The organism is Amycolatopsis mongoliensis (assembly GCF_030285665.1).
GTDB lineage: Bacteria > Actinomycetota > Actinomycetes > Mycobacteriales > Pseudonocardiaceae > Amycolatopsis > Amycolatopsis mongoliensis.
Map to the genome: position 1 here is coordinate 5,333,695 of NZ_CP127295.1, position 454,745 is coordinate 5,788,439.

Below are 454,745 nucleotides of genomic sequence, written 5' to 3' on the forward strand. Positions count from 1 at the left end.
GTGAGCGAGAAGATGCTGACCCAGCAGCTGCGGGAGCTGGCCGCGGACGGGATCGTGCGCCGCCTCGAGCGCGACGGCCGGGTGCCGCACGTGGAGTACCACCTGACCGAGGTGGGGGAGGAGCTCCGCCCGGCGCTGACGGCGCTGTACGAGTGGGGCGAGCGCCGCGCGGCGGCCGCGGGTATTTCGTTCGGCCCGGCTCCGGAGGCCCAGACGTAAGCGCCCCAATGTGGCCTTGGTTGCGTCCAACGCACCCAAGGGGCCCTTCGGTGCGTTGAGCGCACCGAAGGCCACATTGGGGCGCTTCGGTCAGTGGGGGTCGGTCTCGTCCAAGCGGCGCTCCAGCGCGTCCAGCCGGCCCGACCAGAACGCGCGATAGGGCGCCAGCCAGGCGTCGACCTCGGCCAAGGGCTCCGGTCGCAGCGCGTAGCACCTCCGCTGGGCCGCCACCCGGACGGTCACCAGCCCGGCCTCCCGCAGCACCCGCAGGTGCTTGGACACCGCGGGCTGGCTGAGGGAAAGCTCGTCGACCAGCTCGCCCACCGAGCGCTCGCCGTCGCGCAGCAGGTCCAGGATCGTGCGGCGGCGGGGCTCGGCGAGCACCTCGAAGGTCTGCATCACCCGTGAAATGTGCTCCGCACGGCATATTCCTGTCAAGGCATGCGCGACCGGCCCAGTGGGCCTCCTGGTCTGAACCATTGACCTAATGGTCTAGTCCATTTACGGTGGTGTGGTACCCACCACTCCGGCACCGTGGCCGTGAGTAATTCTCCGAAGGGAGAAGGCATGTCCCGTTTCCGCAGGAAGAGCTTCTCGGCGCTGCTGACCGTGGCCGCCGCCGCGGGCCTCGTGGCCGGCTTTGCCGCCCCCGCCGCGACCGCGTCGACCGAAGCCTCCGTCGGCAAGGTCGTCGGCTACTTCACCGAATGGGGTGTCTACGACCGCAACTACCACGTCAAGAACATCGAGACGTCGGGCTCGGCGAGCAAGCTGACCCACATCAACTACGCCTTCGGCAACGTGACGAACGGCGGCTGCGCGATCGGCGACGCCTACGCCGACTACCAGAAGACCTACGACGCCGCGGGCAGTGTCGACGGCGTCGCCGACACCTGGGACCAGCCCCTCGCCGGCAGTTTCAACCAGCTCAAGAAGCTGAAGGCCATGCACCCCGGGCTGAAGGTGATCTGGTCGTTCGGCGGCTGGACCTGGTCGGGCGGCTTCGGGCAGGCGGCGCAGAACCCGGCCGCGTTCGCCGACTCCTGCTACAACCTGGTCAACGACCCGCGCTGGGCCGGTGTCTTCGACGGCATCGACATCGACTGGGAGTACCCCAACGCCTGCGGTCTGAGCTGTGACACCAGCGGCGCCGAGGCGTCCAAGAACCTGATGTCCGCGCTGCGCGCCAAGTTCGGCTCGCAGCTGGTCACCGCGGCGATCACCGCCGACGGCACCGACGGCGGCAAGATCGACGCGGCCGACTACGCCGGCGCCGCCCAGTACGTCGACTGGTACAACGTGATGACCTACGACTACTTCGGCGCGTTCGCCGCGCAGGGCCCGACCGCCCCGCACTCGCCCTTGACGTCCTACGACGGCATCCCGACGCCCGGCTTCTACTCCGACGCGGCGATCCAGAAGCTCAAGAGCAAGGGCATCGCGTCGGGCAAGCTGCTGCTGGGCATCGGGTTCTACGGCCGTGGCTGGACCGGCGTCACCCAGGACGCCCCGGGCGGCACGGCGACCGGCGCCGCGCCGGCCAAGTACGAGCCGGGCATCGAGGACTACAAGGTGCTGAAGACGTCCTGCCCGGCGACCGGCACCGTCGCGGGCACCGCGTACGCCAAGTGCGGCAGCAACTGGTGGAGCTACGACACCCCGTCGACCATCGCGGGCAAGGTGGACTACGCCAGGACCCAGGGTCTCGGCGGGGCGATGTTCTGGGAGCTCTCGGGCGACACCACCGACGGCGAGCTGATCACCGCCGTCGCGAAGTAGCGCTTCGCCGGCGGGGGCACCGGCGCGGAAACCGTCGGTGCCCCCGATTATCGTTCCCGCCGTGAAGTTCAGCGGATTCGGCGAGTACGCCGTCGACTTCTACGACGGCCTCGTGGAGGACAACTCGAAGCCCTACTGGGACGACCACGTCGAGACGTACAAGAACGACGTCCGCGCCCCGATGGAGGCGCTGCTCGCGGAGCTCGCCCCCGAGTTCTCCGACGGCTTCGGCGAGCCCAAGGTGTTCCGCCCCTACCGCGACGTCCGCTTCGCCAAGGACAAGACGCCGTACAAGACCCACTGCGGCGCGGTGATCGAGCAGGGCCGCGGTGGCGGCGCCTACTACGTCGAGGTCGGCCCGGACGGCCTGCGCGTCGGCGGTGGCTGCTTCCACCTGCAGTCCGACCAGCTCGCCCGGTTCCGCCAGGCCGTCGACGCCGAGCTGCACGGCGAAGCGCTGGCGAAGATCCTCGCGAAGCTGGAGCGCTCGGGCTGGGAGATCAAGGGCGACCGGCTGAAGTCCAAGCCGCGCGGCTTCGACGCCGGGCACCCCCGCCTCGACCTGCTGCGCCACCGCTCGGTGTACGCCGTGCGCGGCTGGGAGCCGGACGACGTCCTGCACGAACGAGGGGCGCTCGATCGGGTGAAGAAGGCCTGGCGGCAGCTGCGCGAGTTCAACGAGTGGGCCCGCGACCGCGTCGGGCCCAGTGCACTGCCCCGGCGCTGACCAGCTGGACAGGACAGGTTTCTGAACAGTTTCTCTGAACTTTTCGGGATCGGTACAGACGAACGCGCGGAGAGGGACTACGCTGTGCGAACGTGAGCCGACGCGCGAAGATCGTTTGTACCCTGGGCCCTGCCACCGCTACGCCGGAGAAGATGCGGGCCCTCGTCGACGCTGGCATGGACGTGGCCAGGATGAACTTCAGCCACGGCAGCCACAGCGACCACAAGGAGGTCTACGACCTCATCCGGGCCGCGGCCGCCGAGAGCGGGCGGGCGGTCGGCATCCTCGCCGACCTGCAGGGCCCGAAGATCCGCCTCGGCACGTTCGCCGGTGGCCCGGTCGAGTGGCACAACGGCGACATCGTCCGGATCACCGTCGAGGACGTCGCCGGCACCCACGACCGGGTCTCGACCACCTACAAGGGCCTCGCCCGGGACGCCAAGCCCGGCGACCGGCTGCTCGTCGACGACGGCAAGGTCGGCCTGGTGGTCAAGGGCGTCGAGGGTCCGGACGTGGTCTGCGAGGTCACCGAGGGCGGCCCGGTCAGCAACAACAAGGGCGTCTCGCTGCCCGGCATGGACGTGTCCGTGCCGGCGCTGTCCGAGAAGGACATCGAGGACCTCGAGTTCGCGCTCGAGCTGGGCGTCGACTTCATCGCCCTGTCCTTCGTCCGCTCGCCCGCCGACATCGACCTGGTCCACCAGGTGATGGACCGGGTCGGCAAGGGCAGGCTGCCGGTCGTCGCCAAGATCGAGAAGCCCGAAGCCGTCTACAACCTCGAGGCCATCGTGCTGGCCTTCGACGCGGTGATGGTCGCCCGCGGCGACCTCGGCGTCGAGCTGCCGCTGGAGCAGGTCCCGCTGGTGCAGAAGCGCGCCATCCAGATCTGCCGCGAGAACGCGAAGCCGGTCATCGTCGCGACGCAGATGCTCGAGTCGATGATCAACAACTCCCGGCCGACCCGCGCCGAGGCCTCCGACGTCGCGAACGCGGTGCTCGACGGCACCGATGCGGTGATGCTGTCCGGCGAGACCAGCGTCGGCCGGTACCCGATCGAGACCGTGCAGACCATGGGCCGGATCGTCGAGGCGGTCGAGACCGACTCGCCGGTCGTGCCGCCGCTGACGCACGTCCCGCGCACCAAGCGCGGCGTGATCTCCTACGCCGCCCGCGACATCGGCGAGCGGCTCAACGCGAAGGCGCTGGTCGCCTTCACGCAGTCCGGCGACACCGTCCGCCGCCTGGCCCGGCTGCACACGCGGCTGCCGCTGCTGGCGTTCACGCCGGAGGACTGCGTGCGCAGCCAGCTGTCGATGACCTGGGGCACGAACACCCACATCGTGCCGCGGGTGGACTCCACCGACCAGATGATCCAGCAGGTCGACCACGCGATGCTCGAGATGGGCAAGTACCAGAAGGGCGACCTGGTCGTCATCGTCGCCGGCTCGCCGCCGGGCACCGTGGGCTCGACGAACCTGATCCACGTGCACCGCCTCGGTGAAGACGACCACGCATAAGGGACGTCCCGCCCGCGGACCACATAAGGTCTGGCCATGACTGAAATGGCCAGGACGGCCGCCACCGAACTGGAGATCCCGGGTGGCGGTCAGCCGGTGCTGGACCGCCTGATCGCGTTGCTCGACCTGGAGAAGATCGAAGAGAACATCTTCCGCGGTGTCTCGCCCGCCCACTCACCGGTGCGGGTGTTCGGCGGGCAGGTCGCCGGCCAGGCGCTGGTCGCGGCCGGGCGCACGGTCCCCGAGGAACGCCGGGTCCACTCGCTGCACGCGTACTTCATCCGCGGCGGCGACCCGAGCGTCCCGATCATCTACGAGGTCGACCGGATCCGGGACGGCCGCTCGTTCACCACCCGCCGGGTCGTCGCGATCCAGCACGGTAAGGCGATCTTCTCGCTCTCGGCGTCGTTCCAGAAGGACGAACCGGGCATCGAGCACGCCGAAGCGATGCCGGAGGGCGTGCCGGCGCCGGAGACGCTGCCGACGCTGATGGAGCGTGCCGAGGGCTACGCGATCGGCGCCCACAGCCGGCCGCGGCCGATCGACCTGAGGTACGTCAACGACCCGCCGTGGGTCACCCGCCAGACCGGCGCGCCGCCCGCCCGCAACCAGGTGTGGATGCGCGCCGACGGGAAGCTGCCCGATCAGCAGCTGCTGCACGTCTGCGTGCTGACCTACGCCTCGGACATGACCCTGCTGGACTCGGTGCTCGCGCGCCACGGCGTCTACTGGGACACCGACAAGGTGCTCGGGGCGAGCCTCGACCACGCGCTCTGGTTCCACCGGCCCTTCCGCGCCGACGAGTGGTTCCTCTACGACAGCGCGTCGCCGACCGCCTCCGGCGCGCGCGGCCTCGCCACGGGCCGGTTCTTCGGCGCGGACGGCACCCTCATCGCGACGGTTGTCCAAGAAGGACTCCTGCGTGTCCTCTGAAGTCCGTCGGGAAATCACCCTTACGGGCGACGAATGTGCGGAATAATCGTTCTGCCAATAAGGCATCGAGTCGGCGGAAGAGGGCCGGGACCGATCGGGGGACGGTCCCGGACCTCTTCTCCCGACGACCGCGCAGCGCGCCGCGAGGTCATCGTCTACGCTGATCACAGGCCCTGAGCGGGACTGGGGGAGCCAAACCGCCGCGCCCTTGTCATGTCCTGTTGCAGTGCAGGGTGCGAGCATACAGAAGCATTTTGCAAATTGCAGAGACGACGCGGGTTCGGTTCCGGTAATCGGTGCCGTGCGATTACCCGGCCGCCCCTGTTAGATACTGGCAGCGAGCGAACGGCTACGACGCCGTCCACATCCGGAGGTGCGCGATGGCAAGGGGACAGAGCCCCACGGTTCGCCGCCGGAGGCTCGCGGGAGAGCTGCGGCGGCTGCGCGAAGCCGCTGATCTCACGATCGACGAGGTGGGCGAGAAGCTCGAGTGCTCCGCCTCGAAGGTCAGCCGGATCGAGACCGGCCACGTCGGGGTCACCCCGCGCGACGCGCGGGACATGCTGGCCCTCTACGGCATCACCGGCGACGAGCAGGAGGCGCTCGTCCAGCTGGCCAGGGAGGCCCGCAAGCGCGGCTGGTGGCACGCCTACAACGAGGTCTTCACCGGCACGTTCGTCGGGCTCGAGGCCGACGCCAGCTCGCTGCGCGCGTTCCAGGCGCTGCTGGTGCCCGGGCTGCTGCAGACCGAGCGGTACGCCCGCGCGGTGATCCGGGCGCTGCGGCCGGACGCCGAGGACGCCGAGATCCGCCGCCGCGTCGCCGCCCGGATGGCGCGCCAGGAGCTGCTGTCCGACACCCCGCCGCCGGAGTACTGGGCGGTGATGGACGAAGCCGTGCTGCGCCGCGTCGTCGACGGCCCCGAGGTGATGGCCGAGCAGCTCTACCGCATGCTCGCGGTCGCCGAGAAGCCGAACGTGACCATCCAGGTCGTGCCGTTCGGAGCCGGCGCGCACCCCGGGATGGAGGGGCCTTTCCTGATCATGGGCTTCCCCGAGCAGGCCGACCCGGACGTCGTCTACGTCGACGACAGCACGTCCAGCGGCCTCTACCTGGAGGAACCCACAGACGTCCGGCGCTACGGGCTGATGTTCGACCATCTGCGCGCGGCCGCACTGAAGCCGGACGACTCGGTGGAGCTGATCGCCGAGGCGGCCGGGCGGTTCGCCGAACAGGCTGCCGCACCGGCTCCGGTGCACCATCTGGAACCGAGGACACAGTAAGGGAGTTGGGGACCATGGAGAACGAATTTTCCGGGTTGCGGTGGCGCAAGAGCAGCCACAGCGGCGGCGGCAACGACTGCGTCGAGGTCGCCTTCGTCGCCGGCGGCGCCGCGCTGCGCGACTCGAAGGATCCCGAGGGTGGTGCGTTCCGCCTGCCCGCATCCGGTTGGCGGGGGCTGCTGGCCGCGGTGCGGCCCGGCGGCCCCGAGCACGACTGAGGCGCTTTTCGAAGACCCCTTACCCCCGCCGAGCTGGGCTCGGCCGGGAGTAAGGGGTCTTTTCACGGCCAGGGCTGCGTGATCACCCGATGCCTGAGGTGCCCCCTCAGGACGAACCTGAGTGCTACCAACCGGAGGACTCGGGAACAAGGGGAACACGATGCACAGCGATCTGATGCTCGACGCGGTCCGGGCCGAAGCGGCCTACCGGGCCGAGGAACTGCGGAAGGCCGGGCGCAGCGCCTGGGCCGCCCGCGCCCGCCGCGCCGTCCGCCACCTGCGGGCCGCGCGGACCGACGTCGACGTGCCGGCGCAGGAGCGCCGGGAGGTCTCGCGGGAGACCGCGGGCGTCGGCAAGACCGCCCGGTAGGGGGCGGTGATGGTGTCCAAGGCGATAAGCGGTCGGAAACTGTCGGTGGGGTGAGCAAGAATGCTCCTCGTGCCCCGACTCGGCTCCGGAATCCCGCTCGTCGCCCGTACCCACGAGATGCGGCGGCTCCGCGCCGCCTTCGCCCGGGCTGAACGGGGCGAAGCCGGCGCGGTGCTGCTCTCGGGGGACGCCGGGGTCGGCAAGACCCGGCTGCTGACCGCGCTGGGCGAGCACGTCGAGGCGTGCGGTGGGCTGCTGCTCACCGGCCGCTGCATCGACGTCCGCGAAGGCGGTCTTCCTTATCTTCCGTTCGCCGAAGCGCTCGCCCCGCTGGGCAGCGCGGCGGACCCGGCGGTGGCCGCCGCGGTGCGGCTCCGGCCCGCGCTCGGGCGGCTGCTGCCGCAGGGCCAGGGCGTCGAGGAGCCCCGGGCGGCCGAATACCCGCCGATGACCTCGAACGACCGGGAGACCATGGTGCGTCCCCGGCCCGAGCAGGATCTCGGTCAGCTGCAGTTGTTCGACGCGGTACTGGGGGTGCTGACCGAGATCGCCGAGTCGCGCCCGGTGGTGATCCTCCTGGAGGATCTCCACTGGGCCGACGCCTCGACCCGCAACCTGCTGTCCTTCCTGCTGAGCAGGCTGCGGGCGCAGCGGCTGCTGGTCGTGGGCAGCTACCGGGAAGAGGACGTGCACCGGCGTCACCCGCTGCGCGGCCTGCTGTCGGAGCTGGTCCGGCTCGCCACCGTCGAGCGGGTCGACCTGCATCCCTTCGGTGCTGCCGACGCCCGGAGGTTCGTCGAAGCGCTGGCCGACGAGCCGATGCCGGCGGACGTCGTGGCCGACATCGTCGCCCGGTCCGAAGGCAACCCGTTCTTCGCCGAGGAACTGCTCGCCACCCAGACCGAGTGCAACGACCTGCCCGCCGGGCTCGCCGAGGTGCTGCTGTCCCGGCTCGAGCGGCTCTCGCCGGACACCCGCCGGGTGGCCCGGGTGATCTCGGTGGCGAACGAGCCGGTGATGCACGCCGCGCTCGCCGAGGTCTCCGGGGTGGGGGAACTGGAGCTCGACGAGGCGCTGCGCGAAGCCGTCCAGCACCACGTCCTGGTGGTGCTTTCGGACGGCTCCTACACGTTCCGGCACGCGTTGCTGCAGGAAGCGGTGTACGGCGACCTCTTGCCGGGGGAGCGGTCGCGCACGCACGCGGCGTACGCCGCCCGGATCCAGGCGCGGCCGCAGGGCCGCGGGCACGACGCGAAGCTGGCCTACCACTCGATGCAGAGCAGCGACCTGGTCACCGCGCTGCCGGCGCTGCTGCGCGCGATGGACGAGGCCGAGAAGCTCGGCGCGCCCGGGTCGGCGCTGCAGCACGTCGAGCAGGCGTTGTCCATCTGGGATGCCGTCGCCCCGGCAGACCGGCCCGAGGGGTTCGACGAGCTGCGGCTGCTGCACGAAGCGTCCTACTTCGCGGGCACGTCCGGCGAGCCCGAGCGCGCGGCCGCCTTCGCCCGGTCGGCCACCCAAGCCCTGACGCCGGAGACGTCCGCCGATCGCGCGGCGAAGACGTGGCGGCGGCTGGCGGAGGCGCTGCTGGCCCTGGAAGGCACCCTCGACGAGGCGACCGCGGCCATCGACCGGGCCTGGGACCTGGTCAAGGACGCCGAGCCGAGCGGTACACGCGCCTGGGTGCTGGCCAGCCGGGCCGGGTTCCTGCGGATCCTCGAACAGCCCGAGGCGGCGCTGGACAGCGCGCGCACTGCGGTCGCCGACGCGCAGGCGGTCGGTGCGGCGGGCGCGGAGGCGTCGGCGCTGGTCACCCTGGGGACGCTGGCCGACTCGGCGGGCGAAGCCGCCGAGGCGCGCGAGTGGCTGCGCAAGGCGCAGCGGAAGGCGCGGGAGGCCGGGGGACCGAACACCGAGATCCGCGCGACCTACTTCCTCGCGCTGAGCTACGACGACCAGGCCGAGTTCGCCGAAGCGCTCGAGCACGCCGCGAAGGGGGTGGCCCGGGCCGAGGAAGCCGGGCTGAGCTGGAGCGTCTACGGGCTCGAACTGCGGGCGCGGCAGCTGATGCTGCGCTACCTGATGGGCGACTGGCCGGACGAGAGCGCCGGCCGTGCCGGGCGCGGGGTGTCCAGCGCCGTCGCCGCGCGGATCCAGGCCATCTGGTCGCTGTTCGTCGTCGCCCGCGGCCGGTTCGACGAGGCCGAGAAGCTCGTCACCGGCCTGCGGCAGCACTGGGCGGCGGACATGCAGATCCCGCTGTCGGTCGGGGACGCGGGCATCCAGCTGGCGTACTGGCGGGGCGACCACGCCGAGGCGGTGCGCCGGGCCGAGGACCTCATCGGCTGGCTGGAGCGGATCGAACCCGGCCTGCTGGCCGGCATCCGGGTGGCCACGGTCGGCGTGACCGCCGCGGCCGCGCTGGCCGCCGACGCCCGGGTCCGCGGCGACCAGGCCGCGGCCGACGCCGCGGTGGCGGCGGGCGAGGGGATGCTGGCGCACGGCCGGATGTGCGCGGTCGTCGGGCAGCCGCGGTCAGGGACGCTCGGGCCGGAGGGCCGGGCGTGGCTGGCCCGGTTGGAGGCGGCGGCGTCGTGCCTGACCAGCCGGGGTGACGCGGAGAAGTGGGCGGCCGCGGCGGCGGCGTTCGGCTACGGCGCCGTGTACGAGCAGGCGGTCTGCCGCTGGCACGAGGCCGAAGCGCTGCTGGCCGCGGACGCCGACGCGAAGCCGGCGCTCGAAGCGGCCCACGCGGTGGCGGTCCGGCTGGGCGCGATCCCGCTGCGGGACGCCGTCCGCGACCTCGGGCACCGGGCCCGCGTCGAGCTGGCCGGGGTCGAGCCGGCGGCGCCGGCCCGCACGGTCGCCGACCCGCTGACCGACCGCGAGCGCGACGTCCTCGAGCGCGTGGCGCTGGGCCGCACGAACCGCCAGGTCGGCGAGGAGCTGTACATCAGCGAGAAGACGGTCAGCGTCCACCTGTCCCGCGTGATGGCGAAGCTCGGCGCGAGCCGCCGCGCGGAAGCCGTTGCGATCGCCTACGACCGAGGTCTCCTCACCACCCCCACAGCAGAACACGCGTGACGGAGGGGGCATCACCCGTGATTGGCCGGGCATCGGCGTGATGCCCCTGCAATCACGCGTGATGCCCGCTCAATCACGCGTGATGCCCGTCAGCGGGGAAGGCGGCGGAGGGCCTTGAGACCCAGCGTCATGCCGCGGGACCACAGCGAGCCCGGCACCCGGCGAGGCGGGCGGAGCGCCAGCCCGCGCTGCAGCGCGATCGACTGGGACTCCGTGTACTTCAGCAGGCCTTCGGCGCCGTTGCGGCGGCCGACGCCGGAGTCCTTCATGCCGCCCATCGGGACGCCGACGCTGCCGAACGTCGCCGCGTAGCCCTCGTTGACGTTGACCGTCCCGGCCTTGAGGCGGGCCGCGACCTCCCAGCCCGCGCGGCCGTTGCGCGACCAGACGCTGGCGTTGAGCCCGAACGGCGTGTCGTTGGCGCGGTCGATGGCCTCGGTGACGTCGGTGTAGCCGTAGATCGAGACGACCGGCCCGAACGTCTCCTCCGCGAACGGCACCATGTCCGGCGTGACGCCGGAAAGCACCGTCGGCTCGTAGAACAGTGGCCCGAGGTCGGGCCGGGCGCGGCCGCCGGTGAGCACCGAAGCGCCCTTCGCGCGGGCGTCCTCGACGTGCGCCGACACCGTCGCGAGCTGCTCCTCCGACGTCAGCGACCCCATCTGGGCGTGGTAGTCCAGCGCGCCGCCGAGCTTCACCGCCGCGGTCCGCGCGACGAACGCGCGGGTGAACTCGTCGCGGATGTCCTCGTGGACGTAGATCCGCTCGACCGACACGCACAGCTGGCCCGCCGAGGAGAAGCACGCGGTCACCGCGCCCGTCGCGGCCTTCGCGATGTCGGCGTCGGGCAGCACGATCATCGGGTTCTTGCCGCCGAGCTCCAGCGAATACGACGTCAGCCGCTTCGCCACCTGCCCGGCCAGCTCCTTGCCGGTCGGCGTGGAGCCGGTGAAGCACAGGTAGTCCGATTCCTCGACCAGCGCGGTGCCGATCTTCGAGCCGCGGCCGAGCACGATCTGCCAGGTCCCGGCCGGCAGCCCGGCTTCCTCGGCGAGCTCGTGCAGCCACAGTGCGGAGAGCGCGGTTTGGTTGTCCGGCTTCTGCACCACGGCGTTGCCGGCCGCGAGCGCGGGGAGGACGTCCATCGCGGTGAGCGCCAGGGGGTAGTTCCACGGCGAGATGACGCCGACGACGCCCTTGGGGTGCCGGATCTCGCCGGCGCGGGTCAGCCCGGGGATGACGCCGGCGACGCGACGCGGGGCGAGCAGCTTCGCGGCGTGCTTGCCGTAGTAGGCCGCGACCAGCGCCGTCGCGCTGACCTCGTCGAACGCGTCGAGCCGTGCCTTGCCCGCTTCGATCTGGACCAGGTCGAGCACCTCGTCCTGGCGGTCGAGCACCAGGTCGTGCAGCCGGGTGAGGACGCGGGCGCGCTCGGTGGGGGAGTGGCCCGCCCAGGCCCGCTGGGCCGTTCGCGCGCCGGCGAACACCGCGCGGACGTCGGCGTCGGTGGCTTGGGGCAGCGTCGCGATCGGCTGCCCGGTGAAGGGCGCGTGCATGCGGATCGGTGCCGAGTCCGCGCCACCGGCCACCCGGGCGACGAGCTGGGCCGCCCGCGCCGAGCCGGGCGCCCCGGCGACGCCGCCGATGGTCGGCGGCAAAGGGGTGTCTTCGACTGCGTTCGCGGGGGTCGTGCTGGTCATGACGTCTCCGTTCCGCGGCGTCCGGAGTCCGCGCGACGCCGCGCAGGGGTTACCGACGAGTACACCATACCGTCGGTACGTCAGTTGTCCAGTCTGACGTGAATAAGTTTCACGTATTGGGTGGGTTCAACGGCGGGAGCTGGTAGTTCGGTTCGGTCGGCGACGTCGGCGGTTCCTGCTGGCTGGGATGCGGCTGGGCTTGCGTCGCGCCGCCGAAGGGGTCGTCGAGCCGTGACGACAGGGCGCCGGACTGGGCGGGGAACGGCTGCGACGACGGCTCGGAAGGCTGTTCCGCCTCCCCGGGCTGGGCCGGGAACGGCTGCGAAACCGGCCCGCCCTGCGCCGGGAAGGGCTGGGAAACCGGGCCACCCTGCGCAGGGAAGGGCTGGGACGGCGGCGCGCCCGGGTACGGCTGCGCCGGTGGCCCGCCCGGGTGCGGCTGCGCGCCCGGATAGGGCTGCGCCCCGGCGTACTGCTGCGGCGGCCCCGGGTACGGCCTCGACTGCTGCTGGTAGGGCCGGCCGTACGGCCCCGGCGGTGGTCCGGCGGGCCCGGACGGCGCCTGCCGTCCGGCGAGCGCCGCGAGGACCAGCGTCACCACGCCGAGCGCGCCGCCGCCGAGCAGGATCCAGAACCCGAGCCCGGTCGAGTAGCGCGAGGTGACCGTCCCGTCGGCGGACTCGTAGCTCAAGGTCGCCGAGACGTCCATGCCGAGCATCCACACCGCCGCTGCGACGCCCGCGCCGCCGGCCACCAGGGCCGTCCGGGCGCCCGAGCGCACCCCGGTGCCCGCCGAGCGCCGCGCGCCCGCGAACGCCAGGCCGGCCCCGGCCAGCAGCACCAGCGCGCCGGCGGAGAGCGGGATCCCGTAGCGCGCGACGTGGGTGTTCTCGTAGAACTTCTTCGCGTCGTCGCCGGGTTCGACGTCGAACGAGCGCGTCCAGGCGCTGATCGTCTGACTGCTCTCGGTCTTGCCGCCCACGACCTGCTCGAACTTCGTCTGCGGCAGGAACGACCCGGCCAGCACGACCACCGCGGCGACGGCGCCGACGATCCCGGCGATCAGCCGCAGGCGCGCGCCGGCGTCGGCGGGCGGGCGCCGCGGCTGTGCCGGGGGAGGGCCGTAGGGGTTCTGGTACGGGGTGGCGGTCATCGGAGCTCCCCTCTTTCCCGGGGGATTGGACCACGAATCCGCCTGGGGGATAAGGGGTAGCGCAGCCCTGGCGCGGGCGAGCGGTCAGGTGCTAGTCAGGACGGCCCAGTGGTGGCGTCCTGGTAGAGCAGGACCGCGATCCGCTTCCACTCCTCGAGCAGCTGCCGCCGCCGGTTCGGGTCGCCGCCGAGCTCGGCGTCCAGTGCCAGCCCGCGGGTCAGGTTCACGGTGAGCCAGAACAGCATCTCCGCGCGTTCGGGCGGCAGCTCGCCGGCGACCTGGGTGACGTGCTCGAGCGTGGCGCGGCCGAGCGCGCGGTCGACCGGGCGGATGGCCGCGCGCAGCTCGGGATCGGTGCGGGCGGCGACCCACAGCTCGGTGACCGCGGTCGACAGCGTGCCGGAGTAGCCGGCCCAGAGCAGGTCGATCGCCGCGGCGACGCCGGTGCCGCCGCTGGGCAGCTCGTCCAGCGACGTCGCGAGCTGGCGGCGCAGCTTCGTCGTCAGGTGCTCGACGGCGGCCGCCATCAGCTCGGCCTTCGTGGTGAAGTGGTGCTGCACCGCGCCCTTCGAGACGCCGGCGCGGGCGCAGATCTCCTGCACCGACGTGCGCGCGTACCCGACGTCCACGAGGCAGTCGATGGTGGCGTCGAGCAGCGCCGTGCGGGTCTGTTCCCGCCGCTGCGCCTGGGTCCGGTGCGCCGTCTCGGTCACCGCGGCCTCCCTGCTTTACCTACAGGCCGGTACGGATGTACATTCCGCAGAGAACTTACATGCTGATCGTCATGTTTTCCAGCAGGAGGGTCCCGTGCCGCTTCAACTCCCGAAGAGCTCCTGGAGCACGACCGAGCTCGAAGACCTCCGCGAGCTGTCGCGGTCGTTCCTGCAGAAGGAGGCCGTCCCGCACCAGGAGCGCTGGGCGGCCGAGAAGAAGGTCGACCGCGAGCTGTGGACCAAGGCCGGCGACGTCGGCCTGCTCTGCCTGTCCATCCCCGAGGAGTACGGCGGGGGCGGCGGCACCTTCGCGCACGAGGCCGTGCTCTACGAAGAGCAGGCGCGCGCGGGCGACAGCGCGTGGGGCGTGACCGTCCACAACGGAATCGTCGCGCACTACCTGAGCGCGTACGCCTCCGAAGAGAAGAAGCGCGAGTGGCTGCCGAAGATGGCCAGCGGCGAGCTGGTCGGCGCCATCGCGATGACCGAGCCCGGCACCGGCTCCGACCTGCAGGGCATCAAGACCCGCGCGGTGCGCGACGGCGACCACTACGTCCTCAACGGCGCGAAGACCTTCATCACCAACGGCCTGCACGCCGGCCTGGTCGTCGTCGCCTGCAAGACCGACCCGGACGCGGGCGCCCAGGGGGTCTCGCTGATCGTGGTCGAGACCGACACCCCGGGCTTCCGCCGCGGGCGCGTGCTCGACAAGGTCGGCCTCAAGGGCCAGGACACCGCCGAGCTGTTCTTCGACGACGTCCGCGTGCCGGTCGCCAACCTGCTCGGCGACGCCGAGGGCCAGGGCTTCATCCAGCTGATGCTGCAGCTGCCCCAGGAACGGCTGATCATCGCCGTCACCGCGGTGGCCGGGCTGGAGGCGGCGGTCGACCTCACGCTGGAGTACACGAAGGAGCGCACGGCGTTCGGCCGGCCCATCTTTTCCTTCCAGAACACCAAGTTCACCCTCGCCGAGGCGGCGACCGAGGCCGCGGTCGCGCGGGCGTTCCTCGACCAGTGCATCGAACGGCACCTCAAGGGCGAGCTCGACGTCCAGGGCGCCGCGATGGCGAAGCTGTGGACCACCGAGCGCGTCAACAAGGTGGTCGACGACTGCGTGCAGCTCTTCGGCGGCTACGGCTACATGACCGAATACCCGATCGCGCGCGCGTGGGCCGACGTCCGGATCTCGCGGATCTTCGGCGGTACCAGCGAGATCATGAAGGAAATCATCTCCCGGTCGCTCTGAAAGGAACTTCACCATGAAGGCAGGTCCGCTCAGCGGCCTGAAGGTGGTGGAACTGGCCGGGCTCGCACCCGGGCCGTTCGCCACGATGATCCTCGCCGACCTCGGTGCCGACGTCGTCCGCGTCGACCGCGCGAAGCCGGGGGAGGACGTGCTCGGCATCCAGACCGACCCCCTCGCCCGCGGCCGCCGGTCGGTCGGCATCAACACCAAGACCCCCGAGGGCGTCGAACTGGTGCTGAAGCTGTGCGACACCGCCGACGTCCTCATCGAGGGCTTCCGGCCCGGCGTCGCCGAGCGGATCGGGCTCGGCCCGGACGTCGTCCACGCCCGCAACCCGCGGCTGGTCTACGGCCGGATGACCGGCTGGGGCCAGGACGGTCCGCTCGCTTCGGCCGCCGGGCACGACATCAACTACATCGGCATCGCGGGCGCGCTCGAACCGATCGGGCGCGCGGGCGAGCGGCCGGTGCCGCCGCTCAACCTCGTCGGCGACTTCGGCGGCGGCGGGCTGCTGCTGGCGATGGGCATCCTCGCGGCGCTCTACGAACGGAACACCTCGGGCCGTGGCCAGGTCGTCGACGCGTCGATGGTCGACGGCGCGGCGCTGCTCACCACCAGCCTGCACGGCATCAAGGCGGCCGGTCTGTGGTCCGACGAGCGCGGCGAGAACATGCTCGACGGCGGCGCGCCCTTCTACGACACCTACGAGACCTCCGACGGCAAGTACGTCGCCGTCGGCGCGATCGAGATGCGGTTCTGGGGTGCGCTGGTGAAGGTCCTCGAGCTGGACCCGGCGGAACTGCCGCTGCACATCGACAAGTCGCAGTGGCCGAAGCTGCGCGAGATCGTGGCCGGCGCGATCGCCAAGCACACGCGCGACGACCTCGTCGCGCGCGCCGAAGGCACCGACGCGTGCCTGACGCCGGTGCTGTCGCCCGCCGAAGCCGCGAGCCACCCGCACAACGCGGCGCGCGGCACGTTCGTCGAGATCGGCGGCATGGTCCAGCCCGCGCCGGCACCGCGGTTCGACCGCACCCCGCCCGAGACGCCGGAAGCCCCGCGCCCCAAGGGATCCGACACCGAAGCCGTGCTCGCCGAGCTCGGCGTCACGGACCTCGGCCCGCTGCGCGAAGCCGGGGTGATCGCCTAGCTCTTGGCGAGGTCGGAGCGCACGACCGAGTAGACGACGGTGTCGCGCCACTCGCCGTCACGGAAGCCGTAGCCGCGAAGGACACCTTCGCGCGTGAAGCCGGCTTTCTCGAGCGAGCGCTGTTCGGCACGGTTGTCGACTTCGGTCGTCGCTTCGACCCGGTTGAGCTGGGTGTGGGCGAAGAGGTATTCGGCGAGCAGCCGCTGGGCTTCGGTGCCGTAGCCGTGGCCGCGCGCTTCCGGCGCCAGGACGAGGCCCACGTTCCAGCAGTAGGACGTCGGCCCGGTGCGGCTGCGGTGCCAGGAGACGAGGCCGAGGACGCGGCCGCCGAGCGTCGGCACGAGCATGCCGGTCTCGGCGGTGAGCATGCCGGTCTCCTGCCAGCGGCGGCGCAGGTAGCCGGGATCGTGCCAGCCGAACCACTGGTGCTCGCCGGCGGCGACGGGATCGTTGGTCAGCTGTTCCAGGAGGTCGAGATCGCCTTCGGCCACGGGCCGGAGCACGACTCTGGGAACGTCGTCGTCCATCGGGCGACCTTATCGGCCGCGCGACCGGAATCGGGTCGCCACCACGTGATCCACCCGGTCGAGGCATCCGCCTTGACCGAGCAGGCATCACCTGTGACCAGCCGGGCATCACCCGTGATCGACCGGGCCTAATGCGTGATTAGGCAGGCATCATGCGTGATTGGGCGGGCATCGGCGCGATACCCCTCCCAGCACGCGTCATGCCCCTTCAATCACGCGTGATGCCCCTCCAGGCACATGTGATGCCTCTCTGATCACGTGAAGCTGCCGTGCCGGCCCTCGCCGCCCGCGAACCGGGCCGCGCCGTCGACCGCCTCCGCCGCCAGCACGCCCGTGCCCATCGCCGCCCGGAACTCCGCCGCGAGCGCGTCCTCTTCGGACTGCCCCCACTGCCCGAGCGCCGAGAGCCGGTCGCCGCGCAGGCACGCCTGGGGGAACGCCGCGATCTGCCGCGCCAGCTCCTGGGCCGCGGAAACCGCTTCGCCCGCCGGCACGAGCCGGTTCGCCAGGCCGATCTCCACCGCTTCGGCGGCCTCGACCGGCCGCCCCGTCAGGATCAGGTCCATCGCCCGCGACTGGCCGATCAGCCGCGGCAGCCGGACCGTGCCGCCGTCGATCAGCGGCACTCCCCAGCGGCGGCAGAACACCCCGAACACCGCGGTGGCGTCCGCGACCCGCAGGTCGCACCACAGCGCCAGCTCCAGCCCGCCGGCGACGGCGTGCCCGTGCACCGCCGCGATCACCGGCTTCCCGAGCCGCATCCGGGTCGGGCCCATCGGGCCGTCCCCGTCCGGGTGGGTGCGGTTCATCCGGTCGGTGCCGATCGCCTTGAGGTCCGCGCCCGCGCAGAACGCGCCACCCGATCCGGTGAGCACCGCGACGGCGGCGCCGGGGTCCGCGTCGAACTCGCGGAACGCCTCGGCGAGCTCGGCCGCGGTCGGCCCGTCGACGGCGTTGCGGGCGGCCGGGCGGTCGATGGTGACCGTCGTCACTTCGCCATCCCGCTCGACCTGCACGTTCCGGGTCATCGCCGCTCCTCGGGGCCGGTCGGGGTGATCGGGGGTTGATCGGGGTGTCTTCAGGGCACGCCTTCCCTAGAGTATTGGCGTGGCCACTCCCAGGACGGGGACGGCGAGCCGGGGAGGAAGCACATGTCGAGCGGCATGAAGAAAGTTCTCATCGTCGGCGTGGTCGCGCTCGTGCTCTTCTTCCTGATCACCCAGCCCACCCAGTCCGCCGACTTCGTGCACCGCGTCCTCGGCTGGCTCAAGGACGGCGCCGAAGCGATCGTGACGTTCTTCCGCTCGCTCTTCTCCTGACCACCGGAAAACCCTCTGACCGGCACCGCATCGGGCGGCGCCGGCCGTCACCCTGTGTGTTAGCGGACGGTAAATCACTGAGTGTCACGAATCTCGGATTTCGGACTGGAGACTCGACCATCCGGGTGGATTGCAGCCGAAAACGCGCAGGTCGGCGAATTCGTGCCTGCCGGGGTCTGGCGAAGGGGACCACCCCGGCCCTACGGTGCTCACATTGCGTGATCGGGTGGTTCGCCATCCCCCCGGAGAACCCCGGTACGCAGGCAGTTTCCACTCAGCAAGGTGCAGGTTGGTGCGTGCGGCACCACCGCGTGGGACAGGTGTCAGGGCCTGTCCGTCGGGGACCTACAAGGAGGCAGGGATGACCGGAGATCCCGGAGTGGACGCGCTGATCCGGCAATGGGCCGCCGAGCGCGAGCAGACCCCCGAAGAGCAGGAGGTCGACCGCATCGCGTCCGCGTGGCTGGCCGACGCGCCTGCGCAGGCTCCGGGCATCCCGGGTCAGCGGGCCCGGTCCGGGCAGCAGCGGTTCGTCCCGGTCGAGTCGGCCGACCCCGGCTACCTCGACGCGATGCGGCGCCGGCTGCCGGAAGTGCCGGAAGAGCTGCTCACCGCCGCCGCGGGCTGGTGGCAGATGGTCGGCGGCGTCGCCGAGGCCGAGGAGTGGTGGGACGCCGGACTCAGCCCGCTCGACCAGCGGGCCCTCGACTACCGGGCGGCCGGGCTCGCGCCGTCCGACCTGAGCCGCCGGCTCGGGCCGATGACCGTCCTGCAGCACCTCCGCCGCGGCAGTGCCCCGGCCTGGTGCGTCGCGCGGCTCGCGCGGCAGCAGAAGTCCGCCTGACGAGACGCTTCCACCCGGCCGGGTGAACCGGCGTGGTGAGTCGATGGGGACGACCCGCGTAACGCTAACCTGCGCGGGCTCGTTGACAGTTCGTCGACACCACGCTGGAGGACCGGAGTTTCGTGCGCACCAGGACCGGAAAGAACGAGGACGACCCCGTCGACGCGAGCGTCGAGGAAGCCGCCCCCGCCGCACCGGCACCGGCGCCGCGCTCCGCGAGTGTCGCGGTGCTCACCCGGCTGACCGTGGTCCTCGCCGTGCTGGCCGTGGCCGGCGGCGGGATCTGGCTCGTCACCCGCGCGTCGACGCCGGAGGCGAGCCCGCTCACCACCGAAATCCCCGCCCTGCAGGTCAAGGCGGCCGACGTCCGGCCCGGGTCGGTCGCCCCGGCCGGGGGTGCGGTCGCGGGCGGGGCCGAGCAGCAGACGTCCCCCCAGCAGGCGCAGTCCCGCAGCACCGGCCCGGCGACGCTCTCGCAGTGGGCGAGCCAGGTCGCCGGAGCCAGCGGGGTCCCGGCGCGGGCGCTGCAGGCCTACGGCAACGCCGAGCTGGCGATGCGCGCGGACCAGCCGAAGTGTCGGATTTCGTGGGCCACGCTCGCCGGCATCGGCCGGATCGAGTCCAACCACGGCCAGTACGCGGGCGCGGTGCTCGGCGCGGACGGCCGGCCGTCGAAGCCGATCGTCGGCGTCCCGCTCGACGGCTCCGCGGGCGTCCAGGCGATCGGCGACACCGACGGCGGCCGCTACGACGGTGACGCGGGGGTCGATCGCGCGGTCGGGCCGATGCAGTTCATCCCGAGCACGTGGCGCAAGTGGGCCTCGGACGGCAACGGCGACGGCCTCGGCGACCCCCAGCAGATCGACGACGCCGCGCTGGCGGCGGCGCGGTACCTGTGCGCGGGCGGGCGGGACATGGCCAGCCCGGCGGGGTGGTGGGCGGGGATCCTGTCGTACAACAACTCGACGGAGTACGCGCAGAAGGTGTTCGGCTTGGCGGACGGGTACGCGAAGGCGGCCCAGTCGGTGCGCAAGCAGGGCTGACGGGCCCCGCCCGTCCCAGGGGGCTGACCCCGGATCCATTCTATCGGCGGCTCCCGACAAGGAGCCCGATCCCGCCGCAGCCCGGCCGAGTTGTCCACAATCGGGCGGGGCTGGGGAAAAGCGCGGTCAAGGCCCCGTAAACCCGCCCCGGCCCGGGCTGAGAGCGACGCCACCCGGCACGCGGTCGGCGGCCGGCCCTCAGCCGTCCAGTGCTAGCGTCGAACCGTGCCAGCTTCCCCTCCGCCGGCGGCTTCCCTCTGGGGACGCCGGATCGCGATCGTCGCGACCTGCCTGGTGAGCCTGCTCGTCTGCTGCGGGCTCGCCTGGTGGCAGTGGGACCGCTTCACCTCGGCGAACGGCACCTTCCAGAACCTCGGCTACGTCCTGCAGTGGCCGCTCTTCGGGCTGTTCCCGGCCTTCATGTTCTGGCGGATCCGCCAGCTCCGGCACAAGGCCGAGGCCGAAGGGACGGCGGACGAACGCCCGACGCCGGCCCCCGTCGCCGAGGTGCCCGCCCCCCGCCCCCGTCCCGGCGCGCAGGCGCCGCTGTCGGACGAGGACGAGGAGCTGGCCGCGTACAACCGATACCTGCGCGAGCTGAACGCCCGCGACCAGCAGGCCGCAGAGTGAGGACCTCCCGATGACCACCAGCACCGAAGGCGCCGCCCAGACCGCGGTGCCGCTCGCCGGCCCCCTGGTCCGGTTCCGCACCGCCGCCTACGTCACCGGCGTGGGCCTGCTCGGCCTCTGCTTCGTGATGGTGCTGCGCTACGCCTTCGGCAACCCGACCCCGTCGGCGGTCTACTCACCGATCCACGGCGTGCTGTACATGATCTACCTGGTGCTGACCATCGACCTGGCGATCAAGGCCCGCTGGTCGATCAAGGGCACCGTGCTCGTGCTGCTGGCCGGCTGCGTCCCGTTCGTCTCGTTCCTCGTCGAGCGCCGGGTGACGCACCGGGTCAAGGCCGGGCAGAAGCTGTAACGCGCCGGAACGTCAGCGCCACCAGGCACGTGCCCGCCGCGAACACCGCGGCCGTGGCGAACGCCGAGGTCATGCCGTCCACCACCAGTTGCGGCCCGGTCGTGCCGGCCGTGGCCGCCGAGCGGGTCGCCGACCCGAACACCGTGATCAGGACACCCAGGCCGAGCGTGCTGCCGACCTGCTGCATCGTCTGCAGCACGCCACCCGCCGCGCCCGCGTCCTCGGTGGGCACGGTGGCCATCACGATCACGTTGAGCGGCGCGAACGCGAGCCCGCCGCCGAGCCCCATCAGCAGCAGTGGCCCCAGCAACGCGGGGAAGTACGCGCTGTCCGTCGTGAGCAGGGCGAGCCAGGCGACGCCGCAGACCATGAGCAGCGATCCGGTGATGGCCAGCGGCTTCGGGCCGTAGCGCGGGAGCAGCCGCGGCACGAGCCGGCTCATCGTGAAGATCAGCGCCGCCATCGGCAGGAACGCGAAGCCGGTGGCCAGCGCGGCGAAGTGCCGGATGTCCTGCATGAACTGGGTGAGGAAGAAGAACATCGACATCATGGCCATCGGGCCGAGGAAGAAGTTGACGTAGGCCGCGCTGCGATTGCGATCGGCGAACAGCCGGAGCGGGACCAGCGGCATGGCGGTGCGGGCCTCGATCGCGACGAACGCGGTGAGCAGCGCCAGGCCGCCGGCCAGCGAGCCGAGCGTCACCGGGTTGCCCCAGCCGTCGGAAGCCGCGTGGGTGAAGGCGAACACGAGCGAGCCGACGCCGAGGGTGCCGGTGATCGCGCCGGGCAGGTCGAGGTGCGCGGGCCGGCGCTCCGGTTCGGGCACGAACCGCGGCGCGAGAAGCACGATCGCGAGGCCGAACGGGACGTTGATGAACAGCGCCGCGCGCCACGAGATCCACTCGGTGAGCAGGCCGCCGACGATCAGGCCGATCGCGAACCCGCCGCTGGCCATGGCGGAGAACAGCGACAGCGCCCGGACGCGGGCCTTGGTTTCGGTGAACGTCGTCGTGACCAGCGCCAACGTGCTCGGGCCCGCCATCGCGGCGCCGACGCCCTGCAGGACGCGGGCGGCGATGAGCAGCGTGGCCGAGTCGGCGAGACCGCCGGCCAGGGAGGCGAGGGTGAACACGGCGGTGCCCGCGACGAACATCCGGCGCCGCCCGAACAGGTCGCCGGCGCGGCCGCCGAGCAGGAGGAGACCGCCGAAGACCAGGCTGTAGGCGGTCATCACCCAGGACAGCCCGGTCGCCGAAAATCCCAGGTCGGCCTGGATGCGCGGGAGCGCGACGTTCATCACGGTCGCGTCGAGGATGAGCATGAGCTGGCAGGTGAGGATGATCGCGAGGACCAGCCCGCTGCGGCGGGCCCGGGCAGGCTCGACCGCAGGATCGATCGTTTGCTGGGACAAGGGATACTCCCCCCAAGGAGTACGAAGGTAAATGGAGAGTTTCTCCACTTGGGTGCGATCCGATAATATGGAGAGCGTCTCCGGATGCGCAAGTGAATTCGGAGAATCTCTCCGGTTAAGTGGCGAGGAGGCCGGGATGCCGGGCGGGGACACGGAGCGTCCGATGCGGGCGGACGCGCGGCGCAACTACGAGCGCATCGTCGCGACGGCGAAGGACCTCTTCACCGCGCAGGGCGCCGACGTGCCGCTCGACGACGTCGCCAAGAAGGCGGGCGTCGGAGCCGGCACGCTCTACCGGCACTTCCCGACCCGCGAGAAGCTGTTCGAAGCGGTCTACCGCGACGAGATCGAGGTGCTGGCCGACCGCGCGTACGTGCTGCACGAGGAGCTGCCGCCGTGGGAGGCGCTCGAGGCGTGGCTGATCGAGCAGGTCACCTGGGTCGTGGAGCGGCACAAGCTGGCCACGATCCTCAAGGAGTCGATCGACTCGGGCTCGGAAACCTTCCAGTACTGCCAGAAACGCCTGCGCGCGGCGACCGGGGTCCTGGTCGACGCCGCCCGGGAGGCGGGCCTCATCCGCCGGGACGTCGTCGGCGCGGACGTGCTGCGCCTGGGCCACGGCGCCGGCATGGCGGTGCGCAACTGCAGCCCGGAAGACGGCAGGCGCGTGCTGGACGTGATCCTGGACGGCCTGCGCGCGTGACGCAGGCCGTCCGGGGGATCAGCTGCCGATCCCGGTGAGGGACCGGACCTCCATCTCCGCGTGCTTCTCCAGGTCCGCCTTCGGCTTGCCGACCAGGGTGCCGACGAACCCGCAGAGGAACGAGAACGGGATCGACACCAGGCCCGGGTTCTTCAGCGGGAAGAAGGCGAAGTCGATGCTCTTGAAGATCGCGTCCGGGGCGCCCGAGACGACCGGCGAGAAGAGCACCAGCAGCAGCGAAGCGATCAGGCCGCCGTAGATGCCCCAAAGCGTGCCCGTCGTGTTGAACCGCTTCCAGAACAGCGAGTACAGCAGCGTCGACAGGTTCGCCGACGCCGCCACCGCGAACGCCAGCGCCACCAGGAACGCGATGTTCTGCCCGTTCGCGAGGACGCCGCCGACGATGGCCAGCGCCCCGACCACGATCGCGGTCAGCCGCGCCACCCGGACCTCGTCCGCCGGCTCCGCCTTGCCCCGCTTGAAGATGTTCGCGTACACGTCGTGGGCGAAGGAGGCCGACGCGGTGATCGTCAGCCCGGCCACCACCGCGAGGATCGTCGCGAACGCCACCGCGGCGATGATGCCCAGCAGCAGCGTCCCGCCGACGTGCAGGGCCAGCAGCGGCGCCGCCGAGTTCTCCCCGCCGGGCGCGGCCTTGATCTCGTCGGCGCCGACCAGCGCGGCCGCGCCGAAGCCGATCACCAGCGTGCACAGGTAGAACAGGAACATGCACGCCGTCGCCCACACCACCGAGCGGCGGGCCTCGCGGGAGTTCGGCACCGTGTAGAAGCGCATCAGCACGTGCGGCAGCGCCGCCGCGCCGAGCACCAGGGCCAGGGCCAGGGACACGAAGTCGAGCTTGGTGGTGCCGTTCTTGCCGTACGAGCCGCCCGGCTCGAGGAGCTTGTCGCCGAGCGGGCTGTTCTCCGCCGCCGAGGAGAGCAGGTTCGAGAACGAGAAGCCGAACTTGCCGAACAGGAACACCGTGAGCAGCGCGCCGCACAGCAGCAGGATGGCCGCCTTGATGATCTGCACCCACGTGGTGCCCTTCATCCCGCCGACCAGCACGTACAGCACCATGACCAGCCCGACGACGCCGATCACCAGTGCCTGGCCGAGCTTGGAGTGGACGTTCAGCAGCAGCGCCACCAGGCCGCCGGCGCCGGCCATCTGCGCCAGCATGTAGAAGAAGGAGATGACCAGCGTCGACGTCGCCGCCGCCGCGCGGACCGGGCGCTGCTTCATCCGGAAGCTCAGGACGTCGCCCATCGTGAACCGGCCGGTGTTGCGCAGCAGCTCGGCGATCAGCAGCAGGTCGACCAGCCACGCGACGAGGAAGCCGATCGAGTAGAGGAAGCCGTCGTAGCCGTGCATCGCGATGGCGCCGGCGATGCCGAGGAACGACGCCGCCGACAGGAAGTCGCCCGACAGCGCGATGCCGTTCTGGCGCCCGGTGAACGCGCTGCCCGCGGCGTAGTAGTCCGACGTCGACGAGTTCCGGGAGCTGGCCCGGTAGACGACGTAGAGCGTGATCGCCACGAAGAGGGCGAAGACGGCGGTGTTGACGAGCGGGTTGCTGGCGGGCGTGCCTTCGGCGGCGAGCGCGGTCATCGGCGGGTCCCTTCCGGCAGGCCGGCGCGGGCCCGCAGCTCGGCCACGCGCGGGTCGACGTGGCGGCGCGCGTAGCGCAGGTAGAGCCAGGTGACCAGCGCGGTGCTGGCGAACTGGCCGATGCCGAGCAGGATGCCGACGTTGACCTGGCCGAACACCTTGGTGCTCATGAAGTCGTGCGCGTAGGCGGCCAGCAGCACGTACGTCATGTACCAGGCGAAGAAGGCGAAGCTCATCGGGAAGACGAAGGCCCGGAACCGCCGCCGCAACGACACGAACTCGCGGCTGGCCTGGATCGCGGGGTAGTCGGGACCCGAGCGGGGAACGGGCCGGCGGTGCTGGGCGGCCGGCGGGCGGTCCCCGGTGAACAGGGCCGGCATCTGGCCGGTCTCCTCGAGGGGGTTGCCCGCCGCGGGGCGCGCGACGTCGTACATGTGGGTTGCCTCCGGCAGGGTGCCTCCGTGGCGGCGGCGGGCTCCGGGTGCCTGCGGACAGGGCGCCGGGCCGCCCTTGCGGACTGCGAGGCGAACATCGTAACTAGCCCGTCCGGCGGACATCGACAGCGGCCGGTCGGTCCAGGCCGCGCGGAAGGCGAGGTATTCGATTTCTCGTCGAAAGTGTCGAATGGAGTAGTGCTTCATGGATCACGGGCAGATCACCCGTAATGATGAAAAGAATTGTGACGCCACGTTGTCGCATCCGGCGGCGTGCTGCGGCGAACGAGCTAATCCGGGCGGGGGTTGATCCGCGCTGGTCACGCGGAGTGGTCGGGAACGCTCACATCGCCTCGGAGAGTGTCGCCCGGGTGCGGGCGTGGTGGCGAAGATCCACTGGTCAGCGCGCAGTCTCGAAAGAAATCACCAGGTCGGGGCACGGTGGCGCGCAACGCCACAACATCGGGCACATCTTGAGACTTGACCCACTCGATGGGGGTACAGAGTGTAGATCATCCGAGGTACTATGCTGCCCTGCATGGGCTAATCGGGTGACGGCCGGATGCCTGGGTGAGGCTCATCCGGTAACCGGAATTCCCTCTTCGGTGGCGGCGAGGTCGAATGTCGGGGGCAGTTCTCGGCGCGGAAAGAGCTTTTCGCAGGTCAGGGCCCGAGCGAGGAACAAAATTGACCGTCCGGGTGTCGGGGGTACGATTCTTTGGCCCAGCTGACCGCAGCGATCGATTGGCGCCGATAAAGTTGATCTCGACGACCGTGCAGAACGCAAGTTGCGCCGTGCACGTGCACTGTCCCTTGCACGGGACTTCGGGACGGTGCCTGCCCGGCGACGGGCGCGCGGCCGGCCGGGCGGCCGGGGACGAGCGAGGACACCGGGGACGCGGCAGGGTGCGGACGGCACGACCGTCCGGCGGCCCGCCGCGAGCCGGGACGCCACGCCGCCGACGCGGATCCATGACGCCGGACAGGGAGTCACTCACGTGACCGTTGCAGGAGAAGGTCAGGTGCCCGTGGGGGAGCTGCTCGGCCGAGCACCCCGGCGGTCCAAGGGCAAGGACGCGTGGCGCGCCCTCGTGCGGTGGCGCGACTGGAGCCTGCCCGTCAAGCTTTCGGCCGTCACCGTCGTCCCCATCGTCCTGGCGCTGGTGCTCGGCATCACGACGATCGCCGGCCAGGTCGGCCGCTCGGACGAGTACCAGCGGCTCGACCGGCTCGTCGCGCTCGGCGACCAGACACGGGCGCTCACCGGCGCGCTGCAGCAGGAGCGCACGGTCACCGCGGCGATGCTGACGGACGGCACCGTCGGGGGCACGCCCGGGCTGGCCGCGGCCCGCAAGGCGACCGACGCCGTGGTCGGCCCGTTCACCGCGGCGCAGGCGCGTGCCGGCGAGGCCGAACCCGGCGTGGCCGGGGCCGCCGGCGCGGCCACCGCGCAGGTCAACAACCTCGGCTTCCTCCGCCGCCAGGTCGACGGCGGTCAGCTCGACCCGGCCCAGGCCGTGACTGCCTACTCCGGCATCACCGGCTCGTTGATCGGCCTCGACACGGCGGCGACCGCGGGCGCCGGCGACGGCACCCTCGGCGGCACTCCCGCCGGGCTGCACGAGCTGCTCGTCGCGGGCGAGCAGGTGTCGGTCAGCCAGGCACTGGTCTCCTACGGCATCGCCCGCTCCGCGCTCACGCCGAGCGAGCTGGCCACGCTGCGCGCCGCCGAGCTGCGGCTGGCCGACCGGCTCGTCGACTTCCGTTCCGCGGCGGGCGACACGCTGCAGCGCGACTTCGCGGCGATCGCCGAGGGCACGCAGGCGCAGAGCCGGGCCCGGATGGTCGAGTCGGTGCTGAACGCGCAGGGAAACGCGGTGAACGACGCCTTCCGCACCCTGTCGGCGGCCGATTGGAACACCGCGTCCGCGGCGATGCGGACGCAGATCGGCCAGGTCGCCGACCGGCTCGGCGCGTCGGCGTCGGCCACCTCGGCGCAGCTGGTCGACGACGCCAGCAGCGGGGCGGGCCTGCTCGCGGTGCTGCTGTTCGCCACGATGGTGCTCGCCGTCGCGGTCGTCTTCCTCATCACCCGGCAGCTGCTGCGCTCGCTGAAGGCGCTGCGGCGCAGCGCCCTCGACGTCGCCGAGACCGCGCTGCCCGAAGCGGTCCGCAACATCCAGGAGGGCCGGGCGCAGGGCACGGCCGTCGTGCCGGTGCCGGTGCAGACCGAGGACGAGGTCGGCGAGGTGGCGCGGGCCTTCGACAAGGTGCACCACCAGGCGCTGCGGCTGGCGACCGAGCAGGCCGCGATGCGCACCGGCTTCGGCAGCGTCTTCGTCAACCTGTCGCGGCGCAGCCAGAGCCTGGTGCAGCGGCAGCTGCAGCTGATCGAGCAGCTGGAGCGGGACGAAGAGGACGCCGACCAGCTGGCCACGCTGTTCCAGCTCGACCACCTCGCCACCCGGATGCGGCGCAACAACGAGAACCTGATGGTGCTCTCCGGCGCCGAGCCGGGCCGCCGGTCCGGCAAGCCGGTCGGCACCACCGACATGCTCCGCGCCGCGGTGTCGGAGATCGAGCAGTACCAGCGGGTCCAGGTCCAGCCGCCGCCCCCGGCCCGGATCGTCGGCTACGCCGCGAGCGACCTGATGCGCCTGGTCGCCGAGCTGCTGGACAACGCGACGGCCTTCTCCGCGCCGGAGACGAGCGTGACCGTGGCGTCGCGGCTGGGCGAGGACGGCTCGCTCAACATCGACATCCTCGACAAGGGCATCGGCATGAACGAGGCCGAGGTCTCCGAGGCGAACACGCGGCTGACCGAGGCCGGGTCCGTCGACCTGGCCACCTCGCGCCGGATGGGCCTGTTCGTCGTCGGCCGGCTGGCCAGCCGGCACCGGATCGGGGTCTCGCTGCACGGCGGCAAGGACATCGTCGGTGTCCGCGCCACGGTCGTCGTCCCGCCGGACCTGGTGATGGCGGTGACCGACGGCCCGAAGACGGGCCCGATCGGCGCGCTGCAGCAGCACCCGGCGAGCCCCGCGGCGGGCAACCCGCTGCCGCGTCGCCAGGTCAACGGCAACCACCGGCCGCGGCCGATGGTCCCGCAGCAGCCGGCGATGGGGGAGGAGCGCTGGCCGTCGGCGAGCGACCTCGCCGGGCTGACGAACGGCCACGGGCCCTCCGGCGTCCGCCCGCCGTCGGACCTGGAGATCTCCGGGACCGCGCTGTTCGCACCGCTGCCGAAGGACGACGAGGCCCCGCCGCAGCCCCCGACGCTGCCGCCGGTGCCCGCGGTCCCGCCGGTGGACCCGCCCCGGTCCGGTGTCCTGCCGGCGGGCAAGGACCTGTTCTCCGCCAACGAAACGACGCTCAGCGACTGGTGGCGCCAGGCAACCGCGAAGCCGGAGCCGGAGCCGGCCTCGGCGCCCACCCCGGCGCCGGACCGCTCGGAGACGACGCCGATCTTCGACGAGATGCTGTCGGCGTGGTTCCGCGAGGACAAGCCCGCCGAGAAGCCGGCCGCCACGGCGGAGGAGCCGGACTCGGAGCCGGCCGCCGCGGAAGAAGCGGCTCCGGAGAAGGCGGCCGCCGAGCCGCGGGAAGCACGCAGCTGGGACTTCGCGAGCGACGAGAACTTCCGCACGGTCCAGGCGGTCACGAAGGTCGAGCCGACGGCGTTCACCGAGGCGGGCCTGCCCCGGCGCCGCCGCGGCGAGCAGCTCATGCCGGGCAGCGCGACCTCGGCGCCGGCGGCCCCCGCGGCCCCGGCACCGGCCCGGTCCGACCTGCCGGTCCGCGACCCGGCGGACGTGCGCGGGCGGCTGAGCAGCTTCCAGCAGGGCGTGACCCGGGGCCGCCAGCAGGCGCGCCGGGCGGCGGCGAACCAGCAGGCAGCGACCCGGCCGGGGACCGCCCAGCCGGCCGCGGACCAGCAAGGAGCCGGGCAGCCGCAGACGCCGGCGCAGGCGGGGTCGGCGTTCCAGCCGGGCGCGACGGCTGCCGGGCAGCCCCGGACACCCGCCCAGCCGGATGCGCAGCAGGAGACTCCGCAGCGGGGAGCGGCCGCGGCCGCGGCTCAGCCGGATGCCTCGTCGCCGCCGGAGGCCGTTCCGCAGCAGCAGTCGTTCGCGCAGGGGCTCCAGCCGGGCGCGCTGCGCCAGCCGGGCGGGCAGGCGGCCGAGCCGCAGCAAGGTGCCGCGTCCCAGCCGAACGGCCTGCCGCGACGAGGACAGCAAGGACCGCAGCAGCCCGGCGCGGCCCAGCCGAACGGCCTGCCGCAGCCGGGCCGGCCGGCCCCCGCCGCTCAGGAGCAGGGGCAGCGTCCCCGTCCGGGCAGCGCCGGCCGTCCCGCCGAGGCGCCCTCCGTGCTGCCGTCCCGCCGGGGCGCCGCCGTCCCGGAAGCCCCGGCTCCGCGGCAGGAAGAGTCCGCCGTGGAGGCCACCGCCGAGTGGAACTTCGGCACCGACGACGGCTGGCGGGCGGTGCAAGCGGTGTCCCAGTCGGCACCCGCCACGTTCACTTCGGCAGGATTGCCCCGGCGCCGTCGCGGGGAGCAGCTGCTCCCGGGCAGCGCCGGACCGCCCAGCGGGGCCACGGCCCCCCGACCACAACGGGACGCACACGACGTGCGCGGCCGCCTGCGAAGCTTCCAGCAGGGCATCGAGCGCGGACGCCACCGCACCGCGCGGGCCGAGACCAACCACGAGACACTGGAGGGTGAATGACCTCGCCGAGTAGCGCACAGCCGCCGCAGAACCAGTTCGGCTGGCTGATCAACGACTTCGCGGAGCGGGTGCCCGGCGTGGCTCACGCCGTGGTCGTCTCGGCGGACGGGTTGCTGCTGAGTGCGTCGAACCGGCTTCCGCTCGACCGGGCCGACCAGCTCGCCGCGGTCGCCTCCGGCCTGGTCAGCCTCACCCAGGGCGCCGCCCGGTGCTTCGAGGCGGGGGCGGTCAACGAGACCGTCGTCGAGATGGAGCTGGGGATCATGGTGCTGATGTCGATCAGCGACGGGTCCTGCCTGGCCGTGCTCGCCGCCCCGAACTGCGACATCGGGCAGGTCGCCTACGAGATGACGATGCTCGTCGACCGGGTCGGCCAGATCCTCACCCCGGAGCTGCGCGCCCAGCTTCAAGGCTCGGGTGGGTCGCTGATCGGCGAACCGGTGGGATGATGGCGCGATGAGCACGGGGTCCGGATCTTTCGGTGAACCACCGGAGGCGCGAAACACCGCCGCTTCCGGCTATCAGGACGACGGCACGTTCGCCGACGTCCTCAACGGGTTCACCCTGGATTCCGGCCGTGCCCGCCGGAAGCGCAAGAAGAGCAAGGAGTCCCCGCCACCCCCGGCCGCCGGTGCGCACGCGGCCGCGGAACCGACGGCAACCACGCCGTCGGCCGACCAAGGAGATCGCGTGACCTCTTTAGTCTCTCCACCCGGCAGTACCGACGGGGACAGCCCCAGGCCGGGCGGCCTGTTCGACCCGGGGCCGCCCAGCGGCGAGTTCGTCATGCCCGCGGTGTTCGAACAGCCGCTCGCGCCGGAGGACCAGACGGCGATCGTCCGGCCCTACGCTTTGACCGGCGGCCGCACCCGGGCGAACTACGCCCTGGAGCTGGAGACACTGATCTCCGCGAAGGACTACGCTGCCACCGGTGGCTTCCCCGAGGTGGCCGCGGAGCAGATCGAGTGCATCTCGATCATGGAAGAGTGCCGGACCCCCCGTTCGGTCGCCGAGATCGTGTCGACCCTGCGGGTGCCCTTGGGCGTGGCCCGGGTGCTGATCAGCGACGCGGCCGACGCGGGGCTGGTCACGGTGCACAAGACGATAACGGGCAATGACGGCGCCGAGGCACATCTGGTGTTGATGGAAAGGGTTTTGAGTGGACTCCGTCGGCTTTAAGGCACCGCGGGACACCGCGCCCCCGACCATGACATCCGCCAAGATCGTGGTGGCTGGTGGTTTCGGTGCGGGGAAGACGACCTTCGTCGGGTCGGTGTCGGAGATCGTGCCGCTCACCACCGAGGCGATGATGACCGACGCGAGCGTCGGCGTCGACAACCTCGATCACACGCCGGGCAAGTCGACGACCACGGTGGCGATGGACTTCGGCCGGGTGTCGCTGGACGCGGACCTGATCCTGTACCTGTTCGGCACGCCCGGGCAGCAGCGGTTCTGGTTCATGTGGGACGACCTGGTCCGCGGCGCGATCGGCGCGGTCGTGCTGGCGGACACCCGCCGGCTGGCCGACTCGTTCGCCCCGATCGACTTCTTCGAGGACCGGGGCCTGCCGTACATCGTCGGCGTCAACACGTTCGACGGCGTGCTGGAGCACGACATCAACGACGTGCGCGAGGCCCTGTCGATCGACCCGAACATCCCGATCGTCCGCTGCGACGCCCGGGACCGCGAGTCGACGAAGCAGACGCTGATCACGCTGGTCGAGTACGCGATGCGCCAGTGGATCGCGCTGCGGGCGGCCAAGAACCGCTGACGCCTCGGCAGCGGGGTGGTGCTGCGGAGGCACCAGCCGCGCTTCGTGGCGTCCGGGTGCACCAGCCGGAGCGATCGCGCGCGGGGAAGCGCGGGATCGCCGGCCGGTACGCCCGGGGTCCTCAGTACTCGTCGTGGCGGCGCCACCACGAGCTCGGCGCGTCGCCGCCGCGGCTCTCCTCTTCCCACGCCTCCTGGCGCCCCAGCGGCGTGACGTCGAGGTACCGGTGGGAGGCCAGGAACATCTCGCCGCCGCGGCCGGAGGTGAAGTACGTCCGGTAGACGTCGTCGCCGTCGCGCAGGAACACGCTCACGCCGAACCCCGTCCCGACGCCGCAGTCTTCGGTGAACCCGCTGCCGTGCGCGGACACCCACGGCACGTCCCAGCCCATCCGCGCCTTGTACCGCTCGATCTCCGCGAGTGTCGCCGGCGCGACGACCTTGAGCGTGACGTCGCGGGCGTGCAGGTGCGCCAGGTGCGGCATGTTGTCGACGACCAGGGAGCAGCCGGGGCAGCCCGCTTCGTCGCCCGGGTGCAGCATGAAATGGTAGACGATCAGCTGGCGGCGGCCCTCGAACAGGTCGAGCAGGCTGACCGGCCCGTTCTCGCTTTCGAACCGGTACTTCGCGTCGAAGCGGACCATCGGCAGCCGCCGGCGCTCGGCGGCGAGGTGGTCGGCCGCCTTCATGTGCTCCTTCTCCTTGACCAGCAGCGCGTCGCGCGCGGCCTGCCATTCCTCCGGCGAGACGATCTCGGGCAGGGTGGCGGTCATCGGTCGTCCTTTCCTCGGATGAAGCCGGTCAGGTCGTCGAAGCTGGAGGTCCAGCCCTCGTGGTGGCCGTCGCGTTCGGCGGCGGCCGGGAAGCCGGTCTGGGTGAAGGTCATCTCGGTCTTGCCGTCGAGGTCGGCGAAGCCGATCGTCACGAGCGTCTCCTGGCCCTGGGCTTCCCAGGCGAAGGTGAACACGAGCCGGCCGGGCACGCCGACCTCGCGGTAGACGCCGTGCATCCAGTGCTCCTCGCCTTCGGGGGAGCGGATGCAGGCCCGCCAGCGGCCGCCGGGACGCGGGTCGAGGGTGACGGCGGAACAGGTGAAGCCGTGCGGCCCGAACCAGCTCGCCAGGTGGTCCGGGTCCGTCCACGCGGCGAAGACGAGTTCGCGGGGCGCGTCGAACACGCGCGTGATCTCCAGGTCAGGCATCGCCGGTCAGGCCCCTCAGGTGCTCCTCGAGGCGGTCGAACCCGCCGTCCCAGAACCGGCGGTAGGTCGCGACCCAGTCGGCGACGTCTTCCAGGGGTTTCGCCTCCAGCCGGCAGGGCCGCCACTGCCGGGTGCGGCCCCGGGTGATCAGCCCGGCCTGTTCCAGCACCTTCAGGTGCCGCGAAACGGCGGGCAGGCTCATCGTGAACGGCTCGGCGAGCTCGTTCACCGTCGCTTCGCCGGCCGACAGCCGGGCGAGGATGGCGCGCCGGGTCGGATCGGCGAGCGCCGAGAACGTCCGGCTCAATTCGTCAGTCGTCATTTCAGCACCTTGTTAATTAACGGATCTGTTAAACATAGCGCCGAGCTGGACGATGTCAAGTTCTCCTGGACGGCCGTGAGATCCGCGTCACGGGTTCTCGGGTTTCCAATAGTAGGAAGTCAAAGTATTTTGGAAGGATGAGCAGTGAGCTGTACCGCCCCGCGCACCCCGTCCGGTTCGTCACGGCGTCGAGCCTCTTCGACGGTCACGACGCGTCGATCAACATCATGCGGCGGATCCTGCAGTCGCAGGGCGCGGAGGTCGTGCACCTCGGCCACAACCGGTCGGTCGACGAGGTGGCCACCGCGGCCATCGCCGAGGACGTCCAGGGTGTCGCCATCTCCGCCTACCAGGGCGGGCACGTCGAGTACTTCTCCTACCTGGTCGAGCTGCTGCGCGAACGCGGCGCCGGCCACATCAAGGTCTTCGGCGGCGGGGGCGGGGTGATCGTGCGCGAGGAGATCGACCTGCTGCACTCGCGCGGCGTCGCCCGCATCTTCTCGCCCGAGGACGGCTACGAGATGGGCCTGCCGGGCATGATCAACCTGATGATCAAGGCCTGCGACGTCGACCTCGCGGCCGAGGCCCCGGCGCTGGACAAGGTGCTCTCCGGCGACGTCGCGGCGCTCTCGCGCGTCATCACGCAGCTGCAGGCGGAGCAGCTGCCCGGCGACCTGCTGAGCGGCATCACCGAGGCCGCGGGCAAGCGCGAGGTGCCGGTGCTCGGCATCACCGGCACGGGCGGCTCGGGCAAGTCGTCGCTCACCGACGAGCTGATCCGCCGTTTCCGCCTCGACCAGGAGGACAAGCTGCGGATCGCGGTGCTCGCCGTCGACCCGTCGCGGCGCAAGGGCGGCGGCGCGCTGCTCGGGGACCGCATCCGGATGAACTGCCTCGACGGCTCCCCGGTGTACTTCCGCTCGCTCGCGACGCGCACGACGTCCGGCGAGATCCCGGCCGGGCTGCGCGAGGCGATCCTGGCGTGCAAGGCCGCCGGGTACGACCTGGTGATCGTCGAGACGCCGGGCATCGGCCAGGGCGACGCCGGCATCGTCGACTTCGTGGACGACTCGCTGTACGTGATGACGCCGGAGTTCGGCGCCGCGTCGCAGCTGGAGAAGATCGACATGCTCGACTTCGCCGACGTCGTCGCGATCAACAAGTTCGAGCGCCGCGGCGCCGAGGACGCCCGCCGGGACGTCGCGCGCCAGCTGGTGCGCAACCGCGAGGCCTTCTCCGAAGGTCCCGAGGACATGCCGGTGTTCGGCACGAGCGCGGCGAAGTTCAACGACGACGGCGTCACCGCGCTCTACCAGCACCTGCGCGGGCTGCTCGCCGAGCGCGGGCTGACCGTCTCGGCCGGCACGCTGCCGCGGGTCGAGGGCAAGGTGTCGACCGACGCGTCGACGATCATCCCGGGCAACCGGTCCCGCTACCTGGCGGAGATCTCCGAGACCGTGCGCGGCTACCACGCGAAGACCGAGCAGCAGGTCGCCGCGGTCCGCAAGCGCGAGGCCCTGGCGCTGGCGCGCGCCGAGCTGTCCAAGGTGGACGCTTCCACCGACGCGCTGGACGGCCTGCTCGCCGCGGCCGAGTCCGATGTGGACGGCGAGTCGACCAAGCTCCTCGAGCGGTTCAAGGCGCTGTCGGAGGAGTACCGCCAGGACGAGCTGGTCGTCAAGATCCGCGACAAGGAGCTGCGCACGCAGCTGTGGCGCGACACGCTGTCCGGCAACCGGATCCCGCGCGTCGCCCTGCCGCGCTACGCCGAGTCCGGCGAGCTGCTGTCGTTCCTGCGCCGCGAGAACCTGCCGGGCTACTTCCCGTACACGGCCGGTGTTTTCCCGTTCAAGCGCGAGGGCGAGGACCCGGCGCGGATGTTCGCCGGCGAGGGCGACGCGTTCCGCACCAACCGCCGGTTCAAGCTGCTCTCGGCCGACTCCGAGGCGAAGCGGCTCTCGACCGCGTTCGACTCGGTGACGCTCTACGGCCACGACCCCGACACGCGTCCGGACATCTACGGCAAGGTCGGCACGTCGGGCGTGTCCATCGCCTCGCTCGAGGACATGAAGGTCCTCTACGACGGCTTCGACCTGACCGCGCCGAACACGTCGGTGTCGATGACGATCAACGGCCCGGCGCCGACGATCCTGGCCTTCTTCCTCAACACCGCGATCGACCAGAAGGTCGAGGAGTTCAAGGCCGAGCACGGCCGCGAGCCCTCCGCGGCCGAGGCCGCCGAGCTGCGCGAGTGGGCGCTGAAGAACGTGCGGGGCACGGTCCAGGCCGACATCCTCAAGGAGGACCAGGGCCAGAACACCTGCATCTTCTCCACCGAGTTCAGCCTCCGGATGATGGCCGACATCCAGGAGTGGTTCATCGAGCACGGCGTCCGCAACTTCTACTCGGTGTCCATCTCCGGCTACCACATCGCCGAGGCCGGGGCGAACCCGATCTCGCAGCTGGCCTTCACGCTGTCCAACGGGTTCACCTACGTCGAGTCGTACCTGGCCCGCGGCATGGACATCGACGACTTCGCGCCGAACCTGTCGTTCTTCTTCTCCAACGGCATGGACGCGGAGTACACGGTGCTCGGCCGGGTCGCGCGGCGGATCTGGGCCGTGGCCATGCGCGAGCGCTACGGCGCCAACGAGCGGTCGCAGAAGCTCAAGTACCACGTGCAGACGTCCGGGCGGTCGCTGCACGCGCAGGAGATGAGCTTCAACGACATCCGCACCACGCTGCAGGCGCTCTGCGCGTTGTACGACAACGCGAACTCCTTGCACACCAACGCGTTCGACGAGGCGATCACGACGCCGTCGGAGTCGTCGGTGCGCCGCGCGATGGCCATCCAGATGATCATCAACAAGGAGTGGGGCCTGTCGAAGAACGAGAACCCGCTGCAGGGTTCGTTCGTCATCGACGAGCTGACCGACCTCGTCGAGGAGGCCGTGCTGGCCGAGTTCGACCGGATCTCCGAGCGCGGCGGCGTGCTCGGCGCGATGGAGACCGGCTACCAGCGCGGCAAGATCCAGGACGAGTCGATCCTGTACGAGCGCAAGAAGCACGACGGCTCGCTGCCGATCGTCGGCGTCAACACGTTCCGGAACCCGCGCGCGGGCGAGGACGACGTCGAGGTCGAGCTCGCCCGCGCGACCGAGGACGAGAAGAAGTCCCAGCTGGACCGGCTGGCGGACTTCCAGCACCGCCACCACGAAGAGGCCCAGCAGGCGCTGAAGGCGCTGCGCGAGGCGGCCACCCGCGGCGGCAACCTCTTCGGGGTGCTGATGGATGCCGCGCGGGTGTGCTCGCTGGGTCAGATCACGGAGGCGTTCTTCGAGGTCGGGGGCCAGTACCGCCGCAACGTCTGACCCCCGCGGTCGTGAGTGGTTAGGGCGGTTAGAACCGCCCTAACCACTCACGACGGGGTCAGCGGCGGGTGGCTTTCAGCTGCCAGACCGGGACGAGGACCCGGCCGTCCGCGTCGGTGTCGAGCGCGCCCAAGCCGGCTGGGTCTTCGGCGAGGATCGCCCGGACGCTCGCCGCGAGCTCGTCCGGCGTCATCGACGTCGTGTAGACGGTCGGATCGAGGTGCTCGATCGTCCAGTCCTTCCCGACCGTCTCGCGCAGGTTCGCCTCGCTGATCAGGTACGGCGCCGGGAACGCGTCCGGCACCTCCGGCGAGAAGGCGAACAGGTGCAGCCGCGCGCCCGGCCGCGTCGCACGGGTCAGGGCCGCGAGGTACCGACGCCGTTCGTCTTCGGACAGGCAGTGGTAGAGCGCGCTGTCGAGGACCGTGTCGAAGCGGCCTTCGTAGCCTTCGAGCTTCGTCGCGTCGGCGACGGCGAAGGTGACGTCCCCGGTGCGGGCACGGGCCTGCTCGATCGCCGAGGGCGCGCCGTCCAGGCCGGTGACGGGCAGGCCGCGCGAAGCCAGGAACGCCGAGTTGTCGCCGAGGCCGCAGCCGATGTCGAGCACCTCGCCGGTGAACTCGCCGGCGTCGGCCAGCGCGACGACCGCGGGCTGCGGCGCGCCGATGTCCCACGGCATCTTCCGGCCCATCGGCGTCCCGCCCCGGTACAGCTCTTCGAAGTCGACGTCCTGAACGTCCATGACCACCCCCTTATTCAACGTATGATGAGATCACTCCATCCTGCACCGCCTGTCAACCTGGTGGTAGTGGTTGAGTATGAAATTCGGGATCTCGACGTTCGTGACCGACGAGGGCATCCGGCCGGACGTGCTGGGCGCGGCGCTGGAGGAACGCGGCTTCGACTCGCTGTTCCTGGCCGAGCACTCGCACATCCCCGTCAGCCGGGAGAGCCCGTACCCGGGCGGGGGTGACCTGCCGGAGAAGTACAAGCGCACGCTCGACCCGTTCGTGGCGCTCACCGCCGCGGCCACCGCGACGTCGGAGCTGCTGCTCGGTACCGGCATCGCGCTGCTGATCCAGCGCGACCTGATCCACACGGCCAAGGAGGTCGCGTCCCTCGACCTGGTGTCCGACGGGCGCGCGCTGTTCGGCGTCGGCGTCGGCTGGAACCGCGAGGAGATGCGCAACCACGGCACCGACCCGAAGACCCGCGGCGCGCTGATCGACGAGCAGCTGGCCGCGCTCAAGGAGATCTGGACGAAGGACGAGGCCGAGTTCCACGGCAAGCACGTCGACTTCGATCCGATCTACGCCTGGCCGAAGCCGGTGCGCAAGCCGCACCCGCCGATCTACATCGGCGGCGAGAGCGAAGCGGCGCTGAACCGCCTCGCCCGCTACGGCGACGGCTGGCTGCTGCGCGGTCACACGCACTTCGACGAGGCCAAGCGCGTCCGCGGCTGGCTCGCCGACCAGGGACGCGCGGACGTGGAGTTCGCCGTCTTCGGCGGCGACACGAAGGGCAAGGTGATCGACGGCTTCCGGGAGGCGGGCGTCGAGCGCTACACGTTCCTGCTGGAGACGCTGCCCGAGGCCGAGACGCTCAAGGCGCTGGACGAGCTGGCCGAGGTGGTCGCCGAGCACCGCTGACGGGCCACGGGCCCAGGTCCGGGAGGTCGCCGGCGAGCCCGGTGCCGGCGGCCCGCCCGGACAGCCAGGTCGCGAGGTCGCGCACGGACCCGGTGACCTCGCGGTCGCCGGAGCCCCACCGGCGGTCGCCGGCGCGGACCGCGACGCCGTCCGGCAGCCGGTCCCGGAGGAAGTCCACGGCGTGGCCGCAGAAGTCGTCGGGCCAGTCGGTGACCCCGATGCCGACATCGAGGTCGACGGCGTGGATCCAGACCTCCCGCCAGCGCGCGAAGACCGTGCTGGAGAGCTTGCCGTCGCGGTAGTCCACGGCTTGGTCCCAGTCCGTGACGCGGGCCCACGCGTCTTCCAGGCGGACGGAGTGCCGCAGCAGGTCCCGCCGGTGCTCCTCGGCGGTCCGGCCCGCGGTCGCCTCGATGATGCCGTCCCGGTCGTGCGCCTTCGGGTCGTAGAGCGGGACGAGCACCCCGCGCAGCGCGTTCTCGACCAGGTCGGCGAGCGCGCGCCCGGCGTCGGTGACGTGGGCCAGCACGTGCCCGCGGGTCCAGCCGGGCAGTGGCGACGGCTCGCGCACCTGCTCGTCGGTCAGCGGTTCGAGGGCGCGGTGCAGCCGGCTGTGGGCCTCGGCGACCGCCGCCGCCGGGATCACTTGTCCAGCAGCAGGTGCACCGACAGTTCGAGGCGGTTGGCGACGTCGGCCGCCGACGCGCGGCGGGTCACCCACGCCACCAGGTTGGCCATCCAGACGTCCGCGACGACGTGGAAGATGTCGCGGTCGGCCTCGGTCGGCTCGGAGATGCCCATCGCCTGGGCGAACATGTTCTCCATCAGCCGCCCGACCTGCTCGACCTCGGCGGCGGCGGAGGTGTCGGCGAACATGAACGCGCGGACCATCGCCTCGGTCAGGTGCGGGTCGCGCTGCATCAGGCGGGTGTTGCGGCCGAGCACGAACATCAGCCGCTCGGCCGGCGTCTCGCCGGGGATGGCCTGGCGCTCCAGCTTTTCCTGCGCGCGTTCGAACTCGCGCGCGAGACCCGAGACCAGCAGGTGGATCTTCGACGGGAAGTACCGGTACAGCGTGCCGAGCGCGACGTCGGCCTTCTCGGCGACGGCGCGCATCTGCACGGCGTCGTAGCCGCCTTTCGAGGCCAGCGCGAGGGTGGCGTCGATGATCCGGCGGCGGCGGTCGCGCTGGGCGGCCGAGCCGAGTTCGTCGGCTCCGATCGCGCTCAGGCCGTTCCCGCGTGCCTTCGCCGGCGCTTTGGCTTTGCCGGGCATCGGCATTCCCCCGTCCTTCGGAACTTGTTCCAGTTCACGACGTAGAGTACCTGTCCTGGCGAAACGTTCAACAATCGACCCACTGGCCGAAAAACTGTAACACGTTCTACACTCGCGAGTAGTGTCCCGTACCGCGAGGAGGGCCCATGCCGGTCGCGCTCACCGAGGAACAGGCCGCGCTGGCCGAGGCGATCCACGCCTGGTCCGCCGCGCACCACCCGCGAGAGGCGGTGCGCGCGGCGGAAACCGGCTCGGGCGCGGGGATTCCCGCCGGCTTCGCCGACTTGGGCCTGTTCGGCGTCGCCCTGCCCGAGGCGGTCGGCGGTGCCGACGGCAGTGTCGCCGATCTGGCCGCCGGGCTGGCCGCGGCGGCCGAAGAACTCGTTCCCGGTCCGGTGCTCGGCACGGCGTTGGCCGGCCTCCTGCTCGCGGAGATCCCTTCGGCGAAGGAGCTGCTCGCGGCGGTCGCCGAGGGGGAGGCCACGGTCGCGGTGCTGCTGGACCGGCTTGCCGACGGTGTCTCCGGGCCGGTGCCGGGTGTCACTCCCGAGTCCTGGCTGGTGGTGCCGGTCGACGGCGGACACGTGCTGCTCGCGCCGGGGACGCCCGGGGTGACCGTCGAGCCGCTGACGCCGTTCGACTTCTCGTGCCCGCTGGCGCGCGTCCGGCTTTCCGGGGTCGGGGCCGAGGTCCTGACCCTGCCACCGGTCGAGCCCGCGGCGGCGACGCTGGCCGCGGCCGAGGCGGCGGGGGTGGCGCGTCGCTGCCTGACCATCGCCGTCGAGTACGCCAAGGTCCGCGAGCAGTTCGGCAAGCCCATCGGCGGGTTCCAGGCGATCAAGCACCTGTGCGCGGAGATGCTGTGCCGCGCCGAAGCGGCCGAAGCGCTCGCCTGGGACGCGGCTTCCGGGCGGCACCCGCTGTCGGTGGCGAGTGCGGCCGCCGTCGCCCTCGACGCGGCCGTCGCCAACGCGAAGGACTGCGTCCAGGTGCTCGGCGGCATCGGGTTCACCTGGGAGCACGACGCGCACCTCTACCTGCGCCGGGCCGTGGCGTTGCGGCAGTGGCTCGGCGGCTCCGGGCCGTGGCGGCGTCAGGCGGCTTCGCTGGCTCTCTCCGGGACCGAGCGCACGCTGGGCGTCGACGTCGGGGACGACCCCGCCGTGCGCGACGAGGTGGCGCGGATCGCCGCGCTGCCCGTGTCTTCGCAACGGGTCGCTTTGGCCGACGCGGGGTTGCTGACGCCGCACTGGCCGGCGCCCTACGGCCGCGGCGCCGACGCCGCCGGGCAGCTGCGGATCGACGGCGCGGTGGCGGCGGCCGGCATCCGCCGTCCGGACCTGGTGATCGGCGCGTGGGCGGTGCCGACGATCCTCGAGCACGGCAGCGACGAGCAGCGCTCCCGGTTCGCGCGGCCGACGTTGCGCGGGGAAATCACGTGGTGCCAGCTGTTCAGCGAGCCGGGGGCGGGATCCGACCTGGCGGCGCTCCGGACGGCGGCGCGGCGCGTCGAGGGCGGCTGGCGGCTGACCGGGCAGAAGGTGTGGACGTCGCTCGCCCGCGAAGCCGACTGGGGGATCTGCCTGGCGCGCACCGACCCGGACGCGCCGAAGCACAAGGGGATCACGTATTTCCTGGTCGACATGCGCGCCGAGGGCATCACCACGCGGCCGCTGCGGGAGATCACCGGGGACGCCGTGTTCAACGAGGTGTTCCTCGACGACGTGTTCGTCCCGGACGCCGACGTCGTCGGGACGCCGGGAGGCGGCTGGCGGCTGGCGCGCACGACGCTGGCGAACGAGCGGGTGGCCCTCGGGGGCGGGTCCGCGGTGGGGGAGAGCGTGCAGTCGCTGGTGTCCACTGTGGACGCTTCGGCGCTGGACGACGTCGCCCGGGACCGGCTCGGCGGCCTGGTCGCCCTCGGGGTGGCGGGCTCGGTGCTGGACCTGCGGGCGGCGTTGAAACGGCTCGGCGGGCAGGACCCGGGCGCGGAGTCGAGCGTGCGGAAGCTGCTCGGGGTGCAGCACCGGCAGGACGTCGCGGAATTCGCCCTGGAGCTGGCGGGCGCGGGCGCGCTGGCCGCGGACGGCCCGGCGTCGGCGGTCCAGCACGAGTTCCTGCTGACGCGGTGCCTGTCCATCGCGGGCGGCACGACCCAGGTGCTGCGGTCGCTGACGGCGGAACGCCTCCTGGGCCTCCCGCGCGGCTGATGCCCCTCCCATCACGCGAATTCCGTCTCTGATCACGCGAGTCCCGGTTCCGATCACGCGAGTCGCGTCCCGGATCACGCGGATCGGAGGGCGCGAAAGGACCGTTCGCGCCGCCCGGGCCGAAACTGTCGGGGGCGTGTTCTAGCGTTGCCGTCGTGGAGTTCAGCGCAGACACCCGGGCCACCTACCTTCCCGCGGATCCCCCGCGGGACGGCGTGCTGGCCCTGTGGGGCGACGACGTGGCCGGCGGGACCACGATCGAGCTCGTGCTGCCCCGGGGCGCGAAGTTCGCGCGGACGAAGGTCGAGGCGGAGCTCGTCCCGCTCGAACGCGCGCTGCCCCGCCTGCTCGCGGTGGGGGAGGAGGCCAGCCCGGCCGTCGCGGCGTGGTCGGCGGCCGTCAACGCCGGGGTGAACCTCGTCGCGCGGGGCCGGCTGCGGCCCGCCGTCTCGCCGGCCGGGGCGGCGGCCTGGCGGATCGGCCCGCTGGACGCGGCCGACGAAGAGCTGCTGCGAGGCCTGGCCGGCGCCCTGCCGCCCGAGGCGTACGCGCTGCCGCTGACCGGGCTGAAACGCATCCGCCTGCACTCGCCGGACTCCCTGGTCCGCGCGCTCTGGGACGCGACGGCCGACCTGCTGGCGCGCAGCCCGGCGGCCCCGGTCGGGGCCGGCGACCCCGCGTTCGCGGCCCGCGAACCGGCCCTGCTCGGGCCGGACGGCGCGGCCTGGCTGGCCGAGCTGGAGGCGCGCGAACCCCGCGGCGTCCAGGTGCTGCTGCGGGTCGAGGGCCGGGACGACGACACGTTCGCCGGGGTCCTGGCGGTGCGCAGCATGGCCGAGCCGAGCCTGGTGGTGGAGGCGGCGACGCTCTGGGACGCGCCGGACGCGGTGCTGAGCCGGCTCGGCGACCAGGTGGAGACGCAGCTGCTGCTCGGCCTGCGGCGCGGCGCGCGGGCGTGGGCGCCGCTGGGCCGGGTGCTGGCGCAGGCCGCGCCCGCGGAGCTGCCGCTGACCGACGACGAGGTCGTCGACCTGCTGACCGACGGCAGCCGCGACCTCGGCGGCGCCGGCATCGAGGTGCTCTGGTCGAAGGGGCTGTTCGCCGGCGAGGTGAAGGCGAAGGCGAGCGCGACCCAGGCGCCGGCGAGCGTCACGGAGGCGGAGTTCGCGCTGAAGAGCCTCCTCGAGTTCCGCTGGCAGCTCAGCCTGGGCGGCGAGCAGCTGACCGAAGCGGAGGTCACCGCCCTCGCGGAGGCGAAGCGCCCGCTGGTCCGGCTGCGCGGGCAGTGGGTGCGGGTGGATCCGCAGCTGCTCGCGCGGGTCCGGGGCCGCACCCGCAAGCTCGACGCGGGCGAGGCCTTGGCCGCGGCGTTGACGGGTGAGCTGGAACTGGACGGCGAACGCGTCGAGTTCGCGGCGCCCCCGGTGCTGGGCGGGCTGGCCGAGCGGATCCGGGACCGGGCCGGCGAGGTGATGGCTCCGCCCCCAGGACTGCAGGCGACGTTGCGGCCGTACCAGCAGGCGGGGCTGGCGTGGCTGGCGACGATGACGGGCCTCGGGCTCGGCGCGTGCCTGGCCGACGACATGGGGCTGGGCAAGACGATCCAGCTGATCGCCCTCCACCTGCACCGGCGGGCGCTCGCTTCGCCGCCGGCGACGGCTGGTGGACCGGGCGCGCTCCGAGCCGGAGGTGCGCGACCGGCGGCTCCGGTCGCGGTGGAGCCCGCCGAGCCCCGGCCCGGCTCGACCGGTGGCCCCACCCTCGTCCTCTGCCCGACCTCCCTGCTCGGCAACTGGGAGCGCGAGTTCGCCCGCTTCGCCCCGGACATCCCGGTCCGCCGGTTCCACGGCGGCAGCCGCCACCTCGACGACCTCGCCCCCGACGAGGTCGTGCTCGCCACCTACGGCGTCCTCCGCCGCGACCGCGAGACACTGTCCGAAGTGGACTGGGGGCTCGTCGCCGCGGACGAGGCGCAGCACGTCAAGAATCCCCTGTCCGCCACGGCCAAGGAACTCCGCAAGGTGCCCGCCCGGGCCAAGGTCGCGCTCACCGGCACCCCGGTCGAAAACCGGCTGACCGAACTCTGGTCCATTGTGGACTGGACCACGCCCGGGCTGCTCGGCCCGCTCGACCGCTTCCGCCGCACCGTGGCGCGGCCGATCGAGCGCGACCGCGACAAGGCCGTCACCGAGCGGCTGGCCGCCACCGTCCGGCCGTTCCTGCTGCGGCGCCGCAAGTCCGACCCGGACATCGCCCCGGAGCTGCCGCCCAAGACCGAGACCGACCGGTTCGTCCCGCTCACCGCCGAGCAGACCACGCTCTACGAAGCCGTCGTCCGTGAGAACCTGGCCGAAATCCGCGAGACGCAGGGCATCAAGCGGCGCGGCCAGGTCCTGCAGCTGCTCACCGAGCTCAAGCAGATCTGCAACCACCCGGCCCAGTTCCTCAAAGAACCCCACGGCGCGCTCACCGGCCGGTCCGGCAAGCTCGCCGCGTTCGAGGAGCTGCTGGACGTCATCCTCGACGAGGGCGAAAGCGTGCTCGTCTTCAGCCAGTACGTCCAGCTCTGCCGGCTGCTCGAGCGACGCCTGGCGGAGCGCGGCCTGCCCACCGAGCTGCTCTCGGGCGAAAGCTCGCCCGCGAAACGCCAGGACATGGTCGACCGGTTCCAGGCCGGCGAGATCCCGGTGTTCCTGCTCTCGCTCAAGGCGGGCGGCGTCGGGCTCAACCTGACCCGGGCCACCCACGTGATCCACTACGACCGCTGGTGGAACCCGGCGGTCGAGGACCAGGCCACCGACCGCGCGTACCGCATCGGCCAGGACCGGCCGGTCCAGGTCCACCGGCTGATCGCCGAGGGCACGTTGGAGGAGCGGATCGCGCAGGTGCTCGAAAAGAAGCGCGGGCTGGCCGAGTCGATCGTCGGCGCGGGGGAGGACTGGATCACCGAACTGTCCGACGACGAGCTCGCCGACCTGGTCCGGCTCGGGAGCGGCTGATGCCCCCGAGGCGGACCTTCGGCCGGACGTGGTGGGGCCGCGCCTGGGTCGACGCGCTGGAGCAGCGCGCGAAGCTCGACCCGAACCGGCTGCCCCGCGGGCGGACGTACGCGCGCAAGGGCACGGTCAGCGAGCTGCACGTCGCCGCCGGCGACGTGCGAGCGCGGGTGCGCGGCAGCCGGCCGCAGCCGTACAAGGTGACCATCACCATGCGCACCTTCACCGACGGCGAGTGGGACACGCTGCTCGGCGTGGTCGGCACGCAGCTCGGGCACGCGGCCGCGCTGCTCGACGGCGAGTTGCCGGGCGCGCTCGCCGAGCAGGCCCGCGAGGCGGGCGCCGACCTGCTGCCCGGCCCGGGCGACCTGCGGCCGCGGTGCTCGTGCCCGGACTCCGCGAACCCGTGCAAGCACGTCGCCGCGGTCTACTACCTGGTCGCCGACGAGGTGGACCGCGACCCGTTCACGCTGTTCCTGCTGCGCGGGCGCCCGCGGGCGGACGTCCTGGCCGAGCTGCGCGCCCGCCGGACCCCGGCACGCGGCGAGAAGCCGAAGCTGCCGAAGCGCGTGGACGAGGGGCTGACACCGCGCGCGGCCTACGCCCGGCGGCCGGGGGCGATCCCGGCCCTGCCACCGCCACCGCGGGTGGCCGGCCCACCGGCGACCCTGGACCTCGACCCGCCGCCGGGCACGGGCTGGACGGCGGCCGCGCTGTCCGGGCTCGCGGCCGACGCCGCGTCCCTGGCGCGCGACCTGCTGACGGGCGGCGTGACGGCCACGGAGCTGACGTTCGAGGAGGACCTCGCCCGCCGCGCGGCGGCCCGGTCCGGCGCGGAGGCGGCCGCCCTGGCCACGGCGGCCGGCGTGCCGGAGCGCGACCTGACCCGCTGGGCGGAGGCCTGGCGCGAGGCCGGCCGCGGCGGCTTGGCGGCACTGCGGGAGACGTGGCAGCCGGGCCCGGGCCCCCTGGCCGAGGCGCAGGCAGTCCTGGCCGAGGCGGGGCTGCCGGGAACCCCGAAGGTCTGGCGCAACCGCCTGACCCAGGGGGAGTTGCAGCTGCGCTACGGCCGCGACGCCCGCTGGTACCGGTTCATCCGCGCGGGAACGGAGTGGCACTTGGACGGTCCGCCCTCGGCAAGCCCGGTGGACCTGGCCTACTGACCTCCGGCGAGCCTGGCCGGCCGGCGGGGCAGCCCGGCAGGGCTTGCCGGCGGGCAGGTTCGGCAGTTGAATCCGACCGCGGCGAGCGCGGCGGGCTTGGCCTGACGGCCGCCGGATCGAACAGGCCCAACGCCCCAATGTGGCGTTGGGTGCGTGGGGCGCACCGAACGCCACATTGGGTGCGTGGGGCGCAACCAACGCCACATTGGGGCGCAGGGTCGCTGCCGAAAGCGACCCGGCAGCACGGGGTTCGCCTGCCCGCGTACGCCGCCCAGACCTGCCGCGACCTACCGGTTCTCGGCCTTCCAGGCGTTGTACGTGAAGTCCAGGAACCGCGCCACGCCCCGCACCACGTGCGCACTCCGCACGGACGTGAACACGTCGAACGCGTGCTGCGCCCCGGCCAGCTCCGCATAGGCCACCGGGTACCGCGACTTCTCCCGCAGCCGCCGCACGAACTCGCGGGCCTCGCGCACCGGCACCAGCGAATCATCCCGTCCGTGGATCACGAAGAACGGCGGGGCGTCCGACGAAATCCGGTCCAGCGGAGATGCCGCGACGTAGTCGTCCAAGTGGTTGACCGGATCACGATCGGCCGCGAACACCCGCCGCGCGATCAAGCTCTCCAACCGGTACCGACTCGCCCGCGACCCCGACGTGGCCGCGAAGTCGTACACCCCGTAGTGCGGCACGCATGCCTGCACGCTCGTGTCGGCGTCCTCGAACTCCGGCTGCAGCGCCGGGTCGTTCTGCGACAACGCCAGCAACGCCGACAGGTGCCCGCCCGCCGATCCGCCCGTCACCGCCACGAAACCGGGGTCGCCGCCGTACGCCGCGATCTCCGATCGGATCCACGCCAGCGCCCGCTTCGCCGCCACGATGTGCGCCGGCCAGCGGTGTGCCGGGGACAGCGGGTAGTTGATCGCGACGCACACCCAGCCGCGGCGGGCCAGGTGACGCATCAGCGGCCGGCCCTGCTCCTCCTTGTTGCCGATCACCCACGCGCCGCCGTGGACCTGCAGCAGGACCGGTGCGCCCGACACCGGCTCCAGCGGGCGGTAGACGTCCAGCAGGAACCGCTTGCCGCCCGGGGCGTACGCGATGTTGCGGTCGACCCGCACGTCCGGCGCGCCCATCCGGAACGGCAGCGCCAGCTCGCCCCACGGCAGACCCAGGTCGGTCCGCCCCAGCTCGGTCGCGTAGTCCTCGCCCAGCGCGTTGGTCAGCGCCGCCTCGATCTCGTCGCGGGCGCCGTGGCCCGTGCGGATCAGCGCGGCGAGCCCGGCGGCGGACGCGGCGGCCATCGCCAGCCCCGCCTGTGTCGAGCGGTCGCGGACGCCGTGCCGGGCCACGTGGACCAGGGAGTCCGCGGCCGTCAACGCCAGGAACTGGGGCGCGAGCTCCCCGGTCAGCCACCCGGCGAAGAACGCCGGGATGGTCGTGGACCGGGCCCGCAGCGGGCGGAGCGCGTTCGCGGTGAGGCCGAGCTGGACCGCGCGACGGATCAGGAAATTCGGCTGCACCAGCGTGATGATACCGGCGAGTAGGGTGACGCGCCGCTCGCCGGAAGTGGCTTACGCTGAGCGCCATGCAGAGACTGAGTGGCCTCGACGCGAGCTTCCTCTACCTCGAAACGTCGTCCCAGGTCCTGCACGTCTGCGGATTGATCACCCTCGACGGCTCGACGATGCCCGGCGGCTACACCTTCGCGAAGCTCATGGAAAAGCTCGAGGAACGGGTCCGGGTGATTCCGGCGTTCCGCCGCAAACTGCACAATCCGCTCTGGAACATCGGGCATCCCGTGTGGATCGAGGACGAGGACTTCGACCTCGACCACCACGTGCACCGCATCGGCGTGCCCGCCCCCGGCGACCGGGCCGAACTGGCCGAGCTGTGCGCGCACATCGCCGGCCAGCAGCTCGACCGCGGCCGCCCGCTCTGGCAGCTCTACGTCATCGAAGGGCTGGCCGACGGCCAGATCGCGGTGCTGCTGAAGATGCACCACGCGAGCGTCGACGGCGTGAGCGGCGCCAGCCTGATCACCTACCTGGCCGGGCTGGAACCCGACGGGCCGATGCCGGAGATCGAGGAACCTCGCAACCCCGGGCTGCCCGCGCCGCTGCACCTGCTCCGCTCCGGCGTCGAGAGCGTCGCGAAACGCCCCGCCGAGCTCGCGCGGCTGCTGCCGGACCTGCTGGAGCTCGTCCCGCGGTGGCTCGGGAAAGCCTTGCGCGGCAAGGGGATGCCGATCCCGTTCACCGCGCCGCGGACGTCGCTGAACGGCACGATCACCGGGCACCGCAGCGTCGCGTTCGCCCAGCTCGACCTCGGCACGGTCAAGGACGTGAAGAACGCCTTCGGGGTCACGGTCAACGACGTCGTGCTCGCGGTCGTCGCGGGTGCGCTGCGGAAGTTCCTGGACGCGCGCGGCGAACTGCCGGAAGACCCGCTGGTCGCGACCGTCCCGGTCTCGGTGCACGACCGGACCGAACGCGACCACGGCAGCAACAAGGTCTCCGCGTTCTTCGCGTCGCTGCCGACGCACCTGGCCGACCCGACTGCACGGGTGTTCTTCCTCGCCGAGGCCAACCGGCTGTCGAAGGACCACCACTACGACATCGACGCCGACATGCTGCAGGACTGGGCGCAGTTCTCGGCCGCGACGGCGTTCGGCCTCGCCGTGCGCGCGTACTCGGCGCTGCGCCTGGCCGAGAAGCACCCGGTGGTGCACAACCTGGTTGTCTCCAACGTGCCCGGGCCGCCGATGCCGCTGTACTTCCTCGGCGCGCGGATCACCGGCCTCTACCCGCTCGGCCCGGTCTTCCACGGCGCCGGGCTGAACGTCACCGTGCTGTCCAACGCGGGCAAGCTGCACGTCGGGCTGCTCGGTGCGCGGGAGCTGGTCAAGGACCTGTGGCCGCTCGCCGACGCGCTCCCGGAAGCCCTGGCCGAGCTGCTGAAGGCGGCCCCTTAGCGCGGGCCGAGCACCACGACCGGGATCTCCCGCTCGGTCCAGGCCTGGTACTTCGCGAAGTCGGCGTACAGCTCCACCAGCCGGGGCCAGAGGTCGGCGCGTTCCGCGGGCCCGGCCACCCGCGCCGTGACCGGGACGGCGCGCCGGCCCTTGAGGTGGATGCGGGTCTCGGGGTGCGCCAGCAGGTTGCGGTACCACTGCGGGTGGTCCGGCAGTCCGCCCTGGGAGCCGACGACGACGACGTCTTCGCCGGACCGAAGGTAGAGCAGCGGCGTCGTGAACAGCCGGCCGGACTTGCGCCCGCGGTGCTCCAGCAGCAGCGTCGGCACCGGCTTGCGGAACCCGGCCCCGATCCGCCAGGTGCTGCCGACGCGGCCGCCGGTCAGCCGGAAGACCGCCACCTGGGCCCTCGCCCCGTACTTCATGACCTTGGCCGTCGCGGGCGAGTCGAGGCCGCCGGGCTTCTGCTCGGGCAGGCTGAAGCGTCCCATCGTGCAGTCCTCCTCAAGGGGTGTGTACCGACGTGACCGCGGCGAGCAGGGCGGGCACCCAGCGGTCGGCGGCGAGCACGCAGGCGGCGTGCCCGGCCGCGACCTCGTAGGTCGCCGCGCCGGGGATGCGGCGGGCCAGGGAGCGCTGGTGCTCGGGGGCGATGAACCGGTCCCGGGTGGTCACGACGACGGCCGCGGGCAGCCGCAGCGTGTGCAGCCACGGCGTCGAGTCGAACCGGCCGATCTCGTCGACGGCGACCGCGATCTCCCACGGCGTGGTCGACCGGAACTCCCGCAGGCCCCACCGGTAGTCCTCGACGCGCGCGCGGGGGGCGGCGGTGGGCGCGGCCGGCAGCTTCACGCGCTCGCGAAGCCGGCGCAGCGTCCGGCCGAACACGTCGAGCGCGACGCTTTGGCGCAGCCCGCGCCGGAAGTTGCTCGCGGTCGAACACAGCACCAATCCGGTAACACGTTCTGGTTCGGCGCGGGCGACCAGCTGGCCGACCATCCCGCCCATCGAGTACCCGCCGACGGCGAACCGCCCGATGCCGAGCGCGTCCGCCACGGCGACGACGTCGGCGGCGCAGTCGGCGAGCCGGAACTCCGGCGACCGGATGCCCCGGCCGTGCCACCGCTGGTCGAACACGACGACGCGGTGGCGGCGCGCCAGCCGGTGGAGCGCCGGGTACCAGGTCAGCAAGCCCGTGCAGGCCACCGAATGCAAGAGGACGAGGGCGGGCGCGTCCCGCGGCCCGACGTCGGTGACCACGGTCCGCCCGCGGCCGGGCAGGTCGAGGGGGACCGGGTCGGGCACGGCGGCGGTCGAGGGCACGGTGATCAGGCGGCGGCGCGCGCCGTCCGGTCCGATCACCGCCATGCCGCTCCTCCGCGGGGGTTGCCGTGCCGGGGCTTTCCGGTTAAGACTAGAACAGGTTTCACTATTGCGCCGATCCGGAGGACAGGCGTGGACTTCACTCTTGACGATACGCAGACGGAGATCGCCGCCCTCGCCGCCAAAGTGCTCGGTGCGGAGGACGATCCGTGGCGCGCGCTCGCGTCGTCGGGCCTGCTGGCCCTCGCGCTGCCCCCCGACCTGGAGGGCGACGGCCTGGGCGTCGCGGAGGTCGCGCAGGTCCTCACCGAGGTCGGCCGCGCCGCCGCGCCGGTACCGGCCTACACCGCCTTGGCGCTGGGCGTCCTCCCGGTCGAAACACTGGGCACGCCCCAGCAGCGCGCGGATCTCCTGCCGCCGGTCGCCGCGGGGGAGGCCCTGCTCACCGCGGCCCTGCACGAGCCGTCCGCGCCCCTGACCGGGCAACCCGCCGCGACCGCACGGGCGGCCGACGGGAAATGGCTGCTCAGCGGGGTGAAGACGGCGGTCCCGTACGCCCGGGAAGCCACCCGGATCCTCACGCCGGTGACCACGCCGCACGGCACCGCCGTCTACCTGGTCGACCCGCAGGCCGACGGCGTCACGCTCGTCCCGACGCCCACCTCGGCCGGGACGCCGGAGTACACCGTGCGCCTGGACGACGTCGCCGCCGAGGAGAGCGACCTCCTGTTCGACCGGGGCGCCGTCGCGGCGCTGCACCGCTTCGCCCTCGCCGGGGCGCTCGCGGTCGGGGACGGACTCTTGGCCGGCGCCCTGGCCCTGACGGTGAAGCACGTGGGCGAACGCACCCAGTTCGGCCGTCCCCTCGCGACGTTCCAGGCGGTGGCGGGCCAGATCGCCGACGTCTACGTCGCCTCCCGGACCGTGCACCTGGCCGTGACGTCGGCGGTGTGGCGGCTGGCGGCCGGCCTCGACGCGGACGCCGAACTGGACGTCGCCGCCTACTGGCTCGCCGAAGAGGCGCCCAAGGCGCTCGCGACCTGCCACCACCTGCACGGCGGGGTCGGCGTCGACGAAACCTATCCGCTGCACCGGTATTCCTCGGCGGTGAAGGACCTCGGCCGGGCGCTCGGCGGCGCCGCGCACCGGCTCGGCAGGCTCGGCGAACGAGTGGCGGGGTGAGCGGATGCACGTCGAACTGACCGCGGCGCAGAAAGCGCTGCGCGCCGAACTGCGCGAGTACTTCGCCGGGCTGATCAGCCCGGAAGAACGTCAGGCCATGCTGCGCGAGCGGCACGGGCCGGTGTTCCGCGAGATCGTCCGCCGGATGGGCCGCGACGGCCGGCTGGGCGTCGGCTGGCCGGTCGAGTACGGCGGGCAGGGCTTCGGCGGGATCGAGCAGCACCTGTTCGTCGACGAGGCCGCGCGCGCCGACGTCCAGCTGCCGTCGGTGACGCTGCAGACCGTCGGGCCGACGCTGCAGCAGTACGGCACGGACGAGCAGAAGGCCTTCTTCCTGCCGAAGATCCTGGCCGGCGAGATCCACTTCGCGATCGGCTACACCGAGCCGGAGGCGGGGACCGACCTCGCGGCGCTGCGGACGACGGCGGTGCGCGACGGCGACGAGTACGTCGTCAACGGCCAGAAGATCTTCACCACCGGCGGGCACGACGCCGACTACATCTGGCTCGCCGTGCGGACCGCGCCGGACGCGCCGCGGCACAAGGGCATCTCGATCCTCATCATGGACACGAGCGACCCCGGCTACTCGTGGACGCCGATCATCACCTGCGACGGCGCCCACCACGTCAACGCGACGTACTACTCGGACGTCCGCGTGCCGGTGAACCGGTTGGTGGGCAAGGAGAACGAAGGCTGGCGGCTGATCACCACGCAGCTCAACCACGAGCGCGTGATGCTCGGCCCGGCCGGGCGGATCGGCGGGCTGTACGACCGGGTCCGCGCCTGGGCCGCCGCCCACGGCCTGCTGGACCTCGCCGACGTCCGGGCCGTGCTGGCCGAGGCCATGGCGGTGACGCGGGTGAACGAGCTGCTGAACTGGCAGGTCGCGGTGTCCTCGGCGAGCGCACCGGTGGCGGTCGCCGACGCGTCGGCGACGAAGGTGTTCAGCTCCGAGGTCATCCAGCGGATCGGCCGGAACCTCGAAGAGCTGGTCGGGCGCCACGGTGACCTGGCCGATCCGGACACCGCCGAGCTGGCGGAATGGCTGGACATCGCCGCCAAGCGCAACATCGTGCTGACGTTCGGCGGCGGGGTCAGCGAAATCCAACGGGAGCTGATCGCGTCGATCGGCCTGGGCCTGCCGAGGGTGCCGCGATGACCATCGAAGAAGCCGCCGCCGAAATCGCCGCGCGGGGCGAGTGCTCGCCGCGTCTCGCGCGCGACCCGGTGAACCAGGCCATGGTGAACAACTGGGTCGAGGCGATCGGGGACGGCAACCCCGTCTACACCGATCCGGAGTTCGCCGCGCAGAGCGTTCACAAGGGACTGGTCGCGCCGCCCGCGATGGCCCAGGTGTGGACGATGGGCGGTCTGAATTCCCCCCGAGGGACCGACGACCCGCTCGGCCTGATGATGGAGCTGCTCGACGAGGCCGGGTTCACGTCCGTCGTGGCGACGAACTCGGAGCAGACCTACCACCGCTACCTGCGCCCCGGCGAGCAGGTGGAGGCGCGGACGGCGCTGGAAAGCGTCGTGGGCCCCAAGAAGACCGCGCTGGGGGAGGGCTGGTTCGTCACCACGCGCGTGCGATGGTACGTCGAGGACGAAGCTGTCGCGGAGATGATGTTCCGCGTCCTCAAGTTCCGCCCGCCCGCGCCGAAGCCGCCACCCGCGCCGGTGCTGCGGCCGGTGACCAGCAAGGACACGGAGTTCTTCTGGGACGGCTTGAAGGAGGGCGAGCTGCGCATCCAGCGCTGGGGGGAAACCCTGCGGCACCCGCCCGGGCCGATGCCGCCCGACGGCTCGCTGGACACGAAGCCGGACTACGTCGTCGCGAGTGGCCGGGGGACCGTGTTCTCCTACGTCGTGCACCACCACCCGCCGGTGCCGGGCAAGGAGCTGCCCTTCGTCGTGGCGCTCGTGGAGCTGGAAGAAGGGGTCCGCGTGATGGCCGAGCTGCTCGACGCGGCACCCGAGGAAGTCCACATCGGACTCCCGGTGGTGGCGGCGTTCGTCCGCGTCGACGACGAGCTGACGCTGCCGGCCTGGAAGGTGGCGCGATGACCGTCACCGAAGGGACCGAGCTGCCGCCGCTGACGATCGAGGCGACGCCGACGTTCGTCGTCAGCACGGCCCTGGCCACCCGCGACTTCCAGGACGTGCACCACGACCGCGACGCGGCCGTGGCGCGCGGGTCGAAAGACATCTTTCTCAACATCCTCACCGACACCGGCCTGGTCCAGCGGTTCGTGTCGGCGTGGGCCGGCCCGGAGGCGCTGATCCGGTCGATCAAGATCCGGCTCGGCGTGCCGTGCTACGCCTACGACACGCTGACGTTCACCGGCCGCGTGGTCTCGCGCGAGGGCAACGACGTCGTCGTGTCGGTGTCCGGGGTGGATTCGCTCGGCGAGCATGTCGCCGGGACCGTGGAGGTGACGCTGCCGTGACGCTCTCGGGCAAGGCGGCCATCGCCGGGATCGGCGCGACGGAGTTCTCGAAGGACTCCGGGCGCAGCGAACTGCGGCTGGCGGCCGAATGCATCTCCCACGCCTTGGCGGACGCGGGACTCACGCCGTCCGATGTGGACGGTCTGGTGTCGTTCACGATGGACGGCAACGCCGAGATCGCGGTGGCCCGCGAGCTGGGCATCCCGGAGCTGAAGTTCTTCAGCAGGATCCACTACGGCGGTGGCGCGGCGGCGGCGACCGTGCAGCAGGCCGCGATGGCGGTGGCGACCGGCGTCGCGGACGTGGTCGTCGCGTACCGCGCGTTCAACGAACGCTCGGGCATGCGGTTCGGCCAGGTGTCCTCGGCCGCGGCGGGGCAGGTCAACTCCTCCGGCGTCGACAACGCGTTCCACTACCCGATGGGGATCGCGACCCCGGCGGCGACGGTGGCCATGGTCGCGCAGCGCTACCTCCACGACTACGGCGCGACGAGCGAGGACTTCGGGCGCGTCGCCGTCGTGGACCGCAAGCACGCGGCGACCAACCCGAACGCGTGGTTCCACGAGCGGCCGATCACCCTCGAGGAGCACCAGTCGTCGCGCTGGGTGGCCGAGCCGCTGCACCTGCTCGACTGCTGCCAGGAGAGCGACGGCGGGGTGGCGCTGGTCGTCACGAGTGTCGAGCGGGCGCGCGAGCTGGCGCGGGCGCCGGCGGTGATCGCGGCGGCGGCGCAGGGGAGCGGGCCGGACCAGTACGTGATGACCAGCTACTACCGCGACGACCTGGCCGCGCTGCCCGAGATGGGCGTCGTGGGGCGGCAGCTGTGGGGCCAGTCCGGTCTCGGGCCGTCCGATGTGGACGTTGCCGTGCTGTACGACCACTTCACGCCGTACGTGCTGATGCAGCTGGAGGAGCTGGGCTTCTGCGGTCGCGGGGAGGCGAAGGACTTCATCGCCGACGGGGCGCTGGAGCTCGACGGCGCGTTGCCGCTCAACCCGCACGGCGGCCAGCTCGGCGAGGCGTACATCCACGGCATGAACGGCATCGCGGAGGGCGTCCGGCAGATTCGCGGGACGGCGGTCAACCAGGTGGCCGGCGCGTCCCGGGTGCTCGTCACGGCGGGGACGGGGGTGCCGACCAGCGGACTCATCCTGACGGGTGACTGAGGCGTCACCTCATTGACGGCTGGTGCGCGGCCGTCGTGGGTGTCACGGTGGATGCACCACCCACGACGGAGAGTGAGGCCGACTGCGATGGTGGTCGACTGGGCGCTCACGGCGGTGTTCGCGGCGCTGGCGCTGCCGTGCGTGCTGCGGCTGGTCCGCCTCGACTACGCGCGGCTGGGCCACGGGGTCCGCCACGGCGACCTGGCCGAGCTGCTGCTGGTGGTGGCGATGGTGGCGATGCTTTCCCCGGTCGGCGGCCCGATCCCGGCGGCGGGCTGGCAGGCGGTGCTGGTGCTGACGGCGGGCTGGTTCGCGGTGGCGTGGTGGCGGGGCCGGACGGGCTGCGCGCACCACGCGCTGTCGGCGGCGGCGATGTTCTACATGGTCACGGCGATGCCGCACGGTGGCATGGCGCGCGGCCCGTGGCTGACGATGTCCCCGATGGACTCACGACTGGCGTTGCCGCTGGTCGCGGTGGCGGCGGCGGGGTACTTCGTGGTGGACGCGGTGTGGTCCGGAGCGCTCGCCCTCCGGACGGCGCCGACGGTGGGCTCCGACCCCGGCGCCGGGCAGGCTTCGCGTGCGATCTGCCGGGCGGTCATGGGGGCGGGGATGGGATACATGCTGCTGGCCTCGGCTTTGTGAGGCGGGCCCGGATGACGTGAATGACTCATTCACGTCATCCGACGACATGAATGAGTCATTCACGTCACTTGGCTCGGAGCGGCGGCCGCGGTGGTCAGCCCGCGCTTCGCCGGAGTTCGCGTGGTTGCGGCCGGAACTCGCGTGACCGGAGCCGGAACTCGCGTGATCCGGCACGGATCTCGCGTGGCGGGCCTGGCGGCGTCAGCCGCTGACTCGGCGGACCTCGCCCAAGGGGGTCTCGCCGGGGGCCGGCAGTGCCGCTGCCGGGTGCTCGGCCGTCCACTGGCTCGCCGCCGCGATGTCGTTCTTCAGCGCCGTGATCAGGTCCTCCGCCGAGGCGTACGCCTGCTGGTCGCGCAGGTGCGACCCGAGCCACACCACCAGCGTCTCGCCGTACAGGTCAGCCGTGAAGTCCAGCAGGTGAGCCTCCAGCAGCCGGTACCCGTCGGCGCCGTAGTACGTCGGACGGCGGCCGACCGAGATCGCCGCCGGTACCCGCGAACCGTCCTCGCGGCCCACCCAGCCCGCCCACACCCCGTCGCCGACCGAGCCGGCCTGGTCGCCCAGCGCGAGGTTGGCCGTGGGAAAGCCCAGCTCACGGCCCCGCTCGTCGCCGTGCTCGACCGTGCCCCGCACCACGAAGTATTCCGGCATCCGTCCTCCCGAAGTCACCCCTCCACGTTAGCGGGCGACCGCCGGGACGCTCACGAAGTGGACACCAGCACCGTGTCCGCCAGCACCGGCGCGTCGTCGCGCTCCACCGCCGTCGTCGTGACCAGCAGCCGGCCGTCCTCGCGCCACACCCGGATCCGCAGCGTCTCGCCCGGGAACACCACCCCGGCGAACTTGGTCGCGAACGACGCCACCCGCGCGGGATCGCCGTCCAGGAACTCGTTCACCAGCACGCGCGCCACGATCCCGTACGTGCACAGCCCGTGCAGGATCGGCTTCGGGAACCCGGCCGCCGCGGCGAACGCCGGGTCGGCGTGCAGCGGGTTCCGGTCGCCGCACAACCGGTACAGCAGCGCCTGCTGCGGCAGCGTCGGCGTCTCCAGCACGACGTCCGGCTCGCGGGCCGGCCACTCGATCCGGTCCGACGGACCCCGCGAGCCGCCGAAACCGCCCTCGCCGCGGGCGAAGATGCTCGACCGGGCCGTCCACAGTGGATCGCCGGCCGACGAGGTCACCGCGACCTCCTGGACGACCACCGCGGCCTTGCCCTTGTCGAAGACGTCCGCGATCCGCGACTTCGCCACCGCCTTGCCCTCGACCGGGATCGGCCGGTGCAGCGTGATCTCCTGCTTGCCGTGCAGCACCTTCGCCAGGTCGATCTCCACCCCGGGGAACGACACCGCCGGCGGGTCGAACACGCGCAGGTTCGCCGCGACCGTCGCGAACGTCGGCAGCACCACCAGGTCCCGCTCGTAGGTGTAGCGCAGCTCGTCCGGGCCCGCGCCGAGCGCCAGGTGGTAGAGCAGCACGTCCGACGACGTCCAGGCGAAGCTCACCTCGCCGATCTCGGCGCCGACGGCGACCGCGGGATCGATGGGCACCCGAACCTCCTATTCGTAGCTGATCGAGACGTCGTCGGTGACCGGCAGCGACTGGCAGGCCAGCACGATGCCGTCCGCGATGTCCTCGGCGTCCAGGACCTCGTTGTGCAGCATCTTCACCTCGCCCGACACGATCCGGCACGCGCACGCACTGCATTGTCCCTCGCGGCACGAGTACGGCGCGTCCATCCCGGCGTCCAGCAGGTGGTCCAGCAGCTTCCGCCGCCGCGGCCAGGCCATGGACCGCGTCGACCCGTCGAGCGAAACCGTCAGCGACGCCGGCGCCTCGTCCGAGGCCGGCTCCTCCTCGACGACGGCGGCCTCTTCGAACGGGTTCCCCGTCAGCGACGTGAACTTCTCGACGTGCACCCGGTCCCGCGGCACCCCGAGCTGCCCGAGCGCCTCGCGCGCGGCCGCCATGAACGGCGCCGGACCACAGAGAAAGGCCTCGTATTCCGTGTACACGGAAGCCAGCCCGCGCAGCTGCGAGACGTCGGGGAGACCCTGCACGCTCTCCAGCCAGTGGATGACGACCAGGCGGTCTCCGTAGCGCTTCGCCAGCGAAGCCAGCTCGCCCGCGAAGATCACCGAACGCTCGTCGCGGTTCGCGTACACCAGCACGACGCGCCCGGAACCCTGGTCCAGCGCCGTCTTGAGGATCGCCATCACCGGCGTGATGCCGCTGCCGCCGGCGAACAACAGGAAGTCTTCGTCCACCGACGCCGGGCAGAACACGCCCGCCGGCGCGAGCACGTCGAGCGCCATCCCGGGCTTGAGCGCATCGCAGACCCAGCTCGAGCCGTACCCGCCGTCGGTCCGCTTGACCGTCACCTGCACGCGGTTCTCGTGCGGCGCGCTGGACAGCGAGTAGCACCGCGCCACCGAACCGGTCTGCTCACTGGGGATCCGCAGGGTCAGGAACTGCCCGGCCGAGTACTCGAAGGCGGCCGCGTGCTCGGCCGGGACCTCGAAGACCACCGACCGCGCGTCGGGCGTCTCGACGACGACGTCGGCCACCGTCAGCGTGTAGACCCGCTCAGCCATCGGCCACCGCCAGCGTGCCTTCGCGCACGGCGTCGGCGATGCTGTCGGACAGTTTCGGGCAGGTGTCGAGCAGTGCCGAAGGGCCGTCGGCATCGGCGAACACCGGGCAGCTGTCGGCGGGCCGGGACGTCCACTGGATGCTCGTGTGCTGGATGCTGTTCTTCTTCACCAGCACGCACGTGCCGCAGCTGCGGCACTCGTGCGGCCGCAGCCCGCCCGCCAGGAACTCGGCCTGCTCGGCGGTGGTCACACTTCCGCCTCGGTCTTCTGGCGGGCCAGGTTCTCCGCCACCTCCGCCGCCCACGCCTCGTTGGCCTTCGAAGTGTCCACTTCGAACTCGAAGCGCCGGGTCATGTCCTCGGTGACGTCGGCGGCGTCGACGTAGAACTGCTGGTACCAGCGGCGGAGCTGGTAGACCGGACCGTCCTCTTCGCACAGCAGCGGGTTGTCGATCTGCGTCTTGTGCTTCCAGATCTCGACGTCCTGCAGGAACCCCGCGCCGATGCCCTTGGCCAGTTTCGCCGCGATCTTGTCCGCGTGCTCGTCGGTCAGCCCGTGCTGCTTCTTGACCTTCATGCCGTACTGCAGCACGAACGACGTCGGCGTCACGGGGTAGTGGCAGTTGATGAGCACGCTCTCGATCTCGTAGCCCTGGAACGAGTTCACCAGCTTGTTGATCATGTACGACGGCCCGAAGTACGACGCCTCGGACCGCAGGAGGTTGTCCTCGCCACCGTAGTTGGACGCCATGCCCATGTCCGGGCGGCCCTTGGTGTTGAGGTACTGCGTCGCGATGTGGCCTTCGAACACGTTCTTGAAGTACGTCGGGTACGCGTAGTGGATGTAGAAGAAGTGCGCCATGTCCACGACGTTGTCGATGATCTCGCGGCAGTTCGAGCCGTCGATGAAGATCGAGTCCCACGTCCAATTGCTCCACTCGGGACTGTCCGCGGCCTCGATGTGCGGGATCGCCAGCTCGTCGGCCGGCGGGTTGCCCTCGGGGTCGTGCCACACGAGCAGCTGCCCGTTCCGCTCCAGCGCCGTCCACGACCGCGTCCGCGCGCGCAGCGGAACCCGCTTGGCGTAGGGGATCGAGACGCACTTGCCCTTGCCGTTCCAGCGCCAGTCGTGGAACGGGCACGCGACCTCGTCGCCCTTGATCGTGCCCTGGGTGAGGTCGCCGCCCATGTGCCGGCAGTAGCCGTCGAGCACGTTCAGCGCGCCGCTCGAGTCGGCGAACACCACGAGCTTCGTGCCGAACGCCGTGACCGCGTGCGGTTTCCCGTCGCGGAAGGTCTTCGCCAGGCCGAGGCAGTGCCAGCCGCGCGCGAACCGGGCCGGCGGCTCCCCGGCGTAGATGGTGCGTACGGACTCCTGCGTCATCGCTCGCCTCCCGTGGTCCCCTGATCTTCGTGCGCCAGCCGCGTGGCCGCAAGGTAGCCGAACACCATGGCCGGGCCGATGGTCGCGCCCGGCCCGGCGTACGTCCGGCCCATCACGGCCGCGCTGACGTTGCCCGCGGCGTAGAGCCCGGGCACCACCGAGCCGTCTTCACGCAGGACCTGCGCGTGCTCGTCGGTGCGCAGGCCGCCCTTGGTCCCCAGGTCGCCCGGGACGATCTTCACCGCGTAGTACGGCGCTTTGTCCAGGGGGCCGAGGCTGGGGTTGGGCTTGTTCCGCGGGTCGCCGTAGTAGTGGTCGTACTTGCTGACCCCGCGGCGGAAGTCCTCGTCGACCCCTTTGTGCGCGAAGCCGTTGAAGCGCGTCACGGTGGCTTCCAAGGCGTCGGGCGGCACGGCCATCTTCGCGGCCAGCCCGGCCAGCGAGCCCGACTTCACCGCGATCCCGGCCTTGAACCAGCGGCCGGGCAGCGGCTGGCGCGGCCCGATGCCGGTGAACATGTAGCGGTCCTTGTAGCGCTGGTCGAACACCAGCCAGGTCGGGATGTGCCGGCCCGGCCCGTCCCCGGAGCCGTACATCGCGTGCACGGCCTCGACGTAGGGCGCCGACTCGTTGACGAACCGCTCGCCGCGGGCGTCGACCATGATGCAGCGCGGCCGCGACCGCTCGGCCAGCGCGAACCACGGCCCGCCGGTGAGCGGCAGCGTCGGCCCCCACCAGGCGTCGTCCATCAGGTCGAGGGCCGCGCCCAGCTTGAGCCCGGCGGTGATGCCGTCGCCGGTGTTGGCGGCCGCGCCGACGGTCCAGTCGGTGCCGATCGGCGCGCGCTGGTACTTCTCGCGCATCTCCAGGTTCTGCTCGAACCCGCCGCTGGCGAGGATCACGCCGCGCCGGGCCTCGACGACCGAGCCGTCTTCGAGGACGACGCCGGTGACGCGGTCGCCGTCCGTCTTCAGATCGGCCAGCGCGGTGTTCAGCCGGACGTCGACGCCGGCCCTGGCCAGGCCCACCCGCAGCCCGGCCGCAAGCGCTTGCCCCATGGCCAGCAGCCGCTGCCCGCGCAGCCGTCCGACCAGCCACTGGACGCCCAGCGAGAGCAGCCGGACGACGCCGCGCGGGTGCCTCGCGAGGAGGCTCAGCCAGCGGTAGTCGGCCTGGGTGATGGGCACGCCGAGCGGGGGAGCGCTGTACGGCGGTTCGAGGTGGGCCAGCTCGGCGCCGAGCAGCTTGCCGTCGAAGGCGACGGGCTCGACCGACCGGCCGCCGGACCGCCCGCCGGGGGCTTCGGGGTGGTAGTCGCTGTAGCCGCGGACCCAGCGGAACTTCAGCGGCGTGTGGTCGCACACGAACTTCAGCACCTCGGGTCCGTGCGCGAGGAACGTGTCGCGCCGGACGGCCGGGACGACGTCGCCGACGATCGAGGCCAGGTACTCGCGCGCCCGCTCGGGCGGCTCGTCGATCCCGGCGGCGCGCAGTGCGTGGTTGCCCGGCAGCCAGACCCCGCCGCCGGAGCGGGCGGTCGAACCGCCGAAGCAGGGGGCCTTTTCCAGGAGGACCACGCTCAGGCCGTGGTGGGCCGCGGCCAGCGCGGCGGTCATCCCGGCAGCACCGCTGCCGACCACGACGACGTCGAACTGCTCCCTCATGCCACCTCACTTGTAACGTGTTCCACAAGACGAGTATCCAGTTGAGAGTCGCTTTCGGCCACCATAGACGAGAACGTGTTTCAGTTCTAGGGTGACGACCATGGACGAACTCGTCGCGGACGTGGTGATCGTGGGGTTCGGGGCGGCCGGCGCCTGCGCCGCCCTGGAGGCGGCCGACGCGGGCGCCGACGTCGTCATCGTCGAGCGCTTCGCCGGTGGTGGCGCCAGCGCGGTCAGCGGTGGCGTGGTCTACGCGGGCGGCGGCACTGCCCAGCAGCTCGACGCGGGTGTCGACGACTCCGTCGACGCGATGTACGCCTACCTGCGGCTCGAAGCGGGGGACGTCGTCTCCGAGGAGACCTTGCGGCGCTTCTGCGAGGGCAGCCGCGAGATGATCACCTGGCTGGAGGGCAACGGCGTGCCGTTCGAAGGCAGCCTCTGCCCGTACAAGACGTCGTACCCGAGTGATGACCACTACCTGTACTACTCCGGCAGTGAGGCCGCGGGCGGGTTCCGCGACGCGGCGAAGCCCGCCCCGCGCGGCCACCGCGTGAAGGGGGCCGGGACCTCCGGAAAGATGCTGATGGCGCGCCTCAAGGAGGCGGTGCGCAAGCGCGGGGTCCGGGTGCTGACCCAGACCCACGCGCGGACCCTGGTCCGGGACGGCGACGGGCGGATCACCGGGCTGGTGGCCGATTCGCTGAGCGACGCGCCCGCGCTCGTGCGGGCCCGGCACCAGCGCTTCGCGCAGTACGCGGCGAAGCCCGGGATCTACGTGCCTTCGCTGCGCAAGTCGCTCCACCGCCGGGTCGAGCGCTTCGAGCGCGCCCACGGCCGTGAGCTGCGGATCACCGCCCGGCGCGGGGTCGTGCTCGCCGCGGGCGGGTTCATCGCCAACCGCGAGATGGTGCGCGAGCACGCGCCGGCCTACCGCGGCGGGCTCCCGCTCGGCACGTCCGCCGACAACGGCTCGGGCATCCGGCTCGGCGTCGAGGCCGGAGCCGCGACCGGTGAGCTGGGCCGGATCTCGGCGTGGCGGTTCATCACGCCGCCGAGCGCGTTCCTCGGCGGGATCATCGTCGACGAAGGCGGGCAGCGGGTCATCGACGAGTCCCGGTACGGCGCCGCGGTCGGCGAGAAGCTCATCGAGGACCACGGGAGCAAGGGCTGGCTGCTCGTCGACGCGCCGATCGTGGCGGAGGCGCGGCGGGACACCAAGGCGCAAAGCCAGTGGTTCCAGGGGCTTCAGCTGCGCTACCTGCTGCGCCGCGGCCGCGTGACCGGCGCGACGCTCGACGAGGTCGCGCGCAAGGCCGGCGTCGACGCCGGGGGCCTGCGCGCGAGCGTCGAGGCCTACCACGGCGCCGAGGACCCGGTGGGCAAGCCCGCCGAGTTCGCGCGGCGGCTGGAGCACCCGCCGTTCTCGCTCATCGACATCTCGGTGCGGCCCAACCTGGGCTATCCCACGCCGATGCTCACGCTCGGCGGCTTGGTCGTCGACGAGGACACCGGCGCGGTGCGGAGCGCGGCGGGGGAGCCGATCCCCGGGCTGTACGCCGCCGGGCGCACCGCGGTGGGAATCTGTTCCAGGTCGTACGTGAGTGGCCTTTCGCTGGCCGACTGCGTGTTTTCCGGCCGCAGGGCGGGGATCAACAGTGCCCTGGCGCAGGGTGTTCTCGACAAAAACGAGAACGTGTTCTAGTCTCTGGGGAGAGACGCGAGAGAGGACTGCGCATGAGCGAGCAGGTGATCGCCGGGGTCCGGGACCTCCTGCCGGTCCTGCGGGAACGGGCCCAGGACACCGAGGACGCGCGCTGCGTCCCCGAGGAGTCCGTCAAGGCCCTGCAGGAGACCGGGTTCTTCAAGCTGCTGCAACCGAAGCCCTACGGCGGCTTCGAAGCCGACCCGGTGAGCTTCTACACCGCGGTCAAGCTGATCGCGAGCGCGTGCGGGTCCACCGGCTGGGTCGCCTCCATCCTCGGCGTCCACCCGTGGCACGTGGCGCTGTTCGACGCGCAGGCGCAGCAGGAGGTCTGGGGCGAGGACGAGGACGTGCGGATCTCGTCGTCGTACGCCCCGATGGGCAAGGCCGAGGTCGTCGACGGCGGTTACCGGCTGAGCGGCCGGTGGAGCTTCTCCTCCGGCTGCGACCACTGCACGTGGGTGCTGCTCGGGGGACCCGCGTTCAAGGACGGCAAGCCGGTCGACTTCTGCACGTACCTGCTGCCCATCGCCGACTACTCCATCGTCGACGTCTGGGACACCGTGGGACTGCGCGGGACCGGCTCGAACGACATCGTCGTCGAGGACGTCTTCGTCCCGCAGCACCGGGCGCTGAGCTTCATCGCGACGTCGAAGTGCAAGGTGCCCGGCCAGGCCGTGAACCCCGGGCCGCTGTACCGGCTGCCCTACGGTTCGGTGCACCCGTCCACGATCACCGCGCCGATCATCGGCATGGCCCAGGGCGCCTACGACGCGCACGTGGAGCACCAGCGCAAGCGCGTGCGGGCCGCGTACGCCGGCGAACAGTCCAAAGAGGACCCGTTCGCCAAGGTGCGGATCGCCGAGGCGGCCAGCGAGATCGACGCCGCCTGGCTGCAGCTGACCCGCAACATCGACGAGCTGTACGAAATGGCCAAGCGCGAAGAGCGGCTGCCTTCGGACCTGCGCCTGCGTGTCCGGCGCGACCAGGTGCGCGGCACGGAACGCGCGATCTCCGCGATCGACCGGCTCTTCGAGAACTCCGGCGGGCGCGCGATCCAGCGCGGCACGCCGATCCAGCGCTTCTGGCGCGACGCGCACGCCGGCCGCGTCCACGCGGCCAACGACGCCGAGCGCGCGTACGTCATGTTCGGCACCGGCGCCTTCGGGCTGCCCGTCGAGAACGCGATGTACTGATGGTCGCTCCCGAAGGCAAGTACGCCCAGGCGGGCGACCTCAAGCTGCACTACCACGAGGCGGGCGCCGGGCACGCCGAGACGGTGATCCTGCTGCACGGCGGCGGGCCCGGCGCGTCGGCGTGGAGCAACTTCGGGCGCACCCTTCCGGAGTTCGCCAAGCACTACCGCACGATCGCCGTCGACCAGCCCGGCTTCGGGCGCTCGGACAAGCCGACCGAGCACCCGCAGTACTTCCGCCACAGCGCCGACGCCGTCGTGGGCCTGATGGACGCGCTGGGGATCGAGCGGGCGCACTTCATCGGCAACTCGCTGGGTGGCGGCGCGGCGGTCCGGCTGGCGCTGAACCACGGAAAGCGCGCGGGCAGGCTCGTGCTGATGGGCCCCGGCGGGCTGAGCGTCAACGTCTTCGCGCCCGACCCCACCGAAGGGGTCAAGAACCTCGGCAGGTTCGCCGCGAAGCCGAGCCGCGAGCGCATGGAAGCGTTCCTGCGCATCATGGTCCACGACCAGGGGCTGATCACCGAGGAATTGATCGACGACCGGTTCGCCGCGGCGAACACCCCGGAGTCGCTCGCCGCCATGCGGGCGATGGGGATGTCGTTCGCGCAGCCGGACACCTACGAAGAAGGCATGCTCTGGCGCGAAGCCCACCGCCTCCGCCAGCGCGTGCTGCTCATTTGGGGCCGCGAGGACCGCGTCAACCCGCTGGACGGCGCCCTCCTCGCGCTCAAGACGATTCCGCGCGCGCAGCTGCACGTGTTCGGCGGCTGCGGGCACTGGGCCCAGCTGGAGAAGTTCGACGAGTTCAACCGGCTGGCCCTCGACTTCCTCGGGAGTTCCTGATGGGCATCCGGTCACTGGGCTACCTCCGCATCGAAGCCACCGACATGGCCGCGTGGCGCGAGTACGGGCTCAAGGTGCTCGGCATGGTCGAAGGCAGCGGCACCAACCCCGACGCGCTCTACCTGCGCATGGACGACTTCCCGGCCCGCCTGGTCATCTCACCCGGCGAGGCCGACCGGCTGGCGCAGACCGGCTGGGAAGTCGCGAACGCCGGCGAGCTGGCCGACCTCCGGTCGCGTTTGGACAGTGCGTCGGTGCCCTACAAGGAGGGCACGCCGGAGGAACTGGCCGACCGGCGCGTCGACGAGCTGATCAGCTTCGACGACCCGTCCGGCAACACCCAGGAGGTGTTCCACGGCGTCGCGCTGCAGCACCGCCGCGTCGTCAGCCCGTACGGCCACACGTTCGTCACCGGCGAGCAGGGCCTCGGCCACGTCGTCTTGTCCACAAAGGACGACGGGGCGTCCCTGCGGTTCTACCGCGACGTCCTCGGCTTCCGGCTGCGCGACTCGATGCGCCTGCCGCCGCAGATGGTCGGCCGGCCCGCCGACGGCCCGCCCGCCTGGCTGCGCTTCTTCGGCTGCAACCCGCGCCACCACAGCCTCGCGTTCCTGCCGATGCCGACGCCCAGCGGGATCGTGCACCTGATGGTCGAGGTGGAGAACACCGACGACGTCGGGCTGTGCCTCGACCGCGCGATCCGGCGCAAGGTGCCGATGTCGGCCACGCTCGGCCGGCACGTCAACGACCTGATGCTGTCCTTCTACATGAAGACCCCCGGCGGCTTCGACGTCGAGTTCGGCTGTGAGGGCCGCCAGGTCGACGACGACAACTGGATCGCCCGCGAGAGCACCGCGGTCTCCCTGTGGGGGCACGACTTCTCGGTCGGCGCAAGGCCGCCGGGGTCATGACGCCGGTGGCGGTCGACCAGACCGAGTTCCGCAGCGTCCTCGGGCACTTCTGCACGGGCGTGACCGTGGTCACCGGCCGCGACGGCGACACCCTCGCCGGGTTCGCCTGCCAGTCGTTCGCCGCGCTGTCGCTGGACCCGCCGCTGGTGCTGTTCTGCCCGGCGAAGACGTCCCGCACCTGGCCGGTGCTCGCCGCGGCCGGCCGGTTCGCGGTCAACGTGCTGGCCGAGGACCAGCAGGAGGTCAGCGCGGTGTTCGGCGCGCGCGGCGAGGACAAGTTCGCGCGGGTCGGCTGGACGCCGTCGCCGTCCGGGGCGCCGCTGCTCGACGGCGCGCTCACCTGGATCGACTGCGAGCTGGAAGCGGTGCACGAGGCGGGCGACCACTACGTCGTGATCGGCCGGGTCACCGCGCTGGGCGCGCCCTCGGACGCCCGGCCGCTGCTGTTCCACCGGGGCCGGTACGCGGTCACCGAGCCGGCGAGGGACGCGTTCGCGGCGCTGATGCCGTGGCCGCGGCCGGACGACTGGCTCTGAGTAACGGCCGCCCCCGCGCGGGCGACTTCCCGGGAGTCGTCGCTCGAGGAGGACCTCCGTGCAGCTGTGCGGTTTCCCGGCCGCCGAGGTCGAGTTCGACCGGGCGGGTGAGCTCGTCGGCGACCGGGGCGCGGCCGTGCGGGAGCTCGCGGCCGACCCGGCGGTCACCGACCTGATCGTGCTGACCCACGGCGGGAACGACGGCCACCTGGTCGCGCGGCTGCTCTACTCGGCGCTCGCCGGGTCGATGCGCGCGGTCGCGGGCGGCCTGCCCGGCCGCCGGATCGCGTTCGCCTGCGTGCTGTGGCCGTCGCGGAAGCTCGCCGGGCTGGAACCGGGCGCCGGCCTGGCCGAGCGCCTCGACCAGCTGCGCGACCTCGTGCCCGGCCAGCGGCTCACGATCGACGCCGCGGCCGACCTGGTGCCGGCGCTGACCGTCCGCGCGACCGCGCGCACGGCGTTCGCCGCCGCGCTGCTCTCGGTGGCCACCCGCGGTGCGGACGACCGCGAAGACGCTTCGACGCAGCTGTTCACCCTCCCCGGCGGGACGGTCATGGACCGCCTCGGGACGACCGGTTTCGCCGACGCGGCGGCGCACCTGCTCGACTTCCTCGCGTACTACGAGATCAAGGCCCGCGCGGATGAGGTGGGCGTGCGCGGCCTCGCGCCGCTGCTGGCCACGGTCGGCGGGCCGAAGCTCCACCTCGTCGGCCACAGCTTCGGCGGCCGGCTGGTGACGGCGGCCGCGAACACCCGCCCGGCCGGGTCGCTGGCGACGCTGACCCTGCTGCAGGCGGCCTTCTCGCACCACGGCTTCGCCGCGGACTGGGACGACGGCCAGGCGGGGCCGCGGCCCGGCGCGTTCCGCCGGGTCCTGGACGAGCGGGTGGTGACCGGGCCGATCCTCGTCACGCACACCGCCAACGACCTCGCGGTCGGCGTCGCCTACGCCATCGCGTCCCGGATCGCCGGCCGGACGGCGTCCGCGGGCGACGCGTCGAGCGCCTACGGCGCCATCGGCCGCAACGGCGCGCAGCGGACCGCCGAGGCCGTCCCCGCGGAGCTGCTGCCGGTGGGCGGCAGCTACCGCTGGCGGCCGGGTGTCCCGCACAACCTCCTCGCCGACCGGTTCGTGCGAAGCCACACCGACGTCTGCGGCCCGCAGATCGCTCACGCACTGTGGTCGGCGATCGCGGCGAGTTAGCGCGACCGGGTGGTTGTGCACGGGTTCACAGGTGGGCCGCATCCCATTTGCGAGAGAAAGTCGAGCCCCTGCGCGCACACTGTTACCGAGATGACGTTTACCTGGGAGGAGTGAGTCGCGCATGCGTGGGCCCAGCGGACGGATCGCCCGGTTCCGGCGCCGGTTGCACCCCGGCCGCAATCCGCTGACCAGGTTCGGCGACCGCGTCGAGGCCGCCCTGCTGGTGCTGGTCTTCGCCGGTGCACTCCTCGCGCTGCCGTTCGCGGCCGCGTTCGGCTCCGAAACCTACGCCTCGCAGACCGCCCGGGCCGAGCAGGAACGCACGACCCGCCACCCGGCGACGGCGGTTTCCCTGGTGGCGGCGCCCAGCCAGTCCTACAGCACCGACGGCGCCGGCGCCCCGGCCGACCAGTCGACGGTCCAGGCCGCCTGGTTCGACGCGCGCGGCGCCCGCCACACCGGCGACGTCCTCGCCGACGCGGGCAGCCCGGCGGGCACGCACGTGCCGGTCTGGCTGGACCAGCGCGGCGAACTGACGAACGAGCCGCTTTCGCCGTCCACCTCGGTGGCCGACGGCATCTTCGCGGCGATCCTGCTGTGGGTCGCGATCACGGGCGCGCTGGCGGCCGTGTACGGCGCGGGCCGCTTCGTGGTGAGCCGTCTCCACTCGGCGGCGTGGGACCGCGCCTGGGCCGAAGCCCGCCACGACAGCCGGTTCTGATCACTTCCAGCGGAAGTGCACGAAGACCCGCCCGAAGTTGTCCTTGTCCTTCTCGACCCGGTGGTAGAGCGCCTTGACGTCCTTGCGCTCGAGGAACCGCAGGACGTGCTTCTTCAGCTGACCCGATCCCTTGCCGGGGATGATCTCGACGAGCGGTGCCTTCTTGGCGACGGCCTCGTCGATGATCCCCCTGAGCGCCCGGTCGATCTCCCCGCCGCGGTTGTGGATGTCGTGCAGGTCCAGTTTCAGCTTCACACGCGCTCCCGTGCTCGGAGGGCCGCGGCTCGCACGCGGCGGGGCCGGCCCCGTTCGGCCAGCACCGCCAGTGCGGCCGGCACGGCGGGTTCGGCGCACGCCCGCCGTTGCAGCCAGTCGGAAGCGCTCGTCAGGTCCGCTTCCCGCCAATCCTCGTCGCGGGTGAGCGCACGCAGCAAGACCCATTCCCGCAGCCGCCGGGCCGGGAACCGCCGGCCGCCGACCAGCTCGCCCATCCGGGCGGCCCACGCCGGGAAACCGCGGTCGCCCTGCAGGGCTGCCGCCCGCAGGTCGAGGTGCCGCACGACCGCCGCCTCGGCCATCACCTGGTCCGGGTCGGTCGGCACCGCGCGGACCAGCTCCGGCTCGTCGGCCTCGGCGACGTTGGCGAACTCGAGCAGGTAGCGCGCGTACCGCTCGTGTTCGTCGATCACAGCGCCTGCCACCAGCCGTCCACCGCCGGGGGAGCGGCGACGTCGATGCGCTCGCCCGGGCGCGGGATCGCCAGGGCCAGGTCCGCTGCCTTGGCTTCGCGCCAGACGCGGTCCGCCGGCTCGCCCCACGGGTGCATCGCCAGCTGGAAGGTCGCCCAGTGGACCGGGATCAGCAGGTTCGCCCGGACGTCGATGCCCGCCGCGACGCCTTCCTCCGGCGTCATGTGGATGTCCGGCCAGTGCGGGGCGTACGCGCCGATCTGGATCAGGGCCGCGTCGAACGGGCCGTGCTCGTCGCCGATCGAAGCGAACCCGTCGAAATACCCCGTGTCGCCGCTGTAGAACACCCGGTGCGCGGGCCCCAGCAGCGCCCACGACGTCCAGAGCGTGTCGTCGTTGGTGATGCCGCGGCCGGAGAAGTGCTGGGCCGGCGTCGCGACGAAGCGGACGCCCGCCACCGTCGCTTCTTCGTGCCAGTCGAGCTCGATGATCCGCGCCGCCGGGACGCGCCAGCGCTCCAGGTGCGCGCCCACCCCGAGCGGCACCAGGAAGGGCGCGTCGGACGACGCGACCAGCGCGCGGACCGTCGCCAGGTCGAGGTGGTCGTAGTGGTCGTGCGAGATCACCACCGCGTCGACCCGGCCGAGCCCGGACAGCGCCACGGGCGGCTCGTGCAGCCGGCGCGGGCCCGCGAACGCGGCGGGCGACACCCGGTCGCTCCAGACGGGGTCCAGCAGCACCCGGGCACCGTCCAGCTCGACCAGCGCCGACGCGTGGCCGTACCACGTCACGTGGAGCCCTTCGGCCGAGAGCACCGGCGCCGACGCCACCAGCGGCACCGGCCCGCCCGGCTTGCGCAGCTCGCGGTCGTCGCCGAAGAACATCTCGCGGAAGATCGTCCGCATCGACGACGCGGTCATCGGGTGCCGCGGCGCGGCGTTGCGGAACACCTTGCCGTCGAACTGCGGCGAGGAGCGGACCCGCTCGGCCCGTGCCCCGGCGGACTTCGCGCCGAACGCCGCCGGCAGGTCGCGCAGGGCCGCGATCGTCTTCCTCATGCTCCCGAGTCTACGAACGGTTCCTGAGAGGTGCCCCAGCTTCGTGCAGGTGGGTGAGCGCCTGCCGGTACGACTCGACCAGGCTCGTCTCCAGGTACGGGATGCCCAGCTCGGCGCAGTAGCCCTGGACGATCGGCTGCGCCCGCCGCAGGTGCGGCGACGGCATGCTCGGGAACAGGTGGTGCTCGATCTGGTAGTTGAGGCCGCCGAGGGCGACGTCGGTCACGACGCCCCCGCGGACGTTGCGGGAGGTCAGCACCTGCTTGCGGAGGAAGTCGAGCTCGGGCCGCCCGGTCAGGGTCGGCATCCCCTTGTGGTTGGGCGCGAAGATCGATCCCATGTAGATGCCCCAGAGCGCTTGGTGCACCACGAAGAACAGCAGCGCCATGCCGGGGGAGAGCACGGTGACCAGCGCGCCGAGGTAGACGACGACGTGCGTGGCCAGCAGCGCGGCTTCCACCCCGCGGCGGCGCAGGCCCGGCTTGGACACGGCGCGGATCCCCGACCAGTGCAGGTTGAGCCCTTCGAGCGTCAGCAGCGGGAAGAACAGGAAGGCCTGGTACCGCCCGATGAACTTCGCGACCCCGCTCGCGGCACGGGCCTGGTCCTTCGACCACACGAGGATGTCCGGGTCGACGTCGGGATCGAGCTCCTCGTGGTTCGGGTTGGCGTGGTGGCGGGTGTGCTTGTCCATCCACCAGCCGTAGCTCATCCCGATGCCGAGGTTGCCGACGAGCATCCCGGCGATCTCGGTGGGGCGCCGCCGCCGGAAGACCTGCTTGTGCGCGAGGTCGTGGGAAAGCAGTGCGATCTGCGCGAACATGACGGCCTGGAACGCGGCGACGGCCAGCTGCCACCACGAGTTCCCGAGCAGCGCGAAGGCGACCCACCCGGCGGCGAACAACCCGCCCACGACGGCGAACCGGGCGGTGTAGTAGCCGGGGCGGCGCGTCATCAGGCCGGCGGCGGAGATGCGGTGGCTCAGCCGGGCGAAGTCGCTGCCGGTGCTGACGGGGTTCTCGGTGGTGGTCACGCACCCGAGTCTTCGCGGTAGGGGCCCCCGCCGTGAACCCGGAGCGCCCCCGGCACATTCCGGGGGCCCGCCCTACCGCCGACTCTGGTATACGCGGATCTGCCGCGGCTGGTCGTGAGTGTTCAGGGCGGTTCTAACCGCCCTGAACACTCACGACCCTCAGCCGACGTACTTCGCGAGGTGCTCACCGGTCAAAGTGGACCGCGAAGCGACCAGCTCGGCGGGCGTGCCCTCGAACACGATCTTGCCGCCGTCGTGGCCCGCGCCCGGGCCGAGGTCGATGATCCAGTCCGCGTGGGCCATCACCGCCTGGTGGTGCTCGATGACGATCACCGACTTGCCCGCGTCCACGAGCCGGTCGAGCAGGCCCAGCAGCTGCTCGACGTCGGCCAGGTGCAGGCCCGCCATCGGCTCGTCGAGGACGTAGATCCCGCCCTTCTCCGCCATGTGCGTCGCCAGCTTGATCCGCTGCCGCTCGCCGCCGGACAGCGTCGTGAGCGGCTGGCCGAGCGTCAGGTAGCCCAGGCCGACGTCGGACAGGTGCGTGAGGATCTTGTGCGCCGCCGGGAGCGCCGCGTCGCCGCCGGCGAAGAACTCGAGCGCCTGGGCCACCGGCATGCCGAGCACCTCGCTGATGTCCCGGCCGCCGAAGGTGTACTCCAGCACCTCGGCGTTGAACCGCTTGCCCTCGCACACCTCGCACGGCATCGCGGTGCCGGCCATGATCCCCAGGTCCGTGTAGACGACGCCCGCGCCGTTGCAGTTGGGGCACGCGCCCTCGGAGTTCGCGCTGAACAGCGCCGGCTTGACGCCGTTGGCCTTGGCGAACGCCTTGCGGATCGGCTCCAGCAGCCCGGTGTAGGTCGCCGGGTTGCTCCGGCGCGAGCCGCGGATCCCGGTCTGGTCGACCGTCACCACGCCCTCGCCGCCGGACACCGAGCCGCGGATCAGCGAGCTCTTGCCCGAGCCCGCCACCCCGGTCACGACGGTCAGCACGCCGAGCGGGATGTCGACGTCGACGTCCCGCAGGTTGTGCAGGTCGGCGCCGCGGACCTCCAGCACCCCGGACGCCGCGCGCACCGACTCCTTCAGCGACGCGCGGTCGTCGAGGTGCCGTCCGGTCAGCGTCTTGCTCTTCCGCAGACCGTCCACAGTGCCTTCGAACACGACTTCGCCGCCGTCGGAGCCGGCGCGCGGGCCGAGGTCGACGACGTGGTCGGCGATCGCGATCGCCTCCGGCTTGTGCTCGACGACCAGCACCGTGTTGCCCTTGTCCCGCAGCTGCCGCAGGAGGTCGTTCATGCGCTGGATGTCGTGCGGGTGCAGCCCGATCGTCGGCTCGTCGAAGACGTAGGTGACGTCGGTGAGCGAGGACCCGAGGTGGCGGATCATCTTGGTGCGCTGGGCTTCCCCGCCCGAGAGCGTGCCCGACGGCCGGTCGAGCGAGAGGTAGCCGAGGCCGATCTCGACGAACGAGTCGAGCGTGCGCCGCAGCGCCTCCAGCAGCGGCGCGACGGACGGCTCGGCGAGCTTCCCCACCCAGCCGGCGAGGTCGCTGATCTGCATGGCGCAGGCGTCGGCGATGCTGATCCCGTCGATCTTCGACGACCGGGCCTCTTCGGACAGCCGCGTGCCGTCGCAGTCGGGGCACGTCGTGAACGTGACGGCCCGCTCGACGAACGCGCGGATGTGCGGCTGCATCGCGTCGACGTCCTTGGACAGGAAGGACTTCTGGATCGCCGGGACGAGCCCGGAGTACGTCAGGTTGATGCCTTCGACCTTGATCTTGGTCGGTTCCTTGTACACCAGGTCGTTGAACTGCTTCTTGGTGAACTTCTTGATCGGCTTGTCCGGGTCGAAGAAGCCGCTGCCGCGGAAGATGCGGCCGTACCAGCCCTCCATGCTGTAGCCGGGGATCGTGATCGCGCCCTCGTTGAGCGACTTGTTCTCGTCGAACAGCGCGGTCAGGTCGATGTCGTTGACCTTGCCGCGGCCTTCGCAGCGCGGGCACATGCCGCCGGTGATGCTGAAGCTGCGCCGCTCCTTGATCTGCCGCCCGGCCTTCTGGACGGTGACCGCCCCCGAGCCGCTGATCGAGGCGACGTTGAACGAGAACGCCTGCGGCGAACCGATGTGCGGCTGTCCGAGCCGGCTGAACAGGATGCGCAGCATCGCGTTGGCGTCGGTGGCGGTGCCGACAGTGGAGCGCGGGTCGGCGCCCATCCGCTCCTGGTCGACGATGATCGCCGTGGTGATCCCGTCGAGGACGTCGACGTCGGGCCGGGCCAGCGTCGGCATGAACCCCTGCACGAAGGTGCTGTAGGTCTCGTTGATCAGCCGCTGCGACTCCGCGGCGATCGTGCTGAACACGAGCGAGCTCTTGCCGGAGCCGGAGACACCGGTGAACACCGTCAGGCGCCGCTTCGGCAACTCGACGCTGACGTCCTTGAGGTTGTTCACGCGCGCGCCGTGGACGCGGATCAGGTCGTGGCTGTCGGCGACGTGCGGCGCGGACTTCCTCGCGGGCTTGGTCATCGGGGTTCTCCAGGACGATCGGGTCGGCGGTGGGTGCGGACGGGGACTGGCTCGACGGCGATCACGCTACGGCGGGCTCGGGGCCCCGCGCTTCTCGATTCCTGACCGCCGTGGCCAGCCGCTGGTACCCGTGCGGCGAGCAGCCGTAGGCGAGCTGGAACCGGCGGGACAGGTGCTCGGCCGTCATCCCGGCGTCACGGGCGAGCACTTCGAGGTCGACGATCCCTTCGCGGCCGATGCGGTCGCGGACGCGGCGCAGCAGCGCCAGCTCGCGGAAGTGCTCGCGCGCGGCGGTCGTCAGGCTGAGGCACATGGTCGATCCCCTTCCGTTGTGCGCCCGAGCACCGCCCGGGCCGCGATCGGGAGCAGCAGCAGCGTCAGCACCCCGGAGAGCACGAGCCCGCCGGTGGTGCCGGCCAGCTCGATCAGCGGTCCGCCGAGGGCCAGGCCCAGCGGGGCGGCCACCGTCGAGCCGGTCGTCCACAGCGTGACGACCTGCTGCTGTTCCCCGGGGGCGAGCCCCGACTGCAGGAAGCTGTACGCGACCGGCGTGAAGGGCGCGTACACGAGGCCGCCCAGGCCGAAGACGACCAGCGCGGCGGTCAGGTTCCCGGCGCAGGCGAGCGCGATCGGGCACAGCGCCCACAGGCCGATGATCGCGACCAGCATCGGGCGCTGGGGCAGGTTCCGCAGCTGGTTGACGAGCGCGGCGCCGAGGAATGCGCCGACCCCGAGGGCGCCCCACAGCAGGCCCAGGCCGGACGCGTCCGCGTGCAGCGTCCCGCTCACGTACAGCGGGAGCGCCACTTCGATGGGCATGTAGAGGAAGTTGAAGAAGAACTCGACGACGAGCAGCCGTGCGGCCACCGGGCGGCGGCGCAGGATCCGCCAGCCCGAGGTCTTCGGCTCGCGCAGCGCGTCCCGGTCTTCGGTGGCCCGCGGCACGACGAGGAGGGTGGCCGCCAGCAGGATCAGCGCCCCGGAGGCGTCGAAGAAGAGCGCGTAGCCCGCGCCGGCCGTCGCCACGACCAGCCCGCCCAGCACCGGCCCGGCGATGTAGAGCGCGAAGGTGGTGTTCAGCCCGAGCAGGCCGTTGACGGAGAACCGGCCGGCCTCGCCCGCGGCCGACGTCGCCAGTACCCGGCGGCTGCTCGCGCCGGCCAGCCGGAAGGTGGCGCCGAAGAAGAGGCCCGCGATCAGCACCGGCAGGGTGAGCCGCCCGGTGACCGACAGGACGCCGAGGGCGGCGAAGGTCAGCGACCGCAGGACGCAGTCGGCGACCAGGAGGGTGCGCGGCGGGACCCGCACCCGGCCCAGGCCGATGGCCAGCGCGAGCACGGTCGACAGGACGAACGGCGCGGCCTCCACCAGCCCGATCGCGATCGCCTTCGGGACGCCCCCGTGCAGGGACAGCGTCTGCACGGGCATGGCGACGATGATCATGCCGGTGCCGACGTTGGCCAGGAGGTCGCCGAGCAGGAGACCGGCCACCTGCCGGTCGCGCAGCACCTGGCGGTAGCTGCGGACGGCCGCGACCTCGGTCAGCGGAGCTCCTGGATGCGCAGGAGGTTGCCGGCGGGGTCGCGGAAGGAGCAGTCGCGGATGCCGTAGGGCTGGTCGACCGGCTCCTGGACGACTTCGGCGTTGCCCGCTTCGAGCTTCGCGAAGAGGGCGTCGAGGTCCTTGGTGGCGAGGTTGACGGAGGCATAGGTGCCCTTGGCCATCATCTCGGCGATCATCCGGCGCTCGTCGTCGGTCAGGCCCGGCGTCGCGGCCACCGGCGCCAGCACGATCGCCGTGTCGGGCTGGTTCGGCGGCCCGACGGTGATCCAGCTCATCTCGCCGTACTTGACGTTCATCCGGACCTCGAAACCGAGCAGGTCGCGGTAGAACGCGAGCGAGGCCTCCGGGTCGGTGTGCGGGAGGAAGCTCGAGTGAATGGTGACGTCCATGCCGGTCACCCTAGGTGGCCGCCGAGGGCCGCGCTTCTCGATTCCTGATCGGTCTGGTGACCTGTTTGGCCACGCACGGCGGCATCCCGACGGTGGCCTCGGCCTGCTCCTCGCGGTAGACGCTCGGCGGCACGCCGACCAGCTCGGCGAACCGGGTGCTGAAGGTGCCCAGCGACGAGAAGCCGACGGTGAAGCAGACCTCGGTGACGCTCAGCTCGCCCTTGCGCAGCAGCGCCATCGCGCGCTCGATCCGCCGCGTCATGAGGTACGAATACGGTGACTCTCCGTAGGCCTTGCGGAACTGCCGGCTGAGGTGCCCGCCCGACATGTTGACGCCGCGCGCGAGCGCTTCGACGTCGAGCGGCTGGGCGTACTCCCGGTCGATCCGGTCCCGGACCCGGCGCAGCAGCGCGAGGTCGCGCAGGTACTGAGCCGTGGCGGTGCTGGTCACGCTTGAATCGTGCCACAGGGGACGCCCCGCCGAACGCCCCAATGTGGCGTTGGTTGCGTCAGACGCACCCAATGTGGCGTTCGGTGCGTGACACGCACCGAACGCCACATTGGGGCGTTCGGGTCAGTGGAGGGCGGTGGTGATCGTGGCGCGGAGCCAGCGTTGGGCGTCATCGCGGGCTCCCTGCCGGCGGACCGGGCCGGGGTCGGCACCGGGCTGCAGGCCACCACCCGGGAGTTCGGCAGTGCGCTCGGCGTCGCCGTCATCGCCACGGTCATGACCGCGGAGTTCGACGGCGCGCTTCCCCTGGCCGCCCGCGGCGCGCACACGGTGGCCGAAGCGCTGGCCAGGAGCGGAAACGCGCACGACGTCGTCACGGCGTTCGTCGCGAGCGCGGACGCCGGGCTGCGGGTGGCCGGGATCGCGGTCCTCGTCCTCGGCGTGCTCGTCCTGGCCGAGTCGAAGGTGTCCCAGGGGGCCGGACGAAGTGAAGGCCGCCTCGAGGGCTCCCGTTTCCCTCGAGACGGCCGTCACCGGTGCAACCCCGACCCGACTTTCGACCGTGCCGGCCTTTCCGGCGGCATACCCTTCCGCCGGAAAGGCCGGCACGGACGTGCACGCCGCGGCAGTGGGGACACCACCGTGACGCTCGACCCCGGGCCCCCGCCCGGTGCGCCGGAAGAAGGCCATCCCGGGGGCGTCGGGTTCCCTCGGGATGGCCCTCTCCTGGCCCGCCGGGCGCTCGTCACTCCACAGAGGCGAGGCGGGCAGGGGGACGTTGGGGGCCGGTCACCACACCGCCCAGCCGCGGAGGGGGCGTGGTGACCGGCGAGGGGACGATGGCCGCCGCGCGCAGCCACGTCCCGGCTTTCTACCTCCCCATCGGGATGGCCATGGTCGGCGGCGCCGCCGCGCCGGGCTGTGCGGCGAACGCCGTGGTGGGCGGGGCCGCCAGCGCGGGGAACGCCGTCGTGGGGATGTCGTTGGCGAACTCGCTCTCGAACTCGCGCTCGAAGGCCTGGTGGTCGAAGCCGCTCTCGAACTCCGTCGGCACGTCGGCCGCCAGTGCGGCGAGCGACGGTTCGACCGTCGGGACCTCCGCCACCTCCGGGGCGGGAGCGGGCTCCGGCTCCGGCACGTAGTCGGGCGCGGGCAGCCGGCGGTCGAGCTCGGCCATCCAGTCGAGCATCGCCCGCGGCTTGTCCCACGAGGAGATGCCGACGAGCCTGCCGTCCCGGATGAAGCCGGTGATGCCGTCCGCCAGCGTGACGGTGTCCTCGGCGAGGCTGGGCATCCCGCACATCTGCAGCCGCGTGTCGTACAGCGTCGACCAGGCCCGGGGGAGCGGGGTGAACGGCTTGGCGCTGGACTGGCCCATCAGCAGGTTGTCCGCCGCGTGCCGCGCCGACTCGACGGCGTTGATCCAGTGCTCGACCCGCCGCGGGGTCTCGTCGAACCGCAGGTTCGGCCAGCGCGCGATGTCCCCGGCGATGACGACGTCGGAGGCGCCCTCGGCGAACAGCTTCGAGTCGCAGAGCACGCCGTCGCTGATGTCGAGGCCGGAGCCGCGCATCCAGTCGACCGACGGGACACTGCCGATGGCCAGCACGACGACGCTGGCGACCAGCAGCTGGTTGTTCGTCAGGTGCAGCCCGACGGTGTCCTTCGTGCTGATCCAGTGCCGGACTTCGCTCTTCATCGCCAGCTTCGCGCGGTGCTCGTGGTGCGCCTCGACGATGCCGCTGGAGACGCGGTCGCCGAAGCGGTGCAGCGGCGCCTTCGCGTGCCCGATGAGCGTGACGTCCCGGCCGATGTGCCGCATGCTCGCGGCGAACTCGTTGCCGATCAGGCCGGCGCCGATCACGACGGCCGGCTTCTTGCTGGCGTTGAGGCAGCGCCGCACCGCCATCGAGTCCTCGACCGTGCGCAGGATCCGCACGCGCGGGTCGTGCCGCGGCGACCCGGGCAGGTGCCGCGGGTAGACGCCGGTCGCGGCGATCAGGCCGTCGTACCAGAGGGATTCGCCGCCGGGCAGGTGCACGACCCGCTCGGTGGTGTCCAGGTGCGTGACCCGCGCGCCGAGGCGCCAGTGGACGTCGAGATCGGGCAAGTAGTGCGAAAGGCCTACGTCGCTGGGCCGTTCGGTCCCCATCACCAGTGCCTTCGAGACCATCGGCCGGTGGTACGGGCGCCGGGCCTCGTCCCCGATCAGGACGATCTCGCCGTCGAACTTCTGTTCCCGCAGCCGTTCCGCGGCGCGCAGCCCGGCGACGCCCGCACCGACGATGACGATCCGGTCGCCGTCAGCCATCGAGGTCCCCTCTCATCACGACCGCCTGCATCGGGCAGCAGCGGGCGGCCATCTTCGCCTGTTCCATGGTGGTTTCGTCCAGCAGCCGCGTGTGGAAGCGCAGCCGGCCGTCCTGGCCGAGGTCGAACACGTCCGGCGCCTCCATGGCGCAGATGCCGTAGAGCTCGCACCGGTCGTTGTCGACGCTGATCCGTGGCCCGCTGCCGGGCAACCGGAGAGGCATGTCAGACCACCTGCTCTTCCACGAGACCGATGCGTTCCAGGGTGCGGGCCGGCATGAACCGCAGCAGCGACACCGTCACGGCCGGGATGAGCAGCGTGATCCCGCCCAGCCAGACGATCGAGAGGTGGCCGTTGGCGATGGCGCCGAACCAGGAGTGGACGGCGATGAGCGCCACCGCCGGATATGCGCAGCGGTGCAGCCACAGCCAGCGCCGGTAGGACGTGAAGCGCTGCAGGCCCGCGGTGAGGAAGATGGCCAGCATGACCTCGAAGCCGACGATGCCGGCGACGTGGCGCACCTCCTGCCCGGAGCCGAACGGGACGAACATGTACGCGAAGCTGTACGGGGCGATCGTCAGGTAGGTGAAGCCGAGCGCGTGGACGGCGCCGAAGATCAGCGTCGCGGTGGCGAGCACCATGTGGGTGCTGCGCAGGCCCTTCCGGCCGGTGACCGAACGGATCCACCCGGTCGCGGTGAGCACGCCCCAGGTGAGGGTCAGCATCGTCGCCGCGTAGGACGTCCGGGCGGCGAACGCCGCGAGGCCGCGGGCCGCCGGGTCGGTCTTCGGCTGGAACTGCTGGGTGAGGAAGATCGTTGCGTCGTGCCAGGTCTCAACCATGGCTACCCCCGGTTCTGACGGTGGCCGGCCGGCGGGACGCCCGGGCGCGGCCGCGGTTGCCCTTGATCTGGCGCAGCACGTAGAAGAGGCCGCCACCGACCAGGAGGAACAGCGCCCCGACCACGGCGATCTGGGAGGTGTCGAGGCCGAGCGCGATCCCGGCGGGCGCGGCGGTGGTGGAGACGGCCGGCGTGGGAAGGGCGTCGTAGTCGACCATGCCGGTGCTCTCGAGCATGGACATGTGCCGCATGACGGCCTGGTTGCCGACGGTCGCGAACGCCCGCACGTCGTCGTTGCGGGTGCCGGCGCGCAGCTGCGCGAGGATGGCGAACACCTGGCCGTGCGCCGCGCGCAGCCGGTTGGCGAAGACGCGGTCGAACGACGGCCCGGGGGGCGCGTTCATCTCTTCGAGCAGCCAGCCGCGCTGTTCGTCCGACGGCTGGTCGGGGACCGGCGAGTTGAGCTTCTGCGACAACGCGCGGGTCGCGACGTCGAGGCGGCCGTGGTCCATCATGATCGCGAAGCCGACCGCCTGGACCTTCGGGCTGCCCTTCTGCATCGCCATCATGCCCGAGGGCATCTCCCACAGACCGGCCTGGCGGACCTTGGTCAGCAGCACGGCGTCTTCGGGCGAGACCGCGGTCGTCTGGGCGATCGAGGCCGGGGACACCGACGCGAGCAGCGTCAGCACCGCGACCAGCACGAACAGGACCCGGACCAGCGGACGTGAGCGCTCGAGCGGGGACGGAGGGATGAGCTCCGGCCCGGCGAACTCAGAGGCCGAAAGCATTTTCCCTCCACTGGTCCTGGGTCAGCGTGATCTTCTTGCCGTCCGGCGCGATCGGGTACCAGGCCTGGTCGGCGCCCTGGCCGGAGGTGTCCGCGGGCTCGCTGTCACCGACGAAGTGGTACAGCGGCCAGCCCGCGAGGGTGAGCTGCTGGGTGCCGTCGTCACGGGTGATCTGCCCGATCAGCGACTGGTCGACGTCGATCGGCGCGAGGTTCCCGCCGGCCTTGACCGGGATCCACTTGGCGGCGCAGGCGTCGTTGCAGTTCGACCGGGACGGGTTGGTCGTGTCCCGGTCGTAGCGGTAGATCGTGTACCCGGTCCCGTCGACGAGCATGAGGCCGAGGTCGAACGTCTTCGCGGCCCTGAGCTGGCTCTTCATCGGGTCGTTGGGGTTGGCGGTGATGGGTTGCGGCATGGCGATGGTCATCGGGGCCTGCATACCGGGCATCTGCATGCCGGCGGCGCCGCCGGCGGCGTAACCACCGGCCGACGTGGTGGCCGCGCCGGCGGTACACGCGGTGAGCAGGGCGAGTGCGGTGAGGCACACGGCGGCGGGGACCACCGTTCGGGGAATGCGTATCACTGCTCCTCCGTGGGCATGACTACGCGCAGTAGCCTGGGGTGAGGCGAAAATGCGCGCGAAAGATCCACTGTGGACATTCGGTCCGGAGTGGATGCGGAGCGTTGCGGGGGACAACGCCTTGTCGGGGGTCTTCGGTAGGGGATACGGACACGGTCGGGAAACGGTTCAAAAAAGTTTTGCCCCCCGCGTTGCGGCATTTGGTACTAGACGTACGCCGTCCGGCCCACCAGGATGTCCCGCGTGGGACGGCACACTCGAGCGCTGAGACCCCTCGAAGATCAGGAAGTCGCTGGTGAGCCCAACGACGCCCATGACGATCTGGCGAAGGCGCTTTACCAGGAGTTCGGCGGGTCCCTCATGGCGTTCGCACTGCGGCTGACCGGCCACGACCGGCAGTGGGCCGAAGACGTCGTGCAGGAGACCCTGATCAAGGCGTGGCGGAACGCGGACAAGCTCGACCGCCAGCCGGAGATGCTGCGCGCGTGGTTGTTCACGGTCGCCCGGCGTACCGTGATCGACGGCTGGCGCAGCCGGAGTGTCCGTCCCCAGGAGCTCGAGGAGATCGAATCCGACGCGATCGCGGTGTCCGACGAATCGGACCGGACGCTCGCCGCGATGATCGTTTACGAAGCGCTGCAGGGCCTTTCGCCCGAGCAGCGGGAAGCCATCCAGCAGACCTACCTGCGCGATCGCACCGTGAACGAGGTCGCGGCGACCCTCGGCGTGCCGCCGGGCACCATCAAGTCCCGCATCCACCACGCCGTCCGGGCCCTGCGCCGGGCCCTGCGCGAGCGGGGGTGAACTGAGGGTGGCCGGGTCCGCACACACCGACGTCGCCGCGTATGTGCTCGGCGTTCTCAGTGAGGCCGAGAACACCCAGTTCGAAGCCCACCTGATGAACTGCCCGCACTGCCAGCTCGACCTGATCGAGCTCTACCAGCTGCCGGACGTCCTCGACCTCGTCAAGCGCAGCTGGCCGGAGCCCCCGATGCCCGCGCCCGGCCCGCGCACCCTCGCCCCCGGGCCCCGCGTGCTGCGCGGCCTGATGGAGGAAGCCTCGGTCAAGCGCCGCCGCCGCAAGCGGCTCGGCATCCTCGCCGGCGCCGCGGCCGCCGCGCTCGTCGTGGCCGGCCCGCTGGTGACCCTCGCGGTCCGGCCGGCCGACGCCGTCCCGCCCGCCTCGCTCTCCGCGCCGAGCAGCAAGCAGCCGCCGCCGGTGACGAGCGTCCCGGCGACGTCCATGCCGCCGCCGGCCACGGGCACGCCGAGCCGGCCCGGCAGCGGCCAGACCTACGGCCGCGGCAGCGGCGGGTCCGCCGTCAGCGCCCTCGTGACCGTGTCCCCAGTGGAGTGGGGCAGCCGCGTCGACCTCGAGCTGCGCGGGATCGTCGGGCCGTTGAAGTGCCAGCTCTTCGCCGTCTCGACGACCGGCGACGACCGCGTGGTGTCCGGCTGGGCGGTGCCGCCCAAGGGATTCGGCATCCCCGGCTCGCCGGAGCCGTTGCGGCTGCAGGGTTCCATCTCCCTGACGATGGACCAGATCTCCCGGTTCGAGGTCCGCGGCGACGACGGCGCGGTGCTCGTCGTCGTGCAGCGCTGAATTCTTTCCTCCCCGGTTCGAGATCCGTTCAGGACGCCCCCTTCTCGTCCCTGTCATGACACACGGCCTCGCGTGGGCCGCGGTTCAGAACGTTCTTTTCCGGTGCACAACGCGATGACCTGCGAGAATGGCGTACGGTTGCGCTTCGCTTGATAACGAACAGATAACGGGCTGGTCGCTTTTGAACCTCACCGCGCTCACGTCCGTATCCCCCAATGCATCCCCCGATGCATCCCGACAGCCGGAACCAAGAGCTTCCCGCAGGTTCCGAGCGATCTCGACCTCAACCAACGGTAGTTCTTGCCCGGGCCGCCGCGCTATTCGGCGTGCCCGGAAAAACGAACGAGGTGAACTAGTCTATGGCCCGGAACCATTCTCGGTCCCCCGTGACGGGCAAGCATCGCGTCGCCCGCCGAACCAAGATCGCGATGGGCGCGATCGGCCTGGCGATCGCCGTCGGCGCCCTCGCCGTCGCGGTCACCACGGGCCGCACGGGCGAGGCCAGCGCGGACCCCGCGGACCCGTCGTTCTTCATCGACATCAACAAGGTTCCCGCCGGCAACAACGTCAACGCGGCCTTGCAGAAGAAGGGTGCGCAAGGATCCTTCACCGTCGACTGTGGAACGAACGCGGACGGCGCGCACCACAACCCGGACAACTTCATCGCGCAGCCGGGGATCAAGAACGGCGCCCAGCACCTGCACGACTACGTCGGCAACGTGACCACCGACGCGAACTCGAGCCTCAAGAGCCTCCTCGCCGGCGGCACCACCTGCAAGAACGGTGACAAGTCGGCCTACTTCTGGCCCGTGATCCGCATCGACCGCGAAGACAAAGCGGCCAACCAGAGCGAGAACCAGAAGGCCCAGCAGGACCAGCAGGGCAAGACCGGCGACGTCCAGCAGGACCAGAGCGCCAAGGACGCCCAGGACGCCCAAGCCGCCGGACAGGGCCAGAACCAGAACGCACAGGATCAGAACGCACAGGACCCGAACGCGCAAGATCAGAACGCGCAGGACCCGAACGCGCAAGATCAGAACGCGCAGGACCCGAACGCGCAGGACCAGAACGGCCAGCAGCAGAAGCGCCGGAACACCGGTGGCGGCGCGACCCGCGGCGGTGACCAGAGCGCCCAGCAGCAGGACGGCCAGAACCAGCAGGACCAGCAGCAGGCCCAGAACCGCCGTCGCGGCGGCCAGAACAACGGCGGCCAGAACGGTGGCCAGAACAACGGCGGTCAGAACGGCGGGCAGAACCAGAGCAGTTCGGCGGCCGCACCGCCGGCCGAAGAGCTCGGTGGCCCGCAGGGCGCGAACGAAGAGGTCGGCGACAACGACGGCGAGATCATCGAGCCGGAGTCCGCGACGCTGAAGTTCATCGGCGGCGGCGCCCAGAACGTCGTCGCGATGCCGCTCGGCCTCCGCGTCCTCTACGGCGACGCCAAGCAGAGCACCAACGGCCCGGCCAACGCCCGGCCGAGCTGGACCTGCACCGGCTTCGAGGACCGGCTGACCGACCTCTACCCGATCTGCCCGGCGGGCAGCAAGGTCGAGCGCATCCACGCCTTCCCGAACTGCTGGGACGGCAAGAACACCGACAGCGCGAACCACCGCACGCACATCGTGTTCGCGAACCAGCAGGGCAAGTGCCCCCAGGGCTTCAAGAACGTGCCCCAGCTGCAGGTGACGCTGGTCTACGACGTCCCGCAGGACGTCCAGCAGAACGGCCAGTACAAAGTGGACGCCTTCGCCCAGGAAAAGCACAACCCGCGGTCCGACCACGACGACTTCGCGAACGTGATGAGCAAGAAGATCATGGGCCGCCTGGTCAACTGCATCAACTCCGGCAAGGCCTGCGCGGAATAACCCTTCCGCACCAGTCACTCCACGCCAGGAGGGAGAACGTCCGATGAACCGTGCTCGTCCGAGTGCCGCTGCCGTGGCCGCCGTCGCCGGTCTCGTGCTGGTCGCGGCCTGCGGGACCAACCCGTACGCCACGTCCGGCCAGGCGGTGTCGCTCGGCGCGCAGCAGCAGCTCTCGGCGAGCACGGTTCAGGCGAACTCCGGGGCCGGCCAGGCCCAGCTGGTCGCGTCCACAGTGGATGGTCTCGGCGCGGTCCTCACCGACGCCGAAGGCCACACGCTCTACCGTTACGCCAAGGACATCGCGAAACCGTCGAAGGCCACCTGCGTGGGCACCTGCGCGGAAACGTGGCCACCGCTGATCTCCGACTCGCCGGCACTCTTCTCCGGCGTGGAAGCGCAGCTCGTCAGCCTGGTCACCCGGCCCGACGGCCGCAAGCAGGTGACCGTCGGCGGCTGGCCGCTCTACCGCTACGCCAAGGACACGGGCTCCGGTGTCGCGCTCGGCCAGAACGTCAGCGCGGACTGGGCGGCGATCACGCCGACGGGGGAGAAGGCCGAGGCGAGCGCCGCGAGCCGGCCCGCCGCGCCGACCACCCTCGGCACCGCCGACATCGGCGGCCTCGGCCCGGTCCTGACGGACCAGGCCGGCCGCACGCTCTACCTGTTCACCAAGGACAGCAGGGGCTCCGGCGAGTCCACCTGCGACGGTGCCTGCGCGCGGACGTGGCCACCGCTGCTCGCCGACAGCCGGATCACCGTCGCCGAAGACATCGACACCGGCCTGGTCGGGCAGATCACCCGGGCCGACGGCAGCAGGCAGGTGACCGTCGGCGGCTGGCCCGTCTACACCTACGCCAAGGACGGCGGGCCCGGCGAGGCGGCCGGCCACGGCGTGGGGAACACCTGGTACGCCGTGGAACCCAACGGCTGCAAGGTCGACCCGGCGCGCCGGCCGGACACCTCGGTCAAGACAGCTTCGACCGGCGGGTACTGACCCGCCCCACGAACCCCGGCCCGGCGGACACTTCCCTCCACCTCACCCCCCAGTCCGCCGGGGCGGTTGCACCACCCGAAGAACCGCGGGACCCCCGTCCCGCGCCCCGAGCCCCGGCCCGGGTGGACGCTTCCCTCCACCTCACCCCCCAAAGTCCCCCCGGGCCGGGATTCCTCACCCCACACCGATCCGGCACCGCCGGGTCAGCGAAGGAGGAAACAGGCGGGACCCCCTTCCCGCCCCGCGAGTTCCGGCCGGTGGACGTTCTTCCCTCCACCTCACCCCCCGAGTCCACCGAGCCGGAACTCCTCCCCCCGTGTCGACCTCCCGATCACGCGAGCCGACCCTCCGGACACACGAAATCCGCCCCGGATCACGCGAGATCCGCTTCCCGGCACGCGAACCACGTCCCCGATCACGCGAACCGACCGTCCAGGTACGTGAGTTCCGCCCTCGATCACGCGAGATCCGCCTCCGGTCACGCGAGTCACGACTCCGATCACACGAGGCCCCAGACTCTCCGGCCCGGCGCCCGCCCCTCGGTCACCGGGCCGGTTTCCCCGCTCTCCACCCCGAAGGCCCCGGTCCGGTGGATGCTTCCCTCCACCTCACCCCCCTCATCCCCCGGACCGGCTCACGCCGCGGTCCCCGTGCTCCGGCACGGGGACCGCGGCCCAGAAGTCCAGCGGCACCCGGCCGATCCCGCGCCCGGCCGCGTCGAGCAGCCGGCCCATCAGCTTGACGTTCCGCAGCGTCACCGCCCGGCCGACGACCTCCAGCCACGGCAGCTTCGCGGCCAGCACGGCTTCCAGCGCCACGGTCTCGTGCTGCGAAGGCAGCCACACCACCAGCATCAGGTTCGCCGCCCCGGTCAGCGCCGCACACATGCGCACCTCCGGCAGCATCGCCAGCGAGCGCGCGGTCGTCTCCAGCTTGTCCGGCGGCACCCGCAGCCACAGCGTCACCGTCACCGGCGCGGGCGACACCGACCGCGCGATCTCGCACCGGACGCGGATCGCACCCCGGCCGAGCAGGGTGTCCAGCCGGCGCCGCACCGTGGTCGCGCCGATGCCGAGCTCGATCGCCAACGCCGCCGCCGACGCCCGGGCGTCCACGCCGAGGGCCAGGATCAGCGCCCGGTCCGCGTCGTCGAACCGCAGAGGCGCGCGGTTCTTCGCCGGCTTCGGGGAGAGGGCCTCGCGCTGCCCCGGCGAAATCGCCCGCACCCGCCACCGGCTGCCCTCGGTGAACATCCGCGGCGACAGCACCGTGCGCGCCCGCGTCACCCCGGGCACCGCCGACACCCGGTCCAGCACGTGCGCGCCCAGCTCCCGCACCGTCGGCGCGACGACGTGCGCGAGCAGGTCGCACGGCCCGGCGACGTACTCGACGGTGACCACGTGGACGTCCGCCGCCAGCGCCGCGGCGACCCGCAGCGCGGCGCCGGGCTCGCAGTCGATCTCGACGAAGGCGAGGGCCAGCGGCGCGGTCAGCTCCCCGCCGGCGTACGCGGTGAGCCACGCGTCCCCGCGCTCGACCAGCGTGTCCCAGTGCCGCGCGGCGGTCACCGCGCCCAGGCCGAGCGCGCGGCCGAGCGTCGACCAGGACGCCCGTGGCGCCGCCTGCAGCGCGTCGACCAGTTTGAGGTCCTGCTCGGTCAACATGGCGGATTCTTCGCTCATCGGCTCTCGCAGCGGTGGTTTCGGTGTTTTTCCCCGGCCATTGTGCTCGACACTTGCATGATCTGCGGATGACCCTGCGTTCGGACGCCGCCGCCCTGCTCGACGACCTGGTCGCCCTCCGCCGCGACCTGCACCGCATCCCCGAGATCGGCCTGCACCTGCCGCGCACCCAGGAACGTGTCCTCGCGGCCCTCGACGGCCTGCCCCTCGAAGTGAGCCTCGGCAAGAACCTCTCGTCGATCACCGCCGTCCTCCGCGGCGGCAAGCCCGGCGGCACTGCGTCTGATGCGGTCTCAGCGGGAAGGAGTACTTCGACCGTCCTGCTGCGCGGCGACATGGACGCGCTCCCGGTGACCGAAGCCAGCGGCGAGGAGTTCAGCTCGACCCTCGACGGCGCCATGCACGCCTGCGGCCACGACCTGCACACGGCGGGGCTGGTCGGCGCGGCCCGTCTGCTCGCGGCACGCAGGGCCGAGCTGCCCGGCGACGTCGTTTTCATGTTCCAGCCCGGCGAAGAAGGCTGGGACGGCGCCGGTCACATGATCGACGAAGGCGTGCTGACGGCGTCGGGCAAACACGTCGACGCCGCCTACGGCCTGCACGTTTCGGCCGCCAGCCACGCGAAGGGCCAGTTCGTCGCCCGGCCCGGCACGCTGATGGCGGCCTCGGGCGCCCTCGAGGTCCGGGTGCGGGGCGAGGGCGGCCACGGCTCGTCGCCGCACGACGCCCGCGACCCGATCCCGGCGGCCTGCGAGATGGTGACCGCCCTGCAGACGATGGTGACGCGCACCTTCGACGTCTTCGACCCGGTGGTCGTCACCGTCGGCTCGTTCCACGCGGGCACCCGGCGCAACATCATCCCGGACGACGCGGTGTTCGAGGCGACGCTCCGGTCGTTCTCGCCGGAGGTCGCGGCGCGGGTGGGGGAGCGCGCGGTGCAGGTCTGCCGCGGCATCGCCCAGGCGCACGGCCTCGACATCGACGTCACGTACGAGCCGGAATACCCCGCGACGGTCAATGACGCCGCCGCGTACGCGTTCGTCGCCGACACCATCCGCGACGTCTTCGGGGAAGAGCGGTTCACCGAGATGGCCGACCCGATCACCGGCTCGGAAGACTTCTCCCGCGTGCTCGAACGCGTGCCCGGCGCGTACCTGTTCCTCGGCGCGTGCCCGACGGACCCGGACACCGCGGCGGACAACCATTCGCCGCGTGCCCGCTTCGACGACAGCGTGCTCGGCGACGGCGCCGCGCTGCTGGCCGAGCTCGCCGTCCGCCGCCTCGGGCTGCTGGCCGGGTGACGCCGTGCGCAGCTACCACTGGCCACCGCTGCTGCCCGTGCTCGCGCTGGTCCTGATGCCGTTCCTGCCGTTCGTCAACACGACCGGGCTGTGGCTCGGGCTGCCGCGGATGATCGTGTGGGGCGCCTTCTGGTGCCTCATGTTCACCCCGGCGCTGCTGCTGTCCGAACGCCTGATGCGCGGGCGGGAGGAGAAGCAGTGATCCTCACCTTCACCCTGGCCGGCATCGTGCTGATCGGCGTCCTCGGCTTCGTCGGCCGGCGCAAGCCCGTCGCCGACCTGGCCGAGTGGACCGTCGGCGGCCGCCGCTTCGGCGCGCTCACCATGTGGTTCCTGCAGGCGGGCGAGGTGTTCACCACCTTCACCTTCCTCGGCATGGCCGGCCTCGCGTTCTCCGGCGGTGTCGCCGCGATGTACGCGCTGCCGTACGTGCCGATCGCCTACGTCGTGCTGTTCTTCCTCGCGAAACGCCTGTGGACGCTGGGCAAGGAGCGCGGCTACCTCACCCAGGGGGACTTCCTCGAGGACCGCTACTCCAGCCGGGCGCTCGGGACGCTGTCGGCGGTGCTCGGCGTCGTGTTCGTGCTGCCGTACCTGCAGCTGCAGATCACCGGGCTGGGCCTGATCGTCCGGCTGGTCACCGGCGACAGCGCGTCCGGCACGCTGAGCATGGTCACCGGCAGCGTGCTGGTGGTCGCGTTCGTGCTGTGGGCCGGACTGCGCGGCGTGGCGGCGACGTCCTACTTCAAGGACGGGATCATGCTGGTCGCGCTGGTGGTGCTGATCATCGCCGTGCCGACGCACTTCGCCGGCGGGATCGGAGGCGTGTTCCACAAGATCGAACAGCTGCACCCCGAGAAGCTGATCGTCCACAGTGGAGCGAACGACCACGTCTGGTTCGTGACGAGCATGCTGGTGAGCGCGATCGGCGTCGGGCTGATGACGCTGCCGCACTCGTGGCCGGCGCTGATGTCCGCGCGCGACCCGAAGGTGCTGCGGCGCAACTACACCTGGATGCCGGTGTACGAGCTGTGCCTGCTGCTGCCGATGGTGATCGGGTTCGCGGCGATCATCGTGGTGCCCAAGGGGAGTGACCCGAACGGCGTATTGCTGACGCTGTCGAAGGACGCGTTGCCCGGCTGGGTGACCGGGATCGTCGTGGTCGCCGCGACGGCCACCGCGATGGTCCCGGCCGCCGGGATCCTGATCGGCATCTCGTCGCTGGTGGCGCGCAACATAGTCCGCGTCCGCAGTGGCCGCAGGCAGTTCTGGATCAACCACGGCACGGTTGTGCTCGCGAGTACTCTTGCCCTCGTGCTCGGCATCTTCCGGCCGGACCTGCTGGCCAACCTGCTGTTGCTCACCTTTTCGGGGTCGGTCCAGCTGGCCCCGGCCAACCTGCTGGGCTTCCTGCGGCGGGTGCCGGTCGGCAAGGGCCCGGTGTTCGCCGGGCTGATCGCCGGCGAGCTCGTGGTCCTCTGGCTGACCTTTGTGGACACCCACCTGGCCGGCACGGTCAACGTGGGCCTGGTCGGGCTCGGCGTGAACGTCGTCGTCCTCGGCCTGGCCGCCGTGGTCGAACGGTCCGTGGTTTCGGCTTCGGCCAAGGAGGAGGCGGCGTGACGCGCACGGTGTTCACGGGCGGTTCGGTGTTCGACGGCACCGGCGCGGAGCCGGCGGCGGCGGACGTCGTCGTCGAGCACGGCCGGATCGTCGAGGTCGGCACGGACCTCGACGGCGACGAGGGTGTCGACTGTTCCGGCGCGGTGCTGCTGCCCGGGCTCTTCGACTGCCACGTGCACGTCACGGTGTCGGAGATCGGGCTGCTCTCGCGGGTGCAGAAGCCGTTCTCCTACCAGTTCTACGAAGCGGCGCGGAACCTCTGGGCGACGCTCGGGCTGGGCATCACGACGGTGCGCGACGCGTCGGGCGCGGACCTCGGCATCAAGCAGGCGGTGGACGACGGGCTGATCCCGGGGCCGCGGCTGCAGATCTCGATCGGGCTGATCAGCCAGACCGGCGGCCACGGCGACAGCTGGAACCCGTCGAGCATCTGCGTGCCGCTGCTGGTGCCGCACCCCGGACGCCCGGAGGCGACGGCCGACGGCCCCGACGAGATGCGCCGGGTCGCCCGGACGCTGCTGCGCGCGGGCGCGGACGTGCTGAAGGTGTGCACGACCGGCGGCGTGCTCTCCCCGCGCGACGACCCGCGGCACTCGCAGTACACCCCGGAGGAGCTGGAGGTCCTGGTCGCCGAGGCGGCGGCGCAGGGCCGTCCGGTGATGGCGCACGCCCAGGGCTCGGCGGGCATCAAGAACGCGGTCCGGGCGGGCGTCCGGTCCATCGAGCACGGCATCCACCTCGACGACGAGGCGATCGAGCTGATGCTGGGCCACGGGACGTGGCTGGTCCCGACGCTGATCGCCCCGGTCAACGTGGTCCGCGCGGCCGACGCGGGCGTCGACCTGCCGGCGGCGGTGGTGGCGAAGGCCCGAGAGGTCGTGGAGATCCACCGCGACTCGGTCCGCCGCGCGTACGCGGCGGGGGTCCGGATCGCGATGGGGACGGACAGCGGGGTCGGGCCGCACGGGACGAACCTGGAGGAGCTGGCCCTGATGGCGGCGTGCGGCATGACCCCGGCGGACGTCCTGGAGGCGACGACGTCGTCGGCGGCCCGGCTGATGGGACTGGACGGCGAGCTGGGCCGGATCGAGCCGGGGCTGCGGGCGGATCTCGTGGTGGTGTCGGGGGATCCGTACGACTTCCCGGCGTTGGCTTCGAACGTCCGGGAGGTCTGGAAGGACGGGGTCCGGGTGGTCTAGCGGCGGTCGAGCCGCAGGGTGGTCGCCGCGGCCTCGGCCGTCACCATGGCGTCGGTGCCGCCGTCGGCGTACTTGGTGCGGTAGGCGGCATCGACGTCCGCGGTGACCTGCGTCGAGGTGGCGCCGATGTCCTCGATCGTGACGTCGGCCTCCAGACCCGGCACGCGGACGCGGGCCCGGCCTGATCGCACCGCGGTGCCGAACCAGCCGGTGTCCCGCCGGTACCAGGTCCGCACGTACACCTGCCCGCCGGCGCACACGACCCAGACCGGCACCCACCGCCGTGCACCTTCGACGGCGATCTCCAGCTCCTGGGCCGCGTCCAAGGGGCTCAAGTCGCCGGGAGCCCAGGCGGTCGTCACGCCGCTTCGGCGGAAAGCAGGTCCTTCAACGCCACCGCGAACTTCGCCGGGTTCCGCTGCGGGGCCAGATGCGCCCCCGGCATCTCCGTGAACGGCAACCCCAGCTCCAGCGCCAGGATCTTCGCCGGCTGGTAGTGGTAGTGGCCGCGGCTGCCTTCGCCGGCCACCGGGATGATCTCCGTGCGCGCCTTGCGCAGGGCGCGCAAGTCGGGCAGGTAGTCGTAGAACTCCGTCAGTTCGCGGTCGAACAGCCGGATCCAGTCGGCCTCGTGCGGGAGGCGGAGGTTCGGCAGGTCGGGCAGGGCCGCACCCGCGATCGCGTCGGCGAAACGCGTCACCGCCGTCATCAGCTCGCCCGAACGAGCCAGCCGGACCTGGTCCGCGGCCGCTTCGAGCCAGCCGCCCGCGTCCGGCATCAGGTGCACCGCCGGGGGTTCGTGCGCGACCAGCGTCGTCACCCGATCCGAAAACCGGGCCACCAGGTCGAGGCCGATCACCGCGCCCGCGCTCGAGCCGAACACGAGCGCCGGGCCGTCGGTGGTGTGGTCGAGCACCGCGCGTGCGTCGTCGGCCTGGAGGGGCACCGGGACCGGGCCCGTCGTGGTGTCCGTGCTGCCGAAGTGACCACGCCGGTCGTAGGTGATCACGGTGTAGTCCGCGTACAGCTGCTTCGCCAGCGCGCGGTACGAGTCACCCGACCCGGTGCCGCCCGCGATCAGCAGCAGCGCCGGACCCTCGCCGCCGCGGCGGACGAGGAGCTCACCGTCCTCCACCGGGCAACGGCTTTCCGAGATCATGCACCGAAGTGAAGCACAACCGGCCTCGGCCAACGTGCCCGGCATGACGGAACGGCGAGCGCGCGGACCTCTACCCGTGCCGGCCGGTGCTGCGCAAGGCTTTCCCGGACGTCCGCCCGGCCGCGACGATGCTGCATACGGCCGGGCGTGCCCGCGAAACCGAGGTGGGCGCCCACCTGCCGGGCCAGCCCATCACGTGCTGATCTCGGCCCGGTTGCGGTCGGTGGTCCTCCGTAGCGAACCGCGCCTCCGGTGCGACGTGGTGTCGGACGGGAAGCGAGGGACGCATGTCGATCTACCTGCGCACCAGCATCCGGCTGGGACCGCTCCGGGTGGGCGTTTCGAAGTCGGGCATCGGGGTTTCGGCCGGTATCCCGGGGTTGCGGGTGGGCACCGGCCCGCGCGGGACCTATGTGCGGGTCGGCGCCGCCGGGGTGTCGTACCGCGCGACCGCGGGCGGGCGCAGGTCCGGGCGTTCGGCTGCTCGCGGATCCGTGCCGGTACCCGCGCACGTGCTGCCGGATCCCGGCGACGTCGTGCTGTCCGACGTGACCGGCAAACGCACGGAAGAGCTTTTGCCTGCGACACCCAGCACGCTCGTCACGCAGCTCAATGCCGCGGCGGGAGCGCACCGGATCTGGCCCTGGGTACTGGTGGCGAGCCTGGTGCTCGTCGCCGCGACTCCGTGGATCCTCCTGATCGGCCTCCCGCTCACCGTGTGGGTCGGCTGGCGGGACAAGGTCCGCCGGACGGTGGTGGCCTTCTACGAGGTGGACGGTCCCGCGCAGGCGCAGTTCGAGCGCTTGCTCGGGTCGTTCGACGAGGTCTGCCGGGCGCACAGCGCGTGGAGCACCGTCGCTCGCGGCGATGTGCAGACCGCGTACCAGCGCAAGGTCAACGCGGGCGCGGGCTTTCTGGTCCGGCGCGAGCCACTGCGTCGAGGGGTGGGCGGTTCGGCTCATTTCAAGTCGAACATCGCCGTTCCGTCTCTGCAGTCGGCGGGCCGGTCGGTCTACTTCCTCCCGGACCGCATCCTGGTGCGGGACCGGAACACCTATGCCGACCTGGCCTATGGCGCGGTTTCCGTCGTCCCGGGGAGCACCCGGTTCATCGAGGACGGGCCGGTGCCGCCCGACGCCGTCCAGGTGGACACGACCTGGCAGTACGTGAACAAGCGGGGTGGTCCGGACCGGCGGTTCAAGAACAACCGCCGGTTGCCCGTTCTGCGGTACGGCGAGGTGGACCTCTCGACCAGCCAGGGCTTTGCCGTGCATTGGTCGTTTTCCACCGAGCCGGCGGCGCAGGCGCTGTCCGCCGGTTTCGCCGCGATGACCCGTCACCCCGGCGCGATGGCCGGCTAGAGCCGTTCGATGATCGACGCCGTGGCGAGGGCGCCGCCGGCGCACATCGTCACCAAGGCCGTCGACGCGTCACGGCGTTCCAGCTCGTGCAGCGCCGTCGTGAGCAGCCGGGCGCCCGTGCTACCGACGGGGTGGCCGAGCGCGATCGCGCCGCCGTTGACGTTGACGCGGGACTCGTCCGGCCGCAGGGTCCGCTGCCACGACAGCGCCACCGACGCGAACGCTTCGTTGACCTCGAACAGGTCCGGGTCGGCGATCTTCATGCCCGCGCGCGAGAGCACCCGTTCCGTCGCGCGGATCGGGCCGTCCAGGTGGTAGTACGGCTCGGCCCCGACCAGCGCCTGGGCCACGATCCGCGCCCGGGGACGCAGCCCGAGCGCCGACGCCCGGCCGGAGTCCATCAGGAGCAGCGCGGCCGCGCCGTCGGAAATCTGGGACGACGTCCCGGCCGTGTGGATGCCGTCCTCGACCACCGGCTTCAGCCGGGCCAGACCTTCGACCGTCGTCTCGCGCAGGCCCTGGTCGCGGGTGACCAGCCGGGTTTCCCCGGTGGACTCGCCCGAAGCGTCGAGGACCGGCGCCTTCACCGGCACCACTTCGCGGTCGAAGTGCCCGGCCTCCCACGCGGCCGCCGCCTTCTGCTGGGACGCGGCGCCGAACGCGTCGACGTCCTCGCGCGTCAGCCCGCGCCGGACCGCGATCCGCTCCGCCGCGCCGTACTGGTCGGGCAGGTCGATCGACCACGACGCCGGCCGCGGCGAACCGGACCCGCGGTTCGTGCCCAGCGGCACCCGGCTCATCGCCTCGACCCCGCACGCGACGCCCACCTCGATGGCGTCCGCCGCGATCAGGCCGGCGATCAGGTGGGTGGCCTGCTGCGCCGAGCCGCACTGGGCGTCGATCGTCGTCGCGCCCGCGGTCTCCGGGAGGCCCGCGTGCAGCCACGCCGTGCGCGTCACGTTGTTGGACTGCTCGCCGGCCTGCGTGACGCAGCCGCCGATCAGCTGCTCGACCAGGGCCGGGTCGATCCCGGCACGGTCGAGGAGGGCCAGCTGCGCGGCGCCCAGCAGCTCGGCCGCGTGCAGGCCGGCCAGCAGGCCGCCCCGCTTGCCGATCGGGGTCCGCACGGCTTCGACGATGACCGGCACGCCCATGTCGTCCCTTTCGTCGGGTGATGCTGTCCAGTGAACCAAAAACTAGAACAAGTTATCGTTCTGCGCAAGCGCCCCCAGGGTTGGCGCAATCTTGATCTTCGGCGAGTGAGCGCTCGCTCACCTGGCCTCATCGGTAAAGTTAACGGGTTTCACTGAACGGTCTTCCGCAAGTTAACACCGTATGCTCTAATCGCCGTTAGAACGTGTTTCAAGGCGAACCGTGGGAGGCAACGTGGCCGCTCCGCTCATCCCCGCCGGTTTCGACTTCACGGACCCGGACCTCTACGCCCACCGGCTGCCCCTGGCGGAGTTCGCCGAGCTCCGGCGGACGGCCCCCGTGTGGTGGAACCCCCAGAAGACCAACACCGCAGGCTTCGGCGACGACGGCTACTGGGTCGTCTCGCGCCACGAAGACGTGAAGGAGGTCTCGCGCGACAGCACGCTCTACTCGTCCAGCGAGAAGACCGCGATCATCCGCTTCGACGAGAGCATGACCGAGGACCGCCTCAACGCGAACCGCCTGGTCCTGCTCAACATGGACGCCCCGCAGCACACGAAGCTGCGGCGGATCGTGTCGAAGGGGTTCACTCCGCGGTCGATCGCCAAGCTCGAGGACACGCTGCGCGAGCGCGCCGAAAAGATCGTCCACGAGGCGCGCAAGAAGGGGACAGGCGACTTCGTCACCGACGTCGCGTGCGAGCTGCCGCTGCAGGCCATCGCCGAGCTGATCGGCATCCCGCAGGAGGATCGGCTCAAGATCTTCGACTGGTCGAACCAGATGGTCGCCTACGACGACCCCGAGTACGAGGTCGAGCCGCTGGAGGCGTCCGCGCAGCTCATCGGCTACGCGTGGAACATGGCCGAGGACCGCCGCAAGTGCCCGATGGACGACATCGTCACGAAGCTGATCCAGGCCGACGTGGACGGCGAAGCGCTCGGCTCCGACGAGTTCGGCTTCTTCGTCATCCTGCTCGCCGTGGCCGGCAACGAGACGACGCGCAACGCCATCACCCACGGCATGAAGGCGTTCCTGGACCACCCGGACCAGTGGGAGCTCTACAAGGAGCAGCGGCCGAAGACCGCGCCGGACGAGATCGTCCGCTGGGCCACCCCGGTGGTCGCGTTCCAGCGCACCGCCACCCGCGACACCGAGCTGGGCGGCGCGCACATCCGCAAGGGCGACCGGGTCGGCATGTTCTACAGCTCCGCCAACTTCGACCACGAGGTCTTCGCCGACCCGGAGAAGTTCGACGTCCTGCGGGAGGACAACCCGCACGTCGGGTTCGGCGGCACCGGTTCGCACTACTGCATCGGCGCCAACCTGGCCCGGCTGGAGATCGACCTGATCTTCAACGCCATCGCCGACGTGATGCCGGGCATCACCGAGGCCGCGCCGCCGGTCCGGCTGCGGTCCAGCTGGCTGAACGGCATCAAGCACTACCCCGTTCGCTACGCCTGAGGAACTCGAGGACCCGCCGCCAGGTCAGCCCGGCGGCGGGTTCGTCGTGGTCCGGGCTTTCGGGGTCGGTGGAGAAGTGACCGATGCCGGGGTAGCGGAAGACCTCGGCGTCGGCGCCCGCCCGGGCCGCGGCGTCGCACCACGCCGTGACCCGTGCCGGGGGCGCGATCGGGTCGGGGTCGGCGACGTGCACCAGTGCCGGCAGGCCCGCGCGGACCGAGGCGGGTAGCGCTCCCACGGCGTGCAGCAGGACGACCCCGGCGGTGTGCGGACGATCGGGCAGCACCTCCTGGACGACGCCCGCCCCCATCGACACGCCCATGAGCACGGTCTCCGCGGGCAGGTCCCGCACGGCGTCCCGGGCCCGCCGCACGACGGCCGTCCAGCCGACGGTGTCCTTCAGCGCGAAGCTTTCCTCGATCGTCGACGCCGTCCGGCCGTCGTAGAGGTCCGGCGTGACGACGCGGTGCCCGGCCTCCCGCAGCCGGGCGGCGAAGCCGAGTTCGACGGGCCGCAGCCCCAGCACCGAGTGGAAGAGCGCGATGGTGGTCACCGGACCATGACATCATGAGGCGATGGCCCCGCGAGCGACCGTCGACGTCGAGTTCTCCGTCCGTGTCACCGAACCCGGACCGGCGGCGATCTCGGTCGCCGCGGCGCACGCGGACACCGAGGAACTCACGGTGTCCTGGCACGGCGAGAGCGAGCTCGTCGAGTTCGAGCACGGGACGCGTGCCGAGGTCTTCGAACTGCCCGCCGGCGAGCACCGCGTCACCTACCACGCCGAACGGGCGCTGACCGAGCCCGAACCCGAGCCGGTCACGCGCGCCGACGCCGCCGTGTTCACCCGGCCGAGCCGGTACTGCCCGTCCGACCGGATCGCCGGCCTGGTGCCGCCGGAGCTGTTCTCCGTGAAGAGCGCCAAGAAGAAGGTCGACACCATCGTCCGGCACGTCCACGAGCGACTGTCCTACGTGGTCGGCGCCAGCCGGCCCACCGACGACGCGATCGACACGCTCCTCGCCGGGGAAGGCGTCTGCCGCGACTTCGCGCACGTCTGCATCTCGCTGTGCCGATCGCTCGACATCCCTGCGCGGTACGTCGGCGTCTACGCGCCCGGACTGTCCCCGATGGACTTCCACGCCGTCTTCGAGGCCGCGGTCGACGGCCACTGGTACGTCTTCGACGCCACCCACCTGGCGCCGCGCCGGACCATGCTGCGCATCTCGACCGGCCGCGACGCCGCCGACACGTCGTTCCTCGCCACCCTCGGCTGCGAGCTCGACTTCCTGGGCAGCACGGTGTTCGCGACGACGGACACCGCGCTGCCCCAGGACGACCGGCAGGAGCTGGTCGTGCTCAGCTGACGCCCCACGTCGACGGCGTCGCGCTCATCCCGAACCGCAGGACGCCACCGCCGGTCAGGTCGCGCTGGGTCAGCACCGGACGCGAGACCGGTTTCCCGTTCAAGGAAAGCGAAGACACGTACGGGGTCGAAGCCGAGTTCCCGGGCGAGGAGACGACGAGCGGCCGCCGCGCGCCGGGCAGCCGCAGGGTCACCTTCGAGAAGAACGGGCTGCCCACGGCGTAGCTGTCCGACGCCGGTGTCACCGGGTAGATCCCGATCGAGGACAGCAGGTACCACGACGACATCTGGCCGCAGTCGTCGTTGCCGGTCAGGCCGTCCGGTTTGTTCGCGTAGTTCGCCGCGGCGATCGAGCGCACCTGCGCCTGGGTCTTCCACGGCTGCCCGGCGTAGTCGTAGAGGTAGCCGATGTGGTGGCTGGGCTCGTTGGTGTGGTTGTTGTGGCCTTCGCCGAAGTGCCGGTCCAGCAGGGCGACGAACGCGTCCCGGCCCATCAGGGAGATGAGCCCGGGCACGTCGTGCATGACGTCGAAGGTGTAGACCCACTCGTTGCCCTCGGTCCAGCCGCCGGAGGTCCACGCGCCGTCGAAGTTCCGGGCCTGCATGAACCCGGTCGCCGGGTTGTACAGGTTCCGGTAGTTCTTGCTGCGGTTCAGGAAGAACTCCGCGTCGGCGGGCTTTCCGACCGCGTCGGCGACCTGAGCCACCGCCCAGTCCTCGTAGGCGTAGTCCAGGGTCCGGGACGCGGCTTCGGCGGTCCGGTCGGCGGCGACCCAGCCGTTCTGCTTGTAGGTCGTCAGCCCGGCCCGCGCCTCGACCGGCGTCCCTTCCTCACGGTCGGCGAAGCGCAGTTCGGTGTCCCGGTCCGGCGGGGTCATCGCGTCCTTGTACACGGCTTCGTAGGCGAGCCGGCGGTCGAAGCCGGTGAAGCCCTTCGCGATGTCCTCGGCGATGACGGAGTCGGCGTTGGTGCCGACCATGATGTTGGTCTCGGCCGGGTTCTTCCACATCGGCAGCCAGCCGCCTTCGCGGTAGTCGTGCAGCATCGACGTCACCATGTCGTCGATCCGCTCGGGCGCGAACAGCGTCAGGAAGGCGTTCTCGGCGCGGAAGGTGTCCCACAGGGAGTAGCTCGTGTAGCTCACTCCACTGTGGACGCGGTCGTCGTAGGCGCTGTAGTAGCGGCCGTACTCCGACATCTCCGACGGGTACTGCAGGGCGTGGAACATGCTCGTGTAGAACGTCGCCAGCTGGTCGGGTGTCGCGCCCTCGACGTCGACGCGGTCGAGCTTCTCGCTCCACGCCGCCTTGGTCTGCGCGGCGACGCGGTCGAACGCGCGCTGCTCGGGTGCCTCGCGCCGCAGGTTCTCGCGAGCCTGGTCGACCGAGAGGAACGACGTCGCGATCCGCACCTGGACGGTCCGGGTGTCGGACGGGAACCGCACGTACGCGCCGAGCCCGGCGTCGGTGCGGTCACGCTCGCCCTCGTGCAGCGCGGAGCCGGTCGACGTCCCGAAGCTCGTCACCGGCGTGTCGAAGGTCGCGACGAAGTAGCCCTTGAAGTTCGGCGCCTTGAACGGCCCGAGCTTCGAGTCCTGCCGGTCCGGGTTGTACCCGGAGATCTCCCGCCGCGCCGGGTCGACGTGCACCCCGCCGGTGATGCCCGCGCGCGTCGCCGTGAGGACGAAGTTCGGTGCCGCGTCCGCCGGGAAGGTGAACCGCAGGACGCCGACGCGCGATGTCCCGGTCAGCTCGGCGCCGACACCCGTGGACATCTTCACCGAGTAGCGCGACGGCGACGCGTGCTCGTCGGCGTGCGTGAACGGCATCGACCGCCCGACCTGGACGTCGCCGGTGCCGGGCATGCCCGAGACGTAGCCGTAGTCGCCCATCCAGATCGCCGGCTGGTGCGTGCCGATGAAGCCGGTGATGGCGGTGTCGTCGTGGTGGTAGGGGAGCCGGCTGACGTAGTTGACGCGCGTCTGCGGCGACCACCGCGTCATCGCGAACGGCGGCGCGGTGCTCGGGATCATCCCGCCGTACTCGCTGGGGTCGGTGCCCGTGGTGCCGATCAGCGGGTTGACCAGGTCGACGTTCGACCGGTGCGGGTGGGCGGCGGCGACCGGCGGGGACACCAGGGACAGGGCCAGGACCGGGGCGAGGAGCAGGCGAGCGCGCATGGAGCTGTCCTCCAGGTGACATCGATGTCAGATCCCCGGTGAGCCAGTGGGGAACTCGCTCACATCTAGCCGAGAGCGTGATCGGGTGTCAAGACCGCGTGTTGCCTGCGCAGGGAAGCCTCCGGCTGGGTAGACAGTGACCGTGAAGAGTTCCCCCAAGGCCCCGAGCCTCTGGGCCCGGGCCCGCGCCCGGTACCGCTGGCTGGACCACATCGCCCGCGCGACCAACCGCTACATCGAATGCGGCGGTTACCACTACGTCGCCTCGATCACCTACTTCAGCCTGCTGTCGCTGGTGCCGCTGCTGATGGTGGCGTCGTCGGCCGCCGGGTTCGTGCTGGCCAGCCAGCCGCACCTGCTCGACACGATGGTCCACGCGATCGTGTCCACACTGCCCGGCGGGCTCGGGGACAAGGCCACCGACCTGCTCACCGGCTTCGTCGAGCAGCGGACCAGCGTCGGGCTGTTCGGTCTGGCCATCGGCCTCTACTCGGGCTGGAACTGGATGAACGCGCTGCGGGACTCGCTCACCGCGCTCTGGGGGCAGAACCGGTCGGACCAGTCGTTGCCGCGGATCATCGCCGTCGACCTGCTCGCGCTGCTCGGCCTGAGCGCGGCGCTGGTGGTGTCGTTCACGATCACGATCTCCGGCACCGCGCTCGGCGACTACCTGCTCCGGCTGGCCGGGCTGGACGACACGAGCTGGGGCCACCGGCTCGTGTCGGCGTCGTCCGTGCCGCTGGCGCTCGCCGCCGATTGGCTGGTGTTCCTGTGGGTGCTCACGCGGCTGCCGCGGCAGAAGGTGGGCGTGCGCAGCGCGGTGCGCGGCGCGGTCGCCCTGGCCGTCGGGTTCGAGGTGCTCAAGCTGGCCGGCGGCTTCTACCTCCGGCTGATCGGCAACTCGCCGACCGGCATCGCGTTCGGCTCGGTCATCGGCCTGATCTTCTTCATCTCGCTGATCGCGCGGATGCTCGTGTACGTCACCGCGTGGACGGCGACCGGCTCCGACGCGCCGCCGAAGCCGATCCAGCCGCCGCCGCCCGTCGTGCTGAAGCCGGTGATCGTGGTGGAGCCGCCGGTGGCGGTGCCGGCCACGGTCGGGGTGGTGACCGGGGTGGTCGGGACGCTGCTCGCGCTCAGGTGGCGACGTTCGCGAGACTGAACTGTGCTGTTCGTTCCCCATCCGGCAGCAGTCACGGCGGAAACGGGCCGCTTGCGCTGATGGCCGGCCGACCGTGTCCGCCTGCTTCCGGCCGAATGGGGAACAGCCGGTCCAGCTGGTGGTCGATCAGCGCGATCGCCGCCTCGGGGGTCCGCTGGCCCAGGATGATGCTGGTCTGCAGGCCGTCGACGCTCGACAGGAGCAGCTCGGCCTCCGGCAGCAGATCGAGGTCCGGCGCCACTTCACCGCGGTCGCGGCCGCACGCCAGCAGGTCCGCGGTCAGCCGTTCCAGCTCGGGCGGCGCGGCGCTGAACGCCGACGCCAGCCCGGGATCCGAAAGGGACCGGACGAAGTAGGCGAGGTGCACGAGGTAGCGCGTGCGGCGCTCGTCGTCGACCGGCAGCATCCCGACGAGCATGGCGCGCAGGATCTCGCGCGGGGTCGCGTCCTCCTCCGGGCCGATGCCCGCGCGGATGCTTTCCCCGGCGTCGGCGTTGAGGATTTCGAGCGCGCCGAGCAGCAGGTCGTCCCGCGTGCCGAAGTAGTACTGGACCAGCCGCAGCGACACCCCGGCCTCGGCCGCGACCTTGCGCAGGGACACGTCTTCGAGCCCGCGCGCGCTCGCGATCCGCCAGACGGCTTCGGCGATCTGGCGGCGGCGTTGTTCGTGGTCGGCGAGTCTCGGCATGGTGGGTCGAGCGTATCAACGTGGCTTGTCGGCGCCGACGACCCACATCGAGAAGTACTGCGACCCGCCGCCGTAGGCGTGCCCGAGGGCGATGCGCGCGCCGTCCACCTGGTAGTCCCCGGCCCGGCCCATGACCTGCTTCGCGGCTTCGGAGAAGCGAAGCATGCCGGACGCGCCGATCGGGTTGGACGAGAGCACGCCGCCGGACGGGTTCACCGGCAGCCGTCCGCCGATCGCGGTCTCGCCGGCCTCGGTGACCTTCCAGCCCTCGCCTTCGGGCGCGAACCCGAGGTTCTCCAGCCACATCGGCTCGAACCACGAGAACGGCACGTAGATCTCGGCGACGTCCACTTCCGACATCGGGTCCTCGATGCCCGCCTCGGCCCACAGCGCGGCCGCGGCGTCGCGGCCGGCCTGCGGGTTGACCTGGTCGCGGCCGGCGAACGTCGTCGGCTCGGTGCGCATCGCCGTCGCGTGGACCCAGGCGGCCCCGCCCTCGACGGCGTCCCCGGCGGCCTCGTCGCCGAGCACCATCGCGCACGCGCCGTCGGACGACGGGCACGTCTCGTCGTAGCGGATCGGGTCCCACAGCATCTGCGACGCCTGCACCGACTCGACGGTGATGTCGGACTGCCGCAAGTGCGCGTACGGGTTCAAGGCGCCGTTGCGCCGGTCCTTCGCCGCGACGATCGCCCCGACGTGCTCAGGCGCGCCCGAGCGGCGGATGTAGGAGCGCACGTGCGGGGCGAAGTAGCCGCCCGCGCCGGCGCCGACCGGCATCTGGAACGGCGGCAGGATCGACAGGCCCCACATCGCGTTCGACTCGGACTGCTTCTCGTACGCCACGGTCAGCACCCGGCGGTGCACGCCGGACTGGATGAGCGAGGCCGCGACCAGCGCCGTCGAGCCGCCGACCGAACCTGCGGTGTGCACGCGCAGCAACGGTTTCCCGGTGGCGCCCAGGGAGTCGGCGAGGAAGAGCTCGGGCATCATCACGCCCTCGAACAGGTCCGGCGCCTTGCCGAGCACGACGGCGTCGATGTCGGCCCACCCGACCTGGGCGTCGATCATCGCGCGGTCGATCGCTTCGCGCAGCAGGCCCGGCATCGAGACGTCCTGGCGCTTGGCGCGGTGGTGCGTCTGGCCGGTGCCGAGCACGGCGGTGAGCTGCTTGGTCATCGGGCCTCCAGCACGGTCACCAGGTTCTGTTGCAGGACCGGGCCGCTCGTCGCGTGCGCCACGGCCTTGCGGGATTCGCCGCTGTGGATCCGGGCCGCCGCTTCGCCGATGCGGGCGAGGCCGGCGGAGAACATCGGGTTGGCGGCGAGCGCCCCGCCCGAGGGGTTGATCTTGACGTCGTCGCCGAGCTTCAGCGCCGTCCGCAGGATCAGTTCCTGGTGGGTGAAGGGCGCGTGCAGCTCGGCGAGGTCGGCGCCGTCGAGGTCGAGGGCCGCCGCGGCGATCTCGGTCGACGGGCTGCGGGTCAGGTCGCGGGCGCCGAGGACGGGGGAGTCGACGCGGTGCTCGATGCCCGTGATCACGGCGGGCCGGTCGACGATGTCGCGCGCACGGTCCACAGTAGACAGGATGACGACAGCGGCGCCGTCGGTGATCGGCGCTATGTCGTGCCTGCGCAACGGATCCGCGAAGTACGGGGTGTCGAGGAGTTCGCTGACGTCCTTGTCGGTACCGCGCGCGGCGACCTCGGCGAGGTCCTTTTCGGACCAGAGCCCGGCTTCGAGGCCCATGCGCGCCTGGATCCCGGCGATCGAGACCGAGTCCGGCCAGAGCGGGGTGACGACGTACGGGTCGAGCTGCAGGGCGAGCACCCGGCGCAGCTGCCCGGCGCTGGACTTGCCGAAGCCGTAGACGAGCGCGGTCTCGACCTCGCCCATCTTGATCTTCAGCCACGCCTCGTAGAGCGCCCACGCGGCGTCCATCTCGACGTGCGACTCGTGGATGGGCGGGAACGCGCCGATCGCGTCGACGGCGGCGATGAAGGAGAAGGCGCGCCCGGCCAGGTAGTCCGACGAGCCGGAGCACCAGAAACCGATGTCCTGCTTGGACAGGCCGGTCTTCTCGAAGACCTCGGCGAAGATCGGGACGAGCATTTCCACGCCGTTGGTGGTGCCCGCGGTCTCCCGGACGTTGGGGGCCTTCGCGAAGCCCGCGATCGCGACGTCTGGCATCAGGACCTCACAGGTGGTGGGCGAAGGTTTCGTAGGCCGCGTCCGGCTCGCCGGTCGGCTCGAAGTGGCTGATGTTCTCCAGCGACGTCCACCACTCCTCGCGCGGTTTCCACGCGGCGCGCACGCGCATGCCCATCTTGACGTCCTGGGCGTCGCAGCCGAGGACGAGGTGGAGGAAGGCGATGTCGGCGCCGTCGAGCAGGATGTACGCGGCGACGTACGGCGGCTTGATGCGCTGGCCGAGGAAGGGGACGTTGACGATGCAGAACGTCGTCACGATGCCGGTGTCGGGCAGTTCGACCTCGTCGGTGGTCGGGACGCCGTCGGTCGGGCAGGCACCGCGCGGCGGGATGTAGACCTTCTCGCAGGCGGGGCAGCGCTGGCCGATCAGCTTGCCCTCGGCGAGCCCGCGCAGGTACCGGCTCTCCTCGGGGGAAGCCGAGTGCTGGTAGCGCAGGTGCACCGGCGTGATGATCACGCTGACCGGAGCGCCTTCCTCGCGCTCGGCGACCGGGGGAGCGGACTCGGTCGGCGTGGTGTCCTCGGCGTCGACGGGCAGGAAGTAGGCGATGTCCCGGATGTGCCCGACGGTGTCGTCGGCCCACTTGACCCGCACGCGCTGTCCACTGTGGATGTTCTCGGGCGCGCCGGCGTCCACCGCGTGCAGCATCGCGGTGTCGGCGCCGTCGAGCCGGACCAGCGCCCAGGCGAAGGGCCGGCTCAGCGGCTGCCCGTCGAGCGGCTCGGGGCACCACGACCACGAGACGACGGTGCCCTCTTCGGCCACCGGGACGAACTCGCTGAGCTGTTCGGCGGTGCCGGGGTCGTGCTCGACCGGCGGAACGTGCACGCGGCCGTCACTGCCCCGGATGCCTTCGATGCGGCGTTCCCGGAGCGCGTTCACGAACCGGCCGAGGACGGGCCCGGTGGAGCGCGTGTAGTCGAAGCCGACGTTGAGGGGGGCCGCCAGGGGTGTCTCGGTCACATCCTTGAGTGAAACATGTTCTTGTTCTACCGGCAAGATTCCTCCACGGCAGCTTCGGGTAGATGTGGAACGCGTTCTAAGTCAGTGGCCGCGGAACTCGGGCTTTCGCTTCTCCGAGAACGCCCGCGGCCCCTCCTTGGCGTCCTCCGAAGCGAAGACCTCGATCCCGTACTGCGAGTCGAGCTTGAAGGCCTCTTCTTCGTGCAGCCCCTCGGTGTCGCGGATCGTCCGCAGGATCGCCCGGACCGCGACCGGCCCGTTCGCGTTGACCAGTGCGGCCAGTTCCAGTGCCTTCGAGAGGGCCTGGCCGTCCGGGACCACGTGCCCGATCAGGCCGATGGCCAGTGCCTCGTCGGCCGACAGGTGGCGGCCGGTCAGCAGGATGTCCGCCGCCACCGTGTACGGGATCTGGCGCGGCAGCCGCACCGCCGAGCCGCCCATCGGGAACAGGCCCCACCGGGCCTCGGACACCCCGAACCGGGCCGAAGTGCCCGCCACCCGGATGTCCGTCCCCTGGAGGATCTCCGTCCCGCCCGCGATCGCCGGGCCCTCGACCGCCGCGATCAGCGGCTTCGTCAGGCGGCGGCCCTTCAGGAGTCCCGGGATGTGCGCGGGGTCGAACTTGCCGGCGTCGAAGGCCTTCGACGGCGAGTTCCGGGACATCGACTTCAGGTCCGCGCCCGCGCAGAACGCGCCGCCCGCGCCGGTCAGGACGCAGCTGCGGATCGAGTCGTCCGAGTCGACCCGGTCCCACGCCTCGACCATGATCGACATCATCTCGCCGGTGATCGCATTGCGCGCCTCGGGCCGGTTCATCGTGACGACGAGGGTCTGGCCCTCCTGTGAAACCAGCGCGTGCGGTTCACCCACGGAAACCTCCTGAAGGAGCAGTGCCATTGCCCAGAACGATAACATGTTCTACTTTGAGGGCGTGGCACTCAACATCGCGGATCTTCTGGAGCACGCCGTCGACGCCGTGCCGGAGCGCGTCGCGGTCGTGTGCGGCGACCGGCGGGTCACCTTCGCCGAACTGGAGGCGCGGGCCAACCGGCTCGCCCACCACCTCGCCGCGCACGGCGTGGGACGCGGGTCCCACATCGGGGTCTATTCCCGCAACTCGATCGAGGCCCTCGAGGCGATGATCGCCGCGTACAAGCTGCGCGCGATCGCCGTCAACGTCAACTACCGCTACGTGCACGGCGAGCTGGCCTACCTCTTCGGCGACGCCGACCTCGTCGCGCTCGTGCACGAACGCGGCTACTCCGACAAGGTCAGGGCCGTCCTCCCCGAGACGCCGAAACTGAAACACGTTGTCGTGATCGACGACGGAAGCGACGGCGACTATGCGAGCTACGGCGGCGTCGACTACGAAGCCGCGATCGAGGCGCAGTCGCCCGAGCGCGACTTCGAAGAGCGCAGCAACGACGACCTCTACATCCTCTACACCGGCGGCACCACCGGCTACCCGAAGGGCGTGCTCTGGCGCCACGAGGACATCTGGCGCGCGCTCGGCGGCGGGATCAACTTCGTCACCGGCGAGTACGTCCCCGACGAGTGGACGCTCGCCGAGCAGGGCAAGGCCGGCAGCCTGACGCGGCTGCCCGCCGCGCCGCTGATCCACGGCGCCGCGCAGTGGGCGGCGTTCGGCGCCCTGTTCACCGGCAGCCCGGTGGTGTTCGTGCCCCGCTTCGACGCCCACGAGATCTGGAAGGCCGTCCAGGAACATAAGGTCCAGGTCCTCACGATCGTCGGCGACGCGATGGCCCGCCCGCTCATCGAGGCCTTCCGCGAGGGCGACTACGACGCTTCGTCGGTCGTCGCCGTCTCGAGCCACGCCGCGCTGTTCTCGCAGTCGGTGAAGCAGGAGTTCGTCGAGCTCGTGCCGAACGCCGTGATCACCGACGCGATCGGCTCGTCGGAAAGCGGCTTCACCGGGATCGGCATGGTGGCCAAGGGCTCCGACCACAGCGCCGGCCCGCGGGTCAGCTTCGGCAAGGACGCCATCCTGCTCGACGACGACGGCAACCTCGTCGAGAAGAAGCCCGGCGCGGTCGGGCTGATCGGCCGCCGCGGGCACGTCCCGCTCGGCTACTACGGCGATCCCGAGAAGAGCAAGAAGATCTTCGTCGAGGTCGACGGCGTCCGGTACGTCGTCCCGGGCGACTACGCCCGCTACGAAGAGGACGGCACGGTCACCCTGCTCGGCCGGGGCTCCCAGTGCGTCAACACCGGTGGCGAGAAGGTCTACCCGGAAGAGGTCGAGGGCGCGCTCAAATCGCACCCGGACGTCTTCGACGCACTCGTCATCGGGATCCCGGACGAGCGGACCGGCCAGCGCGTCGCCGCCGTCATCCAGCTCCGCGAGGGCGCCGAGGCCGACCTCGCGGGAATCGAGCAGCACGTCCGGGGCGAGATCGCCGGGTACAAGGTGCCGCGCACCGTCTGGCTGGCCGACGAGATCGGCCGTTCGCCCAGCGGCAAGCCGGACTACCCGTGGGCCCAGCGCTACGCCGCCGAGCACGAACCGGCCACGGCCCAGCCCGTCTAGGAGGACACCACCAGTGCGGACATCCCTGTGCGACCGGCTCGGCATCGACCTGCCGATCATCGGGTTCACGCCCTCGGAGCACGTCGCCGCGGCGCTCAGCCGCGCCGGCGGGCTCGGCGTGCTCGGCTGCGTCCGGTTCAACGACGCCGCCGAGCTCGACCGGGTGCTCACCTGGATGGACGAGAACACCGGCGGCAGGCCCTACGGCGTCGACATCGTGATGCCGGCGAAGATCCCCGCCGAGGGCACCCAGGTCGACCTGGCGAAGCACATCCCGGAGGGCCACCGCGCGTTCGTCGACCGGGTGCTGAAGGAGCTTTCGGTGCCGCCGCTGCCGGACGACACCGACGAGCGCGCGGGTGTGCTCGGCTGGCTGCACTCGGTCGCCCGGTCGCACGTCGAGGTCGCGCTGAACCACCCGATCAAGCTGATCGCGAACGCGCTCGGCTCGCCGCCGGCGGACGTCATCGGCCAGTGCCACGATCGCGGTGTGCCGGTGGCGGCGCTCGCCGGGAAGGCCGAGCACGCGGTCCGGCACGTCGAGAACGGGGTCGACTTCGTGGTCGCGCAGGGCTACGAAGCCGGCGGGCACACCGGCGAAATCGCGTCCATGGTGCTGGTGCCGGAGATCGTCGACGCCGTCGACGTGCCGGTGCTCGCCGCGGGCGGGATCGGCTCCGGCCGGCAGGTGGCCGCGGCGCTCGCGCTCGGCGCGTCCGGCGTCTGGATGGGTTCGATGTGGCTCGCCACCGAGGAGTACCTGCAGACCATGGGCGAGTCCGTGGCGATGCAGCAGGCGCTGGTCGGCGCGACGTCGTCGGACACCGTCCGGACGCGGATCTACACCGGCAAGCCCGCGCGGCTGCTGAAGACCCGCTGGACCGAGGCGTGGGCCGCGGCGGACGCGCCCGAGCCGTTGCCGATGCCGCTGCAGAACCTGCTGGTTTCCCACGCCCACAACCGGATCCACGCGGCGAACGACCCGAGCGTGGTGTCGATGCCGGTCGGGCAGATCGTCGGTCGGATGAACGCGGTCCGCCCGGTCGCCGAGGTCGTCGCCGACCTCGTCTCCGGCTACGAAGAAGCACTGTCCCGTTTGGACAAAACCCGCTGAAAAGCCGTGAATGGCACATTGAGGGACTCTAAGTCCCTCAATGTGCCATTCACGGCTTGAAGCTAGAGCGAGGAGGCGGCCGCGGCGATCTTCGACGCGAACGTGCTCACCTCGGTGTAGACGCCGGGGGCGTGCGGCCGGGCGCAGCCGTCACCCCAGGAGACGATGCCGACCTGGATCCACGCGTTGGTGTTGTCCCGGCGGAACATCGGGCCGCCGGAGTCGCCCTGGCAGGTGTCGACGCCGCCGGCGGTCAGGTTGCCCGCGCAGATCTCGGCGCTCGGGATGAGGTCGGGGTAGCTGCCGCCCTGGGCGGTGCAGGTGGCGTCGTCGACGAACGGGACGGTCGCCTTGAGCAGGTACCGCTGCTGGGCGCCGCCCTCGGTCGCCGCGCCCCAGCCGGCCACGGTGAACGTGCCGGTGTTGTAGGTCGACGTCGTCGCGATCGGCAGCGTCGAGAGACCGGTGACCGGGCTCGCGAGCTTGATCAGCGCCCAGTCGCCGCCGGTCGAGGTGCCGTAGGTGGGGGACTGGTAGACGTAGGTGGACTTGATCTTCTTGGCGCTGGTGCTCTGCAGGTCGACCACGCCGACGGTCGCCGTGATCGAGGTGTTGGCCCCGGTCCGGCTGACGCAGTGGGCGGCGGTCAGGACGATCTGGTTCGTGTAGAGCGAGCCGCCGCAGCCCATCGACAGCCGGACCATGAACGGGAACTCGCCCTGGGCGGCCCGGGTCCCGCCGACGACGTCGGTGGACGGTGGCTGGGCCGCGATCGCGGGGGTGGCGAACGACGCGGCCGCGGCGACCGCGGCCACCGCGGTGGTGACGTTTCTGAGCAGGGTGAACCAGCGCTTGGGAGCCAAGGGGATCAGTCCTTCCAGTGTCCACAGTGGAAGCCGTTGCCGTCAGCGGCCCCATGACTACACCAGGTGCTCACATACCCGGACAACCAACTTTCTTCGGATGTTTCGGGCGGTTGGGTGATTTCTCACCGGCGGATCCGGCGGACGCCGTAGGCTGCGGCGCCCAGCGCCAACGCGCCGCAGCCGGCCAGCACCGAAGGCAGCGGCAGGCTGAAGGCCAGCACCACGCACCCGGCCAGCCCGAGGACCGCCACGATCCGGGACGCGCCGCGCAGCGTCAGCGCCGCCGCGTTGGCGACCGCGTAGTACGTCAGCACCGCGAAGGACGAGAAGCCGATCGCGTCGCGCAGGTCGATCGACGCGGCGAGCACGGCGACCACGAGGCCGACGCCGAGTTCGGCGCGGTGCGGCACGTCGTGGCGCGGGTGCACGGCGGCGAAGAAGCGGGGGAGGTGGCCGTCGCGGCTCATCGCCAGCGTCGTGCGCGAGACGCCGAGGATGAGCGCGAGCAGCGAGCCGAGCGCCGCCAGCGCCGCGCCCACCCGCACGGCCGGGGCGAGCCACCCCGGGACGGCGGCGGCGATCGGGTCGGGGCTCGCGGCGAGCGCGGCCGGCCCGAGCCGGACCAGCAGCAGCACCGCCAGCGCGGCGTAGACGACGAGGGTGAGGCCGAGGGCCAGCGGGATGGCGCGGGGGATGGTCCGGGCGGGGTCGCGGACCTCCTCGCCGAGCGTCGCGAGCCGCGCGTACCCGGCGAAGGCGAAGAAGAGCAGCCCGGCCGCCTCGAGGACGCCGTCCGCGCCGGGCCAGGCGACGAGCGGCCCGCCGGCGGCCGGCCTGGTGGCCATCGCGACCGCGGCGGCGGTGAGCACGAGCAGGGTGCACGACACGATCACCCGGGTCGCGAGCGCGGACCGGTGCACGCCGAAGTAGTTGACCGCGGTGAGCGCGGCGACGACCGCGACGGCGAACACGCTCCGCCACGGCTGCCCGAGGCCGGGCGCGGCATAGGCGACGACGGTCAGCGTCATCGCGGCGCAGCTGGCCGTCTTCCCCGTGACGAATCCCCAGCCGGCCAGGTAACCCCAGAATTCACCGAGCCTTTCCCGGCCGTAAACGTAGGTGCCGCCGGATTGGGGATAAATCGCCGCGAGCCGCGCCGAAGACATCGCATTGCAGTAGGCGACCACGGCCGCGAGGACCAACGCGATGAGCAAGCCGGCTCCCGCGGCGCGCGCCGCCGGGGCGAACGCGGCGAACACGCCGGCGCCGATCATCGAGCCCAGGCCCAGGAAAACGGCGTCGGCGAGGCCGAGACGCCGGGCAAGCGGTGTCGAACGCATCCGGGTGATCCTCCGTGTGACGGCCGTGTTACGCGCCACAGCGAACCACGGCGCACCGGGAAACGAATAGGGTCGATTCCGTGCCCGCCCCTTCGCGCCATTACCGCCTCTCCGCCGACGGCCCCGTCCTCGACGGGATTCCCGAGCACGGCCGTGTCCCGCGCTACTACGCGGTCAAGGTCGAACTGCTGGCGGTGATCGCGGAACTCGGTGAAGGATCGGTGCTGCCCACGGAACGGGAACTGTGCGAGCGTTTCGAAGTGTCGAGGGCGACCGTACGGCAGGCGGTCGGCGAGCTGGTGCTCGAGGGCAAGCTGAGCCGGCGGCAGGGGAGCGGCACGTTCGTCGCCGGCCCGAAGCTGGTGCAGCCGCTGGCCCTGGTGAGCTACACCGAAGGACTGCGGCGGCAGGGCATCCGGCCGGGCCGCAGCGTGATCACGCTGGAGCGGCGCCTGGCCGGCAGCGCGCTGGCCGCCGACCTGCAGGTCACCTCGGACGCCGAGGTGATCCACATCGAGCGGGTGCTGCTGGCGGACGAGGAGCGCGTCGGCCTGGAGTCGACATATCTCCTGGCCGAGCGGTTCCCGACGCTGCTCGAGGTGTTCGACCCCGAGGAGTCGCTGTACGCGTGCCTGAGCGAGCGGCTCGGCGTGGTGTTCGACGGCGCCGAAGAGCGCGTCGAGACGGTGCTGGCGACCCCGCGCGAAGCCCTGCTCGTCGGCACCAACCCGGCGCTGCCGATGCTGCTCGTGCACCGCATCTCGTGGGGCCCGGACGGCTGCCCGTTCGAGCGGGTGCGCTCGCTGTACCGCGGTGACCGCCTGAGCTTCATGACCCGCCTCGGCCGCGCCTGACTGTCACGTTCTCCGCGGCGTCCTCGTTCCTCCCGCACCAACGGAACGGGAGGACGTCATGAACATCGCTTTGTGGGTCGGTCAGGTCCTGCTGGCCGCGATCTTCGCGCTGTCGGGCGCGCTGAAGTCGACGATGTCGCGGCAGCGGATGCTCGAAACCGGCCAGACGGGGGCGGCGGCGTACCCGCTGCCGGTGGTGCGGTTCACCGCGATCTGCGAGCTCTTCGCCGTGGTGGGGCTGATCCTGCCGGTGCTGCTGGGGGTCGCGCCGGTGCTCACCGGCTGGGCGGCGGTGGGCCTGGCGGTGGTGATGGTGGGCGCGATGGCGATGCACGGCCGGCTGGCGGTCGTGCGGCGGAAGCCGGCGGAATGGCGGAACGTCGGGGTCAACGGGCTGATCCTCGCGGTGTGCGTGTTCGTGGCCGTCGGCCGGCTGTGAAGAGGACGGGCCGGCAACTCGTCCGGGCCGCCCATCGCCGATGCAACCGTTCCGGCGTCCGCTCCGTCCTGCAGGTATGCGCACACTGCTGGGTACGGGTCTGCTGCTCCTCACGCTGACGGCGTGCGGGGCGGCCAACACGGCTGCGCCCGCCGGGAGCAGCACCGGACCGGAGACGCCCACGACGTCGGCTTCGTCCTCGGTGCCGGGTTCACCGACGGTCGCGCCACCGCCGTCGCAGACCGTCGGGCGGCCGACGCAGGGCATCGCCCCGGGTGACGACGTGATCGCGGAGTCCCAGATCGATGCGCGCGGGCTGCCCGAGGGCTACCCCCGGAGTCTCACCCGCAGCCTCGACGGCAAGACGGTGATCCTCCAGGCGGAGGAGGGCGGGTGCCGCCGCGTCGCCGCGCACGTGGGTGACCAGACGCCGCAGCAGGTGGTCGTGCTGATCTCCGTGATCGCGGCGAAGAAGGGCCAGATGTGCCCGGACTACATCAAGGAGGTCAGCATCCCGCTGACCCTCGCCGAGCCGCTGGGGACGCGCACCGTGGTGCTCCGCCAGGGCTGACGGCTTTCGCAGACGCTGGGAGGGCCGCCCCGGGATGCCCGGGGTCGCCCTCCCAGACCACGTCCGGGGCACTTTCCGGGAACCGGATCCGCGACCGGGTCGATCTTCCGTGCAACCCCCCACCGGCCCCGTTCCGTCTTCGGGGCATGAGGTACTTAGCGAAGGTGGCCGGGACAGGCGCGATCCTGCTGATGGCGACAGCCTGCGCCGGCCAGAACGTGCCCATCAGCCAGCCCGCCGGGGGGACCTCCGCGGCCCCCACCGGCAGCGTGTCGACGTCGCCGAGCGAGTCGGTGCTGCCGGCTCCGCCGTCGGTCGACCCGTCGGCCAACCCGCCGGGCAAACCCCGGCTGACCGTGCCCGAAGGCAGTACTCCGGTGCCGCCGGACAAGGTCGACGCCGCGGCGCTGCCCGCCAACTACCCGCACGAGGTGTGGACGGCCAACGGCGGCACCATCCTCAACATCCGCGCCCAGGAAGGCGGCTGCGGTCACGCGCTCGGGGAGGCGACCGAGCAGGCGGGCGACCACGTCGTCGTCAACCTGAGCGAGACCAAGGCCCAGACCGGCCAGATGTGCACCATGGACATCCGCCACCCGGTGATCTCGGTCGCGCTGGCCGCGCCGCTCGACCAGCGCACGGTCGTGCTGAAGACCACGCCGCCGAAGTGATCACCCTGGCCTAGGCTCGGGTGATGGGAAGCCGCCAGGTCTCACGCACCGCGATCGTCGCCACGACCCCGGAGAAGATCTTCGGGCTCCTGGCCGATCCGGCCCAGCACCCGCTCATCGACGGATCCGGGACGGTCCGGGCCGCCCAGTCCGGCGGCCCGGACCGGCTCACGCTCGGGGCCCGGTTCGGCATGGACATGAAGATGGGCGCGTCGTACAAGATCCTCAACACCGTGGTCGAGTTCGAAGAGGGCAGGCTGATCGCCTGGCGCCACTTCAACGGCCACCGCTGGCGCTGGCGCCTCGAGCCCCTCGACGGCGGCCGCACCGAGGTCACCGAGACGTTCGACTGGTCGACGGCGAAGTTCCCGCTGGCCATCAGCCTCAGCCCGTTCCCGCGCAAGAACGCCGACAGCATCGAGAAGACCCTGGCGCGGCTCGGGGAGCTGTTCGCGGCCTGACGGAGGCCGCACCCAATTAGTTGTACAGTGCTTAATATTGTCCGTGCAACTAGTTTGGGAGTGCGGTGCCGCAGCCGGTGCGGCGGCGGGTGGTCCTGGCCACCTGCTGCCTGAGCCTGTTCATGGTCGGGCTCGACAACACGATCGTGAACCTCGCGCTGCCGTCGATCCGCCACGAACTGGGCGCGTCGGTCTCGGGTCTGCAGTGGACGATCGACGCGTACACGCTCGTGCTGGCGAGCCTGCTCATGCTGTCCGGCTCGACCGCGGACCGGGTCGGCCGGCGCCGGACGTTCCAGACCGGCCTCGCGCTGTTCAGCCTCGGCTCGCTGCTGTGCGGGCTCGCGCCGAACATCGGGCTGCTGGTCGCCTTCCGCGCGCTGCAGGCGATCGGCGGGTCGATGCTCAACCCGGTCGCGCTGTCCATCGTCGCCAACGTCTTCACCGACCCCCGTGACCGCGCCCGCGCGATCGGCGTCTGGGCCGGGGTGAACGGGCTGAGCCTGGCGGTGGGGCCGGTGCTCGGCGGCGTGCTCGTCGCCTGGGCCGGGTGGCGCTCGATCTTCTGGATCAACGTCCCGGTCGGCGTCGCGGCGATCGTGCTGACGGCGCTGTTCGTCCCGGAGTCCCGCGCCCCGCGCCCGCGCCGCCTCGACCCGGTGGGCCAGCTGCTGGTGATCGTCCTGCTGGCCGCGCTGACGTACGGGATCATCGAAGGCCGCGGCTCGGGCACGACGGTGGTGGTGGGCTGCTTCGCGATCGCCGCGGCCGCGCTGGCGGTGCTGCTGCCGTACGAGCGACGGCGCCGGGATCCGTTGCTGGAGCTCAGGTTCTTCCGCAGCGTGCCGTTCTCGGGCGCGACGCTCACCGCGGTCGCCGGGTTCGCGGCACTGTCGGGCTTCCTGTTCCTCACCACCCTCTACCTCCAGGAGACGCGCGGCTTTTCGGTGCTGCACGCGGGGTTGCTGACCCTGCCGATGGCGGTGCTGACCGCGGTGGGCGCACCGCTGTCGGGCCGGCTGACCGGGAAACGCGGCCCGCGGCTGCCCTTGCTGGTGGCCGGGGCGGGGATCGCCGCGTCCGGCGTCGTGCTGGCGGGGATCGGCCCGGAGACGCCGATCTCGCTGCTGGTCGTGGGGTACGTGTGCTTCGGCATCGGGTACGGCCTGCTCAACGCGCCGATCACGAACGCGGCGGTGTCCGGGATGCCGCGCGAGCAGGCCGGTCTGGCGGCGGCGGTGGCGTCGACGAGCCGCCAGGTGGGGACGTCGCTGGGCGTGGCGGTGGTCGGCGCGGTCGTGGCGGGGAGCGGGGGGACACCGCCGGGAACGGGCCGGGCGGCGTGGGCGATCGTCGCGGGCTGCGGGGTGCTGGTGTTCGCGCTCGGTCTGGTGACGACGGGCCGCTGGGCCCGGGCGACCGCGGCCCGGGTGAGTGGTCCGGACCACGACGACGCCCCGGTGACCTGATCCCCGCGCAATCCCCTGCTGAGGGCCGGTCGCGTGGTGAATGGTCCGGACCAGTGCGTTTCCTGCGCCGTCGAAGCCGTCGAAGCCGTCGAAAATTCGTCCGGATCCCGGTGAACCGCCGCTGTTACCGAGCCGTATCCATGAGTGAGGTGGTGATCAGAGAGGAGGGGCACATGCCCCGGTTGAGCAGTGGTCGGCACCGCAAGCAGGCGACCGTCGGTCTGGCCGCGTTGCTGGGTGTTTCCGGCATCACCGCGACCGCCATCGCGTTGAGCAGTCCCGCGGGCAACGCGGCCGAAGCGCCGAAGGAGAACTGCGGAGGGCTCGACACCGCCCTGCAGAACAACCTGAACTTCATCGCGGGCCAGCAGGCGAACCCGGACGCGCAGTCGGCCGCGCGGATCGCCAACCGGCAGGCGGTCGTCGACCTGATCCAGCAGCGGCGGCAGGTCGCGGGCTGCACGGCGAACGTCGTCGCGAACAACGGCCAGGCAACGCCGGCCCAGCAAGCACCTGCTGCGCAGGCCCCGGCGCAGCAGGCGCCCGCACAGCAGAACCAGAACCAGGCCGGGGCGAACACCGGCGACCAGGGTGCGACGGGCGACGTCGTGTGCGCCGGCTCCACCGTGACGCTCTCGGGCGAGGGCGGTGCGCCGGCCGCGTCGAGCAACCAGTTCCCGGCGGGGACGAAGCTGAAGGTGACGAACCTGGACAACTCGAAGTCCACGACGGTCGAGGTGACCTCGGTGTCGGGCAGCTGCGCGCTGCTCAACAACGCGGCCTTCGAACAGGTTCGGGAGCCCGGAAAGTTCCTCATCCGGCGGGCGCGGATCGAGCGCGTCGGCTGAGGGAGCAGGGAAGGAAAGGGGGCACCGGCGGCGGGCCGGTGTCCCCTTTCCCCGTGCGCTAACGGAAGCTGATCTGCAGCACCGGGTCGCCGGTGCTGGCGAAGAAGTCGTTGCCCTTGTCGTCGATGACGATGAACGCCGGGAAGTCCTCGACCTCGATCTTCCAGACGGCTTCCATGCCGAGCTCGGCGTACTCGAGGACGTCGACCTTCTTGATGCAGTCCTGCGCGAGCCGCGCGGCCGGGCCGCCGATCGAGCCGAGGTAGAACCCGCCGTGCGACTGGCACGCGGAGGTCACCTGCTTCGAGCGGTTTCCCTTGGCCAGCATGACGAGCGAGCCGCCGGCGGCCTGGAACTGCTCGACGTAGGAGTCCATCCGCCCGGCCGTGGTGGGCCCGAACGAGCCGGACGCGTAGCCCTCCGGCGTCTTCGCCGGGCCGGCGTAGTACACCGGGTGGTTCTTGAGGTAGTCCGGCATCTCCTCGCCGGCGTCGAGGCGCTCGGCGATCTTGGCGTGCGCGATGTCGCGGGCGACGACCAGCGGCCCGGTGAGCGAAAGCCGCGTCTTGACCGGCAGCTGCGACAGCTGGGCGCGGATCTCCGCCATCGGCCGGTTGAGGTCGACGCTCACGACGTCGTCGGAGAGGTCCTCCTCGGTGACGTCGGGGAGGAAGCGGGCCGGGTCGTGCTCGAGCTGCTCGATGAAGACGCCGTCCGCGGTGATCTTGGCTTTGGCCTGGCGGTCGGCGGAGCAGCTCACGGCGACACCGACCGGGCAGCTCGCGCCGTGGCGGGGGAGCCGGATGACGCGGACGTCGTGGCAGAAGTACTTGCCGCCGAACTGCGCGCCGATGCCGAACTGCCGGGTCATCTCGAGGACCTGCTGCTCGAGGTCCCGGTCGCGGAAGGCGTGGCCCAGCTCGGAACCTTCGGCCGGCAGGTTGTCGAGGTAACGCGCCGAAGCGAGTTTTGCGACCTTCAAGTTGAACTCGGCTGACATGCCGCCGACGACGATCGCGAGGTGGTAGGGCGGGCAGGCCGCGGTGCCGAGGCTGCGCAGCTTCTCGTCGAGGAAGCGCGCGAGCCGCTTGGGGTTCAGGACGGCTTTCGTTTCCTGGTACAGGAACGTCTTGTTGGCGCTGCCGCCGCCCTTGGCCATGAAGAGGAACTCGTAGGAAGGATCTTCGGACTGCCCGGCTGTGTTGTCCTTGTGGTAGAGCTCGATCTGCGCGGGCAGGTTGGTCCCGGTGTTGCGCTCGTCCCAGAAGTTCACCGGCGCCATCTGCGAGTACCGCAGGTTGAGCTGCTGGTAGGCGTCGAAGATGCCCTGCGAGAGGGCGCGCTCGTCGTCACCGCCGGTGAGGACGCCTTCGCCGCGCTTGCCGATGACGATGGCGGTGCCGGTGTCCTGGCACATGGGGAGGACGCCGCCGGCCGAGATGGCGGCGTTGCGCAGCAGGTCCATGGCGACGAAGCGGTCGTTGCCGCTGGCCTCGGGGTCGTCGACGATGGCGCGCAGCTGCTGCAGGTGTGACGTGCGCAACAGGTGCTGGATGTCGCTGATGGCGGTGCGCGCGAGGGTGGTGAGCGCCGCGGGGTCGATCTTCAGGAACGTCCGCCCGGCGGCTTCGACGGTCTCGACGCCCTCGTCGGTGACCAGCCGGTACTCGGTGGTGGTGTCCTTGCCCAGCGGGAGGACTTCGGTGTGCTGAAACGTGGTGGTGGACGGCACTGCCAGGCTCCTTTGCCAGCTCCGGGATCGGTCCACCCTACGCAGCGGGGAGGGTCACGCCGAAGAGGCATGCGGTCACTGTGAAGCACCCCACCCCGCCCCGCGGACGGCGGGGCGGTGCGGAGGGGGCGGCGGGAAGCTGGTCGGGAGGCCGGGTCCACCCCGACGGACCCGACCTCCCGGGGAGAGCGCCCGGATGCGTGCACATCCGGCCGCGTGGTCTGCGCCGGTGCCGGTGAAAGCCGCTAGACGAATGTGGCGTGACGCACGTCATAAGTCAACGCGGCCGAACGGGTGTCGGCGAAGGGTTGCTACCCAGGGTCCGTGGGGGCAAAACCCCTTTTTCGTGGAAAAATTTCCGGCCACGCCACGGAGAACGCGGAAGCGCTGGTCGCAGGCGTGCGAAAAGGGCGGGTGCCGGTGGCACCCGCCCTTCCCGGGGAACGATCAGCTGGCGTAGGCGCGGAGCCGGTCCGCGCGCTCGCCCTGGCGGAGCTTCGACATGACCTCGCGCTCGATCTGGCGGACGCGCTCGCGGGACAGCCCGAAGTGCTTGCCGATCTGGTCGAGCGTGCGGGGCTGGCCGTCGTCGAGGCCGTAGCGGAGCCGGATGACCTGCTGCTCGCGGTCGTCCAGCGTCGAGAGGACCCGGCGCAGGTCGTCCTGGAGCAGGCTGGAGATCACGGCGCTCTCGGCGTCCGTCGCCTCGGAGTCCTCGATGAAGTCGCCCAGCGGGGCGTCCTCCTCCGCGCCGACCGGCATGTCCAGGCTTACCGGGTCACGCGAGTGGTCGAGCAGGTCCGAGATCTTGTGGGCCGGGATGCCGGACTCGGCCGCCAGCTCCTCGTGCGTCGCGTCGCGCCCGAGCTGCTGGTGCAGGTCGCGCTTGATGCGGGCCAGCTTGTTGACCTGTTCCACCAGGTGGACCGGCAGCCGGATCGTGCGACCCTGGTCGGCCATCCCCCTGGTGATGGCCTGGCGGATCCACCAGGTCGCGTAGGTCGAGAACTTGAACCCCTTGGAGTAGTCGAACTTCTCCACCGCGCGGATCAGGCCCAGGTTCCCCTCCTGGATCAGGTCGAGCAGCGGCATCCCCCGGCCGGTGTAGCGCTTGGCGAGCGAGACCACCAGGCGGAGGTTGGCCTCCAGCAGGTGGTTCTTGGCCACGTGGCCGTCGCGCACCAGAGCGGACAGCTCGGTGCGGCGCTTCGGCGTGAGGCTCTCGGCCGTGTCCAGCATGTGCTGGGCGAACACCCCGGCCTCGATGCGCTTGGCGAGCTCGACCTCGTCGGCCGCGGACAGCAGCGCCGTCTTGCCGATACCGTTGAGGTAGACACGCACGAGGTCGGCGGCGGGGCTCTGGGCGTCGAGGTCGGCATCGGTGAGCGCCCCCACGCCCATCGGCTGCTCCTCGGACACCTGAGCCGGGATGCGCTCGCGAATCCCGCGCGACTCGCGTTCGAGAGTCTGGACTGACATTCTGCCTCCCCGGTCACGGGCTGAACGTGTTGCTGCGGTCGTCCCACCGGTGTGCGTACCCGCGACCGGGGCCTGTGGAACCCGGTACGCCGGTCCGGCCGGCTTGGCTGGACATCTGGCACAACGCTCCGGGTTTCCAAAACGTTCCCGGCTCGCCTGAAAAGGAGACGGCTGCCGGAGCCCTCCGGTTGCTCCACCATTGCTGAGCTTTTGCTGAGAACGTTCCGTGACCGGGGAACCTGAGAATCCCATGTGAATCGGGTCGGGAAGTGAACCCTTCCGAGGTGGTCTAGACCTCCACGAGAACGGTGAACGGACCGTCGTTGACGCTCGAGACCGCCATCATCGCCCCGAAACGGCCCGTCGCGACGGTGGCGCCGCGGCCGCGCAGCTCGGCCACGACGGCGTCCACCAACGGCTCCGCGACCTCCGGCCGGGCGGCCCGCGTCCACGACGGCCGGCGCCCTTTCTTCGTGTCGCCGTAGAGCGTGAACTGGCTCACCACGAGCAGTGGCGCATTCGCCGTGGCGCATGATTCCTCGTCGCGCAACACGCGCAGCTCGTGCAATTTGCGCGCCATCGCGGCGGCCTTCGCCGCGTCGTCGTCGACGTGGATTCCCAGCAGCACAAGCAAACCCGGTTCGGTGATCGCCCCGACGACCTCGCCGCCGACGGTCACGTCCGCCCGCGTGACGCGGGCCGCGACGGCCCTCACCGGGCCGCCGGGACGAGCATCCCGTGCCGGACGAGCTCCCGGACGACGGGCAGCGCGGCGGCCGCCAGCTCCTCCGCTGCCAGGCCCTGCGCGGCCGCGAGGAGCTCGATCAGGTCCTCCAGGGGCAGCGCGCCGCGGCAGCCCGCGAGCAGCCGCGCGGCCAGCTCGTCGACCTCGTGCTGCCAGCCCGGACCGTCGGTGCGGTGCAGCCGGCGGACGGTCGTCGCCCAGCCTTCGTCGCCGGGGGCCTCGATGCTTTCCAGCAAAACCGTGTCCGGGACCACAAAACGGACATCAAGCAACGAATCTCCCGATTCCCGCAGCCATTCCGCGCGGTCCAGCCAGCCGGCCGCTTCCGGGCCCAGCGGGTCGTCGTAGGCCTGCCGGAGGTCCTCGCAGACCACGGTCGGTGTGCGCCCGGCCGCGCGCCGCAGCGTCACGAAGCCGAAACCGATGCCCTGGACGTCGTGGGCGGCGAACCAGTCGAGCCACGCCGCCGCCTTCGCCCGGCCTTCGGGCGAGCGCGGGTCGAGGCCCGCGTCCCGCAGCCAGGTGCCCACGTAGAGCGCCGGGTCGGCGACGTCGCGCTGGACGAACCAGGCGTCGGTCTCGGCGGGCAGCCAGCGGCTCACCCGGTCGGCCCAGTCCTCTTTGCCCGTGTGCAGCCACGACGCGAGCAGCTGGCCGACTCCGCCCTCGGTGAGGAAGCCGGGCAGCTGCCGGACGACCAGCGCGCTCGCGTCGTCGCCGGCCAGCCCGGAGTCGCGGTAGGTGTAGTCCACGCGGGCCGGGCCGACCACGAACGGCGGGTTGCAGACGACCTGGTCGAACTTCCGCCGCGCGACCGGCGCGAACCACTCGCCGCGGACCAGTTCGACGTCCAGCTCGTTCAGCCGGAACGTCGCCGCGGCCAGCGCGAGGGCGCGCGCGGAGACGTCGGTGGCGGTCACACGCCGGGCGTGCCGGGTCGCGTGCAGTGCCTGGACGCCGTTGCCGGTGCCCAGGTCGAGCAGCGTGCCGACGGGCCGGCGGCTGGTCGCGCGGATCAGCGACAGCGACGCGTGGCCGACGCCCAGCACGTGGTCCTCGGGCACGGTGGTGCCGAGCACGTCGGCGTCGAGGTCGGAGACTACCCACCAGGAGCCTTCGTCGTCGCCGTGCGGGCGGATGTCGAGGGCGGCGCGGTAGCCGTCCTGGACCGCGCTCAGCACACCGGCGGCGACGGCGTCTTCCGGAGTCAGCGGGGCGAACGCGGCCTTGACGGCGGTCTCCGGCTCGGTCCCGCCCAGCAGGAACAGCCGGATCAGCGTCCCGAGGTCGCCGGCGTCGCGGCTCGCGCGTTCGGCCGGCACCGGCTCGCCGCGGCCCAGCGCCGCGTGCGCGGCCCCGCCGAGGGCGGCCACCACGCCGTCGGCGTCGTAGGAGGTGCGCCGGAAGGCCTCGCGCAGCCGCGCGCAGACGTCGTCGGACAGGTCGGGCAGTACGCTTCGCGTGCTCACGGTGGGTAATGCTGCCACGATGGCCCCCGTGACCCTTGAACGCGTCCTCGCCCCGCTCGACGCGGCGCTGCCCGAGCTCGAAGCGCTGTACATCGACCTCCACCGGCACCCCGAGCTGTCCTTCGCCGAAACCCGGACGGCGGCGGAGCTGGCCCGGCGGCTGGAGCGCGACGGCTACGAGGTGCACACCGGCATCGCCGGCACCGGCGTGCTGGGCGTGCTGCGCAACGGCGAGGGCCCGGCGGTGCTGCTGCGCGCCGACATCGACGCGCTGCCGGTCGAGGAGAAGACCGGGCTGTCGTACGCGAGCACCGCCCGCGGCACCGACGAGCACGGCAAGGACGTCCCGGTCATGCACGCCTGCGGGCACGACATGCACGCCACCTGGCTCTCCGGCGCCGCGGCGCTGCTCGCGAAGGGCCGCGACACCTGGTCCGGCACGCTGCTGGTGGTGTTCCAGCCCGGCGAGGAAAGCGCGGGCGGCGCGTCGGCGATGGTCCGCGACGGCCTGTACGAGATCGCCGGGACGCCCGACGTGGTGTTCGGCCAGCACCTGGTGCCCGGCCCGGCCGGCTGGGTGCTCACCCGGCCCGGCGTGATCATGGCCGCGACCGACACCCTGCGCATCACCCTGCACGGCCGCGGCGGCCACGGCTCGCGCCCGGAGACGACCGTCGACCCGGCCGTGCTGGCTGCGTCCGTGGTGCTCAAGCTGCAGACGATCGTCTCGCGCGAGATCGCCGCCACCGACTCGGCGGTGGTCACCGTCGGCTCGCTGCACGTCGGCACCGCGAGCAACGTCATCGCCGACGACGCCGTGCTCGAGGTGAACGTCCGGTCCTTCGACCAGGCCGTCCGGGAGCGCGTGCTCGCCGCGGTCGAGCGGATCGTCACCGGCGAGGCCGCGACGGCCGGCGCGCCGAAGCCGCCCGACATCGTCCGGTCGGGCTCGTACCCGATCACCGAGAACGACGAAGCCGCCAACGACGCGCTCACCGAAGTCTTCCGCGGTCACTTCGGCACCGACGTCGTGATGCCGGCCCCGCTGGTCACCGGCAGCGAGGACTTCAGCGAGTTCGGCCGCGCCGCCGGCGTCCCGTCGGTGTTCTGGCTGGTCGGCGGCCTCGACGCGGAGACGGTGATCACGGCGATGACCGAGGGCCGGTTCGAGCGCGACATCCCGTCCAACCACTCGCCGCGCTTCGCCCCGGTGCTGCACCCGACCCTGCGCACGGGTATCGAGACGCTGGTGGCCGCCGCGGTGAGCCGGTTGCGTCACCCCGGTGTCGGATGAGCCGGACAGGTGGGACGATGGGGCACGGAGGTGGTGCAGTGACCATGCCCGCCAACGACTCGGACCCGGTGCTGATCACCGGGGCAGCCCCGTCGTACGAAGAGCAGTTCGCGGCACGCAAGCGCAAGTACGTCATCATGATGTGCTGCCGCATCCCGTGCCTCATCGCGGCCGGGCTGACCTACCACGTGTGGTGGCTGGCGCTGGGGTTCCTCGCGATCTCGGTGCCGCTGCCGTGGATCGCGGTCCTCATCGCGAACGACCGGCCGCCCCGCAAGTCCGAGCAGGTCAACCGCTTCCAGGCCGAGCCGACGGCGATCGAGCACACGGCCCACCGCGTCATCGACGGCTGACCAAGCCGCCACTTCTCCGACGAAAGCTGCGCTCCGGGTCCCCCGAGGCGCATCTTTCGCCGAGAAAGATGCGGGTTCAGGCCGGTTGAGGTCCGACCTTTCCGACGGCCAGTGCGCCCAGCCGCGTCCCGTGCCGCAGGATGTCCACTGTGGACTCCCCGGCGAGCCAGCCGGTGAGCACGCCCGCGTCGAACGCGTCGCCCGCGCCCGTCGAGTCGAGGCACTCCGCCTCGATCGCGGGCACGCTCGTGACGCCGCCGTCGTCGACCCAGCTGGCACCGTCCAGCCCGGCGGTCACGACCACCGCGCCGACCGTGCCGAGCAGTTCCTTCGCCGACGCCGGGTCCGCCGAGCCGGTCAGCGCCACCAGTTCTTCGGTGTTCGGCATCAGCAGGTCGACCCCGCGGACGTCGTCGAGGAACGCCGCCGGGTCGGTGATGTGCGCGGCCGCCTGCGGGTCGACCGACGTCGTGAGGCCCAGCTCACGGGCGAGCGCCAGCGCGGTGAGACCCGCGGCCCGCGACGGCGGGTCGAGCAGCACGTACCCCGACAGGTGCAGGTGGCCCGCGTCCGCCAGTACCGCCGGGGTGACGTCTTCGGGGGAGAAGCGCTGGTTCGCGCCGCGGTCGGCGAGCATGCTCCGCTGCCCGGAACCGTCGACCATCACCACGACGCAGCACGTCGGCGCCTCGGGGTCGACCGCGAACGCGCAGCGCACGCCGGCCGCTTCCAGTTCCGCGCGGATCAGCCGGCCGCCCGGGTCGTCGCCGATCCGCGCGAGCAGCGTCGTGTCCGCGTCCAGCGAACGCAGCCACAGCGCCGTGTTGGCGCCCGAGCCGCCGCCGGTGAAGCGGATCTTCGCGCGGGCGTCGCCGCCGTGCGGCAACGGCTTGTCGTGCCGGGCGATCACGTCGAGGGCCGCGTCGCCGACCACCACGATCCCGGTCATGCCAGCGCCACCGCCACCTCGGTCGCGAGCTTCGCGTTGTTGAGCACCAGTGCTTCGTTCGCGTCGATGCTCACGCCGCCGCTGGCCGTGTGGAAGTGCTCCAGCAGCACCGGCGTGACGTCGGCGCCGTGCACGCCCCGCTCGGCCACCAGCGCAAGGCCTTCGGCGAGCAGCCGGTCGTGCAGCTCTTTGTCCATTTCGGACGCTTCCGGGATCGGGTTCGCCAGCAGGACACCGGAATCCGCGAACGCGCGGTGTGCGGCGACGACGGCGGCGGCCTGCTTCGGGTCGTCGACCCGCCAGCCGACCGCGTGGCCCGACGAGCGGAGGTAGAACGCCGGGAAGTCGTCGGTGCGGTAGCCCAGCACCGGCACCGAGTTCGTCTCGAGGACTTCGAGCGTCGCGGGGATGTCGAGCACCGACTTCACGCCGGAGCAGACCACCACGGTCGGCACCTTCGCGAGCACGCCGAGGTCCGCCGAGACGTCCCAGGACTGCGCCGCGCCGACGTGCACGCCGCCGAGCCCGCCGGTGGCGAACATCCCGATGCCGGCCGCGGCGGCCAGCGCCGACGTGCTCGCCACGGTCGTCGCGCCCGAGCGGCCGAGGCCGACGGCCGGGCCGAGGTCGCGCAGCGACAGCTTGTCCAGGCCGGCATCCGGCGCGCAGACGCGCTCGAGCTCGGCGGGGGAGAGGCCGACGACCACGCGGCCGTCGAGCACCGCGATCGTGGCCGGGACGGCGCCGCCGTCGCGCACCACGCGCTCGAGACGGTGGGCGACGTCGAGGTTGCGGCCCGGTGGCAGGCCGTGGGACAGGATGGTGCTCTCCAGCGCGACGACGGGATGCCCGTCACGCAACGCCGAGGCGACCTCTTCGTGCAGGGTGAGTGGGGTGGTCACGAGGGACCATCATCGGTGATCGGGTTGCTCCCGGCGCCAGTGGGTCAGCTCGGCCGCGAGGTTCTTTTCCGCGGCGGTCGCCCAGCGTGCCCGCGCGGCTTCGCTGCGGTAGAGCGTCCGGGCCAGCATGCCTTCGAGGACGGCGACGCGGCCTTCGCGCCAGACGTCGTCGGGGTACTTCGCGTACTCCTCGCGCACTGCCTTGGCGTACGCCGCGTACGTCGCTTCCGGCGCCCCGAGGATGGCGAGATCGGCGTCGAGCAACGCGGTGGCGAGGCGGTCGTCCGGCGGGGCATCGTGCTTGATCGTGGCGAGGACCAGGCCTTCGACGCGCTCGATGTACGGCTCGGCGACCCCCGCCAGCGCTTCACGGGCCCACGCGGCGCTGGCGCGCTCGTCTTCGCCGGGCTTCGCGTCGTACACGACGTCGTGCGTCCAGGCGGCGACGGCGACCAGCGCGCGGTCGACGTCGCCGAGATCCGCGGCCAGCCAGGCGGAGTCGCGCGCGACGGCGGCCGCGTGGTCGAGCGTGTGGTAGCGGCGGTGGGGTTCGCCGTACCGGGCTTCGAGCCGCGGCCAGGCGCCGGGCGCGCCGCCCAGCGTGGCGATCGCTTCGGCCCACTTCACGGGAACGTCCAGCGCGTCGGCGTGCCGGTGAAGTCCTTCTCCCGCAGGCCGAACGCCTTCTCCGGCCGCAGCCGCATCGAGGCGTTGGCGGCGGGGTCGAGGAAGTCTTCGCCGTAAGCCGTCGAGTACTTCGCGTTCATCGCGTCGAGGAAACCGCGCAGTGCCGCCGGATCGGTGACGATCTCGGCCGTCCCCTCGACGACGACGGGCTCGTACGGGTCGTCCGTGGCGATCGACACGGCCGAGCCCGCGGCGACGTTCCGCGCCTTCACCGACCGCAGGGACGAGGAGAACCACAGCACCTCGCCGGTCCACACGGCCCAGACCGGCATCAGGTGCGGGCGCCCGGCCGGGGTGATGGTCGCCAGCCAGAAGTCGTGCGACTCGCGCAGCCGCGTCTCCGCCCACGACCAGGGCAGCAGCCCGGCGGGACCGGCCGTGATCCCGTAGCCGGGCATGTGCGGCCGCTCGGCGCGGGGCGTGGCCATCAGTCGAAGATGCCGCGCGGGCGGGCGACCTGGTCCAGCCAGTCCTCGAGCTGCTTCTCCCAGTTCACGTCCGGCTTCATCGTGAACATCCCGAGGAAGTCCTGCCCGCGCCCGCCGAAGCCGCCGGTCTTGCTCACCCGGACCCGCTTGGTGACCTCCAGGACGACGTCGGTGCGCTCCGACGAGGCCAGGAACGTCACCGCGAGCTGGGAGAACACACTCGCGAAGCGCGGCGAAGGCGTGAAGCGGACCTCTTGGAAGAACGGCAGCTGCTGCTGGGCTCCGTTGATCCGGCCCTGCTCGAGGATCGCCTCACGGAAGACGAAGCCGATCCGGCTCAGCGCGTCGAGGACCCGCTTCTGCGCCGGGAGCGGTTCGATCGCCACGGCGTCGGCGTCGAACGGGTCAGATACTGCTGTCGCCAAGTCGAGCTCGGCCCGCACGCCGACCGCCATGCCGGTCAGCGGCTTGCCGTAGACGCTGGTGACCGGCGTCTCCCAGGGCAGCGGCAGCTCGAACGGCAGCCGGACCTGCTGGCCGGCGCGGATGACCTCCCGGCCGACCAGGTGCTGGGAGCCGAAGGGGAGGTCCTCGGTCTTGTCCGTGCCGGGGACCTGGACGCGGGCCAGCAGCGTCACCGCGAGGCCCTTGATCTCCTGGTCGACCTCGCCGCCGGCCAGCAGCACCTCGCCGTGCAGGGGGCGGCCGGGGGCAGCGGCCCGGTCGAGCAGGCGGGCGTCGATCTTCGCCCCGCCCGAGCCGAACGTCGCGAGCACCTTCTGGAACATGCCGCAGATCCTGCCAGGTCGAGGGGCTTTCGTACGAGGTTCGACGGGACTCGGGCACAATGGACGGGTGAGCACCGAGACGCTGACGAAGCCGGAAACCACGCCCGAGGGCACGGACACCACCGACGACGACACCCCGAAGATGTTCCACTACGTGAAGAAGAACAAGATCGCCGAAAGCGCGGTCATGGGCAATCACGTGGTGGCGCTCTGCGGCGAGGTCTTCCCGGTGACGAAGTCGCCGAAGCCCGGGTCGCCGGTCTGCCCGGCCTGCAAGGAGATCTTCGACGGGCTGCGCCCGGGGGAGTGACCCCGCACGTGTTCCCCGGCGGGTGTGCCCGCCGGGACTTCTTGCTGTCCGGAATCGGACAACTTGTCGAACAAACGTGAAAAACCTTCATTCGGCGGGTGTGCGGAGTGCGGGTCTCCTGGTAGATCCAGCGGGCCAGGTTCCCTCACCCACCGGAGTCGCACATGCGCAGAACCGGGATCGTCGTCGCCGTAGCCACCCTGCTCACCGTGTTCGCACCCGCGCTGGCGCAGGCCGTCACGGGCTGGTCGGAGGTCGGCCGGGACCAAGCCCGCGCCCTCGACGAAAGCCAGGGGCTCGCCACGATCGTCCGCCCGTCGGGCACCACCATCCGCTACACCGGGATCGGCACCATCCCGGCGGACCTGAACTCGCAGGGCTGGAACCACGTCGGCGACCCGGGCTCGGCCCAGGGCTGGTACGTCGAGCCCTACCAGCGTGACGACCGGGGCGCGAAGCTCTTCCGCGTCCAGGCCCCGGACGGCTCGTGGGCCAACTACAAGCACACCCTCGAGTCGTGGGAGGCGAACAACAACTCCTTCGCCGCGGTGTCGCCGGACGCGCGCTGGCTGGTGGCGGGGGAGTGGGGCACGATGGACCGCCTCCTGGTGCACCCGATGCCCGGCGTGGCGGCCACCGACCCGGCGCAGAACCTGCCTCTCGCGGGCACGATCCGGCTCGACCACCCGGTCCGCGACGTCCAGGGCTGCGACTTCCAGACCGCGACCCGCCTGCTCTGCGCGTCCGACGACCCGGACGGCAGCCTCTTCGGCACGACGAAGCCGTTGCTGCAGGTCGACCTCGCGGGCCCGCTTTCCGGTTCGGACGTCACGGGGCACGTCACGTCGCTGGGCCAGCTGCCGCTGCGCAGCGGCTGCAGCGGGACCTTCGAGGTCGAAGGCATCGACTTCGACGAGCGGGACAACACCCTGCGCGTGATCGTGATGTCGCCGAGCATCTGCATCCTCTTCGACAGCATGACCTACCGCTTCAAGCAGTAACCCGTAACCCGCGTGATCAGAGCCGTCATCCACGTGACCGGGGCCGTAACTCGCGAGTCACGTCCCCGATCACGCGAGTTCCGCGTGACTGGAGGGGCATCACGCGTGACGGGGCGGGCATCACCCGTGATGCCTCCCGGATCACGCGTGATGCCTCTTTCAGGCGGTGGGGGCGGGGTCCAGGGACTCCGACTCCGGGGCCTTCGCCGGGGTCCGGCGAGCCTCGCGGCGGGCGCGGCGGCGCTCCTTGCGGGTCTCGACCATCGTGTACAGCGTCGGGACCAGCACCAGCGTCAGCAGCGTGGAGCTGACCAGGCCGCCGATCACGACGATGGCCAGCGGCTGGCCGATGAACCCGCCCTGCCCGGTGATGCCGAGTGCCATCGGGACCAGCGCGAAGATCGTCGCCGCCGCGGTCATCAGGATCGGCCGCAGCCGGCGCCGGCCGCCCTCGGTGACGGCGTCCGCGACGCTCATCCCCTCGGCCCGGTACTGGTTGATCAGGTCGATCAGCACGATCGCGTTGGTGACGACGATGCCGACCAGCATCAGCATCCCGATCAGCGCCGGCAGGCCCAGCGCCGTGCCGGTGGCCAGCAGCAGCCCGATCGCGCCGGTCGCCGCGAACGGGATCGACACCAGCAGGATGAGCGGCTGGATCAGGCTCCGGAACGTCGCCACCATGATCAGGAACACGATCGCGATGGCCGCCAGCAGTGCCAGGAACAGGTTCGAGAACGCCTCCTGCTGGTCCTGGCTCACGCCGCCGAGCGAGTAGGACGCGCCGCCGGTGAACGTCAGTCCGTCCAGTTTGGACTTGATGTCCGCGGTCGTCTTGCTCAGGTCGTCACCGGTGTTCTTGGCCGTGACGGTGGTGCTGAGGTCGCCGCCGGTGCGGTGCACCGACGCCGGGCCGTCCACAGTGGACACCTTCGCCACCTCGTCGAGCCGGACGACACCCGCGGGACCCGGGATCGGCAGGCCCTTCACCTGGTCGACCGTGACCGGCGCGGTGCCGGCGCGCAGCACGACGTCGGTGCGCTGGCCGTCGACCGGCAGCTGCGTCACCGTGCGGCCGGCGATCGCCTGGTTGGCGACCTGGCCGATGGTGCTCGCCGACAGCCCGTGCGCGGCGGCCGCGGCGTCGTCCACCTCGACCTGCACCCGCGGCGAGCCGACGGCCAGGTCACTGGACACCTCGGTCAGCCCGGACACCCCGCCCAGCGCCTGCACGACCTGGTCGGACGCCGGTTTCAGCGCGGCCTCCGACGGCGCGGTCACCGTCACCGAGACCTGGTCGGAGTTGAACCCGGACGCGTCCGCGCCGATCTTGATCTCGCCCAGCTCCGGCCGGGAGGTCAGCTTCGACCGCAGCCGGCCGGACAGCGCGTCGAGGTCGGTGTCCTTCGCGACGGTGACGGAGATGCTCGTCGAGGTCCCGCCGCCGCCGAAGCCGAACGCGCCACCCCCGCCGACGCTGACCTGGTAGGTCTGCACCGCGGGCTCCGCGGCCAGCGCCTGCTCGACCGCCGTCGCCGCCTTCTCCTTCGCCTCGACGCTGGTGCCCGCGGGCAGCTTCTGCGTCATGTTCAGCGTGGTGCCGCCGGACTGGTCGAGGAAGTTCGTGTTCAGCCGCGTCGCGAGCCCGACCGTGCCGGCGAAGATCAGCAGCGCCAGCAGGACGACGGTCAGCCGCCGCCTGGTCGCGAACCGGATCACCGGCAGGTAGGCCCGCTGCAGGAAGCTGCGGCGTTCCTTCTCGACGGCCGCTTCGCGCGCCCGCTCGGCTTCGATGGCGTCCGCCGGGACGGCCGGCTGCTTCAGGAACCAGTACGCCAGCACGGGAACCACGGTCAGCGACACGAGCAGCGAAGCCAGCAGCGCCACCGTCACGGTGACCGCGAACGGCGAGAACAGCTCTCCGACGAACCCGCCGACGAACGCGATCGGCAGGAACACCGCGACGGTCGTCAGCGTGGACGACGTCACCGCGCCGGCCACCTCGCGGACGCCGTCGAGCACCGCCCGCTGCTTCTCCTCGCCGTAGGCCAGGTGCCGCTTGATGTTCTCCAGCACCACGATCGAGTCGTCGACCACCCGGCCGATCGCGATGGTCAGCGCGCCGAGGGTGAGCAGGTTGAGCGACAGGTCGCCGGTCCACAGCGCGATCAGCGCGACCACCACCGACAGCGGGATCGACACCGCGGTCACCAGCGTCGAGCGCACCGACAGCAGGAACAGCAGGATGACGACGACGGCGAACGCGAGGCCCAGCAGGCCTTCGGTGGTCAGGCCGCTGATCGCGTCCTTCACCGGCGTGCCCTGGTCGAACACGACGCTCATCTCGGCGCCGATCTTCTTCCCCAGGTCCGGCAGCTTGTCGCGGACCGCGTCGGAGATCGTGACGGCGTTCCCGTTGTCCACCATGGTGACCGAGAGGCCGAGGCTCGGCTTGCCGTTGGTGCGCGTGATCGACGTCGGCGGCGCGAACCCGCTCTGGACGTCGGCGACGTCACCCAGCTTCACCGGCCCGCGCGCCGGGGTGCCCGGCCGGGACGACGCGGCCGCGCTCGGCGTGAGGTAGAGGTTGCGGAGGGTGTCCACAGTGGTCTGCCCGCCGCCGACCTGGACCGACAGCGTCTTGTCGCCTTCGGTGAGCGTGCCGGCCGGCACGGCGGCACCGGCGGTCTGCAGCGTGGTCGCGATCGACGCCGGGTCGACGCCGGCCGCGGCCAGCTTCGCGTAGTCCAGCGTGATCGTGACGCGCGGCTGCTGCACGCCGGTGACCGTCACGGTGCGGACGCCGTCGATCTTCCGCAGCTCCGGCGCGACCTGGTCGGTCAGCGCGGGCGCGAGCTTCTGCGGGTCACCGGCGGTGCCCGCGGCGACCAGCACCACCGGCAGGTCGTCGGTGCTGCCGGCGGAGACCGCCGGGTCGGAGTTCTGCGGCAGCCGCGGCCGGACCTGGTTCACCGCCTGCTGGATCTGCGAGACCGCCGCGTCGAGGTCGGTGCCGAACGCGAACTTCGTGACGACGCGCGAAACCCCGTCCGACGACGTCGAGTCGACCTCTTCGAGGCCCTTCAGCCCCTGCAGCGCCCCTTCGAGGGGCTCGGTGACCTGCCGGTCGACCGCGTCGGGCGACGCGCCCGCGTAGGCGGTGACGATCTGGGCCTGCGGGAACTGCAGCGACGGGAACAGCTGCTGTTTGATCTGCGGCAGCGCGAAAGCACCGAAACCGACGACCACGAGCGCGAGCAGGCCGATCAGGCTTCGGTTGCGCAGGCTCAATCTGGCCAGCACGGACATGACTCGGGAACCCCCTCGGGAACGACGCGGCGACCGACGCCTGCGTCAGTGACCCGCCGAGCCTCCCACGCCCGACCTGAGGAGCGACTCAGTCTGGGGGTGGATTCCGGGTCGTCCCCTGGGAGGAGACGCGACCCTGAGCTGCGCTGGGTGCCGGGTCCGGCGCGCTCGGTGACGGCTCGTCCTCTTCGGACGGTCCGGCGGCCTCCTCCGGCGCGTCGCCGTTCGTGGCCCCGTCTTCGGCGCGCGGGCGCCGCAGCGGCGTGGTCGTGCGCTCCCACAGCTTGCGGCCCTCTTCCGAGCGCAGCCGCTCGGACGCGCGTTCCATCTCCAGCCGTCGCCACTTGCGCCGCTGCCGCCGGGTCGCCTTGGCCGGCCACAGCTCCTGGATCGCGCTGTTGAAGTAGGCCCCGCCGACCACGGCCAGGCCGATGAAGAACATCAGCAGCAGGAACGCGATCGGCGCGGCGAGGGCGCCGTAGGTGTAGCCGGTCTTGGTGATCCAGTTCAGGTAGACGCGCAGGCCGACCGAGGAGAGCAGGAACACGACCATCGCGAGCACCGCCCCGGGCAGGCCGCGGTGCCACGGCAGCTTCCGCGGCAGGGCGAGCTTGAACAGCGTGGTCAGCGCGAGGGTGATCATCACCCCGAGGGTCGGGAAGTACAGCGCGCTCACCCACGACGTGACGGTCGGGCGCCAGGTGCCGGGGAAGAACTCCGGCAGCAGGTCGGGGCCGATCGCCAGCAGCGGCAGCCCGACCACCAGGATGACCAGGCCGCACAGGTACAGCAGCAGCGCGAAGATCCGCTGCCAGACGTCGTTGCGGACGCCGTACTGGTCGTGGGCGACGGTGATCGCGTCCACGAACGACGACATCGCCGACGAACCCGCCCAGAGCGAGATGAGGAAGCCGACCGAGACGATCTCGCCCTTGCCGACGGTGAGGATGCTGTTCACGGTCGGCTCGATGATGTCGTGGACGGCGTTGGCGCTGAACACCGTCTTGCAGAAGCCGATGATCCGGTCGTGCACGGCCGCCACGACGTCCTGGCCGAACCACTCGCCGACGAAGCCCAGGCTGCCGAGCAGCCCCAGCAGCAGCGGCGGCAGCGACAGGGTCTGCCAGAAGGCCGCCTCGGCGGCCTCGGAGAAGATGTTGCCCTCCCACGCCTTGGCGAACGTGCGCGTGACGAGGCGCCACGGCCCCCTTCGGGCCATCTTCGTCGCTGTGGACGGCTGCACCTCACCCATGACGTGTCCAGCATGGTCCATCCGTGCTGATTTGGCTCGTCACACCCCCTGCACCCGGGCGTGTCGGGGGACATCACCCGTGCCGGTGCCGGGAACTGTCGGACCCGGCCGGTAGACTCGCTCCAGTGCCCTCACCGCAGTCGCCGACACGGAAGTCGGTACCACAGTGAGGGTTTTCGCACGTCAAAGCACTTGAGCGAGGGGGAGGACCGGCGATGACGGAGACGCAGCTCGGGGCGCCTCCCGCGGAGAAGGACTCGACCGCGCGCCCGCTGCGGGCGTGGCAGCGGCGGGCGCTCACCAAGTACCTGACGCGCAAGCCGAAGGACTTCCTCGCGGTGGCGACGCCCGGCGCCGGCAAGACGGTGTTCGGCCTGCGGATCGCCGCGGAGCTGCTGAGCGACCGCACGATCGAGGCCGTCACCATCGTCACGCCGACCGAGCACCTCAAGCACCAGTGGGCCGCGTCGGCGGCCGCGGCGGGCATCCAGATCGACTCGAACTTCCGCAACACCACCGGTGTGACGTCGTCGGACTACAACGGCGTCGCCCTGACGTACGCCCAGGTCGCGGCGCACCCGACGCTGCACCGGGTGCGCACCGAGAACCGCAAGACGCTGGTGATCCTCGACGAGATCCACCACGGCGGCGACGCGAAGTCGTGGGGTGACGCGATCCGCGAGGCCTTCACCCCGGCCGTCCGGCGCCTGTCGCTGACCGGGACCCCGTTCCGGTCCGACGACTCGGCCATCCCGTTCGTCACGTACGAGCCGGACGCGGGCGGCTTCCAGCGCAGCAAGGCCGACCACTCCTACGGCTACGCGGACGCGCTGGCCGACGGCGTGGTCCGGCCGGTCGTGTTCCTGGCGTATTCGGGTGAGGCCTCCTGGCGCACGAGCGCGGGGGAGGAGTTCACCGCGCGGCTCGGCGAGCCGCTGACCGCGGAGCAGAACGCCCGGGCGTGGCGCACGGCGCTCGACCCGGCGGGCGAGTGGATCCCGGCGGTGCTGCACGCCGCGGACACCCGGCTGTCGCAGGTGCGCCAGAGCGTGCCGGACGCGGGCGGCCTGGTGATCGCCACCGACCAGGAGTCGGCGCGGGCGTACGCGAAGATCCTGGAGCGCATCTCGGGGGAGATGCCGACGCTGGTGCTGTCGGACGACCCGAAGGCCTCGGGCCGGATCAAGGAGTTCTCCGAGACGAACGAGCGCTGGATCGTGGCGGTCCGCATGGTCTCGGAGGGCGTCGACGTTCCGCGGCTGGCCGTCGGCGTGTACGCCACGAGTGCGTCGACCCCGCTGTTCTTCGCCCAGGCGATCGGCCGGTACGTGCGCGCCCGTCGCAAGGGTGAGACGGCCAGCGTGTTCCTGCCGTCGGTGCCGGTGCTGCTGGAGCTCGCGAGCGAGCTGGAGGCGCAGCGCGACCACGTGCTGGGCAAGCCGCACCGCGAGAAGGAGGGCTGGGAGGACGAGCTCCTGGCCCAGGCCAACCGCACCGAGGACGAGCCGGGCGAAGAGGAGAAGGCGTTCACCTCGCTGGGCGCCTCGGCCGAGCTCGACCAGGTCATCTACGACGGCAACTCGTTCGGCACGGCGGTGTTCTCGGGGTCGGACGAGGAGCAGGAGTACCTCGGCCTGCCGGGGCTGCTCGAGCCCGACCAGGTCCGCGCGCTGCTGCGGAAGCGGCAGGAGGAGCAGATCGCGGACGAGAAGCGCCGCAAGCCCGCGAAGGAGGAGCCGGCACCGCAGGCTCGTCCCCAGTCGGTGAGCGAGCGGCTCGGCGCGCTGCGCAAGGAGCTGAACGCGCTGGTGGGGATGTACCACCACCGCACGAAGAAGCCCCACGGCGCGATCCACAACGAGCTGCGCCGGGTGTGCGGCGGCCCGGTGACCGCGATGGCGACCGTCGAGCAGCTCGAGGAACGGATCGTCACCCTGCGGACCTGGTGAGGTTGCCGGGGGCCGGAGGGGGCGGCTGATCGAGGTGCGCGGACAGTCCGCCGCTCGGACAAGCCCGGTCGGGCCGATGGTCCGCTTGGTTCGCCCGAGCCCGCCTGACCCGTGTCGCGCGGCCCGTCGCCGAGCCCGCTCGCGCCGGGTCCGTCCCGGTCACCGGTGTCGCCCGGGAGGCTGAAGTCGGCCGTCACCGTCCGTTCCGCCGGGGCCGGGCCGGACCTTCCACAACTCCGTGACGTTGCGTGCCCGATCGGTCGTCCCCCGGCTGCCCGTGCGTCCCCCGGCCGGTGGCGACTCGGGCACGATCGCCGCCGAAGTTCGCAAGTCGGCGACCAATCGCGGGCCTTCGTCGTGGGTTCACCACCACTTCGCGCGGATCGCGCTCGGTGTCCACCGGCGGAGTATCTTCACTCTTGCAAGAAACATCGATGTAACACACGGTAAGTGCTGGCGATCACATCGTCAGCGGATCTACTCTTTCCGGGCGACCTTCAGCCCGTGTTGCCGAACCGTGTCCAATTGGTGTCATTTAATCGATCCAGCTATCTTCCCCGCAGCCGCTCAGCGGCATATGTTGTCGCCCACAACATATGCGCGTCGGTGCGCCGGGACCCTCCGGATCACCGCCTCGCAGGGCCCGAGACGACGTCGAGGGCCTGCTCGTCACCAATGCTTGGATCCGGAAGGAACGAGGATGCGCAGCAGAACCCTTACCCTCCTCGCCGCCACGGTGAGCGCCGGCCTGGTGCTCTCCGCTTGCGGTGCCAACAGTTCGGACAGCGGGGGCACGGGGAGCAACTCCGCCTCCTCCGCGCCGGCCGCCTCCGGCGCCAACGGCAAGGTCGGCGTCATCCTCCCGGAGACCGCCACCTCGGCGCGCTGGGAGGCCTTCGACAAGCCGATGCTGCAGGCCGCTCTGTCGGCGCAGGGCTTCGAGGCCGACATCCAGAACGCCCAGGGCGACAGCCAGAAGTTCTCCACCCTGGCCGACGGCTTCATCAGCTCCGGCGTCAAGGTCCTGATCATCGCCCCGTCCGACCCGGCCGTCGGTGCCGCCGTCGAGGCGAAGGCCAAGGGCGCGGGCATCCCGGTCATCGACTACGACCGGCCGAGCCTCGGCGGGTCCGCCGACTACTACGTCTCGTTCGACAACGAGAAGGTCGGCCAGCTGCAGGGCCAGGGCCTCGCGGACAAGCTGAAGGACAAGCCGGGCGCGCAGGTCATCCAGATCGAGGGTGCTCCGACCGACAACAACGCGACGCTGTTCACCAACGGCCAGGACTCCGTCCTCAAGCCGCTGTTCGCCAGTGGTGCGCTGAAGCTGGTCCAGAAGCAGCCGATCAACGACTGGGACAACCAGCTCGGCGGCACCACCTTCGAGCAGATCCTGCAGGGCAACGGCGGCAAGGTCGACGGCGTCGTCGCGGCGAACGACGGCCTGGCCGGCGCGGTCATCACGATCCTCAAGAAGAACGGCCTCAACGGCAAGGTCCCGGTCACCGGCCAGGACGCCACTGCGGACGGCCTCATGGCCATCATGCGCGGCGACCAGTACCTGACGATCTTCAAGCCGATCAAGGAAGAGGCCGAGTCGACCGCGAAGCTGGCCGCCGCTCTCGCCAAGGGTGACACCGCCGGTGCGGACGCGATCGCGACGGGCAAGCTCCACGACCCGAAGAACAACCGCGACATCAAGTCCGTGCTGCTCACGCCGACCCTGATCCTGGAGAAGGACATCAAGACCGTCGTGACCCAGGGCTACGTGAAGGCGACCGAGATCTGCGGTGGCGACCTCGCCGCCAAGTGCAGCTCGCTCGGCATCTCCTGAGCCGGCCCCGGTACCAATCCGGCCAAAAGTAGGCCGCCCCCCGAGCGGCACGTAACCGTTGCTACGGGTCGATTCGGCCGTGGCTGTGGTCGGATTGGTATCGAACGGCGCAGTACCCATGAACAGCCGGGCCGGGACGCGCACCCCGACAGCGCGTCCCGGCCCGGTACCCACCCAGGAGAAAAGCCAGCCATGAGTGAGCCCATTCTCGAGATCAAGGGCCTGAACAAGAGCTTCGGCCCCGTCCACGTCCTCCACGACGTGGACTTCGACGTGCGTGCGGGCGAAGTGACCGCCCTGGTCGGCGACAACGGCGCCGGCAAGTCGACCCTCGTCAAGTGCATCGCCGGTATCCACCCGTACGACTCGGGGGCCGTGCGGTTCAACGGCAAGGACACCCACATCCGCGGCCCGCGCGACGCGGCGGACCTCGGCATCGAGGTCGTCTACCAGGACCTCGCGCTCGCCGACAACCTCGACATCGTCCAGAACATGTTCCTCGGCCGCGAGCGCGGCAGCTCGTGGAAGCTGGACGAGGCCAGCATGGAGAAGGCCGCCCGCGAGACGCTGGCTTCCCTCTCGGTCCGGACGGTGAAGTCCGTCCGCACTCCGGTTTCATCGCTGTCCGGTGGTCAGCGCCAGACCGTCGCCATCGCGAAGTCGGTGCTGTGGAACAGCAAGGTCGTCGTGCTCGACGAGCCGACCGCCGCGCTGGGTGTCGCCCAGACCCGGCAGGTGCTCGACCTGGTCCGCCGGCTGGCCGAGCAGGGCCTCGGGGTCGTGCTGATCAGCCACAACATGGCCGACGTGTTCGAGGTCGCCGACCGCATCGCGGTCCTCTACCTCGGCCGGCTCGTCGCCGAGGTGCACACGAAGGACGTCACCCACGGCCAGGTCGTGGAGCTGATCACCGCGGGTCGCTCCGGTGACCTCGGCCTGGCCCGGCCCGAAGCCGTGGTCCTGTGAGCGGGAAGAAAGAACCGGAAATGACTGAAACCCCTGCCAAGAACGAGGTCGGCACGCCCGCCGACGCGCTCGCGCAGACCCAGAACCCCACCGCGGCGATCACCGACTTCGGCATCGACACGACATCGATGTCAACCGGCGAAGCCGTCCGCGACTACTTCGCCCGCCTGCGGGCCGGCGAGCTCGGCGCGCTGCCGTCGCTGTTCGGCCTGCTCGTGCTCGTCATCCTGTTCAGCGCGCTGTCGGACAACTTCTTCACGCTGGCCAACATCGCCAACGTCTTCCCGCAGGGCGCGGGCGTGATCATCATCGCGATGGGCATCGTCTTCGTGCTGCTGCTCGGCGAGATCGACCTCGCCGCCGGTGTCGCGTCCGGCACCGCCGCGTCGGTGATGGCGCTGCACTACGTCCACGCCGGGAACCTGCTGGGCTCCATGGGCTCCGGCGTGTTCATCACGTTCATCGCGGTCCTCGCCGTGGCCATGCTGCTGTCGGCCTACCAGCGGATCTGGGTCGGCGCCGCACTGTCGCTGATCGGCCTGCTGATCGTCGCGATCGGCGTTCCCGCCAACGCCTGGCTGGAAATCCTGCTGGCCATCTGCGTCGGCACCGCGATCGGCTGCATCACCGGCTTCCTCGTGTCGAAGATCGGCATGCCGTCCTTCGTCGTGACGCTGGCGCTGTTCATCGTGTGGCAGGGCGTCCTGCTGCAGTTCATCGGTGAAGGCGGCACGATCGGCATCACCAACTCCGACATCCTGTACAAGATCGCCAACGGCAACCTGAACATCCTGGGCAGCTGGATCTTCTTCCTCGTCGCCGCCGGCGGCTTCGCGGTGATCACGCTGCTCAGCCACTTCAAGCGGCTCCAGCGCGGCCTGGTCGTGCAGCCGACGGCGCTGATGATGATCAAGGTCGGCGCGCTCGTCGTGCTGTCGGCCCTGGGCACCTGGCTGCTGACGATCAACCGCTCGCCGAACAAGGCGGTCGTCACGATCGAAGGCGTCCCGTACGTCATCCCGATCATGCTGGTGCTCCTGGTCGCCGGGACCTACGTGCTCAACCGGACCAGGTACGGCCGGTACGTCTACGCGGTCGGCGGCAACAAGGAAGCCGCCCGCCGCGCCGGTATCGACGTGCCGAAGATCCGGGCGAGCGTGTTCGTCATCGGCTCGGCGATCGCGGCCATCGGCGGCATCGTCGCCGCGTCGAAGGTCGGTTCGGTCAGCCCGCAGTCCGGTGGCCTCAACACGCTGCTGTTCGCGGTGGGCTCGGCCGTCATCGGCGGCACGTCGCTGTTCGGCGGCAAGGGCCGGGTGGCCGACGCCGTCGTCGGTGGCCTGGTGATCGCCGTGGTCATCAACGGCCTCGGCCTGCTCAAGCAGCCGGCTGCGGTGGTCAACATCATCACCGGTCTGGTCCTCCTGCTCGCCGCCACCGTCGACGCGCTGTCCCGGCGCCGCGCGGCTGCGTCGACGCGCTGAACCAGCATGGAATGATCAGGCCCGTGACCAGCACACCCGTTGCACGACCGGACGAGGTGCGCCGGCACAACCGCACGACCCTGCTCCGTCTGCTGCACGTCGGCGGGCCGAGCACCCGGGCGACCCTGGCCGCCGAGCTGGGGCTCAACCGGAGCACGATCAAGACCCTCGTCGACGGGCTCGCCGAAGCCGGTGTCGTCGAGGAGAAGGTGCCGAGGCCGGGACGAGGGGCGGGCCGCCCCTCGCTCCTGGTCCTGCCCCAGCCGCACGCGGCGGTCGTGCTCGCGGTCGACCTGCAGGTCGAGCACGTCGCGATCGCCCTGGTCGGGTTGGGTGGCCAGATCCTGGGCCGCAACAGCTGGAACCTGCGCGGCCGGATGGGGCAGCCCGACGAGGTCATCACGCACGTCATCGAGTCGACGGCCATCCTGGCCGGCGACCTCGACGTGACCCCGGTGGCGGCCGGGGTGTCGGTGCCGGGCGTCGTCCGCCGGGCGGACGGGTACGTGCACGAGGCCCCGAACCTGCGCTGGACCGACGTCGCGCTCGGCGACCGGCTCGGCGGGGTGCTGCAGATCCCGATCATGGTCGGCAACGACGCCGAGTTCGGCGCGGTCGCCGAGCACCTGCGCGGCGCGGCCCGCGGGGCGTCCGACGTGGTGTACATCTCGGCGGACGTCGGGGTCGGCGGCGGTGTCATCGCCGAAGGTTCGGCGCTGCGCGGCGGCTCCGGCTACGTCGGCGAGATCGGGCACATGGTGATCCGCCCGGACGGGCGGGCCTGCTACTGCGGCAGCAGTGGCTGCTGGGAGACCGAGGTCGGCGAGGCGGCCCTGTGCCGGGCGCTCGGGCTGCCGGAGGACACGCCCCGCGGGGCGATCCTGTTCGAGCTGCGCGAGCTGGGCCGGGACCCGGAGGCGGCGCTGTCGCGGCTCGCGGAGTTCGCCGAGTGGCTGACCCTGGGGCTGATCAACGTCGTCAACCTGCTCGGGCCGCAGCTGGTGATCCTCGGCGACCTGCTGACGGTGCTGCCGGAGGCGGTGCTGCGGCACGTCGGCGCGGAGGTGCGCCGGCGCAGCCTGGTGAGCCGCGCGGTCGGGGGCACCCGGATCATCAGCTCGGCGCTGGGGGCCGACGTGAAGCTGCTCGGAGCCGCGGAAGTGGCGTTCGAAGTCGTGCTGGATTCTGTCTGATTTCCTGTCCGGTTTCGTGTCCGGAATCAGGGCTTTTCGCGGCCGGAGCGTGACATTGGCCACGCATTTTGCAAGTTGCAGAAAAAACGAAGGCGGCCGGTGCCTGTGCGCACCGGCCGCCTTCGGGCGTTTCGGGGTCGTTACCGCTGGATGTCGGCGGACAGTTCCTTGAGCTTGGCCTCGTGCTCGCGGGCGTGGTGCCCGCAGAAGAGCAGTTCGCCACCCTTGAGGATGGCTCGTACCTGAGCTGCTGCTCCGCACCGGTCACAGCGGTCGGCGGCGGTCAGTTCGGGGCGGGTGAGCGTCGGCGTTGTCATGGGGGTCTCCCTCCGTCCCGGCACCGGTTGCCCGGTGCCATCGATCCAGCTACGCCCACTTCGGACTGATGTCGGTGGCGGCGATCGCCTCCGGCTCCGCGGTGTTCGTGCTTCCACTCTTCCAGACGTTTCGCGGCCCGCAAGTGTTCCCGCGCCGGTGGGACCTGAGTCACGCCGATTTACCCCGGATGTCGTAGCCGGATCCCGCAATGCAGGAGACGATTACCCGGAGAGTCACGTTTTCCGTGGTCAGGCACCATGGAGTCGTGAGCACGCTGACTTCGCCGAGGAGGCTTTCCGCGGTACCCGCCCCGCTGTTGTTCGTTCTCAGCGGAATTTCGATGTACGCCGGCGCGGCCGTCGCGGTCGGCCTTTTCGGCCACGCGACCCCCGCCGGGGTGGCCTGGCTGCGCTGCCTCGGCGCGGCGGTGGTGCTCCTGGCCTGGCGGCGCCCGCCCCGGGCCGCCTGGCGGGGCCGCCGGCTGGCGCTGGCGATCGTGTTCGGCGTCGTGACGGCGGGCATGAACGTGCTCTTCTACGAGGCGATCGCCCGGCTCCCGCTGGGGACGGTGGTGGCGATGGAGTTCGCCGGCCCGGTCCTGGTGGCGGCGTTCGGCTCCCGCTCGCTGCGGGACGTGCTGGCGGTGGTCCTGGTGGCGTGCGGGGTGGTGGCGATCGCGGACGTCCGGCTGTCGGGGTCGGTTTCGGGCGTTCTGTTCGCCTTGGGCGCGGCGGCGGCCTGGGCGGGCTACATCCTCCTGGGCAAGCGAGTGGCGGCGGACGGCGCGGGCATCGACAGCCTGGCGATCGGCTTCGCGGCGGCGACGGTGGTGCTGTCCCCGCTCGCGTTCGGCACCGGCGAGGTGTGGTCTTCGCCACGGATGCTGCTGCTGGGGATCGGCGTGGGGGTGCTGTCGACGGTGGTGCCGTACGCGCTCGACCAGGTGGTCCTGCGGCGCGTCGGCCAGGCCCGGTTCGCGGTGCTGCTGGCGCTGCTGCCGGTCACGGCGGGGGTGATGGGGTTCGTGCTGCTGGGCCAGGTGCCCTCGCTGCCGGAGGCGTTGGGGACGCTGGCGGTGGTGGGCGGGGTGGCGCTGCGGAGCCGGGACGAGCCGGTTCGGCCCGCGCCGGAGCCGCCGGGGTGATGGCTGGCCGGGGGTGGCGTTGAGAGTCGGCTTGGCTGGTGCTGGGGCTGCCAGGGTGATGGCCGGCCGGGGGCGGCGTTGAGAGCCGGTTCGACTGGCGCTGGGGGCCGCCGGGGTGATGGTCGCCCGGGGCAGTCACGAGTGTCGTGGTTCGGAGCCGGGCCGATCGCCGCCGGTTACCCACAGGCCGATCGTGATGGGGACAACCCGGCTCGCCGGCCGCTTTCCCCGGCCTTTTCGTCGGACACGCCCGATACGCTGGAGCGGGGCTCGCCCCCCGGGATGGGCGGGGGTCTGTTCGGGGCCGGAGGAGGCGGGTGCCATGACCAAGGCGGCGTCAGCCGCGGCGAAGGACTTCGCCGCCGCCGGGGTGGGTGGGGTGCACCTCGCCTGGGCGGACAACAACGGCATCCCGCGCTCGCGCATCGTCCCCATCGCCGGTCTCGCCGACGCCGCCACGCGGGGCGTCGGGGCCACCTCGCTCTTCGCCGTCTTCGACAGCCACGATGCCATCACCTACGGCCACGCCGGCCTCGCCACGCCCTCCGGGGACATCCGGCTCGTGCCCGTCGTCGACCGGCTGCGGCGGCTCGCCGGGCAGCCCGCGCTGGCCTGGGCGCCCGTCCGGCAGCTCACCCGGAACGGCGATCCGTGGCCCTACTGCCAGCGCGCCGTCCTCGAAGCGCAGGTCGCCGAGGCCGCGCGGCGCGGGCTGGAGTTCCGCGCCGGCTACGAGCTCGAGTTCGCCGTCGCGCCCGCGGGCAGCACCGACATCGTCACCGCCCCCGGGCACCCCGGGCCCGCCTACAGCCCGCACGCCCTGGTCGGGCTCGACGGCTTCGTCGCCGCCCTCCTGCACGACTTCGCCGCCAACGGCCTGCGGATCGGCCAGCTGCACGCCGAGTACGGCGTGGCGCAGGTCGAGCTGTCCCTGGTCGCCACCGATCCGATCTCCGCCGCCGACGACCAGCTGCTGGCCCGCCAGACCATCCACGCCGCCGCGCACGCGCACGGTCTCGCCGTCAGCTTCGCGCCGCTGATCGGGCTCGGCGCGGCCGGCAACGGCTGGCACCTGCACACCTCCGTCCGCCGCAAGGGCCGCAACCTCCTCGACGACGGCGACGGCGTCCCCACCGGAGACGGCGCCGGCTACCTCGCCGGCCTGCTGCGCGACCTGCCGGCGCTGACCGCGATCACCGCGCCGAGCGTCCCGTCGACCCTGCGGCTGCGCCCCGGCTACTTCGCGGGCGCGTACGCGTTCTGGGGCGTCGAGAACCGGGAGGCGCCGCTGCGGTACGTCCCGGGCTCGCCGCTGCTGGGGTCCGGCCACGCGAACGTCGAGCTCAAGACGTCGGACGCCTCCGCCAACCCCTACCTCGCCCTGGCCGTGGTGCTGGCCGCCGGGATGGCCGGCATCGAAGACGCGCCCGCGCTGCCCGACCCGATCGCCGAGGACCCGGGCGGCTGGACCGAAGGCGAGCGGGAGACGCGCGGTGTGCGCCGGCTGCCGGCGGACACCGCCGAGCAGGACGCCGCCCTGACGGCCTCGCCCCGGGTCGCCGGCGTGCTCGGCGACGACCTGCTCGGGGCCTTCCGCGCGGTCCGGGCGTCCGACGCGGCGTGGGCGGCCGAGCGCACGGCCGACGAGATCGTCGCCGCGCACCTGTGGCGATATTGAGGCTGGGATGATGACCCCATCGAATCCGGGAAGCCGATGAGGGGACCGATGTCTTCGGGGATCGACGGTGGACAGCTCGACCTGTCCGGGGTGCGGTGGCTGCCGGGCGGGGCCCGGCTGGCCGCGGTGGCCCAGGCGGAGCTGCCCCAGAAGGACGGCCTGGCCGCGGCGTTCTGCGGGCTCGCTGCCCTGCGCGCGGCCGGGCTGGACGTGCTCGACCAGGACGCCGTCGCGGTGGCCGCGGGGACGGTCCGCGGGCCGGTCGTGCGCCCGCCGGGCGAGCCCGGCCGCCCGGAGTTCCGGTTGCCGGTGCCGCTCGTCGACGACCCGGCCGCCGCGGGGACGCGGGTTTCCGGGCTGGCGGCGGCCGTCCGGTCGCTGTCGGGCGGCGCTCTCGCGGCGGTGCCGGTGACGGGGGAGTGGACCACCGAGACGCTCTTCGACCTGCTGCTCGGCCTGTGGGACGTGCCCCGCGTCGCGGTGATCGCCCGGATCGACGGCGCCGAGCTCGGCGCCCACGACACCCCGGAACGCGCGCTGCTCGACTACCTCGACACCGGCGTCCCTCCACTGTGGACGTCCCGCTGGCGCCCGCCGGGTGGCCACGTCGTGCTCCTGGCGGGCGTCCGCATCGGCGCGGAAGGCACCCTGGTGTCCGTTGTGGACACCTATCCGTCGTTCGGGGACAACGGAATCCACGACCAGCCCGTCGAATGGGTCGCGGCGGCACTGGCCGGGCTGGGGGTGCTGGTGGTCGTCGACGCGGACCAGGTCGCCGTGACGCGCGAGGCGGCCCGCGTCGCCGGCCTCACTCCGTCGTTCTGGGACTGACCGCCTCGGCGTTCTCCGGCGCGAAGCGCGAGTGGCGGCGGCCGTAGGCGAAGTAGATGACCAGGCCGATCACCAGCCACACGGCGAACCGGATCCAGGTGAGTACGTTGAGGTTGAGCATCAGGTACAGGCACGCCAGCGCCGCCAGGACCGGGATCACCGGCGAGAACGGCACGGAGAACGGCCGCTCCAGGTCGGGACGGCGGCGGCGCAGCACCGGGACCGCGACGGCCACGATGATCATCGCCGACAGCGCGCCGATGCTCACCATGTCGGCCAGTTCGGAGATCGGGATGAACGCGGCCAGCACGGCGATCAGCGCGGCGCCGCCGATGGTCATCCGGTGCGGGGTGCCCCAGCGCGGGTGCGCGGCGCCGAGCGACTTCGGCAGCAGGCCGTCGCGGCCCATGGCGAAGCCGATCCGCCCGATCGTGACCAGTTCGACCATCATCACCGACGTCAGCCCGGTCACCGCGCCGAGCGAGATGAGCGCCCCGACCCAGTGCTGGCCGACCCGGTCGAACGCGTCGGCCAGCGGCGCACCGGTGTCGATGTCGGTGAACGGGATCATGCCGGTCAGCACGATCGACACACCGATGTAGAGCAGCGCGCACACGGCGAGCGCGCCGAGGATGCCGACCCGGAGGTCCTTGCGCGGGTTCAGCGTCTCCTCGCCGAGGTTCGCGAGCGCTTCGAAGCCGGTGTAGGCGAAGAAGACCACGGCGGCGGCGGTGATCATCCCGGCGATGCCGTAGACCGACTGTTCCAGGCCGAGCGCGGCCTGCACGATCGGCTGCTCCAGCACTGTCGTGCCGCTCGCGGGAGCCTGGGCCGGCGGGATGAACGGCGTCAGGTTCGCGCCCTTGACGAAGAACAGGCCGACCGCCAGCACCAGCACGCAGACGGCGACCTTCACGCAGACGAGCAGGTTGGTCAGCCAGGCCGACTCCTTGATCCCCAGCACGGCGACGACGGTCAGCACCGCGATGATCAGCACCGCCCCGACGTTCACCTTCGCGTCCTCGCCGAACCACTCCGGCGACAGCCCGAGCAGGTTGGCCAGGTAGCCGGACCAGCCACGCGACACCACGGCGGCGCCGAGCGCGAACTCCAGCAGCAGGTCCCAGCCGATGATCCAGGCGAACACCTCGCCGAGGGTGGCGAAGGCGTACGTGTAAGCGCTTCCGGCCGTCGGGACGCTGGAGGCGAGCTCGGCGTAGCAGAGCGCCGCGAGCCCCGCGACGACCGCGCCGAGCACGAACGACAGCGTCACCGAGGGCCCGGCGTGCGTCTTCGCCTCGACGCCCGCGAGGGTGAAGATGCCGGTGCCGATGATGATCCCGACACCGAACCCGACCAGGTCGCGCCCGCGCAGCCGCCGCTTGAGCTCCCCGGAGTCCTGGCGCTTCAGGACGTCGTCCACGTTCAAGGTTCTCCGCACACCCATGAGGAGAAGTTAGAAGGTCACGAAGATTTCCGCAGAACGGCGGACGCGGGGTTTTCGCGGGTCAGGCCGTTGTCCCGGCCGAGCCCGCGTCGACCGGGCGCGGCTGCCGTCGCGAGCCCGCCCGGCCGCCCGGGGTGACGTCACCCCCTGCAGATGGCGGGATCGGCCGGGCACCGGAATGCTTGTCCCGTGCCCGACGAGATCCCCGCCCGCAGCGCCCTACACCAGCTCGCCGACCGCTACGGCGTCGCCACCCGGTACGAGAACGCCGACCAGGTCTGGGTCGAGGTCGAAGACGAGGTCGTCGTCGCCGTCCTGGGGCAGTTCGGTGTCGATGCCACCAATGACGACGCCGTCGCCCGGGCACTGAGCGTGCGCGAAACCCCCGGCCGGCTGCCGCCGACCATCGTGCTGGCACAAGGCGCCACCCGGCCGATCGGCACCCCTGCCGAGATCCTCCTCGAGGACGGGAGCCGGCGGCGGGCCGACGGTGAGCTGCCCGGCGACCTGCCGCTCGGCTGGCACCGGGTCGTCACCGCCGAGCAGGACGTCGTGCTCGCCGTCGTGCCCGCGAAGCTGCCGGACGTCCCGCCCGCCTGGGGCTGGATGCTGCAGCTCTACGCCCTGCACTCGGCCGGCTCCTGGGGCATCGGCGACTACGCCGACCTCGCGACCTTCGCCGCCCGCTCGGCCTCGGAACTCGACGCCGGCGTGCTGCTGGTCAACCCCGTGCAGGCCTTCAGCCCGGCCCACCCGGTCGAGCGGTCGCCCTACTCGCCCGCGAGCCGGCGCTTCGCCAACCCGATCTACCTGCGCGTCACCGCCACCGAGACCTACGCGCAGGCCGACGCGGCCACCCAGGAGGCCGTCCGCTCGCTGGCCCCGGACCGGGACGGCGAGCTCATCGACTACGACGCCGTCTGGACGGCGAAGCGAGCGGCGCTCGAGCTGCTGTGGCCGCACCGGGTCGAGGTGCTGCCCGAGGATCCGGACCTGCTGGACTTCGCCCTCTTCTGCGCCCTCGCCGAACAGCACGGCGCCGACTGGCGGGAGTGGCCGGCGCCGCTCCGGGACCCGGCCGGGCCCGAGGTCGAAAAAGCCCGGGAAGAGCTCAAGGAGCGCGTCGGCTTCCACTCCTGGCTGCAGCACCTCTGCCGGACCCAGCTGGAAAAGGCCCGCAAGGACGCGCGCGACGCCGGGATGACCGTCGGGATCGTGCACGACCTGCCGGTCGGCGTGCACCCCGGTGGTGCCGACACGTGGGCGGTGCGGGACGTCTTCGCCGCCGACGTCCGGGTCGGCGCGCCGCCGGACGCCTTCAACCAGCAGGGCCAGGACTGGAACCTGCCGCCGTGGCGGCCGGACAAGCTCGCCGAGGCCGGGTACGCGCCGTTCCGGGACGTCATCCGCGGCGTCCTGCGCTACGCCGACGGCATCCGCGTCGACCACATCGCCGGGCTCTGGCGGCTGTGGTGGATCCCGCCGGGCGAGCCCGCGCACCGCGGCACGTACGTCCACTACGACGCCGAGGCCATGGTCGGCGTGCTCGCGCTCGAGGCGCACCGCGCCGGCGCGGTCGTCGTGGGGGAGGACCTCGGCACCGTCGAGGACACCGTCACCGAGACCATGCACGAGCGCGGCATGCTCAGCTCGGCCGTCCTGTGGTTCGAACGCGACTGGGACGCACCGGGCAAGCCGTTCACCCGTCCGGCGGCATGGGACCCGGAAGCCATGGCCAGCATCTCCACCCACGACCTGCCGACCGTCTCCGGCTGGCTGCAGGGCGAGCACGTCCGGGTCCGAGCCGAGCTGGGGCTGCTGGACCGGGGAGTCGAAGCCGAGGAAGAGGCGGCCGCCGCCGAGCGCGCTGCTTTGCGGGAACTCCTTGCGCGCGAAGGGATCCCGGCCGACGACATGATCGTCGCGCTGCACACCCTGCTCGCCGGAGCGGCGTCGCGGCTGGTGCTGACGTCGCCGGCCGACGTGGCGGGTCAGGTACGGCAGCCGAATCTGCCCGGCACGGTCGACCAGTACCCTAACTGGCGGATTCCCCTTCCCGTCAGCGTCGACGGCTTCTTCACCGCGAAGGGGGTGCGCGCCGCGGTGGCGCCGCTGGCAGCAGCGCGTCCGTTGCCCGGGTAACGGGTAACCCCCGGCGTACGACCCCCGCAGTGACGCGCGTCCGCGAGCGCGGACGCGCCCGGTACACCCTGTAACAGCTCGAGGAGACCCCAGTGCGGCCCTGGCCCGGAACGCCCTACCCGCTCGGCGCCACCTACGACGGAGTGGGGACGAACTTCGCCCTGTTCTCCGAGGTGGCCGAGCGGGTCGAACTGTGCCTGTTCGACGCCGAGGGCAACGAGACGCGGTACGCGCTCGAAGAGGTGGACGGCTTCGTCCACCACGGCTACCTGCTCAACGTCGGTCCCGGGCAGCGGTACGGCTTCCGCGTCCACGGCCCGTACGACCCCGCTCGCGGCCTGCGCTGCAACCCGAACAAGCTGCTCATCGACCCCTACGCGAAGGCCGTCTCGCACGGCGTGAAGTGGGACGAGTCGCTGTTCGGCTACCAGTTCGACAACCCGGACGAGCGCAACGACGACGACTCCGCCGGCCGGGTGCCGTACTCGCTGGTGGCGAACCCGTTCTTCGACTGGGGCAACGACCGCCAGCCGAAGCGGCCGTACAACGAGACGGTCATCTACGAAGCGCACGTCAAGGGCATGACGGTGAACCACCCGTTCGTGCCCGAGGCGCTGCGGGGCACCTACGCCGGCCTGGCGCACCCCGCCGTCGTCGAGCACCTGCAGAAGCTCGGCGTGACGGCGGTGGAGCTGCTGCCGGTGCACCAGTTCGTCTCCGACCACGGGCTGGAGGAGAAGGGCCTCACGAACTACTGGGGCTACAACACGATCGGGTACTTCGCGCCGCACGACTCCTACGCGGCGATGCCCGGCGAGGGCGGCCAGGTCCAGGAGTTCAAGGGCATGGTGAAGGCCTTCCACGAGGCCGGCATCGAAGTGATCCTCGACGTGGTTTACAACCACACCGCGGAGGGCAACCACCTCGGGCCGACCCTGTCGATGCGCGGCATCGACAACGAGGCCTACTACCGCTTGGTCGAGGGGGAGCCGGAGTACTACATGGACTACACCGGCACCGGGAACTCGCTGAACGTGCGCAACCCGCACACCCTGCAGCTGATCATGGATTCGCTGCGGTACTGGGTGACGGAGATGCACGTCGACGGCTTCCGCTTCGACCTCGCCTCGGCGCTGGCGCGCGAGTTCTACGACGTCGACCGGCTGTCCACGTTCTTCGACCTCGTGCAGCAGGACCCGATCGTGAGCCAGGTGAAGCTGATCGCCGAGCCGTGGGACGTCGGCCCCGGTGGCTACCAGGTCGGCAACTTCCCCCCGCTGTGGACGGAGTGGAACGGGCAGTACCGCGACACCGTCCGCGACTTCTGGCGGGGCGAGCCCTCGACGCTGGGCGAGTTCGCGTCGCGGATCACCGGCTCCTCGGACCTCTACCAGGACGACGGCCGCCGCCCGTTCGCGTCGATCAACTTCGTCACCGCCCACGACGGCTTCACGATGCGGGACCTGGTGTCCTACAACGAAAAGCACAACGAGGCCAACGGCGAGGACGGCCGCGACGGCGCCGACGACAACCGGTCGTGGAACTGCGGGGTCGAGGGGGAGACCGACGACCCGGAGGTCAACGAGCTGCGCGCCCGCCAGCAGCGGAACATGCTGGCCACCATGCTGCTGTCCCAGGGCGTGCCGATGATCCTGCACGGCGACGAGTTCGGCCGCACCCAGCGGGGGAACAACAACGTCTACTGCCAGGACTCGGAACTGTCCTGGATGGACTGGGAGCTGGCCAGGGAAAACGCCGACCTGGTGCGCTTCACCGGCGGGGTGACCGCGTTCCGGCACCGGCACCCGGTCTTCCGCCGCCGCCGCTTCTTCCAGGGCGGCCCGGTCGGCAAGGGGGACGAGCTCGGTGACATCGCCTGGTTCACCCCGGCCGGCGAGGAGATGACCGAGCAGAACTGGGACGACGGCTTCGGCAAGGCGGTCGTCGTCTTCCTCAACGGCCAGGCGATCACCGACCTCGACCCGCGCGGGATGGGGGTGTCGGACGACTCGTTCCTGCTCGCGTTCAACGCGCACTACGAGGACATCGACGCCACCCTGCCGGGCAACGGCTACGGCGAAGCCTGGACGGTCGTGGTCGACACCACGACCGGCGAGGTGGAGCCGGCCGGCGCCGAACCCGTCGAAGGCGGCGGCAAGCTCAGGCTCCCCGCCCGGTCCCTGATCGTGCTGCAGCGGACGGAGCCCGCATGACGGTGCCGGAGTCGACGTACCGGGTGCAGCTGCGCCCGGAGTTCTCCTTCAGCGACGCCGCCGGCATCGCCGGCTACCTGCGTGACCTGGGCATCGGCGCGCTCTACGCGTCGCCGGTGCTGGACGCGGCACCCGGCTCGACCCACGGCTACGACGTCGTCGACCCGACGCGCGCCCGGCCCGCGCTGGGCGGCGAATCCGCGCGCCACGAGCTCAGCGCGCTGCTGAAGGAGCTCGGGCTGGGCCTGGTCGTCGACATCGTGCCCAACCACATGTCGGTCGAGGTGCCGAAGGTCAACCGGTGGTGGTGGGACGTGCTCGCGCACGGCCGGGAGTCGGAGTTCGCCTCCTCTTTCGACGTCGACTGGGGCCGGGGCCCGATCCTGTTGCCGGTGCTCGGCGAGGACGGCGCCGTCGCCGAGCTGACCGTCGAGGGAGACGAGCTGGTCTACTACGACCACCGCTTCCCGATCGCGCCCGGCACGGAAGGCGGGACGCCCCAAGAGGTCCACGAGCGCCAGCACTACCGCCTGATCGGCTGGCGCCGCGGCAACGCGGAGCTGACCTACCGCCGGTTCTTCGACATCACGAACCTGGCCGCGGTCCGCGTCGAAGACCCGGCCGTGTTCGCCGCGACGCACGGGGAGGTCCTGCGCTGGGTCGCCGACGGCGACGTCACCGGCCTGCGCGTCGACCACCCGGACGGCCTCGCCGACCCGGGCGGCTACTTCCGGCGGCTGCGCGAGAACGCCCCGGGCGCCTGGATCGTGGCGGAGAAGATCCTGCACCCGGGCGAGCCGCTGCCGCAGAGCTGGGCGGTCGACGGCACCACCGGCTACGACGCCCTGCGCGAGATCGCCGGCGTCTTCGTCGACCTGGCGGCCGAGCCCGACTTCACCGCGCTGGCCACGGAGCTGGGGGTGAAGACCGGCTACCACCGCGTCGAGGCCGAGGCCCGGCGCCTGGTCACCGACCACATCCTGGTGGCCGAGGTCCGGCGGATCGCGGCGCTGCTCCCGCACGTCGACCCCGAAACCGCTCGGCAGGCGGTCGCCGAGACGATGGTCGCCTTCCCCGTCTACCGCTCCTACCTCCCCGAGGGCGGGGCGCACTGGGGAGTCGCCATCGACGGAGCCCGGCGCGCCCGGCCCGACCTCGCCGAGGCGCTGACCGTCCTCGACGCCTTCGTGCGCGCCGCCCCCGAGAGCGAGCTGGCCACCCGCATCCAGCAGACGTCCGGCATGGTCGTGGCCAAGGGCACCGAGGACACGACGTTCTACCGCTACACGCGCTTCGCCGCGCTCAACGAGGTCGGCGGCAACCCGGACCGGTTCGGCCTCGGCGTCGAGGAGTTCCACCGCCTGGCGGCCGAGCGCGAAGCCGGCTACCCGGCCTCGATGACGACGCTGACCACGCACGACACGAAGCGCTCGGAGGACACCCGCGCGCGGATGGCGGTGCTCGCGGAGGTGCCCGGCGAGTTCGCCGACGCCGTCCGCCGGTGGACCGCGCGGCGCGGGATCGACGAGCCGTCGCTGAACCTCCTCGCCTGGCAGACGCTGGTCGCGGCCTGGCCGATCGAGCCGGCCCGGCTGCGGGACTACCTCGACAAGGCGGCCAAGGAGGGCAAGCTCCGGACCAGCTGGACCAGCCACGACGAGGCGTTCGAGGCCGACGTCGCCGCCTGGCCCGAAGACGTCCTGGGCGACGCCGGGCTGGCTGCGGAGGTCGAGGCGTTCGCCGCCCGGATCACCGGGCCCGGCTACGTCAACTCCCTCGGCCAGAAGCTGGTGCAGCTGACCGCGCCCGGCGTCCCGGACGTCTACCAGGGCACCGAGCTGTGGGACTTCTCGCTGGTCGACCCGGACAACCGCCGCCCGGTCGACTATGCCGTCCGCCGCGAGATCCTGGCGCGGGTCGCCGACGGCGAGCTGCCGGAGATCGACGCGTCGGGCGCGGCGAAGCTGCTCGTCGTGCACAAGGCGCTGCGGCTGCGCCGCGAGCACCCGGCGCTGTTCCGCGGCTACCGGCCGCTGCGGGCCGAGGGAGCGGCCGCGGAGCACGTCCTGGCCTACACGCGCAGCCCGGACCTCGCCGTGGCGGTGACCCGGCTGCCCGTCGGCCTCGAAGCCGGCGGTGGCTGGCGCGGCACCGTGCTCCCGTTGCCCGCCGGCGTCTGGACCGACGTCCTGACCGGCCACGACACGACCGGCGACGTGGCCACCCTGTTCGAGCGGTACCCCGTGGCGTTGCTGGTGCGAGGAGACGCATGAGGTTCAGCGTGTGGGCCCCGTCGGCCCGCCGGGTCCGGGTGAGCGTCGACGCCGGCGTGCACGAGATGACCGCCGGCGAGGGCGGCTGGTGGCACGCCGAGGCCGAGGGCATCAACTACGCCTTCCTCCTCGACGACTCCCGCGACCGCCTGCCGGACCCGCGGTCGCGGTGGCAGCCGCACGGCGTCCACCAGGAGTCCCGCGTCTACGACCACGCGGAGTTCGAGTGGACCGACGACGCCTGGCACGGCCGGCAGCTGCCCGGCGGTGTCGTCTACGAGCTGCACGTCGGCACGTTCACCGAAGGCGGCACCTTCGACGCGGCGATCGACCGGCTCGACCACCTCGTCGAGCTCGGCATCACCCACGTCGAGCTGCTGCCGGTCAACTCCTTCGACGGCACCGCGGGCTGGGGCTACGACGGCGTCCTCTGGGGCGCGGTCCACCAGCCCTACGGCGGGCCGGACGGCTTCAAGCGGTTCGTCGACGCGGCCCACGCGCGCGGCCTGGCCGTCGTGCTCGACGTCGTCTACAACCACCTCGGGCCCTCGGGCGCCTACCTCGACCGGTTCGGGCCGTACTTCGCCGGGCAGAACGACTGGGGTCCCGGCCTGAACCTCGACGGCGCCGGCTCGGACGAGGTCCGCCGGTACGTCGTCGACAACGCGCTGAGCTGGTTCCGCGACTTCCACGTCGACGCGCTGCGCCTGGACGCCGTGCACGCGCTGCTCGACCGGCGGGCCGTCCACCTGCTCGAACAGCTCGCCGTCGAGACCGAGGCCCTGTCCTCGGCGCTGAACCGGCCGCTGACGCTGATCGCCGAGTCCGACCTCAACGACCCGAAGCTGGTCACGCCCCGCGAGCGCGGCGGGTACGGCCTGCACGCCCAGTGGTCGGACGACTTCCACCACGTGCTGCACGTCAAGCTCACCGGCGAGACGTCGGGCTACTACACCGACTTCGCCGCGCAGGACGCCCTCGAGCGGGTGCTGCGCGAGGTGTTCTTCCACGCGGGGACCTGGTCGTCGTTCCGCGAGCGGACCCACGGCCGCCCGGTCGACACCCGGACCGTGCCGGGCCACCGCTTCCTCGCCTACCTGCAGAACCACGACCAGATCGGCAACCGCGCGACCGGCGACCGGCTGTCGGCGACCGTTTCGCCCGGCCGGCTGGCCTGCGGCGCGGCCCTCCTGTTCTGCTCGCCGTTCACGCCGATGGTGTTCATGGGGGAGGAGTGGGCGGCGAGCACGCCGTGGCAGTTCTTCGCCTCCTTCCCCGACCCGGAGCTGGCCGAGGCCGTGCGCACGGGCCGCCGTCGCGAGTTCGCCCGGCACGGCTGGGGCGAGGCCGACGTGCCCGACCCGATGGACCCGGCCACGGTCGAGCGCTCCCGGCTCGACTGGGCCGAGGCCGACGCGCCCGGGCACCGCGAGGTGCTGGAGCTGTACCGGACGCTCATCCGGCTGCGCCGCGAACACCCCGAGCTGGCCGCCCCGTGGGTCGCCGACCTGCGGGTGGACACCGCGCCGGACGGCTCGTGGCTCGTGCTGCACCGCGGCGCGCTGCGGCTGGCGGTCAACTTCGGCGCCGGTCCGGTCACGCTGCCGCTGGGGGCCACCGCGACCCTGCTGAGCTGGGGCGAAGCCGCCGTGGACAGTGGTGCCGCCGAGCTGCCGCCGGACAGTTTCGTTCTGGTCGAAACCCGATAACCGGACGGCACATCGCGCGCGGAACGGGCCGGATCTGGGACGATTCAGGAATGGCCACACGACCCTCGACCCAGCACGTCCTCGCCGGACGCCCGTTCCCGCTCGGCGCCCACCCCGAGGCGGGCGGGGTCCGGTTCGCGATCACCTCCGCCGTCGCGGACGCGGTCGACCTGTGCCTGATCGACGCCGACGGGTCCGAACGGCGGATCGCGCTCACCGAGCGCACGTTCGGCGTCTGGCACGGCCTGGTGCCCGGGGTGACGCCGGGGCAGCGGTACGGCTACCGGGTCCACGGCCCGTACGACCCGGCCCGCGGCCTGCGCTGCAACCCGCACAAGCTGCTCCTCGACCCGTACGCCCGGCAGATCACCGGCGGGCTCACCGACCTGCGCGCGGCCCAGGGCTTCACCGGCGACCCCGAGCGCGGCCCGATGTCCACAGTGGACTCCCTGGGCAGCGTGCCGCTGTCGGTGGTGTCCTCGCCGGGCGGGCCGGACACCGGGGTCAAGCCGGAGGTCCCGTTCGAAGAGGCGGTGATCTACGAGCTGCACGTCAAGGGGTTCACGCAGCAGCACCCGTTCATCCCGGAGGCGCTGCGCGGCACCTACCTCGGCCTGGCCCACCCGGTGGCCATCGAGTACCTGACCCGGCTGGGCGTCACGTCGGTGGAGCTGCTGCCGGTGCACTCGTTCCTCGACGAACCGTCGCTGGTCCGGGCGGGGCGGCACAACTACTGGGGGTACTCGCCGCTCGGCTTCTTCGCGCCGCACGCCGCCTACGCCAGCGAGCCGGGCCACGAGGTCGAGGAGTTCCGGCTGATGGTGGCCGCCCTGCACGCGGCCGGCATCGAGGTGATCGTCGACGTCGTGTTCAACCACACCTGCGAGGGCGGTCCCGACGGGCCGACGCTGAGCTTCCGCGGGCTGAACGCGCCCGTGTACTACCTGCACACCGAGCGTGGCCACATGGCCGACATCACCGGCTGCGGCAACACCCTGGAGGCCGGCTCGCCGACCGTGGTCCGGCTGGTCACCGACTCGCTGCGGTACTGGACGCAGGAGCTGGGGGTCGACGGCTTCCGGTTCGACCTGGCCAGCACGCTCGGCCGGGCCCGCGGCGGCGTGTTCGACCCGGCGTCGACGCTGCTCACCGCGATCACCACCGACCCGGAGCTCTCGCGCTGCAAGCTCATCGCCGAGCCGTGGGACGCCACCGGCGAGGGCTACCGCGTCGGCGGCTTCGGTGCGCAGTGGGCGGAGTGGAACGGCCGCTACCGCGACACCGTGCGGGACTTCTGGCGCGGTGCGACCGGCGTGCGCGACCTCGCCTACCGGCTGTCCGGCTCGTCGGACCTCTACGACCACAACCTGCGCCGGCCGTGGCAGTCGATCAACTTCGTCACCGCCCACGACGGCTTCACGCTGCGGGACCTGGTGTCCTACAACGAAAAGCACAACGAGGCCAACGGCGAGGACAACCGCGACGGCGGCAACGACAACCGCTCGTGGAACCACGGCGCCGAGGGCGACACGGCCGACCCGGGGATCCGCGAGCTGCGCGTGCGGCAGGTCCGGAACATGTTCGCCACGCTGCTGCTGTCCACCGGCACCCCGATGATCACCGCGGGCGACGAGTTCTGGCGGACCCAGCGCGGCAACAACAACGCGTACTGCCTCGACGACGAGACGTCGTGGCTGGACTGGACCCCCGACGACCCCGAAGCGGAGGCCATGCTGGCGTTCGCCCGCCGGGTCGTGCGCCTGCGGGCGAACAGCCCGGCGCTGCGGCAGCCGGAGTTCTTCGAAGGCCGGACGACCCCGACCGGCAAGCCCGACCTGGTCTGGTTCCGCCCGGACGGCGAGGAGTTCGGCGAGACCGACTGGTTCGAGGACCGGCACACGCTCGGCATGTGGATCGACGGCTCGAACAGCCAGGCCCGCAACCGCGACGGCGAGCTGGTGCCCGACCACTCGTGGCTGATGTGGCTGCACGCGGGGGACGCGCCGGCCGAGGTGGTGCTGCCGGGCCGTGAGTACGGCGAGACGTTCAAGCCGACGCTCGACACGAGCACCGGCGACGGCAGCCCGGCCAACCCGGGCCCGCTCGAGGCCAAGAGCCGGCTGACGCTGCAGTCCCGGTCGCTGCTCCTGCTCCGCGCCCCCCGCCTGGCCGCGGAGCAGCCGCCCGAAGGCCCCTGACGATCCGTGCTCGAAGGGTCGGCACGCGTGATCAGGAGGTCGACACGCGTGATGGAAGGGTCGACACGGCAGCCGAACCGTGTCGACCTCTCGATCACGCGTGTCGACCCTTCTGTCACGTAAGCCGTGTCGTCCATTCGGGTACGGCTCGTGGCCGTTCGGGTCCGCGTGTCGTGCGGCGGCGTTCGCCCCCGGCCGTAACCTGCCGGACATCCACCGGAAATTCGTTGCGGCGAAAGCGTTTCGACCGGACAAGCCTGGGTACTCGGGTAGAGAACCCTGCCTCCCAGGCGCTTGATCGAGTCAGGCAGACTGTCGTCGCCTGCGTCCAACCGACACACCGAGGGGCGTTGCCCATGACCGGCCGGCTCGGCATCGACGACGTCTCCCCCAGCGTGAGCTGCGGCCGGTATCCGGCCAAAGCCGTTGTGGGGGAACACATTCCAGTCACCGCGACCGTCTGGCGGGAGGGTCACGACGCGGTCGCCGCCACCGTCGCGTGGCGCGGCCCCGGCGACCGGCTGACCCGCCAGACGCGCATGGTGCCGCGCGGTCCCGACCACCCCGACGAGTTCGCCGCGGTGATCGTCCCGGACACCACCGGCACGTGGACCTACCGCATCGACGCCTGGGGCGACCCCTGGGCGACCTGGGAGCACAACGTCGAGGTGAAGGTCGCCGCCGGGCAGGGGCCCGAGGACCTGGCGAACGACCTCGAGAACGGCGCCCGGCTGCTGGAGCGCGTCTCCCGCCGCCCGGACCGCCGGGCGGAGAAGGCGCTGCTGACCGGCGCGCTGACCGCGCTGCGCGACGAGGAGCGCAGTCTCGCCGAGCGGGTCGGGCCCGCGCTCTCGCCCGAGATCCGCCAGCTCATGCACGAGTTCCCGGTGCGGGAGCTGATCACCAAGGGCAAGCCGCACAAGGTGTGGGTCGACCGCCGCCGGGCCGCGTTCGGGTCCTGGTACGAGCTGTTCCCCCGCTCCACCGGCGGGCTCGACGCCGAGGGCAAACCGGTCCACGGCACCTTCACCACCGCCGCGGCCGCGCTCGACCGGGTCGCGAAGATGGGCTTCGACGTCGTCTACCTGCCGCCGATCCACCCCATCGGCCGCGTGAACCGCAAGGGCCCCAACAACACCCTCGACGCCAAGCCGGACGACGTCGGCTCGCCGTGGGCCATCGGCTCCGACGAGGGCGGGCACGACGCCATCCACCCGGAGCTGGGCACCTTCGAGGACTTCGACGCCTTCGTCGCCCGCTCCGAAGAGCTGGGCATGGAGGTCGCGCTCGACTTCGCGCTGCAGGCCGCGCCGGACCACCCGTGGGTGCTCAAGAACCAGGAGTTCTTCACCACCCGCCCGGACGGCTCGATCGCCTACGCGGAGAACCCGCCGAAGAAGTACCAGGACATCTACCCGATCAACTTCGACAACGACCCCAAGGGCGTCTACGAAGAGATGCTTCGGGTCATCACGGTCTGGATCGACCACGGGGTGAAGATCTTCCGGGTCGACAACCCGCACACCAAGCCGCCGGACTTCTGGGCCTGGCTGATCCAGTCGGTGAAGGACGCCCACCCGGACGTCCTGTTCCTGGCCGAGGCGTTCACGCGCCCGGCGCGGCTGTGGGGCCTGGCCCGGCTCGGCTTCACCCAGAGCTACACGTACTTCACGTGGCGGACCGGCAAGCAGGAACTGATCGACTTCGCCATCGACCTGCGCGAGCACTGGACCGAGGGCCGGCCGAACCTGTTCGTCAACACCCCGGACATCCTCCACGAGTCGCTGCAGCGCGGCGGGCCCGGCATGTTCGCGCTGCGGGCCGCGCTGGCCGCGACGCTCTCGCCGACGTGGGGCGTCTACTCGGGGTACGAGCTGTTCGAGCACGTCCCGGTCCGCGAGGGCAGCGAGGAGTACCTCGACTCCGAGAAGTACCAGCTGCGCCCGCGCGACTTCGAGCGCGCGCTCGCCGAAGGGCGCTCGCTGGAGCCGTGGATCACGAAGCTGAACGCCGTCCGCCGCGCGCACCCGGCGCTGCAGCAGATGCGCACCCTGCACTTCCACCACGTCGACAACGACGCACTGCTGGCGTACTCCAAACAGGACCCGGCCACCGGCGACACCGTGGTCACCGTCGTCACCCTCGACCCGTACGGGCCGCAGGAGGGCACGCTGTGGCTCGACACGGCGGCGCTCGGGTTCGAGGCGCACGAGCGGCTGATCGCCCACGACGAGGTCACCGGTGACACGTGGGACTGGGGCCCGGCGAACTTCGTGCGGCTCGAGCCCTGGCGGGCCGTGGCGCACGTGGTGTCGGTCCGGCGGCGGCTGGCCGGTTAGCAGGGGAAGGAAAACGGACCTAGGGACTGAGGTGGAACACATGGCGGAGGAGGCCCGCCCCGACGCGGCGCTCGGGCTGGAAGGCGTGCCGCACACCGGTGAGGCGATGACCGCCGACGGCATGCTCGTGGAGCCCCAGGCCGGCGACTTCCGCTCGGCGCAGCAGGCGCCGAGCAACCCGGAGTGGTTCAAGGGCGCGGTGTTCTACGAGGTGCTGGTGCGCGCCTTCGCCGACTCGAACGGCGACGGCACCGGCGACCTGCGCGGCCTGGCCGGCCGGCTGGACTACCTGGCCTGGCTCGGCATCGACTGCCTCTGGCTGCCGCCGTTCTACGCGTCTCCGCTGCGCGACGGCGGGTACGACATCAGCGACTTCCGTGCGGTGCTGCCGGAGTTCGGCAGCGTCGAGGACTTCGTGTTCCTGCTGAACGAGGCGCACCGGCGCGGCATCCGGGTGATCACCGACCTGGTGCTCAACCACACCTCGGACGCGCACCCGTGGTTCCAGCAGTCCCGCCACGATCCCGACGGTCCGTACGGCGACTACTACGTGTGGAGCGACGACGACTCCCGCTACGCCGACGCGCGGATCATCTTCGTCGACACCGAGACGTCGAACTGGACCTACGACCCGGTGCGCGGTCAGTTCTACTGGCACCGGTTCTTCTCCCACCAGCCCGACCTGAACTTCGAAAACGTCGACGTCCAGAACGCGATGATCGACACCCTGCGGTTCTGGCTGGACCTGGGCATCGACGGGTTCCGGCTGGACGCCGTGCCGTACCTGTTCGAGCAGGAGGGCACCAACTGCGAGAACCTGCCGCGCACGCACGAGTTCCTCAAGCGCTGCCGCAAGGTCGTCGACGACGAGTACCCCGGGCGGATCCTGCTCGCCGAGGCCAACCAGTGGCCCTCGGACGTCGTCGAATACTTCGGCGACCCGGCGGTGGGCGGCGACGAGTGCCACATGGCGTTCCACTTCCCGCTGATGCCGCGGATCTTCATGGCGGTGCGGCGGGAGTCGCGGTTCCCGATCTCGGAGATCATGACGCAGACGCCGGAGATCCCCAGCGGCAGCCAGTGGGGCATCTTCCTGCGCAACCACGACGAGCTGACCCTCGAGATGGTCACCGACGACGAGCGCGACTACATGTACGCGGAGTACGCCAAGGACCCGCGCATGAAGGCCAACATCGGCATCCGCCGGAGGCTGGCCCCGCTGCTGGACAACGACCGCAACCAGCAGGAGCTCTTCACCGCGATGCTGCTGTCCCTGCCGGGCTCGCCCGTTCTGTACTACGGTGACGAGATCGGCATGGGAGACAACATCTGGCTCGGAGACCGCGACGCGGTGCGCACCCCCATGCAGTGGACCCCGGACCGCAACGCCGGGTTCTCCTCCTGCGACCCGGGCCGGATCTACCTGCCGGTGATCATGGACCCGGTGTACGGCTACCAGGGCCTGAACGTCGAGGCGCAGTCGAACAACGCGTCCTCGCTGCTGAACTGGACCCGGCGGATGATCGAGGTGCGCAAGGAGCACCACGCGTTCGCCGAAGGCGAGTTCGTCGACCTCGGCGGCTCGAACCCGAGCGTGCTGGCTTACAAGCGCCAGTGGCGGCGCCCGGACGGCGGCGAAGACGTCGTGCTCTGCGTGAACAACCTCTCCCGGTTCCCGCAGCCGGTGGAGCTGGATCTGTCCGCGCACCGCGGGTGCACGCCGGTGGAGCTCACCGGTGGCGTGCGGTTCCCCAGCATCGGGGACCTGTCGTACCTGCTGACGCTGCCCGGGCACGGCTTCTACTGGTTCCAGCTGACGATCCCGGGAGACGAAGGCGAAGCGAGGTGAGTCCCTTGTCCGACCCGCGTGAGCTGGTCGACGACCTGACCGGCGACCTGATGGGCTGGCTGCCCGAGCAGCGCTGGTTCGCCGGAAAGGACCGGCCGGTGACCGGCGTCCGGCCACTCGGCGTGACCGAGCTGGTCGAAGGCGATCCGCAGCTGCTGCACGTGGTCGTCGAGGTCGCCCAGGGCGATCGGCGGGAGCCCTACCAGCTGCTCGTGGGCCGGCGGACGCACCCGCCGGAGATCTCGTCGGGCAGCTGGATCGGCGCCGTCGGTGCCCTCAACGCGTACGAGGCATCCGGGGACCTGGACCTCACCGGCGTGCTGCTGGACCTGATGGCCCGCGAGGAGCGGGTGGGTGCGCTCGCGTTCGCGCACGAACCGGGCGTGGAACTGGAGACCGGGCTACGGGCGCGGCCGATCACGTCGGAGCAGAGCAACACCTCCCTGGTCTACAGCGGGCAGTACATCCTCAAGCTGTTCCGGAAGCTGACGCCGGGAACGAACAAGGACCTGCTCCTGCACCGCGCGCTGCAGGCGGTCGGCAGCAAGCACATCGCGCAGCCGCTCGGCTCGATCACCGGCGAGCTGGACGGGAAGCCGACCACGGTGGGCATGCTCCAGCACTTCGTCCCCGACGCGGTCGACGGCTGGGCCATGGCCACCACCAGCGTCCGCGACCTGATGGCCGCGCCGGAGCTGCACGCCGAGGAAGTCGGCGGCGACTTCGCCGGCGAGGCCGAGCGACTCGGGCGCGCCGTCGCCGAGGTGCACGCGGACCTGGCCCAGGCGCTCGGCACGGAGGCGGTGGACGCCGACGAGCTCGAACGCACGACGAAGGCGATGGCCGCCCGGCTCGACGCGGTCGCCGGGCGGGTGCCGGAGCTGGCCCCGTACGCGCCGGCACTGCGGACGGCGTTCGAGAAGCTGCGCACGCTGTCCGCCGACTCCGTGACCATGCAGTACATCCACGGCGACCTGCACCTCGGTCAGGTGCTGCGGACGGTCACCGGCTGGCTGCTGATCGACTTCGAGGGCGAGCCGGCGGCCCCGGTGGAGGAGCGCCACGCGCTGCGGTCGCCGTTGCGCGACGTGGCGGGCATGCTGAGGTCGTTCGACTACGCGGCCCAGCAGATGCTGGTCGGGCAGCCGGACGAACCGGCGCTGGCCCAGCGGGCCATGGAGTGGTCGCAGCGCAACCGGGCGGCGTTCTGCGAGGGCTACGCCGCGGTGGCGGCCGACCCGCGTGACCAGGGCGAGCTGCTGCGCGCCTTCGAACTGGACAAGGCGGTCTACGAAGTGGGTTACGAGCACGCGAACCGGCCCGACTGGCTGGGCGTGCCGCTCGCCTCGATCGCCCGGATCACCGATGGAGAGGGATGACGCCGTGAACGCGGTTCCGGAAGGCCTCCCGGCCGCGGCCCCGCCGGCCGCGGACATCGACCGGCTGCTCGCCGGTTCGCACCACGACCCGCACTCGGTGCTGGGCGTGCACGCGGTGGGCAAGGGCTTCGTGGCCCGGGCGCTGCTGCCCGGCGCCAAGGCCGTCGCCCTGCGCACCGGCGAGGACCGGCACCCGATGGAGCCGGTCATCGACGCCCTGTTCGCCGTCGCGGTGCCGGAGAACCCGGGCGACTACCGCCTGGAGATCGACTACGACGGGCACTCCGTCACCGCCGACGACCCGTACCGCTGGCTGCCCACGGTCGGCGAGCTGGACCTGCACCTGATCGGTGAGGGCCGGCACGAGCGGCTGTGGGAGGCGCTCGGCGCGCACGTCCGGAGCTACGAGACGCCGGGCGGCGTCGTCGAGGGGACGTCGTTCGCGGTCTGGGCGCCGAACGCCCGCGGCATCCGCGTGATCGGCGACTTCAACGGCTGGGACGGGCGCGGGCACGCGATGCGCTCGCTCGGCTCGTCGGGCGTCTGGGAGCTGTTCGTGCCGGGGGTCGGCGCCGGCTCCTGCTACAAGTTCCGGATCCTCGGTGCCGACGGGAACTGGCACGAGAAGGCCGACCCGATGGCGTTCGGCACCGAGCAGCCGCCCGCGACGGCGTCGGTCGTCACGACCTCCGGGCACCTGTGGGCCGACGACGTGTGGGTCGCCCAGCGTGAGGCGACCGAGTGGTCCGCGGCGCCGATGAGCGTCTACGAGGTCCACCTCGGCTCGTGGCGGCCCGGGCTGGACTACCGGGAGCTGGCCGACCAGCTCGGCGACTACGTCCTCGAGACCGGCTTCACGCACGTGGAGCTGCTGCCGGTGTCGGAGCACCCGTTCGGCGGCTCGTGGGGCTACCAGGTGACGTCGTACTACGCGCCGACGTCCCGTTTCGGCTCCCCGGACGACTTCCGCTACTTCGTCGACCGCCTGCACCAGCGGGGGATCGGTGTGCTCGTGGACTGGGTGCCGGCGCACTTCCCGCGGGACAGCTGGGCGCTGGCCAAGTTCGACGGCACCGCGCTGTACGAGCACGCGGACCCGCGCCGCGGCGAGCAGCCCGACTGGGGCACGCTCGTGTTCGACTTCGGCCGCAACGAGGTCCGCAACTTCCTCGTCGCCAACGCGCTGTACTGGATCGAGGAGTTCCACCTCGACGGCCTGCGCGTCGACGCCGTCGCCTCGATGCTCTACCTCGACTACTCCCGCAAGGAAGGGGAGTGGCTGCCGAACCAGTACGGCGGCCGCGAGAACCTCGACGCGGTGAAGTTCCTGCAGGAGCTGAACGCGACCGTCTACAAGCGACACCCGGGCGTCGTGATGGTGGCCGAGGAGTCGACGGCGTGGCCGGGCGTGACGCGCCCGACGCACCTGGGCGGCCTCGGGTTCGGGTTCAAGTGGAACATGGGCTGGATGCACGACACGCTCCGGTACCTGTCCCACGAGCCGATCCACCGCGCCTACCACCACAACGAGATGACGTTCTCGCTCGTGTACGCGTGGAGCGAGAACTTCGTGCTGCCGCTTTCGCACGACGAAGTGGTGCACGGCAAGGGATCCCTGTGGGGACGCATGCCGGGCGACGCCTGGAACAAGGCGGCCGGGCTGCGCTCGCTGCTGGCGTTCATGTGGGCGCACCCGGGCAAGCAGCTGCTGTTCATGGGCGGCGAGTTCGGCCAGCCCGCGGAGTGGTCGGAGCAGCGGTCGCTGGACTGGCACCTGCTGGACGAGCCGCTGCACCGCGGGGTGCAGGACCTGCTGCGGTCGCTGAACTCGGTGTACAAGTCGACTCCGGCGCTGTTCAGTCAGGACACGTCGCCGGACGGCTTCCGCTGGATCGACGCCAACGACTCGAGCGGCAACGTGCTGAGCTTCCTGCGCATCGGGGTCGACGGTTCGCGGCTGGCCTGCGTCGCGAACTTCGCCGGTGTGCCGCACCACGACTACCGCGTCGGCCTGCCTTCGGCGGGCCGCTGGCGCGAAGTGGTCAACACGGACGCGGAGGCGTACGGCGGTTCGGGCGTCGGGAACCTGGGCGTGGTGGAGGCGACGGAGGAGCCGTGGCACGGCCAGCCGGCCTCGGCGATCCTCCAGCTCCCGCCGGCAGGCGTCCTGTGGCTGACCGAAGAGACCCCGGAGCCCCCGGACCTCCTCCCGTGATCCAGAGGTCGACACGCGTGATCCAGAGGTCGACACGCGTGATTGGAGAGACGACACGGTGCCCGAGCGCGTGTCGACCCTCCAATCACGCGAGTTGACCCTCTGATCACGCGAGTCGACCCTCCAGACACGCGGGCCGGGTCGAAAAATCCTTCCACCGGGCGTGCGTGGCGGGCTTACCATCAGTGCATGGCCGGCGCCGGCGGCGTCCTCGCGAACCTGATCCTGTTCGCCGTGGTCTGCATCGCTCCCACGGTGCTCTTCTGGTGCGCGCTGCGCGTCCCGAAGCTGCTTCGCCTGCTTCTCGAGAAGCGCGCGAAGCCGCAACCGGCGGGACCGCCGATCGAACGCGTCGCCGCGGACCTGCGGCGGGTGCACCGGCTGCTCGCCGGCTACCCGTCCGGCACCCCGGCCGCGCGGAGGATCGGCACCCGCCAGGCTTATGACGAGCTCCTCACCCAGGCCTGCCGCCAGGTCGGCGTCCCGCACCGGCTCGCCGAGCTGCCCGAGGGCATGGACCGCGAGATCGAACGCCTGCGCGTCGAGGAGTCGCTGCGGGAGCGCGGCCTGGCCGTGCCCTGACTTGTACGGGCCGTGTACGCGTCTCGGTCACGCTGCCGGCATGCGACTTGTGCTCGGCCTCGTGGCGATGCTGCTGCTCGGCCTGACGACGACGGCCCAGGCGGCCGCGAACTTCCCGCGCCTCGACGCGGCGACCGTCGACGGCTACCGGCTCACCCCCGGCGGCTCCTTCGCCACCTACGACAGCCGGATCGCCGAGCTCGACAAGAAGCTCCCGCCGCGCGGGCTGTCTTCGGTCCTCGGCGACGCCAACCGCAAGGCCCGCCCGCTCTGCCACGGCACGTACCTCGCGGCCGCGCTGAAGCCCGCCGGCTTCTGCTGGGAGGACGCGAACGACGACCGGACCAACGACTGGATCCCCCAGGGCCTCACCGGCTCGGGGGACGCGGACCCGGCGACCGGGACCGTCGGTGGCAAGCGCGTCGTCGCGACGTCGTGGCACACACCCGGCGACACCATGGTCCGGCTGTCCTTTGTGGACTCCGATGGCCTCGGCTACCGGCGCGTCCTGCTCGTGGAACCGACGTCCGACAACGACTTCGCGGTCGTCGCGGGGCACGGGCACGGCATGACGTGGTCGGGAAACCTGCTCTACGTCGCGACCACCGGCGGCCTGATCCGCGTCTTCGACACGACGCACTTCTGGAAGGTCGACGACAGCGCGGCGACGGTCGGCCTCGGCACCGACGGCAAGTACCACGCGGCGTACTACGACTACGCGATGCCCCAGGTCGGTGCCTACTGGTACCCCGGCGGCGGCGCCTGCACGACGGCGACCGGTGCCCGGCCCTGCCTCTCGACGCTTTCCTTCGACCACACCGATTCCACGTTCGTCACGGCCGAGCACGTCCCGGCCGCGGCGGGCGGCCGGATCCTGCGCTGGCCGTTCGACGCCGCGACGGGCCGCCTGAAGACCGCGGCCGACGGCCTGGTGCACGCCGTGGAGGGGTTTTCGTCCCCGGTGTGGGGAATGCAGGGCGCGGTGTCCCGCAACGGCTACTTCGCCCTGACGGGAGTCTGTCCGGAGTACGCCGGAGTGGCCGGCGACCACCCGTCGTGCCTGCACGGCGGAGTCGGCGGCGTCTCGACGTCGAGGCTGGCGGGCCAGGCACCGGTGAACAGCCAGAACCTGTCGTACTGGCCGGCCACGGGGGAGCTGTGGCTGCTGAACGAACAGCTCCGCGAGCGCGTCACGGTGCACGTCCCCTGGACGGCGCTCACCGGCCGGGCCTGAAACGCGGAAGAACCCCGCCACCGGGGTGACGGGGTTCTTCCGTGGTACCGAATCTCAGTCCAGGTAGTCGCGCAGGACCTGGGACCGCGACGGGTGGCGCAGCTTCGACATCGTCTTCGACTCGATCTGCCGGATGCGCTCGCGGGTCACCCCGTACACCTGGCCGATCTCGTCGAGCGTGCGCGGCTGGCCGTCCGTGAGGCCGAAGCGCAGCCGGACCACGCCCGCCTCGCGCTCGGACAGCGTCTGCAGCACCGACTGGAGCTGGTCCTGCAGCAGCGTGAACGACACTGCGTCCACCGCGACGACCGCTTCGGAGTCCTCGATGAAGTCACCGAGCTGCGAGTCGCCCTCGTCGCCGATCGTCTGGTCGAGCGAGATCGGCTCACGCGCGTACTGCTGGATCTCCAGGACCTTCTCCGGGGAGATGTCCATTTCCTTGGCGAGCTCTTCCGGGGTCGGCTCACGGCCGAGGTCCTGGAGCAGTTCACGCTGTATGCGGCCGAGCTTGTTGATGACCTCGACCATGTGCACCGGGATGCGGATGGTGCGGGCCTGGTCGGCCATCGCGCGGGTGATCGCCTGGCGGATCCACCACGTGGCGTACGTCGAGAACTTGTAGCCCTTGGTGTAGTCGAACTTCTCCACCGCGCGGATCAGGCCGAGGTTGCCCTCCTGGATCAGGTCCAGGAACGCCATGCCGCGGCCGGTGTAGCGCTTGGCCAGCGACACCACGAGCCGGAGGTTCGCCTCCAGCAGGTGGTTCTTGGCGCGCTCGCCGTCACGCACGATCCACTTGAGATCGCGGCGCATCTGGGTGACGAGCTTCTCGCCCTCCTCCTCGGCGGTGCGCACGCGCTCGGCGGCGTAGAGCCCGGCCTCGATCCGCTTGGCCAGCTCCACCTCCTCCTCCGCGTTCAGCAGCGCGACCTTGCCGATCTGCTTGAGGTAGGCGCGGACCGAGTCGGCGGACGCGGTGAGCTCGGCGTCCTTGCGCGCCTGACGCAGCGCCTCGGACTCCTCCTCGTCCCAGACGAAGTCCGGGTTGTCGGAGCTCTTGGCGGCGGCCTTGTCGGCGGCGGCACCACGGCGGCGCTGCGCCGGGGTCTCCTCGTCCGACTCGTCGTCGTCATCGTCGTCGTCGGCCGAGTCGGCGTCCGGTTCGTCGTTGACCGTTTCGTCGACGACGTCGACCTCGACCTCTTCCAGGTCCGACAGGTCGGGCGTGTCGAGTTCGGCTTCGTCGATCTCACCGGGACCGTCCGGATCGCCGTCTTCGGTCTTCGCGCCCTTGGTCGCGGGCTTCTTCGCCGGAGCCTTCTTGGCCGGAGCCTTCTTGGCGGTGGTGGTCTTGCGGGCCGCCGGCTTCGCCGTCCCGGTGGCTGCCTCTTCGGCCGGCTCGCCGGCTGCGGTCGCGGTCTTCGTCCCGCCTCGGGTTGCGGTTCTTGCGGCTGCCACTTACGCCCTTTCGCAGCGGTCGATCATGACGAGCAACGGCACGGGGGCCACTGCTGCCTCACATTCGGGGAACACGCCTCGGCCTGCGGATTTGACCTCCGCAGCCGTGGGCCGTGTTCCATTGTAACGACGGTACGCGCATGCGTCGCGAAGCGATCACCCTCCGGCCCGCTCCGGCGCCGGAGATCGGCTCCGGAGCTAGTGCTGGATGCCCTCGCTCGCGGCCGCCGCGGCACCCACGATCCCGGCGTTGTTCTGCAGCGTGGCCACCAGGACCGGGGTGCGGATGTCCAGCAGCGGCACCCATTTCTCGGCCTTCTTGCTGACCCCGCCGCCGACGATGAACAGATCGGGCCAGATCAGGTTTTCGAGCACGGTCAGATAACGGTGCACGCGCTTGGACCATTCGGGGTACGAGAGGCCCTCGTTGTCCTTCACCGACGCGGCCGCACGCTTCTCGGCGTCGTGGCCGTCGATCTCGAGGTGGCCGAACTCGGTGTTCGGGACGAGCTTGCCGTCCTGGAACACCGCGCTGCCGATGCCGGTGCCGAAGGTGAGCAGGGCGGTGACGCCCGTGCGCGCGACCGGGTCGCCGAAGCGGATCTCCGCGATGCCCGCGGCGTCGGCGTCGTTGAGCATCGCAACCTGGTCGACGCCGCGGCCGAGGCGCTTGGCGAAGAGGGCGTCGGCGTCGGTGCCGATCCACTGCTTGTCGATGTTGGCCGCGGTGTGCGCGACGCCCTTCTTGACGACCGCCGGGAGCGTCACGCCGACCGGCCCGTCCCAGCCCGCTTCCGTGACGATCTCGTGCACGACGTCCGCCACCGCCGACGGCGTGGACGGCTTCGGCGTCTCGATCCGGATCCGGTCGCCGATGAGCTGCCCCTTGTCCAGGTCGACCAAGGCGCCCTTGATCCCGCTGCCGCCGATGTCGATGCCGAAACCTCGGCGGGTCGCCTCCACCACGGACGTGGTCCCTTCTCGCACGATTCAGAAGCCTGCCTCGGAGACTTTAACCGGATGTGGTGACATGTCGGACGTGGGAGTTGACGAGTCGTTGCTGAAAAGCGTCGCGGTGCAGGTCGCGACGGAGGCCGCCGAGCTGGTCCGCGAGGCCTGGGAGGGGATGGCGCGGGGGCGGTCGGTGGTCGTGGGCACGAAGTCCGCGGACACCGACGTGGTGACCGCGGTGGACCACGACTCGGAGCGCCTCGTCCGTGCGCGGCTGGCCGAGCTGCGGCCCGGGGACCCGGTGCTCGGCGAGGAGGGCGGCGGGACCGCCGGCGACGGCGTGACGTGGGTCGTCGACCCGATCGACGGGACGGTCAACTTCCTCTACGGGCTGCCGTGGTTCGCGGTGTCGGTGGCGGCGCAGGTCGGCGGCGAGTCGGTGGCCGGCGCGGTGGTGGAACCGGCGAGCGGCCGGGTCTGGTCGGCCGCACGCGGGCAGGGCGCGTTCCTGGACGGCCGCCGGCTGTCGGTGTCGGCGCCCGCGCGGCTGGAGCTGACGCTCGTCGGGACCGGTTTCGCGTACTCGGCGCAGCGGCGGACGCGGCAGTCGCGCTTCGCGGCCGAGCTGCTGGGCCGGGTCCGGGACATCCGGCGCAACGGGGCGGCGTCGCTGGACCTGTGCGCGGTGGCCGCGGGCTGGCTCGACGCGTACGTGGAGCACGGGTTGCACCGCTGGGACTGGGCCGCGGGAGCGCTGATCGCGGCGGAGGCGGGCGCGGCGGTGCACCTGCCGGGGTCGGCGCCGGACCTGGGCGAGGACGCGACGTACGCGGCGGCGCCGTCGATCGCGGACCCGCTGCGGAAGGCACTGGTGGACTGCGGCGCGGCGGACGTCTGACGCGTCCTCCCGGCTCGGCCCGAGCGCCCCAAGGCGGCCTTGGTTGCGTTGAACGCACCGAAGGCCGCCTTGGGTGCGTTGGGCGCACCGAAGGCCGCCTTGGGGCGCTGGGGGCGGGAGTGAGCCGGGTCAGCAGGCGACGTCGCGGGCCGAGGCCAGCAGCGTCTGGTCGATGACCGGGGCCTTCGCGCCGGCCGACTGCTCGTTCGAGCCGCCGCCCTGGTGGGTCTTGGACCAGTCGGCGAGCTGGGTGAGGATCTGGCGGGCCTCCGCGCGGGGCCGGAGGTCCCCGAACAGCGTGCCCGTGACCAGGTCGACGCTCGCGTCCTTGCGGTTGTCCTGGACCAGCTCGGCGCACGGCACCACGAGGCTGAGCGTCCGGGCCGCGGTGACGCCGTTCTCGCCGAAGCGGATCTGGCCGCGGCACTTGGCCGCGCGGCCCTCGTAGGCGGGGTCGTTGGCCGGTTCGCCGGCGCCGGTGAAGCCCAGCTCCTTCAGCGAGGTGGTGGCGATGCCGCCCTGGCCGCGGCTGCCGGAGGCGTTGAGCACCTTCACGGCGACCTTGTCCGGCGGCACCGGCGCGCGGTCGTCGAGGGCGTTGTGGGGGAGGGTGCTGAACGTGACACCCGGCGGCGGGCTCGCGGCCGGGTCGCAGCGGACGGCCTCGTCGACGTCGCCCTTGCCGACGGCCGCGTTGATCCAGACGACGATCGCGCCCAGCGCCAGCACCCCGATGACGATCAGCGCCGGCAGCGGCTTGTGCTTGCGATACGGCCGCGCCCCACGGTCCCCGATGCCGTTCCCCGACGCCACCTGCCCGTCCCTTCCCGAACACCGAAACCGATCGGTGCGAACGCGGCACCGTCGTGGCCGACCAGCCTAGGCGCTGCGGCCGACGCCCACCGTCCCGGGTCACCCCGCCGGTTTCCGGTGCCCCGCCCGTGGTCGCGAGCCCCGCCCGCGACCGATCCCCGTGCGGCGATCGCACCACGGCGGGGCCGGGCGGGGCAAGCGGACACGGGCCGCCGGTGAAGTTCTCCACCCGCGGGCAACCCGAATGGACGACAACGCGTCTTACCTGCGGGTTCCCCCTGTCGGGTGACGATTCCGGGGCAATGTCTGACTCGTTGCAGAACCGTCGCGGGCGTGAGCTACCCTTCCCGGGCTCCGGCCGCAGGAAGAGGCGCATAAAGAAGAGACCTCGGTCACTTCGGCCGTCGGGCACAAACAGCGGCCCTGGAACGTTGACCAGCGGCACGGCGGACTCACGGGCGCACCCGGGGGTCCGGGAAAACGACTACACAAGCTGATCGCAGGGGTGAGGGACACATGGCTACCGACTACGACGCTCCGCGCCGCAGCGAAGCCGACGAGCTGGCCGAAGACTCGTTGGAGGAGCTCAAGGCCCGGCGCAACGAGAACCAGTCCGGCGTCGTCGACGTCGACGAGGACGCGACCGCCGAGAACTTCGAGCTGCCGGGTGCCGACCTCTCCGGGCTTTCCGGTGAGGACATGACCGTGAAGGTGGTGCCGAAGCAGGCTGACGAGTTCACCTGCTCCGTGTGCTTCCTGGTGCACCACCGCAGCCGGCTGGCCGAGGAGAGCGGCGGACGCCTGATCTGCCGCGACTGCGCCTGACGGCGCAGCGGATCTCGGACAGGGTTTCAGGGGACGAACAGACGCGACGGAGAGCCTCGAGGGCCCGAGGGGGAGGCTCGAAGCGCGCTGGGGAAAAGGGGGCCGGCCGGCAGGCCGGCCCCCTTCCCATGTCTTGAGAGGGCCGTCTTGAGGGGCCGGAGCCGGGTTCAGGCGCCCTTGATCAGCTCGGCGACGCGCTCGGGGCGCCGGGTGCTGAACAGCCAGTACGGCGTCGGGTCGGCGGGGTCGGTGAGCCGCACCCGCACGACCGGGCCGACCCAGCCGCGGTGCAGGACGTAGGCGGCGGGGTCGCCGTCCCGGCCCAGCGCCTTGCGCTTGGCCTCCTTGTCGAAGATCTCGACCTCGCCCGCGTACCGCAGCGGCAGGTGCGCGTCGCCCACCCACAGCTCCGGCTCGTCACCCCCGGTGACGCGGACCTTCGACCGGCCGAGCGACAGCATCAGCCCCACCACGACCGGCAGCGCGATCACGTACGGCAGCCACGCCCGGACACCCGGGTAGCCCATGTCGACCTCGGCGGCCAGCAGGATCGCGCCCAGCACCGGCAGCGGCCAGCCCCACCACGGCACGTACAGCCGTTCGGAGTGCCGGACCGCGGCACTCGCGGCCGTCTTCGCAGATTCACCCACGGGTAGAGAGTAATCTCGCCGCCCGTGTCCAGCGTTCAGGTACTCCTCTCCCGGCTCGACCCGGATGTCCCGCTGCCCGCCTACGCCCGGCCGGGCGACGCGGGCGCCGATCTCGTCACCACCTCGGATATCGTGCTGAAACCCGGGGAACGCGGGGTGGTCGGCACCGGCGTCGCGATCGCCCTCCCCCCGGGTTACGCGGGGTTCGTCCACCCGCGGTCGGGCCTGGCCGCCCGGGTCGGCCTCTCGGTGGTGAACACGCCGGGCACGATCGACGCGGGTTACCGCGGGGAGATCAAGGTCTGCCTGATCAACCACGACCCGGTGCACCCGGTGAAGCTCGCGCGCGGCGACCGCATCGCCCAGCTGGTCGTGCAGCGGGTCGAGCACGCCGAGTTCGTCGAGGTCGCCGAGCTCGACGACACCGAACGGGGCGCCGGCGGCTACGGCTCCACGGGCGGACACGCCACACTGGGAGCAGACGCGCTCGCCGCGAGCGCCGGGGCTGGGGAAGGAACGGAGAAGTAGTGGGGATTTTCGGACGCAAGCGGCGGACCGAGGGCGGGTCCGCCGGACGGCACGGCGCGCCCGAGGCCGACGACACGATCGAGGACGAGGCGTACGACGAGGAAGAAGGGCTGTCGGACGTCTCCGACGGCCCGTTCGACGTCGCGGACTTCGAGGACGACGGCGTCCCGCGGATCGACCTCGGCTCGGTGAAGGTGCCGGTGCCCGACGGGTCCCAGGTCCAGGTCGAGATGGACCCCGAGACCGGGGGCGTGCGCGCCGTGCACGTCGTCACCGAGCAGGGCCAGATCACGGTCAGCGCGTACGCCGCGCCGCGCTCGGGCGGTCTCTGGCGCGAGGTGAGCACCGAGCTCGCCGAGCAGCTGCGGGCCGACGGCGCCAAGGTCAACATCGGCCGCGGCGTGTGGGGCCTGGAGATCTCGGCCATCGTCGGCGACGTCTCGCTGCGGTTCGTCGGCATCGACCGGCCGCGCTGGATGCTGCGCGGCGTCATCGCCGGCCCGCAGTCGGAGGCCGCGGGTGCCGTCGAGGTGCTCCGGGACATCGTGCGGCGCACGATCGTCGACCGCGGCGACGCGCCGATGCCGGTCCGCACCCCGCTCACGATCACGCTGCCCGAAGCCGTCGCCGAGCACATCGCGGCCCAGCAGCAACAGGGCTGACGCTCGACCGAAGGCCGTGAATGTCGCATTGAGGGACTTCAAGTCCCTCAATGCGACATTCACGGCCTTCGCCGCGCCCTCAGGAAGGCGAGGACGGTCGCCCGGCCGAGGGACTCCCGGTCCGCGCCCAGCGCGGCGAGAGTGGTCTTGCCGAGGGCCGCGCGGGGGAGTGCGCGAGCCCACTCCGATGCGACTTTCGTCGGGTGGATCGGGTCGTCGGTACACGTGCCGATACCCGCCGGGACCGCGAGCCGCGCGAGGTCCGCGAGCGTCGGGGACGGCCGCCCGGCCGCGACGCGCAGGCCCGCCGCCAGCCCGTCGCCGTGGCGGCGCCACGCCCGGTCCAGTTCGGCCCGCAGCCAGTCCGGGCTCCCCGCCGTCTGCGCCAGCGCCGCGTCGACCCCGGAAGCGGCCACCAGATCCGCGGACAGCGTCGCGGCCAGCGACGCGGGTGCCTGGCCCGGACGGCCGTTCCAGGCCGGGAGCGCGGCCAGCAGGCCCCCGCAACGGCCGGGATTGCGGACCGCCCACTCCGCGGCGAGGTGAGCGCCGAACGAAATGCCGCCTACGAGCAGTTCGCCGTGTTCGTCCGCCAGTGCGTCCAGCGTCGCCAGGTAGCCGTCGGCGAGCGCCGCCCCGGGCGGCGGCGGTGGCGCGATGAGCGGGACACCGAGGGCGCGCAGCGGGCCGGCGAAGACCGCCCGGACGAACACCTCGTCCGAGCCGGTGCCGGGCAGCAGCACCGCGGCGGGAACTCTGATTGCGGACGTCACGTTGCGATCTTTACGCAAAGGCGTTTCCCTGACGGGGACCGCAGTACGCTGGAATCGCACGGGCCGCAAGCACCTTCGTCGGGGGCCCCGGAGCACAGGAGCATCTATGTCCGCCAAAGACGGCGGCTACTTCAGCCGGTTGGTACGCAAGCTGACCAGCGACGTCGACGAGCTCGACGCCGATGAGATGTCGATGAGGTCCGGCGCCGAGGGCGCGCAGCGGGCCTGCGACTGCCGTTCCGGCGAAGAGGTCACCGTGATGGGGAGACTCCGCAGCGTCGAGCTCTGCCCGACGAACGAGGCCGCCACGCTGGAGGCCGAGCTGTTCGACGGGACACAGGGCGTGACGCTAATCTGGCTCGGCCGCCGCCGGATCCCGGGCATCGAGCCTGGCCGGACGATCAAGGTGCGCGGCCGGATGGCCGAGCGTGACGGCCAGAAGGTGCTGTACAACCCCTATTACGAGCTCCAGAGCCCAGTGAGTTGATCACCTACCGTGACTGAACCCGCCCCGAGCGAGAAGAAGACCGACCCGGAAGAAGAGCCGCAGCCGACCCTGCTCGAGCAGATGGGCGGGGTGTCCGGCCTGATCTACTCGTCGGTGCCGGTGATCGTCTTCGTCCTGGCGAACGCTTTCTTCGGCCTGACCGCGGCCATCTGGACGTCGGTGGGCAGCGCGGTGGCGATCACCGTGCTGCGGGTGGTCCGCAAGGAGCCCCTGCAGCCGGCGATCTCCGGTTTCTTCGGCGTGGCGATCGCGGCGTTCATCGCCTACCGCACCGGGTCCGCGAAGGGGTTCTTCCTCTTCGGGATCTACGCGAGCCTGGTTTATTGCGGCATCTTCGTGCTGTCGGTGGTCGTGCGGTGGCCGATCGCGGGCGTCGTCTGGAACGTGCTCAACGGCACCGGGCAGGCGTGGCGCAAGGACAAGCCGTCCCGCTACGGCTACGACATCGCGACGCTGGCGCTGGCGCTGGTGTTCGCCGCCCGGTTCGTCGTCCAGCGGTGGCTCTACCAGGAGGACTACACCGGCTGGCTGGCCTTCGCGAAGATCGCGATGGGGTACCCGCTGTACGCGCTGGGCCTGCTGGTGGTGGTCTGGGCGGTGCGCCGGTCGGACAAGCGCCTGAAGGCCCTCGAGGAGACCGCGCCCAAGCCGGAGACCGACGCCGAGGTCGAGGCGCGGCTGCGCGCGAAGTACGCCCAAGCCCCCGAAGCCTGACCCCCGCGGGGCACCCCCGTCCGTAGTCCGTGAAGGCCTCCTTACCGGCCATAAGAGCCGGTAAGGAGGCCTTCACGGCTTTCGTCAGTAGCCCAGCGCCGTCCGGATCTCCGGCTCGACGTCGGCCGTCGCGACGAACAGCAGCTCGTCGCCCGGCTCCAGCGGGTCCTCCGGCTGCGGCACGATCACGCGGTCGCCGCGCAGGATGGTCACCAGGGCCGCGTCGCGGGGCAGCGTCAGGTCGCTCACCGGCTTGCCAGCCAGCGGGGTCTCCGCCGGCAGCGTCAGCTCGACGAGGTTCGCGTTGCTCTGCCGGAACGTCATCAGCCGCACCAGGTCGCCGACGCTGACCGCCTCCTCGACCATCGCCGCGAGCATCCGCGGGGTCGACACGGCGACGTCGACGCCCCAGGCGTCGGTGAACAGCCACTCGTTGGCCGGGTTGTTCACCCGCGCCACCACGCGCCGCACCGCGAACTCCGTCTTGGCGAGCAGCGACACGACGAGGTTCGCCTTGTCGTCGCCCGTGGCGGCGATCACGACGTCGCACTGCTCGATCCCGGACTCCTCCAGGATCGACACCTCGCAGGCGTCGCCGAGCACCCAGTCGGCCTGCTCGACGGTCTGCGGCTCGAACTGGTCGGCCTCCCGCTCGATCAGCATCACCTGGTGCCTGCCGTCGATCAGCTCGTTGGCGATGGAGCGCCCCACCGCGCCCGCACCGGCGATCGCGACCCTCATGCCTCGTCCTCCGGTTCGCGGTTGGCCACACTGGTCACGTCGCTGACGGTGCCGGAGCGCGCGGCGACCCACACGTCGTCGCCGTCCTGCACCACGGTCTTGTTGTCCGGCAGCACCGGCGTGCCGAAGCGCATGATGAACGCCACCCGCGCGCCGGACGCCTCCTGCAGGGACCGGACGGAGTGCCCGACCCAGCCCTCGTGCAGTGGCAGCTGCAGCAGCGCGACGTTGCCCGACGGGTCCCGCCACGCCGACGCGACGCCGTCCGGCAGGAGCGTGCGCAGGAACCGGTCGGTCGTCCACGGCACGGTCGCCACAGTCGGGATGCCCAGCCGTTCGTACACGGCCGCGCGCTTGTGGTCGTAGATCCGCGCGACGACGTGCTCGATGCCGAAGTTCTCGCGGGCGACCCGCGCGGAGATGATGTTCGAGTTGTCGCCGCTGGACACCGCGGCGAACGCGCCCGCCCGCTCGATGCCCGCTTCGATCAGCACCTTGCGGTCGAACCCGACCCCGACGACCTGCTGGCCGTGGAAGTCGCTGCCGAGCCGGCGGAACGCCTGCTGGCTCTTGTCGATGACGGCCACCTCGTGGCCGAGCCGCTCCAGCGCAGCGGCCAGGGACGCGCCTACCCGGCCGCACCCCATGATCACCACGTGCACGCCCTGCCTCCTCGTTCGGCGGTTACCCGTCCGTTGCTACCCCGACATGCCAGCGCCGAACCTACCGTGCCCCCCTGCGGTTAGGCTTCCGTGGTGTCGAAGTTCCCGACCGTGCTGAAACGCCTGGTCCTCGGACGTCCGTTCCGCAGTGACAGGCTCGCTCACACGCTCCTGCCCAAGCGCATCGCGCTGCCTATCTTCGCGTCCGACGCGCTCTCGAGCGTGGCGTACGCGCCCGAAGAGATCTTCCTGACGCTGAGCGTCGCGGGGCTCTCCGCGTACGCGCTGGCGCCGTGGATCGGCATCATGGTCGCCCTGGTCATGCTGGTCGTCGTCGCGTCCTACCGGCAGAACGTGCACGCCTACCCGAGCGGCGGGGGTGACTACGAGGTCGCCAACACGAACCTGGGCGGGAAGTTCGGGCTGACCGTGGCGAGCGCCCTGCTCGTCGACTACGTGCTGACGGTCGCGGTGTCCACTTCGTCCGGTGTGGCCAACATCGGGTCCGCGGTGCCGTGGGTGGCGCAGCACAAGGTGCTGGCCTCGATCGTCATCGTGGTCGTGCTGACGTCGCTGAACCTGCGCGGCATCCGGGAGTCGGGGAAGGCCTTCGCGATCCCGACATACGGGTTCATCCTGGGCATCCTGGTCATGGTCGGGTGGGGTCTGGTGCAGGCGGCCACCGGCACCGAGATGAAGGCCGAGAGCGCCGGGTTCACGCTGAACGCCGAAGGGACGTTCGCGGGGGTGGCCTACGCGTTCCTGGTGCTGCGGGCGTTCTCCTCCGGCGCGGCGGCGCTGACCGGGGTCGAGGCGATCAGCAACGGCGTCCCGGCGTTCCAGAAGCCCAAGTCGAAGAACGCGGCGACGACGCTGCTGATGATGGGCCTGCTCGCGGTGACCATGCTGGTCGGCATCATCACGCTGGCCTCGATCACCGACGTCAAGTTCGCCGAGAACCCGGCGGAGCAGCTCGCCGGCGCGCCCGCGGGCTACGAGCAGAAGACGATCGTCGCGCAGATCGCGCACGCGGTGTTCGCCGACTTCCCGCCGGCGTTCTACTACATCTCCTTCTCCACCGGCATCATCCTGCTGCTGGCCGCGAACACCGCGTTCAACGGTTTCCCGGTGCTGGGCTCGATCCTCGCGCAGGACCGCTACCTGCCGCGGCAGCTGCACACCCGCGGCGACCGGCTCGCGTTCTCCAACGGGATCCTGTTCCTCTCGGCGTTCGCACTGGTGCTGATCATCGCGTTCGACGCCGAGGTGACCCGGCTCATCCAGCTGTACATCGTCGGTGTGTTCGTGTCGTTCACGGTGAGCCAGGCCGGCATGATCCGGCACTGGAACCGGTTGCTGGCCACGGAAACCGACCCCGGCGTCCGGCGGCGGATGCGGCGCTCGCAGACGGTGAACGCGGTCGGCCTCACCTGCACCGGCGTCGTGCTGGTGATCGTGCTCATCACCAAGTTCCTGCTCGGCGCGTGGATCGCGATCGCGGCGATGGTGGCGATCTTCGTGCTGATGACGGCGATCCGGCGGCACTACGACCGCGTCGCCGACGAGCTGAAGGATCTCGGCGACACCCCGACCGTGCTGCCCTCGCGCAACCACGCGATCGTGCTGGTGTCCAAACTGCACCGTCCGACGCTGCGCGCGCTGGCCTACGCCAAGGCGATGCGCCCGGACGTCCTCGAAGCCGTGACGGTCAACGTGGACGACGCCGACACGCGAAGGCTCACCGCCGAGTGGGACGCGCACAACTTCAAGGTGCCGCTGAAGGTCGTCGAGTCGCCCTACCGCGAGATCACGAAGCCGGTGCTCGACTACGTGAAGCGCGTGCGCGGGGACAACCCGCGCAACGTGGTCACGGTGTTCATCCCGGAGTACGTGGTCGGGCACTGGTGGGAGCAGGTGCTGCACAACCAGAGCGCGCTGCGGCTCAAGGGCCGCCTGCTGTTCCAGTCCGGCGTGATCGTGGCGAGCGTGCCGTGGCAGCTGGAGTCGTCGGCCAAGGCGGCCGCGCGCGTCCGCAACGAACGGCCGGCGGCCGGCGACGTCCGCCGGGGCTTCTCGCCCAACGGGAAGCCGATCGTCGCGTCGAAGCCCAAGGAGCCTGCCGAATGACGAGCTGGCTGGGCCGGGTTCTCGAGGTCGAAGTCGGCGCGGTGGCGCACGGCGGTCACTGCGTGGCGCGCGCCGACGGCCGCGTGGTGTTCGTCCGGCACGCGCTGCCGGGCGAGCACGTGCGCGTCGAGGTCACCGAGGACAACGGCGGCTCGTTCTGCCGCGGCGACGCGATCGAGGTGCTTTCGGCTTCGGAGTTCCGGGTCGAGCCGCCGTGCCCGCTGGCGGTGCCGGGCGGCTGCGGCGGCTGCGACTGGCAGCACGCTTCCCCGGACCACCAGCTCTCGTTGAAGGCGGCGGTGGTGGCGGAGCAGCTCCGGCGGCTGGCCGGCATCGAGCGCGACGTCGTCGTGGAGGCTCTCGAAGGCGGTCCGCTGGACTGGCGCAGCCGTGTCCGGCTGGTCGCCGACCGGGAGGGGCGCGCGGGCCTGCGCGCCCACCACAGCCACCGGGTGGTGGCACTGGACGACTGCCCGATCGCGGTGCCCGGCGAGCTCGACGACGTCCTGGCGCGGCGCTGGCGGCCGGGCAGCGAGCTCGAGGTGACCAGCGACGGCGACGGCGGTGTGCACGTCCGGGAGCTGTCGACGGTCCGGGGCAAGGTCCGCGCCCGGCAGCTGGCCGGCGGCGTGGCCGTGCAGCACGCGGCCGGCCGTGACTGGCGCCTCGACGCGCACGGCTTCTGGCAGGTCCACCCGGCGGCGGCGTCGACGCTGGCCGCCGTCGTGGCCGAGTGGGCGGAGGCGCCCGCGGGCGGGTCGGCCTGGGACCTCTACGCCGGGGTCGGGCTGTTCGCGTCGGTGCTGGCTTCGCAGGTCGGCGCGTCGGGCCGGGTGCTGGCGATCGAGTCCGGCCGGCGCGCGGTCGCCGACGGGGAGAAGAACCTGGCCGACCTGCCGCAGGTGTCCTGGCAGGCCGGGCGCGTCGAGCACGTGCTGGAGTCGGCCGCGAAGCCGGTGGACGTCGTGGTGCTGGACCCGCCGCGCAAGGGCGCGGGCAAGGCGGTGGTGGAGTCGATCGTGGCGGGCGCGCCGGACCGGATCGTCTACGTGGCGTGCGACCCGGCGGCGCTGGCCCGCGACCTGGCGACCTTCGCTTCGCACGGCTACGGCCTGACGGATCTGCGGGCGTTCGACGCCTTCCCGATGACGCACCACGTGGAGTGCGTGGCGCTGCTGTCCTGAGTTTTGTCGGTGGTGGTCGTCACACTGTCCGCGTGACTCCTCTCGACGACTTCGACCTCGCGGCCTCGACGGTGACGGCCCTCGTGGGCGCCCTCGGTGACGACCAGTGGGCCCTGCCGACGGCGTGCGCGGACTGGGACGTCCGCGCGGTCGTCAACCACCTGGCGCACGGCAACGCGAAGGTGGCGTTCTGGGCGGGTTCGGGTCCGCCGGTCCCGGACGGTGACTACCTGGGTGCTTCGCCGGCCGCGGCCTTCGCTTCGTCGGTCGAGGCGGCTCGCGCGGTGCTGGCCGAGCCCGGGCTGTTCTCGCGGCAGGTGACGACCCCGCTGGGTGAGGTGCCGGGTGTGTTCCTGGTCCACATGCGCGTGAACGAGTACCTGGCGCACGGATGGGACATCGCGGACGCGACGGGGCAGTCGACGGACCTGGCGCCGGAGCCGGCATCGCGGGCGCTGGAGCAGTGGCGGGCCAGGTTCGGTTCGGCACCGCGGCAGCCGGGCGGCCCGTTCGGCCCCGAGGTCCCGGCGCGCCCGGGAGCCACGGCGGCGGACCGGCTGGCGGCGTTCCTCGGCCGGAAGCCGGTGAGCGGCTGAGGAGAGAGGACTGCGGTCGCCCGGCACGCGCGGACCGAGCGGCCCCCGGAGATCCGGCGCACGTCGTTCGCCCGCAGCTCGCCGAAATCGGGCAGCTCCGGCTCGGCGGACGGCCATCCCCGGCATCGGTGGGTGCTGGCTGCCCGCGCGGAGCACTGCGGAGATCGACAGTGCGGCCGCCGACGGCTGCCCGGCCCCGCGGGCTGCTGATGCCCGCCCGGCAGCCGGTCCGACTTCGGCTGCCGGCTGCCGGAGCCGGTGTCGGTCGCTGCGGGCTGTCCGTGACCGATCGGCCTCGGCGACTCCGCGCGCCCTCAGGCCGTCCGGCGCACCGCGAACGCCGCCGCCAGGCCCGTGGCCGTCATCGCCACGCCCGAGGCCAGGAGCACCCAGGCTCCCGCTCCCGGTGCGATGCGGGCCGTCGGCTGGAAGCGGGCCACGTGCGGGAGCGTCACCACCAGGTGCCGCAGGATCACGCCCGTCACCACCAGCCCCGGCAGGCACACCATCGCCAGGGGCTCCTCCTGGCGGCGGGCGAACGTCAGGTACGCCAGCGTGCCCGCGAGCAGCACCGCCGCCGCGCAGACCAGGCGCAGGCCCAGCGCCAGCTCGGGGTCCGGGGTGCCCGGCGGCAGCATCCCCGGGTACTCGGCGGTCCGCAGCGTGAGCCCGGCGATCACCCCGAGACCGGCGACCCCCGCCGCCACCGCTCGTGGAACCCGCCAAGCTCGCGTCACGCCACGCAGCATAAGACGCCGGAAACGGCTTTCCGACGACGTTTTCCGCGCTGGGCCGTTCGGTGGATCCCGATCGGGCGACCCGGCCCGGTTCAGCCGGCGAACCAGTGCTGTGGCGCCGGCCGCAGGTTCTGGTAGATGTGCTTGACCTCGGTGTACTCGCCCAGCCCGGTCGGACCCAGCTCGCGGCCGAACCCGGACTGCTTGTAGCCGCCCCACTCGGCCTGGGGCAGGTACGGGTGGAAGTCGTTGATCCAGATCGTGCCGTGGCGCAGCCGCCCGGCCACGCGCTGGGCGCGGCCCGCGTCCTGGGTGAACACCGCCCCGGCCAGGCCGTAGTGGGTGTCGTTGGCGATGCGGACCGCGTCGTCCTCGTCAGTGAACGTCTCGACCGTCAGCACCGGCCCGAACGACTCGTCGACGACCGCCGACGAGCCCTGTTTGACCTGGTCGAGGATGGTCGGCAGGTAGTAGAAGCCGTCGGCCAGCGCCGGGTCGTCCGGACGGCGCCCGCCCGTCCGCAGCACCGCGCCCTCGGCCAGCGCCGCCGCCACGTACCTCTCGATCTTCGCCCGGTGCGCCGCGGAGATCAGCGGCCCGGTCTCGGCGTGCTCGTCGAACGGCCCGCCCAGGCGGATCCGCTCGGCCCGGCGCACCAGCTCGTCGACGAACTCGTCGTGCCACTCCCGCTGCACGATCAGCCGCGCGCCCGCCGAGCACACCTGGCCGGAGTGCAGGAACACCGCCGTCAGCGCGTAGTCGACCGCCGTCTCGAAGTCGGCGTCGGCGAAGACCACGTTCGGGTTCTTCCCGCCCAGCTCCAAGGCCACTTTCTTGACCGTCCCGGCGGCCGCCGCGGCGATCACCCTGCCGGTGGCGAGCCCGCCGGTGAACGACACGAGATCGACGTCCGGGTGATCGGACAGCGGCGCGCCGACCTCGGCGCCGGCGCCCAGCACCAGGTTCCCCACCCCCGCGGGCAGGCCCGCCTCGGTGAGCAGCTTCAGGAACAGGATCGAGGTGTGCGGCGTCAGCTCGCTGGGCTTGAGCACGAACGTGTTGCCCGCGGCCAGCGCCGGTGCGATCTTCCACACGGTCTGCAGCAGCGGGTAGTTCCACGGCGTGATCAGCCCGCAGACGCCGACCGGCTCGTGCACGATCCGGCTGAACGCGTCCGGGTTGCCGGTGTCGACGACGCGGCCCGCGTCCTGGGCCGCGAGCTTGCCGAAGTAGCGCAGGCAGGCGGCGATGTCGGCCATGTCGTAGCGGCTCTCGACCAGGCGCTTGCCGGTGTCGAGCGACTCGGCGCGGGCGAACGCCTCGGCGTCGCGGTCCAGCAGGTCCGCGGTGCGCAGCAGCAGGTCGCCGCGCAGGTGCGCGGGCGTGCCGGGCCACGGGCCGGTGTCGAACGCCCGGCGCGCCGCCGCGATGGCGGCCTCGGTGTCCTTGGCGGTGCCCTCGGCGACCGTCGCGACCAGGGAGCCGTCGGCCGGGCAGCGGATCTCCCGCCGGCCGCCGCCGATCGCGTCCACCCAGTCGCCGCCGATGAAGAAGTCCGCCATGCGTCCCATTCTCGTGGCCACCCCGCGTGACCGCCACAGCACGGCGGGGAGACGAGGTTCACCTCAGGAGATGACGGGTGCTCGCGCTCCGCCTGTGACGCCGGACGCGGCGGGCGGAAGGCCGGTGGCCGGTCTCCGTAGACTGGCCGGAACGCGAGGCGTGCTGACCAAGTGAGGTGGAGACTGGTGACGTTGCTGGAGTCCGTGAGCGGACCGGCGGACCTGAAGCGCATGAGTGTCGAGGACCTCGGCGAGCTGGCCGCCGAGATCCGGGACTTCCTCGTCGACAAGGTCCGCCGCGCCGGCGGGCACCTGGGGCCGAACCTCGGCGTCGTCGAGCTGACCCTCGCGCTGCACCGCGTGTTCGACTCACCGCGCGACGCGATCGTCTGGGACGTGGGACACCAGGCCTACGTGCACAAGATCGTCACCGGCCGCGCGGACGGCTTCGACCGGCTGCGCCAGACCGGCGGCGTCACCGGTTACCCGTCGCGCGCGGAGAGTGACCACGACTGGGTCGAGAGCAGCCACGCCTCCTCCGCGCTGTCCTATGTGGACGGGCTGGCGAAAGCCTTCGCCCTGGACGGCGGCGAGCGGCACGCGGTCGCCGTCGTCGGGGACGGCGCGCTCACCGGCGGCATGTGCTGGGAGGCGCTCAACAACCTCGCCGCGCACCGCGAACGCCCGGTCGTCATCGTCATCAACGACAACGGCCGCTCCTACTCGCCGACCATCGGCGGCCTCGCCGACCACCTCGCGGCGCTGCGCCTGCAGCCCGGCTACGAGCGGCTGCTCGACGGCGGCCGCGAGATCCTCAAGCACACGCCGGTCGTCGGCAAGCCGATCTACGCCGCGCTGCACGCCGCGAAGGCGGGGTTGAAGGACGCGCTGAGCCCGCAGGCGATGTTCTCCGACCTCGGCCTGAAGTACCTCGGCCCGGTCGACGGTCACGACCAGGTGGCGCTGGAGAAGGCCCTGCACAGCGCGAAGGCGTTCGGCGGCGCGGTGATCGTGCACGTGGTGACCGAGAAGGGCCACGGCTACGCGCCCGCGGTCAACCACGAGCACGACCAGATGCACCAGACCGACCCGATCGACCCGGAGACCGGCTTGCCGCCGGTGAAGGGCCCGAGCTGGACGGGCGTGTTCGGCGACGAGCTGGCGAAGATCGGTGCGGAGCGCGAGGACGTCGTCGCGATCACCGCGGCGATGCTGCGCTCGACCGGCCTCGACAAGTTCGCCGAGGCGTTCCCGGACCGCTGGTACGACGTCGGCATCGCCGAGCAGCACGCGGTGACGTCGGCGGCGGGGCTCGCGATGGGCGGGCTGCACCCGGTCGTCGCGATCTACTCGACGTTCCTCAACCGCGCGTTCGACCAGGTGCTGATGGACGTCGCGCTGCACCGCCAGCCGGTCACGCTGGTGCTGGACCGCGCCGGCATCACCGGCCCCGACGGGCCGAGCCACCACGGCATGTGGGACCTGTCGCTGCTGGGCATGGTGCCGGGCATGCGCGTGGCCGCCCCGCGCGACCCGGCGACCCTGCGGGAGGAGCTGCGCGAGGCCGTGGCGGTGTCCGACGGCCCGACGGCGCTGCGTTTTTCGAAGGGCAAGGTCGGCTCGGACGTCCCGGCGGTCGAGCGGCTGGGCACGGTCGACGTGCTGCGCCGCCCTGTCGAAGGTGCCGACGTCCTGCTGGTGACGGTGGGCCCGTTCGCGACGCTGGGCCTGGCGGCCGCCGACCGGCTCGCCGACCAGGGCATCGGCGTGACGGTGGTCGACCCGCGCTGGGTGCTGCCGGTCCCGGCCGAGCTGGTCGCGCTGGCGGCCCAGCACAAGCTGGTGGTGACGGTGGAGGACAGCGGCCGTCACGGCGGCTTCGGCTCGGCACTGGCGGCGATGTTCCGCGACGCCGAATGCGACGTCCCGCTGCGGGACCTGGCGGTGCCGCAGACGTTCCACGACCTGGGCAGCCGGGACGAGGTGCTGGGCCGGATCGGCCTGACGGCTCAGGACGTCGCCCGCCGCGTGACGGAGTGGGCCTCCCGCCTGGGCTCGCCCTCGGAGCCCGCGCCCGAGAAGAAGGACGCGAACCGCAGCTGAGTGGTCCCGGATGTAGTGAATGACTCATTCCTGTCGTCAGACGACAGGAATGAGTCATTCACTACACGTGGTCAGGCCTCGGCGGGGACCGTGAGGACGGCCGTCGGCGCCGGTACCGAGCCGAACACCTCCGGTGGCTCCGGGAACAGCTTCACCAGCACCGGATAGGCCACCGCGGCGGTCACCAAGGTCACCAGCAGGCTGATGTCGACCCCGCCCGCGACGTCCCGCAACGGTCCCGCGATCATCGGCGTGTTCGCGCACAGCAGGCCCAGCGCCGTCGCCGGGACCCAGGCCGCCATCGCGCGCCAGTTCACCCCGCGGGCGAACCAGTACCGCCCGCCTCGGCGGCCCTCGTTGAACACCTGCAGGTCCGCCACGTCGTAGAACCCGCGCCGCTGGACGAAGCCGATCATCATGATCACCATCCACGGCGACGTGCACAGCACGATCAGCGTGGCGAACGCGTTGATGCTCGACACCATGTCCAGTGCGAAGTTGCCGACGAAGATGAACGCCACGCTCAGCGTCCCGATCAGCAGCGTCGCCTGGACGCGGGACAGCCGCGGGAAGATCGAGCTGAAGTCCAGGCCCGTGCCGTACAGCGACGTCGTGCCCGTGGACAGGCCGCCGATCAGCGCCACCACGATCAGCGGGATCGCGTACCAGAGCGGGGAAACCGCCGTCAGGCCGGTGATGTAGTCGGCCGGGTCGGCGACCAGTGTCGCCGTCGCGATGCCGAAGCCGAACGGCAGCAGCGTCGCCACCTGGGCCAGGAACGGTGCCGCCAGCAAGGAACGTTTGCCGAAAGAAGAAGGGATGTAGCGGGCCCAGTCGCCGAGGAACGCGCCGAACGAGATCGGGTTGGCCAGCGCCGTCAGCGCCGCCAGGGTGAACGTCGGCCAGAACGTGCCCAGCGCGTACGTCCCGGTGCCCGCGTACCCCGGGTCGAACGTGCCGCCGTACGCCACCACGCCGAGCAGCATGATCGCCGTGCCGAGCACCACCGCGACCCGGTTCACCAGCAGCATGAACCGGTAGCCGTAGATGCACACGACGAGCGTCGCGACCGCGATCACGCCGTACGCGACCGCCCGCAGCGCCGCGCCGCCGTCGAAGCCGAAGAGCCGTTGCGCGGCCCCGGCGACGGCGTCCCCGCTGACCCAGACCGAGATCGCGAAGAACGTGATCGCCGTCAGCAGCGAAAGGAACGACCCGACGCAGCGGCCGACCACGCCGAAGTGCGCGCCGGACGACACCGCGTTGTTGGTGCGCGTGCGCGGCCCGAACAGCGCCATCGGCGCGAGCACGAGCCCGCCGACGACCACGCCGAGCGCGGTCGCCAGAGCCGCGTCGCGGAAGCTCAGGCCGTACGCGATCGGCAGGGTGCCCAGGATGATGGTGGCGAACGTGTTCGCGCCGCCGAACGCCATCCGGAACAGGTCACGCGGGCGCGACGTCTGCTCCGCCGGCGGGATCGGCGCGATCCCGTGCCGTTCGACCTCGGTGATCTTGTCGCTCATGCGAACCTCGTCATCACGTGCTTGACGCGGGTGTACTCGGCGAAGGCGTACGCGGAGAGGTCCTTGCCGTGCCCGGAGTGGCCGAACCCGCCGTGCGGCATCTCGGCGACCAGCGGCCCGTGCGTGTTCACCCACACGCACCCGAAGTCCAGCTCGGCCGACACCCGTGCGGCGACGCCGAGGTCGTTCGTCCAGACCGACGACGCTAGGCCGTAGGGCACGCCGTTGGCCAGCGCCACGCCTTCTTCTTCGTCCGAAAAGGACTGGACCGTGACGACCGGCCCGAAGATCTCCTCCTGGACGATCTCGTCGTCCTGGCGCAGCCCCGAGACCACGGTGGGGGAGAAGTAGAAGCCCCGGGAGCCGAACCGCGTCCCACCGGTCTCGACGCGGGCGTGCGACGGCAACCGCTCGATCAGACCCTCGACGCGCGAGAACTGCGCAGCGCTGTTCAGCGGGCCGAAATCGACTCCCGGCGTCTGCGCCGAAGCGACCTTGGTCAGCTCGCGGACGAAGTCGTCGTGGATCGAGGCGTGCACCAGCACCCGGCTGCCCGCGGTGCAGTCCTGGCCCGCGTTGTAGAACGCGGCGCCGACGATGCCTTCGGCCGTCGAGGCGAGGTCGGCGTCCGGGAACACCAGCAGCGGTGCGTTGCCGCCCAGTTCCAGGTGGGTGCGCTTGAGGTCGGCGGCCGCCACGGTGGCGACGTCGATGCCCGCCCGCGTCGACCCGGTGATCGAGACGAGTTCGGTGAGCGGGTGGCGGACCAGGGCACGGCCGGTGTCGCGGTCGCCGGTGAGCACGGTGAACGCGCCCGGTGGCAGGAACTCGGCCGCGATCTCGGCCAGCAGCACGGCGGTCGAGGGCGTCGTCTCGGCCGGCTTGAGCACCACGGTGTTGCCCGCGGCCAAGGCCGGTGCGATCTTCCAGACCGCCATCATGAGCGGGTAGTTCCACGGCGCGATCTGCGCGCAGACGCCCACCGGCTCGCGGCGGATCACCGACGTGTGGCCCGGCGCGTACTCCCCGGCGGCCGTGCCTTCCAGCTGCCGCGCGGCGCCGGCGAAGAACCGCAGCGCGCTCACGCACTCCGGGATCTCCTCGTCCAGGACGACGGACCGGATCTTGCCGGTTTCGCGCACTTCGAGGTCGGCGAACTCGGGGGCCCGCGCTTCCAGGGCGTCGGCGATCTTCAGCAACGCGAGCTGCCGCTGTGCGGGGGTGCTGCGCCGCCACACCGCGAACGCCCGCGCGGCGGATTCGAGTGCGGCGTCCACATCGGACTGTTCGGCGATCGTGCTGGTGCCGAACACCTCGCCGGTCGCCGGGTCGGTCAGGTCGAGCGTGCGGGCGTGCGTCATGCCTGCTCCAGGTGGGTCGGCGCGAACAGCTTCAGCAGGGCGGGGAGGACGACCACGGACGGCCCGGGTGTGCGCAGCGCTTCGGCCAGGTCCGCACCCACCGTGTCCAAAGAGGACAGTTTCGCGGGTACGCCGAAGGACGACGCCAGCGCCACGAAGTCGGGCCGCGCCAGCTCGGTGGCCGTGGTGTGGCCGAAGGCGTCGGTGAGGTACTCGCGCAGGACGCCGTAGCCGCCGTCGTCGACGACCAGCCACGTGACGTCGAGGCCGTGCTGCACCGCGGTGGCCAGCTCGGCGACGCCGTACATCGCGCCGCCGTCGCCGGACACGGCGAGCGTGGCACCGCCGGCGGCCGCACCGCCGAGCGCGCCCGGCAGGCCGTAGCCCAGCCCGCCCGCACCCTGCGCGGTGTGGATCGGCGCGCCCTCGGGGTTCCACGCCGACCAGGCCCAGTACGCGGCGATCGTCATGTCCCAGTACGTCTGCGTGCCTTCGGGCAGCGCCGCGCGGATGTCGTCGATCAGCTTGCGCTCGACGGCCAGGTCCTGGCCGGCCAACCGCGACTCGACGCGGGACAGCAACCCCGAGACGGCGGCTTCCGCCCGGCCGTCGGACGGTCGCATCGGCACCCACTCCAGCAGCGCCTGGAGAGTGAGCCGGACGTCGGCGTGGATGCCGAGACCGGGGTAGTTCGACTCCAGCTTGCCGAGATCGGCCTCGACCTGGATCAGCCGGCCGCGCGGGGCGAACTCGCGGTAGTTGCTGGACAGCTCGCCCAGCCCCGAGCCGAGTACGAGCAGCACGTCGGCGTCCGCCAGGAACTCCGTGGTGTGCCAGTCCTCCAGCCACGACCGCCCGGACAGCTCGTGGTCCCAGCCGAAGACACCCTTGCCGCCGAAGGTCGAGATCACCGGGGCGCGCAACGCCTCGGCCAGCGCCGTCAGCTCGGCGTGTGCGCCGGACCGCAGGGCCCCGCCGCCGGCGAGGATCACCGGGTTCTTCGCCGCCGCCAGCAGGTCGGCGGCCGCGGTGACCAGCTCCGGCAGGGGCTCCAGAACCGGGGGAGTGGCCGCCACCGACGTGATCGGCGGGATCCCCGCCGGGCCGAGCAGCACGTCCTGCGGGATCTCGACCCACACCGGGCCGTACGGCGCGGTCGCGGCCGACGTCCAGGCCTCGCGCAGTGCGGTCGGGATCTGGCTGGTACGGCGCACGACGTGCACCGACTTCACGACGTCCCGGAAACTCGCCTGCTGGTCGGGCAGCTCGTGCAGGTAGCCGTGCCGCCCGCCGCCGAGCCCGGCGACCGGGACCTGGCTGGAGATCCCGAGCACCGGCACCGAGGCGGCGCGGGATTCCTGCAGGGAAGCCAAGGTCAGCAGCGCGCCCGGGCCGGTCGACACGACCAAGGGCGTAACCGGCACCGGGCCCTCGGGGTCCGCCGCGAGCCGCGCCCGGGCGTGCCCGTCGGCGGCGAAGGCGAGGTTGTTCTCGACGCGCCCGCTGATCACGCGCAGGTCGCCGGCGCGCCGCAGCGCTTCGAACAGGCCCAGCGCGTGCTGGCCCGGCAGGCCGAACACCGTGTCGGCGCCCAGCGCCCGCAGGGTCTCCACGACGACGTCGCCGCCGATGCGGTCGGAATCGGTCATTCGCTCTTCCCCAAGGACAGCAGGCTCACCAGGTCGTAGGCGACGTGGGAGGCCGCGATGGCGGTGATCTCGGCGTGGTCGTAGGCCGGGGCGAGCTCGACGACGTCCGCGCCGATCAGGTTCAGGTCGCGCAGCCCGCGCAGGATCTCCAGCAGCTCGCGGCTGGTCATCCCGCCGGCCTCGGGGGTGCCGGTGCCGGGCGCGTGGGCCGGGTCGAGCACGTCGATGTCGACCGAGACGTAGAGCGGCCGGTCGCCGATGCGCTGCCGCAGCGCGTCGACGGTCTCGGCGACCCCGCGGCGCAGGACGTCGCCGGAGGTGACGATGCCGAAGCCGAGCCGCCGGTCCTCTTCGAGGTCCCGCTTGCCGTACAGCGGCCCGCGCGTGCCGACGTGCGACAGCGCGCTCGTGTCGAGGATGCCCTCCTCGGACGCCCGCCGGAACGGGGTGCCGTGGGTGTACGGCTCGCCGAAGTAGGTGTCCCAGGTGTCGAGGTGCGCGTCGAAGTGCAGCAGGGCGACGGGTCCGTGCTTCTTCGCGGCGGCCCGCAGCAGCGGGAGCGCGATGGTGTGGTCGCCGCCGACGGTCACCAGCCGCGTCCCGTTCGCCTGCAGCGCTTCGGCTTCCTGCTGCAGCGTCTCGATCGCTTCGCCGATGTCGAACGGGTTGACCGCGATGTCCCCGGCGTCGACGACCTGCTTCTCGGCGAACGGCGAGACGTCCAGCTCCGGGTGGTACGGCCGCAGCAGCCGGCTCGCCTCGCGCACGGCCGCCGGGCCGAACCGCGCGCCGGGCCGGTAGGACACGCCGGAGTCGAAGGGCACCCCGACGACGGCGATGTCGGCGTGGGCGACCTGGTCGATCCGCGGCAGCCGCGCGAAGGTCGCGAAGCCGGCGAACCGGGGGACCCGGGACGAGTCGAGCGGGCCGGCCGGGGGCATGTCGTTCACTGCTGTGCGCTCCTGTTCTCGGTGTGCGGTCAGGCGTCGACCGGTGCGGGGGTGGCCGCTTCCGGTTCCTCGGTCCCGGCGCCGTTCAGGCGGCGGGTCCAGACGGAAAGGATCGAGTCGGACGTGCGGGGCGTGCCGAGGCTGACGGCCAGGTACACCGCCAGGCTCGCGCCGAGCCCCCAGTAGATCGGGGTGTTGGCCTCGACGCCGTCGATGATCATGAAGGCGACGACGGACACCGTGCCGGCGATCATCGACGCGTACGCCCCCTGCCGGGTGCCGCGCTTCCAGAACAGCGCGCCGACGATCGCGACCAGCAGGCCGCCGACCAGGATGTCGTAGGCGATGGTGAGCGCGTCGACGACGTCGTCGACGACCATCGCGATGCCGATCGCGATCAGCCCGAGCACGAGCGTGGCGATCCGGTTGCGGCTGACCTCGCCGCCCTTCTTCAGGCCGAGCTTGCTGAGCAGGTCCGACGTCGTGGTGGTGGAGCAGGCGATCAGCGCGCCGCTCGCGGTCGACATCATCGCCGAAAGCGCGGCGGCCAGCACCAGGCCGCGGACGCCGGTCGGCAGCAGGCGTTCGACGATCGTCGCGAAGGCGTCCTGCGCGCTGGCGAGGTCCGGGTACAGCGCGTGCGCCGCCGTACCGATCAGGGCGCCGGCCAGGCCGTAGACCAGGCAGTAGACGCCGGAGGTGATGCCGCCGGACGTCGCGATCGCCGGGGTGCGGGCAGTGAACACGCGCTGCCAGATGTCCTGGCCGATCAGCAGGCCGAAGGTGTAGATGACGAAGTAGGTGATGATCGTGTCGGTGCCGATCGAGGTGAAGCTGAAGAAGCTCGCGTCGAGCTTCTCGCTCATGCCGGAGAAGCCGCCGGCGGAGCTGATCGCGACCGGCAGCAGGATCGCCAGGATGCCGATGGTCTTGATGACGAACTGGGCGATGTCGGTGAGCGTGATCGACCACATGCCGCCGAGCACCGAGTAGAGGACCACGATCGAGCCGCCGATCGCGATGCCGGCCCAGTTCGGCAGGTCGAACAGCACCTTGAAGATGGACGCGAAGGCCAGCGTCGAGGTGACCGTGAGCATCAGCGTGTAGCCCCACATGACGATGCCGGACACGGCGCTGGTGTGGCCGCCGTAGCGCAGGTCGAGCATCTCGCCGACGGTGTAGACCTTGAGCTTCACCAGCCGGCGCGCGAACACCGCGTGCAGCACCAGGATGCCGACGCCGATGGTGAGCACCAGCCAGGCGCCGGAGATGCCGTAGGTGTAGCCGAGCTTCACGCCGCCGACGGTGGACGCGCCGCCGAGCACGACAGCCGACATCGTGCCGGAGTACATGAACCAGCCCAGCCGCCGCCCGGCGACCAGGTAGTCGGACTTGGTCTTCGCGAGCCGGAGGCCGTACCAGCCGACCCCGAGCATCCCCGCGATGTACAACGCGATCACGGCGTAGTCCCCGGTCACGGCGTCCTCCTTACCTCTTCGGGTGGTGTTCGGGTCACCGTAGGTTCGCCCGCCACCTCTCCGGCATGGGATGATCTGTCCCAAGTCGAGTCGACATGGGGATGAAATGACCCAGAATCCGGACCCGTTGTCCACCGAGGTGAATGTCCCGTTACGGGCGGTCGTCGGCAACCGGGAGCTGGCACTCGACATCGTCCGCGAGACGCTCCGGCCGGGAGCGCTGGACGCCCCGGTGCGCTGGGCCCACGTCAGCGAGTTGCGCGACCCCGCGCCGTACTTGCTCGGCGAGGAGCTGATCCTCACCGCCGGGGTGAACCTGGCCACCGGGCCCGGCGAGGTGGACCAGTACGTCCGCGGGCTGCGCCGGGCCGGGGTCACGGCGCTCGGCTTCGGGCTCACCCCGAACGTCCACGAGACGCTGCCGGAACCGCTGCGCCGGGCCTGCGCGCGGCACGGGCTGCCGTTGCTGGTGGTGCCGACGCGGACGCCGTTCCTGGCGGTCAACCGGGCGGTCTCGGTCGCGCTGACCGAGGCGGGCCAGCGGGAGCAACGGCGGATCACCGCGGCGCGCGAGGCGCTGACCCGGGCGGCGGGCGGCGGCCTGGGCGAGCTGACGTCGTCGCTGGCGGAGCGGCTGCGGTCGTGGGTCGCGCTGGTCGGGGCGGGGGACGTCCTGGCCTCGGCGCACGACGCGCCGTCGCCGCTGCCCCCGGAGGTGCGGGAGCTGGTCGCGACCGTGCGGGCGGGCAGCGGCATCCGCAGCGCGACCACCGAGGTGGGCGACGAGTTCGTGGTGGTCCAGCCGGTGTACCCGCAGGCGACGGCGTCGCACCTGGTGGTCACCGGCCGCGCGCGCCGGTTCGACGGCGCCGACCGGGCGATCCTCGCCGTCGGCGCGGCACTGCTCGGGCTCGTGGGCCGGGCCGGATCGGACGCGGCGGAGCTGGGCGCGGCGGCCACCGGCCTGCTCCTCGGGCGGGCTTCGGCCGGCGAGGTGGCGCGCGAGTTGCTCGGCGCGGACGGCTGCCGCCTAATCGCGGGGGCGCCGTACCGTCGTGGCCCGGACGAGGTGGCGCAGCGCCCGGACTGGCTGCGGGCCCGGCTCGACACCCCGCTGGTCCGGGTGCTGCCGGGGCCGCGGTTCGTGGCGATCGCCGGCCCCTCGCTGCCGGAGCTGGAGGACCTGCGCGCGCACGGCTGGCTCGCGGCGGTGGGGTCACCGGTGCCCGCCGGGCAGCTGGCCGACGCGGTGGCGGAGGCGGAGCTGCTGCTTTCGCGGGCCCAGGCGCTCGGCCGCCCGGTGGTCGCCGGGAGCGGGCCGCCCGACTTCGACGCGCTGCTCGACCCCGGCGCTTCCCGCGGATACGCGGTGAAGCTGCTGGAGCCGCTGGTTTCCCTGGACCGGACGGATCGTGAGCTGGTCCGGACCTTGCGCACCTGGCTGGCCCACCACGGCGCCTGGGAACCGACGGCGGTGGAGCTGGGCGTGCACCGCAACAGCGTCCGGCACCGGATCGCCCAGGTGGAGAAAGCTCTGGACGTGGATCTGGCGGACCCGGAGGTCCGGATGCGGCTGTGGTTCGCCCTCCGGTGGGCCGCACCGGAGGGGCCCTAGCGCCCCAAGGCGGCCTTGGTTGCGTTGAACGCACCCAAGGCGGCCTTCGGTGCGTTGGACGCACCGAAGGCCACATTGGGGCGCTTCGGTCGCCCGGCCCGGCCTCACCGGACGCACGAAGTCCTTAAAGGGCACTCTCAGGAAAATATGGGATTGTGGGCTCGTGCGAGTTTTGGTAGTCGAGGACGAAGAACCCCTGGCCGACGCGATCGCCCGTGGCCTGCGCCGCGAAGGCATGGCGGTGGACGTCGCGCTCACCGGGGACGACGGCCACGAGAAGGCCGCCGTCACGCGGTACGACGTCGTGTTGCTGGACCGGGACCTGCCCGGGATGTCCGGGGACGAGCTGTGCCGGGAGATCGTCGCGTCCGGGGAGCTGACCCGGGTGCTGATGCTGACCGCGAGCAGCTCGGTGTCCGACCGCGTCGACGGGCTGTCGCTCGGCGCCGACGACTACCTCGCCAAGCCGTTCGCCTTCCCCGAGCTGGTCGCCCGGGTGCGGGCGCTGGGCCGGCGCGCCACGCCGGCCGCGCCGCCGCTGCTCACCGCCGGGGACGTCGAGCTGGACCCGGCCAAGCGCACCGTGCGCCGCGCGAGCGGGCCGGTCGAGCTGACGCGCAAGGAGTTCGGCGTCCTCGAGGTCCTGCTTTCGGCCGCCGGTTCGGTGGTCAGCAGCGAGGAGCTGCTCGAACGGGTCTGGGACGAGAACGCCGACCCGTTCACCACGACCGTCCGGGTCACCGTCATGACGCTGCGCAAGAAGCTCGGCGAGCCGGGGATCATCGAGACCGTCGTCGGTTCCGGGTACCGGGTGCCGGAGCCCGGCACGCCGCGCGCGTGAGCCTGCCGGGCACCCGCAGCCTCCGCGCCCGGATCACGCTCCTGGCGACCGTGCTGGTCGCCGCCGTCAGCCTGCTGCTGCTCTGGCTGGCCTGGACCCTGGTGCGGGACTCGCTCGACGCCGTCCCGCAGATGCCGCCCGGCAGCGTGGTGGTCGTCGACGGCGTCCAGGTCGACGCGTCGACGCTCGCGGAGCACCTGCGCGTGCACGCCCGCAACCGGATGCTGCTGTTCGGGTCCGTCGCGTTCCTGCTGGTGGTCGCGGCCGCGGCGATCCTCGCCTGGACGCTTACCTCGCGCGTGCTGCTGCCGCTGCGCGAGATCACCGGCACCGCGCGGCGGCTGTCGGTCGAGTCGCTGGGGGAGCGGATCGGCGAGGTGCGCTCGCGCGACGAGCTGGCCGAGCTGGCGAGCACGTTCGACGACATGCTCGACCGGCTCCAGTCCGCGTTCGACGCCCAGCGCCACTTCGTCGCGAACGCGAGCCACGAGCTGCGGACGCCGTTGTCGGTGATCCGCACCGAGCTCGACGTCACCCTCGCCGACGACGACGCCGACGTGGCCGAGCTGCGCCGGATGGGCGGGGTGGTCCGCGACGCGACCGAGCGCGCCGGGCAGCTGGTCAACTCGTTGCTGCTGCTGGCGCGCACGGACGGCGCCGGGCTCGGCGTCCGCGAGCCGGTCGACCTGGCGGCGGTCGTCGACCGGGCCTGGCGCGCGGTGCGCACCGAAGCGGGGCAGCGCGGGATCCGGGCGACGTTCGCGGTGGGGCCGGCGCCGGCGTTCGGCGACCCGGCGCTGCTGGAGCGGATCGCGGGCAACCTGCTGGAGAACGCGGTCCGCCACAACGTCGAGGGCGGCTGGCTGGAGGTCGTGACGCAGCCGGGGCCGCAGTGGTCGACGCTGCGGGTCCGCTCGTCGGGCGGGCTGGTCGACCCGGCGGCGGTGCCGGAGCTGTTCGAGCCGTTCCGCCGGGCCGGGGTGGCGCGCACGGCGCGGTCGGGCGCGGGTCTGGGGCTGTCGATCGTCCGCGCGGCGGTCGCGGCGCACGGCGGAAGCGTGACGGCGGAACCGATCGTCGGCGGCGGCCTCGGGGTGACCGTCCACCTCCCCGTCCGGTAAGCAGTCTGCCGCGGCTCGTCGTGAGTGGTAATTAGGGTTCCAACCCGAATTACCCCTCACGACCGGGTTAGGGCGAGGCCGGCTCGGAGGACTCCCGCCGCGTGGAGCATGGCCGCGCGGGCGTCCGGGTCGATGCCGACCCGGTTGGCGAAGCCGTGCAGCTGCCCTTCGTGGCGCCGGTGCACCAGCGGGACTCCGGCGGAAGCGAGGCGGAGGGCGTAGGCCTCGCCCTCGTCGCGGAGCAGGTCGAAGCCGCACGTTGCCACGTACGTCGGCGGGAGGCCCGCCAGCTGGTCGTCGTACAGCACCGACGCGCGCGGGTCCGTGTACTGGGCGGGGTCGCGCACGTACTGGTCGCGGTACCAGGCCCATTCGTCCCGGTCGAGGCGGAAGCCCGTCCCGAACTGCCGGTGTGACGCCGACTCGCCGAGCGCGTCCGTCGCCGGGGTCAGCAGCAGGCTGAACGCCGGCCGGGGCAGCTGGCCGCGGGCCGCCGCGTGCGCCACCACTGCCGCCAGGTTGCCGCCGCTGCTGTCGCCGCCCACCGCGAGCCGGGCCGGGTCGACGCCGAACTCGGCAGCGTGGGAAGACACGTACGCGAACGCCGCCACCGCGTCCGAAGCCGCGGCCGGGAACGGGTGTTCCGGTGCCAGCCGGTAGCCGATCGACAGCACCCGGACCCGGGCCTCCTCGGCGAGCAGCCGGCACGTGCCCTCGTGGGTGTCCAGGCTGCCGAGGACGAACCCGCCACCGTGGAAGTACACGATCGCCGGCCCGGGCGCCGGAAGCCCGGCCGGCTCGTACCACCGCAGCTCCAGCGGCCCGCCGGGCCCGGGCCACGACGAGTCGCGCGTCCGGACGCCCGGGCAGATCCCGGCGCCGGCCAGCGCCCCCGCCAGGTTCAGCTCGGCCCGCGCCCGCGGCAGGCTGCCGTTGCGGTGCGGCGCGTCGAACGGCGCGAACCGCGACACCCGCATGAGCATCCGCGCGGTCGGCACCGGCTGCCGCCCGTCCACCACCACCGGCCGGCCCGCGAGCACGCGCAGTACCGGCGAAGGCAGGCGCAGCAGCCACCGCAACCCGGTCATGATCGACCGGACGAGCAGCACTCTTCCGTTCAGCACACGTCCACGAAAACCGGGTTCGCGTACAACCACAAGTCGTCGAACGGGTTCGCCTGTCCGATCGTGTCCGGAGCGGGCTCCGAATCGCGGTTCGACCCGCGGACTCGCAAGTAGAACGGCGAGCGCACGTTCCGGACCGTGTGCCGGAAGACCACCTGCCGCCCCGGCGCCCACCGCGGCTCGAACGACTCGACGACCCGGGTGCCCGGCGCCGTCATCGTGTCGGGATCGGTCACCGGGCCGGTCACCGGGCCCGCGACGACGTCCAGCCGCGCCAGCCGCGGCACCGAGCCGCCGCCGTTGGGTCGCGAAGCCAGCCGGGCCGAGAGCACCAGCGTGACGTCCGAGCCGCGCCGTACCCGCAGCCGCCCGCCCAGCGTCGCCGCGGCACCACCGCCGTACGCGCCGACTTCCAGGGACTGGACCAGCCCGCCGTGCACGCCCCAGACACGCCCGGCCCGCAGGCCCTCCAGGACACCTTCGAGGCTGCGCCGCGTCACCCCGACGTACGTGCGGCTGAACTCCCCGGGGTAGAAGTCCGCGTACGGCGCGAGCAGCTGCGGGGAGCCGGTGTCGACCGGATCCGGGAACTTGCCGTGGGTGTCGTACCAGTCGTCGGCGACCTGCGGGCGCACCAGCGTGTCGCCGCGGTTGTAGTGCGAATCGGAGTTCGTGGTGATCCACCACGGCTTGCCCTCGGCGAGCATCGAGTCCCACAGCCCGCCGACCTTCGCCGTCGCCCAGTCCCAGCCGCCGAACGTCCGGTACGCCTCGGCGGGGAAGCCCGGCCACGAGTTCAGGCCCGGGCCGTTCGCGTAACCGCCGCGCGCGCCGCCGTTGCCGAGCGGCTTCGGGAAGCCGTCGGCCTGCGCGCCGGGCGCGCCCTCCATGCCGATCACGATGTCCGGCGCCGCGTCGCGGTAGGCGCGCAGCTCGTGCGGGGCGACACGGCCGTTGCGCAGCGGGTGGTTGACCAGCACGACCGGCGCGTGGATCCGCCGCGCGCGTTCCTCCGCGGCCAGCCAGCGCAGCGCCCGCAGCGCGAGGGCCTCGTTCGCCGGGCTCGACGCCTCGGAGATCGTCAGCCGCCAGTCGAAGGTCCGCTCGAACTCGCGCAGCTTCGCGGCCTGGTCCGCCCCGGCCTGGAAGAACACGGTCGCGTGCTCGGCCCCCGGGACGTTCCACTCCATGCCGTGCCACAGCAGCAGATCGGGGTACTTCCGCCGGGCGGCGAGGAAGTCCGCCTCCGTCGGCTCGACCGACGCCTTCTCGTGCTCGGCGTGGCCGTGGTCGGTGAAGACGATCCAGTCGGCGCCGTGCGCCCGCCCGCCGCGGGCGATCTGGTCGATCCGGTACATCGCGTCGTACGAGTACTGGCTGTGCGTGTGGTGGTCGCCCACCAGCCACTGGTAGCGGCCGCACAGCCGGTCCAGGTCGAAGTGGCCGGGGGAGGGGAGGGGCACGCCCGCGGCGGCGGCCGCGAGACCGGCGCTCTTGAGGAACCGGCGTCTGTCGGTGGTCACGGCGGGACGCTAAGCCGCCGGAGTGAACGGGCGGTGTCCCGACGGCCAACGTGTGCTGTGATCTTCGGCGTGGAGGAAAAACCGCTGGCCCGCGTGGTGGTCCCGGCGTTCGTGCTGGCACTGGCGGCCGGGGTGGGGCTGGCGTTCGGCGTCGCGGCCCTGAAGCGCCCGCCCGACCTGCCGGTGGACACGAACCCGGCACCGCTGGCCGGGCACACGCTGTGCGCGGCGGTCGTCGTGGTCTTCCCCTCCGACGCCGAAATGCGGGCGGCCGTGCCGTCGTTCCCCGACGACCCCAAGGTCCGGCGGGTGTTCGTGGACCCGCCGTCGGTCTCCCTGCTCGCCGTCCCCGGCACCGACCTGAAGGCCTGGGCGCAGGAGCTGCACGCCCGCTTCCGGACCGCCGAGCGGGTGACGGTGATCGACTCCGACGCGACGGCGGCGCAGCTGAAACTCACTGCGCCGCCGCCGAAGTGCCCTCGTGCGGGCGAGTACTAGGAAGCCGGGACCGAGGCGACGCCCGGGGCGAGGAACGGCTTGCCGTTCACGCGCTCGGACACGCCCGAGCGGTCCAGGTACGGCGTGATGCCGCCGTTCCAGAACGGCCAGCCGGCACCGAGGATCAGGCACAGGTCGATGTCCTGCGCCTCGGCGACCACGCCCTCGTCGAGCATGATCCGGATCTCCTCGGCGATCGCCGCGAGCGCGCGCTCACGCACCTGCTCCGACGTCGACGGCCGGTCGCCCTGCGTCCAGAGTTCGACGACCTCGGGGTCGGGCGACTGGTTGCCCTGGTCGTCCCAGATCCAGACGCCCTTCTTGCCCGCCTTGACGAACTTGGCGAGGTTCTCGGACACGGTGAACCGGTCCGGGAACGCCTCGTGCAGCGTCTCGCCGACGTGCAGCGCGATGGCCGGGCCGACGAGCTGCATCAGCGTCAGCGGGGTCATCGGCAGGCCGAGCGGTTCCAGGGCCCGGTCGGCGACCTCGAACGGCGTGCCCTCGTCGACGGTGACCAGCACCTCGCCGAGGAAGCGCAGCAGGAGCCGGTTCACGACGAACGCCGACGCGTCCTTCACCAGCACGCTGGACTTCTTCAGCTGCTTGCCGACCGAGAACGCCGTCGCGAGCGAAGCGTCGTCGGTCCGCTCGCCGCGGACGATCTCCAGCAGTGGCAGCACGGCCACCGGGTTGAAGAAGTGGAAGCCGACCACGCGCTCGGGGTGCTGCAGCTTCGAGGCCATCGCGGTGATCGACAGCGACGACGTGTTCGTCGCGAGGATCGCCTCGGGGGAGACGTGCTGCTCCAGCTCGGCGAACACCTGCTGCTTGACGCCCAGCTCCTCGAAGACGGCTTCGATGACGAAGTCGGCGTCGGAGAACGCGGCCTTGTCGAGCGAGCCGGAGACCAGCGCCTTGAGCCGGTTCGCGCCGTCCGGGGAGACGCGCTTCTTGGCCAGCAGCTTGTCGATCTCGGCGTGGACGTAGCCGACGCCCTTGTCGACGCGCTCCTGGTCGACGTCGGTCAGCACGACCGGCACCTTCAGGCGGCGCACGAACAGCAGCGCCAGCTGGCTGGCCATCAGGCCGGCGCCGACGATGCCGACCTTGTTCACCGTGCGGGCCAGGGACTTGTCCGGCGCGCCGGCCGGGCGCTTGGCGCGCTTGTTGACCAGGTTGAACGAGTACAGCCCGGCACGCAGGACGTCGGACATGAGCAGCTCGGCGAGGCCGTCCGTCTCGGCCGCGTAGCCGCGGTCGAGGTCGTTCTCGCGGGCCAGCTCCAGCAGCTCGACGGCCTTGGTCGCACCCGGCGACGCGCCGTGCGTGCGACCGTCCACAAGGGACTTGGCGCGGGCGATGGCGGCGTCCCAGCCGGATCCGCGGTCGATCTCCGGGCGGGCCGGGGTGATCTCGCCGTTGACGACCTTGGCCAGCCACAGCAGCGACTGCTCGAGGTAGTCCGCCGAGCCGAAGACGGCGTCGACGATGCCGAGCTCCGCCGTCTGCTTGACGTTGAGCATCTTGTTCTGCGCCAAGGCGTTCTCGATGATCACCGTCACGGCGGCGTCCGCGCCGATCAGGTTCGGCAGCAGCTGCGTGCCGCCCCAGCCGGGGAACAGGCCGAGGAAGACCTCGGGGAACGCGATCGCGGCGGTGTTCTCCGAGAGCGTCCGGTAGTGGCAGGACAGGGCCAGCTCGAGGCCGCCGCCCATGACCGCGCCGTTGATGAACCCGAACGTCGGGATCTTCGTCTCGGTGAGGCGGCGGAACACGTCGTGCCCGGTCTGGGCGATCTCCCGCGCCAGCTTCGGGTCGCTCACGGATTCGACACCCGAGAGGTCCGCGCCGACGGCGAAGATGAACGGCTTGCCGGTGACGGCGATCGCGGCCGGCTCGGCCTCGAAAGCCTTGTCGATCGCCGCGTTCAGGGACACCAGGCCCTGCGGGCCGAAGGTGTTCGGCCGGGTGTGGTCGTGGCCGTTGTCGAGCGTGATCAGGGCGACGGGCTTCTCGAGCCCGGGCACCTTCACGAGCCGCGTGACGGCGTGGGTGACGACCTCGTCCGGGAACGCGGCCTTCGCCTCTTCAGCGGTGAACGTCATTACTTGGCCCCCTCGAACGCCGGGTTCTCCCAGATCACGGTGCCGCCCATGCCGATGCCGATGCACATCGTCGTCATGCCGTACCGGACGTCGGGCCGCTCCGCGAACTGGCGGGCCAGCTGCGTCATGAGGCGGACGCCCGACGACGCCAGCGGGTGGCCGCAGGCGATGGCGCCGCCCCACTGGTTGACGCGCGGGTCGTCGTCGGCGATGCCGAAGTGGTCGAGGAAGGCCAGCACCTGGACGGCGAAGGCCTCGTTGATCTCGAACAGGCCGATGTCGTCGATCGACAGGCCGGTGCGCTTGAAGAGCTTCTCGGTGGCCGGCACCGGGCCGATGCCCATGACCTCCGGCTCGACGCCGGCGAACGAGTAGCCGACCAGCCGCATCGCGACGGGCAGGCCGAGCTCGCGGGCGGTGCCCTCGTCGGCGAGGATCGACGCGGTCGCGCCGTCGTTCAGGCCCGCGGCGTTGCCCGCGGTGATCCGGCCGTGCGGGCGGAACGGCGTCTTCAGCCCGGCCAGGGTCTCGAGCGTGGTGCCCGGCCGCGGCGGCTCGTCCTCGGTGGCCAGGCCCCAGCCCAGCTCCTTGGAGCGGGTGGCGACCGGGACCAGCTCGGGGCCGATCTTGCCGGTCTTGACGGCCTCGGCGTACTTCTCCTGGCTGCGCGCGGCGTAGGTGTCGGTGCGCAGCTTGGTGATCGCGGGGAACCGGTCGTGCAGGTTCTCGGCGGTCTGGCCCATGACGAGCGCGGTCGGGTCGACGAGCTTGTCGGCGATGATCCGCGGGTTCGGGTCGACGCCCTCGCCCATCGGGTGCCGGCCCATGTGCTCGACGCCGCCGGCGATGGCGATGTCGTAGGCACCGAAGCCGATGCCGGACGCGGTGGTCGTGACGGCGGTCATCGCGCCGGCGCACATGCGGTCGATGGCGAAGCCGGGGACCGACTTCGGCAGTCCGGCGAGCAGCGCGGCGGTGCGGCCGATGGTCAGGCCCTGGTCGCCGATCTGGGTGGTGGCGGCGATGGCCACCTCGTCGACGCGCTCGGGCGGCAGCTCCGGGTGCCGCCGCAGCAGCTCACGGATGGCGTTGACGACGAGGTCGTCGGCGCGGGTCCCGGCGTAGATGCCCTTGTCGCCGGCCTTGCCGAAGGGGGTGCGGACCCCCTCGACGAAGGCGACGGTGCGCACGCCCCGCGCGTTCGGCGCGAGCGGCGTTGCTGGTGCGGCCACGAATGCTCCATCAAGTAGACAGGGTGATGCCCGCACGATAGCCCTTGTTACCCGCCGGTAACCAGGGGTGTGGCCCGGTCGAGTGGGCTACGGCACACTCTTGGGCGTCAGCGTCTGCCCCTTGAGCAGCCAGGCGACGCCGAACGCCCACACCGCGACGCTCTCCAGCCACAACGCGGGGTGCAGGTCCGGCACGAGCCGGAGGGAGCTCGTCAGCGCGATGAGCACCAGGCAGGCGAGGATCACGCCGCCGCACACGCGGTACGCGACACCGGCCCCCGGTGGCTGCTCGCCGTCGTGGGGGAACAGCCGGAGACAGAAATACGCCAGCATCAGGAAGAACGTGGCCGCGAACACCAGGTGCAGGACGCCGGACGTCCGGTCCCAGGCCGACACGTCCTGGCCGGGGGTGGTCGGGAAGAGCGCGAGCCCGATCGCACCGAGCCCGGCGACGGTGCTGGCGACGTTGTCGACGAAGTCGTGGCCGTAGTAGGCGAGCAAGAACACCCCGGCGGCGCACATCGAGCCGACGAGGACGTTCCGGAGATCGGTGTAGTAGTAGGCGCTGAGCGACCCGGCGAGATCGCCGCCCTGGAAGACCTGCTTGCCGGCGATCAGCACGACGGGCAGCGCCAGGCCGATGAGCCCGATGGCGCGGCGCAGGTAGAAGTAGGAGTGGACGAGCGTGGTCTGCGGGGATGTGGTCGCCGTGGTCATGGCCGCCTCCGGGGTCGCTACCTCGTTCATCGGCAAGCCGGGGGCGGCCGCTGAAGGGGCGTTACCGCGTGGGCGTCCAGATCCTCAGCCGATCGTTACGCAGCTCGGCGAACGCGCCGGTCGCGGGGTCGTGCGCGGTGGGGCGGAAGCCTGCGGCGAAGCCGATCCGGGCGCCGTCGACCGGGTCCCAGACCTCCAGTCCGGCTTCGGCGGCGACGTAGAGCAGGCCGCCGTGACCCCACATCGGCCCCCGGGGGCCGGCGAACATCCCCGTCCGGCGCCCGGTCCGCGCGTCGTGGAGCTGGACGCCGTCGATCGGCTGGTCGTCGCCGATTTCCTGCAGGGCGACGGTTTCCTCGTCCACCCAGGCCATCGGGACGTCCCAGGGATGCGGAAGGCGAGTGCCTGGCCGTGTTCGGGTGCGTGCCGGTCGCCGGCGAGCCAGGCCGCGCAGTCGAGCACGAGCGGGATCCCCTCGGGCTGCCAGACCCAGCCGTCCGCGAGCAAGGATCGCCCGGACGGGCTCGGCAGCAGTGCGCCGTAGAAGTAGTCGAGGTAATGCTCGGGGTTCTCCTCGCGGGTCGTGACGCGCTCGGTGAGCAGTCGCCCCGTGGCCGCGTCGAAAACGTCGAGCCGGTTCCAGTCGGTGGCGGCGACGACCAGCGGGCCCAGGAACGCGACCGGAAACCGGACCGTCTCGGTGTGGTAGTCCTGCCGGTCCAGCGCCAGCACCACCGCGCCCGAGGCGAGGTCGACGACGACGCCGTGGCGGCCGTAGTCGGTGACCGCGGCGGCGAACCGGCCGTCGGCGGCGGTGTGCAGCGCCGGCGCGGGTGCCTGCCCCGGCCCCGTTGGCGGGGATTCCGCCGGGAGGGCCACGGCGGCGACCCCGTGGGGCGGCTCGTCGGAGCTGATCGCGACGAGCCCGGCATCGGTGCGTGCGAGCCAGCCGTCCGGCAGCGGCGCGAGGCAGCGGTCGTTCAGCGGGGCGACCGCACAGGACGTCGTCGTCCAAGTGCCCGCGAGCTCCCGGTCTCGCCGGAGGATCTCGGGGCTGCCGCGCCAGCCGAGATAGGCGTTGCCTTCGGCGCGTTCGAAGCAGCCGGCGCAGGCGGTGAGCAAGTCGGGGGCTTCACTCTCGGTGCACGCTTGGCACAGCAGGTCGTACCGGGTCGCGACGCCGGTGAGCACGCGGAAGCAGCCCGGTCCGTTGTCGGTGGTGAGGTGGGCGCAGACGCGCGCCCCGGCGGCCGGTGCGAGATGGCCGCACGAAGAAACTTTCACCCACCCAGTATCCGGGGGCACGCATCCGATTTACCCCAGGTACGCCAGCCAGCCGCCCTTCGCCGAGATGTCCGCCGCGCCTTCCGTCGCCGACGGCTCGCACAGGAAGCCCGGCACCGAGGAACCGTCGGCCAGCTCGACCTTGCCGATCGTCAGCGGCGCGGGAACCCGGGAGACGAACTCCCCGAAGCCCTTCACCGGCAGCTCCCACACCTCCGCCGCGATCGCGACGCCGTCGGACACGACCCGCACCAACCCCGGCTTCGGCGGCACCGTGTCCAGCGCGTACAACCGGTAGGACGCCGCCGTGGAAACCGCCGAGACGAACCGCCCGCCCCGGGACGTCAGCTCGTGGTTCAGCGGCTGCCCCCGCAGGTGAGCACCGACGACCACGAGCGGGACGCGCTCGGCGCGCAACCCGGCGAGCGCGGCCAGCTTCAGGTCGTCGTGCGGGGCGCCGACCAGCATCACGCCGAACGGGCGCCCGGCCACCGTGCCCGCCGGGACCGCCAGCGCCGGGAGCCCGAACAGGTTGGTGGAGTTGGTGAACCGGCCCAGGCGCGCGTTGACCGCGACCGGGTCCGCGGCGACCGCGGCGATCGTGGGGTGCTCGGTCGTCGTCGGGGTGAGGAGCGCGTCGACGCCGGTCAGCACCGAAAGGGCCTCGGCGCGCAGCCCGGCCAGGGCCCGCCGGTCGGCGAACAGCTGGTGCGCCCGGACGTCCCGGGCGCCGGTGATGATGCCGTGCACCACGGGGTCCACGGCGTCCGGGTGCGCCTCCAGGAACTCGCCGACGGCGGTGTACCGCTCGGCGACGAACGCGCCGCCGTACAGCAGCCGCGCCGCCTCCAGGAAAGCCGATATGTCTACTGTGGTCACTTCGGCGCCGGCCGCCGCGTACTCCTCGACGGCGGCCTCGAACGCCTCCGCCCAGCCCGCTTCCAGGGGGCCCAGGCGGTCGGGCACGCCGATCCGGAACCGTCCCGGGTGGACCTGCGCGGGTTCGGCCAGGCAGGTCAGCGCGAACGAGGCCTCCTCGACCGTCCGCGCGAACAGCGACACGCAGTCGATGCTCGCGCACGCGGGGACGACGCCCTCGGTCGGCAGCAGCCCGGGCGTCGGCTTGAGCCCGACGATCCCGTTGTACGCCGCGGGCACCCGGCCGGAGCCCGCGGTGTCGGTGCCCAGTGCCAGATCCGCGATCCCGAGCGCGACGGCGACCGCCGAGCCCGAACTCGACCCGCCCGACACGTACGCCGGGTCGACGGCGTTGCGCACCGCGCCGTACGGGCTGCGCGTCCCGACCAGCCCGGTCGCGAACTGGTCGAGGTTGGTCGTGCCGAGCACCAGCGCCCCGGCGGCCCGCAGCCGCGCAACGACCGGCGCGTCGGCCTCGGGCTGGTACGCATACGCCGGGCAGCCCGCGGTGGTCGGCAGCCCCGCGACGTCGATGTTGCCCTTGACGGCGACGAGCTTGCCGTAGAGGGGCAACCCGCGTTCGGCCAGCGCGGCTGCCTCGGCCAGCACCTCGGCCTCCGGCCGGAGGCCGATCCAGATCTCGGGCCGGTCGACCTGCTCGATGCGCCGGTAGGCGGCCCGCACCCGCTCGAGCACGGCGGTCATCCCAGCACCACCAGCGGGGTTCCGGGGGCGACCTGGTCACCGGGGGACACGAGCACTTCCACCACCTCACCGCCGGCCGGCGCGGGGATCCGCGCCTCCGTCTTCATCGCTTCCAGGGTCACCAGCGACTGCGCGTCCTCGACGCGTTCGCCCGCCGCGACGTCCACCCGCCACACCGTCGCCGCGAACGGCGCCTCGACGACGTGCCCGCCCGGCGGCGCCTCGACCCGCTGCGGTGGCCGCGTCACCGGTTCCGGCTTCGGGTCGAACTCGCCCGCCGCGGCCCACGCCCGCCGTTCCGCTTCGAACGCCGCCGCCTGCGTCGCCCGGAACCCGGCGATGCTGTCCGCGTTGTCCGCCAGGAACTTCTGGTATTCGGCCAGCTTGAACGAACCGTCGGTGGTGTCCAGCGCCAGCTGTCCGGACGAGCTCTGCGCCCGCAGCTCCAGCAGCTCGTCCGCGGACACGGGGTACCAGGAGATCCGGTCGAAGAACCGCAGCGCCCACGGCCGGTCCCCGCCGCGCCAGCTGTTCCACACCTGCACGGTCCGCCCGACGAACTGGTAGCCGCCCGGCCCTTCCATGCCGTAGATGCAGAGGTACGCGCCGCCGATGCCGACGGAGTTCTCCGCGGTCCACGTCCGGGCCGGGTTGTACTTCGTCGTCACCAGCCGGTGGCGCGGGTCCAGCGGCGTCGCCACCGGCGCGCCCAGGTAGACGTCGCCGAGGCCGAGCACCAGGTACTCCGCGCCGAACACCGTCCGGTAGACGTCGTCCACAGTGGACAAGCCGTTGACGCGCCGGATGAACTCGATGTTCCACGGGCACCACGGCGCGTCGTCGCGCACGCCGGTCATGTACCGCTCGATCGCCTCGCGCGTCGCCGGGTCGTCCCACGACAGCGGCAGCCGGACGCTGCGGCTCGGCACCTCGAGGGCGTGCGTCGGCGGCAGGTCGCGTTCCAGCTCGCGCACCAGGCCGAGCGCCTTGCCGACGGGCAGCGCGTCCGGGTCGACGTGCACCTGCAGCGACCGGATGCCCGGGGTCAGGTCGACGATCCCCGGCACGCCTTCGGCCGCCAGCCGTTCCCCGAGCGCGTGCACCCGCATCCGCAGCGCCAGGTCGAGCGTCATCTCGCCGTACTCGACGAGCAGGTTGTCGTCGCCGCTGCGGCGGTAGGTGACGGACGGCTCGTCGGCCGAGGCGGACTGCCGCGCCAGCACGCCGTCGTCGTGGCGGGCCCGCCTGGTGGACGTCACCGCGGTGGCCGGCCGCTGCCGCAGCCCCGCCGCGTGGTCGGGGTCGATCGGCACGAACCGCACGGTGTCGCCCGGGCGCAGCTGCCCGAGCTTCCAGCGCTCGCCGGTGGCGACCGTCGCCGGGCAGACGAACCCGCCCAGGCTGGGCCCGTCCGGGCCGAGCAGGATCGGCAGGTCGCCGGTGTAGTCGACGGCGCCGATCGCGTACGGCGTGTCGTGGATGTTCGACGGGTGCAGGCCCGCCTCGCCACCGTCCGCGCGGGTCCAGTTCGGCCGCGGCCCGACGAGCCGGACGCCGGTGCGGGCGGAGTTGAAGTGCACCTGCCAGTCGGTGGCGTAGAAGGTGTCGACGTCTTCGGGGGTGAAGAACTCCGGCGCGGCGTGCGGACCTTCGAGTGCTCCGATGGTCCAGTGCGACGCGAAGTCCGGGCGGTCGGCGGCCGGGACCGGCCCGGCGACCGCGTCCGCGGGGGCCGGCCCGGTCCGCAGGACGTCGCCCGCGGCCAGCGCGCGGCCGCCGTGGCCGCCGAACCGGCCCAGGGTGAACGTCGCCGCGCTGCCGAGGAACGCCGGGACGTCGACGCCGCCGCGGACCAGCACGTAGCTGCGCAGCCCGGCCGTGCACGCCCGGACGTCGAGCGTGGCCCCCGCGGGCACCTCGACCGGGGTCCACAGGGGAACCTCGGCGCCGTCGACGAGCACCGTGGTCGGCGCGCCGGTGACGCACACCCGGGTGGGCTGGGAGAACCGCAGCGTGACGCCGTCCACAGTGCACTCCAGGCCGGGTGCGCCCTCGGGGTTGCCGATGGCGAGGTTGCCCAGCCGCAGGGAGACGTCGTCCATCGGCCCGCTCGGCGGGACCCCGACGTGCCAGAAGCCGGTGCGGCCCGGCCAGTCCTGCACGGTCGTCATCGTCCCGCCGCGCACGACGTCGATCCGGGGTTCGCCGTCCTCGATGCCGTCCAAGGTGGACGTGTCGTGCGCGACGGCGTCGAACGCCGGGTCGGCGGCCGCCGCCCGCAGCTGCCCGAGGTTGGTGCGGACGCCGTCGATCCGGGTCTCGGCGAGCGCTTCCCGCAGGTGGCCCAGGGCTTCGGTGCGGTCGGCGCCGGTGCAGATCACCTTGGCCAGCAACGGGTCGTAGTGGGTGGTGACGGTCGTGCCCGGTTCCACCCAGGTGTCCACGCGCGTGTCCGGGGGCAGCGCCACCCGCGTGACGAGGCCCGCGCTCGGCCGGTGCCCGGCGCTCGGGTCCTCGGCGTACACCCGCGCTTCGACGGCGTGCCCGCGCGCGACCGGCACCGCGCGGAACATCGCGCGGTCGCCCTGCGCGAGCCGGAGCATCCAGGCGACCAGGTCGACGCCGTACACGGCCTCGGTGACCGGGTGCTCCACCTGCAGCCGCGTGTTGACCTCGAGGAACGCCGCCTCCTCGCGTTCGGGGTCGTAGACGTACTCGACCGTGCCCGCCGAGCGGTAGCGCACCGACGAGCAGAGCGCGACGGCGGAGTCGACCAGCTGCTTCCGGACGGCGTCGGGCAGGTCCGGCGCCGGGCACTCCTCGACGACCTTCTGGTTGCGCCGCTGCAGGGAGCAGTCGCGGGTGCCCAGCGCCAGGACCTCGCCGAGGCCGTCGCCGAACACCTGGACCTCGACGTGCCGGGCGCGGCGCACCAGCCGTTCCAGGAACACCCCGGAGTTCGCGAAGCTCTTGGCCGCGATGCTCTGCACGGTCTCCCACGCTTCGTGCAGCTCCTCGGGCGTGGCGCACGCGCGCATCCCGATCCCGCCGCCGCCCCCGGTCGCCTTGAGCATCACCGGGTAACCGATTTCCGCGGCGTGCGCCACCGCCTCGCCGACATCGGACAGCAGCCCGGTGCCGGGCAGCAGCGGCACGCCCGCGGCGACCGCCGCCTCGCGCGCGGTGTGCTTGCTGCCGAACACCTCCAGGTGCTCGGGCGACGGCCCGGCGAACGCGAGCCCGGCGTCCTCGCAGGCCCGCGCGAACGCCGCGTCCTCGGACAGGAACCCGTAGCCGGGGTGGACCGCGTCGCAGCTGGTGTCGAGCGCGGCGGCGACGATCGCGCCGGCCCGCAGGTAGCTCTCCGCGGCGGGCGCCGGGCCGAGCCGCACGGCCCGGTCGGCGAGCCGCACGTGCGGGGCGAGGCGGTCGGCGTCGGAGTACACCGCGACGGTCTCCAGGCCCAGTTCCTTCGCCGTGCGCAGGATCCGGACGGCGATTTCCCCGCGGTTGGCGACGAGCAGCCTCACTCGCCGCCTCCGGAGGACGTCACGACCATGCGCACCGGCGTCGGGTCGAACCCGTTGCAGGGGTTGTTGATCTGCGGGCAGTTCGACACGAGCACGAGGACGTCGGTCTCGGCGCGCAGCCGGACTTCGAGGCCCGGCGCGGAGATCCCGTCGACGATGCCGAGGGTGCCGTCTTCTTCGACCGGCACGTTCATGTACCAGTTGACGTTGCTGACCAGGTCGCGCTTGCCCAGCCCCCACTTCGCGCCCTCGCTGAGGAAGTTCTCGACGCAGGCGTGCTGGAACCGGGTGTGCTGGCCGTAGCGGAGGCTGTTGGACTCCTTGCTGCACGCGCCGCCGAGCGTGTCGTGGCGCCCGCACGTGTCGGCGACGACGGTCAGCAGCGGCGCGCCTTCCTGGGTGCGCAGGACGCTGCCGGTGGTGAGGAAGATGTTCCGCTGCGCGGCGATGGTCGCCGCCGCGCTGTAGCGCTTCGCGGTGTCGTTGGCGTCGTAGCAGAGGAAGTCGACGGCCTGGTTGCCGCCCAGGTCGATGATCGCCAGCTCGTGCCCGCGCCGCAGCACCGTCGAGAACGGGGCGCGCGCGGCGACGTCGTACGTCAGCTCCAGCTGGGACTGGTACGCGGTGCTCATGCGATCCCCCGGGCGGTCAGGTAGTCGGTGGTGTTCTCGAAGGCCCGCTGCGCCTCCGGCGAGTGCGTCCACTCCGGACTGTCCGGAGTGGACGGACGGTCGCGCCAGGCGAGCACTTCGAGGTTCGTCACGGTGTAGTCCGGCCGCGGGTCGACCGGGTGCGCCACGTTGGCGATGAGCACGATCGCCGGGATTTCGATCCGGAGCTCGACGGCCCGGCCCGCGCCCGCCGACCCGGTGAAGTCCAGGCCGCCTTCGGGCTGGACCCGGACGCCCTGGAAGAACGACAGGCTCGGCGGCAGGTCCCGCGGCCCGAGGCCGTTCTTGGCCGCCGCCAGGGTGAACAGCGGCAGCCCGGCGGGGGAGGGGCCCTGCGGGGCGCCGTCGCCGTAGCGCTCGGTGTTGCCGTCCACAGTGGACGTCCCGCACAGGGCGTCGTGCCGCCCGCTCGAGTCCGCGACGATCGTCGCGAGCACCCGGGCCTGGTCCGACAGCAGCGCCACCCTCGGGCCGAGGTAGGCGTTCCACTGCACCTTCACCGTGTCCGCGACGTTCAGCCGCTCCCAGGGCTGGTCGGCGTTGAACAGCAGCAGGTGCGCGCAGGCGTCGCCGTCGACGTCGGTCAGCCGCAGCCGCGTGCCCCGGGCGAGCACCTTGTGCGTGTACCCGCCCCCGGCCACCGTCTCGGCCCAGGTCAGCGCCTCGGGCGCGACTTCGGGCGGCGGTGCCGGCCACGTGCTCGCCGGGATCGACGGCATCGTTTCGACCACGGTGCCGGCCTGGGCGCGGGCGTGGTCGCGGGCGCCGTGGGGGGTGGCGGTGGTGCTCATGGACGTCCTCTCTCAAGCACGGGTTCGAGGGCGGGAGCGCGACGCGGGCGCGGCCGGCAGAGCCAGCCGATCACCAGTGCGCCGCCGACGAACTCTATCGGGAACAAGAGCATCCAGGGGGCGCCCGAACCGGTCACGTCGTAGATCTCCGGGCGCGGCCAGGCGATGTTCACGATCATGGCGATGCCGTAGAGGACGGCTGCCCCGTTCACCGGGACACCCCAGCGGCCGAGGGAGAACAGCCCGGGCTCGGCGGGGAAGCGCCCGCGCAGCCGGTTCACCAGCAAGGGTCCGGTGACCAGCAGGTACGCCAGGTAGACGACCACCACCGACGTCCCGGTGATCGTGCTGAACAGCGTCGGGTTGCCGAAGTTGAGCAGCAGCAGCCCGATCGCGAGCCCGCCGGACACCAGGGCGGGCGCGACCGGGGTGCCCGTGCGCGAACTCACCGACGAAAGTCGGGTGGACGCGGGGAGCGCGCCGTCGCGGGCCATCGCGTAGACCAGCCGGACGGTGCCGGTCTGGATCGTCAGCGTGCAGACGACCACGGCGACCGCGACGTCGGCGAGGAAGACCCGGCCGAGGGGGTCGCCGAAGACGGCGGTGATCACGTACGGCAGGCCGTGACCGGCGAGCTGCCCGTCGGTCAGGCTCGGCGCGGCCATCAGCGCCGTGATCACGACGGCCAGCCCGCCGATCCCGGACACCAGCACCGCGCGCAGCACCGCGCGCGGAGCCGCCCGCCGGGCGTTCTTCGTCTCCTCAGCGACCGACGCGGCGGTGTCGAAGCCGTAGAGGACGTACGCTGCCATGAGCGCCGAAGCGAGCACGCCGCCGATCCCGGCGCCCGTTCCGGCGGTGTCGTGCAGCACCACCTGCGGCCCGCGGACGGCGAACAGGCCGAGGCCGGTCACCAGCACCACGACGCCGAGCAGCTCGGCCGCGACGCCGACGTCGTTGATCCGCGCCATCAGCCGCACGCCGCCGGCGTTGACCGCGGTGGTGAAGACGAGCAGCAGGGTGCCGAGCAGCACGGCGTTGGCCGCACCGGACGGCGACGTCACCGCGGGGTCGCCGCCGACGAGCTGGAAGCCGTCCCACACCGACGGCAGCACGACCTGCAGCGCGATCGCCGCGGCGGCGAGCGCGACGACGCAGCCGAGCAGCATCATCCAGCCGGCGAGCCAGCCGAGGAAGCCCTTGGTGAGCTGTTTCGCCCACTGGTAAACGGATCCGGCGAGCGGGAAGCGCGCGGCGAGCTCGGCGAACACGAGCGCGACGAGCAGCTGGCCGCCGAGGACCACCGGCCACGTCCAGAAGAAGAGCGGGCCGCCGAAGGTGTAGCCGAAGCCGAAGAGCTGGAAGACGGTCGTGAGGATCGAGACGAACGAGAAGCCGGCGGCGAAGGCGGAAAACCCGCCCAGCGACCGGCGGAGCTCCTGGCGGTAACCGAAGGCGGCGAGTTCGTCGGGTGGGGACATGCGCGCTCCTGACCTAGTTTCGATCGCATGACAGAAATTAGGTCCCGGGCACGACGGGATGGTCTCCGGCGCGTTAGGGCCTCGTTAACGACCGAGCCGACGGACCGTCAATGGCGACATCCGGGGGTAACTCCACGTCGGTGCGGGTGTCCGGGCCTCGGACCTGGCAAGATCACCGGCGTGGTCAAAGGGGCGGGGGTCGGCAGGCCCAGGGCGAGCGGCGCGGCGGCGAACCGGCCGGACGCGCGCCAGGCCGTGCTCGACGCGGCGGGCGAGTTGTTCACCGGAGCCGGCTACGCGGCGACGACGACGCGGGCCATCGCCGAACGCGCGGGACTGCGCCAGGCGTCGCTCTACTACCACTTCCCGGCCAAGGAAGACATCCTCGCGGCGCTGCTGGCCGAGACGGTCCGCCCGTCGCTGGCCTTGGCGGCCCGGCTCGCCGCGGGCGAGGCGCCGGCCGCGGTCCGGCTGTGGGCGCTGGCGTACGCGGACATCCGCCTCCTCGGCGGCGCGCGCCACAACCTGGGCGCGCTGTACCTGCTGCCGGAGGTCGGCTCGGCGAACCTGGCCCGCTTCCGCGCCGAGCGCGCGGACCTGAAGGCGGCGTACGGCCGCCTGGTGGCGGCGGCGGGCGTCGCACCGGAAGCGGTGGCGATCCGCGCGGACCTGGTGTTCGGCCTGGTGGAGAGCATCGCGGTCATCCGCCGCGACGATCCCGCATTGGATGTCGAGGCCCACGTCCGCGAAGGCGCGGACGGCGTCGTCAGGCTGGTGGGCCTGCCGGAGCCGACGGAGGAACTGCGCGCCGAGGCGCACACCCTGCTGGCGACGCTCACCGACTGAGGGGCGCGGCCGGCGATCCACAAGCGGGCCGTGATGCGGACAGCCGGCTCGAGCTGCGGCTTTGCCCGGCTTTTCGTCGGCGCCCCCGACACGCCTGACAAGGCACGCTCCACCACTGGTCGTGAGTGAGAAACAGGGTTAGAACACTGTTTCTCACTCACGACCTAGCCGCGGCAGACCAGCCCGGCATCCCCAGGGGGCCGGGTCCGTTCTCGGCGTCAGGAAGCCGTTGCCTGGAGGGCCTTGCTCAACGCCGTGGCGGTCAACCCCACCTGCCACGGCCGCGCCCCGCCCGCGCGGAGCACCTCCGCAACCGACTCTTCGTCCGTCTCCGCCGGGGGACGCCAGCACGTGCGGCGCACCAGGTCCGGCAGCAGCAGGTTCTCCACCGGCAGCCGCCGGTCCTCCGCGATCGCCGCCAGCGCCGTGCGCGCCGCCGACAACCGGGCCGCCGCGTCCGGGTCCTTGTCCGCCCAGCGGTTCACCGGGGGCGGGCCGTCCGTCGGCTGCGACGGCGACGGCAGTGCGGAAGCGGGGAGCGCGCGAGCCGCCTGCAGGTGCCGGAGCCAGCTCGCGGTGTACTTGCGCTGGACCCGGCCGCTGAACACCGGCAGCGCCTGGAGCTCCTCGACGGTCTTGGGATCGGCCGTCACCGCGTTGATGATCGCGCTGTCCGGCAGGATCCGGCTCGGCGCGCGGTCGCGTTTGCGGGCCAGCTCGTCACGCGCCTGCCACAGCTCCCGGACCGCCGCCAGGCCGCGCGGGTTGCGGATCTTGTGCACCCCGGACGTCCGGCGCCACGGCTCGGCCCGCGGGGCGGGCGGCGGCGCCGTGCGGACGGCTTCGAACTCCTGCTGCGCCCACTCCAGCTTGCCCTGGGCGCCCAGCTCCGCCTCCAGCTTTTCGCGCAGCTGGATGAGCAGCTCGACGTCGAGGGCGGCGTAGTTCAGCCAGTCGACGGGCAGGGGCCGCTTCGACCAGTCGGCCGCGCTGTGCCCCTTCTCGAGGGTGTAGCCGAGCAGCAGCTCGACGAGCGTCCCCAGCGCGACACGCTCGTAGCCCGCCAGGCGGCCGGCCAGCTCGGTGTCGAACAGCGCCGCCGGACGCAGGTCCAGCTCGGCGAGGCAGGGGAGGTCCTGGGAGGCGGCGTGCAGCACCCACTCCAGGGAGTTGAGGACGTTCCGCAGCGGCGTGAGGTCGTCCAGCTCGGTCGGGTCGATCAGGACCGTGCCGGAACCCTCGCGCCGCAGCTGGACGAGGTAGGCCTTGGGCCAGTACCGGTAGCCGGACGCGCGTTCGGTGTCGACGGCGACGGCGCCGGTGCCCGCGGCGAGCCGCGCGCAGGCCTCGGCCAGCGCGGACCGGTCGGCGACCACCGGGGGTGTGCCCTCGGCGGGCTCGCGTAGCAGCACAGGGCCGCCCGTGGACTCGATCTCCATCCCGGTGTCCTCGGCCTCTGCACTTCCCATAGCTGACGACCCTACGGGACGGGCGTACCGCGCCTGGTCCGCCCGCCCCGCAGGGAGGTTCGTCTGCGTCAGCGGATGACGCCGGCCCGCATGGCCAGCGCAACCATCTGAGCCCGGTCGCCCGTGCCGAGCTTGCGCCCGATCCGGGACAGGTGGGACTTGACGGTGAGAGCGGAGAGCGAAAGCTCCTCGCCGATCTCCTTGTTGGACTGCCCGTCGGCGACCAGCTGGAGCACCTCCACCTCACGAGCGGACAGCTCGCGGGGGGTGTTGTCGGTGCCCGCGACGCGGGTCCCGGTGGCCAGCACCGGAGCCACGCTCGGGTCGGCGTAGACGCCGCCTTCGAGCACGCGCCGCACGCCATCGGTCACGACGACCGGTGACGCGGACTTCAGCAGGTACGCCTGGGCCCCGGCCTGGAAGGCCGAGCGGACCGCGTACGGGTCGTCCGAGGATGCGAGTACGACCACGCGCGGCCAGCCGTGGCTACGGAGTTCCGTAACCAGCTCGATGCCGCTGCCGTCCGGCAGCCCGAGATCGAGGATCGCCAGGTCACAAGGCCCAGTGGCCTGTGCTCGCGCCCTCGCCTCGGCCACCGTGGCGGCTTCGTGGACGGTTCCCGCACCCATCTGTGCGAGTCTTGCTGCGATTGCCTCCCTCAACAGCGGGTGGTCGTCGACCACCAGTACCGAAAAAAGCTCTTCCCGCGGGTGCGGAACCATGCTCGCCGGCAACGCGCCGGCTGGCGTGGATCGGACGGCCTGAGAAATGCCGACGGTAGCCACGTCACTACCTCCCTGGAGTCGGTCGTGCCCCCCGACCGGCACCGGGACCTTCGGCCGTTCAGCCGCGCCAGCTTTAGACCGAAAGTGGTGTCGTCGAAGGCACTGTAGCCGCCCAGAGGCCGTTGCGGGGGGATCGAATGGGTATCTATCTCAAACGAACAGTCACTCAGTGGGTTCGTAGTAACACGATCGGGCTAGTACACGGCCGGTTGCTAACGGATAGCCCAGCGAACACGATGCAAAGAAGTTACCGGCGCCCAAATGGCCGTGCAGATGGAGTGTGCAGCTGCCGGTGCGCGTAGTCGCAGGGGTCCGGATGGGGGCTCCGGAGGGCCGGAATGTGCCTCCGGCCGGGGCATGATCAACTTCGCGGAGCGGCTTCCGCGGGCCCTGCGAAAGGTCGGAACGGTGACTGTCCGTGGTCATCGCGGGCGATCTCCGGGCCGTCGGCCGCAAGTTGATCTTGTTGCGGTGCGTGACCGCGATGTGTCACGAACGGGGGCACCGGCGAAGACGTGAAACGGCCTCAGGAACACCGGAGCGGCCGGCCGGGGTCTTGCCCTGGGGCCGGGGCCGTTCCAGTCGCCGGTGGCGCACCGAGGGGGCCGACCGGGGGTTCCCGTTGGTTTGGACGCCGTTCAGCGGACGTGAAATTTGCTCACATCAGTACAAGCGAGTGGTGCGGGGACGACTGGGAGAGCGGGGCCGTTACCGATCCGTTGCCGACGATCGCCCGGACGGCCGCAGAGCCGGGCCGCGCGCACCGCCGCGATGTCGTGAATGACTCATTCACCTCGTCCGGCGACATGAATGAGTCATTCACGTCGTTCGGACTGTCCCCGGCCGGCCCGGGTCAGGAGCTCTGGCGCTGCCCGAAGAGCGTCACGCCGACCGGCGGCAGGCCCACGACGCTGGCCATGACCTGGCAGAACGCCTGCCCGTGCGGCAGCAGCCCGGCGTCCGTCGGCGTCCACGACGCCCGCAGCTCCAGATCGTCGGTCCGCGCCGGACCGGAGATGTCGCCGAAGCGGGCCGACGACGTCTCCGTCACCGTGCCGCCCAGGGCCGTCCAGCTCGCGCCGGACACCTCCAGCGCGTCCGTCAGCCACGACCACCCGACCGCCGGCAGGAACGGATCGGTCGCCAGCTCCCGGTCCAGCTCCGCGCGCACGTACATGACCAGCCGCAGCACGCCGTCCCAGCCTTCCTGGCCCTCCGGGTCGTGCAGCAGGACCAGGCGGCCCGAGGCCAGCACGTCCGCGGGCCCGGAGACCTCGCAGCTGACCGCGTACGACCACGGCGCGAGCCGCTGCGGCGGCCGCATCGGCTCCAGCAGCACCTCCCGGCGGGGCCGGACGGACTGCAGCGCCACAACTGCTTCGCGGAAGAGTTCGGGCACTGGCGTCATGGCGGTCACGCTTCGACTTTAGGGCGGGCACGGCCCGTTGCGGGCGCAGGCGCGCCGATGGAACCACCGTCCCCAGCTCGTGGCACGATTGACGGCGATGTCTCCGACCACGCCCCTGCCGCAGCAAGCCGCCCCGTCCGGCCGCCGCGAGCTGCCCGAAGCCCCGTTCCTGGCCGCCGCGCGCGGCGAACGCCCGGCGCGCACCCCTGTCTGGTTCATGCGCCAGGCCGGTCGCTCGCTGCCCGAGTACCGCGCGTTGCGCGAGGGCGTGCCGATGCTCGACGCCTGTTTCGACCCCGAGATGCTCGCCGAGATCACGCTGCAGCCGGTTCGCCGGCACGGTGTCGACGCGGCCATCCTGTTCAGCGACATCGTCGTGCCGCTCAAGGCCGCGGGGGTCGACATCGACATCGTCCCCGGCACCGGCCCGGTGGTCGAGGCGCCGGTGCGCGACCTCGCCGCGGTGAAAGCGCTGCCGGAGCTGGCCCCCGACCAGGTCTCGAAGGTCGCCGAGGGCGTCGGGCTGCTGGTCGAGCGGCTCGGCGGGACGCCGCTGATCGGGTTCGCCGGCGCGCCGTTCACGCTGGCCAGCTACCTCATCGAGGGCGGGCCGAGCCGCAACCACGAGCACACCAAGGCACTCATGTACTCGGAGCCGGCGCTCTGGCACGAGCTGGCCGGCCGCCTGGCCGACACCGCGCTGACGTTCCTGCGCGCGCAGCTCGACGCCGGCGTCGACGCGATCCAGCTGTTCGACTCCTGGGCGGGCGCGCTGTCCGAGCGGGACTACCGCGAGTTCGTGCTGCCGCACTCGGCGAAGGTCCTCGACGGCGTCGCCGCGTACGGCGTGCCGCGGATCCACTTCGGCGTCGGCACCGGCGAGCTCCTCGCCGCGATGCGCGACGCGGGCGCGGACGTCGTCGGCGTCGACTGGCGGATCCCGCTGGACGAGGCCGTGCGGCGCCTCGGCGGGCACGCCGTCGTGCAGGGCAACCTCGACCCGGCGCTGCTGCACGCGTCCTGGCCGGTGCTCGAAGCCGAGGTGCGCCGGATCGTCGAAGAGGGCAAGGCGGCCGACGGCCACATCTTCAACCTCGGCCACGGCGTGCTGCCGGGCGTCGACCCCGACGTGCTGACCCGCGTGGCCGGGCTGGTGCACGAGCTGTGAAGCGCGTCGCGGTCGTCGGCGGGGGCGTTTCCGGGCTGACCGCGGCGTACCGGCTGCGGCGGCTGCTCGGCGAAAGCACCGAGATCGTCGTGTTCGAGAAGACGAAGACGCCGGGCGGGAAGCTGCGCACGGCCGAGCTGGCCGGCGTCCCCTACGACGTCGGCGCGGAAGCCTTCCTCGTCCGCCGTCCCGAGATGCTGGGGCTGGCCCGCGAGCTGGGGCTCGACGTCGTCCACCCAACAAAGGCGCGCGCGAAGATCCACGCCGGTGGCAGCGTGACCGGCCTGCCGCCGGGCACCGTCATGGGCGTCCCGGCGTCGGCGGAGTCGGTGGCCGGGGTGCTGTCGGAGGCGGGGCGGCGGGCCGTCGAGGCCGAGCCGTCGCTGCCCCCGCTGCGGCTGCCGGGCGGTGACGTGGCGCTCGGGCCGCTGCTGCGCGAGCGGTTCGGCGACGAGCTGGTCGACCGGCTGGTCGACCCGCTGCTCGGTGGTGTCTACGCGGGTGGCGCCGACGGTCTGGGCCTGCGCGCGACCATGCCCGGCCTGGCCGCGGCGGTGGCCGCGGGCGCCGGTTCGCTGACGGCGGCGGCCAAGGCGCAGCTGCCGGAGAACCCGTCGACGGCGCCGGTGTTCGGCACCGTCCCCGGCGGCCTGGGCACGCTGGTCGACCGGCTCACCGAGCGGTCCGGTGCCGAGCTGCGGACCGGGCTGCCGGTCTGCGACATCGAACGGCACGGCGCCGGCTGGCAGCTGCGCATCGGCGCGAACCCCACCGCGCACGCGCCCGCGGACAACCTGGTCGAGGCCGACGCGGTGGTGCTCGCGGTGCCCGCGCCGTCGGCCCGGCGGCTGCTGGCCGACCTGGTGCCCGCGGCTTCGGCGGCGTTCGGCGAGGTCGAGCTGGCGTCGATGGCCGTCGTCGCGCTCGCGCTCCCGCCCGGCACGCAGCTGCCCGACGCTTCGGGGATCCTCATCGGCCAGGGCGAACGGGATGCTTCGGGCGTGCCGTACGCGGCGAAGGCGTTCACGTTCTCTTCGCGGAAGTGGGCGCACCTCGGCTCCGGCCCGGTGCTGGTCCGCGGCTCGGTCGGGCGATTCGGCGAGCTGGGCGCGTTGCGGGCCGACGACGTCGAGCTGGTCCGCGTGGTCCGCGACGACCTGGCGCGGCTGACGGGCGTGACGGCGGCGCCGGTCGAGACGCTGGTGACGCGCTGGGGCGGCGGGCTGCCGCAGTACGGCACGGGCCACCTCGAGCGCGTGGAGCGGATCGAGAAGGCGGTCGCCGGGGTGCCGGGGCTCGCCGTGGCGGGGGCGACACTGCACGGCGTGGGGTTGCCGGCTTGCGTCGCGACGGCCGAGGCCGCCGCGCAGCGGATCGCCGCGCACCTTTCCGCGTGAGGGCGCTCACCTGACCCGTGGCAGCGGCCGGGGCGCCGCGGTGACAGGATGGAACCATGGCGCGGGTCAACTACAGCGAGCTCAACGACACCATCCGCTACACCACCTGGTCGGTCTTCCGGATCGAGCCCGGCAGGCTGGGCGAGGACCGCGGGGCCGCCGGCCGGGAGACGACCGAGTACCTCGACGGCCTGGAGGCCAAGGGCGTCGTCGTCCGGGGTGTCTACGACCTCTCGGCCCTGCGTGCCGACGCCGACTACATGATCTGGTGGCACGCCGAGGAGATCGAGCAGGTCCAGGCGGCCTACTCCGGCTTCCGCCGGACCCCGCTCGGCCGCGCGTCGACCCCGGTCTGGAGCCAGACCGCGCTGCACCGGCCCGCCGAGTTCAACAAGAGCCACATCCCGGCCTTCCTCGCCGGCGAAGAGGCCCGCAAGTTCATCTGCGTCTACCCGTTCGTCCGCTCCTACGAGTGGTACCTGCTGCCTGACGCCGACCGCCGCAAGATGCTCGCCGACCACGGCAAGGAAGCCCGCGACTACCCGGACGTGCGCGCCAACACCGTCGCTTCGTTCGCGCTGGGCGACTACGAGTGGATCCTCGCCTTCGAGGCCGACGAGCTGCACCGGATCGTCGACCTGATGCGCCACCTGCGCGGCACCGAGGCGCGGCTGCACGTACGCGAAGAGATCCCGTTCTACACCGGCACGCGCGTGCCGCCCGCCGAGCTCGTCGCGACTCTGCCCTGATGCCCGCTGTCGCTGCGCCCGAAATCCTGGACGGCGTCTGGCGCACCCTCACCGGGGAAGCGCCGGGACCGGTCGAGCTGACCGGCGCCGAAGACGTGCTGCCCGGCCCGTACCGGGTGGCGGCCGCTGCGCGCGCGACGATCGCCGCCGCGACCCTGGCCGCCGGGGAAATGCTGAAGCTGCGCGGGATCGAGCCCGGCGTCGTCACGGCGGACACGCGGCACGCGGCGGCGGCGTTCCACAGTGAGCAGCTGCTGCGGGTCGACGGCGCCGGCGCCGAGTCGGTCTGGGCGCCGCTGTCGGGCAACTACCGCACGACGGACGGCTGGGTCCGCCTGCACTGCAACTACCCGCGCCACGAAGCCGCGGTGTGCTGGGGACTCGGCGTCCCCGGCAGCCGGGACGCGGTGACCAAAGCCGTCGCCGGGCGCGGTGCGCGCGAAGTGGAGCACGCCGTCGTTTCCGCCGGGGGAGCGGCGGCCCAGCTGCGTTCACCCGAGGAGTGGGCCGCGCACCTGCAGGGCGAAGCGGTGGCTTCGCTGCCGCTCGTGGACCTGGCGCCGATCGGCGAAGCGCCGAAACGGACGTTGTTCTACTCGGACCGTCCGCTGGGCGGCATCCGGATCCTGGAGCTGACGCACGTGCTCGCCGGCCCGGTGGCCGGGCGGGTGCTGGCCGCGCACGGCGCCGACGTCCTGCACGTCGGCGCGGCGCACCTGCCGCGCGTCGAGGCTCTGGTGCGGGACACCGGTCAGGGCAAGCGGTCGGCGTTCGTCGCACTGGACACCGAGGGCGGCCGCGCGCGGCTCAAGAAGCTGATCAGCCGGGCGGACGTGCTGGTGCAGTCGTTCCGCCCGGGAGCGCTGGCCCGCATCGGCTTCGGGCCGGAGGAGCTGGCCGAGCTGCGGCCGGGCCTGGTGATCGCGGACCTGAGCGCGTACGGCTGGGCAGGCCCGTGGGCGCGGCGGCGCGGGTTCGACAGCCTGGTGCAGATGTCGAACGGCATGGCCTGGGGTGACCCGCCTTCGCCGCTGCCGCTGCAGGCCCTGGACCACGGAACGGGCTGGCTCGCCGCGGCGGCGGTGATGACGGCGTTGCGCCGCCAGGTCACCGACGGCGGCACCTGGCGGGCCCGGCTTTCCCTGGCGGGAACCGGCCGGTGGCTGGATTCCTTGGGACGCAAGGATCCTGCTGCGGCTCCTGGTGATTTCAGCGACCTGCTGGAGGAGACGGACAGCGGCTACGGCCGCCTGACTCGGGTCCGGATGGCGGGCGGGTTGCCGGGAGCGCAGCCACACTGGGACTTCGGCACCCGGCTCCCGGGAGTCGACAAACCGACCTGGACCCCCTGACTGGGCTCGCTCGGTCCCTGGCCGGCTCCGCCTCGGCTGGTTTTGCCGTGGCCGGTGCAGGCACGACCGGTCTTGCTGGGGCCAGCGCAGGCGCAACCGGTGTGCCGTGGCCGATGCAGGCGCGGCCGACTCTGCCATGGCGACCCCTGGCGGATCGGCGCCGTGACCGGTTGCCGCGGCCCGTCCTGGCGCGGCCGGTCTTGGCGCAGCCGGTTTTGTCGTGGCCGCTCCCGCCTCAGCAGCCCTGACGCAGCCCGCCCTTCCCCGGGGGATGCCCCCGCACCCAGTTTACCGGCGGTGGCCGACAGAAAGCCCGGTCCGGACTTGGCTGTCCACAACACAGCCAGCCTGTGCACCAGTGGCGCAGGCGGCCTGAGGATCAGCGCCGGAGGCAGGAAGCGGGCGGCAAGCGACGTCCTGAATGACTCATTCACCTCGTCCCACGCCATGAATGAGTCATTCAAGACATCCGAGGCCCCGCCGCAGCGAAAGCCACCGGGGCCGCGCAACCTCAGCGGCGCCGGAGCCGGGCCCGCAACCCCCGCCTCGGCTTCGGCAGGTGCCCACCCGCGATCAGCCACTCCACGAAAGCGTCGGCGTACGCCCCCGACCGTTCGGTGTCCCGCTTCGGCCGCGAAGCGGTGAACTCCGCGAACAGCGGCCCGTAGCGGTCCCCGAGTGCCTCCGCCAGCTCGGGCCGCTGGTAGGCCAGCACCCGCCCGTGCTTGCGGCGCAACACGTTCGCCTCCACGCGAAGCCGCGCAGCGTCGAAGCCCGCCGGTGCCGGGCCGTCCGCCAGCAGCGCGTGCAGCAGCTCCGCCTGTCGTGCCGCCAGCTGTTCCCGGCTCACACCGTCACCGCCGCCCGCAGCGCCGCCAGCTCCGCGGCGAGTTCGTCGTCGGTCGGGTAGTCGTCGTCGCGTTCGAGGAGCACACCCGGCGGGTCCGTCCGGCGGCGGAGCTCGGCGAGCAGCGAAAGGACCTCCGGCAGCACCGGGTGGGCGTGGGTGTCGTGGTAGACGCCGTCGCGCTCGACGCCGCCCGCCATGTGCACGTACGCCAGCCGCTCCCACGGGATGCCGTCGAGGAACGCCACCGGGTCGGTGCCGATGTTGCGGGCGTTGGCGTAGAGGTTCGCGACGTCGATGATCAGCCGGCAGTCCGTCCGCTCGGTCAGCTCGGTGAGGAACTGCTCCTCGGTGAGCTCGGCGTCCGGCCAGTCCAGCACCGCGGCGATGTTCTCCAGCGCGAACGGGACGTCCACGATGGACTGCGCGAGCCGGACGTTGGCCACCAGCACGTCCAGGGCCTCGCGGGTGCGGGGGAGCGGCATCAGGTGGCCCGAGTCCAGCCCGCCCGCGCGCACGAAGCAGACGTGGTCGCTGACCAGGGGCGCGTCCAGGGCCCGCGCGATCTCCGCGAGGTGCTGGACGCGCCCGGTGTCCAGCGGCTCCGCCCCGCCGAGCGACAGCGAGACGGCGTGGGGCAGCACCGGCATGCCCCGCTGGCGCAGCGCGTCCAGGGTTTCCGGGAGGTGGTCGGCGTGCAGGTTCTCGGCGACCACCTCCACCCAGTCGACGCCGGGCAGGCGCGCGATGGACAGGTCCAGCTCGTGCCGCCAGCCGATCCCGATGCCGAGCTCACCCACCGCACCCACCTCCGCCGCACGACGAGCCGCCACCGCAGGAAGAGCCGCTGCTGCAGGACGACGAGCTGGAGCACGAGGACCCGCTGCTGCACGAGGATCCGCCCGACGAAGCACCGCCGCCGCCGTAGAACGGTGGCATCAGCGCCGCGCTCAGTTCTTCGTCCGGGTACATCGCCCAGCCGCCGAGGGCGACCGCGGCCGCGGCGCCGCCGAGCAGCACGCCGCCCGCCAGCATCCCGGCCGGCACCGGCCCGCTCGTCGCGGCGCGGGCCTGGCCGAGCAGGCGGTGTCCCGCGGCCGACGGCTGCCGGGCGCCGGTCTTCGACCGCCGGACCGCGGCCACGATCGTCAGCACCGCCGCGATCAGCACCAGGAACACCAGGACCCCGACCGGACGGCCGAGCGAGATGCCGTTGACCAGCCGCACCACGCCGAGCACCAGCACCGCCAGCTGCAGGACGAGCCCGATCGTCCGGGCCTGCCGCTTCGCGGCCGCCGACGCCAGCAGGCCCCGCTGCTCGAGGCCTTCTTCCAGGGCGCGCATCGCCGCGGAGCCGCGGACGCGCGCCCGGATCGTCGCGGTCGTCTTGAGCTGCGCGACGTCGGCGACCGCCCGCTCCAGCGGTTCGGCCGGCCTCGTCCCGGCCTGGCTGATCTGCTTGTAGCTGTTGACGCGCAGCTGGCCGCGCTCCACCAGGGCCGCGATCGCCGCGTCGACGGCCCGGTCGGGGCCGCCCGCGAGGAACGCGAGCTGGTAGACGGTCGGCGGCGGGCCGGGCTGCACGGTGTCCGCCCGCAGCGCGCGGCTCGCGAAGACCCCGGACACGATGACCCGGATCAGCAGCACCGCGCCGAGCAGTGCGATGTAGAGGACCACGAAATCCGGTCCGGAGATGCCCCACGGGTCGTTCATCGCCCGTCTCCCCTCAGTGAAGTGCGGTTACCGTAGCTGTGAGACGCAGGTGCTCGCGTCGGCGTTTCAACCGCCGCAGCCCCCGCCGCCACCTCCACAGCCGCCGCCCCCGCCGCCGCAGGAGCTGCCGCCGCCACCGCCGCAGGAGCTGCCACCGTAGTAGCCGACGGCGGCGGCGCCGCCCGCCCCCGCCCACCGGCTGCGGCGGATGGAGGCGCGGGTGTCCGCCACCACGGTCGAGCGGCTGATGGCCAGCCGGACGTCCTTGTCGGGGTGGCTGCCGAACCCGCCGGCCGCGACCGCGCCCGCCGGGCCCGAGGTCAGCGAGCCGGCGCGCTCGGCTTCGCGGGCCGCGGCCCGCCCGGCGGCGGTGGCCTTCACCTCGGGCGTGTTCGCGGCGCGGGTCGTGACGAAGACGGCCGCGACCGTGCCCAGCACCAGCAGGCCCAGCAGGAAGCCGACCGGGTGCCCGGTGGAACTGCCGGCGATCAGCCGGACCACCCCGAGCACGACCACCGCCCAGTACGCCACGGCGGTGGACACCCAGGTGAGACGCACTTTCCGGACGTCGACGAGCAGGCCGCGCGCGATCAGCCCGTGCTCCAGGTCGACCAGCGCCGGGTGCTGCCGCACCTCGCGGCGCACCGAGTCGACGGCGGTGCCGGTCTTGCCGATCCGCGCCAGCGCGGCCCGGCCCAGGTCGTCCGGCGCGCTGCCCCGGACGCGGTGCACGCGGCCGGTGCCGTCCATCCGGATGGTCTGACGCTCCAGCAGGCGCGCGACGACGAATTCGCCGGCCCGCGTGCGGCCGCCGGTCAGCAGTGCGAGCTCTTCGCCCTTTTCCGGCACGCCCGCCGCGCGGCCGCGCAGCAGCTGCCGGGTGCGCACCGCGGCGTACGCCGCGGGCAGGAGCAGCAGGCCCAGGTAGAGGCCCGTGAACAGCGGTCCGGGAATGCCCCAGGTGTCGGTCATGACGCCGCCCTCCCTCGTCCGTGTGCGGAGACTACGTTCGAGGAAGGGCGGTGGGTTGCTCGCTTAAGGAGGATTTAGGACTCGGGTACCAGTTTCAGCGAAATCGAGTTGATGCAGTAGCGCTGGTCGGTCGGGGTCGGGTAGCCCTCACCCTCGAAGACGTGCCCGAGGTGGCTGTGGCAGGAGCCGCAGAGCACCTCGATGCGCTTCATGCCCATGGTCCGGTCCTCGCGCAGCAGCACGGCGTCGGAGTCGGCGGGGTCGTAGAACGACGGCCAGCCGCAGTGGCTCTCGAACTTCGTGTCGCTGCGGAACAGCTCGGCACCGCACGCGCGGCACTCGTAGACGCCGGTGGTCTTGGTGTCGGTGTACTCACCGGTGAACGGCCGTTCGGTGCCGGCCTGGCGGAGTACCGCGTACTCCTCCGGGCCCAGCTCCGCCCGCCATTCCTGCTCGGACTTCACGACGCGCGGGGTGGCGCCGACAACGGGTTTCATACCTTTCACCCGGTCCACGTTACGCCGCGAGCCACGCCAGGGCGTGCACGACGATGTCCCATGCGGCGACTATCACGCCGAGCACGATGAGGACCACGATCAGGGCCGACACCCAGTACCGCAGGCCACCGAGGCGGTTGCTGGAATCGGCGAAGTCGGACACGCCGTCGAGGGCGGCTTCGATGGTGTAGTTGGGACCGGAACGCTCGATCCGGTCGAGGTGCTCGGCGAACGCGCGCGCCTCCGGGTCGTACGGGTCCAGGCCGACCAGGTCCTCGTGGAAGCGAGGATTCTGGCCCGGCAGCGAAGCTCCGTCGTCGGCCATGCTTCCACGGTAGGCCATCCGCGCCCGTCAGCCCACCAGCGGCGCGTTAAGTCTCAGAGACCGGTGGCGGGGTTCGCGTCGAGCCTGGTGTTGCTGTCGATCAGCAGCTGACCGTTCATCAGGACGATGTGGTACGGGCGGCGAGTGCCGTTGAGCTCCATCGTCAGGTTCAGCGAGCCGTCGGCCCCGCTGCCCCCGTCCGCCTGGGCCTTGCGGTAGCCCTGGATGTTCTTCTTCTGCTCGTCCCAGTAGGCCTGGTACTCCGCCTGCGAGCCGTAGACCGCCTGCGCGGCAGGGGTCAGCAGGTTCCAGCCGGCGCCGGGATTGGGGTAATAGCTGTCCGTGAGCAGCCGGCCGGCCTGGCCGTAGTCGGTGATCTTGCCCTCGGACGGGGTCTTGCCCAGCACTGCGGACGCGGGTGCGTCGTCCGAGCTGCTGGTCTTCGGGCTCGACTGCCCGACGGTGGGCTGGTTCGGCGACTGGGCGTTCGTGGTGCCGCCGGTCCCGCCGCCACCGCCGGAGTTCAGCACCAGGAACACGATGACCGCGACCACGACGACCGCGGCGCCGCCGCCGGCGAGCAGCGCGTACTTGCGCTTGGTGTCCGGCTTCGAGGGGGTGGACGAATACTGCGGGGCCCTGGCCGTCGGCGCGGCCGCGGGCATCGGTCTGGGCGGGGTGTTCGGCGGCGCGGCCGGGGACCGCATCGGCATGAACGCCGCGGTCGGGCGCGGCGGGTTCGACGGCGACTTGCTCGCGGGCACCGGCGTGCCGACCGGTGGCGACGACGGCGCCGGCTGGTCGGTGCGCTGCCACGGCGGGCGGTCGCCGCTCTCGGCGGGCGCGGCGGGCTTGCGGCCCGAGGTGCCCGAGAGCAGTGGCGGCGACGCCGACATGCCGCCGGGCTCGGTGCGGGCCAGCGCGGCGAGCCGTTCGCGGGCCTCGGCCATGCTGGGCCGCTCGCCTGGCTCGCTGCGCAGCAGGCTCATCAGCAGCGCGGTGGCCGCGCCCGCCTGCACCGGCGGGTTGATCTGGCCGTTCGCCGCCGCGTAGAGCAGCGCCAGCTGGTTGGTGGTGTTGCCGTAGGGCGTCGTGCCCTCGATCGCCTGGTAGAGCGTCGCGCCCAGGGCGAAGACGTCGGAGCTGGGCACCGGGTCGGCGCCGCGCGCCAGCTCGGGCGCCAGGTAGGCGGGGGTGCCGCCGATCAGGCCGGTGGCCGTCAGCGTCATGTCGCCGGCCGCGCGCGAGATGCCGAAGTCGGTGATCTTCGCGGTGCCGGTCTCGTCGATGAGGATGTTGCCCGGCTTGACGTCGCGGTGCACGATCCCGGCGCGGTGCGCGGCCACCAGTGCGGAGGCCACCTGCTCGCCGATCCGGGCGACCCGGCCGAGCGGGAGCGTGCCCTCTTCGGCGAGGATCGTGGAGAGGCTGGGCCCGTTCAGGTACTCCATCACCAGGCACGGGTCGCCGTTGTGCTCGGCGATGTCGAACACGACGATCGCGTTCGGGTGCTGGAACCGGGCCGCGTTCTTCGCCTCGCGCATCGCGCGCTGGCGCATGTTGTCGCGTTCGGTCTCGGAGACGCCCGGCTGGGGGAGGATCTGCTTGATCGCGACGTCGCGCTCGAGGCGCACGTCGGTCGCGCGCCACACGACTCCCATGGCACCGCTACCAATGTGCTCGACGAGACGATAGTGCCCGGCGATCAGCTGACCGGTGTCGATGGCGACTGCTCCTGACGAAATCCCGGTGATGGTGTCCCTGCTCAGCGCGTTTCCGCTTCGCGCACCCGATCGAGTGTAGCGGTCGGCCTCGTGCAGTTCGCGTCAGCCAGCCGGTCCGGCGGGCTCCGGCTCGGGCACCGGTGCCGCCGGGACCCGTTTCCGGAAGACCCTGACCAGCCCGACCGCCCCGGCCAGCGCGAACACGCCGTAACAGGCGAGCAGCGCGGGCGGCGTGTCGCCGGTCAGGGCGTCGCCGAGGACGACCACGGCGACGGTGCCGGGCACGCTTCCGAGCAGCGTACCGGCCAGGTACGGGGCCAGCCGCACGGACGACACGCCGCAGAGGTAGCTGAACGGCGCGAACGGCACCACCGGGATCAGCCGCAGCGAGGTGATCGCGAGGACGCCGCCGTCGGAGAGCCGGTCGTTGACCGTCCGGACGGCGGACCGGTGCAGGTGCCGGGTGACGAGGTCGCGACCGAGCAGCCGGGCCAGGCCGAAGGACAGGCCGGCCGCGATCGTGGTGGCGACCAGGCCGATGGTGATCCCGGCCGCGGTGCCGACCAGCAGGCCGGCGGCCAGGTTGAAGACGGTGCGCGGGATCGGCGCGACGGTGAGCAGCGAGTACGCGACGAGCAGCACGACCGGGGTGGCGGGCCCGGTGGCGGCGGCCCAGGCCCGGAGATCGGCGGGCCCGGGGATCGGCAGCAGGACCGCGGCCGCCGCGAAGAGGGCGACGACGGCGAGCGCGACGATCAGCTTGGTGCGGCCGGACACCCGGTCCAGGCTACCGGCCACGGGGTGGCGGGCCGGCTCCGCGTCCGGTGCCGGTCGCCCGGTGTCCTGAACGACTCGTTCAGGACGTCCGCGTCGAGGCTGATCACCGCTAGCGTGGCCGCATGCCCAAGCACGGTGACCCGATCGAGTACGAGGTGGGCGGCCGCACGGTCCGCGTCTCGAGCCCGGACAAGGTGTACTTCCCCCAGCGCGGCATCACCAAGCGGCAGGTCGTCGAGCACTACATCACCGTCGGCGGGCCGCTGCTGCGCGCGATCGGCGAGCGGCCGACCACGCTGAAGCGCTACGTCGACGGCGTCGAGGGCGAGTGGTTCTACGCCAAGCGCGTGCCGAAGGGCGCACCCGACTGGGTCGAGACCGCCGAGATCACCTTCCCGTCGGGCCGCAAGGCCGCCGAGGTGTGCCCGACCGAGCCCGCCGTCTTCGCCTGGGCGGCCAACCTGGGCACGTTCGACTTCCACCCGTGGCCGGTCCGCCGCTCCGACGTGGACCACCCGGACGAACTGCGCATCGACGGCGACCCGCCGGACCGGGCCGGGTTCGCCGACGCCGTCGAGGTCGCGCAGGTGGTCCGCGAGGTGCTGGCGGACGCGGGGTTGACGGGCCACCCGAAGACCTCCGGCGGCCGCGGGGTGCACGTGCTGGTGCGGATCCGGCCGGAGTGGGACTTCGTCGAGGTCCGCCACGCGGTGATCGCGCTGGGCCGCGAGGTCGAGCGCCGGATCCCGGGCAAGGCGACGATCGCGTGGTGGAAGGAGGAGCGCGGCGGCCGGGTGTTCCTGGACTACAACCAGGCGGCGCGCGACCGGACGGTGGCGTCCAGCTGGTCGGTCCGCGGCACCCCGCGGGCGACGGTGTCGACGCCCCTGACGTGGGACCTGCTGCCCCAGGTCGACGCGGACGACTTCGACGTGCTGACGATCCCGGCGTTCCTGGCCGAGCACGGCGACCTGCACGCGGCGATGGACGCCGAGGCGTTCGGCCTGGAGAAGGCGCTGGAGTGGTACGAGCGGGACCTGCGCGACCACGGGCTGGGGGACATGCCGTACCCGCCGGACTACCCGAAGATGCCGGGGGAGCCCAAGCGGGTCCAGCCCAGCAAGGCGCGGCCGGAGGCGTGACCCGCCGGACCGGTGTCACTCAGTGGCACCGGAATCCTCTCGATCGATACCGGATGTAATCGAACCCACAACCGTGCCGTGGGCCACTTCCGGGTCCGAAACCCGTCAAAGGCTTAATCGAAACCTCACGGCGGAAAACGCGGAGTGATCGCGCCACTGCCCGCTGTCGCCTTTCGGGTCACAAATGTCGCACGGCCGCGCTGGTGGTCTCGACCACCGGCTCCGACGGCGTAACGTGCGGTTCCGGATCGACGACTCTCCGGGGACATGTCCTGGGGCGAGTTCGAGGGAGGCCCTCAGTGGACGACCTGATCGCTTTCCTCGCCGCGCGCGTGGGCGCGCGGCAGGCGATGATCATGCAGGCCGTCAGCAAGGCCAAGGCCGGTGACGCGATGAACCGCGGCGAGACGAAGGTCGCCGTGGAGCAGAAGATCCGCGGGCTGACCGACCTCGACCTGGACGCGGTCAACCAGATGATCAACGAGATCGAGGCGACCCGGCGGATCCTGCTCGCGCACCGCACCACGGTGTCGGAGAAGGTGCCCGGCTTTCCGCTCTACGGCAGCGAATACTGGTGTGAGACCTGCCACGTGCCCGCCGACGAGGCCGGCTCCAACTGGTGTCTCACGCTGCGCCTGCTGGCCCTGCCCTACGCCGACCACCCGGACTACAGCGAGCGCTGGCGCCCCTGACGGGAATCCCGTCCGGCGCCGGGCGTTGCACCCGGGGTGAGGATCTCCGTTCTCGACCGCTCGCCGGTGCGGCGTGACGGCGGGACCGCGCGGGCGCTGAGGGACACCGTCGCGTTCGCCGCCGACGTCGAACGCCTGGGCTACCACCGGTTCTGGGTGTCCGAGCACCACGGCGTGCCCGGGGTCGCCGGGTCCGCGCCGACCGTGCTGGCCGCCGCCGTCGCGGCCGCGACGAGCCGGATCCGCGTCGGCACCGGCGGCGTCATGCTGCCGAACCACCGGCCGCTGGTCGTCGCGGAGCAGTTCGGCGTCCTCGAAGCGCTGTACCCCGGCCGGATCGACATGGGGCTGGGCCGGTCGGTCGGCTTCACCGCCGGCGTCCGCGAGGCGCTGGGCCACGGCAAGGAAGCCGCCGACGACTTCGGTGCGCAGGTCCGGGAGCTGCTCGGGTTCTTCACCGGCGCACACGGGCACCCCGGTGTCCACGCCTATCCCGCCGAGGGCCTGCGCGTGCCGCCGTTCCTGCTGGCCACCGGGTCCGGGGCCGACCTCGCCGCGGAGCTCGGGCTGCCGCTGGTCATCGCGCCCGTCCGCGGCGAACGGGCCCTGGCCGAAGCCGTGACGCGCTACCGCGACGGCTTCCGGCCGTCCGGGTGGGCGCCGGAGCCGTACGTCGTGGTGTCGTCGGCGATCGCCGTCGCGGACTCGGCCGCGGACGCGCGCCGCCTGCTCGTCTCGGAGGCGTGGGCGACGGTGTATTCGCGCTCCCACGGCGTCTTCCCGCCGCTGTCCCCGCCCGCGGAGGTCCTGGCCCTGCCGATGGCCGACCGCGAGCGCAGGCGGCTGGAGGAAACCCTGGCCGTCCAGATTTCGGGCACTCCCGCCGAAGTGGCGGACCGCCTGGGGGCCCTCGTCGCGGCCACGGGTGCCGACGAAGTCCTCGCCACGACGGCCGCCTACGACCAATCCGCGCGGCTCGATTCTTTCACCGCGCTGGCCGAACTCACGGAGCTTCACACGCCCATTTCGTGAGTGGATCTCGAATTGCACTGGTATCACGTCGAAACATTACCAATGGCTTTCCGCTATGGTTTTCCCGTGACTGCCGGGTCGGCCTCGAGCCGTGAGCAGACGGGGTACCCGGCTGCGCCGTGATCTCCGGGCGGGCCCGTGGCCCGCCGCCTCCCGCACGTCTTCCGTCATCGGAACGTGCGCGGGAAGGAGGTGAATCGCATGTCCCAGTGGCAAGCGTTCGTCGCGGCCCACGCCGAGGGCGGGGTGCTCGACGGTGTCGTGGCGCGGGTGCTGCCGTTCGGCGCGTTCGTCGAGGTCGCCCCCGGTGTCCAGGGCCTGCTCGTGACCGATCGTGCTCCCGGGCAGGGCAGCCGGGTGACGGTCCGCATCGACAGCATCGACGGGGAACGCCGGCGGTTCAGCCTGGTGCAGGCGTGAGGTGAGCCGGTCGAGGCAGGGCGCCCTGCCTCGACCGGCTCAGCCGAGCACGAAGGGCAGCCGCATGGCCAGGTCGCCCAGCTCCGCCGCCTCGGTCTCCGTCGGTGAGCGACGGCCCGTCGCCACCCGCAGCACGTCCTCGTCCGGGAACGACGCCGGGAACGCCGTCCCGGCGATCTCCTCCAGCATCTCCCGCGTCCGCGCCAGGCCCGCGGCAGGCGGTCCCGAAGCGGAAGGCACGTGCGCCACCAGGTCGAGGTGGTGCAGCGTCCACTCCAGCACGTACGCCGCCAGGTAGTCGCCCGCGGTGAGGACCATGTCCTGCGTCCGCACCCGCGTCCCGGGGTCCGCCAGGCCGGCCGCGCGGCCCGCCGCGGCGCCCACGTCGTCGAGGTGGAACTTCAGCAGCGCCGGGTCCTCGTACGCCGCCGCCAGGCGGACGATCAGCGCGTCCAGCGGGTCGTCGCCGGACGGCAGCGTGTCCGCCACCGCCCAGTACGTCACGGCGTCGTGCGTCGAAGCCGTGGAAGCCGGCGTCACCAGCGTGATCAGGACGTCCTGCGCGTCGATCACCAGGTGGCACACCAGGTCCCGGACCAGCCACCCCCGGCAGCCGGACGGCTTCGCGAAGTCTTCGTCGGGAAGGGCGGCGACCGCGGCGCGCAACTCCGCCCACGTGCGCGAGAAGAGATCCACGCCGGCGAAGCTAGCAGGGTCTACAGCCGCAGCTGCAGCTGAGTGAGGATCCGCTGCGCGGGGTCGGCGAAGTCCACTCCGGACACTTCGGCCGCGCGCCGGACGCGGTAGCGAACGGTGTTGGGGTGGATGTTCAGGACTCGGGCCGCCGCCCGGACGTCGCCGAAAGCGTCGAGCCAGGCCAGGACCGCCGGGACCAGGATCCCGCCGTGCTCGGTGTCGTGCTCCACCAGCGTCGTCAGCCGCGGGTCGCGGATGCGGGGCTGCCCGCCCAGGTAGGCCAGCACCTCCGACAGCAGCACTTCGGCGCGGACGTCGGCCAGCGACGCGACGTCGGCCGGCCAGTGCCCGCGCGCCATCGCCGCCAGGACGCGGTCGGCGTCGCCGCGGGACGCGGCCGCGTCCGACAGGCGAGGCACCACGCCGCCGAGCGCCGCCCGCACCGGGACGTCCAGGTGCCGCCGCGCGGTGCCGACGATCTCCCTGGCCAGCGCCAGCACCGCCGCGTCGGAGTGCTCGGGCAGGTCCGGCAGGAGCGCGTAGACGCGCCCGCCGACCACGCTCACCAGGGCACTGCGCCGGTAGGCCGCGGTGTGGACGGCGATCAGGTGCACCAGTTCGGCGCGGCGCAGCTGCCGGTTGTCCGAGCGCTCCAAGGAAAACGCCAGCACCTGCGCCGGCCGGGCCGGGTCCGCGCCGATGTCGTCGGCGACGGACTCCGCGTCCAGCCGCCCTTCCAGCAGGCTCGCGAGCAGGTCTTCGCGGAGCCGCAGCTCCGGGCTGGGCAGCGTCCGGGCGCGGATCAGCTGCGGTGCGAGAGCGCGGCTCGCGCCGAGCAGGGCCGTCTCGGCGCGTTCGGTGAGCGGCTGGGCGCCCTCCTGGACCCAGATCGTGCCGAGCGGCTGCTTGCCCGCGTGGATGCCCGCCGCGATCCGCCGCCGGATGCCCAGCTCGGGCCGCTCGTCGATCCGCACGATCCCCTCGCCGGCGCGAAGCCGCTGGTAGACGCCCCATTCGCGCAGCATCGCGAGGTAGCGTTCCGGGCCTTCGCGGCCGAGGATCGACAGCCGCCGCAGCTCGTCGACCTCGTCGCCCGCCCGCGAATACGCGAGCACGCGGTTCGCCGTGTCCTCGATGCTGACCAGGCCGCCGGTGAGCGTCGCGATCGTCTGGGCCAGGGCGAACAGGTCGCCGAGCACCTCGCCGCTGGCCGCCTCACCCCCCGCGCGGGCCGCCTCGACGACCCCGCGGGCCAGGGACTCCACCTGCTCCCAGCGCGCCTCGACGCCGACGGTGAGCAGCGCGACGCCCGCGTCGGCGGCGACCTCGGCGTCCGTCGCGCCCTTGACCGCCACCGCGGCCGCGCCCCCGCGCCCGGCCGCGCGGATGGCGGGCGCCGCCGCCCGGCCGCGCGCGCCGATCACCAGCACCAGGTCGCCCGGCCCGGCTTCCAGGGGGTCTTCGGGGTCGAGGATCACGACGTCGTCGACCGGGACGCCGAGGCCGTGCGGGGCCACGACGACCTCGACGAGCGGCTCGCCGAGCGTCGCCAGCACGTGCCGGAGGGAGGTCACGCCGGAGTTATTCGATCAGCCAAGATCATACGAGCGATTTTAGCCGGTTGGACAAGCCGCTGGCGGGTGTCCGGAGTTACCGTTCGGGGCATCTACCGAGCAAGAGCCAGCAGAGGAGCCGCCGTGGACGCCGTGACCCGGACCCCCGCCCCGAAGAACGAGCCGGTGCTGACGTATGCGCCGGGCAGCGCTGAGCGCGCGGAACTCGAGGGTGCGCTCAAGCGGCTGGGCCAGGCGGAACCCGTCGACCTCACGGTCACCGTCGGGGGCGAGCAGCGCCCCGGCGGCGGCGAGAAGATCGACGTCGTCCAGCCGCACAACCACCGCCACGTGCTGGGCACCATCCACAGCGCCACGCAGCAGGACGCGACCGACGCCATCGCCGCGGCGGCGAAGGCCGCGCCGGAGTGGCGCGCGCTGTCCTACGACGACCGCGCCGCCATCCTGCTGCGCGCTGCCGACCTGCTGACCGGCCCGTGGCGCGCGACCCTCAACGCCGCCACCATGCTCGGCCAGTCCAAGACCGCGACCCAGGCCGAGATCGACTCCGCCTGCGAGCTCGCCGACTTCTGGCGCTTCAACGTCGAGTTCGGCCGCCGCGTCCTCACCGAGCAGCCGATCAGCTCGCCCGGCGTGTGGAACCGGCTGGAGCACCGGCCGCTGGAAGGCTTCGTCTACGCGATCACGCCCTTCAACTTCACCGCGATCGCCGGCAACCTGCCGACCGCGCCCGCGCTGATGGGCAACACCGTGCTGTGGAAGCCGTCGCCGACGCAGTCGTTCGCCGCGCACCTCACCATGCGGCTGCTCGAAGAGGCGGGCCTGCCGCCGGGCGTCATCAACCTGCTGCCGGGCGACGGCAAGGCCGTCTCCGAGGTCGCCCTGACCCACCGCGACCTGGCCGGCATCCACTTCACCGGCTCGACCGCGACGTTCCAGCACCTCTGGGGCACGGTCGGCGCGAACATCGCCGGGTACCGCTCCTACCCGCGGCTGGTCGGCGAGACCGGCGGCAAGGACTTCGTGCTCGCGCACCCGTCCGCCGACGTCGACGTCCTGCGCACCGCGCTGGTCCGCGGCGCCTTCGAGTACCAGGGCCAGAAGTGCTCCGCCGCTTCGCGCGCGTACATCCCGCGCAGCGTCTGGAACCGGGTGAAGGACGGTCTCGTCGCGGAGACCGAGGCGCTGTCCTACGGCGACGTCACCGACCTGTCGCACTTCGGCGGCGCGGTGATCGACCGGCGCGCGTTCACCAAGCACACCGACCTGTTCGACCGCGTTCGCGGCGACGCGTCGGTCGAGGTCCTCACCGGCGGCACGGCCGACGACACCGACGGCTTCTTCGTCCAGCCGACGATCCTCGTCTCGGACAACCCGAAGCACGAGATCTTCTCGACCGAGTACTTCGGTCCGATCCTGTCGGTGCACGTCTACGAAGATGGCGACTTCGACGCCGTGCTCAAGCTGGTCGACGAGACCGCCGCGTACGCGCTGACCGGCGCGATCATCGCCAACGACCGCGCGGCCGTGGCGAAGGCGTCCGAGGCGCTGCGGTTCGCCGCGGGCAACTTCTACGTCAACGACAAGCCGACCGGCGCGGTCGTCGGCCAGCAGCCGTTCGGTGGCGCGCGGGCCTCGGGCACCAACGACAAGGCCGGCTCGATCTTCAACCTGCAGCGCTGGACGAGCCCGCGCTCCATCAAGGAGACCTTCGTCCCGCCGACCAGCGTCCGTTACCCGCACCAGGGCTGAGGAGGTTCCGTCATGTTGCGCGCTCCGTTGCTCGCCGCCGCCCGCTCGAAGGGCATCCGGCGGCTGGTCGAAGCGGTGCCCGCCACGCGCTCCGTGGTGCGCCGCTTCGTGGCCGGGTCCGAGACCGCCGACGCCGTCCGCGTCGCTCACGAACTGGCGGCGGACGGCCGGCGGATCACCCTCGACCACCTGGGGGAGGACACCACCGACGCCGCCCGGGCATCGGCGACGGTCGCGGCCTACGAAGCCGTGTTGTCGGCCCTGGCCGCGGAAGGGCTCGCTTCGGGGGCGGACGTCTCCGTGAAGCTGTCGGCGGTGGGCCAGTTCCTGCCGGCGAACGGCGAGGACGTCGCGCTGGAGAACGCGCGGAAGATCTGCGCGGCGGCGGACGCGGTCGGCGCGACCGTGACGCTCGACATGGAGGACCACACCACCACCGACTCGACGCTCGGCATCCTGCGTGAGCTGCGCGGCGAGTACCCGTGGGTGGGCGCGGTGCTGCAGGCCTACCTGCGGCGCACCGAGCAGGACTGCCGGGAGCTGTCCGGGCCGGGGTCGCGCGTGCGGCTGTGCAAGGGCGCGTACGCCGAGCCGGAGTCGGTCGCGTTCCAGGAGAAGTCCGAAGTGGACAAATCCTACGTCCGCTGCCTGCGCGTCCTGATGGCCGGGCAGGGCTACCCGATGGTGGCCTCGCACGACCCGCGGATGATCGAGATCGCCGCCGCGCTGGCGATCGAGAACGCCCGCCGGGACGACGACCACGAGTTCCAGATGCTCTACGGCATCCGGCCGGAGGAGCAGGCGCGGATCGCGGCTTCGGGCTCGCGGATGCGCGTCTACGTGCCCTACGGCGACGAGTGGTACGGCTACTTCATGCGCCGGCTGGCCGAGCGTCCGGCGAACCTGGCGTTCTTCCTGCGCGGGCTCGCCACCCGGTCCTGAAACCCGTGAAGGCCTCCTTACCGGCTCTTAGCGCCGGTAAGGAGGCCTTCACGGGTGTGGTGGTGGTCAGGCCTGTTCGGCCTCGGCTTCGGCGGCCTTGCGCTTGACCTCGTCCATGTCGACGTCGCGAGCCTGCTTGATGAGCTCTTCGAGCGCCGGCTCCGGCAGCGCGCCGGGCTGGGCGTAGATCAGCGTCTTGTCGCGGATGATGGCCAGCGTCGGGATGGAGCGGACGTCGAAGGCGGCGGCGAGCTGCTGCTGCGCTTCGGTGTCGACGCTCGCGAACACGATGTCGTCGTGCTTCTCGGAGGCCTTTTCGTAGACCGGCGCGAACTGGCGGCACGGTCCGCACCAGCTCGCCCAGAAGTCGATCAGGACGAACTCGTTGTCGTTTACCGTCTGGTCGAAGTTCTCGGCAGTCAGCTCAACGGTGCTCATGCCCTGGTCAACGAAGCGGGCGCGGCGGGAATTCCCGGGGCCGGGGTAGCGTCTGCAGCAGCGCAACCGGTAAGAGGAGGAACACGATGGCCGACGGCGAGATCCTGGGCCGGATCGACGAACTGATCGCGGAGGAGCACGAGCTCCGGACGCGGTCGGTCGGCGTGGGGCTGAGCGGCGGCGACAAGGATCGCCTCACCACGGTCGAGCAGCAGCTCGACCAGTGCTGGGACCTGCTCCGGCAGCGGCGCGCGAAAACGGAGTTCCACGAGAACCCGGACGACGCCGCGGCCCGCCCGGTGTCTGAGGTGGAGTCCTACCGCCAGTAACCCGTGTGATCGGAGCGCCGACAAGCGTGATTCAGGAGTCGACACGCGTGATTGGCGGGTCGACACGGCACTGACACCGTGTCGACCCGCCAATCACGAATGATGACTCCCCAATCACCCGTGCTGACCCTTTGATCACGGGGTCAGGCGGGGCAGAGGGTGCCGTCGGCCGGGACCTTGCCGTCCACCAGGAAGGCGCGGGCCGCGTCCGTGACGCACGGGGACGCGCCCACCGAGCCGTGGCCCGCGCCCTGCCACGTGATCGTCACCGCCGTCGGCATCTGGTCGGCCGCGCGGGTGCTGCCCACCTGGGGCGTCACCGGGTCGGCGGCGGTGGCCGTGACCAGGATCGGCGGCGCGCCGGTCGCGCCCGCCGGCGGGAGCGGCTCGGTCCGCACCGGCCACGGCCCGCACCAGGCCAGCTGCTCGGCGACGACCGCGCCGAACTGCGGGTACTTCGCCCGCATCCCGGTCACGACCTGGTCGAGCTGGTCGGCCGAGAGCCGGGTCTGGCTGTCGTTGCAGCGGGTCGCCACCGTGACGTCGAGTCGCGACGGCTGCGCGCGCGTGTCCTGCAGCACCGGCGTGACGAACGTCGTGAGCGGCCCGATGTCACCCGAGCGCGCCGCCGCGATCGCGTCGGCCAGCTCCGGCCACCGCGAGCGCTGCGCCAGTCCCGAGTAGACGGCGAACATGGCGACCCCCGGCCCGAACGCGACGCCGTCGCCGGTCGTCGGCGCCGTACCCCGCAGTTGGTCGGTCAGCGCGGAGAGGGCCGCCTTCGGGTCGCCGAGGGCGCACTTGCGCGAAGCGCAGTCCGCGGCGAAGGCGTCCAACGTGGACTGGGCGCCGGCGGCGACCGCGTCGAGCACCGCGGCGGTGTCCGGGCCCGGGTCGGGGACGCCGTCGAGCACCATCCGGCCGACCTGGCCGGGGAAGCGCACCGCGTACTGCGAAAGGACCTTCGAGCCGTCGCCGCGGCCGAGCGCGTTGAGCCGGTCCATGCCCAGCTGCTTGCGCAGCTCGTCGAGGTCACCGGCACTGCGCCAGCTGTCCAGCGCGGTCTGGGTGTCGTCCAGCTCGATCGCGCACTGCTGCCCGGCCTTGCGCGCGGCGTCCAGCACGTCCTGCAGGTCGCCCTGCGCCGGGTCCGCGTCGATCAGGTCGTGCCGGATGTCGGGAGGCACGCACTGGACGGGCCCCGAGAGCCCGGTGCCGCGCCGGTCGAGGCCGATCAGCGAGAACTTCTCTAGGAACGCCGGCGGCAGCGTCGCGGCCAGCCGTGCGGCGTACACCGTGCCCGGCTCGCCGCCGACGTCGTTGACCACGACCAGCGGCACCGGGCCGGAGCCGACCTTCAGCGCCAGCAGCCGCACCACCGAACGCCGGGCCTCGCCGGGCGCGTCGAGCGGCGCGGTGACCCGGGCGCAGGTGAAGTGCAGGCTGTCCGGGACGCCGGGGGTGCCGATCCGCTGCCGGGTGTCGTCGTCGCAGTCGGCCCACCGCAGCGACGGCGACCGGGGTTCGGTCAGCGGCGGCAGCGCCACCGGCGGGGTGGCGGCGGGCGTGCCTGCCGTCGTCTTCCCGTCGTTCTCGACCAGGGCCGGGCGGACCGACGGCCCGGCGGCGCAGCCCGCGGCGGAGGCCAGGGCGAGCAGCGCGACCAGGAGACGGGAACGGCGGCGCACGGGCGAGGTCCTCACGTCGATCAAGGGCGGTGTTCGGTCAAAGCATGCCGAGCTTCGCACGGCCGGTGTGGGAGGAGGGTTAGCGGGTCCGCACGACCTGGCCGCGGAACACGGCGTCGAGGTCGTAGCGGGCCGGCTCGTCCAGCTGGCCGTAGTCGCAGGACGCGGGTTCGCGGTCCGGCCGCCACCGCACGAACCGCGCGTTGTGGCGGAAGCGCGACGGCATGCCGCCTTCGGTGTTCTCGTAGGCGACTTCGACGACGCGCTCGGGCCGCAGCGGCACCCATTCGTGCTCGGTGGCGCGCCAGCGGGTGATCCCGCCGGGGATCCGCTGGGCCTCGCCGGTGGCCTTCCCGCCCCAGGGGTGGTCCTCGCCGTCGGTGACCAGCGGCGCGAGCTCTTCGGCGAGTTCGCGCCGGCGTTCCTTGGGGAACGACCCGACGGTGCCGACGTGGTGCAGCACTCCCTTCTCGTCGTGCAGGCCGAGCAGGAACGACCCGACGAGTTCGCCGGGGCCGCCGTCGACGTGCCAGCGCAGGCCGGCCAGGACGCAGTCCGCGGTGCGCAGGTGCTTGTACTTCTGGAGGACGCGCTTGCCCGGCGTGTACGGCTCGTCCAGGGGCTTGCCGATGACGCCGTCGAGGCCCGCGCCCTCGAACAGCTCGAACCAGTGCCGGGCGGTGGCGGGGTCGGAGGTGGCCGGGGTGAGCGCGAACCGGTCGCCGGCCAGCTCGACGAGCCGGTCGCGGCGGGCCGACGTCGGCTCGTCGAGCAGGGACTCGTCGTCCAGGGCGAGCAGGTCGAAGGCGACGAACTCGGCCGGCTGCTCGGCGGCCAGCAGCGTGATGCGGCTTTCGGCGGGGTGGATCCGCTCGGTGAGCGCGTCGAAGTCCAGCCGGCCACCGCGCGCGACGACGAGCTCGCCGTCCAGCACGACCCGCGGCGGCAGGGTTTCCCGCAGCCGGGCGACGGCTTCGGGGAAGTACCGGTTCAGCGGTTTTTCCGCGCGGGACTGCAGGTACAGCTCGTCGCCGTCCTTGAAGACGATGCAGCGGAAGCCGTCCCACTTCGGCTCGAACAGCAGGCCGCCGGAGTCCGGGATGGCCTTCGCGGGCTTGGCGAGCATCGGCTTCAGCGGCGGCTGCAGCGGTAGGGGCATGCCCGCATTCTGCGGAACGGCGCGGCTCAGCGCACGCGTTTCGCCGCGCTCGTGTCGAGTTCGAGGCGCACGGCCGTGGGCAGGACGTCGAGGCCGAGCGACTCCCGCGCCCTGGTCAGGACGCGCGCGTCGAGGTCTTCCCAGACGCCCTTGAGGTCGGTGCCCTCGTGCAGCCACAGCGTGATGCGCAACGCCGGAGACGTCCGCGACCCGACCGCGCGGACCCGGGCGCGGCTGACGCCGTCCAGCTGTTCCGCGTCGGCCTGGACCGCGCCGGAGATCGCGGCGGCCGTGACGACCAGCTCCGCGCCCTCGGTGCTGTCGAGGTCGAGGTCGGGCCGCGGCTCCGGGCGCAGCGACCGCAGCGTCCCCCGCAGGCCGAGCACGAACAGCAGGACGCCGAGCACGATCGCGACGATCCGGGCGGGCGTGGCGTGGCCGCCGAGCCAGTCGAGCGCGAGGGGGTCGAGCAGGGGCCGCCGGCCGCGGAACTCGCCGAGCACGCCGAAGCCGACCACCAGGGCGAGCACCCCGCCGGCCAGGGCCAGCAGCCCGACGAGGAACGTCAGCGTGCGTTCGCCCGCGTACGACCGGGAAAGGGCCTTCGTGGCGGCGGACTTGCTCATGCGCGCACCTCGCTGACGCTCGGTGCCTGCTGAGCACGAAGCGCTGTGCTGGATGATTCACTCGCGAGCTCGCTCATCGGCGGTCCTTGGGGGAGTCGACGACGACCGAGACCTTCGGCCGTCGCACGAGCGGGACGTCGTCGAGCAGCGCGGACACCGTCGCCAGCAGGCGCGGCCGCAGCTCGCCCTCGGTTTCGAGGGTGCTCTTCGCGCGGACGCGGATGCGGCGGGCGCTCGCGGTGACCGTCGCGCCCGCGACGTTGTCCTGCGCGCGCACGGTGAGCCCGACCAGCCGGGCCAGCGAGCGCGGAGACGTCGACACGCTCACGTCGTCGGCCGGGTCGGTGAGCCGGACCGCGCGGTTCCCGGCGGCCAGCGCGCAGAGCAGCAGGACCAGGCCGGCGGCGGCGAGCACGCCGGCGCCGACGCGCACCGCGTAGGCGTCCCAGCCCAGCGACGCGAGTTCGGCCTGCCAGCGCGGCCACGGCACCAAGAGCGGTCCCGAACCGGGACGCCACCAGTGCCAGCCGACTTCGAGCGCGAGCAAGGCCCCGGCGGCCGCGATCGCCAGGCCGAGCAGGGTGGACAGGAGGCGGACGAGCGGGCGCACGGCTACCGCACCCTCGGCGGCACGTCCGGCAGGAGTGCGGACACCGTCACGGCCAGGGTACGGACGTGGTAGCCGGTCAGCAGCTCGACCTCCTCGGTGACCTTCTCCCGCACGACGCCGACGACGGTCCGCACCGGCGCCGGGTACCCCACGGCGAGGTCGAGCGCGAGGTCGACGTCGTTGTCGAGGCCGCCGACCTTCGCCCTCGCGCCCTTCTTGCCGTCGCGCGTGGTGCCCGGGACCTGGTCGGCGGCGTGCTGGGCGACCTTGCGCACCACCGCGTGCGCGACGGTGAGGGTGCCGCGCTCGGCCGGTTCGGCGAGCTCCCGCGGCACGTCCAGGACGCGGCTCACTTGTCGCGGCCCTTGCCGAAGAGCTCGCCGAGGTCGAGCTCGCCGTCGAGGACCCGGCCGGCGACCAGGCCGATGATGCCGACGGCCAGGGTCACCAGGAACGCGGTGAACCCCTGGGACGCGGCCAGGCCGAGGATCAGCCCGGCCAGGAGCCCGGTCTGCGTTGCGTTCACATGTCCTCCTTGGACGGTTCGGACTGCGGAAGGCGGGGTCACCGCACCCGGGGCGGACGACGGTGGCGGCGCCACCGTGCCAGGACGGCCGCGATCCCGCGCCGGTTGACGACGAAGCTGACCGGGGCGTCGTAGCGGGAGTCCACTTCGGACTCGGCGGGCTCTCGCGCGCGAAACCGCGCCAGGCCCTCGGCGAACTCCGCCGGGTCACCACCCACGTCCGGGTGGTGGGCGCGCACGAACTCCCGGAAGGCCGCTTTGCCCTCCGGGTCGTCCGTGCCGCGCCCGGTCATTCCACCCGCGTCGATTCGGGTTCTTCGTCGCCGGGCAGGTGGATGTCGTTGACCGCGATGTTCACCTCGATCACCTCGAGGCCGGTGATCTGCTCGACCGCGGTGATCACGTTGCGCCGCACCGCGCGGGCGACGTCGGCGATGCGCGCGCCGTACTCCACGATGACGTCGAGGTCGATCGCCGTCTGCTTCTCGCCGACCTCCACCGCGACGCCGGCGGTCGTGACCGTGCCGGAGCCGGGGATCCGTTCGCGCAGGGCGCCGAGCGCGCGCGACACCCCGCCGCCGCCCAGGGTGTGCACCCCGGCGACCTCGCGGGCGGCCAGGCCGGCCACCTTCTGCACGACCAGTGACGAGATCGTGGTGCGGCCGGCGGCGCCCTCCTCGTTGAGCGGGGTCACCGTGCCGGGGCTTTCGGTCCGTTCCGGGTGCATGCGTGCGGGCTCCTCTCGCGGCGGTCTCTCGCCCGTACGATGCCCGCGAAGAAGCAAACCTCACGCAAGGTCCCCCGATCGGGGGAACGTCAGCCGGGGTGGACGTCCACGACGTGCACGTTCACCGTCGTGGCGACGCCGAGCTGGCGGGACAGCTCCGCGGTGATCTCCTGCCGCAGCGCTTCGGCCGCCGCGTCGGCGGCGACGCCGAACCGGACCGACACCAGCACCTGCACCTCGCCGTCTTCGACCGCGACGGCCGAAACCCGCACCCCGCCGGGGGCCCGCTCGGCGGCGATCGCCGAGGCGAGCTGCGCGACGACGCTTTCGGTGACGCGCAGGCTGCCCGCCTCGCCGGGCACCTCGACCGCGGTGCGCCGGCCGCGCGCGACGGCGCGCAGCACGCGTTCGACCAGCCCGGGCGGGGTCGGCACCCGGCGCCGGGCCGCCGCGCGCACGGCGTCCCAGCGGGGATCCCGCTCCGGGTCCTGAAGCTCGGCCATCACCGCTCCCTCAACTCGGCGAGCAGCGCCACCCTGGCCCGGTGCAGCCGCGAGCGCAAGGCGCCGACGTTCACGTCGAGCACGTCGGCGACCTCTTCGTAGCTCAGGCCCTCCAGTTCCCGCAGCACCAGCGGCACGCGCTGCGACACCTCCAGCCGGCCGATCGCGCGCAGCACCGCGTCGACCTCCTCGGCCCGCACGACGCGGCCTTCGGGGCCCGGATCGGCCCCGGCGAGCAGCGCACTGTCCAGAGTGGACCGACCATCGGGTTCCGGCGCGTCGAGCGAGATCGTGGGCCGGCGCCGCCGCAGCAGCGCGAGCGCGCTGTTGGTGACGACGCGGTAGAGCCAGGTCGACACCGCGGACTCGTGGCGGAAGGAGGCGAGGGAGCGCCACGCGGCCAGCCACGAGTCCTGCACGACGTCCTCGGCCTCGGCGGTGCTGCCGGTGATCCGCAGCGCGACGCGGTACATCCGGGGCGTGTGCCGCCGCACGAGCGCGCCGAACGCGGCGTCGTCGCCGGCCGCGGCCCGGGTGAGCAGGTCGGCGTCGTCGCTCACCCGGCGTCCCGGCGGTAGCGCAGGAACGTGAAGCCGTCCTCGACCAGGATCGACGCCAGCGCGAGCCGGCGCGGCACGGCGACCGGCCCCGCGGCGATCCGGGCCGCCGGCCCGGCCACCAGCAGCGGCGCGACCGTCAGGCACAGCTGGTCGACGAGGTCGTCCGCGACGAGCCGGCCGAACAGCCGCGGCCCGCCCTCGCACGCGATGCGGCGCAGCCCGCGGGCGGCGAGCAGGTCGAGCGCGCGCCGGACGTCGACGTCGTCGTCGCCCGCGCGCAGGATCTCCGCCCCGGCGGCTTCGAGGGCGCCGGTCGGCGCGGTCTCCGTGGTCACCACGATCGGGGGTACGACGGTTTCGGTGAACAGCCGCGACGCCGGGTCGAGGTCGGCGGTGCGGGTCACGACGGCGATCGGCGGGACGTTCCCGAAGCCGAGCCGGCGACGGCGCTCCAGCCGCTTCGGGCCCGCGACGACCCCGCGGTAGTCCTCCGCGCGAGCGGTCCCGGCCCCGACCAGGATCACGTCGGCGAGGTCGCGCCCGAGCAAGAAGACCTGCCGGTCGGCGGCGTGCGAAAGGCCCGCCGACGTCGCGTCCACCTCGACGGCGCCGTCGGCGCTCGCGACGAAGTTGACCTGCACCCAGGGGCGCTCGAGGTGCTCCGGGTAGGCGTAGATCTCTTCGAGGTCCACTCCGGTCAGCTCGCCCGTCGCAAGGGGCCACACGATCCGCACGGGACAATCCCAGCACGGGCGTGAACTGCGTCTCGACCGGGGGACAGGCCCGCTCACCGGCACCCGCCGCGCGGATAGGCTCTGCGACCATGCCCGCGCACCTGGTGGACCGCCGACCCGAACTCGGCGCCGACGAGCTGATCACCGCGCTGGTGCCCCCGCCGCGCTTCGACGCCGTGCGGTTCGGGACGTACCTCCCGAACCCGGACGAGCCCAGCCAGGCCGCCGCGGTCGAGGCCTGCTCGGCGTTCGCCGCCGAGGTGGGCGCGCGCAAGGAGAAGAAGCGCTTCAAGCTCTTCGGCGGCTCCTCCGAGCCGGCCGGCCCGATGGGGCTCTACCTCGACGGCGGCTTCGGCGTCGGCAAGACCCACCTGCTCGCCTCGACCTGGCACGCGGCGCCCTCGCCCAAGGCCTACGGCACGTTCGTCGAGCTGACCCACCTGGTCGGCGCGCTGGGCTTCGCCGAGGCCGTGCGGCGGCTGTCGGAGCACCGGATCCTGGCGATCGACGAGTTCGAGCTGGACGACCCGGGCGACACCACCTTGGTCACGCGGCTGCTCCAGGAGCTCATGGACGCGGGCGTGTACATCGCGGCGACCTCGAACACACTGCCGGAGAAGCTCGGTGAGGGCCGGTTCGCCGCGGAGGACTTCCTGCGCGAGATCCAGTCGCTGTCGGCCCGCTTCGGCGTCGTGCGCGTCGACGGCCCCGACTACCGCCACCGCGGCCTGCCGGACGCGCCGCCCCCGGCTTCCCCGGACGTGCTGGAGGAGTCGGCCGCCGCGCACGCCGGGTCCACTGTGGACGACTTCGACGCGTTGTGCGCGCACCTGGCCGAGCTGCACCCGTCGCGCTACGGGCGGCTGCTCGACGGCGTCACCCGCGTGCACCTGCGGGGCGTCCACCCGGCGCCGGACCAGAACGTCGCGCTGCGGCTGGTCGCCCTCGCCGACCGGCTCTACGACCGGGCCATCCCGGTCGTCGTCTCCGGCGAGCCGCTGCCGGCGCTGTTCACCGAGGAGATGGTGAACGGCGGCTACCGCAAGAAGTACCTGCGCGCGGTCAGCCGGCTGACCGCGCTGGCGCGCGACGCGGCACCGACCACGTGAGCAGCACGACGGCGACCGCGAACAGCGTCCCCCCGGCGACGTCGGTGAGGTAGTGGTAGCCGAGGCCGACCAGCCCGGCCGTGGCCGCGAGCAGCGCCACCGCGCTCAGCACGATGACGAACACCTTGCGCGTGACGAGCACGAGCACCGTCAGCACCGCGACCAGGCTCACCGTGTGCCCGCTCGGGTAGACGAGGGTGTCGTTCTTCCACCGGTCGTAGAGCGGCTTCAGCAGCCAGCCCGTCAGCAGGATCGCCAGCAGCGGCGCGCCGAGCGCGAGCGCGGCGTCGGCCCGCCGCCCGCCGCGCAGGCACAGGACGACGGCGAGGACCCCCAGCGCGATCACGACGTACGGCTCGGTCGGGAAGACCAGCGCGCGCAGCACGCCGGGGCTCAGGTGCGCCGTCCAGCCGGCGACCGTCGCGTCCACGGCGCCGGGCGACGTCCCGCCGGCGAACGGCAGCCCCAGCAGCACCGCGAGCAGTCCGCACACCGCGGCCGGCACCCACAACGTCCTCACCCGCGTGAGAATAACCGTGACCTCGTGATGCACCCGTTCGCCGCGGGCGGTCAGGCCCCCGAGAAGGCGGCGTGGTCGGCCTCCGTCCGGTCGGCGTACCGCACGGCGTACGCGCCCAGCACCTCGTCCAGTTCGGAGTCGTCGGCGAAGTAGCCCGCGAGCAGCTTCGGGTGCAGCGACCGCGTGTGGGCGCGGGCGAGCAGGGCGCCGGCGAGCCTGCCGTAGTCGTCGAGGTGGTCCTTCTCCAGCTCCGCCGGGTCGATGTCGCCCTTGAGGTTCCGGAACTGCCGGACGATGAACGGGAGGCCGTCGATCGTGGTCCAGCCGAGCAGGATGTCCGTCTCGGCCTGCACGAGCCGGGCGCCGTCGACGATCCGCCGTCCTTCGTGCTCCGCCGCGGGCAGGTCGAGGTACGGCGCGAGCGCGGGCTTCTGCGCCTGCTTCACCTGCAGCACCAGGTCTTCGTCGTCGTTGCCGTGCAGCAGCGCGACGTAGCTGCGCAGGCCGACGCTGCCGGTGCCGACCACGCGGAAGGCGATGTCGGCGATCCGGTACCGCGAGACGAGCGTCCGCCGCGACTCGCGCAGGGTGTCCACATAGGACGCCAGTCCGGCGGCGACGGCCTCGGCGGTCCGCTCGTCGACGTGCGTCAGCACCGGCGGGTCCTCGACGAACCGGTGGCGCGCCAGGCCGGTCTCGTGGTCGTCGACGCGCTCGGTCCACTTCGCGGCGACCTTCGCGCTGTCGTTCTTGCGGGCCTTCTCGGCGGCGTCGGCGAAGTCGTCGATCAGCTCGTCGGCGCGGGCCTTGGACAGCACCGAGGAGTCCGGCAGGGCGTTCCAGCTGCGCAGGAACGGCAGGTCGGCGAGCGCGCGGATGGTGCGGCGATAGGACTTCACGGCGTCTTCGGCGGCTTCGCGGCAGCCGGACTCGCCGATGCCGCCCTCGCGCCCGGCGAGCACGAGGCTGGCCGCGAGCCGCTTGAGGTCCCACTCCCACGGGCCGGGGACGGTCTCGTCGAAGTCGTTGATGTCCATCACGATCTTGCCTTCGGGCGTGCCGTAGAGCCCGAAGTTGGCGGCGTGGGCGTCGCCGCAGAGCTGCGCGGTGACCCCGGACGACGGCGTGCCGGCGAGGTCGGCGCCCATCAGCCCGGCGGCCCCGCGGAAGAAGGTGAACGGCGACGCGAGCATGCGTTCGCGGCGCAGGTCGGTCAGCTCCGGGAGCCGCCCGGCGTTGCTGGCGTCGAAGTACTGCTTCGGTGTCGGCCGGTCCTCGCCCGCGGCCTCGTGGTCGTGCGCGGCGGCGGGCGTCCTGTCCCGGAGCCGCTTCCCCTGTTCGTAGAGCTCGGCCGGCGTCACGCTGTCGGTGCCGACGAGCGGCCGCTCCACCCATTCCCCTGATCCCATGTCCGGCACAACGTCCGAAGGGGACGTTCTGCTCCCCGTTGTGCTCCGGATGCCGCCGGGGCGGGAGGCTCACCCGGCGGCATCCGGTGGTTCAGGGGCGGACGACCTCGGCGATCGCGTCGATGCCGCGGTCCAGCTCCTCGCGGGTGATCACCAGCGGCGGTGCGACGCGCAGGGTGCGCTCGTGCGTCTCCTTGCACAGTACGCCCCGCGCCGCCAGCGCCTCCGATGCTTCGCGGCCCGACGGGCCGCCCGGGGCGATGTCGATGCCCGCCCACAGGCCGCGGCCGCGGACCTCGGACAGCCCGCTGCCGACCAGCTCGCCCAGCCGCGTCCGCAGGTGCGCGCCCAGCTCGGTGGACCGCTGCTGGAACTCGCCCGTCTTCAGCAGCTTGACCACCGCGCGCCCGACCGCGCAGGCCAGCGGGTTGCCGCCGAACGTCGAGCCGTGTTCGCCCGGCTTGAGCACGCCCAGCACGTCGCGGCGGCCGACCACCGCCGACACCGGCAGGATGCCGCCGCCGAGGGCCTTGCCCAGCGTGTACACGTCCGCGCGGACGCCTTCGTGGTCCAGCGCCAGCACCGTGCCGGTGCGGGCCAGGCCGGACTGGATCTCGTCAGCGATCAGCAGCACGCCGTGCTCGTCGCACGCCGCGCGGACGTCGGCGAAGTAGCCCTCCGGCGGCACGATGACGCCGGCCTCGCCCTGCACCGGCTCCAGCAGCACCGCGGCCGTGCGCGGGGTGATCGCGTCGCGGAGCGCGGCGGCGTCGCCGTACTTCACCGTGACGAAGCCCGGCGTGAACGGGCCGAAGTCGGCGCGGGCGGTCTCGTCGGTCGAGAACGACACGATCGTGGTGGTCCGGCCGTGGAAGTTGGCCCCGGCGACGATGATCTCGGCGGTGCCGTCCGGCACGCCCTTGACCCGGTGGGCCCACTTGCGCGCGATCTTGACGGCGGACTCGACGGCCTCGGCGCCCGAGTTCATCGGCAGCACGAGCTCGGTGCCGGTCAGCTCGGCCAGCTCGCGGCAGAACAGGCCGAGCTGGTCGTGGTGGAAGGCTCGCGACGTCAGCGTGACGCGGCCGAGCTGCGTGATGGCGGCGGCGATCAGGTCCGGGTGGCGGTGGCCGAAGTTCAGCGCCGAGTACCCGGAAAGGAAGTCGAGGTAGGACCGGCCTTCGACGTCGGTCACCGTCGCGCCGGCGGCTTCGGCGATCACGACCGGCAACGGGTGGTAGTTGTGCGTGCTCCACTGCTCGTCGAGCTCGATGAAGCTCGCGGCGGTGGGGGCGGCGGTCTCCCGGCCGGCGAACGTCGTCATGCGTTCAGGTTAGAGGCAGAACACGCAGAATTCAGCCGGGAATCATTGCTTTCACTCGTTGTTCGTTGCGCAATACCCGGTCGGCACCCCCGAATCCGTGCGTAGCCGTTGACGCGCTCATCGGTAAGTCGTAACTTACGGTTCGTGGCGACTTACGGAAGTGACCAGCTGGCCGCGCTGGCCGACCCGTCGCGGCGCGCGATCGTCGAAGCGCTCCGCGCCGGGCCCCGCGCGGTCGGCGAGCTGGCCGCGGACCTGCCGATCAGCCGCCCGGCCGTCTCCCAGCACCTCAAGGTGCTCAAGGAGGCCGGCCTGGTCGCGGACCGGGCCGAGGGCACGAAGCGGCTGTACCGCCTCGAGCCCGACGGCATCGCCGCCGTGCGCGCCTACCTCGACCGGATGTGGTCGGACGCGCTGAAGTCCTTCGCCGACCTGGCGGAATCCACCGAGTCCCCGGAACTCCCGGAACTCCCGGAACTCCCGGAAGAGGAGCAGTCATGACCCTGGAGCCGATCCGCAAGACGATCACCGTCGCCTGCTCGCGCGAGCACGCGTTCAAGACCTACACCGAGGCCTTCGACAGCTGGTGGCCCCGCGAGCACCACCTGGGCGAAGCCGACCTGGCCGAGGCCGTCCTGGAACCCCGGCCGGGCGGTCGCTGGTACGAGAAGACCGTCGACGGCGCCGAGTGCCAGTGGGGCGAGGTGCTCGTCTGGGAGCCACCCGCCCGGGTGGTCCTGTCGTGGCGCATCGACGGCGACTGGAAGATCGACCCCGACCCGGCGCACGCCAGCGAGATCGAGGTCCGCTTCTTCGAAGAAGGCCCGGGATCGACCCGCGTCGAGCTGGAGCACCGCGACTTCGAGCGGCACGGCGAAACCGCGCAGAAGGTCCGCGACGGCGTCTCCACCGAGGGCGGGCACGGCGGGCTGCTGAAGCTCTTCGCCGAGAAAGCCGCCGCGTGAGCAGGTAGTTTCGCGGGATGGCGAAGAAGGACAAAGGAAGCCCGGTCCGGGACGCGCTGCGCGTCGGTGCGGAGCTGCCCGACCCGGGCTCGACCCCGGTGGGGCCCGGCAAGAAGCCGAAGGCCGTCGCCAAGCTGGACGACGCCGCCGCGCGGCTGTCCTCGCTGCAGGAGGCGCTCTACGCCGAGGGTGTCGGCGGCGGCCGGCGGAACGTCCTGCTGGTGCTGCAGGGCATGGACACCTCGGGCAAGGGCGGCACGGTGTCGCACGTGCTCGGCCTGGTCAACCCGATGGGCGTCCGCTACGCCGGGTTCAAGGCGCCCACGCCGGCCGAGCGCCGCCACCACTACCTGTGGCGGATCCGCAAGCAGCTGCCGGTGCCCGGCCAGATCGGCGTGTTCGACCGCTCGCACTACGAAGACATCCTGGTCCCGCGCGTGACCGGCCTGCTGACGGCGGCCGAGCGCCGCCGCCGGTACAGCGAGATCAACGCGTTCGAAAGGGAGCTGGCGGACGCGGGCACGACCGTCGTCAAGGTGTTCCTGCACATCTCGCCGGAGGAGCAGCTCGATCGGCTGAGGGCCCGGCTGCAGACGCCGGAGAAGCACTGGAAGTACAACCCGGGCGACCTCGACGCGCGGTCGCACTGGCCCGCCTACCAGGAGGCCTACGCCGACATCTTCAAGAAGACGTCGACCGCCCACGCTCCCTGGCACGTCGTGCCCGCCGACCGCAAGTGGTACCGGAACTGGGCGGTCGCCGAGCTGCTCATCGAGACGCTCGCCGAACTGGCGCCGCGGTTCCCGGAGCCCGGCTTCGACGTCGACACCGAGCTGGCGAAGCTGAAGGGTGTTGGCGTCCCGGGCTGACCGTCTGAAAGAGTGCGGACGTGACCGATGTCGACGACCTCCCGTTCCTCCGCAAGCAGGCCCGGACCCAGCGCTTCACCCTCGGCGCGCCGAAGGAGTTCCGGGTCGCCCCGGACGCCTCCCGCGTGCTGTTCCTGCGCGCGGAGTCGGGTACCGACCCCCGGCACAGCCTCTGGTCGGCCGACCTGGCCACCGGCGCCGAGACGAAGCTCGTCGACGCCGTCGAGCTGCTGCCCGGCGAAGAGGAGCTGCCCGCCGAGGAGCGGGCCCGCCGCGAACGCGCCCGCGAGACCGGCGGCGGCGTCGTCCACTACGGCGTCGATGCCGGCTTCACGGTCGCCGCGTTCTCGCTCTCGGGCAAGCTCTACACGCTCGATCTCGCTTCGGGCGAGGTGACGCTGCGCGTCGACGGCTCGGTGATCGATCCGCGGCCGAACCCGACCGGCACGCACGTCGCGTACGTGCAGGACCGGCGGCTGCACGTCATGGAGCTGGCCACCGGCGACGACCGCGTGCTGGTCGAGGAGGACGGCGAGGACATCGCCTGGGGGCTCGCCGAGTTCATCGCCGCCGAGGAGATGGACCGCACCCGCGGCTACTGGTGGTCCCCGGACGGCCGCAGCCTGCTGGCCGAGCGCTCCGACCGCGGCCCGGTGCCGCGCTGGACCATCGCCGACCCGGCCAACCCGCAGAACCCCGCGAACGTCGTCGCCTACCCGGCCGCGGGCACCACGAACGCCCTGGTGTCGCTGGCGGTCCTCGGCCTCGACGGCTCCCGGGTGGACGTCGCGCCCGGCGAGTGGGAGTACCTGGCCTCGGTGCACTGGTCGGCCGGTGGCGCGCCGCTGCTGGCCGTGGAGCCGCGCGACCAGAAGCGGATGGACGTCCTCGCGCTCGACGTCGCCGACGGCACGACGTCGGTCCTGCACAGCGCGGCCGACCAGCACTGGATCGACATCGTCGGCGGCGTCCCGGCGTGGACCCCCGACGGTCGGCTGGTGGTCGAAGGCATGGTCGACGGCGACCACCGGCTCTTCGTCGGCGGCGAGGCCGTCACCCCGGCCGGGCTGCAGCTGCGCGCCGTGCTCGACGTCGGCGACGAGATCCTCTTCAGCGCGTCGGAGGACGACCCGACGCAGATCCACGTCTTCCGCACGGAAGGTGCCTCCGTCCGTCGCCTGTCCACTGTGGACGGCGTGCACCACGGCGCCGGGAACACCGCGGTCACCGTGCTTTCCTCGTGGAGCCTCGACCACAGCGGCCCGCGCGTCTCGGTGCTGCGGGACGGCTCGGCAGTGGCGTCGATCGCCTCGTCCACCGTGGACCCGGACATCGTGCCGAACCTGACCTGGCTGACGCTGGGGGAACGCGGCCTGCGCGCGGCGCTGCTCCTGCCGCGCGGCTACGAGCCGAGCGAAGGCAAGCTGCCGGTGCTGCTCGACCCGTACGGCGGCCCGCACGCCCAGCGCGTCCTGCAGAGCCGCAACGCGTTCCTGACCTCGCAGTGGCTGGCCGACCAGGGCTTCGCGGTGCTCGTCGCGGACGGGCGCGGCACGCCGGGGCGTGGCGCGGTGTGGGAGCGCGAGATCCACGGCCGCCTCGCCGACGTCACCCTGCAGGACCAGGTCGACGCCCTGCAGGCGGCCGCGGCGCAGTTCCCCGAGCTGGACGTCGAGCGCGTCGCGATCCGCGGCTGGTCCTACGGCGGGTACCTGTCGGCGCTGGCGGTGCTGCGCCGGCCGGACGTCTTCCACGCCGCGGTCGCGGGCGCGCCGGTCACCGACTGGTCGCTGTACGACACGCACTACACCGAGCGGTACCTGGGCAAGCCCCAGGACGAGCCGGAAAGCTACGCGCACAACTCGCTGATCGAGAGCGCGGCGGAGCTGAGCCGCGCGCTGCTGATCGTGCACGGGCTGGCCGACGACAACGTGTTCGTCGCGCACGCTTTGCGGCTGTCGTCGGCGCTGCTGGCGAAGGGGCGGCCGCACGTCTTCCTGCCGCTGGCGGGGGCCACCCACATGACGCCGCAGGCCGAAGAGGTCGCGGAGAACCTGATGCGCACGCAGGTGGACTGGCTGCTGCGCGAGCTGTCCGCCGTCGAAAAGGAGACCGCATGAGCCGCTGGGGCCTCACGATCCCGCTGACCGGGGTGCCGCTCACGGCACACCGCGAGCTGGTCGAACAGCTGCCGGACCTGGGCTACACCGACGCGTGGACGGCCGAGACCGCGGGCACCGACGCGTTCACCCCGCTCGTGCTCGCCTCGCAGTGGGCGCCCCAGCTGCGACTGGGCACGGCGATCGTCCCGGTGTACACCCGCGGGCCCGGCCTGCTGGCGATGCAGGCGGCGACGGTCGCGGAGCTGGCGCCCGGCCGGTTCGTCCTCGGCATCGGCGCGTCGTCGCCGGTGATCGTCTCGAACTGGAATGCCGCTTCCTTCGAGGAGCCCTTCGCGCGTTCTCGTGACACGCTGCGCTTCCTGCGTTCGGCGCTGGCGGGGGAGAAGGTCACCGAGAAGTACGAGACGTTCGCGGTTTCGAAGTTCCGGCTGGAGCGCCCGGCCGACCCGCCGCCGTCGATCATGCTGGCGGCCCTGCGCCCCGGCATGCTCCGCCTGGCGGCCCGCGAAGCGGACGGCGCGATCACGAACTGGCTGGCGGCTTCGGACGTGCCCCAGGTCCGGTCGGTCGTCGGGCCGGACGTCGAGCTGGCGGCCCGGATCTTCGTCTGCCCGACGGAGGACGCGGAGGCGGCGCGGGGCCTGGGCCGGATGCTGATCTCGAGCTACCTGACGGTCCCGGTGTACGCGGCGTTCCACGACTGGCTCGGCCGTGGCGAGGCGCTGGCCCCGATGCACGAGGCGTGGGCGGCGGGCGACCGGCAGAAGGCGAACCAGGTGATCCCGGACGCGGTCGTCGACGAGCTGGTGATCCACGGCAGCGTCGAGTCGTGCCGCGAGCAGGTGCAGTCCTATGTGGACAACGGGCTGACGACGCCGATCATCGCGTTGCTGCCGACCGGCGGGGACCCGTTCGAGCAGGTCCGCGGCCTCGCCCCACGCTGACCGGTCGTGAGTGGGGAACAGGGTTGGAACACTGTTTCCCACTCACGACCCGGTGGGTCAGGACCAGAGCGCCGTGGCCAGCAGGAGGCCGAGAGCGCCCGAGGTCAACCCCCCGACCACCGTCACCACGACGTTCAGCACCGCGTACAGCCGCGTCTTCTCCAGGAACAGCCGCACGGTCTCGTAGCCGAACGTCGAGAACGTCGTCAGGCCGCCGCAGAACCCCACCGCCACCAGCGACCGCACCGACGCCGGCTCCGCGCCGTGCAGGAGCCAGCCGCTCAGGAAACCCAGGACGAACGAGCCCACGACGTTCACCGTCAGCGTGCCGAACGGGAACGGCGAATCCCGCCACAGCTGCACCCGCCGGTCGGTCAGGTAGCGCAGGATCGACCCCGCCGCCCCGCCGAGGGCCACCAGGACCAGCGTCACTCGGCCCGTCCCACGTAGCGGACCACTTCGACCTGGTCGAGCGTCACCAGGCCTTCGCCGATCAGCTCGTCCAGCTGCGGCAGGAACGCGCGCAGCTTCTCCTCCCGGTCGATGATCACGACGACCACCGGCAGGTCCTCCGACAGCGACAGGATCCGCGTGGTGTGGATCAGCGACGACGCGCCGTAGCCCTCGACGCCGCGAAGCACCGAAGCGCCGGCCAGCCCGGCGTCACGCGCCCGGCGGACTATCTCGTGGTAGAGCGGTTTGTGGTGCCAGTGGTCGTCTTCGCCGATGTAGATCGTCAGCCGCGTCGCGGGTCCTTCCATCAGCGTCCCTTCCTCACCGCGCGAGTTGCCGTCAGGCCGGTGGTCACCGCGGTCAGGCACAGCGCCACCGACGCTGCCAGGTACAGCAGCGAGCCCAGTATCCGCCCGGTCGTCGCCGCGTCCAGGGTGTCGGTCACGAACGTGGAGAACGTCGTGAACCCGCCGAGGATCCCGACGCCGAGGAACGGCCGGAGCAGGGGGTGCGGGCGCGCGGTGGTCGTCAGGATCGCCATCAGGACGCCGATGAGCAGGCAGCCGAGCACGTTGGTGAGCAGCGTCGCGAGGGCGAACTCCCCGCGCGCGTGCGGCATCGCCACCGACAGGCCGTAGCGGGCGAGACTGCCCAGCGCGCCGCCGGCGCCGATCGCGAGCAGGACGTCCCAGCGGGTCGCGGGAATGCCGATCACCTCCCGCCGGTGAACCTACTCCCGATGGCCGACGCGTTCCCGCCACCCGGTCGAGCATCCTGGACGGGGCCGGATGACAGGCAGCCGTCGGTCGCCGTACTGTTGCTCAGCGTAGGCAAGGCAACCCTAAGGAAGGCGGGTACATGCGGGGAGACGGGCTGGCCGGGGGCGAGGGCGGCGCGGAACGGCTCGCCGAGCTGATCCCGGCGGCACTGCGCGGAATGGCGGCGGGAGTCGCCGAACGCGGCGGCCCGGTACCGGCCGGCGGACCGGCAGCGGTGGCGGCGGCGCTGGTTGCCGAGCGTGGCGAGTTCGAGCCGGCCGCCGCGGTGCCGAACGGCGTGCCAGTGCCGGCCTCGGCCGGCGGGCACCGAGCCCCTCCCGCCTCGGCTTCGCCTGCCGCGCCGGTCGGTGGCCGCGCCGCCGAAGCCGCCCCGGTCGTGAGCGGTGCGCTGCCCCGTGCGGGCGTCGGCGCCGAGGCCGCGCTGGAAGAGCTGAGCCGCCTGCTCGCCGCGGGCTCGGCCGATCCCGCCGATCCCGCCTGCGCCGCCCACCTGCACTGCCCGCCGCTCGCCGTGGCCGTGGCCGCCGATGTCGTCGCCAGTGCCCTCAACCCCTCCATGGACTCCTGGGACCAGGCGCCCGTCGCCAGTGAGCTCGAGCGCGAGTTCACCGCCGGAATCGCCCGATTGTGTTACCCCCGCGCGGAAGCGCCCGACGCCGTCGTGACCACCGGCGGCACCGAGTCCAACCTGCTCGGCCTCCTCCTGGCCCGCGAACGCGACCCCCGGGTCCAGCCGGTCTGCGGTGCCAACGCCCACCACAGCGTCGCCCGCGCCGCCTGGCTGCTCGGGCTGCCCGCGCCGGTCGTCGTCCCGTGCGAAGGCGACCGCATGCTCCCCGGTGCCCTCGCCCGGGTCCTCGCCCCGGGAAGCGTCGTCGTCGCGACCGCGGGCACGACCAACACCGGCACCCTCGACCCGCTGCCCGAGATCGCCGCGGTCTGCCGCCGCGCCGGGGCGCGGCTGCACGTCGACGCGGCCTACGGCGGCACCGCCCTGTGCAGCGACACCCTGCGCCCGAAGCTCGCCGGGCTGGAGCTGGCCGACTCCGTCGCGCTCGACCTGCACAAGTTCGGCTGGCAGCCGGTCGCCGCCGGGCTCTTCGCCGCCCGCGACGCCGCCGACCTGGCCGCGCTGACCGTCCGGGCCGAGTACCTCAACGCCGACGACGACACCGAGGCCGGCCTGCCCGACCTGCTCGGCCGCTCGATCCGGACGTCCCGGCGGCCGGACGCGTTCCGGATGGCCGTCACCGTGCGCGCGCTGGGCACCGACGGGCTCGGCGCGCTCGTCGAACGCTGCTGCGCCACCGCGACGGAGGTCGCCGGGCGGGTCGAGGACCACCCGGGGCTCCGGCTCTGGGGCGCGCCGGAACTGTCCACCGTGGTGCTGCGGCCGGTCGTCGCCGACGAGACCGGCGACGACGAGCTCGTCGCCCGCGTCCGCCGCGCGCTCCTGGAAGCGGGCACCGCCGTCATCGGCCGCGCCGCGCTCCCGACCGGGCCCGGTGGCGCGCCGCAGCTGTGGCTCAAGCTGACCCTGCTGCACCCGCACACCACCGCCGAGGACTACCTCCCGCTGCTCGACCGGATCGCCGCCACCGCCGGCGCCGAGCTCGTCGCCGACCGGGAAAGCCCGGTCGCTTCGTGAGGCGCCACCACCTGGCGGGCATCGGGATCGGGCCGTTCAACCTCTCGCTCGCGGCGCTGGCCGCCGGGGTCGACGGACTGGACGCGGTGTTCTTCGACGCCCGCCCGGAGTTCCGCTGGCACCCGGGCCTGCTGGTCGAGGGCGCGACGCTGCAGGTGCCGTTCCTGGCCGACCTGGTGACGCTGGTCGATCCGACCAGCCCGTTCTCCTTCCTCAACTACCTGCGCGACCGCGGCCGGCTGCTGCCGTTCTACTTCGCCGAACGGTTCCACCCGCCGCGCGCCGAGTACGACGACTACGGCCGGTGGGCCGCGGCCCGGCTGCCGTCGTGCCGGTTCGGCCACGAGGTCACCGGAGTCCGCTGGGACCCGGGCGAAGCGGCGTTCGAGCTGACCGTCGCCGGGACCGAGCCGCTGCTCGCGGACGCCGTCGTGCTCGGCGTCGGCACGGTGCCGTCGGTGCCGGAGCCGTTGCGCGCCCTGGTCGAAGAGCCCGGTGTCCCGGCGGTGCATTCGGCCGACTACCTGACGCACCGGGAAGAGCTCCTGGCCGCCGAGAGCGTCACCGTGGTCGGATCCGGGCAGTCGGGGGCCGAGGTGGTCCTCGACCTGCTGCGCTCGCGGTCCACTGTGGACGGGCTGCGCTGGCTCGCGCGGACCCCGGCGTTCGCGCCGATGGAGTACTCGAAGCTCGGGCTGGAGCAGTTCACCCCGGACTACACGGCGTACTTCCACGGCCTGCCCGAAGCGGTCCGCGACCGGCTCCTGCCCGCGCAGTGGCAGCTCTACAAGGGAATCGACACCGAGACGATCGGCGCGATCCACGACGAGCTCTACCGCCGCAGCATCACCGGCCCGCCGGGAGCGGTGCTGACCCCGGGCGTCGAGGTCGTCACGGCGTCCCTTGTGGACGGTGCGATCGAACTCGGGCTCCGGCACGCGCAGCAGGGCCGGGACGCCACCGTCCGGACCGCCGCCGTCGTCGCGGCCACCGGCTACGCGGAGACCCCGACCGGGCCGCTGCTGGCCGGGCTCGGCGACGCCGTCCACCGCGACCGGCTGGGGCGCCTCGAAGTCGGCACCGACTACCGCGTCGCCCTCGACGTGCCCGGCCCGCTGTTCGTGCAGAACGCGGAACGGCACACCCACGGCCCCGGCGCGCCCGACCTCGGCCTCGGGGCCTGGCGGGCCGCCGTGATCCTCAACGCCGTGTGCGGCAAGACCGTGCACGCCCTGCCCGACCGCACCGCCTTCACCACCTTCGGCCTGGAGGACCAGTGACCCTCGACGAGGCGGCCGCCTGGCGCGCGGCCGGTGCCCTGATCGTGCACAAGATGCTCGGTGAGCTGTCCTACGAGCACATGCTGGAGCCGGTCGCCGACGGCGATGCCTGCCGGCTGGAGCTGCCGGGCGACGTCGTCTACACGTTCCGCGCCCGGCGCGGCGCCTTCGAAGCGTGGAGGGTCGTACCGGGCACCGCCCGGCGGTCCGGCGAGCCGGCCACCGACCCGCGCACGCTCGTCGTGGACGCGCGGGAAGTCCTGGGGCTCAGCGGGTTGCGCCTGGCGGACGTCCTGGCGGAGCTGACCGCGACGGTCGCCAACGAGGCCGCCCGCCTGCGCCGTGCCCCGACGGCCGCCGAATTGTCCACAATGGACTACAATGTCGCCGACGGCCACCTGACGGGACACCCGCGGCTGGTGCTCAACAAGGGCCGCGTCGGGTTCTCCGCGCGCGACCGCGCGAGCTACGCCCCGGAAGCCGGCGCCGAACTGCGGCTGCGCTGGTTCGCCGTCCACCCTTCGCACGCCGAGTTCCGGTGCGTCGGCGAGCTGAGCCGGGACGCCCTGCTGGACGCCGAACTCGGCGCCCAGCGAGCGGAGTTCGCGGCGCGGGCTCCGGAGGACTACGTCTGGGTGCCGGTGCACCCGTGGCAGGCCGACGAAATCCTCGGCACGCTCTACGCCGCCGAGCTCGCCACCGGGGTCATGGTCGACCTCGGGGAGAGCGCCGACGCGTACCGGCCGCACCAGACGGTCCGGACCCTGGCCAACGTGAGCGCGCCGGGCCGGCACGACGTCAAGACCGCAGTGTCGGTGCGGAACACGCTCGTCTACCGCGGGCTGAACTCGGCGGCCACGCTCGCCGGGCCGTCGGTGACGTCGTGGCTGCGCCGGATCAGCGCCGCCGACCCGCTGGTCAGCGAGAAGTACCGGTTCGGGTTGCTCGGCGAGGTGGCGAGCGTCTCGGTCAAGCACCCGTTGTTCGGGCACCTGGACGAGCTGCCGTACCGCTTCCACGAGACGCTGGGGGCGTTGTGGCGCGAGCCGCTCGTCGCGCAGCTGGCCGAGGGGGAGCGCGCGATTTCGTTCGCCGCACTGCCTTATCGCGGCCCCGACGGCGTTTCGCTGTTGTCGCACCTGATCGGCGGCGGCGACCCCGAGGCGTGGCTGACACGGCTGTTCGACCTGCTGCTCACGCCGTTGCTGCAGTGGCTGCTGCGCCACGGCGTCGGGTTCTGCCCGCACGGCCAGAACCTCGTCCTGGTCGTCGACGCCGCCGGGTTCCCGCAGCGGGTGCTGATCAAGGACTTCGCCCAGGGCGTCGACCTGCTCGACGAGCAGCTGGAGAGCTACGAGTCGCTCCCGCCCGAAGCGGCGGCGGACATGCTGCGCTGGCCCGCGCACCTCCTGGCCCAGTCGCTGTTCAGCTCGGTGTTCTCCGGGCAGTTCCGGTTCTGGGCCGAGGTCCTGCTCGACGAGCTGGGCCTCGCGCGGGCGCGGTTCTGGGCGCCGGTGCGGGAGGTCGTCGGCCGCTACCGCGACGAGAACCCGGACGTGGCCGCGCGCTTCGACGCGTGCCGCCTGTTCGCGCCGGACGTCGAGCGCGTCACGCTCAACCGAGAGCACTTCGCCGGTCAGGGTTTCGACAAGGTGGAGCGCGACGACGAGTTCGACGTCCGCTGGGGCCGGGTGCCGAACCCGCTGCACGCCCCGGATCCCGGCGGGGCGTGGTGACGGCGTTCGCGCGCCCGGCCGGACCGCGGTCCCTGGCCGACCGGCGCGCGGCGGCGTCCGCGGGGGCGGCGGTGCTGCGCGGTGTCCTCGCGGAAGACGGCGCGCGGCTGCTCCTGCTGGTGCCGGACCCGCACGCCCGGTTCGCGGCCGTCGAGCTGGCCGCGCCGTTCGCCGCTTCGGCGCTGACCGACGGCTACGGCGTGTGCAGCTACGTCTTCGCGTGGACGCCCGGCCGTGACCCGCTGCCGGCGTCGGGCACGCTCGGCCGGTACCTCGAAGGCTTCGGCGACCTGCGGATGCGCCCGGACGCGGCGACCGCGATCCCGCTGGGCGACCGGACGTGGGCGGTGGTGTGCGACGCGGAATGGCCGTCCGGGCAGGTCGCGGAGCTCGCGCCGCGCGCGGTGCTGCGCGCCCAGCTCGAGGCGTTGGAGGGCCTCGGGTTGGTGCCGTCGGTGGGTATCGAGCACGAGGTGGTGTTCAGCGACTCCTCGGGACCGCTCACCGCGCACGGTGTCGACTACGCGCTCGGCGGCACCGAACGCTTGGCGCCGCTGCTGCGCGACCTGCGGGTGGCGCTGGACGAAGCCGGGCTGGGTGTCGAGTCCGCCCGCGCGGAGTGCCACCCGGGCCAGTACGAGGTGGTGCTGCGCCACCGCGACGCGCTGGCCGCGTGCGACGACGTCCTGCTGCAGCAGCTGATCGTGCGCCGGGTCGCCGCACGCCACTCCGTCCATCCTTCGTACCTGGCCGCTCCTTCGTCCGGGCAGGGGAACTCCGGGCACGTCCACCTGTCACTGTCCGCTGTGGACGGATTCGAACCGGACCTGCTGGGCGGGTTCCTGGCGGGCGTGGTGCGTGACGCGCGGGCGTTGACGGCGGTGTGGGCGCCGACGTGGAACAGCTACGTGCGCCTGCGGACGGCACCGTTTTCCCCACGCGAGGTGCGCTGGGGCCACGACGACCGGACGGCGTCGGTGCGCGTCGCGGGGCCGGCGGGCAACCGCCGGCTGGAGTTCCGCTTCGCCGGCGCCGACGCGCAGCCGCACCTGGTCGTCGCGGCGTTGCTGGCGGCCGGGCGGTGCGGACTCGAAGAAGCCCTGACGCCGCCTCGCCCGGGGGCGGTGGCCGACCGGCTGGCGACCTCGCCGTGGGCGGCGCTGTCGTCGATGGACCGGGTGGGGGAGTTGCTGGGCGCGGACGTGGCGGCCCAGCTGACGGCGTTGCTGACGGAGGAGATCGAGACCGGCCTCGACACGGTGACGGACTGGCAGCGCGCCCGCGGCGCCCTGCGTTCCTGATCCCGCCGGTTCGTGAAGGCCGCCACGAGAACCCCGAGTCCCTCATGGCGGCCTTCACGAACTTCGGGCCGGGCCCTCCACCCCGGCCGCCGCGCCGTGCGTTACGCCGGGCGGATGTTCTGGTTGATGTGGAACACGTTCTCCGGGTCGTACCGCCGCTTGACCGACGCCAGCCGCGCGTAGTTGCCGCCGTAGGAGGCCTTAACCCGGTCCTGCCCCTCCTCCATCATGAAGTTGACGTACGCCCCGCCGGCCGAAGTCGGGTGCAGCTCCTCCCAGTAGTCCCGCGTCCACCGGGAAATCGCCTCGGCGTTGGCCGGCGACGGGTCGACCCCCACGATCACGCCCGACCACCCGCCGGACCGGTGCGGGAACGCCGTCGCGTCCGCGGCCACCCGGCTCGCCGCTCCGTCGATCGGGTACAGGTGCATCGACGAGTGCATGCTCGGGAGGGCCTCGCCGTGCTTGAGGTGGATGTCGATCGCCGCGTCGGAGATCTCGTGGAACACGTCCGCCCGCCAGTACCACTGCAGCCCGGCCGGGTACAGCCCGTCGAACGCGGCCTGCAGCGCCGTGTACGGCATGTCGTGCAGGCCGACCAGCAACGGCGAACCGAACGAGCGCACCGGCGCCAGCACCTCGTCGGCCTTGTCGTGCGCACCCGTGTAGCACCAGACGATGCCGCACGCCTTGCGGCCCCACAGCTCCTCCGGGAACGGCGGCGCCGGCGGAACCGTCAGCAGGCCGAACCAGCCGCTCAGCTCTTCGGGCAGCGACGGCAGCAGCTCGCGGTACCAGCGCAGCACGTCCGGGGTGTCGCCCAGGTCGTACAGCACCGGGCCGCCGATGACCGTGCCGCGCTCGCCGATTTCGTGGCAGCGGAAGGTGAACGACGTGACGACGCCGAAGTTGCCGCCGCCACCGCGCAGGGCCCAGAACAGGTCGGGGTGCGAAGACTCCGAGGCGTGCACGAACGAACCGTCCGCGAGGACGACGTCCGCGCCGAGCAGGTTGTCGATCGTCAGGCCGAACCGCCGCGTCAGGTAGCCGATGCCGCCGCCGAGCGTCAGCCCCGCGACGCCGGTCGACCCGACGATGCCCGAGGGCGTCGCCATCCCGAACGCGACCGTGGCGTGGTCGACGTCGCCCCAGGTGCAGCCCGCGTCGGCGCGCACGGTGTGGTTCACCGGGTCGACGGTGGTGCTGCGCAGCTCGGACAGGTCGACGACCAGCGCGCCGTCCGCGACGCCGAGACCGCCCGCGTTGTGGCCGCCGCCGCGCACCGCGAGGTCCAGGCCCTGCGCGCGCCCGTAGCGGACGCAGGCGATGACGTCGGCGGCGTCGCGGCAGTAGGCGATCGCGGCCGGCCGCTTGTCGATCATGGCGTTGTACACGGCGCGGGCCTCGTCGTAGCCCGGGTCGGCCGGCGTGATCAGGTCTCCGCGCAGCGTGGCGGCCAGTTCTTCGTGCGGCAGAGCGGTGGTGGTCATGGTGCCCCTCTCGGTTTTCCCGTTCCCGAGCAGAACGTAGGCACCCGGCGTTCGCGCAGCGTTCGGTCCGTTTCCCGCAGGTCAGGACGGGACCCGAACGCCGAGGTCCGCCTCCGCCCGCCGCAGCAGGGCGACGCTGCCCTGGGCGCGGGCCAGCTCCGCGGCCGCCCGCAGGCGGGGGACCGGATCCGCGTCGTGGGCCGCCCGCAGCCGCATCACCTCCGGCAGCCACCAGCGGTCGTCGCGGGCCTCCGCGGCGGCGAGCGCGGCGTCCAGCGTCGCGCGGGCCGCCTCCGGGGCCGACAGCTCGGCGACCAGCGAGAGCCAGTACGGCATCCGGGCGAAGGATCCCTCGGCCTTGAGGTGCGCGACGCCTTCGTGGGCGGCGGCCAGCCCGGCCGCGCCGCCACGCGACCAGCCGCCCAGCACCAGCGCCCACTCCCGGTAGTAGGCGAAGCCGTACCGGTCGCACAGGGCGTGCAGCTCGCTGACGGCCGCCCACAGCGCCCGCCGGTCGCGGCGCATCTGGTGGGTGATCCCCGCGTACGCCAGGGCGATGGCCAGGCTGTACGGCTGGTCGACTTCGCGGGCGGTCGCGATCGCGCCGGCGCTGGTCGCCACGGCCGCGTCGTCGTGGCCGAGGAGCCAGTGGGCGTGCGCCGCCCAGGCCGGTCCGTGCACGTCCGGCCGGGTGCCGATCGGCCACGACGACGCGCCGCGGGTGCGTTCCGAGCCCAGTTCGAAGTGCCGCAGCGCCTCCGCCGGATCGTGCCCGAGGCTCAGCGACGAGCCCGCGACGATGAAGTGCGCCGAGCCGTCCTGTTCGGCGCTCGTCCCGGGCGCCAGCAGCGCCAGGGCGCGTTCGGCCGCTTCGTGCGCCTCCGCCGTCCGGCCCTGGACGAACCGGGACGACCACAGCTCCAGCAGCGCCGTCAGCGCGGACTCCTTGCTGCCCGAGGTCTCCGCGAGCGCGAGTGAACGTTCCAGGACGTGCTGCAGCTCGGGGGAGGAGTACCCCTGGTGGGCGTTGAGCGGGCCGGCGAGCGCTTCGAGGACGGCGAGTTCGTCGCGGTCGCGGTTGCCGCTCGCCGGGCGCGCGCGGACGAGCGCCAGCGCTTCCTTCAGCAGCCGGATCGCCTCGGCGTGGGCGAACGTCCCGGCGGCGACGGCCGCGGCCCGCCGGTAGTGGGCGACGGCGCGGTCGGGCCGCCCGCCGCGCGCGTACTGCTCGGCCAGCTGCGCCGCCACGGCGTCGGTGTCGTCGGCGTGCAGCAGCTCCATGCCCTGGGCCAGCCGCCGGTGCAGCAGCCACCGCCGCGGCGGGCTGACCTGCTGGTAGGCGGCCTCGCGCAGCAGGTCGTGGGTGAAGTCGTAGCTGCCGCCGAACTCACGCACGATCCGGCGGCGCCACAGCTCGTCGACCGCGTCGACGACGGTGTCCGCGTCGAGGTCGCTCGCCTCGGTGAGCAGGTCCAGGGTGAAGTCCCGGCCGGCCGCGGCGGCGAGCCCGGCGACCTCGCGGGCCGCCGGGCCCGGCTGCTCGAGCCGGGCCCGCAGGACGGCGGCCAGGTTGCCGGCGGGCGGGGAAGCACCGGCGCGCAAGGCTTCCACGACGTACAGCGGGAACCCGCCGGTGGCCGCGTGCAGCAGCGCGCGATCCGACGCCGACAGCGGACGCCCGGCGACCGCTTCGCCGAGGTGCGCGGTGCCGTCGGCGTCGAACGGGCGCAGCGGCAGCTCGGTCAGCTTGCCGTCGTCGCGCAGCTGGGCGGTCCAGGCCGCGACACCGGGATCGGCGTCGCCGTCGCGCAGCGTCCCGGCGACCAGCAGCGGCGCGTCCGGCAGGAGGCCGAGGCAGAAGGCGAGGAACGCGCGGGTCTCTTCGTCGCACCACTGCACGTTGTCCAGCACGAGCAGGACGGGCCGCCCGCCGGCGGTGAGCGCGCGGGCGAGCCCTTCGAAGAACCGCAGGCGCTGCCACGCGTCGACCGTCGGGTGCCCGCTCGCGGCCGGGCGCGCGGCGGGCAGCAGCCGGTCGACCTCGGTCCGCCACACCGGGTCCAGCGACGTCGCCGCCCGCTGCACCGCGGGGGTGCGCAGCCACTCGGCCACCGGCGCCAGCGCGACCCGCCCCGGCGTGCCGAAACAGCGGCCGACGGCGACGACCGCGCCCTCCGTGCGGGCCAGCCCGGCGAGCTCGGCGACGAGGCGGGTCTTGCCGACCCCGGCGTCGCCGCGCACGAGGACGATCCCCGCGCGGCCCGCCGCGGCCGCCCGCCACGCGTCGGCGAGGCTCGCCAGCTCGCCGGCCCGGCCGACGAGGCCGGGTGCGGCCGCCCGCCGGGGTTCGGGGTCCGGCCGCGCGAGCAGCCGGCGCAGCGCCGCGCGGGTGGGCTCGGCCGGGACGACGCCGAGTTCGCGTTCGAGGACCGACGCGCACCGGTGGTAGGTGCTCACCGCGCCCGCCCGGTCGCCGGCGTCGGCCTGCAGCCCCATCAGCGTCCGGTAGCCGGTCTCCTCCAGCGGGCGCAGCCGGATCCGGCGGCGGGCCGCGGCGAGCGCGACGGCCGGGTCGCCCGCCGGGGTGCGGCAGAGCAGGTCGCACAGCTCGACGCACTGGCGGTCGAGCTCGGCGCGGGCCGCCAGGACCCAGTCGTCGGCCAGGCCCGGCAGCAGGTCGCCGCGGTAGGCCGCGAGGGCGGTCTGCGCGTGGGCTACGACTTCGGCGGCGTCCGTCGCGGCCAGCGCGGCCCGGCGGGCGACGTCGAACTCCCGCACGTCCACCCGGCTCGACGGCGTGTCCCGCCAGCACAGGTCGTGCCCGGTGACGGCCAGCGAGGGCGGGTCGCCGAGCACACGGCGCAGCTGGTGCAGCTCGCGGCGGAGGTTGGTCAGGGCCTGCGCGTCGGTCGAGTCCGGCCAGAACAGCCCGGCGAGCACCCGGCGCGGCTGCGCCAGGCCGGCGTGCACGACGAGGTGCGCCACGAGCGCGACCGAGCGCGGCGACCGCGTGAGCACGGCGCCGGTCTCGCCGTCGGCGATCACCTGCTCGCCCAGGAGCGAAATCCGCAGCATCCGCGAGGCCTCCCTGGTGGTGCAGGCTAGCCTCCGGGCGCGATCGCGCGCGGATCTTCACCGGCGAGGGGTTGCGCCGGGGCCGCCGGGTGCGCAGGCTCGACCCCGTGAGCGAGCACGAGTACGACCTCATCGTCATCGGTTCGGGCCCCGGCGGGCAGAAGGCTGCGATCGCCGCGGCGAAGCTCGGCAAACGGGTGGCGGTCGTCGACAAGCACGACATGGTCGGCGGCGTGTGCGTCAACACCGGCACGATCCCGTCCAAGACGTTGCGCGAAGCGGTGCTCTACCTGACCGGGATGAACCAGCGCGAGCTGTACGGCGCGAGCTACCGCGTCAAGCAGGACATCACGATCGCCGACCTGCTGGCGCGCACCCAGCACGTGGTCGGGCGCGAGGTCCAGGTCGTGCGCGCGCAGCTGATGCGCAACCACGTCGACCTGATTTCGGGCACGGGGTCCTTCGCCGACGCGCACACCGTGGTCGTCGAGGGCCGCCACCTCGGCGACCGCCGGACGCTGAGCGCCGACTACGTCGTGATCGCCACCGGCACCCGGCCCGCGCGGCCCGGGCACGTCGACTTCGACGCCGCCCGCGTGCTCGACTCGGACGAGATCCTGCGGCTGGAGCAGATCCCGTCGTCGCTCGTGGTGGTCGGCGCCGGGGTGATCGGGATCGAGTACGCGTCGATGTTCGCCGCGCTCGGCTCGCGGGTCACCGTGGTCGAGCAGCGCGACCAGATGCTCGACTTCTGCGACCCCGAGATCGTGGAGTCGCTCAAGTTCCAGCTGCGCGACCTCGGTGTCACGTTCCGCTTCGGCGAGAAGGTCGCGGACGTCGCGGTCTCCGACGACGCGACGATCACGACCCTCGTCAGCGGCAAGCGCATCCCGGCCGACGGCGTCATGTACTCGGCGGGCCGCCAGGGCATGACCGGCGACCTGGCGCTGGAGGCGGCGGGCCTGACGGCGGACGAGCGCGGCCGGCTCGTGGTCGACGACTACTACCGCACCGAGGTGCCGCACATCTACGCGGTCGGCGACGTGATCGGCTTCCCGGCCCTCGCGGCGACGTCGATGGACCAGGGCAGGCTCGCCGCGTACCACGCGTTCGGCGAACCGGCGAACGGCTTGGGCGCGCTGCAGCCGATCGGCATCTACACCATCCCGGAGATCTCCTACGTCGGCTCGACGGAGGCCCAGTTGACGTCGTCGTCGGTGCCCTACGAGGTCGGCATCGCCCGGTACCGCGAGCTTGCGCGCGGCCAGATCACCGGCGACAGCTACGGGATGCTGAAGCTGCTGGTGTCCACGACGGACCGGAAGCTCTTGGGAGTCCACGTCTTCGGCACGGGCGCGACGGATCTGGTCCACATCGGACAGGCGGTGATGGGCTGCGGCGGGACGGTCGACTACCTCGTCGACGCGGTGTTCAACTACCCGACGCTCTCGGAGGCGTACAAGGTGGCGGCGCTGGACGCGACGAACAAGATCCGCGCCCTGGACCGCTTCTCGTCCTGAACCACCCCAGGAGCCACAGCAGCACCACCCGATTCGCCTGCGGCGAACCGGTTTGACACTCGACTAGAACATATGTTCGACTGGTGCCGTGCGATGGGATCGGCAGCGAGCAGGGGAGGGTGAGCCGGCACTGCCCGGGCTGGAGGGCCTGGTGCGGTCGGTGCGGTCACCGGACTTCGACGGCGTCACCTTTCACGAGGTGCACGCCCGCTCGGTGCTGAACAAGGTGCCCGCCGGGTCCGGGGTGCCCTTCGGCTGGACGGTCAACCCGTACCGCGGCTGCTCCCACGCCTGCACCTACTGCCTCGAAGGCGGCACCAAGATCCTGATGGCGGACGGCCGGACGAAGGCGCTGTCCGAACTTCAGGTCGGCGAGGAGATCTACGGCACCCGCGGTCACGGCGCGTCCCGGCGGCTGGTCCCGACCCGGGTCGAAGCGCACTGGACGACCCTGCGCGCCGCCTACCGGGTGACGCTCGAAGACGGCACCCGGCTCGTCGCCGGCGGCGACCACCGGTTCCTCACGAACAAGGGCTGGAAGCACGTCACCGGCAGCAAGTTCGGCGCCGCGCAACGCCCGCACCTCGAGCCGGGCGCCGAGCTGATCGGCGTCGGCCGGTTCGCGCCCACGCCGGACGAGACGCTCGGGTACCGGGCCGGCTACCTGTGCGGGATGCTGCGCTCCGGCGGGTTCGCCGCGGAACCGGACGCCGCCACGCGCGCCCTCGAGTACCTGCCCGACTTCGGCGCGTCGGTCGGGTTCCTCCGGGTCCCGCCGGACCCGGACGCGCACTGGCAGCGCGGGTTCCTCGCCGGCCTCTTCGACATCGCGGGCGACTACGGCCGCGGCGTCCTCGCGGTGGCGCACGACGAACCCGAGATCACCGATGCCTTCGCCGCCGCGCTCACCCGCTTCGGCTTCGCGCACCAGATCGACGAAGTGCCGAAGTTCCCCGCCCGCCAGGAGGTCCGGCTCCTGGGCGGCACGGCCGAGGTGCTGCGGTTCCTGCACGTGAGCAACCCGGCGGTGGCGTGGAAGCGGTCGCTCGACGGCGCGGTGATCGGCGCGAGCCGCCGCCGCGTCGAGGCGATCGAGCCACTCGGGCTGCAGCTGCCGCTGTTCGACATCACCACCGGAACCGGCGACTTCATCGCCGACGGCATGGTGTCCCACAACTGCTTCGCCCGGAACACCCACACCTACCTGGACTTCGACGCCGGCCACGACTTCGACACCCAGGTCGTCGTGAAGGTCAACGCCCCGGAGGTCCTCTCCGCGCAGCTGAAACGGCCGTCGTGGCGGCGGGAGCACGTGGCGATGGGCACGAACACCGACCCGTACCAGCGCGCGGAGGGCCGCTACCGGCTGATGCCGGGGATCATCACGGCGCTGGCCCGCTCCGGGACGCCGCTGTCGGTGCTGACCAAGGGCACCGTCCTGGCGCGCGACCTGCCGCTGCTGCAGGACGTCGCCCGGGACGTGCCGGTTTCGCTCGCGGTGTCGATCGCCCTGCTCGACCGCGAGCTGCAGCACCGCCTCGAACCCGGCACGCCGAGCCCGCGGGCGCGGCTGGAGCTGGTCCGCAAGGCCTGCGACGCCGGCCTGCCGTGCTCGGTGCTGGTGGCGCCGGTGCTCCCGTGGCTGACGGACTCGGCGGAGGCCCTCGACGCGCTGTTCGCGGAACTGGCCGAGGCCGGCGCGACGAGCGCGACGGTGATCCCGCTGCACCTGAGGCCCGGCGCGCGCGAGTGGTTCGGCCGCTGGCTGGCGGGTGCGTACCCGGCGCTGGTGCCGCGGTACCGGGAGCTGTACGCGCGGGGGAGCTACGTGCAGAAGGCGTATCGCGAGCGGCTCGGCGAGCGGGTGGCGCCGTTGCTGCGCCGGCACGGCCTGGCCCCGAAGACGGGGTACGAAGCGCGCACCCCGGAGCCGGCGCCCGAGCCCCGGGCAGCGGAGCCGGCCGCGGAGCAGCTGCGGTTGCTCTGAGCGGTCCGGCGCCCGCTCGAGCGCGAGCGGTCCGGCCGGCGGCCACGGGCCCGGTGCCCCGCTCTCCACGCCGGACCCCCCGCTGTCCTTTGTGGACAACCACGTCCGGCGGTGCGTGATCACCCGCCGGGCCGCCGTGTGGGTGAAGCCGTCACCCGGAACGCCGCCGAAGCCTGCGGAACTCCGCCGTTCGCCGTAGTTCGGACACGATTGCGCCACCGAGTCGCGGCCTTGCGGAAAAATGTCCGATCGTGTCGTTGTCGCCCGACCTCGCCGACGCCTAACGTCGAAGGGATCGATGCGGAAGGGAGAGCGGCGATGACGACCTCGCAGACCGACCGGGTCGCGGCCGCCCGGCTCGCGTGGGCCGCTCTGAAGCTGACCCGGGCCGGCCGGCACCCCGTGAGCGTCGACCGGCTGGCCGCGACCGTCGGCGTCGCCCCGGTCGAAGCGCGCCGGCTCGTCGAGCTGATCGGCTTCACCCTGCACCGCGACCTCGTGAGCACCGGCCCCGCGCCGCGCGGCGCCCACCACCGGCTCCAGCCGGCCGAGGGCACCCTCGGCGCCGGCCCGGACGGCACCGTCGACATGTTCCTGCTGGCCATCGCCACCCGCGAGCGCGTGCACGCGGCCGCGGTCTGCCCGGTCACCCGGACGCGCATCCGCATCGAGCTCACCCCGCACGCGATCCTGCAGGCCGACCCGCCCTCGACCGTCGTCGCCACGGTCGACCTGGGCTTCGGGCTCGAGCACGTCGACGCGCTGGCCTGCGCCGGCCAGCCGTTCTTCGCCTCGCCGCCGGCGGCCGCGAGCTGGCTGGCCGCCCACCCCGGCGGCCGCATCTACCCGGTCGCCGCCTACCTGGCCCAGGCCCACCGCCTGGTCGCCGCGCTGGAGGCCCGGCCGAAGTTCGTGCTCTGACCTTCGTGATCCGGCCGTCGCGCTCTGACCACCGCACAAGCCAAGCCTGCCGACGTCGTAGGCTGGGCGGTTCGTTAGCCTTTCAAGCGGCGAGAACCACCCATGTCGAAGGAGAGCAGTCGCAGTGCTCCGCACTCACAACGCCGGCACCCTGCGTGCCGAGCAGGCCGGACAGACCGTCACCCTCACCGGATGGGTGGCCCGGCGGCGCGATCACGGCGGCGTCATCTTCATCGACCTCCGCGACGCGAGCGGCGTCGCCCAGGTCGTCTTCCGCGAGGGCGAGATGGCCGAGCGCGCGCACGCGCTGCGCTCGGAGTTCTGCGTCAAGATCGTCGGCGAGGTCGCCAAGCGCCCCGAGGGCAACGCGAACGCCGAGATCCCCACCGGCGAGATCGAGGTCCTCGCGACCCAGCTCGAGGTGCTGTCCGAGGCCGCCCCGCTGCCGTTCCCGATCGACGACCGGGTCGACGTCGGCGAAGAGATCCGCCTCAAGCACCGCTACCTCGACCTGCGCCGCAGCGGCCCGGCCGCGGCCATGCGGCTGCGCAGCGAGGTCAGCCGCGCCGCCCGCGAGGTGCTGCACAACCAGGACTTCGTCGAGATCGAGACGCCGACGATGACCCGCTCGACCCCCGAAGGCGCGCGCGACTTCCTCGTGCCCGCCCGGCTCAAGCCCGGCTCCTGGTACGCCCTGCCGCAGTCGCCGCAGCTGTTCAAGCAGCTGCTGATGGTCGGCGGCATGGAGCGGTACTACCAGATCGCGCGCTGCTACCGGGACGAAGACTTCCGCGCCGACCGCCAGCCGGAGTTCACCCAGCTCGACATCGAGATGAGCTTCGTCGAGCAGGACGACGTCATCAAGGTCGGCGAAGACATCGTCTCCGCGCTGTGGAAGCTGGTCGGGCACGAGATCCCGCGGCCGATCCCGCGCATCACCTACCACGAGGCGATGGCCAAGTACGGCTCGGACAAGCCGGACCTGCGCTTCGACCTCGAGATCACCGACATGACGGAGTTCTTCGCCGACACGCCGTTCCGCGTGTTCCAGGCGCCGTACGTCGGCTCGGTCGTGATGGCGGGCGGCGCCGACCAGCCGCGGCGCCAGCTCGACGCGTGGCAGGAGTGGGCGAAGCAGCGCGGCGCGCGCGGCCTCGCGTACATCCTCGTGAACGAGGACGGCACGCTCGGCGGCCCGGTCGCGAAGAACCTGTCCGAGACCGAGCGCGAGAACGTCGCCGCCGCCGCGGGTGCCAAGCCGGGCGACTGCATCTTCTTCTCGGCCGGCAAGGCGTCGAGCACGCAGCCGCTGCTCGGCGCCGCGCGTGACGAGATCGGCAAGCGCCTCGGCCTGATCGACGAAGACGCCTGGTCGTTCGTCTGGGTCGTCGACGCGCCGCTGTTCGCGCCGGTCGAGGACATCGGCGACGACGTCGCCGTCGGCTCCGGCAAGTGGACCGCGGTGCACCACGCGTTCACCTCGCCGACCCCGGAGTGGATCGACAAGTTCGAGCAGGACCCCGGCAACGCGCTGGCCTACGCCTACGACATCGTCTGCAACGGCAACGAGATCGGCGGCGGGTCGATCCGTATCCACCGCGGCGACGTCCAGAAGCGCGTCTTCAGCCTGATGGGCCTCGGCGAAGAGGAGGCGCAGGAGAAGTTCGGCTTCCTGCTCGACGCCTTCGCCTTCGGCCCGCCGCCGCACGGCGGCATCGCGTTCGGCTGGGACCGCATCGTCATGCTGCTGGCCAAGGCCGACTCGCTGCGTGACGTGATCGCGTTCCCGAAGACCGGCGGCGGCTACGACCCGCTGACCGCGGCGCCGGCGCCGATCACCGCGCAGCAGCGCAAGGAAGCCGGGATCGACGCGAAGCCGGCGCCCGCCCCGCAGAACTAGTGCTGCACCTCAGGGCCGTGTGCCCGCCGGAGAAGACCGCCCAGGCGCTCGAAGTCCTGCGGGCCCACGCCGGGACGGCGCACCTGATCGTGCACCGCGGCGCCGCCGTGTCGCCGGAAGGCGACCTGGTCGAGGCCGACATCGCGCGCGAGGCGGCGGACGAGATCGTGGACGCGCTGTGCGTGCTCGAGCTCGACCACACCGGCGGGATCACACTCGAAGCACTCGACACGGCGCTGTCCGACGCCGCCGACGAGGCGGAAGAGGCGGCGCCGGGCGAGGGCGCGGACGCCGTCGTCTGGCAGGAACTGCTTGCCCGCACGGGCGAGGAGTCGCGGCTCAACGTGACGTTCCTGGCGTTCCTCACGATCGCCTGCCTGCTGGCGGCGGTCGGCGTGCTCACGGACTCCGCCGTGACGATCGTCGGCGCGATGGTGGTCGGCCCGGAGTTCGGGCCGCTCGCCGCCCTGGCGGTGGGCCTGGTGCTGCGCCGCTGGGACCTCGTCCGGCTGGCGGGCGCGGCGCTCGGCGTCGGCTTCCCGCTGGCCATGGTCGTCACGCTCGGCGGCGCGCTGCTGGTCCGCGTCACCGACGTCTTCGGCGAGAAGGCGTTCGAGCTGAAGCAGCACAGCGAGGTCGACTTCGTGTTCTCCGTCGGCGTGCCGTCGCTGGTCGTCGCGATGCTCGCCGGCGCGGCCGGGATGCTCGCGATGACGTCGGCGAAGTCGGCCGCGCTCGTGGGTGTCTTCATCTCCGTGACGACGGTGCCGGCCGCGGGGTACGCGGTCGTCGCGGCCGTGGCGGGGGAGTGGAGCCGGTGCCTCCAGTCGGTCGGCCAGCTGCTCGTCAACCTTCTCGGAATCGTTGCAGCAGCGGCCATTGTGTTGATCGTGCGCCGGAATGGGCAACGTTCACCGGTGGGGATGCGTCCGCTTTCACGGGGATGACCCCGTCCGGGCCGGGGGCTCCTTCTTGTCCGGATGTCAGTAGTCATGGTTGCTCAGTCACGAGTAGGGTCGGTGACAATGACAGTCGACACCTCCTCCACCGGCGATGCTGGGGTCGGGGCAGGAGCCGAGCAGCTCGCCATCGCCGCGGCGGTCGCCGCGGGCGAGTCCGTTCTTTCGCGCCGCTTCGGCAGCGCGATCACGCTGGTCGCGCCCGAAGACCTCGCGGGGAGCGGGCCGGCCACGGTGGTGCGGGCGAGAGTGGTGTCGTCGTCCTTTGCGCTGCCGCGCACGCTGGTGATCAAGCACTACCCCGACCCACCCGCGGCGGGCGCCGCCGACCCGTTCGCCCAGGAGGCGGTCAGCTACCAGCTGTTCACCGCGCTGGCGCCGGACGAGCGGATGTGCCCGGAGCTGCTCGCCCACGACGGCCGCGCCCGCGTGCTGGTGCTGGAGGACCTCGGCCGCACGCCGACGCTGGAGGACAAGCTCTACGCCCGCGACTCCCGCGCGGCCGAGCGCGCGCTGCTGTCGTGGGCCCGCTCGCTGGGCCGGCTGCACGCGAGCACGGCAGGGCGCGAAGCCGATTTCAACGCGCTGCTGCGGCGGCTCGGCGGCCCGGCCAAGACCGACTCCGGTGGCGACGACGAGCTGCGCGAGCGCGTGCCGGCGGTGATCCAGGAGCGGCTGGGCATCCCGGTGCCGGGCGAGGTCCTCGCGCAGGTGACGACCGCGCTGGAGCAGTCGCGGTCGGCGGGTTTCCGCGCGTTCAGCCCGGTGGAGCTGAGCCCGGACAACAACCTCGTGACGGGCGAGAGCGTCCGGTTCCTCGACTTCGAGTACGGGTGCGTCCGGTCGGCACTGGTCGACGCGGCGCACTTGAGGCTGCCGTTCGCGAGCTGGCCGGACGCGCTGGCCCTCCCGGCGGGCATGAGCGAGGCGATGGTCGCGGCGTGGCGCGCGGAGGTGGTGGGGGTCTGGCCGGCGCTGGCCGACGACGAGGTCCTGGCCGCGCACCTGACCACCAGCGAGCTGCTGCGGGTTTGGCTGATCACGGGCGACGAACTGGGTTCGCTGGACCTGTCCCGCCACGCCGCCCCGGTGAGCCGCGAGGCGGCGCTGGTGACCTGGTGGCGGGACCTGGCCAAGCACGCGGGATACGTCCGGATGACCGCGGTTTCGGAGTTCGCGGCCCGAGTGGCGGCGGCTTTGGCGGCCCGGCTGGGCCCGCACGCCGACCTGGCGTTCTACCCGGCTTTCCGCTGAGCCCGAGCGCCCCAAGGCGGCCTTGGTTGCGCTCAACGCACCGAAGGCCGCCTTGGGTGCGTTGAACGCACCGAAGGCCACCTTGGGGCGCTCGTCCCCGCGCGAACAGGACATTTCCCCCGCCTGTGAGGTGAGCGTCAAGAATTAGGCGCCCGGTCGCGGGCGTGTTACCTCGTCCTCACCGCAAGTGAGTTTCCGTGGCCGATGGTCGTGGGCGTGACCGTGCTGAGTGTCGAAGTCACTCCCGAACCCTCCCGCCCCCCGCTCGCGGCCGTGCCGCCGGCCGAGCCGCTCAGGCGCGCCGAGCGGCTCGTCGTGCTGGGTGACTCCACCGCCGTCGGGCTCGGCGACCCGCTGCCCCGGCGCGGGGGCTGGCGGGGCGTCGGCCCGCTCGTCGCGGCCGCGCTCGGGGTCGAGGCCGGTGGCTACCTGAACCCCGCCTTCACCGGTGCCCGGATGCGGTGCGTGCTCACCCAGCAGGTGCCGGCCGCCGTCGCGCACCGGCCCGACGTGGCGCTGCTCGTCGCCGGGATGAACGACACCCTGCGGCCGGACTTCGACGCCGCCCGCATCGCCGCCGACCTCACCGAGGTCATCCACCGGCTGCGGGACACCGGCACCACCGTCGTCCCGGTCCGGTTCCACGACCACAGCAAGGTCTTCCGCCTCCCGCCGTCGCTCAAGCGTGCCCTCAGCGCCCGCGTCGCCGAGCTGAACGCCGCCATCGACGAGGTCGTCGCCCGCGAAGGCGTGCCCTGCCTCGACCTCGACCGCCTCCCCGGTGCCTACGACCTGGCGGTGTGGAGCGTCGACCGCCTGCACCCCTCGGAGCTCGGCCACCGCCTGCTCGCGGACGGCTTCACCGGCCTCCTCGCCGAAGCCGGCTTCGCCGTTCCCGAGCCGGTGAGCCTCACCTGCGGCGGCGGTGTCGAGCCCAGCGCCGCCGGGCACGTGGGGTGGCTGGTGCTCAAGGGAATCCCGTGGCTCTGGCGCCGCGGCCGCGAGTTCCTGCCCTACGCCGCGGTCATCATGGTCAACTCGTTCCGCGAGCGGAAGCGCTGAACACCCGCAACGCCTCCACGTCCGACGCCGGGTTGCGGACGAAGTAGTCCGCCCACTCCTCGATGTCCGGGTACGCGCAGTGCTCCGCGAGGAACCGGCACGCCGCCTCGGCGTCATACGACGTGCGCCGCAGCTCGACGCCGTCGCGCAGCAGGGCCCAGTGCGCACCCCTTGCCCCGTAAGGCATTCCGACGCTGCCCGGGTTGACGACCAGCCGCCGGTCCACGAGCCGGGTGAACGGCATGTGCGTGTGCCCGCACACGATCGTCTCCTCCGTGACGCCGTCGAGGACTTCGGCCCAGCGTTCCGGCGGGCTGTCGACGAGCACGATTTCCGTGTCGTCGCGCGGGGTCGCGTGGCAGAACAGCACGTCCTCGAGCGACACCGTCAGCGGCAGGGCGTCGAGCACCGGCAGATCCGCGGGACGCAGCTGCTGTGCCGCCCAGGGGAAGATCGGGTCGGGGACGAACTTCCCGGCGCCGCGGGCCGACGCCGCCAGTTCGCGGTCCGCGTTGCCCCGCACCCAGACCGCCCGGGAACCCAGCGCCAGCAGCCGCTCCAGGGTCTCCACCGGCATCGGTCCCGCGAGCATGTCGCCGAGCAGCACGATCCGGTCGGCCGCTTCGACGTCCGGTTCGGCGAGCACGGCCTCGAGTGCGGGGAGGACGCCGTGGATGTCGGAGAGCACCGCCACGTTCATCGGTCCACCATCGGGCACGGCGGCGCCCTGGGCGAGGGATTTCGCCCAGGGCGCAACCGGCTCAGGCCGTGGTGAGCGGCAGCTCCCGCACACCGGTCATGTTCGGGTTCACCTGGAACTTCGGCGGCTCGCCCGGGATCGTGCGCAGCGCCGGGTAGCGGTCGAACAGGATGTTCAGCGCCACCCGGCCTTCGAGCCGGGCGAGCGGCGCCCCGATGCAGAAGTGGATCCCGCGGCCGAACGCGAGGTGCGGGTTGGGATCGCGCAGCGGGGTGAATGTGTCCGGATCGGCGAACACCCGGTCGTCGCGGTTGGCCGCCGCGACCCAGACCATCAGCATCTGGTCCGCGGGCACGGTCGTCCCGCCCAGCTCCACCTCGCGCGTCGTCGCGCGGGCCACCGCCGCGAACGGCGACAGGTACCGCAGCGACTCTTCGATCGCCGGCGGCACCAGCGACCGGTCGGCGCGCACCCGCTCGTCCCACTGCGGGTGCGTGTCCAGGCACAGCACCGCGTTGCCGAGCAGCATCGTGGTGGTGATGTGCCCGGCCAGCAGCAGGACGTTGGCGAAGTTGACGACCTCGTTGCGGGTCAGCTTCTCGCCGTCGACCTCGGCTTCGACGAGCTTCGTCAGCAGGTCCTCCCGGGGCTGCTTCCGCCGTTCGTCGACGTGCACGCCGAGGTACTCGACGAGCGCCTGCTGCCCCTCGAGGGACTTCTTGACCGCCTCCTGCCGCCCCTCGGTCTGCTCCTTCAGCGAGAACTGCTCCGAGGAGTCGAAGAGCTTGTCCACCCAGCCCTTGAACAGGTGCCGGTCGCTCGCGGGGACCCCCAGCAGCTCCGCGATGACGATCACCGGCAACGGGTAGGCCAGGTCTTCGACCAGCTCGAGCCGGCCGGAAGAGCCTGCCGCGTCGAGCATCTCGTTGGTCACCGCGGCGATGCGCGGCTCCAGGTCCGCGACGACCTTCGGCGTGAACGCGCGGCTGACGAGCTTGCGCATCTTGTTGTGCAGCGGCGGGTCGAGCTGCAGCAGGTTGCCCGCCTGCATCTCCTCGAGGTCGATGTCGAGGTCGGCGTCCGCCAGCATGTCCTTCGGCACCAGCCGGGTGGTGTCCGAGGAGTACGTCGCCGGGTCGCGGAGGACCTCTTCGGCCTCCGGGTGCCCGTAGACGTTCCAGAACCCGAGCTCGGCGGCGTGGTGCACGCGCTCCTCGGGCTGCTTCCCCCGCAGCCAGAACTGGGATTCGTGGAGTCCCCAGGTGTCCGCTTGTGTGGTGGTGGTCATGTCCGCCCCTTCTTTCCCCTGTGTGGCCCCGGGATCAGCCGGGCGCCCTGGTGGGATCGTGTGCGTAGATCCCTTGCCGGTAGCCCGAGACGAGCTCCTCGAGCGCCGAACTCAGTTCCGCCGCCACGTCCGCGACCGCCGCGGGATCGGGCTCCCCGGGCGGCTCGAACGCGGTGCGGATGAGGTGGGCGAGCACCGCCGCCTTGTCCTCGAGCGGAATGCCGTCGAACTCGTCGGAAAGCGTGTCGCCCAGGTAGAAGCCGAGGGTCGCGGCGTTGAGCGCGTAGGTCAGGTTCGGGACGTCCGAGCGGATCAGCCCGCGCCGGAGCATCGCCTCCTCGAACTGCGTGCGCAGCTCGTCCTGCTGCTTGCGCAGGGCGAGGTCGCCGAGCGAGCCGAACATGTCGGCGTTGCCGCGCAGCATCGCCATCACCAGCGGCCGCCGGTGGGTGACGAGGAACGCCTCCGAGATCATCCGGTGCGGGAGGATCGTCGCCGGGTCCGCCCTGATCCGGCCCAGGATCTCGTCGGTGAGATCGGCCGACTCACGCATCATCAGCGCCTGGAACAGCAGCTCCTTGTTGCGCCAGTGCAGGTAGACGGTGCCCTTGCCGATGCCGACCGCGCGCGCGATGTCGTCGACCGCCACCTTCCGGTAGCCCATGCGCAGCAGCAGCTCGCCCGCCGCGTCCAGGATGCGGTCGGCGCGCTCGCGGTTGGGATGGCTCATGCGTCTCCACCTGCTGGTTCCTTGAACATTTGACTTGTTGACCGGAATCGCACTTTCGGTCAACCGGTCATCACGAAGGTAGCGCCGATCCGGGGACCGGGGCAAGGGGTTCTGTCGGTGCCGTCGGTTAACGTCATGCTCGTGGCACAGGACGAGCTCTTCACCGTGAACACCGATGTGGCGCCCCCGCCGGAGCGCACCACGTCGAACGCCGGTGAACCCCAGGCGGACCCGGCCAGCTCCCCGCTGGCCGTGCGGATGCGGCCGCGCGCGCTCGACGAGGTCGTCGGCCAGCAGCACCTGCTGCGCGAAGGAGCCCCGCTGCGGCGGCTGGTCGAAGGCGCCGCGCCGGCCTCGGTGCTGCTCTACGGCCCGCCCGGCACGGGCAAGACGACGCTGGCCAACCTGGTCTCGATCGCCACCGGCCGCCGGTTCGTCGCGATGTCGGCGCTTTCGGCGGGCGTCAAGGAGGTGCGCGGCGTCATCGAGGAGGCGCGGCGGCGCCGGCAGTACAACGCCGAGAACACCGTGCTGTTCATCGACGAGGTGCACCGGTTCTCCAAGACCCAGCAGGACGCACTGCTCGGCGCGGTCGAGGACCGCACGGTGCTGCTGGTCGCGGCGACCACCGAGAACCCGTCGTTCTCCGTCGTCTCGCCGCTGCTGTCGCGCTCGCTGGTGCTGCAGCTGCGCCCGCTGACCGACGACGACATCACGCAGCTGATCGAACGCGCCCTGGCCGACGAGCGCGGCCTCGGCGGCGAGCTGACGCTGACCGAGGACGCGCGCGCCCACCTCGTCCGGCTCGCGGGCGGGGACGCTCGGCGTGCGCTCACCGCGCTGGAGGCGGCGGCGGACGCGGCGTCGGCCACCGAGGCGAAGACGATCGACCTCGCCATCGTCGAGTCCACTGTGGACAAGGCCGCGGTCCGCTACGACCGCGACGGCGACCAGCACTACGACGTGATCAGCGCGTTCATCAAGTCGATCCGCGGGTCCGATGTGGACGCCGCGTTGCACTACCTGGCCCGGATGATCGAGGCGGGGGAGGACCCGCGGTTCCTCGCGCGGCGGCTGGTCGTGCACGCCAGCGAGGACATCGGGCTCGCCGACCCGACGGCCCTGCAGGCGGCGGTCGCGGCTTCGCACGCCGTCCAGTTCATCGGCATGCCCGAGGGCAGGCTGGCGCTCGCGCAGGCGACGATCCACCTGGCCACGGCGCCGAAGTCGAACGCGGTCGTCACCGGTATCGACGCCGCGCTGGCCGACGTCCGCGCCGGACTCGCCGGCACCGTCCCGCCGCACCTGCGCGACGGGCACTACGCGGGTGCGAAGAAGCTCGGCAACGCGCAGGGCTACCGCTACCCGCACAACGTCCCGGAAGGTGTGCTGGCCCAGCAGTACGCGCCGGACGAGCTGGTCGGCAAGGACTACTACGAGCCCACCCAGCGCGGCGCCGAGCGCACGCTCGCCGAGCGCGTCCCGAAGCTGCGCCGGACGATCCGCGGGGAGAAGTGAGCCCGGCGGACGAATCTCCGGGAACCTGATCACCTTCGCGGCCCGCCGAAGTCAAGATCATCGGGTTTCGTAAGCTTCGCGGCTTGAGGTGGCCCGAACCGGGCCCCGGAAACGGCAGGAGGCTCACCCGTGCCCGCGACGCTGCAGTGCATCGTCCTGGATTGTCCGGAACCGGTCGTGCTGGCCCGGTTCTACCAGGCTCTGCTCGGCGGCGAGGTGGACCGCCCGGACCCGCGGTGGCGGGTCGACGAGGACTGGTCCACCCTGCACGTGAACGGGCTGGTCCTGGGGTTTCAGCGATCGTTCGACTACCGGCCGCCGCGCTGGCCGGATCCGGCGTTCCCGCAGCAGTTCCACCTCGACTTCGAGGTCGACGACTTCCGGCAGTCCCACCACCAGGTGCTGGCGAACGGCGGCCGGCTGCTCGACCCCGACCTCGGCGGCCGCGGCTGGCGCGTCTACGCCGACCCGGCGGGCCACCCGTTCTGCCTCCTCGGCGACTACTGACCGCGCGGGACGCCCGCGCGTTCGGCACGATGGGGCCATGAGCGTCGCGTTTCTCGGAACCGGAATCATGGGCGCGCCGATGGCGGCCAACATCGCGAAGGCGGGCCTCGACGTCCGGGTCTGGAACCGGACCCGGGCGAAGGCCGAGCCCCTCGCCGACGTCGCCACGGTCGCCGATTCGGCGGCCGCCGCGGCCGAGGGCGCGGACATCCTGGTGACGATGCTCGCGGACGGCCCCGCGGTGGCGTCGGCCTTCGAAGCCGCTTCGCCCGCTTCGGGCACGTTGTGGCTGCAGATGAGCACGGTCGGCCTCGACTGGTCCGACCGGCTCGCCGCGGCGGCCGAGAAGGCGGGCGTGGTGTTCGTCGACGCGCCCGTGCTCGGCACGCGGACCCCCGCGGAGCAGGCGCAGCTGCAGGTGCTGGCGTCCGGGCCGGAGGAAGCCCGCCCGGCGGCCACGCCGGTGTTCGACGCGGTGGCCGTGAAGACGCAGTGGCTCGGCCCGGCCGGGCAGGGGAGCCGGCTGAAGCTGGTGGTGAACGCGTGGGTGCTCGCGCTGACCAACGGCACGGCCGAGAGCCTCGGCCTGGCCCGCGGGCTGGGCCTGGACCCGGCGCTGTTCCTGGAGACGATCAAGGGCGGCGGCCTCGACGTCGGCTACGCCCACGTGAAGGGCGGCGCGATGCTGTCCGGCGAGTACCCGCCGGCGTTCCCGGCGGGCTTGGCGGCGAAGGACGCACGGCTGGTGGTCGAGGCGGCGGGCGAGGACGTGGACGTCGCGGGCGCGAAGGCGGCCCTCGCACACCTGGAGGCGACGGTGGAAGCGGGCCACGGCGAAGAGGACATGGCAGCGCTCTACCGCGCGGTGATCAAGGAACGCTGACCCCGGCTGCTAGGCCGGGAGGAGCGTGGCCAGGCGGTCGACGCCCAGGCCGCTCGTCATCAACCGCTCCTTCGCGTTCCCCAGCAGCCGGCGTGTCCACGGCGTGAAGCCGCCGTCGCCCACTTCGGCCAGGTCGCCGCCGAAGGACGCGTACACCTTGAAGCACAGACCGTCGTAGTAGCCGCCTCGGCCGCCTTCGCGGTCCGGGAACGGGTGGACCGGCACGTCCACCGCGTCGAGCAGGCCCTCGAACCGCGGGTCCAGCACCGTCACCCCGAGCGAGACCGCCGTCGCCCCCAGCGCCCGGCAGGCCGCCGTCATGAGCCGCGCGTGCTCGGCCACCGCCGCCCGCTCGAACCCCAGGTTGCCCTCGTCGCGACCCGCCGTCACCGCGCCGAACACCGAGAAGTGCGCGAACAGCCCGGCCGCCACCCGCTGGGCGCGCACCACCCGCTGGATCGCCGCCAGCCGGACGACGCTCCCGGCAGCCCGCCGCACCGCCGCTTCCAGCGCCAAGCCCGTCGTCGGGTCCGCCGCGACCTCGGTGCCGCGGCCGGTCGGCACCACCCGGTGCTGGGCCAGCCCCGTCACCGCCGAATGCGTGCCCAGCGGGACCAGCGGCGCGAGCGTCACCGGCTCGAACGACGATGCCGCCGCCAGGACCGCGTCCTCGACCCGCCGCAAAGAGCCGAACGGCAGCGGGCTCGCCGCGACGAACCGGTCGTCGCGGTGGCGGCGCAGCACGTCGGCCGGAGCCAGCCGGGCCGCCCGCCGCCGCGCCACCTCCAGCTGGACCGTCGTCAGGTCGGCGCCCGGCAACGCGGCCAGCACATCGGCCGCCGCCCCGCCCGGCCCGGCGAGCACCCTGAAGAAAACGGGCCCGTCGTCGTCTCCCATCGCCCAGGTGTACCGCGCCGGCGCGGCCCGGAGCGAGGCGTTTTCCGGCCCGCGCGGGGTGACACGGTCGGGGACCTGCCCAGGCGGTAACCTCATCGGCACCCAAGACCCGTTATCCGAGGAGGGCCCGTGTCGGCAGGGCAGATCGCCGCGTTGATCGCCGCAGGAGCATTCGTGGTGCTGGTCGTCCTGCTGGCGATCCCGCTGATCAAGCTCGGCAAGACGCTGGACGCGGCCACCGAGGCGATCGAGCGCACCAACAGCAACACCGACCCGCTGCTGATCGGCGCGAACCAGACGATCACCCACGTCAACACCCAGCTCGAGCGGGTGGACGGGATCACGTCGAACGCCCAGGCCGTCACCGGGAACGTCTCCGCGCTGACGTCGGTGTTCACCGCGACGCTGGGCGGCCCGCTGGTCAAGACCGCGGCGCTGTCCTACGGGCTCAGCAAGGCGATCAAGGCGCGCAAGAAGAAGAGCGCGCTGAAGGCAGCGAAGAAGGCCGGCAAGTGAAGCGGCTGTTCTGGCTCGGCGTCGGCGTGGTCGCCGGCGTCGCGCTGTCCCGCAAGGCCGCCGAAACCGCTCGTCAGGCCACTCCCGCCGGGTTAGCATCGAACCTGGGGGACGCCGTGCGCGAGCTGGCGGGTGCCGTGGGTTCGTTCGGCGCCGAGGTGCGCGCGGGCATGAACGAGCGGGAGCAGGAGTTGCACGACATGGTCGAGGAGCGGACGGGCGTCACGGCGCCCCGCGCCGAGGGACGGCACGCCGCTGCCGCCCGGCGCCCGGTCCGGCGAGCTCGCCGGGCGGAGGGCTGATCCGGGCCTGCCCGGAATCCTTCCGCCGTCGCCGCCGACCACTTCTTCGCCCCCAGTACAAGGACTGACCCGTGGACACACACGAAATCACCGATCGTTTCCTGCGCCATTTCGAGAGCAAGGGCCACACGCGCGTGCCCAGCGCGCCGTTGATCCTCGACGACCCGAACCTGCTGTTCGTCAACGCCGGCATGGTTCAGTTCAAGCCGTACTTCCTCGGTGAGGCGCCGCCGCCGTACCCGCGCGCGACCTCCGTGCAGAAGTGCGTGCGCACGCCGGACATCGACGAGGTCGGCAAGACCACCCGGCACAACACGTTCTTCCAGATGGCCGGCAACTTCTCCTTCGGCGACTACTTCAAGGAAGGCGCCATCGAGTACGCCTGGGAGCTGATCACCAAGCCCCAGGGCGAAGGCGGCTACGGCCTCGACCCGGACCGCATCTGGGCGACCGTCTACAACGACGACTCCGAAGCCGCGGGTCTGTGGCGCAAGCTCACCGGCCTGCCCGGCGAGCGGATCCAGGAGCGCGACGGCAAGGACAACTACTGGGACATGGGCGTGCCCGGTCCCGGTGGCCCCTGCTCGGAGATCTACTACGACCGCGGCCCGGCGTACGGCCGCGAGGGCGGCCCGGTCGCGGACGAGGACCGCTACATCGAGATCTGGAACCTCGTCTTCATGCAGGACGTCCGCGGCGACCTGAGCCCCAAGCTCGGGCACAAGCCGGTCGGCGAGCTGCCGAAGAAGAACATCGACACCGGCATGGGCGTCGAGCGCGTCGCGACGATCCTGCAGGGCGTCGAGAACGTCTACGAGACCGACCTCGTGCGCCCGGTCATCGGCCGCGCGGAGGAGTTCTCCGGCCGCCGCTACGGCAGCAACCACGCCGACGACGTCCGGTTCCGCGTCATCGCCGACCACGCCCGCACCGGCGTCATGCTGATCGGCGACGGCGTCACCCCGGGCAACGACGGCCGCGGCTACGTGCTGCGCCGCCTGCTGCGCCGCATCGTCCGCTCCACGCGCCTGCTGGGCGTGCAGGAGCCGGTGCTGCAGGAGTTCGCGAAGGTCGTGCGCGACACCATGGGCCCGACCTACCCGGAGCTGGTCAGCGGCTTCGACCGGATCAACGAGGTCGTCCGGATCGAGGAGGAGGCCTTCCTCTCGACCCTCACCAGCGGTTCGCGGATCTTCGACATGGCGGCCGAGGAGACCAAGCGCGGCGGCGGCGACGTGCTGGCCGGCGACAAGGCGTTCCAGCTGCACGACACCTACGGCTTCCCGATCGACCTGACCCTCGAGATGGCGGCCGAGCAGGGCCTGACCGTCGACGAGGACGGCTTCCGCACGCTCATGAACGAGCAGCGCACCCGCGCGAAGGCGGACGCGGCGGCCCGCAAGACCGGCCACGGCGACCTCTCGGAGTACCGGAAGGTCCTGGAGCAGCACGGCGAGACCGAGTTCCTCGGCTACACCGACCTGCAGGCCGAGGCGAAGGTCGTCGCGCTGCTCGAAGACGGGCGGCCGGTGCGCAGCGTCTCGGCGGGCAAGAAGGCGGAGCTGGTCCTCGACCGGACGCCGTTCTACGCCGAGAGCGGTGGCCAGGTCGCCGACACCGGCGTCCTGCTGGGTGACGGCGTCGAACTGAAGGTCCTCGACGTCCAGAAGATCGTCCCGGGCCTGTTCGTGCACCGCGTCGAGGTCACCGAGGGCGAGGTCGGCCTGGACACCAAGCTGACCGGCTCGGTCGACGCGCACCGCCGCCTGTCCATCGAGCGCTCGCACTCCGCGACGCACCTGGTGCACGCGGCCGTCCGGGGCGCGTACGGCAAGCGCGCGGCGCAGGCGGGTTCGCTGAATTCGCCGGGCCGCATGCGGTTCGACTTCACCACGCCGGGTTCGGTGTCGGCGGACGTGCTGACCGAGGTCGAGCAGGAGGTCAACGACTACCTGCAGACCGACGTCGAGGTGCAGAGCTACACCACGACCAAGGACAAGGCGCTCGAGCTGGGCGCGGTCGCGCTGTTCGGCGAGAAGTACGGCAACGACGTCCGTGTGGTCGACATGGGCGAGTACTCCCGCGAGCTCTGCGGCGGCACGCACGTCGACCGGATCGGCCAGCTCGGCCTGGTCAAGCTGGTCTCCGACGCGTCCATCGGCTCGGGGGTGCACCGCGTCGAGGCGCTCGTCGGCGGCGACGCGCTGAAGTACGTCCGCAAGGAGCAGCTGCTGGTCTCGCAGCTGGCGAACACCTTCAAGGTGCCCTCGGACCAGCTGCCGGCCCGCATCGAGGACGTCCTGACCCGGCTGAAGAACGCCGAGAAGGAGATCACGCAGCTCAAGACCCAGCAGGTGCTGGGCTCGGCGGGCTCGCTGGTCGACAAGGCGCAGGAGATCGGCGGCGTCACGGTGGTCGCCGAAGTCGTCCCGGACGTCGACGGCAACGGCCTGCGCGCGCTCGCGTCGGACATCCGGGGCCGGCTCGGCTCCCGGCCCGGCGTCGTGGCGCTGTTCTCGCCGGCCGGCGAGAAGCTGAGCTTCGTCGTCGCGACGACGAAGGCGGCGCAGGACAAGGGCATCGCGGCGGGCAAGCTCGTGCCGTCGTTCGCCGAGAAGATCGGCGGCCGCGGCGGCGGCAAGCCCGACATGGCCCAGGGTGGTGGCACGAACCCGGCCGGCGCGGCCGACGCGGTCACGGCCCTGCGCGCGGCGATCGCCGGCATTGGTTAACCGCGGCAACCGCGGCCCGGATCGGCCCGGTACCGGCGATCCGGGCCGGGGCCGGCGGCTCGGCGTCGATGTCGGATCCGTCCGGGTCGGGGTGGCGCTGAGCGATCCGGCCCCCCTGCTCGCTTCGCCATTGGTTACCCTCTCCCGCGATGCGACCGACGACAGTGATCTGGACCAGCTGGCCGCCCTCGTCACCGAGCACGAGGTGGTCGAGGTGATCGTGGGCCTGCCGCGAACGCTCGCCAACCGGCAGGGTCCGGCGGCCGAGCTGGCGATCGCGTATTCTGAACGCCTGGCCGGGCGCATCGCGCCCGTGCCGGTCCGGCTGGGCGACGAGCGGCTGACCACGGTCACCGCATCCCGCATCCTCTCCCAGCGCGGGGTCAAAGGCCGCAAGCAGCGTGCGGTGGTCGACCAGGCCGCCGCCGTCGAGATCCTGCAGGCCTGGATCGACGCCGCAGCTGCGCACCGCGCCCGGGAGGGAGACCGATGAACGACCAGCCACCTGAGTCCCCACGCGGGCGCAGGCGACTCCGCGAGCCGGGACCGGCCACTCCGCCGCCGTCCCGGCCCGCACCGCGTCGTGCGGACCCGCACGACCCCCACGCGAGCGGGTACCAGGAGCTTCCGCAGCCGTCGCGGCACAGCGGTTCCCACGAGCTGCCTCAGCCGTCCCGCCGGGCGCGGCCCGAGGCGGGCTACGACCCGCGCCCCGCCGCGCCGCCGTCCGGCCGCCGTCGCCGCCTCGAGCCGCCGGGCACGCTGCCTCCGGCCGACGACGAGTTCGACGTCCAGGCCCAGCAGGCCGCGCCGGCCCGGGCCGCCCGCGCCCGCCACGGCCTCGACGAGGGTGCCGCCGACGGGCCGGCCCCGCGTCGCCGCCGTGCGGCCCCGGAGCCCGGCGACCCCGGCGAACCCCGGCGCCGCCGCCCGGCCCCGGCTCCGGTCCCGGAGGACGAGGCCCCGCGCCGCCGCCGTGTGGCGCCGGAGCCGGAAGAGCGAGGCGAAGCACACCGTCGCCGTCCGAGCCCCGAGGAACTCGGCGAAGCCGATGCGGCACGCCGTCACCAGGCGATGCTCGACCTCGAAGAGGCCGCCGAAGCGCAGGCCGCCCGCCTCCGGGGCGCGCCGGACGACGAAGGTCAGGTCCCACGCCGTCCCCGGGGCGCCTCGGACGAGGTGGCCGACCTCGCCCGCTTCCGGGCCGAGGCCGCCGAGCCGCCACCCGGCCGGCGCCGCGCCGTTCCCGACCCGGCCGAAGCCGCCGGTTCGCGGCGGCGGCGCGCGGCGCCCGATCCCGACGATGACGGCGATGCGCGCCGGCGCCGTGCGGCACTGGATCCCGAAGCCGCCGTCGACCCCCGTCTCGGGGCGCCGGAACCCCCGAGGCGGTCCGTCCAGCCGGGTGACCGGTCTGTCGGCGTGCCCGAACCCGGTGCGGAGCCCCCGCGGCGCCGTCGTCCGCCGCCCCCGCCGGCGCGCGAGGAACCGGTGACCGACATCATCCCCGCGCAGGCCCCGCCGCCCCCGGCCGAGCCGGCGCACGAGGAGCCCGAAGAGTTCTTCGCCGAGGACGACGAGTACGCGGAGTACGACGACTACGACGAGTACGCCGACGACTACGAGTACGAAGACGAAGCCGAGTACGAAGACGACTACGAGGAAGAGCCGAAGAAGCCGCGCAAGAAGAAGGGCAAGCGCGCCCTCGGCTGGGTCGCCGCGCTCGTGGTGATCGTGCTGCTCGCGGGCGGTGCCTACTACGGCTTCAACAAGATCTTCGGCTACGACGACTTCGAGGGCGCCGGCGACGGGGACGTGCTGTTCCAGGTCGACGACGGCGACTCGACGTCGGCGATCGGCGCGAAGCTCGCCACGGCGGGCGTCGTCGCCAGCGGCAAGGCGTTCGTCAAGGCCGGCGAGGACAACCCGAAGCTGGCCCGGATCCAGCACGGCTTCTACGTGATGAAGTCGCACATGTCGGGGGCCAGCGCGGTCGACCGGATCACCGACACGGCCGCGCGCGTCGGCCAGCTGGAGATCCGGCCGTACACGCAGTTCGACGACATCACCCAGCCCGACGGCAAGGTCACGCCCGGCGTGTACAGCCTGATGGCGAAGGCGTCGTGCGCGCAGATCAACGGCAAGAGCACGTGCGTGACCACCGACGACCTGCGCAAGGTGGTCGACGGCGCGGACCTCAAGACGCTCGGCGTGCCCGACTGGGCGATCGAGCCCGCCAACAAGGCCGACCGCAAGGACCGGCGGCTCGAAGGCCTGATCGCGCCCGGTCTCTACGACGTCCGGCCCGGGGCGACCGCGCAGGAGATCATCGGGCAGCTGGTGCGCAGCTCGACCGAGGCGATCCAGAACGCCGGGCTGAGCCCGCAGTCGACCGGCCCCGGGATGACGCCGTACCAGACGCTGATCATCGCCTCGATCATCGAGCGCGAAGCGGTGAAGGCCGACTTCGGCAAGCTCTCGCGGGTGATCTACAACCGGCTGGCCATCAACATGCGGCTGCAGATGGACTCCACGGTCAACTACGTCCTGGACCGCCCGACCCTGGCGACCGACGACGGCGACCGGGAGAAGGCCGGGGCGTACAACACCTACAAGATCGCGGGCCTGACCCCGACGCCGATCTCGGTGCCCAGCCCCGACGCCATCCAGGCGGCGGTGCACCCGGCGGCGGGCGACTGGGTGTACTTCGTCAAGTGCGAGAAGAACGGCCTTTCCTGCTTCGCGGTTTCGTTCGACGACCACAGGAAGAACGTCAACCTGGCCAAGGAACGCGGTGTCTTCTGAGCCACGCAAGGCCGCGGTGCTGGGCAAGCCGGTGGCACACTCGCTGTCCCCGGTGCTGCACGGCGCCGCGTTCGCCGCGCTCGGCCTGACCGGCTGGACCTACGAGCGGATCGAGACGAGCGCCGAGGAGCTCCCCGGCCTGGTCGCCGGCCTCGGCCCCGAGTGGGCCGGGCTCTCGGTGACCATGCCGGGCAAGCGCGCGGCGCTGGACCACGCGGACGAGGTGACGTCGCGCGCGGCCGCGGTCGGCGCGGCCAACACCCTGGTCCACACGGCCAAGGGCTGGCTCGCGGACTGCACCGACGTCGACGGCGTCACCGGGGCACTGCGCGTGGCAGGCGGCTACGAGCCGTCGCCGGCGGACACCGCGGTCGTGCTCGGTGCGGGCGGTACGGCGGCCGCCGCGGTGGTCGGGCTCGCCGCGCTGGGCGTGCGGCAGGTGCGCCTGGTCGTGCGGGATCCCGCACGGGCCGCCGAAACCCTGGACGCGGCGAAGCGGGCCTCGCTCGACGTCGACGTGCTTCGCTGGTCCGACGCGGACTTCGCGGCCTTGGGGTCCGCGGCGGTGCTGGTGAACACCGTGCCGCCGGACGCCGTCCTCCCGCACGTGGCCGACCTCGCGGCGATCGCGCACGTCCTCGACGTCATCTACCACCCGTGGCCGACGCCGCTCGCCGAGGCCGTCGCGGCGCGCGGCGGCCGGCTCGCGACCGGGCTGGACATGCTGCTGCACCAGGCGTTCGGGCAGGCCGAGCACTTCACCGGCCGTCCGGCCCCGCGGGCGGCGATGCGCGACGCCCTGCGCGCGGCCACCGGGAACATGCTGCCGCTGCCGATCGACTGAAATTCACCTGAAGAAGATCCTTCTCCCTGATATTCTGGCCGACTGCCTTGCGCACGGGCGGTCCCGTGCGCACGTCCCCGGCCACCGGCCGCGCGGGACGTAATTCCTGCTGGAGAAGGGGAGTCATGACCAGCCAAGAAGCGTTGAGCGAAGACGAGATCGAAACGGGGTGGGTGGCCGGCGAGGCGCCGCAGCTCAATTCCACGGTCACCCTCGTCGACTACGACCCGGAGTGGCCGAGGCTCTTCGAGCGCGAGGCCGAGCGGATCCGGGGCGTGCTGGGCGAGCAGGTGCTCGTCCTGGAGCACGTCGGGTCGACGTCGGTGCCGGGCCTGTGCGCCAAGCCCTGCGTCGACATCCTCCTCGAAGTGCCGGACTCCGACGACGAGGACGCCTACCTCCCGGCACTGGTGGCCGCCGGCTACCGGCTCGTGATCCGTGAGCCGGACTGGGAGAAGCACCGCTGCTTCAAGGGCCCGGACACGAACATCAACCTGCACGTGTACTCGCCGGGCAACGGCCAGACACCGCGCTACCGGCTCTTCCGCGACCGCCTGCGGTCGCACCCGGAGGAGCTGGCGCTCTACGCGGCGAAGAAGCGTGAGCTGGGTTCACGGGAGTGGAAGTACATCCAGCAGTACGCCGACGCCAAGACGGAGGTGGTCGAGGAGATCATCGGCCGCGCGCGAGCCGAGCAGTACGACGGCTACAGCGAGGCCTACGCCGAGCACGCGGAGAAGAGCATCACCAACGCGTACTACGACCGGCCGGCGATCGTGGACCTGGCGGGCGACGTCGAAGGCCTGAGCGTGCTGGACGTCGGCTGCGCGGCCGGGCACCTCAGCGCGCTGCTGGCCGAACGCGGCGCCGGCGTCCTCGGCATCGACTCGAGTGCGGGCATGGTCGCCGTGGCGCGCGAGAAGTTCGGGGACGTCGCCCGCTTCGAGCAGGTCGACGTCTCCCGGCCGCTCGAGCTGCCGGACGCCTCGATCGACGTCATCACGGCGTCACTCGTCCTGCACTACCTGCCGGACTGGGGGCCGACGCTTTCGGAGTTCCGCCGGGTGCTGAAGCCCGGCGGGGCGCTGGTGTTCTCGGTGCACCACCCGGGCGAGGACTGGCGCTGGTTCGACAAGGACGACTACTTCCAGCTCGAACTGCTCGAAGACGACTTCGGCCTCGACGGGAAACCGCACCCGGTCCGGTTCTACCGGCGCCCGCTGAGCTGGACGTTCCAGGCGGTCCGGGACGCCGGGTTCGCGGTCGACCGGCTGGTAGAGCCGATGCCGTCACCCGAGGCGGCCGAGCTGGATCCGAAGTGGGCGGCGAACCTCCGGACGAAGCCGCGGTTCCTCTACTTCCGGGCGGTCAGTCCTTCTTAGCGAGGTCCTGGATGAGGTCGACGATCTCCCGGCTGACCGGGCGGAACACCCGCAGCCGGGAGAGCGCGGCCAGCCGGGCGATCAGCGGGACGCTGCGCTCCACCAGCATGCGGCTGCGCTTCTGCCCGGCCGAGCGGTCGTGGACCCAGAACAGCACCACGCCCATCTGGTAGAGCCAGAGCAGCTCGGGCAGCTGGTCGCGCAGTTCCGGGTCGAGCTTGACGTCGGAGCCGTCGACGACCTCGCGCATGAGGCCGATCGACGCTTCGCGGGCGGCCGAGGAGTCGTCGCTGAACGGGCTCAGCGGCGACTCCGGGTCGGCCGCGTTGACGAAGAACTGCGTGCCGAAGCGGTGGTGGGGCTCGGCGATGTCCAGCCAGCACAGCAGCACGGTCTTCAGGCGGGCGGCGAAGGCGGTCTCGCCGCCGATCCGGGCACGGGCCGCGTCGAGGTGCTGTCTCGCGATCTCGTCGTAGAAGCCCTGGATCAGCTGTTCCTTCGAGGAGAAGTAGTAGTAGGCGTTCCCGACGGAGACGCCCGCTCCGGCGGCGATCGCGCGCATCGTCGTGCGGTCGTAGCCGTTCTCGGTGAACAGCCGCATCGCGGTCGTGACGATCAGGGACCGCGTTTCCTCGCTCTTGGCCACGCGCAGCACGTTAGCGCCGGGCACGTCAGGGCGCGGGGAAGGGCGGGGCCTGCGGCATGCCGGGGTACGGCTGCGGGGCGGGCCGCGGTCCGGGTGCCGGGGCCAGGTGCCGGCGCCGGATGCCGTTGAAGACCAGCACGTTGGTCAGGTGCATCGCGCCGAGGATCAGCGCGACGACGCCGACCTTCACCGAGAGCAGCTCGAACACCTCGCGCGCGGTGGGCACCTCGGCGTGGCTGGTCAGGAAGAGCGTCACGAAGCCGAGGCTGACCAGGTAGAAGCCGACGACCAGGAGCTGGTTGACGGCGTGGGCCAGGGCGGGGCTGTCGGCGAAGACCTCCGCGAGGAAGGCGCGGCCGTGCTTGCTCAGCGTCCGGGCCACGAGCACGGTCAGCGGGATGGTGATCAGCAGGTAGAGGGCGTATGCCACGACTATGCGGTCCATGGTTCCTCCAAGTTTTGAACGTGTTCAAGAAGTACCGTAGCCCTGGTTTTGAACGTGTTCAAGAGGGCGGGATCACGTCGGTCGTTCACCGGGTGCTCACCCGGCCGGGCGGATTCCGGCATAGGGTGACCGCCGACTGGGAGGTAAGACCGTGAAACGCTTCGCCGCCGGCCTGTCCGTGGCCGCGCTCGTCGCCCTGTCCGTGCCCGCCACGGCTGACGCGGGCTTCGGGACCAACGTCCGCTTCGCCACCTTCAACGCTTCGCTGAACCGCGCGGCCGCCGGGCAGCTGGTGACCGACCTCTCGACGCCGGGCAACGCCCAGGCGCAGAAGGTCGCCGAGGTCGTGCAGCGCAACCGCGCCGACGTCCAGCTGATCAACGAGTTCGACTACGTGCCGGGCAACCGGGCCGCGGACCTGTTCCGCAGGAACTACCTGGCCGTGGGCCAGCACGGCGCGCGGCCGATCGACTACCCGTACGCCTACACGGCGCCGGTCAACACGGGCGTGCCGACGGGCTTCGACCTCGACCGCGACGGCACGATCGGCCTCGGCAACGACGCCCAGGGCTTCGGCACGTTCGAGGGCCAGTACGGACTGCTCGTGCTGTCGAAGTACCCGATCGACCTCGCGCACGTCCGGACGTTCCAGAAGTTCTTGTGGAAGGACATGCCGGGCGCGCTGCTCCCGGACGACCCGGCCACGCCGGCGCCGCACGATTGGTACAGCCCGGCCGAGCTGACCGTGCTGCGGCTGTCGTCGAAGTCGCACTGGGACCTGCCGCTGAAGATCGGCCGCTCGACGGTGCACTTCCTGGTTTCCCACCCGACGCCGCCGAGCTTCGACGGCCCGGAGGACCGCAACGGCACCCGCAACAACGACGAGATCCGCTTCTGGGCCGACTACGTGACGCCGGGCAAGGGCGGCTACATCTACGACGACCACGGCCACCGCGGCGGCCTGGGCGCCGCGGAGCGCTTCGTGGTGGCGGGTGACAACAACTCCGACCCGCTCGACGGCGACAGCGTCCCGGGCGCGATCGAGCAGCTGCTGAACGCGCGTCGCGTGATCGAGACGCACCCGGGCAGCCGCGGCGCGGTACTGGCGTCCCAGGCCCAGGGCGGCGCCAACGCCGGCCAGAAGAGCGACCCGTTCTTCGACACGGGCGACTTCAACGACGTCGCACCGGGCAACCTGCGGACGGACTACGTGCTGCCGTCGAAGGGCCTGCTGCCGTGGTACGCGGAGGTGTTCTGGCCGGTGCCGTCCGACCCCCTGTCCCGGCTGAACGACGCCTCCGACCACCACTTGGTCCGCGTGGACGTCCTGGTGCCACTACGGTGAGATCATGCGGATCGCGATTCTCGACGACTACCAGGACGTCGCCCTGACCTTCGGTGACTGGGACTCGCTCAAGGCGGACATCACGGTCTTCACCGAGCCCCTCACCGACGTCGCCGAGCAGCTCCGGGGCTTCGAATGCGTGGTCGCGATGCGGGAGCGCACCCGGTTCCCCGCCGAGGTGCTCGACCGCCTGCCCGACCTGAAGCTGCTGGTCAGCACCGGCCCGCGCAACGCGGCCATCGACGTCGCCGCCGCGCGGCGCAACGGCGTCGTCGTGTCGAAGACCGGCTACCTCGGCGAGCCGACCGCCGAGCACACCTGGGCGCTGATCCTCGCCGCGTCGCGGAACCTGCCGCAGGAGTTCCGGAACATGCGCGAAGGCGGCTGGCAGACGACCGTCGGGACCATGCTGCACGGCAAGACGCTCGGCCTGCTCGGCCTCGGCCGGCTCGGGGCCGGCGCGGCGAAGATCGGGCAGGTCTTCGGCATGGAGACGATCGCCTGGAGCCAGAACCTGACGCAGGAGAAGGCCGATCCGCACGGCGTCACCGCGGTGTCCAAGGAGGAGCTGTTCGCCCGCTCGGACGTGCTGTCGATCCACCTCGTGCTCAGCGGGCGCACCCGCGGCCTGGTCGGCGCGGCCGAGCTCGCCGCGATGAAGCCGTCCGCCTTGCTGGTGAACACCTCACGCGGCCCGATCGTCGACGAAGCCGCGCTGGTGGACGCGTTGCGCCGCAAGGAGATCCGGGCGGCGGCGCTGGACGTCTACGACGTCGAGCCGTTCCCGGCCGACCATCCACTGAGGACGATGGACAACGCGGTCCTGACACCGCACCTCGGGTTCGTCGCCCGTGAGACCTACGAGATCTTCTACGGCGACGCCGTCGAGGACATCGCGGCCTACCAGGCCGGGGACCCGATCCGCGTCATGACCGAGTAAGGCGTGCGGCCCGCCGGGGCCCGAGGTCCCCGCACCGGCCCGGCGGCGGGCCCGCACGAGAACCATGAGACCACCCGCGGGGCACGCCGGGCAGGGTCTTTGGACCCTGCCGCCGTCGTCCGTTCGACTGAACGACAGGTTCTCGCTGGTCGTGAGTGAGAAACAGGGTTAGAACACGGTTTCTCACTCACGAGAACGGGACCGCGTCCGGCGCGCAGGTGGTGCCCTCGGCCGGCGCCGCCAGGTCCGTGGTGTACCGCACGACGGCCGCCGAGGCGCACGCGCTCGGCGCGTCCAGCGACGTGTGGCCGTACCCGTCGACGACCAGCACCCGGCCGTCGCCCAGTTCGGCCGCCGTCGCCTGGGCGTTGTGCAGCGGCGTCGCGGGATCGAACCGGTTGTTCAGCACCAGGATCGGGTTCTTGCGCGCTCGGTTCCACGGGCCCGTGTACCGGTCGTCGTCGTGCGCGGGCCAGCCGACGCACTGGGCCATCGAGAACACCGAGCCCAGCCCGAAGTACGGCTGACGCGCGCTTTCCCGAGCGGCTAGCGCCGCATAGTCCGCGGGCGACGCCGGGTTGTCGCTGTCGACGCACTGGACGGCCAGGAACGCGGGGGAGTGCGTCGGCACGTACGGGTCGAGTACCGGCGAAGCGGCACCGGAATCGGACGGCATCGCCGCGAGCGTCTGCGCGAGCCGTTTCCACCGGCCGGACTGGTACAGCGCGCTGTCGACGGTCTTCATCAGGGAGCCCACGCCCGTGCCACGCGACGCCCGCGCGAAGACCCCGGCGAACTTCGCCTTCGGGTCACCGCCGGAGAACGCGCACTTCGGCCCGGCCGCGGCACACACCGCGAAGAACTGGTCGAGCTCCTGTTGCTGCGCTCCGGCGACGTCGGCGCGGACGTCGACCGGCTCCTTCTCCTGCCCCGGTTTCCCGGTGGCGTTCGCGACCAGGTCGAGCGTGCCGTCGAGGGTCATCGCGCGGACCTTGTCCGGGAACAGGTTCGCGTACGTGCCCCCCAGGTACGTGCCGTAGGAGTAGCCGTAGAAGTTCAGTGTGGCGTCGCCGACGGCCTGGCGCAGCAGCTCCAGGTCCCGGGCCACGTTCGCCGTCGACAGGTGGCTCAGCAGTGCACCCGAGCCGGCCGCGCACGCCTTGCCCGGCGCCGCGCTCGCCGCGAAGAACGCGTCCGGCTGCCGCAGCGGCGAACCCGGGGCGGGCGCGTGGTCCGCGCCGGGGCAGCTGACCGGGGCGGACCCGCCGATCCCGCGCGGGTCGAAGCTCACCAGGTCGAACCGGGCCCGCAGCTCGTCGGGGTAGCGGTCGGCGAACCGCGTCAGCTCGCCGACGCCGTCGGTGCCCGGGCCGCCGAAGTTGAAGAACAGCGAGCCGAGCCGCCGGCCCGGGTCGCCCGCCGGCAGCCGGATCACCGAGAGCGTGATCGCGGTGCCCTTCGGCTCGCGGTAGCTCAGCGGCACGGACGCGGCCGCGCACTGGAACTTGCCGTGGCAGGGCGTCCAGCGCAGCGCCGGCACGGCGGCGCCGTTCGTGCCGAGCGCCGGCGGGGCCTCGGCGGCGGCCGGGGACGGCGCCGGGGGCGCGGGTGCGGCCTGGGGCGCGCTGCAGGCGGCGAGCAGGAGCAGCAGCGCGGCGAGGAGCGGCTTCACGCGCTCAATTCCGCCAGGACGGCGTCGGTGTAGCGCGGCCAGACCTCGGCGGCCCAGGGGCCGAACGCGCGGTCGGTCAGCGCGACGCAGGCCGCGCCCGCGTCCGGGTCGACCCAGAGGAACGTGCCGGACTGGCCGAAGTGCCCGAAGGTGCGCGGCGAGCTGTTCGCGCCGGTCCAGTGCGGGCTCTTGTGGTCGCGGATTTCGAAGCCGAGGCCCCAGTCGTTGGGCTTCTGGTGCCCGAATCCGGGCAGCACCCCGGACAGGCCGGGGAAGACGACGTTCGTCGCCTCCGCGACGGTGGCCGGGTCCAGCAGCTTGGGCGACTGCAGCTCGGCGGCGAACGCGGCCAGGTCGTCCACAGTGGACACCGCGCCGGACGCGGGGGACCCCTCGAGCGCCGTGCTCGTCATGCCGAGCGGGCCGAACAGCGCTTCGGCCTGGTACTGCGCGAACGGGATGCCGGAGTGCTCGGCCAGCGCGTCGGCCAGTTGCTCGAACCCGGCGTTGGAGTAGAGCCGCCGCGTGCCCGGCTCGGCCATGGCCTTGTGCGCGTCGAAGGCGAGCCCCGAGGTGTGGGCGAGCAGGTGCCGCACGGTCGAGCCGCCGGGGCCGGCCGGGGTGTCGAGCTCGACGACACCCTCTTCGACGGCGATGAGCGCGGCGTAGGCGGTCAGCGGCTTGGTGACCGAGGCCAGCCGGAACTTCCTCGCGGTGTCGCCGTGGCTGCCCGCGACGCTCCCGTCCGCCGTCACCACGGCCGTCGCGGCGTTGTCCACCGGCCACTCGTCGATCAGGCGCACGCTGTCCATGCGTCCACCCTACGAAACGCCCCTCTGCTCCGGTCTCCGGCCCTGAGGTCAGCCGGGATCCGTGCCTCCGTCTTCAGTCAAGCCAGCCCCGTGCGGCCGCGCGCGTCCCGGCCTCGAAACGGCTCTTCGCGCCGAGACGTTCCATGAGGCCGGCCATGATCCGGCGCACGGTGCGCAGCGAAACGCCGAGCCGGCGGCCGGCCATTTCGTCGGTCAGTCCTTGTGAGAGCAGCGCCAGTAGTTCCCGCTCCTGACCGGTCACCCCCGCGTCGTCTCGAGGTGGTTCCGCGCCGAATGGGATGGCGCTCAGCCACAGGTGTTCGAAGAAGGCCGTGAGCATCTCGACCACGCTGCGCGTCGTGAGCTCGATGGCGCCGACCCGGCTGTGCTCGGGATCCAGCGGGAGCAGTGCGACTTCCCGGTCGACCACGAGCAGCCGCGCGGGCAGTGTCGGTCTGGTCCGGACCTCTCCGCCGCGGCTGGTGAGCCAGTTCGCGTACCTGCACGTCGGTGGGTCGTTGCGAAGGCTGTCCAGGTAGATCGTCCGAACGGTCACGCCACGATTGAGCGCGGCGTCGTTCAACGGGCTGCCGGCGGCGATGCTCTCGGGCGTCTGAGCGCCGGCGGGGACGAACGAGAGACATTCGGCGGTTGCCCGGTGGGCCAGCACCTCGATCCGGGTCTGGATCTCGTCGATGCCGATCAGCTGGTCGATTTCCATGCGGGGTGCGGTGGTCTGGAGGGTGGCGATCAGGTCGGACACCGCCGCGTGACTTTCGGTGAGTTCTTGCTGGCTGCGGTGCAGCTCGGCCTGGCGGCCCCGAATCAGCGACAACAGCCCGAATTCCGGGTCGACCGGGCGCAATGACCCGGGAGTCTCCAGTGACTGCCGCACGAGGGCGAGATCGGCCAGCCTGTCCAGCGCGGCGCGGACGTCCGACTCGGGCAGCTCCAACGCGCCGGCTATCTCGCCGACATTCCAGTCACGGTGGAAGATCATGGTCCGGTAAACTGCCTCGGCGGTGCTGTCGACCCCGAATGGCTTCAGCATCAATCGAGCTACCCTCCCCGGTAGTCGGACTGTTGCGCCCGTGGTGATCATACCTCCGCGAGTGTGGGAGTTGTCAACGAAACCGTGATCAGTGTGGGGAAGTCTCGCCCTGGCATGAAGGTGCGTGGGCAGTTCGTGCCATCCCTGATCCCTTCCGCACGCCGTGTCCGTGCGCAAAGCTCTGTTCAAGCTCGACGGCGGTGAAATAGGGGGACGGATGAACGAAACTCATTGCCCGAACAATAGAAGGTTTGCGGTAATCGACCTGGACGGCTTCGACTGGGACGCGACGGTTTCGGCGCCCGGGAGGTAAGCCGGCCGGGAAAGGCGAGGGGCGCCGCATGTACATGACCACCGTTGCGCTGGCCGCGACGGAGGGCGCCCCGCAGCGCCGGCTCGACTCGAACCTCGTGGTCGATCTACTGTGGGCGCTGGCTGCGCCGGAGCTGGGTATCCAGCACCTGCGCGTGGTCACCGGGCCCGGTCGCATCCGCCTGGTGGTTTTCTCCGTGGCGGCGGATGCACGGTCTGGTGCACTCGCCGGGAAATCGCTGTGCGAGAACGCGATCAGGTCCGCGCCGCAGTTGCGCGGCTGGTACGTCGAGCCGGGTGCCGCGGACAGGCCAGTGGCCCGTTCCGATTAGCCGGCCGCGGCGGGAGTGGGCGATGAACGGCCTATTTTGTCAATTTCTGTACTCGCGTTTCATCGTTTCGCGATGTGACGGGTCGTTCAAGGTGAAGTAATCAGCGCGGCGAGGCGTTTCCTCGGTGCGTTTTGAAATCTGAAAGGATGCTTGTGTCTGATTCGATGCGCATGGACTTTCTCGACGGTATCGAGGCCGGCCTGACCCCGGCTTCCCCAGGTGATCAGGACCGCCGGAGCTCGCGCCGAGGCGTCAAGGTCGCCAGGGTGATCGGCGGGGCGGCACTCGCAAGTGCCGCCGTGATGGGGATGTTCGGTGGCGTGGCCTCCGCCTCCCCGGTCTCTTCGGCGGCTCCGGCGACCGTCAATGCATGCTCCACGCCGGACCCGGTCGCCCAGTCGCAATCGAAATGGTGTGGCACGGCGAACTACTACTTCGCGTACCAGTACACCTACTCGCCCAACGGTGGCATCGTCCATTGCTACGTCTTCGACCTGACGATCTTCCACGCGGCTTGCGGCGGCACGGTCTTCGTCGGCCGCACGGAAGCCTGCGCCTGACAGCGGCGACGGCAGGCGGCGTCCTGACGCCGCCTGCCTCTCTCCCCGAGGAGGAGTGGTTGAGCAGCCCGGTGCCCCCTGTCAGTGTTGTCGTGCTGGCAAAGGATGAAAAGCGTTGTATCGCACGCTGCCTGGATAGCGTGGCCGGCCGGGGTTTCGATCGCATCGTCGTCCTCGACACCGGGTCGGCGGACGGCACGATCGAGCTCGTCCGGGAATATCGCAAGGTGGGTGTGGAACTGCTTTCGATGCCCTGGACCGGCTCCTTCGCCGACGCCAGGAACCACGGAATCGACGTGGTCGGCACGGGGTGGATCGTCTTCCTCGACGCGGACGAATGGTTCGCCCCGGACGCCGCCGAGCGGTTGATCGCGCGCTTGCAGGAACTCGCCGTCACATCGGTGCCCCCGGGAGCAGCGTTCGCGCCGGTCATCCTGGACGTCGACCGCGGCTCCTGGGTCGACCAGGTGCCCCGGGTGTTCCTGGTGGAGAGCGGAATCCGCTATCGCGGGACGGTCCACGAGTATCCGGTGGTTGCCGGTGATCGGGACACGCCGATCGAGCTGTACCGGGTGGACGTCGAGATCCGGCACGACGGGTACACCCCGGAGGTGGTCTACGGCAAGCGGAAGACGGAACGAAACATCGCGTTGCTCGACCTGGCCCGGGCCGGCGCCCCGGACGATCCACGCTGGCTGTACTTCACGGTGCACGACGGTTTGCCGTTCCTCCAGGCCTCTCGGCTGATCCGGTTCTGCGAAGAGCTGGAAGAGCTGGCTGCTCGGCGAAGCCGCACCGGAGATCATCTGCCGCCGGTGCACTACCTCCGGCGCGCGCTGCCACTGGCCTGCCAGGGGCTGGGGTTCCAAGGTGACTGGGACACCGTGGACCGGTACTGCCTGCGGATCGACGAACTCGACGGCGGCGGGAGCCCGGACGCCCAGTACCTGCGAGCCATGGCCGAGGTGGCGGACGGCGTGGCGACGACCAGGACGCTCAAGGAGACCATCGCGATCCGCCGGGCCGACGAGTCACTCCTGAAGAGCACGTTGTGCCGATCGGGCAGGCACCTCGACGCCGCGATCGCCGCGCTCCTCGAATGCCGCGGCGGCGCCGACGACGCCGAGCGTTACCGGGCGATCTGCGATCGCTGGGACGACATGTTCTTCGAGGGCTCCAGGCTGCGCACGCCGCAGGCAGTCCTGCTGTGAACGCGGTGAAGGCCCCTGCCGGCCAAGAGCCGGAAGGGGCCTTCACGGCCTTCTCCAGTGGTGCGAGGGCGGGACTCAGGCGTCGAGGTCGGTGGCGACCAGCTGGGCGACCGCTTCCACGGCCTCCTCGGCGCCCTCGCCCTCGGCGCTGATGACGACCTCGTCGCCGTACCCGGCGGCGAGCGTCATCAGGTTGAGCACACTGCCGGCGGCCACCGGGTCTCCGCCGGCCTTGGCGATCTGCACCGCGACGGGCTGCGCCGCGGCCGCCTTCGCCACCAGCGCGGCCGGCCGGGCGTGCAGCCCCACCTTGCTGGCCACGGCGACGCGTTTCTCCGGCATGTTCGTCCTCTCGCTCACGGGTTTACGTCGGTACGGATGTTACTTCGCGGATGTCCGCTCGAGGTCTGCGTCGATCGAGTCGTCCTCACGGCCCGGGGTGCGCAGGTTCCACTTCGTGATGACGATCCGGAACACGAAGTAGTAGATCACCGCCAGGACAAGGCCGATCGGGATGAGCAGCCACGCCTTGTGCGCGGTGTCCAGGCTCGAGTTGAGCGCGAAGTCGATCGCGCCGCCGGAGAACGAGAAGCCGAGCTTGATGCCCAGCGCATTCACCAGTGCCAGTGTGAGACCGGTCATGACCGCGTGGAAGATGTACAACGGCCACGCCACGAACATGAACGAGAACTCGATCGGCTCGGTGACGCCGGTGATGAACGAGGTCAGCGCGGCCGCGATCATCACACCGCCGACGACCTTCTTCTGCGACGGGCGGGCGGTCTGCCAGATCGCCAGCGCGGCGGCGGGCAGGGCGAACATGAACACGGGGAAGAACCCGGTCATGAAGGTGCCCGCGCCCTGGACGTGGTTGAAGAAGTTGGGCAGGTCGCCGCCGTCGAAGATGAACCATACCGGCACGTTCAGCAGCTGGTGCAGACCGACCGGGATGAGCAGGCGGTTCAGCAGGCCGTAGATACCGCCACCGACCACCGGGGAGCCGACGACGACTTCGCCGATGTTGTGGATGCCCGCGTCGACCCACTTGAAGACGATGCCGAAGACGACACCCAGGATGATCATCGTGAACGCGGTGATGATCGGCACGAACCGGCGTCCGCCGAAGAACGCCAGCCAGGCGGGCAGCTTGATCCGGTAGAAGCGCTGCCACAGCAACGCCGCGACGATGCCGGACACGATGCCGGTCAGGACGCTGTAGGGCCAGTGGATCGGGGCCAGGTCCCAGCCGGGCTTGTAGCCTTCCTGGCTCTTGATCGGCGCGATGGCCTGGATGACCTTGTTGAACACGACCCAGCCGACGGCCGCGGCGACCGCCGTGGAACCGTCGCCCTTGCGGGCGAAGCCGACCGCGATACCAATGGCGAACAGCAGCGGGAGCCAGTCGAACAGGCCACCGCCTGCTGCACCGATCACGTCGGCGACCTTGTCCCAGCCCAGGCCGTCCGCGCCGAGGACGTCCGGCTGGCCCAACCGGCTCAGCAGGCCAGCCGCGGGAAGCGTGGCGATGGGAAGCATGAGGCTACGGCCGAAGCGCTGAAGACCGGCGAGGCCTCCGCCGCTCTTCTTCGCCCCCTCCGCGGTGGTCGAACTCATCTGGATCCTCCATAGTGGGGTGGTTGACCGGGTTCCGGGGTGTTCCGGTCCAACTGCATGGTCACCTGGTAGTGATCTCCCCGGTACCAGGACGTGATGTCTTCGATCGGGTCGCCGTTGGCGCTGGAGACCCGGCGGAACACGAGCAGGGGACTGCCGGCGCGCATGCCCAGCAGCCGGGCCGTCTCGCGGTCCGCTCCTTCGGCCCAGACCGTCTGCCACGCCTGGTCGGGACGCACGTCGTACGTCTCGGCCAGCTGCGCGTAGATGGACTGGGTCAGGTCGAGCTCGAGCAGGCCGGGAGCCCGGCCCGCGTGGTACCAGCCGCGTTCGACGGCCAGGGGCACGCCGTCGGCGTGGCGCAACCGCACGAGGTGGTGTGCGGGGGCGCCCTCGGCCAGGCCGAGGGCGTGCGCCGAGGCGGTGGGGGGACCGCGGTGGCCGCGGAGACCACCTCGGTCGTCGGGGTGAGCCCCCGCCTCCGCATGTCGTCGGTGAACGACATCAGGTAGAGCTGCAGCTCCATCCGCCGGGCCGCGGTGAACGTTCCCTTGCCGCGGACCCGGGCGAGCAGGCCTTCCTCGACCAGCTTGCCGATCGCCGATCTGACCGTGAGCCGCGACACGCCGTAGCGCTGGGCCAGCTCGCGTTCCGACGGGATCGGCGCACCCGGCGGGAGTTCCCGTTCCACCGTGCGGCGGAGGATCTCCCGCAGCTGGGCGTGCTTGGGCGTGGGCCCGTTGACGACCCGGTCGGGTGGCGGGACGTGCGCGGCCGCGCTCATCGGCGTCACCCTCCTCGTTCTCGCGTCACCGGGAACCGGTGCTCGCGTCCGGCCCGGAACATTGGTACGTTCCGGTCTAGACCAATGATCTGATGGGGCAGGATGCTCCGCCGTGCGGACGGGTGTCAACCACCGTTATCCGTTCGTGGCCCGCGGCGGGGTGCATGCCGACGAACGGCGTAGTACAGGTGGACACGCGGTTCGCGTCAGGTTGGGAACAAACAGTGATCAAGGAGACCGCGATGGCGGATGACAGGCCCGAAAAGATCCTCGCGGCACTCGGCGGCGCGGAGAATCTCACCGAGATCGAGGGCTGCATCACGCGGCTGCGCTGCGAGGTCGAGGACATGAGCCTCGTCGACGAGGCGGCGCTGAAGAAGGCCGGCGCGATGGGCGTGGTCAAGATGGGGTCGTCGGCCCTGCAGGTGATCGTCGGACCGGAGGCGGACACGATCGCCAGCGACATCGAGGACCTGCTGTGAGCTTGGAGATCCTCAGCCCGGTGGCCGGGCGCGTGGTGCCGATCACCGAGGTCCCGGACCCGGTGTTCGCGCAGGCCATGGTGGGTCCGGGCATCGCGGTGCAGCCCTCGGGCGGGCGGTCGGACGCGGTCGCGCCGGTCGACGGCACGGTCGCGACGCTGCACCCGCACGCCTACGTCGTCGCGACCGACGACGGCAAGGCCGTGCTGGTGCACCTCGGGATCGACACGGTCAAGGAGAAGGGCGAGGGCTTCACGCTGCACGTCGTCAAGGGCGAGCAGGTGCGGGCCGGCCAGCCGATCGTCAGCTGGGACCCGGAGGCGGTGACCGCGGCGGGCTACTCGGCGATCGTCCCGGTCGTCGCGCTGGACGCCTCGGCGGACGTGCTGTCCGGGTTGGACGCCGAGCGCGACGTCGCCGCGGGCGACCGGCTGTTCGGCTGGGACGCCTGAGCGGGATCCGTCACACGAAGGGCCCTTGTGGACAGTCGTCCGCAAGGGCCCTTCATGCCGACCGGCCCGTCAGCCGGTGACGACCTTCCCGTTTTCGACCTTGACCGGCACCGACGGCAGCGGCTTGTTCGCCGGGCCCTGCTTGACCTCCCCGGTGAGCGCGTTGAAGACCGAGCCGTGGCACGGGCAGACCAGGTCGGCGCCCTTCGGGGTGACCGTGCAGCCCTGGTGCGTGCAGATCGCGCTGAAGGCGGAGGCGGCCGACTCGGACGTCCGGGTGACGATCACGTCGGAGCCGTCCGGGGCCTTGGCGGCCTTCGCCTCCCCGACCGGGACGTCGGCGAGCGCGACCAGCGGCGTGCCGGCGGCGATCGGCGCCTGCGCGGTGCCCGACTTGGCGTCGTCCGAGGATCCGCAGGCCGAGAGCGCGACGGCGCCCACGGCGGCACCTGCGACGGCGGCACCCGTGGTGAGGACGGTGCGGCGGGAGTGGGTTTCGGCAGTCATGCCCCACTAAACGAGATCGACACCGCATCGGTTCAATGTGCGGTGAACCGGATCGGCCCTTGTTCCGTGTATGTACCCGAGTGGGTGTGGAGTGGAGGATCGATCATGGTGAGTTGGGTTCTACGCATCGTCGTGGCGGCCGCGCTGCTCGGCTCGGCGGGCGTGCACTACTTCCTGTGGACCGAGGACTACCCGGGCATCGTCGGGCCGTTGTTCCTGCTCGACGCGATCGGCGGCCTGGTCATCGCGATCGCGGTCCTGGCCTGGCGGCACTGGCTGCCCGCGCTGGGCGCGGTCGGCTTCGGGGTGCTGACGCTGGGCGCGTACGTGCTCGCCGCGACCGTCGGGTTCGCCGGGAACCACGACCAGTTCAACAGCCAGCCGGAGTACTGGGGCGTCATCACCGAGGCGGTCTGCATCGTCGGCGGCCTGGCCCTGATGTTCGTGAAGGACCGGCGTCGAGCCTCGGCCTGAATTCCGTGGGGGAAGTCGCCGAAGACGCGCTGATGCGCGCGCTGCACGAGGAGCACGCGGCCGCGCTGTGGTCGTACGCGCTCCACCTGACCTCCGGCGACCGGATCCGGGCCGAGGACGTCGTCCAGGAGACGCTGCTGCGCGCCTGGCGGTCCACGGCGGTGCTGGACCAGTCGCAGGGCTCGGCGCGGGCGTGGCTGTTCACGGTCGCGCGGCGCATCGCGATCGACGGCTGGCGCTCGGCGTCGGCCCGCTCGGAGGTGGTGACCGACCGGCCGCCGGAGCGGGCCGTCGGCGACGGCACCGACCGCGCGGTGCAGGGCTGGCTGGTCGCCGAGGCGCTCGCCGAGCTGTCCGAGCGGCACCGCGAGGTGCTGGTGCTGTGTTACTTCCAGGGCTATTCCGTGGCGGACGCGGCGATGCGGCTGGGCGTGGCCGAAGGGACGGTCAAGTCCCGGACGCACTACGCGTTGCGCGCCCTGCGCCTGGTGCTCGAGGAGAGGGGGGTGACCCAGTGAGCGAGGACCCGTTCGCGACGTTCGACGCGGCGTACGTGCTCGGGGCGCTTGCCCCCGAGGACCGGCAGCGCTTCGAGCAGCACCTGCGGACCTGCGACCGGTGCGCGGCGTCGGTGCGCGAGCTGGCGGGGCTGCCGGGGCTGCTGGCCCGGGTCGACGCCCCGGCCGTCCTGCCGGACGCGGGGCCGCCCCCACCGGACCTGCTGCCGACGGTGCTTCGCCGTGTCCGGCGCGGCCGCCGGATCCGCACCGCGGTGACGTCGGTGTCGGCCGCGCTGGCGGTGTCGGCGTGCGTGGCGCTGGCGGTGGTGGCGTCGTGGCCTCCGGCGGCCCCGCCGCCGTCGATCGCGATGACGGCGCTGGGCCAGTTCCCGGTCCGCGCGGACGCCCGCCTGGACGCGTTCGAGTGGGGCACGCAGGTGGACATGTCGTGCAGCTACACGGGCGAGCGCAGCAGCGGCGAGTACGTCCTGGTGGCGATCTCGCGTTCCGGGGCCGAGACCCAGCTGGCGACGTGGAAGGCGGTCCCGGACAACACGGCCCGCATCGTGATCGGCACGGCGTTGAAGCGGACCGATCTGGCGGCGCTGGAGGTGCGCGGGGGGAGCGGGAAGGCGCTGCTCAGGCTGACTTTGTGAAGGGGTGGTGGCTCGTCCGGGGCGCAGGGGGCCCCGGACGAGCCACCTGGTCTCCCGCCGCTCCGCCCGTGTCGACCCCCCAATCACGCGTGTCGACCTCCCCGTCACGCGAGCCGACTCTCCAGTCACGCGAGCCGACTCTCCAGTCACGTGTCGACTCTCCCGACACGCGAGCCGACACCCCGATCACGCGAGCCGACCTTCCAAGTGCGCGAGTCGACCTGTTCGACCGGGGCGAGGTCTCGTGTCTCGCGTGTCGCCCACAGGAGTGAAACCCGGCCCGGAACGCAGCGAACGGACCGTTCGCTACGCCCGGCATTTGCCCAGCTCAGCCCGTCCGCAGCACCCTGGACCCATGCCCCCGCCGATCTTGCTCCTCATCACCGTGGCGGCCGCCGGAGCGGTCACCGCGCCACCCGCGGCGCGCCTGCTCCGCCGCGTCGCGGCTCCCGTCCCGGTGCCGGCAGCCGCCGCTCTGTCCGCCTTCGGTGCCGCGGCCGTCACCGCGCGCTGGCTGGCGGGCGGCTGGCCCATCTGGTGGCTGCCCGTCCCGCTGGTGCTGACCGTCGTCGCCGTCCCGCTCGTCCTGGCCGACCTGCGCCACCTCCGGTTGCCGGACGTGCTCACCCTGCCCGCGTACCCGCTCTTCGGCGCCGCCGTGGGAGCGGCCGCGCTGGGCGGTGGTGGTCCGTCGCTCGCCGTGCGCGCCGCCGCCGGTGCCCTGCTGTTCGGCGGCGCCCACGCGGCGGTCCGGAGAGCCGCGCCACCCAGCCTCGGCGCCGGCGACGTGAAGCTGTCCGGCAGCCTCGGCGCCGTGCTGGGCGCGGCCGGCTGGCCCGCCCTCGCCGTCGCGGCCGTGCTGGCGGCGCTCCTCAGCCTGGCCGTCGCGCTCCTGCGGAGAGCGGGCCGGGTGCCCCACGGTCCGGCCCTGCTCACCGCCACCTGGCTGTGCGCCCTCTTCCCGGGTGCGCCATGACCGGAACACTCTTCGGGCCCGCCCGGCCCCCGTGACAGGATTGAGCCCATGTTGCGCTGGATCACCGCAGGTGAATCGCACGGACCCGCGCTGGCCGCCGTGCTCGAAGGCATGCCCGCCGGCGTCGGCGTCACCACCGCCGACGTCACCGAGCAGCTTGCCCGCCGCCGCCTGGGCTTCGGGCGCAGCCCGCGGATGGGCTTCGAGACCGACCACATCGACTTCCTCGGCGGCGTGCGCCACGGCCTCACCCAGGGCGGCCCGGTCGCGATCCAGATCGAGAACGCCGAGTGGCCCAAGTGGGAGCAGGTCATGGCGGCCGATCCGGTCGACCCGCAGATCCTCGAAGGCCTGGCCCGCAACGAGCCGCTCACCCGGCCCCGCCCCGGCCACGCCGACCTGCCCGGCATGCAGAAGTACGGCTTCGACGAGGCGCGCCCCGTCCTGGAGCGGGCCAGTGCGCGGGAGACGGCGTCGCGGACCGCGCTCGGCACCGTCGCGCGGAACTTCCTGAAGCAACTGCTCGGCGTCGAGATCCTCAGCCATGTCGTCTCGATCGGCGGGGCCGACGCCCCCGAAGGCCCGCTGCCGGTCGCCGCCGACCTGGCCGCCATCGACGAGAGCCCGGTGCGCGCCTTCAGCCAGGAGGGCACCGACGCGATGGTCGCCGAGGTCGACGCCGTGCGGAAGGCGGGCGACACCGTCGGCGGCGTGATCGAGGTCCTCGCCTACGGCCTCCCGCCGGGCCTCGGCTCCCACGTCCACTGGGACCGCCGGCTCGACGCCCGGCTCGCCGGCGCGCTGATGGGCGTCCAGGCCATGAAGGGCGTCGAGGTCGGCGACGGCTTCACCACCGCCCGCCGGTGGGGGAGCCAGGCGCACGACGAGATCGACCGCGGCACCGGCCCGGTCGGCGTCACCCGCCGGTCCAACCGCGCGGGCGGCCTCGAAGGCGGCATCACCAACGGCGAGCCACTCCGGGTGCGCGTCGCGATGAAGCCGATCTCGACCGTCCCGAAAGCACTGTCCACTGTGGACGTCAAGACCGGCGAGCCCGCCGTCGCCATCCACCAGCGGTCCGACGTCTGCGCGGTGCCGCGTGCCGGGGTCGTGCTGGAGTCGGTCGTGGCGCTCGTCCTCGCCGACGCCGCGCTCGAGAAGTTCGGCGGCGACTCCCTCGCCGAGAGCAAGCGCAACGCCGAGGGGTACCTCAAGGCCCTCGAGGAGCGCTGGTGAGCCCTCGCGCGGTGATCGTCGGCCCGCCCGGCTCGGGCAAGAGCACGGTCGGCCCGCTGCTGGCGGCCGCGCTCGGCGTCGTGTTCCGCGACAGCGACGACGACATCGTGGCGCGCACCGGGCGCAGCATCTCCGACATCTTCGCGGAAGACGGCGAACCCGCTTTCCGCGCGCTGGAAGAAGAAGCGGTCGCCACGGCGCTGGCGGAGCACGACGGCGTGCTCTCCCTCGGCGGCGGCGCCCCGCTCACCCCGGGCACCCGCGCGCGGCTGGCCGGGCACACCGTCGTGTTCCTCAACGTCGGCCTCGCCGCCGGCGTGCAGCGCACCGGCCTGTCGTCCGCGCGGCCGCTGCTGGCCGGGGTGAACCCCCGCGCCACGTTCAAGAAACTGCTCGACGAGCGGGTGCCCGTCTACCGCGAGGTCGCCACCGTCGAGGTCGCCACCGACGACCGGACGCCCGCCGAGATCGTCGCGGGCCTGGCGGCCCAGCTCGCCGTCCCCGCCGAAGCCAAGGAGTGAGTCACCCCGTGTCCGATCCGGTGCGCATCCCCGTCGCCACCGCCCGTCCCTACGACGTCGTGGTCGGCCGCGGCCTGCTCGGCGACCTCACCGCGCAGCTGACCGACGCGTCGAAGATCGCGCTGATCCACCCGCCCACGCTGACCACCACGGCCGAGGCCATCCGCGAGGAGCTGATCGCGGCCGGGCTCGACGCGCACCGCGTCGAGATCCCCGACGCCGAGGACGGCAAGGCGCTCACCGTCGCGAGCTTCTGCTGGGAGGTGCTCGGCCGGATCGGGCTGGACCGCCGCGGGGTCGTGGTCGGCCTCGGCGGCGGCGCCGTCACCGACCTCGCCGGGTTCGTCGCGGGCACGTGGATGCGCGGGGTCCGGCTGGTCAACGTGCCGACGACGCTGCTCGGCATGGTCGACGCCGCGGTCGGCGGCAAGACCGGCATCAACACCGAGGCGGGCAAGAACCTCGTCGGGGTGTTCCACGAGCCGAGCGCGGTGTTCGTCGACCTCGCGACGCTCGAGACGCTGCCGCCGAACGAGCTCGTCGCCGGGATGGCCGAGGTCGTGAAGACGGGCTTCATCGCCGATCCGCGGATCCTCGAGCTGATCGAGGCCGACCCGGCCGGGGCGCTCGACGCGAGCGGCGACGTGCTGGCCGAGCTGGTCCGCCGGTCGATCCAGGTCAAGGCCGACGTCGTGGCCGCCGACCTGCGCGAGTCCGATCTGCGCGAGATCCTCAACTACGGCCACACCCTCGGCCACGCCATCGAGCGCCGCGAGCGGTACCGGTGGCGCCACGGCGCCGCGGTGAGCGTCGGCCTGGTGTTCGCCGCCGAGCTGGCGCGGCTGGCCGGGCGGCTCGACGACGCCACCGCCGAGCGCCACGCCGCCGTGCTGAAGCTGCTCGGCCTGCCGACGACCTACGACGCCGACGCGCTGCCCCAGCTGTTGGAAACCATGAAGGGCGACAAGAAGACCCGGTCCGGTGTGCTGCGGTTCGTCGTCCTCGACGGCCTGGCCAAGCCCGGCCGGCTGGAAGGGCCGGACCCGTCGCTCCTCGCGGCCGCCTATTCGGCGATCGCGGCGGACGCGCAGAAGAGCGGCGGGAGCGTGCTGCTGTGAAGGCGTTCGTGTTCAACGGTCCCAATCTCGGGCGGCTCGGCAAGCGCGAGCCGTCGGTCTACGGCTCGACCACCCACGACGACCTCGCGGCGCTGTGCGTCAAGACGGGCGCGGAGCTGGGGATCGAGGTCGAGGTCCGGCAGACCGACCACGAAGGCGAAATGGTCGGCTGGCTGCACGAAGCCGCCGACGGCGGGAACCCGGTGGTGCTCAACGCCGGCGCGTGGACGCACTACTCGATCGCGGTGCGCGACGCCGCCGCGCAGCTGTCCGCGCCGCTGATCGAGCTGCACATCTCGAACGTGCACAAGCGGGAGGCGTTCCGGCACCACAGCGTGCTGTCGGACATCGCGACCGCGGTGATCGCCGGTCTCGGGGTCGACGGCTACCCGCTCGCCCTGCGGTGGCTCGCCGCGCACCCGGGATGACGCTGCCGACGCTGACCACGGCGCGGCTGCGGCTGCGTCAGCTGGTCGAGGCGGACCGCGAAGCCGTCGTGAAGGTGTTCTCCGACCCGGAGATGAGCCGGTTCTTCGCCGCGGACTTCTCCGACCCGGCGGCGGCGAGCGCGATGGTCGACCGCCGGCTGGCCTACCGCGGCCCGGCCGGCCAGGGGCACTGGGTGATCGAGCGCGACGGCGAGGTGATCGGCGTCGCGCACCTGCGCCCGTCGTCGGAACTGCCCGGCGGGGTGGCCGAGCTGGGCTACTACGTCGCGAGCGCGTACGCGGGGCAGGGCCTGGCGACCGAAGCGGCCCAGGCGGTGCTGGATCACGGCCTCCACGCGCTCGGGCTCCCGGCGGTCTGGGCGCTGGTGCACGAGAACAACGCGGCGAGCCGCAGGGTGGCGGCCCGGCTGGGCTTCCTCGACGTCGGCAGCGGCATCCACTACGGCGACCTGCACCGCGTGCTGGTGTCCCTGGCACCGGTGGCCGGGCGGCCGCACCACGTCGAGCTGTGGGTGCCGGACCTCGCCGAGGCCGAGCGGAGCTGGGGCTGGCTGCTCGGCGAGCTGGGGTGGACGGAGTTCCAGCGCTGGCCGGCGGGCGTCAGCTGGCGGCTCGGCGGGACGTACGTCGTGGTGGAGGCATCGCCGGCGATGAGCGCCCCGGAGCACGAGCGCACGCGGCCGGGCCTGAACCACCTGGCGCTGCACGTCGGAACGCGAGCCCAGGTCGACGACCTGGCCGAGCGGGCGGCGGACCACGGCTGGCGCCCGCTGTTCGCCGACCGCTACCCGTACGCGGGCGGGGAAGCGCACTACGCGGCTTACCTGGAGAACGAGGCCGGTTTCGAGGTCGAGCTGGTCGCGCTCGAAGGCCCGCAGGCCGCGGACTGACCCGAGCTTCGCGAGAGAGCTGCCTCCGGCCGGCGGGGGTCTGACGGGAGCTTCGCGATCGCGCCCCTGGCGGCGGCCCTCGGCAAATGGGGGGCCTGGGCGGATGTCTTCGGCGGCCGCAGGTCGGTGGCCTCGCCGACCTTTGCCGGGGCGCCAGGCCCGTCGACCAGCGCCGGGACGGCCGGGCGAAACCCGGCCGCCGCCGGAGCGGGTCGTCACCGGGTCTGACCGGCGCACTCTCGGAAAACCCTTGCCGCGCCCGCGATCTTGCTCGCGATCGAGGGACCGTCGACCAGGCGTGCCGTCACTCGGTCAGGGTGCGTCTCGCTACACTCCGATGCCGTGCGCCCGTTTCGTCGTGGGGGTCGGCGACCCGCTCGTGCCTTGCTCGCCAGTGTGCTGGCCGGGCTGCTCGTCGCGGGGTGCACCGAGGGTTACGCCCAACCTCAGGCGGCGGGGGACAAGCCGGCCATCGCCGGCGGGAAGACCGGCGCTCCACCCCGGCCGGTCGATGTCAAGCTCGCTTCGGGTGACCCCCGGGAGAGTGGTGGCGTGATCGCCGCCGGTGGGGCGGACGCCGTCTACGACTACGGGCCTTCGGTCATGTTCGACCGCGGGCAGACCCGGATGTGGTGGTGCAGCCAGTACGGCGGCGCCGGACCCGCCGGCGACGACATCCTCTACGCCCAGGCCCAGTCGATCGACGGGCCGTTCGCCGGGCCGGACGGCGGGATCCCGGCCGCCGTCTTCTCCGGCGCGCCCGGGCAGTTCGACGGCATGCACACCTGCGACCCGTCGGTGCTGCGCGTCGGCACGACCTACTACCTGTACTACACCGGCGCGGCCGGTGACCACGCGCTCGGCAACGCCGTCGGGCTCGCGACCAGCCCCGACGGCGTGCACTGGACCCGCGCGGCCGGCGGGAAGCCGATCCTCGGGCCGTCGCACGACGTGCACCGCGACAACGTCTACGGCGCCGGCCAGCCCTCGGCCGTTTACCTCGACGGCTGGTTCTACCTGATGTTCACCGACACCACCGGCCGCGCGGCGGCGCGGAACGGCGCCGGGCAGTTCGTGCTCCGGTCGCACGATCCCGCGTTCGGGTCCGGGGTGCAGGCCCTCGACGTCGGCGGGTTCGTGCCGGTGCCCACGACCTCCGCGCCGCGCGGCCGGTCGGTGGTCGAGGGGTTCAGCGCCGACCTGATGTGGGTGGGCGCGCTCGACGCGTTCGTCATCGCGCACGAGACCGACACCGGGACGACGCTGACGTTCTGGACCGCGGACTTCACCGAGAACCCGTACCGGCCGGTGGTCGTCCCAGGCCCGTGGAAGGAGGGGCCGGGGCTGGTGCGCCGCGCGGACGGGCACGCGCCGCTGTCGTCGGCCGCCCCGTGCGACCGGGTGCCGTTCGACGTCGTGCGCGCCACCACGATCGGCGGTGCCGGCGCGCCGACCGGCCTGCGCCACTTCGGGCTCGACCTGCTCGGCAGCCAGGCCTGCGCGAACGCGGGCCGGGTGGCCGCGACGTTCGACGGCGTGACGATGCCGTCCCCGGACCGGACGATGGACCTGGTCCGCGCCGGGCAGCGGGTCCGGGTCGACCGGCGCGGGGTCGCCGCGGCCCTGGCCGGCGAGCTGCTGGAGAAGGAACCGCCCGAGGTGGCGGCGCTCCCGGTGGCGACGCGGCTGCGCTCGGGCGCGGAGGCGGTCCAGGCGCCGGGCCGAGGGTTCGCGCTGGTCCTCGACGACCGCCGGCTGTGGCGGGTCCCGGACGCGGGGATCATCGCGGGCAACGGCTCGGCGGCGCACCCGGTGACGGACGCCCAGTGGGACGGCTCCCCGCAGGCCACCTCGCTGGTCGGCTGACGCCGGGGAGCAGGCTCCGGCGCCGAGGGAGATCGCCGGCAGACGCTCGGCCGGCGCGGAAGGCGTCGAGCGGGCTCTGACGCTGTCCCCGGCGGCGGGGACAGCCGCTGCCAGCGGCGCGGTCGACCGGTGAGGTGAGTGCCGGACCGAGCGGAAACCGGCACGCCGAGTGAGCTACGCGCGGGGTTCCTGGCTGCGCGGCCGGATCCGGCGCGACGGCCGCGGCGCGAGTTCCTGGTCGGACGGCCCGTCCCGGCGGGACGACGGCGGCGCGAGTGCCTCGTCGGACACCTGACCACGGCGGCGCGGTCGGGGCGAGGGCTCCTCGTCAGACCCCTGACCTCGGCGGCTCGGCCGCGGCGACAGTTCGTCGCCGGATCGGCGGCGCGGGCGCGGCGAAGGCACTTCGCGCGCTTCCGCCTCCTCCTCGTCCGCCGGCTGGGACCTTCCGATCCGCCCGCCCACGAACAACCCGAGCCCGGCGGGAATCAGCACCAGCAGCGCCGAGAACGCCGCACCGCCGGTCAGGGCCCCGCTCAGCTCGGCCACGCCCGTCTGGTCGACGAACACAGCCCGCCCGACCACGTACAGGATCCCCGACACGACCCCCGTCACCAGCGCCGCGATGAACCACGCGCGGCCGCGGTCGGGGAGGTCTCGCCACGCGTCCAGGGCACTCCACAGCGCCGCCGCGCCGACCAGGACCGCCAAGGCCACCGACACCACCAGCGTCTGGTCCGTCGGGTGGTAGACGGCGTACTTGGCCAGCAGCGTCAGCGCCACGCCGTGCAGCACCGCCATCCCGAGGCCGCGGATCACCCAAGCGCTCATCCTGCGGAGTGTAGGCGGCCTACTGGCGAGTCGCTTCACCACCGACGGAACGCGACGAACGTCCGGTCCGGTGCGCACTAGGCTGGGGAAGTGCCTGAAACCCATGGACGACGCCGGGCGGCGCTGCGCGGGCTGCTGACCGAAGCCGGTGTCGACGCGCTGCTGGTCACCGATCTGCTCAACATCCGCTACCTCACCGGGTTCACCGGCTCGAACGCCGCCGTGCTGCTGCACGCCGAGGGCGACGGGAAGACGCTCTTCTGCACCGACGGCCGCTACACGACGCAGTCGGCCACCGAGGTGCCTGACCTGGACAAGGTCGTCGACCGGGCCAGCGCCGCCGCCCTCGTCGCGAAAGCCGCGAAGGACACCAAGACCTACGGGCGGGTCGGCTTCGAGAGCCAGCACGTCAGCGTCGAGGAGTACGAGGCGCTCCGGACGCAGGTGGAGCTGGAGCGGACCCCGGGGCTGGTCGAGCGGCTGCGGCTGGTGAAGGACGAAGCCGAGGTCGAGGCGCTGCGCCAGGCGTGCGCCGCCGCCGACCGGGCGCTGGACGACCTGCTCGCCGCCGGGGGCCTGCGATCCGGCCGGACCGAGCTGGAAATCGCCCGTGACCTGGAGAACCGGATGCTGGAGCACGGTTCGGCCGAGCCCAGCTTCGCCTCCATCATCGCTGCCGGTGCGCACTCGGCCATCCCGCACCACCAGCCGACGCACGCCCAGCTGAAGCGCGGCGACTTCGTCAAGATGGACTTCGGCGCGACCGTCGACGGTTACCACTCCGACATGACCCGCACCTTCGTCCTCGGCGAACCCGCGGACTGGCAGCGCGAGGTGTACGACCTCGTGCACGCCGCCCAGGCGGCCGGGGTCGACGCCGTCGTGCCGGGCGCCGAGGTGTCCGATGTGGACGCCGCGGCGCGGAAGGTGATCGCGGACGCGGGCCACGGCGAGCACTTCGCCCATGGTCTCGGCCACGGCGTCGGCCTGCAGATCCACGAGGCGCCCAGCTTCGCCGCGACGGGCGTCGGTACACTGTCCGCCGGTATGGCGGTCACCGTCGAGCCCGGCGTCTACCTCGCGGGGCGCGGTGGCGTGCGCATCGAGGACACGCTCGTCGTGCGGGCTGGGGAGCCCGAACTCCTCACCCTGAGCACCAAGAACCTCGTGGTCGTCTGACGGCGGCCCCGAACCCCGAAGATTCGACACAGGAGACTGCAAGCTCGTGGCCACGACCAACGACCTGAAGAACGGGCTCGTCCTCAACCTCGAGGGCCAGCTGTGGACCGTCACCGCGTTCCAGCACGTCAAGCCCGGCAAGGGCGGTGCCTTCGTGCGCACGACGCTCAAGCACGTGCTCACCGGCAAGGTGGTCGACAAGACGTTCAACGCGGGCACGAAGGTCGAGACGGCCACGGTGGACCGCCGGAACATGACCTACCTGTACAAGGACGGCCAGGACTTCGTGTTCATGGACGGCGACACCTACGACCAGATCACGGTCCCGGCCGAGGTCGTCGGCGACAACGCCAACTACATGCTGGAGAACACCGAGGTCCAGGTCGCGGTGCACGAGAACGAGCCGCTGTACGTCGAGCTCCCGACGTCGGTCGAGATCGTCGTCCAGCACACCGACCCCGGCCTGCAGGGCGACCGCTCCACCGGCGGCACCAAGCCGGCGACGCTGGAGACCGGCGCGGAGATCCAGGTCCCGCTGTTCCTGTCCACCGGCGAGAAGATCAAGGTCGACACCCGTGACGGCCGTTACCTGGGCCGCGTCTCCAACTGATGCCGACGTCGAAGCCCCACCCCAACCGCGGCGGCGCGATCAGCCGGCGGCAGGCGCGCCGTCGTGCGGTGGAGATGCTGTACGAGGCCTCGCAGCGGGACACCGACGCGGTGACGCTGCTGGCCGACCGCGTCGGCGCGACTGAGGTCGACCCGATCGCGGACTACACGATCACCCTGGTCGAGGGCGTCACCGGGCGCCGCGCGCAGATCGACGAGCTGCTGGCCGAGCACGCGCAGGGCTGGACGGTGGAGCGGATGCCGAAGGTCGACCTCGCGGTGCTGCGGGTCGGGGTCTACGAGCTGCTCTGGGCCGCGGACGTGCCGGACCCGGTCGCGATCGACGAGGCCGTCGGCCTGGCGAAGGAACTGTCCACGGACGATTCGCCGCGGTTCGTCAACGGCGTGCTGGGCCGGATCGGCACGATCGCCGACCGCCTCCGCGCCGTGCTCTGACGTACTGCAAGCCCCCCGACGAGTCAGTGAGCGTCTCCGGTGCCCCACCGGGGAACGCTCACCTCGTCGGTGCAGCACATCGGGCGATCAGTCCTCCTTGGAGGGCCGCGCCTCCGGCGGCAGCACGCCCCAGTCGATGAGCTGCTCGGTCAGCTCGCCGGGGGTCATGTCGTAGATGATCGCCAGGGACCGCAGGTCCTCGGTGCGGATCGAGAGCACCTTGCCGTTGTAGTCGCCGCGCTGGCTCTGGATCGTCGCCGCGTAGCGGGCCAGCGGGCCCACCTTTTCGGCCGGCAGCTGCTGCAGGCGCTCGAGGTTGATCACGATCTTGGTGGCGGGCTCCGCGCCGGAGGGGACCCGGCCCTCGGGCAGCAGCTCGACCACCGGCACGCCGTAGAAGTCGGCCAGCTCGGCCAGCTTCTGCACGGTGACGGCACGGTCGCCACGCTCGTACGAGCCGACGACGACGGCCTTCCAGCGCCCACCGGACTTCTGCTCGACCCCGTGCAGGGACAGGCCCTGCTGCTGGCGGATCCCGCGGAGCTTGGCCCCGAGCGCCTTGGCGTAATCGCCCATCTGGTCGTTCTCCGTTCTCCACCCCCTCCCGGTCGGGGTGACCGGTCCAGGGGACTCTTCGAGTCGAATACTCAGAGTAATGGTTACGCATTGTTGTCACCAGGTCAAGCAGGAGCTTGCCGCGAATCACGCCACACCACCCGGAAGACTGAGCAAAGTGCCTGCTACTGTCGGTGGGAAAGCCCCGACCAGCAGGGGAACAGACGTCCTTTAAGGACCCGTCCGGTGAGGCGGGGAAGGAGTCAGAAGTGTCGTCACGTCCGCGTGGCGCGGCTGGTTCGGCCGGGGAGCGCGAGCTCCTGACGGCCGGCGATGTCGCGCGCACGATCGCCCGAATGGCCCATCAGGTCATCGAAAAGACCGCGAACGGTGCGGAGAGCACTACCCCGCCCGTGTTGCTCGGTATCCCCTCCCGCGGCACGCCGCTGGCCGCCCGGCTGGCCGACAAGATCGGCGAGTTCTCCGGGGTCCGGCCGCCGACCGGCGCCCTCGACGTCACCCTCTACCGGGACGACCTCCGCCGCCGCCCGCCGCGCGCGCTCGAACAGACGCAGCTGCCCGCCGACGGCATCGACGACCGGGTGGTGATCCTGGTCGATGACGTGCTCTTCTCCGGCCGGACGATCCGGGCCGCGCTCGACGCCCTCCGTGATCACGGCCGCCCCCGCGCGGTGCAGTTGGCCGTGCTGGTCGACCGGGGACACCGCGAGCTGCCGATCCGCGCCGACTACGTGGGCAAGAACGTGCCGACCGCGCGCACCGAGGGCGTGTCCGTCCTGCTGGCCGAGATCGACGGCCGCGACGCGGTCCTGCTCCGCGCGACCGAAGAAGCACCGGGAGAAGACTCTTGAAGCACCTGCTCGCCACCGACGGGCTGGACCCGGCGCTGGCCACCGCCGTGCTGGACACCGCCGACGAGCTGAAGCACACCCTGCTCGGCCGCGAGGTCAAGAAGCTGCCGACGCTGCGCGGCCGCACGGTGATCACCCTGTTCTACGAGAACTCGACGCGCACGCGGGTGTCGTTCGAGATCGCCGGGAAGTGGATGAGCGCGGACGTGATCAACGTCTCCGCGTCCAGCTCTTCGGTGAACAAGGGGGAGTCCTTGCGGGACACCGCCCTGACGCTGGCCGCCGCGGGCGCCGACTGCGTGATCGTCCGGCACCCCGCCAGCGGCGCCGCCCAGCGGCTCTCGGAGTGGCTCGCCGAGCCGGGCACGTCGGTGGTCAACGCCGGCGACGGCACCCACGAGCACCCGACGCAGGCGCTGCTCGACGCGGCGACGCTGCGGGAGCGGCTCGGGTCCCTGAAGGACCGTCGCATCGCGATCGTCGGGGACGTCCTGCACAGCCGCGTCGCGCGCTCGAACATCCACCTGCTCGCCGCACTGGGCGCGGAGGTGGTGCTGGTCGCGCCGCCGACGCTGCTGCCCTACGGCGTCGAGAGCCTGCCGGTCACCGTCTCGCACGACCTGGACGCCGAGCTGCCCGCGGTCGACGCGGTCATGATGCTGCGGGTCCAAGCGGAACGCATGCACGGCGGGTTCTTCCCGAGTGCACGCGAGTATTCGATCGCGTACGGCCTTTCGGAACGGCGGCAGAAGCTGCTGCCGGACCACGCGGTCGTCCTGCACCCCGGCCCGATGCTGCGCGGGATGGAGATCGCGAGCGCGGTCGCCGACTCCCCGGCCTCGGCCATCACCGAACAGGTCCGCAACGGCGTCCACGTGCGCATGGCGGTCCTCTACCACCTCCTGGCCAGCGAAGGAGCCACCGCGTGAGCACCGTGATCAAGGGCGCGCGCCCCTACGGCGAGGGCGACCCGGTCGACGTCCTGATCGAGGACGGGGTGATCACCGCGATCGGCGCCGTCCAGGTCCCCGAAGGCGCCGAAGTCATCGAAGCGGCCGGTCAGGTGCTGCTGCCGGGCTTCGTCGACCTGCACACCCACCTGCGCGAACCCGGCCGGGAAGACACCGAGACGATCGATTCCGGCTCGGCCGCGGCGGCGCTCGGCGGCTACACCGCGGTGTTCGCCATGGCCAACACCGACCCGGTCGCCGACAACGCCGTGATCGTCGACCACGTGTGGCGGCGTGGGCAGGAGGTAGGCCTGGTCGACGTCCACCCGGTCGGCGCGGTCACCGTCGGGCTCAAGGGCGAGAAGCTCGCCGAGCTGGGCACGATGGCGGCGTCGCAGGCGCGGGTCAAGGTGTTCTCCGACGACGGTCTCTGCGTCGCCGACCCGCTGCTGATGCGCCGCGCGCTGGAGTACTCGACCGCGCTGGACGTGGTCATCGCGCAGCACGCGGAGGAGCCGCGGCTGACCGTCGGCGCCCAGGCGCACGAAGGCGAGCGCGCGGCCCGGCTGGGCTACACCGGCTGGCCCGCCGCCGCGGAGGAGTCCATCGTGGCGCGCGACTGCCTGCTCGCGCTGCACGCGAACGCGCGGCTGCACGTCTGCCACGTCTCCACCTCGGGGACGGCGGACGTGCTGCGCTGGGCGAAGGACCGCGGCACGAAGGTGTCGGCCGAGGTCACCCCGCACCACCTGCTGCTCACCGACGAGCGCCTGGCCACCTACGACCCGGTGAACAAGGTGAACCCGCCGCTGCGCACGGAGTCCGACGCCGAAAGGCTGCGGACCGCGCTGGCCGAGGGCGTCATCGACTGCGTCGCCACCGACCACGCGCCGCACGCGGTGCAGGACAAGGACACCGAGTGGAGCGCGGCCCGGCCGGGCATGCTCGGGCTGCAGACCGCACTGTCCATCGTGGCCGAGACCATGGTCCGCACCGGGCTGCTCGACTGGCGCGGCGTCGCCCGGGTCATGAGCGAGCGCCCCGCGGAGATCGGGAACCTGGCCGACCAGGGCCGCCCGATCGCGGCCGGCGAGCCGGCGAACCTGACCCTGGTCGACCCGGACGCCGAGTGGACGGTGCGGGGCGCGGAGCTCGCCAGCATCGCCGCCAACACCCCGTACGAGGGAATGCGGCTGCCCGGCGTGGTGACCGCCACGCTGCTGCGCGGGCGGGTCACCGCCCGGGACGGGAAGATCTGCTGATGGAACGCCTTTGGCTGGTGCTGGCGATCGTCGCCTTCTTCCTGCTCTGCCTCTGGGGCATGTACGTGGGCTGGCGGCGCAAGGCGCGCTCGCAGAGCGTGCAGGTGCCGCCGTTCCCCGCCGTCCCCGAAGACGCGGGCGAGGCGCTGCTGGAGTCCACCGGCGTCTACGTCGCCACGACGTTCGCGGGGGAGTGGCAGAACCGGGTCGTCACCCGCGGCGCGGGGCTGCGCACCGGCGCGGTCCTGCGGCTGCACGGCGGCGGCGTCGCCGTCGAACGCGGGGGAGCGCCCGACTTCTGGATCCCGCGCGAAGCGATCACCGGCGTCCGGCGCGACACGAAGATCGCCGGGAAGGTGATGGGCACCGACGCGCTGCTGGTGCTCACCTGGCGGGCCGGGGACACCGAGCTCGACACCGGCTTCCGCGGCGACGAACTCGACGACTATCCACAGTGGATCGAACAGCTCAAGATCAAGGGAGGTGCCCAGTGAACGCGCGCGCTCAGGCCGCACTGGTACTCGAAGACGGCCGGGTGTTCCGCGGCGCTGCCTACGGCGCGCAGGGGCGAACCCTCGGCGAGGCGGTGTTCTGCACCGGCATGACCGGCTACCAGGAGACGCTGACCGACCCGTCCTACCACGGGCAGATCGTGGTGCAGACCGCGCCGCAGATCGGCAACACCGGCTGGAACGACGAGGACGACGAGTCCTCGAAGATCTGGGTCAACGGTTACGTGGTGCGCGACCCCGCGCGCACGCCGTCCAACTGGCGCTCGAAGCGCACGCTGGACGACGAGCTGGTGCGCCAGGGGATCGTCGGCATCGCCGAGGTCGACACCCGCTCGCTCACCCGGCACCTGCGCGAGCTCGGCGCGATGCGCGCCGGGGTGTTCTCCGGCGACGCGCTGGGCACCGTCGACGACATGGTCGCCGAGGTGCTGGCGAGCCCGAAGATGGAGGGCGCCGACCTGGCCGGCCAGGTCAGCACGCCGAAGCCGTACGTCGTCTCGCCCGAAGGGGAGACCCGGTTCCGGGTGGTCGCGCTGGACCTGGGCATCAAGTCCAACACCCCGCGCCAGATGATCAAGCGCGGCATCGAGGTGCACGTCCTGCCCTCGACGTCGACCTTGGACGAGCTGCTGGCGATCGAGCCGGACGGCGTGTTCCTCTCCAACGGCCCGGGCGACCCGGCCACCACGGTGCACGCGACCGAGCTGACCAAGCAGGTCCTCGGCCGCGAGATCCCGCTGTTCGGCATCTGCTTCGGCAACCAGGTCCTCGGCCGCGCGCTCGGCCTGGGGACGTACAAGATGCGCTACGGCCACCGCGGGATCAACATCCCGGTGATCGACGTCGCGACCAGGCGGGTCGCGATCACCGCGCAGAACCACGGCTTCGCCCTGGAAGGCGAGCCGGGCCAGCGCTTCGAGTCGCCGTTCGGTGCCGCGGAGATCAGCCACTACTGCCCCAACGACGACACGGTGGAGGGCGTGCGCGCCCTCGACGTCCCGGCGTTCTCGGTGCAGTACCACCCCGAAGCCGCGGCCGGTCCGCACGACGCGGCGCCCCTGTTCGACGATTTCGTTTCGCTCATGGAGAAGAAGGCCTGATGCCGAAGAGGACGGACATCCAGCACGTGCTGGTGATCGGCTCCGGGCCGATCGTGATCGGGCAGGCCGCGGAGTTCGACTACTCCGGCACCCAGGCCTGCCGGGTGCTGCGCAGCGAAGGCCTGCGCGTGTCCCTGGTGAACTCGAACCCGGCCACCATCATGACCGACCCGGAGTTCGCCGACGCCACCTACATCGAGCCGGTGACGCCGGACTTCGTCGAGAAGGTCATCGCCGAAGAGCGTCCCGACGCGCTGCTCGCCACGCTGGGCGGGCAGACCGCGCTGAACTGCGCGGTCGCGCTGCACGAGCGCGGTGTGCTCGACAAGTACGGCGTCGAGCTGATCGGCGCCGACATCGACGCCATCCAGCGCGGCGAGGACCGGCAGAAGTTCAAGGACATCGTGCGCACCATCGGCGCCGAGGTCCCGCGCTCCCGCGTCTGCCACGACATGGACGAGGTCCGCGCGACCGTCGAGGACTTGGGCCTGCCGGTCGTCATCCGGCCGTCGTTCACCATGGGCGGGCTCGGCTCCGGCATGGCGCACACGCCCGAGGACCTCGAGCGGCTCGCTTCCACCGGGCTCACCGAGTCGCCGGTCACCGAGGTGCTCATCGAGGAGAGCGTGCTCGGCTGGAAGGAGTACGAGCTCGAGCTGATGCGCGACAAGCACGACAACGTCGTGGTCGTCTGCTCGATCGAGAACATCGACGCGATGGGCGTGCACACCGGCGACTCGGTCACCGTGGCGCCGACCATGACCCTCACCGACCGCGAGTACCAGGTGATGCGCGACGTCGGCATCGCCGTCCTGCGCGAGGTCGGCGTCGACACCGGCGGCTGCAACATCCAGTTCGCGATCAACCCGGCCGACGGCCGGATGGTCGTCATCGAGATGAACCCGCGGGTGTCGCGGTCGTCCGCGCTGGCGTCGAAGGCGACCGGCTTCCCGATCGCCAAGATCGCCGCGAAGCTCGCCATCGGCTACACGCTCGACGAGATCCAGAACGACATCACCGGTGAGACCCCGGCGGCGTTCGAGCCCACGCTGGACTACGTCGTCGTGAAGATGCCGCGGTTCGCGTTCGAGAAGTTCCCGGGCGCCGACCCGACGTTGACCACGACGATGAAGAGCGTCGGCGAGGCGATGTCGTTCGGCCGCAGCTTCCCCGAGGCGCTCGGCAAGGTGATGCGCTCGATCGAGACGAAGGCGACCGGGTTCTGGACACTGCCCGACCCCGAGGGCGCGACGCTGGAGTCCACTTTGGACTCGCTGCGCACGCCGCACGAGGGCCGGCTGTACGAAGTGGAACGCGCGCTGCGCCTGGGCGCCACCGTCGAGCAGGTGCACGAGGCCTCCGGCATCGACCCGTGGTTCATCGACCAGGTCGCCCTCATCGGCGAGGTCGGCGCCGAGGTCCGCGACGCGCCGGTGCTGGACGGGGACCTGCTGCGCCGCGCCAAGCGCACGGGCCTGTCCGACCGTCAGATCGCCGCGCTGCGCCCGGAGCTCGCGGGCGAAGACGGCGTCCGCGCGCTGCGCCACCGCCTCGGCGTGCGGCCGGTGTTCAAGACCGTGGACACCTGCGCGGCCGAGTTCGCCGCCAAGACGCCGTACCACTACTCGGCCTACGAGTCCGACCCCGAGGCGCAGTCCGAAGTGGCCGCCCAGACCGAAAAGCCGAAGGTGCTCATCCTCGGCTCCGGCCCGAACCGGATCGGCCAGGGCATCGAGTTCGACTACTCCTGCGTGCACGCGGCGATCGCGTTGCGGGAGGCCGGCTTCGAGGCCGTCATGGTCAACTGCAACCCGGAAACCGTGTCCACCGACTACGACACGTCCGACCGGCTGTACTTCGAGCCGCTGTCCTTCGAGGACGTCCTCGAGGTCGTGCACGCCGAGCAGGCGTCGGGCACGGTCGCCGGAGTCATCGTCCAGCTCGGCGGGCAGACCCCGCTGGGCCTGGCGAAGCGGCTCGCGGACGCCGGTGTCCCGGTGGTCGGGACGCCGCCGGAGGCCATCCACCTGGCCGAGGACCGCGGGGCGTTCGGCGAGGTGCTCACCGACGCCGGGCTGCCCGCACCGCGCTACGGCACGGCGACGTCCTTCGAGGGCGCCAAGCGGATCGCCGACGAGATCGGCTACCCGGTGCTCGTCCGGCCGTCGTACGTGCTCGGCGGGCGCGGCATGGAGATCGTCTACGACGAGGAGACGCTGGCCGGCTACATCAGCCGCGCCACCGAGATCACCCCCGAGCACCCGGTGCTCGTGGACCGGTTCCTCGACGACGCCATCGAGATCGACGTCGACGCGCTGTTCGACGGCGAGGAGCTCTACCTCGGCGGCGTCATGGAGCACATCGAGGAAGCCGGGATCCACTCCGGCGACTCGTCGTGCGCGCTGCCGCCGATCACGCTCGGGCACACCGACCTGCAGGCCGTCCGCCGCTCCACCGAGGCGATCGCCCGCGGGGTGGGCGTACGCGGGCTCCTGAACGTCCAGTACGCGCTCAAGGACGACGTCCTGTACGTCCTGGAGGCCAACCCGCGCGCGTCGCGCACGGTGCCGTTCGTGTCCAAGGCGACGGCCGTGCCGCTGGCGAAGGCCGCCGCGCTGATCATGACCGGCTCGACGATCAAGGACCTGCGCGAGAACGGCGTGCTCCCGGCCGACGGCGACGGCGGGCAGATGCCGGCCGATTCGCCGGTCGCGGTGAAGGAAGCGGTGCTGCCCTTCCACCGCTTCCGCACCCCCGAAGGCCACGGCGTCGACTCGCTGCTCGGCCCGGAGATGAAGTCCACCGGCGAGGTCATGGGCGTCGACGTCGACTTCGGCAAGGCGTTCGCGAAGTCGCAGAGCGCGGCCTACGGTTCGCTGCCGACGTCCGGGCGCGTGTTCGTCTCGGTCGCCAACCGCGACAAGCGCTCGATGGTGTTCCCGGTGAAGCGGCTGGCGGACCTCGGCTTCGAGATCCTCGCCACGTCCGGCACGGCGGAAGTGCTGCGGCGCAACGGGGTCGCGTGCTCGGTGGTGCGCAAGCACTACGAGGGTTCCACCGACGCCGAGCCGAACATCGTGGACGTCATCCTCGCCGGCGACGTCGACATGGTGATCAACACGCCCTACGGCAACAGCGGTCCGCGCGTCGACGGCTACGAGATCCGCACCGCCGCGGTGTCACGCGACATCCCGTGCGTGACGACCGTGCAGGGCGCCGCGGCGGCCGTGCACGGGATCGAGGCGCTCATCCGGGGCGACATCGGGGTCAAGTCCCTGCAGGAGCTGCAGGCGGCGCTGAAGGCGAAGTCGTGACGGCGTCGGCGCGGGAGCGGTTCGGGGCACGGCTGGCGAAGGCCGTCGCGGACCGGGGCCCGCTGTGCGCCGGGATCGATCCCCACCCGGGCCTGATCGAGGCCTGGGGGCTCCCGGTGGACGCGTCGGGCCTGGAACGGTTCGCGCTGTCCGCCACGGAGGTCCTGGCGGCGCACACGGCGATCGTGAAGCCGCAGTCGGCGTTCTTCGAAAGTTTCGGAGCGGCGGGCGTCCGCGTGCTGGAACGGGTCGTCGAAACCGCGCGCGAAGCCGGCGCACTGGTGCTGCTGGACGTCAAACGCGGCGACATCGGCTCCACGATGGCGGCGTACACGGCCGCATACGTGGCCGACGGCGCGGCGATCGCGGCCGACGCGATCACCGTTTCGCCGTACCTCGGGTTCGGCTCTTTGGCCCAATGCGCCGAAACGGCGGTCGCCGCGGGGCGCGGCATCTTCGTGCTTGCGCGGACTTCCAACCCCGAAGCGGCCGCCGTCCAGAACGCGAAGCTGCCCGACGGGCGCACCGTGGCGCAGGCGATCGTCGACGAAGCGGCGGCGTTCAACGCAAGCGTCGGACCGCTCGGCGATGTAGGGGTCGTCGTCGGAGCCACCGTTCCGCCGGGAGAGCTGGATCTTTCCCGGCTGAACGGACCGGTGCTGGCGCCCGGTTTCGGGGCCCAGGGAGCCACTGCGGCCGATTTGCGGGCACTTTTCGGTATCTCCCTGCCCGGAGTGCTGCCCGCGTCCTCCCGGGACATCCTGAAGCACGGACCGGAGCAAGCGGCTTTGCGCCAAGCGGTCGAACGAGTCGCCGAAGTGCTGGCCGACCCGCAGGAAAACGACCAATAGCAGGCCCCGGAACGGGCCCCCACCAGCCACCCCCGCATTGTGGCCGGTGCTCACGGGTGGGTACCGTCGCGTCACCCACCCAGATTTGAGAACTACCGGAGGAAAACGTGGCACTTCCCCAGCTGACAGAGGAACAGCGCGCTGCGGCGCTGGAGAAGGCCGCCGCCGCCCGCCGCATCCGTGCTGAGCTGAAGGAGCGGCTGAAGCGGGGCGGTACCACTCTGGTCGACGTGCTGAAGCAGGCCGAGGAGAACGAAGTCCTCGGCAAGATGAAGGTTTCGGCTCTGCTCGAGGCCCTCCCGGGCGTCGGCAAGGTCCGCGCGCAGCAGACCATGGAACGACTGGAGATCGCCCCCAGCCGTCGCCTTCGTGGCCTCGGCGACCGGCAGCGCAAGGCGCTGCTGGCCGAGTTCAGCGGCGAGTGAGCGGCGTCGGTCAGGACTACCCGGCGAGCCGGGGCACCGACCGCGGCAGTGAGCCGGTGGCGGGGGACATCTCCCGGCACCGGCTCACCGTCGTATCGGGGCCTTCCGGGGTCGGGAAGTCGAGCGTGGTGGGCGAGCTGCGGAAGCTGGAGCCCGACATCTACTTCAGCGTCTCGGTGACCACGCGCAAGCCCCGCCCCGGCGAAGTCGAGGGCGCGCACTACCACTTCGTCGGCCGCGCCGAGTTCGACGCGATGGTCGCCGACGGCCGGCTCCTGGAGTGGGCCGAGTTCGCCGGCAACTGCTACGGCACTCCGCGTGAACCGGTCGAGAAGGCCCTCGCCGAGGGCCGCCCGGCGATCCTCGAGATCGAGCTGCAGGGGGCCCGCCAGGTCCGCAAGGCGATGCCGGAGGCCCGGCTGGTGATGCTGATGCCGCCGTCCTGGGAGGAGCTGGTCGGCCGGCTCACCGGGCGCGGCACCGAGAACGAGGCCGCCGTGCAGGCCCGGCTGGCGGAAGCGGAGCGTGAGCTGGCCGCCGCCGGCGAGTTCGACCACCGCGTCGTCAACGCCGACGTGCGGGAGGCCGCTGAGCACTTGCTAAGCTTGATTACCGGCGAGCAGCTTGCCGCCGGTAATCCACAGGATTCGGAGCACCACGAGTGACGACTCAGGCGACCCTGCACGAAGAGCTCGAGGGCATCACCAACCCGCCGATCGACGACCTCCTCGAGAAGGTCAGCTCGAAGTACGCGCTGGTGATCTACGCGGCCAAGCGTGCCCGCCAGATCAACGACTACTACGCCCAGCTGGGCGAGGGCCTGCTCGAGTACGTCGGCCCGCTCGTCGAGCCGGGCCCGCGCGAGAAGCCGCTCTCGATCGCGCTGCGCGAGATCCACGGTGGCCTGCTCGAGCACACCGAGGGTGAGTAAACCCAAGGTCGTCCTGGGCGTGGGCGGCGGCATCGCCGCCTACAAGGCCTGTGAGGTGCTGCGCGGACTGACCGAGTCCGGTCACGACGTCCGCGTGGTCCCCACCGAGGCCGCGCTGAACTTCGTCGGCGCGGCCACCTTCGAAGCCCTCTCCGGGCACCCGGTGCACACCGGCGTGTTCACCGAGGTGCCCGAGGTCCAGCACGTCCGCGTCGGCAAGGAAGCCGACCTCGTCCTGGTCGTCCCGGCCACCGCGAACCTCCTCGCCAAGGCTGCGCACGGCCTGGCCGACGACCTGCTGACGAACACCCTGCTCACCGCCCGGTGCCCGGTCGCCTTCTTCCCGGCGATGCACACGGAGATGTGGGAGCACCCCGCGACCCGCGACAACGTGGCCCTGCTGCGCTCGCGCGGCGCGATCGTCACCGAGCCCGACTCGGGACGCCTCACCGGCGTCGACACCGGCAAGGGCCGCCTCGCGAACCCCGCCGAGATCGTCGACCTCGCCCGGCTGCTGCTGGCCCGGCCGGACGCCCTGCCCCGCGACCTCGAAGGCGTCCGCGTGGTCGTCTCGGCCGGTGGGACGCGCGAGCCGCTCGACCCGGTTCGTTACCTGGGCAACCGCTCGTCCGGCAAGCAGGGCTACGCGCTGGCCCGGGTCGCCGCCCAGCGCGGCGCCGAGGTCACCCTGGTCACCGCGCACACCGTCGCGCTGCCGGACCCGGCGGGGGCGACCGTGGAGCACGTCTCGACGGCCGAGGAGCTGCGTCAGGCGGTGCACGCGGCGTCCGAAAGCGCCGACGTCGTCGTGATGGCCGCCGCCGTCGCCGACTTCCGGCCGGCGAACCGGGCCGAGCACAAGATCAAGAAGTCCGACGACCAGCCGGACCCGGTCATCACGCTCGACCGCAATGCGGACATCCTGGCCGAATTGGTGCGGAACCGGCGGCCGGGCCAGGTGGTCGTGGGATTCGCCGCGGAAACCGGCGACGAGCACGGCGACGTCCTCGACCACGCCCGTGTCAAGCTCAAGCGCAAGGGTGCCGACCTGCTGGTCGTCAACGCGGTCGGCGACGGCAAGGCGTTCGGCACAGAGGACAATTCGGGCTGGCTGCTCGGCTCCGACGGCACGGAAATCCCCATACCTCTCGGCGCGAAGGCTGAACTGGCGTCCACTCTGTGGGACGCTGTTGTGAGCTTCATGAAGCGTTGACCGTCCCCCGAGCGATAGTCAGTACGCTTGCACAGGTAAGGGGTGCCTAAGTTACGGGGCATCCGACGTCTAGGTGAGGAAGTGACGGCTACGGTGACCGCGTCTAGCAGCAGATTGTTCACCTCGGAGTCGGTGACCGAAGGGCACCCCGACAAGATTTGCGATGCGATCAGCGACTCGATCCTCGACGGCCTGCTGTCGAAGGACCCGCGCAGCCGCGTCGCGGTCGAGACCCTGATCACCACCGGCCAGGTGCACGTCGCCGGCGAGGTGACGACCGAGGCCTACGCCGACATCCCGACGATCGTCCGCGACGTCATCCTGCGGATCGGCTACGACTCCTCCGCCAAGGGCTTCGACGGCAACTCGTGCGGCGTCAACGTCGCGATCGGGTCGCAGTCGGCCGACATCGCGCAGGGCGTCGACACCGCTTACGAGTCCCGCGTCGAATCGGACGAGGACGAGATCAACCGCCAGGGCGCCGGCGACCAGGGCCTGATGTTCGGCTACGCCTGCTCGGACACCCCCGAGCTGATGCCGCTGCCGATCGCCCTCGCGCACCGGCTCTCGAAGCGCCTGACCGCGGTCCGGAAGGACGGCGTGCTGCCGTACCTGCGCCCGGACGGCAAGACCCAGGTGACCATCGAGTACGCCGGCGACCAGCCGGTGCGCCTCGACACGGTCGTCGTGTCCTCGCAGCACGCCGACGGCATCGACCTGGACCGGATGCTCAGCGTCGACGTCAAGGAGCACGTCGTCGGCCCCGAGCTCGAGGGCCTGGGCATCGAAACCTCCGGCGCGCGGCTGCTGGTCAACCCGACCGGCCGCTTCGTCATCGGCGGCCCGATGGGCGACGCCGGCCTGACCGGCCGCAAGATCATCGTCGACACCTACGGCGGCATGGCCCGCCACGGTGGCGGCGCGTTCTCCGGCAAGGACCCGTCCAAGGTCGACCGTTCCGGCGCGTACGCGATGCGCTGGGTGGCCAAGAACGTCGTCGCCGCGGGCCTGGCCCAGCGGACCGAGGTCCAGGTCGCCTACGCGATCGGCAAGGCGGCCCCGGTCGGCCTGTTCGTCGAGACGTTCGGGACCGAGACGGTCGACCCGTCGAAGATCCAGCAGGCCATCACCGAGGTCTTCGACCTCCGGCCGGCCGCGATCATCCGCGACCTCGACCTGCTGCGTCCGATCTACGCGCCGACGGCGGCGTACGGCCACTTCGGCCGGCCCGAGCTGAACCTCCCCTGGGAGAGCACGGCCCGCGCCGAGGCCCTCAAGGCCGCGGCCGGCGCCTGACCCCGCAAAGCCGTGAATGGCACATTCAGGGACTTCAAGTCCCTGAATGTGCCATTCACGGCTTCTGGCGTCCGGGCTGTCGGAGGGGTCTGGTAGAGATCACGGCGTGAGTAGCTCCGAGCCCGCCGCTCTCTGGGACCTCCCGGAGAAGCCGCCCGCCGCGAAGGCGGCGCCGTCGCGCGCCCGGAAGCCGAAGCCGGGGCAGAAGGCGAAGGGCGCCCAGCAGCCCGCGCCCGAGCGGCCGGTCGCGCGGATCGTCGTCGACATCCCGCTGGCCCACCTGGACCGCACGTTCGACTACCTCGTGCCGGAGAAGCTGCACGAGACCGCCGTGCCCGGCTGCCGGGTGCGCGTCCGGTTCGCCGGGCAGCTCGTCGACGGCTACCTGATCGAGCGGGGCGAGACCAGTGACTACGGCAGCAAGCTGGCGTTCCTCGACCGCGTGACGTCGCCGGAGCAGGTGCTGCCGCCGTCGCTGCACGTGCTGTGCCGGGCGGTCGCCGACCGCTACGGCGGCACGCTGTCGGACGTCCTGCGCCTGGCGATCCCGCCGCGGCACGCGAAGGCCGAGGGCGAGCCCGCCCTGCCGCCCGCGGCCCTCCCGGCCGCGCCGGACACCGCGGCCTGGGCGCGCTACCAGCGTGGCCCGGCGTTCCTGGAGGCGCTGGCCGAGGGCAAGCCCGCGAACGCCGTCTGGCAGGCCCTGCCGGGCGAGGACTGGCCGCGCCGGCTGGCCGAGGCGGCGGCCACGGTGGCGGCCGCGGGCCGCGGCGCGGTTCTGGTGGTTCCCGACCACCGCGACCTGACCCGGGTGCACGAGGCGTGTGCCGAGCTGGTGGGCGAAGAGGCCGTGGTGGCGCTGATCGCCGGCCTCGGGCCCGCCGAGCGCTACCGGCGCTGGCTGGCGGTGCTGCGCGGCGCGGTGCGAGTGGTGGTCGGGACGCGGGCGGCGATGTTCGCGCCGGTCCACGACCCGGGGCTGTTCGTCGTCTGGGACGACGGCGACGACCTGCACCTCGACCAGCACGCGCCCTACCCGCACGTCCGGGACGTGCTGATGGACCGCGCGCACGCAGCGAAGGTGTCGCTGCTGGTCGGCGGGTTCGCCCGGACGGCCGAGGCGCAGCTGCTGGTCGAGTCGGGCTGGGCGGCGCCGGTACTGGCCGACCGCACGGAGCTGCGGGCGGCGGCCCCGCGCGTCACCCCGGTCGGCGAGGACTTCGACGTCGCCCGCGACGAGGCCGCCCGCGTCGCCCGGCTGCCGGCGGTGGCGTTCGAAGCCGCGCGGCAAGCGTTTGCGGCGGGCCTGCCGACGCTGGTCCAGGTGCCGCGGCGGGGGTACGTGCCGGGCCTGGCCTGCGGCAACTGCCGCACGCCGGCGCACTGCCGCCGCTGCGCCGGGCCGCTGGCGCTGCCCGGCGGCTCGGTGGACGGGCAGCCGAAGCCGCCGGCGTGCCGCTGGTGCGGCGTCCCGGAGACGGCGTTCCGCTGCACGGCGTGCGGCTCGGTCCGCCTGCGCGCGGTGATCGTCGGCGCGAAGCGGACGGCGGAGGAGCTCGGCCGCGCGTTCCCGGGCATCCCGGTCCGCACGTCCGGGGCGGCGGAGGTGCTGGCCTCGGTCCCGGGCAAGCCGGCGCTGGTGGTGTGCACCCCGGGAGCGGAGCCGGTGGCCGAGGGCGGCTACGGCGCGGCGCTGCTGCTGGACGGCTGGGCGTTGCTGGGCCGTCAGGACCTGCGGGCGGGGGAGGAGGCGCTGCGCCGCTGGATGGCGGCGGCCGCGTTGGTCCGCTCGGCCACCGCGGGCGGCCGCGTGATCGTCGGGGCGGAGGCGGGCATGGCCGTGGTGCAGGCCCTGGTCCGCTGGGATCCCGCCTGGCACGCGGCGCAGGAGCTGGCCGAGCGCCAGGAGCTGGGCTTCCCGCCGGCGATGCGGATGGCGAGCGTGGAGGGCAGCCCGGACGCGGTGGCGGGCCTCCTGGACGACCTGCCGCTGCCGTCGTCAGGCGAGGTGCTGGGCCCGGTACCCCTCGGTGAGATCGACGAAGAAGGCAACGCTTCGCGGGAGCGGGCTCTGGTCCGGGTCACCCGAGCGGAAGGAAAGGCACTGGCAGCGGCAATCCACGCGGCGGCGGCCCGCCGGGACGCGAAGAAGGCGACGGAACCGATCCGCATCCAGCTGGATCCGCTGGACCTGATCTAGTGTCGCGCGTCTGAGGTTCGTTGACGGCGGCCTGGCCCTGCGCACCGACGTGGCGTCGGGTGCACCGGACCTGGATCTGCCGAGGGTCGCGGCGGCTGGTCCGACGACAGGAATGAGTCATTCATGTCGTCGGACGAGGTGAATGAGTCATTCACTGCATCGCCGGGTCAGCCCCACCCATCAGCAATGCCTTACCGACGTCCACAAGGCCGTAGGTGCAACGCCGCTGACCGACCGCTTCACCGTCGACGACCAGGGCGCCACCACCTCCAGCGACAGCGTCACACGGCCGGACAAAGACGGACGCCGTTGAGCTGGATGAGGGCAGCTGATCAGAAGCGACGCGGATCGTCGAAGTCGGTCTGATCAGGCGTGTTCGGCCAGCAGGGCCGTGAGACCGGGGCCGGCCAGCCGTCGGTAGGTTCCGGCCAGCCATTCGGCGTCGTGGGGAAACCCGTTGTCGATGGCCCAGCCGAGCAGGCCGAGCGTCGCGCTCGTGCAGAACTCGGCGACCACGTCGGCCGGAACGGGCAGGTCCACAGCGTCCGGTCGCAGGTGCGCGGTGAGCAGTTCGGTGAGCAGCCGGCGCAGGTGGCGCTGGACGATCTCGCCGCCCCGCTTGCCGCACAACGCCCGGAACGCCGGCTGGCGGCCGTAGGCGAACCGGAACACGGCCTCGGCGAGCAGCCCGGGATGACCACCCGGCATCGGCGGATCGAGTTCGTGCCGCAAATCCGCGCTCAGGTCGTCAAACGCGGCGAGCAGCAACGCCTCCTTGTCCCGGTAATGCGCGTAGAACGTCGACCGGCCGACATCGGCACGATCCAGCACGTCCTGCACGGTGACCCGGTCATAGCCCTTCTCGAAGATGAGCTCGAACAACGCGTCGCGGAGCATGCGACGCGTTCTGCGCACCCGCCGGTCTTGCCCGGCCATGTTCCTCCTCAACCGTTCCCGGACAGTTCGCGGCGACTGTCCGGTACCGAACATCGGCCCGGGTTTGGTTGTTGAACCGCGGCCACGTAACCGAACAGAGTGTTCATCAACGGACGTGCTGTTCACAAGAGAGGTACACCAAATGCCGATCTACATCTGGCTCTTCACACTCCTGGCAGCAGTGGGCATCCCCGCGGTGACCTGCGTGGCGCTCTACCGCGGCGCGCGAACCATCGGCAAGTCGAGACGATCGGCGGCGCGCACGGCCACAGTCGCCGGCGCCGGGTGGGCCGGGTGGACCGCGGTGATCTGGGCGCTGGCCGCGGCCGGGCTGTTCCACTTGCCGCCGTCTCAGCAGCAACCGTGGATCCCGCTCGTGTTCGTCGTCGGGACCGCCCTCGCCTTCACAGCCAGCAAGCTACCCGGCGTCCAGGCGATCCTCGCCGCCCCCGGTGCGCTGCGCCTGCTGGCGTGGCCGCAGGTGCTGCGCGTCGCGGGCGTCGTGTTCCTGGCCGCGATGATCATCGGCAAGCTCCCCGCCGCGTTCGCGCTGCCCGCGGGGCTCGGCGACATCGCGGTCGGGCTGGCCGCGCCGTTCGCGATCCGCAGCGGCCGCGTGCTGTGGCTCAACATCACGGGCTTGCTCGACCTGGTCGTGGCCATGACGCTCGGGTTCCTGACCGGGGTCGGCCAGCGGGTGGTTCTCGACGTGACGCCGTCCGCCGAGCAGGCAGGGACGTTACCGCTCGTACTGGTGCCGTTGGCCGCGGTCCCGCTGGCCGTCGCGCTGCACCTGGTGAGCTTTGTTGCGCTCGCACGGGAGAGCCGGAGGCGCGCAGTTGTTCCAGCGTGATTCGATGGCTGCCGTGGGCCGCACGGGAGTCCACTCTCGACAGCGTCCCGTTGGCGCCCGAGACTGAGACGGTCATGGGGTTGGAGTGAAGGGACAACGTTCTTGGTGAACTCCGACGCGGCGAAGCTGGCAGTGCTCATCGACGCGGACAACGCCCAGCCCGCCACCATCGACGGGCTCCCGGCCGAGGTCGCCAAGTACGGCACTGCCCATGTCAAACGCGCTTACGGCGACTGGACTGGCACGAACCTGCGCGGTTGGAAGGAGCAGCTGTTGACCGCGTCGATCCAGCCGATGCAACAGTTCTCCTACACCACCGGCAACAATGCCACCGACGCTGCGATGATCATCGACGCGGTGGACCTGCTCTATACCGAGCGGTTCGACGGATTCTGTCTGATATTCGGCGACGGCGACTTCACCCGCCTCGCCTATTCTCCGGTCTGAATTTTGTTCGAATTAACCCGTTCCCTGAGTGGGATTGCTCGTTCGTGTCGCAGCGGCCGCGACTACGGCCCGGGTATGACCATCACATCTTCCGCTGATAGTCCGCGTATGCCCTGAATCTGGTCGCCGAGGCGATCGCTCGGCGACGGTCGACAGATCCGACCGGCACCGAAGTGTCGTGGCACGGCTTCGGCGCCGCGGAGGCTGCGGGTGGGTTCTTCGCGCAGGCAACGGGAAGGATGCTGTGCCGGCCGGGAATACCCGGCCCGCGATGGCGGCAGTGGCCATGTGGCTGCGCGGCGCGCCGTCCTTGTGGGTCTTGAAGTTCGCTGTGGTTTCCTCGTCGGCCTCGGCGTTGTCGGTGCGCACGTTCTCGGCGATTAGCACCTCGTCCGGGTCGACCCAGATGACGGTGTCGACCTCGGCGTCCCACCGGGCGTGCAATGCCGCGTGCTGTTCGTCGGACAGTTCGTCCAGCGGGGTGTCCCCCAGGTCCGTCGACGACGTGTCGTCGTCGACGGCGCGGTCGGTGGCGGCACCGTCCAATTCGGACGCCGTGAGCTCGATGTCCGGGGTGGGTGTGGGGTCGTCGGTGTCGCGCTGGGTCGGCAGATCCATCGTGCTGGTCACGAAGGGCTCCTTCACGCGGGCCGGCCGGTCACCGCGTATCTCGGTGACCGGCCATGAACCCCGCACGGCGCCGCGTTCTCCGTGTAGCGGTGGAGGACGAGCGGAGTGCGGGGTGTCCCGGTCGGGACGCACTCGCCCGAGCGGGGCCGCCCGCGTCGGCGGGAAGTCCGCCCCGACCGGAACACTCGTGCCCGCTTTTCTCAGCGGAACAAACTCTTTCTCAACATCTTGTCCAGGTTCGCAGCGGAACGCTGCCGCTGTTCGCTGGGTGTTTTCACTTCCTGCCGCGGTCTACCGCGGAGCCCCGGAGGCATGCTCACGTCGGCGCCGAGTATTCCCATGTAGCGCTCCAGATCTCGAAGTACTACGCGTTCCACGGTGAGACCCTCGCGTTCGAGCCACCGCAGGTGGTCCACTACGAGGCCACGCGCGTCAACGCCCTTCGGACTCCACTGCCTCGACGAGGACGTCATCCGTGCCCCGGACGGCGTGCCGGGCCGCCGCGACACCGTGTGCTCGAGGTGCCGGTGAGGAACGAGGCCGGGCTGGAATTCTCGCGCGCATCCTCCGATCGGATTGGCCATGATCGACTTACGGCATCGATCGGGTGGCGGTGTGATGCTGCGGCTGGTGGCGGCCGGTCGCGGCGTCAGGGTGGGGTTTCAGTCGGTGATGGGGTGGTCGTCGACGACGGTCCAGGTTCCGTTGCGGCCGTCGCTGCCGAGGTAGTTGTGGACGAGGTAGCCGTCCATGGAGCGGGCGTAGACCTCGATGGAGCGACGTGAGGGGTGGTAGACGGCGGTGGGGGTGTTGCTGATGGTCCAGGTGCCGACGGTGGTCCAGGTGCCGTGGTTGCCGTCGGGCAGCAGGTAGTTGTGGAGCAGGAAGTCGTCGGTGGCGCGGGCGTAGATCTCCACCGAGCGGGAGTTGGGGTTGTAGACCGCGGCGGGGTTTTCGGTGATCTTCCAGTCCCCGACCACCGACCAGTAGCCGTTCTGGCCGTCGCTGCCGAGGTAGTTGTGCAGCAGGTAGCCGTCGGTGGCGCGGGCGTAGACCTCGACCGAGCGACGGGCGTCGTTGAACACCGCGGCCGGGGCCCCGGCGATCTTCCAGGTGCCGACGGTGGTCCAGGTGCCGTGGTTGCCGTCGGGCAGCAGGTAGTTGTGGAGCAGGAAGTCGTCGGTGGCGCGGGCGTAGATCTCCACCGAGCGGGAGTTGGGGTTGTAGACCGCGGCGGGGGTGTCGGCGATCTTCCAGTCCCCGACCATCGACCAGTAGCCGTTCTGGCCGTCGCTGCCGAGGTAGTTGTGCAGCAGGTAGCCGTCGGTGGCCTGGGCGTAGACCTCCACCGCCCGGGAGTTGGGGTTGTACACCGCTGCCGGTGAACCGGCGATCTTCCAGTCCCCGACCCGGGTCCACGGCCCGTATTTGCCGTCGGCTCCGATGTAGGAGTGGATCAGGTAACCGAGAGTGTCCCGGGCGTAGATCTCCACCGCACCCGAGTTCGGGTTGAACACCGACACCGGGCGGCCCACGATCTGCCATGGCCCGTTCACACTCCAGGCCCCCGATTTCCCGTCCGGCCCCAGATACGTGTGCCCCAGCAACCCATCGGTGCCCCGCGCGAACATCTCCACCGACGAGGTCACCGCATTGAACGTGCCCTCACCACCCGGCGGCGAAGCCAACACCGGAGCCGTGTCCTCGACGCCGGCTGGGCGGACGTACCGCACGCTGCCCCAGTCGGTGGCCCGGTGCCAGTCGTGGAACAGGACGCTGCCGGGAGAGGCGCCCTCGTTGCCGCCGACCGTCTGCACCATGCCGTCGCCGCGCACGCCGACCACCAGATTGACGTGCTCGGCCCAGCCGACCCCGTCGTAGTTGTAGACGACGGCGTCGCCGACGTGCGGCTCCCCGGTCGTCGTCCCGCGCTGCTGGCCGTAGGCCGCGACGCTCGCCGCGGCCGGGCCTACGCCCGCGGTGTCGATCCCGGCAGTGTCCCAGACCCACTTGACGAAGTCGGAACACCAGGCGTCCGGGTCGCACCGCCAGCCACCGGTCGAGCAGCCCTTGCCGAGCTGCCCCTGCGCGATCGCCGTGATGTCCTGCCCGGTGGCCGCGGCCGCTTCGGCGCCGCCGAACGGCACGCTCACCAGCATGGCCAGCGTCGCCCCGGCCAGTGTCGTGGCCACCTGTCTCGGCTTGGTCCTCATCTTCACCCCATCGTTCGGTGGCGGATCCCCCCGCCGGTCGAACCCAGAGTGGTCTTCCGGCCTCCAAAAAACCTGTGAACGCGTCTTGAGTTGTCCCGAATGTCCGGGAATGCTGCTCAAGAGCATGGGGGGTCGAATGAGGGTGCTGTTGCTCGGTCCTGTCCAGGTCGAGTCGGAGGGGCGCCAGTTGAGCCTGGGTGGTCCCAAGCCGCGCGGACTGCTGGCCGTGCTTGCCGCGAACGCCGGGCAGGTCGTTTCGCTCGACCAGCTGGTGGACGCGCTGTGGGGCGACGTCGTGGCGGTCGACGCCCGTGGCGCGATCTACACCTACGTGTCGACGCTGCGGCGGCAACTCGGCGACGCGCTGGTTCGCTCGGCGGGCGGCTACCTGCTGGACCTGCCGCCGGACGCCATCGACGTCACGTGCTTCGCGCGGCATGCGGCTGAAGCGCGTCGCGCCGCCGAGGCCGATGATCACGCGACCGCCGCGAAGAAGCTCAGGATCGGTCTCCAGCTGTGGCGCGGCGCGCCGCTCACCGGCGTTCAGGGCGGGTGGGCGGAAGCAGAGCGGGCACGGCTGACCGAGCAGCGCCTGGTGGCGATCGAAGACCGGATCGGCGCCGAGCTCGCTCTCGGCTGGGGCAACCGGCTCGTCGGCGAGATCACTGCTCTAAATACGGAGCACCCGCTCAGAGAACGGCTGCACGCCCACCGCGTGACCGCGCTGACCCAGTCCGGCCGCCGTGGTGAAGCCCTTGAGCACTTCCGCGGGGTGCGGCGCGAACTGGCCGACGAACTGGGCGTTGACCCCGGTCCGGAGCTGACGTCCGCCCACCAGAACGCCCTGCACGCGGACGCCCGGCCGAAAGTGCCGTTGCCCACGCCCGCGCAGCTCCCGGCCGACGTCGCCGACTTCACCGGACGCGCTGACGACGTCCGCGCGCTGATCGCCATGCTGACCGAGCGGCCGGGCGCTGCGGTGCGGGTCTGCGTGGTCTCCGGGCAGCCGGGCGCCGGCAAGAGCACCCTGGCCGGTCACGTCGCGCACCGGGTCCGCGGCGATTTCCCGGACGGCCAGCTCTATGCGGTGCTTTCGGGCACGCGGCCGGTGATCGCCGACCCGGCCGAGGTGCTCGGCGCGTTCCTGCGGGCGCTCGGCGTGCCCGACACGTCGATCCCGCCGACCGTCGAAGATCGCGCCACGCGGTTCCGGTCGGAGCTGGCCGGGCGGAAGGTACTGGTGGTGCTCGACGACGCCGCGCACGAACAACAAGTCCGGCCGTTGCTCCCGGGCGCCCCTGGGTGCGCGGTGCTGGTCACCAGCCGGAACAAGCTCAGCGCACTGGAGGGCGCCCGCCGGCGTGACCTGCGGGTGCTGCCGGATCCCGAAGCGCTGCGGTTGCTGGACGTCGTCGTCGGGGACGGGCGCGTCGGCGGGGAACCAGCGGCGGCCACGGAGATCGTCCGGCTGTGCGGCAGGCTCCCACTTGCCGTGCGGATCGCGGGCGCGCGCCTGGCGGCGCGAAGGCACTGGCCGCTGGCCAAGCTGGCGGCGCGGCTCCGCACCGAACGCAGTGTGCTCGCCGAGCTGGCGATCGGCGACCTCGAGGTGCGCGGCAGCCTTGCGCTGAGCTACCACAGCCTCGCGGAACCGGAGAGGACAGCACTGCGGCGCCTGGGTTTCCTGGCGGTACCGTCGTTCGCGCCCTGGTTGCTGGCGCCCCTGCTGGACTGCCCGATGCCCGAAGCCGACGACGTCCTCGAACGGCTCGTGGACAGCAGGCTCGTCGACGTCGTTTCCGGTGACCGGTACGTGCTCCACGACCTGACGCGGGTGTTCGGCCGGGAGCGCGCCCTGGCTGACGAGCCGCTCGAGGACCTGAAGGCCGCGGTCGCCCGGGTCGGCGAGGTCTACCTCACGTTGGTGCAGCGCGCGTCGACGCTGCTACCCAACGCCGTGCGGCTGCCGACGCCGCCGCTGCCGGCCGACTGCTGGCTGGACCAGCCCCTGCTCGACGAGCTGCTCACCGAACCGGACCGGTGGTTCGACTGGGAGCAGAACGGGCTGGTCGCGGTCGTCGAACTGGCCGGCGAACTGGACCTATCCGGGCTCGCGGCCGGGCTCGCGGCGGCGCTGAGTTCGTCGTCGTTCGCGCTGAACAACCAGTTCACCCTGTGGTGGCGGACCCATCAGGCGGCGCTCGCCGCCGCCCAGCGGACCGGCGACCGCAGGGCCGAGGGCCAGCTGCTGTGCGGCCTCGGCTGGCTGCGCTACGAGCAGGACCGGCTGGACGAGGCCGCCGACTACTACCGGCGAGCGCTGGAAGCGTGGATCAGCGACGGCGACTTGCAGCGCCAAACTACTACCCGGATCGAGCTCAGCCGGGTCTACCGGGAGCAGGGCGGTCTCCGGGCGGCGGCGGCCCTGCTCGCCGAGACGATCCCGGTGCTCAAGCTGATGAACGACCCGGACACCCTAGCCCGCGCCTACCACGCGGCCGGGCTCACCCACACCGAACTCGGCCACCTCGACGTGGCACTCGACGCCTGCGAGCAGGCGGTGAACTGCTATGCCGAAACGGACCCGGTGCACGGGGTCGCACTGGTGCTCCGGTCGATCAGCCTGGTTCACCGAGCTGCGGGCAGGCTGGACGAAGCCGCCGCCCACGGCGAGCGTGCGCTGGAGATCTTCACGTCCGTCGGGGACCGGCTGATGACCGCGTACGCGACGCAGTCACTCGCGAAGATCCGGATCAGGCAGGGGCTGGGTGCGACCGAGCGACGGAGGCTGTCGAAAAGCCTCGAAGTCTGCAATGACATGCAGGACTCCTTCGGCCAGGCCCTGATCCTGCGGACGCTCGGCGAGTTGGAGCTGGCCGCAGGCGATCCCGAGGCGGCGAAGCCGCTGCTGAAGCGCGCACTGGAGTGGTGGGACGCGCTCAATCTGCCGTTGTGGCGGGCTCGAACGCTCCGCGACCTGTCCGTCGTCCTGGCCCTGGCAGGTGATGGTGCGGGCTCCGACCGGGTGTGGATGGAAGCACACGAGCTGTTCGAACAGAACCACAGCCGGGAGGCGGGAGAGCCCCGGCCGGTACCTCAAAAGCCGTCCAAAGGTTTTTCGGATGTCGGCTCGCCATGATCGTCCCCATGACCAGGACCTTCCGGCGGCTGGTGACCACCACCGCACTCGTGATCGCAAGTCAGTTCGCAGGCGGTGTCGCCCTCGCCGCGCCGCCTCCCGACGTGATCGCCGACGCGGCGCGCGAAGGGGCCATCACCCTTTCGCCCGTCTCGGCGGCCAGTGCCGAAGACTTCATCAACGCCGCGGGCCCGGCGGCTCAGCGCGGGCAGGCCGACTACGGCGTCCCCGCCTCGGTGACGGTGGCGCAGGCCATCCAGGAATCGAACTGGGGCCAGGCGGCGCCGGGGAACAACCACTTCGGCATCAAGTGCTTCAACGGCCCCGGTCCGATCGCCAACGGCTGCCAGGACTTGCCGACACATGAGTGCTGCCCGGACCACGTGGTGATCGCGTCGTTCCGGACGTATGCGTCCATGGAGGACTCGTTCCGAGATCACGGGCTGTTCCTGCGGGAGAACTCGCGCTACGCCAACGCGTTCAATTTCACGAACAACCCCGACCAGTTCATCCGCGAAGTGCACAAAGCGGGTTATGCCACCGACCCGAACTACGCGAACTCGATCATCAACCTGATGAGCACCTACGACCTTTACCGCTTCAACACGGCTCCGGTGTTGGCTTCGCCGCCGGGTGGTGAGGGCACGTTCAATGCGGTGACCTCGTCGGTGGAGATGTTCGCGCGGGGCACCGATGGGTTGCTGGGGCACACGTATCTGGGGCCGGACGGGAAATCGGGGGCCTGGAGTGTGAACGGGCCATGGCAGATCGTGGGCCGCCCGGTGTCGGTGTTCAACCCGAACTCGGGTGCGGTGGAGATCTACGCCCGGGACACTCTCGGTTACCTGATCCACTCCTACATCGGAGCCGACGGCAAATACGGGCCGTGGACCCGGGTCGGGGACTGGAAGATCGCCGGTTCACCGGCAGCGGTGTACAACCCCAACTCCCGGGCGGTGGAGGTCTACGCCCAGGCCACCGACGGCTACCTGCTGCACAACTACCTCGGCAGCGACGGCCAGAACGGCTACTGGTCGATGGTCGGGGACTGGAAGATCGCCGACACCCCCGCCGCGGTCTACAACCCCAACTCCCGCTCGGTGGAGATCTACGCCCGCGCCACCGACGACTTCCTGCTCCACAACTACCTGCTGCCCGACGGCAACCACGGCACCTGGACCACCGTCGGCACCTGGAAGATCGCCGGGGCCCCGGCCGCGGTGTTCAACGACGCCCGTCGCTCGGTCGAGGTCTACGCCCGCGCCACCGACGGCTACCTGCTGCACAACTACCTCGGCAGCGACGGCCAGAACGGCTACTGGTCGGTGGTCGGGGACTGGAAGATCACCGAAAACCCCGCCGCGGTCTACAACCCCAACTCCCGCTCGGTGGAGATCTACGCCCGCGCCACCGACGACTTCCTGCTCCACAACTACCTGCTGCCCGACGGCAACCACGGCACCTGGACCACCGTCGGCACCTGGACCATCAGCAACACCCCCACCGCCGTCTACCACCCCTCACGTCGCTCCATCGAGGTCTACGCCCGCTCCATGGACGGCTACCTCGTCCACAACTACCTCGGCAGCGACGGCCGCAACGGAACCTGGACCGTCGTCGACGACCACCCCATCACCGACTGAAACCCCACCCTGACGCCGCGACCGGCCGCCACCAGCCGCAGCATCACACCACCACCTGTCCTCTCCCGCTGCCCAGTCCGGTCTGGTCGGTGTCGGGGCCTGCCGGATGGGGCTGGACCTGCCGGAACGAGGTTGCAAGTCAGGGTAATTATGGCGCCGTTTTGCGCGCCGCAGCCTTTGGGAACACAAGGTTTGAGGTCGACGAGCAGCAGCCCGTTCGTCACCGGACGCTGCGCATCATCCGCGGCACCCGCGCGTGGGCGTCCGGCTACGACGTGGCCGTCCTGCCGCTCGCGGCGCTCGGCCTGCCCAGCTGTCTCATCGGGGTGCGGCGACGTCGCTGTCCGCGGTGCTGGTGTCCGGCTGCGCTCGTTCGACAGTTCCGGTGGTGGCTGAGTGAGTCGGCGAATTGCCGGGCAAGGTGCCGGGTCAGACTTGCCTTGTCGGTTCCGGCGGCGCCGGTGACCAGGAAAACTCGGGCGGACGAGGCCAGGAGGCTGCGCGCGTGGTCAACGAGCCCGTCCGGTGCGGTGCAGGTGTGATGTCCGGGGACGTTGTCTCGAGTTGAGGTGGCTTGGTGACGGCCTGTCGTGCTGACAGGTGAAGTGTCGTCTGCCACGAGCATGGGACCACCTGAGCACTTGTTTGCCATGAGCATGGGACCACCTCGATCAGGGTTTTGCCACTGATGGGACCACCACCCGGATGTGTCCGTGTGGCGTCCCGACCTCCGGTCGTCTGCCGTTTGTGCTGGTCAGATGGCGTATCGGGAGGTTTCGGTGATCGAGATCAAGGAAGTGCTGCGGCTGTGGCTGGCAGGCCACTCGCTGCGTGAGGTGACCCGGCTGGCCGGGCTGGACCGCAAAACCGTCCGCCGGTACGTCCAGGCCGCGCAGGCGGCCGGCGTGGCCCGCGAGAGCGGCGACGGGCAGCTGACCGAGGAGGTCCTCGGAGCGGTGGTGGCCGTGGTCCGCCCAGACCGGCCCCGCGGCAACGGCGCGTCGTGGGAGGCGATCGCGGCGCAGCGCGAGCAGCTGCAGACATGGCTGAAGCAGGACCTGACGCTAGCGAAAATTCACATGCTGCTCGGACGTCGCGGTGTGGTGGTGCCGTATCGGACCTTGCACCGGTTCGCGGTAGCAGAGCTGGGATTCGGTCGAAAGCAGCCGACGGTGCGGGTGGCTGATGGCAAGCCGGGCCAGGAGGTCCAGGTCGATTTCGGCCGTCTCGGGCTGGTCCCGGACCCGGCCACCGGCGGTCGGCGGGTCGCCCAGGGGTTGATCTTCACCGCGGTCTACTCGCGGCACATGTTCGTCTATCTGACGCTGCGGCAGACCCTCGATGCGGTGGTGGCCGGGTTCGAGGCCGCGTGGGTGTTCTTCGGCGGTGTCTTCGCGGTTGTGGTGCCAGACAACATGAAGTCGATCGTGGACCAGGCCGACGCGACCGATCCGCGGTTGAACGACGCGTTCCGCGAGTACGCCCAGTCCCGCGGGTTCGTGGTGGACCCGGCGCGGGTCCGGCATCCTCGGGACAAGCCGAGGGTCGAGCGGTGTGTGCAGTATGCGCGGTCGAATTTCTTTGCGGGAGAGGACTTCCGTGACATCGACGACTGCCGGGCCCGCGCAGTCATCTGGTGCACGAAGGTCGCGGGGACCCGCATCCACGGCACCACCGCGCAACGGCCGGGTGAGGTGTTCGACGCCGAGGAACGCCCGCTGTTGCTGCCGGTGCCGGCTGAGGGGTTCGTGATCCCGTCCTACACGAGGCCGAAGGTGGCCCCGGATCGGCATGTCGAGGTCGCCAGGGCTCTCTACTCGGTGCCGGGTGACCTTATCGGGCAACGGATCCTGGCCCGCGCCGACGGCACGACGGTCAAGCTCTACTGGCGCAGTCAGCTGATCAAGGTCCACCCGCACCAGCAACCCGGGCGGCGGCGCACCGACCCGGCGGACCTGCCCAGCGAGGTGACCGCCTACGCGATGCGCGACCTTGACGCGTTGCACCGCCGGGCTGCCGCGCACGGCGAGCACATCGCCGCCTACACCACCGCGCTGCTGGAGCATCCGTTGCCCTGGACGAAAATGCGGCAGGTCTATCGGCTGCTCGGTTTGGTCCGCCGGCATGGCGCCGACGCGGTCGAGGAGGCCTGCGGCCGCGCGTTGGAGGCCGAGGCGGTCAACGTCGGTCTGATCGATCGCATGCTCACCCGCGGCCTGGACGGCCAGCCCGCCAGTGCGCCGGCAGCTCCGGTTCAGGGCAAGTCCGCGAGCCGGTTTGTCCGCGACAGCAAGGACTTCACCGTCAGGAGGCCCTCATGAGCCCCGCCAACCGCACCCCGCGGACCGCGGCACCGAAGCCGATCGAGGTCACCGCGGAGCTGAAGACGCTGCTGCGGCGACTGAAGCTCGGCCGCCTGCTCGACACTCTGCCCGAACGACTCGCCCTCGCGCGCGCCGAGCATCTGCCGCATCACGACTTCCTGGAGATGCTGCTTGCTGACGAGGTCACCCGCCGCGACCGCCAATCAGCTCTGGTGCGCGCGAAGACCGCGCACCTGGAACCCGGGATGCATCTGGACGCCTGGGACGAGTCGACGAAGGTCACCTACGACCGGGCGCTCTGGGCCGAGCTGACCTCGCTGCGGTTCCTCGCCGACTCCTACAACGTGCTCATCATGGGCCCGGTCGGGGTCGGGAAAACTTTCCTGGCCAACGCTTTGGGTCATGCTGCGGTCCGGCGCAAGTACACTGTCCACACCGAACGCGCCGACAAGGTGTTTAAGCGTCTCAAGGCCGCGCGGTTGGACCACACCTACGACGAGGAGATGCGGAAGCTGCACCGGGTCGAGCTGCTCATCCTGGATGACCTGGCCTTGCATCCGCTGGATGCGTTGCAGACCAACGACTTCTACCAGTTGATCGTGGAACGTCACCGGGAGGCCTCCACCATCGTCACCTCCAACCGGGAGCCGCCGGAGATCCTGGCGATGATGGCCGACCCGCTGTTGGCCCAGTCCGCGATCGACCGGTTCCAGTCCGCCGCCTTTGAGCTCGTCATCGAAGGCGAGAGCTACCGGCAGCGGCAGAAGCCCACCATCGCCACCCTCGCCGACCGGCACGACGACAGCCAGAGTTGACCATTGCCACCGTCTGGACCACTATCAACACGCGGCCCGCGACCGCCGGCCCGAGCTGGTCCCTAGCTCGTGGAAAACGGTGGTCCCTTGCTCGTGGCAGGCGGCAGTGAAGGCCTCCGGTTGTGAAGTGGAGCTGTCGAGGAACCGCTTCATCCACCGGAGGCCTTCGTGTCCCACCCCGACGCCACCCTGACCAACGCACCCGCCTGCGGCCCTCCGCCTCGTCGTCGAGCAGGGCTGGACCCTGCGCCGAAGCGGCGAAGCTGTTCATGGTCGCTGCCGAGACCGCCGCGAAGTGGGCCGACCGCTACCGCGCCGAACGCGGCCGGGATGGCTGACCGCACCAGCCGCCCACACCACGGCCCGCCCGCACCCCCAGCCCGGTGGTGCGGGCGATCGTGCGGTTGTGGTGGCGGCACCGGCTGGGCCCGGTCCAGATCGCCGGCCGGCTCGGCCTGCCCGCCTCCACCGTGCACGCGGGCGCCCCGGCCAGCGCGACGGCGGCACGGCTGGCGAACAGCAGCCCCTCAATCTCGGCCCGGTCGTCGAAGCCGTCACGCCCGGCCGCGTAGAGGTTGAGCGAGCCGAGGGTGGTGCCGGCCACGAACAGTCCTTGCAGGGCTGGTCATCGGTGCGGTGGCGGGCGGCTGGGGTAACCACATGTGGCGCCTCGGGGATGAGCCGGTCGTGCGAATGCCGCCATGGACCCCACTCCGGCCCGCTTGCTGTCCGCATCCGCGCCGGGACCCACACTGAATCCGAGGAGGCACTCAATACCGCTGCGCGTACCAGGTCGGTGGCTCGCCGAACATGCTCTTGAAGTCGCGGATGAAGTGGCCCTGGTCAGCGTAGCCGAGGTCGGCCGCCAGCGCGGCCCAGTCGATCAGCCCGCCGGCGGCCATGCGCGCGGTCACCTCGTGCAGACGGTAGCGGCGGATCACCCACTTGGGCCCGATGCCGACGTACTCCGCGAACAGCCGTTGCAGGCCCCGCGTGCTCAGCCCGACCTCACCGGCGAGGCGTTCGACGCTGGTCACGGCATTGTTCTTGGCGATCAGCTCGACGGCGGCCACTGCTTGGTGCACCCGGGGGTCGTCGTCCGGCAGGTGTTTCAGCAGGAACGCGTCCACGGTCGGCACGTCGAGCGTTGTGGGCAGGTCAGAGCCGAATATCTCGGTCGCCGGGACGACGCGGTCGGTGATCGTCGAGACGGGGGCACCGAGGAACGGGCGGAAGCAGCCCGGTCGGAACGCGACGCCGAAGACGTGGTCGCGGCCCTCGAGGACCCTGAGCTGGTAGCCGCTGCACACGCCGTTGACGTCCGCGCGGCCGCCGCCGAACGACAGGTGCACGTTCGGGTACGGCACGATCTTCTGCCGGTAGGGCTCGGAGTAGTCCCAGCGAGCCTCCCAGTACCGCTCCACCCATGGCGCGAGCGCCGGCAACGGGTCGTGGAACGCGTGGCGCTGATACCTGGTCCATGCACTCCGCAGCTCACGAACGTCCCGCCTCACACAGCGGAGTGTATGTCGTTTTTGTTCAATACTCCTCCAGGCCGCGCCGCTTAGCGTGGCCGCCATGGCACACATTTCCAACGCGGCCGATGCCATGGCCGCGGTCGTCCGCACCATCACCGACGACCAGCTCGCCAACAAGACTCCGTGCACGGAGTACGACGTGCGGGCTCTGGTCAACCATCTCCTGTTCTGGGGCCCGTCGCTCGCCGGCGCCGGTCGCAAGGAGTCCGTTCCGCAGCCGGCGGTGGCCGAGTCCGATGTGGACTTGGCGGCCGGCGACTGGCGCGGCCGCCTGCTCGCTTTGCTGGACGACATCACGTCGTCATGGGCGCTTCCGAGCGCTTGGGAGGGCGAGACGAGCATGGGTACGCCACACATGCTGCCCGCTCCCGTCATGGGAGACATGATCATCGGCGAGCTGGCCGTGCACGGCTGGGACCTGGCGGTCGCGACCGGGCAGCGGCTGGAACTGGCCGCCGATCTGCTGGCGCATCTGCACGACACAGTGTTCGCCGGCGTGGAGCAGGGCAGGGAGATGGGCATGTACGGACCGGAGGTCGCGGTGCCGGCCGATGCACCCACTTTGGACCGCATCCTCGGCCTGACCGGCCGTGATCCCGCCTGGACGTAGTCGGCTACTGGCGATGTCGGTCCCATCTGGCGCGAGCTGTCGAAGCGTGGTGCGGTGGCTTCGACGTCGCTGTCCTCGATTTGCGTCTGGTAACAGCAGCGTGATCGGGTCGTCGGGATGATGGCGGCGGACGAGTTCGGTGGCTGCCCAGGAACCGATGCCACCAGACCACTGAATCACGCGATGCACGACATGGCCTCCTGCCATGGCAGCGCCGCGGCGTTTCGGAGCGTGGAACGATGCCCCGGGACGCCGCGGCCGAGCTGGATGTCGGGGACGTTGGCTACCAGCGCGTCGCGCCGACCCGGCCGGCGATCTCGTCCAGCTCGTGCTCGACGACGTCGGCCCTGGCGTGTTGCTGGAACAGCAGCCCGACGGTGGCAGCGCCGAGTGCGCCGTGGGCGTGGACCAGGGCACAGGCGGTGAGGTGGCGGTTGCCGCGGCGCACGGCACTGGCCGCGGTCAGCGTGGCCAGCCGGGCACGAGCGTGGGGATCGGTGCTGCCGCGGTGGAGCGCCAGCCACAGCTGCTCGACCCGCTGCGGGTCCAGATCAGCTGGTGGCAGGAACATGGGCCCGTAGACGGCGTTGTCGGCCAGCGCGGAGGTGACGGCGAACGCCGCGATATCGTCGATGAACTCGCCGCAGCCGGCCTGGATGGTGGCGTGCGTGACGAGCCGGTTGGCTTCGTCGCCGCGGCGCAGCAGGAACGGCACGACCCGGCGGGCGAATCGGCCGACGCGGACCGGCAGGGTCTCGCCGGGCCTGGAGAAGGGCAGCCGCCAGGTCGGGGTCGGGGCGTCGCCGCCGAGCTGGACGGGCTCGGCGAAGTCGAGCTCGGCGCGCGGTGTGATGGCGGTGCCGAGGTGGGTGGGGCGGCGGTAGTCGCGCCAGGGGGCGCCGGGGCGGGTGTGCGGGCCCAGTAGCGGCCGATGACGGTGTGTCCGGCGGGGCGCAGCTCGGCCTCGAGCGCGGCGATCGCGGCGCGCAACGGAAGCCACCGCGGGGCGTGCTCCTCGGAGATCACGATGACGGCCAGGTCGGTGTCGCGGTCAGCCGGCAGCGCGGCTTGCACGTGTTCGGCGATCTCGCGGGTGGTCAGGCCGCGCACTCGTATCGCGGGGAACGCCGCGCCGGCGCGGTGAGGCGCCCTCGGCTGGCGGTGCGGGCGTGGGCGTGGGATGGCAGGGCGATGACGTGCAGGGTGTCGGTGCAGGTGTCGGGCAGGGATCCGATCAGTTCACCTGGCGTCAGGTACACGGTCACGGATCGCGGCGTCGCTGCTGATGTTCGGTGCCCTCGCGGGCGCAACGATGGCCGCGGCTGCGCGTCCCGGATGGGTGGGACGTTCTGGTGTCCCCCGTTACCATGCACACCCCCGCACGCCTTCATGATCGTCGCATGAACGCCTATTCGGAATTCATATTTCGGCTATCATGAATTCTTCTCAGCAATGTGTGCCGATAACCTCACCACGGAGCACGTTATGCGGAAGACGGACGTTGAGGCGACCACGGATCTGGCCGGTGCGGCGCTCGCCGCCGGGATCTCTGCCATCCAGGACACGCATACGGGTATTGCCGGCAGGCCCTTCAGGGTGCTCGGTGTGGCGGCCGCACCGGCTCGGCTGATCCACGACACGGTCAGCACCGCGGTGTACGCCGGGCTGCGCGCCGGTCTTCGGGCCGCGGCCGGACTGGGCGCCATCGCCGTACCGGCCGATGAGAGTCCTGCTGTGGACTCCCATCGCACGGGTTCGGCAGTCCTCGCCGTGCTCAACGGACTCTACGGCGACCACCTCGCGGCGCGCGGAAACCGGTTCGCCTTCGGTATGACCGTGCGCCACGAAGGTGGCGATCTGTCGCTCGAACCGGACGGACTGGCCGGCGCTTTCCCGGACGCGACCGCACGTCTGGTCGTCTTCGTCCACGGACTGTGTGAAACCGACAGGGCGTGGCGCTACGGTTCGGCGCCGGACTCCGGTCCGGCCGGCTATGGCGATCGGCTGCACAACGATCTGGGCTTCACGCCGCTGTATCTGCGCTACAACACCGGTCTGCACGTTTCCGAGAACGGCAGGGCCCTCGCCGGGCTGCTCGACGAACTCGTCCGTGGCTGGCCGGTTCCCGTCCGGGAAGTCGTACTCGTCGGCCATTCCATGGGCGGTCTGGTCGCCCGCAGCGCATGCCACTACCGCCGGGCCGGGCGGCAGCCCTGGACCGACGCGGTCCGGCACGTGTTCTGCCTGGGTGCGCCGCATCTGGGCGCGGATCTGGAGAAGGGCACCAACGTGCTGGCGTGGGCGCTGGCCAAGCTACCGGAGACGCGGAGCCTGGCCGGCGTGCTCAACGCCCGCAGCGTCGGCATCAAGGACCTCCGGTTCGGCTCCTGCGCCGACGAGGACTGGTGCGACTGCGATCCGGACGAGTTTCTCCGGGACCGCTGTCAGGAGGTGCCGTTCCTGCCCGGTGCGCACTACTACTTCATCGCCGCGACGCTGAACCCGCAAGCGGTGGGTCAGGTGTTCGGCGATCTTCTGGTGCGCCTGCCGAGCGCCTCCGGACAGGGCGACGGCACCGGCCGCCGCGTCCCCTTCGAGGTCGAACACGGGCACCATGTCCCCGGCCTGCACCACTTCGACCTGCTCAACCATCCGGCGGTATACCGGCAGATGCACACCTGGCTCACCCGCCACAACGGCTGACTGGGTTCCGCGGCAAGGGTGAACGGTCACCGCTCGCCTTGCTCGGTTTGACCGGAGCAATCGGGCTGTTCGTAGCGACCCCGGCTTCGTGGACTGGCCGGTGCGCAGTTCACGGCGTCGCGCCGGGCCGGTCTCGGGCTGGTCGCGAGCGTGACTGCTGCCTGCAACCTCGGCCATGCCGCCACAACCACGCCACAGAACTCGGCGGCCTCTCCGGCCGCGGCCGGGTCCGGACTTCCGGCCGGACGAGGCCGCATCGATGCCCGCGCCGGGCGCGTGCAAGCTGGGCAGCCGCGACGGCCAGCCGCTGCCGGACCCGACTGGCACACCCGGTGCGGTGAACCCGCAGGTCAACCAGGGCAATATCGACGACACCATATGCAAGTCCGGCTGGACCAAGACGGTGCGCCCCCTGACGTCGAAGACGAACCCGATGAAAGCCGCTTCCGCCCGCTCCTACAACATCCCGCCCGGGGAGAAAGGCGAATACGACCACCTGGTCAGCCTCGAACTCGGCGGCGCCCCCAGACGACCGCGCAACCTCTGGGGCGAACCCGGGACCATCCCCAACCCCGAGGACGCGGTCGAGAACAAACTCGATCAGGCTGTGTGCTCAGGCCTGATCCCGCTGGCGACCGCGCAGAAGGCGATCGCCGCGGACTGGGTGACCGCCTTCGACGACACCGGCTTACGCGTGACCGGCGGCAAAGTATGCCTGCGCGACAACCCGACCACATGCGTCACCAGCCGACACGGCGACCAAGACGGCAACTGACCGCAACGACAACCACCGCGTGGACCGATCACAGCACCGGCTACCAAACGTCCGCTATTGCCGATGAGCGGATGTCGGCGTCGCCGTCGGTCGGTAACGACCACACGGTGGTGGCTTCAGTTCGATCCACACCTGCCGACGCTGATCAGACTCCACATCACCGGCCTACGCCTCCTCGCTCCGACGACAGCGGCGCGACCCATCCCCCGCCGCCCGCGGACCGGACCTCCGCCCTTCCCTGATCTCGGTGGCCCCGGCCGGCTACTGCGGGCGTGCGGGAAGGTCGGCGAGGAACGTCGCGGGCACAGCACGCGGACGGCGGGGTCCCCAGCGGCTGACGGCGAACAGGACGACGCACGAGCGGCCCGTGCCACCGACCCACGCAGGCTGCGCGCGATCGAACGCCAACGGCGGAGGGCGGTGCCACAAGCTGGCTCCACCCCGCAGCCGAGCACCATCGCCGTCGCGGTACCGGACGACGTAGTCGAGCTTCCGCCCGGGATCCATCCCCGGCCTGGAGAACGCGGCGGCGAGGCACCCTGCCGGTTCGCTCACGAACACCGCCTGGACCGTCACGGCTCGCCAGCCGGTGCGCCGGACCGACTCGTAGCGCATCCACCACAGCACCGCCCCCGGCGTGAAGCACACCGATGCCGCGATCACCACAAACGCAACGAACGACAAGATGTCGCTGCCGCTGCTGTACGAGATCAGCAGGACCACCAGCCCGACCACCCACGCCATGCCGCACGCCGTCGCCCGCAGTGCGACCGCCCCCACCCGCTCCAGCTCGCGAGCCAGTTCCGCCTCCATCACCCCAGCGTACAAACCTCGCCGACGTCGAAGCCGCCACGAAATTCCTGACCCACCCCACGGACCACCACCACACGCGCAGACACAGCTTCCCCCAAGTACGCCTTCTCCCTGGTGGTGTGGCGGGATGGGCCGCAGTTGCTGCTGACGACCACTGTTCCGGCCCGTGACGATGCACCGGTGCTGACGGATGGGGTGCTCGCTCTTCGCACGCCGGTTCGTAGGTCAGGCCTTCCTCCGGGTGAAGGCAGGCCCGTCCTAGCGGTCCCACTCGGCCTCGGCCTCGGTGATCACGGTCCGGACGTTGTCGCGTGTCGCGATAGGACGGAGTGGCTGCTTTCGCGCGCAGCAGCCGCAGATCGGCCGCGAACTCCACGAGCGGCGAGCCATCACGGACCAGTTCGAGTTCCACTGCGGCATGGTCGATCATCCCCCTCGACGGACAGCCGCGCGCCACGGTTGACGGCCTCCGTAGTAGACGGTGAAGTTTCGGACGATGGACGCAGCCGCGGCGGCGGGCGCGGTTGCGAGGACAGGCCCGACTGCGGCTACTCCGGCCACCGCAGCCGGGCGGCGGCGTCGGGTGCGGCGCGCGGTCGCCGGTGCGGAGTGTTGTGTGGACTTCAGCATGATGAGCAAGAAGATCCCTCGTGATCAATTCGGCACCTGGAATTCGGGCGCCCACGGCACACCACGCCCACATCGAAGGCCAGGTTGCCGCCTGCAGACTGGTTTCACCCGAATGCAGGCCCGCGAGGTCAGCCCGTTTGTCCGGACTTGGGCGGATGCGGTGGCCGGTCGGCCGATGCCGAATGGGCGCGGACCCGGGCGGAGGTGTCGCGCTCGGCCCAGGACAAGTACCCGGCCAGGGCGCCCGTCGTGGCGATCCACCGGCGCGCCGCGGCACCGGCCGCGACGGGGTCATCCGGCGCTCACCTCCGCCACGATCGCGTCGGTGAGCAGCAGCAGCTCGACGTCCATTCAGCGGTAGATGTGTCCTGTGCGAGCGTTTTGCCCGTTCTGGTCGGTCAAGCTGACTTTGACGTGGTTGGCTCCACCCCGGACATCAGCTTTAAGAGGGATGTCTTCCCCGGTAGTGGAGTTGCAGTGGGTACTCGTGCTCCTGGCGTCCAACTGAGTGGTGCCTGCGAGTGCGTAAGCGTAGAACCGCCGACACCCAGCAGCGTGAAAAGTTGCCTCGACGCTCGCTGAACGATTTGAGAAGAAGACGGAGCCGGTGATGTAGCTGTTTCCGTCCGCACCGTAGACGAGGAAATCATGGGATATTCCGGCTGGCTCGGCGGTGGCTGCGGGTGCTTCCATCAGAACCAGCCCGGCGGCTGCTGCGGCTATTGCCATCGCAGCGCGGCTTTTCCGCCCGTGGCCCTTGGCCGTCGTCGGCTCTTGCGGCTTGGCCCCGGAACTCCAAGTCATCGGTTTGTCCCCTCATCGTGCGTTCACGATCCCTGGAAAGCTCTAATCCGTCCTACCACATAAGCCCGCTCCGCGAGAGAAAAGCATCGTTCACCGCACCAGCCACCCGGACGCACCAGCTGGCCTGCAGCGGGGCGCGGAACGTCACTACAGTGGCGTCCTGCGGCCGATCGAGTGAATCGATCGATTGCACCTCAACCAGGAAAGCGACAAGGGCGTTGACGTCCGGAGCGGCCGGAACGACCGGGTGCGGCTGGCGAGGGGAATACCGGATGATGTTCGCGGCACGAGCGGCGCGAAGCTGGTCAATGGCAGCAGGGATTGTGTTCGCCGCAGTGATCGCCGCCGCCACTCCCGCAGCGGCGAACGCGGCCCCGAAGGTCAGTTCGATCGCACAGGAGGCGGCCACGACGCGAGTCGCGGCCGCGGCCACCGGCACGTCATTCCACTTCACCGCGGTACCTGCCGGCGGCAGGGTCTCCTGCTACGGCTACTACGGAACGTTCAAAGAGGGGTCTTACGTCATGGTCGTCGACTGGATTCACACCAGCGACGAATGCTTCGGCATCTCCACCGACCGCACGATCTGGCACGCATGGCCCAACTCCGGCGGCTGGAAGAAGATGGGCGGCAACGGGCTCGCCGACGACATCGCCTACGCCGTGGACGAGGGCGCCAACGGGTCCAAGGGGGTCGTAGTGTGGGTGTCATCCAGCAACAAGTACTGGGTTCAGCGTTACGCCCCGCCGCTGGGCTGGACCGGAGAGTGGACGCTGGCGTAGCGGCGGCGACACCGCGCACAGCGTGCGCGGGTGTCCGTCCCGCCGCAACAGCCTGAATTCCGCTCAACCGGCGAGTTGCTCGTCCAGTTCATCCTGACGGAGCAAGGCACCACCGGACCCACTCGAGTGATCCGGTGGTGCGCGAACACCGGCCGGTCGCGCTCGCCGGATCCGCAGGACGGGCCACTTTCGCCAGCACTCGTCCCGATCCAGGTGCAAGGAGTGGCGCGCTCAGCAATTCGCCGATGCAATCCTCGCGCTGAGCGAGCATGAAGCCCGCGGCTGGTGACCTGCTCAGGTTCCGCTGACAAGCTGGCCACGGCGGTCGCAGAATAGGATGCGCGAGTGGGCGTGTTCCTGACACGTCGATGGCACCGACGTCCGGATCGACACGCAGCGGCGGCGGAAGCGACACCAACGCACTCTCATGCCGCCGAGCGCGTACTCCAGTCAGTCGCAGTAGTGAAGAGTACTTCCCACAAATCGGCCGGAGCCCAGTACTCCAGGTCGGCCGGGGTCAGCACCCCTGAACGCCGGGTACTCCGCCAGCACGGCAACCAACTCGGGAGCTTCGACGAACGTCAGCGGCCCCGCGTCGACCGCCGTCCCGTCAATCACCCGTGGCTCGGCGACCGCCACGACCGGCTCGGCCCGGTCGCTGGTGCACACGATCGACAGGCGGTGGCCGACGTAGCCGAGGACGCCCTGGTGGAAGTTCGACGTGACACCGTCGGCGATCCGGAACTCGACAATCCGGCCGCCGGTGCGCCGGGCCGCTTCGCGGCACACCCGACGGAACTCGCGGAGACTGGTCACCGCGCGACCGTACCGGCTCAACGCCGGTCCACGTTACGTCCGTTATGGCCTGCCGTGCTCGGCCGTTCGTTCGGCGAGGTTGCGCTGAGGGCGTTGTCACAGAGCTGTGACGCGGTGATCGCCTTCCGCGGACATCGGCTGAGCAGGGTGAGCCGTATGCGAAGTCGATCTCTGCTGTTCGGTGTCGTACTCGGGTTGACCGTGCTCCTCGCTGCCGCTCCGGCGCAGGCGATCCTGGGCGGTACCGAATCCCGGCGGGCCTACTCGTTCATGGGTTCGTTCCAGCCGTCGTTCCCCCGGCCACCGCGCCCGGACGGCCACGGGTGCGGTGTGGAAGTCCTGGCGCCGCAATGGGTGCTGACCGCCAGCCACTGCGCCGGCAAGAACCCGACCGGCGCGCGGGTGGGCGTCCCGCGTGGCTGGAAGGTCCGGGTCGGGTCGCTCGACACGACGTCCGGCGGCGAGACCGCCGAGGTCGATCACTACTATCGGCTGGCGACGAACAGCGATGAGGGCGGGTTCTGGGGCAAGGACCTCGCACTGCTGCACCTGCGGACCCCGGTGAAGGCCCGGCCGCTGCGGATCGCGTCGGCCACGCCGGCGGACAACGCGCCGGTCCGCATCCTGGGCTGGGGGATGAGCTGCGAGGACAGCGGCGATCCGGCGTGCTTCCCGACGCGGCTGCGGGAGGCCGACACCGTCGTGCAGCCGGTCGCGGTGTGCCCCGTGGCCGCGCCCGGAGAGCTGTGCGTCGGCAGCCGCGACGGCAGCGTCGCCGCGGGCAATATGGACTCCGGCGGCCCGGCCCTGGTCCGCGACGGCGACGGCTGGGCATTGGCCGGCGTGGTCAGCGGCCCGGCTGGAGACAAGGCGCCGACGCTGTACACCGACGTCACCCGCCACGCTGCCTGGATCAACGGCATCATCAGCGGCGCCCACGTGCCGCTCGATGACGTTATCCCGGATGTCGAGGGCGCGGTGGACCTGAACGGCTGCGTCGGCTCGGTGGTCCGCACGCCCGCGTCTCATCCGCAGGACCCGGCGCTGCTGCTGACGAACGGGCACTGCGTCCAGGACGAGCGGCCGGCGCAGGGAGCCGCGCTGGTGGACAGGCCCGCCGACTTCGCGGCACCGATCGCGGACCACCAGGGCTACCCGCTGGCGACGCCCCGCGCGAACCGCCTGCTGTACGCGACGATGACCGGCACAGACATCGCGTTGTACCGCCTGGACAAGACCTACGCGCAACTGCGGTCCGTCAAGGTCTTCCGGCTGACGTCGTCGCCCGTGCGCGCGGGGGATGCGTTGACGATGGCTTACACGAGCACCCGGCTTCACTGCACCGCCGAGGCGGTGGTGCCGCACCTGCGTGAGGGCGGCTACCAGCAGGACGACGCAATCCGCTACGCGACCAGCCCGGACTGCGCGCCCTGGCACGGGACGTCCGGGTCGGCGCTGCTGGCCGGGGACGGCGTGACGGTGGTGGGCATCCACAACACCCACAACGACACGGGCGAGCAGTGCACCGTCGACAACCCGTGCGAAGTGGGCACGGACGGTTCGGTGACTTCGGTCAAGGGGCGAGGCTACGGGCAGCAGGTCGCCGGGATCGCGGCCTGCGTGGTCCAGGGGTCGAAGCTGGACCTGTCCCGCCCGGGCTGCGCCCTGACGGCGTCACCCCGGCCGAGGTGACGCCGTCCCCGCGATCTGCTCCGGCCTGATCCGGCTCGCGACCCGCAGAAGGCATCGCCGCGAACTGGGGTGACCGCCTTCGACGACACCGGCCTGCGCGTAGCCGGCGGCAAAGTGTGCCTCCGCGCCAACCCCGCCAAATGCGTCATCAGCCGACACGGCAACCAAGACGGCAACCGGCAGCAGCGACGACCACCCACCGTCCGGACCAATCATGGCGACGGCAATCGAACGTCCGCTATTGCCGACGAGCGTGCGATCGGCTGTCCGGATCGAGGCAACAACCGAAGGAATACAGGTTGCGACGGTTGAGTACTGTCGGCTGCCGGAGGTGAGTGTCCACGTGGAACTCATGCGGCTTGAGATCGATCGGTACGACTGGGCCGCAATGCAATGCGGGTGCCACCGTCCAGCCGAACACCTCGCTGCCGACCTGCTGGCGCTGGCGCAGGGAACGGAGAGCCTGGATCTGGCCGGCCACGTGGTCGCGCCCGGCGAGATCCTGGTCGAAGCGTCGTTGCCCGCGCTGGCCGTGGCACTGGCTGCGATCGCCGGAGGCGTCACCGGGCAGTCACGGGACCAGTTCTTCCACCTCGTCCTCTGCCTCATCGGGGACAACGGTCACGCGTTCGGCCTCTTCGAGGGGAGGGACCCTGTCGCGGAGTGCCGCGCGCTGGCACGCACTGGATTGTGGATGTTCTACAGCGAGGTGCTCGCGGGATGCCCCGGATCGAACGCGGCAGCTTTCGCTTTCGACATCGTGAGCGTCCTCGAGCACGGAGGGAATAACCGCGATCGGGTACGGCGAGTCCAGGCTGCCGCAGCCGAGCGACTGCCGTGGGACCTGCGCCCACCGCATGACCCTTTCGACGTTTGACCGGCGGCTGGCGCAGCCAGGGAACAAGTTCGTTCATCTCCGTACGCCCGTGCGGATCACGTCCGGTCATGCCGATGAGCGTTCGTCGGCGCCACCCTCGGCCGGTTCCGTAACAACCGCACGGTGGCGGCTTCAGGTCGATCGCTCCCTGTCGAGGTTCGAGCGGATGGTCTTGGTCGTGGGATGGTCGGGTCCTAGGGCGGTCATCACGGCCACCAGCTCGCCTGGCGGCAGGTCGAAGAGCCGCTCGTGCTGGTGCAGCGCCCACGTCGGCACCGTGGCCCGGGAGTTCTCCCAGCGGGAAACGGTGGCGTTGTCGACGGGTGGTGTCCGCACCGCGGCCGCCAATTGCCTGATGGTCAGGATGTCGTCTTCGCCGTACAGGCGCCACATCTTGAGCAGCCAGGCCGCGAGCTGACCTCGTTCGACCCGTGGCCACGGGTCGGCCGCCTCGTCGCCGAGGGAGGTCGGTCGTCCACGCCGAACCGTGGCCATCGCCCGATTTTCCCGGGCCTGTCCGCGGGGGAACGCCGCCGGACGGGTGCACCGGTTTCGCGGCAAACGGCCTGAGGGCCGGGCGCGCGGTTTACGGTCGATCTTCTCCCGCGGAAAGGAATCCGATCATGTCTGCAAAGCGTGGATGCGTCTACAGATGCGCGTTCGGGAACAACGGATTCACGTCTCAAAGGGGTGAAGCGGTGGTCGTCGTCCTGGTCGAGAAGTTCGCTAACGGCGGCAAGGGGTGCTTGGTGGCCGGCACCCGGCAGAACGGTCTGACGTGGGAGGCAGATCTCGAACACGTCTACACCGTCTTGTCCGACAAGCTGAAGGACGTTCAGCCACTCCTCTCGGATCGCGAACTGCAGGACACCAAGAAGAGACTGGGCGAATACATCAAGACCACACGGTGATCCGAAGAGCGGGAGCACGCCCGGCGCGTGGCGTGCTCCCGCTCGGGATCAGCCGGTCGCGAGGACCTTCAACCGCGAGATGTCCGCGCTGAACTGGTCCTGGTCGATCGGCGAAGAGCTGTACTGCCAGAACGTGTAGAAGCCCCAGTTGTACGGGAGCGTGCCCACCGACGACGCGTAGCGCGCCACCCACAGGGGGTTCGTCGAGCTGAAGTCGCCCTTGTTGCCGGTGCACTCGGTCCACCAGCTGGTCGCCGTGTAGATCACCGGCCAGCGGGTCGTCTTCGCGTGGTACTCGTCGCTGAACGCCTTGATCCACGACACCATCGCCGACTGGCTCAGGCCGTAGCAGGCGTTGTTCGGGCCCCACTCGATGTCGAGCGTGCCCGGGAGCGTCTTGCCGTCCTTCGACCAGCCGCCGCCGTGGGCGACGAAGTAGTCGGCCTGGGCCGCGCCGCCCGAGGTGTCCGGCCGGCCGTAGTGGTACGCGCCGCGGATCATGCCGACGTTGTACGAACCCGTGTACTGCTGGCTGAAGTAGGGGTTCTGGTAGCCGGTTCCCTCGGTTGCCTTGACATAGGCGAACTTCTTGCCCGCGCTCCAGTACGACGCCCAGTTCACGTTGCCCTGGTAGGAGCTGACGTCGATGCCGGGGACGCTCGCGTCCACCGACGCCGGCGCGAGCCCGGCCGAGGCGACGCCGTCGTGGGCGCGGATCGCCGCGCCCATCTCGTGGTTGTTCGACGCGTCCTGGTCGGGCAGGCCCGGCGCCGCTTCGGCGCCGGCGGCGGTCACGACCAGCAGGGAGGTCGAGACGGCCACAGCGGCGCCGAGCAGGCGGCGCCATCTCCGTGATGCGGTCATCTTCAGTTGTCCTTTCGGTTGCCCTCGCGGTGCGCGGCTGTGCAGGGCCGCGCCGGACGATTCTGTGGCGTTGAGGTGGTTAGTGTCACTCCGCCATGTGATCCAATTTCGAAGTCTGGGGAAACTCGTAAAACTCTGACAAGTCGGGTGACGCTGCCCGATCCGCGCCCTTTGGCGTCTTGAAGGCGTCTGGCCGGAGGGGCAGACTCGCCCGCATGCCGTCGATCGGATGCCGCAGAGTCCTCGTCATCGCCGCCACCGCCGCGCTCGCCACCACGGTCGCGGCCGGGCCCGCCTCCGCCGCCACCCCGACGCCGAAGTCCCCGGTCGCCGTCGGCTTCGGGGGCGCCGTGGCCAGCATCGACGCCGACGCCACCGCGATCGGCACCCAGGTCCTGCGCGACGGCGGGAACGCCGTCGACGCGGCCGTCGCGGTCGCCGCCACGCTCGGCGTCACCGACCCGTTCTCGGCCGGCGTCGGCGGGGGCGGGTTCTTCGTCTACTACGACGCGAAGACCCACCGCGTCCACACCCTCGACGGCCGGGAGACCGCGCCGAGGTCCGCGGACGCGAACCTGTTCGTCGAGAACGGCCAGCCGCTGCCGTTCAACGAAGCCGTCACGAGCGGGCTCAGCGTCGGCGTGCCCGGTACGCCGGCGACGTGGTCCGAGGCCCTCCGCAAGTGGGGGACGCGCTCGCTGGCGAAGTCGCTGAAGCCCGCGGAAGACCTGGCGCGCACCGGGTTCGTCGTCGACCAGACGTTCCAGACGCAGATCGCGAACAACGCCGCGCGGTTCGCCGCGTTCCCGTCGACGCGGTCGCTGTACCTGCCGGGCGGCGCCCCGCCGGCACCCGGGACCGTCTTCCGGAACCCCGACCTCGCCGCGACGTACGCGCAGCTCGAACGCCACGGCGTCGACGCGCTGTACCGGGGCCCGATCGGCGCGGACATCGCGAAGACCGTCCAGCAGCCGCCGAAGGACCCGGCCTCGACGCTGAACGTGCGCCCCGGCAAGCTGACCGCCGCGGACATCGCCGCCTACCGCGCCATCGAGCGCACCCCGACCCACGCGACCTACGAGGGCCTCGACGTCTACGGCATGCCGGCGCCGTCCTCGGGCGGGCTCACGGTCGGCGAGGCGCTCAACATCCTCGAGAACTTCGACCTGAAGCACGCGAGCAAGACCGACTACCTGCAGTACTTCCTGGAGTCGACGCGGTTCGCCTTCGCCGACCGCAACCGCTGGATCGGCGACCCCGCCGTCGTCGACGTCCCGGCCAAGGAGCTGCTGAGCCAGCGCTTCGCCGACTCGCGGGCGTGCCTGATCTCGAAGGACAAGGCCGCGACGAGCCCGGTCGCCCCGGCAGACCCGGAGCACCCCGCGCCGTGTGCCGCGGGCACGACGGCGGCGCCGACGCCGTACGAGGGCGAGAACACCACGCACCTCACGGTCGCCGACAAGTGGGGCAACGTCGTCGCCTACACGCTGACCATCGAGCAGGAGGGCGGCAGCGGCATCGTCGTGCCGGGCCGCGGGTTCCTGCTCAACAACGAGCTGACCGACTTCTCCTTCACGCCGGTGACGCCGGGCGTGCCCGACCCGAACCTGCCCGGCCCGGGCAAGCGGCCGCGCTCCTCGATGGCGCCGACGATCGTGCTCGACCACGGCCGCCCGTTCTTCGCCACGGGTTCGCCGGGTGGCGCGTCGATCATCACGACGGTGCTGCAGGTGATCCTCGGCCGCCTCGACCGCGGGCTGTCCCTGGAGGACGCCATCGCGGCACCGCGGGCGTCGCAGCGGAACTCCGCGGCCGCCCAGGTCGAGCAGGCGTTCCTGGACCAGCCGGAGACGGCGGCGCTGAAGGCCCGCGGCCAGGGCTTCTCGACGGCGCCGGCGGAGATCGGCGCGGCGACCGGGGTGGAGCGCCTGCGTGACGGCCGCTGGCTGGCGGCCGCGGAACCGGTCCGGCGTGGGCAGGGCGCGGCCCAGGTGGTGTGGCCCGCCCACTGGTAGCCCTCGGCCCGAGCGCCCCAATGTGGCGTTCGGTGCGTCTGACGCACCGAACGCCACATTGGGGCGCTTCGGCTCAGGCTTCGAGCGCCCAGCGGAGGTAGCGCGTCTTCGGCACGAACCCGGCCGTTGCGAAGACCCCGGACGCCCCGGACGGGCTCGCCGAGTCCACGACCAGGCTCGCCCGGTCGTAGCCCTGGTCCGCAGCCGCGCGCAGTGCGTGTGCCGGCAGCGCCCCGGCGATTCCCCGCCGCCGGTACTCGCGCAGCGTCCCGATGGCCATGAAATGCGCGTCGCGGATCCCGGTCGCCTCCGTGTCGGCGTCCCAGGACATCGTCACCAGCATCCCCGCCGCAGTGCCGGTCGCGTCCCGGAGCAGGAAGCTGACCTCCGGCCGGAACGTCTGGTTGGTGATCTTGTTCCGCCACAGGTCCGGGGGCATCGGCACCGCACCCCAGTGGTCCTCGGACGCCGCGTTCCGCACGCGCCGGAACTCTTCGTCGGTCTCCGCCGACCACGGCTCGATCCGCGGCCCGGGCTCAGGGGACGTCACGTCTTCGAGCGGGTGCTCCATGCGCCGGAAGTACCGGGCCGGCGCGAAGCCCTGGGACCGCATCAGCTCGGCGAGCCCGGCGATGTGCTCGGGCCGGTGGACGTCGACCACGAGCTTCGCCCCCGGGTGGTGCCGGGCGTGCAGCACCCTCGCTGCCGCCACCCCCGCCTCGACGAGCGCGGTGCCGACGCCCCGGCGGCGGTGGGCCGGGTGGACCCCGCCGTCCAGGAAGACCCGGTGGACCTCGTCGGCGGACGGCTTGTAGCGGATCTTCACGTACCCGATCATCACGTCGCCGTCGAAGGCCGCGAGGCTGCCGCGCTCCAGGTCCGCGTAGGGGTCGACCAGCTCCGTGAGGGTGTCCTCCGCGGTGTAGTTCTCGCCGATCCGGTCCACGGTTTCCATGGCGTTGAGGAGGTCGGCCGACGTCGGGGCGTCGTCGCGGGTGAGCGGTCGCCAGGTCGGAGACGGAGACGGTCCGGGCACACCGGCGACGCTAACCGGGCCCGCGCGCCCTGTCGCCTGGTTTCCCGGCGGGCGCGACGCGCCGTGATCACGAGGGCCTTCTAGACTCAGGCTCGATGTTCCAGCCACGTGAATCCTCCCTGCTTCCGCCGGGGGTGGGCCGATGAAGCTCGTCTTCGCCGGCACCCCCGACCCGGCCGTCCCCGCGCTGCGTGCCCTGCTCGATTCCGGCCGCCACGAGGTCGTCGCCGTCGTCACCCGTCCCGACGCGCAGGCCGGGCGCGGCCGCCGGGTCGTCCGCTCCCCGGTCGGCGCCCTCGCCGACGAGCACGGCATCGAGGTCCTGACGCCCGCGCGCGCCGGTGACCCGGCCTTCCTCGCCCGGCTGGCGGAGCTGGCGCCGGACGCCTGCCCGGTCGTCGCCTACGGTGCGTTGCTGCCGCAGGCCGCCCTCGACATCCCCCGCCTCGGCTGGGTGAACCTGCACTTCTCGCTGCTGCCCGCGTGGCGGGGCGCGGCGCCGGTGCAGGCCGCGATCCGCGCCGGCGACGAGATCACCGGCGCGTCGACCTTCCGGATCGTCAAGGAGCTGGACGCGGGCCCGGTCTACGGGGTCGTCACCGAGGCGATCGGCGCGACCGACACGGCGGGCGGCCTGCTCGGGCGGCTCTCGGAGTCCGGCGCCAAGCTGCTGCTGTCCACCATGGACGGTCTGGCCGACGGCAGCCTGGTCGCGCGCGAGCAGCCCGCCGAGGGCACCAGCTACGCGCCGAAGGTGACGGTCGAGGACGCCCGGGTGTCCTTCGCCGACCCGGCCTCGGCGGTCGACCGGCAGATCCGGTCGGTCACCCCGGACCCGGGCGCGTGGGCGGAGTTCCGCGGGGAGCGGTTCAAGCTCGGCCCGGTGACGGTGCTCGACGAGCCCGGCCCGCCGCCGGGGGAGATCATGGTCGAACGCAAGCGGGTGCTGGTCGGGACGGCGACGAAGCCGCTGCGGCTCGGCGAGGTCCAGGCACCCGGCAAGAAACGGATGGCGGCCACCGACTGGGCGCGAGGTACGAGGATCGACCAGGGAGAGCGCCTCCGGTGAACGACCACAGGGAACGACGTCCGTCACGGCCGCAGCGGGGGCGCCCGGCGCCGCGCAAGGAAGGCCCGCGCCGTCCGCCGGAGGTGGACGCGCCCCGGCAGGCCGCGTTCGACGTCCTGCGCGCGGTCCGGGAGAAGGACGCCTACGCCAACCTCGTCCTCCCGGACCTGCTGCGCGAGCGGCGGATCAGCGGCCGGGACGCGGCATTGGCGACCGAGCTGGCGTACGGCGCGTCGCGGGCCCAGGGCCTGCTCGACGCGGTCATCGAGTCCTGCGCCGAGCGGCCGCTGGCCAAGACCGACCCGGTGGTGCTGGACGCACTGCGCCTCGGCGTCTACCAGCTGCTGCGCACGCGCATCCCGGAGCACGCCGCCGTCACGTCCACTGTGGACCTCGTGCGGGCCGAGGCGGGTTCGTGGGCCACCGGTTTCGCGAACGCCATCCTGCGCAAGGTGTCCGAAAAGGACGAAGCGGCGTGGCTGGACGAGCTGGCGCCGGACGATTCGGCCGACCCGATCGGGGCCTACGCGCTGCGCACCGCGCACCCGCGCTGGATCGCCCGCTCGTTCGCCGAAGCGCTGGGGGACAAGGGTGCCGGCCTCAAGGCCGCGCTCGAAGCCGACGACGCGCGGCCCGAGGTGCACCTGGTCGCCCGCCCGGGCGAGATCAGCGCCGACGAGCTGGCCGCGATCACCGGCGGCGACCCGGCGCCGTACTCGCCCTACGGCGTCCGCCTGCCCGCGGGCGCCGGTGACCCGGCCGACGCCGAGCCGGTCCGCGAGCGGCTGGCCGCGGTGCAGGACGAGGGCAGCCAGCTCTGCGCGATCGCCGCGACGAAGGTGCCGGTCGAAGGCACCGACGAGCGCTGGCTCGACCTGTGCGCCGGCCCCGGCGGCAAGGCGGCGCTGCTCGGCGCGCTGGCGGCGTTGAGCGGAGCCCGCGTGGACGCCGTGGAGAAGGCGCCGCACCGCGCGAAGCTCGTCGAGAAGGCCACGACCGGGCTGCCGGTCAAGGTGCACGTCGCCGACGGCCGGGAGTCCGGCCTGGAGCCGGGCTACGACCGGATCCTGGTCGACGCGCCGTGCAGCGGGCTCGGCGCGCTGCGGCGGCGGCCGGAGGCGCGCTGGCGGCGGCAGCCGTCCGACGTCGCGGACCTGACGAAGCTGCAGGGCGAGCTGATCGTCGCGGCCTACGAGCTGCTGCGGCCGGGCGGCGCGCTCACCTACGTCGTCTGCTCGCCGCACCTCGCCGAAACCGAGGGCGTCGTCGGGGAGACGGCCCGGCGGCTGAAGGCCGAGGTGCTGGACGCGCGCGAGCTGTTCCCGGGCGTGCCGGAACTCGGCGACGGGCCGTACGTGCAGCTCTGGCCGCACCGCCACGGCACGGACGCGATGTTCTGCGCCGTGCTGCGCAAACCGTGAGGGATCTCGGGCTGGTCGCCAGCTCGTGCGGCGGGCTGGACGTCCGGTTCGCCGCCGAGCTGGTGAAACCCGCCGCGGCCCGCGGCTGGCGGCCGGCGATCACGCTGACGCCGACCGCGATGCGCTGGCTGACGTCCACGGGCGGGCTCGACGACGTCGCGGCGGGCACCGACCTGCCGGTCCGCAGCGTCTCGCGGCTGCCGGGGGAGCCGCGGCCGCACCCGGACCCGGCGGTGTTCCTCTTCGCTCCGGCGTCGGCCAACTCGGTCGCCAAGCTGGCGCTGGGCATCGCGGACAACCAGGCGCTGACCGTGCTCGGCGACGTCCTCGGCGCGCCCGGGATCACGATCGTGGTCGCGTACCAGATCCAGGACACCCGGGTGCACCACCCGGCGTGGCAGCGCCACATCGACACCCTCGCGGGCGCCGGGGTGACGCTGCACCGCCTCGATATCCGGCGGCCGTGGACCGAGGCCCTGGACCTGCTTCCCTGAGCCGGCTCGCGGGGGCGCCCCCCGTTTTCCACGTTACCGGGTGGCACCGACAGTTCCGGCCTACTTGCGGGCCAGCGCGACCTCGAACGCCGTCTCGGTCGCCTCCCGCGTCGCGTCGGGCAGGGGATCCTCGTTGGCGGACACGGTGGCGCTCCGGCCGCCGTCGGTGGTGCCGGACAGGGTCGCGAAGCCGAAGATGTCGCCGCCGTGGCCCCAGTAGCGCGTGCCGTCGGGCAGGGTCCGGTGGAACAGGCCGAGGCCGTAGTCCGTGCCGGGTTCGCCCGGCACCGGGACCGTGCGCTGCATCTGCGCGAGCTGCGCGGGGCGCAGCAGGCGGCCGCCGAGCAGCGCGCTGTAGAACGTGTCGAGGTCCCGGCCGGTCGACACTAGCGCGCCCGCCGCACCGGCGATCGACGGGTCGAACTCGGTGAAGTCGAGCAGTTTCCCCTCGCCCGGCACGTATCCGCGCGCGTGCGGCGCGGGCAGCGACTCCTCACCGCGCCCCGGCAGGGAGGTGCCGCGCAGGCCGAGCGGCCGGGTGATCCGGCAGGTGATCTCGGCGGCGACGCTGTGCCGCGTGACCTTCTCGACGAGCATCCCGGCGACGATGTAGTTGGTGTTCGAGTACGACCACGAGCTGCCGGGCGCGAACAACGGCGGGTGCTTCACCGCCAGCGCGACCAGCTCGCCGGGGTCGGCCCCGCGGTGGCGCAGCGATTCGAGGTCGCCCGTCGCCAGCACGTCGTCGGTGTAGCTGTAGAGCCCGCTGGTGTGCTGCAGCAGGTTCCGCACGGTGATCGTGCGGCCGTCGTTGCCGTTCCCGGTGATCAGCCCGGGCAGGTAGCGCTCGATCGGCGCGTCGAGGTCGACCTTCCCCTCGGCGACGAGCTGGAGCACCACGGTCGCGACGAACGTCTTCGTGATGCTCCCGGCGCGGAACTTCGCGTCCCGCGGGTACGGCGTCCCGGTGGTGACGTCGCCGGTCCCGCTGCGCGTCTCGGTGACGCGCCCGTGGTCGGTGACGACGGCTTCGGCGCCGGGCGCGCCACCTTGGACGGTGACCCGGTCGAGCGCCCGCTGCAGCGGATTCGCGGTGGTGGCGAGCGCCGGTGCCGCGGTGGTCGCCGCGAGGAGTGCGACGAGCGTGCCGCAGGCGACGATCCGCTTGCCGCGCAATGACTTCCGCATGAAAGAACCCCCTGGTGTCTCGGTGCTCCCCAACCTAGGGAGCCGCGACGCCAGGGGGCATGGGGCAGGCCGCCCGAACGATCCGGGGGCCTGCCCTACCGCACTCGTCGTGAGTGAGAAACAGTGTTCTAACGCTGTTTCTCACTCACGACCGGGTCAGCGCAGGCGAAGCGCGCGCTTCAGGGTGCCGAACAGGTCGGTCTGGTTGGTCAGGCCGACGATGTTGGCCGCCTGCGGGCCCATGGCCGCGATGCGGACCTGGGTGCCCGTGTGCGACTGCGAGCCGCCGGTCTCGGCGGTGCCGTACGCGAGGGTCATGTTCGCGCCCTCGTTCGTGATCAGCGTCGCGGTCAGGCCCGGGGTCGCGGTCGGCTCGACGATCTGGGAGCTGTGGCCGTGGTCGGCGGTCACCAGCACCAGGGTGTCGGGGTGGCTGCGGGCGAACGCCGTGCCCGCCGCGATGGCCGCGTCGAAGTCGACCGTCTCGCCGATCTGGCCGCACGGGTCGGCGGCGTGGTCCTGCTTGTCGATGCTCGCGCCCTCGACCTGCAGGAAGAAGCCCTTGTCCGAGTGACGGTCGTCGAGCAGCTCCAGCGCCTTGCGGGTCTGGTCGGCCAGCTTCGGCTGGGTCTTCGGCAGCGCCGGGTTCGGCGTGCAGCGCGCCGGGGCGGTGCCGCCGTGGACCGCGGCCGGGCCGGTCCAGTTCACCGGCATGTTGTTCTTGGCGAACAGGCCGAGGACCGGCTTGCCCTTCTTGGCCGCCGCGAGGTCGGCCGCGGTGTTGACGACGTTGTAGCCGGCTGCCTTCGCCTGCTCCAGCACCGTCTTGCCCTTGAACTTGCCGGCGGTGACCGTCTGGTCGAAGTACGCCGCACCGCCGCCCAGCAGGACGTCGGGGCGGGTCTGGACCAGCTGCTCGGAGATCGAGCCGGCGCCGCCCTTCTCCTTGGCGTTGACCGCGCACTTGGCGGTCGTCTCGACCGGGCCCTTGCAGTCGCGGCTGACGACGTGCGCGCCGAGCACGGCCGGGGTGGCGTCCTGGACCTCGGCGGTGGTGACGTCGCCGGTGCGCAGCCCGCTGCGCTTGGCCAGCTCGAGGATCGTCGGCACGGGGTTGCCGTACGCGTCGACGGAGATGGCGCCGTTGTAGGTCTTGACGCCGGTGGCCCAGCCGGTGCCGGACGCGGCCGAGTCGGTCACGTAGTTCGGCTTGCCGGGGTTGTTCTGCTCCACGGCGTAGGTGGTGTAGTCGCCGGTCAGCGGCAGCTCGTCCATCGCGAGCCGGCCGGCGGCGCCGCGCTCGTAGTTGCGCGCGGAGGTGATCTCCGACTGGCCCATGCCGTCACCGAGGAACAGGATGACGTTGCGGGCACTGCCGCCCTGGATCGCGGAGCGGACGTCGTTGGTGCGGTCACCGGTGCCGGCCGACGAGCGCGCGTTGTCGCTGTAGGCACTGTCGGAGCCGTTGGTGGCCAGGGCGACCGGGGCGGCGGCGACCAGCGCGGCGCCGAGCGCGCCCGCGACCAGCCACCGGCGGCGGCCGGTGAGCAGCGAAGCCATGTTTCTCCTCATTGGGGACTTCGGGAAGTAAGAGCCCGGATTCCGGACACGGGCTATTAGTCCCCTTGCATGTGTGCCGAGGACTGCCGCCGGGTGAGCGGCGGGTGGCGGCTGACCGAACTCCTGGCTTCACGGAGGTGACCGGGAGCACGTCGGTTATTGACCGGCGAGGTGCCCCGGCCGGACGACGCCGGCTTCGTACGCGATGACCACGGCCTGGCTGCGGTTGGCCGCGCCGAGCTTGCCGAAGATGTTGCCCACGTGGGTCTTCACCGTCTCGAGGCTGATCACCAGCGCGGCCGCGATGTCCGAGTTGGACAGTCCGGTGGCGATCAGCCGCAGCACCTCGGCCTCGCGCCGGGTGAGCGTCTTCGCCACCCGCGTGTACTTCCCGCCCGGCGGCCGGGCGCTCACCAGCCGCCGGATCGCCTCGGGGAACAGCAGCGACTCGCCGGCGGCGACGGTCCGGACGGCGTGCGCGATCTCCTCCTTGCGCGCCCGCTTCAGCAGGAACCCGCTCGCCCCGGCCAGCAGCGCCTCGTGCACGTAGTCGTCGTTGTCGAACGTCGTGACCACGAGGACCTTCGGCTGCTCGCCGGGCTCGGCGAGCAGCCGCCGGGTGGCCTCGATGCCGTCCGTGCCGGGCATCCGGACGTCCATCAGCACGACGTCCGGCCGGGTGCGGCGCACCGCGGGCAGCACCTCGGCGCCGTCGGCCGCTTCGCCGAGCACGGTGATGCCCTGCTGCTCCAGCAGGGCCCGCAGGCCGGTGCGGACCAGTGGCTCGTCGTCGGCCAGGAGCACAGTGGGCCTCACGCGCCCGCCCGCAGCGGGATGGTCGCGCTCAGCCGCCACCGATCGCCGTCCGGACCGGCGTCGAGCTCCCCGCGCAGGGCTTCGACGCGCTCGGCGAGCCCGGCCAGCCCGCGCCGCCCGGGCCGCGGGTCCACCCCGGGCAGGGCGTTGACGACGGCGATCGCCAGGCGCTCGGGCCCGGCCTCGACGCGGACGTCGACCGCGCCCGGGCCGGCGTGGCGCAGCGCGTTGGTCAGGCCCTCCTGGACGATCCGGTACCCCTCGCGCGAGACCGCGGCCGGCAGCGCGGCGACGGGTCCGGTGAGGGTCAGCCGGACGTCGAGCCCGGCGTCGCGGGCGCGCACGGCGAGGACGTCCACCTCGGCCAGCGTGCGCGCCGGCTCCTTCGCCGCGGGTTCTTCGCGCAGCAGGCCGAGGACGTGGTCGAGGTCCTCGAGGGCGCTTCGAGACGCTTCTTCGATCGTGCCGAGTGCGCGCCGCACCTCGGCAGGATCGGCCTCGACCAGCTCGGCCGCGGCCGCCGCCTGGATGGTCGACGTCGTCAGCGTGTGCCCGATCGAGTCGTGCAGCTCGCGGGCCAGCCGGTTGCGCTGGGCGAGCACGGCGGCGCGGCGTTCGGCGTGCGCCGCGCGTTCGGCCGCCGACGGACCCAGCAGCGCGGTCGCGCCGGCCCGGAGGCCGACGGTGGCGGCCGCCGTCAGCGCCAGTGCCGCGACCGCCACCACCAGCCCGAACGGGACCGTCCACGCCCCGAGCGGGACGTCGTCCCAGAAGAGGCTGATCCGGTCCTGCCCGCCGGCCAGCCACACCGCGGGCACGAGCAGCCCGAGCCCGAGGAAGGCCAGCACGGTGAACAGCACGCCGCCGGCCGCCGTGTGCAGCGCGAGCCACAGCCCGGAACGCAGCCGCGCGGTGGCGTCCGGCCGGTCCTCGGGCGCGGGGACGCTGGTGCCGAGCAGGGTGTTCGCCAGGCCGATGCCGAGGCGCCGCACCGGCCCCAGCAGGCCCAGCAGCCCCATCAGCACGGCCAGGGCGAGCAGCGCGATGAGCGCGCGCACCCGCGAATCGGCTTCGACGGACACCGCCACGGCGAGGGCGAAGGGGGCCACCGGCAGCGCGATGGCGGCCCCGGCGGCCGCGTGGAGCAGGCTGCGGTAGCTGCCGATCCGGGCCAGGGACAGGAGGAATCCGGGCATGCGGCGAGCGTAGGACGGCCGGGGTGGCCGTGACCTCCCTCTCCGGAGCCAGATCCTGGTCACACGCCAGATCCGTCACAACCGGTTAGCGGCCGTTAGCAGCGGCCTCCTACACTCGGGACGTGGCAGACCGACCCCTGATCGCCCCCAGCATCCTGTCCGCGGACTTCGCCCGGCTCGGCGAGGAGATCGCCGCCGTGGCCGGCGCCGGTGACGCCCGCGCCGACTGGGTGCACGTGGACGTCATGGACGCGCACTTCGTGCCCAACCTGACCCTGGGCCTGCCCGTGGTCAAGGCGCTGCTCAAGAGCACCGACGTGCCGATCGACTGCCACCTCATGATCGACGACCCGGACCGCTGGGCGATCGGGTACGCCGAGGCCGGCGCCTACAACGTCACCGTGCACGCCGAGGCCGCGAAGGACCCGGTCGCGCTGGCCAAGGACCTGCGCGCCGCCGGCGCGAAGGCCGGCCTCTCGATCAAGCCGGGCACCGCGCTCGAGCCGTGGCTCGACGCGCTCAAGCACTACGACACGCTGCTGGTGATGTCGGTCGAGCCGGGCTTCGGCGGGCAGTCGTTCATCGCCGAGGTCCTGGAGAAGGTCCGCACCGCGCGGCGGCTGGTCGACACCGGGCACCTGAAGCTGCTCGTCGAGATCGACGGCGGGATCAACGCCGAGACGATCGAGCAGGCCGCCGAGGCGGGTGTCGACTGCTTCGTCGCCGGATCCGCCGTCTACGGCGCCGGCGATCCGGGCAAGGCGGTCGCCGCGCTGCGCGAGCAGGCGGCCCGCGGCCGGTTCGGCTGACCCCGCCGCGGCACCGGAGAAGCCTCCGTGCCGCGTCGGGTGTTGGATGGGAGAACCGGCTCACAAGGAGGCAGCGGACGTGTTCACCGGCATAGTCGAGGAGATCGGCGAGGTCACCGCGGTCGAGCAGCTGACCAACGCGGCACGGCTGCGCGTACGCGGCCCGCTGGTCACCAGCGACGCCGGGCACGGCGACTCGATCGCGGTCAGCGGGGTGTGCCTCACGGTCGTCGAGGTGAGCGGCGGCGAGTTCACCGTCGACGTCGTGAACGAGACGCTGCAGCGGTCGAGCCTGGCCAAGGTCGCGACCGGCGACCGGGTCAACCTGGAACGCGCGACCCCCGCGGGCGGCCGGCTCGGCGGGCACATCATGCAGGGCCACGTCGACGGGACCGGCGTGTTCCTCTCCCGCGACGAGAACGGCGTCACGACGTTCGCGCTGCCGGAGCACCTGTCCCGGTACGTGGTCGAGAAGGGGTCGATCGCGGTCGACGGGATCTCCCTGACCGTCGCCGCGGTCACCGGCGACCAGTTCAAGGTGGCGCTGATCCCGACCACCCTCGAGGCGACCACCCTCGGCGGCCGGGAGGCCGGCGACCTGGTGAACCTCGAGGTCGACGTGGTCGCGAAGTACGTGGAGAAGCTGGCCGAGGCACACATCCGCGACCAGGTGCACAATCGGGACGGCGGCGGCACGGAGGAGCGGTCATGAGTGAGACGAGTGCGGCAGAGCCCGAAGCGGGCTGGACGCCGTGCGGCACCGGGGCGGTGTTCGACGCCGACGCCATCGAGCGGGCGATCGCGGACGTCGCGGCGGGCCGTCCGGTCGTCGTGGTCGACGACGAGGACCGCGAGAACGAGGGTGACCTCATCTTCGCGGCGGAGAAGGCGACGCCGGAGCTGCTGGCGTTCATGGTCCGCTACACCTCGGGCTACGTCTGCGTGGCGCTGACCGAGGCCGAAGCCGACCGGCTGGACCTGCCGCCGATGTACCACACGAACCAGGACGCGCGGGGCACCGCGTACAGCGTCACGGTCGACGCCGCCGAGGGCATCAGCACCGGCATCTCCGCCGCCGACCGCGCGCACACGATCCGGCTGCTGGCCGACCCGGCGTCGACGGCGAAGGACTTCCGCCGTCCCGGGCACGTCGTGCCGCTGCGGGCCAAGGAGGGCGGCGTGCTGCGGCGCCCCGGGCACACCGAGGCGTCGGTCGACCTGGCCCGGATGGCCGGGCTCGCGCCGGCGGGCGTGCTGTGCGAGATCGTGTCGCAGAAGGACGAAGGCGACATGGCGCGCCGCGACGAGCTCGAGGTGTTCGCCGCCGACCACGACCTGGCGATCATCACCATCGCCGACCTGATCGCCTACCGCCGTCGCACCGAGAAGCAGGTCGAGCGGGTCGCCGAGGCCCGCATCCCGCTGGCCGCGGGCACCTTCCGCGCGGTCGGCTACGACTCGCTGCTGGACGGCATCGAGCACGTCGCGTTCGTCTACGGCGAGATCGGCGACGGCCAGGACATCCTCGTGCGCGTCCACTCCGAGTGCCTGACCGGCGACGTCTTCGGCTCGCTGCGCTGCGACTGCGGCCCGCAGCTGGAAGCGGCCTTGGAAGCGGTGGCCGCCGAAGGCCGCGGCGTCGTGCTCTACATCCGCGGCCACGAGGGCCGCGGGATCGGCCTGCTGCACAAGCTGCAGGCCTACCAGCTGCAGGACGACGGCGCGGACACGGTGGACGCCAACCTCGCGCTCGGCGTCCCGGCCGACGCCCGCGACTACGGCACCGGCGCGCAGATCCTCTGCGACCTCGGCGTCCGCACCATGCGGCTGCTGTCGAACAACCCGGCCAAGCGGATCGGCCTGGAGGGCTACGGCCTGCGCGTCACCGGGCGGGTGCCGCTGCCGATCTCGCCGAATCCGGAGAACCTGCGCTACCTGCGGACCAAGCGCGACCGGATGGGGCACGACCTGGCCCAGCTCGAGCACTACGACCAGGTCGGCGCCGGCACCGAGCACCCCGACGGAGGAGCACTGTGAGCGGCGAAGGCCGTCCCGACGTTTCGCTGGACCTGACCGGCTGCAAGTCCTTGAAGCTCGGCATCGTGGCGACGCGGTGGAACGCGGACATCACCGACGTCCTGCTGGAGCGCGCGCTGGCCGCGGTGAAGGAGGCGGAGCTGGAGGAAGAGCCGACCGTGGTCCACGTCGCGGGCGCGATCGAGCTCCCGGTGGTGGCGCAGTCGCTGGCCCGCAACCACGACGCGGTGGTCGCGCTGGGCGTGGTCATCCGCGGTGGCACCCCGCACTTCGAGTACGTGTGCGACGCGGTGACGGCGGGCCTGACCCGGGTGGCGCTGGACGAGAGCACCCCGGTCGGCAACGGCGTGCTGACGTGCGACACGCACGAGCAGGCCGTCGACCGGTCGGGCCGGCCGGGCGCGAAGGAGGACAAGGGGTACGAGGCGACCGTGGCGGCCCTGGACTCCGCGCGCGTGCTGCGGAGCCTGCGCCAGCCGTGGACCGAGCGGGGATTCGTGTGAGCGTGGCTACTTCCTCTTCCGCGGTCCTGGTGATCCGCCCCCGGCGCGCGATGATCATGTGCAGCGTGCTGGCAGTGGCGCTGCTGGCGGTGTTCGTGGTGGTGGCGGTGCTGCTGCGCAACGGCGACACGGGCGTCCGCTTTCAGCGCTCGGACCAGGCGGCGATGGTCGGCATCGGAATCCTGCTGGCGTGCGGCGTGATGCTGTTCGCGATCGCCAGGGTGCGGGCGGACGCCGAGGGCATCGAGGTCCGGAACGTGCTGGTGACCCGGCGCTTCGCCTGGAGCGACGTGCTTTCGGTGAGTTTCCCCGACGGCGCTTCGTGGGCGCGGCTGGAGCTGCCGGACGACGAGTACCACGCGGTGATGGCGGTGCAGGCGGTGGACCGGGACCGGGCGGTGGAAGCGGTCCGGGCACTGCGGAAGCTGCACCGCGCGGCCACCAGCGGCTGACCGGCAGCTCTCAAGCGCCCCAATGTGGCGTTGGTAGCGTCCCACGCACCGAACGCCACATTGGGTGCGCTGGACGCACCGAACGCCACATTGGGGCGCTCGGGCCGGTGTCAGAGATCCAGGTCCACCACGATCGGTGCGTGGTCCGACGGGCCCTTCCCCTTCCGCGCATTGCGGTCCACATAGGAATCCGTCACCGCGCCGGAAAACGCGGCGTTCCCGTACACGAGATCGATCCGCATCCCCTTGTTGTTGGGGAAGTTCCCCGCCCGGTAGTCCCAGTACGTGAACGGATGGTCGTACTTCAGCGGCCGCGGGAACACGTCCGACAACCCGAGATCCCGCAGCCGCGCCAAGGCATCCCGCTCCGGCTTCGTCACGTGGGTCGACTCCGCGAACACCGCGATGTCCCAGACGTCCGCGTCCGTCGGAGCGACGTTGAAATCCCCCAGCACCGCGAACGGCCCGGACGAAGACAGCTCCGAAGAAACCAGCGACCGCAACGCCTCCAGCCACTCCAGCTTGTACGCGTAGTGCGGGTTGTCCGGCTCGCGCCCGTTCGGCACGTACACCGACCACACCCGCACGCCCCCACACGTCGCCCCGATCGCGCGCGCCTCCGCGGCCCCGTCGAACCGCGGCTCGCCCGGCAGCCCGCGCACCACGTCGGACAGCCCCACCCGGGACACGATCCCGACGCCGTTCCAGCGCCCCAGCCCGTACGCGGCGACCTCGTACCCGAGCGCCTCGACCTCGGCGAACGGGAACTTCTCCGTCGGGCTCTTCAGCTCCTGCAGGCACAGCACGTCCGGCGCGGTCTGCTCCAGGAAGTCCAGCACGCGCGGCAGGCGGGGGACGATGGAGTTCACGTTCCAGGTGACGATCCGCATGCCCGCGAGCATCCCACACCCCACCGACAGGAACGGGACGGCGCCGACGCGCCGCCCCGTTCGAAGAGAACCCTCAGACGCCCGCGGTCGTCCGGATCCAGGACCGGCTCGAAGCCACGCTCGCGTAGTTGTTCGTGCCGCGCGTGTTCGTCCCGCTCTGGTTCTGGACCGTCGACGCGACGCCGACCTGCACGCCGCCCGACACCTGGGGCCCGCCCGAGTCGCCCTTCCACGCCGACCCGTTGATCCCGACGCTCTGGATCGCGCGGCCGCCGTAGGCGTCCGTGGACCGGCCGGTGACCTGGACGTTCGCCGTCTTCAGCGCCGACGCCGGCGGGCCGGTCGGGGTCGTGCGGCCCCAGCCGTAGAGCTGGTTGGTGCTGCCGGTCGACGGGTCCGCGCTGCCCAGCGCGATCGGGCCGGCGCTGGTCGCCGAGGCCAGGTGCAGCAGCGCGATGTCGCCGTTCGGGGACTCGTACTTGCCGTCGACGGCGATCTCCGTGCCGGAGAACAGCGTGTTGCTGCCGACCTTGACGTGCATGCCCGAGCCGTCCTGGTCGAGGCAGTGCACCGCCGTCATGACCCAGCGCGCGGCGATCACCGTGCCGGAGCAGTTGAAGCCCTGGAAGTCACGGCCGGGCGTGTTCACGTACACCTGGGCGCCCCACGAAACGGTGGGGGCGGTGGTGCCGCCGACGATGTTCGGCTGGACGCCGGCGGACGCGACGGCGCCACCCGCGAGGGTCAGCGCGACGGCGGCCGTGCACGCGGCGCCGAGGGTGCGGAGAGTGCTCACGGTGGTGATCCTTTCGGACGGGGGCCGGATCGGCCGGTCGGAAAGTAACCACCGCGTCACCCGGGGCGACACCTACCGAAGTCGGAACCGGACGAACACCCTACTTCCGGCGGTGCAAGTGGTCGTGAGTGTTTAGGGCGGTTCTAACCGCCCTAAACACTCACGACCGGCTGCGGCAGACCGGGGGGCGGCGGGGACTGTCGGTGGTGGCCCATAAGCTGGGGGAGTGGCTGACCCGACCACCTACCGACCCGCTCCGGGAAGCATCCCGGAGGCCCCTGGCGTGTACAAGTTCCGCGACGCGACCAAGCGGGTCATCTACGTCGGCAAGGCGAAAAGCCTGCGCAGCAGGCTGAACTCCTACTTCGCCGACCTCTCCGGCCTGCACCCGCGCACCCGGCAGATGGTCACCACGGCCGCGAGCGTCGAGTGGACCGTCGTCACCACCGAGGTCGAGGCGCTGCAGCTCGAGTACAACTGGATCAAGGAGTTCGACCCGCGGTTCAACGTCCGCTACCGCGACGACAAGAGCTACCCGGTGCTCGCGGTGACGCTGAACGAGGAGTTCCCCCGCCTGCACGTCTACCGCGGCGCGCGCAAGAAGGGCGTCCGGTACTTCGGGCCGTACTCGCACGCCTGGGCCATCCGCGAGACCCTCGACCTGCTGCTGCGCGTGTTCCCGGCGCGCACCTGCTCGGCCGGCGTCTTCCGGCGGCACGGCCAGATCGGCCGGCCCTGCCTGCTCGGCTACATCGACAAGTGCTCGGCGCCGTGCGTCGGGCGCGTCTCGGCCGACGAGCACCGCGACATCGTCGAGGACTTCTGCGACTTCCTGGCCGGCAAGACCGACGTCATGATCAAGCGCCTCGAAACCGAGATGGCGGCCGCGTCCGAGGACCTCGAGTTCGAGCGCGCGGCCCGGCTGCGCGACGACCTCGGCGCGCTCCGGCGGGCCATGGAGAAGCAGGCCGTCGTGTTCGGCGACGGCAGGGACGCCGACGTCGTGGCGTTCGCCCACGACGAGCTGGAGGCCGCGGTCCAGGTCTTCCACGTCCGCGGCGGCCGGGTCCGCGGACAGCGCGGCTGGGTGATCGACAAGGCCGAGGAGATGGACGTCCCGGCGCTGGTCGACCACTTCATCACCCAGTTCTACGGCGAGCAGGCCGAGCTCCAGGCGCGCGACGACGTCGACTCCGGCCCGGTCGTGCCGCGCGAGGTCCTGGTGCCCGAGCTGCCCGCCGACGCCGACGCGCTCGCCGAGTGGCTGACCGGGCTGCGCGGCTCGAAGGTGCAGGTCCGGGTGCCGCAGCGCGGCGACAAGAAGGCCCTCGCCGAGACCGTGGAGCGCAATGCCGGCGAGGCGTTCACCCAGCACAAGCTGCGCCGTGCCGGCGACCTGACGGCGCGCTCGGCGGCGCTCACCGAGCTGCAGGAGTTCCTGGCTCTCGACACCGCGCCGCTGCGCATCGAGTGCATCGACATCAGCCACATCCAGGGCAGTGACGTCGTGGCGTCGCTCGTCGTGTTCGAGGACGGGCTCGCGCGCAAGTCCGAGTACCGGCGCTTCGCGCTGCGCGAGGCGGCCGAAGAGGGCGACGTCGCGTCGATCGCCGAGGTCGTGCGAAGGCGGTTCCACCGCTATCTGAAGGAGACCGCCGAGGAGACGGATTCGTCGAAGCCCGGCATCGACCCGGAGACCGGGCGGCCGAAGAAGTTCGCCTACCCACCGAACCTGCTGGTCGTCGACGGCGCGGGCCCGCAGGCCACCGCGGCCGCGGACGTGCTGGCCGAGCTGGGCATCACCGACATCTCCGTGATCGGGCTGGCGAAGCGGCTCGAAGAGGTGTGGCTGCCCGCCGACCCCGACCCGGTGATCCTGCCGCGGACGTCGGAGGGGCTGTACCTGCTCCAGCGCCTGCGTGACGAGGCCCACCGGTTCGCCATCACCTACCACCGCGAGAAGCGCTCCAAGCGGCTGCAGACGTCCGAATTGGACAGTGTGCCCGGGCTGGGGCAGGCTCGCCGCACCGCGTTGATCAAGCACTTCGGCTCGGTGAAGAAGCTCAAGCAGGCCAGGATCGAAGAGATCGAGGCGGTGCCCGGCTTCGGCAGGCGCACCGCGGAGGCCGTGGTCGCCGCGCTGGCCGGGGAGTCCGGTGCGGGTCCGAAAGCAGGGGAGTAGGGAACACAGTGAGTGCGCAAGAAGAAATCCGCGGGTCCGGCATGGAGGTCGCGGTCGTGTCCGGGTTGTCCGGGGCGGGCCGCAGCACCGCGGCCAAGTGCCTGGAGGACCTGGGCTGGTTCGTCGTCGACAACCTGCCCCCGGAGCTGATTGCGACCATGGTCGAGCTGGGCGCGCAGGCGCGCGGCGCGATCACGAAGGTGGCCGTCGTCATGGACGTGCGCTCGCGCGCGTTCACCGACGACCTCGCCTCGGTGATCAAGGACCTGGACGCCCGGGGCTACAAGCCGCGCGTGCTGTTCCTGGAGGCGACCGACGCGGTGCTGGTCCGGCGCTTCGAGGCCGTCCGGCGTGGTCACCCGATGCAGGGTGACGGCCGGCTGGCCGACGGCATCACGGCGGAGCGGACGCTGCTGGAGCCGCTGCGCGAAGAGGCCGACCTGGTGCTCGACACCTCGTCGCTGTCGGTGCACGACCTGCGCGCCAAGATCGAAGACGCGTTCGGCTCCGAGGCGAGCACCCAGACCCGGGTCACCGTGCTGTCCTTCGGCTACAAGTACGGCCTGCCGATGGACGCCGACCTGGTGATGGACGTCCGGTTCCTGCCGAACCCGTTCTGGATCCCGGAGCTGCGCGAGCACACGGGCCTCGACGGCGAGGTCCGCAATTACGTCCTCTCGCAGGAGGGCGCCGAGGAGTTCCTCGACCGCTACCACCAGCTGCTGCGGCTGATCGGCGCCGGCTACAAGCGCGAGGGCAAGCGGTACCTGACGCTGGCCGTCGGCTGCACCGGCGGCAAGCACCGCAGCGTGGCGCTGTCCGTGGAGCTCGCCCAGCGTCTGTCCAAAGAGGACGGAATGGCCGTGAAGGTGGTGCACCGCGACCTTGGTCGTGAATAACGTGCGCGCGGTCGCCCTCGGGGGCGGCCACGGTCTGCACGCCACGTTGTCCGCGGTGCGGCGGGTGACCCCCGACGTCACCGCGATCGTCACCGTGGCCGACGACGGCGGATCGTCCGGCCGGCTGCGGCGCGAGCTCGGGCTGCTGCCGCCGGGCGACCTCCGGCAGGCTTTCGCCGCCTTCGCCGCGGAGGACGGCGGCACGCTGTGGGCCGAGGTGTTCCAGCACCGCTTCGGCGGCGACGGCGCGCTGGCCGGGCACGCGGTGGGGAACCTGCTGCTGGCCGGCCTGTTCGAGGTGCTCGGCGACCCGGTGGCCGCGCTCGACGAGGCGTGCCGCCTGATGGGCGTCTCGGGCCGGGTGCTGCCGATGTCGCCGGAGCCCTTGGAGATCGTGGGCCAGGTCAGCGGCCTCGACAGCGAGGACCCGGCGGCGCTGCGCACGATCCGCGGGCAGGTCGCCGTGGCGTCGACGCCGGGGCAGGTGCAACGCGTCAGCCTGCACTCGACGCGCAGCCCGGGGCGGCCGCCGCAGGCGTGCGAGGAAGCGGTGGCGGCGGTCCTGAACGCCGACGTCGTCTTCCTCGGCCCGGGCTCCTGGTTCACGAGCGTTTTACCTCATCTGCTCGTGCCCGGCCTGCACGACGCCCTCGTGAAAACCACCGCGACGAAGGTGCTCGTGCTCAACCTTGTCCCCCAGCCGGGGGAAACCGCGGGGTTCTCCCCGGAGCGGCACCTGGACGTACTCTTCGAGCACGCGCCCGATCTGCGGGTCGACGCGGTGATCGCGGACCGCGATTCCGTGCCCGACCCGGCGAATCTCCGGCGCGCGGCGGAACGGCTCGGCGGACGCGCACACCTGGGGGCGGTGGGCGACCCGGAAGTGGCGGGACGGCATGATCCTGATGCGCTCGCGCGATGCATGCGGGAGGCTCTCGGTCTCGGCAGGGACGGGGAGCACGGGGGAGGAGCGAAAGGCAGGGAGGGGCAGTAATGGCGATGACCGCCGCGGTGAAGGACGAACTGAGCCGGCTGGAGATCACGAAGGTCGGGCCGCGCCGGGCGGAGGTCGCGTCGCTGCTTCGCTTCGCCGGCGGGCTGCACATCGTGGCCGGCCGGGTGGTCGTGGAGGCGGAGCTGGACACGGGCTCGGTCGCGCGACGGCTGCGCAAGGAGATCCACGAGCTGTACGGCCACCACTCGGACGTCCACGTCATCACCGCCAGCGGCGGGCTGCGCAAGGGCACCCGGTACGTGGTGCGCGTGGTCAAGGACGGTGAAGGCCTGGCCCGGCAGACCGGGCTGATCGACCAGCGCGGCCGCCCGGTGCGCGGGCTGCCCGCGGCCGTGGTGTCCGGCGGAGTGGCCGACGCGGAGGCGGCGTGGCGGGGAGCGTTCCTCGCGCACGGCTCGCTGACCGAACCGGGCCGCTCGTCGTCGCTCGAGGTGACGTGCCCGGGTCCGGAGGCGGCGCTGGCGCTCGTCGGCGCGGCCCGGCGGATGGGCATCCAGGCGAAGTCCCGCGAGGTCCGCGGGGCCGACCGCGTGGTGGTCCGCGACGGTGACGCGATCGGCGCGCTGCTGACCCGCCTGGGCGCGCACACGAGCGTCCTGCAGTGGGAGGAACGCCGCATGCGCCGCGAGGTCCGCGCGACGGCCAACCGCCTGGCCAACTTCGACGACGCGAACCTGCGCCGCTCGGCCCGCGCGGCGGTGGCGGCGGCGGCCCGGGTGGAGCGGGCGCTGGAGATCCTGGGCGACACGGCCCCGGACCACCTGCTGGCGGCGGGCAAGCTCCGGCTGTCCAACCGGCAGGCGTCGCTGGAAGAGCTGGGCCAGCTGTCGGACCCGCAGATGACGAAGGACGCGGTGGCCGGGCGCATCCGCCGCCTGCTGGCGATGGCGGACAAGCGGGCCAAGGACCTGAACATCCCGGACACCGAGTCCGCGGTCACGCCGGAGATGCTCGAAGAAGAAGAAGACGCGTAGCGCGCGAGCGCCGCTGTGGGCGTCAGCTGTCGTCGGCCGCGTGTCGTGCGTTTCGGGCCGGTCGCATCGACTCGCGCCGGCGGCCGGCCCGGGCGTCGCAGCGGGCCTGCCAGGGCGAGGGGGCGAGACGCCGGGTCACCAGCAGCTCGCCGGGCACGTACTCATTGCCGCCGGCGGTGACCTCGAGCCCGGCCGCGGTGAGGATCTTCCGCATCGCTTCGCTCATCGCCGTGCCGGTTTCGTTCAGCAGCCGCGAGAACGCGGCGGCTTCGGGGACTTCGCGGTGCGGGTCGTCGCCCCAGGCCTCCTGCCCGCCGTCCAGGAGCAGGGCATGCTGCCGCCACTCGACCAGCACGCCGTGCAGGTCCGGCAGGCCGACCGACGCGAGGGCGCCGGCCACGCCCACCGGGCGCTCGCCCGGGACGACCGGCAACCCGGCCGCCGCCGGCTCCGCCTGGACGATCCGCGTGAGGACGTCGAGCCGCTGCCGTCGGCTCGGCTCGTGCTCGGTGAGCTCTCCGGTCATCCGGGTCCCCTCCCCCTGCCGAGGCGAGATCCTCTGCCCGCGCCGGGGTTAACGGGATCGGTGCCGCGCGGTCCATCTCGTAACACGCCGGTAGCACCCCGGCGCGACCGCCGAAACGCGGGACCTCGAACCTCGGGAAGGGATAGGCCGAACGAGGGAAGGGGACAGCATGCGTAACGCACGCTTGCAGGTGACGCCGGAGGTCGGCACCTGGCTCGCCCGGCGCAGCAGCAAGGCAGGCGACTGGACGGCGGAAGACCTGGTCGCGGCCAAACGCGGCACCACGGTCTCCGTGGTCATCCCGGCCCGGAACGAGGAAGCCACCGTCGGTGCGATCGTCACCGCCATCCGCGAGGAGCTCCAGGAGCGGCACCCGCTGGTCGACGAGATCCTCGTCGTCGACAGCCACTCGACCGACAGCACCGCCGAGGTGGCCGCCGCGGCCGGGGCACGGGTCGTCGCGCAGGACGGCGTCTTCCCCGCCCTCGAAGGGTTGCAGGGCAAGGGCGAGGCGCTGTGGAAGGGGGTCGCGGCGACGACCGGCGACCTCGTCGTCTTCGTCGACGGCGACCTCTACGACTTCACCACGAGCTACGTCACCGGGCTGCTCGGCCCGCTGCTCACCGACCCGTCCGTGGCCTACGTCAAGGGCTTCTACCACCGCCCGCTCAACGGCGTGGCCGGCAGCGAGCCCGAAGGCGGCGGCCGCGTCACCGAGCTCGTCGCGCGGCCGCTGCTCAACATGTTCTGGCCGGAGCTCGCCGGGTTCGTGCAGCCCCTCGCCGGCGAGTACGCCGGGCGGCGCGAGGTGCTGGAGAGCATTCCGTTCGTGGTGAACTACGGCGTCGAGATCGGGCACCTCATCGACCTGGTGGAGCTGCGCGGCCTCGACGCGCTGGCCCAGGTCGACCTGGGCCACCGCGTGCACCGGCACCAGAGCACGCAGGCACTGGGCCGGATGTCCGGGCAGATCATGCAGACGCTGTTCGACCGCCTGGAGCGCTACGACCGGCTGGTCACGGCCATCCCGCCGGCCACGACGCTGGCGCAGTTCCAGCGCGGCGCGTCGGCGGACGGCGTCGAGCGGGAACTGGTGCTGACCGACCTGACGTCGCGGCAGCGCCCGCCGCTGGCGAGCCTGCCGGTCACGGTGCGGCCGGAGAACGAGCGGACCCTGCAGGACACCGCGTAGGTCATTCGGCGGGCGCGAGCGCGCGGGTGTCGGCGGGCTGCCACCCCGGCGGCCCGAACACGTACCCCGCGCGCTCGCGCCACGTCCGTGCCCCGCGGAGGTCGCGCAGGATCGAGCCGTACTCGTGGAAGCCGACCTTCAGCAGGTTGTACGTCTCGATGTTCTTCGTCAGCCCGTACGTCGGCCGCTTGCCTTCGGGCACGAAGCTCGAGAACACCCGGTCCCAGATGATCAGGATGCCGCCGTAGTTCGCGTCGAGGTACTCGGCGTCGCTGCCGTGGTGGACGCGGTGGTGCGACGGGGTGTTGAAGACGTACTCGAACCAGCGCGGCAGCTTGCCGACCTTCTCGGTGTGCACGAAGAACTGGTAGACGAGGTCGATCGACAGCCCGGTCAGGATCATCCACGGCGGGATCCCGCACAGCGCCAGCACCGACCAGAACGGGAGCTGGAAGTACGGCGTCCACTTCTGCCGCAGCGCCGTCGAGAAGTTGTAGTGCTCGCTCGAGTGGTGCACCTGGTGGCCGGCCCACAGCAGCCGCACGCGGTGGCTGGCCCGGTGGTAGGCGTAGAAGACCAGCTCCTGGCCGAGCAGCATGAGCACCCACGTCCACCAGTCGCGCGGGTCGAACTTCACCGGCGCGAGCTCGAACAGCGCGGCGAAGACGAAGAGCATCACCAGCCGGAACAGCCCGTTGACACCGACGGCGACGGTGCCCATCAGCATGCTCGTGCGGGTGTCGGCGGGGCTGTAGCCGATGACGTTGTCGTCGTGGCCGAGCACGTGCACCGCGACGATTTCGATCGCCACGAACAGCAGGAACACGGGGGTCGCGAACAGCACGGGGTCGCGCAGGTGCGCCAGGAACTCGGCCACGTCGCCTCCTCTATCTGACCTGACGGTAACTTACCCTGAAGTCACTTTACGCACGGTAGGCTCTCGGGCGTGACGGAGTCAAGGGCGGTCGGGACCAAGGGCATGCCCCGCGAAGAGCGCGAGGCCCAGCTCGTCGTGGCCGGCACCGAGGAGTTCGGCCGGGCGGGCTACGCGGGCGCGTCGATGGTCGAGATCGCGCGCCGGGTCGGGGTCACGAAGCCGTTGCTGTACCAGTACTTCGGTTCGAAGGACGGGCTCTACCTGGCCTGCCTGCACCGCGCGGGCGACCGGCTGACCGAAGGTGTCGCGACGACCATGGCGGCCGGCGGCGAGCCCGAGCGGATGCCGCTGAAGGTGCTCTCGGCGATCTTCACGACGTTCGACCACGACCGCTACGCGTGGCGCCTCCTGCGCGACGAGACGGTCCCGGCGACGGGCGACATCGCGGCCGCGGCGGCGGACTACCGGCGCCGCCTGGACGCGTTCGCCCTGCTGGGCGCGACGCAGCTGATGACGTCGCGCGGGCTGGCCGACCCGGTCGACATCGAGGCGATCGCCCAGGTGTGGACGGGCGTGGTCGACTCGCTGATCAGCTGGTGGATCGACCGCCCGGACGAAGACGCGGCGGCGATGACGGCCCGGTGCGCGCGGATCATGGAGGGCCTGTTCGGCTGGTGACCCCGGGCGCCGCTCGGTCCGGCGGGGTGGCCGCGTGCTCCGGCGAGCAACTTCGCCGGTGGTGACCGGGGTGCCGCCTCGGCCCGGCGGGACGGCTGCGTGCTTCGGCGGGCAGCTTCGCCGGTGGTGACCCGGGTGCGCCTCGGCCTGGTGGCTCGCCGGGGATTCGGCGGGCAGCGGCGCTCGTTCGCTGCCATCGGTGGCCCCGGCGCCGGCTCGGTGCGGCTCGGTCAGCACCTCGAGTGCTCCGGCGAAGAACGCTGCTAGTTCCCGCTGTCGGTGGGCGGCGCGCGGCTCGGCCGGCACTTCGCGTGCCTTGGTGGCCCCGGCGCCGGGCTCAGTCCGGCAGCTCGGCCAGCACCCGGCGCGCCTCGGCGAAGAACGCCGCCCGCTCGTCCCCGAACGTCACCGAAGCCGCCGACAGCGTGCGGCCCAGCGCCTCGAGCGGATCTTCCTCCGCCGCGCCGAAGATCGCCGGAAAGGCCATGGCCTGCTGCAACGCGTTGTCGTGCCGCCCGTCCGGGGTCCGCACCAGCGTGTGCGGCACCTCCGGATCCGACAGCAGCCGATCCCACGCGGCGTTCCAGTCGTCGAACGGCGGCGGCAGCGGCCGGCCCTCCTCCAGCGCGCGCAGCCCGTCGGCGATCCAGCCGACGCCGTCCAGCCCGGCCCGCTCGAACGTCCGCTGCGCCACCCAGCGGGCCAGCGCGCGCCGGGCCTCGGACGAGGCCGCCACCGCGTCGCCGGCCAAGCCGCGCTCCCGCTTCGCGAACTCCCGCAGGAAGCCCGGCCGCAGTGCCAGGATCCGCTCGTCGGGGAGGGTCCCACCCCACTCGCGGAGCAGGTGCTCGTGCTCCGCCTTCGCGCGCGCCTCCGCTTCGGCCCGCTGCCGCGCCTCCTCGGCTTCGGCGCGCTCCTCGGGCGTCGGCGGCGGAGGCAGCTTCCGCGCGAAGTCGTGCCAGTGCGCAGCGGCCGAACTGGACTGCCGGACGACCGCATCGGGTGCCGGCGGCGCGGGCCAGAACTGCAGCAGGTAGCGGTCCCGCTCGGGTTCGCCGCCGACGCGGGTGTCCTGCTCGCGGCCGGCGTCCATGCCCGTCCCGCTGTAGCGGACGCGGTAGTCGCCGGGAGCCAGCTCGAGATCCCACCAGTCCTCGCCGCCCCAGGTCACGAGCATCGCGCGCCCCTCCGCCCGGAACGACGCCTCGACGACGTCTTCCGCGCCGGACCCGGGCGGCTCGCTCTCGTGCACCTCGGCGGTGAACCCGACCTCGCCGGTGTGCAGGCCGGTGAGCAGGAACAACGTCCCCGCCACCGCAGCGCCGCACAGCCCGTTCCGCTGACCGGCGAAGCACGCCGAGAGGTCGCCTTCGAAGGGCTCACCACCCTCGCTGTGGACGTAGAGCTGTCCATAGTGGACGTGAACGTCGCCGTGCACCACGGTTCGCATGCCGGCCATCCTGGCAGGGAGCACCGACAGTTCCGGCCGTTGTCCGGCGTTCAAGACCACGGAGAGTGCTCCCCGGCGAAACTTTTCTCGAATGGCGTAGCGAAACCGGTGTCGTTCGCGATTAATCAGGGAAGCCATCCCGTCGAGAGGTGTCCCATGCCCGAGCCCGCCGTCCCCGTCCCGGCCGACCCCCGGCTCGCCGCGCGGTTCACCGAGGACCTGCTCGACGGTTGCCGGGTCCTGGCGAAGGACTACGGCTACCGGCCGGCCCAGTTCGAGCGGATGGTGCGCGAGCACGGCGGCGTCGAAGCGGCCCGGCTGCTGCTGCGCGGCGCCGGCACCGCCGGCGGGTTCACCGTCCTCTGGGAGAAGAACCAGCTCGGCCGCAGTTCCGAGGCGACGATGCTCCGCGCGGAGTACGCCGACCTGTTCACCCCCGACGAGCTCCTTCTGGCCCGGCGGCGGCTGGAGGAGCACGGCTTCGACGTCGACGCCCACCTGCGCAGCCTCGCCGAGCCGGGATGAGGGCGGCAGGGGGTGACCGGCGCCGCTCCGGTCACCCCCTGCCGCGGCTTCTAGGCCGCCGCGCTGGACTTGCCGCGCAGCACGACGCTGCCTGTCGAGGCGCCCTTGATCGCCGTTTCGATCTGGGCCATCGTCGAGGACGAGCTCAGGCCGGGGACCGTCGCGGTGTTCAGGGCGTGGAGCGTGAACGTGTACGGGTGGCTGGACCCGCCCGGGCAGGGGCCGAAGAACTTCTGCGCGTTCGCCCCGCTGCCCATGGCCTTCTGCTTCGCGCCACCCTGGTCCGGCACGGTGTACCCCGCGCCGAGGCCCTCCGGCAGTGAGCGCGCCGACGCCGGGATGTCCCAGATCGCCCAGTGCAGCTTGTTGCCGCTGTTGGCGACGTCGGCGAACACGACCGCGTACGCCTTCGCGCCGGTTGATGCGCCCCACACGAGCGGCGGCGACGGGTCCTGGCCCGCCGTGCCGTCGCCGGCGCAGGTGTACTTGTCCGGGATGGTCGCGTTGTCGGCGAAGGCGGAGCTGGTCAGCTTGAAGTCACCCGGAGTGGCGCCGCCCGGGAACTTCAGCCGCACGATCACGTTGTCCAGCACCGACGGCGTGCCGCCGTTCTTGTCGTTGTTCGTCGACGTCAGCCACAGCCCGCCGTCCGGGGTCTTCGTGACCGAGCGCAGCCGGCCCCAGCGGCCGGAGAACAGGGTCGACACCGTGCCGACGCCGGTGCCCGCCGCGTTGATCTGCGTGGCGAACATCTGCTCACCGGTGACGCCGGCGATGTAGATCCAGTCGTTGACGATCTCGATCCCGCTCGGTCCGGCCTGCGAGGTCGGCCACGTCTTCTTCGGGGCGATGAAGCCGCTGCAGCTGCCCTGCGTGCCTTCGCAGCTCGGCCAGCCGAAGTTGCCGCCCTTCTGGATCAGGTTGAGCTCGTCCTGGCTGCTCTCGCCGAACTCCGCCGCCCACAGCTGGCCGCGGGAGTCCCAGGCCAGGCCCTGCGGGTTGCGGTGGCCGTAGCTCCAGACGTACCGCGCGTTGCCGCCGGTGGCGTAGAACGGGTTGTCGCTCGGTGCGGAGCCGTCCGGGTTGAGCCGGAGGATCTTCCCGTTGAGCGAGCTCTTGTTCTGCGCGTTGTCGCTGTTCTTCGCGTCGCCCACGGTCGCGTACAGCTTGCCGTCCGGGCCGAACTTGATCCGCCCGCCGTTGTGGTAGCGGTTCTTCGCGATCCCGGTCAGCACCGGCGTCGACGTCGAGGACAGCGTGCTGCCGTCGTAGGTCATCTTCACGATCCGGTTGTCCCCGGATGCCGTGTGGTAAAGGTAGATCGCGTGGTCACTCGACCAGTTCGGCGAGATCGCGAGGCCGAGGAGTCCGCCTTCACCACTGGTCGTGACCGCGCCCGGCACCTTGCCCAGCGTGGTCTTCTGGCCGGACGGCGTCACGAGCACGATCTCGAACCGGTCCCGCTCGGTCACCAGTGCGTTGCCGTTGGGCAGGAAGTCCACCGACCAGCCGAGGTCGACCTTCGCGATGTCCTTGTCGTACTCCGGGATGCCCCCTGCGCCGCCCGGAGCGCTCGTCTTGGCGGTGACCGCGTTGCTCGCCGCGGAGCTGTTGCCGTCGGGGTCGCGCGCCTTGACCGTGAAGGTGTACGAGGTGTTCGGGTTCAGGTTCGTGACGGTCGTCCCGAGCGACGTCGTGGTGGCGACCTTCGTGGTGCCCTGGAAGACGTCGTACCCGGCGATCGTGCCGCCGTTGTCGGTGGAAGCGTTCCACACCAGGGAAACGCTGTTGGCGGTGACGCCGGTGGAGCGCAGGTTGCCCGGCACGGTGGGCGGGGTGGTGTCGTCGCTCGGCGGCGTGGTGAAGGTGACCACGTTGCTCTGCTGCGACGCGTTGCCCGCGGCGTCGAACGCGCCGACCGAGATGTCGTAGGCGGTGTTGGGCGTCAGGTTGTCGACGGTCGCGCTGGTCGTGGTCCCGTCGACGGTCTTGAGGATGTTGCCGCCGCGGTTGATCTCGTAGCGGACGACGCCGACGTTGTCGGTCGCGGCGGTCCAGCTGAACGTCGCCGCGGTCGGGAGGATGGTGCTCGCCTTGAGGTTCGACGGCGGCGACGGCGGTTCGCTGTCGCTCGGCGCGGTGAACGTGTCGGTGAGCTTGTCCGCGTTCGGGCCGCCGTTGGCGGTGGTCGCCGTGGTGCGGATCTTGTTGACCCCGGCGGTCAGCTGCACGGTCGCGGTGACGGTCTTCCACGTCGTCCACGCGCCGGTGCCGGGGAAGTCGACGGTCCCCTTGTCGCCGCCGTCGACGATGAGCTCGACCGGCCGGTTGTCGGCGGTTCCGTTGGCGTAGCGGAAGGTCAGCGTGTGCGTGCCCGCCTGCGCGGCGTTCACGGAGTATTCGACGTAGCTGCCGGCGACGTTGTCGAAGTTGACGAACCCGGTGCCGGAGTAGCCGGCGTGGTTCGACTCGACGGCGCCTTGGGAGATGACGGCGTTCTCGGACTCGTAGTCGGTGTCCGCTGCGAAAGCGCTTACCGGACTGAGCGCGGTGAGGCCGAGCGCCGCGACGGCGGTACCGGCCAGTACCACGCGCCACGGTGGACGGGGTGCCACTGGGAGCCTCCTGCGTGGGTCGGGGGACAGGGGGTGACCGGGGCGGAACTGGTCGGCGGACCACCGGAACTGGACCTAATAGTTAGGAAAGTTTCCTATCTATGGGACAGATCTCACACCCTCCGAGCGGGCCGTGTCAATACTCGACACGGGCGCTCACCCTTGGTGAAGAAGGGTTTCCCGCTCAGCGGTGCCCCTGCCCGGCGGCCGGGGTCAGCTGATCGTGGCGACGGTTTCGCCGGCCCAGTCGCGCGGCACGAGGAAGGACGCCAGGTCCGCTTCCGGGCTGCCCGGCTCGGGGGTGAGCTCCGGCTCCCACCGCGCCAGCGGCGGCAGCGTCATCAGGATCGCTTCGGCGTCGGCCCGCGCGGCGGACGCGGCGCGGAAGAGGGCGAGTTCGACGTACCGGCCGCGGCGGTACAGCTGCCACTGCCGTTCGCGTTCACCGTGCGGCAGTTCCCGCCGCCGCCGCACGATCGGGAGGTACGCCGGCGCGATCGTCGCGATGCCCGCGGCCGTGAACGCGGCCGCCCGACGCCAGCCGTGCGGGCCGGGTGGGCGCAGGTGGTCGAAGGCGATGCCGCCGATCCCGTGGGGCTCGTCGCGGTGGGGGAGCCGGAAGTGGTCGTCACCGGCCCGCTTCGCCTGCGCGTGGAACGCCGGGTCGAGCGTGTCGCAGTAGTTCTTGAGCACCCGGTGGAAGTGCGCCGCGTCTTCGGCGAAGCCGTAGCAGGGGAGGAGCTCCGCGGCGCCGCCGAACCACCACGCGCTCCCGGAGGCGCAGTACCGGAACTGCGCCTGGAGAGCCGGGACGTACGGGTTGCGCGGATGGATCACCACGGACAGCCCGGTGGTGAAGAACCCGTTGCCGTCCGCCGACGTCATGCAGACACTGGCGCGCTCGAAGACGTCGCCGTTCTCCAGCAGCCGGACCCGCGGGGCGGGCCGGCCGAAACGGGCCCCGCCGTCCAGGCGTTCCAGCTCCGCGACCAGCTCGCGCTGACCGGAGCTCATGATCGCCTTGACGGCGTCGCGTCTGCTGTCCTCACCCGAAAGCATGACTCCACCCCCGCCGGGCAGGATACCGCGAAAACGCGGTCAGCCGGCGATCTCGGCCCGCGCGATGACCTTGGTGATCTTCGCCCGGACGAGCGACTCCTCGGGGACGGCGTTGCGCTTGCCGTACTCCTCGGCCCGCTCGGCGCCCATGTACCGGCCGCCCAGCCGGGTCGCCCACGCGAGCATCTCGTCGTAGTCGTGGGTCAGCCGCGCGTCCGCGGTGAACTGGATGTAGGAGTACGGCGGTCGCTGGTCGTCGACGGCCAGGGAGATCCGGCCGTCTCGGGCGATGGCCTTGCCCTTGAGCGTCTCGGTGCCGGTCGTGAAGATCAGCTCGTCGCCGTCCGGGCCCTCGTTCAGCAGGAACCACACCGGCGTCACGATCGGGGCGCCGTTGGCCCGGACCAGGCCGAGCATGCCCGTCCGGGTGCCTTCCGAAGCGAACTTCCACCACTCTTCACGGCTCATTTCACGCATGCGAGCGACGTTAACCTGTCACCCGCGCGTGCGCAGAGGGTGGCCGACTAGCCTGGCCTGCTGTGCGAGACGACGACAGGGCCGCCATGGGCTTGGCCGACGAGGGGCTGACCCGCCGCCTCAAGGCGCTGGCCTGCACCGCGCCGCTGCACGACCTGGACGCGCGGAAGGCGAAGCTCGACTGGGCCGACGCCACGATCTACCAGATGGCCGAGATCGCGCTGCACACGATCGACCAGGTCACCATCGCCATGGACTTCGACACCGGCGCCGGCCACGACGAGGTCATCGACCGGCTGCTGCCGTTCATCGCGCAGCAGGCGCCGTCGCGGATGCCCGAAGAGCACGTCCGCGTGGCCAAGTGGGTCCTCGACAACCTGATCAACGTCGGCACCACCGACCGCGGCTTCCGGCGCGTCTACGGCTCGATGGGTCCCGGCGGCTACCAGCGGCGCCAGTTCGACTTCAAGCTGCTCGTCGAGCTGGCCGCCCGCGACGGCGAGGTCTACCTGCGGGCCACGGACGAGGCGATCAACGTCCTCGTCGGCGCCCTCGACACCGACGTCGAGTCGGCGCAGATCGCCGCCGAGGTCAAGCTCGAGAACCTCATCAACCGCGGCCGGCTGGCCGACGCCAAGCTGGCCGCCGAGCAGGCCCGCTACCGGACCGTCCAGTACGGCGAGACGCTGCGCGCGAAACTCGACGCCACCCGCCGCGACGTCCGGTCGGTCGACTGGGAACGCGAGGTCCCGGAGCTGCTCGACAGCGCGCTGAGCCACATCGAAGCCCGGTTCCGCGCCGAGAACGCCATCCTCAAGAACATCACCACCGCCCGCGACGAGACCGAGGACCTCGACCGCAAGCGCCGCGCCGCCGAGCTCGTCGACATCGTCGGCGACTGCATCCGCCGGCACACGCGCCTGCAGTCCCGGCTGGCCGACGCGGGTGCGGTGTTCCGCGCCGAGCAGGACCGCCAGCAGTTCTCCGGACCGCCCCAGCGCGCCACCCTCGACCTGTTCGGCCAGCTCCTCGTGCCGACCCTCGGGCTGCCGCTGGCCGACGCCGTCGCGCCGGCCGAGCACTTCTTCCACGCCGTCGCCGGCATCACCGCGCCGGTCGTGCCGTCGCTGTCGTCCCTGGTGTCGCTGCTGCTGCGCCCGGCTCCCGAACGCGACCAGCTGGTCGGCGAAGTCCCCGAGCCGGAACTCATGCCCGCCGACATCACCGACAAGTTCGGCGACGACGTCTGGCGCGCCGCCGACGACCTCCTGGACCTGCCCGAGGTGCCGCGCCGGCTCTCCGGCCTGCTCGAAGAAGCCCGCCGCAGCCGCCAGCCGGGCCTCCCAGCCCTGGTCGCGCTGCGCGCGGTCCACGCCTACAGTCCCGGGGTCGGCGCCGCCCGGCGCCAGGGCGACCGCCAGGTCCTGCTCGCCGTCGACGACGGCACGCTGCTCGACGACCCGGACTTCGGTGGTGCCGATCTGCTGCTGTCCACCGCCGCCGTCGAGCGCGCCGACGAAGAAGAGAACGAGGAGGTCGCCTGACATGGCGCTGTCCCACAGCAGCGTGGACGCCGAGGCCGCGGCCCGGCTGGTCGCCTTCGGCATGCGGCCGAAGCAGCTGCCGGCCCGCGACGTCGTCTACGGCGACCTCGTGCGCCGCTACGGCGAGGACAACGCGTTCAAGGCGCTCACCCACGCCGTCGCCGCCGGGCTCGGGCTGATGGTGCTGGAGGTCAACCAGCAGGCCGGCGCGGTCCTCGCGGCCACCGACGAGTCCGTCTTCGAGATCAAGATGGACTCCTACGCCCGCCAGGCCAAGATCCGCGAGCGCCGCGAGACGGAGAAGGTGCTGCACGGCCTGATCCACCTGGCCACCGCGGCGCTGGGCTACCCGCGCCCGGACGACCTCGCCAACGACACCTACATCGGCCGCGTCAGCGTCGAGCAGGTCGACGCGATGGTCCGCGAAGCCGCCCGGATGCTCGACGAACGCGCCGCGGCGGCCGAGGCCAACAACGACCCGCTGGCCGACGCGCCCGAGCTGGAACAGGCCTGGCGCGCCTACGCCCGCCGTCCCGCCGCCGCGGCGACCAAGGACGGCCGGCTCGCCGCCGACACCACCCGCGGCATGGTCAGCCGCGCCCTGCGCTTCCTCGCCGACCAGGGGTTCCTGGTCCCGGTGAGCGACGAGCAGGGCGGCACCTACCGGACCACGCCGCGCTACCAGATCCAGGTCCGCGAGCTCGCGGCCGACGCCGCCTTCGACGACCTGCTCGCGCTCGACGTCGTGGCCGTCGCGAACGCCGGGGGCACGCTGCGCGCGGCGTCCTCGGACACGCTGTAAAAGGGGAGTAGATGTACGAGCTTTCGCGGGTCCGCCTGCACTCGGTGGGCCCGGCGGGTGCCCGCTACCAGGACGTCGTGCTCGACTTCAGCGGCGTCGGCGCCAAGATCACCGCACCCCAGCAGGACGCGTTGTTCAGCGCCGGCATCCACGCGACCGGCCCGGCCGAGCTGCGCCGCCCCTCGCCGGCGAGCGTGCTGTTCCTCGAGAACGGCGGCGGCAAGTCCGTCCTCATCAAGCTGATCTTCTCGGTCATGCTGCCCGGCCGCCGCCAGGTCGTCGGCACCACCAGCACCAAGGTGCTCGAGAAGTTCGTCGCCGCCAAGGACGTCTCGCACGTCGTGCTGGAGTGGCTGCACGTCGAGAGCGGGCACCGGATCATCACCGGCAAGGTCTCCGAATGGCGCGGGCACGTCGTGTCCGCCGACTCCGAGAACCTCGCCGACTCCTGGTACTGCTTCCGCCCGACCGCCGCGCTGGGGCTCGATTCCCTGCCGATGACCCAGGACGGCCGGCTGCTCACCATGTCCGGCTTCCACGACAAGCTCGCCGCCGCCCAGCTGGCCGAGCCCGAGCTGGAGCTGTCCTGGACCCGCCGCCACCACGAGTGGACCGGCCGGCTCGACGGGCTGGGCCTCGACACCGAGCTGTTCCGCTACCAGCGCGCGATGAACGCCGGCGAGGGCGAGGCAGCCGACGCGTTCGCCTTCGGCACCGACGACGCGTTCGTCGAGTTCCTGCTGAAGGCGGTGATCTCCGAGGACGAGCCGAAGGACCTCGCCGAGGTCGTCTCGACGTACGCGCACAACCTGGCGCAGCGCGGGGATCTCCTGTCCGAGCGCGACTTCGTGGCCGGTGCGCTCGATCTGCTGGGACCGCTGGCCGCCGAAGAAGGCGTCGCCGCGGAGTCGCGGAAGATCGCGGAGTCCGCGAAGGCCGACATGGCGTCGCTCGCCGGCCGTGTGGTCGCGCGCAACGAGCTGGAGAACGCGCGGCTCTCCGGGCTCGAGGAGCACGTCACCGAGGTCAAGTCCGCGGAGAAGCTCGCCGAGGGCGACCACCGGCGGCTCGCCGCGGCCGTCACGGAGCTGCGCCGGCTCGTCGCGGTGCTGCGCCTGGACGAGGCCCAGGAGGTCCGCAAGCGCGTCGACGCCGAACTCGCCGAAGCCAAGACCGCGGCCGAAGCCTGGCGCGAGACCGCGACCGTGCTCAACCAGCTGAACGCGGCCCGCAAGGCGAAGGACCTGCGCGAGCTCGTCGGCAGCCGCGAGGAGAAGGCACGTCCCGCGCTGCAGGCTCGCAACGACGCCGCCGCGGCGCTGGCCCGCGGGCTGCACGCGCTGGCGCAGGACGCCCAGCGTCAGGCCGACAAGGCCGAGGCCCACGCGGGAGCGTTGCGCGCCGAGGCGGAGAAGGCCCAGACCGAACGCGACGAGGCCGCCAACCTCGCGGCCGGGCGGCGGGCCGAAGCGCGCGGGCTGACCACGCGGATCACCGAGCTGCGTGAAGAGGTCCAGAACGCCGTCCGCGCCGGGCTGCTGCCTTCGGGCGCCGACGTCGCGGAGGCCTCGCGGGCGGCCCGCTCGGCGGCCGAGTCCGCCGCCGCCGAGCTGACCCGGCGCGAACAGGAACTGGACCGCGTCGCCACGGATCTCCAAGCGGCGCAACGGGCCGTGAACGAGGCGCACCAGCTGGCGGGCACCACCCAGGACCGCTTCGAGCGCGCCACCGAAGACCTCGACCGCGCCCACCGCCGCACCGACGCGCTCGCCGCCGAAGGCCGCCTGGTCGAGCTGCTCGGCGCCGACGACGTCGCGCTCGAAAGCGACCTCCCGGTGCTGCTGGAACGGCTGCGCGAGGCGAGCGCGTCCGTCGAGAAGGAGCAGACCGCGCTGCGGATGGAGGAGTCCGCCGACGAACGGGCGCTGGCCGCCCTCGGGTCCGGCGGGCTGCTGCCGCCGCCGGAGGACGTCCAGGCCGCGCTGGACGCCCTGGAGGAGGCCGGGATCACCGCGTGGTCCGGCTGGCGCTACCTGTCCAAACTGGACTCTTCGCGGCGCGCCGAGGTGCTGGAAAGCCTGCCGCAGCTGGTGTCCGGCGTGCTGTTGAACGACGCCGCGCACGTGGACCGTGCCCGCGAAGTGCTGAGCAAGCGGCGGCTGCTGCCGTCCGCGACCATCGCCGTCGGCACCACCGAAGCGCTGCTGGCCGAGGCGCCCGCCGCGCCCGGCGTCGAGTTCCTCGTGCCGCCGAACCCCGCGATGTACGACGAAGAAGCCGCCGACGCCGAGCGGGAAGCCGTGGCCCGGCGCCACACCGAACGGCAGCGGCGCCTGGAAGCCCTGTCCGCCAAGCTGTCCGCGGACGGCGCGTTGACGTGGAAGCTCACCACCTGGCGCGAGGACTACCCGCCCGGCGCCGTCGCGACCCTGGCCGAGCAGGCCCAGGCGGCCCGGACCGCGCGCGAGACCGCCCGCACGGCGCTGGCGCAGGCCGACGCGGAGTTCGCGCGGTTGAGCGAAAAGGCCAGTTCGCTGCGGGAGCGCGTCCCGGAGCTGCGGGCGGCCGCGGCCGAAGCCGAGGAGAAGGCGCGACGGCTCGGGGAACTGGGTGCCCGCAGCGCGCGGATCACCGAATGGACCGAAGAAGTCGAGCGCGCCACCGAGATCGCCGAACGCGCCGACCTGCAGGCCGCCGACGCCGCGGGCAAGGCCGCGCGGCTGCGCGAGCAGGCGGGGGAGGAGCAGCGCACCGCCGACGGCCACCGGCGCACCGCGACCACCGCGCGCGCCGAGCTGGCCGAGGTCCCCGGCGCGGCGGACGCCGCGGACGGCCCGGTGCCGTCCGAGCCGGTCGACGCGCTGCGCCGGACCTACCTGTCGGCGTCCGAGTCCTACGCGAAGGTCGAGGTCGGCAGCGACCTGCGGGCCGAGCTGGAGCAGGCCGAGTCCGCCGAAGCCGCCGCGGGCTCGGCCGTCGAGTCCCTCGACGAAGCCGTCCGGGTCCGCGCCGCCGAACTGCTGGAGACGCCGGACGGGTCCGACGCTTCGGCCCGCGCGGCCGCGTTGGCGCGTGCCCGCCGGGTCGTCGACGGCCTGGAGGACGAGCGCACCGAAGCGATCGGGCTCGTCTCGACCCGGCGCGCGGAGCTGGACGCGCTGCCGCTGCAGAACGGTGCCACCGGCGAGAAACCGCGGGACATCGAGCACGGCCTGGAGCTGATCGACGCCGCCGGGCTGGAGGCGTCGGCGGCCGCGCGCAAGTGGGAAGAGCTGCAGGAACGCCGGGCGGCGGCGGAGGCGACGCTGGAGTCGGCGAAAAACTCGGCGTCGGGCTTCGCACTGCTGGCCGAATCGATGGCCCACCTGGTGACCGACACCGACGCGGTGGCCTACGACGGCGACGTGGACACCGCCCGCGCCCAGCACACGCGGCTGAACGCCACCTTCACCGACGCCCAGGAGGCCGCCGACGCGGGCGACCGGCGCGTGCGCGCGGCCGCCGACCAGCTCGCGCAGTACGCGACGGAAAAGCGGTTCGAGAAGCTGAGCACGCCGGTGCGCCAGCAGGTCATCTCGGTCAAGCGCGACCAGCTCCCGGCGCACGCCGCCGAGTGGGCCGAGGCGCTGCGGCCGCGGCTGCGGTCGCTCACCGACGACCTCGCGCAGATCGACCGGCACCGCGGCGGCATCATCACGCGGCTGCAGGGCATGGTCGACGGCGCGCTGCGGACGTTGCGCTCGGCCCAGCGCGTCTCCCGGCTGCCCGACGGCCTCGGCGACTGGTCCGGGCAGGAGTTCCTCCGCATCCGCTTCACCGAGCTGGAGGACAACGCGCTCATCGAGAAGCTCGGCGAGGTCGTCGACGAGGCCGCCGTGGGCAAGACGGCGGACGGCCGCGACGTCAAGCGTGACGGGCTTTCCCTGGTGCTGCGCGGGGTCCGGGCCGCGGCGCCCAAGGGCTTCCGCGTCGACATGCTCAAGCCGGACTCGGTGCTGCGGACCGAACGCCAGCGCGTCTCCGAGATCCGGGACGTGTTCTCCGGCGGTCAGCAGCTGACCGCGGCGATCATCCTGTACTGCACGCTGGCCGCGCTGCGGGCCAACAACCGCGGCAAGGCCCGCAACCGGCACTCCGGCGTGCTGTTCCTGGACAACCCGATCGGCCGCGCGTCCGCCGGCTACCTGCTGGAGCTGCAGCGGGCGGTGGCCGAGGCGCTCGGCGTGCAGCTCATCTACACGACGGGCCTGTTCGACGCGGGCGCGTTGTCGGAGTTCCCGTTGATCGTGCGGCTGCGCAACGACGCCGACCTGCGAGCCGGCCGCAAGTACCTCTCGGTCGACTCGACGATCCGGACCTCCCTGGACGACCTGGGCGACCCGGACGGCGTCGCCCGGCTTTCGGCGACGCGGATGTTCAGCCGGCCGTCCGAAGAGCCCGAAGATTCCGCCGAGGACGAACAGACGGCGTGACGGGAACATCGGGCGGCGGGTGCGGGTTGCTCCGCGCATGACGAACCTGGGGGCGCTGGGCGCCACGCTGAACACGACCGGGCCGGAGACCGTCACGGCCGCCGCCGAGCTCGAGGAGCTGGGGTACGGCACGCTCTGGCTGCCGGGCGGGCAGGGCAGCAACCTGCCGCTGATCACCGACGTGGTCCACGGGACCGCGAAGATCCCGGTGGCCAGCGGCATCCTCCCGGTCGACCGGGTGCCCGCCGCCGAGGTGGCGCGGGCGTACCAGGACCTGCCGGCCGGGCGGTTCGTCGTCGGCCTCGGCGGTGCCCACGGCCCGCGGCCCCTGGCCACGCTGAACGACTACCTCGACGAGCTCGACGACACCGTCCCCGCGTCGGCGCGCATCCTTTCGGCGCTGGGCCCGAAGATGCTGGAGCTGGCCCGGGACCGCGCGTCGGGTGCGTACCCGTTCCTGGTGACGACGGACTACGTCGCGTCCGCGCGCGAGATCCTCGGCGCGGGCAAGCAGCTGATCGTGCTGCTGAGCGTCGTCGCGGAGGCCGACGCGACCGCGGCCCGGGAGAAGTCCCGTGAGGGTTCGCTGCGGTTCCTGGCCGGGATCCCCGGCTACGCGAACAACTTCCGCCGGATGGGCTTCACCGACGCCGACATCGCGGACCTCTCGGACCGGCTGGTCGACGGGCTCACGGTGCGCGGCGACCTCGACGCGGTCGTGGCCCGGCTGCGCGAGTACCGGGCGGCGGGGGCGGACCAGGTCGTCGTCCCGGCCGGCGACCTGCCCCGCGAGTGGTGGCCGGCGCTGGCGGAGGCCGTGCGGTGACCACGGCCCGGGCCCGCGGCCTCACGCACGGCGTCCCGGCGGAGGTGTCCCTGCAGGACGCCCTCGCCGCGGTCGCCGACCCCGTGCGCCGCAGCATCCTGCGCGCGCTCGCCGAAGTCCCGGAGTGGACGAAGGCGTGCGGCACGTTCGACCTGCCGGTGGCGAAGGCGACGCTGAGCCACCACTTCTCGGTGCTGCGCGCGGCGGGCCTGATCGAGCAGCGCGACGCCGGCCCGCGGCGGCTGAACCGCTTGCGGCGCCCGGAGTTCGACGCGGCCTTCCCGGGGTTGCTGGACCTGGTGCTCAGTCACCCCGGCCGGTGAAGGCGAGGGTGGTGCCGAGGCCGATCATGACCAGGCCGCCGGTGCCACCCACCAGCTCGAGGCGTTTCGGCGAGCGGGCGAACCAGGCGCGGGCGGTGCCCGCCACCAGCGCCCACGCGCTGTCGGTGGCCAGCGCGATCGCCGGCAGGCACAGGCCGAGCAGGAGCATCTGGACCGCGACGGACCCGGCGGCCGGGTCCACGAACTGGGGCAGCAGCGCGGCGAGGAACACGATCGACTTCGGGTTCGCGAAGCCGACCACGAACCCGTCGCGCAGCACCGTGAGGACGCGGCCGGGCGCGGCGGGCACCTTCGCGGCCATCGCGTCGGTGAGCTTCCGCCGGTGCCGCAGCGCCTGGACGCCCAGGTACACGAGGTAGAGCGCGCCGGCGATCTTGATCGCGGTGAACACCGCGGCCGACGTCGTCACGAGCACGCCGAGGCCGAACGCGACCGCGACGACCTGCGTGTAGACGCCGGCGGAGTTGCCCACGACGGTGAGCAGCGCGTCGCGCCGCCCGACCGTGAGGGCACGGCTGATGGTGAAGAGCACGCTCGGACCGGGGACGACGACCATGAGGAACGTCAGCGCGGCGAAGGCCGCGAAGTGCGCACCGGAGACCATGTCGCGAGCGTAAGGGTGGTGCGGCGGGACGACCAGGCGTTTTTGTCGGTGCCGGGTGGTATCAACAGCGGGTGCCTCCGCCGACGATCAGTACCCAGCAGCGCCGGAACCGCCTCGCCGTCCGGCACCACCTGGCCGCACCCGCGGCCACGGTCTCCGACGCCGTGGCCGGGGTCGTGGCCCTGCACGCCACCGACCCGGCGACCGTGCACCTTTCGGCGTGCGCGCGCCTCGCCGCACCGGCGATCGCTGCGGTGGAACGAGCGCTGTACGAAGACCGCACCCTGCTGCGGCTGCTGGGCATGCGCCGCACGGTGTTCGTCACCGGGCTGGACACGGCGGCGCTCGTGCAGGCGGGGTGTTCCGCGGACATCGAGGTCAAGCAGCGGAAGCTCCTGGAGCAGCACCTCGGGCAGCAGGGGCACCCGGAGAACGTGCCGGAGCCGGGGAAGTGGCTGCTCGACGTCGAGGCGTCGGTCGAGGCGGCGCTGCGGGCCCGCGGCTCGGCGACGGCGCAGCAGCTCAGCGAGGACGAGCCCCGGTTGCGGCAGCAGCTGCTGATGGCGGCCGGGAAGCCGTACGAGGCGATCGGGAACGTCACCAGCCGGGTGCTGTTCCTGCTCGCGGCGGGCGGCCGGATCGCGCGCGGCCGCCCGCGGGGGAGCTGGATCAGCAGCCAGTACGTCTGGCACCCGCTGGACGAGTGGGTGCCCGGGCTGCCGGAGTGGGACGCGGAGGAGGCGCGGGTGGAGCTGGCCCGCCGCTGGCTGCGCGCGTACGGCCCGGCACCGGCGACGGACCTGCGCTGGTGGACGGGCTGGACGGCGGGGCAGACGAAGAAGGCTCTGGCCGCGTTGTCGCCGGTGGAGGTCGACCTCGACGGCGCGCCCGCCGTCGTGCTGCCGGACGACCTCGAGCCGGTGCCCGAGCCGCCGCCGTGGGTGGCGTTCCTCCCGGCGCTGGACCCGACGCCGATGGGCTGGCAGGAACGCGACTGGTACGTGGGTGCGCACCGCCCGGCGCTGTTCGACCGCAGCGGCAACATCGGCCCGACGGTCTGGCTGAACGGCCGCGTGGTCGGCGGCTGGGCCCAGCGCCGCTCGGGCGAGATCGCGGTCCGGCTGCTGGAGGACGTGGGTGCGGAGGCACGAGCGATGGCCGAGGCGGAGGCGGACCGGTGCGCGGAGTGGTTCGGCGAGGTCCGGGTGACGCCCCGGTTCCGGACTCCGCTCGAACGCGAGCTGGCGGGGTAGCGGGCTGCCGGACCGTGCGCCGGCGGGCAGGCGGGGCGCCGGGGCGGGAGTCGTCCCCGGCGCCGGTCCACGCGGTCGCTGGATCGGTCGAGTCATCGACCTCACGTCCCCGCGCCACCGGCCCGTCGGAACCCCTTCCGGGCCCGCTCGCACGGAAGATCGACTGAATCGGTCCAGAGGCGCGGTCGGCTCACCGTCGAGTCCCTCCCGGCACCCGTCACTCCCAGGCGGAATCGGGAAACTTCCGGCGTCGCCGGGTGGCTGCGACCCAGGTGTCGATCACGTGAACAACACCCCTCCCGCGACCCCGGCTTCTTAATCGATTCTTGACCCGTTCGCCAAGTGGTGGAAGTCTCGTCAGGGCAGTCAGGGACGCGCATGCCCGCACGCTAGGGTTGCCGCGAGCCCGCAAGTCACGGCCGGACGCCCCGGCCGATCCTCAGAGGAGTGGCAGCAGTGACCGTTCGCGTAGGTGTCAACGGCTTCGGCCGGATCGGCCGCAACTTCTTCCGCGCCGTCAAGGCGAGCGGCCACGACATCGAGGTCGTCGCGTTCAACGACCTCGGCGACGTCGCGACCATGGCCCACCTGCTGAAGTACGACTCCATCCTGGGCCGGTTCCCGGGTGAGGTCAGCGTCAGCGACGAGGGCATCGTCGTCGACGGCAAGACCATCAAGGCCCTCGCCGAGCGCGACCCGGCCAACCTGCCCTGGGGAGACCTGGGCGTGGACGTCGTCGTCGAGTCGACCGGCTTCTTCACCAACGCCGACGCCGCCAAGGCGCACATCGCCGGCGGTGCCAAGAAGGTCATCATCTCCGCGCCCGCCAAGGGCGAGGACCTGACCGTCGTCCTCGGCGTCAACGACGAGAAGTACGACGGCTCGCAGGTGATCATCTCCAACGCCTCCTGCACCACCAACTGCCTCGGCCCGCTGGCCAAGGTCCTCAACGACGCCTTCGGCATCGAGCAGGGCCTGATGACCACGATCCACGCGTACACGCAGGACCAGAACCTGCAGGACGGCCCGCACAAGGACCTGCGCCGCGCCCGCGCCGCCGCGCTGAACGTGGTGCCCGCCTCGACCGGCGCCGCGAAGGCGATCGGCCTGGTGCTGCCGGAGCTGCTCGGCAAGCTGGACGGCTACGCGCTGCGCGTCCCGGTGCCGACAGGCTCGGCCACCGACCTCACGGTGACCCTGAAGAAGGCCGCCACCGTCGACGAGATCAACGCCGCCTACAAGGCCGCCGCCGAGGGCCCGCTGGCCGGGATCCTGCGCTACTCGGTCGACCCGATCGTGTCCTCGGACATCGTCACCGACCCGGCGTCCTGCATCTACGACTCGCCGCTGACCAAGGTCATCGGCAACCAGGTCAAGGTCGTCGGCTGGTACGACAACGAGTGGGGCTACTCCAACCGCCTCGCGGACCTGATCAAGCTCGTCGGTTCGAAGCTCTGACCCGATGACCGTCAAGAACCTCGACGACCTGCTGGGCGAGGGCGTTCAGGGCCGGTACGTACTCGTGCGGTCCGACCTGAACGTCCCGCTCGACGGGGATCGCATCACCGACGACGGCCGGGTCCGCGCCGCGCTGCCGACGATCAAGAAGCTCGCCGACGCGGGCGCGAAGGTCGTCGTCACCGCGCACCTCGGCCGCCCCAAGGGCGAGCCGGACCCGAAGTACACGCTGGCCCCGGTGGCCAAGCGGCTCTCCGAGCTGCTCGGCGCCGAGGTCGCGCTCGCCGGTGACCTGGTCGGTGAGTCCGCGAAGGCGCTGACGGGCGGCCTGGTTGGCGGTCGTGTCGTTCTGCTGGAGAACGTGCGCTTCGACGCGCGCGAGACCAGCAAGGACGCCGTGGACCGCTCCGAGCTGGCCGCCGAGCTGGGCGCGCTCGTCCCGGGCGGCGCGTTCGTCTCCGACGGCTTCGGCGTCGTCCACCGCAAGCAGGCCTCGGTCTACGAGGTCGCTTCGGTGCTCCCGGCGTACGCGGGCGGCCTGGTGCTGGCCGAGCTGGACGTGCTGAAGAAGCTGACCGACGACGTGCAGCGGCCCTACGTGGTCGTGCTCGGCGGCGCGAAGGTGTCCGACAAGCTCGGCGTCATCGCGAACCTGCTGACCAAGGTCGACCGGCTGCTCATCGGCGGCGGCATGGCGTACACGTTCCTCAAGGCCCAGGGCCACGAGGTCGGCCAGTCGCTGCTGCAGGCCGACCAGCTCGACCAGGTCAAGGGCTTCCTCGCCGAGGCCGAGAAGCGCGGTGTCGAACTGGTGCTGCCGGTCGACGTGCTGGCCGCGACGGAGTTCTCGGCCGACGCCGAGCACGAGGTCGTCGACGCCACCGCGATCCCGGCCGACCGCCAGGGTCTCGACATCGGCCCGCGCAGCCGGGAGCTGTTCGCCGGCAAGCTGGCCGACGCGAAGACCGTGTTCTGGAACGGCCCGATGGGCGTTTTCGAGTTCGAGGCGTTCTCCGGCGGCACGCGCGCCGTCGCGGAGGCGCTCGTCGCGAGCGACGCGTTCACCGTGGTCGGCGGCGGCGACTCGGCCGCCGCGGTGCGGCAGCTGGGCCTGCCCGAGGACGGCTTCTCGCACATCTCCACCGGAGGCGGGGCCTCGCTCGAGTACCTCGAAGGCAAGGAACTGCCGGGCGTCGTCGCCCTGGAGGAGAAGAACTAGTGGCACGCAAGCCGTTCATCGCCGGCAACTGGAAGATGAACCAGAACCACCTCGAGGCGATCGCGCTGGTGCAGAAGATCGCCTTCGCGCTGCCGGAGAAGTACTACGCGAAGGTCGACGTGGCGGTGCTGCCGCCGTTCACCGACATCCGCAGCGTGCAGACCCTGGTCGACGGCGACAAGCTGTCGCTCACCTACGGCGCGCAGGACCTCTCGCCGCACGACGCGGGTGCCTACACCGGCGACATCTCCGGCGTGATGCTGGCGAAGCTGGGCTGCAAGTTCGTCGCGGTCGGGCACTCGGAGCGGCGCGAGTACCACGCCGAGACCGACGAGCTGGTCAACAAGAAGGTCAAGGCCGCGCTCAAGCACGGCATCACGCCGATCCTCTGCATCGGGGAGAAGCTCGAGGTCCGCGAGGCCGGCGAGCACATCCACCACACCACGACGCAGCTGATCGAGGGCCTGAAGGGCCTCAAGGCCGAGCAGGTCAAGGACGTGGTCGTCGCGTACGAGCCGGTCTGGGCGATCGGCACCGGCAAGGTCGCCTCCTCGGCCGACGCCGAAGAGGTCTGCAAGGCCATCCGGGCCACCCTCCAGGAGAAGTACGGCGACGAGGTCGCTTCGTCCGTCCGGGTGCTCTACGGGGGATCGGTGAAGTCGGGCAACATCAGCGAGCTGGTGGGCTGCGAGAACATCGACGGTGCCCTGGTCGGCGGAGCGAGCCTCGACGGCGAGGAGTTCACGAAACTCTGCGCACTCGCCGCGGGCGGGCCGCTGCCCTGATCGAGGCCACGACCGGGTAGCCTGTGTATCCGGTCCGTCACACAGCAGTGGACGAGTCCAGGGGTACGGTGGTGGTCGGAAACGACCATGCCGTACCCCTGCATTCTCCTAGAGCCCAGAGGATGACATGAAGCTGTTCCTGCAAATCCTGTTGATCGTCACCAGCGTCTTCCTGGTGGTCGCGGTGCTGCTGCACCGGGGCCGGGGCGGTGGCCTGTCGTCGCTGTTCGGCGGCGGGATGCAGTCGAGCCTGGCCGGGTCGAGCGTGGCCGAGAAGAACCTCGACCGGATCACCCTGCTGCTGGGCGCGGTCTGGCTGATCAGCATCGTGGGCCTGGGTCTGCTGCTCAAGGTGTGAGGCGTCCGGCGCTCCGCCGTCGATCGCGACCGGGTCACGACGGCAGGGCGCAGTGATTCGGCGTGCCTATTGGGGGGCGCGCCGCCGATTCCTAGGTGTGAGGATTCATGGTTGGCGGTAACGCGATTCGAGGCACCCGGGTGGGTGCCGGTCCTACGGGCGAATCCGAACGAGGTGAATCGGCGCCGCGGCGCCGGGTCGGCTACTGGTGCGCCAACGGGCACGAAGCCCGGCCGTCGTTCGCGCTCGACGCGGAGATCCCCGACGAGTGGGACTGCCCCCGCTGCGGGCTCCCGGGCGGGCAGGACGAGAAGAACCCGCCGGCCGCACCCCGGACCGAGCCCTACAAGACGCACCTGGCGTACGTGAAGGAGCGACGCAGCGACGCCGACGGCGAGGCCATCCTGGCCGAAGCCCTCGAGCGCCTGCGCCAGCGCCGGGAGATCATCTAAGCAGTGCCGGCCGAAAGCCACCCCGGGAGACCTCGGGGTGGCTTTTCGTGCGTTCAGCCAGGCTTCGGGTGTGAGCGAGAGGTCGACACGCGTGATCCGGGAGTCGACACGACGCTGCACGCTGTGTCGACCCTTCAATCACGAGTGTCGACTCCGCAATCACGCGTGTCGCCCCTCTGATCACGCCGGTCAGCGGTCCAGCGGATACCGGGCCCGAACCCGGAAGCCGCCGTCCTCCATCCCCGACGTCTCGAAGCTCCCGCCCAGCAGCCGCGCCCGCTCGGCCAGCCCCGTCAGCCCGTGCCCGCCCGACGGCAGCTTCTCCGACGGCCGGTTCGCGCGCTCGTTGCGGACCTCGATCTTGAGCGCCCCGTGCTCACCCTGGATGCGGATCGTCGCCGTCGCGCCCGGGGCGTGCTTGTGGACGTTCGTCAGGCACTCCTGCACCGTCCGGTAGGCCGCCGCCGACACCTGGTTCGGCAGGGCTTCCGGCAGGTGCTCCACCGACAGGTGCACCGGGACCTCCGACGTCCGGATCAGCCGGTCGAGGTCGTTGATCCCGGGTCGCGGACCGTCGTCGTCGGCGTCCGAGCGCAGCACGCTCAGCAGGGAGCGCAGCTCCTCCAGCGTCCGCTTGCTGAGCGTCCGGATGACCTGCGCGGTCTCCTGCGCGTGGTTGTCGGCGGTCTGGGCCTGCAGCGCGCCGGCCTGCATCGCGATCAGCGTGATCTGGTGCGAGACGACGTCGTGCATCTCGCGCGCCAGCCGGGCGCGCTCTTCGGCGCGGACGGCGTCGGCGTGGAAGCGGCGCTCGCGGTCGCGGCTCGTGGCCAGCTCGGCGAGTTTGTTGGAGATCTCGGTCCGTGCCCCGATGAGCAGGCCGATCGCGATCGGCATGCCGGCGACGAGGACGCCGTAGATGCCGTCCAGGATGTGCTCGCGCCAGCTGAGCTCGGCGAAGTCCTCCAGGGGCCACTGCACGAACCGGCAGCACCACACCAGCGCTGCGCCGACCCAGACCTGCCAGTGCAGCTGGCGGCGGGTGGCGAGCATGCCGAGCGTGATCATCGACGCGAGCTGCGCCCAGCCGGCCAGGAAGCCGGGGACCGCGACGAGCACGGCGAGGAACGGGAACTTCCGGCGGAACACCACCGCGAGACAGGCGGCGCCGGAGAGCCAGATCGAATAGGGCTGGGCCTTCTCGGGGATCACCAGCCAGACGTCGAGCACGGCCAGGAGGACCGCGGCCGCCTCGATGGCGAACGTGACCACAGCGGGCCGGGGTACCGAGCCGAACAAGCTCAGCCCGCGCTTGCGCACCCGCTCGGCGGCCGATGGCCCCGAGCCGGCGATCGAGATGCCTGGAATCGAGAGTCCCTCTGTACTCATCGCTGGCGACCCCATTCGTCTTGTGGACTTGTTGGTGAGAGGTGCTCAGGGCCCGATCGGGACGCGCAGCAACGGACAAATGTGCGGATGCTAACGAGGTCGCATACGAAGACGGTAAGTTTCACCCGTTGTCGGAGTTTCGGCGTCCGAATTCCGCAGTCGACTGGTCCGTCCGGGGGATAGCCGCGGAGGGGTGCTACCGAGCGTGGGAGCGCAGCTCCCCACTGTGCACCGGGACGACCACATCGTGGGAATCATGTTACCCACGTGTGGTCGCCCGGCGGTAGGTCGTCAGGCCGCCATGGACCTGAGGTCGTCGCTGAGCAGGTCGTGCAGTCCGGTGGCGCAGGCCTTCGCCGTCTCGATCGACCGCGGCAGCATCCCGGCCTCGTACGTCCGGACGGCCTCGTCGACGCTCGGCGCGGTGGCCAGTGCGGTGGCGAGCTCGGTGCCGTCCAGCAGGGCCAGGTTCGCACCGACGCCCAGCGGCGGCATCAGGTGCGCCGCGTCGCCGAGCAGCGTGAGCCCGGGCGTGTGGGTCCAGGCGTGCGGCACCGGGAGGACGTGCAGCGGCCGGTGCGTGAACCCGCCGTCGAGGTCGTGCAGGAACCCGAGCAGGCTCGGGTGCCAGCCGGCGAAGCGCTCCAGCAGGTGCGCGCGCACCGCTGCGGTGTCGGCGAAGTCGAGGCCGGCGGCCCAGTCTTCGGACGCGTAGAAGACGGCGTAACACCGGATGTGGCCGTTGCTGTTGCGCTGCGCGACGAGCGCCTGCCCGTCGACCTTCGTCATCATGGTTCCCTGGCCGGTCAGGGCGGCCAGGTCCGGGTGACGGCGGTCGGCGTCGTCGAGGCCGAGCTCGACGAACGTCACGCCGCTGTACTCGGGCCGGACGCCGGTGAGGGCCTGGCGGACGCGGGACCACGCGCCGTCCGCGCCGACGACCAGGTCGGACTCCGCGGTGGTGCCGTCGGCGAACGTCAGGGTGCCGGGCGCGACCTCCGCGACCGGCCGTCCCCACCGGACGGTGCCGGGGGAGAGTGAGTCGAGGAGCAGCCCGCGGAGCTGGCCGCGGTCGATCTCGGGACGGAAGTCGTCGCCTTCGGTGGGGACCTCGTCCATGACGACGTCGCCGCTGTGCGGGTCGAGGGCGCGCATCTGCTGGCCTTCGGGGCGGGCGAGCTCGCGGAACCGGTCGTGCAGGCCGGCGGTGCGGAGGGCGACCTGGCCGGTGTCGCCGTGCAGGTCGAGCGTGCCGCCCTGGGTCCGGGCGTCGGCCGAGGCTTCTTGTTCGAAGACGGTGACGTCGAGGCCGTGCAGCTGCAGGACGCGGGCGCAGGCGAGTCCGCCCAGGCCGGCGCCGACGATGGCGATGGAGTTCATGACTTCCCCCTGGAAGTTCGGTGCCCCCGGCTGGTCCGGCGGCTTGGAGTCAGAAAAGCACAGTGACTCAAAAGGTGCAATGACTCAACTTTCGAAGTGAGTCCACCATCACGTAGGCTGAGGGCATGACCGAAGTGATCGGGCGCCGCGAGCGCAAGAAGGCGCAGACCCGCCAGGCGCTGGCCGACGCCGCGCTGGAGCTGTTCCTCGAACGCGGCTACGACGAGGTCGGGGTGAAGGACGTGGCGGATGCCGCCGACGTCTCGGTGACGACGTTGTTCAAGTACTTCCCCAGCAAGGAGGCGCTGCTGTTCGACCAGGACGACGACATCGAGGCGGCGCTGGTCCTGGCGGTGCGCGGCCGGCCGCCGGGGCACACGATCGTGGACGCGCTGCGGGAGCACATGCTGCGCGACAGCGCCGACGGCGGCCCGAGCGAGGAGTTCGTGCGGCTGATCGAGAGCACGCCGACGCTGCGCGACTACGCCCGCCGGATGTGGATGCGCCACGAGACGGCGCTCGCCCGGGCGATCGCGGAGGAGACGGGCGCCCCGGAGGGCGACGTGTCCTGCGCGGCACTGGCACGGTTCGCGCTGGCGTCGCGAGAGCTGATCGTGGGCGCGGAGAACCCGCGCCGGGCGGCGGAGGAGATCTTCGGCAACCTGGGCCGCGGCTGGCGGGTGAAGTGAGGCAGGGGAGCGGGCGGCGCGCACTGGGCGTCGGCGGAGAGCTGCGGCTACCGCACGAAGTAAGCCACCACCCCGAAAGCCGTGAAGACCTCCTTACCGGCGCCAAGAGCCGGTAAGGAGGCCTTCACGGACCACCGAAGTCAGGCAGTCGGCGGCTGATAGACCTTCGTCAGCTTGCCGGCCGCGGCGCGGTCGAGCAGCCACAGCGTCCGGCGGTGCCCACGAGCCCCGGCCACCGGCAACTGAACCTCGCCGGCCCCGGCCAGTGCCAACGCCACCGCGTCGGCCTTCGCCGAGCCGGCCGTCATCAACCACACGTCCCGGGCCTGCCGGATCGCCGGCAGCGTCAGCGAAACCCGGGTCGGCGGGGGCTTGGGGCAGTTGCGCACCGCCACCACCGACCGTTCGGTCTCGTAGACCGCCGGGGACTCCGGGAACACCGATGCCGTGTGCCCTTCGCCGCCCAGGCCCAGCAGCATGATGTCGAACGACGGCACGTCGCCGTGGTCCTCCGGGCCCGCGTTGTCCGCCAAAACGCGAGCGTAGGCCTCAGCCGCCGCGTCCACGTCATCGCCGAACTCGCCGTCCGACGGCGCGATCGCGTGGACGCGCTTCGGGTCGAGCGGGACGTGGTCGAGCAGGGCCTCGCGGGCCTGCTTCTCGTTCCGCTCGTCCGAATCCGCCGGGACGAACCGTTCGTCGCCCCAGTAGATGTCCAGGCGGGACCAGTCGATCGCGTCCCGGGCCGACGACGCCCGCAGCTCCGCCAGCACCGCGATCCCCGTGCCGCCGCCGGTGAGCACCAGCGACGCCGAGCCCTTGGCCGCCTGGACGTCCACCAGCCGCGTGACCAGCCGGGCGGCCGCCGCGGCCGCCAGGAGGTCCTGGTTCGCGTAGACGACGACTTCCGTCTTGCTCATTTCTTCGCGCCCGAAGCGGCCGCCGCGGCCGGGGACGTGACGTCGGCCTTGGGCGGCGCCCCCGTCTTGCCGTTCGTGCCGGACGTGATCTTGCCCAGCCCGTGCAGCGACGCCTCGTAGACCTCGTCCGGGTCGAGCCGGCGCAGCTCCTCGACCAGGCAGTCCTGGGTGTTGCGGCGCTGCAGCGCGATCCGCCGGGTCGGCTGGCCCGGCTGGGTCAGCGTGCCGACGCGCCCGTCCGGCCGGTGCAGCTCCACCGGCCCCGAGCGGCGGTCCAGCGTCACCGAGATGATCCCCGCCGCGCCCGAGCTCTTGACCCGCTTGACCGGCACCTTGAGGTACTCGGCCAGCCAGGCCGCCAGCAGCTCGGTGGACGGCGAGTCGGCCTCGCCGGTCACGGTCGCGCCGGTGACCTTCTCGTACGGCGGCAGGTCCAGCGCCGAGACGAGCTGCGCGCGCCAGTGCGTCAGCCGCGTCCAGGCCAGGTCTGTGTCGCCCTCGGTGTACGCCTTCGCCCGCGTGGTCAGCGCTTTGACCGGGTTCTTCTCCGCGGCCGAGTCGGTGATCCGGCGCTGGGCCAGCTCGCCGAGCGGGTCCTTGTCCGGGGCCTTCGGGCCGGCGCCGGGCCACCAGGTGACGATCGGCGCGTCCGGCAGCAGCAGCGGCACCACCGCGCTCTGGCCCTGCGTGGCCAGCGGGCCGTAGAGCCGCAGCACGATGACCTCGCTCGCGCCGGCGTCGCCGCCGACCCTGATCTGGCCGTCGATGCGCGGCGCCGCCGTGCGCGCGCCCTTGGCCACCACGATCACCCGCGACGGGTGCTCGCGGCTCGCGCCGTTGGCCGCTTCGATGGCCTCCTCGAGCTTGGCGTCGTCGTCGGCCACGATCACCAGCGTCAGGACCCGCCCGAGCGCCACTTGCCCGCCCTGTTCGCGGATCTCCACCAGCTTCTTGTTCAGTGCCGAAGTCGTGGTGGACGGCAGGTCGATGATCACGGGCGCCTCCATTTCCGGCCGGTGCGCTCCAGCATTTCGTCGGCGGACGGCGGGCCCCACGTGCCCGGCGGGTACTGCTCGGGCGCGCCTTCCTTGGCCCAGTGCTCGAGGATCGGGTCGAGGATCTTCCAGGACAGCTCGACCTCTTCGTTGACCGGGAACAGCGACGGCTCACCCAGCAGGACGTCCAGGATCAGCCGCTCGTAGGCCTCGGGGGAGGACTCGGTGAACGCGTGCCCGTACCCGAAGTCCATCGTGACGTCGCGGACCTCCATCGTGGTCCCCGGCACCTTCGAGCCGAACCGCAGCGTGATGCCCTCGTCCGGCTGCACTCGGATGACCAGGGCGTTCTGCCCCAGCTCCTCGGTCGACGTCGAGTCGAACGGCAAGTGCGGCGCCCGCTTGAACACCACGGCGATCTCGGTGACGCGGCGGCCGAGCCGCTTGCCGGTGCGCAGGTAGAACGGCACCCCGGCCCAGCGGCGGCTTTGCACCTCGAGGGTCACCGCGGCGTAGGTCTCGGTCTTCGAGTCCTTCGCGAAACCCTCTTCCTGCAGCAGGCCGGGCACCTTCGTGCCGCCCTGCCAGCCGCCCGCGTACTGGCCGCGCGCGGTGGTCTTGCTCAGCGGCCCGATCGCGCTGGTGCCCGAGAGCACCTTGATCTTCTCCGCGCGCAGGGCCCGCGGCGCGAACGAAAGCGGCTCCTCCATCGCGGTGAAGGCCAGCAGCTGCAGCAGGTGGTTCTGGATGACGTCGCGGGCCGCGCCGATCCCGTCGTAGTACCCCGCGCGCCCGCCGAGGCCGATGTCCTCGGCCATGGTGATCTGCACGTGATCGACGTAGTTGGCGTTCCAGATCGGCTCGAACAGCTGGTTCGCGAAGCGCAGCGCCAGGATGTTCTGCACCGTCTCCTTGCCGAGGTAGTGGTCGATGCGGAACACCGACTCCTCGGGGAAGACGTCGTTGACGATCGCGTTCAGCTCTTCGGCGCTCTTCAGGTCGTGCCCGAAGGGCTTCTCGATGACGACGCGCCGCCAGGTGTTCTCGTCGGCGTTCGCCAGCCCGGAGCGGGCCAGCTGCTTGGTCACCACCGGGAACGCGCTGGGCGGGATCGACAGGTAGAACGCGGTGTTGCCGCCGGTGCCGCGTTCCTCGTCGAGGTCCTTGACCGTCCGCGCGAGCCGGTCGAAGGCGTCGTCGTCGTCGAAGGTGCCCTGCACGAACCGGATGCCTTCGGCGAGCCGGTTCCACACCGACTCCTTGAACGGCGTCCGCGCGTGCTCCTTGACCGAGTCGTGCACGAGCTCGCCGAAGTCCTGGTGCTCCCAGTCGCGACGGGCGAACCCGACGAGCGAGAAGCCGGCGGGCAGCAGCCCGCGGTTGGCCAGGTCGTAGATGGCGGGCATCAGCTTCTTGCGGGCCAGGTCGCCGGTGACGCCGAAGATCACCAGGCTGGACGGCCCGGCGATGCGCGGGAGCCGCTTGTCCCGCGGATCGCGAAGGGGATTGGTCCACGTCATGCGGTGACCTCCTGTACCGCGCGGACGACGGCCGCGAGGCCCGCGGCCCGGTCGGTCAGGTGCAGGCGCAGCACCGGGCGGCCGTGCTCGGCGAGCACCTGCCCGTCGCCGAGCGCCTGGGCGTGCTGCAGCTGGCCCAGCGTGTACGGCCGGTCCGGCACGTCGAGGTCCTGCTCGACGGCGCCGGTGAGCTGCAGGAAGACGCCGTTCTGGTGCCCGCCCTTGTGGTACTGGCCGGTGGAGTGCAGGAACCGCGGTCCCCAGCCGAACGTCGTCTGCAGGCCGGTGCGCTTGGCGATCTCGCCGCGCAGCAGCGCCGTCGACGCGTCCTCGAGCCGGTCGAGGTAGGCCTGCACCGCGACGTAGCCCGCGTCCGGCGCCGAAGCGAAGAACGCGCGGAGCACGTCGGTCAGGCTGCCCTCGGTGGACACCCCGTCGCTGCCGAAGATCTCGACCGGACCGTCCACAGCGGACGCCGTCTCGCCGCCCTTCAGCTTCTCCGGGTCGTCCAGCAGCGCGCGCGCCGCCTTCTTCGCGGCTTCGACGTCGGGCTGGTCGAACGGGTTGATCCCGAGCAGCCTGCCGGCCAGCGCCGTCGCGAACTCCCAGAGCAGGAGCTGCGCACCGAGCGAGCCGGTGACGGCGATCTTCGCCGCGCCCTGCGGGCTCCCGACGGCGACCGCGGTGGCGTCGGACTTCGCGTCGGCGAAGCCGGGTGCCTCCGTGCTCTCGACCGCGACCGGCAGCAACCCGGTGCCCTGCTTGCCGGTGGACTCCGCGATCAGCTGCTCCGCCCAGTCGGGGAAGCCCTTGATGCCGGAACCGGAGTCGGCCAGCACGACCTTCTCCGCGCCCGCTTCGTGCGCGGCGGCCCACGCGGCGGCCAGCTTGACCGCCGGGTTGGCCGTGTTGTCGGCGGCGAGCTCCTCGGCCACCGAGGCGGCCTGGTCGAGCAGCCGGGCGACGTCGGCGCCGGCGAGGCCGGCCGGGACGAGCCCGAACGCCGTCAGCGCCGAGTAGCGGCCGCCGACGTGCGGGTCGGCGAGGAAGGTCTTGCGGTAACCCTCCTTTTCGGACAGTTCCTGGAACGGCGAGCCCGGGTCGGTGACGACCACGATCCGCCGCGCCGCGTCGATCCCCGCGTCGGCGAACGCCTTCGCGAAGATCCGCCGGTGGCTGTCGGTCTCGACGGTGCCGCCCGACTTCGACGACACCACGATCACCGTGCGCTCGAGGTCACCGGCCAGCGCGTCGGCGACCTGGCCGGGGTCGGTGGTGTCGAGCACGGTCAGCGCGACGCCGTCGGTGGCGGTGATCACCTCCGGCGCCAGCGACGAGCCGCCCATGCCGGCCAGCACCACGCGGTCGACGCCCTCGGACCGCAGTTCGGTCCGCAGCGCCTCGATCTCGCCGATCAGCGGCCGGGACGACTTGTGCAGCGTCGTCCACGACAGCCGGATCGACGCCTCGGATTCGGCGTCCGGCCCCCAGAGCGTGGCGTCCTGGGCCGCCAGCTTCGAAGCGGCCTGGTCCGCGACCAGCCGTTCGGCCAGGGGCGCAGCACGCTCCGCCAGTTCGGCGTCCACGATCTCGACGCCGGTCTTTTCCCCTGTCGTCATGTCGTGCTTCAGCCCTTCACGTTCTCGAGCTGGCCGTTGACGGTCTCGAGCAGTTCCGTCCAGGACTTCTCGAACTTCTCGACGCCCTCGTTCTCCAGCGTGAGGAACACGTCGGTGATGTCGATGCCGACGGCCTCGAGCTTGTCGAAGACCTCCTGCGCCTCGGCACCGCGCCCGGTCACCTGGTCGCCCTTGAACTCGGAGCTCTCGGCGACGGCGTCCATCGTCTTCTCCGGCATGGTGTTGACGGTGCCCTTCACCACCAGGTCGTCGACGTAGAGCGTGGGGGAGTAGTCCGGGTTCTTGACGCCGGTCGAGGCCCACAGCGGGCGCTGCGCGTGGGCGCCGTCGGCCGCGAGGGCCTTCCAGCGGTCCGTGGCGAACAGTTCCTCGAAGGCGGCGAAGGCGAGCCGCGCGTTGGCGACGGCGGCCTTGCCGCGCAGGGCCTTGGCCTCGTCGGTGCCGATCGCGTCGAGCCGCTTGTCGATCTCGGTGTCCACCCGGGACACGAAGAACGACGCGACCGAGTGGATGCCGCGCAGGTCGTGGCCGTTGGCCTTCGCCTGCTCCAGGCCGGCGAAGAAGGCCTCGATGACCTTCTTGTAGCGCTCGACGGAGAAGATCAGCGTGACATTGACGCTGATGCCCTCGGCCAGCGTCTTGGTGATCGCCGGCAGGCCCTCTTCGGTGGCCGGGATCTTGATCAGCACGTTCGGCCGGTCCACGGTCTTCCACAGGTCCTGCGCCTCGGCCACCGTCTTGTCGGAGTCCTTGGCCAGCCGCGGGTCCACTTCGATGGACACCCGGCCGTCGACCCCGTTCGTCGCGGTGTAGATGTCGCGGAACAGGTCCGCGGCGTTGCGCACGTCGGTCGTGGTCAGCTCCCGGATGGTCGCCTCGACGTCGGCGCCGCGGGCGGCGAGCTCCTTCGTCTGCTCGTCGTACGCCTCGCCCTTCGACATCGCGTTGGCGAAGATCGTCGGGTTGGTCGTCACGCCCACCACGTGCTTGTCGCGGATCAGGCCGGCCAGGTTGCCCGTGTTCAGGCGTTCCCGCGAAAGGTCGTCGAGCCAGATCGATACGCCGGCCTCGGACAGCTGCGCGAGCTTGTCGGTGCTCATTGCTGCGTCACTTCCTCTTCAGTTCTTGGTGTTGGCGATCGAGCGGCGGGCCGCCTCGACGACTGCTTCCGCGGTGAACCCGAACTCACGGAACAGTGTGGCGGCATCGGCGGAGGCGCCGAAGTGCTCGATCGAAACGTTCACCCCGGCGTCACCGGTGAAGCGGTGCCACGACTGGGCGATGCCCGCCTCGACGGACACGCGGGCCTTCACACCGGCCGGGATGACGGACTCGCGGTAGGCCGCGTCCTGCGCGTCGAACCACTCGACGCACGGCATGGACACGACGCGCGCCTTGACGCCGTCGGCCTCGAGGGTCTTCTTCGCCTCGACGGCGAGCTGGACCTCGGAACCGGTGGCGATCAGGATCACGTCCGGCGTGGCAGTAGCGTCTTCGGAGTCGGCCAGGACGTAGCCGCCCTTCTTGACGCCCTCCGCGCTGGTGCCCTCGAGCACCGGCACGTTCTGGCGGGTGAGCGCCAGGCCGGACGGGTGGTGGACGTCCTCCAGTACGGCCTTCCACGCGTAGGCGGTCTCGTTGGCGTCCGCCGGGCGGACGACGTTGAGGCCCGGGATCGCGCGCAGTGCGGAGAGCTGCTCGATCGGCTGGTGCGTCGGCCCGTCCTCGCCGAGGCCGATCGAGTCGTGCGTCCAGACGTAGGTGACCGGCGCCTTCATCAGCGCGGCCAGCCGGACCGGCGGGCGCATGTAGTCGGAGAAGATGAGGAACGTCGCGCCGTACGGGCGGGTGCCGCCGTGCAGCGCGATCCCGTTGAGGATCGAGCCCATGGCGTGCTCACGGACGCCGAAGTGCAGCGTCCGGCCGTACGGGTTGGCCTGCCACATCTCCGTGGTGGCCTTCTCGGGGCCGAACGAGTCGGCGCCCTTCATCGTCGTGTTGTTGCTCTCGGCCAGGTCGGCCGAGCCGCCCCACAGCTCCGGCAGCGGCTCGGCGAGGGCGTTGAGGACCTCACCCGAGGCCTTGCGGGTCGCGACACCCTTGGCGTCCGGCTCCCAGTGCGGCAGGTTGTCGGCGAAGCCCTCCGGCAGCGTGCGGGTCTTCAGCCGGTCGCCCAGCTTCTTGCGCTCCGGGTTCGCGGCGCCCCACGCCTCGTACTTCTCCTGCCATTCGGCGTGCGCGATCTTGCCGCGCTCGAGCGCCTGGCGGGTGTGCTTGAGCACGTCGTCCTCGACCTGGAACGACTGCTCCGGGTCGAAGCCGAGGATCTTCTTGACCGCGGCGACCTCTTCGGCGCCCAGCGCGGCGCCGTGCGCCTTGCCGGTGCCCATCTTCTTCGGCGCCGGGTAGCCGATCACGGTCCGCAGCGCGATGAAGGACGGGCGGCCCGTCTCGGCCTTCGCGTTCTTGATGGCCTCTTCGATCGCGACGACGTCTTCGCCGCCTTCGACGACCTGGGTGTGCCACCCGTAGGCCTCGTAGCGCGCGACCGTGTCCTCCGACAGGGCGATGTTCGTGTCGTCCTCGATGGAGATCTTGTTGTCGTCGTAGAAGACGATGAGGTTGCCCAGCTCCTGGCGGCCCGCGATGGACGAGGCCTCGGAGGTGACGCCCTCTTCGATGTCGCCGTCGGAGGCGATCACGTAGATGTGGTGGTCGAAGATGCTCTCGCCGGGCGCCGCGTCCGGGTCCAGCAGGCCGCGCTCGCGGCGGGCGGCCATCGCCATGCCCACGGCGTTCGCCAGGCCCTGCCCCAGCGGGCCGGTGGTGGTCTCGACGCCGTCGGTGTGCCGGTACTCGGGGTGGCCCGGGGTCTTGGAGCCCCACTTGCGCAGCTGCTTGAGGTCCTCGAGCTCGAGGCCGTAGCCGGCGAGGAACAGCTGGATGTAGAGCGTCAGGCTGGAGTGCCCGGCCGACAGGACGAACCGGTCGCGGCCCGGCCAGTGCTGGTCGTTCGGGTCGTGACGCAGCGTGCGCTGGAACAGCGTGTAGGCCAGCGGCGCCAGGCTCATCGCGGTGCCGGGGTGGCCGCTGCCACAGTTCTCGACCGCGTCCGCGGCGAGCACCCGGACGGTGTCCACGGCGCGGGTGTCGGTGTCGGTCCAGTCGGCGGGGACGTTACGCCGGAGGAGTGGGTTGTTCTCGCTGGTAGGGGCGGTTTCGGACACTGAACTCCAACTCCCGGTCATGATGGTTGCGGCTGGTCTTCCTCGTTCCGGTTACCCGTGCGCACGGACATGTATCTCAATCGATCCCGAAGGGTCGATATTCCTGCTCGCGGCCGTGCGCGGGGCAATCGCGGCCCGTCGCGGCCAGCCTAGTGCTTGGACCCGTTCCAGACCCGCGATCACCCACGGGATTCACCACGTCTAACATCGTTCGAGGGTTCAGTCCGGCGGTTTCAGCGGCTCCACCACCTCCGCCGGGGCAGGGCCCACCCGAACCTGACGCAGGGAGTGAAATGTCGTTGGTGAACGCTGCGCACGGACGCAGTGAAGACACCAGCGCCGTGCACCCGACCGGTGAACGACCGCACGGTGACCGGCGAAGCATCCGCCGGATCGTCGGCGCCTACGCCGCACTGGCGAAGCCGCGGGTGATCGAGCTCCTGCTGGTGACCACCATCCCGGCGATGTTCCTCGCCGGCCGTCAGATCCCCTCGCCGTGGCTGGTCCTGGCCACGCTGGTCGGCGGGACGATGGCCGCGGGCAGCGCGAACGCGCTCAACTGCGTGATCGACGCGGACATCGACAAGGTGATGAACCGCACGAAGCGGCGTCCGCTGGTGAAGGACTCGGTGCCCCGCCGCGGTGCACTGGTCTTCGGCCTGGTCATGGGCGTCGCGTCGGCCGTGGTGCTCTATTTCACGGTCAACCTGCTGTCGGCGATCCTGGCGGTCGCGACGATCCTCTTCTACATCTTCGTCTACACGCTCGGCCTCAAGCGGCGCACGTCACAGAACGTGGTCTGGGGCGGCGCGGCGGGCTGCATGCCGGTCGTCATCGGCTGGGCGGCCGTCACCGGCACCGTGCAGTGGCCGGCGTTCGTGATGTTCGGCGTCATCTTCTTCTGGACGCCGCCCCACACGTGGGCGCTGGGCATGAAGTACCGCGACGACTACGAGCGCGCGGGCGTCCCGATGCTCCCGGTCGTCGCCACGGCCCAGCACGTCGCCCGCCAGATCGTCATCTACTCGTGGGTGATGGTGGCGTGGACGCTGCTGCTGCTCCCGGTGACGTCCTGGCTGTACGGCACGTTCGCCATCCTGGCGGGCGGCTGGTTCCTCTTCTACGCGCACAGCCTGCAGGCCGCGGTGCGGCGCGGTGAAGAGACGAAGCCGATGGCGCTGTTCCACCGGTCCAACACGTACCTGATGATCGTGTTCGTGGCGCTGGCGGTCGACTCGGCCATCGGCCTGCCGACCCTCGGTCTCCCGTTCTGAGCCCGGCGGAGTTCTTCGCCGACATCATCGAGTCGGGCACCGTCCTCGGCGCCGACCACACGTGGTCACCCGAGCGGGTGGTGCAGCTGCTCGGCGACGACTTCGGCGACAACCCGTCGGACTGCTCGCTCGGCCGTGACCGCGGCCCCGAGACGGTCAACGGCGTGCTCCGCGACCGCTGCGGCGCCTTCCCCGGTCCGGTGACGTTCGACCAGGTCGGCGCGCTGCTGACCGAGCGGGGCGTGCCGCTGGCCGAAGTGCCGTGCCCGGCGGACCCCGACGAGATGCGCACGTACTGGCAGCCGGATTCGACGACCATGGTCTACGTGGTGTCGGGGTCCAGCTACGGCAACGCCGGCGACGTGTGCAAGGTGATCAGCCCGGACACGCCGTGATACCGCGCCTGTCCAAGGACCGCGTGGTGGTGGTGCTGGCGGCCGTCGTGGTCCTCGGCCTCCTGGCGTTCATCGGCCGCGGCAAGGTGTCGCTCGACACGACCACGCTCCTCGGTGGCGGGTGCACCCTGCCCGCCCGGATCACCGCGGTCCCCGGCAGCGCGGGCGCGGCCCCGGACGGCGGCGGGGTGCGGATCGCCGAACAGGCAGCGGGGGTCGCGGTGCTGGAGAACACCAGCGCCCAGGTCGCCCACCGGATCGCGGTGACCTCCGGCCCGCGGACGGTCGAGGTGCCGCTGCTCACCCCGGGAGAGCGGATCGGGGTCGTGCTCGACCGGCCCGTGCTCGGCCCGGTCACCTGGCTGACCCCGGAGTCGCTCGGCGGCTTCACCCCGGTGACCGCGACCGTCGTCCCCGGCGGAGTCCGCTACCACTCGGCGAACTGCCGGGCGCTGACCAGCCGCGGCGCGGCCGTCGTCCACCGCGACGCGACCGGCCGGATCACCGGCGGCGAGCAGCTGCCCGCGGCGAGCGTGTCGTGCGCGGTGGGGGAGAAGGAACTGCCGGCCGCCCTCGTTCCCGGCACCGAGGTCTACCCGTACTGCGCCCTCGGGCCGGAATGATCCCGCCGCCGGCGTCGTTACACTTGACCGGCTCTTTTCCTTGAGGCGAAAGCAGGATCCTCTTGTCCGTGTCCTCGGACGGCTTCACCGCCGAGCTCGCCCGCGAGCAGGCCTACGTCACCACCCTCTACGCGAAGCTCGACGCCGAACGCGTCGAGGCCCAGCGGCGCCTCGACGAAACCCTCCGCCAGACCGGCGGCACCCCGCAGGCCCGCACCGAGCGCGACGTCGCCACCACCCTCTACACCGACCGCCTCGCCCAGCTCGGCTCCGTCGAACAGGGGCTGGCCTTCGGGCGGCTCGACTTCGTCCCCGGCAACGCCGAGGAGACCACCTACATCGGCCGGCTCGGGCTGTTCGACGAAGACGACGACTACCGGCCGCTGCTCGTCGACTGGCGGGCGCCCGTCGCGCGGCCCTTCTACCTGGCCACCGCGGCGTCGCCCGAAGGCGTGCGCCGGCGGCGGCACCTGCGCTCGCTGACCCGCAAGGTGACCGGCTTCGACGACGAGATCCTCGACCTCACCGCCGCCGACCATGGGCAGGACCTCGGGCTGGCCGGCGAGGCCGCGCTGCTGGCCGCGCTCGAACAGCGGCGCACCGGCGAGATGAGCGACATCGTCGCCACCATCCAGGCCGAGCAGGACCGCATCATCCGCGCCCCGCTGGGCGGCGTCATGGTCGTGCAGGGCGGCCCGGGCACCGGCAAGACCGCCGTCGCGCTGCACCGCGCGGCCTACTTGCTCTACACGCACCGCCAGCAGCTCACCACCCGCGGCGTGCTCGTCGTCGGGCCGAACAGCACGTTCCTGCGCTACATCGGGCAGGTGCTGCCGTCGCTCGGCGAGACCGGCGTGCTGCTCGCCACGATCGGCCAGCTCTACCCGGGCCTGGACGCCGACGGCGTCGAGTCGCGCGAGACCACCGAGGTCAAGGGCCGGCTGGTGATGGCCGAGGTGCTCGCCAACGCCGTGCGCGACCGCCAGCGCGTGCCCGAGCCGGTCCTGGAGATCGAGTACGAGCACGACGTCCTCAAGCTGGACCGCAAGACGTGCACCGACGCCCGGACCCGTGCCCGCCGCTCGCGGCGCCCGCACAACCCGGCGCGGCGCCTGTTCGTCTCCGACGTCCTCGACGCGCTGACCCGCCAGGCCGCCCGGAAGCTGGGGGAGGACCTCCTCGACGGGCAGGACCTCCAGGACATCCGCGCCGAGCTGGCGGCGGACGAGCAGGTCGCTGCCGCCATCGACTCGCTGTGGCCGGTGCTGACCCCGGAAGGCGTGCTCGACGACCTGTTCGCCGACCGCGAACGGCTGGCCAGCGCCGCCCGGAAGCTGCTCCCGGCGGAGGACCGCGCGCTGCTCGAGAGCGGCCGCGAAGCTCGCTGGACGCCGGCCGACGTGCCCCTGCTCGACGAGCTGGCCGAGCTGATCGGCGTCGACGACACCGAGGCCCGCGTCGAGCGCAAACGTCGTGAGCGCGAGGACCGCGCGTACGCCGAGGGCGTGCTCGACATCCTCGAACAGGACGAGGAGATCATCGACGAAGAGCTGCTGCGCGTCTCCGACGTCCTCGACGCCGAGCTGTTCGCCGAGCGCCAAGTGGCGCGCAGCGAGCTGACCGCCGCCCAGCGCGCCGCGCAGGACCGGACGTGGACGTTCGGGCACGTGATCGTCGACGAAGCGCAGGAGCTGTCGGCGATGGACTGGCGGCTGCTCATGCGCCGTTCGCCGAACCGGTCGATGACCCTGGTCGGGGACGTCGCGCAGACCGGCGCGGCCGGCGGCGCGCGGTCGTGGGGCGAGGCGCTCTCGCCGTACGTCGCGGACCGGTGGCGGCTCGAGCAGCTGACCGTCAACTACCGCACGCCCGCGGAGATCATGGCGATCGCGGCGCGCGTGCTCGCGGAGGTCGACCCGGCGTTGTCGGCGCCGTCTTCGGTGCGGGAGACCGGAGTGCCGCCGTGGTCGGCGCGGCCGGCGTCGCTCGCCGGGGAGCTGCCCGGGCTGGTGGCGCGCGAGCTGTCCGAAGTGGACGGTGGCACGGTGGCGGTCCTGGTGCCCGCCCCTCGGTTCGACGACGTGTCGTCGTGGCTTTCGGAGCACGACGAGCGGCTGAGCGTGCTGACGGTCGAGCGGGCGAAGGGCCTGGAGTTCGACTCGGTGGTGCTGGTCGCGCCGGACGAGGTCGTGGCGGGCTCGCCGCGCGGGCTCAACGACCTGTACGTGGCCCTGACGCGCGCTACGCGGCGGCTCGGCGTGGTCGCCACGGGTGACGACGTCCCGGCACTCTCCGTGCTTGGCTAGGGTGCCCGGCATGCAGAAGATCGGGAAGATCGTGGTCGTCGCCGCGGCGGCGCTGTCGCTGGCCGCATGCGGGCAGGACGCCAAGACCCAGACGGCCGCCCCGGCGGGCCCGCCCGTCCCGTCGTCCGGCGCCGCCCAGGCGACCCAGAGCAAGGGCCGCGAGTGCACGGCGGACGACATCAAGACGACGGGGAAGTTCGGCGAGGTGCCGACGATCACGATCCCCGACACCTGCGACCCGCCGAAGAAGCTGATCACCAAGGACCTGTCCGAGGGCACCGGCGACGGCGCCAAGGCGGGGCAGAAGCTGAAGATGAACTACCTGCTGGTGACGTGGTCGGACAAGCAGAAGCTCGACAGCTCGTTCGACCGCGGCCAGACGTTCGACCTGAACCTCGGCGCGGGCGAGGTCATCCCGGGCTGGGACCAGGGCCTGGCGGGCATCAAGCAGGGCGGCCGCCGCCTGCTGATCATCCCGCCGGACCTCGCGTACGGCGAGGGCGGCCAGGGCATCAAGCCGAACGAGACGCTGGTCTTCGTGACGGACGCGGTCGCGGTCACCTCGGACAAGGGCTGAGTCCAGGTCCGTGAATGGCACATCGAGGGACTTCAAGTCCCTCGATGTGCCATTCACGGCGTTCAGGGGATGAGCAGGAGCTTGCCGGTCGTGCGGCGGCCCTGGAGGTCCTCGTGGGCCTTGCGGGCGTCGGCCAGCGGGTACTTGCCGCCGATGCGGACGGTGAGGTCGCCCGCGACGATCGCGTCGAACAGCTCCTTCGACCGCCAGTCGATCTCCTCGCGGGTGCGCGTGTAGTGCGCCGACGTCGGGCGGGTCAGGTACAGCGAGCCGCCGGAGTTGAGGCGCTGCGGGTCGATCGGGGGCACCGGGCCGCTGGAGGCGCCGAACAGCGCCAGCAGGCCGCGGATCTTGAGGCTGGCGAGGCTGCCGTCGACGGTGTCCTTGCCGACGCCGTCGTACACCACGTCGACGCCCTCGCCGCCGGTCAGCTCGCGGGTGATCTTGGCGAAGTCGTCGCGGTCGTAGCGGATCACCTCGTCGGCGCCGGCCTCGCGGGCGAGCTTCTCCTTCTCCTCGGTCGAGACCGTGCCGATGACCCGGGCGCCGCGCGCCTTCGCCAGCTGCACCAGCAGCAGGCCGACACCGCCGGCGGCCGCGTGCACCAGCACGTTGTGGCCGGGCTTGACCTCGAACGTCGAGGCGACCAGGTAGTGCGCCGTCATGCCCTGGAGCATGGTCGCGGCGGCGGTCTCCAGCGACACGGCTTCGGGCACCTTCACGGCGATCGACGCGGGGACGAGCTTGCGTGCCGCGTAGCTGCCGAGGGACCCTTGCCACGCGACGCGGTCGCCGGCTTCGAACCCGGTCCCGGGAGCGGCTTCGACGACCGTCCCGGCGCCTTCGAGGCCGAGCACGAACGGCAGGTCGATCGGGTAGATGCCCTGGCGCTGGTAGGTGTCGATGTAGTTGACGCCGGCCGCGGCGACGTCGACCAGCAGTTCGCCGGCCTCCGGGGCGCGGACGTCCACTTCGGCCGCTTCGAGCACTTCCGGGCCGCCGGTCTTCGTCACCTGCACTGCGGTGGGCATGCGTCCTCCTCGGGTCGGGTTCTCCCAGGCACAACTATGGCCGACGCCACGCTGTTCCGCGTTCCGGCCGGTCTTTGGTTATCGTTCGGGACGTGGAAACTTCCGAAGAGACGGTGGCCCCTTCGTCCGCCCAGCTGACCGCGGCGCGCAAGTTCGTGAAGGCGCACGGCAAGCCGTCCCGCGCGGTGGTGGAGAACATCGGCCGGTCCGGGGCCCGCGTCGTGCTCGTGGGCGCGGACGGCGCTCTGGGCGACGTCGTAGTGCCGAGCGTCGCGACCGGCGAGGCGCTGGTCGAGGCGGTCGACGACCTCGAAGCGGCGACGTGGGACGCGGAGACGGTCAAGGCCGCGAAGATCGGCCCGGAGCACCGCCGCAAGATGGCCGGCCGGTGAGCCGCACCGCGATCCTGGTCGGCTGCGCGGAGCTCCCCTCGGGCGACGGCGACGACGACGCCGTGGTGCCCGCGTTGGAGTCGCTGGGTTTCTCGGTCTCCTGGGCGGCGTGGGATTCTCCGGCCGACTTCGAGTCGGCCGACGCGGTGATCCTGCGCGCGACGTGGGATTATCCGGCTCGGCGTGCCGAGTTCCTTTCCTGGTGCGAGTCGGTCCCGTCGCTCTACAACCCGGCGGACGTCGTCCGCTGGAACACGGACAAGTCGTACCTGGCGGAGCTCCTCGACGCGGGTCTGGCGGTGGTCCCGACCTCGCTGGTCTCGCCGGGTGAGGCGGCCCGCTTCCCTTCGTCGGACTTCGTGGTGAAGCCCTCGGTCGGCGCCGGCTCGCGCGGCGCGGCCCGCTTCGCGGCGGGCGCCGACGCGTCCGCGCACGTGGCCGCTTTGCACGCCGAGGGTCACACGGCGCTGATCCAGCCCCACCAGTCCAGTGTGGACACCTCGGGCGAGCTGGCCCTGGTGTACCTGGGCGGAATCTACTCGCACGCGTTCACCAAGGGCGCGATGCTGGGGTCCACAATGGACGACTCGGGGCTGTACCTGTCGGAGAAGCTGGCTTCGGCTTCGCCGCCCGCGGACGCGGTGGCGTTGGCGGAGGACGTCCTCGATGCGGCTTCGGCGTTGCTGGGGATCTTGCGGGCCGAGCTGTTGTACGCGCGGGTGGACCTGGTGCGTGGCGCGGACGGGAAGCCGCTGCTGCTGGAGCTGGAGCTGACGGAGCCGTCGCTGGGCTTTCGCCAGACGGACGCCACGGCGGCGATGCGGTTCGCCTCGGCGGTGCGGCAGCAGCTGGCGTAGTCACCGGAACGCTCGCTGCACGACGGCGAGGGCGAGCGCGACGATTGCTCCGATCGTGGTCACGGCTATCGAGCCGGTGATGAGGTAGAGCCCGCCGATCCCGGCCAAGCCCGCCTTGATCGTTTTCCTCATGCTCTGGGCATCGTTTCGGCCAACCGGGTTACTTGCTTTGTCGATGGGCCTCTTCGCCATTGTTCTACCCCTCCGTATCGTGTACTAGTACACCTTGGGTCAATGGTGGCCTCGGTGAGGGTCGCCGGGAATGATCTTTTGTTCCCGATGGTGGTTTTTCGATGCCGGGTGGTTCTCGCCGCTCGTCTTGCCGTTGTCCCGGGTTTTCGATCATTGCCGGACGTCACAACGGGGTGGAGGAGCTGTCGTGACCGTACAGCTGCACCAGGCATCCCTCGCGGACGAGGAAGCCGTTTCAGCAATCGGGTCCGCGTTGCGATGGCTGGCCACCCGCACGAACGGGAAGCCGCTGCGGTTCCTCCGTCACGCCATCGAAGACCCGACGAGCGGGTCCGCGGTTGCGCTTGGAATTCTGGCCAAGCCGAGCGCTTCGCTGTCTGCGGCTGCGCCGGAAACGCGCGCGCTGGCAGTCTGGGGTCTCATCGTCGAAGAAGTCGGAAAGGTGGGATCCGGCTACGATTCGAGGCGGCGAAACGCCTTGCGAGCGGCGTTCCGACTCCCGCCGCCTCCTGGTTCGGACACAGCGTGGAAAGCCACTCTCGAAGATCGCTTCAAGCAGCTGTTGGCACTTCCGGGAGTCTTCGGTGATCCGCCACCCACGACGACCGCTCCCATGCACAAAGCCTGGAAACGGGCGATCGACCGCCTGGCGTTCTCGGTGGAGCAGCAGTTGGTGCTGCTCGAACTCGATGGTCGTGGCTGGCAAGACCGGGTGGCGATCGGCAAGACGGCCGCAAAGGAAGGTTCGCGAGTCCGATCGGGTGGCTGGTTAGACCGGATTCCCTGTCGGCGGCCCCCATCCCAGGGCGCCCAACCGGTGTTCATGGAGCGGATGCTCGTCCGGGTGGTCATGCGCCGGAAAACGGCGGTGAGCCGGATCACCGAGCGCGTCGTCACCGCCTGCGAGGATGGTGTCGAAGGCTATGACGTGCACGCGTTGACAGGGTGGACCGGTGACCTTGCCGACATCCCGGTGATCGCGATCTGGAACTGCCGGCTCATCACCGTTCCCGGTGTGTGTCCCGGTGACCCGGTCCTGGCCAGGTTGCGATTCCGGGAGAAGCTGCGCCGTGGGCAGTGGTACGGCTTCGTTTCCGAGGCGACGGACGATCGTCTGGATCAGGCGCGAGAGTGGATCAACGTCGACGTCGACCACCATGGTGTCGCAGCGGGTGAAACCGACCGGAACGGCGAGCCGGTCGCTGGGCTGACCATCCAGATCAGTTTCGACGAGGAATGCCTGCCGGAGGCTTGCTGGTGGTACGCGGAGCAGACCGATCACGAACGACTTCGGCGGCCGCCGGCCGGTGACCCGCACCTGCTGGCGATCGAAGACGGCTTCGTACAACACACTTTCGTGGAACCGTGCCATCCGCGGGAGGAGTACGGGATTGTCTTCAGGTGGCCTCAGCTATGAGGGTTGCCAACTTTCAGGATACTGGGCGACACCGGTTTGCTCGCGGAGGGCTACCTCTAAGCAGTCAATACTACTAACGGTAGCTTCTCTTCACCATGAGTGAAGGGAAGTTCTGCGCGATGTACAACGGTGGCGGAGGCAACGGCGGTGGCAGCGGCAACGGTGGGGGAAACACCGGCAACTAGCCTGTCCCTCTGTTCGCAAAGCAGGAAGGGAGCCACGCTTCGGCGTGGCCTCGCATTGACACCCGTCACGCTCGCTTCGCGGCCAGCCGCTCTGCCCGCGGCCACCGCACATCGGTAGCCCACCCCAGTTGCTCGAACGTCCGGATCACCCGCGCCGAAACATCGACCTGACCCCGCAGCACCCCGTGCCGTGCACAAGTCGGATCCGCGTGGTGCGAGTTGTGCCAGCTCTCGCCCATCGAAAGCAGCGCCAGCGGCCAGAAGTTCGCTGCCTTGTCGCGGCTGGCGAACGGCCGCTCGCCGATCAGGTGACAAATCGAGTTCACCGACCACGACACATGGTGCAGGAAAGCGATCCGCACCAGCCCGGCCCAGAAGAACGCCGTCACCACACCCCACCACGACCACGAAAGCAGCCCGCCCAGCGCGGCCGGCAACGCCAAGCTCAGCGTGATCCACAGCCAGAAGTACCGGTTCACCCAGCGCAGGTCGCCGTCGGCGACCAGGTCCGGGGCGAAGCGGTCCGCGTTGGTCACCTCGCGGCCGAACATCCAGCCCATGTGCGCGTGCCAGAAGCCGCGCAGGAGCGCTGCCGGGGAGGTGCCGAACAGCCAGGGGGAGTGCGGGTCGCCCTCGCGGTCGGCGAACGCGTGGTGACGGCGGTGGCTGGCCACCCAGAAGATCACCGAGCCCTGCACCGCCATGCTGCCCGCGATGGCCAGCACGACCCGCAAGGGGCGCGAAGCCTTGAACGCGCCGTGGGTGAAGTAGCGGTGGTAGCCGACCGTCACCCCGAGCGTTGCGAACACGTAGAACGCCGCCGCCAGCGCCAGGTCGATCCACGTCATGCCCCAGCCCCACACCAGCGGGACCGCGACCAGGAGCGCCGCGAACGGCACCAGCAGGAACGTCTTCAGCACGAGCATCTCGCCCGTGCCGCGACGGTGGGAGATCAGCGGCTTGGGGGCGGCGCGCGAGGTCATGGCGCGAACAGTAACCCACGGGCGAAACGGGCACGCCGACGCGGAGTTAAGCCCGCGTTGCCGTCAGGCGGCGGTGAGTTCCCGCGGCGCGGCCTTCAGCGAGACCGCCGGGCCGCGATCGCGGCTGCCCGTCCACAGTGTCGCCGTCGCGATGATCACCGCCATCGCGCCGAGGACGTGGAACGACACCATCGCCTCGGGCACGCCCAGTGCGTACTGCAGCGAGCCGAGCCCGCCCTGCGCGAGCGCGACCACCCAGACGCACGTGTAGCGCTGCCACAGGCCCTTCGGCGCGCCGACGCGCAGCAGCTGGAGGCCGAACACCGCGAGCAGCAGCATGTACAGCACGAGCAGTCCGCCGTGGACCTGGGCGAGCGTCTCGACCGAAACGGCCAGGCGGTGCGTGTTGATGTCACCGCTGTGCGGGCCGGCGCCGGTCACCGTCGTGCCCGCGGCGAGCACGAGCCACATCACGACGGCCAGCGCGACCAGGATCCCGCGGCCGGCCGCGGGGACGAGCGAGCGCCCGGGCTCGTCGCCCTCGCGGAACGCGCGCAGCAGCAGGACCGCGAGCCAGACGAGGGGAGTGGTGGCGAGGAAGTGGATCGCGACGGTCCACCACTCGAGCTTGGCGAGCACGGTCATCCCGCCGACGACGGCCTGCAGCACGACGCCGCCGGGCATCGTCCAGGCCAGCTTGACCAGGCGGGTGCGGCTCGGGTGGTCGATCTGCACGCGCCACGCCGTGATGACGGCGACCGCGGCGACGGCGATGACGACGCCGGTGAGCATCCGGTTGCCGAACTCGATCCACTGGTTGAGCGCGTGGATGCCGGGGTGGTTCACCGGGACCAGGCTGCCGGCGACGCACTGCGGCCAGGTCGGGCAGCCGAGGCCCGAGCCGGTGACGCGCACGATCGAGCCGGTGACGCCGATCAGCGCCTGCGCGAGGACCGCGGCGATCCCGACGGCCCGCTGCACGGCGGCGGAGGGAAACGGCAGGCGGGCGACAAGGCTGGTGAACGGCACCCATCGATGGTAGAGCGCGCGGAAACGTGGCTTTCGGCAGGTCCCGGCGCCCAGAACGGCGACGTGGCCGCAAGGGACCTAGGTCACCCGGGTCAGGTGAGTTTGGTCGTCCGCGAAGCCAAAGCTCCGGCGAGAACCGCCCACACCGCCAGGACCAGCAGCGGCCCCGGAGCGAACGCCCCGTCCACCAAGGCCGTCCGCATCCCCTCGGCCAGTGCCCCCGACGGCAGCAGCTCCACCACGCGAGCCAGACCCGAAGGCAACGACGACGGCGCCAGCAGGATGCCGCCCGCCAGCAGGAGCGCGAACCAGACGATGTTCGCCAACGCCAGGACCGCCTCCGCGCGCAACGCGCCGCCCAACAGGACGCCGAGCGCTCCGAACGCCAGTGTCCCCAGCACCAGCAGCAGCACCGCCGAAGCCAGACCCGGCAACGAGGGCGACCACCCCAGGAATGCCGCCACCACGCCGATGATCACCGACTGCAGGACGACCACCACCAGCGCTGCGATCAGCCGGCCGGCCACCAGCAGCCACCGGGGCAACGCCGTGGCCGAAAGCCTCTTCAGCACTCCGTAACGCCGGTCGAAGCCCAGCGCGATCGCCTGGCCGGTGAACGCCGACGACATCACCGCCAGCGCCAGGATCCGGGGCGTGATCCAGTCCACTTTGGACGTCGAGCCGAGCTGGGCCGCCGGCAGGATGTCCAGCAGGGACAACCCGATCAGCAGCGCCAGCGGGATCAGCAGCGTCAGCAGCACCTGCTCGCCGTGGCGCAGCGTCAGGCTCGCCTCGACCCGCGCGTGCGTCCGCAGCATGCGGCCCAGCGACCCCCGTCCGGGGGCCGGGGTGAACGTCCCGGCGGGGAAAGTGCTCATGCCCGCAGCTCCCGTCCGGTCAGCTCCAGGAAGACCTCTTCGAGCGTGCGCTTGCCGACCTGCAGCTCCTCCGGCAGCACGCCCTGCTGCGCGCACCACGCCGTGACCGTCGACACGACCTGCGGGTCGACCGAGCCCACCACGACGTACGTGCCCGGAGCCGATTCGCGCACGGCGTAGCCCTCCGGCAGCGCCGCGGCCAGCAGCGCCGTGTCCAGCCGCGTGCGTGCCTTGAACCGCAGGCCCGCGTTGCCGCTCTCGTCCACCGTCAGCGACTGCGGCGCACCGGACACGACGACCTTGCCGTGGTCCACGATCACCACCGTGTCGGCCAGCGCTTCGGCCTCCTCCATCAGGTGCGTGGTCAGCAGCACCGAGACGCCGTCGCGGCGCAACGCGCCCAGCAGGTCCCACACCAGGCGCCGGGCCTGGGGGTCCATGCCCGCGGTCGGCTCGTCGAGGAATACCAGCTCCGGCCGCCCGACCAGCGCGCACGCCAGCGAAAGCCGCTGCTGCTGCCCGCCGGAGAGGCGCTTGAACGGCGTCCGCCGCACCGACGCCAGCCCGAGGACGTCCAGCAGCCACGCCGGATCCAGCGGGGAGGCCGCGCAGGAAGCCACCAGCCCGAGCATCTCGGCGGCGCGGACGCCGGGGTAGGCGCCGCCGCCCTGGGGCATGATCCCGACCCGGGGGCGCAGCGCCGCCGACTCGCGGACCGGGTCGAGGCCGAGCACGCGGACCGTGCCCGCGTCAGCGCGAAGGAAGCCTTCGCAGATCTCGACGGTGGTGGTCTTGCCGGCCCCGTTCGGGCCGAGCAGGGCGAGCAGGCTGCCGCGCTCCATCTGCAGGTCGAGACCGTCGACCGCGCGGGTGGAGCCGTAGCTTTTCACCAGCCCGGTGATCTCGACGGCGGGGGCACTCACGTCGGGTCACGATACGGGCTCGGCCCGCACGGGTACCCGCGGGGACGGCCTGGAGAGCAGGACGGGAGCGAGCCGCCGCACGATCAGCATCCCGCCGCCGCACACGACGACCGCCGCGACGTAGGCGAACGGCAGCACGTACGGGCGGCCGTCGAAGGTGCTGCCCGTGGGCGGCAGCAGGAACGGCAGGGCGGCGGACAGCACCGCCGCGGCCACCCGGAACCGGGACGTCCCGGCCGCGGCGGCCAGCGGGATCACCGCCCACAGCACGTACCAGGGCTGCAGGTTGATCTGCAGGATCATCACCGCGCCCAGGGAGACGCCGAGGCCGATGATCGGCCGGTAGCGCCACTTGAAGCTGTCCCACAGGAACTTGAACGTGATCGCGACGGCGACCAGGTAGCCCAGCGCGCCGAGGATCGGCACCAGCCCGTTGGTGTGGTTGCCGAGCCCGAGCGCGATGCCGAGGACGCCGGAGAGGTTGGCGAGCTCCGCGGTGGGGGAGATCCAGGAGCGGACCAGGCCGGGGGTGTCGAACGTCGCGCCGACCCAGCCGAAGCCGAGCCCGGTGCCGAAGCAGACCGCGACCAGCACGACGCCGAACCACAGCGCCATCGGTGCCCCGGCGAAGAAGAGGTCCTTGAGCCGGCCGTGCCAGCGCCGCGCCACCATCACGGCGAAGAACGGCAACGCGAACAGCGCGGGCAGCTTCACCGCGACGCCCAGGGTGATGATCGCCACCCCGAGCCCGATGTAGAGCAGCTCGCCGCGCGCCAGCGGCGGTGGCGTGTCGCCCTTCACCCGGATCGGCAGCCGCCGGATGCCGACCTCCAGCCCGGCGAGCATCAGGCCGATGGCGAGCGCGTCGTTGTGGGCGCCGGCGATGAAGTGGAAGATCAGCAGCGGGTTCAGGGCGCCGAGCCACAGCGCGGTCGCGGGCTGCACGCCGAAGCGGCGGGCCAGCCGGGGCAGCGCCCAGACGATGAGGACCACGCCGGCCAGGGCGAGCACGCGCTGCAGGAGCACGCCGACGGCGATGCTGTTGCCCGCCAGCGGCGCGAGCCAGCCGCCGAGGCGCAGCACCAGCGGCCCGTACGGCGCCGGCGTCTCGCGCCACATGTTCGACACGCCCGCGGTGAACGGGTCGGCGACGCCGAGCGCCTGCGCCGGGCCCAGGACGTAGGGGTCCATCCCGCGGTGCACGATCTCGCTCTGCGCGAGGTAGCTGTAGACGTCGCGGGAGAACAGCGGCGGGATGACCAGCAGCGGCAGCACCCACAGGGCGATCGTGCGGGCGAGCTGGCCCTGCGACGCGAGCCGGGCGCTGTCGGGCCGGGCGAACCGGCCGAGCATCAGCCAGCTCAGCACCAGGATGCCCATCCCGGAGATGGCGATGGCCAGCGAGACCGTGGGGATCCGGGTGAACAGCCGCAGCACCGGGATCTCCTGCACCGGGTTGATCACCGGGGCGGCGCCGGCGCCGAGGGAGCCGAGCGCGAGGAAGAGCGACCCGATCGTGCCGAAGCGGCGGACGACGTTGAGGCCGCGCCGTTCGTCGGCCTCCAGGGGCAGCGGCTCCAGCGGGTGGACGGGCGAGAGCGTGACGGGGTGGGCACTCCCGGTGGAGAGCTCCTCTACTTGCCGTTCCTGCTGTGCAGGGTGTTCGCCTACTGCCACGCGTGCAGGGTATCGGGGCCGTCCCCGAGTGAGTCAGGTCACTGCCGGACACCCCGCCTTTGCCGAGCGCCGGGAAATAAGACACACTTGTGTTGTGAAAAAGACGGAGGCGGGCGACCAGGCGGGTGGCGACATGCCACGTGCCGGGCTCCCCGCTGTCCCGTCGCAGGTCAGCGCCGAGGGCAAAACCCGGCACGAGGTCGCGCGGCTGCTGCTGGAACAGGGTCCCATGACCGCCGTCGTGGTCGCCGAGCAGCTCGGGATCAGCCCGACGGCCGTCCGCCGGCACCTGGACGCGCTTCTCGCGGACGGCGAAGCCGAGACGAGGGACGCGCCGCGGCGGGGACCCCGGGGCCGGGGTCGTCCGGCGAAGCTCTTCCTGCTGACCGAGTCCGGCCGCGCCCGCTTCGGGCACGCCTACGACGACCTGGCCGTGTCCGCCATCCGCTTCCTCGCCGAGCACGCCGGTGAAGACGCCGTCCGCGCCTTCGCCGAGCAGCGCATCGAGAGGCTCGTCGGTCCGCACCGCGCGGCGATCACCGGGTCGAGTGATCCGGCGACGCGCGCGGAGGCCCTCGCGACCGCGCTGACCAGGGAGGGCTACGCTGCGTCGACCCGTCAGGTCGCCGCTCCGGCACCCGGGCAGAACGTCGGCGCGCAGCTCTGCCAGCACCACTGTCCGGTCGCCCACGTGGCCGCGGAGTTCCCGCAGCTGTGCGAGGCCGAAACCGAGGCGTTCGCGCAGCTGCTGGGCACCCACGTCCAGCGGCTGGCGACCATCGCGCGCGGTGACTCCGCGTGCACCACCCACGTACCCGTTACGGCGGGTCACCCGGCCCATCCCGAGCCGGGAAGCACGGTGCCCTCTGGGCGCACAGCACGGATCCCGAATGGAGGGAAACCCGCATGACTGCCGCTGCCGAGCAGCGCACTCCCACCACCGCGCCCTTGAGCCAGGAAGAGACCATCGAGTCCCTGGGCAAGTACGCGTTCGGCTGGGCCGACTCCGACGAGGCGGGCGCCAGCGCCCGTCGCGGGCTGAACGAGGATGTCGTCACCGACATCTCCGGGAAGAAGTCCGAACCGGAGTGGATGCGCGAAGCGCGACTGAAGGCGCTCAAGCTCTTCGAGAAGAAGCCCATGCCCAACTGGGGTGCGGACCTCTCCGGGATCGACTTCGACAACATCAAGTACTTCGTCCGCTCCAGCGAGAAGCAGGCTGCGAGCTGGGAAGACCTGCCCGAGGACATCAAGAACACGTACGACAAGCTCGGCATCCCCGAGGCGGAGAAGCAGCGCCTCGTCGCCGGTGTCGCGGCCCAGTACGAGTCCGAGGTCGTCTACCACTCGATCCGCGAGGACCTCGAGAAGCAGGGCGTGCTCTTCCTCGACACGGACACCGCGCTGCGCGAGCAGCCGGAGCTGTTCCAGGAGTACTTCGGCTCGGTCATCCCGGCCGGCGACAACAAGTTCTCCGCGCTGAACACCGCGGTGTGGTCCGGTGGCTCGTTCATCTACGTGCCGAAGGGCGTGCACGTGGACATCCCGCTGCAGGCCTACTTCCGGATCAACACCGAGAACATGGGCCAGTTCGAGCGGACCCTGATCATCGTCGACGAAGGTGCGTACGTGCACTACGTCGAGGGCTGCACGGCGCCGATCTACCAGTCCGACTCGCTGCACTCGGCGGTCGTGGAGATCATCGTCAAGAAGGGCGCCCGCTGCCGCTACACGACCATCCAGAACTGGTCGAACAACGTCTACAACCTGGTCACCAAGCGCGCCAAGTGCGAAGAGGGCGCGACCATGGAATGGATCGACGGCAACATCGGTTCCAAGGTGACGATGAAGTACCCGTCGGTGTTCCTCATGGGCGAGCACGCCAAGGGCGAGGTCCTGTCGGTCGCGTTCGCGGGCGAGGGACAGCACCAGGACGCGGGCGCCAAGATGGAGCACCTCGCGCCGTACACCTCTTCGACGATCGTGTCGAAGTCGGTGGCGCGCGGCGGCGGCCGCACCTCGTACCGCGGCCTGGTCCGCGTGGCGAAGCGGGCGCACCACTCGCGGTCCAGCGTGGTCTGTGACGCGCTGCTGGTCGACACGATCTCGCGCTCGGACACCTACCCGTACGTGGACATCCGCAACGACGAGGTGTCCATGGGCCACGAGGCCACGGTGTCCAAGGTCAGCGAAGAGCAGCTGTTCTACCTGATGTCGCGCGGCCTCGACGAGGCCGAGGCGATGGCGATGATCGTGCGCGGCTTCGTGGAGCCGATCGCCCGTGAGCTGCCGATGGAGTACGCGCTCGAGCTGAACCGCCTGATCGAGCTCCAGATGGAAGGGTCCGTCGGCTAGTCATGTCGGTTACCGAGAACAACGTTTCGGAGTCGCTTCGCGAGGGGGCCGTCATTCCGGCGGCCTCCCGCGCGGAGCGCTTCACCTCCTACGACGTCGAGGCCTTCGAGGTCCCGGGCGGCCGTGAGGAGAACTGGCGCTTCACGCCGATGAAGCGGCTGCGCGGCCTGCACGACGGCAGCGCGCCCGCCACCGGCGAGATCACGCTGGAAGCCGACGCCGCCCCCGAGCTGACCGTCGAGACCGTCGGCCGCGACGACCCGCGGCTGGGCCAGGCCGGCGTCCCGAGCGACCGGATCGCCGCCCAGGCCTACTCGTCGTTCCAGAAGGCCACCGTCGTGACGGTGCCGAAGGAGACGAAGGCGTCCAAGCCGTCCGTGCTGCGCATCCACGGTCCCGGGGTGGACCAGGTCGCCTACGGGCACCTGCAGGTCCGCGCCGAGGCGTTCGCCGAAGCCGTGGTCGTGCTCGACCACGTCGGTTCCGGCACCTACGCCGACAACGTCGAGTTCGTCATCGGAGACGGCGCCAAGGTCACCGTGGTCAGCGTCCAGGACTGGGCCGACGACGCGGTGCACGTCTCCGAGCAGCACCTCAAGCTGGGCCGCGACGCCGCGCTGCGGCACACGGTCATCACCCTGGGCGGTGACCTGGTCCGCGTCTCGCCGACGGCGACCTTCACCGACAAGGGCGGCGACGTCGACATGCTCGGCGTCTACTTCGCCGACGGCGGCCAGCACCAGGAACACCGCCTCTTCGTCGACCACGCGGTGCCCAACTGCAAGTCGCGGGTGGGCTACAAGGGCGCGCTGCAGGGCGAGGGCGCGCACACGGTCTGGATCGGCGACGTGCTGATCCGTGCCGCGGCCGAGGCCACCGACACCTACGAGTTCAACCGCAACCTGGTGCTCACGCCGGGTGCCCGCGCGGACTCCGTGCCGAACCTCGAGATCGAGACCGGCGAGATCGAAGGCGCCGGCCACGCGAGCGCGACGGGAAGGTTCGACGACGAGCAGTTGTTCTACCTGCAGTCGCGTGGGATCGCCGAAGAAGCCGCCCGCCGGCTGGTCGTGCGCGGGTTCTTCCACGAGATCCTGGTGAAGATCGACGTCCCCGAGGTGCGCGAGCGCCTCGAAGCCGCGATCGAGGCCGAGCTCGAAGCCGTTGGCGCCTGACGCCGTCCACCGCAGACTTTTAGGAAACGAAGAATGGCTACCCTGGAAATCAAGGACCTGCACGCCTCGGTCGACACCGACGAAGGCGCCAAGGAGATCCTCAAGGGCGTGAACCTGACGATCAAGTCGGGCGAGACGCACGCGATCATGGGCCCCAACGGCTCCGGCAAGTCCACCCTGTCCTACGCGATCGCCGGCCACCCCAAGTACCGGGTGACCTCCGGCGAGGTGCTGCTCGACGGCGAGAACGTCCTCGAGATGAGCGTCGACGAGCGCGCGCGGGCCGGTCTGTTCTTGGCCATGCAGTACCCGGTCGAGGTCCCCGGTGTCTCGATGTCCAACTTCCTCCGCACCGCGGCCACCGCGGTCCGTGGCGAGGCCCCCAAGCTGCGCCACTGGGTCAAGGAGGTCAAGGAGGAGATGGGCAAGCTCGAGATCTCGCAGGAGTTCGCCGAGCGCTCGGTCAACGAGGGCTTCTCCGGCGGCGAGAAGAAGCGCCACGAGATCCTGCAGCTGGCGCTGCTCAAGCCGAAGTTCGCCATCCTCGACGAGACCGACTCCGGTCTCGACGTCGACGCCCTGCGCGTCGTGTCCGAGGGTGTCAACGCGTACAAGGCTTCGAGCGAGGTCGGCGTCATGCTGATCACGCACTACACCCGGATCCTGCGGCACATCACGCCGGACTTCGTGCACGTCTTCGCCGGCGGCCAGATCGTCGAGTCGGGCGGCAAGGAGCTGGCGGACGAGCTGGAGGAGCACGGTTACGTCAAGTACGCCGGCAAGCCCGAAGCGGCCGCGCTCTGACGTTCCCCACCCCAGGACTACACCGAGAGAAAGAGAGGAGCCGGCCCGATGACCACCACCTCGGCTAGCTCTGTTCCCTTGGACGTCGCCGCGCTGCGGGCCGACTTCCCGATCCTGTCGCGCACCGTTCGCGACGGGAAACCCTTGGTGTACCTGGACTCCGGGGCGACCTCGCAACGCCCGACGCAGGTGTTCGACGCCGAACGCGACTACGTCTTCACGTCGAACGCCGCCGTCCACCGCGGTGCGCACCAGCTGTCCGAAGAGGCCACCGACGCCTACGAATCCGCGCGCGCGAAGATCGCGGAGTTCGTCGGCGCCGACCCCGAGGAGCTGGTGTTCACCAAGAACGCGACCGAGGGCATCAACCTCGTCGCGTACTCGATGAGCAACGCCGCCACGGCCGGCCCGGAAGCCGAGCGCTTCCGGGTCGGGCCCGGCGACGAGATCGTCATCACCGAAATGGAGCACCACGCGAACCTCGTGCCCTGGCAGCAGCTGTGCCAGCGCACCGGGGCGACGCTGAAGTGGTTCAAGGTGACCGCGGACGGCAGGCTCGACCTGTCCGATGTGGACGAGCTCATCACGCCGAAGACGAAGGTCGTCGCGTTCGCGCACCAGTCGAACGTGCTCGGCACGGTCAACCCCGTGTCGTTGCTCGTCGAGAAGGCGAAGGCCGTCGGCGCGCTGACCGTGCTCGACGCCTGCCAGTCGGTGCCGCACTTCCCCGTCGACTTCCACGCACTGGGTGTCGACTTCGCGGTGTTCTCCGGGCACAAGATGCTCGGCCCGTCCGGCATCGGCGTGCTCTACGGGCGCACCGAGCTGCTGTCGGCCATGCCGCCGTTCCTCACCGGCGGGTCGATGATCGAGATGGTCCGCATGGAGGGCTCCACCTTCGCGCCGCCGCCGCAGCGGTTCGAGGCCGGCGTGCCGATGACGTCGCAGGCCATCGGCCTCGGCGCGGCCGTCGACTACCTCTCGGCCATCGGCATGGACCGCATCGCGGCGCACGAGCACGAGCTCGCCGCGGCGGCCCTCGAGGGCATCGGCGCGATCCCGGGGGTCCGGATCATCGGGCCGACCGACCTGAAGGACCGCGGCGCCACCGTGTCGTTCGTGATCGACGGCGTGCACCCGCACGACGCCGGCCAGGTGCTCGACAGCCTCGGCATCGCCGTCCGCGTCGGCCACCACTGCGCGTGGCCGCTGCACCGCGCGTGCGGCGCCCAGGCGACCGTGCGCGCGTCGTTCTACCTCTACAACACGCTGTCCGAAGTGGACGCCCTGGTAGCGGGTGTTCGCGAGGCCCAGAAGTTCTTCGGGGTGGACCGGTGAACCTGGAAAGCATGTACCAGGAGATCATCCTGGACCACTACAAGAACCCGCACGGCCGCGGCCTGCGGGACCCGTTCGACGCCGAGTCGTTCCAGGTCAACCCGACCTGCGGCGACGAGGTGACGCTGCGGGTCAAGCTCGACGACGGGAAGGTCACCGACGTCTCCTACGACGGCCAGGGCTGCTCGATCAGCCAGGCCTCGACGTCGGTCTTGACGGATCTCGTCGTCGGCCACACGCTTGAGGAGGCGTTCACCACCATGGACGCCTTCGTGGAACTGATGCAGGGCAAGGGAAAGATCGAGCCGGACGAGGACGTGCTGGAGGACGGCATCGCCTTCGCGGGCGTCGCCAAGTACCCGGCGCGGGTCAAGTGCGCCCTCCTCGGCTGGATGGCTTTCAAGGACGCCGTCGCCCGGACCACCAGTGGAGCTGAGAGCGCATGACTGAAGACACCGCCACCGAGACGCGTGAAGGCCGGACCGCCGCCGACCTCGACGCCGAAACCACGGCCAAGCAGGACCTCGACCTCGCCAAGATCGAGGACGTCGAGGAGGCGATGCGCGACGTCGTCGACCCGGAGCTCGGCATCAACGTCGTCGACCTCGGCCTGGTCTACGACATCCGCGTCGAGCCGGACAACACCGCCACGATCGACATGACGCTGACGTCGGCGGCTTGCCCGCTGACCGACGTCATTGAAGACCAGACGTCGGCGGCGCTGACCTCCGGCGGCCTGGTCAAGGACTTCCGGATCAACTGGGTCTGGATGCCGCCGTGGGGCCCGGAGAAGATCACCGAGGACGGCCGCGAGCAGCTGCGCGCCCTCGGCTTCACCGTCTGACCTCTTCCGCATCGAGCGGGTCACCTTCCGGGGTGGCCCGCTTTGTGTATAACGACCTATACCGCGCGTGCCAGGCCAGCGCGTACAGGACGAGCGCGGTGAGGAACCCGCTGCCGGCGCCGGTGACCGCGAGGTAGGTCGCGTTGCCCACGACGCCGGCGCGGGTCATCGGGTCGTGGTGGGCCAGGAAGGGCAGCGCCTGCGCCAGGACGCCGGCCAGCGCTCCGACGAGGAGGAGCGCCACCACCGGCCTGCGATGGCGGGTGGCTCCCGGTGCCGGCGCGGTGGGCGCGGTGCGGTACCAGCGCGCCAGCCACCAGGCGAGGACAGTGGCCCCGGCGATCGTGCTGACCAGCTGGATCAGTCGTCCGACGTCGACGCCGGTGACCAGCGGGATCCGCAGGAACGGAAACCCGCCGCTTTCGTGGGTGAAGGCGTCCCAGCCGACGTGCGTGGCGGCACCGATCACCAGCGAGAGCGCGATCCAGCCCGGCCGCTTCCAGCTGAAGTCGCGGGGGAGCCGTCCGGCCAGGGGGCTTGGCGCCAGCGCCAGCAGCGGCCGCTTCAAAAGCACGTGGAAGACGGCGAGCAGAACGAGCGCGAGCAGCGGGTCGAGCCACAGGACCGAGGCGAACTCGTGGGTCTTGGTCAGGCCGACGCCGGGCAGCCGCGGCACGAACCAGAAGACGTCGGGTGCGACGGACCCGGCGACGAGCGCGGAGGTCACCAGCGGCCGTCTCGCCAGCGGCAGCACGGCGGCGGGATGACTCAGCGTGAACGGCACGGCAGTTAGTATCCCGGGGTGGTCCTGCGGTCGATCCTCCTGTTCCTGGCCGCGGCGGTCTGCGAAATCGGCGGCGCGTGGCTGATCTGGCAAGGCGTGCGCGAACACCGCGGCTGGCTCTGGATCGGCGGCGGCCTGGTGGCCCTGGGCCTGTACGGCTTCGTGGCGACGCTCCAGCCGGACGCCCACTTCGGCCGTATCCTCGCTGCGTACGGCGGGGTGTTCGTGGCGGGCTCGCTGGCCTGGGGGATGGTGGCGGACGGGTACCACCCGGACCGCTACGACGTGCTCGGCGCGCTGCTGTGCCTGGCGGGCGTCGCGGTGATCATGTACGCGCCCCGGACGGCGTAACGGCGGCGGTCGCGGCTCGATAGATCATCGTGACCGAGATGTCCTTTCCGCCCGTACCGCCGTCCACGCCCAAGCCGCGCTCCAGCCTGCGCCTGGTGCTGGTGATGATCGCCGTCATGGTGCTCGGCGCGGGGGCCGGTGTTTACGGCTTCGCGCGGCTGGTGCTGGGGTACGAGGCTTACGTGATCCAGAGCGAGAACATGAGCCCCACCCTGGCGGAGGGCGACCGGCTCGTCGTGCGCCGGGCCGGCGACGCCGAGGTGCACCGTGGGGATCTCGTCACCATCGATCTGAGCGCGTACGCACAGGCGAGCCACGAGGGAGTCAGTGTCGTCCGCGTGGTCGGGGTTCCCGGGGACACGGTCGCCTGCTGCACCGACGAGCACCTCTCGGTCAACGGCAAGCCGATCACCGAGCCTTATATCACTCCGGGTTACGAGGGCCTCTTCGCGTTCTCGGCCAAGGTTCCCGAGGGCACGATCTTCGTCGAGGGCGACAACCGCGGCAATTCCGACGACTCCCGGTTCAGCGGCCCGGTGCGGTTGTCCGGCGTCGGGGGGTTCGTGGTCGCCACCGGCACGGTGATCACCCCGAAGCCATTGACGCCGGTCACCTCGTTCGCCGACGCGGGCCTGCCCGGCACGCCGTTCGAAGACACCACGCTGGCCGGCTTGCGGTGGTGGATCGTCGCCGGGGTGGTGCTGTTCATCGCGGGGTTCACCGGGCTGATCGTGACCGTCGTCCGGAGCGCCGGAAGACGACGAAGAGCAGCCGCAGCCCCACCAGCGCACTGATCACCAGCAGGTTGTAGCCGAACACCTGGTGCAGCGTCAGGTCCGCCGCGATGCGCGGGCCGCCGGTGCCGGTCAGCAGGAGCACCGCCATCAGGCCGGTCGCCGCGCCGACGAAGGCCAGCAGGACCTCGTGCACCAGGCTCGTGACGACGTCGCGGTCGCGCTCGTCGGAGAAGAGCCGGACGTTCACCGACAGCCTGCCCTCCTCGATGGCCGCGCCGATGCGGTCGACGCGGCGGGGGATCCGGCGCAGTACCGGTAGCACCGCCAGCACCTCGGTGAGCGCGGTGTGGCGCAGCGAGTCCGGCCGCAGCCGGGCGCCGACCTGCTCGGCGGCGAACGCGCGGGACTCGGCCAGGACGTCGAACGCGGGGTCCAGCGCGGAGAGCGTTCCTTCGACGGTGGCGAGCGCCCGGAACACCGCGGCGACCGGCGGCGGCACGCTCAGCCGGAAGTCCGCGACGACCCGGAACAGGCTGGTGAACAAGTCGAGGCCGGGGGAGCGGCCGGGACCGAAGTGGCGGGCCACGAGCGCGCCGAGGGCGCGGTCGAGGCGCTGCTCGTCGATGTCGCCGGTGCGGTCGACGATCTCCAGCAGCCCGTCGCGCAGGGCCGCCGGGTCGCCGCGGTCCAGCGCCAGGACGAGGTTCTGCAGGCCGCCGCGCAGCCCGGCGTCGAGCCGGCCGACCGAGCCGAAGTCGAGGAGCCCGAGGCGGCCGTCGGGCAGGAGCATGAGGTTGCCCGGGTGCGGGTCGGCGTGGAAGACGCCGCCGACCATCACCTGGTCGAGCAGGCACCGCAGGAGCGACCGCGCGAGCCGCTTGCGGTCGGCCGCCGGCGCCGTCTCCAGGGGCTTCCCGGCCAGCCGGGACATGACGAGGACGCGCTCGGTGGACAGTGCTTTGTGGACGGTCGGCAGGACGACGTCCGGGCACGAAGTCGCGGCGACGGCGGTGATGTTGCGGGCTTCGATGGTGAAGTCGAGCTCCTCGGCCAGCGCTTCGGCGAAGCCGTCGGCGAGCTCGGCGACCCCGAGCGAGCGTGCCCAGTCCGCACGTTCCTCCAGCGCCGCGGCGACGCGCCGGACGATGTCGATGTCGCGTTCGGCCTGCTCCCGCACGCCCGGGCGCTGGACCTTGACCACGACGTCCTCGCCGCCGCGCAGCCGGGCCCGGTAGACCTGCGCGACCGACGCGGCGGCCAGCGGTTCCGGGTCGAACTCGGCGAAGACGTCGTCGGGCGAGCCACCCAGCTCCTCGGTCAGCACCGCCCACACGGCGTCGGCCTTCGCGGGGGCCACCTGGTCCTGCAGCTTGCCGAGCTCGTCGACGAACACCGGCGGCAGCAGGTCCGCGCGCGTCGAGAGCAGCTGGCCGAGCTTCACGAACGTCACGCCGCCCTCCTCCAGCGCGCGGCGCAGGGACCGGGCGAGCCTGGCGTGCCGGCCCGGCGCGAGATCGGGGTCGCGGCGGCCGACGAGGTAGCGGCCGAGGCCGTGCTTGATCGCGATCCGGCTGATCTGCGAGTACCGGCGGGCGCGCACGACCTTGGCGCGCGCCGCCCGCAGCCGTCCCGCGCCGGCCGGCAGGGCCATCTCGGCGACGAAGAGGAAGATCAGCGTCGCGAGGAAAGCGCTGCCCGCCAACGGGATCAGCAGGCCGACGGCCGCGCCGCCGTTGTGCAGCAGGGAAACCGGGAACGCCTGGCCGATGCCGCCCGCGACGAGCCAGCCGAACCCGGCGCCGCACAGCGCGCGGACGGCGCCGATCCGGACCCCGAGCACCCGCCGCGACGCGACCACCAGCGGCCACAGCACGAGCGCGTAGAGGGGAAGGGTCAGCAGCCCCAGCAGGATGTCCATGCCGCGGAGCAGACCACGGCGGCCGGGCCGGAGGGCTCACGCAGCGGCGGGAGCGGGCTCCCTCCCGCGGGGGAACTACTTTCGGCCGTGGCCCGGAGCGGCGGTGGACTTCTAACCTGACCGCGCGAACCACGGTGAAGTGTTCCCTGAACCGGACGAAGGAGACACGATGAACGGACGCGCGATCGGCCGGGTCGTGGCGCTCGCCACGGCCGTCGCGGCCCCGCTGGGCCTGGGGCTCGCGGTCGCCCCCGGCGCTTCGGCGGCAGCCGTCACGACCTTGTACTACAGCTCGACGGGCGCGCCGGACTACCTCGCCCAGATCGACCGGGGCGCGGCCAACTGGAACGCCGCCGTCACCGACGTGAAGCTGGTCAAGCGGACTTCGGGGGCGACGATCACGTTCCACGAGATCCACAGCGGCGGTTCGTACACGAACACGAACGGCCACGGCCGCGGCGACGTCTACCTGGACACGAGCCAGGTGGCCGAGGGCTTCGACCCGACCCGCATCGCGGCGCACGAGCTGGGTCACAACCTCGGCCTGCCCGACCACTACACCGGGCCGTGCACGGAGCTGATGTCCGGCCACGGCCCGGGCACGGCGTGCAAGAACGCCCAGCCGAGCGCGGCGGAAGCGGCGAAGGTGCAGTCGTTGTGGGTGAACGGTTTCGCGGCCACGGAGCTGCGGAAGGTCGCTTACTAGCCGCTGGGAGCCTGGTTGCCCACAGCTCGGCCGAGATGTGGACAACCAGGCTCCTTTCGCCGGCGATCCGGTTTTCCGTCGGGTCGCGCCGGTACGCTGGAAGCGGGGCCGGACACCCGGAGAGGGCGGGGGCTGCTCCACCGCGAGAGGGAGGCGCCCGCACCCGCCGGCTGCGAAGATCGACCGGTGCGCGTACTCCGCCCCCTGACCAGCAAGGCGACCTACCGCCGCTGGGTCTACCTCGTCCTCGGCGGGGCCATCAGCGTGCCCTACCTGCTGTTTTCCGCGGTCGCCGTGCCGTCGCTGCTGCCGTTCGTCACCACGCTGGAGCGGGCCACGCTGATCGGCGGCGGACTGACCGTCCTCGTCCTCGCCGGCACCGCCTTCCTGCCCGCCGTGCACGTCCTGGAGTCCACCGCGGTCCGTGAGCTGCTCGACGACCCCGTGCCGGACGCGCCCGCGAAACCCCGCACCCGGCCGGGGCGACGCCGCGCCGCGGTGATGTTCGTGCTGCACGTCGTCGCCGGGTTCGTGGTCAGCTTCTTCAGCCTCGCCGCGCCCGTCGCGATCGGGGTTTCGATCAGCGCCGTGTTCACCGGGCACCTCCTGCAGACCGCCGAAGGCGGCGAAGTCACGGTGCCGACGGGCTGGGCCTCGGCGTGGCTGCCCGTCGCGTTCGCCGTCGGTGTGGTGCTGCTGATCTACGCCGTCCGGGCGACCGGCGGCGGGCTGCGCCGGGCCGCGGTCCGGCTGCTGGGGATGACCGCCGCCGACCGGATCGCCCAGCTGGAACGGCGGACCGGGCAGCTCGCCGAGCGCAACCGGCTGGCCAGGGAGCTGCACGACTCGGTCGGGCACGCGCTGAGCGTCGTCACCGTCCAGGCGGGCGCCGCCCGGCGGACGCTGCGCACCGACCCGGGCTTCACCGAACGCGCGCTCGGCGCGATCGAGGAGTCCGCCCGCACGGCCCTCGACGACCTCGACCACGTCCTCGGGCTGCTGCGCGAGGAGGCGGCGGGCCGGGCGCCGCAGCCGGCGCTCACCGAGCTGGAGACCCTGCTCGAAACGACGCGGCTGGCCGGCACCGACGTCACGGCGGAGATCAGCGGCGACCTCGCCGCGGTGCCCGCGGTGGTGTCGCGCGAGGTGTACCGGATCCTGCAGGAATGCCTGACCAACGCGGTGCGGCACGCCGGTAGGGTCCCGGTGACGGTGGTCGTCGACGTCACGGCGCACGGCCTGGTCGCCCGGGTCGCCAACCCGCTGGGGACCGGCACGGGCCACCGCGGCGGCCGCGGCCTGCGCGGGATGACCGAACGGGCCGGGGTACTCGGCGGCGAACTGTCGGCCGGGCGGGTGGACGAGCGGTGGGAGGTCGTGGTGCGGGTGCCGTGGGGGAGCGGGCGATGAGCGCCGGGGTGCTGCTGGTCGACGACGAGCCGCTGATCCGCGCCGGGCTGCGGGCGATCATCGACAGCGAGGACGACCTGAGCGTGCTCGGCGAGGCCGCCGACGGCGCCGAGGTGCCCGGCCTGGTGGCCCGGCTGCGCCCGGACGTCGTGCTGATGGACGTGCGGATGCCCGCGGTCGACGGGATCCGGGCCACCACCCACCTGATGTCCACCTTGGACAATCCGCCGAAGGTGATCGTGGTGACCACGTTCGAGAACGACGACTACGTCTACGACGCGCTGGTCGCCGGCGCCAGCGGGTTCCTCCTCAAGCGGGCCCGGCCGGAGGAGATCGTGGCGGCGATCCGGACCGTGGTGACGGGGGAGTCCCTGCTGTTCCCGGCGGCGATCCGCCGCCTCGCGGCCCACCACGCTCCGGCACCGTCGGGCGACGGCCTGGCCGGGGCGGGGCTGACCGAGCGCGAGCGCGAGGTGCTGCGGCTGATGGCGGGTGGGCTGTCCAATGTGGAGATCGCGGGGGAGCTGTACCTCGGGATCCAGACGGTGAAGACGCACGTGGGCAACGTGCTCGCCAAGCTGGGGGCGCGCGACCGGACCCAGGCGGTGGTCCGGGCGTACGACTCGGGCTTCGTGACCCCCGCGGGCTGACCATGACGAACGTCGAAGTCCGCCCCGCCGGTCCCGCCGATTTCGAAGCCGTCGCCGAGCTGCGGTGGCGCTGGGTCGCCGAGCAGGACGGCCTGCCCGGCGACGGCCGTGCCGCGTTCGTCGCGGAGTTCGCCGCGTGGGCCCGGGAGAACGCGGCCACGCACCGGTGCCTGGTCCTGGCGCGGGCCGGCCGGGTGATCGGCATGGCGTTCCTCGCGGTCACGCCGCGCGTGCCGACGCCGACGGCGTTCGAGCGGGCCAGCGGCGACGTCCAGTCGGTGTACGTGGTCCCGGAGGCCCGCGACGGCGGTCTCGGCGGCCTGCTGATCGACGCGACCTTGCGCTTGGCCGAAGAGCTCGGGCTGGAGCGGGTCACGGTGCATTCGTCGAGCCGGGCGGTGCCGGCGTACGAACGGCAGGGGTTCGCGGTGTCGCCCTCGTTGCTGCAGACGCGGGCGAAGCCGGCGGGCTAGTGTCGCGCGGTGGCAGCCACAGTCAGGAGGCCGGACCCGTGCGGAGCTGGCCGTGGCCGCGCCGGTTCGCGGGTCTGCCGCGGCTTGTCGTGAGTGAGAAACAGGGTTAGAACACGGTTTCTCACTCACGACCCCGGGCCACTGCCAGCGAACCTCGGACGCGCGACGCTAGCCGAGGTCGTCGAGCAGCGCCTGGATCGCCGCGGCCATCGCCGCCGGGTCGCCGTCGGCCGGCCGCAGCACCAGGTCGGGCGAGGCCGGCCGCTCGTAGGGCGCGTCGATCCCGGTGAACCCCTGGATCTCCCCGGCCCGCGCCTTCGCGTACATCCCCTTCGGATCCCGGGCCTCGCACACCTCGAGCGGTGTGTCGACGAAGACCTCCACGAACGGGAGCCCGTCGTGGATCGTCCGCGCCGAAGCGCGGTCCGCGGCGTACGGGCTGATCAGCGACGCGATCGCGACGACACCGGCGTCGGCGAACAGGCGTGCCACCTCCGCCACCCGGCGGACGTTCTCGGCGCGATCCTCCGGGCCGAAGCCGAGGCCCTTGTTCAACCCGTGGCGCAGGTTGTCGCCGTCCAGGAGGTACGCCGGGCGGCCCGCGGCCACCAGGCGGCGTTCCAGCTCCACCGCCACCGACGACTTGCCCGACGCCGACAGCCCGGTCAGCCACACCGTCGCGCCGCGCGTCGGCCGGTCCTCGCGCCGGACCGCCGCCGTGTGCCAGACGACCGGGGAGGCGACCGCGCCGGTGATCATGCCGGCCGCGACCGTGTCCCCGGTGTGCTCGTCGACCAGCAGGAAACCGCCGGTGGTGCGGTTGCGGCGGTAGGGATCGAACAGCAGCGGCGCGCGGGTGCGCAGCCGGATCCGGCCGATGTCGTTCAAGGACAGCGCCGATGCCGTCTCGTCGCGGTGCAGGGTCGTCACGTCGAGCCGGTACTCCAGCCGCTCGACCGAGCCCCGCGTCTCGGTCGTCGTGTGCCGGACCGCGTAGGTCGCGCCCGGCGTCAAGGACGACCGCGAGGAGAACCAGCACACCAGCGCGTCCACCTCGCGGGCCGACTCCGCGCGGTTGCCCGGCCGGCACAGCATCGCCCCGCGGCCGAGGTCGAGGTCGTCGGCCAGTTCGACCGCCACCGCCTGCCCGGTGAACGCCTCTTCCAGCGGCTTCCCGCCCGGGCCCCACACCGCGCGCACCTTCGAGGTGAACCCCGACGGCAGCGCCACGACCTCGTCGCCCGGCTTGAAGACGCCGCCGGCGATGGTGCCCGCGTAGCCGCGGAAGTCCGACCGGCGGATCACGTACTGCACCGGGAACCGGGCGTCGATCAGGTTGCGGTCGGAGGCGACGTGCACCTCTTCGAGCTGGTGCAGCAGCGACGTCCCTTCGTACCAGGGCATGCTCGCGCTGCGGTGGACGACGTTGTCGCCGTGCAGCGCCGAAACCGGCACGAACGTCAGGTCGGCGACGTCCAGCTTCATCGCGAACCGGCGGAAGTCCTCGCGGATCTCGTCGAACCGCTCCGGCGACCAGCCGACGAGGTCCATCTTGTTCACGCACACCACGAGGTGCCCGATCCCGAGCAGCGACGCGAGGAACGCGTGCCGCCGCGACTGCTCGAGGACGCCCTTGCGCGCGTCGACGAGGATCAGCGCCAGGTCGGCGGTGGACGCGCCGGTCACCATGTTCCGCGTGTACTGCAGGTGCCCCGGCGTGTCCGCGATGATGAACTTCCGCTTGGGCGTGGCGAAGTAGCGGTGCGCGACGTCGATGGTGATGCCCTGCTCGCGCTCGGCGCGCAGGCCGTCGGTGAGCAGTGCGAGGTCCGGGTAGTCCTCGCCGCGTTCGCGGCTGGCGCGTTCGACGGCGGCGAGCTGGTCGGTGAAGATCGCCTTCGAGTCGAACAGCAGCCGGCCGATCAGCGTGGACTTGCCGTCGTCCACGCTGCCCGCCGTGGCGATCCGCAGCAGCTGCATCAGAAGTAGCCTTCCCGCTTGCGGTCTTCCATGCCTGCCTCGGAGATCCGGTCGTCGGCGCGCGTCGCCCCGCGTTCGGTGACGCGGGTGGCGGCCACCTCGGCGACCACTTCGGACGGTGTCGCCGCCGCCGACTCCACGCAGCCGGTGCACGTGGCGTCGCCGACGGTCCGGAAGCGCACGGTCGTCTCGTAGGGCGTCTCGCCGTCCACAAGGGACAGGAACCGGGTGGCCGCGAGCAGCATGCCGTCGCGCTGGACCACCGGACGCCGGTGCGCGTAGTACAGCGGTGGCAGCGCGATCCGCTCGTCGCGGACGTACTGCCAGATGTCCAGCTCGGTCCAGTTCGACAGCGGGAAGACGCGGATGTGCTCGCCGCGCCGGTGCCGCCCGTTGTAGAGGTTCCACAGTTCCGGGCGCTGCGCCCGCGGGTCCCACTGGCCGTGCTCGTCGCGGAAGCTGAACACGCGCTCCTTCGCGCGCGCCTTCTCCTCGTCACGGCGGGCGCCGCCGAACACGGCGTCGAAGCCGCCTTCGCGGATCGCCCGCAGCAGCGTGACCGTCTGCAGCCGGTTGCGGCTGGCTCCCGGGCCGGTCTCTTCGACGACGCGCCCGGCGTCGAGGTCGTCCTGCACGCTCGCGACGTGCAGCCGCAGGCCCAGTGCCTCGACCGTCTCGTCGCGGAACCGCAGCACCTCGTCGAAGTTGTGGCCGGTGTCGACGTGCAGCACGGGGAAGGGCAGCGGCGCCGGCCAGAACGCCTTCGCGGCGGCGTGCAGCATCACCACCGAGTCCTTGCCGCCGGAGAAGAGCAGCACCGGGCGTTCGAAGGTCGCCGCGACCTCGCGGAAGACGTGCACGGCCTCCGCTTCGAGCGCGGCCAGGTGCGAAAGCTCGTACGAGGTCACGGACACTTGAAAAAAGTAGAACATGTTCTTGTCATCGGTCAAGCGGTGCGAGACCCTGGGGGCATGGACCTGGTCGTACTCGAAGAGATCAAGCGGCTGAAGTACCGGTACCTGCGCGGGGTGGACCTCAAGCTGTGGGACGAGGTGGGCGACACCTTCACGGTGGACGCCACGGCCGACTACGGGACGCACGCCGTGGGCGGCGACGGGAAGAAGTTCGAGGGGCGCGACGCCATCGTCGAATTCCTCACCAAGAGCCTCGGCAACGGCATCATCACCGTCCACCACGCAGGTCAGCCCGAGATCGAGGTCGACGGCGACACCGCGACCGGGCGGTGGTCGTTCACCGACAAGGTCATCGTGCCCGACCACAAGGTGATCATCGAGGGCGCCGCGTTCTACGAGGACACCTACCGCCGGGAGGCCGACGGCGCCTGGCGGATGTCGCACATCGGCTACGTCCGGACCTACGAGTCGATGCTCTCGTGGGAGGGCAACCCGGGCTTCCGGCTGCTCGCGAACCGCTGGGCCGTGCCCGCATGATCGAGAACGAGTTCTCGTTGACCCGGCCGTTCGCCGAGGCGATCGTCGAGGCGGAGAAACTGATCGCCGAAGCCCCGCCGGCGCAGACCGAGCAGGGCCTCCTGGAGGGGTACGACTACCTCGCCGGCAGCATCCGCGCCTCGCTGCAGATGGCCTGGGCCTACCAGCGCGACTTCCCGTACTTCACCGCGTCCACCGGGCCCTACACGAAGATGGGCCTGGACAACCCGGACACGCTGTACTTCAACGCGAACATCCGCGACGACCGCGAGTACCTCGTCACCGGCGTCCGCGGGACCACCGCCGACCTGAGCTTCCAGATCCTCAACGGCGACTACTCGCCGGTCGTGGTGCCCGACAGCCTCGCCGCGTTCGACGACCGCGCGATCGAGATCGGCGAAGACGGCCGGTTCGAGCTGCGCTTCGGCCCGGCTCGCGAGAACCCGGGGCCGAACTACTTCGTCCTCGGCGAGGGCTCGTCGATGCTCGTGGTGCGCGAGGTGCACAGCGACTGGGCGACGGAGAAGCGCGGCGAGATCCGCATCCAGTGCGTCGACACGGCCGGCCAGGCGCCGCCGGTGCCGGACCGCTCCGCGCTCGCGAAGCGCTACGGCGTCACCGGCAAGATCCTGCTGAGCCGGCTCAAGACGTTCCTCGCCTTCCCGAAGTGGTTCTACGACAACCTGCCGGTGAACACGATGACCGAGCCGCGCTCGACGCCGGGCGGGCTGACCACGCAGTTCTCCTCGGCCGGGCACTACGAGCTCGGCGACGAAGAGGCGATGATCGTCACCGTGCCGAAGTGCGCGGACGCGCCGTACCAGGGCATCCAGCTCGGCAGCCTCTGGTACGTCTCGCTCGACTACATCAACCACCAGACGAGCCTCACCGCCGACCAGGCGCGCGTCGACCCGGACGGCAAGATCCGGTTCGTCATCAGCGAGCGCGACCCCGGCCTGGCGAACTGGCTGGAGCGCACCGGCCACGACCGCGGGTACGTCCAGATCCGCTGGCAGCGGCTCGCGCGGGACCTCGGGCCGGCCGACGGCCCGGTCGTCGAGGTCGTCAAGGTGGACGAGCTGCCGGACCGGCTGCCCTACCACTCGGAGGCACGGGTGACGCCGGCGGAATGGTCGGCGCGGATCGCGGCCCGGCAGGACGCCGTCGCCGCCCGGATGCTGGGGTGAGCATGGAGAACTTGTTGCAGGGCAAGGTGGTCGTGGTCTCGGGCATCGGCCCGGGACTCGGCCGGTCGATCGCCGTGCGCAGCGCGCTGGCCGGCGCCGACGTCGTGCTCGCCGCGCGCACCGAGTCGCGGCTGACCGAGGTCGCCAAGGAGGTCACCGACCTCGGCCGCCGGGCCGTCGCGGTCCGGACCGACATCGACGACGCCGACTCCGCCGCGAACCTCGTCAACGAGGCGCTCGAAGCCTTCGGCCGGGTGGACACGGTGGTGCACAACGCCTTCGCCGTCCCGCCGCTGACCGATCTGGCCACTGTGGACATCGACGCCGTCCGTCAGGGCTTCGAGACCGCCGGGATCTCCGTGCTCCGGCTGACGCGGCTGTTCCTGCCCGCGCTCAAGGAGAGCAAGGGCTCGCTGGTGATGATCAACTCCGCCGTGCTGCGGCACTCGCGGCGGACGTTCGGCGCGTACAAGATGGCGAAGTCGGCGCTGCTGTCGCTCTCGCAGAGCCTCGCGACCGAACTCGGGCCGGACGGGGTGCGCGTCAACACCGTCGCGCCCGGCTACATCTGGGCGCCGAACCTCAAGTGGTACTTCGCCTACCTGGCCCAGGAACGCGGCATCACGCCGGAAGAGGTGTACGCGGAGACCGCGTCCACGATCGACCTGCGCAAGCTGCCGGAGCCCGACGAGATCGCCGACGCCGTGGTGTTCCTCGCCTCGCCGATGGCGCGCGCGATCACCGGGCAGTGCCTCGACGTCAACGGCGGCGAGTACCACCACTAGGAGGATCCATGCTCCCCGGCCGGGAAGACGTCGGCACCGTCGAGGACCTGCACGCGTCGGCCACCAAGCTCACCGGGCTCGCCGACTTCGGCGCCGACGAGTACGTCGAAGGCCTGCGCGTGCTGCTGGAGTCCTACGAAGCCGACGAAGAGCTGACGCCGTTCGGCAACAAGGTGCACCGCGCGATGCTGCGCGGCGCGCTCGTGGCGCGGCTGCTCAGTGAAGCGGGCTGGAAGCAGCACCCGGCGTCGGCTTCGGTGGCGATCGAACGGCCGATCTTCGTGACCGGGCTGCCCCGCACCGGCACGACCGCGCTGCACCGGCTGCTCGCCGAGGACCCGGGCCACCAGGGCCTCGAGGTCTGGCTCGCCGAGGTCCCGCAGCCGCGGCCGCCGCGGGAGACGTGGGCGGGCAACCCGGTGTACCAGGGGATCCAGGCCGGCTACGAACGCCACCACGTCGAGCACCCTGAGTTCATGGGCGTGCACCACATGTCCGCGGACCAGGTGGAGGAGTGCTGGCAGCTGCTGCGGCAGTCGATGCGGTCGGTGTCGTTCGAATGCCTCGCGCACCTGCCGCGCTACTCGCGCTGGCTGGCGAAGCAGGACTGGACGGACGCCTACGCGCGGCACCGGCGCAACCTGCAGCTGATCGGGCTGCCGGACGCGGGCAAGCGGTGGGTGCTGAAGAACCCGAGCCACCTCTTCGCCCTGGACGCGCTGATGGCGGCGTATCCGGACGCGCTCGTGATCCAGACGCATCGGGCGCCGCGCACGATCATGGGCTCGATGTGCAGCCTCGCGGAGAAGGCGGCGGACGGCTGGTCGGCGAAGTTCCGCGGCGAGGTGATCGGCCGTTCGCAGCTCGACCTGTGGGCCCGCGGCGCCGACGAGTTCCGCTCGGCTCGCGCCCGGTACGACGCGGCGCAGTTCTGCGACGTGCGGTACGAGGACTTCGTGGCGGACCCGATCGGCACGGTGTCCACTGTGTACGACCACTTCGGACTGACGCTGACGGACGAGGCGCGGGCGGCGATGACCGCGCTGCACGGGGAAAGCCGGTCGGGTTCGGCGAAGCCCGCGCACAAGTACAGCCTGGCGGACTTCGGCCTGACGCCCGAGGAGGTCGACGAGCGGTTTGCGGGCTACCGCGCGGTGTACGGGTCGTGAGTGGTAATTCGGGTTAGAACCCTGATTGCCACTCACGACGAGCTGCGGCAGACTCGCTAACCGGCAGCTGCCTGCAGGCCGCGGGTGCCGATGCCGCGCAAGACCTCCACCCGGTCCGAGCCCGGCCGGCTGAGCACCCAGCTCGACCCCGGCACCGCCTTCGCGCGCTTCTTCAACGGCGCCAGCAGCCGCGAAACCTCCTGGTACGACCCGATCGAGCCGCTCGCGCAGACCAGCGTCGCCAGCGAAACCGTCACCGGCAGGCCGTCCGCCGTCCAGTGGCGGTCCAACAGCGCGCCCGCCACCGTCGCGATCTCGTCGACGTCGCAGACCACCAGGAAGTCGTCGCCGCCGACGTGGCTGACCCGCATCCGGCGCAGCTGCCCGGTCAGCTCGGTGAGCGCGCCGCCCAGCTCGCGGATCAGGTCGTCGCCGGCGGCGAACCCGGCCGTGTCGTTGACCGCCTTGAACGCGTCGATGTCCAGCCACGCCGCCACGAACGGCTCGCCGATCGTGATCCGGCGGGCCACGTCGCGGGCCACCGTGTCGCTGCCCGGCAGCCGGGTGAGCGGGTTCAGCGCCGCCGCGGCCTCGACCTTCGCCTCGGCCACGCCGCGCACCACCTCGGTCACCAGCACCACACCCAGGCAGCGGCCGACCTCGTCGACCACGACGACGTCGTCGCCGGTGCGGCCCCAGTCGGCGTCGGTGACCAGTTCGAGGAACTCCATCGCGCCCGCGCGGGCCTCGATCGTGTGCGGGGTGTCCGCGAGCCGCGCCGCCGGGCGCTTGGCGTGCAGCGCGTGCCCGTACGGGCCGGTGACCGCGACCAGGAACCGCGTCCGGTCGACCGACCAGCGCGGCCGGTTCAGCTCGTCGACCCCGACGACGCCGCTCGGCGCGTCCGCGGCCGCCAGCACTTCCCGGACCTCGTCGCAGGTCGCGGTTTCCGGCAGCGTCGTGGCCGGGCGGAGGAAGTCGCCGACGCACTGCGCCGGACCCGGCGCGCGCGGGGTGGCCTGGGTTCGGGTGAGCAGCGCCGGGGCGGGGCCGGCGGCCGTCGGCGGGGCGAGCAGGTTCCCCTGCGCGATCCGGATGCCGAGACCGCGGACGGCGTCGAGCTGGGCGTCGGTTTCCACGCCGGTCGCGACGAGCCGGGTGCCGGTGCGGTTGGTGTAGTGCAGCAGCGCCTCGACGACGGCGGCCGACGCCTGGTCGTCCGGCAGCCCCCGCAGCACCGTGCGGTCGAGCTTGACCAGGTCGACCGGCGCCTCGACGAGCAGGCTCAGCGGCAGGTCACCGCGGCCGAGGCCGTCGAGCGCGAGCCGGAAACCGAGTTCGGTGAGCATCCGCATCCCGGCGAGCGCGCGGTCGGCGGGCAGCGGCGCGAACGGCGGGCCGATCTCGAGGACGACGTCGCGGGTGCGGCGTCCGGCGTCGCCGAGCTCCGCCAGGAGGTCGTCGTACATCGCCTGCGGTGCGGCGAGGGTCCGGGCGGAAAGGTTGAGGTGCAGCGGGAGCGACGACTCGTCCTGCCGGACGGCGGCGATCGCGAGCCCGAGGTCGACCTCGGCGAGGCGACCGTCGCGGCGCGCCTGCGTGAGCAGTTCGGGGACGGTGCCGTGGCCCGGCCTGGCCAGCGCTTCGTGAGCCACGACGCCTCCGGTGTGGAGGCTGTACAGCGGCTGGAAAGCGAAGCGGACCGCGCGTGGCGACTTCACGCCCCGATCGTCGCGGGTCGGGCGGCGAAACGAAACCGATGTCGACTGATGTTCACCACCGTTACCCACATCGGAGTAACGCAGCGTGACATCCGCCACTTGTTCAGAGTTGACTTATATAAGTGGCAGCTTGTAGGTTGGCCGGGTGCACGCGTTCGACGTCCTGGGTGATCCGGTCCGCCGCCGGATCCTCGAGCTGCTGGCCGACGGCGAGCGGGCCGCCGGCGCGGTGACCGAGGTGATCCGGGCCGAGTTCGGCATCTCGCAGCCCGCGGTGTCGCAGCACCTGAAAGTGCTGCGCGAGAACGGCTTCGCGGTCGTCCGCCAGGACGGCACGCGGCGGCTGTACGCGGTCGGGCACGCGCCGCTGCGCGACGTCGACGTCTGGCTCGACCGGTTCCGCCGGTTCTGGACCCCGCCGCTGGACGCGTTGGCCACCGAAATCGCCCGCGGCAAGCGCGCCCGGCGCCTCACCGAAGAAGGAGAAGGATCGTGATCGACGTCAGCCACCAGATCAGCGCCGTCCGCCGGACGCTCGGCGACCGGGTGCTCGAAGGGAAGGAGGCCCGCGTCCTCACCATCAGCCAGGTCTACGACACCGACGTCGACGACTTGTGGGACGCCTGCACGAACCCCGAGCGCATCCCGCGCTGGTTCCTGCCGGTCAGCGGCGAGCTCAAGCTCGGCGGGAAGTACCAGCTGGAGGGCAACGCCGGCGGCACGGTCGAGCGCTGCGACCCGCCCAAGAGCTTCGCCGCGACGTGGGAGTTCGGCGGCAACGTCAGCTGGATCGAGGTCCGGCTGACGCCCGAGGGCGACGGCACCCGCTTCGAGCTGGAGCACGTCGCGCACATCGACGAGCGCTGGGACGAGTTCGGCCCCGGCGCGGTCGGCATCGGCTGGGACGGCGCCCTGGTCGGCCTGGTCCTGCACCTGGCCACCCCGGGCACGGCCGTCGACCCGGAGGCGGCGATGGCCTGGATGATGTCGCCGGAGGGCATCCGCTTCATGACGGCGTCGAACGAGGCCTGGTACGAGGCCGACGTCGCGGCGGGCGCGGACCCGGCCAAGGCCCGGGCGGCGGCCGACCGCACGCTGAAGGCGTACACGACCCCGCCGGAGGCCTAACGGTCGGTCTTCTTGACCGCCGTCAGGGTGATCACCGCGTCGGGCGCGACCTCGGTCCCGGGCGCCGGGTCCTGGCCCGTCTGGACCCAGTTGCGGTCCAGGACCAGCATCCGGCCCTGGCCGGTGCCGTCGACCTCGCGCAGGTTGTAGAGCCCCGCGCGCTGCATCGTGTCCTGCGCGTCCTGGTGGTTCATGCCGGAGACGTCCGGCACCTTGATGCGGGCCGCCGGCTTCGAACTCGAGGTGGAGGTCGACGTCAGCGTCGAGGTCGAGCTCGTCGTGCCGGGGCCGCCGGGCGGGGCGCCGCACGCGACCAGGGCGAAAGCGAGTGCTGCCAGCGTCGTGACCATCGCTCGGGACATACCTGGGGGGTACCCACGCACCTGCCCGCCGTTCGGGTGAAGCCGGATAAGGTCGGGCGCATGGATCAGGGCAGCGAGCAGACCGACCCGAGGGCGGTGCGGCGGGACCCCGTCGCCAACGCCGGCGGGTTCACCGACCTGGCGACCAGCCCGTTCCGGATCGACCGCGACCGCATCGCCGCGTCGCCGTTCTTCGCCCGCCTCGGCGGGGTGACGCAGGTGGTCAGCGCCGGCGGCGCCGGGCTCCTGCACAACCGGCTCACCCACAGCCTGAAGGTCGCGCAGGTCGCCCGCGCCATCGCCGAGCGGGTCACCACCGGGGACGACGCCGTCCTCGTCGACAAGCTGGGCGGCTGCGACCCCGACGTCGCCGAGGCCGCCGCGCTCGCCCACGACCTCGGGCACCCGCCGTTCGGGCACCTCGGCGAGCAGACGCTGGACCGCATCGCCCGGCACCGCTTCGGCCTGGCCGACGGCTTCGAGGGCAACGCGCAGACGTTCCGCATCATCACCACGACCGACGTGCGCGGGCCGTCGGCGATCGGGCTCGACCTGACCACGGCGGTGCGCGCGGCCGTGCTGAAGTACCCGTGGCTGCGGCTGCACCACCCGGCACCGCACCCGTCCGAGATGGCCGTGCCGCCGCGCGGCGCGGGCGAGCCGGACGAGGCGCCCGGCACCGGCGCGGCCAAGTTCTCCGCCTACGCCACCGAACTCGACGACTTCGAGCAGGCCCGCGCGGCGTTCGCGGGGCGCGTCGAGGGCTGGCAGCAGACGGTCGAAGCGTCCGTGATGGACACCGCCGACGACATCGCCTACGCGATCCACGACCTGCAGGACTTCCACCGCATCGGCGTCCTGCAGCACGCCCCGGTGGCCGCGGAGCTGGGGGAGTGGCTCGAGCACGCGGGCGAGCTGGCCGCGCTGGACGACGAGACGCTGCACGCGGAGCTGCGCCGCCCGGGCCGTTCGCTCGAACGCGTCCGCCGCCGCATGCACGTCAAGGACGCGTGGATCGTCGACGACGACGCGTTCGCGGCGGCGGTGACCCGGGTCCGCGCGGAGCTGCTCGACGGCCTGCTGGCCGCGGAGTTCGACGGCTCGATCGAGGCGGAGCAGGCCACCGCGGCCTTCTCGGCGAACTGGACGGCGCGCCTGGTCGACGGCGTGGTCGTGCTGGCGTCGCCATCCACCCGCACCGGCCACGTTTCGCTGCGCCCCGCCCAGTGGCACGAGGTCCAGGTGCTGAAGTTCGTGCACCGGCGGTTCGTCCTGCTGCGCCCGGACCTGGCGTTGCACCAGCGCGGCCAGGCGGGGCTGGTGTCGAGCCTGGTCGACGCGCTCGACGCGTGGTTGCTCGACCGCGACGAGGTTTCCCGGCTGCCGCGCCGGTTGCACGACCTGGTGGAGCTGGCGCGGGCGGAGTACACGGAGCTGGCGCGCTCGGCGCCGGAGCTGCTCGTGGGGGCGACGGGGGAACCGGTGTCCGGGCCGGACGCGGTGCGGGGACTGGCCCGGGGCCGGGCGGTGGTGGATTTCGTGGCCTCGCTGACGGACAAGCAGGCGGTGACCCTGCTGGAGGCTCTGTCCGGGCGGGCCGCCCAGCCGTGGTCGGACTCCTTCGTCCTCTGACCGGGTGGTGCCGGCGTAACGGAATTTCGCGGCCGGGACGCCGGCTGCACGGCTCGTCCGCTCGAAGCGCACTGACTCTTGTGGACGTCCCACTCCGCGGAATGCCTTGCGGCCGCCGTCGTCCGGCCGTTTGTCCTGCGGCTGTCCGGTCGGAAGTTCACCGTTGCGCTGAACGGCCTACGACCTCCGGCCGGTTCGGGAAATTATCCATCCTTTGTCACTCGAACGGCGGGTTTTTACGGAGAACTCACCGTACTTGACTTGATCCCGCCGGTGATCACCGGCGATCGGTCAGCGTGAGTCGGGGCACGCGCCTGGAGATATCGGAGGGCGCACGTGCGTCGTACCCGTTCCACGAGATCGAGATCCACTGTGCTCACCGCCGGGGCCGCGGCACTGCTCGCCGCCCTCGGCCTCGTGTCGCCGCCCGTCGCGGGCGCCGCCACCGCGTCCACACCGGACGCCTTCACCGAAACCGCCCAACAGCAGATCGCCGCCCTGCAGGCGGTCAAGGCGGGCCGCACCGCCACCGAGTCCAAAGTGGACAGCAACCTGCTCGCCGCCCAGAAGGGCGTCACCAAGCAGCTGAACGCGCTGCAGTCGGGGGCCCAGGTCTCTTCGGCCGGGACCGTCCTGGTCGACATCCGCGCCGGCAAGGTCTCGCCGGACCTCATCAGCGGGCTCACCAAGGCCGGGGCGGGCATCCGCGCGATCTCCGACCGGTACGCCAGCATCCGCGCCGAAGTGCCGCTGGACCAGGTCACCGCGATCGCCGCCCGCAGCGACGTCAAGCGCGTCGACCAGGCCGACCAGGCGATGACCGCCCACGAGCTGGCCACCCCGGCGACGACGCCGGCCAAGACCGAGACCAAGCAGCAGAAGGCCGACCGCATCGCCGGTGAGCTGCAGAAGGCGGTGGCGAGCAAGTCGCAGCGCAGCGCTGCCGCCGCCGCGACCCTGACCAGTGAAGGCGACCGCGCCCACAACGCCGACATCGCCCGCCAGCAGTTCGGCGTCACCGGCGTCGGCGTCAAGGCGTGCGCGCTGTCCGACGGCGTCGACTCGCTGGCCACCTCGCAGGCCAAGGGCGAGCTGCCGCCGAACGTCGACGTCATCGCCGGGCAGGAGGGCGAGGGCGACGAGGGCACCGCGATGCTCGAGATCATCCACGACCTCGCGCCCAACGCCGCGCTCGGCTTCGCCTCGGCGTTCAACTCCGACGCCAGCTTCGCCGACAACATCCGCAAGCTGCGCTTCGAGTCGCACTGCGACGTCATCGTCGACGACGTCATCTACTTCAAGGAATCGCCGTTCCAGGACTGGATCATCGCCCAGGCCGTGAACGACGTGACCGCCGACGGCGCGCTCTACTTCTCCTCGGCCGGCAACGAAGGCAACGTCGCCGACGGCACCGCCGGGCACTGGGAAGGCGACTTCGTCGACTCCGGCAAGTCGGTCGGCAAGTTCGCCGGCACCGCGCACAACTTCGCCGGCGCCGCGGGCAACCAGATCTACGAGCCCCTCTCGGACGCCTCCTCTGCCGGCGTCCCGGTGACGCTGCACTGGTCCGACCCGCTCGGGCACTCGGCGAACGACTACGACCTCTACCTGCTCAACTCCGCGGGTGCCGTGGTCAGCTTCAGCCAGAACGTCCAGGACGGCACGCAGGACCCGTACGAGATCCTGCAGACGCCGATCTTCGGCGGCACGGGCCTGCGCCTGGCCGTCGTGAAGTTCTCGGGCCAGGCCCGCTACCTGTCGCTGTCCGCGCTGCGCGGCCGGTTCAAGGACTCGGCGGACGGCCTCAAGGCCTACAACACCCCCGGTGTCACGGTCGGCCACTCGGCCGCGCGGGACGCCTTCAGCGTGGCGGCCACCCCGGCGGCCGCGGCGTTCGGCCGGCCCCTGGAGCCGGGCGACCCGGCCAACCCGACCGGTCCGTTCCCGGGTTCGTTCAGCAGCACGTCCAAGGCCGAGCGGTTCACCTCCGACGGCCCGCGGCGCGTGTTCTACGAGGCCGACGGCACCCCGATCACCCCGGGCAACGTCTCCTCGACCGGTGGTGAGGTCCGGAACAAGCCGGAGATCACCGCGGCCGACGGCGTGAAGACCAGCGTCACCGGCTTCAACCCGTTCTTCGGCACCTCGGCCGCGGCTCCGCACGCCGGCGCCATCGCGGCGCTGGTCCTCTCGGGCAACCCCGGCCTGCCGCCGTCGGAGGTCCGTGAAGCGCTGATCAACACCGCGGTCGACATCGAGACCCCGGGTCGCGACAACTTCACCGGCGCCGGCGTCATCCTCGCGGACAAGGTGCTCGCCTACACCGGCGCCAGCCCGCAGCCCCTCGCGGTGGCGAAGCAGCCGACGGTCACCCCGGCCGACGGCGGCTCGTCGCTCGACCCGGGCGACACGGCCAAGGTGACGCTGCCGGTGACCAACGACGGTGACGGCACCGCC

General features: G+C 71.8%; 421 protein-coding genes and 3 pseudogenes (2 of these 424 only partly in view). 242 read left to right on the forward strand and 182 right to left on the reverse strand.

All coding sequences use genetic code 11. The features are described from left to right. Positions 1-219, forward strand: the 3' portion of a protein-coding gene (locus QRX60_RS26050; protein WP_286003394.1) for a winged helix-turn-helix transcriptional regulator. The gene continues 129 nt to the left of window position 1, outside the view; the window shows 219 of its 348 coding nt (coding positions 130-348); its start codon lies off the left edge, out of view; it ends in the stop codon at positions 217-219. Positions 220-309: 90 nt separating this feature from the next. On the opposite strand, the gene QRX60_RS26055 is transcribed toward QRX60_RS26050, so the two are convergent. Then, complete coding sequence (locus QRX60_RS26055; RefSeq protein WP_408630278.1) at positions 310-618, reverse strand: ArsR/SmtB family transcription factor; 309 nt, start codon at positions 616-618, stop codon at positions 310-312. A gap of 168 nt (positions 619-786) precedes the next feature. Between QRX60_RS26055 and QRX60_RS26060 the strand changes: the two genes are divergently transcribed. The 8 genes from QRX60_RS26060 (at position 787) to QRX60_RS26095 (ending at position 10,130) form a co-directional block, all read left to right on the forward strand. After that, positions 787-1,998 carry a glycoside hydrolase family 18 protein gene (locus tag QRX60_RS26060; RefSeq protein WP_286003396.1) on the forward strand — a complete coding sequence of 404 codons (1,212 nt, stop codon included), beginning with the start codon at positions 787-789 and terminating at the stop codon, positions 1,996-1,998. 61 nt (positions 1,999-2,059) lie between these two features. After that, complete coding sequence (locus QRX60_RS26065; protein ID WP_286003397.1) at positions 2,060-2,725, forward strand: DUF2461 domain-containing protein; 666 nt, start codon at positions 2,060-2,062, stop codon at positions 2,723-2,725. A gap of 92 nt (positions 2,726-2,817) precedes the next feature. After that, positions 2,818-4,242, forward strand: a complete 1,425-nt coding sequence (gene pyk, locus QRX60_RS26070) for a pyruvate kinase (RefSeq protein WP_286003398.1) — start codon at positions 2,818-2,820, stop codon at positions 4,240-4,242. Positions 4,243-4,278: 36 nt separating this feature from the next. Continuing rightward, a complete protein-coding gene (locus tag QRX60_RS26075; RefSeq protein WP_286003399.1) occupies positions 4,279-5,175 on the forward strand; it encodes an acyl-CoA thioesterase in 897 nt (298 codons plus the stop codon). 380 nt (positions 5,176-5,555) lie between these two features. Then, positions 5,556-6,458 carry a helix-turn-helix domain-containing protein gene (locus tag QRX60_RS26080; protein ID WP_286003400.1) on the forward strand — a complete coding sequence of 301 codons (903 nt, stop codon included), beginning with the start codon at positions 5,556-5,558 and terminating at the stop codon, positions 6,456-6,458. A gap of 14 nt (positions 6,459-6,472) precedes the next feature. Further along, positions 6,473-6,676: a DUF397 domain-containing protein gene (locus QRX60_RS26085; RefSeq protein ID WP_286003401.1), complete on the forward strand. Its 204-nt coding sequence runs from the start codon at positions 6,473-6,475 to the stop codon at positions 6,674-6,676. A 160-nt stretch (positions 6,677-6,836) separates the two neighbouring features. Then, a complete protein-coding gene (locus QRX60_RS26090) occupies positions 6,837-7,046 on the forward strand; it encodes a hypothetical protein (RefSeq protein ID WP_286003402.1) in 210 nt (69 codons plus the stop codon). A gap of 60 nt (positions 7,047-7,106) precedes the next feature. Continuing rightward, a complete protein-coding gene (locus QRX60_RS26095) occupies positions 7,107-10,130 on the forward strand; it encodes a helix-turn-helix transcriptional regulator (RefSeq protein ID WP_286003403.1) in 3,024 nt (1,007 codons plus the stop codon). Between the two features lie 89 nt (positions 10,131-10,219). Here the strand turns inward: QRX60_RS26095 and QRX60_RS26100 are convergent, their stop codons facing one another. The 3 genes from QRX60_RS26100 to QRX60_RS26110 all read right to left on the reverse strand — a co-directional run bounded on the left by QRX60_RS26100 (position 10,220) and on the right by QRX60_RS26110 (position 13,696). Further along, the gene (locus QRX60_RS26100; RefSeq protein ID WP_286003404.1) at positions 10,220-11,830 is read right to left on the reverse strand and encodes a succinic semialdehyde dehydrogenase; all 1,611 of its coding nucleotides are present in this window, start codon (positions 11,828-11,830) and stop codon (positions 10,220-10,222) included. A gap of 109 nt (positions 11,831-11,939) precedes the next feature. Then, the gene (locus QRX60_RS26105) at positions 11,940-12,983 is read right to left on the reverse strand and encodes a hypothetical protein (protein WP_286003405.1); all 1,044 of its coding nucleotides are present in this window, start codon (positions 12,981-12,983) and stop codon (positions 11,940-11,942) included. Positions 12,984-13,078: 95 nt separating this feature from the next. Next, positions 13,079-13,696 (reverse strand): TetR/AcrR family transcriptional regulator, encoded by a 618-nt coding sequence (locus QRX60_RS26110; protein ID WP_286003406.1) that lies wholly within the window; start codon positions 13,694-13,696, stop codon positions 13,079-13,081. A 94-nt stretch (positions 13,697-13,790) separates the two neighbouring features. On the opposite strand from QRX60_RS26110, the gene QRX60_RS26115 reads away from it, so the two are divergent. Together QRX60_RS26115 and QRX60_RS26120 are read left to right on the forward strand one after the other, a co-directional pair. Further along, positions 13,791-14,942, forward strand: coding sequence for an acyl-CoA dehydrogenase family protein (locus QRX60_RS26115; RefSeq protein ID WP_286003407.1), 1,152 nt, complete (start codon positions 13,791-13,793; stop codon positions 14,940-14,942). A gap of 13 nt (positions 14,943-14,955) precedes the next feature. Next, on the forward strand, positions 14,956-16,092 hold the full coding sequence (locus tag QRX60_RS26120; RefSeq protein ID WP_286003408.1) for a CaiB/BaiF CoA transferase family protein: 1,137 nt from the start codon (positions 14,956-14,958) through the stop codon (positions 16,090-16,092). Here QRX60_RS26120 and QRX60_RS26125 read toward each other — a convergent pair. Both QRX60_RS26125 and QRX60_RS26130 read right to left on the reverse strand, forming a co-directional pair. Continuing rightward, positions 16,089-16,619 (reverse strand): GNAT family N-acetyltransferase, encoded by a 531-nt coding sequence (locus QRX60_RS26125; protein ID WP_286003409.1) that lies wholly within the window; start codon positions 16,617-16,619, stop codon positions 16,089-16,091. The genes QRX60_RS26120 and QRX60_RS26125 overlap by 4 nt on opposite strands. Before the next feature lie 254 nt (positions 16,620-16,873). After that, positions 16,874-17,647, reverse strand: coding sequence for a crotonase/enoyl-CoA hydratase family protein (locus QRX60_RS26130; RefSeq protein WP_286003410.1), 774 nt, complete (start codon positions 17,645-17,647; stop codon positions 16,874-16,876). 135 nt (positions 17,648-17,782) lie between these two features. On the opposite strand from QRX60_RS26130, the gene QRX60_RS26135 reads away from it, so the two are divergent. The 5 genes from QRX60_RS26135 (at position 17,783) to QRX60_RS26155 (ending at position 20,810) form a co-directional block, all read left to right on the forward strand. Further along, positions 17,783-17,938 carry a hypothetical protein gene (locus tag QRX60_RS26135; protein WP_285483651.1) on the forward strand — a complete coding sequence of 52 codons (156 nt, stop codon included), beginning with the start codon at positions 17,783-17,785 and terminating at the stop codon, positions 17,936-17,938. A gap of 361 nt (positions 17,939-18,299) precedes the next feature. Then, complete coding sequence (locus QRX60_RS26140; protein ID WP_285483327.1) at positions 18,300-18,782, forward strand: helix-turn-helix transcriptional regulator; 483 nt, start codon at positions 18,300-18,302, stop codon at positions 18,780-18,782. A gap of 122 nt (positions 18,783-18,904) precedes the next feature. Beyond that, positions 18,905-19,825, forward strand: coding sequence for a lytic transglycosylase domain-containing protein (locus QRX60_RS26145; RefSeq protein WP_286003411.1), 921 nt, complete (start codon positions 18,905-18,907; stop codon positions 19,823-19,825). 225 nt (positions 19,826-20,050) lie between these two features. Next, a complete protein-coding gene (locus tag QRX60_RS26150) occupies positions 20,051-20,455 on the forward strand; it encodes a hypothetical protein (protein ID WP_286003412.1) in 405 nt (134 codons plus the stop codon). Positions 20,456-20,465: 10 nt separating this feature from the next. Next, the gene (locus QRX60_RS26155; RefSeq protein WP_286003413.1) at positions 20,466-20,810 is read left to right on the forward strand and encodes a DUF3817 domain-containing protein; all 345 of its coding nucleotides are present in this window, start codon (positions 20,466-20,468) and stop codon (positions 20,808-20,810) included. Here QRX60_RS26155 and QRX60_RS26160 read toward each other — a convergent pair. Continuing rightward, a complete protein-coding gene (locus tag QRX60_RS26160; protein ID WP_286003414.1) occupies positions 20,788-22,221 on the reverse strand; it encodes an MFS transporter in 1,434 nt (477 codons plus the stop codon). The genes QRX60_RS26155 and QRX60_RS26160 overlap by 23 nt on opposite strands. Positions 22,222-22,357: 136 nt before the next feature. Between QRX60_RS26160 and QRX60_RS26165 the strand changes: the two genes are divergently transcribed. Beyond that, positions 22,358-22,924, forward strand: coding sequence for a TetR/AcrR family transcriptional regulator (locus tag QRX60_RS26165; RefSeq protein WP_286003415.1), 567 nt, complete (start codon positions 22,358-22,360; stop codon positions 22,922-22,924). An 18-nt stretch (positions 22,925-22,942) separates the two neighbouring features. Here QRX60_RS26165 and QRX60_RS26170 read toward each other — a convergent pair whose 3' ends face one another. Beyond that, complete coding sequence (locus QRX60_RS26170; protein ID WP_286003416.1) at positions 22,943-24,535, reverse strand: solute symporter family protein; 1,593 nt, start codon at positions 24,533-24,535, stop codon at positions 22,943-22,945. Continuing rightward, positions 24,532-24,969: a DUF485 domain-containing protein gene (locus tag QRX60_RS26175; protein WP_286003417.1), complete on the reverse strand. Its 438-nt coding sequence runs from the start codon at positions 24,967-24,969 to the stop codon at positions 24,532-24,534. The genes QRX60_RS26170 and QRX60_RS26175 overlap by 4 nt, the downstream gene beginning before the upstream one ends. Positions 24,970-25,991: 1,022 nt before the next feature. Here QRX60_RS26175 and QRX60_RS26180 point away from each other — a divergent pair. From QRX60_RS26180 to QRX60_RS26195, 4 genes are read left to right on the forward strand one after another with little or no spacing between them, the layout of a single operon-like run. After that, positions 25,992-29,696 (forward strand): sensor histidine kinase, encoded by a 3,705-nt coding sequence (locus tag QRX60_RS26180; RefSeq protein ID WP_286003698.1) that lies wholly within the window; start codon positions 25,992-25,994, stop codon positions 29,694-29,696. Further along, entirely contained in the window at positions 29,693-30,145 is a 453-nt protein-coding gene (locus QRX60_RS26185; RefSeq protein ID WP_155542171.1) for a roadblock/LC7 domain-containing protein, read from the forward strand. Before QRX60_RS26180 ends, QRX60_RS26185 begins: the two co-directional genes overlap by 4 nt. 7 nt (positions 30,146-30,152) lie before the next feature. Beyond that, positions 30,153-30,875 (forward strand): DUF742 domain-containing protein, encoded by a 723-nt coding sequence (locus QRX60_RS26190; RefSeq protein WP_286003418.1) that lies wholly within the window; start codon positions 30,153-30,155, stop codon positions 30,873-30,875. A gap of 28 nt (positions 30,876-30,903) precedes the next feature. Beyond that, on the forward strand, positions 30,904-31,467 hold the full coding sequence (locus QRX60_RS26195; protein ID WP_284741211.1) for a GTP-binding protein: 564 nt from the start codon (positions 30,904-30,906) through the stop codon (positions 31,465-31,467). 121 nt (positions 31,468-31,588) lie between these two features. Here the strand turns inward: QRX60_RS26195 and QRX60_RS26200 are convergent, their stop codons facing one another. From QRX60_RS26200 to QRX60_RS26210, 3 genes are read right to left on the reverse strand one after another with little or no spacing between them, the layout of a single operon-like run. Further along, positions 31,589-32,239, reverse strand: a complete 651-nt coding sequence (locus tag QRX60_RS26200; RefSeq protein ID WP_286003419.1) for a DUF899 domain-containing protein — start codon at positions 32,237-32,239, stop codon at positions 31,589-31,591. Beyond that, complete coding sequence (locus QRX60_RS26205; protein WP_286003420.1) at positions 32,236-32,667, reverse strand: SRPBCC family protein; 432 nt, start codon at positions 32,665-32,667, stop codon at positions 32,236-32,238. Before QRX60_RS26205 ends, QRX60_RS26200 begins: the two co-directional genes overlap by 4 nt. Next, on the reverse strand, positions 32,660-32,989 hold the full coding sequence (locus QRX60_RS26210; protein ID WP_286003421.1) for an ArsR/SmtB family transcription factor: 330 nt from the start codon (positions 32,987-32,989) through the stop codon (positions 32,660-32,662). The genes QRX60_RS26205 and QRX60_RS26210 overlap by 8 nt, the downstream gene beginning before the upstream one ends. Before the next feature lie 137 nt (positions 32,990-33,126). Between QRX60_RS26210 and icmF the strand changes: the two genes are divergently transcribed. Continuing rightward, complete coding sequence (gene icmF, locus QRX60_RS26215) at positions 33,127-36,360, forward strand: fused isobutyryl-CoA mutase/GTPase IcmF (RefSeq protein WP_286003422.1); 3,234 nt, start codon at positions 33,127-33,129, stop codon at positions 36,358-36,360. A 58-nt stretch (positions 36,361-36,418) separates the two neighbouring features. Here the strand turns inward: icmF and QRX60_RS26220 are convergent, their stop codons facing one another. Next, entirely contained in the window at positions 36,419-37,102 is a 684-nt protein-coding gene (locus QRX60_RS26220) for a class I SAM-dependent methyltransferase (RefSeq protein WP_286003423.1), read from the reverse strand. 76 nt (positions 37,103-37,178) lie between these two features. Between QRX60_RS26220 and QRX60_RS26225 the strand changes: the two genes are divergently transcribed. Continuing rightward, entirely contained in the window at positions 37,179-38,009 is an 831-nt protein-coding gene (locus QRX60_RS26225) for an LLM class F420-dependent oxidoreductase (RefSeq protein WP_286003424.1), read from the forward strand. On the opposite strand, the gene QRX60_RS26230 is transcribed toward QRX60_RS26225, so the two are convergent. Further along, positions 37,963-38,655 (reverse strand): maleylpyruvate isomerase family mycothiol-dependent enzyme, encoded by a 693-nt coding sequence (locus QRX60_RS26230; protein ID WP_286003425.1) that lies wholly within the window; start codon positions 38,653-38,655, stop codon positions 37,963-37,965. The two genes, QRX60_RS26225 and QRX60_RS26230, sit on opposite strands and share 47 nt — an antisense overlap. Beyond that, positions 38,652-39,290, reverse strand: coding sequence for a cholesterol catabolism transcriptional regulator KstR (kstR, locus tag QRX60_RS26235; protein WP_286003426.1), 639 nt, complete (start codon positions 39,288-39,290; stop codon positions 38,652-38,654). The genes QRX60_RS26230 and kstR overlap by 4 nt, the downstream gene beginning before the upstream one ends. Positions 39,291-39,430: 140 nt before the next feature. Here kstR and QRX60_RS26240 point away from each other — a divergent pair, with 140 nt between their 5' ends. From QRX60_RS26240 to QRX60_RS26250, 3 genes are all read left to right on the forward strand, one after another. Beyond that, a complete protein-coding gene (locus tag QRX60_RS26240; RefSeq protein WP_286003427.1) occupies positions 39,431-41,494 on the forward strand; it encodes an acyl-CoA dehydrogenase in 2,064 nt (687 codons plus the stop codon). A 155-nt stretch (positions 41,495-41,649) separates the two neighbouring features. Continuing rightward, positions 41,650-44,493, forward strand: coding sequence for an SNF2-related protein (locus tag QRX60_RS26245; protein WP_286003428.1), 2,844 nt, complete (start codon positions 41,650-41,652; stop codon positions 44,491-44,493). Then, a complete protein-coding gene (locus QRX60_RS26250; protein WP_286003429.1) occupies positions 44,493-45,653 on the forward strand; it encodes an SWIM zinc finger family protein in 1,161 nt (386 codons plus the stop codon). Before QRX60_RS26245 ends, QRX60_RS26250 begins: the two co-directional genes overlap by 1 nt. 287 nt (positions 45,654-45,940) lie before the next feature. Here the strand turns inward: QRX60_RS26250 and QRX60_RS26255 are convergent, their stop codons facing one another. Continuing rightward, complete coding sequence (locus QRX60_RS26255) at positions 45,941-47,176, reverse strand: alpha/beta hydrolase (protein WP_286003430.1); 1,236 nt, start codon at positions 47,174-47,176, stop codon at positions 45,941-45,943. Positions 47,177-47,241: 65 nt separating this feature from the next. Here QRX60_RS26255 and QRX60_RS26260 point away from each other — a divergent pair, with 65 nt between their 5' ends. Beyond that, a complete protein-coding gene (locus QRX60_RS26260; RefSeq protein ID WP_286003431.1) occupies positions 47,242-48,627 on the forward strand; it encodes a WS/DGAT/MGAT family O-acyltransferase in 1,386 nt (461 codons plus the stop codon). On the opposite strand, the gene QRX60_RS26265 is transcribed toward QRX60_RS26260, so the two are convergent. Beyond that, the gene (locus QRX60_RS26265) at positions 48,624-49,118 is read right to left on the reverse strand and encodes a nitroreductase family deazaflavin-dependent oxidoreductase (RefSeq protein WP_286003432.1); all 495 of its coding nucleotides are present in this window, start codon (positions 49,116-49,118) and stop codon (positions 48,624-48,626) included. The two genes, QRX60_RS26260 and QRX60_RS26265, sit on opposite strands and share 4 nt — an antisense overlap. A gap of 13 nt (positions 49,119-49,131) precedes the next feature. After that, positions 49,132-49,995 carry an alpha/beta fold hydrolase gene (locus QRX60_RS26270; protein ID WP_286003433.1) on the reverse strand — a complete coding sequence of 288 codons (864 nt, stop codon included), beginning with the start codon at positions 49,993-49,995 and terminating at the stop codon, positions 49,132-49,134. Positions 49,996-50,082: 87 nt separating this feature from the next. Here QRX60_RS26270 and QRX60_RS26275 point away from each other — a divergent pair, with 87 nt between their 5' ends. The 6 genes from QRX60_RS26275 (at position 50,083) to QRX60_RS26300 (ending at position 55,390) form a co-directional block, all read left to right on the forward strand. Further along, entirely contained in the window at positions 50,083-51,132 is a 1,050-nt protein-coding gene (locus QRX60_RS26275) for an acyl-CoA dehydrogenase family protein (protein ID WP_286003434.1), read from the forward strand. 4 nt (positions 51,133-51,136) lie between these two features. Beyond that, on the forward strand, positions 51,137-52,291 hold the full coding sequence (locus QRX60_RS26280; protein WP_286003435.1) for an acyl-CoA dehydrogenase family protein: 1,155 nt from the start codon (positions 51,137-51,139) through the stop codon (positions 52,289-52,291). Then, a complete protein-coding gene (locus QRX60_RS26285; protein ID WP_286003436.1) occupies positions 52,288-53,196 on the forward strand; it encodes a bifunctional MaoC family dehydratase N-terminal/OB-fold nucleic acid binding domain-containing protein in 909 nt (302 codons plus the stop codon). Before QRX60_RS26280 ends, QRX60_RS26285 begins: the two co-directional genes overlap by 4 nt. Further along, complete coding sequence (locus QRX60_RS26290; RefSeq protein ID WP_286003437.1) at positions 53,193-53,579, forward strand: MaoC family dehydratase; 387 nt, start codon at positions 53,193-53,195, stop codon at positions 53,577-53,579. The genes QRX60_RS26285 and QRX60_RS26290 overlap by 4 nt, the downstream gene beginning before the upstream one ends. After that, a complete protein-coding gene (locus tag QRX60_RS26295) occupies positions 53,576-54,745 on the forward strand; it encodes a lipid-transfer protein (RefSeq protein WP_286003438.1) in 1,170 nt (389 codons plus the stop codon). The genes QRX60_RS26290 and QRX60_RS26295 overlap by 4 nt, the downstream gene beginning before the upstream one ends. Before the next feature lie 87 nt (positions 54,746-54,832). Further along, complete coding sequence (locus QRX60_RS26300) at positions 54,833-55,390, forward strand: DUF5134 domain-containing protein (RefSeq protein WP_286003439.1); 558 nt, start codon at positions 54,833-54,835, stop codon at positions 55,388-55,390. 201 nt (positions 55,391-55,591) lie between these two features. On the opposite strand, the gene QRX60_RS26305 is transcribed toward QRX60_RS26300, so the two are convergent. From QRX60_RS26305 to kstD, 6 genes are read right to left on the reverse strand one after another with little or no spacing between them, the layout of a single operon-like run. Beyond that, entirely contained in the window at positions 55,592-56,044 is a 453-nt protein-coding gene (locus tag QRX60_RS26305; RefSeq protein ID WP_286003440.1) for a riboflavin kinase, read from the reverse strand. A 50-nt stretch (positions 56,045-56,094) separates the two neighbouring features. Beyond that, the gene (locus QRX60_RS26310; protein ID WP_286003441.1) at positions 56,095-56,943 is read right to left on the reverse strand and encodes a MaoC/PaaZ C-terminal domain-containing protein; all 849 of its coding nucleotides are present in this window, start codon (positions 56,941-56,943) and stop codon (positions 56,095-56,097) included. Between the two features lie 9 nt (positions 56,944-56,952). Beyond that, positions 56,953-57,987: a ferredoxin--NADP reductase gene (locus tag QRX60_RS26315; protein ID WP_286003442.1), complete on the reverse strand. Its 1,035-nt coding sequence runs from the start codon at positions 57,985-57,987 to the stop codon at positions 56,953-56,955. Then, complete coding sequence (locus QRX60_RS26320) at positions 57,980-58,237, reverse strand: hypothetical protein (protein ID WP_286003443.1); 258 nt, start codon at positions 58,235-58,237, stop codon at positions 57,980-57,982. The genes QRX60_RS26315 and QRX60_RS26320 overlap by 8 nt, the downstream gene beginning before the upstream one ends. Next, on the reverse strand, positions 58,234-59,370 hold the full coding sequence (locus QRX60_RS26325; RefSeq protein WP_286003444.1) for a Rieske 2Fe-2S domain-containing protein: 1,137 nt from the start codon (positions 59,368-59,370) through the stop codon (positions 58,234-58,236). Before QRX60_RS26325 ends, QRX60_RS26320 begins: the two co-directional genes overlap by 4 nt. Further along, a complete protein-coding gene (kstD, locus tag QRX60_RS26330; protein WP_286003445.1) occupies positions 59,367-61,034 on the reverse strand; it encodes a 3-oxosteroid 1-dehydrogenase in 1,668 nt (555 codons plus the stop codon). The genes QRX60_RS26325 and kstD overlap by 4 nt, the downstream gene beginning before the upstream one ends. Before the next feature lie 100 nt (positions 61,035-61,134). Here kstD and QRX60_RS26335 point away from each other — a divergent pair, with 100 nt between their 5' ends. The 7 genes from QRX60_RS26335 (at position 61,135) to QRX60_RS26365 (ending at position 68,149) form a co-directional block, all read left to right on the forward strand. After that, positions 61,135-62,736 (forward strand): FAD-binding protein, encoded by a 1,602-nt coding sequence (locus QRX60_RS26335; RefSeq protein ID WP_286003446.1) that lies wholly within the window; start codon positions 61,135-61,137, stop codon positions 62,734-62,736. Between the two features lie 32 nt (positions 62,737-62,768). Beyond that, entirely contained in the window at positions 62,769-63,932 is a 1,164-nt protein-coding gene (hsaA, locus tag QRX60_RS26340) for a 3-hydroxy-9,10-secoandrosta-1,3,5(10)-triene-9,17-dione monooxygenase oxygenase subunit (protein WP_286003447.1), read from the forward strand. Then, positions 63,932-64,777, forward strand: coding sequence for a 4,5:9,10-diseco-3-hydroxy-5,9,17-trioxoandrosta-1(10),2-diene-4-oate hydrolase (hsaD, locus tag QRX60_RS26345; RefSeq protein WP_286003448.1), 846 nt, complete (start codon positions 63,932-63,934; stop codon positions 64,775-64,777). Before hsaA ends, hsaD begins: the two co-directional genes overlap by 1 nt. After that, complete coding sequence (gene hsaC / locus QRX60_RS26350; protein WP_286003449.1) at positions 64,777-65,688, forward strand: iron-dependent extradiol dioxygenase HsaC; 912 nt, start codon at positions 64,777-64,779, stop codon at positions 65,686-65,688. Before hsaD ends, hsaC begins: the two co-directional genes overlap by 1 nt. Continuing rightward, positions 65,685-66,224 (forward strand): 3-hydroxy-9,10-secoandrosta-1,3,5(10)-triene-9,17-dione monooxygenase reductase subunit, encoded by a 540-nt coding sequence (gene hsaB, locus QRX60_RS26355; protein ID WP_286003450.1) that lies wholly within the window; start codon positions 65,685-65,687, stop codon positions 66,222-66,224. The genes hsaC and hsaB overlap by 4 nt, the downstream gene beginning before the upstream one ends. Positions 66,225-66,282: 58 nt before the next feature. Further along, on the forward strand, positions 66,283-67,428 hold the full coding sequence (locus QRX60_RS26360) for an alpha/beta fold hydrolase (protein ID WP_286003451.1): 1,146 nt from the start codon (positions 66,283-66,285) through the stop codon (positions 67,426-67,428). Between the two features lie 121 nt (positions 67,429-67,549). Further along, positions 67,550-68,149, forward strand: a complete 600-nt coding sequence (locus QRX60_RS26365) for an Rv1733c family protein (RefSeq protein ID WP_286003452.1) — start codon at positions 67,550-67,552, stop codon at positions 68,147-68,149. Here QRX60_RS26365 and QRX60_RS26370 read toward each other — a convergent pair whose 3' ends face one another. The 9 genes from QRX60_RS26370 to QRX60_RS26410 all read right to left on the reverse strand — a co-directional run bounded on the left by QRX60_RS26370 (position 68,150) and on the right by QRX60_RS26410 (position 75,867). Then, positions 68,150-68,404: a Smr/MutS family protein gene (locus tag QRX60_RS26370; protein ID WP_286003453.1), complete on the reverse strand. Its 255-nt coding sequence runs from the start codon at positions 68,402-68,404 to the stop codon at positions 68,150-68,152. Further along, on the reverse strand, positions 68,401-68,850 hold the full coding sequence (locus tag QRX60_RS26375; RefSeq protein ID WP_286003454.1) for a hypothetical protein: 450 nt from the start codon (positions 68,848-68,850) through the stop codon (positions 68,401-68,403). The genes QRX60_RS26370 and QRX60_RS26375 overlap by 4 nt, the downstream gene beginning before the upstream one ends. Beyond that, positions 68,835-69,896: an MBL fold metallo-hydrolase gene (locus tag QRX60_RS26380; RefSeq protein ID WP_286003455.1), complete on the reverse strand. Its 1,062-nt coding sequence runs from the start codon at positions 69,894-69,896 to the stop codon at positions 68,835-68,837. The genes QRX60_RS26375 and QRX60_RS26380 overlap by 16 nt, the downstream gene beginning before the upstream one ends. Before the next feature lie 10 nt (positions 69,897-69,906). Beyond that, a complete protein-coding gene (locus QRX60_RS26385) occupies positions 69,907-70,929 on the reverse strand; it encodes a fatty acid desaturase family protein (RefSeq protein WP_286003456.1) in 1,023 nt (340 codons plus the stop codon). A gap of 159 nt (positions 70,930-71,088) precedes the next feature. Continuing rightward, the gene (locus QRX60_RS26390) at positions 71,089-73,464 is read right to left on the reverse strand and encodes an excinuclease ABC subunit UvrA (RefSeq protein ID WP_286003457.1); all 2,376 of its coding nucleotides are present in this window, start codon (positions 73,462-73,464) and stop codon (positions 71,089-71,091) included. 61 nt (positions 73,465-73,525) lie between these two features. Next, complete coding sequence (locus tag QRX60_RS26395; protein ID WP_285994127.1) at positions 73,526-73,777, reverse strand: helix-turn-helix transcriptional regulator; 252 nt, start codon at positions 73,775-73,777, stop codon at positions 73,526-73,528. Further along, positions 73,762-74,973, reverse strand: a complete 1,212-nt coding sequence (locus QRX60_RS26400; RefSeq protein ID WP_285994128.1) for an MFS transporter — start codon at positions 74,971-74,973, stop codon at positions 73,762-73,764. Before QRX60_RS26400 ends, QRX60_RS26395 begins: the two co-directional genes overlap by 16 nt. Positions 74,974-75,005: 32 nt before the next feature. Next, complete coding sequence (locus QRX60_RS26405; protein ID WP_285994129.1) at positions 75,006-75,416, reverse strand: VOC family protein; 411 nt, start codon at positions 75,414-75,416, stop codon at positions 75,006-75,008. Positions 75,417-75,426: 10 nt separating this feature from the next. Then, positions 75,427-75,867, reverse strand: coding sequence for a helix-turn-helix transcriptional regulator (locus QRX60_RS26410; RefSeq protein WP_285994130.1), 441 nt, complete (start codon positions 75,865-75,867; stop codon positions 75,427-75,429). A 162-nt stretch (positions 75,868-76,029) separates the two neighbouring features. On the opposite strand from QRX60_RS26410, the gene QRX60_RS51460 reads away from it, so the two are divergent. Then, on the forward strand, positions 76,030-76,692 hold the full coding sequence (locus tag QRX60_RS51460; protein WP_332845781.1) for an MFS transporter: 663 nt from the start codon (positions 76,030-76,032) through the stop codon (positions 76,690-76,692). Between the two features lie 46 nt (positions 76,693-76,738). Here the strand turns inward: QRX60_RS51460 and QRX60_RS26420 are convergent, their stop codons facing one another. Genes QRX60_RS26420 through QRX60_RS26440 form a run of 5 tightly spaced genes read right to left on the reverse strand, consistent with a single transcriptional unit; the run spans position 76,739 to position 80,393 of the window. Beyond that, complete coding sequence (locus QRX60_RS26420; protein WP_285994131.1) at positions 76,739-78,178, reverse strand: NAD(P)/FAD-dependent oxidoreductase; 1,440 nt, start codon at positions 78,176-78,178, stop codon at positions 76,739-76,741. After that, on the reverse strand, positions 78,171-78,401 hold the full coding sequence (locus tag QRX60_RS26425) for a ferredoxin (protein WP_093953060.1): 231 nt from the start codon (positions 78,399-78,401) through the stop codon (positions 78,171-78,173). The genes QRX60_RS26420 and QRX60_RS26425 overlap by 8 nt, the downstream gene beginning before the upstream one ends. Before the next feature lies 1 nt (position 78,402). Further along, complete coding sequence (locus QRX60_RS26430) at positions 78,403-79,020, reverse strand: ferric reductase-like transmembrane domain-containing protein (protein ID WP_285994132.1); 618 nt, start codon at positions 79,018-79,020, stop codon at positions 78,403-78,405. Next, complete coding sequence (locus QRX60_RS26435; protein ID WP_285994133.1) at positions 79,013-79,810, reverse strand: DUF4142 domain-containing protein; 798 nt, start codon at positions 79,808-79,810, stop codon at positions 79,013-79,015. Before QRX60_RS26435 ends, QRX60_RS26430 begins: the two co-directional genes overlap by 8 nt. Beyond that, entirely contained in the window at positions 79,794-80,393 is a 600-nt protein-coding gene (locus QRX60_RS26440; protein ID WP_285994134.1) for a hypothetical protein, read from the reverse strand. The genes QRX60_RS26435 and QRX60_RS26440 overlap by 17 nt, the downstream gene beginning before the upstream one ends. Before the next feature lie 240 nt (positions 80,394-80,633). Between QRX60_RS26440 and QRX60_RS26445 the strand changes: the two genes are divergently transcribed. From QRX60_RS26445 to QRX60_RS26460, 4 genes are all read left to right on the forward strand, one after another. Next, on the forward strand, positions 80,634-81,194 hold the full coding sequence (locus QRX60_RS26445; RefSeq protein WP_285994135.1) for a sigma-70 family RNA polymerase sigma factor: 561 nt from the start codon (positions 80,634-80,636) through the stop codon (positions 81,192-81,194). A gap of 7 nt (positions 81,195-81,201) precedes the next feature. Then, positions 81,202-81,993: a zf-HC2 domain-containing protein gene (locus tag QRX60_RS26450; RefSeq protein ID WP_285994136.1), complete on the forward strand. Its 792-nt coding sequence runs from the start codon at positions 81,202-81,204 to the stop codon at positions 81,991-81,993. Positions 81,994-82,352: 359 nt separating this feature from the next. Then, entirely contained in the window at positions 82,353-83,858 is a 1,506-nt protein-coding gene (locus QRX60_RS26455; RefSeq protein WP_285994137.1) for a DUF1996 domain-containing protein, read from the forward strand. Between the two features lie 43 nt (positions 83,859-83,901). Then, positions 83,902-84,852, forward strand: coding sequence for an SCO0930 family lipoprotein (locus tag QRX60_RS26460; RefSeq protein WP_285994138.1), 951 nt, complete (start codon positions 83,902-83,904; stop codon positions 84,850-84,852). A 617-nt stretch (positions 84,853-85,469) separates the two neighbouring features. On the opposite strand, the gene QRX60_RS26465 is transcribed toward QRX60_RS26460, so the two are convergent. Further along, positions 85,470-86,516 carry an Lrp/AsnC family transcriptional regulator gene (locus QRX60_RS26465; protein WP_285994139.1) on the reverse strand — a complete coding sequence of 349 codons (1,047 nt, stop codon included), beginning with the start codon at positions 86,514-86,516 and terminating at the stop codon, positions 85,470-85,472. A gap of 86 nt (positions 86,517-86,602) precedes the next feature. Between QRX60_RS26465 and QRX60_RS26470 the strand changes: the two genes are divergently transcribed. The 4 genes from QRX60_RS26470 to QRX60_RS26485 are packed head-to-tail and all read left to right on the forward strand — an operon-like array spanning position 86,603 to position 90,657. After that, positions 86,603-87,835, forward strand: a complete 1,233-nt coding sequence (locus tag QRX60_RS26470) for a M20 metallopeptidase family protein (protein ID WP_285994140.1) — start codon at positions 86,603-86,605, stop codon at positions 87,833-87,835. A 4-nt stretch (positions 87,836-87,839) separates the two neighbouring features. Continuing rightward, the gene (locus QRX60_RS26475; RefSeq protein WP_285994141.1) at positions 87,840-88,037 is read left to right on the forward strand and encodes a hypothetical protein; all 198 of its coding nucleotides are present in this window, start codon (positions 87,840-87,842) and stop codon (positions 88,035-88,037) included. Further along, positions 88,034-89,458, forward strand: coding sequence for a sodium:solute symporter family protein (locus QRX60_RS26480; RefSeq protein WP_285994142.1), 1,425 nt, complete (start codon positions 88,034-88,036; stop codon positions 89,456-89,458). Before QRX60_RS26475 ends, QRX60_RS26480 begins: the two co-directional genes overlap by 4 nt. Beyond that, positions 89,455-90,657, forward strand: coding sequence for a metal-dependent hydrolase family protein (locus QRX60_RS26485; protein WP_285994143.1), 1,203 nt, complete (start codon positions 89,455-89,457; stop codon positions 90,655-90,657). Before QRX60_RS26480 ends, QRX60_RS26485 begins: the two co-directional genes overlap by 4 nt. On the opposite strand, the gene QRX60_RS26490 is transcribed toward QRX60_RS26485, so the two are convergent. Further along, entirely contained in the window at positions 90,654-91,019 is a 366-nt protein-coding gene (locus tag QRX60_RS26490) for a DUF2255 family protein (protein WP_285994144.1), read from the reverse strand. The genes QRX60_RS26485 and QRX60_RS26490 overlap by 4 nt on opposite strands. After that, entirely contained in the window at positions 91,016-91,816 is an 801-nt protein-coding gene (locus QRX60_RS26495; RefSeq protein WP_285994145.1) for an alpha/beta fold hydrolase, read from the reverse strand. The genes QRX60_RS26490 and QRX60_RS26495 overlap by 4 nt, the downstream gene beginning before the upstream one ends. Before the next feature lie 287 nt (positions 91,817-92,103). Here QRX60_RS26495 and QRX60_RS26500 point away from each other — a divergent pair, with 287 nt between their 5' ends. Beyond that, entirely contained in the window at positions 92,104-93,177 is a 1,074-nt protein-coding gene (locus tag QRX60_RS26500) for a DUF4236 domain-containing protein (RefSeq protein ID WP_285994146.1), read from the forward strand. On the opposite strand, the gene QRX60_RS26505 is transcribed toward QRX60_RS26500, so the two are convergent. Continuing rightward, positions 93,174-94,331, reverse strand: a complete 1,158-nt coding sequence (locus QRX60_RS26505) for a steroid 3-ketoacyl-CoA thiolase (protein ID WP_285994147.1) — start codon at positions 94,329-94,331, stop codon at positions 93,174-93,176. The genes QRX60_RS26500 and QRX60_RS26505 overlap by 4 nt on opposite strands. Before the next feature lie 232 nt (positions 94,332-94,563). Between QRX60_RS26505 and QRX60_RS26510 the strand changes: the two genes are divergently transcribed. Then, a complete protein-coding gene (locus QRX60_RS26510) occupies positions 94,564-95,790 on the forward strand; it encodes a cytochrome P450 (RefSeq protein ID WP_285994148.1) in 1,227 nt (408 codons plus the stop codon). Here QRX60_RS26510 and QRX60_RS26515 read toward each other — a convergent pair. Further along, positions 95,762-96,343: a dienelactone hydrolase family protein gene (locus QRX60_RS26515; RefSeq protein ID WP_285994149.1), complete on the reverse strand. Its 582-nt coding sequence runs from the start codon at positions 96,341-96,343 to the stop codon at positions 95,762-95,764. The genes QRX60_RS26510 and QRX60_RS26515 overlap by 29 nt on opposite strands. Before the next feature lie 22 nt (positions 96,344-96,365). On the opposite strand from QRX60_RS26515, the gene QRX60_RS26520 reads away from it, so the two are divergent. Further along, positions 96,366-97,157, forward strand: coding sequence for a transglutaminase-like domain-containing protein (locus QRX60_RS26520; protein ID WP_285994150.1), 792 nt, complete (start codon positions 96,366-96,368; stop codon positions 97,155-97,157). Here the strand turns inward: QRX60_RS26520 and QRX60_RS26525 are convergent. After that, positions 97,150-99,336 carry a GH92 family glycosyl hydrolase gene (locus QRX60_RS26525; protein WP_285994151.1) on the reverse strand — a complete coding sequence of 729 codons (2,187 nt, stop codon included), beginning with the start codon at positions 99,334-99,336 and terminating at the stop codon, positions 97,150-97,152. The genes QRX60_RS26520 and QRX60_RS26525 overlap by 8 nt on opposite strands. Before the next feature lie 142 nt (positions 99,337-99,478). Between QRX60_RS26525 and QRX60_RS26530 the strand changes: the two genes are divergently transcribed. Then, the gene (locus tag QRX60_RS26530; protein ID WP_285994152.1) at positions 99,479-100,498 is read left to right on the forward strand and encodes a YhjD/YihY/BrkB family envelope integrity protein; all 1,020 of its coding nucleotides are present in this window, start codon (positions 99,479-99,481) and stop codon (positions 100,496-100,498) included. Between the two features lie 31 nt (positions 100,499-100,529). Here QRX60_RS26530 and QRX60_RS26535 read toward each other — a convergent pair whose 3' ends face one another. From QRX60_RS26535 to QRX60_RS26555, 5 genes are all read right to left on the reverse strand, one after another. After that, on the reverse strand, positions 100,530-101,186 hold the full coding sequence (locus QRX60_RS26535; RefSeq protein ID WP_285994153.1) for a TetR/AcrR family transcriptional regulator: 657 nt from the start codon (positions 101,184-101,186) through the stop codon (positions 100,530-100,532). A 15-nt stretch (positions 101,187-101,201) separates the two neighbouring features. Continuing rightward, positions 101,202-102,365, reverse strand: a complete 1,164-nt coding sequence (locus tag QRX60_RS26540) for a thiolase domain-containing protein (protein WP_285994154.1) — start codon at positions 102,363-102,365, stop codon at positions 101,202-101,204. Further along, positions 102,362-103,375 (reverse strand): thiolase domain-containing protein, encoded by a 1,014-nt coding sequence (locus QRX60_RS26545; RefSeq protein ID WP_285994155.1) that lies wholly within the window; start codon positions 103,373-103,375, stop codon positions 102,362-102,364. The genes QRX60_RS26540 and QRX60_RS26545 overlap by 4 nt, the downstream gene beginning before the upstream one ends. A 7-nt stretch (positions 103,376-103,382) precedes the next feature. After that, a complete protein-coding gene (locus tag QRX60_RS26550; RefSeq protein WP_285994156.1) occupies positions 103,383-104,360 on the reverse strand; it encodes a Zn-ribbon domain-containing OB-fold protein in 978 nt (325 codons plus the stop codon). 81 nt (positions 104,361-104,441) lie between these two features. Beyond that, on the reverse strand, positions 104,442-105,230 hold the full coding sequence (locus QRX60_RS26555) for a crotonase/enoyl-CoA hydratase family protein (protein ID WP_285994157.1): 789 nt from the start codon (positions 105,228-105,230) through the stop codon (positions 104,442-104,444). 61 nt (positions 105,231-105,291) lie between these two features. Here QRX60_RS26555 and QRX60_RS26560 point away from each other — a divergent pair, with 61 nt between their 5' ends. Both QRX60_RS26560 and QRX60_RS26565 read left to right on the forward strand, forming a co-directional pair. Beyond that, on the forward strand, positions 105,292-106,908 hold the full coding sequence (locus QRX60_RS26560) for an acyl-CoA synthetase (RefSeq protein WP_285994158.1): 1,617 nt from the start codon (positions 105,292-105,294) through the stop codon (positions 106,906-106,908). A 13-nt stretch (positions 106,909-106,921) separates the two neighbouring features. Next, positions 106,922-108,022 (forward strand): NAD(P)H-dependent flavin oxidoreductase, encoded by a 1,101-nt coding sequence (locus QRX60_RS26565; RefSeq protein ID WP_285994159.1) that lies wholly within the window; start codon positions 106,922-106,924, stop codon positions 108,020-108,022. 62 nt (positions 108,023-108,084) lie between these two features. On the opposite strand, the gene QRX60_RS26570 is transcribed toward QRX60_RS26565, so the two are convergent. Together QRX60_RS26570 and QRX60_RS26575 are read right to left on the reverse strand one after the other, a co-directional pair. Then, positions 108,085-108,885, reverse strand: a complete 801-nt coding sequence (locus QRX60_RS26570; RefSeq protein ID WP_285994160.1) for a S1 family peptidase — start codon at positions 108,883-108,885, stop codon at positions 108,085-108,087. Between the two features lie 125 nt (positions 108,886-109,010). Beyond that, entirely contained in the window at positions 109,011-110,228 is a 1,218-nt protein-coding gene (locus QRX60_RS26575) for an APC family permease (protein WP_285994161.1), read from the reverse strand. A gap of 80 nt (positions 110,229-110,308) precedes the next feature. On the opposite strand from QRX60_RS26575, the gene QRX60_RS26580 reads away from it, so the two are divergent. From QRX60_RS26580 to QRX60_RS26610, 7 genes are all read left to right on the forward strand, one after another. Continuing rightward, complete coding sequence (locus QRX60_RS26580; protein ID WP_285994162.1) at positions 110,309-111,082, forward strand: GntR family transcriptional regulator; 774 nt, start codon at positions 110,309-110,311, stop codon at positions 111,080-111,082. A gap of 58 nt (positions 111,083-111,140) precedes the next feature. Continuing rightward, on the forward strand, positions 111,141-111,521 hold the full coding sequence (locus QRX60_RS26585; protein ID WP_285994163.1) for a DoxX family protein: 381 nt from the start codon (positions 111,141-111,143) through the stop codon (positions 111,519-111,521). A 76-nt stretch (positions 111,522-111,597) separates the two neighbouring features. Further along, a complete protein-coding gene (locus QRX60_RS26590; RefSeq protein ID WP_285994164.1) occupies positions 111,598-112,092 on the forward strand; it encodes a hypothetical protein in 495 nt (164 codons plus the stop codon). 146 nt (positions 112,093-112,238) lie between these two features. Next, a complete protein-coding gene (locus QRX60_RS26595; RefSeq protein ID WP_285994165.1) occupies positions 112,239-112,763 on the forward strand; it encodes a hypothetical protein in 525 nt (174 codons plus the stop codon). Between the two features lie 23 nt (positions 112,764-112,786). Beyond that, complete coding sequence (locus QRX60_RS26600; protein WP_285994166.1) at positions 112,787-113,224, forward strand: SRPBCC family protein; 438 nt, start codon at positions 112,787-112,789, stop codon at positions 113,222-113,224. Positions 113,225-113,289: 65 nt separating this feature from the next. Beyond that, a complete protein-coding gene (locus tag QRX60_RS26605; RefSeq protein WP_285994167.1) occupies positions 113,290-114,693 on the forward strand; it encodes an MFS transporter in 1,404 nt (467 codons plus the stop codon). A 173-nt stretch (positions 114,694-114,866) separates the two neighbouring features. Further along, a complete protein-coding gene (locus QRX60_RS26610; protein WP_285994168.1) occupies positions 114,867-115,541 on the forward strand; it encodes an RlpA-like double-psi beta-barrel domain-containing protein in 675 nt (224 codons plus the stop codon). A gap of 58 nt (positions 115,542-115,599) precedes the next feature. On the opposite strand, the gene QRX60_RS26615 is transcribed toward QRX60_RS26610, so the two are convergent. From QRX60_RS26615 to QRX60_RS26630, 4 genes are all read right to left on the reverse strand, one after another. After that, entirely contained in the window at positions 115,600-117,273 is a 1,674-nt protein-coding gene (locus QRX60_RS26615; protein ID WP_285994169.1) for a fumarate hydratase, read from the reverse strand. A gap of 447 nt (positions 117,274-117,720) precedes the next feature. Next, positions 117,721-118,752, reverse strand: a complete 1,032-nt coding sequence (locus tag QRX60_RS26620; RefSeq protein ID WP_285994170.1) for a sigma-70 family RNA polymerase sigma factor — start codon at positions 118,750-118,752, stop codon at positions 117,721-117,723. A 289-nt stretch (positions 118,753-119,041) separates the two neighbouring features. Further along, entirely contained in the window at positions 119,042-119,467 is a 426-nt protein-coding gene (gene dtd / locus QRX60_RS26625; RefSeq protein WP_285994171.1) for a D-aminoacyl-tRNA deacylase, read from the reverse strand. After that, a complete protein-coding gene (locus QRX60_RS26630) occupies positions 119,464-120,966 on the reverse strand; it encodes a DUF7782 domain-containing protein (protein ID WP_285994172.1) in 1,503 nt (500 codons plus the stop codon). Before QRX60_RS26630 ends, dtd begins: the two co-directional genes overlap by 4 nt. Positions 120,967-120,994: 28 nt before the next feature. Here QRX60_RS26630 and QRX60_RS26635 point away from each other — a divergent pair, with 28 nt between their 5' ends. Together QRX60_RS26635 and QRX60_RS26640 are read left to right on the forward strand one after the other, a co-directional pair. Next, positions 120,995-122,260 (forward strand): amidohydrolase, encoded by a 1,266-nt coding sequence (locus QRX60_RS26635; RefSeq protein ID WP_285994173.1) that lies wholly within the window; start codon positions 120,995-120,997, stop codon positions 122,258-122,260. A 17-nt stretch (positions 122,261-122,277) separates the two neighbouring features. Beyond that, entirely contained in the window at positions 122,278-122,613 is a 336-nt protein-coding gene (locus tag QRX60_RS26640; protein ID WP_285994174.1) for a DUF3099 domain-containing protein, read from the forward strand. Between the two features lie 76 nt (positions 122,614-122,689). Here the strand turns inward: QRX60_RS26640 and QRX60_RS26645 are convergent, their stop codons facing one another. From QRX60_RS26645 to QRX60_RS26665, 5 genes are read right to left on the reverse strand one after another with little or no spacing between them, the layout of a single operon-like run. Then, a complete protein-coding gene (locus QRX60_RS26645; protein ID WP_285994175.1) occupies positions 122,690-123,562 on the reverse strand; it encodes a carbohydrate kinase family protein in 873 nt (290 codons plus the stop codon). Then, entirely contained in the window at positions 123,559-124,464 is a 906-nt protein-coding gene (locus tag QRX60_RS26650; RefSeq protein ID WP_285994176.1) for a pseudouridine-5'-phosphate glycosidase, read from the reverse strand. The genes QRX60_RS26645 and QRX60_RS26650 overlap by 4 nt, the downstream gene beginning before the upstream one ends. 9 nt (positions 124,465-124,473) lie before the next feature. Continuing rightward, on the reverse strand, positions 124,474-125,091 hold the full coding sequence (locus QRX60_RS26655) for an HD domain-containing protein (RefSeq protein WP_285994177.1): 618 nt from the start codon (positions 125,089-125,091) through the stop codon (positions 124,474-124,476). Then, entirely contained in the window at positions 125,088-125,579 is a 492-nt protein-coding gene (locus QRX60_RS26660) for a PPOX class F420-dependent oxidoreductase (RefSeq protein ID WP_285994178.1), read from the reverse strand. Before QRX60_RS26660 ends, QRX60_RS26655 begins: the two co-directional genes overlap by 4 nt. Then, positions 125,579-126,367, reverse strand: coding sequence for a sporulation protein (locus QRX60_RS26665; RefSeq protein WP_285994179.1), 789 nt, complete (start codon positions 126,365-126,367; stop codon positions 125,579-125,581). Before QRX60_RS26665 ends, QRX60_RS26660 begins: the two co-directional genes overlap by 1 nt. A 67-nt stretch (positions 126,368-126,434) precedes the next feature. On the opposite strand from QRX60_RS26665, the gene QRX60_RS26670 reads away from it, so the two are divergent. After that, on the forward strand, positions 126,435-126,677 hold the full coding sequence (locus QRX60_RS26670; protein ID WP_167379801.1) for a DUF3039 domain-containing protein: 243 nt from the start codon (positions 126,435-126,437) through the stop codon (positions 126,675-126,677). 164 nt (positions 126,678-126,841) lie between these two features. After that, positions 126,842-127,678 carry a hypothetical protein gene (locus QRX60_RS26675; RefSeq protein WP_285994180.1) on the forward strand — a complete coding sequence of 279 codons (837 nt, stop codon included), beginning with the start codon at positions 126,842-126,844 and terminating at the stop codon, positions 127,676-127,678. A 159-nt stretch (positions 127,679-127,837) separates the two neighbouring features. On the opposite strand, the gene QRX60_RS26680 is transcribed toward QRX60_RS26675, so the two are convergent. After that, on the reverse strand, positions 127,838-130,987 hold the full coding sequence (locus tag QRX60_RS26680; RefSeq protein ID WP_285994181.1) for an efflux RND transporter permease subunit: 3,150 nt from the start codon (positions 130,985-130,987) through the stop codon (positions 127,838-127,840). Positions 130,988-131,075: 88 nt separating this feature from the next. Then, the gene (locus QRX60_RS26685) at positions 131,076-132,239 is read right to left on the reverse strand and encodes a YihY/virulence factor BrkB family protein (protein ID WP_285994182.1); all 1,164 of its coding nucleotides are present in this window, start codon (positions 132,237-132,239) and stop codon (positions 131,076-131,078) included. Between the two features lie 215 nt (positions 132,240-132,454). Between QRX60_RS26685 and QRX60_RS26690 the strand changes: the two genes are divergently transcribed. From QRX60_RS26690 to QRX60_RS26710, 5 genes are all read left to right on the forward strand, one after another. Further along, positions 132,455-134,188 carry a DEAD/DEAH box helicase gene (locus QRX60_RS26690; RefSeq protein WP_285994183.1) on the forward strand — a complete coding sequence of 578 codons (1,734 nt, stop codon included), beginning with the start codon at positions 132,455-132,457 and terminating at the stop codon, positions 134,186-134,188. Positions 134,189-134,888: 700 nt separating this feature from the next. After that, a complete protein-coding gene (locus QRX60_RS26695; RefSeq protein ID WP_285994184.1) occupies positions 134,889-136,022 on the forward strand; it encodes a sugar ABC transporter substrate-binding protein in 1,134 nt (377 codons plus the stop codon). Between the two features lie 192 nt (positions 136,023-136,214). After that, positions 136,215-136,988 (forward strand): ATP-binding cassette domain-containing protein, encoded by a 774-nt coding sequence (locus QRX60_RS26700; protein WP_285994185.1) that lies wholly within the window; start codon positions 136,215-136,217, stop codon positions 136,986-136,988. Positions 136,989-137,008: 20 nt separating this feature from the next. Next, positions 137,009-138,472 (forward strand): sugar ABC transporter permease, encoded by a 1,464-nt coding sequence (locus QRX60_RS26705; RefSeq protein ID WP_285994186.1) that lies wholly within the window; start codon positions 137,009-137,011, stop codon positions 138,470-138,472. 11 nt (positions 138,473-138,483) lie between these two features. Further along, positions 138,484-139,665: an ROK family transcriptional regulator gene (locus QRX60_RS26710; RefSeq protein ID WP_285994187.1), complete on the forward strand. Its 1,182-nt coding sequence runs from the start codon at positions 138,484-138,486 to the stop codon at positions 139,663-139,665. 140 nt (positions 139,666-139,805) lie between these two features. On the opposite strand, the gene QRX60_RS26715 is transcribed toward QRX60_RS26710, so the two are convergent. After that, a complete protein-coding gene (locus tag QRX60_RS26715; RefSeq protein ID WP_284745229.1) occupies positions 139,806-139,982 on the reverse strand; it encodes a DUF7455 domain-containing protein in 177 nt (58 codons plus the stop codon). 341 nt (positions 139,983-140,323) lie between these two features. Between QRX60_RS26715 and QRX60_RS26720 the strand changes: the two genes are divergently transcribed. The 3 genes from QRX60_RS26720 (at position 140,324) to QRX60_RS26730 (ending at position 143,636) form a co-directional block, all read left to right on the forward strand. Beyond that, positions 140,324-141,127, forward strand: a complete 804-nt coding sequence (locus tag QRX60_RS26720; RefSeq protein ID WP_286003699.1) for an EamA family transporter — start codon at positions 140,324-140,326, stop codon at positions 141,125-141,127. Between the two features lie 322 nt (positions 141,128-141,449). Next, positions 141,450-142,805 carry a type I glutamate--ammonia ligase gene (locus QRX60_RS26725; RefSeq protein ID WP_285994188.1) on the forward strand — a complete coding sequence of 452 codons (1,356 nt, stop codon included), beginning with the start codon at positions 141,450-141,452 and terminating at the stop codon, positions 142,803-142,805. A 48-nt stretch (positions 142,806-142,853) separates the two neighbouring features. After that, on the forward strand, positions 142,854-143,636 hold the full coding sequence (locus tag QRX60_RS26730; protein WP_285994189.1) for a DUF6885 family protein: 783 nt from the start codon (positions 142,854-142,856) through the stop codon (positions 143,634-143,636). On the opposite strand, the gene QRX60_RS26735 is transcribed toward QRX60_RS26730, so the two are convergent. Beyond that, a complete protein-coding gene (locus tag QRX60_RS26735) occupies positions 143,614-145,059 on the reverse strand; it encodes an amino acid permease (RefSeq protein WP_286003700.1) in 1,446 nt (481 codons plus the stop codon). The genes QRX60_RS26730 and QRX60_RS26735 overlap by 23 nt on opposite strands. A gap of 213 nt (positions 145,060-145,272) precedes the next feature. Here QRX60_RS26735 and malQ point away from each other — a divergent pair, with 213 nt between their 5' ends. From malQ to QRX60_RS26790, 11 genes are all read left to right on the forward strand, one after another. Beyond that, positions 145,273-147,225 carry a 4-alpha-glucanotransferase gene (malQ, locus tag QRX60_RS26740; protein WP_285994190.1) on the forward strand — a complete coding sequence of 651 codons (1,953 nt, stop codon included), beginning with the start codon at positions 145,273-145,275 and terminating at the stop codon, positions 147,223-147,225. Between the two features lie 92 nt (positions 147,226-147,317). Further along, entirely contained in the window at positions 147,318-149,438 is a 2,121-nt protein-coding gene (gene glgX / locus QRX60_RS26745; RefSeq protein WP_285994191.1) for a glycogen debranching protein GlgX, read from the forward strand. Continuing rightward, on the forward strand, positions 149,435-151,711 hold the full coding sequence (treY, locus tag QRX60_RS26750) for a malto-oligosyltrehalose synthase (RefSeq protein WP_285994192.1): 2,277 nt from the start codon (positions 149,435-149,437) through the stop codon (positions 151,709-151,711). The genes glgX (QRX60_RS26745) and treY overlap by 4 nt, the downstream gene beginning before the upstream one ends. After that, on the forward strand, positions 151,708-153,420 hold the full coding sequence (gene treZ / locus QRX60_RS26755; protein ID WP_285994193.1) for a malto-oligosyltrehalose trehalohydrolase: 1,713 nt from the start codon (positions 151,708-151,710) through the stop codon (positions 153,418-153,420). The genes treY and treZ overlap by 4 nt, the downstream gene beginning before the upstream one ends. Positions 153,421-153,470: 50 nt before the next feature. Then, positions 153,471-155,618: a glycogen debranching protein GlgX gene (gene glgX, locus QRX60_RS26760; RefSeq protein WP_285994194.1), complete on the forward strand. Its 2,148-nt coding sequence runs from the start codon at positions 153,471-153,473 to the stop codon at positions 155,616-155,618. Between the two features lie 356 nt (positions 155,619-155,974). Then, positions 155,975-157,957 carry a maltotransferase domain-containing protein gene (locus QRX60_RS26765; protein WP_285994195.1) on the forward strand — a complete coding sequence of 661 codons (1,983 nt, stop codon included), beginning with the start codon at positions 155,975-155,977 and terminating at the stop codon, positions 157,955-157,957. Between the two features lie 40 nt (positions 157,958-157,997). Next, a complete protein-coding gene (gene treS / locus QRX60_RS26770) occupies positions 157,998-159,806 on the forward strand; it encodes a maltose alpha-D-glucosyltransferase (protein ID WP_285994196.1) in 1,809 nt (602 codons plus the stop codon). Positions 159,807-159,811: 5 nt separating this feature from the next. Next, positions 159,812-161,185: a maltokinase N-terminal cap-like domain-containing protein gene (locus QRX60_RS26775; protein WP_285994197.1), complete on the forward strand. Its 1,374-nt coding sequence runs from the start codon at positions 159,812-159,814 to the stop codon at positions 161,183-161,185. A gap of 4 nt (positions 161,186-161,189) precedes the next feature. Beyond that, positions 161,190-163,400 carry a 1,4-alpha-glucan branching protein GlgB gene (gene glgB, locus QRX60_RS26780; protein WP_285994198.1) on the forward strand — a complete coding sequence of 737 codons (2,211 nt, stop codon included), beginning with the start codon at positions 161,190-161,192 and terminating at the stop codon, positions 163,398-163,400. A gap of 189 nt (positions 163,401-163,589) precedes the next feature. Then, positions 163,590-163,982, forward strand: a complete 393-nt coding sequence (locus tag QRX60_RS26785) for a hypothetical protein (protein WP_285994199.1) — start codon at positions 163,590-163,592, stop codon at positions 163,980-163,982. Between the two features lie 40 nt (positions 163,983-164,022). Next, positions 164,023-165,216 carry a hypothetical protein gene (locus QRX60_RS26790; RefSeq protein ID WP_285994200.1) on the forward strand — a complete coding sequence of 398 codons (1,194 nt, stop codon included), beginning with the start codon at positions 164,023-164,025 and terminating at the stop codon, positions 165,214-165,216. 54 nt (positions 165,217-165,270) lie between these two features. On the opposite strand, the gene QRX60_RS26795 is transcribed toward QRX60_RS26790, so the two are convergent. Together QRX60_RS26795 and ppgK are read right to left on the reverse strand one after the other, a co-directional pair. Continuing rightward, positions 165,271-166,674 carry an RNA polymerase sigma factor gene (locus QRX60_RS26795; RefSeq protein WP_285994201.1) on the reverse strand — a complete coding sequence of 468 codons (1,404 nt, stop codon included), beginning with the start codon at positions 166,672-166,674 and terminating at the stop codon, positions 165,271-165,273. 198 nt (positions 166,675-166,872) lie between these two features. Beyond that, complete coding sequence (gene ppgK / locus QRX60_RS26800) at positions 166,873-167,640, reverse strand: polyphosphate--glucose phosphotransferase (RefSeq protein ID WP_408630279.1); 768 nt, start codon at positions 167,638-167,640, stop codon at positions 166,873-166,875. A 64-nt stretch (positions 167,641-167,704) separates the two neighbouring features. Between ppgK and QRX60_RS26805 the strand changes: the two genes are divergently transcribed. Then, on the forward strand, positions 167,705-168,523 hold the full coding sequence (locus tag QRX60_RS26805; RefSeq protein ID WP_285994202.1) for an inositol monophosphatase family protein: 819 nt from the start codon (positions 167,705-167,707) through the stop codon (positions 168,521-168,523). A 129-nt stretch (positions 168,524-168,652) separates the two neighbouring features. On the opposite strand, the gene cei is transcribed toward QRX60_RS26805, so the two are convergent. Beyond that, the gene (gene cei / locus QRX60_RS26810; protein ID WP_285994203.1) at positions 168,653-169,336 is read right to left on the reverse strand and encodes an envelope integrity protein Cei; all 684 of its coding nucleotides are present in this window, start codon (positions 169,334-169,336) and stop codon (positions 168,653-168,655) included. Positions 169,337-169,852: 516 nt separating this feature from the next. On the opposite strand from cei, the gene QRX60_RS26815 reads away from it, so the two are divergent. After that, the gene (locus QRX60_RS26815) at positions 169,853-170,161 is read left to right on the forward strand and encodes a DUF4193 domain-containing protein (RefSeq protein ID WP_086676737.1); all 309 of its coding nucleotides are present in this window, start codon (positions 169,853-169,855) and stop codon (positions 170,159-170,161) included. Between the two features lie 167 nt (positions 170,162-170,328). On the opposite strand, the gene QRX60_RS26820 is transcribed toward QRX60_RS26815, so the two are convergent. Continuing rightward, positions 170,329-170,811, reverse strand: a complete 483-nt coding sequence (locus QRX60_RS26820; RefSeq protein ID WP_285994204.1) for a DUF3093 domain-containing protein — start codon at positions 170,809-170,811, stop codon at positions 170,329-170,331. 24 nt (positions 170,812-170,835) lie between these two features. On the opposite strand from QRX60_RS26820, the gene dut reads away from it, so the two are divergent. Continuing rightward, positions 170,836-171,339 carry a dUTP diphosphatase gene (gene dut, locus QRX60_RS26825; protein WP_285994205.1) on the forward strand — a complete coding sequence of 168 codons (504 nt, stop codon included), beginning with the start codon at positions 170,836-170,838 and terminating at the stop codon, positions 171,337-171,339. Next, positions 171,339-172,001, forward strand: a complete 663-nt coding sequence (locus QRX60_RS26830) for a DUF3710 domain-containing protein (protein ID WP_285994206.1) — start codon at positions 171,339-171,341, stop codon at positions 171,999-172,001. Before dut ends, QRX60_RS26830 begins: the two co-directional genes overlap by 1 nt. Positions 172,002-172,060: 59 nt before the next feature. Here the strand turns inward: QRX60_RS26830 and QRX60_RS26835 are convergent, their stop codons facing one another. Continuing rightward, positions 172,061-172,744: an alpha/beta fold hydrolase gene (locus QRX60_RS26835; protein ID WP_286003702.1), complete on the reverse strand. Its 684-nt coding sequence runs from the start codon at positions 172,742-172,744 to the stop codon at positions 172,061-172,063. A 136-nt stretch (positions 172,745-172,880) separates the two neighbouring features. Here QRX60_RS26835 and QRX60_RS26840 point away from each other — a divergent pair, with 136 nt between their 5' ends. Together QRX60_RS26840 and QRX60_RS26845 are read left to right on the forward strand one after the other, a co-directional pair. Next, positions 172,881-173,261, forward strand: a complete 381-nt coding sequence (locus QRX60_RS26840; protein WP_072480405.1) for an OB-fold nucleic acid binding domain-containing protein — start codon at positions 172,881-172,883, stop codon at positions 173,259-173,261. Positions 173,262-173,270: 9 nt separating this feature from the next. Then, complete coding sequence (locus QRX60_RS26845) at positions 173,271-173,996, forward strand: DUF3159 domain-containing protein (protein ID WP_285994207.1); 726 nt, start codon at positions 173,271-173,273, stop codon at positions 173,994-173,996. Between the two features lie 84 nt (positions 173,997-174,080). Here the strand turns inward: QRX60_RS26845 and QRX60_RS26850 are convergent, their stop codons facing one another. Together QRX60_RS26850 and QRX60_RS26855 are read right to left on the reverse strand one after the other, a co-directional pair. Continuing rightward, the gene (locus QRX60_RS26850) at positions 174,081-174,737 is read right to left on the reverse strand and encodes a potassium channel family protein (protein WP_086676743.1); all 657 of its coding nucleotides are present in this window, start codon (positions 174,735-174,737) and stop codon (positions 174,081-174,083) included. Then, positions 174,734-175,399 (reverse strand): potassium channel family protein, encoded by a 666-nt coding sequence (locus QRX60_RS26855; RefSeq protein WP_332845782.1) that lies wholly within the window; start codon positions 175,397-175,399, stop codon positions 174,734-174,736. The genes QRX60_RS26850 and QRX60_RS26855 overlap by 4 nt, the downstream gene beginning before the upstream one ends. 93 nt (positions 175,400-175,492) lie before the next feature. On the opposite strand from QRX60_RS26855, the gene QRX60_RS26860 reads away from it, so the two are divergent. From QRX60_RS26860 to QRX60_RS26870, 3 genes are read left to right on the forward strand one after another with little or no spacing between them, the layout of a single operon-like run. Continuing rightward, complete coding sequence (locus QRX60_RS26860) at positions 175,493-177,526, forward strand: APC family permease (protein ID WP_285994208.1); 2,034 nt, start codon at positions 175,493-175,495, stop codon at positions 177,524-177,526. Further along, positions 177,523-178,710: a class I SAM-dependent RNA methyltransferase gene (locus QRX60_RS26865; protein WP_285994209.1), complete on the forward strand. Its 1,188-nt coding sequence runs from the start codon at positions 177,523-177,525 to the stop codon at positions 178,708-178,710. Before QRX60_RS26860 ends, QRX60_RS26865 begins: the two co-directional genes overlap by 4 nt. A gap of 32 nt (positions 178,711-178,742) precedes the next feature. After that, complete coding sequence (locus tag QRX60_RS26870; RefSeq protein WP_285994210.1) at positions 178,743-179,306, forward strand: TIGR03086 family metal-binding protein; 564 nt, start codon at positions 178,743-178,745, stop codon at positions 179,304-179,306. A 314-nt stretch (positions 179,307-179,620) separates the two neighbouring features. On the opposite strand, the gene QRX60_RS26875 is transcribed toward QRX60_RS26870, so the two are convergent. Continuing rightward, a complete protein-coding gene (locus tag QRX60_RS26875) occupies positions 179,621-180,043 on the reverse strand; it encodes a hypothetical protein (RefSeq protein ID WP_285994211.1) in 423 nt (140 codons plus the stop codon). Between the two features lie 92 nt (positions 180,044-180,135). Continuing rightward, complete coding sequence (locus tag QRX60_RS26880) at positions 180,136-181,605, reverse strand: aldehyde dehydrogenase family protein (protein WP_285994212.1); 1,470 nt, start codon at positions 181,603-181,605, stop codon at positions 180,136-180,138. 186 nt (positions 181,606-181,791) lie between these two features. On the opposite strand from QRX60_RS26880, the gene dxs reads away from it, so the two are divergent. Beyond that, on the forward strand, positions 181,792-183,708 hold the full coding sequence (gene dxs, locus QRX60_RS26885; RefSeq protein ID WP_285994213.1) for a 1-deoxy-D-xylulose-5-phosphate synthase: 1,917 nt from the start codon (positions 181,792-181,794) through the stop codon (positions 183,706-183,708). A 71-nt stretch (positions 183,709-183,779) separates the two neighbouring features. Here dxs and QRX60_RS26890 read toward each other — a convergent pair whose 3' ends face one another. From QRX60_RS26890 to QRX60_RS26910, 5 genes are read right to left on the reverse strand one after another with little or no spacing between them, the layout of a single operon-like run. After that, positions 183,780-185,231, reverse strand: coding sequence for a purine-cytosine permease family protein (locus QRX60_RS26890; protein WP_285994214.1), 1,452 nt, complete (start codon positions 185,229-185,231; stop codon positions 183,780-183,782). Beyond that, on the reverse strand, positions 185,228-186,592 hold the full coding sequence (locus QRX60_RS26895; protein WP_285994215.1) for an aminobutyraldehyde dehydrogenase: 1,365 nt from the start codon (positions 186,590-186,592) through the stop codon (positions 185,228-185,230). The genes QRX60_RS26890 and QRX60_RS26895 overlap by 4 nt, the downstream gene beginning before the upstream one ends. Continuing rightward, positions 186,589-188,241 carry a thiamine pyrophosphate-binding protein gene (locus QRX60_RS26900; RefSeq protein ID WP_285994216.1) on the reverse strand — a complete coding sequence of 551 codons (1,653 nt, stop codon included), beginning with the start codon at positions 188,239-188,241 and terminating at the stop codon, positions 186,589-186,591. The genes QRX60_RS26895 and QRX60_RS26900 overlap by 4 nt, the downstream gene beginning before the upstream one ends. Then, complete coding sequence (speB, locus tag QRX60_RS26905) at positions 188,238-189,182, reverse strand: agmatinase (RefSeq protein WP_286003703.1); 945 nt, start codon at positions 189,180-189,182, stop codon at positions 188,238-188,240. The genes QRX60_RS26900 and speB overlap by 4 nt, the downstream gene beginning before the upstream one ends. Before the next feature lie 38 nt (positions 189,183-189,220). After that, the gene (locus QRX60_RS26910; protein ID WP_285994217.1) at positions 189,221-190,669 is read right to left on the reverse strand and encodes a sodium:solute symporter; all 1,449 of its coding nucleotides are present in this window, start codon (positions 190,667-190,669) and stop codon (positions 189,221-189,223) included. 106 nt (positions 190,670-190,775) lie between these two features. On the opposite strand from QRX60_RS26910, the gene QRX60_RS26915 reads away from it, so the two are divergent. From QRX60_RS26915 to QRX60_RS26925, 3 genes are all read left to right on the forward strand, one after another. Further along, entirely contained in the window at positions 190,776-192,284 is a 1,509-nt protein-coding gene (locus QRX60_RS26915; RefSeq protein WP_285994218.1) for a PucR family transcriptional regulator, read from the forward strand. Between the two features lie 163 nt (positions 192,285-192,447). Then, positions 192,448-193,125, forward strand: coding sequence for a response regulator transcription factor (locus tag QRX60_RS26920; protein ID WP_285994219.1), 678 nt, complete (start codon positions 192,448-192,450; stop codon positions 193,123-193,125). Next, the gene (locus QRX60_RS26925) at positions 193,122-194,246 is read left to right on the forward strand and encodes a sensor histidine kinase (protein WP_285994220.1); all 1,125 of its coding nucleotides are present in this window, start codon (positions 193,122-193,124) and stop codon (positions 194,244-194,246) included. The genes QRX60_RS26920 and QRX60_RS26925 overlap by 4 nt, the downstream gene beginning before the upstream one ends. A gap of 56 nt (positions 194,247-194,302) precedes the next feature. On the opposite strand, the gene QRX60_RS26930 is transcribed toward QRX60_RS26925, so the two are convergent. Continuing rightward, positions 194,303-195,370, reverse strand: a complete 1,068-nt coding sequence (locus QRX60_RS26930) for an alpha/beta hydrolase (protein WP_285994221.1) — start codon at positions 195,368-195,370, stop codon at positions 194,303-194,305. Then, on the reverse strand, positions 195,364-196,893 hold the full coding sequence (locus QRX60_RS26935) for a twin-arginine translocation signal domain-containing protein (RefSeq protein WP_285994222.1): 1,530 nt from the start codon (positions 196,891-196,893) through the stop codon (positions 195,364-195,366). The genes QRX60_RS26930 and QRX60_RS26935 overlap by 7 nt, the downstream gene beginning before the upstream one ends. 69 nt (positions 196,894-196,962) lie before the next feature. On the opposite strand from QRX60_RS26935, the gene QRX60_RS26940 reads away from it, so the two are divergent. After that, the gene (locus QRX60_RS26940; protein WP_285994223.1) at positions 196,963-197,391 is read left to right on the forward strand and encodes a hypothetical protein; all 429 of its coding nucleotides are present in this window, start codon (positions 196,963-196,965) and stop codon (positions 197,389-197,391) included. On the opposite strand, the gene QRX60_RS26945 is transcribed toward QRX60_RS26940, so the two are convergent. The 9 genes from QRX60_RS26945 to QRX60_RS26985 all read right to left on the reverse strand — a co-directional run bounded on the left by QRX60_RS26945 (position 197,388) and on the right by QRX60_RS26985 (position 210,828). Beyond that, positions 197,388-199,499, reverse strand: a complete 2,112-nt coding sequence (locus QRX60_RS26945) for a 3-hydroxyacyl-CoA dehydrogenase NAD-binding domain-containing protein (RefSeq protein ID WP_285994224.1) — start codon at positions 199,497-199,499, stop codon at positions 197,388-197,390. The two genes, QRX60_RS26940 and QRX60_RS26945, sit on opposite strands and share 4 nt — an antisense overlap. Next, on the reverse strand, positions 199,499-200,689 hold the full coding sequence (locus QRX60_RS26950) for a thiolase family protein (RefSeq protein ID WP_286003704.1): 1,191 nt from the start codon (positions 200,687-200,689) through the stop codon (positions 199,499-199,501). Before QRX60_RS26950 ends, QRX60_RS26945 begins: the two co-directional genes overlap by 1 nt. A gap of 129 nt (positions 200,690-200,818) precedes the next feature. Further along, positions 200,819-201,448 carry a DUF998 domain-containing protein gene (locus QRX60_RS26955; protein ID WP_285994225.1) on the reverse strand — a complete coding sequence of 210 codons (630 nt, stop codon included), beginning with the start codon at positions 201,446-201,448 and terminating at the stop codon, positions 200,819-200,821. Between the two features lie 84 nt (positions 201,449-201,532). After that, a complete protein-coding gene (locus QRX60_RS26960) occupies positions 201,533-202,732 on the reverse strand; it encodes a YncE family protein (protein ID WP_285994226.1) in 1,200 nt (399 codons plus the stop codon). Between the two features lie 30 nt (positions 202,733-202,762). Next, positions 202,763-204,355, reverse strand: coding sequence for an allophanate hydrolase (locus QRX60_RS26965; RefSeq protein ID WP_285994227.1), 1,593 nt, complete (start codon positions 204,353-204,355; stop codon positions 202,763-202,765). Next, positions 204,352-207,885 carry an urea carboxylase gene (gene uca / locus QRX60_RS26970; RefSeq protein ID WP_285994228.1) on the reverse strand — a complete coding sequence of 1,178 codons (3,534 nt, stop codon included), beginning with the start codon at positions 207,883-207,885 and terminating at the stop codon, positions 204,352-204,354. The genes QRX60_RS26965 and uca overlap by 4 nt, the downstream gene beginning before the upstream one ends. Next, positions 207,882-208,517 carry an urea amidolyase associated protein UAAP2 gene (locus tag QRX60_RS26975; protein ID WP_285994229.1) on the reverse strand — a complete coding sequence of 212 codons (636 nt, stop codon included), beginning with the start codon at positions 208,515-208,517 and terminating at the stop codon, positions 207,882-207,884. The genes uca and QRX60_RS26975 overlap by 4 nt, the downstream gene beginning before the upstream one ends. Beyond that, positions 208,514-209,347 carry an urea amidolyase associated protein UAAP1 gene (locus QRX60_RS26980; protein ID WP_285994230.1) on the reverse strand — a complete coding sequence of 278 codons (834 nt, stop codon included), beginning with the start codon at positions 209,345-209,347 and terminating at the stop codon, positions 208,514-208,516. Before QRX60_RS26980 ends, QRX60_RS26975 begins: the two co-directional genes overlap by 4 nt. Beyond that, positions 209,344-210,828 (reverse strand): amino acid permease, encoded by a 1,485-nt coding sequence (locus QRX60_RS26985; protein ID WP_285994231.1) that lies wholly within the window; start codon positions 210,826-210,828, stop codon positions 209,344-209,346. Before QRX60_RS26985 ends, QRX60_RS26980 begins: the two co-directional genes overlap by 4 nt. Positions 210,829-211,008: 180 nt before the next feature. Here QRX60_RS26985 and QRX60_RS26990 point away from each other — a divergent pair, with 180 nt between their 5' ends. Further along, a complete protein-coding gene (locus QRX60_RS26990) occupies positions 211,009-211,674 on the forward strand; it encodes a TetR/AcrR family transcriptional regulator (RefSeq protein ID WP_285994232.1) in 666 nt (221 codons plus the stop codon). Positions 211,675-211,892: 218 nt separating this feature from the next. On the opposite strand, the gene QRX60_RS26995 is transcribed toward QRX60_RS26990, so the two are convergent. From QRX60_RS26995 to QRX60_RS27005, 3 genes are all read right to left on the reverse strand, one after another. Further along, on the reverse strand, positions 211,893-213,113 hold the full coding sequence (locus QRX60_RS26995; RefSeq protein ID WP_408630280.1) for an HRDC domain-containing protein: 1,221 nt from the start codon (positions 213,111-213,113) through the stop codon (positions 211,893-211,895). A 98-nt stretch (positions 213,114-213,211) separates the two neighbouring features. Continuing rightward, entirely contained in the window at positions 213,212-213,928 is a 717-nt protein-coding gene (locus QRX60_RS27000; RefSeq protein ID WP_033261886.1) for a response regulator, read from the reverse strand. An 853-nt stretch (positions 213,929-214,781) separates the two neighbouring features. After that, positions 214,782-215,345, reverse strand: a complete 564-nt coding sequence (locus tag QRX60_RS27005) for a DUF3000 domain-containing protein (RefSeq protein WP_285994234.1) — start codon at positions 215,343-215,345, stop codon at positions 214,782-214,784. Between the two features lie 88 nt (positions 215,346-215,433). Between QRX60_RS27005 and hemE the strand changes: the two genes are divergently transcribed. Genes hemE through QRX60_RS27025 form a run of 4 tightly spaced genes read left to right on the forward strand, consistent with a single transcriptional unit; the run spans position 215,434 to position 220,002 of the window. Continuing rightward, entirely contained in the window at positions 215,434-216,504 is a 1,071-nt protein-coding gene (hemE, locus tag QRX60_RS27010; protein ID WP_285994235.1) for a uroporphyrinogen decarboxylase, read from the forward strand. Beyond that, the gene (gene hemG / locus QRX60_RS27015) at positions 216,501-217,901 is read left to right on the forward strand and encodes a protoporphyrinogen oxidase (RefSeq protein WP_285994236.1); all 1,401 of its coding nucleotides are present in this window, start codon (positions 216,501-216,503) and stop codon (positions 217,899-217,901) included. Before hemE ends, hemG begins: the two co-directional genes overlap by 4 nt. Positions 217,902-217,957: 56 nt before the next feature. Further along, the gene (gene hemQ / locus QRX60_RS27020) at positions 217,958-218,650 is read left to right on the forward strand and encodes a hydrogen peroxide-dependent heme synthase (protein ID WP_285994237.1); all 693 of its coding nucleotides are present in this window, start codon (positions 217,958-217,960) and stop codon (positions 218,648-218,650) included. Further along, complete coding sequence (locus tag QRX60_RS27025) at positions 218,650-220,002, forward strand: CoA transferase (protein WP_285994238.1); 1,353 nt, start codon at positions 218,650-218,652, stop codon at positions 220,000-220,002. Before hemQ ends, QRX60_RS27025 begins: the two co-directional genes overlap by 1 nt. A gap of 511 nt (positions 220,003-220,513) precedes the next feature. Here the strand turns inward: QRX60_RS27025 and QRX60_RS27030 are convergent. The 8 genes from QRX60_RS27030 to QRX60_RS27065 all read right to left on the reverse strand — a co-directional run bounded on the left by QRX60_RS27030 (position 220,514) and on the right by QRX60_RS27065 (position 226,857). Beyond that, positions 220,514-220,852, reverse strand: a complete 339-nt coding sequence (locus tag QRX60_RS27030) for a hypothetical protein (protein WP_285994239.1) — start codon at positions 220,850-220,852, stop codon at positions 220,514-220,516. After that, positions 220,849-221,649, reverse strand: coding sequence for a DUF692 domain-containing protein (locus QRX60_RS27035; protein ID WP_285994240.1), 801 nt, complete (start codon positions 221,647-221,649; stop codon positions 220,849-220,851). Before QRX60_RS27035 ends, QRX60_RS27030 begins: the two co-directional genes overlap by 4 nt. Further along, positions 221,642-222,562, reverse strand: coding sequence for a TIGR04222 domain-containing membrane protein (locus tag QRX60_RS27040; RefSeq protein WP_285994241.1), 921 nt, complete (start codon positions 222,560-222,562; stop codon positions 221,642-221,644). Before QRX60_RS27040 ends, QRX60_RS27035 begins: the two co-directional genes overlap by 8 nt. Before the next feature lie 66 nt (positions 222,563-222,628). Continuing rightward, positions 222,629-223,534 carry a TIGR04222 domain-containing membrane protein gene (locus QRX60_RS27045; RefSeq protein WP_285994242.1) on the reverse strand — a complete coding sequence of 302 codons (906 nt, stop codon included), beginning with the start codon at positions 223,532-223,534 and terminating at the stop codon, positions 222,629-222,631. A gap of 74 nt (positions 223,535-223,608) precedes the next feature. Continuing rightward, entirely contained in the window at positions 223,609-224,031 is a 423-nt protein-coding gene (gene msrB / locus QRX60_RS27050; protein WP_285994243.1) for a peptide-methionine (R)-S-oxide reductase MsrB, read from the reverse strand. A 19-nt stretch (positions 224,032-224,050) separates the two neighbouring features. Next, on the reverse strand, positions 224,051-224,356 hold the full coding sequence (locus tag QRX60_RS27055) for an aminotransferase class IV (protein ID WP_285994244.1): 306 nt from the start codon (positions 224,354-224,356) through the stop codon (positions 224,051-224,053). A 53-nt stretch (positions 224,357-224,409) separates the two neighbouring features. Further along, on the reverse strand, positions 224,410-226,065 hold the full coding sequence (locus QRX60_RS27060; protein ID WP_286003705.1) for a serine/threonine-protein kinase: 1,656 nt from the start codon (positions 226,063-226,065) through the stop codon (positions 224,410-224,412). A gap of 117 nt (positions 226,066-226,182) precedes the next feature. Then, a complete protein-coding gene (locus QRX60_RS27065; protein WP_285994245.1) occupies positions 226,183-226,857 on the reverse strand; it encodes a TVP38/TMEM64 family protein in 675 nt (224 codons plus the stop codon). 122 nt (positions 226,858-226,979) lie between these two features. Here QRX60_RS27065 and QRX60_RS27070 point away from each other — a divergent pair, with 122 nt between their 5' ends. The 4 genes from QRX60_RS27070 (at position 226,980) to QRX60_RS27085 (ending at position 230,143) form a co-directional block, all read left to right on the forward strand. After that, complete coding sequence (locus QRX60_RS27070) at positions 226,980-227,999, forward strand: DNA polymerase domain-containing protein (RefSeq protein ID WP_285994246.1); 1,020 nt, start codon at positions 226,980-226,982, stop codon at positions 227,997-227,999. A gap of 299 nt (positions 228,000-228,298) precedes the next feature. Beyond that, positions 228,299-228,691, forward strand: coding sequence for a DUF6221 family protein (locus QRX60_RS27075; RefSeq protein ID WP_285994247.1), 393 nt, complete (start codon positions 228,299-228,301; stop codon positions 228,689-228,691). Positions 228,692-228,727: 36 nt separating this feature from the next. Then, on the forward strand, positions 228,728-229,723 hold the full coding sequence (locus tag QRX60_RS27080) for an LLM class flavin-dependent oxidoreductase (protein ID WP_285994248.1): 996 nt from the start codon (positions 228,728-228,730) through the stop codon (positions 229,721-229,723). Positions 229,724-229,924: 201 nt separating this feature from the next. After that, positions 229,925-230,143: a hypothetical protein gene (locus QRX60_RS27085; protein WP_285994249.1), complete on the forward strand. Its 219-nt coding sequence runs from the start codon at positions 229,925-229,927 to the stop codon at positions 230,141-230,143. Between the two features lie 39 nt (positions 230,144-230,182). On the opposite strand, the gene QRX60_RS27090 is transcribed toward QRX60_RS27085, so the two are convergent. Together QRX60_RS27090 and QRX60_RS27095 are read right to left on the reverse strand one after the other, a co-directional pair. Then, a complete protein-coding gene (locus QRX60_RS27090) occupies positions 230,183-230,839 on the reverse strand; it encodes a maleylpyruvate isomerase N-terminal domain-containing protein (protein ID WP_285994250.1) in 657 nt (218 codons plus the stop codon). 20 nt (positions 230,840-230,859) lie between these two features. After that, positions 230,860-232,413, reverse strand: coding sequence for a PucR family transcriptional regulator (locus tag QRX60_RS27095; protein ID WP_285994251.1), 1,554 nt, complete (start codon positions 232,411-232,413; stop codon positions 230,860-230,862). A gap of 123 nt (positions 232,414-232,536) precedes the next feature. Here QRX60_RS27095 and pruA point away from each other — a divergent pair, with 123 nt between their 5' ends. Both pruA and QRX60_RS27105 read left to right on the forward strand, forming a co-directional pair. Beyond that, a complete protein-coding gene (pruA, locus tag QRX60_RS27100) occupies positions 232,537-234,165 on the forward strand; it encodes an L-glutamate gamma-semialdehyde dehydrogenase (RefSeq protein WP_285994252.1) in 1,629 nt (542 codons plus the stop codon). 12 nt (positions 234,166-234,177) lie between these two features. Beyond that, entirely contained in the window at positions 234,178-235,107 is a 930-nt protein-coding gene (locus tag QRX60_RS27105; RefSeq protein ID WP_285994253.1) for a proline dehydrogenase family protein, read from the forward strand. 66 nt (positions 235,108-235,173) lie between these two features. Here QRX60_RS27105 and trxA read toward each other — a convergent pair whose 3' ends face one another. Next, positions 235,174-235,545 (reverse strand): thioredoxin, encoded by a 372-nt coding sequence (gene trxA / locus QRX60_RS27110; RefSeq protein ID WP_086865313.1) that lies wholly within the window; start codon positions 235,543-235,545, stop codon positions 235,174-235,176. 86 nt (positions 235,546-235,631) lie between these two features. On the opposite strand from trxA, the gene QRX60_RS27115 reads away from it, so the two are divergent. Further along, positions 235,632-235,874 carry a DUF2630 family protein gene (locus QRX60_RS27115; protein ID WP_285994254.1) on the forward strand — a complete coding sequence of 81 codons (243 nt, stop codon included), beginning with the start codon at positions 235,632-235,634 and terminating at the stop codon, positions 235,872-235,874. A 143-nt stretch (positions 235,875-236,017) separates the two neighbouring features. Here the strand turns inward: QRX60_RS27115 and QRX60_RS27120 are convergent, their stop codons facing one another. The 11 genes from QRX60_RS27120 to QRX60_RS27170 form a co-directional block, all read right to left on the reverse strand. Beyond that, complete coding sequence (locus QRX60_RS27120; protein ID WP_408630143.1) at positions 236,018-237,562, reverse strand: alpha/beta hydrolase; 1,545 nt, start codon at positions 237,560-237,562, stop codon at positions 236,018-236,020. 79 nt (positions 237,563-237,641) lie between these two features. Beyond that, positions 237,642-238,721 (reverse strand): ATP-dependent DNA ligase, encoded by a 1,080-nt coding sequence (locus QRX60_RS27125; RefSeq protein ID WP_285994256.1) that lies wholly within the window; start codon positions 238,719-238,721, stop codon positions 237,642-237,644. A 26-nt stretch (positions 238,722-238,747) separates the two neighbouring features. Beyond that, a complete protein-coding gene (locus tag QRX60_RS27130) occupies positions 238,748-239,347 on the reverse strand; it encodes an Asp23/Gls24 family envelope stress response protein (RefSeq protein WP_285994257.1) in 600 nt (199 codons plus the stop codon). A gap of 73 nt (positions 239,348-239,420) precedes the next feature. Next, a complete protein-coding gene (locus QRX60_RS27135; protein ID WP_285994258.1) occupies positions 239,421-239,957 on the reverse strand; it encodes a DUF6286 domain-containing protein in 537 nt (178 codons plus the stop codon). Between the two features lie 2 nt (positions 239,958-239,959). Continuing rightward, positions 239,960-240,310 (reverse strand): Asp23/Gls24 family envelope stress response protein, encoded by a 351-nt coding sequence (locus QRX60_RS27140; protein ID WP_285994259.1) that lies wholly within the window; start codon positions 240,308-240,310, stop codon positions 239,960-239,962. Continuing rightward, positions 240,307-240,483: a hypothetical protein gene (locus tag QRX60_RS27145; protein WP_086674141.1), complete on the reverse strand. Its 177-nt coding sequence runs from the start codon at positions 240,481-240,483 to the stop codon at positions 240,307-240,309. The genes QRX60_RS27140 and QRX60_RS27145 overlap by 4 nt, the downstream gene beginning before the upstream one ends. Before the next feature lie 38 nt (positions 240,484-240,521). Then, positions 240,522-240,776, reverse strand: a complete 255-nt coding sequence (locus QRX60_RS27150) for a hypothetical protein (protein WP_285994260.1) — start codon at positions 240,774-240,776, stop codon at positions 240,522-240,524. Then, a complete protein-coding gene (locus tag QRX60_RS27155; protein WP_285994261.1) occupies positions 240,773-241,210 on the reverse strand; it encodes an Asp23/Gls24 family envelope stress response protein in 438 nt (145 codons plus the stop codon). The genes QRX60_RS27150 and QRX60_RS27155 overlap by 4 nt, the downstream gene beginning before the upstream one ends. An 89-nt stretch (positions 241,211-241,299) precedes the next feature. Next, complete coding sequence (locus QRX60_RS27160) at positions 241,300-241,713, reverse strand: Asp23/Gls24 family envelope stress response protein (protein WP_285994262.1); 414 nt, start codon at positions 241,711-241,713, stop codon at positions 241,300-241,302. Next, positions 241,713-242,273: an RNA polymerase sigma factor gene (locus QRX60_RS27165; RefSeq protein ID WP_285994263.1), complete on the reverse strand. Its 561-nt coding sequence runs from the start codon at positions 242,271-242,273 to the stop codon at positions 241,713-241,715. Before QRX60_RS27165 ends, QRX60_RS27160 begins: the two co-directional genes overlap by 1 nt. Next, entirely contained in the window at positions 242,270-243,007 is a 738-nt protein-coding gene (locus QRX60_RS27170; protein WP_285994264.1) for a pyrimidine reductase family protein, read from the reverse strand. Before QRX60_RS27170 ends, QRX60_RS27165 begins: the two co-directional genes overlap by 4 nt. 89 nt (positions 243,008-243,096) lie before the next feature. On the opposite strand from QRX60_RS27170, the gene zapE reads away from it, so the two are divergent. Further along, positions 243,097-244,116 (forward strand): cell division protein ZapE, encoded by a 1,020-nt coding sequence (gene zapE / locus QRX60_RS27175; protein WP_285994265.1) that lies wholly within the window; start codon positions 243,097-243,099, stop codon positions 244,114-244,116. Here zapE and QRX60_RS27180 read toward each other — a convergent pair. The 3 genes from QRX60_RS27180 to rocD all read right to left on the reverse strand — a co-directional run bounded on the left by QRX60_RS27180 (position 244,070) and on the right by rocD (position 247,369). Beyond that, positions 244,070-244,621 carry a phosphatase PAP2 family protein gene (locus tag QRX60_RS27180; protein WP_286003706.1) on the reverse strand — a complete coding sequence of 184 codons (552 nt, stop codon included), beginning with the start codon at positions 244,619-244,621 and terminating at the stop codon, positions 244,070-244,072. The two genes, zapE and QRX60_RS27180, sit on opposite strands and share 47 nt — an antisense overlap. 65 nt (positions 244,622-244,686) lie before the next feature. Beyond that, positions 244,687-246,045, reverse strand: coding sequence for a DUF2252 domain-containing protein (locus tag QRX60_RS27185; protein ID WP_285994266.1), 1,359 nt, complete (start codon positions 246,043-246,045; stop codon positions 244,687-244,689). Between the two features lie 91 nt (positions 246,046-246,136). After that, on the reverse strand, positions 246,137-247,369 hold the full coding sequence (rocD, locus tag QRX60_RS27190) for an ornithine--oxo-acid transaminase (RefSeq protein WP_285994267.1): 1,233 nt from the start codon (positions 247,367-247,369) through the stop codon (positions 246,137-246,139). A gap of 144 nt (positions 247,370-247,513) precedes the next feature. Here rocD and QRX60_RS27195 point away from each other — a divergent pair, with 144 nt between their 5' ends. Genes QRX60_RS27195 through QRX60_RS27215 form a run of 5 tightly spaced genes read left to right on the forward strand, consistent with a single transcriptional unit; the run spans position 247,514 to position 252,270 of the window. Next, complete coding sequence (locus tag QRX60_RS27195; protein ID WP_285994268.1) at positions 247,514-247,870, forward strand: ArsR/SmtB family transcription factor; 357 nt, start codon at positions 247,514-247,516, stop codon at positions 247,868-247,870. Beyond that, positions 247,867-248,334 carry an SRPBCC family protein gene (locus QRX60_RS27200; RefSeq protein WP_285994269.1) on the forward strand — a complete coding sequence of 156 codons (468 nt, stop codon included), beginning with the start codon at positions 247,867-247,869 and terminating at the stop codon, positions 248,332-248,334. The genes QRX60_RS27195 and QRX60_RS27200 overlap by 4 nt, the downstream gene beginning before the upstream one ends. Positions 248,335-248,351: 17 nt before the next feature. Continuing rightward, entirely contained in the window at positions 248,352-249,203 is an 852-nt protein-coding gene (locus QRX60_RS27205; protein WP_285994270.1) for a PPK2 family polyphosphate kinase, read from the forward strand. Between the two features lie 20 nt (positions 249,204-249,223). Further along, positions 249,224-251,323 (forward strand): S9 family peptidase, encoded by a 2,100-nt coding sequence (locus tag QRX60_RS27210; RefSeq protein WP_285994271.1) that lies wholly within the window; start codon positions 249,224-249,226, stop codon positions 251,321-251,323. Next, positions 251,320-252,270 carry an LLM class F420-dependent oxidoreductase gene (locus tag QRX60_RS27215; protein ID WP_285994272.1) on the forward strand — a complete coding sequence of 317 codons (951 nt, stop codon included), beginning with the start codon at positions 251,320-251,322 and terminating at the stop codon, positions 252,268-252,270. Before QRX60_RS27210 ends, QRX60_RS27215 begins: the two co-directional genes overlap by 4 nt. Positions 252,271-252,327: 57 nt before the next feature. Here the strand turns inward: QRX60_RS27215 and crcB are convergent, their stop codons facing one another. Genes crcB through QRX60_RS27230 form a run of 3 tightly spaced genes read right to left on the reverse strand, consistent with a single transcriptional unit; the run spans position 252,328 to position 253,438 of the window. Beyond that, complete coding sequence (gene crcB / locus QRX60_RS27220) at positions 252,328-252,702, reverse strand: fluoride efflux transporter CrcB (protein ID WP_285994273.1); 375 nt, start codon at positions 252,700-252,702, stop codon at positions 252,328-252,330. Next, positions 252,699-253,031, reverse strand: coding sequence for a DUF190 domain-containing protein (locus tag QRX60_RS27225; RefSeq protein WP_285994274.1), 333 nt, complete (start codon positions 253,029-253,031; stop codon positions 252,699-252,701). Before QRX60_RS27225 ends, crcB begins: the two co-directional genes overlap by 4 nt. Beyond that, positions 253,031-253,438, reverse strand: coding sequence for a fluoride efflux transporter FluC (locus tag QRX60_RS27230; RefSeq protein ID WP_285994275.1), 408 nt, complete (start codon positions 253,436-253,438; stop codon positions 253,031-253,033). The genes QRX60_RS27225 and QRX60_RS27230 overlap by 1 nt, the downstream gene beginning before the upstream one ends. 143 nt (positions 253,439-253,581) lie before the next feature. On the opposite strand from QRX60_RS27230, the gene QRX60_RS27235 reads away from it, so the two are divergent. From QRX60_RS27235 to QRX60_RS27250, 4 genes are read left to right on the forward strand one after another with little or no spacing between them, the layout of a single operon-like run. Further along, complete coding sequence (locus QRX60_RS27235) at positions 253,582-255,150, forward strand: pyridoxal phosphate-dependent decarboxylase family protein (protein WP_285994276.1); 1,569 nt, start codon at positions 253,582-253,584, stop codon at positions 255,148-255,150. Continuing rightward, a complete protein-coding gene (locus QRX60_RS27240; protein ID WP_285994277.1) occupies positions 255,147-256,430 on the forward strand; it encodes a lysine N(6)-hydroxylase/L-ornithine N(5)-oxygenase family protein in 1,284 nt (427 codons plus the stop codon). Before QRX60_RS27235 ends, QRX60_RS27240 begins: the two co-directional genes overlap by 4 nt. Further along, positions 256,427-258,166: an IucA/IucC family protein gene (locus QRX60_RS27245; protein WP_285994278.1), complete on the forward strand. Its 1,740-nt coding sequence runs from the start codon at positions 256,427-256,429 to the stop codon at positions 258,164-258,166. Before QRX60_RS27240 ends, QRX60_RS27245 begins: the two co-directional genes overlap by 4 nt. Further along, on the forward strand, positions 258,163-259,467 hold the full coding sequence (locus QRX60_RS27250; protein WP_286003707.1) for a type I glutamate--ammonia ligase: 1,305 nt from the start codon (positions 258,163-258,165) through the stop codon (positions 259,465-259,467). The genes QRX60_RS27245 and QRX60_RS27250 overlap by 4 nt, the downstream gene beginning before the upstream one ends. Positions 259,468-259,568: 101 nt before the next feature. Here the strand turns inward: QRX60_RS27250 and QRX60_RS27255 are convergent, their stop codons facing one another. After that, positions 259,569-260,957 carry an FAD-binding oxidoreductase gene (locus QRX60_RS27255; RefSeq protein ID WP_285994279.1) on the reverse strand — a complete coding sequence of 463 codons (1,389 nt, stop codon included), beginning with the start codon at positions 260,955-260,957 and terminating at the stop codon, positions 259,569-259,571. 81 nt (positions 260,958-261,038) lie between these two features. Further along, a complete protein-coding gene (locus tag QRX60_RS27260; protein WP_285994280.1) occupies positions 261,039-264,032 on the reverse strand; it encodes an ATP-binding protein in 2,994 nt (997 codons plus the stop codon). A 107-nt stretch (positions 264,033-264,139) separates the two neighbouring features. Between QRX60_RS27260 and sthA the strand changes: the two genes are divergently transcribed. The 7 genes from sthA to QRX60_RS27295 all read left to right on the forward strand — a co-directional run bounded on the left by sthA (position 264,140) and on the right by QRX60_RS27295 (position 273,635). Beyond that, on the forward strand, positions 264,140-265,552 hold the full coding sequence (gene sthA, locus QRX60_RS27265; protein ID WP_285994281.1) for a Si-specific NAD(P)(+) transhydrogenase: 1,413 nt from the start codon (positions 264,140-264,142) through the stop codon (positions 265,550-265,552). An 88-nt stretch (positions 265,553-265,640) separates the two neighbouring features. Continuing rightward, positions 265,641-267,539, forward strand: coding sequence for an intein-containing Rv2578c family radical SAM protein (locus QRX60_RS27270; protein ID WP_285994282.1), 1,899 nt, complete (start codon positions 265,641-265,643; stop codon positions 267,537-267,539). A gap of 318 nt (positions 267,540-267,857) precedes the next feature. Next, the gene (gene merB / locus QRX60_RS27275) at positions 267,858-268,460 is read left to right on the forward strand and encodes an organomercurial lyase (RefSeq protein ID WP_285994283.1); all 603 of its coding nucleotides are present in this window, start codon (positions 267,858-267,860) and stop codon (positions 268,458-268,460) included. Positions 268,461-268,584: 124 nt separating this feature from the next. Further along, entirely contained in the window at positions 268,585-270,360 is a 1,776-nt protein-coding gene (gene aspS / locus QRX60_RS27280; protein ID WP_285994284.1) for an aspartate--tRNA ligase, read from the forward strand. Beyond that, entirely contained in the window at positions 270,360-271,307 is a 948-nt protein-coding gene (locus QRX60_RS27285; RefSeq protein WP_285994285.1) for a DUF389 domain-containing protein, read from the forward strand. The genes aspS and QRX60_RS27285 overlap by 1 nt, the downstream gene beginning before the upstream one ends. A gap of 78 nt (positions 271,308-271,385) precedes the next feature. Continuing rightward, a complete protein-coding gene (locus QRX60_RS27290) occupies positions 271,386-272,573 on the forward strand; it encodes a phosphotransferase (RefSeq protein WP_285994286.1) in 1,188 nt (395 codons plus the stop codon). Positions 272,574-272,777: 204 nt separating this feature from the next. After that, on the forward strand, positions 272,778-273,635 hold the full coding sequence (locus tag QRX60_RS27295) for an SGNH/GDSL hydrolase family protein (protein WP_285994287.1): 858 nt from the start codon (positions 272,778-272,780) through the stop codon (positions 273,633-273,635). Here the strand turns inward: QRX60_RS27295 and QRX60_RS27300 are convergent. From QRX60_RS27300 to QRX60_RS27310, 3 genes are all read right to left on the reverse strand, one after another. Further along, positions 273,607-274,335 carry a metallophosphoesterase family protein gene (locus QRX60_RS27300; protein ID WP_285994288.1) on the reverse strand — a complete coding sequence of 243 codons (729 nt, stop codon included), beginning with the start codon at positions 274,333-274,335 and terminating at the stop codon, positions 273,607-273,609. The two genes, QRX60_RS27295 and QRX60_RS27300, sit on opposite strands and share 29 nt — an antisense overlap. 61 nt (positions 274,336-274,396) lie before the next feature. Continuing rightward, complete coding sequence (locus QRX60_RS27305) at positions 274,397-275,623, reverse strand: cytochrome P450 (RefSeq protein WP_285994289.1); 1,227 nt, start codon at positions 275,621-275,623, stop codon at positions 274,397-274,399. 34 nt (positions 275,624-275,657) lie between these two features. After that, a complete protein-coding gene (locus QRX60_RS27310) occupies positions 275,658-276,353 on the reverse strand; it encodes a TetR/AcrR family transcriptional regulator (protein WP_285994290.1) in 696 nt (231 codons plus the stop codon). A 141-nt stretch (positions 276,354-276,494) separates the two neighbouring features. Between QRX60_RS27310 and QRX60_RS27315 the strand changes: the two genes are divergently transcribed. The 3 genes from QRX60_RS27315 to QRX60_RS27325 all read left to right on the forward strand — a co-directional run bounded on the left by QRX60_RS27315 (position 276,495) and on the right by QRX60_RS27325 (position 279,261). Then, positions 276,495-277,871 carry a replication-associated recombination protein A gene (locus QRX60_RS27315; RefSeq protein ID WP_285994291.1) on the forward strand — a complete coding sequence of 459 codons (1,377 nt, stop codon included), beginning with the start codon at positions 276,495-276,497 and terminating at the stop codon, positions 277,869-277,871. A gap of 129 nt (positions 277,872-278,000) precedes the next feature. After that, positions 278,001-278,378, forward strand: coding sequence for a VOC family protein (locus tag QRX60_RS27320; protein WP_285994292.1), 378 nt, complete (start codon positions 278,001-278,003; stop codon positions 278,376-278,378). A 37-nt stretch (positions 278,379-278,415) separates the two neighbouring features. After that, entirely contained in the window at positions 278,416-279,261 is an 846-nt protein-coding gene (locus QRX60_RS27325; protein ID WP_285994293.1) for an NAD(P)-dependent oxidoreductase, read from the forward strand. Positions 279,262-279,270: 9 nt separating this feature from the next. Here QRX60_RS27325 and QRX60_RS27330 read toward each other — a convergent pair whose 3' ends face one another. Further along, positions 279,271-280,158, reverse strand: coding sequence for a hypothetical protein (locus QRX60_RS27330; RefSeq protein WP_285994294.1), 888 nt, complete (start codon positions 280,156-280,158; stop codon positions 279,271-279,273). Positions 280,159-280,287: 129 nt separating this feature from the next. Here QRX60_RS27330 and QRX60_RS27335 point away from each other — a divergent pair, with 129 nt between their 5' ends. From QRX60_RS27335 to QRX60_RS27365, 7 genes are all read left to right on the forward strand, one after another. Then, entirely contained in the window at positions 280,288-280,674 is a 387-nt protein-coding gene (locus QRX60_RS27335) for a DUF948 domain-containing protein (RefSeq protein WP_285994295.1), read from the forward strand. Beyond that, positions 280,671-280,976: a hypothetical protein gene (locus tag QRX60_RS27340; RefSeq protein WP_257927329.1), complete on the forward strand. Its 306-nt coding sequence runs from the start codon at positions 280,671-280,673 to the stop codon at positions 280,974-280,976. The genes QRX60_RS27335 and QRX60_RS27340 overlap by 4 nt, the downstream gene beginning before the upstream one ends. A 71-nt stretch (positions 280,977-281,047) precedes the next feature. Continuing rightward, positions 281,048-283,708: an alanine--tRNA ligase gene (alaS, locus tag QRX60_RS27345; RefSeq protein ID WP_285994296.1), complete on the forward strand. Its 2,661-nt coding sequence runs from the start codon at positions 281,048-281,050 to the stop codon at positions 283,706-283,708. After that, positions 283,701-284,201 carry a Holliday junction resolvase RuvX gene (ruvX, locus tag QRX60_RS27350; protein WP_285994297.1) on the forward strand — a complete coding sequence of 167 codons (501 nt, stop codon included), beginning with the start codon at positions 283,701-283,703 and terminating at the stop codon, positions 284,199-284,201. The genes alaS and ruvX overlap by 8 nt, the downstream gene beginning before the upstream one ends. Further along, positions 284,198-286,513, forward strand: a complete 2,316-nt coding sequence (gene mltG, locus QRX60_RS27355) for an endolytic transglycosylase MltG (RefSeq protein WP_285994298.1) — start codon at positions 284,198-284,200, stop codon at positions 286,511-286,513. Before ruvX ends, mltG begins: the two co-directional genes overlap by 4 nt. Positions 286,514-286,529: 16 nt before the next feature. Further along, on the forward strand, positions 286,530-287,357 hold the full coding sequence (locus QRX60_RS27360) for a shikimate dehydrogenase (protein ID WP_286003708.1): 828 nt from the start codon (positions 286,530-286,532) through the stop codon (positions 287,355-287,357). A 125-nt stretch (positions 287,358-287,482) separates the two neighbouring features. Next, on the forward strand, positions 287,483-288,739 hold the full coding sequence (locus QRX60_RS27365) for a GrpB family protein (RefSeq protein WP_285994299.1): 1,257 nt from the start codon (positions 287,483-287,485) through the stop codon (positions 288,737-288,739). On the opposite strand, the gene QRX60_RS27370 is transcribed toward QRX60_RS27365, so the two are convergent. After that, positions 288,726-289,385 carry a TetR/AcrR family transcriptional regulator gene (locus QRX60_RS27370; RefSeq protein WP_285994300.1) on the reverse strand — a complete coding sequence of 220 codons (660 nt, stop codon included), beginning with the start codon at positions 289,383-289,385 and terminating at the stop codon, positions 288,726-288,728. The genes QRX60_RS27365 and QRX60_RS27370 overlap by 14 nt on opposite strands. 25 nt (positions 289,386-289,410) lie before the next feature. After that, on the reverse strand, positions 289,411-289,830 hold the full coding sequence (locus QRX60_RS27375) for a hypothetical protein (RefSeq protein WP_285994301.1): 420 nt from the start codon (positions 289,828-289,830) through the stop codon (positions 289,411-289,413). Positions 289,831-289,981: 151 nt separating this feature from the next. On the opposite strand from QRX60_RS27375, the gene QRX60_RS27380 reads away from it, so the two are divergent. Continuing rightward, positions 289,982-291,175 (forward strand): endonuclease/exonuclease/phosphatase family protein, encoded by a 1,194-nt coding sequence (locus QRX60_RS27380; RefSeq protein WP_285994302.1) that lies wholly within the window; start codon positions 289,982-289,984, stop codon positions 291,173-291,175. Positions 291,176-291,179: 4 nt separating this feature from the next. Continuing rightward, positions 291,180-292,115 (forward strand): D-2-hydroxyacid dehydrogenase family protein, encoded by a 936-nt coding sequence (locus tag QRX60_RS27385; protein WP_285994303.1) that lies wholly within the window; start codon positions 291,180-291,182, stop codon positions 292,113-292,115. Positions 292,116-292,302: 187 nt separating this feature from the next. Here QRX60_RS27385 and QRX60_RS27390 read toward each other — a convergent pair whose 3' ends face one another. The 3 genes from QRX60_RS27390 to QRX60_RS27400 form a co-directional block, all read right to left on the reverse strand. Further along, positions 292,303-293,787 (reverse strand): alpha/beta hydrolase, encoded by a 1,485-nt coding sequence (locus tag QRX60_RS27390; protein WP_285994304.1) that lies wholly within the window; start codon positions 293,785-293,787, stop codon positions 292,303-292,305. Then, positions 293,784-294,599 (reverse strand): serine hydrolase domain-containing protein, encoded by an 816-nt coding sequence (locus QRX60_RS27395; RefSeq protein ID WP_285994305.1) that lies wholly within the window; start codon positions 294,597-294,599, stop codon positions 293,784-293,786. Before QRX60_RS27395 ends, QRX60_RS27390 begins: the two co-directional genes overlap by 4 nt. Positions 294,600-294,672: 73 nt before the next feature. Next, complete coding sequence (locus QRX60_RS27400; RefSeq protein ID WP_285994306.1) at positions 294,673-295,650, reverse strand: helix-turn-helix domain-containing protein; 978 nt, start codon at positions 295,648-295,650, stop codon at positions 294,673-294,675. A gap of 341 nt (positions 295,651-295,991) precedes the next feature. On the opposite strand from QRX60_RS27400, the gene QRX60_RS27405 reads away from it, so the two are divergent. From QRX60_RS27405 to QRX60_RS27415, 3 genes are all read left to right on the forward strand, one after another. Further along, positions 295,992-296,294 carry a hypothetical protein gene (locus tag QRX60_RS27405; RefSeq protein ID WP_285994307.1) on the forward strand — a complete coding sequence of 101 codons (303 nt, stop codon included), beginning with the start codon at positions 295,992-295,994 and terminating at the stop codon, positions 296,292-296,294. 152 nt (positions 296,295-296,446) lie between these two features. Continuing rightward, complete coding sequence (locus QRX60_RS27410; protein WP_285994308.1) at positions 296,447-296,854, forward strand: hypothetical protein; 408 nt, start codon at positions 296,447-296,449, stop codon at positions 296,852-296,854. A gap of 59 nt (positions 296,855-296,913) precedes the next feature. Further along, positions 296,914-298,065 (forward strand): glycosyltransferase, encoded by a 1,152-nt coding sequence (locus tag QRX60_RS27415; protein ID WP_285994309.1) that lies wholly within the window; start codon positions 296,914-296,916, stop codon positions 298,063-298,065. A gap of 75 nt (positions 298,066-298,140) precedes the next feature. On the opposite strand, the gene QRX60_RS27420 is transcribed toward QRX60_RS27415, so the two are convergent. The 3 genes and pseudogenes from QRX60_RS27420 to QRX60_RS27430 form a co-directional block, all read right to left on the reverse strand. After that, the gene (locus QRX60_RS27420) at positions 298,141-298,407 is read right to left on the reverse strand and encodes an HPr family phosphocarrier protein (RefSeq protein WP_285994310.1); all 267 of its coding nucleotides are present in this window, start codon (positions 298,405-298,407) and stop codon (positions 298,141-298,143) included. Between the two features lie 39 nt (positions 298,408-298,446). Continuing rightward, on the reverse strand, positions 298,447-299,679 hold the full coding sequence (locus tag QRX60_RS27425) for a PTS transporter subunit EIIC (protein WP_285994311.1): 1,233 nt from the start codon (positions 299,677-299,679) through the stop codon (positions 298,447-298,449). Next, a pseudogene (locus tag QRX60_RS27430) lies at positions 299,676-300,463 on the reverse strand (GntR family transcriptional regulator). The gene QRX60_RS27425 and the pseudogene QRX60_RS27430 overlap by 4 nt, the downstream one beginning before the upstream one ends. Before the next feature lie 242 nt (positions 300,464-300,705). Between QRX60_RS27430 and QRX60_RS27435 the strand changes: the two are divergent. Continuing rightward, positions 300,706-300,945 (forward strand): glucose PTS transporter subunit EIIB, encoded by a 240-nt coding sequence (locus tag QRX60_RS27435; RefSeq protein WP_286003709.1) that lies wholly within the window; start codon positions 300,706-300,708, stop codon positions 300,943-300,945. Next, the gene (locus QRX60_RS27440; RefSeq protein ID WP_285994312.1) at positions 300,942-301,397 is read left to right on the forward strand and encodes a PTS sugar transporter subunit IIA; all 456 of its coding nucleotides are present in this window, start codon (positions 300,942-300,944) and stop codon (positions 301,395-301,397) included. The genes QRX60_RS27435 and QRX60_RS27440 overlap by 4 nt, the downstream gene beginning before the upstream one ends. Before the next feature lie 69 nt (positions 301,398-301,466). Here the strand turns inward: QRX60_RS27440 and QRX60_RS27445 are convergent, their stop codons facing one another. Continuing rightward, positions 301,467-301,904 (reverse strand): QcrA and Rieske domain-containing protein, encoded by a 438-nt coding sequence (locus tag QRX60_RS27445; RefSeq protein ID WP_285994313.1) that lies wholly within the window; start codon positions 301,902-301,904, stop codon positions 301,467-301,469. Between the two features lie 105 nt (positions 301,905-302,009). On the opposite strand from QRX60_RS27445, the gene QRX60_RS27450 reads away from it, so the two are divergent. The 10 genes from QRX60_RS27450 to QRX60_RS27495 all read left to right on the forward strand — a co-directional run bounded on the left by QRX60_RS27450 (position 302,010) and on the right by QRX60_RS27495 (position 310,590). Next, entirely contained in the window at positions 302,010-302,378 is a 369-nt protein-coding gene (locus QRX60_RS27450; RefSeq protein WP_285994314.1) for a hypothetical protein, read from the forward strand. A gap of 5 nt (positions 302,379-302,383) precedes the next feature. Next, the gene (locus QRX60_RS27455) at positions 302,384-302,896 is read left to right on the forward strand and encodes a sigma-70 family RNA polymerase sigma factor (protein WP_285994315.1); all 513 of its coding nucleotides are present in this window, start codon (positions 302,384-302,386) and stop codon (positions 302,894-302,896) included. Continuing rightward, the gene (locus tag QRX60_RS27460; protein WP_285994316.1) at positions 302,893-303,534 is read left to right on the forward strand and encodes an anti-sigma factor family protein; all 642 of its coding nucleotides are present in this window, start codon (positions 302,893-302,895) and stop codon (positions 303,532-303,534) included. The genes QRX60_RS27455 and QRX60_RS27460 overlap by 4 nt, the downstream gene beginning before the upstream one ends. Positions 303,535-303,889: 355 nt before the next feature. After that, the gene (locus QRX60_RS27465; RefSeq protein ID WP_285994317.1) at positions 303,890-304,510 is read left to right on the forward strand and encodes a prepilin peptidase; all 621 of its coding nucleotides are present in this window, start codon (positions 303,890-303,892) and stop codon (positions 304,508-304,510) included. A 48-nt stretch (positions 304,511-304,558) separates the two neighbouring features. Continuing rightward, a complete protein-coding gene (gene aroC / locus QRX60_RS27470; RefSeq protein ID WP_285994318.1) occupies positions 304,559-305,746 on the forward strand; it encodes a chorismate synthase in 1,188 nt (395 codons plus the stop codon). Beyond that, positions 305,740-306,267 carry a shikimate kinase gene (locus QRX60_RS27475; protein WP_456298897.1) on the forward strand — a complete coding sequence of 176 codons (528 nt, stop codon included), beginning with the start codon at positions 305,740-305,742 and terminating at the stop codon, positions 306,265-306,267. Before aroC ends, QRX60_RS27475 begins: the two co-directional genes overlap by 7 nt. An 8-nt stretch (positions 306,268-306,275) precedes the next feature. Beyond that, positions 306,276-307,385, forward strand: a complete 1,110-nt coding sequence (gene aroB / locus QRX60_RS27480) for a 3-dehydroquinate synthase (protein WP_285994320.1) — start codon at positions 306,276-306,278, stop codon at positions 307,383-307,385. Then, the gene (gene aroQ, locus QRX60_RS27485; RefSeq protein WP_285994321.1) at positions 307,382-307,813 is read left to right on the forward strand and encodes a type II 3-dehydroquinate dehydratase; all 432 of its coding nucleotides are present in this window, start codon (positions 307,382-307,384) and stop codon (positions 307,811-307,813) included. Before aroB ends, aroQ begins: the two co-directional genes overlap by 4 nt. Next, a complete protein-coding gene (locus QRX60_RS27490) occupies positions 307,810-308,724 on the forward strand; it encodes a GNAT family N-acetyltransferase (RefSeq protein ID WP_285994322.1) in 915 nt (304 codons plus the stop codon). The genes aroQ and QRX60_RS27490 overlap by 4 nt, the downstream gene beginning before the upstream one ends. A gap of 384 nt (positions 308,725-309,108) precedes the next feature. Then, complete coding sequence (locus tag QRX60_RS27495; RefSeq protein WP_285994323.1) at positions 309,109-310,590, forward strand: glycoside hydrolase family protein; 1,482 nt, start codon at positions 309,109-309,111, stop codon at positions 310,588-310,590. Between the two features lie 354 nt (positions 310,591-310,944). On the opposite strand, the pseudogene QRX60_RS27500 reads toward QRX60_RS27495, so the two are convergent. Continuing rightward, positions 310,945-311,421, reverse strand: a pseudogene (locus tag QRX60_RS27500) (B-4DMT family transporter); the annotation flags it as partial. A gap of 90 nt (positions 311,422-311,511) precedes the next feature. Here QRX60_RS27500 and QRX60_RS27505 point away from each other — a divergent pair. The 3 genes from QRX60_RS27505 to nusB are packed head-to-tail and all read left to right on the forward strand — an operon-like array spanning position 311,512 to position 313,665. Further along, entirely contained in the window at positions 311,512-312,600 is a 1,089-nt protein-coding gene (locus QRX60_RS27505) for a M24 family metallopeptidase (protein WP_285994325.1), read from the forward strand. Between the two features lie 46 nt (positions 312,601-312,646). Beyond that, positions 312,647-313,210 carry an elongation factor P gene (gene efp, locus QRX60_RS27510; protein ID WP_285994326.1) on the forward strand — a complete coding sequence of 188 codons (564 nt, stop codon included), beginning with the start codon at positions 312,647-312,649 and terminating at the stop codon, positions 313,208-313,210. Continuing rightward, positions 313,210-313,665, forward strand: a complete 456-nt coding sequence (nusB, locus tag QRX60_RS27515; RefSeq protein WP_285994327.1) for a transcription antitermination factor NusB — start codon at positions 313,210-313,212, stop codon at positions 313,663-313,665. Before efp ends, nusB begins: the two co-directional genes overlap by 1 nt. Positions 313,666-313,752: 87 nt before the next feature. Here nusB and bldD read toward each other — a convergent pair whose 3' ends face one another. Next, positions 313,753-314,241, reverse strand: a complete 489-nt coding sequence (bldD, locus tag QRX60_RS27520; RefSeq protein ID WP_003096372.1) for a transcriptional regulator BldD — start codon at positions 314,239-314,241, stop codon at positions 313,753-313,755. Positions 314,242-314,489: 248 nt separating this feature from the next. Between bldD and pyrR the strand changes: the two genes are divergently transcribed. From pyrR to QRX60_RS27585, 13 genes are all read left to right on the forward strand, one after another. Beyond that, on the forward strand, positions 314,490-315,092 hold the full coding sequence (gene pyrR, locus QRX60_RS27525) for a bifunctional pyr operon transcriptional regulator/uracil phosphoribosyltransferase PyrR (RefSeq protein WP_285994328.1): 603 nt from the start codon (positions 314,490-314,492) through the stop codon (positions 315,090-315,092). Beyond that, a complete protein-coding gene (locus QRX60_RS27530; RefSeq protein ID WP_285994329.1) occupies positions 315,089-316,021 on the forward strand; it encodes an aspartate carbamoyltransferase catalytic subunit in 933 nt (310 codons plus the stop codon). Before pyrR ends, QRX60_RS27530 begins: the two co-directional genes overlap by 4 nt. Continuing rightward, positions 316,018-317,304 (forward strand): dihydroorotase, encoded by a 1,287-nt coding sequence (locus QRX60_RS27535; RefSeq protein WP_285994330.1) that lies wholly within the window; start codon positions 316,018-316,020, stop codon positions 317,302-317,304. Before QRX60_RS27530 ends, QRX60_RS27535 begins: the two co-directional genes overlap by 4 nt. Then, entirely contained in the window at positions 317,304-317,798 is a 495-nt protein-coding gene (locus QRX60_RS27540; RefSeq protein WP_285994331.1) for a PH-like domain-containing protein, read from the forward strand. Before QRX60_RS27535 ends, QRX60_RS27540 begins: the two co-directional genes overlap by 1 nt. After that, complete coding sequence (carA, locus tag QRX60_RS27545) at positions 317,795-318,916, forward strand: glutamine-hydrolyzing carbamoyl-phosphate synthase small subunit (protein ID WP_285994332.1); 1,122 nt, start codon at positions 317,795-317,797, stop codon at positions 318,914-318,916. The genes QRX60_RS27540 and carA overlap by 4 nt, the downstream gene beginning before the upstream one ends. Beyond that, on the forward strand, positions 318,916-322,230 hold the full coding sequence (gene carB / locus QRX60_RS27550; protein WP_285994333.1) for a carbamoyl-phosphate synthase large subunit: 3,315 nt from the start codon (positions 318,916-318,918) through the stop codon (positions 322,228-322,230). The genes carA and carB overlap by 1 nt, the downstream gene beginning before the upstream one ends. After that, complete coding sequence (gene pyrF, locus QRX60_RS27555) at positions 322,227-323,081, forward strand: orotidine-5'-phosphate decarboxylase (RefSeq protein ID WP_285994334.1); 855 nt, start codon at positions 322,227-322,229, stop codon at positions 323,079-323,081. The genes carB and pyrF overlap by 4 nt, the downstream gene beginning before the upstream one ends. Before the next feature lie 107 nt (positions 323,082-323,188). After that, positions 323,189-323,506, forward strand: coding sequence for an integration host factor, actinobacterial type (gene mihF / locus QRX60_RS27560; protein ID WP_003096398.1), 318 nt, complete (start codon positions 323,189-323,191; stop codon positions 323,504-323,506). Further along, complete coding sequence (gene gmk / locus QRX60_RS27565; RefSeq protein ID WP_408630144.1) at positions 323,503-324,171, forward strand: guanylate kinase; 669 nt, start codon at positions 323,503-323,505, stop codon at positions 324,169-324,171. The genes mihF and gmk overlap by 4 nt, the downstream gene beginning before the upstream one ends. Further along, on the forward strand, positions 324,168-324,437 hold the full coding sequence (gene rpoZ, locus QRX60_RS27570; RefSeq protein ID WP_285994335.1) for a DNA-directed RNA polymerase subunit omega: 270 nt from the start codon (positions 324,168-324,170) through the stop codon (positions 324,435-324,437). Before gmk ends, rpoZ begins: the two co-directional genes overlap by 4 nt. Beyond that, positions 324,430-325,650 carry a bifunctional phosphopantothenoylcysteine decarboxylase/phosphopantothenate--cysteine ligase CoaBC gene (coaBC, locus tag QRX60_RS27575; protein ID WP_285994336.1) on the forward strand — a complete coding sequence of 407 codons (1,221 nt, stop codon included), beginning with the start codon at positions 324,430-324,432 and terminating at the stop codon, positions 325,648-325,650. The genes rpoZ and coaBC overlap by 8 nt, the downstream gene beginning before the upstream one ends. Positions 325,651-325,743: 93 nt before the next feature. Continuing rightward, positions 325,744-326,946, forward strand: coding sequence for a methionine adenosyltransferase (gene metK / locus QRX60_RS27580; RefSeq protein ID WP_286003711.1), 1,203 nt, complete (start codon positions 325,744-325,746; stop codon positions 326,944-326,946). A gap of 106 nt (positions 326,947-327,052) precedes the next feature. Beyond that, a complete protein-coding gene (locus QRX60_RS27585; RefSeq protein ID WP_285994337.1) occupies positions 327,053-329,146 on the forward strand; it encodes a primosomal protein N' in 2,094 nt (697 codons plus the stop codon). A gap of 366 nt (positions 329,147-329,512) precedes the next feature. On the opposite strand, the gene QRX60_RS27590 is transcribed toward QRX60_RS27585, so the two are convergent. Next, on the reverse strand, positions 329,513-330,082 hold the full coding sequence (locus QRX60_RS27590) for a TetR/AcrR family transcriptional regulator (RefSeq protein ID WP_285994338.1): 570 nt from the start codon (positions 330,080-330,082) through the stop codon (positions 329,513-329,515). Positions 330,083-330,224: 142 nt separating this feature from the next. Between QRX60_RS27590 and QRX60_RS27595 the strand changes: the two genes are divergently transcribed. Next, a complete protein-coding gene (locus QRX60_RS27595; protein WP_285994339.1) occupies positions 330,225-330,935 on the forward strand; it encodes a hypothetical protein in 711 nt (236 codons plus the stop codon). Between the two features lie 105 nt (positions 330,936-331,040). After that, complete coding sequence (locus QRX60_RS27600) at positions 331,041-331,382, forward strand: NYN domain-containing protein (protein WP_285994340.1); 342 nt, start codon at positions 331,041-331,043, stop codon at positions 331,380-331,382. Positions 331,383-331,394: 12 nt separating this feature from the next. Here the strand turns inward: QRX60_RS27600 and QRX60_RS27605 are convergent, their stop codons facing one another. Then, on the reverse strand, positions 331,395-332,012 hold the full coding sequence (locus QRX60_RS27605; protein ID WP_285994341.1) for a hypothetical protein: 618 nt from the start codon (positions 332,010-332,012) through the stop codon (positions 331,395-331,397). Between the two features lie 662 nt (positions 332,013-332,674). Further along, positions 332,675-334,225, reverse strand: coding sequence for a CHAP domain-containing protein (locus QRX60_RS27610; RefSeq protein WP_285994342.1), 1,551 nt, complete (start codon positions 334,223-334,225; stop codon positions 332,675-332,677). A gap of 109 nt (positions 334,226-334,334) precedes the next feature. Between QRX60_RS27610 and QRX60_RS27615 the strand changes: the two genes are divergently transcribed. The 5 genes and pseudogenes from QRX60_RS27615 to QRX60_RS27635 all read left to right on the forward strand — a co-directional run. Then, positions 334,335-337,364: an AfsR/SARP family transcriptional regulator gene (locus tag QRX60_RS27615; RefSeq protein ID WP_285994343.1), complete on the forward strand. Its 3,030-nt coding sequence runs from the start codon at positions 334,335-334,337 to the stop codon at positions 337,362-337,364. An 8-nt stretch (positions 337,365-337,372) separates the two neighbouring features. Next, a complete protein-coding gene (locus tag QRX60_RS27620) occupies positions 337,373-339,007 on the forward strand; it encodes a glucosaminidase domain-containing protein (protein WP_285994344.1) in 1,635 nt (544 codons plus the stop codon). A gap of 779 nt (positions 339,008-339,786) precedes the next feature. Beyond that, positions 339,787-341,328, forward strand: a complete 1,542-nt coding sequence (istA, locus tag QRX60_RS27625) for an IS21 family transposase (RefSeq protein ID WP_285994345.1) — start codon at positions 339,787-339,789, stop codon at positions 341,326-341,328. Then, on the forward strand, positions 341,325-342,146 hold the full coding sequence (locus QRX60_RS27630) for an ATP-binding protein (protein WP_285994346.1): 822 nt from the start codon (positions 341,325-341,327) through the stop codon (positions 342,144-342,146). The genes istA and QRX60_RS27630 overlap by 4 nt, the downstream gene beginning before the upstream one ends. A 168-nt stretch (positions 342,147-342,314) precedes the next feature. After that, positions 342,315-342,625: pseudogene (locus QRX60_RS27635) on the forward strand (leucine zipper domain-containing protein); the annotation flags it as partial. A gap of 291 nt (positions 342,626-342,916) precedes the next feature. On the opposite strand, the gene QRX60_RS27640 reads toward QRX60_RS27635, so the two are convergent. Then, positions 342,917-343,660: a helix-turn-helix domain-containing protein gene (locus QRX60_RS27640; RefSeq protein ID WP_285994347.1), complete on the reverse strand. Its 744-nt coding sequence runs from the start codon at positions 343,658-343,660 to the stop codon at positions 342,917-342,919. Between the two features lie 64 nt (positions 343,661-343,724). On the opposite strand from QRX60_RS27640, the gene QRX60_RS27645 reads away from it, so the two are divergent. Further along, positions 343,725-344,294 (forward strand): TIGR03086 family metal-binding protein, encoded by a 570-nt coding sequence (locus QRX60_RS27645; RefSeq protein ID WP_285994348.1) that lies wholly within the window; start codon positions 343,725-343,727, stop codon positions 344,292-344,294. A gap of 283 nt (positions 344,295-344,577) precedes the next feature. Here QRX60_RS27645 and QRX60_RS27650 read toward each other — a convergent pair whose 3' ends face one another. Next, positions 344,578-345,294, reverse strand: a complete 717-nt coding sequence (locus tag QRX60_RS27650; RefSeq protein WP_285994349.1) for a hypothetical protein — start codon at positions 345,292-345,294, stop codon at positions 344,578-344,580. A 485-nt stretch (positions 345,295-345,779) separates the two neighbouring features. On the opposite strand from QRX60_RS27650, the gene QRX60_RS27655 reads away from it, so the two are divergent. Beyond that, the gene (locus QRX60_RS27655; protein WP_285994350.1) at positions 345,780-346,997 is read left to right on the forward strand and encodes an esterase/lipase family protein; all 1,218 of its coding nucleotides are present in this window, start codon (positions 345,780-345,782) and stop codon (positions 346,995-346,997) included. A gap of 259 nt (positions 346,998-347,256) precedes the next feature. Next, positions 347,257-347,772 (forward strand): hypothetical protein, encoded by a 516-nt coding sequence (locus QRX60_RS27660; RefSeq protein ID WP_285994351.1) that lies wholly within the window; start codon positions 347,257-347,259, stop codon positions 347,770-347,772. A gap of 261 nt (positions 347,773-348,033) precedes the next feature. Here the strand turns inward: QRX60_RS27660 and QRX60_RS27665 are convergent, their stop codons facing one another. Then, complete coding sequence (locus QRX60_RS27665) at positions 348,034-348,585, reverse strand: hypothetical protein (protein WP_285994352.1); 552 nt, start codon at positions 348,583-348,585, stop codon at positions 348,034-348,036. Positions 348,586-349,566: 981 nt separating this feature from the next. After that, entirely contained in the window at positions 349,567-350,019 is a 453-nt protein-coding gene (locus tag QRX60_RS27670) for a hypothetical protein (RefSeq protein ID WP_285994353.1), read from the reverse strand. Between the two features lie 272 nt (positions 350,020-350,291). Here QRX60_RS27670 and QRX60_RS27675 point away from each other — a divergent pair, with 272 nt between their 5' ends. Then, a complete protein-coding gene (locus tag QRX60_RS27675; RefSeq protein ID WP_285994354.1) occupies positions 350,292-350,801 on the forward strand; it encodes a hypothetical protein in 510 nt (169 codons plus the stop codon). A 450-nt stretch (positions 350,802-351,251) separates the two neighbouring features. Here QRX60_RS27675 and QRX60_RS27680 read toward each other — a convergent pair whose 3' ends face one another. After that, the gene (locus QRX60_RS27680) at positions 351,252-351,617 is read right to left on the reverse strand and encodes a hypothetical protein (protein ID WP_285994355.1); all 366 of its coding nucleotides are present in this window, start codon (positions 351,615-351,617) and stop codon (positions 351,252-351,254) included. Positions 351,618-351,773: 156 nt separating this feature from the next. On the opposite strand from QRX60_RS27680, the gene QRX60_RS27685 reads away from it, so the two are divergent. Together QRX60_RS27685 and QRX60_RS27690 are read left to right on the forward strand one after the other, a co-directional pair. Next, the gene (locus tag QRX60_RS27685) at positions 351,774-353,309 is read left to right on the forward strand and encodes a serine protease (RefSeq protein WP_285994356.1); all 1,536 of its coding nucleotides are present in this window, start codon (positions 351,774-351,776) and stop codon (positions 353,307-353,309) included. Positions 353,310-353,652: 343 nt separating this feature from the next. Beyond that, on the forward strand, positions 353,653-354,186 hold the full coding sequence (locus tag QRX60_RS27690; protein ID WP_285994357.1) for a hypothetical protein: 534 nt from the start codon (positions 353,653-353,655) through the stop codon (positions 354,184-354,186). 132 nt (positions 354,187-354,318) lie between these two features. On the opposite strand, the gene QRX60_RS27695 is transcribed toward QRX60_RS27690, so the two are convergent. Continuing rightward, positions 354,319-354,681 carry a hypothetical protein gene (locus tag QRX60_RS27695; RefSeq protein ID WP_285994358.1) on the reverse strand — a complete coding sequence of 121 codons (363 nt, stop codon included), beginning with the start codon at positions 354,679-354,681 and terminating at the stop codon, positions 354,319-354,321. Between the two features lie 203 nt (positions 354,682-354,884). On the opposite strand from QRX60_RS27695, the gene QRX60_RS27700 reads away from it, so the two are divergent. Next, positions 354,885-355,097: a hypothetical protein gene (locus QRX60_RS27700; protein WP_285994359.1), complete on the forward strand. Its 213-nt coding sequence runs from the start codon at positions 354,885-354,887 to the stop codon at positions 355,095-355,097. A 48-nt stretch (positions 355,098-355,145) separates the two neighbouring features. Here QRX60_RS27700 and QRX60_RS27705 read toward each other — a convergent pair whose 3' ends face one another. After that, on the reverse strand, positions 355,146-355,961 hold the full coding sequence (locus tag QRX60_RS27705) for a lysozyme (protein ID WP_285994360.1): 816 nt from the start codon (positions 355,959-355,961) through the stop codon (positions 355,146-355,148). 215 nt (positions 355,962-356,176) lie between these two features. On the opposite strand from QRX60_RS27705, the gene ggt reads away from it, so the two are divergent. Then, entirely contained in the window at positions 356,177-357,976 is a 1,800-nt protein-coding gene (ggt, locus tag QRX60_RS27710) for a gamma-glutamyltransferase (RefSeq protein ID WP_285994361.1), read from the forward strand. A 73-nt stretch (positions 357,977-358,049) separates the two neighbouring features. Here the strand turns inward: ggt and QRX60_RS27715 are convergent, their stop codons facing one another. After that, a complete protein-coding gene (locus QRX60_RS27715; RefSeq protein ID WP_285994362.1) occupies positions 358,050-359,012 on the reverse strand; it encodes a GNAT family N-acetyltransferase in 963 nt (320 codons plus the stop codon). Between the two features lie 142 nt (positions 359,013-359,154). Here QRX60_RS27715 and fmt point away from each other — a divergent pair, with 142 nt between their 5' ends. Genes fmt through QRX60_RS27730 form a run of 3 tightly spaced genes read left to right on the forward strand, consistent with a single transcriptional unit; the run spans position 359,155 to position 361,996 of the window. Continuing rightward, the gene (gene fmt, locus QRX60_RS27720) at positions 359,155-360,081 is read left to right on the forward strand and encodes a methionyl-tRNA formyltransferase (RefSeq protein ID WP_285994363.1); all 927 of its coding nucleotides are present in this window, start codon (positions 359,155-359,157) and stop codon (positions 360,079-360,081) included. Continuing rightward, on the forward strand, positions 360,078-361,502 hold the full coding sequence (locus QRX60_RS27725; RefSeq protein ID WP_285994364.1) for an RsmB/NOP family class I SAM-dependent RNA methyltransferase: 1,425 nt from the start codon (positions 360,078-360,080) through the stop codon (positions 361,500-361,502). Before fmt ends, QRX60_RS27725 begins: the two co-directional genes overlap by 4 nt. Next, positions 361,499-361,996 (forward strand): flavoprotein, encoded by a 498-nt coding sequence (locus QRX60_RS27730; protein WP_285994365.1) that lies wholly within the window; start codon positions 361,499-361,501, stop codon positions 361,994-361,996. Before QRX60_RS27725 ends, QRX60_RS27730 begins: the two co-directional genes overlap by 4 nt. A 60-nt stretch (positions 361,997-362,056) precedes the next feature. Here QRX60_RS27730 and QRX60_RS27735 read toward each other — a convergent pair whose 3' ends face one another. The 4 genes from QRX60_RS27735 to QRX60_RS27750 form a co-directional block, all read right to left on the reverse strand. Next, positions 362,057-363,184, reverse strand: a complete 1,128-nt coding sequence (locus QRX60_RS27735; RefSeq protein WP_285994366.1) for a serine hydrolase domain-containing protein — start codon at positions 363,182-363,184, stop codon at positions 362,057-362,059. A gap of 156 nt (positions 363,185-363,340) precedes the next feature. Then, positions 363,341-364,744 (reverse strand): alkaline phosphatase, encoded by a 1,404-nt coding sequence (phoA, locus tag QRX60_RS27740; protein WP_285994367.1) that lies wholly within the window; start codon positions 364,742-364,744, stop codon positions 363,341-363,343. A gap of 156 nt (positions 364,745-364,900) precedes the next feature. Continuing rightward, positions 364,901-365,560, reverse strand: a complete 660-nt coding sequence (locus QRX60_RS27745) for a response regulator transcription factor (RefSeq protein ID WP_285994368.1) — start codon at positions 365,558-365,560, stop codon at positions 364,901-364,903. Next, complete coding sequence (locus tag QRX60_RS27750; RefSeq protein WP_285994369.1) at positions 365,557-366,756, reverse strand: sensor histidine kinase; 1,200 nt, start codon at positions 366,754-366,756, stop codon at positions 365,557-365,559. Before QRX60_RS27750 ends, QRX60_RS27745 begins: the two co-directional genes overlap by 4 nt. 137 nt (positions 366,757-366,893) lie before the next feature. On the opposite strand from QRX60_RS27750, the gene rpe reads away from it, so the two are divergent. The 5 genes from rpe (at position 366,894) to QRX60_RS27775 (ending at position 370,557) form a co-directional block, all read left to right on the forward strand. Next, a complete protein-coding gene (rpe, locus tag QRX60_RS27755; protein WP_286003712.1) occupies positions 366,894-367,565 on the forward strand; it encodes a ribulose-phosphate 3-epimerase in 672 nt (223 codons plus the stop codon). Between the two features lie 79 nt (positions 367,566-367,644). After that, a complete protein-coding gene (locus QRX60_RS27760; RefSeq protein WP_285994370.1) occupies positions 367,645-368,277 on the forward strand; it encodes a riboflavin synthase in 633 nt (210 codons plus the stop codon). Further along, the gene (locus QRX60_RS27765) at positions 368,274-369,602 is read left to right on the forward strand and encodes a bifunctional 3,4-dihydroxy-2-butanone-4-phosphate synthase/GTP cyclohydrolase II (protein ID WP_285994371.1); all 1,329 of its coding nucleotides are present in this window, start codon (positions 368,274-368,276) and stop codon (positions 369,600-369,602) included. Before QRX60_RS27760 ends, QRX60_RS27765 begins: the two co-directional genes overlap by 4 nt. Then, complete coding sequence (ribH, locus tag QRX60_RS27770) at positions 369,599-370,105, forward strand: 6,7-dimethyl-8-ribityllumazine synthase (RefSeq protein ID WP_285994372.1); 507 nt, start codon at positions 369,599-369,601, stop codon at positions 370,103-370,105. The genes QRX60_RS27765 and ribH overlap by 4 nt, the downstream gene beginning before the upstream one ends. Positions 370,106-370,155: 50 nt before the next feature. Further along, positions 370,156-370,557 carry a PH domain-containing protein gene (locus QRX60_RS27775; protein ID WP_286003713.1) on the forward strand — a complete coding sequence of 134 codons (402 nt, stop codon included), beginning with the start codon at positions 370,156-370,158 and terminating at the stop codon, positions 370,555-370,557. 110 nt (positions 370,558-370,667) lie between these two features. On the opposite strand, the gene QRX60_RS27780 is transcribed toward QRX60_RS27775, so the two are convergent. Both QRX60_RS27780 and QRX60_RS27785 read right to left on the reverse strand, forming a co-directional pair. Next, positions 370,668-371,447, reverse strand: a complete 780-nt coding sequence (locus QRX60_RS27780) for an exodeoxyribonuclease III (RefSeq protein ID WP_285994373.1) — start codon at positions 371,445-371,447, stop codon at positions 370,668-370,670. A 73-nt stretch (positions 371,448-371,520) separates the two neighbouring features. After that, positions 371,521-372,243, reverse strand: a complete 723-nt coding sequence (locus QRX60_RS27785) for a S1 family peptidase (RefSeq protein WP_285994374.1) — start codon at positions 372,241-372,243, stop codon at positions 371,521-371,523. Between the two features lie 226 nt (positions 372,244-372,469). On the opposite strand from QRX60_RS27785, the gene uvrC reads away from it, so the two are divergent. Genes uvrC through whiA form a run of 4 tightly spaced genes read left to right on the forward strand, consistent with a single transcriptional unit; the run spans position 372,470 to position 377,313 of the window. Further along, the gene (gene uvrC, locus QRX60_RS27790) at positions 372,470-374,425 is read left to right on the forward strand and encodes an excinuclease ABC subunit UvrC (protein ID WP_285994375.1); all 1,956 of its coding nucleotides are present in this window, start codon (positions 372,470-372,472) and stop codon (positions 374,423-374,425) included. Positions 374,426-374,466: 41 nt separating this feature from the next. Further along, positions 374,467-375,324 (forward strand): RNase adapter RapZ, encoded by an 858-nt coding sequence (gene rapZ / locus QRX60_RS27795; protein ID WP_003101350.1) that lies wholly within the window; start codon positions 374,467-374,469, stop codon positions 375,322-375,324. Position 375,325: 1 nt separating this feature from the next. After that, positions 375,326-376,318 carry a gluconeogenesis factor YvcK family protein gene (locus QRX60_RS27800; protein WP_286003714.1) on the forward strand — a complete coding sequence of 331 codons (993 nt, stop codon included), beginning with the start codon at positions 375,326-375,328 and terminating at the stop codon, positions 376,316-376,318. Then, complete coding sequence (whiA, locus tag QRX60_RS27805) at positions 376,318-377,313, forward strand: DNA-binding protein WhiA (RefSeq protein ID WP_285994376.1); 996 nt, start codon at positions 376,318-376,320, stop codon at positions 377,311-377,313. The genes QRX60_RS27800 and whiA overlap by 1 nt, the downstream gene beginning before the upstream one ends. A gap of 22 nt (positions 377,314-377,335) precedes the next feature. Here whiA and QRX60_RS27810 read toward each other — a convergent pair whose 3' ends face one another. Continuing rightward, a complete protein-coding gene (locus QRX60_RS27810; RefSeq protein WP_285994377.1) occupies positions 377,336-377,839 on the reverse strand; it encodes a hypothetical protein in 504 nt (167 codons plus the stop codon). 169 nt (positions 377,840-378,008) lie between these two features. Between QRX60_RS27810 and QRX60_RS27815 the strand changes: the two genes are divergently transcribed. Further along, on the forward strand, positions 378,009-379,031 hold the full coding sequence (locus QRX60_RS27815) for a glucosyl-3-phosphoglycerate synthase (protein ID WP_285994378.1): 1,023 nt from the start codon (positions 378,009-378,011) through the stop codon (positions 379,029-379,031). 1 nt (position 379,032) lies between these two features. On the opposite strand, the gene QRX60_RS27820 is transcribed toward QRX60_RS27815, so the two are convergent. Next, the gene (locus QRX60_RS27820; RefSeq protein ID WP_285994379.1) at positions 379,033-379,908 is read right to left on the reverse strand and encodes a sterol desaturase family protein; all 876 of its coding nucleotides are present in this window, start codon (positions 379,906-379,908) and stop codon (positions 379,033-379,035) included. 69 nt (positions 379,909-379,977) lie between these two features. On the opposite strand from QRX60_RS27820, the gene QRX60_RS27825 reads away from it, so the two are divergent. Further along, complete coding sequence (locus QRX60_RS27825) at positions 379,978-380,586, forward strand: TetR/AcrR family transcriptional regulator (protein WP_285994380.1); 609 nt, start codon at positions 379,978-379,980, stop codon at positions 380,584-380,586. 337 nt (positions 380,587-380,923) lie between these two features. Here the strand turns inward: QRX60_RS27825 and QRX60_RS27830 are convergent, their stop codons facing one another. Beyond that, positions 380,924-382,036 carry a hypothetical protein gene (locus tag QRX60_RS27830; RefSeq protein ID WP_285994381.1) on the reverse strand — a complete coding sequence of 371 codons (1,113 nt, stop codon included), beginning with the start codon at positions 382,034-382,036 and terminating at the stop codon, positions 380,924-380,926. Between the two features lie 156 nt (positions 382,037-382,192). Here QRX60_RS27830 and QRX60_RS27835 point away from each other — a divergent pair, with 156 nt between their 5' ends. Further along, entirely contained in the window at positions 382,193-382,561 is a 369-nt protein-coding gene (locus tag QRX60_RS27835; protein ID WP_285994382.1) for a hypothetical protein, read from the forward strand. Positions 382,562-382,611: 50 nt separating this feature from the next. Here QRX60_RS27835 and QRX60_RS27840 read toward each other — a convergent pair whose 3' ends face one another. The 3 genes from QRX60_RS27840 to QRX60_RS27850 all read right to left on the reverse strand — a co-directional run bounded on the left by QRX60_RS27840 (position 382,612) and on the right by QRX60_RS27850 (position 386,712). Further along, on the reverse strand, positions 382,612-385,176 hold the full coding sequence (locus tag QRX60_RS27840; RefSeq protein ID WP_285994383.1) for a PQQ-dependent sugar dehydrogenase: 2,565 nt from the start codon (positions 385,174-385,176) through the stop codon (positions 382,612-382,614). 213 nt (positions 385,177-385,389) lie between these two features. Further along, positions 385,390-386,235 carry a coproporphyrinogen III oxidase gene (locus QRX60_RS27845; protein ID WP_285994384.1) on the reverse strand — a complete coding sequence of 282 codons (846 nt, stop codon included), beginning with the start codon at positions 386,233-386,235 and terminating at the stop codon, positions 385,390-385,392. Positions 386,236-386,274: 39 nt separating this feature from the next. Beyond that, positions 386,275-386,712: a PPOX class F420-dependent oxidoreductase gene (locus tag QRX60_RS27850; protein WP_285994385.1), complete on the reverse strand. Its 438-nt coding sequence runs from the start codon at positions 386,710-386,712 to the stop codon at positions 386,275-386,277. Positions 386,713-386,798: 86 nt separating this feature from the next. Here QRX60_RS27850 and QRX60_RS27855 point away from each other — a divergent pair, with 86 nt between their 5' ends. Genes QRX60_RS27855 through QRX60_RS27875 form a run of 5 tightly spaced genes read left to right on the forward strand, consistent with a single transcriptional unit; the run spans position 386,799 to position 394,679 of the window. Continuing rightward, entirely contained in the window at positions 386,799-388,256 is a 1,458-nt protein-coding gene (locus tag QRX60_RS27855; protein ID WP_286003715.1) for a hypothetical protein, read from the forward strand. A gap of 1 nt (position 388,257) precedes the next feature. Further along, positions 388,258-389,058: a hypothetical protein gene (locus QRX60_RS27860; protein ID WP_086860823.1), complete on the forward strand. Its 801-nt coding sequence runs from the start codon at positions 388,258-388,260 to the stop codon at positions 389,056-389,058. Positions 389,059-389,069: 11 nt separating this feature from the next. Next, entirely contained in the window at positions 389,070-393,530 is a 4,461-nt protein-coding gene (locus QRX60_RS27865) for a coiled-coil domain-containing protein (RefSeq protein WP_285994386.1), read from the forward strand. A 37-nt stretch (positions 393,531-393,567) separates the two neighbouring features. Then, positions 393,568-394,356, forward strand: coding sequence for a TIGR03620 family F420-dependent LLM class oxidoreductase (locus tag QRX60_RS27870; RefSeq protein ID WP_285994387.1), 789 nt, complete (start codon positions 393,568-393,570; stop codon positions 394,354-394,356). Continuing rightward, complete coding sequence (locus tag QRX60_RS27875; RefSeq protein WP_285994388.1) at positions 394,353-394,679, forward strand: ArsR/SmtB family transcription factor; 327 nt, start codon at positions 394,353-394,355, stop codon at positions 394,677-394,679. Before QRX60_RS27870 ends, QRX60_RS27875 begins: the two co-directional genes overlap by 4 nt. Here QRX60_RS27875 and QRX60_RS27880 read toward each other — a convergent pair. Beyond that, positions 394,660-395,304, reverse strand: coding sequence for a LysE family translocator (locus QRX60_RS27880; protein ID WP_285994389.1), 645 nt, complete (start codon positions 395,302-395,304; stop codon positions 394,660-394,662). The genes QRX60_RS27875 and QRX60_RS27880 overlap by 20 nt on opposite strands. Positions 395,305-395,375: 71 nt before the next feature. Here QRX60_RS27880 and QRX60_RS27885 point away from each other — a divergent pair, with 71 nt between their 5' ends. The 6 genes from QRX60_RS27885 to QRX60_RS27910 all read left to right on the forward strand — a co-directional run bounded on the left by QRX60_RS27885 (position 395,376) and on the right by QRX60_RS27910 (position 400,829). Next, positions 395,376-396,557, forward strand: coding sequence for a winged helix DNA-binding domain-containing protein (locus QRX60_RS27885; RefSeq protein WP_285994390.1), 1,182 nt, complete (start codon positions 395,376-395,378; stop codon positions 396,555-396,557). Between the two features lie 456 nt (positions 396,558-397,013). Continuing rightward, on the forward strand, positions 397,014-398,015 hold the full coding sequence (gene gap, locus QRX60_RS27890; protein ID WP_257919317.1) for a type I glyceraldehyde-3-phosphate dehydrogenase: 1,002 nt from the start codon (positions 397,014-397,016) through the stop codon (positions 398,013-398,015). Positions 398,016-398,019: 4 nt separating this feature from the next. Then, on the forward strand, positions 398,020-399,234 hold the full coding sequence (locus tag QRX60_RS27895; RefSeq protein WP_285994391.1) for a phosphoglycerate kinase: 1,215 nt from the start codon (positions 398,020-398,022) through the stop codon (positions 399,232-399,234). Then, the gene (tpiA, locus tag QRX60_RS27900; protein WP_285994392.1) at positions 399,234-400,019 is read left to right on the forward strand and encodes a triose-phosphate isomerase; all 786 of its coding nucleotides are present in this window, start codon (positions 399,234-399,236) and stop codon (positions 400,017-400,019) included. Before QRX60_RS27895 ends, tpiA begins: the two co-directional genes overlap by 1 nt. A gap of 127 nt (positions 400,020-400,146) precedes the next feature. Then, complete coding sequence (gene secG / locus QRX60_RS27905) at positions 400,147-400,377, forward strand: preprotein translocase subunit SecG (protein WP_086845181.1); 231 nt, start codon at positions 400,147-400,149, stop codon at positions 400,375-400,377. A gap of 107 nt (positions 400,378-400,484) precedes the next feature. Then, positions 400,485-400,829: an RNA polymerase-binding protein RbpA gene (locus QRX60_RS27910; protein WP_086671261.1), complete on the forward strand. Its 345-nt coding sequence runs from the start codon at positions 400,485-400,487 to the stop codon at positions 400,827-400,829. Between the two features lie 189 nt (positions 400,830-401,018). Here QRX60_RS27910 and QRX60_RS27915 read toward each other — a convergent pair whose 3' ends face one another. Continuing rightward, a complete protein-coding gene (locus QRX60_RS27915; RefSeq protein WP_285994393.1) occupies positions 401,019-402,218 on the reverse strand; it encodes a sensor histidine kinase in 1,200 nt (399 codons plus the stop codon). 291 nt (positions 402,219-402,509) lie between these two features. Continuing rightward, positions 402,510-403,598, reverse strand: a complete 1,089-nt coding sequence (locus QRX60_RS27920; RefSeq protein WP_285994394.1) for an FAD-dependent oxidoreductase — start codon at positions 403,596-403,598, stop codon at positions 402,510-402,512. 125 nt (positions 403,599-403,723) lie between these two features. Between QRX60_RS27920 and QRX60_RS27925 the strand changes: the two genes are divergently transcribed. Beyond that, on the forward strand, positions 403,724-404,287 hold the full coding sequence (locus QRX60_RS27925) for a TetR/AcrR family transcriptional regulator (protein WP_285994395.1): 564 nt from the start codon (positions 403,724-403,726) through the stop codon (positions 404,285-404,287). Between the two features lie 140 nt (positions 404,288-404,427). On the opposite strand, the gene pgl is transcribed toward QRX60_RS27925, so the two are convergent. The 6 genes from pgl to tkt are packed head-to-tail and all read right to left on the reverse strand — an operon-like array spanning position 404,428 to position 412,589. Then, positions 404,428-405,207 (reverse strand): 6-phosphogluconolactonase, encoded by a 780-nt coding sequence (pgl, locus tag QRX60_RS27930; RefSeq protein ID WP_285994396.1) that lies wholly within the window; start codon positions 405,205-405,207, stop codon positions 404,428-404,430. Continuing rightward, positions 405,204-406,202 carry a glucose-6-phosphate dehydrogenase assembly protein OpcA gene (gene opcA / locus QRX60_RS27935; RefSeq protein WP_285994397.1) on the reverse strand — a complete coding sequence of 333 codons (999 nt, stop codon included), beginning with the start codon at positions 406,200-406,202 and terminating at the stop codon, positions 405,204-405,206. Before opcA ends, pgl begins: the two co-directional genes overlap by 4 nt. Further along, positions 406,199-407,722 (reverse strand): glucose-6-phosphate dehydrogenase, encoded by a 1,524-nt coding sequence (zwf, locus tag QRX60_RS27940; protein WP_285994398.1) that lies wholly within the window; start codon positions 407,720-407,722, stop codon positions 406,199-406,201. Before zwf ends, opcA begins: the two co-directional genes overlap by 4 nt. Next, complete coding sequence (locus QRX60_RS27945) at positions 407,719-409,341, reverse strand: glucose-6-phosphate isomerase (RefSeq protein ID WP_285994399.1); 1,623 nt, start codon at positions 409,339-409,341, stop codon at positions 407,719-407,721. Before QRX60_RS27945 ends, zwf begins: the two co-directional genes overlap by 4 nt. Before the next feature lie 8 nt (positions 409,342-409,349). After that, on the reverse strand, positions 409,350-410,462 hold the full coding sequence (tal, locus tag QRX60_RS27950) for a transaldolase (protein ID WP_285994400.1): 1,113 nt from the start codon (positions 410,460-410,462) through the stop codon (positions 409,350-409,352). A gap of 18 nt (positions 410,463-410,480) precedes the next feature. Next, positions 410,481-412,589 (reverse strand): transketolase, encoded by a 2,109-nt coding sequence (gene tkt, locus QRX60_RS27955; RefSeq protein ID WP_285994401.1) that lies wholly within the window; start codon positions 412,587-412,589, stop codon positions 410,481-410,483. Between the two features lie 293 nt (positions 412,590-412,882). On the opposite strand from tkt, the gene QRX60_RS27960 reads away from it, so the two are divergent. From QRX60_RS27960 to QRX60_RS27980, 5 genes are all read left to right on the forward strand, one after another. Further along, positions 412,883-413,863 (forward strand): heme o synthase, encoded by a 981-nt coding sequence (locus QRX60_RS27960; RefSeq protein ID WP_285994402.1) that lies wholly within the window; start codon positions 412,883-412,885, stop codon positions 413,861-413,863. Between the two features lie 77 nt (positions 413,864-413,940). Beyond that, positions 413,941-414,258: a hypothetical protein gene (locus QRX60_RS27965; RefSeq protein ID WP_285994403.1), complete on the forward strand. Its 318-nt coding sequence runs from the start codon at positions 413,941-413,943 to the stop codon at positions 414,256-414,258. After that, entirely contained in the window at positions 414,255-414,881 is a 627-nt protein-coding gene (locus QRX60_RS27970; RefSeq protein WP_285994404.1) for a hypothetical protein, read from the forward strand. The genes QRX60_RS27965 and QRX60_RS27970 overlap by 4 nt, the downstream gene beginning before the upstream one ends. A gap of 62 nt (positions 414,882-414,943) precedes the next feature. Further along, complete coding sequence (locus QRX60_RS27975; protein WP_285994405.1) at positions 414,944-417,187, forward strand: HelD family protein; 2,244 nt, start codon at positions 414,944-414,946, stop codon at positions 417,185-417,187. Positions 417,188-417,197: 10 nt separating this feature from the next. Beyond that, a complete protein-coding gene (locus QRX60_RS27980) occupies positions 417,198-417,764 on the forward strand; it encodes an FKBP-type peptidyl-prolyl cis-trans isomerase (protein ID WP_285994406.1) in 567 nt (188 codons plus the stop codon). 62 nt (positions 417,765-417,826) lie between these two features. Here the strand turns inward: QRX60_RS27980 and QRX60_RS27985 are convergent, their stop codons facing one another. Continuing rightward, positions 417,827-418,795 (reverse strand): quinone oxidoreductase family protein, encoded by a 969-nt coding sequence (locus QRX60_RS27985; RefSeq protein WP_285994407.1) that lies wholly within the window; start codon positions 418,793-418,795, stop codon positions 417,827-417,829. 92 nt (positions 418,796-418,887) lie between these two features. Here QRX60_RS27985 and QRX60_RS27990 point away from each other — a divergent pair, with 92 nt between their 5' ends. Together QRX60_RS27990 and QRX60_RS27995 are read left to right on the forward strand one after the other, a co-directional pair. Continuing rightward, on the forward strand, positions 418,888-419,187 hold the full coding sequence (locus QRX60_RS27990) for a hypothetical protein (protein WP_285994408.1): 300 nt from the start codon (positions 418,888-418,890) through the stop codon (positions 419,185-419,187). Further along, positions 419,184-420,044 (forward strand): ATP-grasp domain-containing protein, encoded by an 861-nt coding sequence (locus QRX60_RS27995; RefSeq protein WP_285994409.1) that lies wholly within the window; start codon positions 419,184-419,186, stop codon positions 420,042-420,044. Before QRX60_RS27990 ends, QRX60_RS27995 begins: the two co-directional genes overlap by 4 nt. Here QRX60_RS27995 and QRX60_RS28000 read toward each other — a convergent pair whose 3' ends face one another. Continuing rightward, positions 420,045-420,176 (reverse strand): hypothetical protein, encoded by a 132-nt coding sequence (locus QRX60_RS28000; protein WP_285994410.1) that lies wholly within the window; start codon positions 420,174-420,176, stop codon positions 420,045-420,047. Positions 420,177-420,423: 247 nt separating this feature from the next. Between QRX60_RS28000 and QRX60_RS28005 the strand changes: the two genes are divergently transcribed. After that, the gene (locus QRX60_RS28005; RefSeq protein ID WP_285994411.1) at positions 420,424-421,653 is read left to right on the forward strand and encodes a hypothetical protein; all 1,230 of its coding nucleotides are present in this window, start codon (positions 420,424-420,426) and stop codon (positions 421,651-421,653) included. A gap of 250 nt (positions 421,654-421,903) precedes the next feature. Here the strand turns inward: QRX60_RS28005 and QRX60_RS28010 are convergent, their stop codons facing one another. From QRX60_RS28010 to mptB, 5 genes are all read right to left on the reverse strand, one after another. Beyond that, on the reverse strand, positions 421,904-422,821 hold the full coding sequence (locus tag QRX60_RS28010) for an acyl-CoA desaturase (protein WP_285994412.1): 918 nt from the start codon (positions 422,819-422,821) through the stop codon (positions 421,904-421,906). 63 nt (positions 422,822-422,884) lie between these two features. Beyond that, a complete protein-coding gene (locus tag QRX60_RS28015; RefSeq protein WP_285994413.1) occupies positions 422,885-423,850 on the reverse strand; it encodes a COX15/CtaA family protein in 966 nt (321 codons plus the stop codon). 92 nt (positions 423,851-423,942) lie between these two features. After that, positions 423,943-424,728 carry an ABC transporter permease gene (locus QRX60_RS28020; protein ID WP_285994414.1) on the reverse strand — a complete coding sequence of 262 codons (786 nt, stop codon included), beginning with the start codon at positions 424,726-424,728 and terminating at the stop codon, positions 423,943-423,945. Beyond that, positions 424,725-425,651, reverse strand: a complete 927-nt coding sequence (locus QRX60_RS28025) for an ABC transporter ATP-binding protein (RefSeq protein WP_285994415.1) — start codon at positions 425,649-425,651, stop codon at positions 424,725-424,727. The genes QRX60_RS28020 and QRX60_RS28025 overlap by 4 nt, the downstream gene beginning before the upstream one ends. A 6-nt stretch (positions 425,652-425,657) precedes the next feature. Beyond that, positions 425,658-427,328: a polyprenol phosphomannose-dependent alpha 1,6 mannosyltransferase MptB gene (mptB, locus tag QRX60_RS28030; RefSeq protein ID WP_285994416.1), complete on the reverse strand. Its 1,671-nt coding sequence runs from the start codon at positions 427,326-427,328 to the stop codon at positions 425,658-425,660. 133 nt (positions 427,329-427,461) lie between these two features. Between mptB and QRX60_RS28035 the strand changes: the two genes are divergently transcribed. From QRX60_RS28035 to QRX60_RS28065, 7 genes are read left to right on the forward strand one after another with little or no spacing between them, the layout of a single operon-like run. Next, entirely contained in the window at positions 427,462-428,238 is a 777-nt protein-coding gene (locus QRX60_RS28035; protein ID WP_286003716.1) for a helix-turn-helix transcriptional regulator, read from the forward strand. Next, a complete protein-coding gene (sufB, locus tag QRX60_RS28040) occupies positions 428,235-429,683 on the forward strand; it encodes a Fe-S cluster assembly protein SufB (protein ID WP_285990071.1) in 1,449 nt (482 codons plus the stop codon). Before QRX60_RS28035 ends, sufB begins: the two co-directional genes overlap by 4 nt. A gap of 2 nt (positions 429,684-429,685) precedes the next feature. After that, positions 429,686-430,858 (forward strand): Fe-S cluster assembly protein SufD, encoded by a 1,173-nt coding sequence (gene sufD / locus QRX60_RS28045; protein WP_285994417.1) that lies wholly within the window; start codon positions 429,686-429,688, stop codon positions 430,856-430,858. A gap of 33 nt (positions 430,859-430,891) precedes the next feature. Further along, positions 430,892-431,662, forward strand: a complete 771-nt coding sequence (gene sufC, locus QRX60_RS28050) for a Fe-S cluster assembly ATPase SufC (RefSeq protein WP_285994418.1) — start codon at positions 430,892-430,894, stop codon at positions 431,660-431,662. 48 nt (positions 431,663-431,710) lie between these two features. Further along, positions 431,711-433,000 (forward strand): cysteine desulfurase, encoded by a 1,290-nt coding sequence (locus QRX60_RS28055; RefSeq protein ID WP_285994419.1) that lies wholly within the window; start codon positions 431,711-431,713, stop codon positions 432,998-433,000. After that, positions 432,997-433,446: a Fe-S cluster assembly sulfur transfer protein SufU gene (gene sufU / locus QRX60_RS28060; RefSeq protein WP_285994420.1), complete on the forward strand. Its 450-nt coding sequence runs from the start codon at positions 432,997-432,999 to the stop codon at positions 433,444-433,446. Before QRX60_RS28055 ends, sufU begins: the two co-directional genes overlap by 4 nt. After that, the gene (locus QRX60_RS28065; RefSeq protein ID WP_285994421.1) at positions 433,443-433,844 is read left to right on the forward strand and encodes a metal-sulfur cluster assembly factor; all 402 of its coding nucleotides are present in this window, start codon (positions 433,443-433,445) and stop codon (positions 433,842-433,844) included. Before sufU ends, QRX60_RS28065 begins: the two co-directional genes overlap by 4 nt. Here QRX60_RS28065 and QRX60_RS28070 read toward each other — a convergent pair. Continuing rightward, entirely contained in the window at positions 433,834-434,628 is a 795-nt protein-coding gene (locus QRX60_RS28070) for a DUF4184 family protein (RefSeq protein WP_285994422.1), read from the reverse strand. The genes QRX60_RS28065 and QRX60_RS28070 overlap by 11 nt on opposite strands. Before the next feature lie 18 nt (positions 434,629-434,646). On the opposite strand from QRX60_RS28070, the gene QRX60_RS28075 reads away from it, so the two are divergent. Together QRX60_RS28075 and lepB are read left to right on the forward strand one after the other, a co-directional pair. Beyond that, positions 434,647-434,979, forward strand: coding sequence for a YnfA family protein (locus QRX60_RS28075; protein WP_285994423.1), 333 nt, complete (start codon positions 434,647-434,649; stop codon positions 434,977-434,979). Between the two features lie 38 nt (positions 434,980-435,017). Beyond that, positions 435,018-435,773 (forward strand): signal peptidase I, encoded by a 756-nt coding sequence (lepB, locus tag QRX60_RS28080; protein WP_285994424.1) that lies wholly within the window; start codon positions 435,018-435,020, stop codon positions 435,771-435,773. Here the strand turns inward: lepB and QRX60_RS28085 are convergent. Further along, on the reverse strand, positions 435,697-437,634 hold the full coding sequence (locus QRX60_RS28085; protein WP_285994425.1) for an ABC1 kinase family protein: 1,938 nt from the start codon (positions 437,632-437,634) through the stop codon (positions 435,697-435,699). The genes lepB and QRX60_RS28085 overlap by 77 nt on opposite strands. A 169-nt stretch (positions 437,635-437,803) precedes the next feature. On the opposite strand from QRX60_RS28085, the gene QRX60_RS28090 reads away from it, so the two are divergent. The 4 genes from QRX60_RS28090 to QRX60_RS28105 all read left to right on the forward strand — a co-directional run bounded on the left by QRX60_RS28090 (position 437,804) and on the right by QRX60_RS28105 (position 440,873). Then, positions 437,804-438,340 carry a snapalysin family zinc-dependent metalloprotease gene (locus QRX60_RS28090; protein ID WP_285994426.1) on the forward strand — a complete coding sequence of 179 codons (537 nt, stop codon included), beginning with the start codon at positions 437,804-437,806 and terminating at the stop codon, positions 438,338-438,340. Between the two features lie 186 nt (positions 438,341-438,526). Next, the gene (locus QRX60_RS28095; RefSeq protein WP_285994427.1) at positions 438,527-439,750 is read left to right on the forward strand and encodes a sensor histidine kinase; all 1,224 of its coding nucleotides are present in this window, start codon (positions 438,527-438,529) and stop codon (positions 439,748-439,750) included. Then, positions 439,747-440,400, forward strand: coding sequence for a response regulator (locus tag QRX60_RS28100; RefSeq protein ID WP_285994428.1), 654 nt, complete (start codon positions 439,747-439,749; stop codon positions 440,398-440,400). The genes QRX60_RS28095 and QRX60_RS28100 overlap by 4 nt, the downstream gene beginning before the upstream one ends. 2 nt (positions 440,401-440,402) lie before the next feature. Continuing rightward, positions 440,403-440,873: a GNAT family N-acetyltransferase gene (locus QRX60_RS28105; protein ID WP_285994429.1), complete on the forward strand. Its 471-nt coding sequence runs from the start codon at positions 440,403-440,405 to the stop codon at positions 440,871-440,873. Between the two features lie 168 nt (positions 440,874-441,041). Here the strand turns inward: QRX60_RS28105 and cysC are convergent, their stop codons facing one another. Both cysC and cysD read right to left on the reverse strand, forming a co-directional pair. After that, positions 441,042-442,853 carry an adenylyl-sulfate kinase gene (cysC, locus tag QRX60_RS28110; protein WP_285994430.1) on the reverse strand — a complete coding sequence of 604 codons (1,812 nt, stop codon included), beginning with the start codon at positions 442,851-442,853 and terminating at the stop codon, positions 441,042-441,044. Further along, positions 442,853-443,785, reverse strand: coding sequence for a sulfate adenylyltransferase subunit CysD (gene cysD / locus QRX60_RS28115; RefSeq protein WP_286003717.1), 933 nt, complete (start codon positions 443,783-443,785; stop codon positions 442,853-442,855). Before cysD ends, cysC begins: the two co-directional genes overlap by 1 nt. A gap of 39 nt (positions 443,786-443,824) precedes the next feature. Between cysD and QRX60_RS28120 the strand changes: the two genes are divergently transcribed. The 4 genes from QRX60_RS28120 to QRX60_RS28135 are packed head-to-tail and all read left to right on the forward strand — an operon-like array spanning position 443,825 to position 447,445. After that, positions 443,825-444,304 (forward strand): nuclear transport factor 2 family protein, encoded by a 480-nt coding sequence (locus tag QRX60_RS28120; protein WP_285994431.1) that lies wholly within the window; start codon positions 443,825-443,827, stop codon positions 444,302-444,304. After that, on the forward strand, positions 444,301-445,491 hold the full coding sequence (locus tag QRX60_RS28125) for a hypothetical protein (RefSeq protein WP_285994432.1): 1,191 nt from the start codon (positions 444,301-444,303) through the stop codon (positions 445,489-445,491). The genes QRX60_RS28120 and QRX60_RS28125 overlap by 4 nt, the downstream gene beginning before the upstream one ends. Positions 445,492-445,493: 2 nt before the next feature. Further along, complete coding sequence (locus QRX60_RS28130; protein ID WP_285994433.1) at positions 445,494-446,276, forward strand: SDR family oxidoreductase; 783 nt, start codon at positions 445,494-445,496, stop codon at positions 446,274-446,276. A gap of 8 nt (positions 446,277-446,284) precedes the next feature. After that, positions 446,285-447,445: a sulfotransferase family protein gene (locus tag QRX60_RS28135; RefSeq protein ID WP_285994434.1), complete on the forward strand. Its 1,161-nt coding sequence runs from the start codon at positions 446,285-446,287 to the stop codon at positions 447,443-447,445. A 56-nt stretch (positions 447,446-447,501) separates the two neighbouring features. Here the strand turns inward: QRX60_RS28135 and QRX60_RS28140 are convergent, their stop codons facing one another. Continuing rightward, complete coding sequence (locus QRX60_RS28140) at positions 447,502-449,166, reverse strand: GGDEF domain-containing protein (protein WP_285994435.1); 1,665 nt, start codon at positions 449,164-449,166, stop codon at positions 447,502-447,504. 145 nt (positions 449,167-449,311) lie between these two features. Between QRX60_RS28140 and QRX60_RS28145 the strand changes: the two genes are divergently transcribed. Then, positions 449,312-449,662: an ArsR/SmtB family transcription factor gene (locus QRX60_RS28145; protein WP_285994436.1), complete on the forward strand. Its 351-nt coding sequence runs from the start codon at positions 449,312-449,314 to the stop codon at positions 449,660-449,662. Next, positions 449,659-450,294 carry an SRPBCC family protein gene (locus QRX60_RS28150; RefSeq protein WP_285994437.1) on the forward strand — a complete coding sequence of 212 codons (636 nt, stop codon included), beginning with the start codon at positions 449,659-449,661 and terminating at the stop codon, positions 450,292-450,294. Before QRX60_RS28145 ends, QRX60_RS28150 begins: the two co-directional genes overlap by 4 nt. On the opposite strand, the gene QRX60_RS28155 is transcribed toward QRX60_RS28150, so the two are convergent. Further along, positions 450,291-450,656 carry a PASTA domain-containing protein gene (locus QRX60_RS28155; RefSeq protein WP_285994438.1) on the reverse strand — a complete coding sequence of 122 codons (366 nt, stop codon included), beginning with the start codon at positions 450,654-450,656 and terminating at the stop codon, positions 450,291-450,293. The genes QRX60_RS28150 and QRX60_RS28155 overlap by 4 nt on opposite strands. A gap of 60 nt (positions 450,657-450,716) precedes the next feature. Between QRX60_RS28155 and QRX60_RS28160 the strand changes: the two genes are divergently transcribed. Further along, complete coding sequence (locus QRX60_RS28160) at positions 450,717-452,288, forward strand: deoxyguanosinetriphosphate triphosphohydrolase family protein (protein ID WP_285994439.1); 1,572 nt, start codon at positions 450,717-450,719, stop codon at positions 452,286-452,288. A gap of 372 nt (positions 452,289-452,660) precedes the next feature. Then, positions 452,661-454,745 carry the 5' portion of a S8 family serine peptidase gene (locus tag QRX60_RS28165; protein WP_285994440.1) on the forward strand. Its footprint extends 792 nt past the window's final position, so 2,085 of the gene's 2,877 nt are visible here — the first part of the coding sequence; it begins with the start codon at positions 452,661-452,663; its stop codon lies off the right edge, out of view.

Excerpts from the sequence above, each read along its gene's own strand:
- QRX60_RS26055 (WP_408630278.1), bottom strand. The coding sequence starts at position 618 with ATGCAGACCTTCGAGGTGCTCGCCGAGCCCCGCCGCCGCACGATCCTG.
- QRX60_RS26060 (WP_286003396.1), top strand. The coding sequence starts at position 787 with ATGTCCCGTTTCCGCAGGAAGAGCTTCTCGGCGCTGCTGACCGTGGCC.
- QRX60_RS26075 (WP_286003399.1), top strand. The coding sequence starts at position 4,279 with ATGACTGAAATGGCCAGGACGGCCGCCACCGAACTGGAGATCCCGGGT.
- QRX60_RS26080 (WP_286003400.1), top strand. The coding sequence starts at position 5,556 with ATGGCAAGGGGACAGAGCCCCACGGTTCGCCGCCGGAGGCTCGCGGGA.
- QRX60_RS26085 (WP_286003401.1), top strand. The coding sequence starts at position 6,473 with ATGGAGAACGAATTTTCCGGGTTGCGGTGGCGCAAGAGCAGCCACAGC.
- QRX60_RS26090 (WP_286003402.1), top strand. The coding sequence starts at position 6,837 with ATGCACAGCGATCTGATGCTCGACGCGGTCCGGGCCGAAGCGGCCTAC.
- QRX60_RS26095 (WP_286003403.1), top strand. The coding sequence starts at position 7,107 with ATGCTCCTCGTGCCCCGACTCGGCTCCGGAATCCCGCTCGTCGCCCGT.
- QRX60_RS26100 (WP_286003404.1), bottom strand. The coding sequence starts at position 11,830 with ATGACCAGCACGACCCCCGCGAACGCAGTCGAAGACACCCCTTTGCCG.
- QRX60_RS26105 (WP_286003405.1), bottom strand. The coding sequence starts at position 12,983 with ATGACCGCCACCCCGTACCAGAACCCCTACGGCCCTCCCCCGGCACAG.
- QRX60_RS26120 (WP_286003408.1), top strand. The coding sequence starts at position 14,956 with ATGAAGGCAGGTCCGCTCAGCGGCCTGAAGGTGGTGGAACTGGCCGGG.
- QRX60_RS26125 (WP_286003409.1), bottom strand. The coding sequence starts at position 16,619 with ATGGACGACGACGTTCCCAGAGTCGTGCTCCGGCCCGTGGCCGAAGGC.
- QRX60_RS26130 (WP_286003410.1), bottom strand. The coding sequence starts at position 17,647 with ATGACCCGGAACGTGCAGGTCGAGCGGGATGGCGAAGTGACGACGGTC.
- QRX60_RS26135 (WP_285483651.1), top strand. The coding sequence starts at position 17,783 with ATGAAGAAAGTTCTCATCGTCGGCGTGGTCGCGCTCGTGCTCTTCTTC.
- QRX60_RS26140 (WP_285483327.1), top strand. The coding sequence starts at position 18,300 with ATGACCGGAGATCCCGGAGTGGACGCGCTGATCCGGCAATGGGCCGCC.
- QRX60_RS26155 (WP_286003413.1), top strand. The coding sequence starts at position 20,466 with ATGACCACCAGCACCGAAGGCGCCGCCCAGACCGCGGTGCCGCTCGCC.
- QRX60_RS26165 (WP_286003415.1), top strand. The coding sequence starts at position 22,358 with ATGCCGGGCGGGGACACGGAGCGTCCGATGCGGGCGGACGCGCGGCGC.
- QRX60_RS26170 (WP_286003416.1), bottom strand. The coding sequence starts at position 24,535 with ATGACCGCGCTCGCCGCCGAAGGCACGCCCGCCAGCAACCCGCTCGTC.
- QRX60_RS26175 (WP_286003417.1), bottom strand. The coding sequence starts at position 24,969 with ATGTACGACGTCGCGCGCCCCGCGGCGGGCAACCCCCTCGAGGAGACC.
- QRX60_RS26185 (WP_155542171.1), top strand. The coding sequence starts at position 29,693 with ATGACCTCGCCGAGTAGCGCACAGCCGCCGCAGAACCAGTTCGGCTGG.
- QRX60_RS26190 (WP_286003418.1), top strand. The coding sequence starts at position 30,153 with ATGAGCACGGGGTCCGGATCTTTCGGTGAACCACCGGAGGCGCGAAAC.
- QRX60_RS26195 (WP_284741211.1), top strand. The coding sequence starts at position 30,904 with ATGACATCCGCCAAGATCGTGGTGGCTGGTGGTTTCGGTGCGGGGAAG.
- QRX60_RS26200 (WP_286003419.1), bottom strand. The coding sequence starts at position 32,239 with ATGACCGCCACCCTGCCCGAGATCGTCTCGCCGGAGGAATGGCAGGCC.
- QRX60_RS26205 (WP_286003420.1), bottom strand. The coding sequence starts at position 32,667 with ATGCCTGACCTGGAGATCACGCGCGTGTTCGACGCGCCCCGCGAACTC.
- QRX60_RS26210 (WP_286003421.1), bottom strand. The coding sequence starts at position 32,989 with ATGACGACTGACGAATTGAGCCGGACGTTCTCGGCGCTCGCCGATCCG.
- icmF (WP_286003422.1), top strand. The coding sequence starts at position 33,127 with ATGAGCAGTGAGCTGTACCGCCCCGCGCACCCCGTCCGGTTCGTCACG.
- QRX60_RS26220 (WP_286003423.1), bottom strand. The coding sequence starts at position 37,102 with ATGGACGTTCAGGACGTCGACTTCGAAGAGCTGTACCGGGGCGGGACG.
- QRX60_RS26225 (WP_286003424.1), top strand. The coding sequence starts at position 37,179 with ATGAAATTCGGGATCTCGACGTTCGTGACCGACGAGGGCATCCGGCCG.
- kstR (WP_286003426.1), bottom strand. The coding sequence starts at position 39,290 with ATGCCGATGCCCGGCAAAGCCAAAGCGCCGGCGAAGGCACGCGGGAAC.
- QRX60_RS26240 (WP_286003427.1), top strand. The coding sequence starts at position 39,431 with ATGCCGGTCGCGCTCACCGAGGAACAGGCCGCGCTGGCCGAGGCGATC.
- QRX60_RS26250 (WP_286003429.1), top strand. The coding sequence starts at position 44,493 with ATGCCCCCGAGGCGGACCTTCGGCCGGACGTGGTGGGGCCGCGCCTGG.
- QRX60_RS26260 (WP_286003431.1), top strand. The coding sequence starts at position 47,242 with ATGCAGAGACTGAGTGGCCTCGACGCGAGCTTCCTCTACCTCGAAACG.
- QRX60_RS26265 (WP_286003432.1), bottom strand. The coding sequence starts at position 49,118 with ATGGGACGCTTCAGCCTGCCCGAGCAGAAGCCCGGCGGCCTCGACTCG.
- QRX60_RS26270 (WP_286003433.1), bottom strand. The coding sequence starts at position 49,995 with ATGGCGGTGATCGGACCGGACGGCGCGCGCCGCCGCCTGATCACCGTG.
- QRX60_RS26280 (WP_286003435.1), top strand. The coding sequence starts at position 51,137 with ATGCACGTCGAACTGACCGCGGCGCAGAAAGCGCTGCGCGCCGAACTG.
- QRX60_RS26285 (WP_286003436.1), top strand. The coding sequence starts at position 52,288 with ATGACCATCGAAGAAGCCGCCGCCGAAATCGCCGCGCGGGGCGAGTGC.
- QRX60_RS26290 (WP_286003437.1), top strand. The coding sequence starts at position 53,193 with ATGACCGTCACCGAAGGGACCGAGCTGCCGCCGCTGACGATCGAGGCG.
- QRX60_RS26300 (WP_286003439.1), top strand. The coding sequence starts at position 54,833 with ATGGTGGTCGACTGGGCGCTCACGGCGGTGTTCGCGGCGCTGGCGCTG.
- QRX60_RS26305 (WP_286003440.1), bottom strand. The coding sequence starts at position 56,044 with ATGCCGGAATACTTCGTGGTGCGGGGCACGGTCGAGCACGGCGACGAG.
- QRX60_RS26315 (WP_286003442.1), bottom strand. The coding sequence starts at position 57,987 with ATGGCTGAGCGGGTCTACACGCTGACGGTGGCCGACGTCGTCGTCGAG.
- QRX60_RS26325 (WP_286003444.1), bottom strand. The coding sequence starts at position 59,370 with ATGACGCAGGAGTCCGTACGCACCATCTACGCCGGGGAGCCGCCGGCC.
- kstD (WP_286003445.1), bottom strand. The coding sequence starts at position 61,034 with ATGAGGGAGCAGTTCGACGTCGTCGTGGTCGGCAGCGGTGCTGCCGGG.
- QRX60_RS26335 (WP_286003446.1), top strand. The coding sequence starts at position 61,135 with ATGGACGAACTCGTCGCGGACGTGGTGATCGTGGGGTTCGGGGCGGCC.
- hsaA (WP_286003447.1), top strand. The coding sequence starts at position 62,769 with ATGAGCGAGCAGGTGATCGCCGGGGTCCGGGACCTCCTGCCGGTCCTG.
- hsaD (WP_286003448.1), top strand. The coding sequence starts at position 63,932 with ATGGTCGCTCCCGAAGGCAAGTACGCCCAGGCGGGCGACCTCAAGCTG.
- hsaC (WP_286003449.1), top strand. The coding sequence starts at position 64,777 with ATGGGCATCCGGTCACTGGGCTACCTCCGCATCGAAGCCACCGACATG.
- hsaB (WP_286003450.1), top strand. The coding sequence starts at position 65,685 with ATGACGCCGGTGGCGGTCGACCAGACCGAGTTCCGCAGCGTCCTCGGG.
- QRX60_RS26365 (WP_286003452.1), top strand. The coding sequence starts at position 67,550 with ATGCGTGGGCCCAGCGGACGGATCGCCCGGTTCCGGCGCCGGTTGCAC.
- QRX60_RS26380 (WP_286003455.1), bottom strand. The coding sequence starts at position 69,896 with ATGAGGAAGACGATCGCGGCCCTGCGCGACCTGCCGGCGGCGTTCGGC.
- QRX60_RS26390 (WP_286003457.1), bottom strand. The coding sequence starts at position 73,464 with ATGACCAAGCCCGCGAGGAAGTCCGCGCCGCACGTCGCCGACAGCCAC.
- QRX60_RS26395 (WP_285994127.1), bottom strand. The coding sequence starts at position 73,777 with ATGTGCCTCAGCCTGACGACCGCCGCGCGCGAGCACTTCCGCGAGCTG.
- QRX60_RS26405 (WP_285994129.1), bottom strand. The coding sequence starts at position 75,416 with ATGGACGTCACCATTCACTCGAGCTTCCTCCCGCACACCGACCCGGAG.
- QRX60_RS26420 (WP_285994131.1), bottom strand. The coding sequence starts at position 78,178 with ATGGCTGACGGCGACCGGATCGTCATCGTCGGTGCGGGCGTCGCCGGG.
- QRX60_RS26425 (WP_093953060.1), bottom strand. The coding sequence starts at position 78,401 with ATGCCTCTCCGGTTGCCCGGCAGCGGGCCACGGATCAGCGTCGACAAC.
- QRX60_RS26430 (WP_285994132.1), bottom strand. The coding sequence starts at position 79,020 with ATGGTTGAGACCTGGCACGACGCAACGATCTTCCTCACCCAGCAGTTC.
- QRX60_RS26435 (WP_285994133.1), bottom strand. The coding sequence starts at position 79,810 with ATGCTTTCGGCCTCTGAGTTCGCCGGGCCGGAGCTCATCCCTCCGTCC.
- QRX60_RS26455 (WP_285994137.1), top strand. The coding sequence starts at position 82,353 with ATGGCCCGGAACCATTCTCGGTCCCCCGTGACGGGCAAGCATCGCGTC.
- QRX60_RS26460 (WP_285994138.1), top strand. The coding sequence starts at position 83,902 with ATGAACCGTGCTCGTCCGAGTGCCGCTGCCGTGGCCGCCGTCGCCGGT.
- QRX60_RS26465 (WP_285994139.1), bottom strand. The coding sequence starts at position 86,516 with ATGTTGACCGAGCAGGACCTCAAACTGGTCGACGCGCTGCAGGCGGCG.
- QRX60_RS26470 (WP_285994140.1), top strand. The coding sequence starts at position 86,603 with ATGACCCTGCGTTCGGACGCCGCCGCCCTGCTCGACGACCTGGTCGCC.
- QRX60_RS26495 (WP_285994145.1), bottom strand. The coding sequence starts at position 91,816 with ATGATCTCGGAAAGCCGTTGCCCGGTGGAGGACGGTGAGCTCCTCGTC.
- QRX60_RS26500 (WP_285994146.1), top strand. The coding sequence starts at position 92,104 with ATGTCGATCTACCTGCGCACCAGCATCCGGCTGGGACCGCTCCGGGTG.
- QRX60_RS26505 (WP_285994147.1), bottom strand. The coding sequence starts at position 94,331 with ATGGGCGTGCCGGTCATCGTCGAAGCCGTGCGGACCCCGATCGGCAAG.
- QRX60_RS26520 (WP_285994150.1), top strand. The coding sequence starts at position 96,366 with ATGGCCCCGCGAGCGACCGTCGACGTCGAGTTCTCCGTCCGTGTCACC.
- QRX60_RS26525 (WP_285994151.1), bottom strand. The coding sequence starts at position 99,336 with ATGCGCGCTCGCCTGCTCCTCGCCCCGGTCCTGGCCCTGTCCCTGGTG.
- QRX60_RS26535 (WP_285994153.1), bottom strand. The coding sequence starts at position 101,186 with ATGCCGAGACTCGCCGACCACGAACAACGCCGCCGCCAGATCGCCGAA.
- QRX60_RS26540 (WP_285994154.1), bottom strand. The coding sequence starts at position 102,365 with ATGACCAAGCAGCTCACCGCCGTGCTCGGCACCGGCCAGACGCACCAC.
- QRX60_RS26545 (WP_285994155.1), bottom strand. The coding sequence starts at position 103,375 with ATGCCAGACGTCGCGATCGCGGGCTTCGCGAAGGCCCCCAACGTCCGG.
- QRX60_RS26575 (WP_285994161.1), bottom strand. The coding sequence starts at position 110,228 with ATGCGTTCGACACCGCTTGCCCGGCGTCTCGGCCTCGCCGACGCCGTT.
- QRX60_RS26585 (WP_285994163.1), top strand. The coding sequence starts at position 111,141 with ATGAACATCGCTTTGTGGGTCGGTCAGGTCCTGCTGGCCGCGATCTTC.
- QRX60_RS26590 (WP_285994164.1), top strand. The coding sequence starts at position 111,598 with ATGCGCACACTGCTGGGTACGGGTCTGCTGCTCCTCACGCTGACGGCG.
- QRX60_RS26595 (WP_285994165.1), top strand. The coding sequence starts at position 112,239 with ATGAGGTACTTAGCGAAGGTGGCCGGGACAGGCGCGATCCTGCTGATG.
- QRX60_RS26600 (WP_285994166.1), top strand. The coding sequence starts at position 112,787 with ATGGGAAGCCGCCAGGTCTCACGCACCGCGATCGTCGCCACGACCCCG.
- QRX60_RS26610 (WP_285994168.1), top strand. The coding sequence starts at position 114,867 with ATGCCCCGGTTGAGCAGTGGTCGGCACCGCAAGCAGGCGACCGTCGGT.
- QRX60_RS26620 (WP_285994170.1), bottom strand. The coding sequence starts at position 118,752 with ATGTCAGTCCAGACTCTCGAACGCGAGTCGCGCGGGATTCGCGAGCGC.
- QRX60_RS26640 (WP_285994174.1), top strand. The coding sequence starts at position 122,278 with ATGGGGCACGGAGGTGGTGCAGTGACCATGCCCGCCAACGACTCGGAC.
- QRX60_RS26645 (WP_285994175.1), bottom strand. The coding sequence starts at position 123,562 with ATGACCGGGATCGTGGTGGTCGGCGACGCGGCCCTCGACGTGATCGCC.
- QRX60_RS26660 (WP_285994178.1), bottom strand. The coding sequence starts at position 125,579 with ATGGCCACGCCCCGCGCCGAGCGGCCGCACATGCCCGGCTACGGGATC.
- QRX60_RS26665 (WP_285994179.1), bottom strand. The coding sequence starts at position 126,367 with ATGTTCCAGAAGGTGCTCGCGACGTTCGGCTCGGGCGGGGCGAAGATC.
- QRX60_RS26675 (WP_285994180.1), top strand. The coding sequence starts at position 126,842 with ATGCGCAGAACCGGGATCGTCGTCGCCGTAGCCACCCTGCTCACCGTG.
- QRX60_RS26680 (WP_285994181.1), bottom strand. The coding sequence starts at position 130,987 with ATGTCCGTGCTGGCCAGATTGAGCCTGCGCAACCGAAGCCTGATCGGC.
- QRX60_RS26685 (WP_285994182.1), bottom strand. The coding sequence starts at position 132,239 with ATGGGTGAGGTGCAGCCGTCCACAGCGACGAAGATGGCCCGAAGGGGG.
- QRX60_RS26690 (WP_285994183.1), top strand. The coding sequence starts at position 132,455 with ATGACGGAGACGCAGCTCGGGGCGCCTCCCGCGGAGAAGGACTCGACC.
- QRX60_RS26695 (WP_285994184.1), top strand. The coding sequence starts at position 134,889 with ATGCGCAGCAGAACCCTTACCCTCCTCGCCGCCACGGTGAGCGCCGGC.
- QRX60_RS26700 (WP_285994185.1), top strand. The coding sequence starts at position 136,215 with ATGAGTGAGCCCATTCTCGAGATCAAGGGCCTGAACAAGAGCTTCGGC.
- QRX60_RS26705 (WP_285994186.1), top strand. The coding sequence starts at position 137,009 with ATGACTGAAACCCCTGCCAAGAACGAGGTCGGCACGCCCGCCGACGCG.
- QRX60_RS26710 (WP_285994187.1), top strand. The coding sequence starts at position 138,484 with ATGATCAGGCCCGTGACCAGCACACCCGTTGCACGACCGGACGAGGTG.
- QRX60_RS26715 (WP_284745229.1), bottom strand. The coding sequence starts at position 139,982 with ATGACAACGCCGACGCTCACCCGCCCCGAACTGACCGCCGCCGACCGC.
- QRX60_RS26720 (WP_286003699.1), top strand. The coding sequence starts at position 140,324 with ATGTACGCCGGCGCGGCCGTCGCGGTCGGCCTTTTCGGCCACGCGACC.
- QRX60_RS26725 (WP_285994188.1), top strand. The coding sequence starts at position 141,450 with ATGACCAAGGCGGCGTCAGCCGCGGCGAAGGACTTCGCCGCCGCCGGG.
- QRX60_RS26730 (WP_285994189.1), top strand. The coding sequence starts at position 142,854 with ATGTCTTCGGGGATCGACGGTGGACAGCTCGACCTGTCCGGGGTGCGG.
- treY (WP_285994192.1), top strand. The coding sequence starts at position 149,435 with ATGACGGTGCCGGAGTCGACGTACCGGGTGCAGCTGCGCCCGGAGTTC.
- treZ (WP_285994193.1), top strand. The coding sequence starts at position 151,708 with ATGAGGTTCAGCGTGTGGGCCCCGTCGGCCCGCCGGGTCCGGGTGAGC.
- glgX (WP_285994194.1), top strand. The coding sequence starts at position 153,471 with ATGGCCACACGACCCTCGACCCAGCACGTCCTCGCCGGACGCCCGTTC.
- QRX60_RS26765 (WP_285994195.1), top strand. The coding sequence starts at position 155,975 with ATGACCGGCCGGCTCGGCATCGACGACGTCTCCCCCAGCGTGAGCTGC.
- treS (WP_285994196.1), top strand. The coding sequence starts at position 157,998 with ATGGCGGAGGAGGCCCGCCCCGACGCGGCGCTCGGGCTGGAAGGCGTG.
- QRX60_RS26785 (WP_285994199.1), top strand. The coding sequence starts at position 163,590 with ATGGCCGGCGCCGGCGGCGTCCTCGCGAACCTGATCCTGTTCGCCGTG.
- QRX60_RS26790 (WP_285994200.1), top strand. The coding sequence starts at position 164,023 with ATGCGACTTGTGCTCGGCCTCGTGGCGATGCTGCTGCTCGGCCTGACG.
- QRX60_RS26805 (WP_285994202.1), top strand. The coding sequence starts at position 167,705 with ATGTCGGACGTGGGAGTTGACGAGTCGTTGCTGAAAAGCGTCGCGGTG.
- QRX60_RS26815 (WP_086676737.1), top strand. The coding sequence starts at position 169,853 with ATGGCTACCGACTACGACGCTCCGCGCCGCAGCGAAGCCGACGAGCTG.
- QRX60_RS26840 (WP_072480405.1), top strand. The coding sequence starts at position 172,881 with ATGTCCGCCAAAGACGGCGGCTACTTCAGCCGGTTGGTACGCAAGCTG.
- QRX60_RS26850 (WP_086676743.1), bottom strand. The coding sequence starts at position 174,737 with ATGAGGGTCGCGATCGCCGGTGCGGGCGCGGTGGGGCGCTCCATCGCC.
- QRX60_RS26865 (WP_285994209.1), top strand. The coding sequence starts at position 177,523 with ATGACGAGCTGGCTGGGCCGGGTTCTCGAGGTCGAAGTCGGCGCGGTG.
- QRX60_RS26880 (WP_285994212.1), bottom strand. The coding sequence starts at position 181,605 with ATGGCGGACTTCTTCATCGGCGGCGACTGGGTGGACGCGATCGGCGGC.
- QRX60_RS26890 (WP_285994214.1), bottom strand. The coding sequence starts at position 185,231 with ATGAGCGACAAGATCACCGAGGTCGAACGGCACGGGATCGCGCCGATC.
- QRX60_RS26895 (WP_285994215.1), bottom strand. The coding sequence starts at position 186,592 with ATGACGCACGCCCGCACGCTCGACCTGACCGACCCGGCGACCGGCGAG.
- QRX60_RS26900 (WP_285994216.1), bottom strand. The coding sequence starts at position 188,241 with ATGACCGATTCCGACCGCATCGGCGGCGACGTCGTCGTGGAGACCCTG.
- speB (WP_286003703.1), bottom strand. The coding sequence starts at position 189,182 with ATGCCCCCGGCCGGCCCGCTCGACTCGTCCCGGGTCCCCCGGTTCGCC.
- QRX60_RS26915 (WP_285994218.1), top strand. The coding sequence starts at position 190,776 with ATGACCCAGAATCCGGACCCGTTGTCCACCGAGGTGAATGTCCCGTTA.
- QRX60_RS26945 (WP_285994224.1), bottom strand. The coding sequence starts at position 199,499 with ATGACGTTCACCGCTGAAGAGGCGAAGGCCGCGTTCCCGGACGAGGTC.
- QRX60_RS26955 (WP_285994225.1), bottom strand. The coding sequence starts at position 201,448 with ATGACCACGGCGACCACATCCCCGCAGACCACGCTCGTCCACTCCTAC.
- QRX60_RS26965 (WP_285994227.1), bottom strand. The coding sequence starts at position 204,355 with ATGACCGCCGTGCTCGAGCGGGTGCGGGCCGCCTACCGGCGCATCGAG.
- QRX60_RS26975 (WP_285994229.1), bottom strand. The coding sequence starts at position 208,517 with ATGAGCACCGCGTACCAGTCCCAGCTGGAGCTGACGTACGACGTCGCC.
- QRX60_RS26980 (WP_285994230.1), bottom strand. The coding sequence starts at position 209,347 with ATGAGCACCACCGCCACCCCCCACGGCGCCCGCGACCACGCCCGCGCC.
- QRX60_RS26985 (WP_285994231.1), bottom strand. The coding sequence starts at position 210,828 with ATGTCCCCACCCGACGAACTCGCCGCCTTCGGTTACCGCCAGGAGCTC.
- QRX60_RS26995 (WP_408630280.1), bottom strand. The coding sequence starts at position 213,113 with ATGGAGATCGAGTCCACGGGCGGCCCTGTGCTGCTACGCGAGCCCGCC.
- hemE (WP_285994235.1), top strand. The coding sequence starts at position 215,434 with ATGTCTCCGACCACGCCCCTGCCGCAGCAAGCCGCCCCGTCCGGCCGC.
- hemQ (WP_285994237.1), top strand. The coding sequence starts at position 217,958 with ATGGCGCGGGTCAACTACAGCGAGCTCAACGACACCATCCGCTACACC.
- QRX60_RS27025 (WP_285994238.1), top strand. The coding sequence starts at position 218,650 with ATGCCCGCTGTCGCTGCGCCCGAAATCCTGGACGGCGTCTGGCGCACC.
- QRX60_RS27040 (WP_285994241.1), bottom strand. The coding sequence starts at position 222,562 with ATGAACGACCCGTGGGGCATCTCCGGACCGGATTTCGTGGTCCTCTAC.
- QRX60_RS27045 (WP_285994242.1), bottom strand. The coding sequence starts at position 223,534 with ATGACCGACACCTGGGGCATTCCCGGACCGCTGTTCACGGGCCTCTAC.
- msrB (WP_285994243.1), bottom strand. The coding sequence starts at position 224,031 with ATGAAACCCGTTGTCGGCGCCACCCCGCGCGTCGTGAAGTCCGAGCAG.
- QRX60_RS27055 (WP_285994244.1), bottom strand. The coding sequence starts at position 224,356 with ATGGCCGACGACGGAGCTTCGCTGCCGGGCCAGAATCCTCGCTTCCAC.
- QRX60_RS27070 (WP_285994246.1), top strand. The coding sequence starts at position 226,980 with ATGCCCAAGCACGGTGACCCGATCGAGTACGAGGTGGGCGGCCGCACG.
- QRX60_RS27085 (WP_285994249.1), top strand. The coding sequence starts at position 229,925 with ATGTCCCAGTGGCAAGCGTTCGTCGCGGCCCACGCCGAGGGCGGGGTG.
- QRX60_RS27105 (WP_285994253.1), top strand. The coding sequence starts at position 234,178 with ATGTTGCGCGCTCCGTTGCTCGCCGCCGCCCGCTCGAAGGGCATCCGG.
- trxA (WP_086865313.1), bottom strand. The coding sequence starts at position 235,545 with ATGAGCACCGTTGAGCTGACTGCCGAGAACTTCGACCAGACGGTAAAC.
- QRX60_RS27115 (WP_285994254.1), top strand. The coding sequence starts at position 235,632 with ATGGCCGACGGCGAGATCCTGGGCCGGATCGACGAACTGATCGCGGAG.
- QRX60_RS27125 (WP_285994256.1), bottom strand. The coding sequence starts at position 238,721 with ATGCCCCTACCGCTGCAGCCGCCGCTGAAGCCGATGCTCGCCAAGCCC.
- QRX60_RS27130 (WP_285994257.1), bottom strand. The coding sequence starts at position 239,347 with ATGAGCAAGTCCGCCGCCACGAAGGCCCTTTCCCGGTCGTACGCGGGC.
- QRX60_RS27150 (WP_285994260.1), bottom strand. The coding sequence starts at position 240,776 with ATGACCGGGCGCGGCACGGACGACCCGGAGGGCAAAGCGGCCTTCCGG.
- QRX60_RS27155 (WP_285994261.1), bottom strand. The coding sequence starts at position 241,210 with ATGCACCCGGAACGGACCGAAAGCCCCGGCACGGTGACCCCGCTCAAC.
- QRX60_RS27160 (WP_285994262.1), bottom strand. The coding sequence starts at position 241,713 with ATGGCCGAGCTTCAGGACCCGGAGCGGGATCCCCGCTGGGACGCCGTG.
- zapE (WP_285994265.1), top strand. The coding sequence starts at position 243,097 with ATGCCCGCGCACCTGGTGGACCGCCGACCCGAACTCGGCGCCGACGAG.
- QRX60_RS27185 (WP_285994266.1), bottom strand. The coding sequence starts at position 246,045 with ATGGGATCAGGGGAATGGGTGGAGCGGCCGCTCGTCGGCACCGACAGC.
- rocD (WP_285994267.1), bottom strand. The coding sequence starts at position 247,369 with ATGACGACGTTCGCCGGCCGGGAGACCGCCGCCCCCACCGCCGCGAGC.
- QRX60_RS27200 (WP_285994269.1), top strand. The coding sequence starts at position 247,867 with ATGACCCTGGAGCCGATCCGCAAGACGATCACCGTCGCCTGCTCGCGC.
- QRX60_RS27205 (WP_285994270.1), top strand. The coding sequence starts at position 248,352 with ATGGCGAAGAAGGACAAAGGAAGCCCGGTCCGGGACGCGCTGCGCGTC.
- QRX60_RS27215 (WP_285994272.1), top strand. The coding sequence starts at position 251,320 with ATGAGCCGCTGGGGCCTCACGATCCCGCTGACCGGGGTGCCGCTCACG.
- QRX60_RS27225 (WP_285994274.1), bottom strand. The coding sequence starts at position 253,031 with ATGGAAGGACCCGCGACGCGGCTGACGATCTACATCGGCGAAGACGAC.
- QRX60_RS27235 (WP_285994276.1), top strand. The coding sequence starts at position 253,582 with ATGCGGGGAGACGGGCTGGCCGGGGGCGAGGGCGGCGCGGAACGGCTC.
- QRX60_RS27255 (WP_285994279.1), bottom strand. The coding sequence starts at position 260,957 with ATGACCACCACCGCTCTGCCGCACGAAGAACTGGCCGCCACGCTGCGC.
- QRX60_RS27260 (WP_285994280.1), bottom strand. The coding sequence starts at position 264,032 with ATGCTGCGGATTTCGCTCCTGGGCGAGCAGGTGATCGCCGACGGCGAG.
- merB (WP_285994283.1), top strand. The coding sequence starts at position 267,858 with ATGACGACCTCGCAGACCGACCGGGTCGCGGCCGCCCGGCTCGCGTGG.
- QRX60_RS27290 (WP_285994286.1), top strand. The coding sequence starts at position 271,386 with ATGACAGTCGACACCTCCTCCACCGGCGATGCTGGGGTCGGGGCAGGA.
- QRX60_RS27295 (WP_285994287.1), top strand. The coding sequence starts at position 272,778 with ATGGTCGTGGGCGTGACCGTGCTGAGTGTCGAAGTCACTCCCGAACCC.
- QRX60_RS27300 (WP_285994288.1), bottom strand. The coding sequence starts at position 274,335 with ATGAACGTGGCGGTGCTCTCCGACATCCACGGCGTCCTCCCCGCACTC.
- QRX60_RS27305 (WP_285994289.1), bottom strand. The coding sequence starts at position 275,623 with ATGACCACCACCACACAAGCGGACACCTGGGGACTCCACGAATCCCAG.
- QRX60_RS27310 (WP_285994290.1), bottom strand. The coding sequence starts at position 276,353 with ATGAGCCATCCCAACCGCGAGCGCGCCGACCGCATCCTGGACGCGGCG.
- QRX60_RS27325 (WP_285994293.1), top strand. The coding sequence starts at position 278,416 with ATGAGCGTCGCGTTTCTCGGAACCGGAATCATGGGCGCGCCGATGGCG.
- QRX60_RS27330 (WP_285994294.1), bottom strand. The coding sequence starts at position 280,158 with ATGGGAGACGACGACGGGCCCGTTTTCTTCAGGGTGCTCGCCGGGCCG.
- mltG (WP_285994298.1), top strand. The coding sequence starts at position 284,198 with ATGAACGACCAGCCACCTGAGTCCCCACGCGGGCGCAGGCGACTCCGC.
- QRX60_RS27365 (WP_285994299.1), top strand. The coding sequence starts at position 287,483 with ATGACCAGCCAAGAAGCGTTGAGCGAAGACGAGATCGAAACGGGGTGG.
- QRX60_RS27375 (WP_285994301.1), bottom strand. The coding sequence starts at position 289,830 with ATGGACCGCATAGTCGTGGCATACGCCCTCTACCTGCTGATCACCATC.
- QRX60_RS27385 (WP_285994303.1), top strand. The coding sequence starts at position 291,180 with ATGCGGATCGCGATTCTCGACGACTACCAGGACGTCGCCCTGACCTTC.
- QRX60_RS27395 (WP_285994305.1), bottom strand. The coding sequence starts at position 294,599 with ATGGACAGCGTGCGCCTGATCGACGAGTGGCCGGTGGACAACGCCGCG.
- QRX60_RS27400 (WP_285994306.1), bottom strand. The coding sequence starts at position 295,650 with ATGCTGAAGCCATTCGGGGTCGACAGCACCGCCGAGGCAGTTTACCGG.
- QRX60_RS27405 (WP_285994307.1), top strand. The coding sequence starts at position 295,992 with ATGTACATGACCACCGTTGCGCTGGCCGCGACGGAGGGCGCCCCGCAG.
- QRX60_RS27420 (WP_285994310.1), bottom strand. The coding sequence starts at position 298,407 with ATGCCGGAGAAACGCGTCGCCGTGGCCAGCAAGGTGGGGCTGCACGCC.
- QRX60_RS27425 (WP_285994311.1), bottom strand. The coding sequence starts at position 299,679 with ATGAGTTCGACCACCGCGGAGGGGGCGAAGAAGAGCGGCGGAGGCCTC.
- QRX60_RS27435 (WP_286003709.1), top strand. The coding sequence starts at position 300,706 with ATGGCGGATGACAGGCCCGAAAAGATCCTCGCGGCACTCGGCGGCGCG.
- QRX60_RS27445 (WP_285994313.1), bottom strand. The coding sequence starts at position 301,904 with ATGACTGCCGAAACCCACTCCCGCCGCACCGTCCTCACCACGGGTGCC.
- QRX60_RS27450 (WP_285994314.1), top strand. The coding sequence starts at position 302,010 with ATGGTGAGTTGGGTTCTACGCATCGTCGTGGCGGCCGCGCTGCTCGGC.
- QRX60_RS27465 (WP_285994317.1), top strand. The coding sequence starts at position 303,890 with ATGCCCCCGCCGATCTTGCTCCTCATCACCGTGGCGGCCGCCGGAGCG.
- aroC (WP_285994318.1), top strand. The coding sequence starts at position 304,559 with ATGTTGCGCTGGATCACCGCAGGTGAATCGCACGGACCCGCGCTGGCC.
- QRX60_RS27490 (WP_285994322.1), top strand. The coding sequence starts at position 307,810 with ATGACGCTGCCGACGCTGACCACGGCGCGGCTGCGGCTGCGTCAGCTG.
- nusB (WP_285994327.1), top strand. The coding sequence starts at position 313,210 with ATGCCGACGTCGAAGCCCCACCCCAACCGCGGCGGCGCGATCAGCCGG.
- bldD (WP_003096372.1), bottom strand. The coding sequence starts at position 314,241 with ATGGGCGATTACGCCAAGGCGCTCGGGGCCAAGCTCCGCGGGATCCGC.
- QRX60_RS27540 (WP_285994331.1), top strand. The coding sequence starts at position 317,304 with ATGGAACGCCTTTGGCTGGTGCTGGCGATCGTCGCCTTCTTCCTGCTC.
- carB (WP_285994333.1), top strand. The coding sequence starts at position 318,916 with ATGCCGAAGAGGACGGACATCCAGCACGTGCTGGTGATCGGCTCCGGG.
- QRX60_RS27590 (WP_285994338.1), bottom strand. The coding sequence starts at position 330,082 with ATGGCCGGGCAAGACCGGCGGGTGCGCAGAACGCGTCGCATGCTCCGC.
- QRX60_RS27595 (WP_285994339.1), top strand. The coding sequence starts at position 330,225 with ATGCCGATCTACATCTGGCTCTTCACACTCCTGGCAGCAGTGGGCATC.
- QRX60_RS27610 (WP_285994342.1), bottom strand. The coding sequence starts at position 334,225 with ATGAGGACCAAGCCGAGACAGGTGGCCACGACACTGGCCGGGGCGACG.
- QRX60_RS27615 (WP_285994343.1), top strand. The coding sequence starts at position 334,335 with ATGCTGCTCAAGAGCATGGGGGGTCGAATGAGGGTGCTGTTGCTCGGT.
- QRX60_RS27620 (WP_285994344.1), top strand. The coding sequence starts at position 337,373 with ATGACCAGGACCTTCCGGCGGCTGGTGACCACCACCGCACTCGTGATC.
- QRX60_RS27630 (WP_285994346.1), top strand. The coding sequence starts at position 341,325 with ATGAGCCCCGCCAACCGCACCCCGCGGACCGCGGCACCGAAGCCGATC.
- QRX60_RS27645 (WP_285994348.1), top strand. The coding sequence starts at position 343,725 with ATGGCACACATTTCCAACGCGGCCGATGCCATGGCCGCGGTCGTCCGC.
- QRX60_RS27655 (WP_285994350.1), top strand. The coding sequence starts at position 345,780 with ATGCGGAAGACGGACGTTGAGGCGACCACGGATCTGGCCGGTGCGGCG.
- QRX60_RS27660 (WP_285994351.1), top strand. The coding sequence starts at position 347,257 with ATGCCCGCGCCGGGCGCGTGCAAGCTGGGCAGCCGCGACGGCCAGCCG.
- QRX60_RS27665 (WP_285994352.1), bottom strand. The coding sequence starts at position 348,585 with ATGGAGGCGGAACTGGCTCGCGAGCTGGAGCGGGTGGGGGCGGTCGCA.
- QRX60_RS27670 (WP_285994353.1), bottom strand. The coding sequence starts at position 350,019 with ATGACTTGGAGTTCCGGGGCCAAGCCGCAAGAGCCGACGACGGCCAAG.
- QRX60_RS27675 (WP_285994354.1), top strand. The coding sequence starts at position 350,292 with ATGATGTTCGCGGCACGAGCGGCGCGAAGCTGGTCAATGGCAGCAGGG.
- QRX60_RS27685 (WP_285994356.1), top strand. The coding sequence starts at position 351,774 with ATGCGAAGTCGATCTCTGCTGTTCGGTGTCGTACTCGGGTTGACCGTG.
- QRX60_RS27695 (WP_285994358.1), bottom strand. The coding sequence starts at position 354,681 with ATGGCCACGGTTCGGCGTGGACGACCGACCTCCCTCGGCGACGAGGCG.
- QRX60_RS27705 (WP_285994360.1), bottom strand. The coding sequence starts at position 355,961 with ATGACCGCATCACGGAGATGGCGCCGCCTGCTCGGCGCCGCTGTGGCC.
- ggt (WP_285994361.1), top strand. The coding sequence starts at position 356,177 with ATGCCGTCGATCGGATGCCGCAGAGTCCTCGTCATCGCCGCCACCGCC.
- fmt (WP_285994363.1), top strand. The coding sequence starts at position 359,155 with ATGAAGCTCGTCTTCGCCGGCACCCCCGACCCGGCCGTCCCCGCGCTG.
- QRX60_RS27735 (WP_285994366.1), bottom strand. The coding sequence starts at position 363,184 with ATGCGGAAGTCATTGCGCGGCAAGCGGATCGTCGCCTGCGGCACGCTC.
- phoA (WP_285994367.1), bottom strand. The coding sequence starts at position 364,744 with ATGGCTTCGCTGCTCACCGGCCGCCGCCGGTGGCTGGTCGCGGGCGCG.
- QRX60_RS27750 (WP_285994369.1), bottom strand. The coding sequence starts at position 366,756 with ATGCCCGGATTCCTCCTGTCCCTGGCCCGGATCGGCAGCTACCGCAGC.
- QRX60_RS27765 (WP_285994371.1), top strand. The coding sequence starts at position 368,274 with ATGAGTGAGACGAGTGCGGCAGAGCCCGAAGCGGGCTGGACGCCGTGC.
- QRX60_RS27775 (WP_286003713.1), top strand. The coding sequence starts at position 370,156 with ATGATCATGTGCAGCGTGCTGGCAGTGGCGCTGCTGGCGGTGTTCGTG.
- QRX60_RS27780 (WP_285994373.1), bottom strand. The coding sequence starts at position 371,447 with ATGCGGATCGTCACCTGGAACGTGAACTCCATCGTCCCCCGCCTGCCG.
- rapZ (WP_003101350.1), top strand. The coding sequence starts at position 374,467 with ATGGAGGTCGCGGTCGTGTCCGGGTTGTCCGGGGCGGGCCGCAGCACC.
- whiA (WP_285994376.1), top strand. The coding sequence starts at position 376,318 with ATGGCGATGACCGCCGCGGTGAAGGACGAACTGAGCCGGCTGGAGATC.
- QRX60_RS27810 (WP_285994377.1), bottom strand. The coding sequence starts at position 377,839 with ATGACCGGAGAGCTCACCGAGCACGAGCCGAGCCGACGGCAGCGGCTC.
- QRX60_RS27815 (WP_285994378.1), top strand. The coding sequence starts at position 378,009 with ATGCGTAACGCACGCTTGCAGGTGACGCCGGAGGTCGGCACCTGGCTC.
- QRX60_RS27830 (WP_285994381.1), bottom strand. The coding sequence starts at position 382,036 with ATGCGAACCGTGGTGCACGGCGACGTTCACGTCCACTATGGACAGCTC.
- QRX60_RS27835 (WP_285994382.1), top strand. The coding sequence starts at position 382,193 with ATGCCCGAGCCCGCCGTCCCCGTCCCGGCCGACCCCCGGCTCGCCGCG.
- QRX60_RS27845 (WP_285994384.1), bottom strand. The coding sequence starts at position 386,235 with ATGCTTTCGGGTGAGGACAGCAGACGCGACGCCGTCAAGGCGATCATG.
- QRX60_RS27850 (WP_285994385.1), bottom strand. The coding sequence starts at position 386,712 with ATGCGTGAAATGAGCCGTGAAGAGTGGTGGAAGTTCGCTTCGGAAGGC.
- QRX60_RS27855 (WP_286003715.1), top strand. The coding sequence starts at position 386,799 with ATGGGCTTGGCCGACGAGGGGCTGACCCGCCGCCTCAAGGCGCTGGCC.
- QRX60_RS27860 (WP_086860823.1), top strand. The coding sequence starts at position 388,258 with ATGGCGCTGTCCCACAGCAGCGTGGACGCCGAGGCCGCGGCCCGGCTG.
- QRX60_RS27865 (WP_285994386.1), top strand. The coding sequence starts at position 389,070 with ATGTACGAGCTTTCGCGGGTCCGCCTGCACTCGGTGGGCCCGGCGGGT.
- QRX60_RS27870 (WP_285994387.1), top strand. The coding sequence starts at position 393,568 with ATGACGAACCTGGGGGCGCTGGGCGCCACGCTGAACACGACCGGGCCG.
- QRX60_RS27880 (WP_285994389.1), bottom strand. The coding sequence starts at position 395,304 with ATGGTCTCCGGTGCGCACTTCGCGGCCTTCGCCGCGCTGACGTTCCTC.
- QRX60_RS27895 (WP_285994391.1), top strand. The coding sequence starts at position 398,020 with ATGACCGTCAAGAACCTCGACGACCTGCTGGGCGAGGGCGTTCAGGGC.
- secG (WP_086845181.1), top strand. The coding sequence starts at position 400,147 with ATGAAGCTGTTCCTGCAAATCCTGTTGATCGTCACCAGCGTCTTCCTG.
- QRX60_RS27910 (WP_086671261.1), top strand. The coding sequence starts at position 400,485 with ATGGTTGGCGGTAACGCGATTCGAGGCACCCGGGTGGGTGCCGGTCCT.
- QRX60_RS27915 (WP_285994393.1), bottom strand. The coding sequence starts at position 402,218 with ATGAGTACAGAGGGACTCTCGATTCCAGGCATCTCGATCGCCGGCTCG.
- QRX60_RS27920 (WP_285994394.1), bottom strand. The coding sequence starts at position 403,598 with ATGAACTCCATCGCCATCGTCGGCGCCGGCCTGGGCGGACTCGCCTGC.
- QRX60_RS27925 (WP_285994395.1), top strand. The coding sequence starts at position 403,724 with ATGACCGAAGTGATCGGGCGCCGCGAGCGCAAGAAGGCGCAGACCCGC.
- pgl (WP_285994396.1), bottom strand. The coding sequence starts at position 405,207 with ATGAGCAAGACGGAAGTCGTCGTCTACGCGAACCAGGACCTCCTGGCG.
- zwf (WP_285994398.1), bottom strand. The coding sequence starts at position 407,722 with ATGACGTGGACCAATCCCCTTCGCGATCCGCGGGACAAGCGGCTCCCG.
- QRX60_RS27945 (WP_285994399.1), bottom strand. The coding sequence starts at position 409,341 with ATGACGACAGGGGAAAAGACCGGCGTCGAGATCGTGGACGCCGAACTG.
- tal (WP_285994400.1), bottom strand. The coding sequence starts at position 410,462 with ATGAGCACCGACAAGCTCGCGCAGCTGTCCGAGGCCGGCGTATCGATC.
- QRX60_RS27960 (WP_285994402.1), top strand. The coding sequence starts at position 412,883 with ATGTCGTTGGTGAACGCTGCGCACGGACGCAGTGAAGACACCAGCGCC.
- QRX60_RS27980 (WP_285994406.1), top strand. The coding sequence starts at position 417,198 with ATGCAGAAGATCGGGAAGATCGTGGTCGTCGCCGCGGCGGCGCTGTCG.
- QRX60_RS27985 (WP_285994407.1), bottom strand. The coding sequence starts at position 418,795 with ATGCCCACCGCAGTGCAGGTGACGAAGACCGGCGGCCCGGAAGTGCTC.
- QRX60_RS28000 (WP_285994410.1), bottom strand. The coding sequence starts at position 420,176 with ATGAGGAAAACGATCAAGGCGGGCTTGGCCGGGATCGGCGGGCTCTAC.
- QRX60_RS28010 (WP_285994412.1), bottom strand. The coding sequence starts at position 422,821 with ATGACCTCGCGCGCCGCCCCCAAGCCGCTGATCTCCCACCGTCGCGGC.
- QRX60_RS28020 (WP_285994414.1), bottom strand. The coding sequence starts at position 424,728 with ATGAGCACTTTCCCCGCCGGGACGTTCACCCCGGCCCCCGGACGGGGG.
- QRX60_RS28035 (WP_286003716.1), top strand. The coding sequence starts at position 427,462 with ATGCCACGTGCCGGGCTCCCCGCTGTCCCGTCGCAGGTCAGCGCCGAG.
- sufB (WP_285990071.1), top strand. The coding sequence starts at position 428,235 with ATGACTGCCGCTGCCGAGCAGCGCACTCCCACCACCGCGCCCTTGAGC.
- sufD (WP_285994417.1), top strand. The coding sequence starts at position 429,686 with ATGTCGGTTACCGAGAACAACGTTTCGGAGTCGCTTCGCGAGGGGGCC.
- sufC (WP_285994418.1), top strand. The coding sequence starts at position 430,892 with ATGGCTACCCTGGAAATCAAGGACCTGCACGCCTCGGTCGACACCGAC.
- QRX60_RS28055 (WP_285994419.1), top strand. The coding sequence starts at position 431,711 with ATGACCACCACCTCGGCTAGCTCTGTTCCCTTGGACGTCGCCGCGCTG.
- QRX60_RS28065 (WP_285994421.1), top strand. The coding sequence starts at position 433,443 with ATGACTGAAGACACCGCCACCGAGACGCGTGAAGGCCGGACCGCCGCC.
- lepB (WP_285994424.1), top strand. The coding sequence starts at position 435,018 with ATGTCCTTTCCGCCCGTACCGCCGTCCACGCCCAAGCCGCGCTCCAGC.
- QRX60_RS28085 (WP_285994425.1), bottom strand. The coding sequence starts at position 437,634 with ATGGACATCCTGCTGGGGCTGCTGACCCTTCCCCTCTACGCGCTCGTG.
- QRX60_RS28090 (WP_285994426.1), top strand. The coding sequence starts at position 437,804 with ATGAACGGACGCGCGATCGGCCGGGTCGTGGCGCTCGCCACGGCCGTC.
- QRX60_RS28100 (WP_285994428.1), top strand. The coding sequence starts at position 439,747 with ATGAGCGCCGGGGTGCTGCTGGTCGACGACGAGCCGCTGATCCGCGCC.
- QRX60_RS28105 (WP_285994429.1), top strand. The coding sequence starts at position 440,403 with ATGACGAACGTCGAAGTCCGCCCCGCCGGTCCCGCCGATTTCGAAGCC.
- cysC (WP_285994430.1), bottom strand. The coding sequence starts at position 442,853 with ATGCAGCTGCTGCGGATCGCCACGGCGGGCAGCGTGGACGACGGCAAG.
- cysD (WP_286003717.1), bottom strand. The coding sequence starts at position 443,785 with ATGTTCTACTTTTTTCAAGTGTCCGTGACCTCGTACGAGCTTTCGCAC.
- QRX60_RS28120 (WP_285994431.1), top strand. The coding sequence starts at position 443,825 with ATGGACCTGGTCGTACTCGAAGAGATCAAGCGGCTGAAGTACCGGTAC.
- QRX60_RS28125 (WP_285994432.1), top strand. The coding sequence starts at position 444,301 with ATGATCGAGAACGAGTTCTCGTTGACCCGGCCGTTCGCCGAGGCGATC.
- QRX60_RS28130 (WP_285994433.1), top strand. The coding sequence starts at position 445,494 with ATGGAGAACTTGTTGCAGGGCAAGGTGGTCGTGGTCTCGGGCATCGGC.
- QRX60_RS28135 (WP_285994434.1), top strand. The coding sequence starts at position 446,285 with ATGCTCCCCGGCCGGGAAGACGTCGGCACCGTCGAGGACCTGCACGCG.
- QRX60_RS28155 (WP_285994438.1), bottom strand. The coding sequence starts at position 450,656 with ATGTCCCGAGCGATGGTCACGACGCTGGCAGCACTCGCTTTCGCCCTG.
- QRX60_RS28160 (WP_285994439.1), top strand. The coding sequence starts at position 450,717 with ATGGATCAGGGCAGCGAGCAGACCGACCCGAGGGCGGTGCGGCGGGAC.